Below are 461,373 nucleotides of genomic sequence, written 5' to 3'. Positions count from 1 at the left end.
GAGGAACCTCAGAAAGAAGGGGAAGGTCAATTTCGGTATTATTGAAGGCCAGGCTATCGAAACCATGCTGTTTTATGATATGAGCTACATAGATAATCTGAGCTTTCTGCTGGATTTTAAAACTCCCCATGTAAGAATAACAGAGAATGTTAAGAAGAGTATTCAAAGAGAATATTATAAAGAATTGGGAGAAGAAGTATATGTGGCGGATATCAGGACTCTGGATAAGAAATCTCTTTATAATATCGTTTATTACCGGATCCATTTATTGAATCCCAAGGTAGTTTTCATCGTTCAGCCGTTTTCTAACGCGGATATGTACGTTCGAAGACATATTATTCACCTGATAAGAACTCTTAAGAGGAAAGGAATCGCCGTTATCATCTTAGCCGTTACGATTTCGGATTCTTTATTCGTAGCGGACAAGCTGCTGCTGTTAGAGGATGGAACGATAACGCAGGAGTACCTGCCGGACGCCTTCGGCAGTATTGAAATAAGCATATAAAAACCAAAAGGATGCCCCCCTTATTCCAAAGAAACACCCCTACAATCAATCTGTAGCGGGTGTTATACTTTTTTTATGCAATAGGAAAGCGATCCTGTTACATAAAAAGTAGTGAGGCAAATACGATATAGTAAAATGAAAGGTGAATGGAATGGGAGAATATATCGTTGAAGTAAGCGGAGTAAGTAAAGGCTTTCCGGGTGTATTAGCTTTGGATAATGTAAACTTCAACTTGAAGGCCGGCGAAGTTCTTGCACTGCTGGGTGAAAACGGGGCCGGTAAATCTACTCTTATGAAGATCCTGAGCGGCATCTATGAAAAGGATTCGGGAACGATTAAGATTTTTGGAGAAGAAGTGCACGATATGTCTCCTAAAAAGGCACAGGAGCTGGGAGTCGCGATCATACATCAGGAGCTAAATATGTGTTCCCACCTAACGGTAGCGGAAAATATTTTTCTGGGCAGAGAAAAAATAAAATCGGGTATTCTCTCAGACAAGGAGATGGAAAAGCAGGCCAAAAGTATATTGGATAAGCTGAATATGGATATTTCTCCTGATACTATTGTAGGAGACCTTGCAGTATCGAAGCAGCAGATGGTGGAGATAGCAAAGGCGCTTTCCACAAACGCTAAGATACTGATAATGGACGAACCGACCAGCGCCCTTACGTCGAAGGAGATTGACGATTTGTTCCGTATCATAAGGCAATTGAAGGCGGAAGGCTGTGCGATCGTATATATTTCTCACAGACTTGAGGAGCTGCAGCATATCGTGGATAGGGTTACCATTCTCAGGGACGGCCAGTACATAACGAGTATGGACTATGCGGATACGGATCTCGAAGAAATAATATCCAATATGGTAGGCCGTGAAATTAAAGAAAAGTTTCCAAGAGTTTCATGTAAAAAGGGAAAAAAGATATTTGAGGTAAAAAACCTTAATGCGGGCAAAATGGTGCGGGACGTAAGTTTTGAACTGTACGAAGGGGAAATCGTAGGAATTGCAGGTCTGATGGGTGCCGGACGAACGGAGACCACGAGAGCGATTTTCGGGGTGGATGCAAAAGAATCGGGAGAGATTATATTAGATGGCAAGTCTATCACGATAAATAGGCCCATGGATGCGATTAAAGCGGGTATCGTTCTTGCACCGGAAGACAGAAAAAAGGATGGATTATGCACTAAGCTGAGCATAAAGGAGAACATTGCCCTTCCGAATCTTGATATTATATGCGATAAATTGGGGATAGTGAACCGGAAGAAAGAAAAAGCCATGACACAAAAGGCGGTAAGCGACCTGAGAATAAAGACTCCCAATATGGAAGTAAATGCGGGAAGCCTTTCGGGAGGTAATCAGCAGAAGGTAGTGGTAGGCAAATGGCTTGCAAGAAATTCCCGGGTAGTTATTTTCGATGAACCCACAAGAGGAATCGATGTTGCCGCAAAGGTCGAAATTTACAATCTAATGAATGAATTGAAAAAGCAAGGGATCGGAGTGTTGTTCGTATCCTCAGAAATGCCTGAAGTTATGGGGATTTCAGATAAAATTATCGTAATGTGCGACGGTAAGATAACTGGAGAAATGATTACGGAAGAAGCAACCCAAGACGCTATCCTGAAATATGCAACCAGCTTTGAAAAAAAGGTTGCGGCAGAAGCATAATTTGAAAGGAGCATAACTGTTAAAATGGAAAACAGACAGAATTTTTTAAGAAGAATGATGGCGGTAAGGGGAATGGGGCAGGTATTGACCGTAACGGTAGGTTTGATCGTATTATGCATTGTATTCGGTATCTTAAATCCAACCTTTGCTTCCTCTAAAAATATAGGGAATCTGCTGAGGCAGATCGCCCCGATCATACTGATCGGTATCGGTCAATCCTATGTGCTGATAACGGGAAACATAGACCTTTCTATCGGTTCGGTGGTGGGCATGAGCTGTATGATTTCGGCAACTCTTATGACCAAAGGCATGAATCCATGGGCCGCGGTCTTAGTAACTATTTTCTGCTGTCTGCTGGTGGGAGTTGTGAACGGCCAGCTGGTTGCAAAATGCAAACTGCCGCCTTTTATCGCTACGCTGGGTACCATGACAATAGCCAGAGGTATTGCCCAGATCGTAAATAATAACTATAATACGGATTCCATCGGAGATGCGGCAAAAGGCTTCAGAGACTTCTTCTATTACGGAAAAACGTTAGGTCTGTACAATACCATTTGGATATCTATTATTCTGTGGCTCATCTTCAACTTTCTGCTCAGCAAGACCCGCACGGGAAGGCATATTTACGCAATCGGCAGTAATGTAGAGGCCGCCAAGCTATCCGGGGTAGGTATTGTAGGAACTACGACCAAAGCATATATTGTCAGCGCATTTTGTGCCAGCGTAGTAGGGCTCATTATTTGTGCAACTTCAGGAATGGGCACTATGGATGCGGGAAATATGTACGAAATGTATGCGGTAGCAGCTTCTGTTATCGGCGGTGTAAGTACTTTAGGCGGACAGGGAATATTGTTAGGCACCGTTATCGGAGCGGCAATATGGGGAGTTCTGCAAAACGGTCTGCAGTTTGCAGGAGCACCTGTAGCCATCCGGAATATAGTCATCGGTATTATTGTTGTAGTTTCTGTTTTACTCGATGTAGTTGTCAGAACGGGTAAGCCGAGAAAAAATAAAAAAGGATAAAAGCATTTGCTTTATCATACAAACCAAATATTTCATAAGGGAGGATATTAAATGAAGAGAAGATTATGCAGTGTATTATTGAGCGTTGTTGTTGCGGCATCCATGCTGGCTGGCTGCGGAAGCACGGAAACTGCCCCTGCGGCAGAAACGAGTACGGCACCGGCAGCCGAGGAAGTTACGGAGGCACCGGCTGAGGAGGCTGCGCCCGAGGAAACTGCGGCAGCAGAGAGCTACAAAGTTTACTTGATTACAATGGATCAGATGGACCAGCATTGGGTGAATGTGGATGCCGGATGCAAAAAAGCGGCAGATGAGCTTGGAAACGTTGAATACAAGTGGCTCGCTCCGGATGTTAAGGACGATGCAAAACAAATCGAGTGTATCAATAATGCGGTAGCGGACAATGCGGATGCAATTCTCTTGGCAGCAAACGGACCGGATGCGGTTACGGCAGCTTTGGAAGAGGCGGTTGCAGCCGGAGTAAAAATTATCTATGTGGATTCGGCGGCTGATTTTGAAGGTGAAGTTACCTTTGCAACAGATAATCAGGCTGCAGGAAAAACAGCAGGCGATGAAATGTTAAAGGCGCTTACGGATAAAGGTATAACCTCCGGTAAAATTGGTGTTGTCAATGTAAATGCGGCTACGGCATCCTGCGTGGCTCGTGAAACCGGCTTCCGTTCCGCATTCGAAGGCTCTGATTTCGAGATTCTCGAAACCCAGTATAGCGAAGGTGATGCAGCGAAATCCAAGGATATTGCGGCAAATTACATCACAAGCGGATGTGTTGGTATTTTCGGAGCTAATGAAGGTTCCACTACCGGAGTCGGCAATGCCATTCAGGAAGCAGGCGATGATGTAGTCGGCGTAGGCTTTGACAAATCCGATACTATTTTATCTTTGATCAAAGACGGATACTTATTGGCTACTATGGCACAGAATCCTGATGTAATGGGTTATGAAGGCCTGAAGGCAGCAGTAGCAGTACTTGGCGGAGAAAGCTTCGGCGGAGCTGTTACGGATACGGGAGTTTCCGTTATTACCAAAGAGGGACTGTAATTACTTCAAAAAGTGCAAAGAAATGGATACGGGTTATCTCATATAGGGATAGCCCGTATTTTCAATCAGAGAAACAAAAGGTGATGTTTCATGAAAATGAGAGGGAAAATTCTAATATTATCCATAGTGCCGATCGTAGTGACGAGCATATTTTCGCTGCTCATCAGCCAGGTACAATTTTCTAAAGGCTTGTATCAGGAAATCGAGGAAGGACTTAGAACGGTTGCAATTTCCGCATCTAATCTCTACAGCACGCAGGGGTATGGAGACTATGCTCTGAAAGAGGACGGAAATGTCTGGAGGGGAATGAACTTTAACGTCTCGGCTTCCGCATCTTTGCTCGACAGTTTAAAAGAGAGTACAGGTATTGATATTATATTTTATTTTGAGGAGGATCCTATTGTTACTTCCATGAAGGATGGAGGAGAGAATAGGCTGGATGATTTCGAGAATGTAAAGCAGATGATTGACCGGGTATATCAGGAGGAGAAGGAAATCTTTGTGAAGAAAATCGAAATAGGGGGAAAGCAATACCATGCCTGCGCGATACCGATCAAACAGCCGGAATCGGGTGCAGTGGCAGGAGCATTGGTTGCTGTGCGTGGTGTGGAACGCATGCAAACTCTTGTCCGGACGGCTATCTACGCCAATGTGGGAATGATAGCTGCTATACTCGCCTTTTTTTGTCTTCTTTCCATTGTGTTTGTAAAATCTACGCTGAAGGATTTAACAAAAGCCGGAGATTGTCTGAACAGCTTGTCAAATGGAGATCTGGAGTTGAAAACGGCGCTTATCAGAAACAGAAAGGATGAAATCGGTGATCTATCCAAGGACACTCAAAAATTGCAGGAAAAAATGAAGGAGGTAATCTCCTCCATCAAGGAAAAGGCGAATATTCTGCATAAAGTTTCTGACGAGATGCAGGAAGCTTCTGATGCTACAAAAGGTACGGCAAACAAGATGCTCTCATCCAGCCGGGACATACAGGAGTCGGCTAATGCCCAGGTGAATACGATACGGAATGCGGATGAAAGCATGCGGGAAATGAACCGACATATCGATAGCTCACTGCAGAGCATAGAGAGTATAGGAGCATTATCTGAGAAAAATTTCGAATTGGGAAAAGAGACGAGGGCAATCTTAAATGAACTGGAAGCTATAACAAAGGATTCGCTGCTCTCCATAAACACTATTTCCAGCCAAACGAATATTACCAATCAATCTGCGCATGAAATTAAAGAAGCGACAACATTGATTGCAAATATTTCGGAGGAAACCAACCTGCTATCGTTAAATGCCAGTATAGAAGCGGCAAGAGCGGGAGAACTGGGTAAGGGATTTGCTGTTGTTGCAGCGCAAATTAAATCTTTAGCCGATCAGTCCACGGTTTCAGCAAAAAAGATAGAACAAATTGTCATGAATCTGATTCACGAGACCCAGACCTCGGTTCATGTTATGGAGGACGTGAATAGTGCCATGGAGAATCAAGTAAGAGGTGTAAACAGTACCAAGGCTATTTTTGACGAACTGGAAAAGAATATCATGGTATTGGCGAAAAACGTAAAAGCTCTGGTAAGCGATATAGGTGAGATAAGCGGTACAAAAGAATGTCTTGGTGCTGATATGGCCCTTCTGCTTCAGGAATCAGGCAGAAATGCCGGATATTCGGAAAATACGCTGAAGGTGTCTATCGATATGGAGAATTCCATAAATCAAATGGTCGAGCTGACAAAAGAAATATTCGGGCTCTCCCGGAAGCTTTCTGATAATATATCATATTTTCATTCAATGGAGGAAAAGGAAGATGAAACGGTCGGAAATTAATAACAGTATTAAATATATGGAAAAGCTAATTAAAAAACATGGTTTTGAGTTGCCCCCTTTTTGCGGCTGGACACCGGAGGAGTGGGCGGATAAGAGTGCACAGTACGATGAAATCAGAGATAATATGCTGGGATGGGATATTACAGATTATGGATTGGGTAATTGGGAAAAGGTAGGGTTCGCGCTGATCACTTTAAGAAACGGGAATCAAAAAAATAAGAAATATAAGAAGGTCTATGCCGAAAAGTTATTGATGCTCAAGGAGGGACAGCATTCTCCCATGCACTTTCACTGGACCAAAAGTGAAGACATCATTAACCGGGGCGGCGGAATATTGATTATACATGTATATAATGATAAAGGAGACGGAACGTTTGACGACAGTGATGTATTGGTTAACTCAGACGGGAGGTCCTACTATGTTAAGGCAGGAACAGGAGTGGAGCTGCTGCCGGGAGAAAGCATTACCTTATGGCCTCATCAATATCATGATTTCGATGTGAAAAAAGGAACGGGTGATGTGTTGATCGGAGAAGTCTCCATGTGCAATGATGATACTTCGGATAACCGCTTTTATGAAGAAATGGGGCGCTTCCCTGCGATTGAAGAAGATGAGCCTCCTTATAGGCTTCTTTGCACCGAATATCCTAAAGCGAAATAAGAAAAAACAACAAACTTCAATAATCCACTCTCCAATACAAAAGAAAATACGTACAGAGACTGAAGGCGACGTATTGACAAAAGATTGACAAATCCGATGAATATTTATATGCTATATATTGTTATTTAAATTATTGCTTAATAAGCTGACAATATCAGTCATAGTATAGGAATATGCGGATTAAGGGAGAGGAAGATAATTATGGAGAATGTATCCACAACAGGTATTATGCCTAAGAAAAAAGGAATTACGGGAAGCACCATTAAACTGATTGCTATTATCGTCATGTTCATCGATCATACGGGAGCCATTATATTGGAAAGAATGATGATAAGCGAGGGATTGGGCTCCATCATGGACGTTAGTTCCGCCGCATATTTCATGCAGCAGAATATGGCACTTTATGTTGCCGATATTGTATTGAGGCTGGTGGGCCGGCTGGGCTTCCCCATCTTCTGTTTTTTGCTGATAGAGGGCTTTGAGCATACGCATGATATAAAAAAATATGCGAGCAGATTATTCTTGTTCGCTTTGATCTCTGAGATACCCTTCGACCTCGGCTTTAAAGGAACATTTTTCTATTGGGGATATCAGAATGTATTCTTCACTCTTCTTTTCGGACTTCTCGTTATGATAGGATTGCGCTTCATAGGGGAGAAAGCTGATTGGAATAAGGTTCTAAAAGCCATCTTAAGTGTGCTCGTTCTCGTTGCCGGGATGGGCGCGGCAGTATTTATGCAGACGGATTACAGCGCCTTCGGCGTTCTTACTATAGCGGTTATGTACTTCTTCAGAAATAGGAAGACTTTGTCGGCAGGTCTGGGATGCACTACTCTTACGGTGATGTCGGTTACCGAGATAACGGCCTTTTTGGTATTGATTCCTATACATAAATATAATGGAGAAAGAGGCTGGAATATTAAATGGCTTTTCTACGCGTTTTATCCGGTTCATATACTGCTTTTGTACCTTGTCGCCTGTGCGTTAGGCTTAGGTCAAGTGGCGATGTTTTAAGTTTAGTTTTTTTTAATGAAAATTTGTGAATCGTTTTATTGCATTTTAGCGCATAATCTTTAGAATAAATATCAAGATTATTAAAAACGGAAGATTATGGATTGGAGCAACGATTGTGAGAGAGAAGTTAATGCGCTTTATGCAGGGAAGATACGGTTCCTACGGGCCGGATTCCCTGAACAGATTTTTACTTGCAGGAGCCTTGGTGGCAATGATTGTATCACTATTTACAAGGTGGAATTTTCTATATGGAATAGCGATAGCGGTGCTGATTTACTCTTATTTCCGTATGCTTTCCAGAAATTATACGCGGCGCTACGCGGAAAATCAGGCATTTCTGAAATATACGGCGGGAATCCGAAAATTTTTTTTAAAACAAAAAAATGCGATGAGCCAAAGAAAGACTCATCACATTTATAAATGCCCTGATTGCAAGCAGAAAATCAGAGTGCCTAGAGGCAAAGGCAAAATTGCAATTCGGTGTCCCAAATGCAGTGCCGAGTTCATTAAAAAGAGTTAAGCTTTTACAACTCGGCGAGCCGGCCGCACAATTGATTGCATAAGCGGACGGAACAAGGGCATGTTTTTCCGTTCTTAAAGTGAACGGTATATGTTTTCTTGTCAACTCTGGAAATATGGTTGCAGTTCACGATAAATGACTTATGACACATCATAAACCGTTTATCCAGCTTCGACTTAATATCGGTGAGCGAGGATGAAAATTCCAATATTTCATGGTCTTTGTGAAGCCGTACCCGATGCGATTGGGTAGAAGGTTCGATATAATAAATCTCATCATAGGGAATAATTAAAAGCTTACTTTCCATACGGATGGTCAACACATCCGTTACAGGATTGTTAGGTACATGATACTTTTCACAAACGTTCTGAAGGCAGTCCTTGATTTGGTCTTTGAAATCAGGGGCTTCTTTTATTATATATCCCAGCGGTTCGACTTTGTATTTGAAGGTATTAAGTGCCATTTCCTCATGCGTTGTAATGAAGATGATAAACGACCTCGGATCATATTTCCTGATTTCAGCGGCGAGTTGAATTCCATTCATGCTGTTTTTTAAATCGATGTCCAGAAAATAAACCGCATTTTCCGGTTTGCTTTTATTTACCAATCTCAATAAATCACAGGGGGTATCGGTAGCCGCCTTTATTTTCATATCCCACTCGTTAATGAGAATGGTATTGTTAATTATTTTTCTCCAGCATTCTAATTGGAATTTATCATCTTCGCATAAGTAAATAGGAATCAAGTCGAATACACCTCTTCAGTATTGTGCTGCGTGCATATTTCCAGCGTTTGCGTAAAAATATTATAGTTATAATTTGTGGAATGAATGACGTTGCTGTACTTATCTAATATTTTGTTGGAGCTGTAAAGACCGAGTCCGCTATGACCTTCTTTGTATGTGACATCCTTATCATAAATGACATCTAACTTGATATCAATTGCGGGAGAGGAATTCGAGATGACAATGGTCACAGATTCTTCGCTGTAGATGAGAAGTATAAGCAGCTTTTTTTCTTCGGATACCTTTGCGGCTTCAATGGCATTATCCATGAAAGCGCCTATTACAGTGGACAAATCTAATGTATCCATGGATATGGAACTTATTTCTTCTTGAATCTCCAAAGTAATGTTCAGCTTTTGATTCATGGCGGAAATCAACTTGGCATATAAAATGCTTTTCAGCTCCAAAACCTTGATGTTACTGAGTTTACCGATAATAGATTCCTTGTTCGTGAGAGCTTCACTGCTGGGAAGGATTTTCGATCTGAAAAATACCTTCAAATTATCTATATCATCGTCGTCGATATAATATTGCATGGTGGAAAGTATATTTATATAATCATGCTTGAAAATGCGGGTATCTTGATATAAATCTTCTATTTTCTTTACGTACTCCTCCAAGGATTGCTTTTGCTGCTTGATAAATTCCAGTTCCTGATTCTTGTACATGATGCGGAGGCTGAAAAAGAAAATGATGAAGGTAATAATGAAGAAAGTACCAAAAAGTATAGTATTAAAATAAACTATTTTAGCAGGATAACCTTCTTGTTCTCCTTGAATAATATTATAAGCGAAGATTAATGTACAAGCTATAACCTCAGAAAAAAAGAGTATTAATATTTCTTTGGAGAATATGAGCTTATGTTGAGTGTATAAAAGTCTTAAGTATTGTCCTAAATATTTAGTAATGATAGATGTTATAATTGTATAAGTTATAACAAAAATAAAAAGGTAACTGTTGTTTGAATATATGTCTGAAACTGTGAGGTTAAATAAAACTAAAAGGGAACTCAATATGTAATTTATAAATATTGCTAGTATATAACCCATTAATGAGAAAAGTGAGTTTAGTATAATGTGTTTATTAGAAGCCGCTATTATTAATACAGCGCCGCCAATAGTGAATGGTATTATATTTTGTCCAAATTGTATAAAAAAGAAAATTTGGCAACAAGCAAGATAAGTATATATAATTATCTTATTAAATAATCGTAATGGATACAAAAGCAAATTTGTCATTGCAAACAAAAATGTAAAAGAATTTATTAATGATACAGAAATAAACGAAACTGTATAGTCCATAAAATCCCCTCATAAAGATAAACTTTACCAAATTATAGCATTTAACATCAAATCAGTAAAGTTATATTGTAAAATCCTATCATATTTTATATTATCTTGTCATACTTGCCGTCAATTTGACGAATAATGCAATTAATTTAACGTTTGAGGATAAAATGTGCAAAAATTGGAAATTAGGTCTATAATGCAGATGTTACAGATACTAACAACATATAATATCGAATAGGGGGTTTCTAGTATGAAAATGAGCTTAGAAAAAAAAATAGCAAGTAAGATTACAGATGTAGCGCTTGACACGGTAAAGAATACGGTTGGTAAATCGATTCCGGCGTTGGCACATGAAGTAGAAATGCCAGAAAGTGTTAGAAAAGAGTTTATTAGCAAGGACATAGAAGCATAGTAATTTAAGAGGCAAGTGTCTTTTTCATGTAAAGGGGTTAAGATAGATGGGATCTGCGAACAGCAGGTCCCATTTTCGTATGTTCAGGTGTATCATAGATGTGCAGAACCTTTTGGGAGTTATTAACTTCTTCTGCTATAGAGTAATATCAGGATTTTACAAGCCGTAATTCTTAAATACGGATTGATTTTTCGCTGGGGTTGGATTGGGGCGTTTCATGCAGGGGCGAAACTTCTCATAGGAATAATTTTTATATAGATTTATATAAAATAGCTAAAAAATATAATTTTAAATTGATAGAAGACCACGGACCGCGCTCCGGCATTATGCCGGGGACGGTCCTTTTTCTTTATGGGCTTTATCCTGTTGAGTGTGTCGGTTTCAGGCTATTGAACTTCAACAGAAATCCCAAAAAGATTCAGAAAAGCCCATGAATAGCAGCGTAAAAATATAATCCAGTTCCCTTCTTGACAAGTGAGCAGTTGTTAACTATAATAATGGTGAGCGATTGTTCACTATATTTTTTGCGGGAGGTTTATATGCCAAAAATCGAAACACGGGATACAAAGGAAGTTATTTTGACAGTTGCACTGAAATTGTTTTCTGAACGAGGCTATGATGGGGTTGGTATCCGTGATATATCAAAAGAAATCGGAATACGGGAGAGCGCCCTGTATAAGCATTACAGCGGAAAGCAAGACATTTTCAACTCGATACTCAAAGACATTGAGCGTCGTTATCAGGAAGAAGTTTCTACTTTTATTCCCCCTGAAAGCATGGCCGATATTCTCTCAGGAGAAAGTGAGGTAAGAGAGGAATTATTCCGTATCAGCGTTACAATGTATCAGTTCTATCTCAAAACAGAGTATGGATCGCAGCTGCGTAGAATGTTGACAATGGAACAGTATAGAACTTCGGAGGCAGGAAGGTTTTTTAGGGAATTGATAATAGACAAGGGCTTGGACTATATATCAGGCGTGTTCGCTAATTTAATAAAAGATGGGGTTTATGTTGATGCGGACCCAATGGTAATGGCCTTACAGTTTTATTCGCCTTTGTATCTGCTGTTATCCAAATACGACAATCAGACCGAAAAATACAAAGAAGCTTTATCTTTTCTGGAAAGACATACTACGCAATTTAATAAAATCTATTTAAGGAGTGATAAACAATGAAAGGAATTGGAATATTGGCAGCAGAGTGGTTGATGACCGGTCTGATTGTTTATGCGGGACTGTCTGGCAGGCAGATATTATTCATCAATGGGCCGAGAACGGCTGTTATTACTTTGGGCACGATCGGATTTGCAATGTGCATGATTATGCCAACAATAGGCAAATTTATCAGCAATGCACCTGCGCACCCGCTCACTATCATGGGGTACCTCTTCGGGACGATTGCGCTGCTTACAACAGCAGCACAAATATTCAGATGGAAAATCCCCATCCTTTATGACCCTCAAATTGCGCTTTTTGTAGTTGCCGGCTGCATTGTCATAAAGTCGATTATTGGTAGGTTTGCACCGTTCATAGTTAAATAAATAGCAGAAAAGAGGGGGTTTTTATGAATATGGAAGTGCGTTATTATTCAAAATCAGGTAATACAAAGAAAATTGCGAATGCTTTCGCTTATAAAGATAGTTGTAGTATTTAGTATCGCAGCCATAGTTAAATCGGCCTATGAAAAGACAAAAAATATCTTCAAGCGCAAGGGCTTAATGTGTCGGAAAATGAATATCAATGCCCCGGACATTATATGATATTGTATACAGGGCGCCCTAATGCTGAGGATATAAAAAAGCCGAACAGTTTGCAAGGTCAATATTTGAATAGACAGGAAGTACAATAGTCGGTTAATCAATGACACTTCGGGCAAGCAGGCCCGAAGCTGGCGTTAAACAGAAAGGATGGGTGACTATGGATATAAATGTTCACATGGAACGAGGTATTGCAACAATCTTACAAACGGCAGCCCGATTTTATTTGAAAGATAAAAATGGGCGGCGCTTCATAACAAAGTTTATTCCCACCATGCAAGCAAGCGCAAAGATAAGGAATGGATATGAGCAAGCGGGGATTCATATCCCTCCCTTTCTCATTGCGAGTGTCGCTTCACAATGCAACCTGTATTGTACAGGGTGTTATGCGAGGGCTGGCGGTATATGCGGCACTGCAATGGCCGAAATGGAAATGAATACCGAGGAATGGAACAGGATTTTTTGTGAAGCGGCCGATCTAGGTATTTCTTTTATTCTGCTTGCCGGCGGCGAACCATTGTTGCGCCGAGAGATTGTAGAAATAGCCTCAAATTTTACGCACATCGCATTTCCTGTTTTCACAAACGGAACTTTAATCGACGCAGAATACATCGATCTGTTCGACCAACGGAGAAACATAATCCCTGTTTTAAGTAGTGAGGGTAACTCCAAAGAAACGGATTTACGGCGCGGACTTGGTATTTCCACGAAGATTGAGCAAGTCATGGAAGAGCTAAGACAGAGGAATATTCTTTTTGGTACATCTATAACAGTCACAAAGAACAATTTAGATACCGTTGTAAGCAGAGAGTATGTTTCCGCCTTACAGAAAAAAGGCTGTGGCATTATATTTTATGTGGAGTATGTACCGGCAGAAAAAGGTACTGAAGATCTTGTCCTGTCCAAGAATGCCGCTGTTATGTTAGATGAAAATATACGCAAGTTGAAATGTGACTTTAAAAATATGAGCTTAATCTCTTTTCCAGGTGATGAAAAATATATGGGTGGATGTCTGGCCGCTGGACGGGGGTTTTTTCATATTAACCCGTTGGGCAATGCGGAGCCTTGCCCCTTCTCCCCATATTCAGAATTGAACCTAAAGACTACTTCAATTATTGAAGTACTGCAGTCACCTTTCTTTGAAAAAATACGGTTAATAGGAAAACATGAGGCGGAAAATAAGGGAGGCGGCTGTACTTTGCTTCAACATAAACGGGAAGTAGAGAAGTTGATAGGAGTATGAGGATTCCTTCAAGGGGTAGCCGGGTAATCTGAATTTAAACCTCTTTGTAAGCCAAAACGGATAGAATGGTTCAGGTCCAATTAATTATTTTTTTAATATTAAAGTTGTGAATTGACTTCTTAAAAGAAATCTTACATAATATATTTGAAACCGATTTCAAGACGCACGATGAAGAATCATTTGCATAACGAGAGGGGCAGTTAATGGACACAACAAAAATTACCTTAAATGAGAACTGGAAATTTTACTTGGGCGAGTGCGAAGGCGCATGGTATGCAGGCTTTGATGATAATGTATGGCAAAGTGTTTCACTTCCTCATGACTGGTCGGTGACACAGCCCTTTTCAAAGGATTACTCCAGCGGAACGGGCTATCTGGCAGGGGGGATCGGTTGGTATCGGCTGCATTTTTATGTGCCCTCAGAATATAAGGGCAAAGATATCAAAGTAGTCTTTGACGGTATATATAAAAATAGCCAGATTTGGTGCAATAGTTATTACTTGGGCAAACGCCCCAATGGCTATGTGACCTTTTCCCATCGATTAACCGACTTTATTCATTACGGGGAAGAAAATGTTCTTTGTGTTAAGGTGACACATACGGATCTGGCGGATTCCAGATGGTTCACCGGAAGCGGAATCACCAGAAAGGTGACGCTCGCAGTCAGGGAACCGGTGCATCCTGCGGAATACAGCATTGTATTTAAGACAAACAAATGCGATGAGAACAGTGCCGAAATCAGCGTGTATCAGGAAATTCTTAATAGTACGGATGCGGATGTGAAGGTTAATATAGAAATTGACTTTTGCAGGGGAGAAGGAATCTGTATGGAAAAGCTTACGCAGTCCTGTCGAATACCGGCTGGTGAAGCGGTACCGGTACTGTTGGAAGGCGTTATCAAAAGGCCTGAGCTTTGGTCAACAGATAATCCCAACCTTTATCAAATGAAAGTATTCTATACAGTTAACGATAAGCTGCAATATTTGGCAGAGGAAGAGAAAGTTGGAATCAGAAGCATTTACTTCTCTCCCGACAACGGCTTCTTTTTGAATGGAAATGAAGTGACTATTAAGGGTGTTTGCGTACATCACGATGCGGGCTGTTTGGGCGCTGCAGTTACTGCCCATATTTGGCAGAGAAGACTGAGCAAATTGAAGGAATGCGGATGCAATGCCGTCCGCTGCAGCCATAATCCGCATATGCCGGAGCTGTATGAGCTATGCGATGCGATGGGATTTCTAATGATGGATGAGGCTTTTGACGAATGGGAAAATGCAAAGAATAAATGGTCTATGGGCCATAACATATATCCTCCGAAGCATCAGGGATACTTCGAGGATTTTCCTGAATGGCATGAAACAGATTTGCGCGCAATGGTAAGAAAAAACCGAAATCATCCGTCTGTCATACTTTGGAGCATCGGAAATGAAATCGATTATCCCAACGATCCTTACTGTCACCCGATGTTCGAGCACATGACGGGAAATAATGACGCTGCTAAGCCTGCGGCAGAGAGAGTATATGATGCAAATAAGCCTAGTGCCGAACGGTTGGTACCCCTGGCTAAGCGCTTGGCTGAAATTGTAAAACAAGAAGATCCGACCAGGCCGGTAACGATGGCATTAGCATTTCCGGAGCTTTCGGTCAGACTTGGAATCCTGGAAGCCCTGGATGTAGCATGCTATAACTATAAAGAGCAGTTCTATGTGAAGGACCATGAGGAATTCCCTGAAAAGCCCTTTCTGGGGAGTGAAAATAGCCACAGCTATGAGGCTTGGAGAGCTGTAACGGATAATCCATATATCAGCGGTCAATTTCTCTGGACCGGAATAGACTATCTAGGTGAAGCACACGGATGGCCTGTCCATGGCTCGGCAGCCGGACTTCTGAACTTGGCGGGCTTTGAAAAATCACGATTTTTACAAAGAAAGGCGCTATGGTTGACAGAACCTGTGCTGGAACTCGTTTCCAGGGCTGATAGTGAAACGACGGATCGTAATGAAGAATGGATTCCTTACAGCCGGCGATGGAATTATGAAAGCGGACAGAAAGTACTGGTTATGTGTTACTCTAATCTGAGCGAGATCCGGCTCTTGCTCAATGGAAAAGAGATTGCCGGAGCTGCAAAATACAACGCTGACGGAGCATATCAATTTATAATTCCATTTGAAGCGGGAATACTGGAGGCAGAAGGCTACGATGAGAAGCGGGAAAAAGTGAAAACCACGGCCCTTTGTACCTCTGGTGATGCGGTGAGCCTTCAGGCCGTGCTATGGAAAGAAGCCGATGTTTTAAGCGGTCAGAGCTTTGAAGAGGCATCCGGACATTCCGGCTATTTGTTCCAAATGGAGATTCGTCTTCTGGATAGTGAAAGCAGGCTTGCAGCAGCAGATGACCGGCTGATCGGGATACAAGTGAAGGGCTCAGGAGCTTTGGCAGGCATTGAAAACGGGGACTTAAGCGATAATACCTCTTATTCCGAGCAGAAAAGAGGCACTAAGGATGGCAGATTAATGGTATATATCAGAAGAAATGCTCCCGGCAGAATCGTGGTAAAGATAACTGCTTCCGGCTTGGAGGATAATGGACTTGAAGTGGAAGTGGATAAAATGAAGAATTCAATGAATTCGTTTTGACAGAAAGAGGTAATAGAAATATAATGTTATAAAATAAAAACGTTTTCTAATAAGAATGAGGGAATTGCTAGGAGAAAAAACGATGGATGTACATAGAAGTATTGAAAATAAGGTAATTACCATTTACGACATAGCGAGAGAGGCGGGAGTGTCTGCGGCGACAGTGTCCCGGGTACTTACTAACAATGCCAATGTACGCAATGAAAAAAAACAGCGGGTATTGGAACTGATTGAAAAATACAATTTTAAACCTAACGCCATGGCTAGAAGCCTTTCTGATACAAAAAGCAAAGTAATCGGGATTATCGCAGCGGATGTAAGGAATCCCTACTATGCGGATATGTTTGTCGCGTGTGAGATAGCGGCACAAAAAGCTGGATATACAGTCATGCTTTGCAACTCTCTGGGTGAGCAGATACAAGAGGAGAAACAGCTGGAGAAATTGCAGGAGCAGAGGGTTGACGTGATCATTCAGATGGGCGGACGGGTAGACGACCTTGTATCCAATAAGTCATATGTAGAGAAGGTCAATCAATTAATGAACACCATTCCCATGGTGGTAACCGGTAAGCTGGATGGAACGCAGTGCTATCAAGTGCAGATCGATGCCATGAAGTGCATGGATCTGTTGACGGAGCATCTGATAGAATTAGGCCACCGTGAGATAGCATTGATCGGGGGACGGATGGATGTCCTCTCCACCTTTGAAAAATTCCAAAGATATAAGCAGAACTTAAGCAAGTATCAAATCCCTTTTAGAGAAGATCTGGTTTCGGAGGATGGCGGATATGACTACGAGACCGGGTATACCTATATGAACAGGATGCTTGGCCAAGGTATCAGGCCGACAGCGGTGATAGCGATCAATGATTTTGCGGCGGTAGGTATTGTGCGCAGCATTCAGGAGCATGGTTTATGTATCCCTCAGGACATTTCGGTAGTAAGCTATGACAATACTTACGTTTCAGAACTGCTCAGCCCGAAATTGACAACGGCTGATTATAACTATGAAAGCTTTGGAGAGAAATTGATCGAGACGGCAGTGGCGGCAATAGAAGGAAGGGAAATGCCCAAAATTCAGCTTTTACCCCCGACCCTGATCGTTCGGGAAAGCAGCGGAAGGGCTCCCGAAACAAAGGAATAATCATATTGATACCGGTTTCAAAAAATAGTGTTTAAATTGAGCGGGAAATAGTAAAAAGCAGTTATTCGATAAAAGAATAACTGCTTTTTTGATGTTTCCATATAAAAAGTGCACAAAAATATAGCGGTAAATTTATATAATTCGGAAAAATGAAACCGGTTGCAAGAAAAGCATTGACTATGAATCGCATAAAGAGTAAAATGTGAACATAAATATTAATTGAAACCGATTTCAAATAGTAAAAGTGACCAATCTGAGTGCGCAATTTCACTTCGTAAGATGTGAATATTCATGTTGAACATAGACGGATGGAAAAGGTCAGTATGGGAGGAGAAAATGGCTAAAGCATTAAAAGTGGCAGAGGATACGCAGGTAACCAATGTAACTGCACCAAAAATATCTTTCTGGAAAAATGTAAAGAAGTCGAGGATTCTGCTTCTTATGTGCTTACCGGCAATCTTATTCTTTTTCTTTTTTTGTTACATGCCTATGCCGGGGATCTGGGTAGCATTTGTGAAGTACAACTACAGAGACGGCATCTTCGGAAGCGAATTCGTAGGGCTTCGGAATTTCGAATTTCTGGCGACGTCGGGAAAGCTGTTTATCCTGACAAGAAATACAGTCCTGTATAATGTGGCATTTATTCTTTTGGGGAACGCCTTGGCAGTGTTTGTAGCGATTCTGCTCAATGAAATGAGGGGAAAATGGTTTAAGAAGATTTCTCAGACGATTATGTTTCTTCCCTATTTCATTTCTCAGGTATTGGTAGGCATTCTGGTATTTAACTTGCTGAACTACGATACCGGATTTGTCAATGGAATTCTTACCAGTCTGGGATTGGAAAGGTGGCAGCCTTATGCAAACGCTAATTCGTGGCCGCCGTTATTGATAGTGATTTATCTGTGGCAGCAGACGGGTTATAATTCGGTAGTTTACTTCGCGGCTATTATGGGCATCGATTCGGAGATGATCGAAGCGGCAAAGGTAGATGGTGCAAATGGTTTCCAGAAGATCAGGTATATTATTTTGCCGAGTCTGAAGCCTACAATTATAATTTTGCTGCTGTTTGCGCTCGGCGGTATTGTAAAAGGTAACTTTGGCCTGTTCTATAACGTAATAGGTAAAAATCCATTGTTGTACGGTACGACCGATATTATAGAAACTTATGTATATCGTGCAACCATGACAGATTTCAACTTCTCTACTGCTTCCGCAGTTGGTTTGTATCAGTCGATTATCGGATTTATCATTGTCGTGACAGTTAACTGGATCGTGAAAAAAGTAGAACCGGATTATTCCCTATTCTAGTAAGAACTTGTTCCGGGCAGAAATGGAGGCACACTATGGCAAAACAAGACGCAGATTTGATAGATTCAGGCGCTAAGGTGAAACTTGGTGCATCGGATATGATGATCAGAGGATTCGGATATGCATTTATTACATTTTATGCGCTCTGCTGCATTGTCCCGTTCATAATAATTATTAGTACATCCTTTACCAGTGAAGCGGTAATTCGTGCGGAAGGTGTACAGATAATTCCCAAGGCGATCAGCATGGAAGCATATTCTATGATTACGAAAAGCGGCGGTATCTGGAAATCTTACATATTGACCATTCTGCTGACATTCTTTGGTACCGGAATTGGATTATCCATTATTTCCATGACAGGGTATGCTCTGCAGAGAAAGGATTTTCCTTTCAGAAATGCGATTTCTTTTTATATTTACTTCACCAGCCTGTTTTCAGCAGGACTTGCGCCGTATTATCTGCTGATGACACAGACCTATCATCTGAAGGACAGTTATTTGGCAGTCTTATTTCCGCTATTGATGACGCCGTGGCTGATTATCCTGATGAAGAACTTTGTGAAGGCGATTCCGCATGAAATTACAGAGTCGGGCAAAATTGACGGTGCAGGAGATATGAAGATCTTTACCGCATTGATTTTACCTATGCTAAAGCCCGCATTGGCAACGATCGGATTGTTCCTTGCACTTGGATATTGGAATGAATGGTATCAGTCATCTCTGTTTCTCAGCTCTAAGGTGGAGATCAAACCGCTCCAGTATACCCTGTACGAAATCGTAAACAGAACGGATGCGCTGAAGAATTCGGTTGCGGGACAGTTTATCAATTTGGGAGATATCCCTCAGGAGAGTGTTAAGATGGCCAATGCGGTGCTGGCCACCGGACCGATCATACTGTTATATCCTTTTGTACAGAAGTACTTCATCAGCGGCATTACCGTAGGTGCCGTAAAAGGCTGAGAATCAGGAACTTATTACCGGATTGTTACTCTGGCAGTCCAGAGACAATATAGATGATGCGATAGCATTTCCCAAAAAAGGAGGAAAGAACATGAAAAAGAAACTAGTTGCATTATTACTTGCAGCCTCGATGGTCATTGGTCTCGCAGGCTGTGGAAGCTCTTCTGATTCCGCGAGTACGGCCTCGGATTCTACCGGCACTGCTTCTGAAAGCAAAGAAGAAAGCAAGGATGAGAGCGCAGCGGCCGGAGAAGAAACGGCAGCTGCGGATATCGATACTTCGGAACATGTAGTCATTACATATATGACCACGGGTGAGCCCCCTTCCGGTACGAAGGAAAAGTTCGATGAGATGATGGTAGAGCTTAATGCGATACTGACGGAAAAAATAAATGCAGAGTTACAGATTTACTTTATCCCCTGGACGGATTATCTTTCAAATTACAACCTGACATTGGCATCTATGGACGGCACTGTGGATCTGGTCGGTACGGCATCTGACTGGCTGGACGCATGGCCGAACGCGAAGAACGGAGCGTTCCTGGAATTATCGGAAGACATGTTAAAAACCTATGCTCCGCAGACATGGGAAAGCGTGCCTGCTGAAAATTGGGATTTGTGTAAATACAACGGTGATATTTATCTGATGCCCGAAGACAACTATGCACAGTGGACGAATCATGGATATATTTATCGTTTGGACTATGCGAAGGAAGCCGGACTTGCGGATGGCGTTCATAGCTGGGCCGATCTGACAGAATATTTCCGTTATGTAAAGGAAGCATATCCTGACATTATTCCATGGGATTCCGACGGTACACAGTATGCGACAATGGCAGGCGGTTATATCCAGTCCAACAGCAATTATGTGTCTATTGACGGATTGAACTCCGGCGCAATGTGGGGAGGAACAAAGGATGATCTCTATACGATATATTCTCCTTATGTAACAGAAACGGATTTGCTGGTTGAATATGCCAAGATGATGAAGGAATGGGATGAGATCGGCGTTTGGAAGACAGACGTGCTTAACAATACTGTTTCCACGAACCGGGATGATTACAGGATCGGACGTGTTGCGGCAGAGCAGCATCACACTCAGACTTGGACGGACTTGGTAAGCCATACTCCGGCAAATACTATTTATGCCGACGATCCCGATGCAGAGACAGGTTTCTTCTACTTTGGTGAGGAAAGTCAGAATGTAGTAGCATTATCTATTACTCATGGCGCTATGGCAGTTTCCGCAGGCAGCAAGAATCCTGAAAGGGCGCTGATGGTTTATGATCTGCTGAGAAATGATCCTGACTGCTACAAGCTCCTTTGCTACGGTATTCAGGGAGTCTCATGGGATCTGGATGAAAGCGGACTTCGTATTCTTCCTGAAGGATATAATCAAGATACCGATAATATTAACGGAACTACCAACTACTGGTGGGGACGTAACGATGATCTGGAGATCAGGGATGCCAGCAGAAACTGGGATGAGATCGATAAGCTGTATGCCGAATATGATAAAATCAAAATAGAGTATCCGTATGGGCAGTTTGTAGCAGACGTAGACCTTGTTCAGTCCCAGATCAATAATATTAATGAAATCCATACGAACTATATGAAACAGATTGCTTTCGGTAAATATACGGGAACAGCAGAAGATATTGTAGCTGAATATCAGGCAGCTTTGGAAGCGGCCGGTATCAACGAGGTTACAGGAGAATTACAGAGACAGTTTGACGAACTTTATAAATAAGTTATGAGCTTTTAAATGGAAATAGCTATATTTGTGGTATAGAGAGGAGTGCTGCCGCCTAAGAGGCGGCAGTACTTTTGTGTGAAAGCAGAAAGAGGAGAATACTAGTAATGGGACAATTTGAAATCAGAGACAACTTTTACTTGGACAACGAGCCATTTCAGATTATCTCAGGAGCAATCCACTATTTTCGAATTGTTCCAGAGTACTGGAAGGATCGTTTGGAAAAGCTGAAAGCTATGGGCTGTAATACAGTGGAAACCTACATTCCATGGAATATGCACGAACCTGAAAAGGGAGAATTCCATTTTGAAGGCATAAGGGACATAAAGAAGTTTGTAAAGACAGCAGAGGAACTGGGATTGTATGTCATATTACGTCCGTCTCCCTATATCTGTGCGGAATGGGAATTCGGCGGACTCCCGGCATGGCTGCTTCGGGAAAACGATATGAGGCTTCGGGTAAGCGGCGGCTCCTTCCTGCGACATGTGGAAGAGTATTATCATATCCTTATGCCGATTATCACACCTTTGCAAATTACGGAGGGCGGACCGGTTATCCTTATGCAGATAGAAAATGAATATGGCTATTATGCAAATGACAAGGCATATATGGAAGAGATCAAGGATCTCATGCTAAAGGAAGGGGTGAAGGTACCTCTGGTAACTTCTGACGGCCCTTTCTCGGAGAATCTGAACGGCGGTGTGGTGGAAGGGATACTTCCTACCGGTAATTTCGGTTCCAGGACGGAAGAACGTTTTGAAGCGTTAAAAGAGTATACCGGCGGCGGGCCATTGATGTGTACGGAGTTTTGGGTGGGCTGGTTCGATCACTGGGGCAACGGAGGGCATATAGTAAGAGATCCTGAGGAAAGTGCAAAGGATCTGGATAAAATGTTAGAACTTGGACATGTAAATATTTACATGTTTGTGGGTGGTACTAATTTTGGTTTCATGAATGGCTCCAATTACTATGATGAACTGACGCCCGACGTAACTTCTTATGATTACGACGCTTTGCTCACCGAGGATGGACAGATTACGGAGAAATACCGCCGTTATCAGCAGACCATCTCCAAATATAGAGTAATTCCTGAGGTTAAGCTCAGCACCAAAATCGAGAGAAAAGCATATGGTACACTTGCTGTACAAGATAAGGTAAGCTTATTTTCGGTATTGGATGACCTTAGCATCCCCGTATTCAGCCGGTGTCCGGAATATATGGAAAAGCTTGGACAGAATTATGGTTACATCCTGTATCATTCCACATTAAGTACAGAAGAAAATATAGAAAAAATCAGGCTTTGGGGAGCAAATGACCGGGCAAATATTTTAGTTGACCAAAAGCTGGTTGCTACACTTTATGATAAGGAACTGCTGGAAGAAAGAGATGTCTCGCTGACCTTTAAGAGGGGGGCCGCGCTGGATATTCTGGTGGAGAACATGGGACGTGTGAATTTTGGACCGGGAATGGAACAGCAGCGAAAAGGAATCGGCCAATGTGTGCAAATAAACGGACATATGCATAATAATTGGGAGCAGTATACGCTGCCGCTTGACAATATAGATCAAATAGATTTTACCAAAGGCTATGCAGAAGGCATACCGGCCTTTTACCGTTTTACCTTTTCGGCTGAGGAGACGGGAGATACTTTTCTTGATTTTGCGGGCTGGGGAAAGGGAATCGCTTTTATCAACGGGTTCAATCTGGGGAGATTCTGGGAAATAGGCCCTCAAAAACGACTTTATATTCCTGCACCACTTATAAGGAAAGGAGAAAATGAGATTGTGATTTTTGAAACGGACGGTATAGTACAGAATGTGATTGTTCTGGCAAATGAACCGGATGTTGGATGAAATCAGAATTTTCAGGAAGAGAGATAAAGGAGCAGATGGAAGAAATCCATATCTGCTTCTTTTGTTTTACTGGGAAGTAGATTTTTTTGATATTTTACAATACAATAAAGGTATTACGAATTGGGGTGAAATACAATAATAAAAGAGGGAAAAGCAGCGGGAGGGTATAAAATGGGTATGGAAGGGATAATTAGGAATATAGTAGAATTTATAAGAGCATTTATTCCTCAGAGAATAAAAAATGAAACCGTGTTAAAGGCATATGAGTTTTTACGCAGCCGGAGCTATGTTCCTTCCAAAAGAATCAAGAGCAACGCAAAAGTCAACCGGACCGTTCTATGTGATCCGGAATGTGAAATATTAGAGCCGGATAACTACATTGAGAATCAATATGAATGGAAGGATGTGCAGTTTGGCTCTTGGAGAAAACATAATATGCAATATTCCGGCTGTGAAATTATTGCGACATACAATGCCCTGCTGGCGTTAGGAGAAAAGGTCTCCGGCCGGACGATGGTAAATCTGATCAGTCATTACGAAGCCGATGGTGCTGCGCTGAACGGAGACTTCGGTGTCTCTCCCACCGCTATATTCGATTATTTCGAGAACAGGGGATATGACGTTTCCATAACATATAGTAAAGACAAGGCTGTGATTGACAGACTGGGAGAAAATAGCGATACTGTTATTGCAACTGTCTACAATGACAGAAAGAATATAATGAAAGAAGTTCATACAGTCTGTATTACGAAGGATGCTGATAAAAAGTATTTTATACACAACTCTTATGTAAAAGATGATAGGAACGTTTATATCCGTAAGGGGAAATGCGGGAAGGACGAAGGATTCGATACAGCGCAGGAAGCTGCGGTGAACGTATCTTTGGATTCGTCGATCATATGTGTGATAGGGATATCAAGGCCTTGACAATGCAGCTGGAATAAAGAAAGAAGAAAGAAAAGAGCCGTTCCTTCCCAGCTTTCCCAGCCTGAAAAGAGAATGACTCTCATATTTCTTCTTATAGGGTTAGAGCTTTATATCTTCCAAAGGCCATGCAAGTTGCAGTATTCATATACAGCTTCCACTTCCTCGTCTTCGGTAATGGAGAAGCTTACCTTCGGTTCTGTGCCGGGGGTTAAGTATTTGAGCTGGTGACCCTGCGTCGTCTGAAGGGCAACCCACTGAATGTAATGCTCTTCTAACATCGGATGAGGAACGGAACCAACGGAAACGTTTACCGTTGTTCCTTCTACGGAATATACGGGAACATGCTTTTCCTGCGCGGCATCAGTAGTGTTAGCTACGAGCTCCTTCATGTTATCTCCGCAGCACATTACGTTCGTTCCCTTGCTCTCCACAAATAAAACGATATTTCCACAATGACTGCACTTCAAAAACTTCATATCCATACCTTTTCCTCCTTGCGTATAAGTGATATTTTTTCTCACTTTTATCATAATAGTTTATAGTACTGCTGTCAAATCATTTCGCGGATTCGGCATTCAAGCCTATGATAGGGAGTTTACCATCAAAAAATCTCGTCAATTAATCCATATTCTTTTGCCTGCTCAGCCGTCATGTAAAAATCTCGTTCCATATCTTCCTTGATTTTTTCGAGTGATTGGCCTGTAAGGTTACTATATATCTCATTCAGTTTCTCTTTCGTTTTTTCCAGCCAGTCACTGTGGATTTTAATATCTGTGGCCTGCCCTTGCAGCCCGCCGGATATTGAAGGCTGATGAATTAGCACTTCACTATTTTTCAGTGCAAAGCGTTTACCTTTTGTTCCTGATGCCAAAAGCAACGAAGCCGCGCTTCCCGATTGGCCTACGCTGATGGTGGAGACATTGCACTTGATATAGTTCATGGTATCCATAATAGCGAACCCGTCTGTAACAGAACCGCCCGGGCTGTTGATATAAAAGTGGATATCTTTATCACAGTCGGTAGATTCCAGAAAGAGCATCTGCGCTATAATCAGGCTGGCAGTTTCATTCGTCACCATGCCGTTAAGCATGACAATACGGTCATTTAACAGCCTCGAAAAAATATCATAAGATCGTTCGCCTCGGGATGTTTGCTCGATCACCATAGGTACAAGATTACTCATACTTCCTCCATATACTGCCTATGCAGCCATAGTTGTGATTTGATTGAAGCAGCTAAGATTGATCACATTATTGGATTTACTGTTGCCGTATATCTTCCGATATTTTCCCGGAGCAACGCCATAAATCCGCATAAAAGCCCTTGAAAAGGATTCCTGGGAAGAATACTGATATTTTAGGGCAATATCAATTATAGGCTCATCGGTCTCAGAAAGCTCTTCTCCGGCCTTTGCCATCCGCCTCTTTGTTATATATCTGGCGACGGATTCTCCTGTTATCTTGTGAAAAACCCTGTGGTAATGATATTTGGAAAGATAGGTTTTTTGCGAAAGATCGTCAAGATTAATCTTGTGATCCAGATTTTTCTCAATGAATTCAAGCGTATCACGCACTTTAGAATAATGGTCCATATATATCCTCCTTTCTAAGAGCATATCATCATTATAAGCTTTTTAGAAAAATAGTTCTTGATAATTTTTGCTTAAAATATTTTTATCTAAGGGAAAGGTTTTCCTGCCGGCAGTAAAAAAACTCCTAATCTCATTTTTTATATAAAATAACCTCTTCTGAATTTGATTTAATGTACAGCACTGCGAAAAAATACCCGGCAGCCGTACTGAGCCTCCGGGTCCACGCATAGTTTTTTCAATCAAACAGTACTGTCTAGCAGGAGATTACCTCCAGATAGCCGAGCAATTTGCTCGTATCATAATATTCCATAATGCCTAAGCTGGGATCATAGAATTTACCATCGTAATGTACGAGATAGTGACCGAATCTTCCCATGCGTTCGATGATGATACAGCATTTGGGGAAGATAACTTCTTCTCCGCCGCCCGGATAAATAATTGTGCCGGTGTGGCCGAGCCCATAATAGTTAAGGGCGGGAATAACTCTGCCTATGGTAGCCTGCCACTCGCGAAAGCCCATGTCGCTGATGACTTCTGCAATGGTAACACCTGCTAACATCGCTACGCAAGTCTGTCCGCAGAGGCCGTCATCAGGCTGGATGAGAATGTTCATACTGTCAATCGTACGAATGGGATGTTCCAGAGTGTAAGGACTTTCTTTACCTATTTCAATTAAGCTGTTACTTATATGCAGTAATATTTTGTGAACTTTGGTAATATCAACATGAGATACATCTTCCTCATTCAGATAAATTTTGTAATTACCTTTTTCTTCGGGAAGAAGTTCGCATTCTATCACTTTGTTGTTTAAGGTAATGTCCGCATGAATGAAACCTCTCTGCTGACACACCTCCCAAATGTTAAAAGGAATGCGGATACAATAAATATCCTCCAGCTTTTCAATCTTGCCGTTAAAGAAATACCTCATATATAAAACCTCCTGTGTAGAATAAAGTAAAATTATAGTATTGTATAACCCTAATTCCCCAATTATACTATGAATGTAACAGATTTTTTTTGTTCTGGAAACACTTTTTAAGTAAGTTTTTCTAAAGTATTTAAAAAAAAACATACTGATAAAAATGTGTCAATCCCGTTAATTTATTAACGTTAGAAAACATTCTTATTCTATAAAATATTAGCCAGATATTTTACCGATTTTATGTTAATATTAAAAATATTGACGTTATTAAATTTACATGCTTAAAATAAAAAGAATTATCGCAATATTAAAATATTGAATAAAAATACGTATTCAACTATTGATTTGAGTGCGCGCCGCAACGCGCAGATAGGTATTGAGATGGAAGATAATAGAAAAGTTTTTATTATTAGTATCAGCATAATATTATTTGTGATTCTGGCTATAATAGGAAGCCTTGCTTTTTTCAAAATACAAACCGGAAAAATAACTAAAGTATTGGATTATGAAGAACGTGAAGCATATGAAAAATATTACGTCATGATTGTTAACGACAGAACCTCGGAATTCTGGAAAACTGTCTATGACGGAGCGAAAGAAGACGGACAGGAAACAAATGTCTATGTAGAGATGCTTGGCAATAATTTGTCGGAGGAATATTCGCGGGAAGAATTAATGAAGGTTGCGATTAATTCTCAAGTAGACGGAATTATCGTTGAGGCAGACGAAAGTGCAAAGATAACGGAACTAATAAATGAGGCTGTCAATCAGCAAATTCCGGTAGTTACAGTATTAGGAGATAATACCAGCGGAGAGCGGCAGAGCTTTGTCGGTGTTGGCAGTTATAACCTCGGGCGCGAATACGGAAGGCAAGTAATAGAGCTATGCGGGCAAAATGAGAAGAACGTCCTTATATTGATGAGCGGAAGTTCTGACGGTACGAGTCAAAATGTGCTTTTTTCAGGTATTCAGGAAACTGCCATGAATGAAATGCCAAAAGGCGGCGGCGCACACCTCGAGATGAAAATGGTGGATAATGAAAATACATTTTCGGCCGAAGAATCTATCCGGGACATTTTTATGAGTTCGGAGGTGCTGCCGGATATCATCATCTGCTTGGATGAACTGAGTACTGCCTGCGTTTATCAGGCGGTAGTCGATTATAATAAAGTAGGAAGCATAGATATTATTGGATATTATGATGCTCCGTCTATCCTGCAGGCAATAGAACGAAACGTAATATATTCAACGATTTCTATAGATACGAGCCAGATGGGGAGGCTTTGTGTAGAAGCTTTGAACGAATTTTATGAGCTTGGTAATGTCAGCGAATATTTTTCAGTAGACGTTACCGTGATCAACTCAGATAATGTTGTAAGTTATATTGGAGATGGCAAGAACGATGAGTGAGAAACTTTTGAACAAAAACAGAAAAAGTATCCGTGACATGTCTTTACAGACTAAGATCGCATTGACTCTGGTAACCAGCAGCGTTATTATTTTTGTCGTCAATTTATTTATGTATCTCAATATTAACAGCATGGTTAATAAATTGGACGTGGTATATCAGGGAAATGTCAAGCTGAATGAACTAAATGATGCGTTAACGAATGTGCAGACGAGTATGACTACTTATCTGAATACAAAGTCGTCGGATTCCATGGAGGACTATTATAGAAGTGAACAGAACTATCAATCTATGATGTTAGAGCTGAATGATATTATCAGTAACGATCAGCTGCTTCTTATGGAGAGAAACATACGTTATATGTCCGACAACTATTTGGAGCTGACCAATCAGACGGTAGAGGCGAAGCGCGGGCGGAATGTTGAAAAATATAAAGTTCGCTATGAGAACGCGAGCGAGCTATATGAGTACATAAGTACGTACATATATAGCCTGAATAATGAACAGTTCAAGAATAATTCGCTGACATATGAGGCATTGTCCATTTCTTTTAAGTCCTTGGAGTTAGTCAGCAATGGCATACTGATCTGCGTAGTTATATGTAATATAGTATTAACGATAGTCTTAACAAGGACCATCACAAATCCTCTTAAGGCATTGTCGGTAGCTGCCAGTGAAGTTGCAAAAGGGAATTTTGATTTGGATCTTCTTGAAGTGCAGTCACGTGATGAAATAGGAGTCGTGACCAAGGCATTTAATAAAATGATTGTTAATATACGGGCATATATAGCCAGGATAAAGACGAGCATGGAAAAAGAACGTGCCATGAAAGAAAAAGAATTAATGATGGAAACCCATTTAAAGGACGCACAGTTGAAATACTTGCAAGCCCAGATCAATCCCCATTTCTTGTTTAATACGCTAAATGCGGGCGCACAGCTGGCGATGATGGAGAGAGCGGACAGAACCTATGAATATGTACAGAATATGGCGGAATTCTTCAGATATAATATGAAGAATAATGAAATCGTAACGCTGGGTGACGAAATAAGCTTAATAGATAGCTATATATACATTCTAAATGTGCGTTTTTCGGGGGAGATCCATTTTGAGAAAAATGTTGATGAAAGATTCAATAATATTCAGGTCCCCAGCATGATCTTGCAGCCTATAGTCGAAAACAGTGTAAATTATGGCATCAGAGATATTGGATGGGAAGGAAAAATCATTCTCTCGGTATATGAAATAGAAGATAACGTATGTATCAGTGTCCGCGATAATGGAATTGGGATAAAGAAAGAGAAAATAGAAAAGATACTGAACGGTAATCTAAAATCTGAAGATATTTCAGGAAATTCAAATGGAATAGGCCTGGATAACGTAATAAGCAGGTTAAAGTTATTCTTAGAAAGCGAAGACGTACTGGAAATAGTAAGCGAAGGTGAGAACAAGGGAACAGAGGTTAGAATATATCTTCCCGTTCAAGAAAAGAGGTATGAAGATGTATAAGATAATGCTTGCGGATGATGAGGGTATCGTAATCGATTCTTTGAAATTCGTTATCGAAAAAGAGTTTGGCGATGAGTGCATAGTGGAGTATGCCAAAACCGGGCGAAACGTCATAGAACTGGCAGAGCATCTGCGTCCGGATATTGCCATTATGGATATTCACATGCCTGGTATCAGCGGCATAGAAGCCATGAAAGAAATAAGAAAAACGAATTCTAACGTTATTTTTATTATAATGTCCGCGTACGATAAGTTTGACTATGCGAAAGAGGCAATTAATTTAGGAGTAATGGAATACCTTACAAAGCCCATGAATAGAGAGAAGATAACGCAGGTCTTGAAAAAGGCCATGGTGCAGATCGATAATGAACGGGCTAAAAGGAGCAATGATTTAATGGTTAAGGAAAAGCTGGAGACAGTGGTTCCTATCATTGAAAACGGACTAATATATAATATACTGCTTCAGGAATATTTCAAGGAAGATGTGGAAAATTATAAGAGTCTTCTGGGAATAAATGAAGAGTATGGATACATGATAGGAGTAGTGTGCGGGGAAGAGCAGAGGGGAAATTATATGACCAATGCAGTGGGAGCCGGAATGCGCCTTCAAAGTCATTACAGAGAGGTAAGGGAGCTTATTAAGGAGTACTTTCCGGGAATCGTCGGAGGAATCATGGCGAATAAGATACCGGTGCTCGTTCCGTATGGTTCTTCTAAAATGGATTATAATGAGAGAATTGAGCTGATCGAAAAGGCGAGGCAGCTGGTACGAAAGATGCGGAAAAGAATAGATGTCAGCTTTCGTATCGGTATCGGCTCGGTAAAAAGTCTTAATGATCAGCAGGAATCTTATAATGAGTCTTTGAATGCGCTGATCAATACAACGGGAAGCGTTGCTCATGCAGAGGATCTTCCGCTTGGATGTGAATATGAGGATAATTATCCTATCGATTTGGAAAAGGAGTTGTTCGACTCGATTTTAAAGGGAGATATTAACGCTACTCTTATCTATTCGGGCAGGTATTTCGATTGGATGGGAGAAACCTATCCGGCCAGTGTTATGGATATTCGTCTGAAAACTTTGGAATTTGTCTTATGGGCAGAACATCTGGCATACGAAAACGGAGGAATGACATACCAGTTCTGCGCAAGAACGGATTACTTGCCAGTTGTTATGGAACTGCAGGGAATAGAATAGCTTAAGGAATGGTTTGTGGAGAAGATGACAGGAGCCTGCCGCAATGTGGCGACTAAAAGAGAGGAAAAGTCCAGCAATGTGGTGGAAGAGGCAAAAGAATATATTGCCGGGCACTATAATAAAGATGTATCGCTGGATGATATCTCCAGAAGGGTAAATATAAGTCCTTATTACTTCAGTAAGATTTTCAAAGAAGAGACGGGACAGAATTTTATCGAATATTTAACGAATGTGAGAATAGATAAGGCAAAAGAGCTTTTAAAAGACACGAATTATACAATGAAAGAAATATGTGTCATGGTAGGTTATCAGGATCCTAATTATTTCAGCCGTTCATTCAAAAAGAATGTCGGTGTGACCCCTACGGAGTACAAGGAGGGAATTTAAGAATATGAAAAAAGGAAGGCGTCTGACAGTCATATTTTGTCTCTTATCTGCATTATTGGCAGGCTGTGGAAACACGCAGGCAGAGAATACCGGAAAAGTGGAAACAGGACAAGATAAAATCCAGATAGGAATGTGCTTCGATTCGTTTGTTATAGAGCGCTGGCAGAGGGACAGGGATGTGTTCGTATCTACGGCAAAAGAATACGGTGCTGAAGTAAATGTGCAGAATGCAAATGGTGAAGTTGAGGAACAGATAAAACAAATTGAGTATTTTATTAATAAGCAAATGGATGTTATTGTTATCATCAGCATAGACGGAAGCCGTTTGAAGGATGTCGTTCAAAAGGCAAAAGTGCAAGGGATTAAGATCATATGTTATGATAGAATTATTAAAGATGCGGATGCGGATTTGTATATATCCTTTGATAATGAGGCGGTAGGAACAATGATGGCGGAGGCTCTTGTCGACAGTGGATTAAAAACCGATGAGGTAATAATGCTGCAGGGACCTGTTACGGATAATAATGTGGAGCTTGTAAGAAATGGCTTCATGAAAGTTATGAACCAATATAATATCGATGTAATAGGCGGCATCAATGCGGACGGCTGGAAACCGGAGATTGCCGGAAATTACATATATGAAAACTCGTCGATGGTAAACAAGGCGGGGGGGATTATGTGCGGAAATGACAGTCTGGCTACTTCGGTGGTACATGCCCTTGCGGAAAAGCGTCTGGCAGGAAAAATTGCTGTGGTAGGGCAGGATGCCGAGCTGGAAGCATGTCAGCGGATCGTGGAAGGAACTCAGGTGATGACAGTATACAAGCCGGTGGAAAAGTTGGCGCAGGCAGCGGCTGAATATGCAATCATTCTTGCAAATGGAGGAGATTTGGGAAGTGATGTTAAAAAAATAAATGACGGTACTTATGATATCCCTTATGTTGTTTTGGAGCCGATTAGCGTAAATATTGATAATATAAATGAGGTCATTATTAACAGCGGATTTCATTTAAAGGAAGATGTTTACCTTAATGTGCCGGATAAAATGCCGAATTAGTAAATATGACAAAAAGGAATAGGAATATTTTGAAGGAGATGGACGAATGGCACAAAAAAATGCTAGCATCTCCTTTTTTTTATTTAATAAAATATTAAAAATTTGAAGAAGAATACAAGCAAATCCTATTTTTATTATGATATATTCGATTTGTAACAAGGAAGTAGTTGTTAACAACAAATTTAAGGGAGGATTTGCAAGAATGAAGAAAAAAGTAATAAGTGCATTGCTCAGCGTAGCAATGGCAGCGACACTGCTTGTTGGATGCGGAAGCTCCAATACGACAGCGACCACAGAGGCTCCGGCAGAAACGACAACTGAGGCTCCTGCAGAAGAAGCAGCTCCTGCAGAAGAAGCAGCGGAAGCTCCGGCAGAAACAGATGCTGCCGGCGGATTAATAGGCGTAGCAATGCCGACAAAAGATTTACAGCGTTGGAATCAGGACGGTTCTAATATGGAAGCACAGTTGAAGGAAGCCGGATACGAGGTTGACCTTCAGTATGCAAGCAATGATATTACTACGCAGGTATCTCAGATTGAGAATATGATTTCCAACGGATGCCAGCTCTTAGTAATTGCTTCTATCGATGGTGACTCTTTAGGAACTGTTCTCGCTCAGGCAAAGGACGCAGGAATCCCGGTAATTGCATATGATCGTTTGATCATGAATTCGGATGCTGTTACTTATTATGCTACATTTGATAACTACATGGTAGGTACAAAGCAGGGCGAATACATCAGAGACACGCTTGATCTCGATAATGCGGCAGGACCTTTCAATATTGAAATCTTTACGGGTGACCCCGGTGACAACAATGCAAGATTCTTCTATGGCGGTGCAATGGATGTTCTTCAGCCGTACATCGATGAAGGCAAACTGGTTGTAAAATCCGGTTCTGTAGCTTTTGAAAAAGTTGCGACAGCTAACTGGTCAACAGAAACAGCACAGTCCAGAATGGACGCTATCATCGCTTCTTACTATGCGGATGGAACAAAATTAGATGCAGTTCTTTGCTCTAATGACTCCACAGCACTTGGCGCCACTAACTCTCTGGCAGCAGCTTATACCGGAGAATGGCCGATTATTACGGGTCAGGACTGCGATATCGCAAACGTTAAAAACATGATCGACGGCAAGCAGTCTATGTCAATCTTCAAAGATACCCGTACATTAGCAACACAGGTAGTTCAGATGGTTGACGCTGTTATGAAAGGCGGCGAGGCACCGGTAAACGATACGGAAAGCTATGACAACGGTACAGGTATCATTCCTTCTTACCTTTGCGAGCCCGTATTTGCAGACATCGATAATTACAAAGAATTGTTGATTGATTCCGGTTACTACAAAGAGTCTGATTTACAGTAAATGAACTGACAAGTATTTAATATGACTTGCGTCATAAGGTAATACAACTGAATGCAGGCGGACATCCGCCTGCATTCTTAGGTGAAATGGTTGATTAGATATTGGGAGGAACTTGAAATTGGCAAAAATATTATTGGAAATGAAAAATATCACCAAGACATTTCCCGGAGTAAAAGCGCTGGATGATGTTAACCTGCAGGTAGAAGAAGGAGAAATCCATGCTCTTGTAGGCGAGAACGGTGCCGGAAAGTCTACTTTGATGAATGTACTCAGCGGAATCTATGCTTATGGTACATATGAAGGTGATATTGTTTATGATGGTGAAGTATGCAAATTTACTAAAATTAGAGACAGTGAAGAAAAAGGAATTGTTATTATACATCAAGAGCTGGCTCTGGTTCCTTATATGACAATTGGTGAAAATATGTTTCTGGGAAATGAGAGGGGACATAAATACGCATTAAACTGGAATGAAACGTATGGACGTGCGGATGAGCTTTTGAAAACAGTCGGATTAAAAGAATCATCCAGAACGCTGATTAAAGATATAGGTGTTGGCAAGCAGCAGCTGGTGGAAATTGCCAAAGCTCTTGCCAAAGATGCAAAGCTGCTTATACTGGATGAGCCGACAGCATCCTTAAATGAGTCAGATTCCAAGGCTCTTCTCGACTTATTGCTTAAATTTAAAAAGCAGGGAATGACTTCCATTATTATCTCTCATAAATTAAATGAAATCGCTTATGTTGCGGATAAAATTACGGTTATCAGAGATGGCGCTACAATCGAGACTCTCGATAAAGCGGTGGATAACATTTCGGAAGACCGTATCATAAAAGGAATGGTCGGACGCGATTTGACGAATCGTTTCCCTAAGCGTGAAGAAAAAGAAATCGGTGAAATAAAGATGGAGGTAAATGACTGGACGGTCTACCATCCCCTTTACTCCGAAAGGAAAGTCGTTGACAATGTCAGCATAAATATCAGAAAAGGTGAAGTAGTGGGAATTGCCGGACTTATGGGAGCGGGGAGAACTGAGCTCGCAATGAGTATTTTCGGTAAAAGTTATGGAAGCAACATATCCGGACAAATCAAGATAAACGGAAAAGAGGTAAATCTCAATTCCGTAAAGGATGCGATCGATAATAAATTAGCTTACGTAACAGAAGACAGGAAAGGTAACGGACTTATACTTAGCAATCCCATTAAGATCAATACTACATTGGCCAATTTGGGAGAAGTGAGCAGCTATACGGTTATTAATAAAGATAAGGAATATGCGGTGGCAGTGGAATACAAAGACAAACTGAAAACCAAGTGCCCTTCGGTGGAGCAGAATGTAGGCAACTTAAGCGGCGGCAATCAGCAAAAGGTTCTGCTGGCAAAATGGATGTTTGCTAATCCCGATGTTTTAATACTTGATGAACCTACAAGAGGTATTGATGTCGGAGCTAAATATGAAATTTACTGCATTATCAATCAATTGGTATCAGAGGGAAAGTCAGTTATCATGATTTCATCGGAGCTTCCGGAGGTTCTTGGAATGTGTGACCGTATCTATGTCATGAATGAAGGAAGAATGGTTGGAGAACTTGCGGCTGAAGAAGCTTCACAAGAACTGATTATGTCACACATATTGAAGGTTAGTAATAAAGGAGCGTAAATTATGGATAGAGTAAGATTGATGGAAGGCGTTAAAAAATATACGATGATTATTGTTCTCGTTCTTGTAACGGCCTTTTTCACATGGGGAACCGGCGGTAAGATTCTCCTTCCCCAAAATGTCAGTAACTTGATTTCACAGAATGCTTATGTATTTGTACTGGCATCCGGTATGCTGCTATGTATTTTGACCGGAGGAAATATCGACCTTTCCGTAGGTTCTGTAGTATGCTTTGTAGGTGCGATCGGCGCCGTTTTAATGGAAAACAGAGGATTAAATCCATATTTGGCAATTATCGCAATGATCCTGTCGGGACTTTTAATCGGTGCATGGCAGGGATTCTGGATCGCTTTTGTGCGCATCCCGCCCTTCATTACGACGCTGGCAGGTATGCTCGTATTCCGAGGGCTTTCTAACGTAGTGCTCGACGGCATGACGGTATCTCTTAAGTCGGAGGCGTTCATTAAGCTTTTCGGCGGCGGTGCTAACTGCTATGTCCCGGACATATTCGGCGTAGAAGGTTTCAACTTGACATGTATGATAGCAGGTATCATTGCATGTGTGATCTATATTACGATTCAATTGAAAAATAGGATAGTAAGATCCAAAAAGGGTTATGGGACGGACAAATTGGCATCCAGTCTCATTAAGATAGTCCTGATTTGTGCGGTAATACTCGCATTTACAATAAGGCTTTCTCAGTATAGAGGTATTCCTACAGCACTTATCTGGGTAATGATCGTAGTTCTTATATACGGTTATATCACATCGAATACTACCGTTGGACGTTATTTTTATGCGGTAGGAGGTAACGAAAAAGCAACGAAGCTTTCCGGTATCAACACGAATAAGGTGTATTTCCTTGCATATTTAAATATGGGATTTTTAGCAGCTTTAGCCGGAATGCTCACGATTGCACGTATGACATCAGCTCAGCCTACTTATGGAACAAACTATGAAATGGATGCTATCGGTTCCTGCTTTATCGGCGGTGCATCTGCTTATGGCGGAACAGGAACGATTCCCGGCGTTATTGTCGGTGCGGCTCTTATGGGTGTTATCAACCTTGGAATGAGTATTATGGGAGTTGACCAGAATATTCAGAAGGTAGTAAAAGGTTTGGTTCTTTTGGCAGCAGTTATATTTGATGTTGTATCTAAACGAGGCGGAAAATTAATTTCCAATAGTTAATTTTTCTAATATCTAATCAGGAAAGGTTCCGACGTGCTTTTTAGTACGTTGGAACTTTCTGTAGTTCGAAAAACTGTTGGTATGATTAGGGAGGGAACAAAAGGCTATGAGTGTAAATCGGGAAAAAAAACAAAAGGCTAACAAAAATGTACCTAAGAATGAAAAATTAAAGAGCAGTATAGGAACTAAGATATATATTCAAATATTATTAATATCGCTGGTGGCCATGGCAGTTATCTGGTTCATGGTATCGTCTTTACAAAAAATTAGCGATGCAAATGAAAAGATCATCGATAAGCAAGTAGTTGAGGTTGAGGCTATTTCTGAAATATCCAGAGACTTTTCTTATATTAACGGACAAGTCTTAATTCATGTTCTAACGGACAGAGAAGGGGATATGGAAAGTATAGGTGAAGGGATTAATGAAAGAATTGCTGAATTAGATGTGAAAACAAAGGCTTTCGATTCTCTTTTGTGCAAAGATGATGCCAGACGTGAGGACTTCGATAAATTTGCTGCAGATTATGCGCGGTATAAAAAAACGGTGGAAAGCCTGCTGAATACAAGTAAGGTGAATAAACAACAGGCAGAGGTATCCGCAACTTCCAATCTATCCATGTTCGATGCAAATATTGAAGGATATATAGATTCGATTATTGAATATACAAACGGGGAAATGGGAAGGGAGCAGGCATCGATAGCGGATATATTCGAAACGGTGCCATACATTGCATTTGGATCATTTGCCTTTTTTGCAATTTCTATTGTAATCAGTATTATAGTGATAAGTCTTACTGTGGTAAGACCTGTCAAAAAATCTACAAAACAAATTGATATGATCGTAAATGGGATAAAAGAAAAAGAGGGAGATTTAACGCAGAGAATCGAAGTCAGGTCAAGAGATGAAATAGGAAGATTTTCATCAGGAATTAATGATTTCCTGGGATTGGTACAAAATATCATATCGAGTATGATCGCATCCTGCAGCGAATTGGGAATACAAGGAAAAGTAGTAGAAAAGAATGTAGGAAATGCGAATGAGAAAGCTGATAATATTTCGGCAACGATGCAGGAACTTGCGGCTGGAATGGAAGAGGTATCCGCAACGATTACTATGCTGAATGAAGATACCCTGAATATGGAAAATTCTGTTGTTCAGGCTGCGGGTAAAGCGGCCAGGGGAAGCGATTACGCGAAAGATGTTAAAGTAAAAGCACATGAGGTAGAGCAAAGAGCGATAAACAGCAAAGCAAAAGCGGTTAACATAATTGCGTCAATTGACACCTCGGTGAGTGAATCGGTGGAAAATAGTAAGCAAATCTATAAAATTACGGAATTGACGGAAGAAATATTAGGAATTGCGAGCAAGACCAATTTACTCGCACTAAACGCTTCTATTGAAGCGGCAAGAGCCGGCGAAGCAGGCAGAGGATTCGCGGTAGTTGCGGATGAAATAAGAGCGTTGGCCGATAATTCCAGAAATACAGCAAATTATATTCAGAATATTAGCGGCGAAGTGGTAGGACATGTGGAGGATCTGGCCAATGATACACAGGAGATATTATCCTTCATACATAAAAATGTATTGGAAGATTATGAAACATTAGAAAGAACCGGAAAAGAATATTTTGAAGCAGCAGAAGAAATGGATGGCATTATGGAAGACTTCAAGACTTGTATGTCAGAGCTGCTTTATTTAGTTAAAAAGATAAACAAGGCAAACGATGGGATCAATACTACGGTCGGAGACAGCACACAGGAGATTACCGGTGTTGCGGAGGATACTTCTGAGCTGTCGGAGAACATGGGACAAATCGTGAGAGCCTTGCAGGAGGTAAATGATGTGGTGGAAAGACTGGAGGGCAGTGTAAGTCATTTTATTAAATATTAGCTATTCATCAAAGGACCTGTGCATTTTGCCGGGTCCTTTTGACAGAATACTGTTTGTTTATTCTGCATTTGTTGTTATAATAAAAGTACCATCGTTTGACAAGGTCACGCACGGTCGGATAAGACCTTGTCAAACGATGGTAAAGCGGTCTCGGAAGACAAGAACGCAATTGCAGAAAAATTGGGGGAAGATATTCATGAGAAGTGAAAAAGAAATGATGGACCTTATAATTGGAACGGCAGAAAGAGACGAACGCATCCGGGGAGTGTATATGAACGGCTCCAGAACAAACAAGAATGCGCCGAAAGATATATTTCAGGATTACGACATCGTATATGTTGTAACGGAGACGAAATCTTTTATTGAAGAGGAAAACTGGATTGACGTGTTCGGAGAGCGGCTGTACATGCAATTTCCGGAGAAGATGAGCGGTATATTAGGACATGAGTGTGACTTCGAGAATTGTTATGGGTATCTGATGCAGCTTGCCGATGGCAACCGCTTAGACCTTCACCTTATGACCATGGAATACAGTATAAAGGATATGGAGCGGGATAGGCTGTGTATCGTTCTTCTGGATAAGGATAAGTCATTTCCGCAGATTCCTCCTTCTACTGATGAGGATCACTGGGTAAAAAAGCCCACAGAGGAAGAATACTTATGCAGCTGCAACGAATTCTGGTGGTTGCTTAACAATATGGGAAAGGGTCTATGGCGTGGGGAGATAACCTATGCTATGGATATGCTGAATTTCCACGTCAGGCCGGAATTTATCAAAATGCTTTCGTGGTATGTAGGTATACATACTTATTTTTCCAGCAGTATAGGAAAATCAGGAAAGTATCTTTACAGATTTTTATCTCAGGATAAGATGGAACGGATACTGCTCATGTATCCGGCGGGGAATCCGGAAGCCATATGGCAGTCACTTTTTGAAATGTGTGACTTTTTTGATGCTCTGGCCAGGGAGGTCGGACGTGGGCTGGGGTATTCCTATAATGAAAGGGAAGCGCACAACAGCAGACTGTTTTTGGACTGCACCTATGAACTTCCCGGGGATGCCAGGGAAATATTGATGGTGCGAAGGATGAAAGAAAGTGACGTGGAGGAGATTGCCCGGATATGGCTGGAGGCCAATATCGAAGCCCATGACTTCATTCCTGAGGACTACTGGCTGGGCAATTATGAAGCGGTTAAAAATCAGTTATACGAGTCGGAGGCTTACGTTTATGAGGATCATGAGGGTATTCATGGCTTTGCAGGGATAAACAAGGGCTATCTTGAAGGCATCTTCGTGAAACGTTCGATGCGTTCAAAGGGTGTGGGAAAGGCCCTTATGGATATATGCAAATCGAAATATTTCAGGATAAACCTTCATGTATATTGTAAGAACAAAAAGGCCGTTAATTTTTACATAAGGGAAGGCTTTCAGATAAACAAGAAGTATGCGGGGGCACGAACGGATGACATAAAACCGGACTTAGCGGGATGTACCGAATTCGAAATGATATGGCAGAAAGAATGAAAGGGAGTTATAAATGATAAAGTATGGAAAAGCATTAGGCTTATGCCTCGCCGTATTGCTGCTGGCAGGCTGCGGAGGACCTTCTGCGGAGAAAATTGAGGAAGCGAGGAGCGTGTACACCGAGCTGGTAAACAGGCATAATGAAGTGATTGAGGCATATGCCGATGTGGAGGACGACTCCTTGGACGGAGAGCTGGATAGCATGGCGGAGCAAATCAACCTCATCGGACAGCAGGATGTGGAACAAATGTCGGAAGAGGAGCTGGATGCGATTATTGAAAAGCTGCAGGCGAATATAGCGATGTATGACGGTATTTTGGAATCTATCGGACAGATGGGGGAAATAGAACCAACGGATGATGCTGCCGGCATTTCGGTAACGATTAGAAACAATACCGGAGTGGATTTGAAAGAGGTCTATCTGTATAGAACTTCGGAAGAGTCTGAAAAGGTAAATCTGGCGGAGGATATCGGGGGACTGGGTGGCTTCGGCGTTCTCAGTATTGTTAATATCTATATGACGGGAGAAGAAACAGTATGGCATCTGGAAGCGATTGATACCGACGGAAACATTATAGAATCTGCGGATATAGGATTTGACGGTTACCAGAATAAAGAGGTAACGATAAATCTGGAGTACAGCTTCGATTCGATGGAAGGCTGGGTAGAGCTGGAGTAAAGGTGAGAGTCCTAGCGCAGCTGCGCGTGCGAAATAAAAGCTGTGCTGCCGAAGTATTGGACCAAGAGAGTACGAATCACACTTTTGTTCCTGCATATTTCAATAAAACGTAAGAAAAGTGCACAAATCCAGGCAGGGCATAATAGGGTAAATAAGACAAAAGTGGAAAAAGACGCAAAAAAAGGTAGTAAAATCCTATTTTCAGGGTAAAATATAAGTAGGACACTATGAACATTTTATTGAAGAAAAGAAGGGATAGCATGTTTGAGAAAGGAGAATACGTTGTATATGGAAATACGGGAGTGTGCAAGATTGAAGATATTACAACTCTCGATATGAAGGGCGTGTCGGAAAGCAGGCTGTACTATATATTAATTCCCCGCCATCAAAAGGAAAGCAAGATATTTACACCGGTGGACAGCGAAAAAACTGTCATGAGAGCGGTGCTGACAAAGGCGGAAGCGGATGCGCTAATCAATGCCATTCCCGACATCGAAGAGCTGTGGGTGGGCGATGATAAACAAAGGGAAGAAAAATATAAGGAAACTATTCGCAGCGGTGAGTGCAGAGACTGGATAAGAGTTATAAAGACGTTGTATGTCCGCAAGCAGAGGAGAATTGCCCAGGGAAAGAAAACAACGGTAATGGATGAAAAATATTTGAGGATGGCAGAAGATAATCTGTATTCGGAATTATCGGTTTCGCTGGCGATACCGAAGGAACAAATGCAGGAATATATTACTGATCGTATATTTGAGATGGACGTGCAGGAAAGTAAATAGAAGTTTTTATTAAAAAGTCTTGCGCATAGAAACAAAATATGGTAATATCCTAACTGTCGGTAAAATAAATATGTCCGGTTTCGGATATTACATGCGGGTGTAGTTCAATGGTAGAACACTAGCCTTCCAAGCTAGATACGTGGGTTCGATTCCCATCACCCGCTTTTTTTGTGCGTTCTTTTAAAAATTAAATAATATTAAGAAGTTATGAGCTGGAAAAGGCAGGTTATTTATGTTACGCTTAAAAAGTCGGCGATTTAGGGGGCATCGATCGCTAAATAGCATGATTTTTAAAAGGAGACGAAGCGTAATGAAGAAATGGACAAAATTTGCGGCTTTGGCGCTGTACCTTTGCTTATTATCCGGTACGGCGGCACAGGCGAGAGAGATTCCCACAGGAGGGATCGACTATTCCCCGGTGTTCGATGCGGAATATTATTACAATGCTTATCCTGATGTACAGAAGGCGGTAGGTCACGATGCGGATAAGCTGCTTACGCATTTCATAACCTCGGGCATGAAGGAAGGACGTGTAGGCAGGGCAGATTTCAATGTGCGGGCTTACATGAAAAACAACCTCGACTTAATTCCTGTTTTGGGGATAAAGGATTTGAGCGCTTATTATTATCATTATATCCAGTCGGGCAAAGCAGAAGGCCGTGCAGCAGCCCAAACGGGTACGCTGACGGATGTGAATGAGATTTCTTCATATTCCACGAAATACAATACGGACGAAGACAGAGCGGTAAATATCGAGCTTGCGTCCGATAGAATAAACGGCATGGTGATTCAGCCGAAAGAGACGTTTTCCTTCAGTAATTCCGTCCTTTCAAGAACCACGGAAAACGGATATAAGCTTGCGCCCTCTTTTGCCAGCGGGAGAGTCGTGACGAGCATAGGTGGAGGAATCTGTCAGGTGTCCTCGACTCTCTATGTGACGATGTTACTCTCCGCCATCCCGGCGACAGAGCGTTACACGCATTCCTTAGAGGTGGATTATGTACCGCAGGGGCTCGATTCAGCAATTGTGGAAGGCGCGAAGGACCTGAAGTTCAAAAACCCCTACGATTATCCCATATGTATCCATTCCGATGTGAAGGATGGCAATTTAACGGTAAGCATCAGCAAGGTGACAGAGTAATTAAATAGATAAAAAGTACAATGAAATTAATAATTAGAAAAAATACAATTAGTGGTTGACAAAACGGTCAGTTATATGTAAAATAATCAATGTTGACGCGTTAAAAGAGTACATTAATGCTGTTCATCATAGTTGTTTTACATTCGCGCGAGTGGCTCAGTTGGTGGAGCACGACCTTGCCAAGGTCGGGGTCGCGGGTTCGAGTCCCGTCTCGCGCTCTTTATTAAATACAGTGAAATAGCGGTTCCTGAGATTTTCGGGAACCGTTATTCTTTGTTCGAAATGGTTTTTTCTAAGGTTTTATTCTAAAGTTTTTATATTTTTCTCTTATTATCCATGATTGACAATCTTGTCCGCATAGTTATCAACTACAGTTTTTTGCATGTCCAAAGTAACATGTGCATAATTTGTAAGCACGGTTTTTATACTATTTCCCATAATTTCCGAGACTAGCTTTGGAGAACTCCTGGCTTCATTCGTATTTGGCGGGCTGATTCAGTTTCTGTGCCTCGGCCTCCAGCAGACCATTTAGTGTTTCCTCCACGCTCCCGCGGACTGATTCTTTCATTTGTCCCTTGATTATTTCCTCGTTTAACTGTACAATTTTCTCGGACATGGTTTGTAGTCTCCTTTCAGAATGGTGTGTGGCAACTTCATTCTACCAGAGATCTGCAAACCCTGTCTCTTTTTATATATTTTTCAATTTGCGCAACTTATTGTACCTTATCTATGAGGGGGTATGATGAAACAATAATTATTGTCAAGCAGATCATTAGCCCAATATTATAGTATTCGTATCGACAGTTTCTGCAACTTGGTTGTGCTGGAATCCTATATATTAAACATAGCCTCGTCAAGATTCATTGTAAGTAGACCATTCTTCTTTTGTCTCAAATACTGCATTATAGGTATGAAGTGCCGGAGCACAAACTGTAAACATTTTTAAGTCAATCGGCCCCGTGTTAACAACGTTAAACCATATGCCTGCGGGAACAAACGCTCCGAACCCACTATAGAAGAGTGACTGAAAATTGAGGCAGTTTTCACAGATTCCCATAGTTATCAATGCGCTGCCCTGTTCGATATAAAAGAATTGATCCGAATTTTGGTGTATATCCGGTCCTGTTTCGGAACCAATAGGTATGGACATCAGCGCAAACTGCATATTCCGGCTGGTCCACTTGGTGGCAAAGAAGAGATTGTTATTTATGGCTTCCAGTGCTAAGTTAGTGACAAAAATACTAGAGGTTTCACCCATGTTACCGGAATTATCGGGTGATACACCGACATTATAATCCATGTAATTACTCCTTGGAATTTCTTATATTACTATTCTATGTGCCTATAGGTGTAAAGTGTAAAATAATTGTCTGGAGTTAATACCAGCTTACTCTTGCACTGGTGCTAAAAATTGGAAATTAAAAATGCATTTAAGTGTAGAATTTTTTGAATTTACGGGTTAACTTTGGTTATATTCACTATTGCAAAATAGAACATATGTTCTAAATTAAGATTAACACATGTGGAGAAACTATCAATTAATTATCAGGAGGAAAAGATTATGGAAACTTTAAGCGGTGTATACGCTCCTTACATTGGAGCAAATGGAAATTGGTATGTAGATAATGAAGATACAGGAGTAAAGGCACAGGGACCGTCAGGCATACAGGGACCTACTGGACCGCAGGGATTAGCGGGTGGCAAAGGGGAAACTGGAGACAGAGGCCCACAAGGTATTCAGGGACCAGTAGGTGCGACTGGCGAACAGGGTCTCAAGGGAGATAAAGGAGATACCGGAGAGCAGGGGCCGAAGGGAGATACACCGGAACTTGTAGCAGACTTACAGACAACCGTAGCTGGCAAGGCGCTGGATGCGACAATGGGAAAATTACTAAATGATAAGATTAAAGCAAATACAGCTAACATTGATTCTTTAAATGTAGGAATAAGTAGTAAAGCTGGCCTTACTTCAAATTTGTATAGTGAAACACAAACTGTTACTAAGAAAATAGAACCAAGCATCACTTCTTATTCAACCGCACAATTTTCTTCGGCTGCGCCTATAAGCACTAATACATATACAAGAGCGTGTTACGCATTTCACAACGCCGGAGTAAATGGAGGCACATTGTATCTTGATATAGATGGTACATTAAAATTTAAATCAGCGGAACTGGATCCAAAGAGCCGGATAGAGAGCAATCTTTACCGGCTCTTAATTTAAGCAAGCAAGAAAGCACTGAGCCATATTTCGTTCTAAAATATTTCTAAAGTCAACTATGTTTTTACCTTATTATATGTTATTTGTAAAAACGAAAAAATCCAGTAAATACGATGTTTTTTGTTATTGTATATAATATAATTAGACTCAATAATACCTTGCCAAGGTTGGGGGCGCGAGTTCGAGTCCCGTTTTTTTACCCGTTAGCACAAAAAGAGCAGCGCAATGCAAGAACACTCTATGCGCCGTCTTTCAATGGAATATGAGAGGTGTTCAGATTATCGCGGTGCCCATGTATTATTATCTTCGTAGTAATCAAACCATTCTTGTGTTGTTCTGAAAACAGTGTTATAAGAATGCATGGCGGGGGCATAAATGCTGTACATTTTTAAGTCTGAATTGCCAATGTTTACGACATTATGCCATGTTCCGGCAGGGACGATTATGGCGTAGCCTTCATACACGTTTACTTGAATGTTGAGGCAATTATAGCAATTTCCCATGTAAGCCAATGCTTCACCTCTCTCAATATAAAAAAACTGATCAGAATTATAATGGACATCCAAGCCGGTTTCCGTATTCATGGGTACGGACATAAGTGCAAATTGCAGGTTTCTGCTGGTCCATCTTGTAGTATAAAAAAGAGTGTTATCTATGACCTCTTGCCGGAGATCTGTTATATAAGGGACGGAACCTCGATTTATATCATTCTGATTATAAATGGAGTTGCCGGTGTTAAAGTCCATGTGATTACTCCTTGAGCTTTCTTATAGTATTATTCTATGTACTTTGAGATGTAAAGTGTAAAAAAATGTCGAAAAGTTAGCAGGCTTAAGAGCACAAAAAATGCCCTGACATTTATCAGGGCACACTTCATTATCCATTATACATATTTTTTTATTACAAGTCTACTATTTTTTTTCTTTTTTTGTTACCATTGTAACAGTTGGGGGTGCTGTGAACGGAGTGAACAGTAACATGGGAAAAAATGGAGGACTAGTATGAATCAGAAAGGTCGGACGAAAAGATTGCCGGGAGTTACCCTGGAAGAAGAAACAAAAATGCTTTCAGATATTATTGCTATTGCAGACGAGAATTTGAACCGGACAAAAGCAGTTGTTCAGAATCTGGCAGATGAGCTGCATGAATTGAAGGAAGTATATGATGTGGAAGATAAAGAAGGTTTGGCGCTGTGGTTTAATACTGATGCCAGATTTCAGCAAGTCAGGCAGGAACTGCTCCGCATGGAGCGCAGCAGGAAAAAGCCGTATTTTGGAAGAATTGATTTTAGAGATAGAAATCTGTTGAAGCAGGAGTGTTATTATATTGGAAAGTCTGCGATCAGCAAAGAAGCCGCAGATTTGATTGTCATTGACTGGAGAGCACCGATTGCATCTGTTTATTATGAGAAATCTCTCGGAGTATGTACATACTCCGTAAAAGGAGAAGGAGCATTTGAGATAGATCTTTCCAGAAAACGTACCTATGAAATAGAAAATGATAGACTGAAGGACTTTTTTGATTCTGATGTAGTGGCAAATGACGAGTTGCTGACAAAATACCTTGCCAGAAATAAGCGGGCCGTTTTAAGCGAGATAATCGCCACGATTCAGCAGGAACAAAATGAGATTATTCGTAAGAAGCCACAGCACAATGTTATTGTACAGGGCGGAGCCGGTTCTGGTAAAACAACAGTGGCGATGCATCGCATTTCTTATATCCTGTATAATTACGACTTGGAATTCAAACCAAAGGATTTCTACATTATTGGCAGTAACCGCATCCTCCTGAACTATATCACGGGTATTTTGCCGGACTTGGATGTTTACGGGGCTTCGCAGATGACGATGGAACAGCTTTTTATACGGCTTCTGTATGAGGACTGGGATGAACAGAAGTTTACGTTAAAGAGCCTGGACAAGGGAGACAAAACGGCCTGTGTAAAAGGCAGTTTTTCCTGGTTCCATGATTTAGAAGATTTTTGTGAGAGATATGAGTGGAATTATATTCCGCGGGAGGATATCTTTGCAGAAAAAACCCGTCATCTATTGATGAGCCGGGCCATGATTGAAAAGCTGCTTAAGGAGTTTCATTTTTTATCGCTTCCGGACAAACTGGATAAGCTGACCGAGCACCTTATGGCAAAAGTGGAAAATGAGATATATGGAAAATACCATACCTATCCGCTGGAAGAGCAGAAGGCGCTTCTTCGGTATTATCAGACATATTTTGGAAAAAGAGAGTGGAAGGGTTCTATTTTTGAATTGTACGGCGACTTTTTGCGTGAACAAAATGTGAAGAGAAACATGAATTTGTTATCCGGAACAGAGTTCGATCTTTATGATCTGGCAGCACTTTCTTATTTGTACAAACGAATCAAGGAGACGGAGGTAATCCAGGAAGCAAGTCACGTTGTGATCGATGAGGCTCAGGATTTTGGTATGATGGTATATGGAGCGTTAAAATATTGCCTTAGTAAATGTACCTATACCATTATGGGTGATGTGTCTCAGAATATTTACTTCGATTACGGACTGACAGACTGGGAGGAATTGAGAAGTCTTATGCTTCCCGGAGAGTTTGATTATTTTGGGATCCTGAAGAAAAGTTACCGCAATACGGTGGAAATCTCAAATTTTGCGATCAATATCCTTCAACATGGAAACTTTCCCATATATCCGGTTGAACCGATCATCCGGCACGGAAGTGAAGTCCGGACTACAAGATGTGAGGATGAAGGACAACTGGTTTTGGAGACTGTAGGCACGATTTTGCAATGGCAGGAAAAGGAATATGAAACAATTGCGGTTATTTGCAGAGATGAAGAGGAAGCGGTAAAAGTATCGGAAAAACTGAGGAAAAGAGTGGCGATCCGCGACTTTAATTCTGAAACGGAGGAGTTTGGGAGCGGTGTAATGGTTCTTCCGATAGAATATGCCAAGGGATTGGAATTCGATGCCGTCCTTCTATTTAATGCGGACGATAAGAACTACCCGGCCGAAGATGGCTTTGCAAAACTGCTATATGTTGCAGCTACGAGAGCGCTGCATGAAATGGTGGTACTTTATTCGGGAAGGCTGACGGATTTGATTGGAGCTCCGGTATCGGAAGAGAAGAAGCTGAAATACCTTAAGGAGCAGCCAAAACCCATTGCTCCGTCCCAATTCGAGAGTCAACCTAAGACCAAAAAGGAGCTTGAGTTGGAGCTGGCATTGGATGGGAAGCGCGAAATGGAACTCCGTAACCGGATTGGCCCCAGAAGAATTGTGGTGCAGAATTCGGGAAACGAGAAGTCTTCTGAGAATATACAAGCAAAAGCCCCTGCGAGAATACGGCAGAAAGTCCGGGAGGAGTCCGGGAGCGGAGACATGGTAAGAAAAGCCGTCGTAAGAAAGGCGGCAATAGGAAGGACGGGGGTAGGAGAGTTCGGCGGGATGCCGGGTACCACCAGCTTAAGACCGCCAGGTCATTCTAATATTAATTTGTCTGTACGATGGGTAACAGGTAATAAAAGCTATCTTGAGCTGACTAATGCCTGCGGAGTGCTTCGGCTTACGCCGATTACACAAGATACCATCCGGGTCAGCTTTGCGAGGGAGACGCTGGAAAAGCTTGCGGATATTCCGAAAGAAATTGTGACGCAGCCAAGCCCCGTCTGGAATTTTAAGGAATCAAGGGACCGGGTAGAGCTGATGACCGGAAAGCTGCTTCTGCGCATTGATAAGAAAACAGGTGCAATCTCTTTTTGCACGGCAAAAGAAAAGCAACTTCTTTCGGAAAGTATCCGGCTTCCGAGACAGATAGAGAAATTACCCGGGAATCAAACATGGACTTATTTTAACTGGACCTCAAAAGAAATATTGAAAGCAAGAGGCGGATCCGACAATGAGTGGCTTGACCTCAAGGATACGGCAAGATATATTTCTTTCGGCGCAGAATCCGAAAGACCTGCCTGTATTATCTCGAACAACGGATATCAAATACTGATTCCGGCAGGCAGACGGGTAATGTGCTGTACATTACCGGTGTATGGTTCTTATTTATACACAGAGGGTGAAAAACAGATAGATTATTTTTTCCGGACTGCATTATAAGGATGTTGGATTCGAAAGCTTATCGGCATCGATTTTACAAAAAATCATGTCGCATTTATCCAATACACTTATTCGATATTGGTATATTTTATGTGTAAATAAAATATAAAGGAGATAAAAGTATAGTATGGATAACAGTGTCTTTGATAAAGCGAGAAAATGGATTTGTTATAATGCCAGGCCGATAGACAGGGCAAGATTTCGGTATTTATTTGAAAATGGCAGCCGGGAAGCCGTATTGGCGGCCCTTATCGAATATCAAAATGATGATGGCGGATTCGGACATGCTTTGGAGGCGGATTCCTTTAACCCGTTTTCTTCACCGATACAAACCTGGGCGGCGACAGAAATACTGCATGAGATATGCCTTGAAGAGAATCATCCTATCACTCGGGGGATACTTAGGTACTTGGAAAGCGGCAAGGATTTTAATGGAAAATGCTGGCTTAATACAGTGCCATCAAATAATGATTATCCCCATGCGTCCTGGTGGATGTATGACAATCAATCCTATGATACGATTACCTATAATCCAACCGCTGCATTGGCAGGCTTTGCTCTGAGCTTTGCCGGTAAGGGTAGTAATATTTATAAAAAATGTTATGATATTGTTAAGGAAGCGATTGTTTATCTGAAAGAAGCGGATCAGTGCGATGAGATGCATATACTTGCCTGTTATGTGAGGATGACGCAGTATTGCCGTAAGGCGGGTCTTGCCGATGAACTGTCAATCGATGAAGTCGAGAAGATTTTACAGCAGAAGGTAAATAAAATTCTGACATGGAATAGGGACACATGGAGTGACTCTTATGTATGTAAGCCATCTCATTTCTTCATGGATAAGGAGTGTTTTCTGTATCATAGCTTCGGAGAGTTGGCGGATTATGAATGTAATTTCATAAAGAATAAGCAGAATACAGATGGAACATGGTCAATCAACTGGCAATGGGAAGAATATTTAGAGCAATGGCATATTGCAGAAAATTGGTGGAAAGCTCATCTGATCATAATGAACCTGAGGTTTTTACAGGGATTAAGCGAAGAAGCACGGGTAAAGGTTTCTGAGACAGGAAAAGAATAAGTCTCCCCTGAATCAATAAACTGTATAATTATTGTAAAAATGAAAGGCGTTTATGGATGAAAACAAAAACAAATTCTGCACATTTTTGGCTTTTTCTCTGGGGACTGGGGCTTGCCGGACAGCTATGCTGGAATATTGAAAACCAATGGTTTAATACCTTTGTATACGCCAAGATTGCCAAGGACTCTACTATAGTTACCCTAATGGTTGTTACCAGTGCTCTGGTTACTACCTTTAGCACCTTTCTATTTGGTACTTTGTCCGACCGTATCGGTTCACGGCGTAAATTTATAGCATTTGGCTACATTGCCTGGGGAATTTTTACGATTGTATTTGGTTTTACAGAATTTTTAAATACAGGCATCGTTGCTATGGGAGCGAAATCATCAATATGGATTGCCTTTTTAGTAATTTTAATCGATAATATCATGAGTTTTTTCGGCTCAATGGGTAACGACTCAGGCTTTAGCGCATGGAGCAATGATTTGACCACAAACCAAAACCGTGGGCAAGTAGGAGCTGTACTTGCCTTTTTACCTGTAATCGGTACTATTATTGGTACAGTAGCAGGCGGTTTACTTATTGGCAGTGATGATAACTACAACCGTCTATTCTGGTGTATGGGCATTTTTGTAATTACTGCGGGTATTTTATCCTTGCTATTTTTGAAAGACAGTCCGACTCTTTTACCGCACAGAAACGGCACCTTATGGCAGCAGTTTACTGCTGTCTTCCGTTCCAAAGGATTGTTCACACAAAAAGAACTTCTTCTGGTATGTGTTACTACAGCACTATTTTTCATTTCCTTTAACATTTATTTTGTACATATGGGCAACTGGATGATCTATCGTATGGGCTTTGGCGCGGACAGCATGGGACTTATTCAGGGCATCGGGCTTTTGCTGGCATCTTTATTAGTCATTCCATGTATTGGACTGATTAACCGTGATAAGACACCGATTATCACATTTGCAGCAATTATCATTAACATGGCAGGCCTTTGGATTTTGGCATTGTTTATTCGTCCTGAAAATGTTGATACGCAAAAATTATTCAGCCCGCAAAATCTTCTTTTGTTTTTTGCAATTTTCCTGGCCGGTGCAGGCTACATACTTGTAGTGCAAAGTATGACAATGTGGGTAAAGCAGCTTTATCCTCAGGAAAGCCGTGGTCAATTTGAGGGAATACGCGTATTGTTTTTTACCTTGATTCCAATGATTATTGGTACGGTAATCGGAAATATTATTATTAAAAATGGAGCTGGAAGTATTGTCAATGAATATGGAATTACCGAAAACATTCCAACAGAAAGCATTTATCTATGGGCCGCGTTATTGCTGATCTTTCCCATGATACCTTTGCTGTTTGGAACAAAAGCTTATTATAAAAGAGTAAAGGAAGGCGCTTCGCAGAAGGGATCTGTGCATATACCAAAGTGAAAAGGCGACGCATCGGGAATATCCATGCGCCGCCTTTTCTATAGGGGTATGATGAAACAACATTTATTGTGTTGTACCGCCATTGTAGTAATTTTGGAGTCAAATATGAGTTAGCCTGATAATATAATATTTAGGTAAATGGATTTGGAAACTTGTTCGCACTGAAATCCTACACAATATTACATTTTTTATGAAATATAAAGAAAGGCTTCTGGCACCAAAACATGGAAAAGACTATACAAAGTTATAGCTTATCCATAAAAATGATGATATAATAAAGCCATACAGCCTATTGTGAAAAGCGCTTTGCTGAGCAAACTGGATATGTTTTTAAGACATATGAATGATGATAGATATATGAATATTTTTAAAATTATGGAAAGAAGTAAGGCGTCCGGTTTTGAGACTAGCGAAGGCTGGCGAACCGGAGGCCTTATTATAAAGGAGGACAATAAATGCGAGCATTATTTATAGGAGGGACCGGCACGATCAGTACGGCTATCTCGAGGCAGTTACTGGAGGAAGGACATGAGCTGTATTTGATAAACAGAGGAAACCGGGGCGGTGTACTGCCGGAAGGGGTGCATTCCATCATTGCGGATATCGCGGATGAGGAAAGGGTAGAAGAACTGCTTGGAGATATGAAATTCGATGTGGTAGCAGATTTCATCGCGTTTGAAAAGAGGCAGCTGGAAAGAGACTATAGGCTGTTCAAAGGAAGATGCTCCCAGTTCATTTACATCAGCTCGGCATCGGCCTATCAGAAGCCCTTGTCTGATTACCGTATTACGGAGGGAACACCTCTTTCCAATCCGTATTGGGAGTATTCCAGAAATAAAATAGAAGGGGAAGAATACCTTATGAAGCTGTATAGGGAGGAAGGCTTTCCAATTACGATCGTAAGGCCCAGCCATACATATGATGAACGTTCCGTTCCGGTTGGTGCGCATGGGAATAAGGGTAGCTATCAGGTCATCAAGAGGATGATGGAAGGAAAACCGGTCATCATTCACGGAGATGGAACCTCTCTTTGGACTATGACTCATAACAGCGATTTTGCCAGAGGATTTATAGGACTTATGAATAATATCCACGCTATCGGTGAAGCGGTGCAGATTACAAGCGATGAAAGTCTCACCTGGAATCAGGCATATGAAGCCGTTGCCAAGGCTTTGGGCGTGCCGCTTATTGCTATACATGTGTCATCGGAATTTCTGGATGCAAGCAGCGATGTATATGATTTCAAGGGCGGACTTATCGGAGATAAAGCGAATACGGTGGTATTCGATAATCAGAAGCTGAAACGTCTGGTTCCGGGCTTCACCGCAAAGGTGAGATACGATCAGGGAATCAGGCAGACGGTAGACTATATTTTATCGCATCCGGAATACCAGAGGGAGGATCCTGAATTCGATGCGTGGTGTGATGCGGTGGTGGATGCAATCACGGAAGCGGCTGAGAAGGTGAAAAGTGTGCTGAAGAAATAGCGTAAAGCTGTAATGGCGTGAGGAGCTTGGAAAGATGGAAAAGGCTTATAAGTTGGAATTTGCGGGGGAAAAGACGGGGAGCTTGTATGTGAATTGCTGCGGCTGTTCGAAGACGGAGCCGCTTCATAGCTTTGGACCGGCTCTAAAGCCCCATTATTTGATTCATTATGTTTTGAGCGGTAAGGGCAAGCTCTCTATCGGAGAAACGGTTTATCCGCTGGAGGCGGGATACGGCTTCTTGATTACTCCGGAGGAACTTGCTTTTTATCAGTCGGATGAAGAAAACCCATGGACCTATGTGTGGGTCGGTTTCAGTGGAACCAATGCAGAGGAATACGTGAAGTCCGTCGGTTTATCCGTGACTCATCCGGTGTTTAAATCGGAGCGTTCCGATGAATTGTATCAGATCGTAAGGGATATGATGGAGCATAACACCTTTGGGATAGCTAATGACCTTCGAAGAAATGGACAGCTGGGAATTTTTCTCTCCATCATAGCCGAGGGCGTGCCGGTTACAGAAAGAAATGAAAGTGACAGGGCAAATATTTATGTGCGAAAAGCCGTAGAATTCATTCAGGGAAATTATTGCAATCCCATAAAAGTGACGGATGTGGCGGATTATGTATGTATCAATAGGAGTTATTTATATACGCTTTTTCAAAATTCGCTGGGAATGTCGCCGCAGCGGTTTCTGACAACTTTCCGCATCGCCAAAGCGACGGAGCTTTTGCAGCTCACGACTCTTTCTGTGGAGAGCGTTGCTCTTTCCTGCGGATATCAGGATCCTATTGTATTTACGAAAGCATTTAGACAGATGAAGGAAATGTCTCCATCCGCTTACCGGAAGGATATAGCGAAAGGGGAAACAAGAAGAAACAAAGAACACTTGGAACAGGTGGAAAAATTTATCGATCAAATCAATCAGATTAGAAGTTAAATAATTAACATTTTGACTGGTAATTGCAACAAAGTATCATGGAATTTATACGTCGGTTTATTATAATTTTAAGTAGAGAGATAGCTACGAGAAACTATGATTTTAACAGAAAGAGACGGGTATGAGTGAGACTATGAAAGAAATGATGCTGAAAAAGTTTGAGGAAGTGTTCGGAAACAGCGCTCAGGCTAAGGTTTACTTTGCGCCGGGACGCGTTAACATGATAGGAGAGCATACGGATTACAACGCAGGACATGTTTTTCCGTGTGCGCTTACTATGGGTACTTATGGCGCAGCGAGAAAAAGAGATGACAAGAAGCTCCGCTTCTATTCCATGAACTTTGAATCGCTGGGAATAATCGAATCCGGTATGGAGGATTTGAAGCCGGAGAAGGAAGCCGGCTGGACCAATTATCCGAAGGGAGTTATGTGGGCCTTTGAAAAGAAGGGATATGAGATTCCCTGCGGAATGGACTTACTCTTAAATGGGAATATACCTAACGGCTCAGGATTATCATCTTCTGCATCGGTGGAAGTTCTTACGGGTTATATACTGAGAGAATTTTATGGCTTCGATGTGAGCAATCAGGATTTGGCGTTGATCGGACAGTATTCCGAGAACAACTTCAACGGGGTTAACTGCGGTATTATGGATCAGTTCGCAATTGCCATGGGCAAAAAGGGACATGCCATTTTCCTGGATACGGCGGACCTTTCCTTCGAATACGCGCCTATTAAGCTGGAGAATGCAAAGATTGTGATCGCATGCAGCAATAAAAAACGAGGTCTGGGCGATTCTAAATATAATGAAAGAAGAAATGAATGCGAAACGGCACTTGCGGAGATTCAAGCTGCGGTGGGAATCGATGGCTTGGGAGATTTAACCGAAGAGCAGTTCGAGCTTTATAAACCTATGATTAAGGATGAGGTTCGCATAAGGCGTGCAAGGCATGCGGTGTATGAGAATCAGAGAACGATAAAAGCAGTAGAGGCCTTGAAGAACAACGATGTGGAACTGTTCGGCAAGCTTATGAACGAATCGCATATATCCCTTCGGGATGATTATGAAGTGACCGGTATCGAGTTGGATACGCTGGCAGAAGAAGCTTGGAAAATAGACGGATGCATTGGTTCCCGAATGACAGGCGCCGGTTTCGGCGGCTGTACGGTGAGCATCGTTAAGACGGAGGCTATTGATACCTTCATAGAAAAGGTTGGCGCTGCATACAAAGAGAAAATCGGATATGCTGCTGATTTTTATGCGGTGGAAATCGGAGACGGCCCTTCTGAGATTTGCAATTAAGAAGGGGCGGATGAGATGATACTGCAAGATATTAAGAAATTGGTTCTGTATGGCCTTCATACGGGACTGATTGAAGAAGAAGACAAAATATATACCATCAATAAATTGATTGAGCTTTTTGGACTAGACAGCCCGGAGGAATACGGCAGCAGTGCAGAAGCAGCAGAAGAGGATTTAGAAAGTATACTTAAGGACATGACGGACTACGCCTATGAAACCGGCATTTTGTCTGAGGATGGCATCGTATACAGAGATCTGTTCGATACGAAGATTATGGGAATGCTCGTACCCCGTCCCAGCGAAGTGATTCGCAGATTCAAGGAATTATATGCGATAAGTCCCAAAAAGGCGACAGATTTTTATTACCAATTCAGTCAGGATACGGATTATATCAGAAGATATCGTATTAAGAAGGATCAGAAATGGCTTGCATCCACAAAGTATGGGGATTTGGATATTACTATCAACCTCTCCAAGCCTGAGAAAGACCCTAAGGCTATAGCGGCAGCCGGAAATGCCAGACCCAGCGGTTATCCGAAGTGCCTGCTTTGCAGGGAGAACGAGGGCTATGCAGGACACGTAAACCATCCGGCAAGGCAGAACCACAGAGTGATGCCTGTAGAGATCAATGGCTCTCGGTGGGGCCTGCAATATTCCCCTTACGTATATTATAACGAGCATTGTATCGTATTCAACTCGGTCCATGAGCCGATGAAGATTGATCATGCCACTTTTTGCAAGCTCTTTGATTTTGTAAAGCAGTTCCCGCACTATTTTGTAGGTTCCAATGCCGACCTGCCTATTGTAGGAGGCTCCATTTTAAGCCATGATCATTTTCAGGGAGGCCATTATGAATTCGCCATGGCGAAGGCTCCCGTAGAGAGAACTTTTCAAGTGCATGGCTTTGAAGATGTGGAAGCGGGCATAGTGAACTGGCCCATGTCCGTAATCCGTATATCTTCTAAGGACAGCGAACGCCTTATCTCACTTGCGGACATAATACTGGATAAATGGCGCGGCTACACCGACGAGAAGGCTTTTATCTATGCGTATACCGAGGAAGAACCGCATAATACTATTACCCCTATCGCAAGGAAGCGCGGGGATAAATTTGAGCTGGATCTGGTGCTGCGAAACAATATTACAACAAAAGAACATCCCCTGGGTGTATATCACCCCCACGCCAAGCTCCATCATATTAAAAAAGAGAACATCGGCCTGATCGAAGTAATGGGACTTGCCGTCCTCCCGGCCAGACTAAAGGATGAAATGGATGCCTTGGCAAAGGCCATTTTAGCAGAAGAAGATATTCATATAGATGAAGTGCTCGGAAAGCATGCGGATTGGGTAGAAGAATTTCTTCCGAAATATGAAGCTGCGAGCCGTGACACGAAAGAGAAATTAATGAAAATATTTCAAAAGGAAATCGGAGACATATTTATGCAGGTACTTGAGGACGCCGGAGTTTATAAGAGAACGCCGGAAGGCCGGCTTGCATTTGACAGATTTATCAGTACATTATAGAAAGTATCGATAAGCAGAAAATATCAACAAATAGAATGCGCCCTGAAATTGATTTTCGGGGCGCATTTTAAGTCTGTAAAATGACGTGGACTTAACCCTGAATGTATGGCATAATTTTCTTGTAGGAATGCAAAATATGTAGCGCATTTCAATAAGGAAAGGACCCAGCTAAAAACGTGAAATTCTTACTAACCGCTCTAAATGCAAAATACATTCACTCAAACCCTGCCCTATACAGCCTCCGCGCCTACGCAGGACAAGAGTATGCTTCTCACATTGCAATTGCCGAATATACCATCAATCACAGAGTAGAAAGTATATTGTCCGACATTTATAAGCATCGCCCTGAAGTCATTGCCTTTTCCTGCTATATTTGGAATTTCCGAATGATACGTGAAATTATCACAGAGCTTCATAAGATTATGCCGACCCTCCCCATATGGCTGGGCGGCCCTGAGGTTTCCTTCGATGCAGAAAAGCTGTTGAAGGAATATCCTATGATTACCGGAGTGATGATAGGCGAAGGTGAGAAGACCTTTCTCAGCCTGCTGCAATATTACTTACGGACCCTGGGGAAAGAGTCTCCGGATAAAGTGACCCCGGAGCATTCATCCGATGTTTTAACGCAACCATTTTTGTGCGAAATCCCGGGTATTGCATTCCGCGCCGGAGAGAATATTACAACGACCGAAGCGCAGGAACTGACCGACATCAGTACTCTCCCCTTTTTGTATGAGAATCTCGAGCCCTTTCAAAATAGAATCATATACTATGAAACCAGCAGAGGCTGTCCCTATCGCTGCAGCTATTGTCTATCTTCCATCGATAAGAAGGTGCGCCTGAGAGATGCCCGGATCGTAAAAAAGGAGCTTCAATTTTTCTTAGATAATCGCGTGACCCAGGTGAAATTCGTGGATAGAACTTTCAACTGCAGCCACCGGCACGCCATGGAGATATGGAGATACATTCATGAGCACGACAACGGAGTAACGAACTTCCACTTCGAGATTGCTGCGGATATAGTAAGCGAAGAACAGCTGGAAATCTTATCCGAGATGCGTCCCGGACTGGTGCAGCTCGAAATAGGGGTACAATCCACCAACCCTGCGACCCTGAAGGAAATCAACCGTTTCATGGATATGGAAAAATTAAAGTATATAGTGAAACGGATCCATAACACAAATAACATACACGTACATCTGGATCTGATAGCGGGCCTTCCTTATGAGGATTATCGTAGCTTCGGCAAATCCTTCGATGAGGTGTACGCGATGAGACCTCAGCAGCTCCAGCTTGGCTTCTTAAAAGTATTGAAAGGCTCACCGATGTATGAAAAAGCTGGAAGCTATGGAATAAATTACACCAGCGAACCTCCTTATGAAGTGTTATACTCCAAGTGGATGCCCTATGATAAGCTATGCGATTTGAAGCGGGTAGAAGAAATGGTAGAGCTGTATTATAACAGCAATCAGTTCACCCATACGCTGCCGGTGCTGGAAAGGGCTTTTGAGGGTGCTTTCGCTATGTACGAAAGGCTTGCAGAATATTATGAAGAAAGCGGATATTTCCTGAACAGCCCGTCGAGGGTGTACCGGTATGAAGCGCTGCTTCAATTTGCCTGCCTCTACGATAGAGAGAAAGAAGCGCTTTATAAAGAGCTTTTGACCTATGATATATACTTGAGAGAGAATATGAAGAGCAGACCCGGCTTTTCCAAGGATATGACGGCCTATAAAGAACAGCTTCAGGATTTTTATAAACATGAAGAAAAGTTGAGGGAGCTGCTTCCATTGTATACGGAGTATCAGCCCAGACAAGTAGCTAAGATGACTCATATAGAGGCGTTTTCCTATGCGGTGTGGGAGGAGAGTGTGGATAAACGTATGAGTAAATCCAAGGCGCCCGTAGCGGTGCTGTTCGATTACAGACAAAGGAGTCCGCTTACGAACGAGGCAAGAATACTGCTCGTTCCTATGGAGGAAGGATAAATGACGAAAAAGACAAAGGAGATCATAGATCTGCTGGACGAAAGATACGGTACGGAATACCGGTGCTTCCTGAATCATGAAAATGCGTGGCAGCTTCTGATCGCAACGATTTTAAGCGCTCAGTGCACGGATGCCAGAGTGAATGTGGTAACCCGGGATTTATTCCGCAAATACCCCGGTGTGGAAGCTTTTGCGAAGGCGGAGCTTTCTGAGCTGGAAAAAGATATTCATTCCACCGGATTCTACCGCAATAAGGCCAAGAATATTATTGCCTGCTGCAAGGAGCTGATGGCAAGGTTTGACGGAGAAGTACCCCGCTCGCTGGAGGATCTCACTTCTCTTGCGGGAGTAGGGAGAAAGACGGCGAACGTTATCAGAGGAAATATTTACAACGAGCCGAGCATCGTGGTTGATACCCATGTAAAGCGGATTTCCAAAAAGCTGGGACTGACAAAGGAAGAGGATCCGTTAAAGGTAGAACTGGATTTGATGAAGGCTCTGCCAAAAGAGCATTGGATTCTCTGGAACATTCAGATTATTACCTTGGGACGGGAAATATGCAAGGCGCCCACACCAAAATGTGAGGAGTGTTTTTTGCAGGAGCAATGTGACGATTACCGGAAACGGAATAAGGATAGGAAAAAGAAGAATGATAAATGATTATGTGTCTCTGGACCTGGAGACTACAGGCTTGAATACGAAGCAGGACAGAATCATAGAAATCGGGGCGGTAAGGGTAAGGGGAGGAAAGGTGACGGACACTTTCCAAAGCTTTGTGAGTCCCGGAAGGTCTTTAAGCGAAACCGTATGCGCTCTTACAGGTATTACGGAGCAGATGCTGGAGAATGCTCCGGAAATAGAAAGCGTTCTTCCTGAACTTTTGGAATTCATAGGCGGGGATATTTTGTTGGGACATCGCATTATATTCGATTATTCCTTCTTAAAGAGGGCGGCGGTGAATCAGAAAATGACGTTTGAAAAGGAAGGGATCGATACGCTGAAGCTGGCGAGAAAGTTTCTGCCGGATTTGGAAAGCAGGAAGCTGGAAAGCTTATGCAGATATTACAGGATAGAGCATAAAGCCCATAGGGCATTGGGAGATGCGCAGGCGGCCTCCGATCTGTTCCTTAAATTATCCGATCTTTTTTATAATGAGAGGGATTTCAAACCGCAGAAGCTGATTTATCAGGCAAAAAGAGAGACTCCGATTACGAAGCCTCAAAAAGAAAGGTTATATAAATTGCTGGACAAGCATAAAATAAATATTGATTATGATGTGGACAAGCTTACAAGAAATGAGGCGAGCAGGATTACCGATAAGATTCTCGCAAAATACGGACGATAGTGTCCTTGGATCCCGATCTGAGATTTTCCGCCCGTTTTAAAAGGTCTTCAATTTTTCCGGTCTGTCCTTCTTTGGTATAGATGGAGGCTAACAGACGATAGGTGCCGCTGACATCGGTATCGGTAGAAACGGCGAATTCCAGAATATTTTTTGCTTCCGCTGCATAACCTGCTTCGTAAAGCAGCAGAGCCCACTTTTGTAAGGTGCTGACGAGTGTGGTATAATTTTCATCATAGCGCATTAGAAGGTTGATATTGGGCGCGCCGTATTCCAGCTTTAGCTCCGTATTACTGATTCCTGTGAAGTTGACTACGGGGGAATCCTTGAGAACTCCGAGGATCCGGTGGCATTCGGAGATTTTTTCATCGTCCGCAAGAAGCTCCATCGGAAGCTTTTCGAAGGGGATTGTGATATAGTTCAAGCCATCTAAGGGCTTGCGTCTTGTATGGTTGGCCTGTGCTTCTTTTTCCCAGAAGGAAGCTTCCCTTTTTTCGGAGCGGCGGCGTACCTTGGAAAGCTCGTAGGCGAGCCATACAATGAAGATGATAAAACTTGCAAAAAAAGGTATTTTCATATATAATATCCTTTCAGTGGATAGGAGGCGTTAGTATGTTTAACATGAACAATAACAAGACGAAGAAGATAATTTCATCCATCATTATTATATTAGTAGTGTTGGCTATGATATTACCAACTTTATCATATTTTATTTCCTAGCACAATATTTTAGGTGCAGATTGAGTCGGAAATAGAATGGATAGGTTACTGAGAACGGAGTGAACAGTAACGTGGATAGAATAGATTAAGAGGAGAAGTTATGAGTAGATGGAGAAGGAAGCTGACCATCGCAGCAGCTTTTTTCGTATTTGCATTTATGCAGATGGGATATCCGGTGCAGGCGAAGGCCGGAAATACTATTGAAAACGGCATTTATGTTGGCCAGATAGATGTTTCCGGAAAGACAGCAGCGGAAGCTGAGCAGATGGTTGAAGAATATATAAATAATTTGAAGGAGACTCCGGTCACGCTTCAGGCGGTGAATAACAATGAGGTAACGGCAACTGTCGGCGAGCTGGGGCTTACATGGACGAACCCTGAAGTTGTGGAGGATGCTGTTGCTTTCGGCAAAAAGGGAAATGTGGTGCAGCGTTATAAGGCGTTACAGGATTTGCTGCATGAAAATAAAGTGTTCGAGTTAAAGTACGATTTGGATAAAGAGCTGATCCGCGGCCTTCTTGAGGGGCAGTGTGAACAGTATAACGTGGAGGCTCAGGACGCCGTTCTTACCAAGACGGACAGCGGATTTTCTGTAATACCGGGTCAGACCGGATATGTGGTGGATGAGGAAACGTCCTTACAGCAAATATACGATTACTTTTTAAACGATTGGACTTTTGAGCCGGCAAATATAGCGCTGGCAGTTATTGTAGATGAGCCCAGGGGAAATGCGGAGGAGCTTGCCAAGGTGAAGGATGTGCTTGGAACTTTCAGCACCAGTTTTTCCACCTCAGGCCGTGACAGAAGCGAAAATGTTACGAACGGCTGCAATCTGATATCGGGAACAACAGTGTACCCGGGAGATGAATTTTCCACGTATAATGAGGTTTCTCCGTTTACGGAAGCAAACGGTTACTATATGGCAGGCTCTTATTTGAACGGGCAGGTAGTGGATAGCCTGGGCGGAGGTATCTGTCAGGTGTCTACCACCTTATATAACGCAGTGCTGCGCTCGGAGCTTGAGGTGACAGAGCGCCATAATCATTCTATGATAGTCAGCTATGTAGATCCTTCGGCAGATGCCGCGATTGCGGAATCAGCGGGAAAAGATTTCCGCTTTATCAACAATACAGAGTATCCTATTTATATAGAAGGGAAAACCGAGAATAAAGTCATTACATTTACGATATATGGTGTCGAAACTCGTTCGCCGGAACGCAAGGTTTCTTATGAGAGTGAGGTGCTGTCCGTAACCAATCCTGATACGGAAGTAATTTATACGGACCCTGCAATACCGCTCGGCCAGGTGATTACGCAGTCTGCGCATATCGGCTACAAGGCAAAGCTCTGGAAGGTAGTGACAGAAAACGGTGTGGAAGTGAGCCGTGAAGAGGTGAACAGCAGCAGCTATAAGATGGTGCCTCGTACAGCTACCGTAGGCTTGTCCACCAACGATGTGAATGCATATAATCAGATGTTGGCGGCAGTTGCCACAAATAGCATAGATCATGTGAAAAATGTGGCGGCTTCTTTGGCTCAGTTCGCTACGCCCGACGTGGCTCCGTTAGATCAGCAGCAGATTGAAGCAGCAGAACAGCCGGCAGAGCAACCGGCAGAACAGCCAGCTGAACAACCGGCAGAGTAGGAAGCAAGTCAGATGGGAGCCAAGGATGAAAGCAGGAAAGATAACGGAGAACGTCTATAAGCGTTCGGTCCTGAAACAGATAAAGACGAAAAAGGAAGAAGTATTGATTGGCGCAGGAATAGGGGAAGACTGCGCCATTTTTTCTTTTGGTGAGGAGGAGCTTACTGCGGTTTCCTCCTCACCTATGGTAGGTTATGGTCCTGAGGGTGAAAAGTCTGCGCTATATTCCTGCGTGAACCGGCTTGCGGCATCGGGAGCGGAGCCGGCAGCGGTAATGATATCCGGTTTTTACCCGGAAACCGCAGAAGAGTCCGATATTAAAAACATGATGCTTCGGATGGAAGAGGAATGTGCGAAGCTGGACGTGCAGATTACTGGAAGCTCAATAGAAGTAACAGGTGCGGTAGTAAGGCCTGTTCTTAGTGTGTCCGGTGTCGGTAAAGCAAAAAAGGCTGATATCAGCTCTGTAAGGAATGTAAAATCCGGGCAGGATGTAGTCGTGAGCAAGTGGATAGGCCTGGAAGGAACCGCGATGATAGCAAGGAGAATGGAAGAACAGCTTCTTACGAGGTATCCGGTTCGCTTGATAGAGAATGCAAAAGGATTCGACAGATTTCTGTCGATTGTTCCGGAGGCGGCGGCAGCCGTTAAGTCTGGCGTTCGTGCGATGCACGGCGTTACGGAGGGCGGGATATTCGGCGCTCTTTGGGAAATGTCGGAAGGAGCAGGCGTTGGACTGGAAATCGACTTGAAAAAGCTGCCGGTAAAGCAGGAAACTATCGAGGTCTGTGAGTTTTTTGAGATCAATCCTTATGAACTTTTATCGGGAGGATGTCTCTTGATGGCGGCGGATAACGGCTATGATTTGGTAAGAACACTGGAACAGGAGGGAGTCCCTGCGGCAGTAGTGGGAAAGACTACGGACAATAATGACAGAGTCGTCATAAATGGGGATGAGAAAAGGTTCTTGGAGCCATCCAGGTCGGATGAGCTGTTCCGGGTACTTTAAAAGAAAAATATGCCATATAATGATTGTATAATGTTAAAAAGGTACTGCCTTATAGAGGCAGAATGGAGGAAGCATGAGAGAGCAAATTTTATCGATAATAGAAAAGAACAGCCGTATAGATGTGAAAGAGCTGGCGGTCATACTGGGAGCGGAAGAAATCGATGTGGTAAATGAGCTGGCGGCTATGGAGAAGGAAGGTATTATATGCGGCTATCATACGATGATTGATTGGGAAAAGACATCTATCGAAAAGGTGACAGCTCTCATAGAGGTTCGTGTTACCCCTCAGAGAGGGCAGGGCTTTGATAATATTGCGGAGAGGATTTACAAATATCCCGAGGTGAATTCCGTATATTTGATTTCAGGAGGCTTCGATCTGCTCGTCACTCTGGAAGGAAAGTCTTTGAAGGAGGTGTCTGCTTTCGTATCCGACAAGCTTTCGGCCCTGGATACTGTCCTTAGCACGGCAACCCACTTTATACTTAAGAAGTATAAGGACCATGGCACGATTCTGGCGAAAAAATATGAAGATGAAAGGGAGAAGATCACGCCATGAGAAATCCACTAGCTGACAAGGTCGTTAACATCAAGCCCTCCGGCATCCGGAAGTTTTTTGATGTGGTGAGTGAGATGGAGGACGCGATTTCCCTCGGTGTAGGTGAGCCCGATTTCGATACTCCCTGGCATATTCGGGACGAAGGCATTTATTCTCTCGAAAAAGGCCGGACCTTCTACACCTCCAATGCAGGGCTGAAAGATTTAAAAATAGAAATATGCAATTATTTAAAACGGAGTCAGGGCATCGATTACCATTATAATAATGAGGTGATCGTTACGGTAGGCGGTTCCGAGGCAATTGATATCGCGCTTCGTGCTATGATAGACGGGGGCGATGAAGTGTTGATTCCCCAGCCCAGCTATGTATCCTACGAGCCGTGTGCAATATTGGCAAATGCGGTTCCGGTCATTATTGAGCTGAAAGCTGAAAATGAATTCCGGCTTATGCCGGAGGCGCTTCTGGAGGCCATTACGGAAAAAACGAAGGTACTGATTCTGCCTTTTCCTAACAATCCTACGGGAGCGATTATGGAAAGGGAGGATTTGGAAAAAATTGCCAGAATCGTGATAGAGAAGGATCTTTTCGTTATTTCTGATGAAATCTATGCAGAGCTAACATATAAGGAAAAACATATATCCATTGCATCTCTTCCGGGGATGAAGGAAAGGACCATTCTGATCAACGGTTTTTCCAAAGCATATGCCATGACGGGATGGAGGCTTGGCTATGCATGCGGGCCAAAGGAAATTATGGAGCAGATGATCAAGATCCATCAGTTTGCCATTATGTGCGCCCCTACAACCAGTCAGTATGCTGCCGTGGAAGCGCTTAAGAATGGAGATGCGGATGTGGCTCAGATGAGAGAGGCGTACAATCAGAGAAGGCGTTATCTGTTATATAGCTTTAAGGAAATGGGTCTGGAATGCTTCGAACCCTTCGGTGCATTTTATGTATTTCCCAGCATCAGGGAATTTGGGATGACATGCGAGGAATTCGCCAACCGTTTTCTTCAGGAGGAAAAGGTGGCGGTAGTGCCGGGCACGGCTTTTGGTGACTGCGGAGAAGGCTTTGTACGTATTTCATATGCATATTCACTGGAGAATCTGAAGGTTGCGATTGGAAGACTGAAGGATTTTGTGGATAAGCTGCGTAAGGAACAAGGAAGCTACTGAATAAAGTATTCCACAGTTATATTTACTTCCACGTCCATTTCGCCGGGCATGATATTTGCGCCGGTGTCGGTAAGCATTTCTTCCTTAGCGATGGAAGCATTCATTTTGGAAGCGAGGGCGTTATCTGTGTAGCGCGCTTCACCGTAATTGCTGTTCTCTACTATGTTCGCAACGCCGCCGAGAGTACATTCTCCGGCTTCGGCAAGGGCCGAGGCTTTTGTCTTTGCAGAGCCTACAGCAAGCTTCAAGGCCTCCTGATAGGCGGAATCGTAGCTGCTTGACTGGTAGGTGATTGACTGTATGTTGTTGATTCCCGTGTCTACGGACTGGGACAGGATGTCACCGAGATCATCGATTGGTAAATCTGATACCGTCAAAGTGGCCGTGGCCTGATAGCCGGTGATCTTCTGCGTATTGCCGTTGTAATTGTAGGTCGGATACATGTAGTAGTCCGAGGTTTGAATGGAAGATTCGGCAACGCCCAGATCCTTCAGCTGTTCTATTACCTTATTCACATCCTCCGCATTTTTGTTCTGACATTCGGCAGCATCCTTGGCCTGCGTCTGAACAGCGTATACGACCTGGGCAATATCCGGAACGACAGTTACCTTTTCATTGCTGTTAACTGTAATGGTATTTTCCGATGAGCCGAAGGCGGCAACACTGACCGCAGGAGTAGTGGGAGCAGTAGCGGAAGTTGTAGCGGCGGCGTTAGTCGCCCCCGCAACCTCTGCCGCAGCATGAACGGGAGCCGCTGCGGTGGAATCGGAAGTATCTCCGCAAGCTGTCAATCCTAAAGTGCCGGCAGCAAAGAATGCTGCAGCAATAATCCTATTTCTTTTCATATAGATAATCAATCCTTTCCTCATGGCCTGTAAGCTAAAGCAAACAAGCACAATATTTCCGAACATTTTTGTATTCTTATAATATGTAAAGTTTTTCCGTATATGGGTCTTAGGGGCTGAAGAAAGCCTTATCTAGAGTATACTTTAATTTTTTCAAAAAACCAGATATGAGGTCATTAATTAAAAGAAAATTAAGATGTTGAAAGTTGCTGTGAACGGAGTGAACAGTAACGAAAAGTGTGATATAATAGGCGAATATTAGAAGAGTGGCAGGAGGATATCAGAGATGAATATTGTATTGCATCAGCCGGAGATTCCGGCGAATACGGGGAATATAGGACGTACCTGTGTGGCGGCGGGAGCTACGCTGCATTTGATAGAGCCGTTAGGCTTTAAATTGAATGAAAAGGAAATCAGGAGGGCGGGCATGGATTACTGGGAACATCTGGATGTGAGAAGATATATGAACTTTGAGGAATTCATAGAAAAGAATCCGGGAGCCAGAATATGGATGGCGACGACCAAAGCGAAGAATGTATACACGGACGTTCAATTTGAAGAGAATGATTATATTATGTTCGGAAAAGAAAGCGCGGGCATACCGGAGGAAATTCTGGTGGATTATGAGGAAACCTGCATCCGCATTCCGATGCTCGATAAGATCCGCTCTCTGAATCTGGCGAATTCCGTAGCCGTCGTACTCTATGAAGCGCTTAGGCAGAATGATTTTGAAAGCATGAAGCTGACGGGAGAGCTTCACAAGCTGCACTGGAAAGAGTCAAATACCCCGTAGAAGTCTGTCAATCCTCATCGTCAACATCCGTTTTCGCCAGTGAAAAGATAAATTCAGAGCCGACGCCCTGCGTGCTTATGACATTGATATGCTCTCCGTGGGCATGGATGATTTCCTTTGTTATGGAAAGCCCCAGTCCGGTGCCTTTTCTATCTTTTCCTCTGGAAGAATCCGATTTATAAAAACGATCCCACACTAACTTCAAGTCTTCTTTCGGTATACCGATACCGCTGTCCTTTACGGAAACAAATACTTTGTTATTTTTTATATTGGTCTCAATCTTGATAACGGAGTCATGGTGACTGAATTTGATAGCGTTGTCCAGCAGATTATACAGCACTTGTTGAATTTTTCCCATATCCGCATTGACATACATAGTATCGCCGGTAAGCACCAGCTCGATAGCGATCGTCTTGCTGCGGCAGGTTCCTTCAAAGGAAGCGGCCGTATTGCGAATGATGCGGTTCAGCTCGAAGTTGGTTCTGTCGAGTAACATACCTTTTGTATTCAGATTATTTAAGGCGAGCAGCCCATTTGTGAGCTTGTGCAGCCTATCCGTTTCATTTAATACAATATTTAAGTATTTTTCATTCATTTCGGGCGGAATCGTGCCATCCAGCATTGCCTCAAGATATCCCTTGATAGAAGTCAGAGGAGAACGGAAGTCATGGGACACATTTGCCACGAATTTTTTCTGGTCATCCTCGGAACGGGCGATTTCGCTGGCCATATAGGAAAGCGTGGCCGCGAGATAGCCGATTTCATCCTCGCTGTCCACTTGAAACTCATAGTGCATATTTCCGCTGGCATATTGTTCGGTGGCTTCCGTGATTTTCCTAAGCGGCAGATAGACCATCTCAGTAAAAAATATCAAGATGATGAGCGACAGTAAAAATAAAATGACCAGCATAATATATGAAATATTCAGCAGGCTGTCGCTGGAAGCCCGGATATAACTCATGGGCATATGGATAACGACATACCCCTTCACCTTAAAATTAGAGGTGATCGGGGCGAATACGCTTAAGGTATCGTTATCGAAGGTATTGAAGAAGGTGCCCACCGTATAATAAGAAGCAGCCGTAACGGTAGGATCGAAATTCTCGATAACCACTTCGTTCGCCACGTCCACGGGGGCGGAGGAATCGAGAATCATTCGGCCCGAAGGATTGATGATCCAAATAGTGGCGGACAGATAAGTGTCCAGAGCATCCAACTGACTCTTTACCGTGTCCAGCGAAGTCTCGCTGTTATATAAATCCGAAGCATAGGTGTTGGCAATCAAGGTAGCCTCTTTATAGAGGGAATCTGCCTTTTCCCGCTTAATGTGCTCCAGGGTCATACTGGAGACGAAGGTGGCAACTACGATAAAGCCGAAAAAACCGAAGATAATATACCCCAGGACGAATTTCAAGTAGAGAGTCTTTCTCATAAAATTTTCAGCTATCCTTTCACATTTTTACTTCGAATTTATAACCGATGCCCCATATGGTAGCAATGCGCCATGTATCGTGATCCTTTATTTTTTCCCGAAGTCTTTTGATGTGTACGTCTACAGTTCTTGTATCGCCTATATATTCGTATCCCCAGATTTGATCCAACAGCTGTTCTCTGGTGAACACATGATTAGGAGAAGCGGCGAGAAAATACAAAAGCTCCAGTTCCTTGGGAGGCATATCCACCGTATTTCCCATATAGATAACGGAATAATTGGTTTGATTGATGATGAGATTAGGATATTCCACACTTTTTACGTCGGAAGACTCGGAAACTGACGTTACCGGTTTGTAGCGGCGAAGGACCGCTTTAGCTCTCGCAACTAATTCCTTGGAGTCGAAGGGTTTTTCCATATAATCGTCGGCGCCCAGCTCCAGGCCGAGAACCTTGTCGAAAATTTCACCTTTGGCCGACAACATAATGATCGGAATCGAAGATTTGGCGCGCACCTCGCGGCATACCTGGTAACCATCGATACCCGGAAGCATCAGGTCCAGAAGAATCAGATTCGGACTGAAGGTGTCTACTGCCGTAAGTGCGGATTCCCCGTCATTTACGATCATCGTCTCAAAGCATTCCTTTGTAAGATAAAGGGCAATTAACTCCGCTATGTTATTGTCATCATCTACAATTAAAATTTTCTGTTTATTAACCATTGTAATTACCCTCCCGGTATTTTAATGATAGCCGGCATATAAAAATGCCGAAGCTTATGATTTAAAAGTTGCAATGGTAACGCCCGCGTCTCCTTCACCAAATTCGCCCAATCGATAGGATTCCACATATTTTGCCTTCTTCAGGTGCTTCTGCACGGCGTTTCGCAGAGCCCCTGTTCCCTTGCCGTGTACGATGCGCACGCTTGGAAGATGGGCCAGATAGGCATCGTCAAGATATTTATCCAATTCTGCCAAAGCCTCGTCCACCGTCTTGCCTAACAGGTTGATTTCCGTGGAAATATGGTAAGACTTAGACATCTTTATTTTACTGCCGCCGGAACGCTGTAAGACTGTAGAAGATACCGGCTCATCATCGAAGAGGACCAAATCTTTGATGTTTACCATCGAACGCATGATGCCGCATTGTACGAAAAGGTTCCCCTTATGATCGGGCAGAGAGCTCACTGTTCCTTTCAGACCCATGGATAGAATCTTCACACCGTCACCCAGCTTAAGCTGCTCCGGCTTCAATTGCTTATTCTGCGGCTGAGCAGACTTTAAAGCGAGCTTATCATTTTTCTGGGAAATCTTATCCCGCACCTTATCTCTGGATTTCTCCAAATCCTTCATCGACGCCCCCGGCCCGGCTTTCTGAAAGACACGGATCGTTTCGTCGGCGACATCCTTCGCCTCCTGCAAGATGTCTCTGGCCCTCTCATTGGCCTCGCGCAGGATTCTCTCTCTGGTCTCGTCGATTCTCTCCTGCTTGGATTTTAGCTGCTCCTTGAGATTTTTAATTTCATCCTTATAGGAGGCAATTTCGAGCCGCTCTTTCTCTATAGTGATACGACTGTTCTCCAAACCGGAAATCAAGTCCTCGAAGCTTTCGTTTTCCTGACTGATCTGCTCTTTGGCAGCTTCAATAATATAATCGGGAAGTCCCAGCTTCGAAGAAATAGCAAAGGCATTGCTTTTACCCGGAATGCCGATTAATAAACGATAGGTGGGCTGCAGCGTGTTGATGTCGAATTCGCAGCAGGCATTTTCTACGTTCGGGGTAGAAAGAGCATATACTTTTATTTCGCTGTAATGAGTGGTAGCCATAGTGCGTATTTGCTTCTTATGAAGGTGGTCCAATATGGCGATGGCGAGAGCGGCACCTTCCGTAGGGTCCGTTCCTGCACCGAGCTCGTCAAACAGACAGAGTGATCTCTCGTCTGCATTTTTCAGTATGGAGACGATACTGGTCATATGAGAGGAAAAAGTACTTAAGTTCTGTTCGATACTCTGTTCATCCCCGATGTCTGCATAGACTTCAGTAAAAATAGAAAGTTCTGAACGGTCCAAGGCAGGTATGTGAAGTCCGGCCTGTCCCATGAGGGTAAAGAGTCCGACGGTTTTTAAGGAAACAGTCTTGCCTCCGGTATTTGGCCCCGTAATAATCAGCAAATCGAAATCTTTGCCGAGATAAATATCGATAGGTACTACCTTTTTCTTATCAAGAAGAGGATGCCGGCCTTTACGGATATTTATATAACGGTTGTTATTGAATATGGGAGCGGTGGCATTCAGCTCCATGGCGAGGGATGCCTTTGCAAAGATGAAATCGAGAGTAGTCATGATCCTCTGATCCTGAGAGAGCGCTTCAATATGCTCGGAGGCTTGAACGCTTAGGTTCGCCAGAATGATTTCGATTTCCTCCTGTTCCTTCAGCTCCAGTTCCTTTAACTGATTATTCAGATTTACGATGGCGGCGGGTTCGATAAATAAAGTGGAACCGGTAGAAGATTGATCGTGAATCATACCGGGAACCTGTCCCTTATGTTCTACCTTTACAGGAATACAATAACGGTTGTTACGCATTGTGATTACAGCATCCTGAAGGTAGGTACGGTAAGAACCGTTTACCATGGCATTAAGCTGAGAATGGATTTTATCCCCGGTAAGCATCATACTTCTTCGAATGTGCTTTAAGGAAGAACTGGCGTCATCGCTGATTTCTTCCTCCGAGAGAATACATCGTCGGATCTCGCCCGCAAGCAAAGTCAAAGGCTCCAAGCCTTCGAAAAGCGCATCCAAAGAGTCCTTGAAGTCATCATCCCGTTCGCTTCGTCCGTAGGCTTTGATACGGTTGACATTTTCCAGCAAACCGGCAATTTTCAACAATTCTGCAGTGGATAAGGAGCTCCCGATGCTGAGAGATTTCAAGGTATAGCCCAGATCCTTATTGCCGCCGAAAGAGGTGGAGCCTTTCTTAAATAAACGGGATAAGGCGTCCGAGGTCTGTCTCTGTGCTTCGTTGATCGTATCTAAATCGGTAAAGGGGCGTAGATCCTGACATAGTCTGCGTCCCAAATCGGAAGATGCTTTTTCCTCCAGCATATTTATAATTTTGTTATATTCTAATGTTCGTAATACTTTCTCGTTCATATGATCCTTTTCTTTTTCCTGATTGATAATTATTATTTAGTATATCATAGGAGAGATAAAATTACTATCAGCGAAGAGGGGAAACAGTAACTTTACTTTAACCTTAAAACAAGATATACTTATGGATGTTACAATAACCTGCACATGAAAATGGAAAGGTATGATTACTGAAATGGAACAAAACAAAGAAACAGAACAGGAAAATGGCGTTAATACCCCGGATTCCGATTTTATAACGGAAAAGATAAAGCAGAGGCCCATAGATAAAAAGAAGCTTCTCCGGAGAACGATGATAACGGCGGCAATGGCGGTAATATTTGCGCTGGTGGCCTGCCTTACCTTCTTGATTTTGGAACCGGTACTCAGCAATTGGCTCTATCCGGAGGAAGAACCGGCACCGATCGAACTTCCGGCAGAAACGGAGGAGATGCTTCCTGAAGATATGATTGTGGACGATTCCGAGATGGTGCAGGAGGAGGAGCCCGCGGAAGTAAAGCTTCAGGATGAGCAGATTGCTCAGGTCTTGGACAATATCAGCCTGGATGTGGATGATTATTTGGCTATGTATAACGGTTTGGCTGCAGCTGCCAGGGAAGCGGCCAAGTCTGTCGTCACCGTTACCGGCTCCGTGTCTAATCTCGATTGGTTTAACGATCCATATGAGAGCAAAGACCAGACATCCGGCATCATTGTGGCGGATCAGGGGAAGGAAATATTCATCCTTGTCAATTATGAAAACCTGGAGGATGCGGAGACGATCATGGTCACTTTCGGCAGCGGAGAACAGGTTCAGGCCCAGCTTAAGCTGAGGGACAGCAATACGAAGCTTGCTGTCATTTCTGTGGCGGAAAGCGATGTGAATAAAGAGACTCTGGAGGGTATCGTTCTTGCTGATCTGACGGGAAGTTCCAGTAACAGCGCAATTGTCGGAAAGCCGGTAATTGCGGTAGGAAGTCCTCTGGGAACCAGCGATTCCGTTTGTTATGGAATTGTTACCTCCAACAATACTACTTTGAATATGATAGATTCGTATTATAAAGTTATAACAACGGACATTTATGGGAGCGGGGATGCTTCGGGGGTGCTCGTTAACTTAAGCGGGCAGGTGTTGGGAATCATTGACAACACCCACAACAGCGAAGATATGAAAAATCTCGTGTCGGCGATAGGAATTACAGAGCTTCGCAGAAAAATAGAAAAAATGAGCAATGAAAAAGAGCAGGCGTATCTTGGAACCTACGGCACCGATGTAACAATCGACGCTAATGAAAGGCTGGGCGTACCGTACGGCGCTTATATTACGGAAATAGAACTGGATTCACCTGCCATGGCAGCGGGAATACAAAGCGGCGATATTATAACGGCAATAGGAGAAAAAGAAATAAAAACCTATGGTGACCTCGTAGGTGCCATGATCGAATTGCAGCCGAATGAAAGCGTTGGTATCACTTTGATGAGGCAGGGGCCGGAGGAATATATGCAGATGGAAGTGGATGTTACGTTAGGGAAATTAGAATAAATAAAGGAATAGGAATTAATATGAAGTATTTAAAAGATTATAATGAAGGCGACAGAGTCTTCGACATTTATTTGTGTAAATTTAAGCAGTCTGCGGTTACGAAGAATGGGAAGTCTTATGATAATGTCATTTTGCAGGACAAGACGGGGACGGTAGATGCCAAGATATGGGATCCCAATAATCCGGGAATCGGCGATTTCGACACACTGGATTATATCGAAGTGTACGGAGACGTAACGAGTTTTCAAGGAGCTTTGCAGATCAATGTAAAGCGCATCAGAAAATGCCAGGAGGGTGAATTCGACCCTGCCGATTATCTTCCGGTAAGCAGTAAGAACATTGATGAAATGTATATGGAGCTTTTGGGATACATAAAAGCCATTGAAAATAAGTATTTGAAAAGACTGATGGAAGCATTTTTCGTGGATGATACGGATTTTATTAAGGCCTTTAAGCAGTCTTCGGCGGCAAAAACAGTACACCATGGCTTTGTAGGCGGTTTACTCGAGCATACGCTTGGAGTGACCAAGCTGTGTGATTATTATTGCAAGGCGTACCCTATTTTGAAGAAGGATCTGCTCATTAGCGCGGCCATCTGCCATGATATCGGGAAAACGAAGGAGTTATCCCTTTTTCCTGAAAATGATTATACGGAGGATGGGCAATTTCTCGGTCATATTGTTATGGGAACAGAAATGATCGGAGAAAAAATAAGAAGGATTGATGGATTCCCCCCACTTCTGGCGGCAGAAATAAAGCATTGCATTTTGGCTCATCACGGCGAATATGAATTCGGTTCCCCGAAGAAGCCTGCGATCATCGAGGCGGTGGCTTTGAATTTTGCGGACAATACGGACGCCAAAATACAGACCTTTACTGAAATTTTGAACGGCACGGCGGAAACGGGATGGCTGGGTTATAATCGGCTGTTCGAATCCAATTTAAGAGGCACTAAACTGGAATAGAAACAGTGAAAATCGTACATGGAGAATGGAATGGAATATAAAAAGAATGACATTCTTACGGTGACAATTGAAGATATGGGCAGCGATGGAGAGGGTATAGGTAAGGTTGACGGCTATACCCTTTTTATAAAGGATGCGGTTATCGGAGATGTGGTAATCTGTAAGATTATGAAAGCGAAGAAAAACTACGCGTATGCTAAGCTGGAGAAGGTAACGGAGCCTTCTGTATCCCGCGTTACCCCGGTCTGCAGGTACCATAAGCAGTGCGGCGGCTGCCAGCTCCAGGCCATGAGTTATGAAGCTCAGCTCGAATACAAGCAGAACAAGGTGAGAAACAACCTCATAAGGATCGGCGGATTTGATAAGGAGCTTGTGGATCGCATCATGGAGCCTATCGTCGGTATGGAGAATCCATATCATTATAGGAACAAGGCTCAGTTTCCGGTAGGAACGGATAAAGACGGGAATTTGATTACGGGGTTTTATGCAGGAAGGACCCATGATATTATTGCTAATACGGATTGTGCTCTTGGGGTGAAGGAGAACCGGCAAATATTGGAGGCGGTTCTTCGATACATGAAGGAAAGCAGTGTAACAGCTTATGATGAGAAGACAGGAAAAGGAATCGTAAGGCACATTTTAATCCGCAAGGGATTTGCAAGCGAAGAAATCATGGTGTGCCTTATAATCAATACGCTGAAACCACTTCCGGTGAAAGGACGGCTGATCGAATTGCTGCGGGAAACTCCGGGAATGACAAGCGTGTCGATAAGTATCAATACGGAGCGCACCAACGTGATCATGGGAAAAGAAGTGCGCACCATATGGGGGAAGGATACCATAACCGATACAATTCACGTGAGAAATACTTCTGATTTCTCCCTGACGGATAAAGCGATTTCTTTTCATATATCGCCTTTATCTTTTTATCAGGTAAATCCGCTGCAGACAGAGAAGCTTTACAGCCTCGCATTAGAATATGCCGGACTTACCGGCAGGGAGACCGTATGGGACTTATACTGTGGTATTGGAACGATTTCGCTGTTTCTCGCCGGAAGTGCAAAGCGGGTCTGCGGAGTGGAAATAGTGCCTCAGGCAATCGAAGATGCCAGAAAGAATGCTGAATTTAACGGAATCACAAATGTGGAATTCTTTGCGGGGAAAGCGGAAGAGGTACTTCCCGAGAAATATGAACAGGAAGGAATCCGCGCCGATGTCATCGTGGTCGATCCTCCGAGAAAGGGCTGTGATGAAGCCTGCCTCAATACGATGCTGAAGATGCAGCCGCAGCGCATCGTCTACGTAAGCTGCGATTCCGCCACTCTGGCCCGGGACCTGAAGGTGTTGTGTGACGGAAGTTATGAAATTGTGAGGGGGAGAGCGGTGGATCAGTTTGGAGGGACGGTGCATACAGAGGTTGTAGTCTTACTGCAACGGAATGGGTAACATTAAAAAGATGATGTCTAGTAATGCGTCCAGAACTTGGAGGTGCAGGAATGAATATAGAGGCTTATGATCTTGACTCACTTAGAAAAATAGTGCGAGCTCTTCAAAAAGAAAATGATGCCTTGAAATCTCAGTTAAAAAAGGCTGATATTGCATTCGATGCGCTTAATCCATTTGAGGAGACAATAGAGAGTATTAATGAGTATGATCCTGATCAGGGAGAGCGTATTCTTGGAAGATATATGAAGATATATAACGGAGGATTTAGCAAAACGATATTTTGCTATGTTTTGGGGTAGAGAAGATGTTTATGCCAAAAGAGGAAAGAATGGTGGATATTTTCCGCAGTGTGATAACAGATGGAATGATACATTGTGTCCAAAACAACGTGGTGAAAAAATGTTTTGTGATGATTGTGAGCACACAAAATGGACTAAGCTTGATTTGAAGAAAATTGTAAGTCATCTTGTTGGTAAAAAAGAGGATGGAACAGATGTGTTTGGAGTTTATCCGCTATTACCAGAAGGTACATGTCGATTTATAGTATTTGATTTTGATAACCATGAAAAGGATGCAGAGAAGACGGATTTTGCAAATACAGATGATGAATGGCATGATGAAGTAGATGCACTTAGAAAAATGTGTGAGCAGAATGGCATTAAGTCTTTGGTTGAAAGGTCTCGCTCTGGAAGAGGTGCTCATGTATGGATATTCTTTAAAAGACCAATAGCTGCATCTTTAGCAAGAAATTTTGGATTTCTTTTACTGGACAAGGGATCCGCTTCTATAAATTTGAAATCCTTTCACTATTATGACCGAATGTATCCTTCTCAGGATGTTGCTAGCAGTATTGGTAATTTAATTGCTCTTCCATTGCAAGGCCAAGCTCTTAAAAGTGGAAACAGTGCTTTTGTGGATGAAAACTGGAATGCATATCCTGATCAATGGAAGGTTTTGTTAGAAGAAACAGAAAAGCTATCGTTGGAAGCTATCGAGAAGTATATGTCAAAATGGCAGGTAGAACTTGCCGAAGCCAGGGGAATGCTTGCCAGTTCAGTTGCTGGAAACAGACCTAAGCCGTGGAAAAAGAAGGATTGGTATTTGAAATATTAAAACAGATGGATAATGTGTTAAATGCAGGCGTAGAGGGTAATGATTATAGACCGGTTACTTTGGATGAGTTTATTGTTAATAAATAGAAAGTTTTAAGGATAGTGGAGGTGGTAGCATTGAGTAACATAATGAATGTTAACGAGGGTAAAATTGTACTATACGCAATAGGTGATAGTAGTGTTTATGTTGATGTTGTATTTAAAGACGAGACTTTTTGGATGACACAAAAGGCAATTACAGAGCTTTTTGACGTGAATGTTCCGGCTATCAGCAAGCACATAAAAAACATATTCGACGATGGCGAGCTATCCTCCGAAGCAACTGTTTCCATTTTGGAAATAGTTCAAAAAGAGGGTGAACGCGAGGTGAATCGCTCTCTGGAATTTTACAACCTTGATATGATTATTGCTGTTGGATACCGTGTGAATTCCAAGAAGGCGACAAAATTTCGCCAGTGGGCAACACAGACATTGAAGGAGTACATTCAAAAAGGCTATCTTTTAAATATGGATATGCTGAAAAATGGGCGACAATTTGGACGTGATTATTTTGATGAGTTATTGGAAAAAATTCGTGAAATCCGTGCCAGCGAACGTCGTGCATATCAAAAAATAGCTGATGTTTTTGAGCAGTGCAGCTATGACTACGATAAAAATAGTGACCTTACAAAAGAATTTTATGCATTTGTTCAGAATAAGCTACACTATGCCGTAACAGGGAAAACGGCGGCTGAACTTATTTCAGAGCGTGTAGCACTTGATCATCCTACAATGGGTCTTACCACGTGGAAAGATGCTCCGAAAGGGAAAATCCTCAAGAGAGATATCAGTGTAGCCAAGAATTATCTGAATGAAAAGGAGATTTCACACCTCAACCGACTTGTCACTATGTTCATTGACTATGCTGAACTTATGGCAGAAGACGGCATAGCTATGAGTATGCAGGACTGGCTGAATGAAACGGATAATTTTCTTAACAACAACCGGCGCCGTGTACTTGAAGGCAAGGGGCGTGTTTCACATGAGGATGCACTGAAAAAAGCTGTTGAGGTATACGAACAGTTTCGTATTCAACAGGATAGGGATTATATTTCAAATTTCGATGAGGCAATGTCGGAGTATTTAAAAGGAAAAGGCAACAAGCCGGTTTAACAAAGAATATTGGTTTATAAGAGTGGCTGTTTTTGAAATATATTCTGACGCCAAGGGGGTATTAGGTTTAACGGTCATCTTTTTTATCACCTCAAGGCACGTGGAATCCATAGTCCTGTTGCAACGGAAAAACACTTGATAAATAGAGGATTTATAGAATAATGACAGCAACATATTTTGACGTGAGAGGATGCTTTCACGTCTTTTTTTGGTATAAGCTTTATAATACTTATCTGCTGACGTTATTATGAATAAATCGAAATATATGGGAAGATAATAGTAAAGAGAGAACTATTATTGAGACATGAGAGAACGTCAAATAGATGCAGGAGATTAATGTGGCAGACAAAATAGATTTAAATGAAATAACAATAACTGAATTAGGCAAGATAATAAAAAACAAAACTTTTTCTATAAAAGAGATTGTTTTACAATATTTAGAGCAAATAGACTCCTTCGACAAAGGTTTTAATGGATTAAATTCTATTCTTGAGATAAATCCTGATGTTATTACAATAGCAGAAGAGCTTGATAAAAGAAATAAGGATGATTCCGGCTTGCTTTATGGGATACCTATTCTTTTAAAAGATAATATAAATACTGCAGATAGCCTGCACACATCCGCAGGATCACTGGCATTGGCAGATTCAAGTCCGGAAACGGATGCCGAGATCGTAAAAGTTTTGAGAAAAAAAGGTGCTGTTATTCTTGGCAAATCAAACATGACTGAATTTGCCAATTATATGACGAAAGGAATGCCGAACGGGTATAGTTCCAAAGGAGGAATTGTAAGATCACCATACGTTTTAGGTGAAAGCCCGGCAGGTTCCAGTACCGGTTCAGGAGTTGCAGTGGCAGCTAATTTATGTACGGCAGCTTTTGGTACGGATACTTCTGGCTCTATCATATCCCCCGGCTTAAAGAATGGTATTGTAGGATATCGTCCAGGTAAGGGTACTTTAAGCATAAAAGGCATTATACCGGTAAGCTTTACTTTTGATATGGTTGGTCCCATGACAAGAACCGTTAAAGATGCAATTATTATTTTTAATGAAATAGCATCCAATAAAATACACTTTACAGAAAATTCAAATCTTAAAGGTACGGTAATAGGAATCGATCAATCTGCCATGGATAATATGTCGCAGGAAGAAGAAAAAAAGGCTAATAGTATTTTAGATAAGTTAAAAGAAGCTGGTGCAATCTTAAAATGGATACATCTCAAAACAATTCCTAATAAAAAGATAGATAATATTAAAAAATTTGAGTTTAAGCATGCTTTGAATCAATATTTAACTGAGTTACCGCTGGATTATAAAATAAAAAATTTAAAGGAAATAATCGAATTTAACAATATCCATAAAGAAGAAACTTTAAGATATGGTCAGATATTGTTAGAAGATGCCCAGAATAATACCTCCGGTGAAATGGCAGAATCTGTTTATCTGGATACGTTAAAAGATATAGAGTTCGCTAAACTATATATAAAGGATCAGCTAAAGGATGTAAATGCGTGTATTGTATTTAAAGATCACCTAATTGTTCAATATACAGGTTTACCGGCGATTACGGTACCCTGCGGGCTATATAATGATGGAATGCCTTTTGGAATAAATATCATCGCTCAAACTGATGAAGAACTATTAAATACAGCTTATGCGATAGAACAAGTCGCAGGCAGAAGAGTTAAACCTAAATTCATTGGTTATTAAAAGTCTGTGATCACACTGAAAAACTGCTAAAACTAAAATTAGACATCAAAAAATGAGAGTTTCCATGTTATAATTAATACAGCTATTTTATAAAAAACAAGGGTTGAGCGTTGAATTGTTGGAAATATTGATTATATTTCGATAAATAGATATTTAAGCAGTTTTCAGACACGCCCCAGGAAAGGAGAGTGCATCTGTGAAAAAATGAACAGATGCGGGAAAACCATAATGAAAAAATTAAATGATTATTTATACTCAGGCGATACCGTTCTTAAGATATTGCAGAGATATAGTGAGGATTTGAAACAGTCGTCGAAAGAAACTCAGAATCAGATCGATCTTGTGCACTGTAATTTTCTGCTTCAGATTGCGGAACTTTTACAGCACAACGAATTCCTGACTTCGCAGTCTCAGCGGATTCGGGAATTCTATAAACATATGGCAAATGAATATCCTTTTCTTGCATTTACTTTTAAGGGCCGGATTAAATCGCTGATACGCGCAGAAGCTAAATTCAACGGATACATTGTGGAATATATTTACGACTATTATATTAAACATGGCAATTACCCTTCGCTTCCTGAACTGAAAAACTATTTAAATTGTTTTCGGGACCTGATTGCATACAGAATCGTGATTTCTCTTCCTAAATGTCATCTGAAGGAAGGCGAGATATGGGCGGATGAGGAAAATAAATATCTATATGATGTTGCCAACCAGTTGCTTGGTTTCATGGAGGAGCGAGGATTTACCGCAGAAATAGCTTCTTTTAAGGGTCAGAAAAAATCACCTTTGTTAAGAGAGAGTGTAAGCCCATATTACAGAGATTATGTTGTAAATCCAGAGTCCAGTGGCTATCGTTCTCTGCATATAACATTTTATGATAATATTGCACGTTGTTATGTGGAAGTACAACTTCGTACAAAAGAAATGGACGATTTTGCTGAAATTGGTCCTGCTAATCATCTAGGTTACGAAAAACGGCAGGAAAGTGAAAGAGCTAAACGAAATGCAATTCCAAAAGGAGAGAATATTTATTTTGATGATTCTTATGAAAGAGGTATCATGTTACAGCAGCTTGAATTATCGAAATTGGATGTAAATATGTTTTCGGCAGTGAATAATTCACTTATTAACGATGGTTGTGGCCTGTACCGGGGGAGACTTATTCTTCCGTATGAGCATCTTTCAAGATTCCAAAATGACCTTGTTGATTAATTATTTGTGAAGCAATTCGGACTACATATAGCTGATTTTTTATATTTTGCCCTTAAGACGATGCCGGAAATTGATTTTCCTCAAGTATATTTTCAAAATCCAGATAATACATTTACAGCAAGAGAATTAATGAAAGGCATTCTTATATGTCTGATCAAACAGTTGATTATCTGATGAATCCTAGTGATTCCACCAGATATGAAATATTAAGAAATGCTTTTACTAACGCCGGCCGGCCGGAAGATTTTGAAAATGTAGTTGAACTATTAAATCCCCCGCCTGATATTACTTCTTATGCTGTTCCCGGAGCACATAAAAACCTTAAAGTAGGCATAATAGGTGCAGGTCTGGCCGGTTTATCCGCTGCCTTTGAACTAAGAAAGACCGGAGCAGAAATTACGCTGTATGATGCCATGACAGACCGCATAGGCGGAAGAGTGTATACTTATTATTTTGATAAGGGCAGGCGATATTATGGGGAATTTGGTCCTATGAGAATTCCTCTGTCCCATGGTACAACCTGGCATTATATAAATTTGTTACATTTGAATACCATTCCGATTACTTCACCTTTTCCCAACAATTTTATATACGTTCATAACACCAGAGTACGAAGAGATCGGGACGGAGATAATATAACGAAATATTTGTATCCCTTATTTGATCTTACTGGTTATGAAAGATCTTTGTCATGGCCGGAGTTAAATGATTATGCCTTCGATTCTGTCTTACTGAGCCTGCCTCCGGAGATCCGTAGAGAACTGCTGCAGATTCTGCCGGAGTATTCACCGGAGTATTCCTTCTATTTAAACAACAGTATAAGAGAAATACTGGAGATGCGCGGTTTAAGCCAGGATGCCATAAATTTAATAGCCAGTACGGACCCTCTGACCGGAGGACTGCTTAACACCAGTTACGGTGAATCCCTGCAGGAGTTATATTCCATGGATTATCTGAATACTTACCGGATAGCCGGAGGTATGATTAACCTCCCTTGTGCCTTTTATGATTCCCTGATCTCCTGCAATCCGAGAGAATATGATATTGCACCGGATTTGCTTGGGAATGTTAATATCAACTTTGGCCATTATGTAACCGGTATTTATCAGAATTCCTCTGAAGGTAAAGTTATTCTAAGGTATAATAGCACTTACATGACAAATATATGTGAAGAATTTGATTATGTTATTTGCGCCATTCCATTCTCCACCTTACGGGAAATAGATATAAAACCATTTTTCAGTAATCAGAAAATGCAGGCTATCCGGGAATTATTTTACTCTGATTCCTTTAAGGCCGCCTTTTTCTGTAAGCGGCGTTTTTGGGAGGAGAATACGGTATATGGAAACATGAATGGAGGTATTTCTTTTACTGATCTGCCGATTCAGTCCATTATATATCCCCCCGATCATATCCAATGTACGGAGCCCTCTTCCTGCTCACCATTAGAACCGGGTGTATTAGTTTCCTCATATAACGTAAATCAGGATTCCATACGGGTTGCGAATCAAAGCAAAAACAGGCAGTTTATGCTGGTTAAGAGGAATGTGGAAGAGGTACACGGATTGCCTGAGAATTTCTTGGATTCCATTGTGAAATATTATAGAATGGTAGATTGGAACCAGCAGCAGTGGTTTCGAGGAGCATTTGCTGTAGATCTTCCCGGTCAAAAGATAAATTTCGCCCATACTATCCTTGAACCGGAATATAATAACCGTGTATTTTTTGCGGGTGAACATACTTCTGTGAAGCATGGCTGGATGCAGGGAGCATTATACAGTGGTATGCTGGCTGCTAATACACTGGTGATGAATCTGAGATAATTTTAATAGTTGGAAACTATATCATTATAGTTTTAAGGGCAGGCAGGGACAAGTTATCGATTGAAAGGCACAAATAAAAGGAGAAAGAATTTGAAAGCAAATTATCCATATCGAATCGATGAAGCAAACGGCATCGTTTATGCCTGGTTTACAAGAATGGAGTATAGAGGCGGGGCTGTCGCTTCTGATTTAGAGCCGAAATTAATTTTGTTTGAAGACAAATATTACGATATCTATCAAAAGGTCGGAAATGATACTTTTGCTGATTTACTGCACAAATTGCACAGCAATATACGCCAATTTTTTCCGCTTGATGAAGTTCAAAAACGCGAAACATATCTTTGGTTCGAAAACGATGAGCTTATCGGGAGCATCCGGATTTATCACAACAAAGAGGAAAACTGTTATGAAGTCGAGAGAGTGATGGTCGCTTCGCAGTTTCAGAGCAAAGGTTACGGGAAAAAGCTGTTGAGCTTTGTTGTTGCAAAGCTTCAGCAAACTCATCGTACGCCGATTATTCTGACGGTTGCCGCTTGCAACGATAAAGCGGTTAAGATGTACAAAAAGTTTGGGTTTGTTCCTGTTAGCGAGGAAATGGACGAATGGGAAATCGAGGCGAGTGAAAAGCCTGCTATTTGTTAAAATTTTCTATGATATACAAGCATATTTGTACCATTTCATCTTCTGTCTGTTTCATACCATATTGAACCCAATTTATTAATATGTTGTAAACAGCTCCACTCCAAAAAATCATATCATATCTGCTTTTCGTATCTTCTTCTGCAATACTATCGGTCGTGTGTTTTGTGATTTCTTCCAGGATGACATACCCGAAACCAGCTTTTATAAGTGTACGGAGAGTATCAGTATGTGCTTTTATAGTGACAAACAACGTTTTCCAATATTTTTCCTGTTCCGTAATATAAGAAAATTGTTCCATCGCTCCATTAATATCGGCTATCAAATCATGGAGCAGGGTCTTTAATATGTCCTCTTTAGATTCATAATTACGGTAATATGCGGTTCTCGAAACTCCGGCTCTTTTCACAATTTCAGAAATTGTTATTTCATTGTATTCCTTTTCAGCCATCAATAATATTAATGCAGATTCAATACATTCTCTCGTTATTTTATTTGATTCTTTATTTGATAAGCGTAAAACTTCCCGCTGTTTTACTTCTGAGTTCATTTTCGACATTACAATTCCTCCTGTTCTGTTCACTCCAACTGAAGAAGTATTGACAATTCATCACTTGGACATTACACTTGTACTGGCATTACAACTGTAGCGTCAAAACTAAAGTTTGTCAAGAATTATTAAAATGCAGATACTTCGGTACCATCGATTGACAAGGTCACACACCGTCGGATAAGACTTTGTCAATTGATGGCAACCTGATTTAGTAACAAAGCAAAATAAAAGGAGGCTCCAAATGAATCAAAAGCAATATGAACAAAGAGCTTTAATTGTTGGAATTATATCCAATATCCTGATGGGAGGAGCAGGCGTTTGGGTTTATCATATAACAAAAATAGAGGCACTTTTCCTTGATGCATACTTTACATTACTTGCTGTCCTTTCCGGTATTGCAGCTACTATAATATCCAAAAAGAGTAAGAATACAAGCAAGTCGTTTCCTCATGGATACTTTTTTATGGAGCCTCTTTATGCCATTTTAAAATCACTGCTTACACTTGCCCTGCTCGTTTATGCTACTATAAGTGTTACTGTTAAGGCGATGGATTATTTCCTGTATGGAACCGGTGAGATAATGAATTATGGCCCTGTTATACCTTACGAGATCCTCATGGTCATTCTATGTACCGCTTTATCTTTTTTTTATTGGAAGCAGAATAAGCGGACCAACAATACGAGTACAATGTTGAGCGCAGAAGCGAAAGCCACGTTAATTGATGGCATTATGTCCGGCGGGATTGGAATTGGTATATTAATTATATCTTTTATTAGCAAAGGTAGTACGGGAGGAGGTAATGGTGAAAGTCCTTTTTCTTTTTTGTTATACACGGGAGACTTTTTCATTACAATTATCCTGGCTGTATTCTCTGTAAAAGAACCGTTTAAGGTTATGAAGGAAGCCTTTATCGAGTTTGCAAACGGAATAGTCACTAAAGATGAGATAAAAACACCAATTGAAAGAACTGTCAAAAAATATCTGTTAAATAATACGGAACTAAAAAACTGTTATATCCATAAGGTGGGCATGAGTTTCAGAGTTTTCATTCATCTGGATAGCCAGTCCGATATAATTAACAAAGATGAATTACTTAAAAAGACCATATGTATAGAAAAAGAGCTTTCTCATGAATATGAGAATGTAAGTGTCAGTTTTATATTCCCGTAAAAATGCTGATTCTACTGACGGTCGATAGCTTTTTAAATATGGACAGTTACAATAAACATAGGTAGAAGGGGGAATTCCATGGATAAAGACAAATTTGGGAAATTTGTCACTAACCGAAGAAAAGAAAAAAATATGACCCAGAAAGAACTGGCAGAGATATTATATCTGACCGATAAGGCAGTTTCAAAATGGGAAAGAGGACTTAGTCTTCCTGATATTTCAATTTTAGAACCGTTAGCCAATGCTCTGGACATAACGGTAATGGAATTGCTGAAAGGAGAATGTATTGAGGACGAAAGCTGTATATCGGCGGAAGATGCCAAGCAGCTCATTCATGATTCCATTGCCATTTCAGATGCGCAAATATCCAGAGTGCATGCAAAGAGTAAAAATATCATCATTTTTTGTATTGTATGTCTTATGCTTCTTATCTCTATCATACTAAATATTATTTCCTTTACGACGGTGCCGGAGACGGTACAGGATAACCGGAAGTTCAGTGAACAACAAGATTCTATCTATAAAAATGAGCCGGAATACGAAGAAAGGGAGTGAATGGAGTATGAAAAAGAAAGAAGTGATTACCACATTTTTTATATTTATGGTGTGGTGTATTTTTTTAGGTGTGTCGGGTTTTATTGAAGTGCAAAAAATATCGGAAAATGAAATGTTAGGTTGGATGCTTCCCGCCTCATTAATGGTGCTGTTGTTTTACGGAGCAAAAAAAGCTCCGGCGGGAGGTTATACGAAAGAGACCTTCAGTTTAAAAAAAAGTAAAGCATTTCAAGGATTTTTAGCAGTTTGCGTTATCATGCACCATATGTACATAGTGTTATTATCTGAGATCGATTACAAAGGTGCATTGAGCATATTTAAAAATTCAGGAGTTATTATTGTAGGATTTTTCTTTTTTGCATCAGGATATGGACTTATTACGAGCTTATATCAAAAGGATAATTATTTAAAAGGCTTTATAAAAAAGAGAATATTTACTGTGTTAGTTCCATTTTTTATATGTAATTATGTCTATTTGATAACGATGCTTCTGATGGGTAAAAAGTATGCGATGAGTGATTTGCTGTATGTCTTTTTTGGAATGAAGCTTTTAAATTCCCAAATGTGGTTTGCCGTGGAAATTATGTTTTTGTATATTCTGTTTTATGTCATATTCCGTTTTATCAAGCAGGAAAAAATCGCATATATGATTATGGGTGTTTGCATTGTGGCTGTAATGGGTGGCAGCTTGTTGCTGGGACATGATTTGACAACTGGTGAGATCGTCAGCTGGTTCCGGGGTGAATGGTGGTATAATACGACATTTGTATTTTTTGTTGGAATGCTCGCCGCCCGTTTTAAAGAAAAATTGCTGCCATGGATTAAAAAAAGGTATTATCTATGCCTGAGTATGCTTCTGATGCTCAGTTCGTTTTTTGGAATTATGTCGAAAAGGCTGCTTGAAGAAAAAGGTTATTGGATTGAGGATCTATTTTATAAAGGATATACGGAAAAAATTGAAACATTGGCTTTCCAGCTCCCTATGGTTGTGTTTTCTGTTGCGGTAATTCTATTGTTTATGATGAAATTTACGTTCTATAACAAGGCGTTGGATTTTTTGGGCAGATTTTCACTTGAAGTCATACTGATTAATAATGTGTTTATCGTATCTCTATTAAAGCTTGCTGTTATAAACGAAATCTTGTATATCATAGCGGTGTTTGCTGCAACGATATTGGCGGCCATGACTATCTATAAAATAAAATTATGGGTATTGGACAAAAATGATTATTTGTCAAGATGGAGGTAGAGAATGAAGATTAGTAAGTTAGCAACCAGCTGTTTGGGTTTGTTGGGAGGTGTTGTAATTGCTCTGATGAATCCGATGATTTGCAGTGCGGCACCGGCAGGGTATACGGAATATAAAGTACAGGGACATTCCATATCATTTCCGGATAACTGGTATGTGATGTATGAAGGAAAAGAAGATTTAGAAGAAATCTATACGATGTATCAATTAGATTCCTATGAAAGTTTTCAAGAACGTTTGGATGGGGCCATTCTGGAAGCAGTGAATGCGGCGGACGTTGATTTGAATTCGCAGACGGGAGCTCTTAAAAGTGAAAATGGTATGGATCTGTTTATGCTGGAGGATACGGAAAAATTTTCGCTCGATTATAAGGAATTAAAAGAACAGCCTGAGGATGTGCGGCAATCCTTTTTAGAGGCTTACGGGAATCAAATGAAATCCGAATCGGGAATGAGCTTGGGAGATACATATTTAGCGGAAGGGACCAATGCGGATTTTGCGGTTATTACTCTTTCCTATCTGGATTATCATTATATAGTAGCCGGTACGGTAAGCGGTGGAAGAGTTTTTACAATTATGACGTTATCCCGGAATGAGGAAGAGGTTATATCAGAAAAAGAAGAAATTGTAGGGGAGATTCTGCAAAGTTATTGCTTGGAAGAAACCGCAGTGAGTGCGGACGGAGGAGAGAAAGCAGAAGATACTGCTGTCATAAAGCAGAGTCCCGAAAATATCACGATAGAGAAAGAAGTGATAGAGATATCGCTTGGTATATTTATAATCCTTCTTCTTGTACTATTACTTGTCGGAGTAAAAGGAAAAAAGAAACAGGAATTTCATGAGGATGCCTTTTCCCTGTCCGTTATGAAAGGACTCCAAGGCTTTTGTGCCGCTGGCATTATATTGCATCATTTGGCACAGGCTATTACTCAGAATAACAATCTTGACAAGGGAACGCTGAATTTGATGTGTGATATTGGTGTCTTTTTTGTCGGAGTATTTTTCTTTTGTTCAGGCTACGGAGTGTATACGAGTCTAAAAACAAAACCGGATTATTTAAAAGGGTTTCTCCCTAAAAGGCTGTCGACAATTTTAGTGCCGTTTTATACAGGAAATACAATATTTGTACTGACAGCCATATTGTTTGGCGAGACATTTACAAAAGCTGAATTAATCAGTGCTCTTACGGGTTGGGTTTTATTGAATACACAGCTTTGGTTTATTGTAGAAATTTTTATATTATATATTGCCTTTTATATCTTATTTAAGATTTTGAAAAATGAAAAGACCGCTTTTATCTTTATGGGTGTATTTATTATTGCCTTCACGGCGGCAAGCTTATTTCTCGGACATGATTTCCAGACAAAAAGCGGCGGTGCCTGGTTAAAAGGTGAGTGGTGGTATAACAGTATTCTTTTATTTTATATTGGGATGATATTTTCCAGATATTATAATGCTCTGCTTGCAAACATTAAAAAGAATTACCTGGTATGGCTGTCAGCCGGTCTGATAGGAAGCGGTGTTTTTTATGCATTAACAGAATATATGCTGAAAACAAAAGGCTATTGGGCAGAGTGGGACGGACACCCGGGGTATCTGGAAAAAATACAGACATTATCATGTCAGCTTCCGATGATCATATTTATGGTTATAACATTTTTCTTAATTACGATGAAGTTTCAATTTAAAAACGATTTACTGGCTTTCTTGGGGAAAATTGCAATTGAGCTTTACATTATTCACAACTTATTTATTATATATTTAAGAAATCAAATAGAGATTAAAAATGATTTCATATATATAATATCTGTATATATATTAGCTATTTCAATGGCAGTGCTGCTTCATGCATTTGACCAGAGGGTCATCGCCCTTATTAAGGGTAAAAAACCAGGCGGAGGCGGTGGAGAAGGTATAGAAGAACAAAAAGACACTAAATTAGATAGTCAAAGAGAATATTTTATAGATTGTATGAGACTCTTAATGACATTTTTTGTAGTGTTTATTCATTCACCGTTTGGAGGAAAGGCAGGAGAAATTTTCTTTTGCTTTGGAAAGATGGCAGTTCCCTTTTTTATTGTAGTAAGCGGTTACTTTTGCTTCTCCGATAAAACAGAAATTTTTGAGAAAAGAATCAAGAAACAGGCAAAGCGTATTTTTATGTTGTGCGTGGGTGCTAATTTTTTATATGTATATTTATATTTAATCGGAAATAAGCTTGGGATTATACCGGTAGGGATCCAAAAGCAGGTCAACGATTCAAGCATTGTAGATTTGTTTCTTTATAATCAGTCACCGGTAGCAGATCATCTATGGTTTTTAGGTTCTTTGTTTTATGCACTTATACTGATGCTTGTACTAATAAAGATTAAGTGTCATAAGAACATTTTGTTTTTGGCGCCGGTATTACTTTGCATTTATCTTTATCTGGCTTACAATGGCGGAGGGGACTTCATCAGGTATAGAAATGTACTCATTGTAACACTGCCTTATTTTATGATGGGGTGTTTGATTCACCGGTACAAACAGAAAATTCAGGAAATAGTTAAGCCCGGCATAGTAATCAGTGCAGCGGCAGTTTTCGTTGTGTGTGTTGCGGGCGAGTATTTAATACGAAAAAATACCGGAGTTCCATACTTAAGTATTGAAGTGCTTGTATATCTTGTGGTTCTTGTTTGTTTATACTATCCGAACATAGGAAGTAAGGGGATTGTTTGGTGGCTTGGCTCTAAATGTACGCTTCCTGTATACATTTGGCACATGGGTGTATTATGGGTTCTCTGGTTTGCGTATACAAGCTTTGCAAAAACTTATCCTGCGGCAGTTACAGTGATCGCATTTGTGCTTCCGCTGTTGCTCTCGGCCTTTATAGGAAAAATAAAACAGCATAGTCATATGAAATTATTATAGGTTCTCCCTGCCTTTAAGTTGGCATAGATACGAAAAAGCCTCGTGCATTTTAATCTGAATTTCCTGGATTAGAGTGTGGAGGCTTTTTTTTGAAACTTGACATTTAAAATTTGAAAATGTAATATAAATATATCGACCGATGGTCGGCATATTTTTTGAACTATACCAACCGTCGGTAGGGGGACGTTATAGCAGTCGAGGAGGAGACACATAATATGAAGTTATTGTTTAATCTTGTCCGAAAGGACTTTAAAAGAAACAGGATTATAACAACTGCTCTTGCAGTATTTATGATTCTTTCCGCTGTTTTTATGTCAGGCGGACTGAGGATTACAGGCATCATGATATCCTCATTAAATGGCTTAAATAAGGTTGCTGTACCGCCAGAATATGTACAGATGCACAAGGGAGAATATGATGAGGAAGCATTTAACGATTTTGTGAAGGAACAAGATGGTATAAAAGATGCGTTAATAGTTAAGATGCTTGATATTAATAATAAACATATTATCTACAAGGGAGAATCCTTAGAAAAGTGTCTGATGGATAATGGATTTGTTACACAGAATGAAAAATTTGATTTTCTTCTTGACCAAAATAACAAAATCGCAGTAGTTCAGGATGGAGAAATCGGAGTTCCCGTTTACTATGCAGAGGTTTTAAACATAAAGGCGGGAGATACAATCGTTCTCCGAGATGGAAATTATCAGAAAGAATTTAAGGTATCTGCAATTATCCGCGATTCTACGATGAATTCAGCGCTTTCCTATTCAAAACGCTTTCTTATCAGTCAGAACGATCAGGATGAATTGGCTCTTCATATGGGCGAATGGGAATATTGCTTTGAATTTCTCTTAAATGAAAATGTGTCCCCTGCAGTCATGGGAAATACATATATGGATGCAGGCATGCCATCTAACGGAGTGGCGGTTACAACAGGGATTTTCAATATGATTAATGCTTTTTCATATGGGCTGATAGCCGTGGTAATTATGGCGATTAGTATTTTATTGATTATTATGTCAATATTATGTCTGGCTTATATTATACGGGCTACTATGGCAGAAGAAAATTATTCTATTGGAGAAATGAAAGCAATTGGAATTCCAGAAATGGATATTGAGAAAATATATCAAATCAAATATACCGTACTTGTGCTGGCAGCGGCAATTATTGGCTATTTGGCCGCCATTCCTTTTGGAGATTTTTTTTCTGAAACGATAATCAGATATTGCGGATATGGAGACAGTCAGAGGATAAAATGGGTACTTCCTTTAGCGGGAGTTGTCCTGCTCAGTTTTTTTGTAATATTTCGGTGCCATAGGATTATCCGACGAAATTTAAACAGTACGGTCGTGGAGTTAATGCGCGGGGAGGAGAAAATAAATAAAGAAGGACATTATGCACTTCCTACAAAGGAACTTAAGTGCCGTAACCTTGTAATCGCTTTAGGAGAACTTAAATGTAGTTGGAGGGAATACTTTCTGATTCTTTTAATATTTGTATTTTCATCCTTCTTGATTCTGCTTCCCATGAATATGAATAATACCATTGATAACCCAGCCTTTTTAACTTATATGGGTATTGGAAAAAGTGACATCCGTATCGATATTCAGTACAGCGAGAATCTGATTGAACAAAAAGAAGCATCGATTGCTTATCTGGAAAAGGAACCGGAGATTGGTCGGTTTTCAGTCTACAAGAACGGTTATGTACAGTCTCGGAACGGAGATGGAGAACGGGAATATATTCGTGTGCAAAATGGGGATAACTTTGTTTTTCCATTAGAATATCTGGAAGGAAATGCACCTGCGGAGAAGAATGAGATGGCTCTTTCTTATTTGAATGCCATTGATCTGGAGAAAAAAGCAGGTGATTATGTAACTGTTATTTATCAGGGGAAAGAACTTATCTTTCGTGTCTGCGGTATCTATCAGGATATTACTTATGGAGGCAAAACGGCAAAAGCAGCTATAGATTTCGATATTAAAGATATAGAAAGTTATATGATTTATCTGGATGTTCGTGAGGGCGTAGACATTGATAAAAAAGTTGCTGAAATGAGAACTCTATTATCCGATAGTAAAATAACCCCTGTGAATGAATTTGTTTTCCAGACACTTGGAGGTATCGTGGAGAATATGAGTTTAGTGGAAGGGGTAGCTATAGTGATTTCCTTACTATTTTCTATTTTAATTACTATAATGTTTTTGCAGCTTATTACAGCAAGGGAACATAGTGCAATAGCAATTAAAAAAGCAATTGGATTCTCGACCCGTGATATTAGGATACAGCTTGGAATCAGGATTCTTGTTATCCAGTTTTTATCAATTTTAATAGGGACTATTCTTGCCAATACGCTGGGGGAAATTATATTTGCTGCAATGCTTTCTTCTTTAGGCGTAGCCAGAATAAAGATGTTGATAGAACCGGTTTGGGTTTACCTGATTTGTCCGTCAGTACAGTTATTAGTGGTTGCTATTACCGTAATCATTGGGACGAGGATTATAAGAAACTATCATATTAGAGATCAAATAATGGAATAAGGAGTCCGCCATGATAAAAATAGAACAGATAAGCAAGTCCTTTAAGGGCACAAAAGTATTAAATGATATAACATTTGAAATTAAGAAAGGAGATTTTGCTGCGGTCATGGGGCCGTCCGGCTCAGGGAAATCAACGCTTTTATATAGCGTCAGTGGAATGGATAGCGTCAGTGAAGGCAGAGTAATGTTTGAAGGTGTGAATATTATCGAGTTACAGGAAAGCGCGCTGTCCCATTTTAGGCTGACGAAGATGGGGTTTGTATTTCAAAATGCTCAAATGCTGAAAAATCTGTCTGTTATAGATAATATTATTTTGCCTGGACTTGTAGCAAAGAAAGAACCGGCTGAGAATATCAGAAAACGCGCATACGAACTGATGAAACAAATGGAAATTACAGGAATTGAAAATCGTGATATTAAAGAAGTTTCAGGAGGAGAACTGCAGAGGGCATCTATTTGCAGAGCTATGATCAATAATCCGGAAATCCTTTTTTTGGATGAACCTACCGGTGCGCTTAATTCCGAGGCTACAGATCAGGTTCTGGGAATTTTAGAGGATTTAAACAGGAATGGGATGACAATTATGGCAGTTACACATGACCAAAGAGTTGCAGCAAAAGCAAAAAAAGTTCTTTATATAAGTGATGGTCAGATTGCTGCCTGTAAGGAATTCAAAACAGGTGGAGACCGTGTATTAGAACTGGATAACTGGATCAAAGGGTTGCGGTTTCCGTCAAAAAACATTTACCCGTATCCCACCGTGTAAGACCTTGTCAATTGATGGTAAGTAAGGGTATAATCAAGAAATATAAGAAATATATGAAAAGCATCAGGAACTTTAGATGCTTCAAAATGAGGTTGATATGTATGAGAACAATTAAAGCTGGAGAAGAAAGAAGGAAGGAAATCCTACTTACCGCAAGAAAATTATTTGTGCAAAAGGGATATGATCAGACTTCGATCAATGATATCTTAAAAATCGTAGATATTGCAAAAGGAACTTTTTATTACTATTATTCTTCAAAAGAGGAAGTGCTTCAAGCTATTATTATGGATATCGTGTATGAAGGGGCTGCCAGGGCAGAACAAATTTTGCAGGATACATCTATCCCTTTATTAAAACGTATTGTAATGGCGGTAATGGCCCAGGCACCAGAATTTGAAGGTGCCCATAAACTGGCAGAAGAACTGCACAAAGTGGATAATGCCAAATTAGAGCAACAATATCGTAAAGTAATGTTAAAAAAAATGACATCGGTTTTGGAAGGGGCAGTGAAAGAAGCCGGAGAACAAGACATTATTCATACAGATTTTCCGAAAGAATGTATTGAATCCTTGCTGCTTATGGGACATATGATGTTTGATTGCGATACATTTTTGTGGAAAGCAGAAGAATATCCGGTAAAGGTTAAGGCATTTCTGTGTAATGCCGAGCGGATGTTTGGGGCAAAAGAAGGAGAATTCCAGGAATTTATGGAAATGTTTGAATAGATACAACAAGCATATTCAATACCGATAGAGATCATACTTTAGTGCCAATTAAGCTTACAACTTCTGATTTGATAAAATAACATTGGAAATATAAACGACTGTTTGTATTAGGAGAAGATGAATGGAAAATATAAAAATTGTCTTTTTTGATATAGATGGAACATTGATTGATATAAATAAAAAGATAATGACAAAAAGAATAGAAGAAACATTGATCGGATTAAAGCAAAATAAAATTATTATTTGTATTGCGACTGGAAGACCACTTAAAAGCGTACCTCACTTTCCTAATGTCGAATTCGACGCCTTCCTGACATTTAATGCATCCTATTGCTGTACTAAGAATGAAATTATCTATAAAAATCCCATACGATCATCCGATGTGCAGACAATCATAGAAAATGCTAAAAGAATTCAACGGCCGGTTTCCATAGCTAGTGAAGCTAGAATAGGAGCTAATGGTAAAGATCAGGATTTAATAGATTATTTCGCAATATCTGATCAATCAGTAGAAATCGTGGAAGACTTTGATGATTTAACAAAGGAAGATATTTATCAAATTATGATAGGATGCTATAAAGAAGAATATTATCATTTAAAGAAAGAAGAAGCGCTGGCTTTTGGTGATGGAACAAATGATATTGAAATGTTACAAGCTGTAGGTACCGGTGTGGCAATGGGTAATGCAACAAATGATGTAAAAGATATCGCTGATGATATATGTGGAAGTGTTGCAGAAGATGGAATTTATTTCTATTGCAAGAAATATCATTTAATTTAAAATGATGGATGTTTTTTATGTTAATTGACATTCATACCCATGTGGCAGGTAACTATGGCATAGTAGATTCAATAAAAAATATGGACACGAAATTTGGTGGTATTTTAAAGCAAGATTAATAATATTATTGACAATGTGACCACATGGTCGTACAATATAATCATAAGTATGACTATGCGGTCACATTGTGTGAAAGGAGAATAAACTGTGCCTAACCCATCATTTTTTAACTTATCAGAGGCTAAAAGAAATCTAGTTACATCAATTGCCTTAGAAGAGTTTTCAGCAGCCAGTTATGATGCAGCCAGTATTAATCAAATATGCAAGAAAGCAAATATTGCAAAAGGGAGTTTTTACCAATACTTTACAGACAAGCTAGATCTTTATGCATATATAATGCTCTTGGCGATTGAAACAAAGATTACCTTTTTTTCTGAAACCTTAGGTCAATTTAAGACATTGTCCTTAATGGAACAGATTCAGTTGTTGTTTATTAAAGGTATTGAATTTGCGAAAGCTCACCCTCAATATGCGGCGCTGGGAGAACAATTTTCAAAGGAATATAATGAGGCTGCAAAGCTGGCAGTTATCAAGGAAGGAGATAAACAAGCAGAATCATTGTTTAATCAAATGATAGATCATGCAAAATCAAAAGGGGAAATTGATAGTAATATTGATACATTAGCTTTAAATATGATGCTGCAATCGCTTAATGGAACAGTAAATGAATACATGCTGAATAAATTTGGTGATATTAGCTATAGGCATTTTGATGAAAACGCGAATAAATTAGTGAATTCACTGCTTAACATTATATTTAACGGAATTAAAAACAGAGAGCTATAAAATATGGGGTGATTAATTATGACTAAAAAAATGGATTATATATTAGGAATGGTATTTGCTGTTGCGACAGTAATATTCATAATATTATTTCTAACAGATGATATATTTTTCAAGTGGGCATTTGAAAGACATCATAATGTATTGAGCTGGTATATAAGGCCAATATTTATTATACCGATTGTATTGTTTGCTTATAAGAAAAGCATGACCGGAATATTCGTTTCTATATTTGCTTTGTTCACAAGTATGTTTTGGTTTTCTGCACCTGCAGTAAGCAGCCCTCAGATATTGTCGTTTCTTGCATTTGAGATGGAATATTTGAAGGGAGAATGGACCGTTCCCAAAATCATAATAAGTTTGTCTGTTCCAATATTTTTTATAGCTCTTATTATAGCAGCTTGGAAAAGAAACTGGAAATGGCTTTTGGGAGTTGTTATTGCAGCAGCGGTATTAAAGGTTCTATGGAGCGTGGTATTTGGCGGGGAAGCTGGAATGTCAATTTTAAAGCCGGCGATTACGGGACTGATTATTTGTATTGGTGGTTTTTACTATCATAAAAAGCATCAGGCATGTAAAAAGAATTAAAAACCACAGATATGCATAATATGAATACCTCCAAATCAACGATATTCAACTACCAAAAAAACTAATGCAGAAAGGATGTCCCACCGGGTCGATAAAAACAGTATAATCTGCGGAATATTGTACGGATGCCAAAGTAGCACCACAGGCCAAAGCATGACTTTTAACCGACTCTTTTTCATCTGGTGACGAGGCGAAGTCCAAATGTGTCATTTGCTGCTGTTTTCCTTTTTCATTCGGCCAAACTGGTGGAATATAGTCTTCTATCTCTTGAAACAGCAGACATATATGTTCATCCGGAGAAATAACAGCAAGCCATTCTTCATCGAACCGCTGTTTATTCCATCCCAATAATGCAGCATAGAAATCCGCCAACTCCTCTTGATTTGGACAATCCAGGGTAACTGATGCGAAATTAATTGTAGGTTTAGACATCAACAGTTCCTCCTAAAAAATTTTATTTATGAATTATATTCTATCACATAAACAAAAGCGCTTCCACTAAGTTTTTTATCGCAAATATCTTTAATATAATACATATTATGAGCTTTTTTTCTGTCTGGACAATGTATTCACATTAGTAAATAATGTGGATACATTGATTTTTTGTACCCTAATAATCCTATAAGTTCCCTATGTATGGGTATTTTTGAATAAAGTAATGCCTGTTTCGGATTTTTTCGAAAACTAGTTATTAAAGATTTAGAAAATTAGCTAATAATAATTATTTTATAGTATAATAATCTTATGGTCTATTAGTTATATGGTGCATTAATTAATGCAGAAATTTTATGATATATAACTGCATAGCCCAAATTAATAAACAGTAAGGGGGGAAAGTAATATGGAGAAATTAAATGATATCTTTTTGGGGAAGGGGCATGAAAGAAAAAGGTATCACAAAAAGATATAGCACTTTTTAGAAGGCATGGAGGTAAAAACTAAATAGGGAAAGGGGCTTACATATAAGTGTAATAGGGGAATGATATGAATAAAGAAAATTGGAAGGAAGAATTTTTTAATGAAATATATGATACTACATTTTATAATTTAAGAAAATATATTAGAAGAAGATGTAATGATCCTACATTAGTAGATGATGTTCTGCAGGAAGTATATTTGGAGGCTTTTCGGCATATTGATGATTTGAGGACACATGAAAACAGTATTGGGTGGATATATAAAACAGCAGAAAATAAAATAAAGAAACTCAATAGCATTAATTTTAAATTAATCACAAATGAGATTGCTTATGATGAAAGAATTGAAGATATACCGGACAAGAACAGTGAATCGGATTATATCCTGTATGAAGAGTATAAAGAGATACTATTAGAAGATGAATATGATTTATTAATAAAAAAATATCTTGATGGGTATTCACATTCAGATTTAGCGGAGATGACTGGAACAACGGTGGCAGGAAGCAAGATGAAGCTGTCAAGAATTATAAAGAAATTAAAAAATAATTTGAAAGCTGATTTATTTCTTATTTTTTATTGAAATCGATGTTACCTTTTATTGATTAATAAGAATATAAAGATTAGGAGGTACCAATGGAGGGAAAAAACAGCACTCCCAATTATCAAAATAAGGTAGGTGGAGATGGTAAATTAAAATCTGAATTAGAAAAAGCCCTTGATAGAGAGATGGATGAATCACCGGATGATATTGATGTACAGAAAGTCGATTATATTATCGATTTGCTCGATCAGATTGACGGTATTCCAGATGATTCGGACAAAATGTCGAAAAAAGAATTTGCTGAAAAGTATTTGCCGGAATGCAATGTATCGGAACCCAAAAAGAAAATGGGCCAAAAGCCGGTAGGGATCAAAACAGGGAAGGCGGCAGCAGGCTTTTTGATCGCAGCGTTCGTGCTTATTATGGGAAATTATATTTCTGTTAGTGCAACCAGCAAGGATATTTTTACTTTCGTTAAAAGCAAGGCTTATGTCATGTATTTTGATGTTTTTGAAAAAAGCGATAGTGAGAAAGCTGAGAATGACGATAGTTCAGCAATACAAGAGACATTAACGCCGACAGACCAACAGGCTGCTTCATGGGAAGAGGCACAAAAAATATCCGGATTAGGATTTAAAGTTCCGCAGTTTATTCCGGAAGAATTAGAAGCTCAAATAATACACATACAAATAGCGGAAGAAAATGACGTAGGAATTTCCAGACAATATTATAACCGGAATGATAATAGCTATGTGAGGTTCCTTATAAGATGTATCAGCGGAAATGGCAAATGGATGTCTGCTATGGACAAAATGAATAATCTGATTGAGCAAAAGGAAATTAATGATTATGCTGTTTCTTTTTACCAAACTGATGATGCAATTCAGGCCATGTATCAGGACGAACAATTTATTTATGTAGTAGAAACAAATATGGATCAGGAGACGCTGGAAACAATTGTTGAAGAAATGAGGTAATTTAATGAAAATAAAAAAATGGATAACAAGTATCTGCTTGATTTTGATATTAACATCACCATTAACAGTTTTCGCTAATGAATCCGTTGATTTTACAAGAGCAAGCCAAAAGCAGGAGGAGTTGGTTATTGAACCGCTAACCGCTGAACAGGCGGAAAGTTTATATAGGGAGCTTTATGGAGAGAAAAATAATTATCTGCGCTCCAATCTGGGAACCTGTGATATAGGGTTATCGAATAGTAATGGAAAATTACTGGTGGTATACTCGACATCATGCAGAGGAATAGCGAGTAAAATAGGAGTTCGAAACTTTACTTTGCAGCAAAAGAGCGGTCTGTTCTGGAGTAATATTACTGTGAAAAATGAATATTCCGAAAATACAGACGCATTTTTCGGCGGTTTTTATATTACTAATCCAGTTGTCGGAAGAGGATACCGTGCTAATTGTACCCATTACGCGGTGGTAGGTGGAAGTGAAGTTTCAATGTATACAGAAACGGAAACTTATAACTTTCAGTAAATAGATACAGAGGGCATCCGCTAGTTGATTAAACTATAAATGGATGCCCTCTGTAAATTTATCAATTTAATAATTCTTTTTCTTTGTTTTCCGAGTAATAGTTGGAGATTATTTGCAGGTTTTCGATATACCAGCCATCCTGGCGATATGAGCAGTCAACGCACTTTACAACATCATTTTGAACATCTTCATTGAGAATAATGCGCAGCATGTTTTTCCCATCCTGTTCTATTATAGCAGCCCCCAGGCAGGAGACAGCTCGATTATCCGATGAAAAACTATCCGGCTGCTCCGCTTCGATGGAGGGATTATGAATAAATTGGCTGGAATATTCCTTCCAGTTTCTATCTTCCATATATATGACCGATACCTCTGCGGCATTGAAAGTACTTCCTATGGAATAACGTACCAAAACAATATCCGCTTTCATATTTCCGCTCAAATCGCCTGATATCAGATAGGAAGACCAGTAGTCAGGATAACTGATAAATACTGAATCGCCGCCGCCAAACTGCGCAACAACTTGAGTGAATGCGTCCGTATCGTTTACAACATCTTTTACAAAGATACTTTCACGGCTTCCGTCGCCGTCCACATCTGTTTTTATTTCAAGGCCATTTTCTATTGGGATTTTGCTCTCGGGATATGTGGCGATGCCTCCTCTGATGCTTAGAAATACGCAGGACAAAAGCAAAAGTGCAATCATTAAAAAGAAAATGTCCATTCCTTTTTTCTTAGGTTCGGTATTGAAAATATTGTTAAACCGCCGTTTGATGGAATCGGTTTTTTGAATATATCCTGTGGATAGCATGGGATATTTTCTCGTTCCCGTTTGCACATAGGAGAGTATGACTTCTCCGTATTCCTTACGCTCTTCCGGTGAAGCAAATTCAAGCACTTCACTGTCGCAAACCAATTCTATGTCCTGTTCTGCAAGCCGCCTCATTATCCATACGATAGGATTAAACCAGTGTATTGCATTTCCGAGGAGTAAGAGAACCTTAAACCATAAATCCTTATTCCGGTAATGAATCAGCTCATGCCGGATAATGTAATATAAATCTTGTTCCAAATAATCTTTATCCGGAAGAAAGATCCGGTTCTTAAGCAATCCCATCGTAAAGGGGCTGCTGTCCGTATCCGCCATAATACGTATTTCCGGCAGATTTTTTATCTTTAATTCATCAGCTGCCTTCATGTATATTTTTTGAATTTCAGGTTTGATGTATTCTGTGCTCCGGGCTGTCATTTTTTTGCAGGTAATAAGGTAAACCGTAAAATAATAAGCACAAGCAATAAAACAGCCGGTTATCCAAATGAAAAAAATCAACTGATTGCTATTATCCCATTTGCTGCTTTCCTGTAGTATGAAGTTGGGGATTTCTATTGACAGAGGCTGCGGCAGAAGAGTGACGTGAAATGGTACAAGCAATCGTAGTGCTATCAATAGCCACACTATCTTTTTATATCCTATTTGATATCTTTTCTTCAAAGTAAAAGAAATTCCACAGAATAAAAGAATACCCATGGTTCCCATTAAAGTTGCTTCCAATACTCCCCAAAATATATTCATACCCTCATTACCCGTCCTTTTCCAACGAATCCAAATACTTTCTAAGTTCCTTTATGTCGTTCGATGACAGCTTCTTTCCCTGATATAATCCAGCTATAAATTTTTGTGCGGAACGGCTATACATTTGTTCCAGAAAGCTTTCGCTTTGGTTGACTTTGTATTCTTTCTCAGACACCAGAGAATTATAATAATTCGTGCGTGTGCTTCTGTCGCAGTTCACGAACCCTTTCTCCGCCAGGCGTGATAAAACCGTCATCAGGCTTGGAAGTTTCCAATTACGTTTTTCTATTATTTCATCCAGTATCTCGTTTGATGTAAGCGGAAAATCATGCTTCCAGAGCACTTCCATTATTTCAAATTCCGCATCTCCCAGTTTTTTCATTTTTTTCACCTGTTTTAAAATCATCTCCGTTTTCCTTTCTCAATTATTAAAGTCTATGTTCCATGTCTCGCTGATAATCTGAAATTTGCAGTTATGACTAATTTAAGTATCGATATAGCGTTATGGAATTGAAGGAAAACCGTATTATACAAACGTATAACATAATACTACAATATAATTAAAAGTCTTGTCAATTGAAATCTTGCAGGACTAAAAAGAGGCTATTGCTCCATAAGTGATCTCTCAGTTATTTTGCAATAGCCCCTGTTCTGTTTAATAAGAATTAATGAACACTAATTCATTGTAATATAGATTTTATCTGTAGTTCCTAAAAATACGTTTAGTTCTGCATTTCTTCGATTAACAAGTCCTTCCACCCTTTTACCATTTACTTTGGTATAAGTAAAAGCAGTTACGACGGCATTTTTGGCTGCTGTAGAAATGGGACTTTTATAAGTGGCATCACTGTTCAATGCCTTGTACAAGTCATTGGTAGTAGTTGTAACCGGCGATGTTCCGACATTGTAAAGCAAAGAAGCTGTTGCGTTATACATTACCTGCGTCATGCTGCCAACCTTTGGATGCTTATTAATTGCAGTTTCGACAGTGCTTAAATCAGATGTAAAGAAAGAATCTGCTTTTGCCTGGGTAATCTTGTCGCCTGCTTTTAACTTATCGGCAGTAACCACCTTATGTCCGTATCCGACGGTTAAGTTGCCAAATCCGTCATCTTTTACTGTTAACTCTGCTATGTTGTTACATTCCCACTTCTTAATAAAGTCCTTTCCGGTAGTATTTACATTCATTTTGTTGTCTCCTTTTCTTTTATTATTTGTTTTGTAATCGATTACAATAATAAAAGAGAGGAACATAGTATAAATGTAAACTTCTACTGTAAACTTTTTGTACTAACCTTGAGTAATACCATTATCTTCATTGGAAGGATAGGAGAAATCCGGGCTATTATTACTGATTGAGATGATTTTCATATCTTCATCTTCAGAACCTTTATAAAACAGAAAGCCCCTTCCATTGTCACCAAGCTGTATGCCATTATAATTCCCCCATAAATAACGATTAAACGAATTCACTATGGAAGACTTGAAGTCGGCAGTCATGACATCATCATACCGGGTAAGGAATTCCTGTTCATTGTTAAGAAGAATCGGTTCTCCTTCGACGACAACGGATAAGGGATAGCTCATTAACTGTGATAAGCGCTGTTTATCATCCGTACGGACAAGTTCAATGACATGATCGGTAAATTCTTCTACCTGCGCTGTGTCATAACCTAAATCCTGATAAATGCTGTCTTTGCCTTCTCCGCCTAATCCCCAGGCAGGGATCAGATTGAAATCGCTTTCCATATCTGATCCGGCGTAATAATAATTACCGGCTAAAATATAGTGGTCCCCGCTTTCTGTATCCGGGTGAATAGTTCCGCTTAGCATTATTGTCTTATCGCTGTCAGATAACTTAAACTGCCGTGTTATGCGGTTGTATGATCCGGTTAAAATATATTCCGTTTGGTCATTTTTTAAAATATAGTAAGCGGTCAAACGGTTGCCATTTCGATAAATCATCATTCGAGCAGGCTTATTGTCGATAGTGCCGTCAAAAACATTGTTAGTTTGATTTAGAATCACATCTTCAGAATATTTTGTTCTAATCATTGTTATAGCAGCAAAGCAAATAAACGCAATGATTATTAATGAAAGAAAAATTATAAGTTTCTTTTTCATGTAAACTCCCCCTTATGCCATAAGTTTTTTTGTTACAAAAATATACAGCGAGTATAGCACTTTTTTATGTAATAGGGAAGTGCTCCGGCAATAATTGATGTGCAGAAATATTGCATTATATTTGTTGTAAAATTACAAGTTTGGTGTCCTTTTGTATGAAAAAAGGGATATATAGAAGAGGGCAAAAGTTTACGTTTACATTTTAATAAAAAGCTCCTCCTTAGAAGAAAAGGAGGGCTTTAAAATGTTAAAGAATTTAATAGAAAGGGCACAAGAACCAGATAACGAAGCAATGATGGAATTGATTAATAAGTTCAGACCGCTATTGCGAAAGTATGCAAGAAAATTGATATATGAAGACGCATATGAAGATTTAGTTTTGTACTTCATCCAGTTAATACATAGGCTTGAACTTAAAAAGCTGTTAAGCAATGAGGATGGTCCCATTACAAACTATATTAATGTTTCTATCAGGAATTTTTATAATAAAAAGGTTCCTGATATCATACAATCAAAAAAAGAAATACTACATACCAATTTGTCCGAAGAGCAATTGTATTATATTGAGTCCGTGTCAGCAGAAACGGATAAAACGGATTTCCTCTTTGAGATGGGAATTCAACAAATACTGAATGAAAGTGAATATCAGGTTATTTATCTTATTTATGTTGAAGGATATTCCGTTGTTGAAATCTCAAAAGTAATAAATAAATCGAGACAAGCTGTAAATCAGATGAAAGTAAGGGCGTTAATAAAACTAAGGGATAAACTGTTGAGCGATAAATAATTTGATTATACATAAAATGTCGGTTTTATTTACTTCCGCACAGGTCTGATATACTTAAAAACCCTTTCGGGATTATAATAAAAGTAAATTATTCTGCCGGGGGAAGTATCGTAGCAGTAACCAGTGCCTGTAAAATCAAAAGCTGCCATTGCCTTTTCAATCTTTTCCTCAACACTACGATTTTCTTGCTCATAATCGAATGGGCCATGTTCAAAAACAATATACTCGGCTTCGGGAACATCAGCCATAAGCATTTGTGGTGGTACTTCGCCTTCATAATCAGCAGGAAGTCGTACGCCCCAGCACTCTGTGCGAGGGATACCCCAATCACAGAGTCTCCCGTCCGGGTCGTTGATATACGCCATAATCTGACCGCCGCTGCAATTAGACTCGCTTCCGCCATCGTCGTCCAATTTGCCTTTTATACTATCGAGTAAGCCGCAAATTGTTTCGCAGTCCTGCCCCGGTATGAGACTTTGCTTTTGCCAAAAATCCCAATACCCATTGCTCTCATAGTTTTTAATGTGCAAAAATTTGTGTGCGGGAATTGTTACAAAATAAATTTTAACATCATCTGTGGATTTCATCATTCCAATCTCTCCTAATCCTAAAAAGTAGCGGTCGAAAGGGTTTATTTTTGTACGAAGAACGACAGGCTTAGGCTTTTTCCGGTACTCGCTGGGAGTTATGCCATATGTGCTCTTGAAAGCTCTGGTAAAAGCTTCATGAGATGAAAAACCATAATCAAAAGCAATATCCAAAATACATTTTTCACTATCCCGCACCTCTTTTAGTGCAAAGGCTAATTTTCTATGCCGTAGATAATCCCTGAATTGCATACCCGATATTTCTTTGAATTTTCTCGTTGTATAAAATTCAGAATAGCCCAGACTGCGGGAAAGAAAGCTTAGTGTCAAAGCTTCATCATTATAATTTTTAATACATTCGTCAATTTCATCAACGATGACTTGAATTTGCTTCTGCCATTCGTACATTCGTCTGTTCACCTCGTTTCAACCACCCTGCGTTTATTATATAGAAATAGAGAGATTACTGCTTGATTTTACTTGCGGTTATTCGTATTATAAACGGAGAATTAGTTTGTGGCAACAAACAGAGCGGACAATTTTTCCGGCGGCAGTCAGGTCTTCGTATATTATTTACGGCTTGCTTTGATTGCGGTATACAGAATATCCAGTCCCCGCTCCAGTTGGGCATCCGTAACTACAAGAGGACATAAAAAACGGATAACATTAGAATATGCTCCGGCACTTTCTATAATCAGACCGTGCTGCACACAATGATCGATAATATCGGAAACTTGCTTTGTGGCGGGTTTGCGGCTTTGCTTATCCGTGACGAATTCTATTCCCATCATGCAGCCGATTCCTCTGACATCTCCAAGCTCCTCAAACTCCTCCTGCCAGCTTAAGAATCTGCTGCGGCACTTTTTCGCGATTTCCAGAGAGCGTTCACATAAACCTTCTCTTTCTATGATTTCGAAGACCTTCAGCGCAGAGGCGCAGGCAAGCGCATTGCCGCCGTAGGTTCCGCCCAGAATGCCTGCCGTAACACCGTTAAAGATATCTTCCGATGCCGTTACTGCACTCAGCGGGATTCCTCCTGCAATAGATTTGGCAGTTACCAGAATATCAGGAGGACATCCGGCCTCCTTCCAGTAATCAGAAACAAACATTCTTCCGGATCTTGCAAATCCGGTTTGAACTTCATCGGCTATCAACAGGATTCCGTTCTCATCGCAAATTTTACGAACGGCCTTGACCCATTCCAAAGGAGCCGGAATAAAGCCTCCTTCGCCCTGTACCGGTTCTACCACGATTGCAGCCACATATTTAGCGGGCGATGCCTCTTCGAACACCTTATTCAGCTTCTCAAGATAGTACGCTATTACGTCCTTCTCGCTGCAGCCTTCCGGATTTCTGTAAAAATACGGGAACTCTGCCCTGTATATACCATCAGGGAATGGCCCCATTCCCACCGCATATGCTTTCTTTGCTGTCATGGTAGCGGTCAAAAGCGTTCTCCCATGAAAGGCACCGGAAAAAACGATGATATTGGGCCGCCCGGTATAGGATTTTGCAGTTTTTACGGCATTTTCAATGCCTTCAGCCCCGGAATTCGCAAACATAGTCTTTTTTCGCTCTGATTTTAATGGGACTATTTGGTTTAATTTTTCTGCAAGAGCAACATACCCCTCGTGAGTGATGATGTTCATCATGGCGTGAAAATATTTCCCGGATTGCTCCTTCACTGCTTCTATCAATTCCGGGTGGCTGTATCCTACATTCAGAACGCCGACCCCTCCGACCCAGTCAAGGAACCTGTTTCCATCCACATCCTCGACCATTGCCCCTTCTCCTCTGCCGATTACGCAGGGATAAATAGACTTTATGGATCCCGGTATAGCCTCTTGTCTTCTTTCCAAAATGCTGCGGGCTTTGGGGCCCGGCAGCATAGTTTTTATTTCAGGTAAAGAATGTTTTAACATAATTTTCTCCTTATCAACTGTTGATGCTAATCGGACGCTGTGTCACGGCCGATTGCGCTCCGGTATAGCGCCCTGATCTCTTCCCGACCAAAAACTACCGGGTGATTTGCCATACCGGCCGCTGAGATCTTCAAGCAATTATCGGTAAGCCAGGATAAATCTGCTTCCGTGATTCCCATATCGCCCAAAGACTCTGTTAGATCGAGTTTTTTCAGCAAAGTGCGGATCTGTGCGGTAAAGTCTGATTCATCTTTACCGCCCAAAAGTCTTGACAGTTTTGCGAACTTTTGAGGTGCGCCCTGAATGGAGGCTTCCAAAACGTAAGGAGCAAGCGCCGCAAGGCCTCTGCCATGAATTGCATTTTTGAGTCCGCTGACCGGATGCTCCATTCCGTGCAATGCGGTCACTCCTGCGGTATTAATTACCATGCCGCCCAAGGTACTTGCCATACACAGCTTATCCCAGCTTTCCATATCTCCGGTATCCTCATATAGCTTTACCAGGCTCTCTGCTGCTAAGCCGAAGCCTTCCAGCGCCATAATATCCGTCAGAGGCTGCGCTATGGAGGAAATATAACCATCCAGGTTATGGCACAGAGCATCAAAGCCAACGGAGGCTAATACGCTTTTCGGCATTGTAGTCATAAGAAGCGGATCAATAATGGAGCAAGCGGGAATAATTGCACGGCACCTGAGAGATTTTTTATCCAGCGTTTCCGGATTCGTCATAACTGCAAAACCGTTTCCTTCGCTGCCGGTCCCGCAGGTGGTGGGTACCGCTAAAACCGGCAGCGCCTTATCACTGTTTTTTCTGCCATAAATGTAATCACTGATATTTCCTCCGTTTATCGCCTGAAAAGCAATCCCTTTGGCGGCATCAAGACTGCTGCCTCCTCCAAGGGCTATGACAAGGTCGCAACCCTCGGAAACGGCTATTTCAGATCCTTGATATACTGTAGTAGTCAATGGATTGGGTTCTACCTTATCAAATAGAACAAAGGAGATTTCTTTTTCCTGGAGCAATCTTTCTGTCTTTGCCAATAACCCGGATTCTTTGGTACTCCTTCCGCCTGTGACAAGCAGTGCTTTTTTCCCCAGAGCCGCCGCCTTTTCTCCGATCAGATCCGATTTTCCCCGGCCAAATACCAAATTAACTGGTAAATAATATTGAAATTCCATTTCCTTCACACTTTCCTTATTTATACTTTATTGTACATTTTCAGTTTTTCCTTCTTCTACATTCACGTAATAGTCCTCGGTCAAACCGTAATCGTTTAAAATGGTCAAAAGAGTACCATCCTCCTTCATATCATTCAAACACTTGTTCACTTCATCCAGAAAATCCTTATCTTCAAACCTGACTGCCGCGCCGATCTGTCCGCTGGCCTCCGCTTCATAAGGAGATAGTAATTTCAAGTCGAGAGAACTGTCTGAAGAAAGTGTATAGCCTGCCACAATACCATCCGTGACTACTGCATCCACCTTTCCGGTATTAACAGCCGTCATGAGAGTCGCTTGATTATCGTATGCATCCAAAGCGCCTATTTTGCCTTCATCCAGCCATTTCTGTGCAGTTTCGTAGAATGTCGTTCCCGGCTGTGCTCCGATTGTTTTGCCCTTAAGATCCTCTTTGCTTTTTATCTCGGAACTGCCGGGAATAACAACCGCTTCTCCCTCCTGATACCATTTATCCGTAAATGCCGCAACCTCGAGACGTTCGTCCTTAACATACATGGCATCTACTACCATATCTATATTTCTATTATTCAGTTCCACCAAAAGGTTGGAAAAATCAATGACTTTCATCTGAATATCATCAATGCCCAGGCGGCTGCATATTTCCTTGAGAATTTCAATATCTATTCCTTCTAATTCCCCGGTTTCCACATCCGTATAGGAAAAAGGGGCATCATTGGAGGAACCGATCAGTATATATCCTTTCTCCTTGATTTCTGTCAGCATTGCTGATTCTCCCTGCGTCTCCCCGGCAGGTGCCGGTGTGCTTTCCGCTACTTCCTCAGATACCGTCTTGTCTTCCTGCTTTGCAGCTCCGCATCCTGTAAATACCACCAGCAGGGTAAGCAGCATAAGTACCAACGTAATGTCTTTTTTCAAACTCCTCTTTTTCATAATCTCAATTCCTTTCTTTTTTGTTTTAATTTATTACCCATCATAGTTACCGACTCCTCTTTAATCTGCGCTCCACAATCTTACTAAGCTGTGACAACGGAATACTCAGCAGCAGATATACCAATGCCAGAATGGTGTATGCCTCCACCGTCAGGAATGTTTGTGATGCATAGGTTTTTGTACGAAGTAAAAGTTCCTGAACGGATATCATGGCAAGAAGGGAAGTATCCTTAATGAGCATGACGAGGTAATTTCCAAATACGGGTATGGAATTCCTGAGCGCCGGCGGAATGATAAAGTGAAAGAGTACTTTTCTCTCACTGAAGCCAAGTGCAAGGCCTGCTTCCCGTTGGCCCGGATCTATCGCAAGTATGGCAGACCTTATGACCTCAGACATGTAACAGCCATAGTTCAAGGCGAATCCGATAATCCCGCAGGTAGCGGCTTCCGGCTTTATATTTGCCTGAAAACCAAATATTGATAGAAGTCCGTTCAGAAGAATCGGTATTACAAAATAAATATAGAATAACTGCACAAGCAAAGGCGTTCCCCTGACCAGTTCAATAGTTATGCCTAAAAATCCGCTTAAAAGTCTGTTTTTCGACAGCCTTCCGATTGCAATTACTAATGCAACCACTAACGCGAGTGTGAAGCCTGCCAAAGTAATGTAGATTACAATTCCAACACCCTCCCACAGGCTGGGGACCAAGGTTGTGAATGCCTTTCAAAAATTAATTTCATAGTTTACCTCCCTTGGTGTACTGTCCGCTTGAAACTGTTGATGTGACCAAGCCGCAGCAGGTCATAATACTCTGGATAAAAACAGCTTTGTTCTTTCATGCTTCGGCTGAGTGAAGATATCACACGGAGCTCCTTCCTCCACAATATAGCCTCCATCCATAAAGATAACCCGATCTGCCACATCCTTCGCAAATCCCATCTCATGTGTGACTACGATCATTGTCATTCCTTCTCCGGCAAGCTGTTTCATTACCTCAAGCACATCACCTACCAGCTCAGGATCCAGTGCGGAAGTCGGTTCATCAAACAATAGAATCTCCGGCTTCATGGCCAGAGCTCTTGCAATTGCAACTCTTTGCTGTTGTCCGCCTGAAAGCGAGGATGGATAAGACTCGGCCTTATGCTCCAGACCCACTTTCCGAAGTAATTCCAGAGCCTGCTCTTTGGCTTCTTTTGCCGATACTTTGCCTAGCTTTACCGGTGCATACATCACGTTTTCCAAAGTGGTTTTCAAGGGAAACAAATTGAAGCGCTGAAATACCATTCCAACCTGCTTCCGGTAATCGGTCACCTTCTTCCCCATTTTGGTAATATCCTGCTCCATGTATAAGATTTCTCCTCCGGTAGGCTTCTCCAGCAAATTGATGCAGCGCAGAAACGTACTTTTGCCGGAACCGGATGGACCGATGATTACTACCACTTCTCCTTTTTTTACAGTCAGGTTTACATCTCTTAAAACCTCAAGATCCTCAAAGCATTTAGACAGGTTATTGATTTCCAGCATTTTCATCTCCTCCTTTCCTTGGGCGTGTCTGAAACTTAGCCCGGTACAAGCAGTTTTCAGACACACCCTAACAAAAAGGGCAATGAGCTGTATTGCAGCTTCATTGCCCAAGGCGTTATTGTTATTTATTTGTAACAGTTTGGCAGTCTCACATGACAGAGGAGAATTTCTTCCGTATCACATCCGTCAATATTTCACAAGTTCCTTCTATGCCCAAAAGACTGGAATCTATCATAAGATGCTTATGCTCCTTATCCGACATGGAATAACCGCAATAATGACGATGATAGGATTCTCTTGCCTTATCCACCGAAGCGATCATCTTCTTTGCCTCGTCAGGTCTCAGGTTCAGCCGTTCTATGCAATTGGACAGCCTTGCCTCATAAGGTGCATAAATGAATACATTGAAGATATTTTTACGATCCCATAATATGTAATCTGCGCATCTTCCTACAATAATACAGGACTCCCGTTCTGCCAGATCTATGATAATTTTTTTCTGAACGGAAAAAATAGAATCCTGAATGGCGGTAGTTCCCATACCCAGGGGATAGTTCATATTAAAGAAGGCTGTCTTCGCGCTTTCTTCTACATCACTGATGGTAGATACCGGAAGCTGCAGATTTTTTGAGGTCATTTCCACAATATCCCGGTCATAGTATTCTATGCCCAGACGTTCACTGACCATGCGTGCAATTGGTCTGCCCATGCTTCCAAACTGTCTCGTAATCGTAACAACAAACTTTTCCTTCATGGGAAACACCTCTTTTCTATTTATTATATATTGTATTATATCCTGCCTCTTTATAAGGAGCAATGTTACCTTGCTCCAATTTTTTCATTTGCTATTGTACTTCAGGTACAATTCTGCTATACTGATGCATAATTTTTATGTAATAGGAAAGTGATCCTATTACATAAAAGTGGTTGCGCAGCTCTACACCAGACATACATGGAGGCTTTTATATTATGAAAACACAGGTATCTGAGCTTTATCATTCCACAAAAGAGAAATACAGTATGACACTGCACAGCGGAGAGGCTGGATTAACTAATTCTGTTTCCTGGATTTATCTGGCCGAAGATTTTCAAAATATGTCTTTTTTAAAGGGCGGCGAGCTTGTAATCACTACAGGTCTGTTTACCAGAAGCGGAATTGCCTTGTTTGATTTTATACGCTCTTTAGTTACTCACAATTGCAGTGGAATCCTTATTAATGTGGGACAATACATCCATATCGAGGAACTTACGGAGGAGATTATTGAATTCTGTATCACAAGCGAATTTCCTCTGTTCACGATTCCCTGGGATGTCCATCTTGTTGATATTATGCAGGACTACTGCCGTACGCTTCTCCAAAGCACACAGCGTACCGATGAATTGAATGCTGCTTTTCAGAGTGCTGTTTATCAGGCAAATCTACACGAAAGCACATTGCTGACCTTGAACCGGTATGGCTTTGCCACAGATGATGAGTACCGTATCATTGTCATGCAAAATCTCCAAAATACTACCAGAGTTACCTTTGCGCTGAACCATCGGCATTTTAAATATCATCTTTTTGAGCATGACAACCGGCAGGTGTTGATTTATCAGCCCTCCCGGACTGAGATGTCATTTGAGGAAGTATTGGAAATCCTTCTATTCTGCGATAGCATTATCCTTGGTATCAGCAATGTTTTTTCCTCCCTGAAAGAATTCAGTCTTTGCTATAAGCGGGCTCGTTTTGCCCTCGCATCCGCGGTCTTTTGGAATATACCCTTAGTGAATTTTGAAGAGCTTGGCATTTTTCAGATTTTATTTTCATCCTCTGATCCTGAAATGCTCAAAGACATCTGCCAAAAAAAACTCGGAAAACTGGAGGCCTATGATTCTGCTCACGAGACCGATTATCTGACCACACTAAGAATTTTCCTTCTGTCTGACTGTAATTTGCTGGAAACATCAGATAAACTTCACACACATAGGAATACGGTAATCTACCGTATGAAAAAAATCAAAGAGCTGTTGGGCAGCGAAATAAATGATTCCAAGGTTAAGTTCGACCTTCTTATGGCCTTCTATATCCGGGAATATTTCTTAATATATTAAGCCTGCCCGGCAAAAATCATGTATAGCAACCAGTTAGGGCCAAAAGTGTTACATTGGGAATGTTTAAAATTTAAGTGAATAAACTTATAAAGAGGCATTCGGGCAGGTGGAGCATGAAAAACAGTGATTTTCATACCTTTAATGAATATATGAAAAAAGACGACAGTTCCCTGACTGCGTCTATGGAAGACTATATCGAAATGATTAGCCGGCTTTCAATTAAAAACGGATTTACAAGAATTAATGAGTTATCACAAGCCCTTAATATTCAACCCTCATCCGCAACAAAAATGGTTCAGCGTCTTTCTGAAATGGGATATATTAAGTATGAAAAGTACAGTGTACTTTTCCTTGAGGAAAAAGGTAAGGAGATCGGAGACTGGCTCATAAAGCGCCATAAGATTATTGAAAACTTTATGAGAATTATCGGTGTTGATGCTTCCATGGTGCTGCAGGAAACTGAAAAGATAGAGCATACATTAAGTAATGAAACCACATTTCGTATAAAGAATTTAGTAGATTTTTTGGTTGATAATCCTGATATTATAAGTAGATTTGAAGCATATAAAACACAACAGGGCGAAAGATCGTCATGATTTTACAGCCCAACGTAATTTCGCACTCCTGGCGCGGCTGTTGGAACTGCATTCGGCTGCTGATGGCCGGATAGCCTCAGAAGCTATTTCGCTATAGATACCTTCACGATAGAAGCGCTGGAAAGACTTTTTAACGAGACGATCCTCGCCGGAATGAAAAGTGAGGATAGCAACACGCCCGCCCTCAGCTAATGCGGCAGGAAGTTTTTCTAAGAATTCATATAGCATTTCAAATTCATTATTAACATCAATTCGTAATGCTTGAAAGCATCTTTGACAAGATTTTTTAATCTCATTGTCTCTGTCTTTTTCAGGAAGGAATCTAAGCGTGTCTTTGATAATTTGTTGGAGCTGACTTGTCGTTGCTATGTCGGTTCCTTTTTTTATCGCTGAGATAATAGCACGGGCGATATCAGCACAATGAGGTTCGTCCGCGTTTTCCGACAACATACCATGTAATTCTTCCAGTGAAATATTTTTAAGGCGCTCTGCTGCGGACATGCCTTTAGAAGGATTTAGCCGTAAATCTAATGGTCCTTCTGTCTTATAGGAGAATCCTCTTTCGGGATTATCTATTTGCATCGAAGAAACCCCCAAATCAGCCAATATAAAATTAAGCGGCCCCGATTCGGAAGTAATTTGATCTATATTGGAAAAATTAGTATGCTTGACCGTTAAAATCTCCGGGCCGTAACCTAAGCGCTCTAAACGCTCCCTCGTACGGGGCAGTTCGATAGAATCTACATCGGTAGCATATAAGTGCCCCTTTGAATTTAAACATTTAAGCAACTCTAAAGTATGGCCGCCATAGCCTAAGGTTGCATCCAGTCCGGTTTGCCCGGGGGTAATTTGTAAGAATTCCAATATTTCTTTCACACAGATCGAGCGATGCATACCGGCAGGAGTATTGCCCTTTTGAATAACCTTTTCCACAGTATCGGCATATAGCTCAGGATTTAATTCCTTATATTTATCTTTAAAAGCCTTTGGATGAGTACCGTTATATCTGGTACGCCTTTTATGCTTTTGTTCCTGATTACCCATTCCTGCTCCCACCTTTTAAATTTCTATTTTAAATATGCCTACCATCGTTTGTCAATGTCACACACGGTCGGATAGACCTTGTCAAACGATGGTACAAAACATATAATATCAAATGTATCTCATAATAGCAAACTTTACTATCCAGTATTTTCGCTTTGCAAAACTCGGTTTTTATTGCATTGAATGGTATACCCATGTAAAATGGGTTAGTATGTAACTAATTGATGGCAAGTAATCCATTCTGTAATTATATAGATGTTGAATTGAATGAGAGGCTCGTGTATGGATATTGGAAGTTTTCATGATTATATGCTCAGTGAGGATATTGTAAAGGCACTTAGTGGACTGGAGTATAATATACCTACGGAAGTACAGAATAGGGTCATTCCATCCGCTTTAGAAAAAAACGACCTTATCGTTAAGGCACGGACAGGCAGTGGAAAAACTGCCGCATACGCAATTCCGATTTGTGAATTAGTCGAATGGCTTGAAAACAAACCACAAGCGCTTATCTTAGTTCCAACAAGGGAGCTCGCTGTTCAAATAAAAGATGATTTTACAAATATAGGCAGATTTAAACGAGTAAAAGCATCTGCAATCTATGGAAGACATCAATTTTCTATCGAGAAAGCAGAGTTGAAACAGAAAACGCACGTAGTTGTTGGTACGCCGGGGCGTGTCATGGATCACATAATCAAAGGCACCTTAACCTTAAGTAAGATCAATTACTTAGTCATTGATGAAGCCGATAGAATGTTTGATATGGGATTTACCGATCAGGTGGAAGCGATTATGGAAGAACTGCCTGAGGAACGGATGACAATGTTGTTTTCTGCTACCATGTCCGATGAAGTAAAAAATATATCAAATTACATGAGAAACCCTGTCAATATAGATGTCAGCGAGGCCGATATCATGACAGCTGATACTGATCATTTTCTTTATGTTACGAAGGAAGAAGATAAATTCGAATTACTTACCGATGTTATGATTATTGAAAATCCGGATAGCTGTATTATCTTTTGCAGTACAAAGGACCGGGTGGATATGGTATGTGATTGTCTGGAGGATTTGGGCTATCCCTGTAATAAATTGCACGGAGGCATGGAACAGAAAGATCGGCTGTCTGCAATGATGCGCTTTAAAAGGGGAGAATACCGCTATTTGATAGCTACAGATGTAGCAGCAAGGGGGATAGATATAGAGAATATTTCCCTGGTCATTAATTATGATATTCCCCTGGATAGAGAAAACTATGTCCACCGTACGGGAAGAACAGGGCGTGCAGGTCAAAAAGGGAAAGCCCTTTCCTTTGTGGTTCCGGCACAAACCAGATATCTGCATGATATCGAAGAGCTGATCGGATTTAAAATTCAGGAAATGCCGAAGCCTGACAAAGAGGAGGTGTCTGTTCACAAACCATCCTTTGACGAAAAAATGAATATGTCTCCCCGGATTAAAAAAATGAAAGGTGATCAATTAAATAAGGAGATAATGAAGCTGCGATTTGGCGGCGGGAAAAAAAAGAAGCTCAGAGCAACCAATTTTGTTGGAGTCATATCCAATCTGGAAGGTGTAGAGGCCCAGGACATTGGAATAATAGCCATTCAAGATACCCTTACCTATGTAGAAATATTAAACGGTAAAGGCCCTTTGGTACTGGAAGCAATGAAAAATACAAGGATTAACGGTAAGCTATTGAAGGTAACAAAGGTAAAAGATAAAATTTAATTAAGTGGTATAATGATTATCAGATATTTGAAAATATAATTTGTAAGAAGGTATTGTATGAATAACAACGATATATTAATAAGATTAAGGTATGCTCTGGATATCAAGGATACAGATATGGTGGAAATTTTCAGACTGGGCGGAGTAACTGTAACGAAAGAAGAACTTCAAAGAATGCTGTCAAAGCCTGAAAACAATAGTAATATTGATTCAGAGGATGAGTTTATCGCTGCTGATGATATGAAAAATTGTAATAACTATATGCTGGAGTCTTTTTTAAATGGTTTTATTATTTTCAAAAGAGGAAAACAAGAATTGCAACCGGGGCAGACACAGAAGCAGGTCTTTATGATTAATAATAACAAAGCTGTAAATAATGTTTTTCTGAAGAAAGTAAAAATCGCACTGTCTCTTACCGGTGAGGACATGCTTGATATATTAAACGATGCCGGAGCTAATTTGTCAAACAGTGAATTAAGTGCAGTATTACGCAGAGAAGGACAGCGCAATTATAAGGAATGCGGCGATCGATATGTACGAAAATTTCTGAAGGGTTTGGCAATCAGATACAGGAATAAGTAATAGAATAAGTTAGGAGCAAATATGCAATTTAAAGAATTAAATGTTATACCTTCCATTTTAAAGGCTTTAGAGAAAGAAAATTATACAGTTCCGACACCGATACAGGAAAAAGCAATACCTTGCATTTTAAGCGGCAGAGATTTAATCGGATGTGCGCAGACCGGTACCGGAAAGACAGCAGCATTTGCAATACCAACGCTGCAACTGCTCAGTGAAGATAAAGCTTCCGGAACAGTGGAACGTAAAATACGGGCTCTGATTGTAACGCCGACCAGAGAACTGGCGCTTCAGATTTATGAAAGCTTTTGTACCTATGGTAAATATACCAAATTAAGATCCTGCGTAATTTTTGGCGGTGTATCACAAAAACCACAGGAGGAGCATTTACAACAAGGTGTGGATATCCTTGTAGCGACACCCGGCAGATTGAATGATTTAATCAATCAAAAAAAGATCGATTTAAAATTTCTAAAAATATTTATATTAGATGAAGCTGACCGTATGTTGGATATGGGATTTATTAATGATATCAAAAAAATAATAGCCAAAATACCGGTAAACAAGCAAACCTTGCTTTTTTCAGCCACCATGCCGGCTGACGTTGCGAAGCTGTCAAATGATATGCTCAGGAATCCTGCCAAAATTGAAATCACACCGGTATCATCAACCGTGGATGCCATAGAACAGTATGTGTACTATGTGGATAAAAATAATAAGAAGAATCTATTGGTACACTTGTTAAAAGATAAGACCATAGTATCAGCGCTGGTATTTACCCGTACCAAGCATGGCGCCGACCGGATTATTCGGCAATTATCAAGGAATAATGTGCCGGCACAAGCAATCCATGGCGATAAATCCCAGGGAGCACGCCAAAGTGCTTTAAATAATTTTAAAAACAAAAAGTTAAGGATATTGGTTGCAACGGATATCGCGGCAAGAGGAATTGACATCGATGAATTATCTCATGTTATTAATTATGATCTGCCCGATGTACCTGAAACTTATGTGCATCGTATCGGACGGACCGGACGTGCCGGACTTGGCGGCATAGCAATTTCTTTCTGTGATTTCGATGAGAAAGAGCAGCTTGCAGATATAGAAAAGCTGATTAAAAAGCGATTAAATGAGGTTAAAGATCATCCATACCCATTAGTGAATAATTTTCCGGCGCCAAAAACCACACAGCCAAGGGGCGGTAAAAAGGCTTCATCACATACAAGTACCGGACAAGCTGTTTCTAAACAAACAGGGACTTTCCCTGATAAAAAGCATCGAATGGCTGAAAACGGTACTCTGAAAGAGAAGAGAAGTTCTTTGAAATTTTCAAAAAAAGGTAAAAAAAGAGACCGATAAATATTGATCCTCCATGACCTGAATAGGTATATGGAGGTTTTTTATATATTTAATTATAATATTAATAATATTAATTATAAAATTAAAATAATTAATAAATATATTGACATATTTAATTTTTGGATATATATTATAATCAAATAGTGCAAAAGGATGGTGAAAACAATGAAATACAAAGCTCCGGGTAAATGTCCCGTATGCGGTGAAAAACTTTCCATAACCAAGCTCGGCTGTCCAAAGTGTTCCACTGCCATTGAAGGTGATTTCCAGCCTTGTGAATTCTGCCGTCTTCCGGAAGAAGATCTTGAGTTTGTCAAGATATTCATAAAATGTCGCGGTAATATCAAGGATGTCGAGAAGGAGCTGGGGATATCTTATCCCACTGTGCGCGGTAAGCTGGATACGGTCATAAGAGGTCTTGGATATGAAGTATCATCAAAGGAACTGATAAAGGAAAATGAAGATAAAACAGCTGCCAGGAATGAGATTCTTGACCAGTTATCAAAGGGTGAAATTTCTCCGAAAGATGCAGCGGAACGTATTAAAAATTTATAATTAATAGGAGGTTCAGTCTATGAGCGAACAACAAAAAATATTGGAAATGATAGAAAAAGGGCAGATTACTGCTGCCGAGGGTATGGAACTTTTGGAAGCTTTGAATGTAACTAAGGAAGAGGAAGCAATTCAGCAGATTGAAGCCGTAACAACAAGACGTAACTATAAGTTCCTTAAAGTTAAGGTTACATCGGATAACAATTCCGTTAATGTTAATGTCAATGTGCCTATACGTCTGCTTACTACAATCAGTGAAGTTGCTGATAAGATGACTACTATGGTTCCTGCGGATGCCAGAAGAGAGATGGAAGCAAAAGGAATCGATATTTCCAGCATCGATTTTGCCAAAATAATCGAGGAGATCATAAACGGCACTTTGGATGACCCTAATATCGTTGATGTGGAGGCCTGGGATGAAAGCCATAATGCGATGGTAAAGGTGAGAGTATATGTCGATTAAGCACTTTCGTTTATTATGGATCAGGCTTCAGATTGAGAATAGAAGGTTTATAAATATTTCTCTTCCAATCCCCCTGTATATTTTTCAAGAATTATTTGACAGTTTCTCGACTTACTGACCATCGCATATTTTTTTGCACCAAGAGTGCCTGATCAGAATTCATCCTCGCGAATCAATATCTATTCGGTAAAAGTTCTCACTGTCATAGTCATGAAGCTTCTGGATTCTTTAAACGAGAATGAACCTTATAATATTGTTGATGTATCAACCGACAAAGTAAAGGTATTAATAAAAATCAGGTAAAACATATTTTCTGGAGGTAATAATGACGAAACTGTTCATAAAATATATATCTATCATATTAACGATATATCTGCTGTCATTTGTGATACACACGATTCATATCGGCAGCATCCCGGCACTTCTTATTATGGGATTAGTATTGTTGTAGTAAACCTTATATTAAAACCGATTCTGCTATTGATTACATTACCGGCCAGTCTGCTTACCTTGGGATTATTCAGTTTTATTGTGAATGCCTGGACGATTATGATCGCAGATCATTTTGTAACAAATATAAGCATGGGAGGATTTCTTAATTCACTGCTTGCCGCTATCATCATCGTTATCTTTCACAATCTGCTCAAGGATAGGAATAAGATATGTTAATTTTGCTATATATATTACTCCTTTATAATATCAGACAATAGAGCGATCCCCCTTTTGATTTCATCAGGTTCCAGATGTCCATATCCGATTAGCAGTTTGCTTTGATGCCGGCCTTTTTCTATACAATGATTTTCTACCGTAGTAATATATATCCCCTTTTTCAGGCATCTGTTTTTAAAGGCTTCATCAAACTTCATCCCCGGAAAATCAATAGCAACATGCAGCCCGGCACAATCACCATAGGCAGTCCATTCGTCTCCAAAGGATTCTGTCAGCGATTCCAACAACAGCTTTCGACGGTGACCGTAAATTTTGCGCATTTTCCGGATGTGTCTGTCAAACTTCCCTGATCTTAAAAATTCAGCCAAAGCCGCCTGCTCAAAGGGCGGATTTTGTACGTCGGTATGTGTACGCAGTTCATGCCAGCGCTTTTGGAGTTGATTAGGTAAAATGACGTAACCGATTCGCAAGGCCGGAAAAACAGTTTTGCTGAAGGTACCGACATATATTACACGCTGTGGGTCCATTGTATACAGTGGAGCAACAGATTCTCCGCCATACCGGAATTCGCTGTCGTAATCATCTTCGATAATATAAAGATCGTTTTCCCTGGCAAAACGAATCAGTTCAGCGCGGCGCGTTGCCGGAAGAATTCCGCCCAATGGGAACTGGTGAGATGGTGTAACATAGATAGGACCTGTACTACCGCACTTTGATAGATGATCTGTCTGCATGCCTTTTGCATCAACCGGTATGGGAACAATGGCGCAGCCTTTGTTTATAAAGGTTCCGAGCATTCCAACATGACAAGGGTCTTCTATTAATATATTTTTGCTGTTCCTGCATAAGATATCGGCGGCAATATGCAGACCATGCGTTGCACCTGCAGTAATAAAGATATTATCCGGCAAAATCTCAAGTCCGCGGCTTCGAAACAGCCATGCTGCAATTTCTTCCCGAAGTTCAGGTAATCCCTGGGGACCTGCATAACCAAAAGCATCAAGAGAAATCTCGCCGGAAGCCTTATGAAGCAGCTGCTGCCAAAGGAATCTGGGAAACTGATTTAAGTCTGGTCTGCCCGTTCGAAAGCTTACGGCAATCGGCCGATCCGGTCGTCTTTTTATTTTTGGAGATATCGTCGGTATAGCCGATTCCATACATAAGTTGTCGGCAACCCTCGTAAAAGTTCCCTGGCTGCTTATTAGGTAACCTTCTGAAATCAGCATATCATAGGCCTCGCAAACAGTATTGCGGGAAACATTCAATTCCTTTGCCAGTTCCCGTGTTGACGGTACCGCTTCCCCTGCCTTTAATTTCCCTGCTAACATCAACTCTTTCATAAACCGATAGATTTGACGCCATAACTTTAACTCACTTTTCCGATTTAATTGGATTCCTAACATAATGCCCTCCAACTGGCTCTGTAAATTTTGTGCCGTACTGGTTCTTTGAAAGAGCCAGTAATTCAAGTAAAATTATACCATTACGTAATAATAATGCAACAGACTTGGAGAGCAGAATGAACCGATTAAAAGGAAAATTATATTTGTTATGCGCTTTTTCGTTAGCAGGAACCAGTGTCGTTTCAGCCAGATTTGTTACCGAAAAGCTTGGGAATTTCACAATTACGGCAGTAAGCTTAATATTTGCACTCGTGTTTTTGGTTCCGCTATGCAGCAGGCAGCTTATTCAGTATTTTACGCAAATGTCATTTCGCAATTTCAGACTTTTGGTACTTCAGGCGTTATGCGGCATATTTCTGTTCCGTATGTTTTTGCTTAGCGGACTTCATAATACCAGTGCCGGGGAAGCGGGTATACTTACAGGAGCTACACCCGCCATAACGGCTATTCTTGCTATTGCAATATTAAGAGAGCCAGTCAGCGGTAGAAAGCTTTCCGGAATTATTTGCACTGTGACAGGCGTTTTGGTCATTCAAGGTGTGATGGTACCGGGGAGCGGATTAACCTTGGAACATGTCGGAGGAAATATGCTTGTGCTTTGTGCAGCGGCATGTGAATCTGCTTTTAACACGTTTTCGCGCATTTTTGCAGTGAAGGCCTCAACACAATCCACAATGCCGTCAAATCCTATTTCTCAGACCACCATCGTATCGGCAATCGCTTTGATACTATGTCTTATTCCTGCGGCATTTGAACACGCTATGAAGCGACTTGCCGCAATCGGGCTTCTGGAATGGATGGCACTTTTATGGTATGGCGTATTTGTGACGGCGTTGGCATTTATCTGTTGGTATGCAGGAATAAAGCGTTGCGGTGCATTCACAGCAGCGGCCTTTTCCGGCATGATGCCGTTTACCTCCATGCTGCTTTCGATCATATTATTGGGTGAAAAAGCCGATTGGAGGCAGTGGATTGGAGGTGTTCTTGTCATCATAGGCATGATACTTATTGGAAGCAAAGGCCTGAATACCATTTCATCAGTAAATAAAAATACAAAAATGACAGAAAAGGAACGGGTAACGGAATAGTTTGTAATCTTACTTTTGACCGGCAATACAAAGGCCGAAGAAATCACCGGCCACGGTGGCGTTATGCAGATTAGAATGGCGCAGAAGCTCGGTGATCTCATAAGAAGTATAAGCGGCATTTAATGAACTAATGAGACCGGGGCGCATTTCCTTGGGATGAGTAGAAAAATATACCATCATCTTTTTTAAGGGATGCACATCACGGCGCAAATCGGTGATGCAATATCGGCCTCCCGCACGGAGGACACGAAAAATTTCATCAAAAGCACGGATAGGATCCTCCCATTCATGCAGGGAGCCGTTGGATATAACAGTGTCAAAGCTTTCATCCTCAAATGGCATATTCATACAGTTTCCTTGAACATACCGGGCGGAAATTCCGTATTCAGCGGCGTTTTTTTCTGCAAAGCGGAGCATGGCAGGACTGATTTCGCAGCCGGTAAGTGAAGCCGGATGGATCTTAGCTGCCAGCTCTAAACCCACATAGCCGGGTCCGGGTCCCACCTCCAATACATCTCCGCCTTTTATGCCCGAAGCGATCATACCGTCTACGCCGTTCCAGCCTCTATCTCGCATATTCCGGGCAAATACATCGAAAGATTCCACAGTAACTTCATTCTGAATGCCCTCGTTTGTTTCAATAATTCTGTTCTTTACCATACGCTTCTGCCTCCTTTAAGGTGTTCCATGATTGTTCCGCCCAAGTGAGCTCTGCCTGATAATGCAGAATATGATGCTCAAAAATAATATTAGCGGAGATCTGATAGTTCTCGGGAATGTACTCTATCGTTTCCTTACGGTGAATCTCCAGTTCATCAAGTGTCTTTTTAAGGCTTACGATATGCCGGCTAAGACTATCCAGTAAAGCATCGCTTCCTATAGAATCAGAAAAGTAAAAAGTGCCATCGATATCAAAGGTAGGGCGGTATTTGATCTGCAAGGTTTGTGCGAGCAATTCCTTGAATTTGTCAACTCCGGTATCGCTTACCTGATATACGGTCTTCTCCGGACGTGCCCCCTGCTTGTCACGATTGGCTATAATCAGTTTTGCCGCTTCCATTTTTTCAAGATGATAATATACGGTGGGCAGCTTAATCTGGGTAAAATCCTCAAGCTGCTCTTCTATCAGCTTTTTAATCTGGTATCCATGCTGAGGACCAAATCGCAGGAGCAAACCAAGAATGTATAAGGGAATCATATAATTACTTCCTTTCCAAGTAGTCAGTACTGAGTATAATTATACTCAGCGCTGACTATTAGTCAAGAGAAAACTTAAAAAATAAATGTTTTAAATAAAAATATATGTCCGAAAATGGCGAGATTAATTTTTAATCTGTGTTACAATAAGAAAAAAAGGAGGATGTCATCATGTTGGAAGATAAAGATAAAGCATGGTACGCTGCCTTTAAATCTAAGGACGGCCGCTTTGACGGGCGCTTTTTTGTAGGGGTGTCCTCGACTGGAATTTATTGCAGGCCGGTATGCCGCGCGAAACTGCCAAAGGAAGAGAATTGTACCTTTTATTCTACAGCGGCAGAAGCAGAACAGGCAGGCTACCGCCCATGTCTTTTATGCAGGCCGGAGATTGCTCCCGGCACATCAGCCGTGGATGCTACGGCATCTCTTGTAAGCAGGGCAACAAGATTATTAGAAGAAAACTGCGGAAACGGACAGAGCCTCGAAGAGTTTGCACAAAGACTTGGATGTACAAGCCGTCATTTACGACGGGCCTTTACTGAAGAATATCATGTATCTCCGGTGCAATATTTGCAAACATGCAGACTGCTTCTTGCAAAAAATCTGCTGACCGATACAAGTCTTTCCATATTGGATATTGCGATGGCGTCCGGTTTTGGAAGCTTAAGACGTTTCAATGATTTATTTAAAAAGCAGTACAGAATGTCGCCTACCGCATTACGGAAGCTGGCTCCCGGGGAAGAAAGACGGCAGACTGATGTGACATTAGCTCTGGGTTACCGCCCGCCTTATCAATGGGACCGTATTTTGAAATTCCTGGCCCAGCGTGCAATTTCCGGTGTAGAAGCAGTTGATGAGGAATCATATATGCGTACGGTTCGTTTGGTATCAGGAGAGTTGAAAGAGGCTTGCGGATGGATACGGGTAACGAATAAACCAGCCCAAAATGTATTGAATGTCACGATATCCTCTGCCTTGCTTTCGGTATTGCCGCAGATACTGGCTAGAATTCGGTGCTTATTTGATTTATATTGCGATCCGGAAGCCGTAAGTGAAGTTCTTTCATCCATGAACGATATTCGGTCTGATTTTTTTGTTTCCGGCACAAGAGTTCCGGGATGCTTTGAGCCCTATGAAATGGCTGTACGTGCGGTGCTGGGACAGCAGATTAGCGTTAAGGCGGCAGGCACATTGGCGGCCAGACTGGCAGAAACGTATGGAACGCCCCTTCAAACCGGTATAGAGGGGCTGACACATGTATTCCCCGCGCCTGAGCGTATGATCGCGCTGGGAGGATCGATTGAAAATCATTTGGGTCCTCTGGGGATTACATCGGCGCGTGCAAGAACAATACTGGAACTGTCCCGCATATTCGCGCAGAAAAAAATAGATGTTAATCTGTGTTCGGGGCCTGAGCGGGAAGTGAAGGTATTAATGGATATCCCGGGAATCGGAGCGTGGACGGCGAAGTACATTGCCATGCGGGCTATGGGATGGCCTGATGTTTTCTTGGATACCGATTATGGTGTAAAGAAAGCCCTTGCTCCGTTAGCACCGAAAGAAATACTGACTTTAGCGCAGACATGGCATCCGTGGCGCAGTTATGCAACCGTTAATTTGTGGAATTCATTGTAATATGGAATTGATGATAGATATAAATGAAGGAGGAGCGGATATGCTTTATTCAACAAATTATTCTTCGCCTTTGGGCAGAATAATGCTGGCCGGCAATGGGAACAGCCTGATCGGTCTGTGGATGGAAGGCCAAAAATACTACGGAGGTACCTTAACGGAAAAGGTGGCGGGAAAGGATGATTTGCCAGTATTTTCTGATGCAAAGGATTGGCTCGATAGGTATTTTGCAGGAGAAAAGCCAGCTATTTCCGAGCTTTCTTTGGCTCCAACCGGCGGAGAATTCCGGCAGACTGTATGGAATATTTTGTGCGAAATTCCTTATGGAGAAATCACTACTTATGGTGAAATTGCAAAAATCGTGGCGGCCCGTACCAATAAAGAGCATATGTCCGGCCAGGCAGTCGGGGGAGCAGTAGGACATAATCCCATATCCATTATCATACCCTGTCATAGAGTTGTGGGCGCGAATGGAAGCTTGACCGGTTATGCCGGGGGTGTCGATAAAAAGATGAAGTTGCTGGAACACGAAGGAGCTAATATTTTAAAATTGTTTAAACCTTCGAAGGGTACTGCGCTTTAATTAGAAAAAGGAGGAAATGCTATGGAGGCAGAGAGATTAATTCAAAAGATGGTGGCTTATTATTCGGGCGATCCAAAACGGATTCAGCATTTTATTAAAGTGTACAGTTTTGCGAGCCTTATTGGAAAGGAAGAAAAGCTTGAAGAGAACATACAATTTATTTTAGAGACGGCAGCTATCGTTCATGACATCGGAATTAAAGCGGCAGAAATGAAATATCAAAGTGCAAGCGGAAATTATCAGGAATTGGAAGGCCCTCCAATAGCTGAAAAAATGCTGACAGAGCTTTGCTATCACCCGGACGTTATAGAAAGAGTCTGTTATTTGGTAGGGCATCATCATACATATAATGAAATAGACGGATTAGATTATCAGATACTTGTGGAGGCAGATCTTCTTGTTAATATGTATGAGGATGGAATAGGTGTAAATGCTATCAACTTTGCGCTTAATAAGATCTTTCGTACAAAAACAGGCATAAGACTTTGTAAAACCATATTTGCTTTAGACAACTCAAATTAAGTATGAGTAAGTAATGTAATTTTTTGCACTATATACATATCGGACTCAAAAATATTCGAATCAGACGTACACTTCGTTTTTTTATTGCATTTTACCACTCAATATGTAAAATACAATTTGGTTAGCTGCGACTAACCAGAAACGGAGGTATGTGATGAAAACAATTACACATCAAAACAAAAATCTTACAGTAAGGGATCTTGTGACAACAGGTATATTTTGTGCGGTATTTCTTGTTCTTATGATGCTGGGTGCCGGCTTGCTCGCACCTAATCCGGTGCTTACCTTTCTAATGCCCTGTGCAGTTGCGCTGCTGACAGGACCTGCATATATGTTATTGATTGCGAAAGTGCCGAAGCATGGACCGGTTATCATTCTTGGAGTGGTGATCGGATTATTGATGTTTGTTACAGGGATGTACTGGATGTGGTCAATCGCTTTGGTATTGCTTGGAATTGTAGCAGATTTCATCGCAGGTGCAGGCCGTTTTCGTAATATAACATTAAATATTGTTAGCTTCGTTATATTTTCTTTGAATCCGATGGGATCATACCTAATGCTTTGGATTAACAGGGACAGTTATTTTTCTTATATGGTCGGAAAGGGAACGGAGCAATCTTATGTGGATACAATGGGAGCAACCGCACAGAACTGGATGCTGCCCGCAATGATCGTATCTATTATTGTAACGGGTTTAATCAGTGCCATTGCTGGAAAAATCCTATTAAGAAAGCAGTTTGAAAAAGCAGGAATGACAGCATGAATTTTCTGAAAGTTAAGGTTGATAAAAAGCGTCAGGGGTTTATAAAGCTGGATCCGAGAACATTATTTTTGTTAATATTATTTTCAAATATTGCGATTTTTGTCAGTTCATCCATATATAGTGAATTCATTCTCATGGCATCCATTCTTCTTCTGTGCGCATGCTGCGGCATTTTAGGATTCTCTTTAAAGATGGGAGTTACATATTTTATCTTTGTGCTGTTAGATGTATTGATCAGCAGATATTTCGGCGACTCGTGGATGATTTACGTTGCGGTAGGTATCAGGTTTATAAGAAAAGTGATTCCTGCAGGAACATTAGGTGCCGCGCTGATCCAGACGGTCAGGGTAAGCGAGATTATGGCGAGTTTTTCCAAGCTTTTCGTACCGAGGACAATTATTATTCCGCTTACGGTGTTATTAAGATATTTTCCGTCTATTGGCGAAGATAGGCGCGCAATTAAGAAAGCAATGGCTATGAGAGGACTGCGGGGAGGCTTTTTCATACATCCTGTCCGAACAATAGAGTGCTTCTATGTGCCGATGATGATGTCGGCATCCAGAAGGGCTGATGAATTGTCCTGCGCAGCGATTACGAGAGGAATTGAAAATCCCAAAAAGAGAACGACGCTTGCTGAGGTGAGATTCCAGACGGCAGATTATATCTGCATGTTGTGTGCCGTGGCAGTAACAGTTTTATGTATCCGGGGAGGGAATATATGGTAATAATTAAAAATATATCTTTCCGGTATAAAGGTTCCTCCAGGCTGAACCTTCAAAAAGTAAATTTAGAAGTGCGGGATGGGGAATGCATACTGCTTTCCGGCAGAAGCGGATGTGGTAAGACCACTCTTTTGCGCATGATAAATGGGCTGATTCCACATTACTATGAAGGAGAAATCGAAGGACAGGTCTTCGTAAATGGGAATGATGTGGAAAAAATGAAAATGTATGAGATTGCGGAACAGATTGGAACAGTCTACCAGAATCCCCGTTCCCAGTTTTTTAATATCGACACGGATAGTGAAATATTATTTGGGATTGAGAATATGGCATATCCAAGGGAAGAATTAAAAGTACGATTTACCGAAACTGCAAAAGAGACAGGCGTGGAAAATCTGCTTGGAAAAAATCTATTTCATCTTTCCGGCGGAGAAAAACAGAAGATAGCGTTTGCCTCCGTATATGCCATGCAGCCCGAGATATATCTTCTGGATGAACCATCGGCAAATCTGGATGCACATGCGGTGAAGAGACTGCAAGAGCAGATATGTGCTTTGAAGCAGCTTGGCAAGACTATCATTATAACGGAGCATCGTTTATATTATCTGAAAGAAATAGTGGATAGAGTAATCCATTTAGAGGAGGGCAGAATTTGCGGAGAATATCTGGCATCCGATTTTTTTGCACTGTCTGATGAAACGAGGGTACAAAAGGGACTTAGGTTATTGGATAGAAATGTTGAATTACCAATTCAGAAAAATTTGAGTCAAAACAAATCCGGCCATAAGAAGTGTACATTGGACGTAGTGAATGCGAGTGCCGGATATAAGAAGAAACCTGTAATCCGAAATATCAGCTTTGAGGCGTCGGAAGGAGAAATTATAGGAATAGCCGGTCATAACGGTGCCGGAAAATCGACGCTGGCAGAAACCTTATGCGGATTGAACCGTATTTTGGAAGGACATATATTTTATAAGGGTAACGAACTTAAGGAAAAGCAGCGCTGCTCTTTAGGCTATATGGTATTTCAGGATGTTGACTATGAATTGTTTGCAGATAGTGTCAGAAATGAATGTTCCTACGGAATGAGCGGAATAGATGCCGGAAAAATATCCCGGATATTGGAAAAATTGAATCTGGATGATTATGAAGAATGTCATCCTGCTTTGCTCTCGGGAGGCCAGAAGCAAAGGCTCGCCGTCGCTGTTGGTATGTTATGCAATAAGGAAATTCTAATATTTGACGAACCAACCAGTGGTTTGGATTATGACAGCATGCTGCGTGTCTGTGATCTGATAAGGATGCTTGCAAAGGAGGGTAAGATAATATTTATTGTAACCCATGACTATGAATTCGCGTGTAATGTATGTAACAGAATTTTAGTTATGGATCAGGGACAGCTTAAGGAAGATTATGAGATAACGGTAAAAACCAGAAAGAAAATGACAGAGTTATTGCTGTAGCTAAAAGGAAAAGATCGGCCGTGGAAATTATCCGCGGCTGATTTTACGATATTCCATAGGAAGAACACCGTTGGCTTTTCGGAATAGATCGGCAAAACGTCCGGCGTTGGAATATCCTACGGCCTGTGCTACCTGGCCGATGGATAAATCAGTGTAGGCGAGCAGCTGTTCAGCCTGTCCGATCCGTGTACTTTGAATATATTCCGAAATAGTACTGCCCAAATAGGCTTTGAAACTTTTTTTGAGCTTGGTGGACCCCATACATGCAATTTTACAAAGCTGTTCGATAGACAATTCGTCTGCATAATGATCACCGATATAGGCAGTTACAATGTCTAACAGGCGCTTGTCTGCATTGGAAATGGACATGATCTTCTGCTGGTTTATTTTTCGATGATGTTCAAAGACCAGTGACAAAGCTTCCGCAGCTTTGGCATCATAAAATAATTCTGCTGAAATACCTTCTCCGCGATAGGCTGAAAGCTGGTTTAAAAGCATGGTCATTTCAGGAAAATCTATAGATTCATCAATACTTTTAAAAGCATCCTGAGGGCTTTGATACAATTCTTTATATTGCTCTTTAAGGTAAGGCTCATAATAGGACGGTTCATATTCGATTCCGATGGACTGAATAGGAATATTTTTATGAATAAGCGCTTTAAAAGGCTCATAACCGCCTAAAAAGCTTTTGACCACATAGTTGTTCAACCGTTTATAAGGCGTCAGTTCTTCACCGGAAATAGACTTATAATAAGTGACGCTCAAACATTCTGGAATTGCCATATCTACAACAGAATCTTCATGAAAGCAAAAATCATGGATTTTAATATTATAATGCTTTCCGGAATTGTAGATCCAGTAATAACCATGACCGATGAATTCATTTGCTTTCCAGCATTCCCCGGCAAACGGAAACTGCGCCGGTGCAGTACAGGGTTCAAACAGCCCATTTTCAAATATTTTCCGGTAGTAATCATTGACAATGTTTTTCATTATGTATTCCTCTTCTCCCAAAATGTACATATGGGACGTTGTCACATTCAAATAGGACTCAAGTGGATAGAAAATATTGTATCATAAATTCGGATGATTTACTATACTCGTAGACTTGGAAAAAAATTTAAATATTAGGAGAGTGACTGATATGTATAAAAATAAGAAAATAAAAGAAAAAGGAGGATTATCCTTACTGATGGAATGGGCAGGAAAGGATAAATATTATATTTATTTTGCAATTATTGCGTCTCTGACAGCAAGTGTAATGTCCGCAGTTCCATACTATGTTTTTTATAAGATAATAGATGCCACAGTAAAGGGCTATTGCAGCGTCTGGCTGGCAGCTCAGTATGGGGCGGTGGCCGTTATCAGTATTCTCATTCGGCACGTGATGATACCGTTTGGCGGTATTCTGTCTCATAAGGGAGCATACCGCACACTGTATAAAGTGCGCTGTATGGTTACGGAACATATGTCTAAGATGCCGCTGGGGAGTCTGAATGAAAGAAGCAGCGGAGAAATCAAGACAGTAATGAATGAGAGTATAGAAAAGCTGGAATTGTTCTTAGCACACCATTTAACGGAATTGGTCCTTTACCTCTCAGGACCGATCGTAATCTTTACATATCTGTGTACGGTCAATGTGCCATTAGCATTGATCAGTTTGCTTCCTTTACTTTTTATTGGTGGAGTTATGGCTGTAATGTTTGGGAGAATGAGCAAATATATGGAAAGAGTCAATCGGACCGGCAGTTATCTTTCCGAAGCGATCATTGAATATATAAATGGCATGCGGCTGATCAAAGCGTACAATATGGGTACGAAATCCTTCAGAAAGTATGCAGGTGCTATTGAAGAAACCCACACATTATGGGGAGATATTTCAAGAGCTACCGGGCCGCTGTATGCTATTTATATCGTGCTTCTGGAGTGCAGCATTTTGTTTATTGTACCACTTGGCGGCTATTGGTTTATGAATGGCTCTATCGAAGCAAGCGTATTGCTTTTGTTTGCATTTGTGGGAACGCAATATCTGACGGATATCAGGCCTTTGCAGGAAATGGCGACCAGTCTTTCGTATGTTATGAATGGGGTCGCGCAAGTAAAAGACATTCTGGACACTGCGGTATTTCAGGGAACAGAAGAATTTCCGGAGAAGCATGATATTGAATTGTCTGACGTAGGGTTTTCCTATGAAAAAGGGAAAGCGGTTTTAAGTAACTGCAATCTGCATATCGGACATGGGGAGCAGATTGCATTTGTGGGAGAATCCGGTACCGGAAAGACGACAGCAGTTCAGCTGATATCCAGATTTTATGATGTCACCGAGGGAGAAATTAAGATTGGCGGTGTCAATGTAAAAGATATCAATTATGAAGAACTGTTAAAAAATATTTCCATTGTTTTTCAGCAGAGCTTTTTAACAAGCGGCAGCGTATTTGAAAATATAGCGATGGGAAAAGAGACGGCATCATTAGATGAAGTGAGGGGAGCGGCAAAATCAGCTCAGATCGATGATTTTATCATGGGGCTGCCGGATGGGTATGATACCTTGGTCGGAAGCTATTCCGGTCGCTTTTCCGGCGGTGAGAAACAAAGAATCTGTATTGCGAGAGCAATTCTTAAAAATGCACCTATATTGATCCTCGATGAAGCGACCAGTTCGGCAGATCCGGAAAATCAGATAGAAATCGATCAGGCAATTTCGAATCTTTGCAGGGGAAAGACTGTTATTATTGTGGCGCACAGACTTGGAATCGTACGCAGCTGTGACCGGATAGCGGTGGTAGAGCACGGAACGATAGACCGGGTAGGGACTTGGGATGAGATATTGCAAAATAGCACATATTTTGCAAAGGCATGGAAAGATTACAATACGGCAAGAGAGATGCAGTATATTTCTCCTTCGCAGAGTAAAGTGAAAATGGAGGGAAATTAGTGTGAAAAAACAAGAAGTATTCCGGATGGGAAGAATGTTAAAGCTGTCCATAACAGGAATCGTCGTGGAAGGATTACTTAGTATCAGCAGCTTTTTGATATTGTATCAGATACTGGAACTGATTTTTGGTTCAGGCATTCATATTAACGAGTTGTTCATTCTGACCTTTGTTGTTGCAGGAATTTTTATTACAAGGCTTATTCTGTATTCGGTCTCTTATGTAGGCAGCCAAATTGGTGGTTCCGATGTAAGCAGAAACATCAGGATCGCTCTTGGCGATAAGATGAAAAGAATACCGCTGAACCGTTTTATAAAGAACAAAACCGGATTTTACATTAATGGAGCATCCAGTGAAGTGGCTGATTATGAACAAATTCTTACCCATAAGCTTTCGGATATTGTGAAACTCTCCGTTCTTGTAATGGCATCCGGACTGGCAGCGGCCTGCATATATCTGCCGGTGGGAATTGTTCTTATTATTTCATCTTTACTGCTGATTCCGACCATGTACCTGACGATACGGAAGGTAAAATTTCATGGGACAAAAAAGAACAGGGCAAGACAGGAAAATGTCAGTGCCATTACGGAATACATATCAGGAATGCAGACGCTTCGGGCCTATGGCATGGGTGGAAGAAAAAATGAAGTCCTGACAAAAGCTATGAAGGATTATTCAGATATCAGCTATCAGTTTGAAAAAGTAGTGCTTCCAATTGGCTCCATTTACATGGGAATCAGCTGGCTGGCTCTTCCGATTATTATTATGTTAACTGTAAATGCTTACCTGCAAAGGGCAATAACACCGGAGTTATTGATTTTACTGACTATGCTTCCCTTGTATGTGGCGAAGTCCAATGGTTCGCTGTTCATTCTTTTTTTATCCTATAAGAATTTGATGCTGTCCAGGGAAAATATTGAAAGAATTCTGGGAGAAGAGGAAGAAGCGGCAGACGTGACAGGATTCCAGCCTATGGATTCCGGTATTGAATTTGAACATGTTGCATTTTCCTATAACCGTGGAGAGGAAGTATTAAAGGATGTCAGCTTCATAATCAGGCAGAATAGCTTTACTGCAATTGTAGGTGATTCCGGCTCGGGTAAATCCACTATTCTTAATCTAATAGCAAAATACTATCTTCCGGATTGCGGAAGGATAAGAATAGGCGGGTGTGATACCAAAGGAGCATCGTCCGAACAGGTACTGTCAAATATTTCGGCAGTTGATCAAAATGTATTTTTGTTCAATGATACGGTAAGGAACAATATCCGGTATGCAAGAGCGGATGCAACGGATGAAGAAGTAGAAGAAGCCTGCAGGCTGGCAAATTGTGATGGATTTATCAGAGATATGAAAAATGGATATGACACGCAGGTCGGGGAAAACGGAAATCGGTTGTCAGGAGGGGAGAAACAACGGTTGTCCGTAGCAAGAGCATTGATTAAGAATAGTCCGATCATTCTTTTGGATGAGGCAACAGCATCTTTGGACATTGAAAATGAATTACTGGTGAAGCAAGCCATTTCGCAGTTGATGAAAACAGATAAGACTGTGATCATGGTAGCACATACATTGCCGATCGTGAGACATGCGGATCAGATTCTGGTAGTAAATGATGGAAGAATTGTGGAAAATGGAATACACGAGGAGCTGCTTGAACAGCATGGAAAATATGCAGCCATGTGGAAGGCGTCTCAGAAATTAAAATAAAAATATATCAGCAGGGCAAGGTCAGAACAGCTTCACATCCTCCTGACGGAAGATTTTTGAATTCCACTGTTCCTTCATGAACCTTGATTATCTGCCGGACAATCGTGAGTCCAAGTCCATGACTTGGTACCCCGGCCGGAATTTCCTTCTGATTTAACTGCTTCAAAGCTTCTTTTGAAAAACCGCTTCCATTATCAGCAACAGAGAGTATGAAGTGAGAGAATTGCCTGTACAGCATAATCTTAATGTCGCAGCCCTGAGGGTTATGCTGTACGCTATTATCGATCAAGTTGAAGACCGCTCGTTTCAGCAGTTTTTCATCCCCTGAAATTTTAATGTTTCCGACGGAAGGATCGAGCTGCACATCTATGGAATATATCTCGGGAAGTCCCCCATTCAAGAAATCAGCCAATACTTTCCGTACCAGAGGCGCAAGGAGCATCTCTGATTTGTCCAGAGGCTGCATATCATACTCAAGCTTTGAAGCAAGATTTAAGTCTTCTACCAGTGTTTTGATTCTTTCGCTTTGTTTGCGGATAATAGAGGCCTGTTCTCTGCCGGATGGGGATAACTCTACATTTTCTTCCAACTGGCTGGCATATCCCATTACCATTGACAGAGGCGTACGGATGTCATGGGATATACCGGCAATCCATGAGGTTCTGGCATAATCTCTTTTTTTCAGGGCGGACTCCTGCCTTTGCAATTGGAGCGAGGTCTGGTTCAAAAGGATGGCAAGATCCCCTAAAATGCCATTAGCCGGCAGCTCCACCGCCTGCTTTTTGGCCATTTGCTCTATGCCGTCGGCAAGCAGGCGAAAAGACCGGAATAAACGCATTCCAAACATCAAAGCGAGCAGCACGGCCGCAAGTCCGTTTAACGAAAGCATCATCGGTATCCATACGAGAGTTTTATCCATTACTTTTTGTGGCATCTGAAAATCCGTTTTCCAGATGCTCCCTTTGGGACATCCCATTACCAGAAGTCCGTCATTATGCCGCCAGACATAAACAGGATAATCCTCAAGATACCATTTGGTAAATCCGGCGACCTCGGGTACCGTATAGTTTTTGAAGAGCTCCTTTGGCAAGTTCATGCTCCAAAGTATTCTACCCTGCTCATTAAGCAGCATTCCCCATTCATAACGGGTATTCATCGCCTTCTTTGCGGTTTCTGAAAGTGTATATTGATTTCCCTGTTTCTGGAGTCCTTTTGCGACCTCGGAAACCCGGTATGCATATCCGTTTTCTTGCTGGAACGCCATTAGCCAGAAGAAAAGCAAGGCGATATTCAGGGTCAGCAGGATTAATGCGATACCTGCGGCACTTCCTATATAACGTGCCAAAATTTTTATCATACTTTTCATACTTTGCTCACTCCGATCAATTTGTACCCCAATCCCCGCACAGTGAGAAGATAACAGGGAGAGGAGGGCTCAGGTTCTATTTTCTCCCGTAAACGCCGGATATGCACCATCAGTGTATTTTCGTATCCGTACAAATCGTCTCCCCATGCCGCCCTGCAAAGACTGTCTCCGGTCACAATGCTGTCTCTGTTTTCATATAATTTTTCTATCAAAACAAACTCTTTTGCTGTCAATGTCATCAATTTGCCTTTATGATTTACCGTGGCACTGTTCAGATTCACTTCTGTCTCACCGAGGCGAAAAACCGGTTTTTCAATTTGCCGGACCGACACGGGGAAATACGTGCGGTTTAAAACTCCTTTTAATCTAAGAAGCAGTTCTCTGGGCAGAAAAGGCTTCGTAATATAATCATCCGCACCAAGTCCCAGACCGAGCAGGCGGTTTTCATCCTCATCTCTGGCCGACAGAAACAATACGGGAGCGGGCGATATACTTCTAAAATCCCGCATCAGGGAAAAGCCATCACCATCAGGCAGGGAAACATCCAGAATCACCCCGTCCGGTTTTGCTGTTTGAAATAATTCCATTGCCTGCTTACAATCAGACGCCGTTAATATCTTCTGAAATCCTTCTTTTTGAAGGATGTCCTTCAGCATCTTCCGCAGTTCAGGCTCGTCGTCCACTAACAGAAGCCTGCATTCAAAAATATTATTCATATCCATCACCTGCACTTATTATAAAGTATATAAAAAAAATTTCATATCTGTTATTTCATATTTAAGGTAAACGTAAGGTTGCTTACAAGTCTATGTAAGCCGGCTATGCTATGCTGTTTTTTGTATTCCAACTGATAACTATGAAAGGCGGTATTGAAATGGCTGATATCATTAAAACAAACGGCTTGTGTAAGCAATATGGCAAATACTTGCGCGTAAAGGATCTGGATCTGTCTGTTCCGGAGGGAGCCGTATATGGTTTTCTCGGTCCCAACGGGGCAGGCAAATCAACTACATTGAAAATGATACTCGGACTGGTAAAGCCCACTTCGGGAAGTATCACAGTTTTTGGAAAAACGGTTAGCGCTAAAAACCGGATACCGATATTAAAAGATATTGGATCTCTTATAGAGTCTCCCAGCTATTACGGACATTTAAACGGTTATGAAAATCTTCAGATCATTTGTACATTGAAAGGTCTGCCCGAAAAAGAAATCGACAGGGTTCTGCATATTGTCCGTCTTGAAAAGCAGAAGGATAAGAAAGCAGACCAATATTCTCTTGGTATGAAGCAGCGTCTCGGACTGGCCTGTGCCCTTTTGGGAAGTCCGAAGCTTTTGATTCTGGACGAGCCCACCAACGGTCTTGATCCGGCGGGTATTCAGGAAATGCGGGAATTAATCTGTTCTTTGCCTAAAGAATGCGGTATGACGGTATTGGTTTCCAGTCATTTGCTCAGTGAAATTGATCAGATGGCCACCAATGTGGGAATTATAAGTAAAGGAGAGCTTGTTTTCCAGAACGGCTTATCCGCTCTTCACCAAAAGAGCAGCCGCCGTATCGCTATACGCACACTGGATAACGAGCGGAGTGCATCTATTTTACAGGAACAGGAAATTGCCGTTGAAAAACAGCAGGAGTACCTTCTTCTGCCAGCCTTTGATGATTTGGAATTGGCTCGTTATACGAAAAAATTATTTGAGCATAACATTCAGGTGGTGCGCATTGAACAGCGTGAAAAAAGTCTGGAGGATATTTTTCTGGAACTGACCGGAACGGCGGTGAGCCTATGATTAAGGCCTTGCTTGTTGAATGTAGGAAAAGCCGGTATAGAAAGCTGTGGATAATTGTTGTCGCCTTAATTGGCGTTCAGCTTTTATGGGAGCTTTATTCATTTCGTAACATGGATGACTATGATCTTGCGCAGGGCTGGTTAGCGTGTCTGTACCATTTTCCCGTGCTTAATGCAATTTTTATGCCGGTAATTACGGCTGTAATTGCTTCAAAGCTCAGTGATATAGAACATAAGGGGCAGACCTTAAAGCTTCTGGAAACAGTTATGCCCGCTGCAAGGCTGTTTGATGCAAAGCTGCTGTGCGGTGCTTGTTACGTACTTTTCGTAATTCTTTTGCAGATTGGAGTAATGCTTCTGACCGGATATATAAAAGGGTTTGCAGGAGCGGCACCTTTGGACCGGATGGGATACTATCTCCTTTTTACATTCTGTGTAACTGTTACCCTCTTATTGCTGCAGCAGATTTTATCCCTGTTGTTTGTCAATCAGATGGTTTCCCTTACCGTAGGGCTGATCGGAGGCTTTGGAGGACTTTTTTCCATGTATCTGCCGCCCTGGTTTTCCAAGATGACTCCATGGGGCTATTATGGCGTACTTATGCTTACCGGAATGGATTGGAACCGTGAGACCCGTATTGTTGCTTATTACTGGTCTGAAATCGATTGGACAGGATTTTTTATTCTTGTATTGGCCTTTCTTGTTATTTATTGTACCGGCCGTATCCTGTTTGTAAGAAAGGAGATGTGATTATGTTTTATCGTATTCTAAAGGCGGAATGGATGAAGCTGCGGCATAGTCCTGTGTGGCTTGCATTTATCTTCCTTCCGATACTGCCTGCCTTTATGGGAACCTTTAACTATGTGCAGAATATAGGAATTTTACAGAAAGAATGGTACAGCTTGTGGACACAGCATACCTTATTTACCTGTTTTTTCTTTCTTCCTGCCATTATAGGTGTGTATTGCTCCTATCTGTACCGCCTGGAGCATATGAACTATAATTGGAATGCTGTTATGACATCCCCCGTACCTATAAGCAGTTTGTTTTTCGCAAAGCTTTTATCGGCTTCGGCTATGGTGGTTTTAACTCAGATTTGGATCGGAATATTATTTGTATTGTGTGGAAAGATTACAGGACTTTCTTCGCCCATACCGCCCCAATTGCCGGAGTGGCTTCTGACCGGTACTGCCGGAGCCATTGTAATCTGTGCCGTACAACTCTGCCTATCTCTCGTTATCCGAAGCTTTGCCGTTCCGGTGGGAATCGCATTGATTGGCGGTATTACCGGAATAGGAATGATTTCCAAAGGCTATGGACATTTATTCCCGTATTCTCTTTTTAGCCTTGGAATGCGTGCTAATCAGCCGGATGGCAGTATGTCGTACAATTTGGGACAGTTTCTTATAAGCTGCGCGATATATCTTCTTCTCTGCATTTTGTTTGCCGTATATTGGCTAAGGCATCGGGATGTAAAATGATGCCTATAAATAAAAAGATAAGGAATAAATGGACAAAAGTGCGCGTTTGAAATAGTTTAAAACTATGTCAAACGTGTATTTTTTTGTATTTTGCAATTTAGAAAAAATAATTTATGCTATTTATAAATAGTATTGATATAAATAGCAAGGGGATTGACGATGAGAAGTGCGGTGACTGGCTTTCCGAGAGTAGGAAAGTTAAGAGAATTAAAGTTTGCGTCAGAGAAATATTTTCGCGGAGAAATAACGGAAGGTAATTTAAATGCCGTAGGAAAGGCTTTAAGAAACGAAAACTGGCGGTTACAAAAGGACGCCGGCATTCATTATATATCTTCCAATGATTTCTCGTTTTATGATGGTATGCTGGATACGACCATTTTGCTGAATGCGATTCCCGGGGAATACAGGGAGCTGAATCTAAGTGAACAGGGAGTTTATTTTTCGATGGCAAGAGGGTATCAGGGCGTACAGGGCGATGTAAAAGCTTTTGCCATGAAGAAGTGGTTCAATACGAATTATCATTACTTAGTGCCTGAGCTTTATGAGAATACGAAAATCGAACTTTCCGGAAATAAACCATTCGATGAATATGAAGAAGCAAAGGCTATTGGGATAGAAACAAAGCCGGTCGTAATCGGCGCGTTTACATTTCTCAAACTTGCGAAATATAATGACGGAAAAAACGCTGATGATTTTATGGAAGATATCATTCAGTGCTACAGGGATATGTTCGAAAGGTTTGGGCAGCTTGGTACGGAGTGGATACAGATTGATGAGCCGGCGCTGGTAACGGATTTGTCAAAAGAGGATATTACGAGATTTGTAACGTTATATAAAGAAATCCTGAAAGGAAAAAATAAACTAAAGGTGTTGCTTCAGACCTATTTTGGGGATGTGAGGGATTGTTATGAGGAGCTTGCGGCTTTAGATTTTGATGGGATCGGGTTGGATTTCCTTGAAGGGAAGAAGACGCTTGAGCTTATTAAAGCATATGGATTTCCGGAGGATAAAGTCTTGTTTGCCGGAGTTGTGAACGGAAAAAACATTTGGAAATGTAATTATAGAATAGCGCTGAACTTGATTGAAGAGATTAGACAACATGCTTCGCACATTGTTATATCAACTTCATGTTCTTTGCTCCATGTGCCTTATACCCTGGAAAGTGAAACAAAGCTTGAGCGTGGTATTCGGGAACGTTTTTCGTTTGCAAAGGAAAAGTTGTATGAACTGAAAGAACTTTCTGACCTGGCAGAAAGAGAAGACTTTGAAAAGTCCCATGAGTATGGAGATAATCAAAGAATATTTGAGGCAGTCAGGCTGTATGAGGATAAGAAGGTACAGGCGGATGTTTCGGAACTTTCCGATGAGGATTTCAGAAGAAAAGCGGACAGGAAGAAACGAAAACAGATCCAAAAGGATTATTTTCAATTGCCGCTGTTGCCAACAACGACAATCGGATCCTTTCCGCAGACTTTGGAGGTGAAGAAGAACAGGAGCAGTTTTCGAAAAGGTGAAATCGATAAGGAGGCATACGACAGGCAAGTATTTTCATTTATAGAGGATTGTATTAGAAAACAAGAAGAACTTGGTCTGGATGTACTTGTGCATGGAGAATTTGAGCGCAATGATATGGTGGAATTTTTCGGTGAAAATCTTGCCGGATATGTGTTCACGGAGAAGGCATGGGTCCAGTCTTACGGGACAAGATGCGTAAAACCGCCGATTATCTTTGGAGATGTAAAGCGTATCAGACCCATTACGGTTAAATATTCAGAATATGCGCAGAGCTTGACCGATAAACCGGTTAAGGGAATGCTTACCGGACCTGTTACCATATTAAACTGGTCATTTCCCAGAGAAGATGTCAGCCTTCAGGCGATGGCATATCAGATAGGAATTGCGATCCGGGAAGAAGTGTGTGATTTGGAAAGGGCGGGAATTAAAATCATACAGATAGATGAAGCCGCACTTAAGGAGAAGCTTCCCATCAGAAGAGAAGAATGGTACAGCGAATATTTGGACTGGGCGATCCCTGCATTTCGCCTTTGCCATAGTAAAACGAAACCTGAAACACAGATTCACACACATATGTGCTACAGCGAATTCGAGGAAATCGTAAAGGATATTGATAATATGGATGCGGATGTTATTTCGTTTGAAGCATCCCGCTCAAAGCTTACTATCATTGATGCGTTGCAGGCAAAACATTTTCAGACGGAGGTTGGACCCGGAGTATATGATATCCACTCTCCGAGAGTGCCTGCAGTCGAGGAAATTGTCCGGGCTTTGCAGAAAATGCTGGAAAAGATAGACAAGAATAATCTGTGGGTAAACCCGGACTGCGGTTTGAAAACACGAGGCATTTCGGAAACGGATGCGAGTCTTAAAAATTTGGTTGAGGCAGCAAAAACGATGAGAATTCAGCTCTAGGCAAAATTAAATATTATAAAACGCAAGAAGACAGGAGAAATGGAAAATGAAAAATAACGCACCTTTTAAATCTGATATTGTAGGAAGTTTTTTAAGACCTGATTATTTAAAGCAGGCGAGAAAAGATTATGAAGAAAAAAGAATCAGTATAGAAGAATTAAAAGCAACGGAAGATAAGGCGATTACAGATTTGATACAAAAACAGAAGAAAATCGGGTTGCCGGTCATCACAGATGGGGAATTCAGGAGAAGTTCCTGGCATCTCGATTTTATGTGGGCATTTAATGGTGTAGGTCACGAAAAAACAAAAAAGGGGATACCTTTTCATGGAGAACCGGCATTGATCGATGATACATTCTTAACCGGAAAAGTATCGGTCGGCGATCATCCTTTTGTAGAACATTTTAAGTTCGTGAAATGTCTTGAAGACGAAACGGTCGTTGCCAGACAGACAATTCCGGCACCCGCACAGTTTTTATTTCAGATGATCACTCCGGATAATCTGGAAAAAACTAAAACTATCTATCCAAATGAGGAAGAACTGATACATGATATTGCAGAAGGATACAAACGGGTCATCCGGGATTTGTATGCGGCGGGCTGCAGGAATATCCAGTTTGATGACTGTACATGGGGAGTATGTATCGATCCGAATGCGTGCCTTATTTTGGGGACGGATGAGAAAGGCCTGCAGACAAATATTGAAAAACTAATTCAAATCAATAATCTCGCTATGGAAGAAAAGCCGGAAGACCTTGTTATTAACACTCATATCTGCCGGGGGAATTTCCATTCCACCTGGGCTTGCCAGGGAGGATATGAAAGGGTGGCGGAAGATCTTTTTGCAAAGGAAAATGTAAATGCATTTTATTTGGAATTCGATGATGAACGTTCCGGGGATTTTGAACCGCTCCGCCATATGTCTAATGATAAAATAGTTGTATTAGGCTTGATTACAACAAAATCACCCGAGCTGGAGAAAAAAGAATTTATTATTAACCGTATCCATGAGGCGGCAAAATATGTTCCGCTTGAACGCTTATGTCTTAGCCCGCAGTGCGGATTTGCTTCTACGGAAGAAGGAAATAAGCTGACAGAGGAAGAGCAATGGGAAAAGCTGAAACTCGTACAGGAAATTGCAAAAGAAGTATGGGGTTAACAATGATATTGCTTTTTGCATAATAAGCTTGTATTTATTAAAAATATAAAAGATTAATATTAACTTAAATAAAAAATATAGTTCGTCGCCTGCAGGGATGCAGGCGATTTTTGATGTAATAAATATGGTCAGGGTGTCAAAAAGGGCTTTTTACACCCTGACCGTATTAAGAAAGCGCTTCTGTCCTTTTATATTGCAACATCAAATAAAATGCAAAAATGCATCAAATCTGAAATTTATAATTACGTATATATATTAAAAATAAAAATACACAAAAATTTAATGATATATTATATCAATAATACATAAATTTGTGCATTTTTAATGAAAAATATTTTGATGAGCATTAAATATTGAAATAAATATATAAATATGATATAAAAAAATAAAGATGCAAAAATGCATTTATAAAAAATAAAGATGCAAAAATGAATTTAAGGAGGCAATTATCATGGCACTGATGACAGGCGAACAATATATCGAAAGCATTCGCAAACTTAAAATGGAAGTTTATATGTTTGGCGAACGAGTGGAGAATCCGGTTGACGATCCTATACTTCGTCCTTCGCTGAACTCTGTAAGAATGACGTACGATCTAGCGCAGGATCCGCAATATGCTGAACTCATGACAGTAATATCACCATATACGGGAGAGAAAATCAATCGGTTTGCGCATATTCACCAAAATACCGAGGATCTAAAGAACAAAGTAAAAATGCAGAGACTTTGCGGTCAGAAAACCGCAGCATGCTTTCAGCGGTGTGTAGGAATGGATGCCTTCAATGCGGTATTTTCCACAACGTTTGAAATAGATAAAAAATATGGAACAAAATATCATGAAAATTTCAAAAAATTTATGAATTATTGCGCTGATAAAGACCTGACAGTGGATGGTGCTATGACAGATCCCAAGGGAGACCGCTCAAAAGCGCCTCATGCTCAGGAAGATCCGGATTTATATCTCCGCGTTGTAGAGACGAGAGAAGACGGCATTGTCGTACGTGGTGCTAAGGCGCATCAAACAGGTATTATTAACTCCCATGAAGTTATTGTAATGCCCACAATATCCATGGGACCGGATGATAAAGAATTTGCTGTTTCTTTCGCCGTACCGGTTGACAGTGAAGGAATATTGATGATCATAGGCCGCCAGTCCTGTGATACAAGGAAGCAGGAGGGCTCCGAACTGGATGTAGGAAACTCGGAATTCGGCGGTGTGGAAGCATTGGTTATTTTTGATGATGTGTTTGTTCCCAATGAAAGAATCTTCATGAACGGTGAGACAGAGTTTTCAGGAATCATGGTAGAAAGATTTGCAGGTTATCACCGCCAGTCTTATGGTGGATGCAAGGTTGGTGTGGGAGATGTACTGATCGGAGCAGCCGCAGTGGCAGCCGACTATAACGGGGCGGCTAAGGCATCTGCAGTGAAGGATAAATTGATTGAGATGACTCATTTAAATGAGACGCTTTACTGCTGCGGAATTGCATGTTCAACCGAGGGTTATCCGACGGAGTCGGGAGCATATATGATCGATTTGCTGCTGGCTAATGTCTGCAAACAGAATGTGACCAGATTCCCGTATGAAATTGTGCGCCTGGCTGAAGATATCGCAGGGGGACTAATGGTTACGGCTCCTTCAGAGAAGGACTTACGGGATGAAAAAATTGGAAAATATGTAGATAAGTATTTCCGTGGTGTTGCGGATGTAAGTACAGAAAACCGATTGAGAATTCTTCGCCTTATTGAAAATCTTGCACTTGGAACAGCGGCTGTTGGATATCGGACAGAATCCATGCATGGAGCGGGTTCTCCTCAGGCACAGCGCATTATGATAGCAAGGCAGGGTAATCTTGGATTTAAGAAGGAACTTGCAAAATCAATAGCAAAAATCAAAGAATAATTTTAGGGAGTTGAAACTATGAGTGAAATTACGGTTGATGAAATTGAAAAGGTGCTGGATGAGCAGATAAGGCCGGAACTTTCTCTTCATGGGGGCAATATAAAGATCGCCGGTTTTGAAAATGATGTGCTTTCATTAAGAATGCTTGGGCAATGCAGCGGATGTCCTTCGGTCAATATAACTATGGAAGGTCTTGTAAATACAAAGCTCACGGAAAAGCTGCCAGGACTTAAAAAAGTTTCTCTGGTAAATGGAGTCAGTGACAGTCTGCTCATGGAAGCACGCAGTATTTTGCAAAGGAGACATCAGTGATTCTATATGTAAAGTATTGCGGCGGGTGCAATCCTAAGTTTGAAAGAAGTCTCTTGGTGGCAAGAATAACAAGTGAATTACCGGAAGTGAAACTGATGTACACACAGGATTCAGGAGCGGATGCCGCGGTAATCATCTGTGGATGCGGATCTGCATGTGCAGACCGAACCGGCGCAATAGGGACATATGGGACATTTGTGATCTGGCAGAATGAGCAGGTATCGGAATTATTTGATTTTTTGAAGCAGGTAATTATTATAGTAAATAAAAGCGAGGAAACTTTATGAACTGGAAAGAAAAATATGCCGATAAGATTTGTTCGGCAGATGAGGCTGTGTCTCATATAAAATCTGGTGATCGCGTTGTAGTGGCGCATGCATGCGGTGAACCTGTAATTCTTACGGATGCAATGGTGGCTAACGCAGAAAAATATGACTTCAGGGACATCGAAGTCGTGCATATGGTAGCTATGGGAAAAGCAAGCTATTGTGCGCCGGAGATGAAAGATCGTTTTAGGCATAACGGACTTTTCCTGGGAGGTACTACCAGAGCAGCAGTGGAAGAAGGGCGCGGTGACTTTACACCGATTTTCTTCTCACAGATTCCCGGTTTGCTGAAAGGCAAACTGCGTGCAGATGTCATTTTATTTCAGGTAAGTGAACCGGATGAGCATGGTTATTGTTCCTATGGGATATCCTGCGACTACACAAAGCCCTGTGCGGAATCAGCCGGGATGAGAATAGCACAGATCAATCGGAATATGCCGAGAATACTGGGAGATAATTTCATACATATTAGTGAACTGGACTATATTGTTGCCGAGGACACAGATGTAATTCAACTTAATCCTCCCAGGATAGGTGATGCGGAGAAAAAAATAGGTGAAAATATTGCTTCTCTGGTAAAGGACGGAGATTGTCTCCAGTTGGGAATAGGAGCAATTCCGGATGCGGTTCTGCTATTTTTGAAAGAAAAAAAGGACTTGGGTATCCACTCTGAAATGATTTCCGATGGTGTTGTAGAATTAATAAATGCGGGAGTCATTACAAACAAAATGAAACAAATTGATAAAGGGCAATGTGTCATGACATTTCTTATGGGAACAAATAAGCTGTATGACTATGTGAGAAATAATCCGACGGTCAAACTCTTACCTGTAGATGTTGTAAATGATCCCAGAATTATTTGCCAGAATGACAATGTTGTTTCCATAAATTCCTGTGTTGAGGTTGATCTGATGGGGCAGGTTTGTTCGGAATCAATAGGCTTAAAGCAGATTTCAGGAATAGGCGGACAGATAGATTTTGTACGCGGTGCAAATATGTCAAAGGGCGGACGAACAATAATGGCTATGCCTGCAACTGCAGCAAAGGGAACTATATCAAAAATCGTACCGTTTCTGGCGGAGGGAGCTACAGTTACAACCTCTCGCTGTGATGTCAATTATGTGGTCACGGAATATGGAATCGCTCAGCTTCAAGGGCAGACACTGAAAGAGCGCGCCCGTCAGCTTATTGCTATCGCGGCGCCGCAATTCCAGGGTGGGCTTATAGAAGAATTTACAAAGCGCTTCCATTGTGAATACTAATTATCTTTTAGCACTATTGTGCGGAAAAAGGAGGAAAAAATGAAGTTATACGTTCTTAACACAGGTTATCTTGAAACAGACAAAAATGCGATTGTTGCCTGCAGCACATCGGGAACCAGATCAAATCCTCATGTACAGAATAAGTGGATTAAGCTTCCTGTTATGGCGTTTCTCATCGATACGGGCGACGGATACATCTTATATGATACCGGCAGCAATCCTGATGCAATGAAAGGATACTGGCAGAATATCATGCAGGAAATTTATCCGTTACATCAGACGGAAGAAGAAAGACTGGAAAACCAGTTGGCATTATGCGGTGTTAAGCCGGAAGAAATCAAAACGGTTATCCTGTCTCATATGCATCTTGATCATGCAGGAAATCTTCAGTTATTTCCGCATGCGGACATCTATGTACCAAAAGCAGACTATCTGAATGCTCTGGCAGCAGTACATATGAATCCCGATCCGGAAACTCATGGAGGATATATCAAAGGTGATTTGGAAAGATCTGTAAAGCAATATCATCTGGTAACAGAAGATTTTGAAATTGCACCGGGAATCGAGGTACTGAATCTGCCCGGACACACGGAAGGACTTTTAGGTCTGGTCGTTCACTTGGAAGGCGGAACGATTATCCTTCCGCAGGACTGCATTTATACGAGCGAGATTTATGGACCGCCGGCTAAGGCTTCCGGCCTTTTGTACGACTCCGTTGCATTTTTCAAATCGATTGAGAAAGTACGTAAACTTCAGAAAAAATATGATGCAAAAGTATTTTTTGCGCATGATGACGAGTTTTTCCAGACATTGGATCTTGCACCAAAGTATTACGAATAAATTAAAACGGCCGATTTCTGAGGGAAATCGGCTGTCTATATTTTTTGGCTGTTACAGGAATGAAATTATTTTAGCACCATTGTAACTATTCCATAGGCAACTTTTTTACCATTAACGTAGGAAGATACTTTGCAATCATACATTTCGCTCCCGAGTTCACATTTTAATGATGCTTTTAATTCCATAACGTCGCCCGGGAATACGGAATGTAAAAAACGTATCTGCTGCAATTGAAACAGAAGAGGAAGCTTGCCATTCCGCTCCGGAATCGATAGAAGCATAAGGGCGGCAGCCTGTGACATGCATTCGGTAATATAAATTCCGGGTAAGACCGGATAATCCGGAAAATGCCCGGAGAAAATATCCCACTTGGGATTTATGGTAACGGAAGATACGATAGATATTCCCGGAATGAGTTCAGATACCGAATCCAACAGAAGCAGGGGGGATCTGTGAGGCAGGATTTCTTTTATTTGTGTTTGGCTTAATGGCATGTTGACAGTCTCCCTTATACTATGATGTCGGGGTTAAAAGTGTATTTTGCCCTCTGATACCTGCGGATTGTTACGCATTATGTGCTCCCGCAACCCCAGTATGTTTATAGAATAATTGATTTACGGGAGAAAAGAAAGAGTAGAATGATATTTCAGGTAAAAAAATGTGAGGTAAATAAGAATGACGAATTTAGAAAAGTATAACAGGATTGTAAAAAGCAATCTGGGAGCAGATGATAGTCAGCTAAATGATGAGATCTTAGTATATAACCGCTTCCCCAGATGGGATTCTATCACGCATGTTGAAATGGTGGCGGAATTGGAGGAAAAGTTTGATGTAATGTTTGATACTCTGGATATTACTTCATTCGGAAAGTATAGCTTGGGAATAACGATTTTGGAAAAGCTGGGAGTTGATATGGGGAGGTAAGAAATGATCTTTTCGATTGATAAGAATCCGGCGGGGGAGGCGGCACTGGTAGATGATTCAGGAACATCGATTACCTACGGAGAATTAAACGGATATGTCAAGGAATTCGGGAACAGAATAAAAGGAAGAGCTTTGATTTTCTGCTTTTGTAAAAATATGCCCGGTTCTGTAATAGGTTATCTGGGTTGCCTTGAAAACCATCATGTCGCGCTGCTTCTCGATAAAAATCTGGAACAACAATTTTTAGAAACTCTTGTTGAAATATACCAGCCCTCATATTTTTGGATACCAACACAGCTGCGGTACAAAATTACAGGTATGTTTAAGGAACTGATCTATGAAGCACAGGGATATGAGCTTTTTTCAACAGGGAATGAAGCGCCGGATATGAGCGATGAACTAAGCCTATTACTTACCACATCCGGAAGCATGGGTAATCCGAAGCTGGTTCGCTTGAGCAGGGATAACTTAGTCTCAAATGCACAGGCCATAGCAGATTATCTTCAGCTATCCCCCGAGGAACGGCCTGTCACTTCCCTGCCAATGAATTATACTTACGGATTATCTGTAATAAATAGTCACCTTATTTCCGGAGGAAGTATTCTTCTTACTGAAAAGAGTGTAGTGCAGCAGGAATTCTGGGACTTTGTGAAGGAAAAAAAAGCAACAAGCTTTTCCGGTGTACCCTATACTTATGAGTTACTGAAAAAAATCAAAATTATGAATCAGGATCTCACTTCCATTCGGTATTTTACTCAGGCAGGGGGGAAGCTTTCCAGTGCAATGCAAAAGGAATTTGCCGTATGGGCAAAAGAAAAAGGAAAGCGTTTTTATATTATGTATGGACAGACAGAAGCTACGGCCCGCATGAGTTATCTCCCTGAAGAAAGATGTCTGGATAAAATAGGAAGTATAGGAATTCCAATTCCGGGAGGAAGGTTTCTGATTAAGGCACCGGACGGCAATTATATCGATAAGCCGGATACGGTAGGGGAACTTATATATATGGGAAGCAATGTATCACTTGGATATGCGCAGTGCAGGAAAGATCTTATAAACGGAGACGAAAACAATGGTGTTCTCGAAACCGGTGACATGGCCCGAAAAGATGAAGATGGATATTATTATATTGCTGGCAGGAAGAAACGCTTTATAAAAATATACGGAGTTCGTATTGGACTTGATGAGTGTGAACAACTTCTGATAAATAAGTATGAAGGAGCGGAATTCGCGTGTACCGGATGCGATGATGAACTTCATATATATACGACTGACAGTCAGATAAACGAGCAGGTCTGCAGCTGGCTTTCGGAAGTGCTGCATATCAGCCGCAAGGCGTTTACCAGCCATTATATAGAAGAAATTCCTAAAAACAACGCAGGAAAAAAGCTATACTCCGGGCTGGAATTAAAAAACTGATTTAAGGAGAAAAAAATGTCCATCATAGATTTGAATTTTATGGAAAGCCCATATAAGCTTGAAAAGGAAAAAAAGGATATATTTCTGACTGAAAATCTAAGGTATCTGACGGAGTATCACAAAGAAAAATGTACTCCATATGATAATATTTTAAAAGCTTATGGTTATGAGGGGAATAAAGTCTCACATTATGAGGATTTACCGTTTCTTTCGGTTGGTCTTTTTAAAAGAATGAGGTTATGCAGCTGCGGAAACAATGCTGAAATTAAAACAATTACCTCATCAGGCACTACCGGTATGCAAAAGTCTCAAATCATACTGGACGGAGAGACGAGAGCTCTTCAGCAAAAGGCTTTGGCTGCTATAGTGAGTGATTTTATCGGAAAGAAGAGACTTCCGATGCTTATTTTTGACAGTTCTTCCACCATAAGAAAACAAGAGCAATATTCTGCCAGGGCTGCAGGAATATTGGGATTTTCGTTATTCGCAAGCCATAAAACATATGCGCTGAATGATGATATGACATTGAATCTGGAAGCTGTAAAAGAATTTGTGGATAAGAACGGGAAAAATGATTTTATAATTTTTGGTTTTACATATATGATATGGAAGTATTTATATTTAGAATTAAAACAGCGGAATGAATTTATCGATATGACTAACGGACTTCTTATCCATGGCGGCGGATGGAAGAAAATGCAGGACCTGAATATAACTAAAGACACTTTCCGAAACGGATTAAAAGAAACCGGCGGCCTTGTACGCGTTTATGATTATTATGGAATGGCAGAGCAGACAGGAAGTATATTTATGGAATGTGAATTCGGGCATCTCCACTGTTCAGATTATTCCGGAATATTGATACGAAGATCTTTGGATTTTGCAGTTTGTGAGAAAAATGAAAAAGGGATTATCCAGGTAATGTCGTTATTGCCCTTAAGCTATCCCGGCCACAATATTATAACTGAAGATGAAGGGATGCTGCTAGGGGAAGATGATTGTCCATGTGGCCGGAAAGGTGTGTATTTTGAAGTGTTTGGGAGACTTAAAAGAGCTGAGATAAGGGGGTGCAGTGATACCTATGAATGATTTTGGCAATATAAAGTTTATGCTTGGAACACAGGATACATTATTGGATATTAGAAACCAAAAACCAAAGTCGCCTTTTTCGGATGAAATCATTTGTTTTTTTGATTCCCTTTCAAAAAATATTAGAAATAATAAAGATTCAAGGTCCTTTTCCGATGTAATGACTTTTGGGTTCTGGTGCAGAAAAAAAGGGATCCTGCAATACAAAGAGCAATATGGAGATAGATTGAAAGCGACTCTCGGACGCGGGACAACGCTGCATTTTGCACCATCCAATGTCCCCGTTATGTTCGCCTATAGTATGGCTGCGGCGCTGCTTTCCGGAAACAATGTTATTGTACGCTTGTCATCAAAACGATCTGCACAAACAGATTTGATTATAAACGGCTTAAAAAAAACCTTAAATGAGTTTCCTGAAATGAAGCATCGCATGGTGATCTGCTGTTATGAACATGATAAAGCGATAACGGATAAAATGTCACAGCTGTGCGATTTGCGTATTGTCTGGGGAGGTGACGAGACAATAAATGAAATCAGAAAATCGCCTCTGCCGCCAACAGCCTTAGAATTATCTTTCCGAAGTCGTAGTTCTATGGCAATGATAGATGCAGCAATATTCCGGAAAATAGAAGAAACAGGGGACATCGTGAGAGAATTTTATAACGACACTTTTCTGTATGATCAAAATGCGTGTTCCTCGCCGAGAATTATATGCTGGGTAGGAAATCAGGAAGACATTCGGAAAGCGAAAGAAAGATTCTGGTATGAGGTAAGTGTATTTACCAGAAACAGGTATTATCTCGAACCGGCACTTGCAGTAAAAAAGCGGGAGACATCATTTTGTCTGGCCGCGAATGTTCCTGATGTAAAAATTATTGCCGACGATAATCTGATCGTACGAGTTGAACTTCCGCATTTGATGCAGGAAGCGTGGGAATATTCGGTCCCCGGCGGTTTTTTTATTGAAATCAATGTTGAGAAGGTAGAGGAAGCGCTTCCTATCTTTACCGCCAAATGCCAGACATTGTCTTGCCTCGGATTCTCACATGAGAAGATTGCCGGCTTATTGGTGGAAAATCAAGTTTCCGGCATAGATCGCATTGTGGACTTTGGGCATGCTTTGGATTTCTCACTCACATGGGATGGAATTGATTTAATTGAAAATATGATCAGAAAAATAAAGTATTATAATAAGAGAGTTGTCGGGTAGAAATTATGGAATTTACTATTAGAAATGGCGATTTCAAACTGTTTTGCAGGAAAGAAGGAGAAGGAACTCTCGTATTGCTTATTCATGGTGTGGCATGTGACAGTGACTACTTCGATGAAGCTGTGTTATTTCTTAAAAAGCATTATACTGTTGTTTCGTATGACCGAAGGGGATACAGCAGAAGCAGGAAGATTGCCGCCTCTGATTTGACGGCTGATGGATATTCGGTAAAAAGCCAGGTGGAAGATGCTGCAAAAATTATAAAATATATGGACTCGGGAGCAGCTTTTGTAGTCGGCTGCAGCGCAGGCGGCATCATTGCGGCTGAGCTTGCCGGAAAATATCCGGAACTTGTGAGAGGCATTATTCTGCAGGAGCCGCCTCTTACATGGTCGATACAAAGTAAGAATGATATCAGTAAATGGAGAACGGAACTTAAGGATGCACTGGAGAAAAAACATATCAATAGTGCACTTATTTCGCTTAATAGAGCTATGGGGGGAACGGATAACCGGTCAAAGAGCAGAAGCCTGGAAAGCCAGGTTCAGAATCTGGAGAACTTAAAGGTTTTCCTTTTGGAAGAAATAGATTATTTTTTGGAATATGAAATAAGAAAAGAAGAGATCATGCGCCCTTGTGCGGTCATGGTTGGAGAATGTGATAAGGAGGGACTCTTTGCACGGACGGCAGAGTCCACTGCCGTTCATATGAATTGGAGGCTTATAAGAACTCCAGGATTTCATAATTTCCCTGCAGATCTTCCATTCGAATTTGCTGTAATGATAGTCGGTTTAATATCAGAAATGTGGCATTGGCGCAGTATCTGATCATCTGCGCCTCCCAAGCAGCAAATTCAATTTCTGGCTGTCTGCCTGCTTTTTACTGGAAATTGCAGCACACTGTTCAAAGTACAATTTTTGCATGGACTGAAGTTCACCGGAACTCGGCGGAACCCTCTCTAATACTGGTGGAACGTAGGCAGAGTCGTGCTCCTTCACATATCCTGTTAAACAATCATATATTTCTATACATTTCATGCGTTCTTCTTGCGTAATTATATCAGGATAAATTTTTTCCCAACCATTTCCTTTTTGACAGGCAATCCTTGTCTGTGCAGCGCCGGCAGACAAGGAAATCCCTAATTTACATATATCCACCAGAGCCGAAAGCTGTTCCGGTATAATATCTGACTTAAAGTGGTTGGAGTTAAACAGGAATAGTAAATGCTGTGATGCATCAAATAATGCTGTTCTGCATTCCTTTATATGCTGTGAGGTGTTCATGGAATTCAAAAATGTGGTATTTATCTCATCGGCTTTTTTTCTAAGTTCGAGGACATTTTCTGCTGATATCATCAATCTCTCCAATCGCTGGTAAATATTAATTAATAATTTTTCTTAACATGATACTAATTATGTTGAAATAATTAGTATTTTTAAGTATACTCTATACAAAATGTTGCAAAAATGCAACTAAAAGAAAAAACATTTATTTCGTATGTTTTTTAGACAGGAGGGCAAGATGGGCAAAGGCGAACAAGGGAACTTCCCATTTTTAATACAGGATTATCTGGAAGCGATTTTGGAGAATTTTCATGATGGTATTTATATAACGGATAACGAAGCTAATACTGTATATTTGAATCATAGCTATGAATTGATCAGCGGCCTGCTAAAATCTGAAATGATAGGCAGGAATATGAAAGATTTGGTCGCCAGGGGAGTGATTTCAAGGAGCGGTACGCTGGCGGTTCTCGAGACGAGAGACACCTTTACTGCAGAACAGAGTTTCCGGACCGGAAAAAGAGCGATTATTACGAGTACTCCGATTTTTGAAGAGGGTAATAACAGTGAAAATATTATTATGGTTGTCACGATTGTACGTGAGATTACAGAAATCTATTCGATAAGAAGGGAACTTAGAAGAAAAGAGCAGCTGAATCGTACTTACCTGCAGGAAGTGGAACGAATACAGAGAGAAATGACGGGAAATACCGAAATCGTGGCTGTTGATAAGAAATCAATTGGTCTTATGCGAGTTGTAGAACGTGTTTCCATGGTGGACAATCCCATACTGCTGTCAGGGGATAACGGTGTTGGCAAAGAAAAGATGGCTGAATTTATCCATAAACATTCGGAACGCTCTGAGTTTTCTTTCTTGCGTATCAACTTTTCGGTGATACCGGAAGCGGAGCTCATGGGTTATTTGTTTGGAATCTATGATGAAAAAAGCGGTGAATACAGGATGGGGATGCTTGAAAGTGCAGAAAGAGGAACCATCTATATCGAGGAGCTTAGTGAAATCCCGCTAAAACTGCAGATTGTATTGCTTGAACTTATCAGAGAGGGAGCTTGCGTTCTTGGTGACGGGACGGTACGTAAATTAAATGTAAGGGTTATTGCGGGCAGCGTTTATTCTCTTGAAGAATTAAAGAGTAAAAGTATCATTAACAGGGAAATATTAGATATATTTTCATTGTTCCCTCTGGAAGTCGTTCCTTTAAGGGAAAGAAAAGAAGACATAGTCCCTTTGTTGGATTTCTTTTTGAATCAGCATAATAAAAAGACCGGAGAGAACAAAAAATTTGATCGTGACAGCTACAAGATCCTGCTTGATTATCATTGGCCGGGAAATGTTCTGGAATTAAAAAATCTCGTTCAAAGGGCCGCTATAATCAGCCCTGAGGACATTATCGGCCCGCAGGATTTGTTTATTGAAGAAAATATAGAATTTACGAGCAAGAGACAAGAGGAACTTCCGGAGAAATATGACCTGAAGGAAGAGATAGCACGTCTGGAAGCAAGTTACATGGAAAAGGCTTTTAAAAAGTATCGTAATACAAGGCTTGCAGCAGAAAGCCTTGGTATGGACAGTTCAACCTTTGTAAGAAAACGTCAGAAGTATGAGAAAGCCGGGCTTATGAAGGAACGGGGGAAAAAGGCTCTGAAATAGTATTGAGAGTTAATATAGTGTTCGCGAAGCTGCCGAAATAATCATTGAGTAATAAATTTGTTACAAACCAATGTCCGTATTGGTCAGGATATTTCTGACCAATACGAAAATTTGCCAATAAAGTTACCGATGACAAGTCATTTTGCACATTATTAGCTCTGTTTATAATCATGAAGAAAATCTTTAAGCGATTCTGCCGCAATGCTGAGATCATCGACACAAGGAAGATATACGATACGGAAATGATCGGGTTTTGCCCAATGAAAGCCGCCGCCGTGTGTAAAGAGTATCTTTTTCTCTTTAAGAAAATCCAATACGAATCTTTCGTCATCCACAATATGAAATTTTTCGATATCCATGTACGGGAACATGTAAAATGCTGCTTTGGGCTTTACGACACTAAGACCCGGGATATCTGCTATAGCATTGTATATATACTCTCTTTGCTCATAGATTCTTCCTCCCGGCAGCAGCATGTTTTTGGCATCTTCAAGGTTTTCCAGCGCAGTTGGGATTAATGATTGTGCCGGTACATTGGAGCACAGCCGCATGGAAGAAAGAAGATTGATACCTTCTATATATCCCTTTGCCTTGGATTTATCTCCGCAAAGACACATCCATCCACAGCGATAACCCGCTAAGAGATGAGACTTTGATAAGCCGTTAAATGACACGGTCAGTAAATCCGGCGCCAGCGAAGCTAACGCGATGTGCTCAAGTCCATCCATAACAAGACGATCGTAGATTTCATCGGCAAATAAAATTAACCCATGCTGCCTTGCCATTTCAACAATTTGGAGAAGAATCTCTTTGGGATATAGTGCGCCGGTGGGATTGTTGGGATTAATAACTACAATAGCCTTTGTCTTTTCTGTGATTTTGCTTTTCATATCCTCGATATCCGGATACCATTCATTTTGCTCATCGCATATATAGTGTACAGCGACTCCGCCTGCCAACGTAATGGAAGCGGTCCACAGCGGATAATCCGGTGACGGAACGAGTACTTCGTCGCCGCTGTTTAAAAGCCCCTGCATACATAATGTGATCAATTCGCTGACACCATTCCCGGTATATACGTCGTCCACAGAAACATCAGGCATATTTTTGCTCCGGCAATACTCTACAATTGCTTTTCTTGCGCTGATTAGTCCCTTGGAATCTGAATAGCCTTCCGTGTTTGTAAGGTTTTCCGACATACTTTTTATTACTGCGTCCGGTGCTCTGAAACCAAACGGCGCCGGATTTCCGATATTCAATTTGACTATTTTCTCTCCTGCCGCAATCATTCTGTTGGCTTCATCCATAACAGGTCCCCTGATGTCATAACACACATTGTCAAGCTTTGATGATTTTTCAAACATTCTCATAATAAAAACCTCCTAATATTTTTTGTGACAAAGAAAAAGCCCTAAGCGTAAATCTTTACGCTTAGGGCGAATATGCTAATATCCGTGTTACCACCTAAATTCAGGAAAACCTGCTCTCATCCACCACAATCATGATGTGTCCCTGTAACGTGGGAATACGTCGAAACCTACTAAGCATATCATCTGAAATGTGCCTTTGGGCTCCTCTGCTCCGGAACTGCTTCACCATGAACTCCATAAGGATTTTCACCAGCCATCCTCTCTCTGAAACTTCATTCATGCTTACTACTTTCCTTCATTGCATTTATCTTTATCATTAAGAGCATTTTAATTTCTTATAAGTATTTTGTCAATAGTCTATTTATATAAAAGCAATTAAGGCAGAAAGAACGCTTGTTCTGCAAACGTAAATAGTGTATACTTATCCCATTATAATGTTAAAAAATATTTCACATGGAAGAAGGTGTAAGCTATAATATATTTAAGCAGCTTCCTATTATCCGGAAAGACAGTGAATAATCCCAATATATATCCATATAATGTGTTTGCGGATAAACTGGATAAGTTATTTTTATTTAGTTCAATTACAATTTTATATGGCGATAATGCATCCGGAAAATCTACAATATTGAATATTATGGCAAATAAGCTGCAAATTGAAGGACAGGAATATGCCACCAGTAACAAATATGGAATCACGCCCTATTTCAAAAGGTTTATAGCGGAATGCAGTTATATGCTAGGTGAAGAAGAAAGTGGTATGCCGATTGGCAGACTTCCCGAAAGAAGCAGATATATTAAAAGTGAAGATATCTTATATGAAATAAAGAAAATACAACAAGAGCAGATTCTGGGAGATGGATATGTTTATGAACATATTAAGAGAGGGATGCCCAAAGAGCAGAGAGAGCAATTAAGAAACTCTGTAAAGATGAATGAACAAATGGAATATATGAAATTTGCGCAGGAAAAATATTCAAATGGAGAAACCACCTTACAGATGCTGGATGATTATATAGAACCGGATGCGCTCTATTTGCTGGATGAGCCCGAGGTATCGTTGTCACCGGCCAATCAGATATTGCTGGCTGAGAAGATAAATAAGATGTCCAGATTTTTAGGATGCCAGTTCATTATTTCTACACATTCCCCTTTTATGCTAGGGACATTGAATGCAAAAATATATAATTTAGATTCCAGAGAACTGCAAGAAACGAAATGGACAGAGCTTGAAAATGTAAGGTATTTCTATGATTTTTTTGAAAAACACAGGAACGAGTTTAAGTGATAAGATTATTAATGAAATGGTAGGGAGCCTTGTTAAATAATGGGATGATTGGAGAAGTAATAATGGGAAATACAGATAAATTTGAGATGATAGCTAATCGGTATGACACTCCTGAAAGAATACAAACTGCAAAGATATCATCAAATGCAATTCGTGAATATTTAGCTGAGCCCCAAAATAAGAACGCTATTGATTTTGGCTGCGGGACTGGCCTTGCCGGAATGGAATTGCTGCATGATTTCAAATCTATACTTTTTCTGGACACATCGCAAAACATGATCGACCAAGTAAGGAGAAAAATTTCTGATTCTAATATACAGAATGCGGATACATTATGCTTTGATTTGGAAAAGGATAGTTTTTCGAATCTACATGCAGACTATATTTTTATGGTTCAGGTTTTACTTCATATTGATGACGTGGGACTAATTTTATCAAGGCTGTATGATATTTTAAATGAAAAAGGACATTTATTGATCGTGGATTTTAATAAAAATGAAAAAATAGTGTCAGACATGGTTCATAACGGATTTGACCAAATGGAGCTGGCAAATACTATGGAGAAAATCGGATACCGGAATATTCGGTCCAGGACTTTCCATACCGAAAGTAAAATATTCATGGGGAATGATGCATCTTTGTTTATTCTTGATGCCGGGAAATAAGGAGGAAAAAACATGAAAAATGTGAGAAGTGAGCTGCCTGTCAGCCAGCGAGAGGAGCTACTCGTTGCTCTAAAAAGGCGCTTTGAACAGAATATGGATCGCCATGAGGGAATTGAGTGGGAGACGATACTGGAAAAATTGGAGGAAAGACCTAAGAAGTTAGAAGCGCTGGGGAAAATGGAGGCAACGGGTGGGGAACCGGACGTTGTGGAATATGATGAGCGAACGAAGGAATATGTTTTTTATGACTGCTCGGTTGAAAGTCCAAAGGGGCGCAGGAGCACTTGCTATGACCGGGAAGCGCTGGAGACCAGGAAAGAGCATAAGCCGGAGAACAGCGCTGTAGGTATGGCGGCAGATATGGGGATCGAGCTTTTAACTGAGGAGCAATATCGCAGATTACAGAGAATCGGTAATTTTGATGCAAAGACCTCGAGCTGGCTGAAAACACCCGATGAAATTAGAAAGCTCGGAGGTGCAATCTTTGGAGACTACCGGTATGATACCGTATTTGTATATCATAACGGGGCCGAAAGCTATTATTCTGCCAGAGGGTTCCGGGGAACGCTTCGGGTGTAGGCATATCCAATGAGGTCTTTTTTCGTTTTTTGCAGAAGATATGTTTTATATTGACGTATATTTTTTAAATAAATGGTATTATCTTTTCAGGTGAGAACTAATCTTTGGTTCTCACCTTATTGTAAGTCGTAATCAAAATTATTTTTGTGTCGGAATCCTCTTAGCTATTTTATAGCATATCAACCTCTTGACATCATTATCAATATCTTAAGCATCTTGAAATCTTATCATTTTTATTCTTTTATCTCGGATTAAATAACATTTTTTATGCATCCTATAAGCTTCTTATCGTTTATAGACTAATTTTTTTGCGCAGATTGTGGAAGTTAAGGACGAAGAAGAAAATAAATATTAGATTAAAATACGTGCGTAGAAATTTACTGAATAATTTTGGCTTAATTTTGTGTATATTCACTATTGAAATAATCGAACATATGTTCTATATTGTTGTTAACACATGTGGAGAAACTATTAACTTGGTAAATTTTATAGCGAAAGGAAAATACTATGAAAAAAGGTTTTGAAGTAGTAAATATGCACGGTTCTGCGAGTGGTGTTATTCCCGTTCCAATTATAGGAGAAAATGGCTACTGGTATGTAGGAAATGAAGATACTGGCGTGAAAGCAGAAGGAGTCGATGGAAAAAATGGCGAAATGGGACCGGTAGGTCCGCAGGGGGCAAAAGGTGAAAAGGGAGATAAAGGAGACCAAGGCGAGATGGGTCCCCAAGGCCCAAAGGGAGATACTGGTGCTACCGGTATTCAGGGCCCAAAGGGAGATACTGGTGCTATTGGCCCTCAAGGTCCGATAGGTGAAACTCCTGCGTTAGCTGCAAACTTAACTACGACGATTGCAGGTAAAGCCTTAGATGCAACAATGGGAAAAGTGTTAAACGATAAGATAAGTGTTAATACCGCCAGCATAGATGCTGTAAATAGTAATTTAGCATCGTTCCAGCAGTCTTTCCAGGCTGGCTGTAGCATAGTCGCGGCAGCCATCACATCGATGGGTGTTCCTACAGCCAATAATGCGACTCCTACTACGATGGCAAATAATATTAAGAGCATCAGCAACACAATTACTGAAACTCAAGAAATAAGTGTGTCAGGTCTTGGAACAAGTATCAGATTAGGCAGTGTATATGCAGATGCAACATTTTCAAGACCGGTGGTAGGTGTAAGCAAAATCGAAATATCTTTTGAAAATGGTGGATATGTTTTCCAAAATGATACAATGGTACAGCCAACATCAATTTCAGGACAAATTGTTACTTTTCGTGTGGCGCATGATGGTAATTATCCACCTTCGTTTGTAAAATTAAGGATAACAGCAGTGCTGGTGAAATAGCAAAATTAATCGGCATAACATGAATATCTCCTTGAATTAGCAATTATAGAAAATTAAAGAGAGCCTAAGAACCGGAAAAAAAGTAATCTTTCTCGGCTTTTAGATTTTAGGAAAGAAGAGAGGCAGTGGAAATAAAAGTAGCGGTACCAATGAAGACCAACCGGTAGGTAAAGGCTGCAATAAACACAATTAAAACAGTAGACAGCATCAGGATGTATGCAATAACATAGCTGCCTAATATTTTAGGAACGTTGCATGACTTAAAACTAGTTGCGCTTTAATAATTATGAACTGAAGTTCCTAATTTCTTCTTCTCTATAACAGGAAATATTTACCATTGTGTTATGCGAAAGTAAGTGCTATAATAATCCACGTAAAATTCCCCTTTTACAATGGGAAAAGCGCTCGTCCTCGGATGGGCGTTTTTCTTTTTATTATGGGCTTTAGCCTGTTGAGTGTGACGGAGTTTCTCAAAAGAGAAACGTAGACATACGAAACAAAAATCCCCCTGCTTTGCGGGGGGAGGCAGATTGTTATACAAAAAAATCACCTTTCCGTTATGATAGAGTTGTTCAAGCTACTACAATAACGAAAGGAAAGGTGATTTTAATGGCAAACAAAAGTAATGACATGGCACATACAAAGTGGATGTGCAAGTATCACATTGTTTTCACTCCAAAGTATAGACGAAAAATAATATATAATCAATATAAAGAAAGTATCAGAGATATTCTGAAACAGTTATGTTCTTACAAAGGAGTGGAGATTATCGAAGGGCATCTTATGCCCGATCATATCCATATGTTAGTGAGCATACCGCCTAAGATGAGTATTTCAAGTTTTATGGGATACTTAAAAGGCAAGAGTGCACTTATGATTTTTGATAAGCACGCAAATTTGAAGTATAAATTTGGGAACAGACATTTCTGGTCAGAAGGATACTATGTGAGCACAGTAGGACTTAACGAGGCAACAATAAAAAAGTATATACAGGATCAGGAAAAAGCAGACATACTACAAGATAAAATAAGTGTGAAGGAGTATGAGGACCCCTTTAAGGGGTAGCCGAGTAATACAAGCGCTGCTTCAGCGGCTGCGACGAGTCAATGGCGTAGTGGCTTGAACAAAGTGAAAGCCAGCGTCTTTAGGCGCTGGCCGGTAACAGAGGCTTATAGCCTCAGAGCAAACCACGTCTTTTAGGCGTGGTTCTGATTGTAATAGGGAAGTTTCTTTTATAATTGAGGAAAAGAAATATCATGAAGTTCATAGTGCTCAAACCATTCCTCTTTTGTTCTATAAACTGTGTTATAGGAACTAAAAGCAGGAGCAAAGATAGTACACATTTTAAGGTCTGAATTACTAATGTTTATAACATTATGCCATATGCCTGCGGGGATAATTATGCCATAGCCTTCGTATACGTGTGACTGAATGTCGAGGCAATCGTAACAGGGCCCCATGATGATTAATGCCTCACCTTTCTCGATATAAAAAAACTGGTCGGAAGCATAATGCACATCCAGCCCGGTTTCCGTGTCGACGGGTACAGACATAAGTGCAAATTGCATATTTCTGCTGGTCCATCTTGTGGAATAGAAAAGTGTGTTGTCAATAACCTCTGTTCTTAGATCGGTTATATAAGGAACGGGGCCTTGGCCTGTGCTGCTTTGATTATTAGGGAACCTGCCGGTGCTAAAATCCATGTCGTTACTCCTCGAGATTTCTTATAGTATTACTATATGTATTTGGGGACGTAAAGTGTAAAAGTTTGTCGGAAATTAACAGGATTTAGAATGTGATTTTCACGGGTAAGCAATTTAAAGCTGTAAAATAATTTGTTCCGGTCAATACGATATTATTTATATAGGCGGATTCTGCCTCTCGTTTAAGTTTAATTTAAGGTTTGCATGCTATAGTTTGACTAAAGTTTTTAATCAAATCAGGAGGCAAAGATGAAAAAATTTAATAAGGCATTATCCACACTGTTGGTTACATCTATGGCAGTATCGCTGACCGCCTGTGGGAGTACCTCGGGCTCCGAGGAGATACAATCTGAAGAGATTGCAGCTTCGGAGGCAGATGAAGAATCCGGCGGCAGTGCTGGAACATCCACAGATTCTCTGGCGGATTATACACAGAATAACGAAGGTCTGACCTTTGATAACACGAAATGGAATTATGACGAGGAAAATGATGTTTACTGGCAGATTGGAGTAGGCTACTGTACTGCGCCTGAGACGACGGATTACGAAACTATGGGCATCTATGTTCCTGGTGCATATATGAGCGCTGTTGATAATGGAGACGGAACATACACATGCACGATCAATGAAGACGGGGTGATTAAGAGCTATACTGCGACTACAGCGCCTATTGTGTTTCCGGTAAATACAGCGGGCTATTCGGCACAGGCGGCTCCCGCCTCCTATAGCTTTGATGGTTTATCCAGCTACCTCGATGCAGGATACATATATGTCTATTCAGGAATGCGCGGAAGAGACAATGGCTATGATGGCAGCAGTTTGATTTACAGCGGCGGCGCTCCCTGGGGTGTGACCGACTTAAAAGCGGCAATCCGTTATTACCGTTTTAACAAAAGTATTCTTCCCGGCGATTCGGACAGCGTATTTACCTTCGGTATGAGCGGCGGCGGAGCGCAAAGCGCATTGGCGGGCGCCACCGGAGACAGCGAACTTTATTATGCGTATTTAAAGTCCATCGGAGCTGCTATGTTTGATGCGGAAGGAAATATTATCAGCGATGCGGTACTGGGAGCTATGTGCTGGTGCCCGATCACGAGCCTTGATTATGCGGATGAAGCATATGAATGGAATATGGGACAGTATGCTGACAGCGGTACCCGTGCAGATGATACATGGACCTCTGCTTTATCGGATGATCTATCCGAGGCGTTTGCGGGCTATATCAATGATCTGGGGCTTAAGTCGGATGATGGAACGATTCTAACACTGGAGCAATCGGAAGATGGAATCTACGCTTCGGGAACTTATTATGATTATATCCTTTCCCTGGTAGAGAAGTCCTTGAATAATTTCTTAAACGACAGCACCTTTCCTTACACGGAAACCTCAGGCGGATTTGATGCCGACGGCGGCTTCCGAGGAAGCGGAGCACCGGACGGATTTGTTCCCGGCGGCGATTCGGAAGTTAAAGAAGCGCCAGGCAGCGGCCTGCCAAGTGGTGAAGCTCCAAACGGCGATTTTGCCCAGGGTGGCCCGGACGGTAATTTCCCGCAGGGAAATCCCGAAAGTGATTTCGCAGACGGACAGTCTGGCGAGACAGAGGGCACTGTTTATGAAAACGCTCAGGAGTACATCGATTCGCTGAATTCCGACGTGCAATGGGTAGAATACGACGCGGCTGCGAATACGGTGAAAATTACAAGTATCGAAGCCTTTGTGACCCATTGCAAAAATGCTACAAAGGACGTGGGTGCGTTTGATGATTTGAATCGTGCGCAGGCAGAGAATAACGTTTTTGGAAATGATGAAAGTGATTCTCTGCATTTCGATTCCGTATTGGCGAATCTTTTAGTAACCAATGAGGAAGAATATTCTGGATATGGCGATTGGGACGAATCTATAATATCCGATTATACGCAGGATCTGAATGCTGTAGATAAATTCGGCAGGAGCATTCAGACGCGCCTGGATATGTACAATCCCATGTATTATCTGGATGATCATTATGACGGTTATCAAACCTCCAATGTGGCTGCCTACTGGAGAATAAGGACCGGAATAGAGCAGGGCGATACGGCGTCGACGGTAGAAGCAAATTTGGCTTTGGCTCTCCAAAACTATGATGGCGTAAAAGGTGTGGATTTTGAAACGGTTTGGAATATGGCGCATACGATGGCTGAGCGTACCGGCAGCAGTACGGAGAATTTCATCCAGTGGGTAAATGAATGTATGAACCAATAAAATATCGGGATTGCACCGGTGAAGTAAAGAATTTCAGCAATCAGACTATTGAGGTCATTGATAAAACCAGTTAAATAACCATAGTCATGAGAGAAAATCCCTGTCGGCAGACAGGGATTTGTTTTGTATAAATCACAAGGTTAATGCAACATACTTCTCAGACAGGGGATAAAGATGATTTTCAGCCAGAAAAATGATACGTTGATTTTTATAGTAGTAGCCTCTCATTTTTTAGTGTAATATAATGCTTAAGAAACGATAGGCAGGCAAAACCGCGGGGAAAAATCCATGAAAATTAAAATGAGAATGAAAATATTGATATTATGCCTGGGAAGCACTTTGATAGCGCTTGTCCTTCAAACGATTTTATTTCAGAGGGTATCTGGAAATTTAATCTATAATCAGGCAAAATCGGAAAACTATAACATGATGCAGAACATGCAGAATGAAATTTATACCTTTGTCAAGAAAATAGAAAGCGGGCTCATTGAAATATATAACGATAAGGAATTCCTGCAGGAGCTTAAGGGAACGGAACGCATTGAAGAAATACGGGAGAACAATTACCGGATCGCATATGACCAGGCTATGGAAAATTTCTCTACAACAGACAACATCGTTGCATTGTATATATACAACAGCAGCCACGAAATCATAAGCACTTACAGGCGGGCAGTTACTCCAAAGCATAATTACCCTAAGGATATATATGAAGATGAAGAAATGTATAATGCGGACAAGGTAAAGAAGTACGTGGCTTCCGACAATAAATATATGTTTCTTTCCAGCTATTACAATGTATACCGGGAGACAGATATCGCGAGGTTTGTCTTGAAAATATACGATAATGTAAATACCAATGACATTATCGGCTATGTGGTATGCGATATCGATAGCAAGGCGTTTGTAAAGATCATGGAGAAGTATACCGCGCATCAGGAGGTATATATGTGGCTCCAGCCTCTTGGAGACCGTCCGATTACCGCAATGGAAAACACAGAAACAGCCAGCAGAGAATATTATCTGGAAATCAGCGAGAGAATACAGAACAACACTTTAGATATGTTCATGGATACTTCCGAGGGCAATAAAGTATTGTTCCAGGTGCCTCAGAATAAATATAATCTCGGCGCATATTCCATCATGCCGCAGGCGATTCTCGAGCAGAACCAGAAGGCGCTGACGCAAAATCTTATTTTGATAGGAAGTATGATGTGCATTATTCTCTCAGTGGTTACCTTTTTCATTTCCAGGACCTTAACGAAGCCTCTGGAGGAGTTGATGAAAACCATTGCCCAGATTCGAAAGGGAGATACGAAGAAGAGGGTGCCATATTTGGAAAAAGATGAAATAGGGCAGCTGGGGAAAGAATTCAACGGAATGCTGGACGAGATAGAGCGCCTGATCGGACATGAATATGAAACAAAGCTGTTGCTCAATAAAGCAGAGTATAAGGCGCTTCAGGCGCAGATAAATCCTCACTTTCTGTACAACACCCTGGATACTATGAGCAGTATTGCCAGCGTGCAAAACTGCGACATGGTCAGTAATCTATGCCAGTCATTATCCACCATTTTCCGGTATAGCTTAGATACCAAGCACCCTTATTCCACCGTGGCAAAGGAAATCGTGCATTTGAAGAATTATATATATGTGATGAATGTAAGAATGCGGGAAGAGGTAAAATATCATTTTCAAATAGACGACGAGATCCTTCAGAATTCCATCCCCAGAATTTCCATTCAGCCCTTGGTGGAAAATGCGATTAATCATGGCCTTAGAAATAAAAAGGGAGAAAAAGAAATCTATGTGCGCGTTATGGAAAAGGATGGCATACTGGAAATCGAGGTAGAGGATAACGGAGTCGGGATGGATGCGGAAGAAACCAATCGCAGGCTTAAAGAAAACAGCCATGAACTGGTAGAGAGCGGAAGTTCTATAGGGCTGATCAATATAAACGCGAGAATGAAGATGCTTTATGGGGAAGAATACGGTTTACACATCAACAGTGATGGGAAAAGCGGGACTACCGTTATTCTTAGAATACCGCGCATGGGCGTTGAGGAGGCGGAAGCATGGCTCAAGTAAGCTATAAAGTGCTGATTGCGGATGATGAATACTGGACGAGGGAGAAAATCCGCAATATGCTCGATTGGGAGGCATATCATTTGGTTTTTATGGAACCGGCTAAGGATGGAGAAGAGGTTCTTGCGAGAATGGAGACTGAGATGCCGGATATTTTGATTACCGATATCAACATGCCTTTTATGAATGGTGTGCAGCTTGTCGGTGAGGTTAAGGAAAAATATAAAGATGTTATCGTATTTGTGATCAGCGGATATGATGATTTCGAATATGTAAAAAGTACTTTAATGGCAGGGGCCATCAATTACTTATTAAAGCCGATTACAAAAATTGACTTGGTGGGAGCCCTTTCCAAGGCGCTGGAAATCATCAGCAAAGAGGAAGAGAACAAAAAGCAGATATTGAAGTCCTCCTCTCTCCTTCAGGACAGGGAGCTGAGTTTGTTGGTAGAAAGGGAAGAAACGCCCTTTGCCCCCTCCATAACAATCGATAAGGCCATGGATTTTGCAGGCTGCAGTCTGATGCTCATTAAGATCCACGATCTGAAAGAGATTATGGCGGCATACGAGTACGATATGAACTATTTGTCCTATTCCATAAAAAGGAAGGTAAAAGAGATTACCGAGCTGGATGACCTGCTGGTTTTTAATCATATTTACCGTTCCAATGAATTCCTGATTATCACGGAGCTGGATAATGCAGAGCAGAATAGAATAGCTGTGAAGATATTGAATGCGATGAAGGCGGTTACATCCAGCCCTATCAGTATTATAATCAGCGAGCATACCTATTCCATAGAAAGCATTCATACTGCGTATACGCAGTGTATTTCCTTATTGATGACGAGGAAGTATAAGAAGGAAAGTACTATTTTATTCAGCAGGAAACAGGATGAAGTCGTTTACCGCGATTTGAAGAATTCGTTGGGAGAAGAGACGGAAAATAAGCTAAAGAACCTTTTAAGGAGCAGGAATGCGGAAGCGGTGAAGCAGACTATTTTTGAGACGATCGGAATCAAGCACTGTGAAGAGCAGGGATGGGAATATATTAAACTGAAGCAGACCGTCAAGAAAGTCTGCAATATTCTCACCGATTTCAAGATAGAGCAGAATTCTCCCAAAGATATTGTTGACTTAGAGAATATGATCGATTTGTTGGATAAGACTATGGAGAGCATGGAGGTTACGAAGCTTTGTGAGGTAGTAGAAGAAATAGTAGAAGCGGTCATAGGCGAGCCGAAGGAAGAATTTGCCGGAAGCATTCGGGAGGTAGTGAGGAGGTCGGTTGTCTATATCGATGAACGATTCTTCGAGGAGCTTTCCTTAACTTCGCTATCAAAGCACTTCGGCGTTGAAAGCTCTTATTTTTCAAAAGTGTTCAGACAGGAAACAGGAGAAAACCTAATGCTTTATATCGCAGGAAAAAGAATGGAAAAGGCAAAGGAATATATGAGAGACCAGACGATCAACCTTACAGAAATAGCCTTCATGGTAGGTTATGATGACTATACGTATTTTAATAGGGTATTCAGGAAGATGACGGGAATGAGCCCTCGGGACTACAGAAGCTCTCTTAATAAAAATGAGGCAGATCTATGAAAAAAGCAGGAATAGCAGCGATATTAATCTTATGTATGGCGGCGGTATTCGTTCTTACATTTCAGGCTATGGATTATGGGGAGAAGGATTCCAAAGAAGGGACGGATAAGGTAATGCTTACCGTCTTAGCGGGGCAATCCACTTCCGATGCGGGCGTGGAGGATATGATAGACGAGATGATTGCCGAGAAATTTCCCGCGGTAGCGCTGGAATGGGAATGTGTAGATTGGGGAGAGAAGTTCGACTCCCAAATGCAGGGCAGGCTTGCGGCGGGAGACGTGCCGGATATTATTGTTGGAAAGGCTCAGGATGTGTATGCCTATGCGCGAAGCGGCAATCTGGCCGAGGTCAGGGCTGAGGGAATGGAGCGCATCGAAGAGAGGATACGCGATGCCGTCACCATAGACGGAAAGGTATATGGAATACCTTATAATGCATGGTATCAGGGTGTCGTTTATAATAAGGACATCTTTGACAAATTACAGCTCCAGGTACCAGATACCCTGGAGGAGATGGAGAGAACGGTAAATATACTGGAGGAAAACGGAGTCGTCCCTTTTGCCGCTCATTTTCAGGAGGGCTGGAAAATCGGTAATATGACCATGCAGTTCATGCTGAACAATGTTTTCCGCGGGGAAAGTAACTGGGGAAGCAGATTCAGAGAGGGGGAAATCAGCTTTTCCAATGATCCGCGCATGAGGGAATGTATCGAGCAGAACAAATATATCTTAAACCATACATGGGACGATGCTTTGGTCATCGAACAATATGAAAGCGATAGAAGATTTGCCGGGGGTGAAGCAGCCATGTATCTGACCGGCTCATGGTCCTTGCAAGCTATGGGACAGTACGATACCTCCACGCAATACGGTTTTTTTCCCTTTCCCAACGAAACGGGTGATGCGAGTCTGATTAAGGAGACGAATATGACCTTTATGATGAGCAATACGTCCGGTCATCAAGATATCATTAACGATATTTTTACCGAGCTTTTGCAAAATGAAAAGCTGATGCAGGAAATCCTGGGCTTCACCAGCACCTATCCGGTAGTGGATGATATGACGATAACCTATAAGAGTCCGGTGGAAGCGGACATAAAGAAATACGAGGATGAAAATAGGATAATAGACGCCGCGATAGGAAATAACCAGTTAATTTGGAAATTTCAAAACGATTTGGCGGAGGAAATTTTTAAATGGCTGAATGAGGAGAACAGTATGGAACAGGTGCTTGAATACGCGGACGAGCACAGAGAAGAGAGCGGTAATTAAATAATAAAATTTGAGAGAGCAGCTGCACTATTTAGAATTTCAAAATAGTGCAACTGCTTTTTCCAAATCAGTCCTATTTCCCTTCCCCCGATAAAAGCTAAACTATAAATGTAAACAAAAACACATTCTATTGGAGGGTAAACATGAAAAAGAAGGCTTTGAGTATTATTTTATGTTCCACAATGTTAATGGGCCTGCTTGCAGGATGCGGCAGCGGCAATGCTTCCGGGGCAGAGCAGACGCAGACAAATACGCAGCCGGCTAAGGAGCAGACTGCGGAGGCTCCCGAAGGCGAAGAGACACAGCCGGTAGAGGAAGTAACTCTTACCGTATTGGCGGGACAATCTACTACCGACGCAGGAATCGAGGATTTGATCGACGCCGCATTAGCTGAGCAGTATCCCGGTATCACGCTGGAATGGGAATGCGTGGACTGGGGCAACGATTTCCAGCCTAAAATGCAGCAATATATGCAGTCCGGACTTCCCGATATCATGATTGGCAAGGCACAGGACGTGGCGACCTATGCTCCGCAGGGAATATTAGGAGAAATCGACAGCACTTACCTCGACAGAGTTTTGGATGCGGCCAGCGCTAACGTAACTTTGGATGGCAAGACATACGGTCTCGTATATAACGCGCTGTATCAGGGCGTTTACTATAACAAGGATATGTTTGCAGAAAACGGCTGGGAGATTCCTGAGACTCTGGATGATCTGCAGGTGATTATAGATGACTGCAACGCAAAAGGTATCGTTCCTTTTGCAAGCCATATGGTGGATACATGGTCTATCGGCAATGTCACGATGCAATTTGCGATGAATGACGTATTTAACAACAATCCGACGTGGGGAGAAGACTTCAGAAGCGGTAAGACCTCCTTTACGGACAGTCAGGAATTCCAGACAGCATATAGTTATAATAAGCTGATTTTTGACAATACATTCCCGGAAACCTTCTCCACGGAGCAAACGGACTGTGACGCGAGAATGGTTATGGGAGAGGCGGCGATGAAAGTATCCGGTTCATGGTCGATCCAGAACTTCCTGGATATCGATGAGAACTTCAACTTTGGAATATTCCCCTTCCCTAACAAAACAGGCGATTCCAAGCTGATCTTTGAGCCGAACATTACAATTATGACCAGCGTAGCCAGTGAACATCAGGATGCAATCAACTGCGTGCTCGACGTAATAACGGGAAACAAAGAGCTTGCGGGCGAGATATATGACTACACGAAGACTGCAGCAATGCTTAAAGATGTTACCCCTACCTTTACGAATCCCAGTCAGGAAGATATCGATAAATATGCGGCAGAAGGCATGATCGTAGATGTAACATTAGGCAATAACCAGCTCGTATGGGGCGGCTTCCAAGAGGAAAATGCAAAAGATATAGCGGCATGGCTTCAGGGAGATGAGACTTTTGAAGAAGCATTAGCGGCATCGGATGCCAGAGTTACGGCAAGCAGCGCTAATTAAGAAAAAGAGGCTGTTACATTTCTTGTGGCAGCCTCTTTCATGTAATAGGATAATTTTTTGCCATGTTGATGCCGTAAATAAATTAATTAGGAGTGAAGAAGAATGAATAATAAAAAGCGAAATGGAATGGAAAAGAAAATGGAGAAACAATATCTGGCGATGGTTCTTCCGGGCTTTTTGATTTTTACGGTAGGCCTCATCATCCCCATGTTCATGGCAGTTCGATATTCTCTTACGAGCTGGGACGGAATGTCTGCGCTTAAGCCCTTTGTAGGATTCCAGAACTATATCAGTTTGATGAAGGACTCAGATTTCAGATCGGCATGGTGGTTTACCATTAAATTTACAATTGGAAATACAATAATACAAAATGTACTTGCCCTGCTTTTTGCTGTTGCTCTGGACAGCGGAATTAAGGCGCAGAAAATATACAGAACAGCTTTTTTTGTTCCTTGCTTAATCAGTTCCCTGATCGTTGGTTTTATTTGGCTGAAAATGTATTCCAACGTGCTGCCCGCAATTAATGAAATGCTGGGAACCAGCATCAATTTTCTGCTTTTCGGAAGCGGTCAGACTGTTCTGTCCGGGCTTTTGATAGCGAATAACTGGCAGTGGATCGGGTATTGGATGCTCATTTACCTGGCGGGGCTTCAGTCTATTCCGTCAGATTTGTACGAGGCGGCAAAGGTAGATGGGGCAGGGGCCCTGAGCCGATTTAGAAATATAACGATTCCCATGCTGGCGCCGGCCATTACGATTTGTGTCGTAGGAATAACAACCGGTTCCTTAAAGGTTTACGACTTATTGGTGGCTTCCACCAAAGGCGGCCCGGGAAGGGCCTCCACATCAATTATTTATCAGACCTATGCGACGGCTATTAACGGAAGGCAGTACGGATACGGCTCGGCAATGTCTGTGACGCTTGTTCTGGTCCTGCTTCTGGTAGCTCTGATACAAGTGAAGGGTCTGAAAAAGAAGGAGGTGCAGGCATAATGCTGTCAGCAAAGCGAAGAAGCAGAAAAGAAGACATACAAAAACAGCCTTATACAAAAGTAACGCTGGCTGTTCAGATATTTATGACAGCGATAGCCTTGCTTTTCGTCGCACCTATTTTAATGATCGTGAATTATTCCTTCAAGACGAAAAAGGAGCTGTATTTATCCAGCCCTCTTGCGCTGCCGGAAAGTATACAATTCGGAAATTATGAAAAGGCCTTTGATAAACTGAATATGGCCACAACCTTTACCAATACCTTTTTATATACTGCAATCAGCGTGCTTGTACTCGCTTTGCTGTGCGGATCCACCGCATGGGCGATTGCCAGATGTAAAGCTAAATTCTTCAAATTCTGTTATATTTATTTTATAGTAGGAATTCTGATTCCGTATCAGGCGCTGTTCTTGCCGATATATATCATAGGATATAATATGAATCTTACCAACACGGCACACGGAATTATCTTTATGTATATCGCTACGGGAATCTCCTTTGGAGTTTTTCTTATGAATAGCTTTATGTCGACAGTTCCGATAGAGCTGGAAGAGGCGGCGAGGATAGACGGATGCTCCGTTTTTCGGACTTATTTTACTATAGTCATGCCGCTCCTTAAGCCTGCTATGGCGACTCTGGTAATTATGCAGGCATTTCAGATATGGAACGACTATTTGCTGGCCAGTCTGTATGTGAGCAAGAAGCAGCTTAAGACGCTTACCGTGGCGATCCAGTCTTTGTTTTCGGCACAGACCAGCGACTATACAACGGCCATGGCGGCAATTATCATATCGGTTCTGCCGATTGCCATATTATTCATAAGCCTGCAGAAATATTTTATAAAAGGAATGACTGTCGGTGCGGTCAAGGGATAACGATTAGGAGGGAAAAGATATGGTTGCATTATTGAATAAATATTTGCTGGGGGATATGGAATGCCATTATTATCTGGATGACGAAACAAAAGCAGTGGAGCTGGTTCTTGTGCCATCAGGTATGGAACTGCTTTGCTGGAAGGAGAAAAAACAGGTAGTCGATTCTCTGGTGCAGATAAAGGCGGCCGGGGATGTCTATCCGGGCGGTTATGCGGGAGGCGGTACGATGCGCCAGGGAGGCTCGGTAAGCCTGCTTAAATATCACGATCAATATATAGTGAAAGACGAACGGCAGACTTGTATATATACTTCTTTCTATTTTAAAGAGGCGTGCAAAGCGGAGCATTGTCTGAGATTTAAGGAGGGCAGCAGTCATCTGGAAAGTGAGGTGAGGCTGACAAACGGAGGAAATAAGGAGATTTTTCTTGAAATGCTGTCCAGCTTTTCTCTGGGAGGGATATCTCCTTTCGTGGCTGGGGATGCTCATGACAGCATGAGGGTACACCGCCTGCGCAGCGTATGGAGCATGGAAGGACGTCTGGAAACGAGGACGATTGAAGAAATGCAGCTGGAGCCCTCATGGGCGGGACACGCGGTTCGCTCGGAGCGCTTCGGGCAAGTGGGTTCCATGCCGGTAAACCGCTACTTCCCCTATCTTGTAGTGGAAGATAGCGTAAATGATGTCTGCTGGGGGGCACAGCTAAAGCACAATGCATCGTGGCAGATGGAGGTATACCGTAAGGATGATGGAGTATCCGTATCGGGAGGACTGGCCGACAGAGAATTCGGGCATTGGATGAAAAAGCTGGCACCGGAGGAAAGCTTTGAGACGCCCACGGCGATTCTATCCGTATGCAAAGGCGGAGGCGTGGACAGAATTTCCCAGAGAATGACGGCAGCTCTTGAGGAATATGTGGATAAAGAGCCGGAAGGTGAGCAGGAGCTTCCCATTATCTTCAACGAATACTGTACCACATGGGGCTGTCCTTCCCATGAGAATATAACAGGAATACTGGAAGCAATTAAAAATAAGGGCTTCTCCTATTTTGTTATCGATTGCGGTTGGTATAAAAAAGATGGGGTTCCTTGGGATATTATGATGGGAGATTACAACGTCTCCAAGGAACTGTTTCCCGAGGGCTTAGAGAAGACTGTTCAGAAAATAAAGGAAGCAGGACTTAAGCCGGGCATATGGTTCGAGATAGAAAATGTAGGCTCCGCTGCAGAAATCTATAAGGATGAAGAGCATCTCTTAAAGAGAGACGGGGAAGTGCTTACCACTACCATGAGGCGCTTCCTGGACCTGCGTAACCCGTGGGTTATCGGTTATCTGAAGGAGAAAGTAATCGGAACCTTGAAGCGATACGGCTTCGAATATATGAAGATGGATTATAATGACACGATAGGACTTGGATGTGACGGAGCGGAGTCTCTGGGAGAGGGCCTGCGTCAAAATATGGCTGCTTCTCTGGAATTTATTAAGAGTGTAAAGGAGGAGGTCCCTGGTATCATTCTGGAAAACTGTGCATCCGGAGGACATCGGCTGGAACCTCTCATGATGAGCCTGACCAGCATGGCATCCTTTTCCGACGCCCATGAGTGCGAGGAGATTCCGGTAATTGCGGCTAACCTTCACAGAGCCATTCTGCCCAGACAGAGTCAGATATGGGCCGTAATAAGGAAAGAGGATTCATTAAAAAGAATCGCTTACTCTGTTATCAATACATTTTTGGGAAGAATGTGTATTTCCGGAGATGTGACGGAATTGAGCAGCGGACAGTGGGACGTGATCGACAGAGGAATTGCCTTTTATAAAAAGATAGCACCTATTATTAAGCATGGATATACCTACTTTTACGGAAGTGAGATTACCAGCTACAGAAATCTGAAGGGTTGGCAGGGAATCGTAAGGGTTTCCGATGGAGGTGAGGCATATGCTCTTTTCCATGCATTTGAAGTTCCGATGGGAGGCGTCTTGAAAATGGAACTTCCAAAGGGAGTTCATGCTGTAATCAAAGAAGTATATTCCGACAGCGAGTGCGCGGTATCGATAGAAGATAACTGCTTGTGCTATACGCCAGAGGACAATAAAAAGGCGGTAGCAGTGTTGCTTGGAAGGAAATAAATATAGGATTCCAAAATTTGCTGTTAATGTTATACTATCTTTATAAGTAATTCTCTAAATGGATTAGGGTGTCAAAAGGTCCTTTATAAATACATTCTGGTCAATATGACCAAAACAAAAAGAACGATTGCGCCTATGTAAATATTTAGAAGTTCTTTCTCTGGATATTTGAGCCATAACAGAAAACAAAACTGTTTGAGCGCAGCGAGTTTTTTGTTTTCTGTTATGTTTGGCGCGAATAGACTGAGAATTAGAACTTCTTATATATTGGAATTCGGAGCAGGAGTTTTTTTGTTTTGAGCATATTGGCTTGAGACGTTTGCAAAAGGACCTTTTGACGCCCTAATCCTAAATGGTTACAAAATAAAGTGGAGATCAGGTAACAGAATATGAAAAAATCAGCAATATTTATGGCAATTCTGGCGGCAGTCTGTTATGGAATCAGTGCTCCCGTCTCAAAAATTTTATTAGGAGAGCTTTCACCTATATTCATGGCATCGCTGCTTTATCTGGGTGCCGGAGCAGGGATGCTCATCGTAAACCTGTTAAGAGGAAAGAAGTCGGAACGGAAAGAAGCGAAAATTACGAGAACCGAGCTTCCTTATGTAGCCGGTATGATAATCCTTGACATTGGCGCGCCGATTTTTCTTATGATCGGTCTAAGCCTTACCACATCGGCTAACGCGTCCTTGATGAATAATTTCGAGATTGTAGCCACTGCAGTAATCGCCTTAGTAATTTTTAAGGAAGCGATAGGAAAAAGAATGTGGATGGCCATATTTCTTATCACCGTGTCGAGCATGATTTTATCTGTTGAGGATTTCAGTACCTTTTCCTTCTCCATAGGCTCGATATTTGTACTGCTGGCCTGCGTCTGCTGGGGTTTTGAAAACAATTGTACACGGATGCTGTCGTTAAAAGATCCATTCGAGATCGTCATTATCAAGGGCTTCGGTTCTGGTTTTGGTTCCTTGCTGATAGCGGCGGCTTCATCGGAAATTATTTTTCACGGTGCTTATATCGTTTGTTCTCTTTTGTTGGGGTTCGTGTCCTATGGACTTAGCATATTCTTTTATATCCGCGCCCAAAGAGAGCTGGGGGCCGCGCGCACCAGCGCATATTATGCAGCGTCGCCGTTTATCGGCGTATTCCTGTCGTTTGTGATTTTCGGTCAGAATCTGACACTTTCATTTTCTGTCGCTGCCTTCATTATGGCGGCAGGGGCATATCTGGCGGCGTTTGAGAGACACGAGCATTCCCATGCCCACCATGAATTGGAGCACGAGCACAGGCATAGTCATACTGATGGACATCATACTCATATTCACGATTATCCGGTGGAGGGTGAGCACAGCCATCCTCACATTCACGAAGAAATGGTACATACCCATGCCCACACCCCGGATTTGCATCATACTCACGCGCATTAATTACAAGGTTAAATTATGTTGTTTTGAAACCTCTTACCAAAACCTGCAATTCCTTGATTCGGTCATTTACATTGTTGCTGAGGTCTGCAATGGAAATCATGGAAGCGAGAATTTCTTCGGAACCGGCGGAGGTCTCCTCCGTTGTGGCGGCATTCTCCTGTGCGCTGGCGGAAAGGTTGCTGATATGTGATACCACATTGTTACAGCTTAAGTTCATCCGGCCGTTGATGCTTTCTAACGCATCGATTTGTGTATTGATGACCTCAAGGCTGTTGGCGATAGCCGTATACTTGTTTTTCGTATCGTCCACGCTCCTGGTCTGTATCTGCACCGTATCTCTCGCCAAATAGCTCTGTTCCTTTGCCAAAGCTGCGTTCTCCTGCAATTCCTTCAGCATCGTATTAATGGTGCCTACGGATCCGGCAGATTGTTCCGCGAGCTTGCGGATTTCATCGGCGACCACGGCAAAGCCCTTGCCTGCCTCTCCTGCTCTGGCAGCTTCAATGCTGGCATTCAGAGAGAGAAGGTTGGTCTGCTCTGCGATCTCCGAGATGAGAGAGCTTGCTTCTCCTATCTGATTGGCACTGTCATTTATTTTATCTATGACCTCTAATATTTCCAAGAAGATTTTCTGACTGCTCTTATTTATTTCAGCAAGACCGTTTACTACATCGAGTCCTTCTATACCAGCTTTATTTATCTGTTTGGAAGCCTTTGCGAGAAGCTCACCGCTTTCGGCACTCTGGCCGATGACCTGCTCCAAGTTCACGATTTCTGCAGCGGACTGCTCCGTATCTGTGGCCTGAGAGGTGGCCGTGCTTGCGATTTCCTCAATTGCCCTTGCGATTTCCCCCGTAGCAACACTGACTTCATCAGTGCTTTTCACCATCGTTTGAGAAGAATTGCTTATTTCGGAAGAGGCGGTGCTTATCTGCCCTACGATCTCCTGCAGGGAAGCGAGCACAGTATTGAAGGAAGAGGACAGAATTCCCAGCTCATCCTTACTGTTTAAGGAAAGAGTATCCTGCGCAAGATTCTTTTTGGCCAGTTCGTTCATGCTGACGGTTATCTCGTTGATATGCTTCCTTAAATAACGTATGATCATTACGGCGAGGATAAAAATTACCGTGATAAAAAAGATTGCTATCGAGGTCACTCGAACGATTTTGGCATGAATCTCACGCTCCAATTGGGCGGAGCTGTAATCACTGTACAGAGTGAGCAAATCCTGCATCTCATTGAGGCATTCTCTGGCTGTATCAAAGGATTCATCCATTATATGAAAATCTCCTTCTCCGGTCTCCGGGTCATAAGAGGACTGCCATATCGTAAAATTCGTATGAAACTCCTCCAGAAGATCCTTTAGCGTTTTATCCTTTTGCAGGAATCCGTCGGGATCGTCGGAGTTTTCAGATCCGTTAATTAGCACGAAGAGATTGTGAGGAGTGTAATATTCCAATAACTGTGAATGGTTTTGCAGATATTCCGTCACTTTATTAGCATTATCGATTGTCTGCTGTGCATTTTCCTTGTATACGGCTCTTAGGTCTGCGAGTTGCCCGGAATCCGAAGAATTAATGCGTAATGCTGCTTCGTTGGCTTGATAGAAATCTCTGTCGCTGCTCAGCAGGCTTACGTGAGTCATGTATAGGTTAACGTAGAAAATATCCCAACTGCTTTTATAGGTGGAATTGACTGTACTGTAAAATATAAACAACAGCAAACATAATCCCAAAGTGGTAGGTAACACAATTAAAAATAACTTGTTTCTGATCGATAGATTTTTAAACATCACTTGTCGCCCTCCTATTATAAATTATCTCATAAGTAAATATCCTTTTCCCCTGAGCTCATTATATCATCGTTATTGTGTAAAAACTATTAAAAATGTCGTGAAAAAACCATTTTATGCATAATTCTCACAAAAAACGTTTTTATTTTTGGGCTTATTCTGTACTATCTTTTTGGATAGTATATTACTAGAATGTGAGTACTTGAAGTTTCTGTTTTTTGTATTAAAATTATATTGAAAACTGTCTTTTGATGAATGCGCCTAAGTGAAGGAGGTTTTAATTTGAAAGTATTACTTATTAACGGAAGTCCTCATGAGAAGGGCTGTACATACACTGCGTTGTCAGAAGTCGCTGGTGTGCTTGAGAAGAATGAAATAGAAACGGAAATATTATACCTGGGCACCAAGCCGATAGCCGGCTGCATCGCCTGCGGGAAATGTGAGGAGACCGGCCACTGCATCTTTAACGACAAGGTAAATGAGATAATTGATAAACTGGACGAATATGACGGCATGGTAGTAGGATCCCCCGTTTACTATGCCAGTGCTGCAGGACAGCTTTGTGCCTTCCTGGACAGATTATTCTACAGCGGAGGAGACCGTATGGCAGGCAAGTTCGCCGCTGCTGTTGTATCCTGCCGCCGCGGAGGGGCAACTGCTGCTTTCGACCGCCTGAATAAGTACTTTACTATCAGCAATATGCCGGTGGTGCCTTCACAGTATTGGAATCAGGTACATGGCTTTACGCCGGAGGATGTGAGAAAGGATAAGGAAGGATTGCAAATCATGCGCACCCTCGGACAGAATATGTCATGGCTTATGAAGAGCGCACAGGTCGCACTCAGAAATGGAGTGGCGCTGCCGAAGTATGAGCCGTATGTGGCTACTAACTTTATCCGTTAGTCATTAGGGTGTGTCTGAAAATTTTTGTGATTAAATTAAGTAAGGTGCCTCTTAAGTCTTTTCATGACTTTTGAGGCACCTTTTGAATTATGGGCTTTAGCCTGTTGAGTGTGACGGAGTTTCTCAAAAGAGAAACGTAGACATACGAAACAAAAATCCCCCTGCTTTGCGGGGGGAGGCAGATTGTTATACAAAAAAATCACCTTTCCGTTATGATAGAGTTGTTCAAGCTACTACAATAACGAAAGGAAAGGTGATTTTAATGGCAAACAAAAGTAATGACATGGCACATACAAAGTGGATGTGCAAGTATCACATTGTTTTCACTCCAAAGTATAGACGAAAAATAATATATAATCAATATAAAGAAAGTATCAGAGATATTCTGAAACAGTTATGTTCTTACAAAGGAGTGGAGATTATCGAAGGGCATCTTATGCCCGATCATATCCATATGTTAGTGAGCATACCGCCTAAGATGAGTATTTCAAGTTTTATGGGATACTTAAAAGGCAAGAGTGCACTTATGATTTTTGATAAGCACGCAAATTTGAAGTATAAATTTGGGAACAGACATTTCTGGTCAGAAGGATACTATGTGAGCACAGTAGGACTTAACGAGGCAACAATAAAAAAGTATATACAGGATCAGGAAAAAGCAGACATACTACAAGATAAAATAAGTGTGAAGGAGTATGAGGACCCCTTTAAGGGGTAGCCGAGTAATACAAGCGCTGCTTCAGCGGCTGCGACGAGTCAATGGCGTAGTGGCTTGAACAAAGTGAAAGCCAGCGTCTTTAGGCGCTGGCCGGTAACAGAGGCTTATAGCCTCAGAGCAAACCACGTCTTTTAGGCGTGGTTCTGATTAGAACAAAAATGCAGCTTTTCAAACACGTGCGGGTCCGCTGCTTTCCCGGATCACAAGCTCCGGCAGGAAATCTATCGCGTCCTGAGCGGGCAGGCCCTGTATCTCATCGAGCAACAATTTGATGACATAGCGTCCCAGCATATCGTTGTGGCGGTCCAGGCTGGTGAGCCGAGGAGTTAAGTAATCTCCGTCATAAAAGCGGTCGCAGCTTATCAAGGCAATATCTCCGGGGACGGAGAGCTGTCTGTCCGATATGGCGCGAAGCGCACCCAGGGATACGTTATCGTTCATTGCGAGCAGAGCGGTAACAGGAGCTCCACAGTCAAGAATATGTAAGGCGGCGTTGTATCCGTCGGCCATATAATAGTCGGAGGTAGCAACGAACTCCGGCTCATCCTCCAGCCCCAATTCTAAAAGCGTGCGGTGATAGGCACTTAAACGGGATTCCGTGATGTAAACTCCTCGTTCGCCGCCCACGAAGCCAATTCTTTTATGGCCTAATGAAGCCAGATAGCGAATGGCCATGATGATGCCGTTGTCGTTTTCCTTATTCACGAAAGTGCAGGGAATATCAGGGAGTTTTCTTCCGATCACAACGGCGGGCACAGTGGAAGCAAGCCGTTTCAGAGCTTCTATATAGCTGTCACTGATTTCACATAAGTCGATTTGCCCCCCCGCAATGATGACTCCATCCACTTTTTTATCTAAAATCATCTGAAAATAGGTTTCTTCTTTTTCTCGTTCACCTGAGGCGTAGGAAACCGCAGAAAATGCTGTATTGCATAAAATTACTGAATAGCCTGACTGATGGGCAGACCACTCGATCTCAGAAAACAGCGTGGAGAAGTAGGGATTGGTAATGTCGGGAACGATGACACCAAGTGTTTTTGTCTGCTTAAGGATAAGTCCTTGTGCAAGCGGATTGGGGGTATAATGATATTTGTTGATGACATTCTGAACCCGTTCCTTCGTCTTTGGCGATACGGGAACCGTGCCGTTTAAGACGCGAGAGACAGTAGCGATGGAAACCCCGCTCTCTTTTGCAATTTGTATGATCGTAATATTTTTATCCATATAGTCCTCCTCGCTTACCATAGTTTAACATAGGGAAAAGTAGTTTTCAACCGATAAACTCCTCTTCTTTTCACGTCATTTGTATAGGATCGCAACTTACCCCATCGCCCATAATTACATAAATAATGCACAAAATTTCTCTTATGAAATTGTGTTATCTAGACAAATTACAATGAAAAATAACAAAAGCGGGAAAATAAGATTGACATCCGAAAATTCAGATAGTATATTAAAAATACAAAATGTAAACGTTTTCAGAAAAGGTTTACAGAAAACCTTTACATATTCCAGTCTATGGAATACAAACAAGCAAAAGAAAGATGGAGGTATACCATGAAAGTGATGAAAAAGTTATGTGCCCTGCTTTTGGCAGTGGCAATGAGTGCATCCATGCTGACAGCATGTGGAAGCAGCTCGGGCAGCGAAGAAGCTGCAAAGGGGGATGAACAGGTAACCGTTGAATTTTGGACTTTGGCTCTGCAGCCAACCTACACGGATTTTATTCAGGGACTTATCGACAAATATGAAGCGGATAATCCGAACGTAAAAGTAAATTGGCAGGATCTTCCTTATGATGCCATCGAGCAGAAACTTTTAGCGGCGACTGCGGGAAGCAACCCTCCTGACGTAGTCAATATCTGGTCGCAGCTCGCATTAACGCTTGCTGGCAAGGGAGCGCTGCTGGATCTGGAAGCTGCGGCCACGGATGAGCAGAAGTCTATCTATATAGAATCTATGTATAACTCAGCAAAGCTTGGCGACGGCGTATATGCGTTTCCCTGGTATGCTACTCCCAACGTAACGGTGTACAACACGGAGCTTCTTGCACAAGCAGGAATTACCGAGATTCCGGCAACTTGGGATGAGGCGTTTGCAGCGGCGAAGGATTTCAAGGACAAGACAGGCGCATACTTGATCACACCCAGTTCCATGTATCATATGCTTTGCTATTATGACATTCCGATTCTGACCGAAGATAAGACAAAAGCTGCATTTAATAATCCTGAAGCGGTAGAACTTTTATCGCGCCTTGTAGAATATGTGAATGAAGGTGTCATCGCCCCGAACAAATGGGATGATTGGGATAACGACCGTCAGCAGTACGCCAACGACAAGCTCGGCATGCTGTGTTCAGGACCCCAGACTATCGCGAGAATCCGCACGGAATCTCCCGAGAAATATGCGGTAACAGACGTTGCAGAATCCATTTACGGACCGTGGGGCTATACCGGTGCAGCAGTTATGAATCTGGTAGTTCCGGCTAACAGCAAGCACCAGGAAGAAGGAATCAAATTTGCTAATTATCTCTCCAACGATGGGAACCAGCTCGCTTTTGCAAAAGAGGCTTCTATATTCCCTACGACAAAAGCAGCGGCTGCCGATGACTACTTCAAGTCCGACATGGACACGGTGGAAGGAAGAACGAACTACTACGCTTCCCTGTCAGCGCAGAAAAGCACGGATATGACGCTGGGAATTCCCAATGATAATGCCGTGAAGCTGGAAATCGATAACCTGATGGACATGCTGTTTGCCAGCAACATGACGCCGGAGGATGCTTTGGCACAGTGTGAGCAGAGCGTGAACCAGCTGCTCGCAGAGAACCAATAAGCGGATGAGGATATCTGCTTACCGATAAGAATGAAGAAAGCGCTGCCGCAAAATGTCGCAGATTTTGCGGCAGCTTTCCTAAGGGAGAAAAAATATGAACAGCTTTTACAGAACGCATCGAAAAAAAGTTAAAACCACTATGATATCGTATTTATTCATGGCACCGGCGCTGATTATCCTCGGTATATTTGTATTTTATCCGATAGTTTTCAGTATACCGCTGGCATTTACCAATTACTCCGCGGTGGGCGGTACGACGAAATTCATCGGCCTTTACAATTTCGAACGGTTGGTCAGAGACCCGGATTTTTGGCTGGCTCTTAAGAATTCCTGCCTATTCGTTGTTGTAGTTCCGATTTTGCAGCTTCTTTCCATTTTGCTAGCACTTTTGATGAACCAGAAATTTCATGGAAACGCGGCCCTTCGCGTGTTGATTTACATGCCGGTTGTTACTTCCATGGTAGCGGTGTCGATTATCTGGAAGTTTATTTTTGAGGATGATGGACTTATCAATGCGCTGCTCATGAATTGGAATATCATCGACAAGCCCATTTCTTTTTTGTTTGAATCCAAGATTGCCCTCATTGTACTGATGGGAGTGACGATTTGGCAGGGTATCGGCTATTACATGATGATGTACTTGTCGGCTTTGCAATCCTTCCCGACGGAGATTCTGGACGCTTCGAAAATCGATGGTGCTAATGCATGGCAGACCTTTTGGAAGATACGCTTGCCTCTTTTGAAGAATCAGATAGGCTTCTGCTCTTTGATTTCTACGATTGCGGCTGTAGGTGTATTCGATGTGGTTTTTACGATGACGAACGGAGGTCCCAACAAATCCACTTACGTTATCAATTACTATTCCTATAAAATGGCATTCACTAATTACGATTTCGGATATTCGGCTGCAATAGGACTTGTCAGTGCCGTTATCATCGGTATATTCAGTTGTATCCAGTTTGCCATTAAAAACAGAGGAGGAGAATGAGATGTCACGCAGTGCAATAAACACAATGAATATAAGAAGGAAGAAGAGGATAAAAGGATTTTCTGTCGCAGCGTTTCGTTATCTTGTGGTGATAGCCATTGCAGTTATCTGCGCAGGGCCTTTTCTATGGCTGGCAAGCGCTTCCGTCAAGGTGTCGGAAAATATATATACCTTGAACCTGCTTCCGAAAGCTCCTTCCTTTGGCAATTACGAACAGGTCTTCTCCCTGCTGAACATCGGCAAGATGTTGTTTAATTCCTTGATTATCACGGTGGGCGGCATCGTGTTGGACGTTATTCTCGGCTCCTTATGCGCGTATCCGCTTGCGAAGCTTGATTTTTTTGGCAGAAAGACGATGAATACAGTGCTTATCGCTACGATGATCATACCTGCGGCAGCGGGACTTGTAGTGAACTACATCACCATTTCCAAAATGGGATTGAACGATAACTTCTGGGGTGTCATCCTTCCCAATTCGGTAACGGTATTTAATATCATTTTCCTAAAAACTGCATATGAAGGTATCTCTACCGATCTGATCGAAGCGTCGCGTATCGACGGAGCCGGAGAACTGACTATCTGGTGGAAAATCATGCTTCCGCAAATCATTCCGGCCGTAGCTACAGTGGTCATCATGGACTTTATCAACAAGTGGAATAACTTCCTTTGGCCGTTAATCGTGTTGAATGTGGATAAATATCCGGTAGCGGCAGGACTGAAATATTTGAGCGGACAATTCACTTACAAGTTCGGCAATGTGGCGGCGGGCACGGTGGTATCCGTAATACCGATTATCATCGTCTTCCTGTTCTGCCAGAAATACTACGTGAATACAACGGTGGGTGCTGTTAAGGGCTGATAATAATAAAAAAGGAGAACGGAATGGATATTATAAAAGGAATCAGCCACATCGGTATGGTGGTACCCGATGTGGATGCAGCAGTCAGATTTTATTGTGAAGGATTAGGGCTTACGCTGAAGCGCAGAGATAATTATAACGCTATTGTCATAACGCCGGATGGTGTCATTTTGGAGATTTCTCCGGACGGTACCGACAAGGGCGACTATTCAGGAATTACCCACATCTGCCTGAACACTTACGATGTGGATGCGACGTTTCAAAGAGCGCTCTCATATGGGGCAGTCATATCCAGACCGGAGAACCCGGAGCCTTATAATTATAATTCACTGCGGATGGCGTTCGTCCGAACTCCTTCGGGAGAAGAGATAGAATTTTGGTATATTGAGAAAAACGGGCTGCTGCGAGAGCCCGTGGCAGATGGAAAATACATTAAAAATTTCGTTCATGTGGCGCTTACCGTGCCGGATATGAAAGAGTGCATCCGCTTTTACGAGGGCCTCGGCGCTGTTTTGAAGGAGGATTGGGAGTGGGGATGTTCGCTGCGCCTTGCGGACATGCGCGAGCTGGAACTTTTTACAGGAGGTTATTATTCTGAAAAGGCATATGGATACACTCACTACAGCCTTCTTACCGACGATGTGGAGAGGGCGGCTGCGCAGGTGGAAGCACTTGGAGGTAAGAAATTGGAACAGCCATATGATTGGTCGAATCTGCGCATCTGCTTCTGTCAGGGCATGGGGGGAGAGGTACTGGAATTCTTTCAAATGTATGAGGACGGGCGGGCAGCCGATGTTTTTGATAAGGCACCGGAGACTCTGCCCGATGTATTTGCCTGAAAATGCAAAGAAAGTGAGGGACGAAAATGAACCGTTTGGATTATGTGAATCTTTTAAAGGAAATCGATGACGAAATCGGCGCTCCGAAAGGAACCTTTCAGAGCATGTTCGGAGCAAAAACGAAAGAAGAGCTGGAGGAGATCCGTTATATCGCCGCTATTGCCCTTGTGGCCGCCGACCGTTTTTACTCCAACCTGACAAAAACCGAATTTGAAATGCGGGAAAAGGATGAAAGGGGGACGAGGACGTGTTGAAAATAGGATTCGCCGATTATTATCTGGACAATTGGCACGCCAATTACTACCCTGGATTTTTGAGGGAAGTAAACACCAAATATGGCCATGATGCCGCGCTGACCGAAGCCTATGCTCTGTACGATAAGAAGCAGGGGATGACGACGAAAGAGTGGTGCCGTAAAAATCACGTGCATCAGGCTTCCTCCATGGAGGAGCTGATAGAGAGAGTAGATGCGATTATGGTGATCGCTGCGGACGATTCGAGATGGCACGAAGAAGTGTGCCGTCTGCCCCTTGCAAGCGGCAAGCCCGTATTTGTGGATAAGACCTTCGCCCCTGATGTGGAAACGGGAAGGCGGATGTTTGAATATGCAAAAAAGCATCATACTCCGGTATTCTCTTCTTCGGCTCAGCGTTTTTGCGAAAGCATCTTGAATTATAAAGAGCGGGAACAGGGCAGCACGAAGTTCATGTCCACCGTTGGCCCGCATGATCTGGATAACTATGCGGTTCATCAGTTCGAACCTATCGTTGCAGTGATGGGAACGGGAGTGCGTCGCGTGAAAAGCTTTGCCGTGGGAAGCAAGGTGACACAGTTGATATTGGACTACGGTGATGGACGGATGGCTAGCTTCACTCAGACGCCTAACCCATGGGCGGAGTTTAATTTCATGGTATCCGACGGGGAAAAAGGAGAGCGGTTGGATAGCTCTGACTACTACCTCAATACGATGAAAGCGATTCTCGATTTCTTCGAGACAAAGCAGCTTCCTGTGAGAGAGGATGAGACGCTGGAAATACTGGCTCTTATTGAGGCGGCGAAAAAAGCGAGGGAATTGCCGGATAGCTGGCTGGAAATAACATATTAGGAGGCGTGCGAATTGCGATGGAAAAGATAAAGCTGCATTATTTGATCGGCGATGTTCATATGGGTGGCCACGATGTACACCGGGTAGCGATAAACAATAAAATTTTGTTGGAAGAGGCGGGAGCTTTCGATATTCTGATGGTATGTGATGAGCCGTCCATCGGAGATATGTGCTTCGATACATATTTTGCCGGTGATCTGATAAAGGAATGCCAGGTGCTCGTATTTAACTGCGGCAACTACCGATTCAATATAAGGGAAGAGCAGGAAAGGCTGGAGCAGGCGGTGGCAGAGGGAGCGGGCTTCGTCTTTCTTCACGGGGATCATCCCTGTTATTGGAAGGCGATAGGTAATTCTGCATGGGAAGGCGCAGAACGGATGGCAGGACTTCTCTGGAGAGAGGTAACCTCCCATGGGGATTATGGCGAGGCTCATATAGAGATAGATCTGCCGGAGCACCCGATCATGAAAGGACTGGAGGCCTTTGATACGAAGGATGAGATATTCTGCAACTGTGAAAACGTATGGAATGTGCCGCTTCAGACGTTGGCCAGCGCCTGGTCCGATTCGCGTGTGATATCCAGGCACGGAGAACCGGGCACGGGCAAAAAGGAGCCGATTGCCGTGACGGGATACTATGGAAAAGGAAGAACCTTTAACCAGCTTTTGGGGCATGTATGGCCTTATTATACCGGACATGGTCTCGGGGAAAATACAATGCTCAGCTTCAGCCCCAGACAGTTCCGGCAGATGTTCGTCCGGGCATGTGAATGGGTGGCTACCGGAAAGGTGGAGAAGACGTTTGCTTTCGATGGCGAAGCAAAACTTCGATAATAAAAATAAGAAATAAAACGGAGAGAGAAATGGTAAAAGATTATAGAGTAGTATTTACAGAGAGAGAACGGGCTGAGCTTGTAGAGAAGGAATTCGACGATGTTCCGGCAGCGGATGAAATCGTAGGAAAAAACATATTGTCCCTCATATCCACAGGCTCCGAGAGGGGCGGCTATACACAGCAGTTTCCCTCGGAAAGATATCCGATGCAGACCGGCTCCTCTTCCGTCGCCGTAATCATATGTACGGGAGAAGGGGTGACGGATCTGAAAGAGGGCGATCTGGTCTATCATAACGGACATCATACATTATATTGTAAGATGAAGGCGGAGGATGTCATTCTTCTTCCGGAAGGAGTGAAGCCGGAGCACGCGCTGTTCGGAAGATATGCGGCGGTCTCCATGACCTCCATCTTTCATGCGTCGGCGAAACCGGTGGAAAGTGTGGTCGTAACGGGACTTGGCATGGTGGGCCTGATGTGCGCACAGATGGCGAACTGCTTCGGTTACCGTGTATACGCTACAGATCCTTCTGAAGAACGAAGAAACACGGCGAACAGGGCGGGACTTGTTAATGTCGGTGCTTCTCTGGAAGAATGGCCGGAGCTCAAGGGGAGCGTATCGACCCTGTATGAGTGCTCGGGTAACGAAAACGCGCTGCACGCTGTCATTCCTTATATGAGAAAGCGGGGAGAAATCTTCCAGATAGGCGTTCCCTGGAAAAAAACTTCGGATTGGGATGCCCATACGCTGCTTTATGAACTGTTTTATGCGTTCATAAGTATTCACGGAGGCTGGGAGTGGTCGATACCGCTGAAATCCGATGAGCTGCATTCTCACAGCTCCTTCTCCCATATCCGTTCGGCGATGGAATTCATCGCGGAGGGAAAGGTGCATGTGCCGGAAGAGATGTACGAGCTTCGAAACCCCGAGGATTGCGGACAGGTATATCATGACATCACGATTCCTCGCATGGCGCCTACAAGCATGATGTTGGATTGGAGGGATTTTTAGCATGGCAGACATAAATGTGAAAGATAAAACAGCTATCGGTATCCATCATATAGGAATGCATTCTCATCATTTCGATGAAACAGTTCGATTCTACGAGGAAGGACTTGGTCTTACTGTGAAGCATACATGGGGAAAAGGGGAGCGTGTAGCAATGATGGATGCAGGATGCGGAAGCTGTATCGAGGTGTTCGATGCGGGAGAGGGCGAGACCATTCCCGGAGGAAGCTGGATTCATGTGGCATTACATACGGAGGATATCCATGACAGTTACGAGCGGGCCATACGAGCAGGCGGCAAGCCGAAGCTCGCTCCTGCCTTTGCTGACATATTGGAAGCGACCCCGGAGCCTGTCTACATGTGGTTCGCCTACGTGGTGGGTTTTGACGGAGAAGAGATAGAATTTATTCAGGAAGTGGAGAAGCCGGAGGGAAGCGGCCAATGCATACCATAGCGAAAAAAGTGCGGGTGATGTTTTTCCCGGAGAAGGCGCACACCGAGGAGCAGATGAGGACGAGCCGGCGGATACTTCTCATACAGGGAGTTATGGCCAGTGTCATGCTATCCCTGACCACGGGAAATTTCATGGCGGGTTATCTGGCTTATCTTGGTGCCAGTCCCTCGATGGTGGCGCGGATTGCGATTATTCCCCAGCTCGGCTGTGTGCTGCAGATGATTTCTCCCTTTTTCTTCGAGAGGCTGAAATACCGGAAACTACCTATTGCGCTTATTTGCTTCGCTTTTCGCTTCTCGATAGGATTTGCGGTGTTCGCACCGGTTCTTTTTCAAGATCAGAAGACCGGACGGCAGTTTGTATTCGTCTTGTATTTTTTTGCTTTTCTGGCCGCCGGATTCGTAACCCCGGCGCTGAATCAGTGGATGCTTCAAGTGGGGCCTGTGGATGGGCGGGGACGGTATTTCGCCATAAAGGATATTTTAGCTATGACGGCCACCTCGGGAGTTTCTTTTCTAATGGGATATCAACTGGATTTTTTTATCGGACAGGAACAGGCATGGGCAGGATATCTGGTCGTGTATGCATTCTGCATTCTCTTTTCTATTGTGGATTTCATACTTATGCTTCTCATACGTGAACCAGAGAATTCCGTGACGAAAGGATATAGCCTGAAGGATGTGGCCGGGCCCTTTCGCAATCCGCATTATCGGCCGGTGCTCATATATAATATGTGCTCCTATTTTGCAACCCTGTTCGCATCCGGATTCCTTGCAATCTATCAATTAAAGGTGCTGCACTTGAATCACACATTTATCGTGGGAAGCGGCGTGCTGGCATCCATCTTGGGAGTGGGAGGCATATGGTTGTGGGGAAAGGTGGCGGATCGTACATTTTGGACGATGGTAGTCCTTGGTATGCAGATGGTGACGGGCTTTTGCAATCTGGGATGGTTTTTCATGAAGCAGGATGTAAGATGGGCGGCACTTTTGCTCATATGTGTATCGGCGCTAGGCAATGCTTCCTCCGGAATGGCGGGCCTGAATCTTCAATATGCCAGCGCGCCGCCTGAGCGGATGACGACCTACCTTGGCGTTACGGCGGCGGCAGCCAGCATGGTAGGATATGCAGGAGCTATGGCGGCAGCCGCCTTGCAGGAACAGCTGGAGCGCATTTACGGAAGCGGGCAAAGCATTGCCGTTTTGTTCCTCATAAGCGGTGTCACCGGACTTTTCACGGCCTGTTATGGATTATATCGTCTTCCCCAAAAACGGGTGGACTACCTGAAATTAAAGAAATAAAATATAACGGAAAAATTAGGAGGAAGCATTTTGGATACCTATTTAGGATTGGATTTCGGCGGGACAAAGCTGCTGATTGGAGAATTGGACGAGGAAGGCCGCGTTTTGCAGAGCAAGCGGTACGATACCGGACTGAACAATCAAAAGGAGGCCACGAAGGTGATTCTGAATGACCTGGCAGATTATGTAGAGATGGTGGGTATTCGGGGAAACCTGAAGGCATCAGGGCTTGGCATCGTCGGAATCGTGGATAACAGAAGAGGAGAATGGGTTTCCATTAACCACGAGATTACGGGTCCTCCGGTTCCTATTGCGGCTATGATAGCCGATAAGCTGGGTGTGCCCTGCGCTGTGGATAACGATGTGCGAAGTGCCACTACGGCGGAGCTTATACTGGGACAGGGCAGAACGTCTTCGGATTTCATCTATCTGAATGTGGGTACCGGATTGGCAGCAGGTTTTGTGTGCGATGGAAAGATTATGCGCGGTGCTAACCACAACGCAGGAGAAATCGGTCATATGGTCGTGGACTTGAGCAGAAGGGAATCTTGTGTGTGTGGCAGGGAGGGGTGTGTGGAAAATGCAGTTTCCGGTATCGGTTTTACGAGACAGATCACAGCGCGCGGACTGCCGGAGCTTCTGGATGCAGGAAAAAGAGCGGATGTGGTACGTCTGTTTAAAGGGGCGGACGAGGGACTTAAAGAATGTGTTGAAATTACAGAATATGCGGCTCAAGCGCTGGCCTGTGTTATAATGAATCTTGTGAGGGTAAGTGACCCGGATACGGTTATTTTGGGCGGAGGTGTAATCAGCGACGGATGGCTGATGCGGAAGGTGAACAGATATCTTTCCCCCGAAACGATGCGCGGCGTGACAAACGGTGTAGTATTTTCCAGCTTTGACCTGCGACATGCGGGATTAATCGGAGCGGCTACCCTCGGGATGCTGCTCATGAAAGGAGACAATCGATGAGAGATGAATTCCGGAAAGAATTAGAGGACAGTTTGTTTATCCATTCCATGCTGCCCTTGCATAGGGAACGGTCATTGGAGGCGGAATTCCCGAATAAGAAGGTGCTTGATAGAAAGAATGTATGGACGGCGAGAGAGCAGATAAGTACTCCTGCTGCGGGGGAGAAAGGAGTTCTGCTTGTTCTGACGGAGGAAGAGCAATCGTGTGTAAAAATTACGGCTCCCCTTCGCAGTGACCGATGGCCGAAGGGAGCGCCTGAAGACGGAGACTACAGTAATTTCGGAACAGCAGAGGTACATTTTTCTTTGCCGGGAGAGAATCTGACTGCCTACAACAGGCTGCATTTCTGGGTACGACCGGAGGTGAAGGGTGCCGGGACAGTACATCTGAACGTGGGGATTAGAAACGATGGAGAGCAGAAGATACCGGACCGCTATGTGCGGGAAGGGTTTACAGTGTTCGATTTAAATAACATGGAATGGAATGAATGCTTTTGGGAATTTACAAGCCTTCCCAGAGATAAGGTGATGGAAATTCAGTTCTATATTTTTCTGTGCGGGCAGGACGTAGCTATGGGAGAGGAGCTTACCTACTATTATAAAGACATTGTCTTGGAACAGGTGGAGAATCCTGAAAAGGAGCTTGGATGGGAGTGCGCAGAAAACAGTATCGTGTTATCCAGCGCAGGTTATTTTACAAAAGGGAAAAAGAGTGCTGTTGCCAACATGGTGGCGGATTTCTTTGAGGTAATCGAGGAAAGTACGGGAAAGAGCGTATACCGCGGTGCGGCTAAGCTGGTGGAAAATAAAAACGGCTGCTTTCAGGTACTTGATTTTTCTCAGATAAGCGGCGAAGGAACTTATTATTTGCAGGCGGGCGAAGTGCGAAGCCAAAGTTTTGAGATCACGAACAACTTAATGGAAGAAAATATATGGCGGGTGTTGAACTTCTTATACGGTGAGCGATGCGGAATGCCCATCGCAGGAAAACACGGAACTTGTCATCAGGATATTACGGCGAGGCACAAAGGGCTTACCATGTCCTTCGTAGGCGGCTGGCATGATGCGGGGGATGTTTCCCAGCAGAGTGCGCAGACCGGAGAAGTGGTACATGCTCTTTTGGAGGCGGCAGCAGGCTATCGGGGCAAGAACCCCCTTTTATATAAAAGAATTGTGGAGGAAGCGCGTTGGGGTCTTGATTTCATCTTAAGGACGCGGTTTAAGGACGGTTATCGCGCCACCAGCGCCGGAGCTACGAGATGGACGAATAATTTGACTGGCGATATGGACGACGTAGAGACGAGGGTGTATAATCATGCCTATGAAAATTTCTTGTTTGCAGGCATCGAAGCCTATTCATATCTACAGCTTAAGGAAGAGGACAGCCCTTTGGCCTGGGGCAGTCTGGAGGCAGCAAAAGAGGACTTCGCATTTGCAGAGAATCGTTTTGAAAATTTCGGTGCAGAAGCGGTGCAGATGTTTGAGCACACTTATAATTCCGGACTTTCTCAATATTATGCTGTGATCGTATGGGCAGCTTCCTACTTATATGAAGCGACGGGCGAGGAAACATATGCGAAGAAAGCGGAGAACTGGTGCGACAAACTGCTCCAATGTCAGGAAACCGGCGCGGCAGGGCTCCCTTTTGACGGATTTTTCTATCGAGAAGAGGATCACCGTACGATAGTACATTTCAATCACCAATCAAGAGCGCAGCAGTTTATGCAGGCGTTGACGGAAATCTGCCGTTCCCAGCCGGAGTCTCCTAAGCGTCCTCTTTGGGAAGAGGCTATGAAGCGCTATGGAAGTTATCTAAAGGCTATCGCAGGTAATACTGCGCCTTATGGAATGCTCCCTGCAGGCGTTCATAAGATGGACGAATACGAAGATGAAAAAACATTCCCGTATCTCCATGTGACGTGCTCCTACGAGCAGGAAAGAGAAAATTACAGAGAACAGCTTGCTGGCGGAACACCGGTGAGGGATGGGTATGTGCTCCGCAATTTTCCTGTTTGGTTTTCCTTTAGGGGTAATACGGCAGTGATGCTGGCAGAAGGTAAGGCCGCATCTTTGGTCGGCCGGTACTTCGGTGACGAGGAGCTTCTGCAGATGGGAAGAGAGCAGCTTTATTGGATGTTCGGCAAGAACCCCTTCGGTCATTCGCTCATGTACGGGGCGGGCCGCCGTTACCCGGCACAGTATGCGGTACTTCCGGGCGAATGTGTCGGTGAGCTTCCGGTTGGAATCGAGACGTTTAATAATGGTGATGAGCCATATTGGCCTCAGGGCAACAATGCCACCTATCGCGAGGTGTGGACATCAGCAGCGAGCCGGTGGCTCTGGCTGGCGGCGGATTATACGGTTGAAAATATGGAGGATTAAAATGAAAATTACAATTATGAAAACCGAACACGATTTTGATGTAGCGGCAGCGTGGCGTATCATCGGGCAAATGCTTGAAAAGCCGAATGCAGTCATCGGCCTGTCCACAGGACAGACGACGAAGAATATGCACAGGATCGTCAGTGATATTTATAAGGACTCCCCCTTCGATACGTCGAAGGTGACCATATTTAATGTAGACGAGCTTACCAACCTTGATCGTTCTTATCCGGGAAGCTGCTATACAATGATATATGAGCAGGTCATTAAGAATCTGGGAGTCCCTGATGAAAACTTCATCATGCCTCTCACATTCTCCGATGACTTCGATGCTGAGTGCGCAAAGTTCGAGAACGCTTTGCAGGAACGCGGCGGTGCGGATCTACAGATGCTTGGCATCGGCTGGAATGGCCATATAGGCATTAACCAGCCGGGCACACCCTTCGAACGCCATACATGGGTTTCTCCCATGGATCCGATTTTCGAAGAGAAGGTGCGCAGAGAGACGAAGGTACCTGATGACTATCCGCTTGGAGGGTTGACAAGAGGTATCGTAGATATCATGCAGACGAGAAAAATCGTATTGATCGCCAAGGGAGAGAGTAAAGCGGAAATCATAGAGAAAGCGGTGCGGGGGCCTATCACCACCGACATTCCCGCCTCTGTCATTCAGCTTCATCCCAACTGTGAAGTGCTGCTCGATGAGGCGGCGGCCAGCAGATTACGGTAGCGGTCAGATCTCGGCGTAAAAAGACGGAATTCGGAGGGTAAAAGGATATGGAGAAAAATTCATTAACAGAAGTTATACTGAATCAGACACGCCGTGCTCTGTGGGAGGTAGGGAATGTGATTGACTGCGTACCGGACGAGCTATGGGACAAAGCATACTGTGATATGCCCTGCTGGAAGCATATTTATCATATGCTCCATTCCCTTGACCTATGGTATATCAATCCAAGGGATAAGGACTATGCGGAGCCGGATATACACGAAAAGGATCTGAACAACCTGGATGTGATTTCCGACAGATGCCTTTCCCGGGAAGAAATAAACCATTATTTTTCCTCTATTGAGAAGAAAATTGAGGCTTATGTTTCGGAGCTTATGGATGAAGAACTGAGCGCGAAGCCCAAAGATTGTGAATATGACAAATTCACCTTGATTTTAGCACAATTCCGGCATTTGCACAGCCATATGGGAATGATTATGGGATTTATTATCGCGGATACCGGTCTGTGGCCGAGAGTGCTTGGGTTAGAGAAGCCCTTCCCTGTGGGAGAATATGATAAATATTTTTAAATGAAAGAAAATAGTATATAAAATACAGAAAATGCCTCGATTATGGCTCTATGGCCTGATTGGGGCATTTGTTGATTTATAAAGACAGTGATTGACTTGGAAATGCACATAAAGTATAATAAGTGTGAAAAGTATGACTAATAAAACAGAAGGGAGGATGCTATGGAAAAAGACAAATATCTGGGAATCTGCAAAGTGGGGGAAAAAGGACAAATAGTAATTCCAAAAGAGGCAAGAGATATGTTCGATATAAAACCCGGTGATTCAATCGTTGTATTATGTGATAAGAAAAAAGGAATAGCACTTGTAAAATCAGATGTAATTGAAAGTATGAGCGATGAATTTCTGGGAGGCAATAATGGCAAATAAGAGATTGGATTATTTAGATAATATCAGGTGGATTACAGTCACTTTAGTAGTGGTTTATCATATCATATATTTATTTAATAATAGCGGGGTTATATCAAATATTAATGTAAAAGGCATTCCTGTTATGGACTCATTTCTAATATTTGTGTATCCTTGGTTTATGTGCTTATTATTTGTAATAGCAGGTATTTCAAGCAGATATTCCCTCGAAAAAAGAGCTGATAAGGAATTTATAAAAGATAGAATCCAAAGGATATTAGTGCCTTCTTTACTTGGAATATTTATTTATGGTTGGATATCATCTTTAATTACGAGTCAATATGTAGATATGTTTGCAGGAAATGGAGACATGATACCCGGAATTATAAAATATCTTATTTATTGTTTGGCGGGGATAGGGCCATTGTGGTTTTGCCATGTTTTATTTATTGGATCTTTGCTGATTATATTAATAAGAAAAGCCGATAAAAAAGACAGGCTGACTGAAGTTTGCAGAAAAATAAAATTACCGGTATTATTTGCAATGGTATTTTTGGTATGGGGAAGCTCATTTATACTAAATACTCCATTAATAACCGTATATAGATTTGGAATATATTTGCTTATGATGTTACTTGGATATTATGTTTTTTCGAATCAGGAGTTAATGATAAAACTAGAAAAAATATCAATACCTTTAACTATAATATCAGTAGTAATAGGAATCTTATATGTAGTAACATATTATGGTCAAAATTTCGCGGATAATAATGTGTTAAGTGACTTATTTACTAATATTTATTTGTGGATTGGTATATTATCAATTTTAGGTATTGGAAGTAAGTTCTTGAATTTTAAAAATAGATTTACACAATATATGACTGAAAATAATTTTAATTTTTATATTTTACACTATGTAGTTGTATTATCGCTGGGATATTTCATAGTTACTTATTTAAATTTATTATTTATGATTAATTATATTTTGATATTACTTGGAACAATCATCATATTGCCTCTGCTAATTGAAATTGTTAAAAGGATACCGATAGTCAGATATATGGTTCTGGGAATTAAAAAGTAGAATCCGATTAGACGTGGCCATTTACCTAGGGTGTGTCTAAAAACTCATTGCACCGCCCTAAACGCTCCACTTTGCAGTATACTGCGTTGCGATTTTGGGGACGTAGCACCACTACGCGCCCAGAATCACGCCTTGTCTCCCACAAAGTGAAGCGTTTCGCTCGGCAAAAGTAGTTTTCAGAAACACCCTAATCGGATTTTGTTTATTCCATCCTGCTCATACAGTTTACCCAAACAAAGATTACTATTGCTGTAGCAATAAAAAATTCGGAAAGAATGACAGATGGATTCCAAATTTGAAAATAGAAATGTCCTATAAAATATACAGCAAAAAATATCAAATATATTCCCATCGAATAAATAACACATCGGATAATCTGGTTACGTTTTTTCTCTCTGATTAACATTTGTTCTTGTTGCTTTTCTAACATTTCTGTTTTAACCGATAGCGCATCTATAGCAGATGGTTTTAAAAGACAATCGGTTGTAACATCGAATATTTCGCTCAATGCTATAATTTTTTCTAATTCTGGCACCGTTTGTCCGGATTCCCATTTTGATACAGATTGTCTTGAAACATTCAGTCTCTCCGCTAATTGCTCTTGTGTTAAATCTTTACTTTTTCGTAATGTTAAAAGTTTTTCCGAAAAATCCATGTGTAACCTCCTTGATTTTGATACATAAATAGTATCAGAACATCTAGTTGCACTCTATATAGCAAACTGTATTTCTTCGCAACCATCAGTTGAAATATATGATAAAAGCCCAGCTGTAGTTCGCAGCTTCTGTCTCTTTAATGATTAGGGTGTCAAAAGGTCCTTTTTAAAAATATTCGAGTCAATATGCCCAAAACAAAAAGACTCCTGCGCCGAATTCCAATATATAAGAAGTTCTAATTCTCAGTCCATCCCTGCCAAACATAACAGAAAACAAAAAACTCGCTGCGCTCAAACAGTTTTGTTTTCTGTTATGGCACAAATGTCCAGAGAAAGAACTTCTAAATATTTACATAGGCGCAGTCGTTCTTTTTGTTTTAGGCATATTGCCTGGAGACGTTCGCAAAAAAGGACCTTTTGACACCCTGATCCTATAATTTAATATACTATACTATTTACCACGCTTCTACACAATTCTGTAATCCTTGCAATGGAAGTATATTATAAAAATAAAGATAGGCTTAGAATAATGGTGATCAGCTTTTCAAATCCATACTATAAGGAATTATGATAGGAAATAATAATGAAATAGCAATAGAGTATAATAAAAGGGAGAAAATAGATGATAAAGTACAATAATTAGAAATAAAATACAATAAAGTGTAAAATTAATTGACTTATTCTTACTGTGAATGATATAATGACACCAACGTTAGACTGTGAGGTAAAGCCATGGACGGGAAATTTTATACCATATATGAAGTAGCGCAGCTGTTAGAGCTTCATCACAAAACAATACGCGGATTTATTGCAGACGGCAGATTAAAGGCGATAAAAGCGGGGAAACAGTGGCGCATTGCCAGGGAAGATCTTGAACTCTTTATGGGCGGTGAGGTGCCGTCCCGCTCGCCCGATGAGCATGGACATATCTCAATGAATGCAATGAAGCAGAATCTCGTGTTCTCGACCACACAAAATACCACATTTTCGGCCACACAGGGAGCCGTGCCGGCCGCAAATGAAAGCATAAGCGTTTCCACCGTAATAGACATAAAGGAAACATCAAAGGAAAATTTCGAACGGATATCCAATACCCTGCTCGCGGTGATGAACAGCAAAGGAGAGGTATACGCAAATGCGACTATCCATATAAAATACGATGAGGAAACAAAGTTATTTAAGATATTTTTATGGGGAAGTATAGATTTCATGAAAGAAATGATGTCAATTGTGCCGCTTTTAATGGAAGATAAGAATTAGAATAATGAAAAGATAGAAGAAAGATAGGAAAAGAAATACATTGCAAAGAAACGGAGGTCGGCATAATGCAGACAGAATTTATACAAGTAGGAGAAATAGGGCTGGAAAAGATAAGTGAAGATGGGAAAACTGCTGTTTATATTCACTCAGGGGAACCCGTCATTACTGATACCCAGTCGGCGCTCGATTTAATGTCCACAGTCAGGTACGAGGTTGATTGTGATATCTTTTTGCTGGATAAGGCGAACATAACGGAGGAATTCTTCGACTTAAGTACCCGCCTTGCGGGGGAAATCGTGCAGAAATATGTCAATTATGGAGTTAAGCTTGCAATAATAGGGGACTTTTCTTCTTATAAGAGCAAGTCCCTGCACGATTTTATCTATGAATGCAATAACGGAAAGGATTTATTTTTTGTTCCGGGAAAAGCAGAGGCTCTGGAGAAAGTCTTTCTCATCTAGGAAGCCGTATCTCGAAGGTGGTACCGCTGCTGCCGGTAGAGGCCACAGAGATAGAACCCCGGTGAAGGCTTAGGATTTTCTTCACCAGTGTAAGCCCCAGGCCGTTTCCCTGCGTGGTATGGGACATATCGCTCTGATAGAATTTGTCGAAGATACGGGCAACGGATTTTTCCTCGATTCCGCAGCCCTGATCCGCGAAGCGAAATACGGTCTCTGCAGCATCCTGCTTCACCGATATTTCTATGACGGAATATTCCGGAGAAAATTTAATGGAGTTGTCCAGTAAATTCAGCCATACCTGCCAGAGAAGCTCAGCACAGGCATAAATGTTAATTTCCTCACACTCCAAATAAATTTCCATGTGCCTGGCGTTCCATTTATTTTCCAGAAGAGCCACTACCCTGCGTATCTGCTCACTCACGTTATAGGTAGCTTGATCCGATAGAATGGTCTGATTTTCGATTTTGGACAAATTGAGCACATTGGTAGCGAGGTCCGAGAGCCGGTCGGATTCCGAGATAATGATATCCAGATATTCGTTGCGCTCTTCCTGTGACAGGTTCTCGTACTTCAGCATCTTCGCAAAGCCTCTCATGGAAACGATAGGAGTTTTGAACTCATGAGAAAAATTGTTCACGAAATCGGCCCGGAGCATTTCGATATTGCCGAGCTCCGCCGCCATATGGTTAAAGCTTTCACTCAGCTTCATCAGCTCCGGACTATCTTCGCCTAAATCAAGCCGCACCGAAAAGTCTCCTGCCGCGAGCTTATCGGTAGCTACAATCATTTTGCGGAAAGGAGAAAGAAATATGCGGCTGAAAATAACGGATAATATGGTGCCGACAAAGATGGAAGGCAGAGCCAGCAGAAGAAAAGGCATCATAGCGGAGCGAAAATGGTAAAGTCCCAGGCGAATGAGAAACATCGCGATAAAAAAGACGATTACCATAGAAAAGACCATGATGACAAAGACCATTACGGTAAAGCGCAGGGCGAGAGGCGCTTTTTTTATTCTATAGATTTTTTCTGCAACTTTACTCACATTTTTTCACCACCTTATAGCCAATCCCTCTTATAGAAACAATTTCAAATTCAGGATAGTGCTCAAATTTTTTCCTCAGACGGTTAATGTGCACATTTACCGTTGCATCTGTCGTCTCCGAATCCATTCCCCATATTTCATCCATCAACTGAATACGTGTGAAAATCTTGTCGGGATAAGATAACAGCTTATAAAGCAGATAGAATTCTTTTTGAGGGAGCGTCTGTGACTCTCCTTCTCTCGTAACGGTAAAGGAATCGTAATCCAGAGAAATCTTGCCTATAGTCAGTTTGTGCTCGCTTACGATTTTGGCCCGGCGAAGCAGAGCTTTGATACGAAGGAGCATTTCCTCCTCGTTGGCGGGCTTGACCATATAATCGTCCGTGCCTACGATAAAGCCTTTGACCTTATCATCAGGAAGCTGCTTGGCGGTCAGCATGAGAATGGGAACCATGTCCCCTGCCTCCCGAAGCTGCCTGGTGAATTCATATCCATCCATTTTCGGCATCATTATATCCAAGACGATTAAGTCTATATGCTGCTTGTCCATCAACTCTAGGGCGGACAGACCGTTATCAGCACAGAACACCTCGTAACCGGCGTGTGTCAATACGGCGCACATCAGCTTTGACGTATGCTTATCATCTTCTACGACCATAATGTGGAACATGAAAAATCCTCCTCTTTTTTGCACAGTGAATATTTCTTGGTTCATCCCTTGTGTTATCTATTCTACCATAAAAAATAAACTCTATATAAACAAAGTAAAATTTCTATTATATGTCAATATAGTTTATTTTCGGTTTATTCATTTCGTGTATAGTGTCAAAAGGCATTTGAAAAATCAGAGGAGTTTGGAAGGAGTAGAGTTCTAAAGATGGTAAAGGTAAAAGAGTTTATGAAAAAGCACAAGAAATTGTTGATACTGCTCTGCATTCTTATCGTGATAGTAATAGGTGTATTGGCAGTCAGGGCGCAGCTTAATAAGCAGATGGAAGCTGTGCAGGCAGCCATGAATAAACAAGAAACGGCGTTAGTGGAAAAACGTTCTCTCGTGAGTTCGATTTCTGCAACCGGAAAAGTAGTAAGTAACGAAAGCAAGAGCATTATCGTAAACCTGACAGGAGTGGAAGTAAAAGATGTGAACATAGAGGTTGGAGACACGGTTCAGGAGGGTGACGTTTTGCTCGAGTTCGATTCCTCGGATATTGAAGACAGTCTGGCGGATGCGAAGACTTCTTTGAACGCAAGCAGCAGCAAGTCCGGCATTTCAGTTTCCTCCTCCCAGCGAAGTCTTTCGGAAGCGCAGGCTGCGAGGGATATCGATGCGGAGCGCGCAAATCAGGATGTTGCGGATGCCTGGAACGATTATCTGGAGGCTCTGACGGATCTGGAAGAGGCGGAGGATGATTATGACAATGCAAAGCAGACCACAGTAGAGAAAAAGGGTGAGATGGAACTTAGGCAGTCGAATGCGGAAGCTGCAAAAGGCAGCATGGAATCTGCCGCTTCGCAATTCGGTTCTACGGTAGAAGGACTGAGAAGTACATACGGGGCATATGATTTCAGCGCGTTGTCCATTGAGAACAGCAATCTCGTAAGTCTAAGCGGTTCCGATTTCGTGACGGATGGAGATACGGCGGCTACGGATGCGATAACGCAGGCAATCGTTGGATTGATCTCATTACAACAGCAATACAGCTCGGCAAGTGAGACCTATAGTGCAAGCAGTTCGGATTTAGCAAGCTGGCAGACGAAATATTCCACAGCCCAAAGCAGTGAGTCCACTTATGAAAAAGCGGTAGACACGGCTCAGAGTACGGTAGACAGTAAGTTGGATGCTTATAATACTCAGGTAAGGAACCAAGAGGACTTGGCAAGAAACAACTCGAGTACGGTTGCTGCCAAGGAGGACGGGCTAAGGACCGACAAGCTGTCTGCATCTACGGCATCTTTAACCGACAAGCAGCAGGTGAAGCAATACGAAACGCAGCTCGAAGATTGCGTCGTAAAAGCTCCTTTTTCAGGAGTTGTGACGGCGGTCAATGTGGAAGCAGGGGACATCTATAAGGGGGAATCTATACTGACGATAGAGGATACCAGCGCATATGAGGTGTCTGCGGAAATTGACGAATACGACATCAGTAGCATCGAACTGGGACAGAAGGTCGTTATCAAGACGAACGGTACGGGCGATGCCCAGCTGGAAGGATCTGTCATCGACATCGCGCCCAGAGCTACGGAAACTACGGGAACGGATGTTACCTATACCATCAAGGTTTCGGTGGATACTCCTAACGACGATCTTCGGCTGGATATGACGGCAAAACTCAGCATCATTCTGGAAAGCAAGGATAATATCATGACAGTGCCTTATGATGCGGTACAGACCGACGATGAAGGCAATAAATATGTGGAAGTGATTAACGACGAAGCAAAGCCTGCGGAAGCGGCCACAGATACGAATGTACAGGATGAAACGGGAGAAAAGAATACATCCAATACCGAAATCGTTTATATAAATACTGGAATTGAAAGCGATTATTATGTGGAAGTGGAAAGCGGCGAGCTGACCGAAGGAATGCAGGTAGTTGTAAAAGCGGCCCAGAGCAGCACCGATTTGGAAAGCATCATGTCCATGCGGGGACCTATGGGAGGTTTTTAACGGATGGAGAAAAGACCAATCATAGAACTTAACGATATCATTAAGCGGTTTTATGTCGGACAGCCTAACGAACTGCAGATATTGAACGGAATCTCGATGACAGTGCGGGAGGGAGAGTTTGTCTCCATTGTAGGAGCTTCCGGCTCAGGGAAATCTACACTGATGAATATTATCGGTATTCTCGATCGTCCTACGGAGGGCTCCTATGTGCTGGATGACGTTAACGTCATAGCCGCCAGGGACGAGAGTTTATCCAAGATAAGAAACCGCAAGATAGGCTTCGTGTTCCAGACCTATAATCTGATCGCCAGGACTAACGCCATTAAAAATGTAGAAATGCCCATGCTTTATGCAGGTATGGGAAGAAAGGCGAGAGTGGAAAGGGCGAAGGAACTGCTGGACATGGTGGGGATGGGCGATAGAATGCACCATTTGCCTGAGGAGCTTTCCGGCGGACAAAAGCAGCGAGTTGCCATCGCCAGGGCTATGTGCAACGATCCGGCCATCATTCTGGCAGATGAGCCCACGGGTGCACTGGATTCCCAGACGGGACGTATGGTAATGGATTTGTTTCACCAACTCCATGAAGAGCAGGGCAAGACCATTGTGCTGATTACGCATTCCCCGGAGCTGGCGGAGGAAACCGAGAAAATTATCACGCTTAAGGACGGCTCGATTATCGGAGAAAGGAAAGGAAGTGGAAGAGCATGCTCATCATAGAAAATGTGCGGCTGGCGCTGTCCAGCTTAAAAGCGAATAAGATGCGGGCGCTCCTTACCATGCTGGGAATTATCATTGGTATCGCTTCCGTTATCGCTATCATGACCGTTGGTAACTCTCTGACTTCCTCCATCACCGGTTCCATGTCCGCTATGGGAGCTAACAATATAACGGTGGGCCTGCAGCAGAGAGAAAATGAAGAGGAGGAAACGGAAACCGGAATGACCTTCGGCAGCGGACGTAACCAACAGAAAGCTCCCAAGGAGGAAGATTATTTCACTGCAGATATGTTAGAGGGCTATTGCGAAACATATTCTAATGAGATATATGCCTTGTCGGCATCGGAAACTATCGGCAGCGGACAGATCGAGGATGGAAATTTATATGCCAATGTGTCGGTAATGGGGGCAAGTCAGGGATATTTCGTTGCTAATGACTTAACGCTTCTGTCAGGACGCTTTTTCTCCGACAGAGAGACGGATGGCGGTGACAAGGTTGCGATCATCTCGGAGAAAGCAGTGAACAACATGTTCCAGGGGGATATGGAGAAGGCGATAGGAAGCACTATTCAGACGAATGTAAATGAATCGTATGAAAACTATACGGTAGTTGGAGTATACGAATATGAGGAGTCTGCCTTCACCTTTTCTACCTCATCGGAAAAAGATATCAGCACCAGCGTATACATTCCGTTAAAGACTGCTCTCGATAAAAATCATAAAGCAGGTTATACCAGCTTTACGGTAGTAACGCAGGCAGAAGTGGACTCGGATAAGTTTGCAGGCACGACGGAAAGCTACTTCAATACCTATTATAGAAATAACCGTGATTTCGAAGTGTCGGCAACGAGTATGGCATCTCTGGTAAGCGCCATGTCCGACATCATGGGTACGGTAACGACTGCTATATCTGTTATTGCCGGAATCGCTCTGGTGGTAGGCGGAATAGGTGTTATGAACATCATGCTCGTATCCATTACCGAGCGCACGAGAGAAATCGGTACGAGAAAGGCGCTGGGTGCGACCAACGGTTCTATCCGGCTGCAATTTATCGTAGAGGCAATCATCATTTGTATGATAGGCGGCATTATCGGCATTGCGCTGGGAATAGCGGGAGGAATCCTGGGAGCTCAGCTCATGGATTCGGAGGCAGCAATATCGGCAAGCAGCATCATCATATCGCTATTATTCTCTATAGGTATTGGAGTGTTTTTCGGATATTATCCGGCGAACAAAGCAGCTAAGATGGACCCTATCGAAGCCCTGAGATATGAATAAATGACACTGCTTTATAATTATAGCTATAAAGATCTTCCGGAAAAAAGCGTTCCTACGCTTACACCTTTGACAATATCATATAGAGCGGCAGGATTTTTCCCGTTTGTAATAATCGTGTCGATACCTTGAGCGGTGGCTAATTTCGCGGCCTGGAGCTTCGTCTTCATACCGCCCGTGCCACGGCGGGAGCCTGCGCCTCCGGCTAAGGACTGCACCTCTTCGTCGATTTTATCGATGTGATCTATGAGCTTTGCGTTAGGATAGAGGCGAGGGTCACTGTCATAGAAACCGTCGATATCGGACAAGATCACAAGCTTCCGGGCCTTACACAATACGGCGACAACGGCGGAGAGCATATCATTGTCGCCGAACAGCCGGTCTTCCGACTCGATTTCCGTATAGCTGACGGAATCGTTTTCGTTTACAATGGGGATAATACCCATTTCCAGCAGGGAATCGAAGGTGTTGGTGAGATTCTCTTTCTTTTCCTCAATTTCCATATCCTCCGCATTGAGGAGGATTTGGGCGATAGTTTTATCATAGTCATTGAAAAATTTATCATATAGGAACATAATGCTACATTGCCCCACTGCAGCGGCTGCCTGCTTAAGCCGCATGCTGGTGGGGCGTGTTTTCATTTTCAGCTTATTGGCACCTACGGCGATGGCGCCGGAGGATACGAGTATAATCTCATATCCCATATTCTGGACGTCAGATAAAGCCCATGCGAGGCGGTCGAAAGAGCGTAGATCGTTTTGACCGATGTCGTTTGTGAGTGTGGAGGTGCCGACTTTTACAACAATTCTATTTTGATATAATCCCATGGGGTTCTTCCTTTCGAGTAAGTCTCCGGATTTTTATATTTTATTCCTTTCTCTTGAAAACGCTATGAGCATAATGTATCATAAACTTATAAATTACAAAAGCGCATGTTTATCATACATAGCATTACAAAAACAGATAGAGGAGTAATATGTGTAACAAATATATAAAACTGAGCGATTAGAGGGTAATAAGGACAATTACGTGAACTGCAGCAGAAAGAGTGAATGAGAATGGACATGAATATTCAAAAATATATGGCGTTTATCTCCACTGTGGAATATGGGAGCTTTACAAAGGCCGCGAAACTGCTGAACTATTCACAGTCGGGCATCAGCCGGATGATTAATGATTTGGAAAAAGAATGGGGAATATCACTTTTGGAGCGTGGGCGCTCCGGCGTGCGGCTGACTTCCGACGGCATGAAGCTTCTGCCATATGCAAAAAATGTATGCAGAGAATATCAAAAGCTGCAGATCCAGGTGGATGAGCTGAATGGACTTCAGTCGGGACTCATTCGAATAGGCACATTTTCAAGTGTGGCAACTCACTGGCTTCCCAACGTCATTAAAGAATTTCAAAAGGATTATCCTAACATCGAATATGAACTCCTTTTAGGAGATTATACCGAGATAGAGAGCTGGATATTGGAAGGGCGCGTGGATTGTGGATTTCTGAGGCTTCCCACAATTCCCGAGCTGGAAACAATTTTTTTGGAGCAGGATAAACTTCTCGTAGTTTTGCCTGAGGAGCATTCCATGGCGGATTGCGAATATTTTCCCGTCAAGGCGCTTGCGGATTCTCCATTTCTGCTTCTTGGAAAAGATGAGAATTCAGAAGCCGCAGAGATATTCAAACGGTGCGGGATATCTCCCGAGATTCATTTTACCACATGGGACGACTATGCCATTATGTCCATGGTGGAAAGCGGTCTGGGCATCAGCATCTTACCTGAGCTTATCTTGCGCCGCATACCTTACCGCATTGTGGCAAAGGAAATGGAAGTACCCGCTTATCGTAAAATAGGAGTGGCGCTTAAAGATAAAAAAAGCGCATCGATGGCGGTTAAGAGATTTCTGGATTATATCGAATATAGGTAAATAGGTAAAGGCCAAAATGCGGAAAGGAACAAATTGCCGGGCTATAGGTTTATTTAGATAAAATCAATCTTGAGCTGATAATGTTTTCAGTGTTTCTATGGGCAAATAATTTTGTCTCTCCCGTGGTTAAGTTGTAAAGGGCGGACCACTGCAATCTGTCAGTATTTCCGGCTCGGCCGCCCACTTCGGCCAATAGCGAAAGCGCCTGCGTGTTGCTCAGTCGATTTCCGTTGCCTTCGATCGCTGCCATTACAGCATCATAACGCTCAAACTCTGTAGCTCCTTCCCCAATCTTAAGGTCGTTGTAAGCAATAAAATCAGATGCGATCTGGAAATCTTCTTTCGTTTCAACAGTTTGCATCGCACCGTCATAATATTCAACAATCACAGATCTTCCGCTTGCGTCTGCAATTAAGTAGTGGCAATCTATTCCCCTCCCCGAGAAATAAATGTTAAATATAGGTGTCTTGTCATATGACATTACATGTGATAAAATAAGCACCAGCATAATTCAGAGAGGAACAAGAGATGGACACAATTATAAAGAGGATAGAACAGCTAAAAAAGGAAAAGGACATAGCGATATTAGCGCATTACTATACCGACAGCCGGATTCAGATTCTTGCCGACTGCGTTGGAGATTCCTATTTCCTTAGCAAAACAGCGACGGAAATACCCCAGAAGACCATTTTATTCTGCGGAGTGACCTTCATGGGTGAGAGCGCCAAGCTGTTAAGCCCTGAGAAGACGATCCTTATGCCGGACAGCACTGCGGACTGTCCTATGGCGCACATGGCGGATATCGATGAGATAAGGGCGGTAAGAGAAAAATATGAGGATGTAGCGGTAGTCTGCTATGTCAATTCCACAGCCGAAATCAAAGCCCATTCAGACGTATGCGTCACATCGGCCAATGCACTCAAGGTAGTAAAGAAGCTTCCGAACAAAAACATTTATTTTATCCCGGACGCCAATCTGGGCAGATATATCGCGGGCATGATTCCCGAGAAATGTTTTATATTGGGAGATGGATTCTGCCATGTACATACAAGTATCAAAAAAGAAAATATTCAAAAGGCCAAAGAGCTTTACCCGGAAGCATTAATTCTTGCCCATCCGGAATGTACACAGGATGTGCTGGAAATAGCAGATTATATCGGAAGTACCTCAGGAATCATCGATTATGCGGGGAAAAGCAATGCGAAGGTCTTTATCATATGCACCGAAATGGGAATACTGCACGAACTGGAAGCGAAGAACCCGGATAAAACGTTCTATTCGGTAGGACATAGGCAGTTCTGTCCGCACATGAAACGCATAACGGTGGAACAAGTCTTAGAACAGTTAGAGAATGCGGACAATCTCGTTACACTGGACGAAGAAATGATGGGTAATGCCAATAAGGCTTTGGAAAAAATGATGGTTATGTCGAAATAAGGTGATTGGAAATGAAGACTAAGACGGATATTATTATAGTAGGAACGGGGGCAGCGGGACTATGCTGTGCGCTTAACCTGCCTGAAAACAAGGAAATTTTGCTGATTACCAAAAGCTCCCTGAAAATGAGCGACTCCTATTTGGCCCAGGGAGGCATCTGCACGCTGAAATCGGAAGCGGATTATAACAGTTTTTTTACGGATACGCTGAAAGCCGGACATTTCGAGAACGACCGGGCTGCGGTGCGACAGATGATAAGGAAGTCGCCGGAAATTATAGGCGATCTGGTTTCCTACGGGGTTGAATTCGAGCAAAAGGACGGGGCCCTCCTTTATACGAAGGAAGGCGCACATTCTGCCCCAAGAATTTTATATCATAAAGATGTGACCGGGCGGGAGATTACGGAAAAGCTTCTGGCGCAGGCCGTTGAGAAAAAGAATATCACTATTATGGAATATGTGGAAATGATAGATCTGGTATCCTATAAAAACTGCTGCCTCGGTATTGTCGTCCGTACAAAGGACGGCAGACTCGTGCAGCTTTCCTCTGATTATACGGTACTGGCTACCGGAGGAATCGGAGGTTTATATGAAGCTTCCACAAATTATCCCCATTTGACTGGAGATGCGCTGGCGGCAGCGCTGAGGCACAACATTTCATTAAAAAATATCGATTATATACAAATCCATCCAACTACACTCTATTCTGAAAAACCGGGGAGACGTTTCCTGATTTCTGAATCAGTAAGAGGAGAGGGGGCTTATTTACTGAATGCAGGCAGGAAGCGCTTCGTGGACGAGCTTCTGCCTAGAGATTTACTGACCCAGAAAATCCTCCGTCAGATGAAATTAGATGGAAGCAGACATGTATGGCTGTCCGTGACACATCTGGGCAGTAAGGCTGTTAAGGATAGATTTCCTAATATTTATGCCCGTTGTATGGAAGAGGGAATCGATATTACTAAGGACAGTATTCCTGTCGTTCCGGCTCAGCATTATTTTATGGGAGGAATTGCCGCAGACCTTGAAAGCAGAACCTCCATGGAGCATCTGTATGCCGTGGGGGAGACGAGCTGCAACGGCGTACACGGAAAGAACCGTCTTGCCAGCAACTCGCTGTTAGAAAGCCTGGTTTTTGCCAAAGAAGCGGCAGAGCATATTTCTGCCACATTTCAAAAGATGAACTACTCCATAGAAACGGTAGACCTTACGGTATACGCCGATTATGAGCGCCTTAAAGAAAGAAATAAAAAAATGATTTTAGAGGAGATAGAAAGGGAGAATAAAAATGAACAACGAAATCACATTCAAATTAAATGCGGATAATCTTATATTACAATCGCTGCGAGAGGATATATCCAGTGAGGACGTATCAACTAATTCGGTCATTCGGGAGAAAAAGGAGGGAAAGGTCCAGCTTTTATGCAAGCAGGATGGTGTCATAGCAGGTATGGACGTCTTTTTACGGGTATTCGAGCTTTTGGATACTTCAGCAAGATTAGAAGCATATGTTAAGGACGGAGACCGGGTAAAAAAAGGAGACTTGCTCGCCGACTTATATGCAGATGTGAGGGCACTTCTTTCGGGAGAGCGGACAGCGCTTAATTATCTGCAGCGCATGAGCGGAATCGCTACCTATACCCGTTCCATAGCAGACATGCTAAGCGGAAGCGGAATCAAGCTGCTGGATACGAGAAAGACTACTCCTAACATGAGAATATTTGAAAAATATGCGGTCAAGGCAGGAGGCGGATACAATCACCGTTTTAATCTTTCCGATGGTATTTTGCTGAAGGACAATCATATAGCGGCGGCCGGAGGAGTGAGGAAAGCAATAGAAATGGCACGAGAGTACGCGCCCTTCGTGCGAAAGATAGAAATAGAAGCAGAGAATCTGGAAATGGTAGATGAAGCGCTGGAAGCCGGGGCCGACATCATTATGCTGGATAATATGAGCTTGGAAATGATGAAACAGGCCGTAAAAATAATTGACGGCAGGGCGGAAACGGAATGTTCTGGAAATGTTACGGCGCAGAGCATCGGCGAACTGATTCAAATCGGTGTCGATTATATATCCTGCGGGGCATTGACTCATTCTGCCCCTATTTTGGATGTCTCGTTAAAAAACCTTATGGTATTAAATAAATAGAATTAATAGTTCATATTATGAATGAAGGAGCTGCAAAGTGTTATAAGCCTTGCGCAGCTCCTTTTTATTAATATATGGCGAATATCCAGGCAAATAAATCATATATTTTAAATTGAATAGATATATGACGGAGGCCTTATAATGCTGTATAACACAGTAAATGGAATCGACGATTTAATCGACGATTTTTCCATGCCTCATTTTTTAGATACTTGTATGGCTTTTGTAGAAGCGATTGTTCCATGGACTCCGAGACTTGCGGCAGAATATGGTGAGATACAATATCCCGGAGCGGTTGATGCGCTTACTTATGAATATCTTGTTCTGTCCCTGTACGAGCTGGGAAACGTGGCATTGCTGAAATCAACAGTAAAGACCCTTGATATGGCGGCAAGGGAGCTTGTGATAAGTGGAGGCAATGAATTCTCTATGGATATTATGGGAGGCGGAACGATAAACTTTGCCGCACTGGTGCCCAGCGATAGGCTGGCGGCGCTGAATATCTTAAAGCAGCAGGAACTCTCCTCTTATAACAGTCCGATGTTCACAAATAAATACGTGGTCGATTTGCTGGTGAAAATGACGATGATGGGATATTATTCCGAGTGGTTTGGATATGGTTCCACCCGTTTGGATGAGCCTAATCAGAGAATATTTGAATTCATGCCCTTTTCATGGCAGCAGGTATCCTATCCGGGCGTGGACAGAGATTAACATTTTTTCATAGAAAGGATAATAAATTCTGGTGTAAAGTATGGAGTATGATGTGGATGTTATTGTAATTGGTGCGGGAGGAGGAGGCGCTGTAGCAGCGAAGGAACTGGGAGAAAAAGGAATTAGAGTTCTGGTTCTGGAAGCCGGTCCGTGGTATGGAAATGAGAAATGGCCCAGGCCCAATGCCGAGCATGGCGGAGAGAGCAGTTCTTCCATAGAAGATTTAAACCTTCCGCTGTTGAAAGAAAATTTTACCGACTTGGAAAATGATATGAACGATTTAGTAAGCGGTAAATTTCGTTGGGGGCCTGCCGATAGAAGTATAGGTCCATGGACCAGAAGTGTAGCAAACGGGGGAACCGTATGGCAGAGCGCGGGAGTGGGCGGAACAACACTGATTTATACTGCAAACTGCCCGCGGGCATATCCGGTGGCAGTAAACAATATCTGGCCTATACCCTATAACGAGCTCATCCCTTATTACGAGAAAGTCGAGGAGGCACTTCCTGTAATCGACAGCAGGCCTACCGCCAAGGAGAACTTGTTCTACTATGGGGCGAAGCAGGCGAACTGGAATGAGCTGACGGGAAAGGATATTACGCGCCCGGGCTACCGTCCGCAGCCAAATGCCATCCTGCTTCGCAGTGAAGAGGCCAATATACCGGATTACGATATGGAAAGGGATGGAGAATACGGCTGTACGTTCAGAGGGCACTGCATAAACGGTTGCCATATAGGGCCGAAGGTGCAGGCAGTGGCTAAAAGATCCACCTTTGCAAGCTATATTCCGTGGGCACTTTATTCCGGAAACGTACAGGTCAGGCCAAATGCTTTTGTAACGCAGATATTAACGGAGCCGGACAGCGAGAATGTACTTCGCGCGGTAGGCGTAATATATAAGGACACGTGGACCGGAGAGGTGTTCGAACAGCGCGCGGATGTGGTAGTTATGGCAGGCGGCTCCATTGAGACACCGCGCCTTTGGCTGAATTCCGGACTTCCCCAAAATGCGTGGGTCGGAAGAGGATTGGTAAATCACTGGATGGACAGCGTTACGGGGATATTCGACAGGGAAGTGCTGATGGAGGTATTGGGAAGTCCTGACATAAGTCCTTTCGTAGGACAAAATGGGGCGGCGAGATTCGATTATCCGGGTCTGGGCGTCATACAGACCATGGGTTTTAGCCCCGGTTTGTATTCTTCTGTCTTTTACGGCATGAGCGACAAAGGCTTTGCTGAATGGAATGAGGTGAGCCCCGGTGAGCTTTGGGATATGGAAGGAGCGGTAGTCGGTGCCCGGTTAAAGGAAATAATGATGGACTATAAGAGAACACTGAGTTTACTCATATTCACGGACGATGAAGTGAATCAGAGAAACGGTGTAAGCTTGGACTACAAAGTCAGAGATGCGTATGGATACATACCTAAAATAGTCTATTATCCCAGCGATAAGGACAGGATAAAACGCGACAGGCTTGCGACCATATCTGCAAATATTTTGAAAAAAGCCGGCGCAAGAACGATTCTTCGTTCCAACTGGCCGGCTAATCTATATATACATATTCAATCTACCATGCGTATGGGAATCGTCACGGATACCGATTGTGAGGCGAGGCAGGTAAAGAGGCTGTTCATAGCCGACAACAGCGTGCTTTACAATTCTCTGGGAGGCCCCAATCCGACCCTTACCACACAGGCTTTAGCGGTAAGAACCTCGGAAAAGATAAAAGATAAATACTTTTAATAAGCGGGCTGCGCACTAAATTATTTAGTGTCGCAGCCTGTGCTTAAAGTTACAAAAGCTGAATGCGAAAAGCGGTAGTCTGAGGCGGTATACTGGGAGTCTGGAAGTTGGCATGCTCCACTTTTACCATTTGCCCGGGCCTGATAGAGCCTAAGCGGATTGACCTGCCGCGCTGATCAAGAATTACGGTTGCGTTGGAGATGACAAATCGCATCTGACGTGCCGGATTAGCGGGATTTCCAGTAATGAGAAAACCGTTATTTACGTCTACTTTGACTACCCGGTCTGTAGTGACGCTGGTGGAAGTCTCTTTCTGCCGTACAACAATGCGGAATGCATTTGACTGAGGAGGAATACTTCTCGTCATAACAGCCGAGAATTCGGCGTCTATAAACATCCCCTTCCTGATTTCGCAAAGGCAAGTACGTTCGCCGAACTGATTTATAATAACGGTATCCCGCCCTACATTTAACCGGAGGAGCTCGATTTGAATCATATTACCCTGTCCCCGCACTCCATAGGAAATCACGATAAAGCCAGATGTTCTGCTGTTGGTAACTACTTCTTCGACCAGGGCGTTCTCCACACGCATAATATTGCCGCGCTGAGTAATAGTGCCCCTGCTGTCTGCTGCACTTGTATTGTTCATATAAACCTCTGGGTTGTATGTTTTTCTAGTTATATTATATGCCTGCGTCCCGAAAGGTGTCACATTGAGGGAGAAATCCTAATGTTTTTATAGATAAAAATCCGTTGACAAATTGAAATCCATTGCATATAATACGAATTAATATAAAGAAAAAGACATTGAAAAGGAATAGTAGCTGTTTGATGATTTTCAGAGACCTGCTGGGCGGTGTGAAGCAGGAGTTAGAGAATGGTGAACTCGCCTTCGAGTTGCAGGCTGAAATCAAGTAGGTCGTGCCGGATGCCCACCGTTACAGGGGATAGATATTAGTCTTATTGTACTTGTATTGAAATTGCCCGGAATAGAGTGGTCCGCAGATAATATAACTTCTGTCTCTTAGCGAGACGGGAGTTTTTTTATTTCATAGGAAAAAGCTCTTTTTGTTCTGCAATAGCAATTTAGAACATTTAAGGTAAGAAGTATCGAAAGTGCATACATAATTGTATGAATTAGAGTGGTACCGCGGAAAGCTCCCTTTTCGTCTCTTGACATCGGCAGGAGATGAAGGGAGCTATTTAAATACCACAAAAAAGGAGATGCAGTTATGAAAAGAAAAATTTACGTATTTGACACAACACTTAGAGACGGAGAACAGGTTCCCGGCGCGAAACTGAATCTGGAGGAAAAATTAGATGTAGCGGCACAGATTGCCAAGATGAAAGTAGATATGATGGAAGTGGGCTTTCCCTCCTCTTCCCAGGGAGATTTTGAAGCGGTAAAAGCGATCAGCGAGAAGATAGGTCGGGAGGTATGTATTGCAGCCTTAGGCAGAGCTGTGGAATCGGACATAGACGCCATATACCAGAGTATCCGTAAGGCGCAGGACCCCTTGATTCATATCGTATTAGGCTCCTCTAAAGTACATGTATCCAAGAAGCTGCAGAAAACACCCGAGCAGATCATAGAGATAGGAGCCTCTTCTGTGAAATATGCCAGGCAGTTTCTTCCTAAGGTACAGTATTCCTTGGAAGATGCCAGCCGGTCGGATTTCGAATATATGTGGAGAACAATAGAGGCGGTCGTAAAGGCGGGGGCCACCATCATCAATATTCCGGATACCGTGGGCTACGCCGTACCCGAGCAGTTCGGCAATTTGATATACCGAATCAATGACAGGCTGAAGAACCTGGAACCCAACGTGCTTTTGAGCGTCCACTGCCACAACGATACCGGACTGGCTACCGCGAATACTTTAGCTGCTGTGAAAAACGGAGCGGATAAGGTGGAATGTACCGTGAACGGAATTGGAGAGCGTGCGGGAAATACCTCCTTGGAGGAGGTGGTTATGGGAATCAAGCTGCACGAGGACTATTACGGAGGCTACACCAGTATTGATACGGCAAAAATCTATGAAACCTCCCGCATGGTCAGCGCCACGATGGGATTGGATGTTCAGGTCAATAAAGCGATTACGGGAGAAAATGCCTTTGCCCATTCGTCGGGTATCCATCAGGACGGCTTGCTGAAATCCAAAGATGTATATGAAATCATGGACCCCGAGACAGTAGGAGCGCCTCCTATGGAACTGGTATTGACGGCGAGATCCGGCAAACACGCCTTTTTATATGTAACAAAGAGGTTAGGGTTCGAAATACCGGAAATGCATGTTCCGGAGGTCTTCGAAAAGTTCTTGCAATTAGCCGACAGGAAAAAGGAAGTTTATGATAATGATATACTGGCGCTGTTTAAGAACTGTCCTAATGTAAAATCCGTTTTCGATAAGGAACTGTGGCAGTTGGAAGAATATCAAATGACCGCCACCAGTACGCTGCCTGCGGCTACGGTCAAGCTGATCCGCGGAGATAAGCAGGTGGTAACAAGCAGCAGCGGTTCGGGAGTAATCGACGCGCTTTACAGCTGCATCATGGAAGCGGTACAGGAGCCCGTAGAATTAATTGAGTACAGAATTAATAATCTGAGCCGGGGGAAAGGAAGTCTTGGAAAGGTCACTGTTCAGATTAAACACAACGACAAATTATATCAGGGAAAAGCGATTGAGCAGGATGTAATGGAGGCGAGTGCGCTGGCATTTATCAATGCAGTGAATAAGATTATTTTGGATGAAGAATAGGATATCATATAGGAAAACCATAGGTTCAGGAGGAAAGCTATATATTCAGACTGGGAAAATAAAGAAGGTGTCAAAGCAGCTTGCTGTTAATCCAAAAGCTGAAATCTGCGCAATGAAGGACGGAGAATGGATCCGATTGGAAGGTATCCTCGTGGAGGACGACAGGGCGGAAGCCAAGGAATCCATGCTGGAGGCCTACCCTTCCCTGAGAAGTATGTATGCGGTGGATGACGGAAACACCCAGGTGCTTTATTTTGAATACGCTACTGCCACATTATATTCGCTCACAAAAAAGCCGGAGGTTATCCTTAATAATTAATGCTGGAAATGGTACAAAAGTCACAAAAATGATTTGAATTAATAACCTGCATGGAGTATAATTTTAGTCAGTATCGGGGATACGGCATGTATGAAAAATTTGCTGGCTTATGACAAATAATAGCAAGAATGGATACATTACAATTTCAGGATAAGAAAGGACGAGATACTATGATCTGGAAAGATAAGTATGAGCTGGGCGTTCAGATAATCGATGAGCAGCATAAAGAGCTGTTTCGTCGTGTCGACGCATTTGTGCAGACGCTGCGCTCTTCCGTTACTTGGGAAGAAAAGGTAAAAAAGGTCAACGAAACGCTGGAATTCATGAATGGTTATGTAGTGGAGCACTTCCGTGATGAGGAGGAATATCAGAAGAAAATAGGATACCCCGGTTATGAAGAGCATAAGAAAATACATGATGATATGGTAAATTATGTGGTGAAGGTTACCGAAGAATATGAGAAAAGCGGTTATAACGAGCAGTTGATGCAGCAGTTCGGTGGAAAGCTCCTTTCCTGGCTGATCAACCATGTTGCAGCGCAGGATCAGCGGATTGCCGATTACGCAATAAAAAAGGGGGTGTCAGAAGATGACAGATAATCTTTACAGACCCTTTTTGGAGGCCACCCGCAATGTGTTCCAGCTAATGCTGGACATCACTGACATCGATGAGCTTTCTCCGGAGAAACATGTGGATGAGGACGGTTTGGATATTTCCATCGGGATTATAGGAGAAATGGAGGGAGAGGTCATTTATCGTTTCCCGCGAACCACCTCTCTCGGTATGGTAAATATCATGAGCGGACTGGAAATGGATACTGTGGATGAGTTCGTAATCTCAGCTATTTCCGAAATAGCGAACATAATCAGCGGCAACGTACTCACTATGTTTGCCCAGAAAGACGTGAAATGTGATATATTGCCGCCGGTATCACGCAGAGCGGAGAGCAGAGACGGTTATACCACCTGCTGTATCGCTACTCCTGCGGGAGACGTTTGCCTGGACATCATTATGAAGTCCGCCGCAAAATAGACGAAGCATTCGATAATGCAGAAGTAAAAAGCAAAGGCGTACCCACCAATGGAAGGAGAACCCAATGGAAAATTTTAAATTCTACAGTCCCACCTATTTTGTTTTCGGCAAAGAGGAAGAAACGAGAACGGGACACTATATAAAACGCTTCGGCGGTAAAAAGGTCCTGATTCACTACGGCGGCGGTTCCGTAATCTGCTCCGGCCTTCTGGACAGAGTAAAGCTTTCCCTGGAGACAGATGGAATAGAATTCGTGGAACTGGACGGCGTTAAGCCGAATCCCAGAAGCGGTCTTGTTTATGAAGGCATTGAGCTGTGCAGGAAAGAAAACGTGGACTTCGTCCTTGCGATAGGCGGCGGGAGCACCATCGATTCTTCCAAGGCCATAGCTGCCGGTGCTGTCTATGAAGGAGATTTCTGGGATTTCTACCAAGGGAAGTTAGTGACAAAGGCGCTTCCTATAGGAACCATACTCACGATATCCGCAGCAGGAAGTGAAGGGTCGCCGGATTCCGTTATTACCAACGAGGATGGAATGTATAAGCGCGGCGCTACGGGAGAGGCTTTCCGTCCGGCATTTTCTATTTTAAACCCTGCTCTGACACAGACTCTTCCGCCCTTTCAGATTGCTTGTGGAATTACGGATATAATGGCACACTTATTTGAGCGTTATTTCACCACCACCACTGAGGTCGAAGTAACCGATAGGATGATAGAGGGCCTGCTTCTGACCGTAATCAAGGAAGCGCCCCGTGTAATAGAAGACCCAGGCAATTATCAGGCGCAGGCTAACATCATGTGGGCAGGAATGATGGCTCACAATAATTCCTGCGGAGTAGGAAGAGTACAGGACTGGGCGAGCCACGACATCGAGCATGAGCTTTCTGCAATTTATGACTGTGCGCATGGAGCGGGATTGGCAGTGGTATTTCCGGCATGGATGCAGTATAATATGAAACACGACATAAACCGTTTTGCCCAGCTCGCAGTTCGTGTATGGGGCTGCGAAATGGATTTTATGAATCCGGAAAATACGGCGAAGGCTGGAATCGCAGCGCTTAGACGATTCTGGACCTCCATAGGAATGCCCTCTGATTTTGCAGGACTTGGAGCCAAGGAAGAGGACATAGAGAAAATGGCTCATACTGCCTGCCATGGTGATGGCCGGAATGGTGTTATCGGAGGCTTTGCCAAGCTGGAGGAGAAAGATGTTGCAGCTATTTACCGTCTGATGCTGTAAAAGCGGATGAGCGATTCTATCCGTATCTATGTCAGGGAAGAGCAGCCGTGAAAATGAATTTCTGGCAGGAGAAAGCTATGTATATACAAAAGGTGGATATGAAGACATATCCGAGAAAAGCACATTTTGATTTTTTTCTTGCCATGGGCTATCCATACGTGGGTTTGACGTCTAATGTGGATATTACGCAGGCTGTAGGCAAGGCCAGGGAGAGAGGGCATTCTTCTTTTCTATATCTGCCTTATGCAGCGGGAAATGCGGCGAATTAAGTAAAAGAATTCCGTCAGCGCATTGACGGGGATGGTATCGTGGAATATGAGTTCTGCAGGACTTCCCATACGGTAATGAAAGCAGATGGTACCTATGCTTACTGCGAGGCCGACCCGACCCTTAGCTTCGAGCGGTTCGTGGAAGAAACTTCCGGGAATCAGGAAAAGGTACTTGCAAGCGGGGGATTGGAGGAGGAAGGCAGGCTTATGCTTCCGGTAAGTGTACTGGCTCATCATGCCCTGATAGACGGCAGGCATATAGCGGATTTCTACGAAAGCTTATCTCAGGGTCTGGTGAATGAATGCTTTATTTAATGAAAAACTCTTCGAGTAAGGCCTATTTAAGCGCTCTGAAAAAAATGCTTGCAATTATGAAAAACTAAAAGTATAATAAAACGCGTATGGAATGCAGATATATGTAAGGTTGGAGTTTCCATGCAAATATTTATGGCAGCTAAGGCTGCATTATTGATTGAGTTAGGAGCTCAAATTTTATAAGTTGGTTACTTATAACCATTTAACCAGTGTGTATACGACACATCAACTTGTGAAACGGTCAATAAGAGTATTAAAAGTGAAATATTTGCTATATAGACTCGAGAACCTGAATATCTGTAGTGCTGAATAATAAAATGATTTTTCTGTCCTTAACAAACGAATTGCGATGCGGTTTGTCAAAGAGCGGGCATAGGAATAGGGGTAGTGAACCCTGTTAGACTGAGCACCCTCAAATGCGTCGAATTCGGTTATCCCGATTGAAAGAAGTTACCATGACCCTCCGGCAGAACGGGCGGTTTGGCGGTTTAGGTGAAGAACTTTAAAGAAAAGGATGGCGGGACGGAAGACTTTGATAGCGAACAGAAAAACGCAAGGTAGGAATGATGTATATGCATTCCTACCTTTTTTATCTTATAAAAAAGTACGTCCTATAAGATAAAGGCCCTCCCAGAGGGCTGTGCATGCTTTAAAGGGAATGCATTGGCTGAAAGTGAAGAGAGAGGAAATTATTATGGAAAAATCATCTGTGGCTGATGAAATCAGCGCCGCAAGGAGACTGTCGCAGGAGGAGGCTCCAATTTATGAAGCGCTGAAGCGTTTTCGAAGAATGAGAATAGTGCCCTTTGATGTCCCGGGACACAAACACGGGAGAGGGAACCCTGAGCTGGTGGAGCTATTGGGAGAGAAGTGTGTGGGCATAGATGTGAATTCCATGAAGCCGCTGGACAATCTTTGTCATCCGGTTTCTGTTATCAGGGAAGCAGAGGAGCTGGCAGCAGAGGCATTCCATGCGAGCCACGCGTTTCTTATGGTGGGAGGAACCACCTCAGCAGTGCAGGCAATGGTTCTTTCCTGCTGCAAAAAAGGAGATAAAATAATCCTGCCGAGAAATGTACATAGAAGTGTGATCAACGCGCTGGTGCTCTGCGGTGCCAAACCTGTCTATGTGAATCCCGATGTGGATAAGAATCTGGGAATTTCTCTAGGCATGAAGGTATCTCAAGTGGAACAAGCGATCAAAAGCCACCCGGATGCTGTGGCAGTGTTAGTGAACAATCCCACCTATTACGGGATATGTTCGGATCTTCGGACTATCGTGAGGCTTGCCCATGACCACGGAATGAAAGTGCTCGCGGACGAGGCGCACGGAACTCATCTGTATTTCGGTGAGAACATGCCGGTTTCAGCCATGGATGCCGGTGCGGATATGTCCTCGGTGAGCATGCATAAGTCGGGAGGAAGCCTGACACAAAGCTCTTTGCTTTTGATCGGATCCGATATGAACGAGGGCCATGTGCGTCAGATTATTAACCTGACGCAGACAACCAGCGGTTCTTATCTGCTGCTTTCGAGCCTGGACATATCGAGACGCAACCTGGCCCTTAGGGGACGGGAATCTTTCGCCAAGGTCATAGAGCTTGCGGACTACGCCAGAGGGGAAATCAATGCGATTGGCGGATACTATGCGTTTTCCAGAGAGTTGATAAACGGAAATAGCATCTATGATTTCGACAGCACGAAACTGTCTGTCCATACGCTGGAAATAGGCCTGGCCGGTATTGAGGTATACGATATACTAAGAGATGAGTACGACATTCAGATTGAATTCGGAGATATCGGAAATATTCTTGCCTATCTTTCCATCGGAGACCGCAGACAGGAGGTGGAGCGTCTGGTAAGTGCTTTGGCGGAGGTAAAACGGTGCTATCAGAAGGATAAGGCGGGAATGCTCACGCAGGAATATATGGATCCCTATGTGGTAACTACACCGCAGGAATCCTTTTATGCACAAAAGGAATCTATCCTTCTCGAAGACACGGAGGGCAGAGTGTGCAGCGAGTTCGTGATGTGCTATCCTCCGGGAATTCCGATTCTGGCTCCGGGAGAAATGATTACCAAGGGAATTATAGAATATATACTGTATGCAAAGGAAAAAGGCTGTTCTATGACAGGCCCTGAGGATGCGGACATTGAATATTTGAACGTATTGAAAAGTGTGTGAGAAAGGCGTGGTTATTATTATGGAAATGTGGTTTTCGGATGAGCATACGGATAATGTGAAACTGTCGATTCGAGTGGAACAGCAGCTTTTCAGCGCACAAAGCGAATTCCAGAGAATCGATGTTCTGGAATCCAAGGAGTTCGGGAGGATTCTGGTGGCGGACGGCGACCTTATGCTGACAGAAAAAGATGAGTTCATCTATCATGAGATGATAACACACGTTCCCATGGCGGTACATCCCCATGTGGAAAAGGTGCTGGTCATCGGCGGCGGCGATGGAGGTATCGTAAGGGAGCTGGTGAAATACGATGCTCTGCAGCAAATCGATGTAGTGGAGGCGGATCCTCTTTTGATCGAGGTGTGCCGCAAATTTTTCCCTCAGATGGCTTGCAGCATGAACGACCCGAGGGTAAGTATTTTCAACGAGGACGGTCTGCGGTTCGTTCGCTCGAAATCGGATGTATATGACCTGATAATTATAGATTCGCCTAATCCCTTCGGACCGGGCGAGGGACTTTTTACGAAGGAATTCTATGGGAATTGCTACAATGCGCTGCATAGCGACGGAGTGATGATCAACCAGCATGAAAGTCCCTTTTACAAAGAAGAGGCCTTTCAATGCCAGCGGATGCACAAACGGATCATAGAATCCTTTCCCATCAGCAAAATTTATCAGGCGCATATACCGTCCTACCCTTCAGGACATTGGCTGTTCGGTTTTGCTTCAAAGCAGTACCATCCGCTGAATGATCTGGACGGAGTGACCTGGACGTTAAAAGGGATACCTACGAGATATTATCTGCCGAGGCTGCATCAGGGAATGTTTGCACTTCCGGCATATGTGGAGGAGTTGGTGAAGGATGTTGAATAAAAATATTGTAAATTATATCGGCTGTGAGGCGGAATATGAGGAAGCAAGAATTGTACTGTTCGGAGCCCCCTTTGATTCCACCACCTCCTATCGGCCGGGGACCCGCTTCGGTCCTCAGGCGATTCGAAACGAATCTTATGGACTGGAGACCTACAGCCCTTATCAGAACAAGGATCTGCAGGATTGCAAGGTGTTCGACAGCGGGGACCTGGAGCTGCCCATTGGGGATACGGAGCGAGTTCTGGCAGCTATCGAGGAACGCACGGAGACGATTATAAAGGACGGAAAGATTCCCTTTATGATAGGCGGCGAGCATCTGGTAACACTTGGAAGCGTGCGTGCGGCTGTCCGTGAATACCCCGATCTGCATATCGTGCATTTTGACGCTCATGCGGATCTGCGGAAGGATTATCTGGGAGTAAAGCTCTCCCATGCCTGTGTGTTAAGAAGGAGCTGGGAACTGTTAGGAGACGGGAGAATCTATCAATTCGGAATCCGCTCCGGTGACAGAGAGGAATTCGAGTGGGCGAAAGAGGGACATGTGACGATGCGGAGGTTCGATTTCGATAATCTCACAGAGACGGTAACAAAGCTTAGAGGAAAGCCGGTTTATTTAACCATAGACTTGGATGTCTTAGACCCTTGCGTATTTCCGGGAACGGGAACGCCCGAGGCGGGAGGCGTAAGCTTCCTTGAGCTTCTGAAGGCGATGTTGAAAACTGCGAAGGGCTGTTATATCGTAGGCTGTGATGTGAATGAGTTAAGTCCCACGTATGACGCCAGCGGAGTGTCTACGGCGACGGCAGGAAAGATAGTACGCGAGCTGCTGCTGGCGCTTTCCTGAGCGATTATAAAATAAAAGGAGATGATATCATGGGAAAAGTATTGATTATTGGCTGCGGAGGCGTGGCCGGGGTGGCGATCCACAAATGTTGTCAAAACAGCGGCGTTTTTACGGAAATCTGTATTGCCAGCCGTACGGTATCGAAGTGCGAGGCAATGAAGAAGAAATTGGAAGGGATGACGAAGGCAAAGATTAGTACAGCACAGGTAGATGCGGATAACACCCGGGAGCTGATCGCTCTCATTGAAAAGGAGAAACCTGATGTGGTGCTGAATCTTGCTCTTCCTTATCAGGACCTCACCATTATGGATGCGTGTCTTGCGACAAAAACAAATTATGTGGATACGGCTAATTATGAGCCGGAGGATACGGCGAAGTTTGAGTATAAGTGGCAGTGGGCTTACAGAGAACGCTTTGAGAAGGCTGGAATCACCGCCCTTCTCGGAAGCGGCTTCGACCCCGGAGTGACGGGAGTGTTCTCCGCTTATGCCTTAAAACACTATTTCGACGAGATTAATTATATAGATATTCTGGACTGCAACGGCGGCGATCACGGTTATCCCTTTGCCACCAATTTCAATCCTGAAATCAATATCCGCGAAGTGTCCGCGAAGGGCTCTTATTGGGAAGACGGGAAGTGGGTAGAAACGGAGCCGATGGAAATCAAGCGGGTTTATAATTTCCCCGAGGTGGGAGAGAAGGATATGTATCTGCTTCATCATGAGGAGTTGGAATCCCTTGCCCTCAATATGCCGGGAATCAAGAGAATCCGTTTCTTCATGACTTTCGGACAAAGCTATTTAACCCATTTGAAGTGTCTTGAGAACGTAGGTATGACCTCCATAGAGCCGATTATATATGAGGGAAAAGAAATTGTTCCATTGCAGTTTTTAAAAGCGGTTCTTCCCGACCCTGCCTCCCTTGGTCCCCGTACAAAAGGTAAGACGAACATCGGCTGCATTTTTACGGGCAAGAAAGATGGAAAGGAAAAAACTATCTACATTTACAACGTATGCGACCACGAGGAATGCTATAAAGAAGTAGGCTCACAGGCAGTTGCTTATACTACCGGTGTTCCGGCAATGATTGGGGCGGCGATGCTGATGACGAAGACATGGGATAAAGCCGGGGTATATAACATTGAAGAATTCGATCCCGACCCGTTCATGGAAGCATTGAATGAATTCGGCCTTCCGTGGCAGGTGAGCGAGAATCCCGTTATGGTAGAATAGAGACAGTACACTTGGAATTAATGGAGTGGTTATGAAGAGAGAAGAATTGAAAACGCCTTGTTACATCGTGATGGAAAGCGCCTTGAAAAAGAATCTGGAGATATTGCAGGGCGTCAGACAGCGGACGGGCTGTAAAATATTATTAGCGCAGAAAGCTTTTTCCATGTATTCCTGTTATCCTTTGCTCGGTAAGTATCTGGACGGAACGGCGGCAAGCGGCTTATATGAGGCACGGTTGGGCGCGGAGGAGATGGGAAAGGAAAACCATATTTTTTCTGCGGCATACAAGGAAGAGGATATGGAGGAAATATTGTCTTACTGCGGGCATATCGTATTTAACTCCTTTTCCCAGCTTGAGAAATACGGTGAAAGGGCGGCAAAGGCAGGAAAAAGCGTAGGAATCCGGGTGAATCCGGAATGCTCTACCCAGGAGGCACACGGAATATACGATCCTTGTGCTCCCGGTTCACGTTTGGGAGTTCTGGCAAAGGAGTTCCCCGACAGACTTCCTGAATGGGTGGAGGGCATTCATTTCCATACGCTGTGCGAGCAGAATGCGGATGCTCTTGCAGTGACGTTAAAGGCGGTAGAGGAGCAATTCGGTTCATGGCTATATGGGATGAAATGGATCAATTTCGGCGGCGGACATCATATCACGCGGGAGGGCTATAACATAGAGCTTCTGGAAAACTGCATCCGCTATGTGTCGGACACCTACGGGGTTACGGTCTATCTGGAGCCTGGAGAGGCGGTTGCTTTGGATGCGGGACACCTGCTGACTGAGGTGGAAGATATGTTGCATGGGGAAACGATTGCAATTCTGGATTCTTCTGCAGCCTGTCATATGCCTGATGTCCTTGAAATGCCGTACCGCCCGCCCCTTAGAGCTTCCGGACAGGAGGGTGAGAAGGCATTTGCATATACGCTGGCGGGGCCGACCTGCCTGGCGGGAGATGTGATAGGAATCTATTCCTTCGACAAACCGTTAGCGGTCGGCGACCGTCTGACCTTTGAGGATATGGCCATTTATACTATGGTAAAAAACAATACCTTTAACGGAATGCCCCTTCCCTCCATCGTATGGGAGAGGGAGGACGGCGAATGCGAGCAGATAAGGAGCTTCGGCTACATGGATTTTAAGGGGAGGCTGTAGGCTGAATAGTAACGGCTGTAGCTACCTCCCGCTCTCTATGCGGATAACACCGCAGCCTATCTTCTCTCCGGAATCTCCGGCGGGCTGAGTGGTAAAATCATCGCGATTTGCATGGATGACTACGGATTTGCCGATGATGTTATCTACAGTAAAGCGTTTGTCATAGAAGGAAACCCAGGCGTAACCCTGATTGCCCAGAAGAGGGAGAAGGTCTCCTGCGTGCTGGGGATGAGGCAGGTTCGCCGGATTATAATGTCCTCCGGTATTGGCGAAGGAGTTGGAGCAGTCGCCGAATTCATGGATGTGCATCGCATAGAAATCCGAGGAATCCTGTGTGGATATATTAGGAAGGCCGAAAATCTCCGCTTCTATGAGAACGCCCCCATAAGGAGTATCATAAAATTTAACCAACCCGCTGAGCTGCGGGTTGGAGCTGTTTCCCGTAACCCATGCCATAGCGCGGGGTTTATTTTTTTCTAATATGTTTACGAATGTTAGACGAGGAGTAAATTGATACATAAAAACACCTTTTTTATTATTAGGTTATGCAGGAGAAGTGGATTGGTAAACAATATTTGTTTAAACGTTGATATTATGACAAATATTTCAGTGGAATGAAACGAACGGGGCAGAGAGGCTTATACAGTTAAGATATAGTGCCTTTATGCCGAAATAACAAATATATATATTGTGAAGAGTAATGAAAAAGGGGAGTGAAATTTTATGATTAAAATAGCAATTTGTGATGATGAAAAATATTATCGTGAATACATAGAGAGAAAAGTAGGACGCTATCTGCACAGTAAAGAATTGGAATACGAAATAGACTTATACCGTACTGGTCAGGAATTAATAAAGTTAGGAATTGAAATGTCTAAATACCACATAATATTTTTGGATATAAACATGAATGATATGGATGGAATAGAAACGGCGCAGCAGATTAGGTTGTACTCAAACAACGCTTTTATCGTATTTATTACAGCATTTATTTCTTATGCGATAGAAGGTTATAAGGTAGATGCAGTAAGGTATCTACTAAAGGAAAAAGATAATTTTGAGAAATCTTTGGAAGAATGTATAAACACAATATTAGTAAAAATGGATTATAAAGTTGTTAAAGAACGATTTTCATTTCTTGAAGGCGAGAGATATTTGGATGTTAGCATGATTTTGTATGTAGAAAGTAAATTACACAAACTAGAGTTTTGCGTAATGGATAATGAATTGGTGACTTATAGTCTATATAATAAATTGGATACAGTAGAAGAAATATTAAAACAGTATGGATTTATAAGAATACATAAAAGTTTCCTTGTTAATATTAAGCAAATTTGTGAAGTAAACAATCATAAAGTTTTTCTTAGTAATGGTCTCAATCTACCAATATCAAAAGCTAAATATAAGCTGATAAAAGAAACCTTTATTGAGTACAAAGGGGATATATGACCATGCCGATAATTATGAACATATTTCAAGGACTCATTCTCATATTAATTGAAGTTATTTGTTGCAAAATATTTTTTGAATCTTTTTTTGATAAAAGAAAATTTCAAGACAAATGGTATGGATGGATCTTGATACCAATCTTAGTTTTAATTATTTATCTTGGGACAGCGTTATTAGCGAGTAATATTCTTCTAAAACAAATTTTTGTATTTTTTTCAATGGCATTTATTATGCTTGTTTATTTTAAGTCAGATTTTCTGCGGGGAGTTATAATAACGGCGATATTTCAAGGTTTATTATTAGGAATAGACTGTGTGGGGTTGATAGCTTTGAAATACTTATGGGGGGAACAAACGAAAAACGTTCTGTTTGGAGTGGCAGGCAGTATGATAGTAGCGCTTATCTGCAAGATGTTATTATTTGGCTTTGTCTTAATAGTAAGAAAGCTGTGGAATAAGAAGGACTCGTTAAATTTGTTATCCGATAGTGAATGGCTTAGGTTTCTTTATTTTCCTGTTATAACGTTAATTGCCCTAATATCCATTGCTTTTAATTTAGAGCATGTAAGGAGCCCTGAAGTCATAAATACCATGCTGATTATTGGATTCGGTCTTGTGGGAATGAATATATTGGTTCTTTACTTGATTAGAGATATCGTGGAGAGAGAAGTGAGATTACAAGAAAAATACATCATTGAAGAGAGAAATAGAAATCAATTAGATATGTATAAACTTGTATGTGATAATTTTGATAAGCAAAGAAAGAGAACCCATGAATATAAAAATCAGATAGGATGTATTGAAGGTTTATTGATAGACAATAAAATAAAAGAAGTGCTGGAATATGTTTCAAATATTACAGGCGGGCTGAAAAAGGAATTGGATGCAATAGATACCAATAATACGATTGTTAATGCTATTTTAAATTCTAAATATCAGGAGGCAGTTGAAAAAGGAATTATATTTGTCTTAAAGGTAAATGATTTGTCGCACATCGTTATAGAAAGTGAAGATATAGTGACAATTTTATCTAATTTATTAAACAATGCCATAGAAGCGAATGAAGAGATCAAAAACGAAAAAATAATAAAGTTAAAATTTGTAGATGAAGGAGATTATACTATAATTGCTGTAAAGAATACGATGCATAAAGAGGTTGAATTTATAAATGGTAAATATCAGACAAGCAAAGATAATGCTATAGAGCACGGGGTAGGTATAGAAAATATAGCGGATACAATAGAAAAATATAATGGCTCATATATCATAAAGCAATTTGAAAACTATTTTAATTTCACGATTATAATTCCGAATAAAAAGCCAAATGAAAGCTAAAAATGTCGCAAAAAGTCCAAAACTGCAATATGTATTGGAAGTAAGATGGGGGAGTAATATAATGTCAATAAAGAGGAATAAGTGAGAATGAAATTTATAATAAATACTTTGGTTGAACAATTGATAAATAATAATATTATAGAAAGAAAAATGAAACAAGAATATTTTTATGCTCTAGAAGTGTTTTTTGAAAAATTAATTATATATATTTCAATTTTAATAATATCAGTATATCTCGATTTACTAATACCTACTTTGATATTTTTAGTATTTTTTTGTGGATTAAGAAGTCGTACGGGAGGTTATCACTTAAATACATACTTAAAATGTTTTATAGGAACGGTTGGTATTTATGTAATGTTTGCGAAGTGGTTATATCCATGGCTAAATAAAAATATAAACTATATATTTCCCATTTTATTTTTTTCATTAGTATTTATTTTTACGATTGGAGCTGTAAATCATCCAAATATTAATTGGTCAAAAACAGAGCTGGAAGAAACAAAAAAGGCATCAAGGGCAATGATCTTTTTACAGTGTATATCTATTATTTCTTTTACCGTTTTGGGTGTTCATAAAGATTGCATAATATTTGCCACATTAGGAGTAATGCTATGTGCAATTTTATTAATAGCTGCAAAAATATGTAAACAGGAGGTGAGAGAGTGAAAAGTAATAGTAAGAAAGAGTTCTTATTAAAAGTTCTGGAAAAAGCGGCTAGAACTGAGATGGAAAAAGAGTCAAAACAAAAACCGCCAGTTTGTATGGGGTTTTTACACCAGCCCCAAAGACCACATAAAAATAATTAAATTTACTTAAGGAGGAATTTACATGGTAGTAGAAGAAAGAAGAACTTTAAAAATATTAATGCTGGGATTTGTATTTTGCTGTGTAATATTGTTATCAGGAATGACAGCCCACGCGCAATCCGTAAATGAGATAGAACCAAATGATACAATGGAAACAGCACAATTAATTCTAGCCAATTCGGAGACTGCAGCACAAGCGGTGACGGGAAACAGACCGAATCAATATATAGTGAATGGCAATTTACTTAAAACGGACATAGATTGGTATAAAGTTTACTTGACTTCCGGAACGCAATATGTTACTTGCAATGGGAAAGGATTTGATTTCGAAGTATACAATTCGAGCAATGTTCTTATTAAACGCCAAGAATATTCGTATGGAAGTTCATTTGGTTCGACGGCCTATCCCTTTACGGTCACAACAGCAGGATATTATTATGTGAAAGTTAATGCCAATTCATCTACAACAACCAGTTCTTATACTTTATTAGTAGGGGGGCCTACTTACACAGTTGCAAGTTGTAAAGTAAATATGAGCAGTATAACCATGGATAGGACAGATACTGTATATCCGATTGATTTAAATACGGTATCGGGCATTCCGGATGGAGCAGTTGCATATCTTGTTTCATTAAGCAGTGTGGGGACCAATAGTGTAAGCGATATCTCAGTAAAGAACCAAAATAGCACAATTAATTTAACAAAATATTCATGGCAAAAGGATGGATTAGCTTCCCTCAACTTGCCTGTCAAGAGCAGATGGGATATTACTTTTAAATATTATAAAAATGCGACGTTTACACCTAAATTTAATATTTATTATGCTTATCCCATGACATCGGTATATGCAGATGATATAACAGTGTCACGTTAATCTTAATAATTCAGAATGTAAGTTGATTTGTAGTATTCTTTAATTTAATTGGAGGTGTGTGTTCAAAGCTTAGAGTTGGACATGCACCTTCAAAATAATAAAGTTAAACAAATATTATATAAAACATTGCGAGGTAAAAATATGAATATTAATGGTTCGGCCTTTAAGATTCTTCAGTTACTATACGAGAACAAGAACGATAAAACATTGGCGGAAATGCTGCTGGAAAGTAAAAGCAGAACGACTGGAAAAAGGAAGGATTTATTTGTTAGGAGTAGTACAATATCTGCAGGAACATATACATCTATTTCAAAAAATAAGTATATTTCGAAAGAATTATTTGCGAGAATTAATGCGGATATAGGAGGTTTAAGAAAGTACGGAGAAATTTTTGAGTGTGACGGGATAAAATTCACGGCATCACAAATTCCTAAAATTGACGGAACGAATCTGAAAGAAGTAAAAGCAGAAGGTAATGTTATGAATTTTGGTTTAAATAATTATTTCAAATATATTTCGTCAGATGGCAAGGAGCATCTGTTATATACTTCACAATTAGGAGGAGTCTCTTCTATTAATACGGAAGACTTGAGGGGGGAACCTTACGACGAAACTTTGAACCGTTATGCTGAATTTTGGAAATATATGATAAGTGAGGATCCGGTATACATTGGATTGAGCTTTACGGATGAACAGATAAAGACATATCTAAAAGAAGCGGGTGTAAAACCAGGATTTGTTACTGTGAAAATGGGTGAAAAAGAAGCGACACAATTTTATTCAAATGGGACAAGCGGAGTTATCAATTCAAAAGAGCGGTATGATATAATGTATAACACATTAACATGTAGCGGAGGTTTGCTATCAAGCTATACGCCGGGAGATGTTTTCACGATAAATGATAAAGAATATGTACTGAGTGATTCACACACTCTCAATATACCATATGGAGAAGATATATATAATATAAAAAATCCCAGTAATTATTACTATGGGAGAAGGTTGGATTAAGTATAATAATACGGAGCAAGAATAAGTGCCTGAAATAGGATTCTCTTAGAAAACTATTCGGGCATTTTATTTTATTAATTTAATTGCAATTTACAAAAATGCTTTCAAACTCATGAGAAACAGTACATGGTTTTTATGTAATGTGATATAATTCCCAAATAGATAATAGAAACGCAGATGAAAAAATCCGAACGTTTACAAGGAGATGAAAGATATGGTGAAATATTTGGTGGATATTGAGACCGGCAGCTTATCTCGTGAAGCCGGCGAGAAAACGACGGAGAAGAAATATTACGAAATATGGCTGATGAAATCGAATGAGTTTGATTCCCTTGAAGAAGAATATCCCCATAAGAAAAACCTGAGTCAGGGACTTAAGCAGATTCAATACTGCAAAATCGAAACGTTCAGGGATTGCATCCAGGGGACGATGAAAGTTCCTAAGGGAGAGATAGATAAAATAGCCCTCTTTACATTTGGCTTTTATGTAAAAGGGAAACGGCTTTTTTTCATTGAGGAGGAGTCCTTGCTGGAAGATATGCTGGAAAAGATATCCGCCAATATCCCAGGAAACTGTATGCTAAATCAAATCCTTTTGATTCTATTTGAAATTCTCATAGAAGAGGATGTTCTTTATCTGCAGAGGCTGGAGGAAGAACTGGCGGATATGGAGGAGGAGCTTCTTTTGAAGATTCCTGATCATTTTTATGAGACGATTATACAATACCGCAAAAAGCTGACAATTTTTCACTCTTATTATGAACAGCTTACAAACATCGGCGACCAGATGCAGGCAAATGTGAATCAGGAGCTTAGCAGGGAGGAGTGCGCGGCGTGGCAGAATTACGCTAATCGTACGGAGAGACTGCATAACCATGTGGAGGCGCTGAGGGAGTATTTGATTCAGATAAGGGAATTGTATCAATCCCAGATAGACGTAAGGCAGAACAAAGTAATGAGTATTTTAACGATTATCACGGCATTTTTCCTTCCTTTGACGCTCCTTGTAGGATGGTATGGGATGAACTTTCCCGGCATGCCGGAGTTTCGTTGGAAATATGGATATCCGGCAGTGATTCTCCTATGTATTGTCATTATTTTGGCCGAATTCATATATTTTAAGAAAAAGAAGCTGCTTCGATAAGCGTCGGTAAACAGCAGGACAAAAGAAATTCTTTCGAAATGAGAAGAAACGATGAAAGCTAAAGTGAAATTAATTGCCGCGATGTTCATATTTGGAAGTATAGGAATCTTTGTAAGAACAATTGGGTTATCCTCTGGGATACTGGCGGTTGTAAGAGGAAGCATAGGAACGGTATTTTTGCTGATTGCCGGGCTGGCGATGGGAAAGAAGTTATCGCTTCCGGCCATAAGAAAGAATCTTAAATTTCTTGTCTTTTCAGGAGCAGCGATTGGAGCGAACTGGATCTGTCTTTTCGAAGCCTACCGGTACACCACGATAGCGGTGGCTACCCTGTGTTATTATCTGGCTCCGGTATTCGTCATTATGGTCTCTCCCTTTTTCTTAAAGGAGAAGCTGACGGCAGTAAAGGCCGGATGCGTTGCGGTATCGTTATTTGGCATGACGTTGGTTGCAGATATCTTGGGAAGCGGTCAGGGAGCGGCAGGCGGATGGAAAGGGATCGCATTCGGTGTGACAGCAGCGCTGCTATACGCTTCCGTAGTGATTATGAATAAGTTTTTGAAAGAAATAGAAGCGGTGGATATGACGGTATCTCAGCTGGGAGTTGCGTCCGTGGTGGTGCTTGCGTATGTGCTTTATACGGAAGACGGGACGGGGATAACATTTGGCGTTAGTACACTATTTCTATTACTGTATCTGGGTATTGTAAATACAGGAATCGCCTATCTTTTATATTTTTCTTCTTTAAAGGATTTGAGCGGGCAGACGGCAGCTCTGTTCAGCTACATTGACCCAGTGACAGCAATTCTGCTTTCCGCCCTTTTATTTCATGAAAATATGAGCACAGAGCAGATGATAGGTGCAGTGCTGATATTAGGTTCTACTCTCGTAAGTGAACTTGTGGGCGGCAGAAGGCGAGAGCCGGCAGACACCACAGGGCGAGGTTAGAAGGTGTACTTAAGGATTTTTGTGGCTTTGATTTTTATTCTTTGTATGCTTTTTGATCATTGTACGGAACTGGCTGATAGTGACTCCAAGTGCGTTGCTGGCAGTTTGAAGGGTATATTCCTTATTTCTCCACTTCTCGTATACCGGGTAGAATTCTTCGGGAACAGGTGCAGGGAAACGGCCCAGATGTTTTCCCTTTGCCTTGGCGATGGCAATGCCTTCTGCCTGCCGCTGCTTGATATTCTCCCTTTCGGCCTGTGCTACATAGGATAAGAGCTGCAAGACGATATCAGAAATTAAGGTGCCGATTAAGTCTTTGTTAGTGCGCGTGTCGAGAATGGGCATGTCCAGGATGACGATATCTGCTTTTTTTACTTTAACAATAACACGCCATTCCTCTTGTATGTCCCGATAACTTCTTCCAAGACGATCAATGCTTTTTACGACGAGTACGTCACCCTCTTTTAGCCTTTTCTTTAGCTTCAGATATTCCGGTCTGTTAAAATCTTTGCCCGATAATTTATCACAATAAATGTTCGGTTCAATAATCCCCCATTTCAGCAATTCCATTTTTTGCCGATCGATATTTTGATCGACGGTAGATACCCGCATATACCCGTAAAAATTTTTCATTTTTTAGTCCTCCTATTATACGTAGTATGCCAGAAAGGCTAAACTTAATCCATATGTTTAAAGGCACGGACAAAAAGAGAAAAGTTGCTATAAAGGTGTACCTTTTTAGCAACTTGTTTCCTTTGTATATACAAACAATTATATCGTTAATTGTATTACATTTTTTTGTAAAAAACAACAAAAAATGACAATAATAGGAAAATAAAAATCCAAAAAATAGAAGATGAAAAAAGGTACAACCTTTATAGCGATTTTTTCAGATAAATTAAGAAAGGAAAAAGTAAAAATTATGTTAAAGGTTACCAAAAGAAAAGGATCAATAGAGAAGATATTTTATTCGAGGTTTTCCGCAATTGTATTTATGACTGGTCTTCTTGTGCTGCTAATGGGATTTAGTATCCTCAGTTTCGACTATGTCTTTAGCAGGAGCGAAAAGATAAATGCAGAAAAATCCGATCTGTTGAGCTATGAGATGGCCCATTATAAATGGTGGATAAACCTCAGTTCTGCCGTTTATTACAATACGGAATTCACTGGACAGACGGATGAGACGAAATGTGATTTCGGTATATATTTATATGGGGAGGATGTAAAAGGCAACCCCAAAATGAGTGAATTCTATGAGCAGGCGGAACCTTTGCATAGAGAAATTCATCAGCTTGCGGAAGAGGTGCTCAGCGTGAACGAGACGGACAAGGCACAGGCGGAAGCATTGTTAAAGGATAGCGTAGAAGTAAAGATCCATTCCCTGGTAAGCCTTTTGGACGACACGATAGCCCAGAAACAGGAGCAGATTGATAATCAGAGAAAAATGGTCATCATAATGTTCAGCGTTATCTTTGTGGCTGCTGTCTTCGCAGTCATCTTAACGGTGCGGTTTATCATAAAAACGTATCGATACGTGAAGACTAAGGTCATCGAGCCGATTGTTGACTTGCAGCAGGAATGTGAGAAGCTGGCGGAAGGTAATCTCAGCTTGAGCTTCGAGACGGATATGGAAAACGAGATTGGAAGCCTTGGAAGAGCTTTGGATTTTGCAGTAAAGGAAATTAAGAAATACATTGATGCCATCGATTTTGGCATGAAGGAATTCTCGGCAGGCGACTTCACCTGCGTATGCCCGGTGGAATTTATCGGTGATTTTGCAAATATTCAGCGTTCCATCGAGAGCTTTCAGGAGAAAATGAACGATACTTTGTATGAAATGAGCGTGGCAATAGAGCAGGTGAGTGCAGGTGCGCAGGAACTGTCCGCGGGAGCACAGGACATCGCGCAGGGAGCGACTAATCAGGCAGGAAGCGTGCAGGAATTGTCCGAGGTCATTTCCAATATTACGGGACAGATAAGCAACAACGCAGAGCACACCCAAAACGCCGACGAGTGGGGCGCAAGGACGGGAGAGACTGTCCGCACCAGCAAGGGACAGATGGGGCAGCTTGTGGCGGCAATAACCGACATCGCTGCAGCATCGGAGGGTATTAAGAACATTATTGACACTATTGATGCGATAGCTTCCGAAACGAATCTGTTAGCCTTAAATGCGGCAATCGAATCCGCCCGTGCAGGAGCAGCCGGAAAAGGTTTTGCCGTGGTAGCTGATCAAATAAGGAAACTGGCACAGGAATCTGCAGACGCAGCGAAGAACACTACCGAACTGATAGAGGAATCCTTGGCCCATATCGAAAAAGGAAAGGTTCTCACGGGAGTGACCAGTGAGGCCTTCGAGGAGGTAGCAAAGAACGCCCAGACCGTTCTGGAGATGATAGATAAAATCGCGCAGGAATCCAGAGCACAGGCTCAAGAAGCGGATAAAATCGCAAAGGGAATCGACCGGATTTCCAGTGTTGTTCAGACGAATGCATCGGTATCGGAAGAAAGTGCGGCGGCAAGTGAAGAGCTTAGTGCCCAGGCTTTGGTCATGACGGATTTGATTAGCCAGTTTAAGCTAAATAGAGGCAGTATTAGAAGTTAAATATATAGATCAGGAAAAAGTATACGATGCGGACATCCTGATTTTGACCAAAAAGAAGGCTTGTCACACGATGAATATTCCGTGCGGCAAGCTTTCATATTTAACCTGAAATGGAAGGAAGGTTGTTCAAATTATTGCCTTCTTTCCCGTCAGGCAGAGATTTCAAATATTCGGTATCCTTCCTATGGGCGATGCCCACGCCTTTGATTCCCCCGCCCTTGGCGAGGTCCACGCCCTCCTGCTTGGAAACCGTGGAGCCGTCGGATAGCTGGTAGCCGGTCACTCGTCCGCTGCTCTTTACGAGACCTACGATTTCCTTGGCGTCGCTTTTCGCTTCGGGTATATCATCCAGAGTATTGATAGCGAGAGCTTCGCCGAGAGTAATTTTATCCATATCTGTCATAAAATAACCATACCTTTCTCGTGAATGCAAACATTTTTAGCTGCTTTTTTATAGTCTGTGCGATATGGAAAATAATATGCGTCAAATGTTAATTTTTGTTCTGGCGCATTTGCATGGGCGTACAGCCGTAGGTAGATTTGAAATTTTTCATAAATAATTTGTAGTTGGTACAGCCGTTGCGTTCGAGGATACCGGTAATGGTCAAATCGGTATTCATCAAATCCTCATATACGTGCGCAAGGCGGACCTTGTTCACATATTCGAGAAAGGTGAGTCCCATATATTTTTTAAAAAAGCGGCAGAAATACTCAGGATTCAGTGCGACGGAAGCAGCGGCCTCGTCCAGGGTGATGGGAGATGCGTAGTTGGACTTTACGAAGTCCATGACATTCTCCAGACGACGCAGATTCTTGTCCGTCCTGATTTTCACGGCGGTGTCAATTTCTACCTTGTAGCAGCAGAGGATAGAATAAAGAAAATCGTATAAAAGACTGGAAAACCGGAGGGAATATCCTTCCGGTTTTTCGTCGTTAATGTCCTTCATCTCCATCAAAATAGCACGTACGCGGTCATTCTTCTCCGGAGAGTTGGGAATACCTTCAAAACGGATGCTGTCGTAGTTGGAAATACTTTTTTTCAAAAATTGGTATGGTATCTGCAGCAGGATGACGAGGCAATTCTCGTGACAATAGGTGGAGTGTATGTCGGCCGAATTGATGATGACGTAATCGCCTACGTTCAGGGTGAGCTTGGAGTTGTTGATGGTGACATCCATGCAGCCTTCGCAGATGCAGACGATTTCCATACTGTTATGCCAATGGTTTGTGATGAGGTGGTTCGAATCGCGGTAGGTATCAAAGCGGACCTGGATGTCTTCTCGGGTTTTAATTTCTTCGTGGATATATTTTTCCATATGTATGTGGGCCTTTCAGTTTTTTTGTGCTCTAGTTGAGGCTGTGAGAGAGCATGTGAAATCCGTTAGGGGTAGTGTATGACCTGACGAAAGGATGTTTATTTTAAAATGGGTGTAAAAGGGTTCCTTATATAATAATGAAGCAAGATAACATAAAAGTCAATATCGACCTATAAATAAGTCATGAAAATAAATAGAGCGGAAATGACGGGTATGGTAGTATATGGGTAGGAAGGCTTGTGATATGTGGTTATAATTGAGAGAGTGAAAGTAAGCGTGAAGGGGAAGAAGGATGCAGCGGACTTTACGATTGAAAAGTCAAAAAGGAAAGATGAATAAGGACAAATGTAGATTGGAAGGAGATTTATATGACGGCGGAAAAGATTAAGGACTTGGTGGCACAGATGACTTTGGAGGAAAAGGCTTCGATGTGTTCGGGGGCGGATTTTTGGCATACTAAGGCGGTTGAGAGACTGGGGATTTTGCAGTCTATGGTTTCAGATGGACCTCACGGACTCAGAAAGCAGGACGATAAGGCGGATCATCTTGGTGTGAATGAGAGTATTAAGGCCGTTTGTTTTCCGGCCGGGTGCGGTACGGCAGCTTCTTTTAACAGGGAACTTTTGACGGAAATGGGAGCAGTGCTTGGTAATGAGTGCCAGGCAGAGGGCGTGAGTGTGTTGCTTGGGCCGGCTGTAAATATTAAGCGTTCCCCGCTTTGCGGCAGGAACTTCGAATATTATTCGGAAGATCCGGTAGTGGCATCTCAGATTGCGGCGGCGTTCATTAAAGGGGTACAAAGTAAGAATGTGGGCGTGAGCATTAAGCATTTTCTTGCGAATAATCAGGAGACCAGAAGAATGTCGGCGTCTGTAGAGGTGGATGAGCGCACCATGAGGGAAATTTATCTGGCGGCTTTCGAAGGAGCGGTGCGGGAACAGAAACCCTGGACGGTGATGAACTCTTATAATAGAGTAAACGGTACATATGTGGGGGAAAGCAAGAAGTATCTGACGGATATTCTACGTGGAGAATGGGGATTTGACGGTTATGTGATGAGCGATTGGGGAGCGGTAAATAACAGGGTGCCGAACCTGAAAGCAGGAATGGATCTGGAGATGCCCTCCTCCGGCGGACATAACGATAAGCTTATCGAGGAAGCAGTAAAGAACGGCAGCTTGGAAGAAAGTGTGCTGGATACGGCGGTGGAGAGAATTCTGAATATCGTATTCCGATTTGAGGAAAATAGAGATAAGACGGCAGACTACGATTTAGATAAGGATCACGAAGCGGCGCGCAGAGTGGCGGAAGAGACTATTGTTCTTTTGAAAAATGACGGCGTTCTTCCCTTGAAGGAAAGCGACAAGGTGGTATTTATCGGAAAGTATGCGAAGCAGCCCCGTTATCAGGGCGGGGGAAGCTCTCATATCAACAGTCATAAGATAACCTCTGCGCTGGATATAGCGGCGGGAAATCCTAATATTTCTTATGCGCAGGGATTTATTGATGAAGAGGATAGGGTGGATGAGGCCTTGTTAGCGGAAGCAGTGGAGCTTGCTAAGAAGTCGGAAGCAGCGGTTATCTTTGCCGGCCTTCCTGATTCCTTCGAATCGGAAGGCTTTGACCGGGAGCATATGAGAATGCCGGAATGCCAGAACGAATTGATTAGGAAGGTGGCACAGGTACAGAAGAATGTAATTGTAGTCCTGCACAACGGTTCGCCCGTGGAGATGCCCTGGATAAATGAGGTGAAGGGTGTAGTAGAAGCGTATCTTGGCGGTCAGGCTGTAGGTGGCGCGCAGTATGACATTCTTTTTGGTAAAGTTAATCCCAGCGGTAAGCTTCCGGAGACCTTCCCCTTGAAGCTGGAGGATAATCCTTCCTATCTGAACTTCCCCGGAGAGGGAGATCGGGTAGAATACAGGGAAGGTATATTCGTGGGCTATCGTTATTATGATAAGAAGAAAATGGAAGTGCTCTTCCCCTTTGGCCATGGACTTTCCTATACTGTATTCGATTATTCCAATCTGTGCGTAAGTTCGGACAGCATTAAGGATACGGATGTGGTGACGGTATCGGTGGACATAACCAATACGGGCAAGGTTGCAGGTAAAGAAGCCGTTCAGCTTTACATTAGCGATAAGGAAAGCAGTGTAATACGTCCGGTGAAGGAACTGAAGGACTTCGCGAAGGTTTCCTTGATGCCGGGAGAAACGAAGACGGTGAGCTTTCAGCTTTCCAAGCGCTCTTTCGCATATTACAATACGGCGATTAACGACTGGTATGTGGAAACGGGAGAATTCGACATTATGATTGGAAAATCATCCAGAGACATCGTGCTAATAAAAGAAATTCACGTAGAGTCTACGGTGAAGCTGCCGGTAATTTACACCACGGATTCCATTATGGAAGATATCTTCAAGAATCCTGAGGCGAAGGAGCTGGTTATGGAGACGATGGACGGCAAAATGGATATTATAATGACCGCCGACAAGGATGAGGACGATAGCGCCGCTGCTCAGGCTATTACGGCCGAAATGCAGGAGGCCATGATGAAATACATGCCTCTTCGGGGAGCCGTAAGTTTCGGAAGCGGAGAGACCAGAATGTCCATGGATGATGTCAGGGCTTTAGTGGATGAGCTGAATGCGCTGTAAGAGAAACGTTTGTAACATTGATGACTTAAACATTGCAACTGCTGCATCAGGAATAATTTTAAATGGGAAAAGTAATTTTAAAGAGCTGGGAAATTAATATTTTCCGGCTCTTTTCATAATCTTACCGTTAAGAATTTTTTAAGAAACAGGTAAATAAAACTGTAAGAAATATAGGATATGATATAATCAGGCTTAGGAAAAGGTCAAAGTTTCTCTATATCTGGAAAATTACGAATAAGGAGTCATAGAATGATGGAATGTGTACTCGTGGTGGACGACGACAAAGAAATTGTAAAGGCAATAGCCCTGCTGCTGGAAAAAGAAGGATATGACGTGCTGAAGGCATATGACGGCATGGAAGCGCTTGAAATCGTGGCGGAGAAATCGGTACAGCTAATTATCATTGACGTCATGATGCCCAAACTGGATGGCTTGTCCGCAGTTATGAAAATCAGGGAAAAGAAGAATATTCCTATCATCGTGCTCAGTGCCAAAAGCGAGGATACGGATAAGGTGCTCGGCTTATCCATGGGAGCCGACGATTACGTGACCAAGCCCTATTATGCTGCGGAACTGATGGCGAGAGTGAAAAGTCACCTGCGCAGATATACCAGTCTTGGTGACATCAATGCTTTTATTTCCACGAGTAACATAATGAATGGCAGACTGCGGTTCAATAAGGAGGAGCACATCCTTTATGTGGACGAAGAGCCTGCGAAGCTCACGGCTACGGAGACGAGAATCGTGGAGCTGCTAATGTGCAATATAGGAAGAGTTTTTCCGGCGGAGGAAATCTACCGCCGTATCTGGAACGAGGAAGCCTATGCGGCGGAGAATACGGTAATGGTGCATATAAGGCGCATTCGTGAGAAAATAGAACTGAATCCGAAGGAGCCGGAATACTTAAAGGTGGTGTGGGGAATTGGATACAAAATTGAAAAAAAGTAAAATAATCATCAGCTTCACTGCGTGGATGCTGGGAACGTTGCTACTGTTTCTTAACCTCTTTTGTTTTGTTGTGAAGTATGCGGGAAATCCTGCTTCTCTCATTCAAGCGAAAGAATCGCTGGGGGAAGATTATCAGAATACGGAGGAATTCCGTTATTACATGTCCGATTATCTGAACAGCTTCTTATCTATGGCCATAGGCGGTCCTATCAGCCAAAGCTACGATACCGGTTATGCACAGGAGACGACTATCGAAGCCCAGGCGGAGGAAGGAATGGCATTCGAAGGCGGAGGCATGGCAACAGCGTCGGACACGGCAGAATACGAAGGCACATCGGACATGGCAGAGTTTACGGAGCCTGAAGAGGTAACGGATTATAAGAAGGATGCACAGGAATATCACGAGAGCATCAAGAATGACAGAAATATTTTATACACCATAGAAAAAGATGGTGAGGTGCTGTATACAAACGAAGAAAGTCTGGGAATGTATGGCGAAGGGTTCGTTTTGCCGGACGGCTATAATTATCTTCTCTACTTCGATGGAAAAAAGGTCTCTGCGATAAAAGACGGACAAACGGTAGATATTTACGGAGATAACTATTATCGGACGGGTAATGGCTGGAGTATTCCCGGTTATGTGAATTTTCCGGCGGATAAGGCATTGGAGGGTGTAAGGATATGTATCGCTGCCGCAAAGGTTCCTAACGTGAGTGTATCCAAAGCCTATGACGGCGACGGCAACAGCACGTACTACTACAGTAATGCTTTTTACAGCATCCAGCAGCACTTGTCGGTAGAAAAAGGTGCATATATGGGTTGGATATATACTTCTCTGCTGGCAATGACTCTTCTTATAGCAAGCCTTGCCCTGAACAAAAGCAGGAAGGAGGCGAATACCGCAATCGCAAGAACTACGGGAAAGCTTTGGTACGAAATAAAGCTGTTTCCCCTGCTTGCAATCCTGTACGGGGTTCTGCTGGTGGCGGCAGGGCTCGTGTATCAAAGATGGTGGTACTACCTGGACTGGGATATAGCCGGCAGATTCTGGAGCGGGGAATATATAGGGATAAAAGTCTTTCTGACAGCCTTCTCATCTTTATGCCTTGGACTCATATGGCTTTTTATTAATGACATCCGTCACAACGAGAAGCCTTGGAAAAAAAGCATCATAGCATCCCTTTGCAGGCTGTTTCGAACTTCCATGCTGAAACTTCCCTTGGGAAAAAGACTGATAAGACAATATATGTGGGTATTTCTGGCAGAGCTGGGAGCAGAGCTTATACTGCTGCTGATGCTGGCAATCTGGGGAAGCCGCAATTATGAAGAGGAGATAGCGGCATTTATTGGAGTCATGACGCTGCTTTTGATGATAGCTGTCTGGGTGTGCCAGTGTCTTTATTTTAAAAGCAATAAAAAGGCGGCTATGGATATGGAAGCGCTGGTGGAGCGAATCGAAGCCATTCACGGAGGAAAGCTGGATGAGTTTACGGAAGTTTCTGCAAGCTCCGGTTTATCGGAGGCAATGAATAAGCTTAATGAGATACAAGAAGGGATGAATAAAGCGCTGACGGAGCATATAAAGAGCGAGCGCATGAAGATAGAGCTGATCGCCAATGTATCCCACGATATCAAGACACCTCTTACTTCTATTATCAGCTATGTGGAGCTGTTAAAGCAGGAAGACGATCTGCCGGAGCACGTGCGGGAATATATTTCTATATTGGAAAACAAGTCGCATCGGTTAAAGGCCATGGTACAGGACGTATTCGAGGTGAGCAAGGCGGCGTCCGGAGAGCTCCCCTTACACATGGAGGATCTGGATCTTGGGAAGCTGCTGCGCCAGACATTAGCGGATATGGAGGAGCAGATGGAAGAAGCAGACGTGACCGTGAAAACCAAGATTCCAGAAAATGCGGTAATGATCTGTGCAGACGGTGAACATTTATATCGCGTATTCCAGAACCTGATATTAAATGCGCTGAAATATTCCCTCGAAGGTTCCCGGATATATGTGACCCTGATGGAGGACGGCAAGCTCGTTGCCGCCAGTATTCAGAATACTTCTAAGGAAGAACTTTCTTCGGATATAGATTTTACCGAGAGATTCATCCGGGGAGATAAGAGCCGTAGCGACGGAGGAAGCGGCCTCGGACTCTCTATCGCCCAGAGCTTCACCGAAGCCTGTGGAGGAACCTTCAAGGTGGAGACAATTGCGGATCTCTTCGTGGTCACCGTCACTTTCCCCAAGGTAGAATTCCCGCAGCTTCCATACTGAGATTACTGCGTTTTTTAATCGCTCCTTTTTATAAGATGCCAGCTTTTCCTTACTATTTTCCAGCGTTCTGCCAGTATCTTAATCTTTCGGTTTATGGTATAATTCCCCTATAATTGTGGATTTCAGAAGGAAAGATTAAATGAATATAAGGAACGGAAAGATAAATATTTTCGGCATGCTGGGTGTGGCAGCGGCAGTTTTGCTGCTTTTGCTTCCGGCAGTGCAGCTTCATGCCGAAGAAAACAGGGTAAGAGTAGGGTATTTTATTATGCCGGGTTATCAGGAATCCACCGAGGGGGGGAGCCATTGGGGCTTCGGCTATGACTATCTGCAGGAAATTGCGAAGTATACCGGATGGAAATATGAATTCGTAGAAACTTCGTGGGCAGAATGCTTGGAGATGCTGGATAACGGAGAGCTGGACATCGTAACCTATGCGAAAGACTCACCGGAGGATAGGCAGCGTTTTGAATTTTCCAAGTATCCCATGGGAATGACCTCCTCTGTGCTGACGATTCGCTCCGGCGCAACTGGTTTTTACTATTACAATGATTTTGCAAATTTTGACGGAATGAAAATAGGCGCTGTGAGGGGCAGCGGTTTAGCGGAAGAAGTGAGACAGCTTTTTAAAGAGTATGACATATCCATGTCGCTTCAGCTTTTCAATACGGAGAAGGAGCTTCAGGAAGCACTCAGTACGAAGACCATCGATGCAATTGCGGCGGGCAATCATCGCAGGCTGGATAATGAGAAGATCATAGCCACCTTCAACGCCGCACCGTTTTATGTGATCACGCAAAGGGGAAATAAGAGCATTATGGCTCAGTTCGACTATGCGATGGAAGAAATCATGCTGGCTGACCCCTATTTCGAGAAGGAACTGTACGATAAATATTTCGAGGAGAACGTTGCGGGTAAGGTTGCTCTGACCCGTGAGGAAAAGGCTTATGTGGATGAACATAAGACGGTTAGGATGGCGGCCTCACCGGATTCAAAGGCTATGTGTTATTATGACGGCAGCAAGTATACGGGAATCACTATCGACAGCATCAAGGCTCTCGGAAGGGAAGTCGGGATGGAAGTGGAGTACGTGGAGACGAAGTCATACAAGGAGAGTCTGGAACTGCTGAATAAGGGAGAGGTGGACCTTGTCGGCGATTTCTACACCAATTATGGATGGGGAGAGAAGAACGAAGTGATATTAACAGCTCCGTATATGGAGGAGCAGTACATTGAGGTACGCCGTAAGAGCAAGGAAATGCCGAAACGAGAAATGAAGGTAGCTACATGCGAGAATTTTTTCTTTAATACCGCATATATATCCGAGTATTACTCAAAGGATAACATAGCTTATTACGATACGGAGACAGAGTGCGTCAATGCAGTACGAAGGGGAGACGCGGACGTTACTTTTGTCAATCAATATACGGCTAAGATATTGCTCAAGGATAACAAGAACCTGAAATTAAAAACTTACATTCTCTACGATGCGGATCACGGTCTATCAATAGCAGTGGCGGAGGATAATAAACTTCTGTGCTCGATTTTTAATAAAGCGATTTCTAATCTGGATTCTAATGAAATCATGCAGATAACAGAAAAACACACGCAGGAGAGTGAGCAGGTATCCCTGCTTAGTTATATTTACGCTAATCCGGTGCAGTCCATCGTGATTCTATGCGTGGCGTTCGGCATGCTGGTGTTCATCCTGCTCTATTTCATTATGGTGAAGAGAAGATACAACAAGCATATTTATGAGCTGGCTTACCGGGATAAGCTTACCGGGCTTGGCAATATTTATTCCTTTGAGGATACGATAGAAAAACGCTGGCTTGAACACAGAGGAAAAGAGGTTTTTATCATTTCCATGGATATCAGCCATTTTGCGACAATCAATGAGACATACGGAAGGGGTATCGGAGATTATACCATAAGCTATGTGGGCAGAAGATTGAACGAGCTGTACGGCGAGGAGGGAATCATTGCCAGAAGTAAGGTAGATAATTTTCTTATTTTTGGAGTTGCCGACAGAGAAGGGAAGATTTCCGAATGGATGAATGCGATCAAGCAGGAAATTGGAATATTAGTATTCGAAGAAGGCGGGATGGGAAGAAACGAGATTACGATCAACTATAATTTTGGTGTCACCATAGCGCAGTGTACGAGAAGTACTTTGGTCAAGACTCTCATCGATCATGCGGAGATGGCGAGGAAGGCGGCGAAACGGGGGAATGCACATCTTTGCTATTTCAACGAGGAGATGGAGCAGCAGCTTCTTCGGGAAAAGACTATAGAGGACTGTATGGGAGGCGCACTTGCACTGGGAGAATTTCAGGTATATTATCAGCCGAAGTACTGTATGGCGGATAATGAAATTGTTGGTGCAGAGGCGCTCGTCAGATGGCAGAATAAGGACTACGGATTTATGAGTCCGGCCGAATTCATCCCTATTTTTGAGAAGAACGGCTTTATCGTGGAACTGGATTTCTATGTTATGGAGCAGGTGTACAAGATGCTGCAGGGGCGTCTGGAACGGGGAGAAAAGACTGTCCGCATATCGATCAACCAGTCCAGGCTTCATTTTGCACAGAAGAATTATATTGAGCGACTGAATGAACTGCGGGATAAATATGGCATTCCCAGGGAGCTTATTGAGCTGGAGCTGACGGAATCCATTTTTGCACACATGAAGGATATAAGTGAAATGGTGGATAAACTGAAAGCAAATGGGTATTATTTATCTGTAGATGATTTTGGTGCAGGCTATTCCTCGTTGAATATGCTTAAGGAAATTTCCATCGATACATTGAAAATAGACAAGGACTTTTTAAGCGGTGAAGATAAGAGCGGGAGGTATCAGAAGGTAATTCAAAAGGTGGTGGAACTCGCAAATGATCTCAATATGGACATAATATGTGAAGGCGTAGAACGGGAAGAACAGGCTGAATTCCTGCAAAGCATAGGCTGTATGTATGCGCAGGGATATTTGTATGCGAAACCTATGGCAGAAGATGATTTTCTGCAATTGCTGACTTAGAACATATGACTTAGTTAAGAAAAGAGGCATTTATGAATAGAATACTGGGTCTCGATAAAAAATTTGTAATCTATGAAACGAACAGACTGCTTGGCTCCGTGGGAGGCATGCTCCTATATGCCATAGGAGTAAATCTGTTCATCGTCCCCCAAGGGTTGTATACAGGGGGAATTATGGGACTTTGTCAGGTAATACGTACCGTGTTGGTGGAGTACATGGGACTGTCGTTTCGTAACTTCGATATTGCGGGCTTAATTTATTATGTAGTCAACATTCCGCTTTTCATTGTGGCAATCAAAAAGCTGGGACGAATATTTTTCGCCAAAACGGTCATTTGTGTAACGGCAATGTCATTTTTCCTCTTCATCGTATATATTCCATCCATGCCGATTATGGACGACAAGCTGGCCTCCTGCCTTATCGGCGGAATTCTCTGCGGTGCAGGCATCGGACTTTGCCTGAAAATGGGAAGCTCTGACGGCGGAACGGATATATTGGGTGTACTGTTAATTCGCTGGAAGAAGGACTTCAGCGTAGGCAAGGTAACATTGATCGTAAACGTAGTACTGTATCTCATATGTCTGTTCCTATTCGACGTGGAGACCGTGATATATTCCTTGATTTTTGCTGCCGTAAGCTCCTTCGCGGTGGATAAGGTATATTCCCAGAACATCAACGTGGAAGTGAACATCATCACGAAGAATGCCAGCGAGGAAATGGAGCAGGAGATATTCACGAAGCTGGAACGGGGAATCACAAAATGGAAGGCTCTGGGCGCATACACGGACAATAACGCGGAAGTATTGTATATGGTAATATCGAAATATGAGATCGGACGGTTGAAATATATCATACGTAAATATGATCCGAGTGCTTTTGTGGTGATCAATGAGGGTGTGAATGTAAGCGGGAATTTCCTGAAGAAATTATAATATATATAATATTAAGAAAGAAGAGATGTCCGGATTGTTGAAAGGACATCTCTTTGTGTAATAGGAAAGTGCTCTTGATTATTTACTTGTGATAAACCCGGTTCGTCTCATAAGCCGGTTCGCTGGTAAGATTCATCCCTAATCGCTTGAAGGTCTTCTCATCAACGGAAGAAAGAATGACCGTGGAGTGAACCTGACATCCCTTCAGCTTCGGGATCTGGGACAAAGCCAGCTTCGCGTCCGTGTCCGTTGCGGCGCTCATGGAAAGGGCAATCAATATTTCGTCCGTATGTAGTCTTGGGTTGTTTCCGCCCAGATAATCCGTCTTCAAGGTCTGTATAGGTTCGATGGCTGCCCGGGAGATGAGGTGTTCGTCGTGATCGATTCCGCCGAGAACCTTCAGCGCATTGAGAAGCGCAGCGGCAGAGGCACCGAGCAAGTCGGTAGTTTTTCCGGTAATGACCTGCCCGTCCGGCAGTTCGATGGCCGTTGCGGGATGACCGGTGTTTTCCTGCCTCATAAGTGCCATAGGTATTACCTTTCGCTCTGAGGTGTTGATAGAAGCCTGTTTTATCAGAAGCTCCAGCTTGTAAACGATTTCCCTGGAGCCCAGCACATCCCTTTTTTTGTCGCACAGCGCTTGATAATAGCGGCGGATGATTTCCTGTTTGGAGGCCTCTTTGCATACTTCGTCGTCTATGATACAGTTTCCCGCCATGTTGACGCCCATGTCGGTTGGCGATTTATAAGGGCTATAGCCGAGAATCTGCTCGAACATCGCACTTAGAACGGGGAACACTTCGATATCGCGGTTATAGTTAACCGTAGTCTCCCCATAGGATTCCAGATGGAAGGGATCTATCATGTTAACATCGCTTAAATCCGCGGTGGCCGCTTCATAGGCCACGTTCACAGGGTGGCGCAGGGGCAGATTCCATATAGGGAAAGTCTCGAACTTAGCATATCCGGCCGTAATCCCCCGTTTGTGTTCATGATAAAGCTGGGAAAGACAGGTAGCCATTTTGCCGCTTCCGGGACCGGGGGCCGTAATGACCACCAGCGGTCTGGACGTTTCGATGTAATCGTTCTTCCCGTAGCCCTCGTCACTGACGATATTGGCGATGTTACTGGGATAGCCCTCAATAATATAATGAAGATAAGACTTGATTCCAAGGCCCGACAGTTTTTCACGGAAATGGTCGGCAGTGGGCTGACCGGTATACTGAGTAATGACTACGCTGCTCACCATGAAGTCCATGGCACGGAAGGCATCTAAGAGACGCAGCACGTCCATGTCATAGGTGATGCCGAGGTCGCCCCGGATTTTATTCTTCTCGATGGCATCTGCGCTGATTACGATGACGATTTCCGCTTGGTCTTTAAGCTGATGCAGCATTTTCAGCTTACTGTCCGGATGGAAGCCGGGGAGGACTCTTGAAGCATGAAAGTCATCAAAGAGCTTGCCGCCGAATTCCAGATACAATTTATTGCCGAACTGGGCGATTCTCTGGCGAATGTGCTCGGACTGCATTTTTACATATTTATCGTTGTCAAATCCTATTTTCATTTTTGGGTTCCTTAATATTTCATTTTATTAAAGTAAAAGTGCACGAAACACCCTTTGTCCTATTTATGCTCCACAGCCGCAGCTATAAGGCCTTTGAATAGCGGGTGAGGTCTGTTAGGTCTCGATTTAAGCTCCGGATGTCCCTGTGTAGCAACAAAGAAGGGATGTGCCGGAATCTCACACATTTCCACGATACGTCCGTCGGGAGAAAGGCCGGATAATTTCATTCCGTTTTCCGTAAGGGCGGTGCGGTAATCGTTGTTCACCTCATAGCGGTGCCTGTGTCTTTCATGAATGGTATCTTTACCATATAAACGATATGCCTTGGAGTCCTTATCCAGAATACATGGATAGGAGCCGAGCCGCAGGGTCCCGCCGATGTCCTCCACGCCGTTTTGGTCAGGCATAAGCGCGATGACAGGGTGAGTGGTGCCGGGATTCAGCTCCACGCTGTGAGCGTCGTTATAACCCAGCACGTTACGGGCATATTCTACTATGGAAAGCTGCATTCCCAGGCAAAGTCCCAGAAATGGAATATTATGAGTCCTCGCATAGGTAATGGCATTTATCTTACCTTCGATACCGCGGCTGCCGAACCCGCCCGGAACAACGACGCCGTCCACACCGCTGAGCAGCTCGCCCGCGTTCTCAGGAGTTACGGTCTCCGAGTCTATCCATCTGATATTAACGTTGACTCTATTAGAGATGCCTCCGTGTTTCAAAGCTTCCACTACGCTGATATAAGCGTCGTGAAGCTGGATATACTTACCTACAAGGGCAATGGTCACTTCTCCCGAAGGAGTGCGCAGGGATTCTACCATGTTTTCCCAATCGCTTAAGTCGGGCTCGGGGCAGGGGAGCTTTAAGCATTCGCAGGCAACCTGTGCCAAATGCTCCTTCTCCATAGCAAGGGGCGCTTCGTAGAGGTATTCTACATCCAGATTCTGCAGTACACGATTGTTGGATACGTTGCAGAACAGAGCAATTTTATCTTTGATACCTTGATCCAGCGGATATTCGCTGCGGCATACGATAATATCGGGCTGGATACCCATTCCCTGAAGCTCTTTTACGCTGGCTTGTGTAGGCTTGGTCTTCATTTCCTGTGAAGCTCTCAGGTAAGGGATCAGGGTAACATGGATCAGGATGGCATTTTCCCGTCCCACCTCATGCTGGAATTGCCGGATGGATTCCAAAAAGGGCTGGCTTTCGATGTCTCCCACAGTTCCGCCAACTTCGATGATGGCGATCCTCATTTCCTGATCACTGAAGTTGCGGTAAAAGCGGCTTTTGATTTCGTTGGTTATATGAGGGATCACCTGAACAGTACCGCCGCCGTAGTCGCCTCGTCTCTCTTTTTGAAGGACGGACCAATAAATCTTGCCGGTGGTAACGTTGGAATTTTTATCCAGATTTTCGTCGATGAACCTTTCGTAATGTCCGAGATCTAAGTCGGTCTCCGTTCCGTCTTCGGTAACGAATACCTCCCCGTGCTGGATGGGATTCATAGTACCGGGATCGATGTTGATGTAGGGGTCAAATTTCTGCATGGTCACCTTGTAACCACGCGCTTTTAAAAGTCTTCCTAAAGATGCGGCTGTAATTCCTTTTCCCAGACCAGAAACGACGCCGCCTGTCACGAATACGTATTTTACAGGCATTTTCTCCTCCTCAGCGATTGCATATAAGACGTTAGTTTAAAAGTGTATAGATATAGCTTTATTTTACCATAAGGCATAAATCATTACTAGGAAGCTCGTTTTTAGCTTCCTAAGTAATGTATTATACAATGGGTAGTAACTAAAAATCTACTGTTTCTATCAAAAAAATTTAGAAATCTTTTATACATGGTAAAATATTTTCATAATTATATTATTGATTTATCGAATATCAGTCTCTATAATGGAAGAAACGACGATTTACGAATAGGAGCAGGCATGGAAGATAACAATTTGAACCAATACGATGACGGTGGATATAACAACGGCAATCGCGGCGGCAATAAAAATAATAATAACGGTAACAGAGGGCCCGGCGGAAACGGCGACAACCCTAAGAAACAGAGCATTTTCCTATTGCTCATCGCCGCGCTCATCACTTTGCTGTGCATGAGCTATTTTATGAAGGCGATGACCGGCGGTACGGAGAAGGAGATTACCTATAACGAATTTATTAAAATGATCGACGACGGCGAAGTGGAAAGCGTAGTGGTAGATACCGACCAGATCACCATTTATCCTAAGAACACGGAAGATACCTCCACGAATATGTACGGAATGCCGGTGATTACTTATTATACGGGAGTTATGGAAGACAACGATACTCTGACGGCCCGCCTGATTGAACATAACGTAGATGTGAATAAGAAGGTGCCGGATGGCTCCGGGATGCTGTTTTCCATCCTTCTGACCTATGTATTCCCCATCCTTCTTATGTGGGTACTTCTAAGCTTCATTTTCCGCAGGATGTCTAAGGGCGGCGGCGGTCCCATGGGAGTGGGTAAGAGCAATGCCAAGGTATATGTGCAGAAGGAGACGGGAGTTACCTTTAAAGATGTGGCAGGAGAGGACGAGGCGAAGGAGTCCTTGCAGGAGGTAGTAGATTTCCTGCATAATCCGGGCAAGTATTCTAAGATAGGCGCTAAGCTGCCTAAGGGAGCTCTTTTGGTAGGCCCTCCGGGAACCGGTAAGACCTTGTTGGCTAAGGCGGTGGCGGGCGAAGCTCATGTGCCCTTCTTTTCATTGGCGGGCTCAGATTTTATTGAGCTGTATGTAGGCGTGGGCGCTTCGCGGGTAAGAGACTTATTTAAGGAAGCGACGAAGAACGCTCCTTGCATTATATTTATAGATGAAATCGATGCTATCGGAAGAAGCCGTGATTCCAAATACGGCGGAGGCAATGAAGAACGGGAACAGACGTTGAACCAGCTTTTGTCCGAGATGGATGGTTTCGATACCTCGAAAGGTATTCTCATTCTCGGGGCGACCAACAGGCCGGAGATTCTGGATAAGGCACTGCTGCGGCCGGGACGTTTCGACAGAAGAATCATTGTAGATAAACCGGACCTTAAGGGCCGGATTGAAATATTGAAGGTACATGCGAAGGATGTTCTGATGGACGACAGCGTGGATCTGGACGCTATAGCGCTGGCTACCAGCGGCGCGGTGGGAGCCGATCTCGCCAACATGATAAATGAAGGGGCCATCAACGCTGTACAAAAAGGGCGCAATTATGTGTGCCAGCATGATTTGTTCGAGGCGGTAGAGCAGGTGCTCGTAGGAAAAGAGAAGAAAGACCGCATTATGAGCAAGGAAGAACGCAAGATTGTATCCTATCACGAAGTAGGCCATGCGCTTCTGAGCGCTTTGCAAAAGAATTCCGAGCCGGTGCAGAAGATTACGATCGTACCGAGGACCATGGGTGCTCTCGGCTATGTGATGCAGGTGCCTGAGGAGGAGAAGTTCCTCAATACGAAGGCGGAGCTGCACGATATGCTGGTAGGCTATCTGGGCGGACGCGCGGCGGAGGAAATCGTATTCGATACGGTAACCACCGGAGCAGCTAACGATATCGAGAAGGCGACGAACATTGCCAGAAATATGGTAACCAGATTCGGAATGAGCGAAAAGTTCGGACTTATGGGCCTCGCTACGGTAGAGAGTGAATATCTGGACGGCGGCGCACGACTGACGTGCAGCGATGTGACGGCGGCGGATGTGGATAACGAGGTGAGAGAGCTGTTAAAGGAATGCTATGCGGAAGCGAAGCAGCTTCTTGGCCAGAACCGGGAGCTTATGGATAAAATTGCCGCATACCTGATAGAAAAAGAAACTATTACAGGTAAGGAATTCATGAAGATATATCGCGCAGAAAAAGGGCTGCCTGAGCCTGAAGAAAAAACAGAGGGAGAATCCGAAGCAAAAGATTCTGAGGCTGAAGTGAAAAAAATGGAATCTGAGCCAAAGCATTCTGAAACGGAAGATGGAAAAGTCATTATAAAAAAAGACAATATGGTCTTACCGCCGGAATACGAGGCGAAGAAGGCGAAAGAGGAGACTATGAGGGAGCCGGAAAAAGAGGCACCTGCTTATGGAAGTCCGGTAGGACGTTTCTCCAATGCGTCCGGAGACTTTGTAAAGAATGGCGACTCCATCAAAAACGGTAATTTCGCAGAGGAACTGCAAAATAAAATAGACGAACAGAAATAAAAACGCAAAAGGTTCTAGGTGAGTGTTTCGCACTCATAAAAAAGAACCTTTTTGTGCGTTATTGAAATTGTGGGTGAGAGATGTTTGATTTTGATGAGGAATTAAAAAAACTGCCGGTAAAGCCGGGCGTATATATCATGCACGATGAGAAGGACGTTATTATCTATGTGGGGAAGGCGATTAACCTGCACAGCCGTGTCAGGTCATATTTCCGTAAGAATATCGGCCGAGGACCCCAAATCGACAAGATGGTGACTCAGATAGCCAGATTCGAATATATCATAACCGATTCCGAGCTGGAAGCTCTGGTGCTTGAAAATAATTTAATAAAAGAATACAGCCCCCGCTATAACACCATGCTTAAGGATGACAAGACCTATCCTTATATAAAGGTGACAGCCGGAGAGGCGTTTCCCCGCGTGCTTTTTTCCAGAGAGATGAAAAAGGACCGTTCCCGTTATTTCGGCCCATATACAAGCGCGACGGCGGTGAAGGATACGATAGATCTGATCAACAAGCTCTACCTTCTGCGTACCTGCAACAGAAATCTTCCGAGAGACTGCGGGAAGGAAAGGCCCTGCCTGAATTATCATATCAAGCAGTGCTCAGCCCCTTGCCAAGAATATGTGACGCAGGAGCAGTACCGGGAGCAGGTAGATAAGGCATTGGATTTCCTGAATGGGAATTATAATCCTATTTTGAAAGAACTGGAAAGAAAGATGCAGGAGGCTTCCGACAGCATGGAGTTCGAGGAAGCGGTAAAATACAGAGATTTGTATAACAGCGTGAAGCAGGTTGCGCAGAAGCAGAAGATTACGGACAGCTACGGAGAAGATAAGGATATTATAGCCCTTGCTCTGGATGAAAATGATGCGGTGGTGCAAGTATTTTTTATTCGAAACGGGAAATTAATAGGGAGAGAGCATTTCTATATGACGCATGTGTCAGGAAATGGGAAATCACAGGTACTTCTTGATTTCGTAAAGCAGTTCTATGCGGGAACGCCTTTCATTCCCAAGGAGCTTATGCTCCAGGAGGAAATTGAGGATATCGAGGTGCTGGAGAAATGGCTGACAGCCAGAAAGGGCAGTCGTGTCTACATCAGGATCCCCAAAAAAGGTGCCAAGGAAAAGCTGGTGGAGCTTGCAGGGAAGAATGCAGCCCTCGTCTTAAGTCAGGATAAAGAGAAGATAAAGCGGGAGGAAGGCAGGACTATCGGTGCTGTGAAGGAAATAGCTTCGTTAATCGGCGTCCAGGGAATCGTGCGTATGGAAGCATACGATATTTCTAATATCAGTGGATTTGCCAATGTAGGCTCTATGATTGTTTATGAAAAGGGAAAGCCCAAAAGGAGCGACTACCGCAAATTCCGTATAAAATCGGTTTCGGGTCCCGATGATTATGCGTGCATGAAGGAAGTGCTTACCAGGCGTTTCGTACACGGAATGGCGGAGCAAAAGGAATTGGATATGAAGGAAATGGAGAAGGAGTTCGGCAGCTTTACCAAATTTCCCGATCTGATACTTATGGATGGTGGAAAGGGGCAGGTGAATATCGCATTAGAGGTACTTAAGGAGCTTCGCATCTCCATTCCGGTCTGCGGCATGGTAAAGGACGATAATCACCGGACTAGGGGACTATATTACAATAATGAAGAAATTCCTATTGACAGAAACTCCGAAGGGTTTAAACTGATTACGAGAGTGCAGGACGAGGCTCACCGCTTTGCCATAGAATATCACCGTTCTCTACGCAGCAAGTCGCAGGTGAAATCAGTGTTGGACGACATTCCCGGAGTGGGACCTTCCCGAAGAAAGGCACTGATGCGCCACTTTAAATCTATCGATGAGATTAAGTCCGCCGATGCGCAGACACTTTCCCGTGTGCCGGAGATACCTCTTCATATTGCGGAGGGCATCTATGGATTTTTCCATCAGGAATAGGCAGGCAGTGTTTTTCGGTTACTGTTTACACAGTAACGTTTTCCGAGTTCGTTTATTGATATTGTGAAGTTTCTATGTTAGAATTTATAGAATATTAAGTATTGAGATGGTATAAGATACTATATTGAGGAAAAAGGAGAAGGTTATGGCAAGTGTAAGTCTAAAAGAGATTATCGACAAAATGAAGCTTGAGAATCTGACGCCGGAGCTGGATATTTCGAAGGTGAAAATTACCCAGCCGGACATCAACAGACCGGCTTTACAGATGGCAGGTTATTTTGAGCATTTCGAGGCCACCCGTCTGCAGATTATCGGATTTGTGGAATATACGTACATGCAGGGGTTGACGCAGGGATATAAGGAAGAGGTTTACAACAAGCTTCTTTCGTGCGATATTCCGGTCATTGTCTTCTGCCGAGAGCTGCAGCCTGACCCCTTCTTTTTACAAGTAGCGCTGAAGCATGAGGTACCTATCCTTATGACGAAGAAGGCGACCTCCAATTTTACTGCCGAGATTATCCGGTGGCTGAATGTGAAATTGGCACCGTGTATCTCCGTTCATGGTGTTCTTGTAGACGTGTACGGCGAAGGCGTGCTGATTACGGGCGAAAGCGGTATAGGTAAGTCGGAGGCGGCACTGGAGCTGATCAAGAGGGGCCACCGGCTTGTAACGGATGATGTAGTAGAGATCAGAAAAGTAAGCGATGATACTTTGATCGGTTCCGCCCCCGATATTACGAAGCATTTTATAGAGCTGCGAGGAATCGGAATCGTTGATGTAAAGTCATTGTTCGGTGTATCCAGCGTAAAGGATACCCAGAGCATCGATTTGGTAATCCGGTTGGAAGACTGGGATAAAGATAAGGAATACGATAGGCTTGGACTGGAAGAGGAACATACCGAATATCTGGGAAATAAGATAGTATGCCATAATATTCCTATAAGGCCGGGACGTAATCTGGCGATTATCTGTGAATCGGCAGCGGCTAACCACAGACAGAAGAAAATGGGCTATAATGCGGCGCAGGAGCTTTATACCCGCGTGCAGAACTCTCTGGCAAGGCGCAGAGACGAAGATGATGAGGAATAACCGAGAAGGGATAAGCTGGGATGAGTAAATATGTGTTTGGCGTAGATGTGGGAGGAACCACGATAAAATTAGGACTTTTTAATAAGGACGGAGAACTTCTGGATAAATGGGAAGTGCCCACAAAGACGGAGAATGGAGGGGAAAAGATTCTTCCCGACGTAGCTGAGAGTATTCAGCGAAAGATGAAAGAGAAGAGTATTCCCAGGGACGAGGTCATCGGCGTAGGATTGGGAGCTCCCGGTCCGATCGATGCAGAGGGTACGGTATATGTTGCCGTGAACCTTGGCTGGGGAACCTTCAGTATCAGGGATACCTTGGCTGGACTTCTCGATATGAAAGTAAAGGCAGGAAATGATGCTAATGTTGCCGCTCTGGGCGAGATGTGGAAGGGCGGCGGAAAAGGCTGTAAGAATCTGGTTGCTGTAACCCTCGGAACGGGCGTAGGCGGCGGAATCATTGTAAACGGAGAGATTTTAACGGGCGCTAACGGAGGGGGCGGTGAAATCGGACATATCCACGTGCAGGATGGTGAAACAGAGGTGTGCGGCTGTGGCAATACAGGATGTCTGGAAGAATATGCTTCCGCTACCGGTGTAGTAAGACTGGCAAGGAGAGCCCTGGAGGCTACTTCGGAGCCCAGCATCTTGCGGAACAGACCGGTGGAAGCACTTTCGGCAAAGGCTGTTTTCGATGCGGTAAAGGAAAACGATGCGGTAGCCATTCAGATAGCGGAAAAATTCGGAGAATATCTGGGAAAGGGTCTGGGAGTTATCGCAGGAGTGGTGAACCCGGAGATTTTCGTTATCGGAGGCGGCGTATCAAAAGCCGGGGATATTTTATTCGATTATATAAAACCATATTTTAACAAAACAGTGTTTAAAGGCTGTAAAAACGTAGAGTTTGCATTGGCGACGCTGGGGAACGACGCCGGAATTTATGGAGCAGCCAAGCTTGTGTTGGAATAAGATGGCAGTCAGCTACATACCATAATAAAAAACAGGCAGGGGTCTTAAGGTGAATTCATCAATTTACAATTATATAAAGCAGATAGTGCCTCAGGAGAACATATTATTCGATGAACCCATGAGCAGTCATACTACTTTTCGTGTAGGCGGAAAGGCTAAATGCTTAGTGAAAATAGAAAGCAAAGAGCAGCTATTGAAGCTGGTGCCTATTTTGCAGGCTACCGGGCAGGACTATTTTATACTCGGCAACGGCAGCAATCTGTTAGTGGGAGATAGAGGATATTCAGGCATTGTTGTTAAGATTGGCAGCGAGATGGGAAGCATGTCGGTGGAGGGGGAAAAAATGCGTGTTCCCGCGGGAGTGCTCATATCCAGTGCGGCGCAGGAGGCACTGGCCCATGGGCTGACCGGTATGGAGTTCGCTTCGGGCATACCGGGAACGATCGGCGGCGGCATAGTAATGAACGCCGGAGCCTATGATGGCGAAATGAAACAGATAGTGGAAACCGTGGAGGTCATGGACAGAAGCGGAGAAATAATGACGCTGGATAACGATACGATGGAATTCGGCTACCGCACCAGTGTAATCAAGAACCGCCCCTTTATCGTTACGGAAGCGGTACTTAAGCTTTCTGCAGGCGATAAGGAAGAAATAAAGAGCAAAATGGAGGATTTGGCGGCAAGGCGTCAGGAGAAGCAGCCTTTGGAATTGGGCAGCGCGGGAAGCACATTTAAACGCCCTGAGGGACATTTTGCAGGCAAGCTGATCATGGATGCAGGCCTTAAGGGATATCGGATAGGCGGAGCGATGGTATCCGATAAGCACTGCGGTTTTATAGTGAATACAGGAGACGCTACCGCGGCTGATGTGCGCAAGCTCATCGAGACCGTGCAGGAGCGCGTGAAGGAGCTGTCCGGCGTGACGCTGGAAAGGGAAGTTATTTACCTGGGAGACTTTTAAATACGGAGGAAAAGCATATGAGATTCGTGGTAGTGACCGGAATGAGCGGCGGCGGAAAGAGAACGGCTCTTAAGATGCTGGAGGACGCAGGCTTCTATTGTGTGGATAATCTGCCCGTTCCTTTGATAGAAAAATTTGTAGAGTTAATCGCTACTCCCAACTCGGAAATCAATAAGGTCGCGTTGGGCTTGGATGTCCGTGCGGATCAGCCCTTCGAAGAGGTCTGGAAGACGTTAGAGAACCTGAAGAAAAACGGTTATTTATATGAAATCCTGTTTATGGATGCTTCGGAACAGGTGCTGTTAAAACGCTATAAGGAATCGAGGCGGATGCATCCCCTTTCCCCTGAGGGACGGGTGGAGGACGGCATTCATAAGGAAAGAGATATTCTTAAGACGGTGAAAGAACATGCGGATTACGTACTGGATACCTCAAATGTACTGACTAGAGAACTGAAGGAAGAAATCGATAGGATATTTGTTATGAACGAGGAATATAACAGCCTTATGGTGACGATTCTTTCCTTCGGCTTTAAAAACGGCATGCCGGCAGACGCCGATTTAGTTTTCGATGTCCGCTTCCTGCCGAACCCTTATTATATCGATGAGCTGAAGCACCAGACCGGCAACGATCCGGCGATTCAAGAATACGTCATGAGCTTTCCCGAGGCAGAGGAATTTCTACAGAAGCTGGAGGATATGATTCTATTTTTAATCCCGAATTATGTGAAGGAAGGAAAATACCAGCTGGTAATAGGAATAGGCTGTACCGGCGGAAAACACAGAAGCGTGACGCTGGCGAACGAATTGTACAAGCGTATGAAGAATCAGGGAAATTATGGACTTAAGATTTATCACAGAGATGTGAAGCAGGGGGCATAATTATGTCTTTTTCCGCGGAAGTAAAAGAAGAATTATCAAGGAATGTAAGTCCGTCCAGGCATTGCCAGCTGGCAGAACTGGCGGCGATTATCAGCTTCTTTGGCAAATTAGAGGGCAGTCCGGAATCGGATATGAGGCTCTGCCTTCAGACAGAAAATGAGGCAGTTATCAGAAAGGTCTTTACATTATTGAAGAAAACCTTTAATATATATACTGATATCGCTTTTAAAGAGCTTTTGGAGGAGTATAGAAATCATACATATATTACGTTGTTTACGGGAAGAGAACGGGTTGATAAAGTTCTTCAGGCTGTTAAAATGTATGAGAAAAACGGAATTCGAAAGGCTACGGAGAACGGAGTAAATCCGTTGTTAATCAAAAATTCCTGCTGTAAAAGGGCATTTCTGCGGGGAACTTTTCTTTGCACGGGTTCCATGAGCGACCCGGAAAAAAGCTATCATTTAGAATTTGTCTGTTCCTATGAAGAACAAGCTGTTCGCCTTCAATCTCTGATACAGAGCTTTCAAGTGGAGGCAAAAATCGTAATAAGAAAGAAATATTATGTGGTGTACTTAAAAGAAGGCGCCAGCATAGCAGATTTATTAAATATCATGGAAGCCCATGTTTCCCTTATGAATTTCGAGAATTACAGGATTATAAAGGAAATGCGAGGTTCCATAAATAGGAAGGTAAATTGCGAAACGGCTAATATTACCAAGACGGTAAACGCATCATCCAAACAGATAGAGGACATCCTCCTGATTAGGGATCATTATGGATTTCAGAATCTACCAGATAACATAAGAGAAGCGGCACAAATAAGATTAGAATATCCGGATGCAACATTAAAGGAATTAGGACAAATCTTAGAACCTCCGGTTGGAAAATCGGGGATGAACCATAGACTTAGGAAATTAAGTGAGCTGGCTGACAGGCTTAGAAGTTAAAAAGGAGGAGACGTTATGATTGAGAAAGTGATGAAGATTCAATTGCCTACAGGGTTAGAGGCTAGACCGGTGGCAGTATTGGTACAGGTGGCAAGTAAGCATGCCTGCTCCGTTTACATTGAATCCGAAGGAAAAAAGGTGAATGCGAAGAGCATCATGGGTATGATGAGCTTAGGGCTTGATAGCGGTGAAACGGTAACGGTTATTGCCGACGGTCAGGATGAGACGCAGGCAGTAGCGGATATCGAAGAGTATTTATTAAAAGGAAAAGTAAGCTAAAATTTCATATATGATCCACGGCAGTCGCCGAACGGGCATGCTAGCTTGACCATTTGGCTCGTTGCCTCCATAGAGAATAATGACTTAACGCGGAGCATCTTAGGATGCTCCGATTTAGTGTTACAGTTTAACCTTTGGCTAAGCTGTGACATGATGTACACAAAATGCGATAAAACTTCATTTTGACGCTTGCAGCTTTCAACTTTGTGAAATTTAGGATTGAAAAGGGGAACGATATGACTGATAAAGAGATGCTTTTTGTATTTAATCCCCGTTCGGGGAAGGCGAAGATTAGAAATAAGCTCCAGGACATCATAGACGTATTCGTTAAGGCCGGATATGAGGTTGCCGTATATCCCACGCAGTGCGAGGGGGACGCGGTATGTGCAGTTCAGAATAAGAAGGACAGATATGACATTCTCGTTTGCTGCGGCGGTGACGGCACATTGGATGAGGTGGTAAACGGTATGCTTCGCAGCACAAAACAGATTCCTATCGGCTATATTCCGGCAGGCAGCACCAACGATTTCGCGGAAAGCCTCGGAATACCCAAGGATATGCTGAAGGCGGCACAGGCCATCGTAAAGGGGAAGGATTACGCTTGTGATGTAGGAGCTTTCAATAAGGAAAGCTTTGTCTATATTGCGGCGTTCGGACTTTTTACAGACGTGTCCTACGGGACCAGTCAGGATGTGAAAAATGTGCTCGGGCATATGGCGTATATTCTGGAAGGAATGAAGAGAATACCAAGCATCAAATCCTATAAGCTTAAGGTCAGATACGACGACGTGACACTGGAGGAGGAGTTCATCTTCGGTATGGTGACCAATTCCATTTCGGTGGGAGGCTTTAAGCGGATTACCGGCAAATATGTGGAACTGGATGACGGGGAGTTCGAGGTGACCTTGATTAAGATGCCTTCTAATCCTTTGGAACTCAATAATATTATGGCGGCCCTTTTGAACCGGAATATCAATACGGATTATATGTATTGTTTTAAAACGTCGTCGGTTACTTTTGAATCCGATAGTGAGATTCCATGGACCTTGGATGGGGAATTCGGCGGGAATCATAAAAGTGTGAGCATTCATAATATGAAACAGGCGGTGAGAATCAGGGTGCCGGGAAAGAATGCGGCCAGGATAGAAGGGCCGGTAAAATAGAGACGGATTCGAATGATAACGCTTTTTTAATCGGGGGATTGTCTGAAAGATGCCTGTTTTCGCATTTTTCCCTATTTTACACATTTTTTATAGCTTTAATGTTTCCTTTTTGGCGTGAATGGGGTATAATAGGTTCGGTGAATTTGATAAATTTATTATATGGAGGTAAATAAAATGTTAGTTTCAGCTACAGAAATGCTTCAAAAAGCAAAAGCCGGCCATTATGCGGTAGGACAGTTCAACATCAACAACCTTGAGTGGACAAAAGCAGTTCTTTTGACAGCTCAGGAAAACAATTCTCCTGTTATTCTCGGTGTATCCGAAGGAGCAGGAAAATACATGGGCGGATATGATACGGTAGTTGGCATGGTGAACGGTTTGATCAAAGGCTTGAATATTACAGTTCCCGTTGCTCTTCACTTGGATCACGGCAGCTACGATCACTGCTATAAGTGCATCGAAGCAGGCTTTTCATCCGTAATGTTCGACGGTTCTCATTATCCGATCGCTGAGAACGTAGAAAAGACGACGGAATTAGTTGCGGCGTCTCACGCAAAGGGAATCTCTATCGAAGCTGAAGTTGGTTCTATCGGCGGAGAAGAAGACGGCGTTATCGGTGCAGGTGAATGTGCGGATCCTCAGGAGTGTAAAGCGATTGCTGACCTCGGCATCGATTTTCTGGCAGCAGGTATCGGCAATATTCACGGCAAATATCCTGAAAATTGGCAGGGACTTTCCTTCGAGACATTGGATGCTATCCAGAAGCTGACAGGAGACATGCCTCTCGTTCTTCACGGCGGTACGGGAATCCCGGCTGACATGATCAAAAAGGCTATCTCTCTCGGCGTTGCTAAGATCAACGTTAATACGGAATGCCAGCTGTCCTTTGCAGCGGCTACACGTAAATACATCGAAGAAGGAAAAGACCTTCAGGGCAAAGGCTTCGACCCTCGTAAGCTTCTCGCTCCGGGCTTTGAGGCTATCAAGGCTACCGTTAAAGAAAAAATGGAGCTGTTTGGTTCTGTAAACAAAGCTTAAAAGGCAAGCTTCGGCTTAAAAACCAAGCTTCAGCATAAGGAACAAATTTTAGTTAAAAATATGCTTCGGCTAAGAACGAGCCGGCATCGAATTTATGGATTCGATGCCGGCTCATTTTATAGTTCTTATAATAAACTTATAAAAAGGTATATTACCCCTGAAAAGGGAGGATGCCAAGTAAAGAAGTCTTTACTTGGCACTTATTATGAAAAAGTTATTTAATAAATCAATTAACTGTTATTGGCTTTTTTGTTCTTGCTGTATCTTATATTGATAGTATAGCTAAAAGAAATGTCTAAAGAATGTTGTGGAATTGAAGTTTTTTTAAAATAAATATGAATAAACTATGAACGAGAAGGCACAAAAGTGCCAATCTCGTCCAACAATTTGAAAGATATTAAATTAAATTACTGAAAACTTCTTGAATAGTATTTAAATTTTCTGGGGTTCGGGATAAACTTCTCCGAAGGTTTCGACAGTAACCGTTTTCATGATCTGAGGGTCTGTCGGACGATCGGAGCGATCTGTGTTCGTTTCAGCGATTTTATTTACATATTCCAATCCCTCAATTACTTTTCCGAACGCGGCATAAGAACCGTCAAGGTGAGGAGAATTCTTATGCATAATGAAGAACTGCGAGCCTGCGGAGTCGGGGTGCATGCTTCTCGCCATAGAGAGAACTCCCTCCGTATGCTTCAGATCATTGGCAACACCGTTCTGGTTGAATTCGCCCTTGATGCTGTAGCCCGGGCCTCCCATTCCAGTTCCTTCAGGATCTCCGCCCTGAATCATAAAGCCGCGGATAACTCTGTGGAAAATGAGTCCATCATAAAAATTCTTGTTAATTAAGCTGATAAAATTATTAACGCTTTCGGGTGCGATTTCGGGATATAACTCCGCCTTGATTACGTCGCCGTTTTCCATAGTAAATGTAACAATAGGATTTTGTGCCATTGCTTTACTTCCCTTCTGTGATAATTTGTTTTATAATATTTGCATGTTTTATTCTAGCCTATAATGGACGGATAGTAAATAGGGGGAGATATGTTAAAGGAAATAGTTTTTCTTGTTGCTGATGAGAGCCAGATACTAGCGATAGAGCAAATGAAGAGGAACTTCGGCGAAGACGGTGACAGGATCATTATAGAAAAGCCGCCGCATACAGAAGGCGGACAAGCAGCGTATGATAAAGAGAATGCTTTGTTCGTGACGGACAAAGAGGAGACTTTGCAGGCGTTAAAACAAAGCGGATACTATGTAATCGTTCTCTTGCACGAAGGAAACAAGGAGCAGGACTTGTCGGCGGCCCTATACGCGATAACAGATATCGAGGAGCTTACCTTCGATTCCTTTGCTATGGCGTACATGCGCTTGTCGGGGAAGCCGTGGACAATTCTGGAGACGAAGCGATGTGTCATCAGAGAGATGACTGTGGAGGATGTGGACGCTTTTTACCGAATATACAAGGAACCGTCCATTACATTTTATATGGAAGATTTATTCAAGGAGCCGGAGGAGGAGCGGGAATATACCAGGGAATACATAAAAAAAATCTATGGATTCTATGGCTATGGTCTCTGGAGTATTGTCGGTAAGGAAAGCAAAACGATCATCGGGCGGGCGGGAATCAGTTGGCGGGAAGGCTTTGATATCCCCGAGCTGGGTTTTGTAATTGCCGTTCCTTATCAGCATAAAGGTTATGCTTATGAGGTTTGTCATGCCATCCTCGAATACGGGAAAGTGGAACTGCGATTCGAGGAAGTACAGGCTCTGATTAAAAAGGGAAATGAGGCCTCCGTCAGGCTGTGTACAAAGCTTGGTTTCGTGAGAAGGGACAGTGTAGAGGACAAGGGGAAAGCGTATGAGAGGTATGTGGTGGAATTAAACAATATATAAAATTATACTAACAGTAAAAAAATAATTTTACTATTTTTACAGTAAGTATCTTCCAATGCACGTAAGAGAACTTTATAATAATGCTGTGAGAATCGAAAAAGCGAGAAGCAAAAAGCTTTTCAGCATAAGTTCATGTCCACCAAAAGCATGCAGAACGTGGAGAAAGGTAAGCTATTATTATGAAAATCACAATTGGTGAAAACATTCGTCATTACCGAAAGGAGCTTTGTCTGACACAGGAGCAGTTAGCCGAAGCGGTGGGAGTTACTGTTGGAGCAGTATCGAAATGGGAATCCGGCTTTTCCAATCCGGATATCGGAATGCTTCCAGAGCTGGCAGATCTTTTTGAAATATCCGTGGATGTACTTCTGGGATACCAGCTCAATTGCAGAACCATGAAGCTTGCGGCGGAGAGGATTTACGAGCTTCGCGTTGCCAGAAAAATCGAGGAAGGGATTTCGGAAGCCGAGAAAGCCCTGCAGCGGTATCCTAATAGCTTCGATGTCGTTTACCAGAGCGCCGACCTGTTTCAGTTGGCAGGGGTGGAAAGAAACGATAAATCGGCGCTGCATAAGGCACTTGAGCTGTATGGACGGGCATGTGGGTTAATTTCGCAGAATACTGACGAAGGGATAAGTGAGCTGTCGCTTCAGATCAACATAGGCCAGGTATATGTGGCGCTGGGAGAGATAGAGCCGGCTCTGGACACTCTGAAAAAGTATAACGCTTGTGGAATTAATAACGGGCTGATCGGGATGCTTCTTTCTCAAAGCGAACGGTGCGAAGAGGCACTTCCGTATCTTTCTGAGAATCTTGTGGACTGCGTAATGGGACTATTTCAAACGATAATAGGTCTTTGCGGCTGCTTTGACAGCAAGGGTGATGAGAAACAGTCAATAGAAGCCTTCCTTTGGCTGTACGGAGTATTGGAAGGACTGAAACTTCCGAACAAGGTATCCTATCTGGATAAGATGCAGGTCATACTGCTTTCCGGCTGTGCGCAGGTTGCTGCAATAATGAACGATGTAGAAACTGCGGAAGAATATTTAAGGCGGGCGGTGGAGATGGCACGAGCCTTCGATGCTTCGCAGTCCTTCGATAACATGCAGGCTTACAATATTAAAAATATTAAATTCTACTATGGAAAGACCCATACTGTCGGTGATAGTTTCGGCGAGACCGCAATGAGCGGCATTGAGAAGGCTCTGACTTCGGATGAAAGAACGAGACCGATTTTCACCAAACTTTGGAGGAAAATTGAAAATGAAGAAAAATAATGAACTTGTCACGCACCGCAAAGAATTTACCAAGCAGTTTTATAGACATAACAAATGGAGCTTCGTCGCCGCAATAACCGCCTCGGTTTTGACAGCCTTAGGAAACCTGGTGGTTTCATGGCTGATGCAGCAAATCATCGATACCGCGTCGGGAGATGCCGGAACATTTTCGCTTTTGCAGCTTGCCATGATCTTATTGGTTATCGTTTCAGGTATTGTTATGGTTTCGGTTCTGGAATATTATGTCCGTCCTCTATTCATAAAGAACGCCATGCGGCAATACAAGGATTATGCGTTCGAGGAAATGGCAAAGAAGAATATTAATGCCTTTACCGGCGAGAACACCTCCATATATATTTCGGCGCTGTCCAACGATGCCACCAGTATTGAGAACAATTATCTTGCCAAAATATTTACGCTGGTTCAGGAGCTGCTCATGTTTGCAGGAGCCTTTGCCCTTATGCTGTATTACAGTCCGTTTCTGACACTGGTAGCCTTTCTGCTTTCCTTCTTTCCGGTAATTGCCTCTGTTCTTACGGGAAACCGTCTCGCAATGCAGGAAAAACAGGTCTCTGATAGAAATGAGAGTTTTATCGGAATGATAAAGGATATGCTGTCCGGATTTTCCGTCATTAAAAGCTTTAAGGCCGAACGCGAGGTTTTCCGGCTTTTTGCTAAAAGCAATTCGGCGGCTGAGGAGGCCAAATGCAGGAGGCGAAGGACGGAAACCGTCATTCAGACTATTGGATTCGTAGCCGGTATCATAGCGCAATTCGGCGTGTTTTTGTTCGGAGCATATCTGGCCCTTACCGGACGTGGTGTTACGGCGGGTGTAGTCATTGTCTTCGTACAGCTCATGAATTATGTGCTTACACCTATTGCCGATGTACCCCAGATTCTCGCAAACAGAAAGGCTGCGTATGCTCTGATCGACAAGCTGGCTGCCGCCATCCGCTCCAATGTCCGCAAGACCGGAGAAGAGATGGAGCCTGTACTTGCACGCGGGATAGAGCTGAAAGGTTTGTCTTTTTCCTACGAGAAGGACGCTCCTGTGCTTCAAGGAATCGACATATGCTTCGAGGCGGGCAAAAGCTATGCCGTCGTAGGAGGATCGGGAAGCGGCAAGTCCACGCTGCTCAACCTTTTAATGGGAAGCAGAGAGGACTATGAAGGGGAGATTCTGTTTGACGGCAGTGAGCTTCGTGAGATAGCATCCGCTTCGCTGTACGACATCGTTTCCATCGTTCAGCAGAACGTTTTCGTGTTCAACAGCACTGTGAAAGATAATATCACGATGTTCAGGGAATTTACGGAAGAGGAGCTTCGCGATGCGGTGAATATGTCCGGTTTAGCCCCGTTTATCGCCGAGAGGGGAAAGGACTATGCCTGCGGAGAGAATGGGAGCGGACTGTCCGGCGGCGAACGCCAGCGTATTTCTATCGCCCGCTGTCTGCTTCGCGGTACGCCGGTGATGCTGGTGGATGAAGCTACTGCCGCTCTCGATGCGAAGACAGCCTTTGCCGTGAGCAATTCTATTCTGGATATTTCGGGCTTGACGCGCATCGTCGTAACTCACAGACTGGAGGAAGCGTTACTTCGTAAATACGATAAAGTCTTTGTCCTCAGGAACGGAATGGTGGAGGAGGAAGGAAGCTTTGCAGAGCTAATGGAGAGAAAAGGCTTCTTCTATTCATTATTTACAGTATCGCAATAGTTTGAAACAAACTGAAAAGCCGGATAAATTGATATGCAAAACGCATTCAATCCGTCCGGCTTTTACCGATTAAAATTTTTCGAATAGTAAGCTTTCGTAAGGGCGAAGTACCTGCGGTATGCCGGCCTTCGTTTCTTCATAGTTACCTAGAAGGAGTTTGTATTTATCCGTTTCCAGTTTCGCCGTATCGAGAACAACCGGTTCTTTGCCGAGATTATTTAATACAAGAAGCTCTTCTCCGGATGCGCTTTCACATTCCATATATCTGCGATAAGCAAATAAATAAGGTGTTTCCTCGAACAGAAAATCGATTTTTCCGTCAGCTATCGCCCGTTTTTCCTTGCGAAGCCGAATCAGCTTTCTGTAATAGGCGAGAATGGAGGCTTCATCTTCTTTTTCCGCTTCCGCATTGATTTGCTTGTAATTATTCGTTACGCAAATCCATGGCGTTGTCCCGGAAAAACCTGCATTGGGTTCTGACGACCATTGCATGGGGGTACGGCCGTTATCCCGGGATCTGGAAGCGAGAATCTGAAGAGCTTCTTTCTCTGTCTTACCTTCCTGAAGCAGTATCTCATAATAGTTCAGACTTTCCACATCTCGATACTGCCCGATATGGGTAAAGTAAGGATTAGTCATACCCAGCTCCTCTCCCTGATAAATATAGGGAGTGCCGCGCAGAAGGTGTATGCTGGCGGCCAGCATTTTAGCGGATTCTTTCCAGTAACGTCCGTCATCTCCAAATCGGGATACGATTCTGGGCTGATCGTGATTACACCAGAATACCGCATTCCAGCCACCGTGTTCCTGCATACCGAGCTGCCATTGCCTGAACAGCCTTTTCAAAGCCTGAATATCCGGCGGCATCAATTCCCACTTGTTCCCGTCCTTATAGTCCACCTTAAGGTGATGGAAATTAAAGCACATGGATAATTCCCTTTCGTCAGGGTTGGAATACCGTATACAGCTCGCGATAGACGTGGAAGACATCTCTCCCACCGTAACCATATTCTCGATTCCGGCATCCCTTACAATCTCCTGCAAGAACTCATGCACATGGGGCCCGTCGGTATAGAAATGCCTTCCGTCTCCTTCCGTATCATCTTCATAAACCTCCGGCTTGGAAATCAGGTTTACCACATCAAACCGGAACCCTTTGATGCCCTTTCTCTTCCAGAACCGCAGAACCTCCTTCAGCTCTTCTCGTACATTAGGATTTTCCCAATTCAAATCAGCTTGAGTTCTATCGAACAGATGCAGATACCACTTTCCCAGGTTAGGGACATATTCCCATGATGGACCTCCGAACTTTGATTCCCAGTTAGTAGGAATGTGTTCAGAACTTCCGTCCTTGAATATATAATAATCCATATATTCCTTCTCGCCCTTTAAAGCACGCTGAAACCATTCATGCTCCGTAGAAGTATGATTAAACACCATATCCAGCATTACCCCAATGCCGCGTCCATCCGCCTGTGAAATCAATTCCTCCAGGTCCTCCATATTACCGAAGGCAGCATCCACGCTGCGGTAATCAGCGACATCATACCCATTGTCCCGCTGGGGCGATATGAAAAACGGAGTCAGCCATATGTAATCCACGCCAAGGTATTGTAAATAATCCAACTTATCTATAATTCCGCGCAAGTCCCCAACACCGTCTCCATCAGAATCCATAAAAGACTTCGGATATATCTGATAAATGACTTTGTCATGAAAATCCATCATATAGACAACCATTCCTTTCTCACATTCTGTTTCCGATACTGGCAATTGTGATGCTCGTGACCTTTGCCAGTTTTATAAAATTACGTTGTTCCTTTTTTCTTTCCCAAAATAGCAGTCAAAGTAAAGGGTACTGCAACAGCGATTGCCATACATACAGCAAAAGAGAGCATATACTTAGGCTGTATGGATAGAATCCCCGGAAGACCTCCCACGCCGATAGCATTAGCCGTAGTTCCGGTAGCCACACAAACAATTGCCGCCAGGGCAGATCCGATCATCCCGCAGATAAAAGGAAACATATATTTCAGGTTAACACCAAACATAGCCGGTTCCGTGACTCCTAAATAACAAGAAATACAAGACGGCACATTTACTTCCTGCGCTTCTGCATTTTTTTTCTGAAGCAGCATCATCCCAAGAACTGCAGACCCTTGTGCAATATTGGAAAGTGCGATCATCGGCCACAGCATCGTTCCGCCATAATCAGCGATAAGCTGTAAATCGATAGCATTTGTCATATGATGTAAGCCGGTAATAACTAAAGGAGCATATACAAAACCAAAAACAGCTCCGAAAATAACTCTAAACGGACCGGTGATTCCCGCATATACTACGCTGGAGATAACAGAACCTATTTTCCATCCGATAGGTCCTAAGACGAAGTGTGCAGCCATAACTGCCAGTACGAGAGAGCAGAACGGCACTACAATCATCGATACGGCCTGCGGGGAAACCTTCCTGAAAAACTTTTCCAGATAAACGAGTGTAAAGGCAGCCAAGATAGCCGGAATAACCTGGGCCTGATAACCGATCATATTCACTTTGATAAAACCGAAATCCCAAACTGGAATATCCGCTGCAGCCGTGGACGCTACACCATAGGCATTCAGGAGCTGACCGGAAACCAGCGTCAGTCCAAGCACGATGCCGAGCATCTGTGTCGTTCCCATTTTCTTCGTTACCGACCAGCAGATACCTACCGGGAGCATATGGAACACGGCTTCGCCGATGAGCCAGAGGAAATGATCCAGCCCTGCCCAGAACTGGCTGATGTCACACAGCGTCTTCGTGCCGTTTTCAAAAAGATACAGGCTGTCAATACAATTTCGAAAGCCCAGAATAAGACCGCCGACAATAATGGCAGGAATGAGTGGGGCAAAGATTTCCGATATTGCCGTTACGATTTTCTGCAGTGCGTTCTGATTCTTCTTTGCAGCATTTTTGACATCGTCTTTGGACACGCCTTCCACACCGGCGACCGCAGTGAAATCGTTATAAAAATCAGCTACCGTATTTCCTATGATGACTTGAAACTGTCCGGATTGTGTAAAGCTTCCCTTTACCGCTTTCATTGCCTCAATCGCCTTGATGTCCGCCAGTGACGGGTCGTTAAGGGCGAAGCGCATGCGCGTCATGCAATGCGACACGGCTGCAATATTTTCTTTTCCCCCGACCAGCCTCAAAAGTTCTTTTGCGTCATTTTCATACTTACCCATAAGTTTCCTCCTTGCAACTTGTTTAAACAAGTATCTTGTAATATTCTTATACCACACTTGTTTAAACAAGTCAACTTCTATTTGCTTTTTATTTCATTCTATTATGATTACTTTGATATTTTTCCGTTTCTTGACTTCCTGCCGTTATGATTTATAATAAGTAGAAAATGAACCATGGTAAAGGAGAACACAAGGATTTATGCCAAAGGCTATATATCAATCCATTTATAAGGATCTAAAATCGAAAATAGAAAGTCAGGTGTATCTGTTTCAGCAGCTTCTCCCTTCTGAAAATATGCTGGTGGAGTCCTACGACTGCTCCAGAAATACGATAAGAAGGGCAGTTTCCATGCTGGCAGAGGAAGGCTATGTACAGTCTCTTCACGGAGTGGGGGTCCGCGTGATTTATCAACCGGTCCGCCAGACAACCTTTACCATAGGGGGAATCGAATCCTTTAAGGAATCGGCACTTCGAAACGGCTGTGAGCACTCTACTATGGTAGTGCAGTTTACCGAGCTGGTCGCGGACAAGCATATTCAGGCGAAGACCGGCTTTGCGGCAGGCTCCGAGCTGTATTACATACAGCGCGTCAGGTATCTGGACGGAAAGGCGCTGATTTTCGATATCAACACCTTTTTAAAATCCGCCACTCCTGGACTTACGAAGGAAATCGCGGCCCATTCTATCTATGATTATATCGAGGATGAGTTGGGGATGTCCATTGTGACCAGCAAAAGAATCATGACGGTAGAGCGGGTTACGGAAATCGACGAGAAATACTTGAATCTGAACGACTTTAACTGCCTGGCGGTCATCAGCAGCCAGACCTATAACGCGGACGGGCAGATGTTCGAGTTTACGCAGTCCAGACACAGGCCGGACTATTTCTGCTTTCAGGATACTGCTACAAGAAGACATTAAATTATTATGATAATCTTTATTTACTTGTATCTATTAAGTTGTATTACTTTTATGCAGTAATTATTGACTAATTATTCTAAAATGATATAATAAAATGTGTAATATTTTAATTTAATCTAAAACATGAAGAGAAATTGGAGACGACTATGCTGCATATCAAATCTCTGGATGAGGGACTGGAAATTTTCAAAGCGCTGGGTTCTGAAGTCCGGATAGAAATTATAAAGATTCTTTTGGAAAATCATGGAATGAATATGAATGAGCTGGCAAGCAGGCTGAATATTACTAACGGTGCGCTCACCAGCCATATTAAGAAGCTGGAGGACTGCGGACTGATCAATGTGTCCAGCGAATCCAGAGGACATGGCAACCAGAAGAAATGCTCCGTGCATCTGGATAAGATATTGATCGATATGGATTCTCAGGAGGATTTTAAGAACGTATACCAGACCGATTTAAAGGTAGGGCATTTCTCTGATTATAAGGTATATCCAACCTGCGGACTGGCTTCCAATACTGCGATCATAGGAGAAGTGGACGATACCCGCTATTTCGCTCATCCGGATAGGTACAATGCAGATATTCTCTGGTTCACGAGAGGATATGTGGAGTATGTGATTCCCAACTTCATTCCCTTTGAACAGAAGATAGACCAGATAACCATATCTCTGGAGCTCTGTTCGGAAGCGCCGGGAGTAAATGACGTGTGGCCTTCGGATATTTCTTTTATACTCAACGATAAGAAGGTGGCGATGTGGACCAGCCCCGGAGATTTCGGCAATGTAGGAGGGATATTCACGCCCGACTGGTGGTATCCGAACTGGAATCAGTACGGCCTGTTGAAAATTCTTGTTATCAATAAAAAGGGTACCTTCATCGACGGACTTCAGGTATCGGATGTATCTACCAAGGACTTCAATCTGGACTACCGCAGCACGATGAAGCTGAAACTGGAGGTGGAGGACGACGCGAAGCATGTGGGAGGTCTGACCATATTCGGCAAAACCTTCGGCAATTACAATCAGGATATTTCCGTTCGTATTAATTATAGTCCGATTATCGTTCCCGAGGCGGCGAAACAGGAAGCGGTCAAAGCGGCTCTGGAAAACGAGACGAATGAAGTATAAACATATTATGCTAAAAGACATCCCCGGCAAAGCGAAGATTTGTGCTCTGCCGGGGAATATATTTTAAAAGATTTTTATTTGTATCTTATTTAGCAAGTCTGATAACATTCCAGGAGCACTTCTTCATAGTTGCAGTAAAAGTGCCGTCCTTCAATTCATAATCCGTCCTGTTTTTAGGAGAAACCTTTTCACCTGTTATAGAGTTGGCAACCTTCATATCGTCGCTTTCAAGAGCGAGATATTCGAGAACGCGGTAGTCCTCGAAACATTTTACGTCGGCTTCGAACAAAGCGTCTTCTTTCACGTTGCGGTTTACAGCAAAAATGGTCACTTCATCTTTTTCCTCGTTATATACGGCGATGGACTCCACGTCGGTAACGTCCTCATGGGTCTTGCTGTCGTGTTTTGTAGAATTCACGATGCTGTGAAGAGCTGTGCCCCGTCCGTATTTGGAAGCGTGAAGGAACGGATAGTAAATGGACTGCTTCCAGGCGCCGCCGTCATTCTCTGTCATGATAGGCGCGATTACGTTGACGAGCTGTGCCAGACAAGCCATTTTCAGCCGGTCTGCATGCTTCAGGAAAGTAATCAGGATAAGACCTACCAGGATGGCGTCCTCAAAGCTGTAGATATCCTCCAGCAAATGAGGAGCTATCTGCCACGGACGTTCCTTCATCTCTTCGCTGTCGCTTTCTGTGGAGTGGAACCATACATTCCACTCATCAAAGCTTAAATTCAGAGTCTTCCTGCTGCGCTTTTTTGCCTTGATATAGTCGCAGGTAGCGATCACAGTGTGGATGAAGCGTTCCAGGTCCTGAGTTTTTGCGAAGAAATCCTCGGTATCGTTTTCTGCATTTCCGTAATAATTATGAAGGGAAATGTAGTCTACATATTCATAAGTTTCCTCTAGCGTCGCTGCTTCCCATTCGGGGAAGGTGGGCATTTCAACGTTTGAACTTCCGCAGGATACCAGCTCGATGGAATCGTCCATAGTCTTCATGGCTTTTGCGGTTTCTGCTGCAAGCCGGCCGTATTCCGCCGCTGTCTTGTGTCCCATCTGCCACGGGCCGTCCATTTCGTTGCCGAGGCACCAGGTCTTGATGTTGTAGGGCTTAGCTGCGCCATGGCTCTTCCGGAGGTCGCTGTAATAGGTATTGGTGTCCAGATTGCAATATTCCAACAGATTCAGCGCGTCGCTGATGCCACGGGTGCCGAGGTTAACTGCCATCATAATGTCGGAACCGGCCTTTTCTGACCATTTCGCGAATTCTCCCAAACCGAATTCGTTGGTTTCCAGAGTGCGCCATGCGAGATCCAGACGAGGTTTCCTCCCGGCCTTCGGACCTACGCTGTCCTCCCAGTAGAAGTTGGATACGAAGTTGCCTCCGGGATAGCGGATGATCGGAACCTCCAGCTCCTTCACCAGCTCCAGAACGTCTTTGCGAAAACCATCTTCGTCTGCCGTTTTGTGTCCGGGCTGATAGATGCCGTTATAAACGGCACGGCCAAGATGTTCGATGAAAGAGCCATACACGCGCTTGTCTACCTCTGCAATCTTGAAATCCTTGTCAATAATCATTTTTGCTTTTGCCATTCTTTGTTCCTCCTCTAAATTAGTTATTATAATATTTTACCCAGACGGACATTTCTCCGGCTCCCCGGTTGCTCCAGTAGCAGTAAGGAACGAATTTGAGGAGTGTCTCCTCGAAGGAAGGCGGGTCTTGAGAGTACAGCCCTTGTCTGTTTTCTTTCATAGAAGAAATTCGCTTTCCCTTTGCCGATATGGTACATGTTCCGCCGAGCAAAGCACTGTCATATTCTTCCTGCAAAGGTGCAGTGGTATCGACATAGAGATTTGCAAGCTTATTGCCGTTGTCCTTTTCCTCAAGACAATATACGAGAGGGCCTTTTTCGACGGCAACTTTGCCTGCGTCTGCCCTTACGCTGGGATGCGCATAAGTGAAATGAGCGGGTATGTCGAAGGTGATCTGAATATCGGTATCCTTGAAGCTGCCCTTTAAATAAGCGTAGCCGTCTTGTAATTCAGAGGATGCTTCTTTGCCGCCGATTTCTATCTTATAGTTCAGTGCATAGGCGGGGACATGGAGTGCGATAGTAGAATCGCAGCTTCTGTCCGAGCTTACGTGAAGGTTTACTTTTCCTTCAAAAGGGAAGCGGGTGCTCTGGGTTATGGTCAATGTGCCTGTCTCGGAGGTCAGGGCAGCCTTGCCTGAAATGAACATGTTGACCCACAAATCGCCGTCCTTTTGGAAGTATACATATTCCCCCAGACTGGCGAGAGTTCTTGCGATGTTGGGTGGACAGCAGGCTACGCCGAACCATTTCTGGCGCACGGGCTTCACGTGCTCCATGGAGGTGTGATCGAGACAGTTATCAGGCCACACTTCCAGCGGATTCACATAGAAGAAGCTCTTGCCGTCCATGGCGATTCCGGCTAATACAGTATTATACAGCGCACGTTCCATTGTATCGATGTACTTGCCGTTCCTGGTAATCTGTGCCATCCTGCGGCCGAACAGCGCAAGGCCTATGGATGCACAGCTTTCACAGTAGTTGGAATCATTGGGAAGATCGTAATCTGTGGTAAAACGCTCGTAGGCGCCGGAGCTTCCGATGCCTCCGGTTATATACATTCGTCTTTCCACGATATTGTTCCACAATCTTTCACATGCTTCTAAAAGCTCTCTGTCGTCATAAGCTGCAGCCAGATCGGCCATAGCACTGTACATATAGGTAGCCCTTACGGAATGGCCTTCGGCGGTGTCCTGCTCCCTTACCGGCTTGTGGCATTGGGAATACTTGGGCAGAAAAGCGTTTCGATCCTTGAAAATATCTATCCAAAGAGGATTCTTATGCTCCGAAACAAGATAGTTGGGTTCAGTGCCTCTTCTGTCGATAAAATCTTTTGCCATATCCATATATTTCTGCTCGCCGGTCACCTCTGCCAGCTTGATCAACCCGATTTCTATCTCCTGATGTCCCGGTACGGCCCGCTCATATTCCTCGGTATGGAATACATCGCAGATCAAATCCGCGAATCTTCTCATGATTCCTAAGAATTTATCCTTGCCGGTCACCTTATAATAAGCGACAGCGGCCTCCAGAAGGTGTCCTGCCGTATACAGTTCGTGCCCTTCGCGCAGATTCTTCCAGCGGTGCTTAGGAGCAAGGATGGTGAAATAAGTGTTGATATAGCCGTCGGGCTGCTGCGCCCGGCCGATTAAGTCTATGACCTCATCGGCGGTCTCCTCAAGCTCTCTGTCGGGCTGGTAGGACAGGGAGTAGGCTACGGCCTCCAGCCATTTGGCTACGTCGGTATCTTGAAATACGGCGCCTTCGAAGGTTCCTTCCTTTAAGCCGGCAGCTACCTTGAAGTTCGAGATGCAGTGACTGGGCTCGGCGTCGGAGACGCGGTCATTGAGTGCTTCCCACTGGTAAGGGATAATTTGGCTGGTTACCAGATGGGTATATTTATTCCAGAACGGGTCGTTCAATTGTGTGTTTTTTAAGGGGGAAAGTTCTAATTTTTCCACGTCGACAATTACTCTCCTTTCAAAAAGATGGTATTTTTATTCTCGCAACGACTTGCTGTGATTATAGCATGTTATGTGAGGAGAGTAAATAGAAAAGAGAGTGATTATGTAAAGTAATTTTAATATATACATAAGTAATGAAAATATTTTGTGAAGTATATATGAAAAAAATAAAAAAATGGGTTGATTTATAGACATAAATTTTATATAATTTAGATGCAAATAAAATAATTTAAATAAAAATAAACACAGGAGTGTGATAGTTATGAGAGAGGGTAAAGGTAATATAGAAGATATTTACAATAAGCCTTGGATACTGCAAAGGGCGGATCCGTATGTATACCGGCATGAGGACGGGACTTATTATTTTACGTCTTCTATTCCGGCTTATGACGGAATCGTGATTCGTAAGGCGGATACGCTGGCGGGACTGGCGCAGGCGGATGAAGTTGAAGTGTGGCATATGCATGAGAACGGGGTTATGAGCCATCATGTATGGGCGCCGGAACTTCATTATGTTAATGGGGCCTGGTATATTTATTTCGCAGCGGGAGAGGCGGAGGCTGTCTGGAACATTCGGCCTTATGTGCTGGAGTGTAAGGATGCCGACCCGTTAACGGGTACGTGGACGGAGAAGGGGAAGATGGGGAGAGCGGATGAGGATGAGTTTTCTTTCGAAGCATTTTCTCTGGATGCGACGGTGTTTGAGAATAAGGGGAAATATTATTACGTGTGGGCAGAGAAGGTGGGAGTAGGCAAGCAGATTTCCAATTTGTATATCGGAGAAATGGAATCGCCCTATAAGCTTCGGACGGTTCAGGTGCTGCTTACTACACCTGATTACGATTGGGAGAGGATTGGCTTCTGGGTCAATGAAGGACCGGCTGTCATAAAGAAGAACGGAAAGATATTTCTGACATATTCTGCATCGGAAACGGGTATTGCATACTGTATGGGAATGATGACGGCGGATGAGGATTCTGATTTGCTGGACCCTTTGTCGTGGAGAAAGGAAAGGCATCCGGTTCTTCAGACAAAAGAGGAAATAGGAATTTATGGTCCGGGACATAACAGCTTTACTGTGGATGAAGAGGGCAATGATATACTCGTATATCACGCTAGAACGGAAAGTGAGATCGCAGGTAATCCGCTTTATAATCCGAACCGTCACGCAATGCTCATGAAGGTTAAGTGGGACGAAGAAGGAAGACCTGTATTCGATTTCGGTGAATGATAATAAGGGAGGTATGATAAGTGAAGCATGGGCAAAAGTTAATATCGGTCGTGCTGCTTGCGGCGCTGACGGCGGGGTGCGGGCAGGCGGAGGAGAATTTCGGCGATCTTCCCCTCGTATCCGCGGAGGAGACGAAGGTATCCTTTAAGAATGTTTCCGTCCACGATCCGTCGATAGTGAAATATGATGGAACTTATTACATATTCGGTTCCCATCTGGCGGCGGCAAAGTCGGATAATTTAATGGATTGGACTCTGATAGGCAGTGGGGTGACGAAGGGGAATCCGATCATACCGGATGCCATAAGCGAGATGCCGGAGGCGTTTGAATGGGCGCAAACTGACACTTTTTGGGCTCCGGATGTGATACAATTGGATGACGGCAGATTTTATATGTATTACTGCAACTGCGAGGGAAGTTCACCCTTGTCCTGCTTGGGACTGGCGGTTTCCGATAATATAGAAGGGCCTTATAAGGATTTGGGGATTTTCCTGAAATCCGGCATGGTGGGCGAGCCCGGTGAAAATGGCGACACTTATGATGCGACCAGGCAGCCCAACGTAGTTGACCCCTGCGTGTTCTATGATGCAGAAGGAAAACTGTGGATGGTTTACGGCTCTTACTCGGGAGGGATCTTTATACTGGAGCTGGATAAAAATACCGGACTTCCTGCCGAATCGGGCTATGGCAAACAGCTGTTAGGCGGTAATCATCTTCGCATCGAGGGTGCGTACATACAGTATAATCCTGAGACGGAGTACTATTATATGTTCTTATCCTTCGGAGGTCTGGCTGCAGACGGAGCATATAACATAAGAGTGTGCCGGTCCAAGACGCCTGACGGGCCGTATTACGACAGTCAAGGTCAGGATATGATCGAATGCACAGGTCCTGATGGAAGCTTTTTCGACGATAGAGCGGCAGAGCTTTATGGCGTAAAGCTGATGGGCAATTATAAATGGACCTGGCACGAAGGAGAAAACGGGGAGAAGAGAAAAGGAATCGTTTCGCCGGGGCACAATTCCACCATTTATGATGAAGAAAGCGGAAAATATTTCATCATTTTCCATACCCGCTTCGAGAGCCAGGGAGAGAATCATGAGGTACGCGTACACCAGATGTTCTTCAATGAAGAGGGGTGGCCGGTAATTGCTCCTTACCGTTATGCGGGCGAGACTGCTGGTGAGTTTGAGAAAAAAGAGGCAGCCGGTATATATAAAGTGATCAAGCACGGCCGCCAGATTACCACTCAAATGAAAGAATCTGTAGACGTTACCCTGCACTTTGACGGAACGGTGACCGGAGCCTATGAAGGAAGCTGGGAACTGTCGGACGGAAATCATCTGAAGATTACGCTGGGAGAGGACAGCTACGACGGCGTCCTCTGCAAGCAATATGATGAGTTCGGAGAAAAATATGTAACAGGCTTTACTGTGCTGTCCGAAGACGGCGTAGCCGTCTGGGGAAGCGGGCTGGCAGCAGTAGAGGAATAGAGGAAGAAATAATACAGACAGTAAAAGCGAAGGGAGAAAGTTGGAATGGCAAGACTATTTATTAATGAAAAGAACAAAAAAGCGCATATTAACGCTGAGATTTACGGGCATTTTTCGGAACATCTTGGACGATGTATTTACGAAGGTCTGTATGTAGGAGAGGATTCAGGAATTCCCAATGTAAACGGCATGCGGAAGGATGTTGTAGGTGCCCTTAAGGAAATGGGAATCCCGCTTCTCCGGTGGCCGGGCGGTTGTTTTGCAGACGAGTATCATTGGAAGGACGGCATCGGCCCCAAGGAAACGAGAAAGAAAATGATCAATACCCATTGGGGAGGAGTAGTTGAGGACAACAGCTTCGGAACCCACGAATTTTTTGAGCTGTGCGAGCAGCTTGGATGCAAAACTTATGTAAATGGTAATGTGGGAAGCGGTACGGTCCGGGAAATGAGCGAGTGGGTGGAATATATGACTTTCGAAGGAGTATCTCCCATGGCTGACCTGCGTAAGCAAAATGGCCGGGAAAAGCCCTGGAAAATCGATTATTTCGGAGTGGGCAACGAGAACTGGGGCTGCGGGGGCAGCATGACACCGGAATATTACGCTAATCTTTACAGAAGATTCCAGACCTATGTGAGGCAGTACAATGCCGACAGACCGATCAAAAAAATATGCGGAGGAGCTAACGTCGCAGATTATTTTTGGACAGAGGACGTGCTGAAGACCTGCTTTGCACCGCCGCATCCTGATTTTATGCACGGTTATATGGATGGTCTCTCTCTTCATTATTATGTACATCCTGAAGGATGGGAGGTCAAAGGCAGTGCTACAGACTTCGACGATAAGGTATGGTATAAGACGCTGGCGAAGGCGAAATATATGGAAGAGCTGGTAACACGCCACGGCGCGATTATGGATCAATATGATCCCGGCAAGAAAATTGGAATGATTGTGGACGAATGGGGCTGCTGGTTCACGGTGGAGCCAGGCACCAATCCGGGCTTCCTGTATCAGCAGAGCACTATGCGCGATGCTTTGGTAGCAGGCATTACGCTGGATATTTTCAATAAGAACTGTGACAGGGTGCAAATGGCATGTATTGCACAGATGGTGAATGTACTTCAGTCCGTAATACTGACAGAAGGCGAAAAGATGATTCTTACACCTACTTATCATGTATTCCATATGTATAAGCATCATCAGGATGCGGAGCTTGTGGAAAGCTTTATAGAAGGAAATGACGTGATCGGAGAGGAGGAATATAGGGTGCCGCACCTTAGCGAGTCCGTGTCGGTAGATGCGCAGGGATATGTGAATGTTACGATAAACAATCTGTCCATATCCGAAAGTATGCCGGTAGAGATGGTATTTGCCCAACTGGAGCCTTCATCGGTTCAGGGAGTTGTTCTTACGGAAGAAATGCGTGCTCATAATACTTTTGAAGATCCTGACAGAGTAAAAGAAGCTGAATTCACAGATTATACGGTAGAAGGAAGAGTTATCCGCTTTACCGCTCCTGCGTGCAGTGTGATCAGTTTTCGTGTTAAATAGGCAGAAAAGAATGGAAGAAAAACCAAGGCGTATGTGCCGGAAGTGTCTGACCGCGGATATGGACGAGAAGGAATATTTTGAGAACCTTCATATATATATTGCTCATCTCGATGAGGATATTAAGGCACCCCCGCCTTTGTATGAGGAAAGGCTGTCTGTCTGCAAAGGTTGTGATTTACTCGCGGACGGCATGTGCAGGGCATGCGGATGCTATGTGGAGCTGCGGGCAGCAATACGTAAAAAGGCTTGTCCATACGAAAAGTGGAAGCCCGAAAAAAACTGAATAAATGAATTATTTTATTTATATAGTAAAAACTAAATTATTTTAAATTAATATTGACATACATACTTATGTATTGTACAATATGAACATAAGAAAACCGCAAATAAAAGAAAAGCATACAAAGTGCTTAATCATGTAATAGGTGCAAAAAGTAAAATTATATATTTTACTAAATTATTTGACAATTTGCGCAATTACAAAATCGAGCGGTCCAATGTTTCTAATCAATTAAAGGAGGTAGGGAAATGAAGAAAAAGTTATTAGCTACAATTTTAAGCGTTGCTTTGACAGCATCCATGTTGGCTGGCTGCGGTTCCAGCGCCGGCACGGATGGAGCAGCCACCGGCGATGCGGCAGCAGAGACTACTACTGAGGCCGATGCAGAAGCAGGCGATGATGCTGCGGCAACAGAAGAAGGGGAAGTTGCGGAGGGCGAAGCAGCTCCGGAAGCGGTTACCACCGTAGGTGATCCTAACGGCACACATATGGAGATGTGGTCCTTTGTTGAATTACACAATACGTTCTATGCCAGCATGTTAGAGAAATGGAATGCTGAGAATCCGGATAGAACGATCGAAATCACATTTACTACATATCCTTATGCGGATATGCACACGAAATTATTAACATCCTTGAATGCAGGTACCGGTGCTCCGGATCTCTGCGATGTAGAGGTTGGGCAGTTCCCCAATGTTGTAGCTGGTATGGATACGTGGCTTTATCCTTTGGATGATGCACTTGCACCCTACGCTGCTGACTTAGTTCAGGCACGTCTCGATACTTATGCCGGTGCCGACGGCAAGCATTATGGGGCTCCTACACACGTTGGCGCTACCGTTATGTATTATAATGCAGAGCTGCTCGAGTCTTATGGCATCGATTATACGACGATTAAGACATGGGATGATTACACCGCAGCAGGCGAGAAGCTGAAAGAAGCTTCTAATGGAGAAGTCATGCTGACCTCCGTTGATACGGCAGGCGTTGACTGGATGTGGGTAGCAATGGCAGAGTACGGTGAAGACTGGACCGGCGGTTTTGATGGTTCCGCAAACGTACAGCTTGAATCTGTTAAGAATATGATGACTATGCAGCAGGGATGGCTGGATTCCGGTATCGCTATGGTATCTCCCGACGGACACGTTGACCTTGAAGCAGGCTTCCAGAATATCCTGGACAGTAACATCGCTTCCTTCCCGAAGGCACTTTGGTTCATGAGCCGTTTCCTTAACTATATGCCTGAAGAAGCAGGAAAATGGGCGTTAGCTCCCTGTCCGGTATTTGAAGAAGGCCAGCCTCGCTCCGTAGGTATCGGCGGTACAGGTACGGTTGTTACGAACCAGTCCGTAGATGCTCAGTTGGCGGCAGATTTCATTTCTTATGCGAAGTGCTCTGAAGAAGGAGCTAAGGGAATCTGGGAGGTTCTTGGATTCGATGTATGCAACAGCGCAATGTGGACAGATGAGTCTATCACACATGATCCGAATAACGAATATGTTAAGTTCTTCAGAACGAATCCTTACGACGTTCTTAATGAAGTAAAAGATGAAATCGGCAAGATCAGCGTTGTAGCTATCAGCCCGACGATCAATGAGCAGATGTGCAACGTTACATTGAACGATGTATTGGAAAATAAAATGGATGTAGATGAAGCGTTACAGGCCGCGCAGGATGTAATCAGCTTAGAAGAGTAGTAACTACCGGGGATTGCTTAGGGAAGTAACTTCCTGGGCAATCCCTTTTAAGTAATAGGGAATTAATCCTATTACATAAAAGATAGATGCGCAGCTACGCGTGCGGAACAAAAGTTATATTTTATAAATTAATGGGTTAATGGGGTTGTTGGTAAGGAGTGTGATTGCATATGAAAATAAGAAAGTTTTTTTATTCGCAGAAGGCGGCGCCCTATGTGTTTGTGCTGCCGTTTATACTGAGTTTTTGTTTCTTTTGGATTTATCCCCTTTGCAGTACGATAACAATGAGCTTTCAGGATATTCTTCCTACGGGAACCGAATGGATAGGCCTGAAAAATTATAAAAAGCTGTTGATAGATACAACCTTTCACCAGGCGATTTTGAACAGCTTCCAATACATGCTGTTAACGATTGTATTGCTCATACCTTTTCCGATGGCGTTCGCGGTATTGATGGACTCCAGACTGGTAAAAGCAAAAGGTATTTGGAAGGCTTTTCTCTATCTTCCGGCACTTACATCTGTAGTTATTTCGGGTACTTTATTCCGTTTGATGTTCTCTGAATACAGCACGGGGCAGTTGAACGTAATTACAAGTTTTCTCGGACTGGGAACCTTTAAATGGCTGAAAGTTAAGGCCACGGGACTCTTCGCTCTCGTATTGGTCTGCTGCTGGAGATGGACCGGCGTGAATATGCTCTATTTCCTGTCCGGTCTGAAATCGATCGACGGCGCGTTATATGAATCCGCGGAAATCGACGGCGCTTCCGGTTTGCAGAAATTCCGTTTCATAACGATACCTCTTTTGAAACCGACCACTATTTACGTACTTACCATCAGTATCTATGCCGGTCTGGCGATGTTTATGGAAAGCTTTATGTTGTGGGCTGGTCCGGATTCGCCGAACAACATCGGTCTTACCATCGTAGGCTACCTGTACAAACGCGGTATTGCCAAGAACCAGTTGGGCTACGGCAGTGCGGTAGGTCTTGTACTTTTGGTAATTGCACTCTTTATCAACGTTGTTCAGTTGGTGCTGAGCGGCACATTCAAGAAGGAGGAAAAATAATATGGCAAACGTAAAATCCCCTTCATTCGATCAAATGGGTATGAGTAAAAAGAATAAAATATTGAGCGTTTTTGCCACGAGTTGGTTCGTGCTGCTCTCCTTCATCATCGTATTTCCGATTTTTGCAGGATTGCTCGCTTCCTTCCGTCCCGGTCAGGAGCTGATCCGAAAGGGACTTAGCGTAGACCTGAATGTAACAACGATGACGCTCGATAACTATATATATTTGTTCAGCGGCAACGTAGATTCGCAGAAATATTTCATGTGGTTCAAGAACAGCTTGATTCTTACGCTGATTTCGGTAGTGGGAACACTGGCAATCTGCTACCTGGTAGCCTATGGCTTATCCATGTATGAGTTCCCCTTAAGAAGGTTCCTGTTCTTCCTCGTAATCGCTACGATGATGGTACCCTTTGAAATATTGATGCTTCCTCTGTATAAAGAGATGATTACATTGAAGCTGATCGACACCACCGCAGGAGTTGTGCTGCCGGGAATATGCGGTGCATCCACTATATTCTTCTTCCGGCAGTATATGATAGGACTGCCCAAGGAGCTTCTGGATGCGGGACGCATAGACGGAGCAACGGAATACGGCATTTGCTTCAGGATCATGCTTCCTATTACAAAGCCTGCCTTTGCGGCAATGTCCATCCTCTGCGCCATGGGTGCATGGAACAATATCCTCTGGCCGATGTTAGTATATAGAAGTGCCAGCAAGTTCACGCTCCCGATAGGCCTTAATACTTTGTTAACGCCCTACGGAAACAATTACGATGTACTGATTGCCGGCTCCATGTTCGGCATCATCCCGGTGTTTGTTGTATTCCTTTGCTTCCAGAAGTATTTTATCGATGGAATGACTGCCGGAGCGGTAAAAGGATAATTACAATAAAAGCAATAAAACACTCCATTACCTAAAAAGCTGCTGCATCTGCTGAAAATAGTATGATGCGGCGGCTTTTTGGCATTTGAAGCCTCGGCAGAATGTATAGAGCCCCGTCTCAGCGATCCCAAAGTACTGCAATAAGCGGTTTGGATTTGTGGTACTTTATCCATGGATATGATATACTATTTATTGTGTTAATAATCATGACTTATACTACCATCGATTGACAAGGCCTTATGTACCCTGAACCATTAGAAACCTTGTCGATGGATGGTAGTAATAAAATGGAGAAAATATGAAAAAGTTTATGTTTATTTTTGGGCTTATGATAACTTTAGCCGGCTGTGGTGACGAGAAAAGTGCGCAACAGGAGCCGTCAGCGATACAAGAAGATACAGGACAGACTATATTACCTGAGAATCCGCCGGAGAATTCGCAGGGGATTAGTGATATACCGGGCATTATAGAAGATCAGACCTTTGAAGTTACATTAGATGACTGGGGAGAAGTTACTTTTGCGTCAATTGCTCCGGATGGAGAAAATACGAGGGATGTTACATTTAAATTGCTGAAGGGCGGACAGGAAATCTATACTTTTCCGGAAAACGTAACAGACAATTTCGACGGAGTATCAGCAGTGGCTTTTAAGGACTATAACGAGGATGGAAAGACTGATGTCATCGCTGTTGTACGGTATAAGGACGAGGGGAACACTTGGAATCAGGTCAAGGTCTTTTTGCAGGAGAATCCGGATAATATGTTTTACCTGGATTATGACTTGGGAGGATATATATTAGAGCAGGAGACAGAAAACGGGCCTGCTTTTTACAGGGATGTTTTCTTGGAAGAATACCTTCAAAAGCAAGGTCTGACAGATAGTGTGCCGTCTGTAATGGGAACCTGGCAGGGCTATGCGGAATATGTCGCAGGTTTGAATGGGGAGCTCAGCTCCGACAGGCAGATACAGATATTTGCGGAACAGGTCGAAAAATGGGCGACCGATATCGAGTATGCGGACGACCTGTATTGTTTCGCATTGGCGGAGCTTGATTATGATGGAATGATAGATCTGATCATATCGAACTGTGGGGGGACGGGAGTTTTTTCCTATAATCGTTTCTATGAAATTAATCCGGAAGGAAATATAGAAGAACTGGGGACAAATTTTATAGAAGGGAATTCTCAGGTGGATATCATAACGGATGAAGTAACCGTTTATAGTTCTTTTTCGGCTGACGGTATGCAGGATTATTATATTCTCGGCGATTTTGCAAAGGTTGGACCGAATGAGTATCATGAAGACATAAGAGCGCTGAATGTAGTAAATGATGTGGTAATGGAGACTCCGCTTGTGAACAAGGATACCGTATATGGAGGAGAAGATTATATAGGGGAGACAGCGTACACCGACAGCAGTGGAAAAAGCATCACAGAGGAAGAATACAATAATTTTGCACAGACATATTTCGAAGGACTTGGTCTACAGAAGAAAACGGCTTCTTTTGACTGGATGGATGTAAAAGATTTGCAGGGATTGAATACCGATCAAATTATCGCAATGTTATCGGAGTCATATCGAAATTTTGGAATTAAGTAATAGTACCATCAACTGGCAGGGGCTCATGCGGTCGGATAAGATTCGAATATTGCAACTAAAAATAATTGCAAAGAGAAAATGCAACTAAAAACAGTTGCATTATAATAAAAAAAGAAATATAATAATGTGCAGGAGGTGCATTATGGAAAATTACGTATCGCTGATAATGGACGTAGAAAAGTCTAGGATGTATCCGATTGCTCAACGAAATAGTATGCAAAAATATATGAACAGGTATATTGACTGTCTGAATGATTTATTCCGTAATGATATAAAGTATAGAGTCACATTTAGTGCGGGAGATGAATTACAGGGCATGTTTTTTGATGTAACAGCAGCAGTGCTGTTTTTTCGGCTGTTTGAAATGCTGATGAAACCTGTAAAAATCCGGGCAGGAATCGGAGTGGGAGAATGGACGGTGAAAGTGGAAGAGGGGCTGTCGACGCAGCAGGATGGTCCGGTATATCACAGGGCCAGACAGGCGATTGAAGAGGCTTCTAAAATGCAGCTGCAAAATGTGAGAATTTGTTCTGAAAAGGATGATATATTAGTCAACCATTTGATAAACGCTTCCAATGTATTAAAGGCACAGCAAATATATATGCAGAATATCGTGCTTGTTATTTTGGAATTGTTGTACCCGTTTGCTGCTGCCGGGACGGAAATAAGCGGGGAGGAAATTGCGAAGGAATTATTGAATATAAAATTGGAATATATGATTGCGATGAGAAAATACAACAAAGCGGACGGGCACAGACCGGAAAGCTTTCATATGAGTGAAGTGATGGCAGTTAGTCCCATTGCTATCGACGGAAAAATAATAGAACCGGAAAGCGTTATTGTCAAAAAAAATACTGCATTTATGATTTCTCAGATATTAGGTTCTACAAGACAAAATGCTGATTCGATTATGAGAAGAGGAAATGCGAATAAAATCAGAGAACTGGATTTCATAGCTTTGCAATATGTGGAAAAGACATATGGAGGGGACATATGGAAGTAATTATAATAGGGCATTTATTAGGTGATTTCTATATTCAGACGAATCAAGTGGCAGAAAAAAAGAAGACATCTTTCAGATATGTGCTGTTACACTGTCTGCTCTATATGATAGTAATGTTTGTTTTGACACCGTGGCTGACAGGCGACTTGCTTCGTGGATTCTACATGACAATAATTATTGGTGTGTCACACCTATGTGTCGATTCTTTAAAAGTGCATATTGAAGCGAAGTATACCAAGGCGGCGCGATATGAATATGTCATGTTTTTGCTGGATCAAATAATACATATATTTATTCTGGTGCTGGTATGTGGTATGTTTCGCATTCACATAGATATGGATAAATATCCTTTGATGCTGGAAAATAAAATTATCCCTGTACGTAAAGCGGCAGCTATTTTTATAGCGGCGCTAATCTGCTGGAGACCGGCGGCTATCTTTATATCACTTGTATTTAAACAAATTCCTAATACAATAGAAAAAGCTGATAATGTACAGGAAAATAAGAAAGGACCAGCGCACGACGGCAATGCGGTAAGTGAGACTATTCGGATAGGTTCATGGATTGGGATACTGGAAAGGGAAATCATTTTGCTCCTCGGCTTATTAGGACAATATGGAGCGATAGGATTCGTGTTGACGGCCAAAAGTCTGGCCAGGTATAAGCAATTGGAGAATAAAGCGTTTGCAGAAAAATATTTGGTTGGTACATTACTAAGTGCATTAGTTGCAATAGCAAGTGTTTCGATTTGTTTGCTGGCCGGGTAACAAAGGTGTCCGCCTTGTGCAGGAATGGTGTTATATGATAAGGAATAACAGATTGTAGGGTAGAATCGTGCTCCATATTGTTTTTTATTCAAAAAAATTGATGAAATTCATTGACAATACGTGCTGGTGTGCATAAAGAGAGGAGGTGCAAATGATTAAAAGTTTCAGAATTGGTTAAATGCTTGTCATTTATGAGAGGTATCGTCCCTATGAGGTGCAACAAAAATATTGTACGGAAGCAGGTATGAGCCCACTTGTATCAGAGTGGCGGCATTTTAACAATTGGGAAGATACTAAAGAAATTGATAAAGCAAATGTAAGCGGGCAATTTTATCCAGAAGATCATTTGGGAGTAAAACCATAAATCATAGATTCGAGAATAGAACACAAAGGAAAAAGTAATATGGAGAAGAAAAAGCGGTATAAGTGTTTAGATACTTTACGAGGTTGTACAATATTAAGCATGGCTTTGTACCATGCGATGTGGGATATTGTATATGTAAAACGAGTCGATATTGAGTGGTTCCATTCGGAGTTTGCGTATATCTGGCAACAAAGTATTTGCTGGACATTTATTTTATTGTCAGGAATTTGTTGGAGTCTTGGTAAAAAGAAAGCCATACGTGGCGGAATAGTTTTTTTGGCAGGAATTTTAATATCAATTGTAACAGAAATATTTCTTCCTCAGCAAAGAATTATTTTTGGTGTGTTGACATTATTAGGAAGTAGTATGCTTATTATGATTCCATTAAACAAAATAATGTGTAGAATTCCCTCTTTTTGGGGGATGATTTTGAGCACCATTATATTTTTCGCAACGAAATCTATAAATAATGGCTATATAGGATTTGGTGAATTTATAACTTTAGAGTTGCCTTCAAAATGGTACAGTAAAGGCTATTTAATGACATTTTTAGGATTTACCGATAATGACTTTTTTTCTTCAGATTATTTCTCACTATTCCCATGGTTCTTCTTATTTCTATCGGGATATTATGTATATAGGATAGCCTATGAGAAAGGATTTGTAGATAAACTTAAGGATTGCAGAATAGATAATAAATTTTTGGGCTTTTTAGGCCGCCATTCTTTGATTTTCTATTTACTTCATCAGCCGTTGATTTATCTGATTATTCAATTTTTGTGATATTGTACTGTTATAGTTGACAGATTATTCTCAAGGATTCGATGAATAATCAAAGAGAAACTCTCCTTTTACTGCCGCATGTTGGAAGTAGTTAGCATGCTTTTATGGCAATAAAAAACTTCACAAAATTTTTATAATTTCATTAGCACTCACCTATTGACAGTGCTAACAATAAATGTTATATTGCATATAGAACAAGGGAATGATAATCCCGTAACTAAAAATTAATAAAAGGCATGATATAGCTAAGTAAAGAATGGAGGAATGACTTATGTTAATGCCAAGTGTTTTTGGAGAGAATTTATTTGATGATTTCATGTATTTTCCATTTGAAAGAGAATTCTTTGGAAGACGCAATCCGTTATATGGAAAAAGGGAGAAGAACCTGATGAAGACGGATATAAAGGAAACGGATTCCGCCTATGAGGTAGCCATCGATCTGCCTGGATTTAAGAAAGAGGAGATTTCTGCTAAGCTGGAAAACGGATATCTGACTATCAGTGCTTTCAAGAGCCTGGATAAGGATGAGAAGGACGAAGAAAGCGGCAACTATATCCGCAGAGAACGTTACAGCGGACAGTGCTCCAGAAGCTTCTACGTTGGAGATCAGGTGGCCGAGGAAGACATCAGAGCGAAATTCGAAGATGGCATCTTGAAGCTCCTCGTTGCTAAGAAGGAAGTGAAGCAGGTTGAGGACAAGAAATTTATTGCCATTGAAGGATAAGGCTGTGCAAAGGTATAAATCCATAGTGTATTGATATATTTGTTTGATAAAAATAAGGAGAGGGTTCACGCCCCTCCTTATTTTGCTAAAAAAAGGATCAGGTGCTTTTTTGCCAGAAGCCCAAGTGCCTCCGAAGAGTCTGTTGAAACCTTGCCTCAACTGTGTTACACTAAGAAAACGCAAGAATATTTTCTTAAGTCGCGGTAATCTTATGAGGTAAGGCAATAACGACAGAATAGGAGACATTTAAGAAGGATGAAAAATGAATTATTTTCTATAGGGCCAGTTACAGTATATGGATATGGGCTAATGATAGCTATCGGCATACTGGCGGCATATTTTGTGGGAGAATACAGGGCGAAAAAGAAGGGGCTGGACCCTGAGCATATATTTAATTTTGTCATATGGTGTGTGCTGGGAGGATTTCTTGGTTCTAAGCTTCTGTTTTTCCTGACTAGTATAAAGAGTATTATCGCTGATCCGAGCCTTCTGCTGGACTTTTCCAACGGCTGGGTAGTATACGGCGGGATTATCGGCGGAATTTTATCGGCGATGCTCTATTGCAAAATTAAGAAATTAAAATTTCTCGCTTATTTCGACTTGCTGATTCCCTCAGTAGCGCTAGCGCAGGGCTTCGGACGGGTAGGATGCTTTTTGGCAGGCTGTTGCTACGGGCATGAGACAAACAGTCCTCTCGGTATCGTATTTCATACATCCAAATATGCGCCTAACGGTGTGAGCCTCGTACCCACACAGCTGATATCCAGCGGTCTCAACTTCATTCACTTCCTTATACTGATATGGTTTGCGAAGAGGAAAAAAGCTGACGGGCAGGTCGGCGCTCTATATCTTATATTGTACAGTATCGGCAGATTCATTTTGGAATATTACAGAGGCGATTTAATCAGAGGAACGGTCGGAACTTTGTCCACCTCACAATTTATCTCTATATTTACTGTGACGGCAGGAATTATACTATTCGTGGTGACCGGTAAGAGAGCAGAGCCGAAAAAAGAAACAGAGGATAATTAACTATTAAAAGAGTGCCCATAAGGCAGTTCTCGGTAAAACAGTATTGGATTAGTTTTGAAAGTGTGGCGTAGCATAAAAGCTACGCCATTTTACATATCGTTCATGTAAAGAAGCAGGTTAAGCTATTTTTTGGCTACGGCACATATCGTTTTATTGCCGTGTTTATATTCTGCACCGGCTACATTTCCATAAAACTGTAGATCGCGGAACCCTGCCTCCTCCAATTCTGTTCTTAATTCCTCGATCTCAAAGGTATGCTCCCAATTGTTATAGCAGGTTGTTCCACTGTCTGTCACCACGATATACTGGCGAAGAAATGTATTGTCATGGTCGTAACGGTAAAGCTGCTGCAGCAGGAGATAAGGAGCTGAACTCCAAAAACCGCCTTCTTCATAATTCCAAATCTTACATTCCGGCTGATTTTCATATTCGTAAGGAGTAAAGACATCGAATAGAAAACATCCGGTTGACGATAACGCATTGTAAATCTTACTTAACAAGGCTTTGCGTTCTGTATGCGATAAAACGCCCAAATCACAATAAATCATTGTTATTAAATCGTAGCTGCCCTTAATTGGGGATTGAATATAATTGCCGTTTAAGTATCTAATGTGGAAGTCCTTTTCTCTGGCTGTTTTCTTTGCGTATCGTATGGAGCTTTCTGAAATATCGAAGCCGGTAACTTGATAACCTTTTGCGTGAAACAGCTCTGCATAGATGCCGGGACCACAGCCTAGATCCAAAAGTCTTTTATAGGACGACGGAGGTAGTATGGCGGAAATCCAATGGGCAGATTGTTCTACAAAATTCAGTCTGCGGGTCGCAGATTCAAAATCGGGATCCAGGTGTGCTTTTAGCATACTTTGCGAAATATATGGGTCATCCCAAAATTTTGTGTTACTTTTTTCAAAGAGGACTGGTTTTTTCAGGTACGGTTTTACTGCCTTAATCATTATAATTTCTCCTTTTTTTCATACACTTCCACAACAAAAATAGCTGTGGAATCTTCCACAGCCTGAAAGTTAGTTACTCTGTGGAAATCAAAAAATAATCATTTCACTTATATTACTGATTTCACCTTATAATCGGAGAGTTTCTCGATAGTATTTGTAATATCTTTCATGATCTGGACGAAATCACTCACGCTGTTCGCATTTTTCCCGCCGATATCATAAGCCTGCTCTGTACTTGCGGATATTTCCTCACTGGTTGCGGAAAGGTTGCTGATTGCATCCACGATACTGTTGTTAGAATCGAACAATTCTTCCATTTTCCTGTTCACATCGTTTACGTGCTGGCTAAGTATATGAATCTTTTCCTCGATACTCGAGAACTCCGCTTTTGTTGCATCGATTAATTCTTTCTGATCCTCTGAGGTGTGGACGGTATATTTTATTTTATCAGAAACGGCGGTAGTGTTTAAAGACAACTCATCCAGGATACTGGAAATATCTCCCGTAGCCTGACTCGTCTGTTCCGCCAGCTTGCGGATTTCATCGGCAACTACCGCGAAGCCCTTTCCGGCTTCTCCGGCCCTTGCAGCTTCGATGGAAGCGTTTAAGGCAAGGAGGTTCGTCTGGGAAGAGATCCCGAGGATAATGCCTATGATATTACGAACATCGTCCGCCTTTTTCATCATTTCCTCTGCCGCTGAATCCATTTCATAGCCGGACTGGATAGACTGGTCGGACTGAACGGTCAAGCGATTCATGGCCTTTACGCCATTTTCCACAAAATCCGAGGAAATGGAAGCGATTTCAACGATCTCCTTCGTTCGCTTGAACGTTTCTTCGATGACATTTTGTATGGAGTTTGTCATCATTGTCTGCTGTTCGATATTGGAAGCGGTCATATTAGCACTGTCGTTGATATCCTTCAGCGAATCGCTGATTGTCTTTGTAGTGCCTGCAATTTCATCGAGTAAACCTGATGAAGCTTCCGCCTGAGTGAGGACATACTTTGCCGATGCTACCACTTCGCTTGCCATATTCTGGTTGAGCACTGATTCCTTATTGATTTTTTCCGAGTATTCCTCGAAGAAACGTATCAGCAGATTCGTGCCCATAATGGAAGCGATGCCCACGAGTACGCTGATAATAAGTTCAATCATCACATATTCTATCATTTCCGCAGGATTGCCGGAACTGCTCATGATCAATACGATTTTAATGAGATTAATGAGAATGAAATAGATGCCGAGGATTGTGGAAATTCGCTTGTTGAGATACAAGGTCAAAATGAGAATAATCGGAATCATGTAAGGATAAACGGCATTGGAATTGCCTGACAGCAGGATAAATGCGTAGATAACGGAGAATGAGACTGCGGTATAGGGCAGCAATGCTAAAGCCCAGCTTTTGTTCAGGATAATAACGATGTCTCCGATGTAAAATGCAAGGATCGCGACTAGAGGAACTATGCTTATGATCGGGGCTAAACCGGATAACGTCAGCTGCGACAGTAAGCCAATAGTCAGAAATATGGTCGTAAGCGTTAAAGCGAAAAACAGTAACTTATTAATACGTGAAATTTGATTGCGTTCCATTTAAAAACCCCCATATCGTACTTTTTCTACAAATTATACCATGTTTTTCTATAAAAGCAAAGAAATCAGCGTAAAATCGTTAAAAATACCAAAGATGTGGTCACTGTTCACTCCACACAGTAACAAGATGTGTAAGGGCCTGAAAAGAAACCGAAATAAAATTTTAAATGAATAAGGTCACAATGGGTATCGTAAGGAAGGAAAGCAGGGTAGAAAGAATAATACCTCTGGAAATGACAGCGCTTTCCAGATTATTCTGCTTGCACAATATGAGCGGTATATTCCCGGCAGGCACAGCGAGCATCAGCGCTGTGGTGCTGATAATGAGTACGTTGTCCGTGAAAAGCCGGAACAGGAATACGCAGAGTACAGGGATAATGACCATACGCAGCGCAGCGAAGGCATATAGTTTCTTATGGGAAAAAATATCAGCCAAAGGCATCTGCGCTACCGACACGCCCAATATGAGCATGGATAAGAAGGTAGTGGAGCGCCCCACGTGAGTAAGGGTGTCCGAAAGGAGTACAGGAACGCTGACATTACTTATATAGAGAACTATGGTTATAATAGCGGAAACGGTGCCCGCGTTCACAAATTTTTTCGTTGCTCTAAACAGACCCCGGGCAAAGCTTTCTGCAATTTCCTTCTCCCGCTCCAAAGGTGAAGCATCGTCGGAAAGATCATGGTTTACGCTATCGATCGCGGCAGCCTTAATGGTGGAAAGACCGTGTGTATAAATAAGTATATTGTATACAAGATTGTTGAGAGATACATAGATCAACGAGCCCGAACCGAGGAGAGCCATTGCGAGTGGAATACCGATAAAGCCCACGTTGCCGTAAACAGTAATCAGTCTGTATGCAAAATGGTCTTCGTCCGGAACGCGCAAGATATGAGGAATCAGATGTCCGCACAATATGAGTACGACATATGCCAGAAGCACGATGAAAGCACCTGTAAGGAGGTCGGAATTCGAAGCCTTCGGTCCGGCGTCAAAGACGGAGCAGATTAACAGTGCCGGATTGCAGAGGTTTATGATAAGCGCCGATATCTGTTTGGAGGTCTCGTCAGAAATCATCGATCTGCGGTAAAGCAGCGCTCCCGTCATAATAAGGATAAAGATAATTGCCATTTGCTGTAATACGATTCCAATACTCATAGTTCGACGCGCTTTCTATATGTATAAAAATTTCCTTACCATCGTTTGACAAGGTGTGAATACAATAAAATCCTATAGAAGAATAACATACGAATATCCCTTTGTCAAAAGAGTATTAAAAAAAGTGCACTATAAAAAAGCTATCGAAAAGTAGTACGGAAAATGATATGATAAACCTATGAGGAAATAAAACTCGGAGGGCGAAAACATGTATGATGTCATTGTAATAGGAGCAGGCGTAACCGGTGCGGCTATTGCGAGAGAGCTGTCACGCTATGACTATAAGGGAAAAGCGGCTGTACTGGAGCGGGCGTCGGATATTTGCGAAGGTACATCCAAAGCCAACAGCGGAATCGTTCATGCGGGGCATGACGCGGAACCGGGGACGCTTAAAGCGAAGCTGAACGTCCTGGGAAATAGGAAAATGGAACAGCTTTCCAGAGAACTGGATTTTCCTTTTAAAAAAAATGGTACGCTGGTACTTTGCTTCGATGAGAAGGATAGAGATAAATTGCACAGGCTTCTGGAAAAAGGACAGCAAAACGGTGTGGAAGGACTGCGCGTCATAGGGGTACAGGAACTGCGAGCTATGGAGCCTAATATTTCGGACGAGGCAGTGGCGGCTTTGTACGCGCCTGCCGGCGGCATCGTATGCCCTTTTGGGCTTACCATCGCGCTGGCAGAAAATGCCTGTGAGAATGGTGTGGAATTCTACCTTAATACGGAAGTTCTGCAAATAGAGAGAATACAGGAGGGATATCTGCTTAAGACCTCTCAAGGGATGTTTGAAAGCCGGATTGTCGTTAACGCCGCAGGACTTTATGCAGACGCGCTTCATAACATGGTAAGTGAAAAGAAATTCCATATCATACCGAGAAAAGGAGAATACTGCCTGTTCGATAAATCGGCGGGCAGCTATGTTTCCCATACTATTTTTCAGCTTCCCACACGATATGGAAAGGGCGTGCTGGTAACGCCCACCGTGCATGGTAACCTGATGATAGGGCCTACGGCTGTGGATATCGAGGATAAGGAAGGTACGAATACTACGGGAGTGGGACTTGACGATTTGCTCAAAAGAGGCGGCCTGAGCATTCGGAGAGTTCCGGTAGAGAAGGTCATCACATCCTTCGCAGGGCTGCGCGCTCACGAAACTGTCGGGGACTTTGTAATCGGAGAAGCGGAAGATGCCTCCGGCTTCATCGATGTGGCGGGAATCGAATCGCCGGGTCTTACCTGTGCGCCCGCTATCGGGGAATATGTTGCCGGAATCGTGCAGGAGCTTCTGCCTGTACCTAAAAAGGTAGATTTTAAGGCCCATAGGCAGGGAATCCATGGAATGGCGGATGCCGGTGAAGAGGAACGGAAGGCATTGATAGAGAAAAACCCTGCATACGCCAACATAATCTGCCGCTGTGAGCTGGTCACAGAGGGAGAAATTATGGATGCCATACACAGACCGTTGGGGGCAACTACGCTGGATGGCATAAAGCGCCGTACAAGAGCGGGAATGGGACGCTGCCAATCCGGATTTTGTGCGCCGAAGACGGTGGAGATTTTAGCGCAGGAGCTGGGAACGGATGCGGGAGAGATTACGAAATCGGGCGGAGAATCGAGATTTCTGACGGTAAGGAAGATATAGGAACCGCTTAGAGTGTGGAAGGAGAAGGGATGGATAAAAAGACGGATATTCTAATCGTAGGCGGCGGACCGGCGGGGCTGGCGGCGGCAGTAGCGGCCAGAAAAGCCGGAATAGAGGGCATTCTTGTGCTGGAGCGTGATGAAGAACTGGGAGGAATCCTGAATCAATGTATCCACAACGGATTCGGATTGCACACATTTAAGGAAGAGCTTACCGGACCGGAATATGCACAAAGATACATCCGTCAGGCGGAGGATCTGGGGATACCTTATCTATTACGTACAATTGCTGTGGATATTTCAACTGAGAAGGATAAGAAGCTTATCACTGCGATGAACAAGAAAGACGGTCTTTTTACAATAGAAGCGAAGGCGGTGGTTCTGGCCATGGGCTGCAGGGAACGCCCCAGGGGAGCCTTGAATATTCCGGGTTACCGTCCGGCGGGCATCTACTCGGCGGGGACGGCCCAGCGCTATGTGAATATGGAAGGCAGAATGCCGGGAAAGGAAGTTGTGATATTAGGTTCCGGTGATATCGGCCTGATAATGGCGAGAAGGATGACGCTGGAAGGAGCGAAGGTTAAGCTGGTGGCGGAACTGATGCCCTATTCCGGCGGCCTTAAGAGGAATATCGTACAGTGCCTGGAAGACTACGGGATTCCGCTTAAGCTAAGTCATACGGTCATCGACATCGATGGAAAGGAAAGGGTAAAGGGAGTGACTGTAGCCGAGGTGGGCGGCGATAGGAAGCCCATTCCCGGTACGGAGGAATATATAAGCTGCGACACCCTTCTGCTTTCCTGCGGACTCATACCGGAGAATGAGCTGTCCGCAGGGCTGGGTGTAGCTTTGAATCCTGTAACGGCAGGACCTGTGGTAAATGAAAGCCTGGAGACAAACGTAGAAGGAGTGTTCGCTTGCGGGAATGTGCTTCATGTCCATGATCTGGTGGATCATGTATCGGAGGAGGCCAATGCCGCAGGAGAGTATGCCGCCGCTTATGTGAAAGCGAGCTGTCCTGTGAATGAGGAGACTGCGGTCATAAAATGTGAGGGAGGCGTGCGCTATACTGTGCCCTCTCTTCTTCGGGTGAAATATATGGAAAAGGAGCAGGTGGTCAGATTTCGGGTGGGGAATGTGTATCGGAATGTTTTTCTGACGGTTTACTGTAATGACACAATTGTCATAAAACAGAAAAAGCGTGTTCTCCTTCCGGGAGAAATGGAACAGATTAAATTGAAGAAAAGCGAAATGGAGAAGTTCTCTGATTTGAAATCAATCACTGTGGCAATAGAAGAGGAATAGGGGTGTATATCTAAACGTGGTCGAGTTATTTGTTGGACTATATACTTGAAAGGGCGGATTTGTGAATATGAAGAAACCAGAAAAGATGGAGAAAACAGAATTGATATGCATCAAGTGTCCGGTTGGATGTATGCTCTCGGTAACTGTTCAGGAGGATGGCACATGGGAGGTGAAGGGGAACTCCTGCGGCAGGGGGGAGGAATATGCTCATAAGGAACTGACGAACCCGACGAGAATCGTAACGACTACGGTACGGGTGCGGGGCGGCAGGCAGGCGGTAGTGCCTGTGAAGACCAGATACGATATTCCCAAAGGAAAGGTTATGGAATGTATGGAAGCGCTGAGGGAAGTGGAGGTAGCGGCTCCGGTCTTTTTGGGAGCGGTCATTTTATCCGATGCGGCAGGGACGGGAGTGGATGTCGTCGCGACGAAGAGCGTGGAAAGGTCTGACATTGATTAAAATAGAGAAGAGAGGTATTGCATGAAAAAGTATATGATGGCATTGGATCAGGGGACGACCAGTTCCCGATGTATTTTATTCGATAAAAAGGGAAAGATTTGCAGCATCGCACAGAAGGAATTTAACCAGATTTATCCGGTGCCCGGCTGGGTGGAGCACAACCCTATGGAAATATGGTCTTCTCAGCTGGCGGTCGCTACGGAGGCTATGGCATTGCTTGGTGTGAGCGCTGAGGAGATAAGCGGCATAGGCATCACCAACCAGAGAGAGACCACGATTATCTGGGATAAGAAGACGGGAGAGCCTGTCTATAATGCGATCGTCTGGCAATGCCGCAGGACGGCCGACAGAATTGACGCACTGAACGAAGAAGGCTATGGAGATATTATCAGAGAGAAGACGGGACTTATTCCTGACGCATATTTCTCAGCCACAAAGATTACGTGGATACTGGATAACGTAGAAGGTGCGAGAAAACGAGCAGAAGCGGGAGAACTTCTCTTCGGTACGGTGGATACATGGCTTATCTGGAACATGACCAAGGGACAGGTGCACATTACCGATTATACCAACGCTTCGCGCACCATGCTCTTTAATATCCATACGCTTTGCTGGGATGAGAGACTTCTTGTCAAACTGAACATTCCTGCATCCATGCTGCCGGAGGTAAAGCCTTCCAGTTTTATTTACGGATATACGGATAAAGGGATTCTGGGAGGAAATATCCCTATAGCGGGCGCGGCGGGAGACCAGCAGGCCGCCTTGTTCGGCCAGTGCTGCTTTGAATCGGGGCAGGTGAAAAATACATATGGTACGGGTTGTTTCCTATTGATGAATACGGGACATAAGGCCACGGTATCAAAACACGGACTGCTTACCACGATTGCCGCAAGCACCGGAGACGAAGTAGAATATGCTCTGGAAGGAAGCGTGTTCGTGGCCGGAGCGGCGGTACAATGGCTGCGGGATGAGATGCGGATGTTGGGGAAAGCCGCTCAGTCCGAGGAATATGCGGACATGGTGCCTAATACCAATGGAGTGTATATCGTACCAGCTTTTGCAGGCCTAGGTGCTCCTTACTGGAATCAGTACACGAGAGGGACGGTAGTGGGCATTACGCGGGGGTGTAAAAAAGAACATTTCGTCCGGGCGACATTGGAATCCATTGCCTATCAGACGGCGGACGTACTGCGAGCCATGGAAGAGGACTCGGGAATACATTTGAAGGAGCTGAAGGTGGACGGGGGAGCCTGCGCCAACCATTTCCTCATGAAATTTCAGTCAGATATCATCGATGCGGCAGTGCATAGGCCGAAATGTATTGAGACTACGGCCTTGGGAGCTGCCTATCTGGCCGGGCTGGCTACCGGATACTACAAGGATAAAGACGAGATATGTGAAAACTGGCAGCTGGGAAGAACTTTTCTTCCGTCTATGCAGGAGGAGGAAAGGGAGAAGCTGCTAAAGGGGTGGAAGAAAGCGATTCGCTGTGCATTGGCTTACAGCGATAACAATAACGAATAGTAACATAAAAAAAATAAATAATATGAAATGAGGTTGACATTACTCATATTTAATTTATAATTTAATTAAAATTACTTTATTTTAACTTAAAAAATGCTTAGGAGAATATTATGGGAATAAAACATTATGATTTGGAGCCACAGAATGCTCATGCAGCGAAGTGCGTTTTTAAATTAGATACGCCGAATACTTCCTATATTATGGCTGTGGTGGATGAGGATAATTTTCTCGGACACATATATTACGGGAGCAAGCTGAAAGACCATGATGTGACTTATCTGCTTCGGACGGGGGAAGCTCCTTTTGTGCCCTCGAAAAACAATAGGGATAAGTGTTCCTTTATGGATTCCTTTCCAATGGAGTACCCTGGGCACGGGTTGGGAGATTACAGAGACGGCTGCATCGATGTGATTTCGCAGGAGGGACATCGAGGGGTGAGTCTTTCCGTAGTGTCCCATAAAATATGTACCGGCAAGCCTGATCTTACCGGCTTGCCGGCTACTTTCGGAGGAGCGGGGCATTGTACTACGCTGGAGATTCTATGCGAGGATAAGGCGCTGGGGCTTGTTGTAACTCTTATGTACACTGCCTTTGAAGATGTGGATGTGATAACGAGAAGCGTTTATGTGGAAAATGCTTCTAAAAAAGACCTGTATCTGACTAAGGTCCTGTCAGCTTGTCTGGATATGGACAACAAGAAATTCGAACGAATGACACTGCACGGCTCTTGGGCGAGAGAGCGCCATATCCAGAGGCAGAAGATTGGCTTCGGTAAATATGCAGTATCCTCCCTGCGGGGAGAACCGGGGCATCAGGAGCATCCATTTATGGCACTGATGACGGAAGGTGCATCCCAGGATGCGGGAGAGGTCTATGCCGTGAACTTCGTCTATTCGGGTAACTTCATCGTTCAGGAGGAAGTGAATCAATTTGACAGCGTCCGTCTGACGATGGGAATAAATTCTGAGGATTTTTGCTGGAAGCTCGGTACGGGAGAAGGATTTCAGGCACCTGAGGCTGTTTTGGTATATTCGGAAAACGGAATCGGCGGCATGACCCGCACTTTCCACGACTTATATAGGAATCATCTGATAAGAGGAGAATATAAGGATAAGAAGAGACCCGTACTGATCAACAATTGGGAAGCTACTTATTTCGATTTCGATACAGATAAATTATTAGCTATTGCGAGGCAGGCTTCAGAGCTTGGAATAGAGATGCTCGTTATGGACGACGGCTGGTTCGGGAATAGAGACAGCGACAATCGGGCACTTGGTGACTGGCAGGTAAATGAGGAAAAATTAAAAGGGGGCTTGGATTTTCTCGTAAAGAAAGTAAATAAGCTTGGAATGAAATTCGGCATATGGTTCGAGCCGGAGATGATTTCTCCCGATTCCGATTTATATAGAAACCATCCGGACTGGGCAATCGCAATACCGGGCAGAAGGGCAGCACTTGCAAGAAACCAGTATGTTCTTGACATAACGAGGGAGGAAGTTCGGGACTACGTATATGAATGTGTGGCGGGAATCCTTCGAAGCGCTAACATCGAATATGTGAAATGGGATATGAACCGTCCGCTTTCCGATATTGGAAGTGCCAAGCTTTCCGCAGACAGACAGGGAGAGCTTTATCACCGCTATGTCCTGGCATTGTATGAATTGCAGAATCGCCTTACTGAGGAATTTCCATACCTGTTGTTAGAGAATTGCTCCGGCGGCGGTGCGCGGTTCGACCCCGGTATGCTCTATTACAGTCCGCAAATATGGTGCTCCGACGATACGGATGCGATAGAACGTCTGGAGATCCAGGAGGGAACAGCGCTCATATATCCTCTTTCTGCAATGGGTGCTCATGTATCCGATTGCCCGAACCATACGGTAGGCAGAACTACTCCTTTTGAGACGAGGGGATACGTGGCGCTGGCAGGTACCTTCGGCTATGAGCTGGACGTGACGAGGATACCTGAGGAGGATAGAAAGATGATTCCCTCTCAGATAGCTATGTATCATAAATACAACGATTTGGTCCGCAGCGGCGATTATTATCGAATTGCCTCCTATAGAGAAAATCATCGGTACGATTGCTATGCTGTGGTGAGTAAGGACAAAAAGGAAGCGCTGGTTACTTACATACAAGTACTGAACTGTCCAAATTATCATAGCCGCAGAATATATTTGAAGGGCCTGGACCCGAATATGAAATACCGGATAGAGGGGGAGGAAGAGGAGTATTACGGAGAGACCCTGATGAAAGCGGGGATTCAGGTGAAGAATCTGTGGGGGGATTTTAAAGGGAGACTATATCATTTGAAAGCGGTTCTATAAAACGAACGAAAGGAGCGGAAAAATGGCAAAGACGGTTAAAATGGCTGATATTGCGGAGATGATGAATGTCAGTGTGGTCACGGTATCCAAAGCGTTGTCCGGACAGAAGGGCGTCAGCGAAGAGGTCCGCGAGAAGATTGTAAAGCTGGCGGCGGAGATGGGGTATAAGCAGCCTTCGGCACTCAAGCTGGCAAGGAGCCGTAAGAGCTATAATATAGGAGTACTTGTATCCGACCGTTTTCTGGATAAATATAAGTCCTTCTATTGGGAGATGTATCAAGAGGTAGCACAGAGGGCCCTGCATAAGGATTGCTTTACTATGCTGGAGGTGCTGGGTATCGAAGATGAGAAGTCATTAGTCCTTCCAAAGCTTCTTCAGGAAGAAAAGGTGGACGGTATGATTGTCATAGGTCTTCTTTGTGACAAATACCTGGAAATGCTCGGAAGTTCGGTAAAAACGCCCCTTGTCTATCTCGATTTTTATGATAAAAGGCATGAATGTGATGCCATCATAACCGATAATTATTACGGAATGTATAAGCTTACGAATTACCTGTTCGATATGGGGCATACACAAATCGCTTATGTGGGAACACTGCTGAGCACAGGGAGTATAATGGACCGTTATTTCGGTTATGCGAAATCTCTGCTGGAGCACGGACAGAACACGAGGGAGGAGTGGATAGTAGAGGACAGAGACCCGGTTACGGGCAGATCGGATCTTGGCTTTGAACTGCAGCTTCCGGCAAAGATGCCTACAGCCTTCGTGTGCAACTGCGACTTGGCAGCCAGTCAGCTCATCAAAAAGTTAAAGGAAAATAGCTACCGTGTGCCTGAGGATATTTCTGTGGTAGGATTCGACAACTATCTTTATCCAGGATTGTGCGATGTGGAGATAACTACCTACGAGGTCGATATGAAGGAAATGGCGCGAAAGAGTATCAACAACCTTTTGCGTAAAATATCGGGAGAATATTATAAGCAGGGAGTAACGATTGTAGAAGGGCATATTGTACTCAAGGACAGCGTAAACAGAAAGAAAATATCTTAAACATGAAAACCACTCTTTGGACAAAGGTTAATTCCATCCAAAGGGTGGTCTTTTAATCTAAAGCCTTTTCACTTCTTCAATATAATGAATGCTCTCCAGCTGGCTAAGCCTGTAAATAATATCCGAATGCAGATATTTTCCCTTCAGGTCCAGATCGAGCTGTACCGTCAGATCCCCTTCGGGAGAGCTCTTATGCTTCACAAGCTGAGCCACCTCATATCCGTTTTCTGCGAAGATATCGATAATATGCTGTAATCCTACATTCTTATCCACCTCCAGATAAATGGTCATGATCCGGTTATATTTTTCCAGATGGGCACTTATATGCGATAGAGCAGTGATGATGAACATCATGATAACGAAGGTGATACAGCTTGGAATGATCATCCCTGCGCCGACTGAGATGCCGAGTATGGCGGTTGCCCATAGAGTGGCGGCGGTAGTCAGGCCGCGAATTTGATTGCGGGAGGTGAGGATGATGCTGCCCATGCCCAGAAAGCCGATACCGCTTATGACCTGTGCGGCAAGGCGGCCTGCATCGCCGGTGCCATAGAGACTGATTAAATATTCGTTAATGACCATGGTGAGGGCGGAAGCCACGCAGACGATAGAAAAGGTGCGCAGTCCCACCGTACTCTTCTTCGAGGCCCGTTCAAAACCGATGAGAGCGCCCATAATCATGGCGATGATCAGTCTTATTACAATGGAAAGATAAAAATGATCTTCTGCTAATGTTGTAATCATGCGTAAAACCCCTTTTTCAATAAAATGATACTGATATTGTACCGTTTTTTCATTTTATGTATAGAGGCAGAAATTGTTTACGGGTAATATCCGGCAGCTTCTTTTTATAGGACAGCGGAGTCATGCCCGTTTCTTTTTTGAATAAATAGATGAAATGATTGGTATTGTCGATTCCCACCAGGCTGCCTACCTCATGGACGCGGTAATCTGTAGTGAGAAGAAGGTCCCTGGCGATTTCAATCCGTTTTCCGTTCAGATATTGCAGCGGGGATTCTCCGTAATGGAAACGGAATTCCCGGCATAGCCGGTACTTACTTGTAGAAAAATGAGCTTCCAGTTCATCCAGCGTGTAGTTCTCCTGATAGGCGATGTCGAACAGGGCTTTCATTTCCTGTAAATATGCGGGTACCTTTGTTTCGGGATTGTCAGCTTCCATACTTTCCATGAGCAGGTCACAGATGATGTCGGCCAGATATCGGGAATCGTACAGTTTGTTGCGGATGCTGCCGGTTGTACTGCCCAGGGAAAGCTTCTGAATATTGCGTATGATGGTGGAATGCTCCGGCAGTACGTAAAGGGGAAAGCCGTACTGGGATAATAAATCGTAATAAAAATTCAGAATTTCTCCCTTAATAAAAAAGACGCTGTAATTCCATGGCGATACAGCAATTTCCAGCTTCATCTTCTTATCGCATTTTAGAAACAGTAAAGTGTTGCTCTCCAGCGAGTAAATATTGCTCTCGAAGTGTAGTTTCCCGTATCCTTCCTCAGTATACAGAAGCAAGTAGCAGTTGAGTGGGTTAAGGCTGAAGGAATATGGAAAGGAAGCTTCCAGGGCACCGCCGGAAAGAATTGATATCAGCTTCTCGTCGGTGTCTTTATTTAGTTCATATTTATTGCCCAGAAAAATGTCTGCGGGCTTATCCGGTCCAAGTCGCGGCAAAGCGGCTAAATAGCTCTCAAAATCGTCGGTAAAATTCATATGGGCCTCCTATCTCTGTATGAAAGAAGAATTCACGGTTATTTATGTAACAATTATACTATGAATATGTATAAATTACAAATTGATTAATTAAATAAAAAGTAATAAAAAGATAAAAATGACTAAAAAGTAAAAAAATTATATTTTTTATAGCTTTTAAAAAATAATAGTTTATAAATATTGCATAAAAAATAGATATAAAAATTGTGTAAAAGGAGGAAATATACAATTGATGCAAGAATTAAAGATTAAAAACAAGAAATAATGATGATTAAAAAATAAAGTTAAATATAATTAAAATAAAGTTACAGAGTAAAATTTGCCAAATAAATAAATTTTACCGGGGACTTAATACAGAAAACAAGCAAAACAAAAAGGAGGAATACCTATTATGAAACTGAAAAAAGTATTGGCACTCAGTATGGCGGCGGTACTTACCCTGTCGATGGCGGCATGCGGCTCTGGAAGCGGCGAAAGTGCGGCAGTAAACACGAATGAGGAAGTGACCGAGGAGGCACCGGCGGAAACTACAGAGGAAACTGGAGAAGATGCGGCAGCAGAGGACACTGCTTCGGCGGGTGAGCTGAGCTATACGAATATCGTTCTGGGAGAAAGCTATAAGGATATAACTACTACCATAAAATGGCTTACGCACAGAACAGACTTGATCGATAGCGGAATGATAGACAGCTATATTGCAAAATTCAACGAAACGTATCCTGATATTACAGTAGAAGTAGAAGGCGTTACCAACTATGCGGATGATGCGCTGCTTAGGCTGACTGCCGGCAATTGGGGAGATATCATAATGATTCCTGCAGTTGATAAGAATCTTTTAAGCGAGTATTTCGTGCCTTACGGCAGCCTGGACGATGTGAGCGAGGTAGTCAGATTCGCTGACCAGTGGATGTATGACAACACAGTATACGGCATAGCCTCCACCGGTAATGCTCAGGGTATCGTATACAACAAGGCAGTTTTCGAGCAGGCGGGAATCACGGCTATTCCCAAGACTCCCGAGGAGTTCATTGCGGCACTGCAGGCGGTTAAGGACAACACGGATGCGATTCCGCTGTATACCAATTATGCGGCAGGCTGGACCATGGGAGCATGGGATGCATATATCAACGGTTCCGCTACCGGTTCCAGCAAGTACATGAATCAGGAGCTTATACATACGCAGGATCCTTTCCAGAATTATGGAGACGATACTCATGCTTATGCAGTATATAAGATTTTATATGATGCGACAGCTAACGGGCTGATTGAAGATGACTATACCACTACAGACTGGGAAGGCTGCAAGGGTATGATAAACAACGGAGAAATCGGTTGTATGGTACTTGGCTCATGGGCTTACTCCCAGATGGTAGATGCCGGAGAGCATGGCGATGATATTGGATATATGTCTTTTCCTATCACAGTAGGAGGCAAGCAGTACGCTTCAGCAGGCCCTGACTATAACTACGGAATTAACGTAAATGCTTCAGATGACAATAAAGCGGCAGCTATGGTTTTTGTAAAATGGATGACAGAGGAATCGGGATTTGCCTATAACGAAGGCGGCGTTCCGATCAGCATGGACGGAGAATATCCGGCGCTTTACTCAGCTTTTGACGGCATTGAATTCATAGCTGACGAACCGGCAGTGGCTGGCGAAGAGGATATCTTAAACGAGCTGAATGCGGAATCCGAGCTCAATATCAACAGCGGAGGCGACAGCAAGATTCAGGCTATTATTGAGCATGCAGCCAACGGAGATATGACCTTTGACGAAATTATGGCGCAGTGGAACGAGGCATGGACCAGCGCTCAGGAGACGGTGGGAGTGGAAGTGACGAACTAATTTTAGTAATTCATTTCATAGTTGCATGGCATCATTTGTTGCTTGGGAGGGTGGCTTTTCATTTCCCGGGCAATAATACCATCGATTGACAAGGTCACACACACGTGAAAAACCTTGTCAATCGACGGTAAAGACGGTAGATAAGGAGGATGCGGTATGTCGGCTGCTGCAGAACGGGTTGTGCAGACAAAAGAGAAAAAGCCCTTTTATTTTCTGAAATGGGCAAAGAGCAGAAAAGGGCAACAGACAATTATCATAGTAGCATTTATGTTTATACCTCTTTTATTGCTGTTTACCTTTACCTATTTTCCCTTTGGGGAAATGTTCAAATTCAGTTTTTATAAGATGAAATACATAGGGCCGAGGAAATTCGTAGGGCTGGAGAATTACATCCAGGTGTTCAAGAGAGACGACTGCTTCGGAGCTTTGAAGCTCAGCCTTTATTACATAGGCGGAGCTATGGTGCAGCTCGCCATTGCCTTATATTTGGCGACCATACTCAGCTTCAAGGTAAAGGGGGGGAGCATTTTCAAGGGCTTTATGTTTTTCCCTTACCTGATCAGCGGAATTGCAATTGGATTTATCTTTAAGTTTTTTTATACAAGAGGATTTGTGTTCGATACGGTCCTTCAATGGTGTGGTTTTGAATTGGAAAATCTTCCGTACTGGCTGAAGGACCAGAGTATCAACAACATTTCACTGGTTGCCACAAGCGTATGGCGTTACTTCGGACAGAACATGGTTCTCTTTATCGGAGCGATTATGTCTGTGGACGCAGAGCTGTACGAGGCGGCTGAGCTGGACGGTGCAAATAGATTTCAACAGTTTCGGTATATCATATTGCCGAGCATCAAGACAATTGTAACTCTCAACGTTATTTTATCCATTACCGGTTCCTTAAGCGCTTTTGAACCGCCCTATGTTATTACCAGCGGTGCGAATGGAACGGGCACCTATTTCGTCATCATGAACGAAATTGCTCATGTCAGCCAGAAAGTAGGTCTTGCGTCGGCGATGGCGATCGTTCTTTTGGTCATTATCTTTATCGCTACGATCCTTCAAAAGCTCTTCTTCAAGTATGCGATGCGGGATGCGGAGGATGAGAATACCGTTGCAGGATTAAGAAGGGAAAAGAAGCTGGAGCGCTATAGAAATAGAAGGAGAAAGGGGCGGGTTACCGGATGATACTGTTAAAATGTAAAAAATTCATATGGACTTTTTTGAAATATTTCTCGCTTCTGTTTTTCTCTTTCGTGGCAGTGATTCCTATTGTTTCCTGTGTGATTACTGCTTTTAAGACGAATGAAGAGTATCAGAGCACCAATGTAATGACCCTGCCGGAGAGCTGGCTTAATTTTGACAATTTTATTGAGGCGTTCAGAAGGGCTAATATGGGGCAGGCCTTTATTAACTCCACGGTAGTTCTTATCGTGGTGCTGATAGGTTCTATCTTGTTCGGAACACAGATCGCCTACATACTGAATCGCTTTAAGTTCCCTGGAAACGGGCTGGTGCGCAACCTGTTCCTTTTTGCGACATTGCTGCCTGGCGTGGCGATGCAGGTTTCCGTTTATTCCATTATGAATTCTTTGGGATTCATCAATCATTTATATGGCTATATTATCCTCATGATGGGAACTGATGTTATTTCCATATATATCTTTATACAGTTTTTTGAAAATATTTCAATCTCGCTCGATGAATCGGCGATTATGGATGGAGCATCTTATTTTACGATTTATGCAAAGATACTTTTCCCCCTTTTAAAGCCGGCCATCGTGACCTGCATGATACTCAAGGGAGTGGGAACGTACAACGAATACTATATGGCGCAGCTGTATCTTCAGGATAAGACCAGGCTGGGAACGGTGGCAACTTCGCTGTTCACCTTCACCGGCCCGCTGGGAAGCCAGTATAACCTGATTTGTGCAGGTGTCATTATCTCCCTGCTTCCGGCGCTGATTGTTTTCATACTGTGCCAGAAACAGATATACAGCGGCCTTATGGCAGGTGCGGTAAAGGGATAGGAGGGAAGCTTATGTTAGCCAGTGAAATGAAAGAGCATCTTACCACAGTCATCCTTCCTTTCTGGAAGAAACTGCGGGATGATGAAAACGGCGGCTATTATTCTTTGGTGGATTATAACTTGAAGGCAGATGAAAAGGCGGTAAAGGGAAGCATCCTGAACAGCCGTATCACATGGTTTTTTGCCAACGCTTACCTGCTGTTAAAGGAGGAGGAGCTTTTGGATTATGCCAGGCACGGCTTCGAATATATGAAGACATATTGCCTGGACAGAAAATATGGTGGAGTTTACTGGTCGACCCGTTATGACGGCAGGCCTGAGGATACGGAAAAACATACTTATAATCAGGCTTTTGCTATCTATGCTTTGTCCTCCTACTATGAGGCGAGCGGGAACAAAGAAGCATTTTCCATGGCTATGGATCTCTTCCGTCTCATAGAAGAAAGGTGTACGGATGAGTTCGGCTACAAGGAATGCTTCGACAGAAGCTTCGAAGAGATCGATAACGATAAGCTGTCCGAAAACGGGGTCATTGCGGAAAAAACTATGAATACACTTCTGCATGTATTTGAAGCGTATACAGAGCTGTACCGGATAGGCGGCAGCGGGGAAGTGAAAGAAAAGCTGCTTTGGATTCTGGATACCTTTGCGAATAAGGTATATAATCCGCAGCTTCGCAGACAGGAGGTATTCTTCGATGCGGAGATGAACTCGATTCTGGACCTGCACTCTTACGGACACGATATCGAGACGGCGTGGCTCATAGACAGAGGGCTTGAAGTGCTTAAGGAAGAAGCTTACGAGAAAAAGATGCGCCCTATACTGGAAGCGCTGACTGAGCAGGTATATAAGATGGCCTTTGACGGATGTTCTCTCGCCAACGAGTGCGAAAAGGGAGTGGTGGATGAAAGCCGTATCTGGTGGGTGCAGGCGGAGTCCGTAGTAGGATTTCTGAACGCTTATGAGCACAATCCTGAGAGGAAGAAGTATAAGCGGGCGGTGGAAAACCAATGGAACTTCATAAAGAAATATGTGACCGATAAGAGAAAAGGCTCGGAATGGTATTGGAAGGTGGATAAGGAGGGCAACGCCATAGAAGGTGCCCCCATTGTAGAACCGTGGAAATGCCCGTACCATAACGGCAGAATGTGCTTCGAGGTCATTAGGAGGACGGAACATGCTGCACAAGAAGTATTTGGATGAACTTGAAAAATATGAAGCTTTGATTAACAGAAAAAATGAAATCGACGAAAGTTTTTATAATGGTATCTATGACAGATATAAATATCCGGTGCTGACAAGAGAGCATATTCCGCCGATTTGGCAGTACGATTTGGATATAGTGTCCAATCCGTATTTCATGAAGCGGCTGGGAGTCAATGCGGTAATGAATTCGGGAGCCATAGAATTAGATGGAAAATATTACCTCGTGGCACGTGTCGAGGGGGATGACAGAAAGTCTTTCTTCGGAGTGGCGGTAAGTGACAGCGGGACGGAGGGCTTCCGGTTCTTGGACTATCCTGTAATTCTTCCCGATAAATACCCGGAGGAAACCAATGTCTACGATATGAGACTGACCAAGCATGAAGATGGGTATATTTACGGACTGTTCTGCTCTGAGAGCAGGGATAAGTCGGCAAGCGACCTGTCAGCGGCGGTGGCGTCAGCAGGGATCGTCAGAACAAAGGATTTGAAGACATGGGAAAGGCTGGATAATCTGGTGACAAAAAACTCGCCTCAGCAGAGAAACGTAGTGCTGCACCCGGAATTCGTAGATGGGAAATATGCATTTTACACCCGGCCCATGGATGATTTTATTGAGACCGGTTCCGGCGGCGGCATAGGCTTCGGCTTATGTGATGATATTGAGCATGCATTGATCGGAGAGGAGAAGATGGTCAGCCTGAGGAAATATCATACGCTGACTGAAGCTAAGAACGGCGCCGGGGCAGTGCCGATCAAGACGGAAAAAGGATGGATACATATTGCTCATGGCGTGAGAAATACGGCAGCAGGGCTTCGTTATGTAATCTACGCCTTTGCTACGGATATAGATGATCCGTCCAAAATCATTGCGGAGCCGTCAGGGCTGTTGATCGGGCCGCGCAGGGAAGAGCGCATGGGAGATGTATCTAATGTGGTATTTACCAACGGCGCGATAGTGAAGGAAAACGGAGAGGTATTTATATATTATGCATCCAGCGACACGAGGCTGCATGTGGCGGTAACGACAATCGATAAGCTTATGGACTATGTATTCCATACGCCTGAAGATCCTCTGCGATCTGCGGACTGCGTAAAGCAAAGATGCGCACTCATAGAAAAGAACCTGAAATACTTGAATGCATAAATACGAATAATGGAGGCTGGCAAGATGAACAAATTAAAAATGATTAGTGAACCGGTAAAAAAGGTTCCGTGGCAGGAGCCGCAGGAAAAACCTTTGGATGCGCCGGTGTGGAGATACAGCGGGAATCCCGTCATTGGGAGAAATCCGGTGAAGGGCGTTGCCAGAATATTCAACAGTGCGGTTATGCCTTATGGAGAGGAATTCATCGGAGTGTTCCGCGGAGAACAAACCAACGGCATTCCGTACATTTATATGGGGAGAAGTGAGGATGCTATCCACTGGAACATCGATCAAGAGAAGATTCCCTTTGTGGACGAGGAGGGAAAGCCCTTCATGCCGGCATACGCCTATGATCCGCGTCTGGTGAAGGTAGAGGATACCTACTATATCATATGGTGTCAGGATTTCTACGGCGCATCGCTGGGCATAGCCAGAACCAATGATTTTAAAACCTTCGTGAGATTAGAGAATCCATTCCTTCCCTTTAATAGAAACGGGGTATTGTTCCCGAGAAAGATAAACGGTAATTTCATGATGCTGAGCCGCCCCAGCGACAGCGGGCACACTCCCTTTGGAGACATTTTTGTCAGTGAAAGTCCCGACATGGTGTATTGGGGCAGGCATCGCCATGTGATGGGCAAAGGAAACGAATGGTGGGAATCTCTGAAAATAGGAGGAGGTGCAGCGCCTATCGAGACGACAGAAGGCTGGCTTTTGTTCTATCACGGAGTGAGCGGAACGTGCAACGGATACGTTTATTCCATCGGCGGCGCGATTCTGGATATCGACAATCCCTCCATCGTGAAATACCGGTGTGAGAATTTCCTTCTCACGCCGGAGCAATGGTATGAGGAAAGGGGATTTGTTCCCAATGTATGTTTCCCCTGTGCCACAATCCACGATTCGGAAAGCGGAAAAATAGCCATTTACTACGGAGCCGCAGACAGTTATGTGGGCCTTGCATTCACAAGACTTGAGGAAATCGTTCCGTATATTAAGGAGCACAGCTCGGTCACAGTGTCTGATACGGAAATCGGAAGGCGTTAGGAGCACGGAGGAAAGGAAGTTGATGACCTATGATGATAAAGCCGGATGATAAGAGGCTGACCTATTGCGGAAGAATTGATTTCGAAGACAAGAATGCGCCTGTATTCGTATATCCATGCAGCAGCATACGAATCCATGTAAGCGGAAGTTTTGTGCGTATTGTTCTAAGCAACAAAAAAGCTTATTGGGAAAACTCGCTGGGCTTTCTCATAGACGGCAGACAGGGCAAAGCGATCCTCCCCGAGGAGGAAGGTGAGACGGCAATAACCCTGGCGGAGCATCTGAAAGAGGGTTTGCACGACGTTCTGATTTTCAAAAGACAGGACTCCTGTCATACCTTTGCTTTCTATGGGCTGGAGGTGGAGGAGGGGGCTCTCGTGCAGGCTTCCGGTCCGGCTCCCTCGCGGAGGATAGAAGTATACGGAGACAGTGTTTCCGCCGGAGAAGTGTCCGAGGCTGTGGAATATGCCGGGAAAGAGGACCCGGAGCATAATGGGGAACATTCCAACAGCTATTATTCCTACGCGTGGATAGCGGCCCGAAGGCTGAATGCGCAGATACACGATATCGCTCAGGGAGGCGTGGCTCTCCTTAATGGTACCGGGTGGTTTATGGAACCGGATTACATAGGAATGGAAGAAATCTACGATAAGCTGCAATATCAGCCTGGTCTCGGGCCGGTGAAACGATGGGATTTTGCACGCTACAGGCCCCACCTCGTTCTAGTGGCGATCGGGCAGAACGACAATCATCCTCTGGACTATATGGCGCAGGATTATGAAAGTGAAAAAAGCGTTTACTGGCGCAGACATTATAAGATGTTCATACAGAATTTAAGAAACATATATCCACAGGCTGTCATAATACTGCAGACGACGATTTTGAATCATCATCCTAACTGGGACCGCTCTATCGGTCAGGTGCAGGCGGAACTGGGAGATTCTCGCATATATCATTTTTGCTATACGGACAACGGATGCGGGACACCGGGACATATTCGGATTCCTGAGGCAGAACGGATGGCGGAGGAGCTGACGGCATTTGTTGAGTCTCTTGGGGAGACCGTATGGAAGGAGGAAGAGGGGACATGAAGGAAGACGAAAGTATTATGCCGGAGGGAGGTGTGATAAATCGGGGGAATCTATACCGTCTGAAAAAAATAATGAGACGGGCGAGGAGCGGTAAGCGGCTGACCATCGGTTTTATCGGAGGTTCCATCACCCAGGGCTCTCTGTCTTCAACACAGTATACCTGCTACGCCTATCTGGTGTACAACTGGTGGAGGGCGAAGTTTCCTGAGGCTGAGTTCTTATATGTAAATGCCGGAATCGGAGGAACTACCTCGCAGTTTGGAGCGGCGAGAGTGGAGGAAGATCTGCTTTGCCATAATCCGGATTTCGTTATTGTTGAATTCAGTGTGAATGACGAGAACAATGACCATTTCGCAGAGACTTATGAAGGACTTGTCCGAAGGATTTACCGGAGTGCCGGTGAGCCTGCATTGTTACTGCTTCATAATGTACGCTATGACAATGGAGAAAATGCCCAGGAAGAGCATGAGACGATAGGCAGAACATACGGGCTTCCCTGCATCAGTATGAAGAAGGCTCTTTATGGAAAAGTAACTTCAGGGGAAATACCGGTTCGAAGTATCACGCCGGATGATTTGCATCCCAATGATGCAGGACATGAACTGGCAGCGGGAGTTGTTATAGAATTTTTGGAAGAAGTGTATAAGAACTGCTGGGAAGAAGAACTACCGTTTTGCGAAAGCGGATTACCGGAACCGGTGACAAGAAACAGATACGAGAATTCTATGCGGTACAGGAACGATAATTGCGCTCCTAAATGTAATGGATTCACAAAAGATTCGAAAAAAAACGAAAAAGATTCACATATTTTCCAAAAAGGGTGGATTGCAAGCGGCATAAATGATAGAATAGTATTCGAAATTGAGGGCACGACAATTGCCGTTCAATATCGGAAATCTATAAGGAAACCAGCGCCGGTAGCTCGTGTTGTAATAGACGGTAAGAAAGAAACAAGTTTTCTTTTGGACGGAAATTTTGATGAGGACTGGGGCGATTGCCTATACATTGATACGGTTGCGGAAAACTTGGAAAATACGGCACATTCGGTGGAAATTACCATCGTGGAAAACGGTAAGAATCCGGCGGTTCCGTTTTACCTTGTATCAGTGATTGGTTCACGATAGGAGGATGTCATGGGGACAGTAGAAAACACGAAAGCGGGATGGACCGCCAGGGGGAAAAAGGGGAACAAAAAGAAGCTGGCTTTACCGGGAATCAACTTTAATAAATGGTATTTTCGTAAAAATTCGAAAAAGTTTAATGAAGTTGTGTCGGAGCTTAAGGGAAAAAAGGAAAACAATACAACACATAATAACCAAAATAAGGGCAGCATAAAGGGTAAAATAACGTTTGGTACATTTTCTAATACAAGTATAATGGGAACTTTGATCAAGGCTTTTCTGGTTCCTATTGCGCTTATTATCGTACTTGGCTTCGTATCATATAAGACCGCTTCCGGCGTCATAAAGGAAAAGGTGGAGGATTCCTCCGTGAGTACCATATCGGCCATGAGCATGTACTGCGATCTGCTTACGGGAAATGTGTCCTCGAAGGCGCTTGAAATGGTGGTAGGGGATGATATGTCCTCGTATTACGAAGTGTATTACAAACAGAACGACAGCAAAGCAATGCAGTACTGGCGCGACGCAAAGAAGAATCTTCTTCAGGTGAAGGCCAGTGTGCAATATTTATACAGCTATTCCATTATTCCGGAGAATGGGACCTATCTCACTTCCGTATCGGGAAGTATGGGGGATAACGTTTATACGAGCTTTATGGAATCTGCAGAGGGGCAGTATTTCAAAGATAATGCGACGCGTAAAAACGGATGGTTCGGCTATCATTCGTTCCTGGATGAGCGTCTGTCCATTTCCGAAGATAGATATGGTCTCGCTTTTTTTCAGAAGTTCCTGAAGGCAAATACCTATCTTGTTCTGGATATTACCACACAGACCATCGAAGAGATGCTGAACCAAATGGACTTCGGTGAAAACAGTATCAAGGCTCTTATATCTCCTGACGGCCGTGAAATCGTGCGCGTGCAGCAAGCGGAGGCAGGAACGGGGGCTTTGCTCCAGGATAAGATGGCGGCAGTGTTCACGGATAAGGATTTCTACGCGGAAAGCCTGAATGCAAAGGAGGCCGGAGACCGCTATGTCAAATATAACGGAGAAACATATTTATACGTGTTTTCGCCCGTGGGAAATACGGGAATCATGCTGTGCGGTCTGATTCCCCAGAATAATATTTTAAAAGAAGTAAACTCGATACGCAATCTGTGTGTCGTTATGGTACTGCTTGCGTGCATCATCGCCTTCATCATAGGTGGTATGATAGCAACAGGCATGAGCAAGTCTGTTAAGGTAATAACTAAAGGTCTGAACGAGGTTGCGGGCGGGAATCTGACGCAGGAGTTCCGGATCAACAGAAAAGACGAATTCAGCCTTCTTGCCAAAGGCTTGAACGACATGCTGGAAAGCATGCGGACGCTCATGAAGGATATGCAGATATTCGGAAATAAAGTAAAGGAAATGGCAGATGGAGTTGCTGTTAAGTCGGTGACCATCAATACCTCCATCAAGGAAATTTCCTCGGCGGTAGACGAAGTGGCGGCAGGGGTACAGACTCAGGCGAAGGAAGCGGATAACAGCAACTGCAGGATGTCGGATTTTGCGGTGAAAATAGATGGAGTCTGTGAAGGCGCAGGAGATATGACCAACACGGTAGACAGAGCTACCTCAGTAGTGGAGCAGGGCCGCGTTATCGTTGATGAGCTGAATAAGAAGTCGGAGACCACGGTAGCTATTACAAAGGTACTGGTAGAGAATATCAACGACGTGCAGGAACGTTCTACAGAAATAGAGGGCTTTATCGATACGATCAACAGCATTGCCAGACAGACTAATCTGCTTTCCTTAAACGCTTCCATAGAAGCGGCCAGAGCAGGAGAAAATGGAAGAGGTTTTGCGGTCGTTGCCGAGGAGATCAGAAAGCTTGCGGATGAATCCATGCAGGCAGGCAAGAGCATTAAGGACATCGTCGAGAATATTCGCGAGACCACAAGAAGAACGACGAAATCGGCCAGGGAGGCGGAAACGATTATTTTCGCTCAGGCGACATCTCTGGAGGAGACTATTCAGGTCTTTGGGGAAATCAATAGCTGTGTTGAGAACCTTGTGGACGGACTTAAGCATATTGCGGACAGCATGCAGGAAATCAATGGGGAGAAGGAGCAGGTTCAGGAGTCCATTCACAGCATTTCCGTGGTTTCGGAGCAGTCTGCAGTGGCTACCGAGGAAGTCACCGCTACTTTAGATGATCAGGTTAAGATCGTTTCCGATTTGGCAAAGGACGTTGAATTATTGAGAAAAGAAGCGGATGCGTTAGACCAGTCCATCGGAAGATTTATCGTATAGGAATATGGGCCATCCGTGAAATTTACAGACAGCAGGACAAAACGGAGGGTCAGAAATGTTTCGTGATGATTTTGTTTGGGGCGTTGCCAGCAGCGCCTATCAAATAGAAGGAAAAGATATAGAAGACGGGGGCGGGAAAACGATATGGGACACCTTTGCGGAGAAAGGAAGAATCGCAGACGGGCAGAATGCGAAAGCAGCCTGCGACCATATACATAGATATAAAGAAGACTTTGCTCTCATGCGGCTTATGGGAGTAAAGGCATACCGCTTTTCCGTCAATTGGGCGAGAATCATGCCCGAAGGTACAGGGACGGTGAATGAAAAGGCAATCGTACTGTACCGGGATATGATCCTTGAGATGAAGAAGAATGGGATTGAGCCGTATCTCACCCTGTATCACTGGGAATTTCCTCAAGCCTTGCAGGACAAAGGCGGCTGGCTGAATGGCGAAAGCGCCGATTGGTTTGCGGACTATGCCAGGGTTGCGGCGGAAAGCTTTTCTGATTTGTGCGAATATTTTATTACGCTGAACGAACCCCAGTGCTTTGTCGGTCTGGGTAATCTTACGGGGGAACATGCACCGGGACTGAAGCTGTCTGTGAAAGACATCTTCCAAATGGCACATAATGTGCTTAAGGCTCATGGCAGAGCGGTCATCAGCCTGAGAAAATATGCTAAGCGTCCCATAAAGATAGGATATGCCCCTACTTGTGGAATGGCTTATCCGAAGACGGACAGTGAAGCGGATATCGAGGCGGCAAAAAAGGTGCTGTTTGGCTTTTACAATCCGCTGGAACGATGGACGTGGAATGTGGCTTGGTTCTCCGACCCGGTATTCCTGGGGCACTACCCGGAAGAGGGACTGAATAAATATAAGGAATATCTGCCTGAAATCACAAAGGAGGACATGAAATTAATATCGCAGCCTCTGGATTTTATGGGACAAAACATATATAATGGGTACATGGTAAGCGCGGGAGCAGACGCAGAGCCGGTGTTCGAGAACAGGAAGCCGGGTTATATGAAGACTGCTGCCGGCTGGCCGGTAACACCCGAAGCTTTTTACTGGGGAATAAGATTTCTCTATGAAAGATATGAGCATCCGATGTATATTACGGAAAATGGCATGTCTTGTCATGATGTGGTTTCTCTGGACGGCAGGGTGCATGATCCGAACAGAATCTATTTTCTGGATATGTATTTATCCGCACTTCAAAAAGCATGCGATGACGGCGCAGATGTGAGAGGGTATTTCCTCTGGACATTTTTAGATAATTTTGAATGGGATAAAGGATATACCGAACGTTTCGGCATTGTCCACGTGGACTTCGAAACGCAGAAGCGCACGGTAAAGGATTCAGCTTTCTGGTATCAGAAGATCATGGAGACAAACGGAAAGGAACTCAGTATCAATAAGCTGATGAGACAGATATTATTTTTAAATCCTATTTATAAACAGATGGTTTGGGGTGACGAACGCTGGGGGGTAAGTGCGCATCCTCACGGGGACTGCGAGGTAAAAGAGGGCTTTTACAAGGGAAAAAAGCTTTCTGAGCTATGGAAAAAGCTTCCCGGGCTGTTCGGCAATTACGATGCGCAGAATTTTCCTCTGCTGGTGAAGCTGATCGATGCCAAGCAGGATTTGAGCATTCAGGTTCATCCTGACGATGCCTATGCGGGCGCCCATGAGAATGGAAGCCTCGGCAAGACGGAATGCTGGTATGTTGTGGACTGCGATGAGGATGCCAGTCTGGTCATAGGGCATAATGCCAGGACGAAGGAACAGATGGAAGAAATGGTTAAAAAAGGCGAATGGGAAAAATTCCTTCGGGAAGTTCCCGTGCGCAGAGGCGATTTTATACAAATCGATCCGGGAACCGTTCATTCGATCAAGGGCGGCCTTATGATATTGGAAACCCAGCAGAGCAGCGACATCACCTATCGGCTTTATGATTATGGAAGAACGCAGAACGGAAAGCCCAGAAAGCTCCATTTGGATAAAAGCATGGATGTGATTACCGTTCCCTCGCACGACATAGAAAATGATATGGAAAATACTTTGGATTTGAATGTGAATTCCATGAACGTCCTCGTGTCCAACAAATATTACACGGTTTGGAAGCTGGAGGTAGCGAAGGACTTCACCATAAGTCAGGACTATCCTTTCATGAACATGAGCGTCATAGAAGGAGACGGTCTTATCAACGGCCAGCTCATTCAAAAAGGAGATCATTTCGTTCTCCCTGCGGACTTTGGCCTGATTGAACTCCACGGCAAGATGCAGTTAATCGCTTCGGCAGTGAAGCTGATATAATGAATGTAATTTAAGAATATTATTAATAAGAAGATAGAGAAGCTGCCGCCTGAGCATATCAAAGGCGGTGGTTTTATTTTCTGCTATGTAAAGAAAGTTATACCGTAATCGGAAAAACTGTGATAGAATAATTGCTGTGAAAGAATCTGATGTAAGCTTTGAAAGGAGAATAACGATAGAATGATTGCAGCAAAATATAGAGACATGTTAGGCGCGAAATCCGTTATCAGAGAGTTGTCTGAATATGCAACTGCCAGAGGCAGGGAAATCGGTTATGAGAATGTGTTCGATTACAGCCTCGGCAACCCTTCTGTGCCTGCTCCGGAGAAGTTTAAGCAGGCGATGGTAGACCTGCTCGAAAAATGCGATCCGATGGCGCTTCACGGATACAGTCCCAGCCTCGGAATCATCTCCGTGAAGGAAAAGGTTGCGGAGTCCCTGAACAAGAGATTTAACATGAGCTATACATATAAACATATATTTATGACAGCCGGAGCGGCAGGAGCTATCTCTCATGCGGTCCGGGCCGTCACGGTGCCCGGAGATGAGGTGTTGACATTCGCGCCGTTTTTTCCGGAATATCATCCTTATATCGATTTGAGCGGTGCCGTGCTCAAGGTGGTACCTCCGAATACGGAGACTTTCCAGATCAATTTTGAGTGTTTTGAGGAGATGCTTAATGAAAAGGTGATGGCGGTTCTGGTCAACACGCCTAACAACCCTTCCGGCATTGTCTATACAAAAGAGACTTTGGAGAAGCTTGCGGAGACTATGACGAAGAAATCTGAAGAATATGGTCATGATATTTATCTGATTTCCGATGAGCCATATAGGGAAATCGTATTTGCGGGAGTGGAGGATATCTACGTATCGAAGGTATACGATAACACCATTAGCTGTTATTCCTATTCAAAGTCGCTGTCCATCCCCGGCGAGAGAATCGGATATATTGCGGTAAACCCTGCATGCAGGGACGCGGAGACCATCGTCAATATGTGCGGTCAGATTTCCAGAGGGATCGGACATAACTGTCCTTCCTCTATTGTGCAGCTTGCGGTGGCAGAGGTTCTTTACGAAACTTCTGACTTATCTGTATATGAAACGAATATGAATCTTCTATACAAAGAGCTTACAGATCTCGGCTTCACCTGTGTGAAGCCGGGCGGCACCTTCTACATTTTCCCGAAAGCGCTGGAAGAGGATGCGAAGATTTTCTGCCAGAAGGCGAAGAATTATGATTTGATTCTGGTTCCGGGCGACAGTTTCGGATGCCCGGGATATTTCCGTATGGCATATTGTATCGGCACGGAGAAGGTGGAACGTTCTTTGGCGGCCCTTCGGAAATTCGTGGAAGCAGAGTATCGTTAAACTGTTATAAAAGGAAGGAGTATTGTTATGTATCAGGCTGGTCTTGTTTTGGAAGGCGGCGGCATGAAAGGGATTTATACTGCCGGTGTTTTGGATTTTTTTCTCGATAAAGAAATGGAATTTTCCTCTTGCTACGGTGTATCGGCGGGGGCCTGTCACTTATGCAGCTTTTTGTCGAAACAGAAGAAGCGCGGATATCGTGTAGGGGTGAATTATCTGGATAATAAGAGGTACTGCAGTCCTTACAGCCTTTTCACAACAGGGGATTTGTTCGGAACGGATATGTGTTATGATCTGATACCGAATTATCTGGATCCTTATGATTATGATACCTTTAATAAATATGAGGGTAAGGCCTATGCGGTAGTAACTAATATCAGGACGGGAGAGGCGGAGTACATACAGCTTCAGGATATGCACAGCGATATTCAGGCGGTACGGGCTTCCAGTTCTATGCCTCTCGTATCCCGTAACGTGAAGATCGGGGGAGAAATATATCTGGACGGAGGCGTAGCGGATTCTATTCCTATAAAAAAATCTATTTCCGACGGAAATGAAAAAAATGTGGTAATACTTACTAAGGAGACAGGCTATCGCAGAAAGCCTTCTTCCGGCCTCTCGCTCGTAAAAGCCCGCTATGTCAGGTATCCCAAAGTATATGAGCTGATGAAGGAAAGACATAGAGAATACAACGATACCTTGACCTATCTGGAGGAGCAGGAAAAAGAAGGAAAGGCGTTCATAATCCGTCCTAAGAGGATAAGCGAGGTAGGAAGAGTGGAGAAGGATGCGCAGAAGCTGAAGGCTTTGTATGAGGAAGGCTACAAGGATGCACAGGAAAGCTACGTGGAGCTTCTGGAGTATTTATCGTAAGGAATGAAGAAATAAAATGAAAGCTTTCGTTATATATTAATATATGATGAAACAGATGGACGGCAGATGAAAAAGGCTGCACGCCTGTCGGAGGAGGTTTGATAATGATAGAAATTTTGAAGGCGGTGCTGTTCGGTATCGTGGAAGGTATTACGGAGTGGCTGCCCATCAGCAGCACGGGGCATATGATTCTGCTTAACGAATTCGTTTCGCTGGATGTATCGCCCGAGTTCTGGAAGATGTTTTTGGTAGTCATACAGCTTGGGGCGATTCTGGCAGTAGTGATTCTGTTCTGGGATAAGATATTTCCTTTCGACTTGAAAAAGGAACCCCATATTAAAAAGGATATTTTTACTCTCTGGTTTAAAATACTGGTTGCCTGCGTACCGGCGGCAATTGTGGGAGTTTTGTTTGACGACTTGTTTGACGAGCTTTTTTATAATTATACATGCGTGGCAATCGCACTCATCGTGTTCGGTATTCTGTTTATCGTAATCGAGAATAGGAACATAAGTAAGAACAAAGCGCCGAAAATTACAGATTTGTCACAGCTCACTTATAAGACCGCAGCTATCATCGGCGTCTGGCAGCTGATCGCAGCAATATTTCCCGGAACCTCACGTTCCGGGGCAACGATTATAGGAGCCTTGCTTCTGGGTGTATCCAGAACGATAGCGGCAGAATTCACCTTTTTCCTCGCTATTCCGGTAATGTTCGGGGCCAGCCTTTTAAAGCTTGTGAAGTTCGGGTTGGTATTCACTACGGCGGAGTGGACGATTCTGGCGGTCGGCATGATAGTAGCCTTCGTGGTTTCCGTTATTGTAATCCGCTTTTTCATGGGATATATAAGGAAACATGACTTTAAGATATTCGGATGGTATAGAATTGTGCTGGGAATCCTTGTTCTAGCCTACTTTATGATCTTTGCCCGCTCTTAGCTCACTTGTTTGTCGCTCTACTTTGTTAAAGAGTTGACAAGACAGTTGAATTACGGTAGACTTTTATGGATGGGATTGGGAAAATGTGGTATTTGGATTGTATTTGTGAGTTCGATTCAGTTCGGAATTCGATGAAATCGAAATCCGGCATAATCGAATGTGAAAGGAGAAAAACCTATGACAGAGACGAAGAAGACATCAACCGTTAAATCTACTGTAAGTGCGGACACCACAGGAACGGCTGCGAAGAAGGAAGCAGCTAAGCCTGCGGCCAAGAAAACTCCTGCTAAGAAGGAGACGAAAGCGGCGAAAAAGACCACGGCCAAAGGATCGGCAAAGAATACAGATGTAAAACAAGTGATCAGTCTGCAATTTGGCGGAAAGTCCTACAGCATGGAGGACCTTACAAAAATAGCAGAGGATGTTTGGAAATACGATTTACATAAGAGCGATGAAGCTTACAAGTCATTGGAGCTTTATGTGAAGCCGGAAGAAAGTATCGCATATTACGTGTTTAACGGCGATATTTCTGGAAACTTCTTTATTTAATCAGGGTGTGTTTGAAACCTCACGGCACCGTTCTAACTGCCTCACTTTGCAGCTTTCAGACACATACAGGTAAGATTTTTTTATATGAACAGAAATTCCGGTTGGAATCTTCTGTTCATATTTTTTTTATAAATAATTTTGAAGTTATCTGTTGACATTGTATAGGGTAAGTGATATTTTATGGTAAGAAGGTATTAGCACTCCAAGATGTTGAGTGCTAACAAAAAACAAAGGGTCTCCATATTTTGCAGAAAGTATGGTCATAAAGATGGGAGGATGATGAAGTGCAGCTTGATGAAAGAAAAATAAAGATTATGCAGGCCATTATCCGCAACTATCTTGAGACTGGAGAACCGGTAGGCAGTAGAACAATTTCTAAATATACGGATTTGAATCTGAGTTCTGCTACCATAAGAAATGAAATGGCAGATCTGGAGGAGCTTGGATACATTATCCAGCCCCACACCTCCGCAGGAAGGATTCCCTCCGACAAAGGCTACCGATTATATGTAGATCAGATGATGGAGGAGAAAGAACGGGAGGTAGAGGAGCTGAAAGGCATCCTGCTGGAAAAAGAAGATAAGATGGATCATCTTCTGAAGCAGGTGGCGAAGGTACTGGCACAGAATACAAATTATGCCACGATGATTTCGGCACCTCAGTACCATCGCAACAAACTGAAATTTATACAGTTATCCCGTGTGGATTCCCATCAGCTTTTGGTAGTTACCGTTGTAGAGGGCAATGTAATAAAAAATAGCATGCTCCAGGTGGAGGAGGAACTGGACAGCGAATCACTTTTGAAATTAAATATCCTTCTTAACACCCACTTGAATGGACTTACTCTGGAAGAAATAAATCTTAACATGATAACGGCAATGAAACAGCAGGCGGGTATACACAGCACGATTATCGGAGAGGTTATCGATGCTATAGCGGAATCGATCAAAGCGGATGAGGACTTGGAGATATATACAAGCGGAGCAAACAATATTTTCAGGTACCCTGAGCTCGCAGACAATCACAAGGCCAGTGAACTGATTACCGCATTCGAAGAAAAAAAGCTTTTGGAAGAGCTGGTGGAAGAGCGGCTGTTGGATGAAAATAACACCGGCATTCAGATATATATCGGCGACGAGACGCCGGTACAGTCTATGAAGGACTGCAGCGTCGTAACGGCTACTTATGAGCTGGAAGAGGGAATGAAAGGAACCATTGGAATCATCGGACCGAAACGTATGGATTACGATAAGGTAGTGGGAACGTTAAAGACGCTGATGCACCAGCTGGATGATTTATATAAGAAGCGGGAATAAACAAAAGAAATAAAAAGTAGGAAAGAAAGGAATAAATGAAGTGGCAGAGCAGAAAGATATAAACGAACAGGATATTCAGGATGTATTGAACAAGGAAGATCCGGCAGATAAGAAAATCATAATTGACGGCGAGGAAGCAAAAGACAAGGAAATCCTGCCGGAGGATATCTCTTTGGAAGGTCAGGGAGAGGCACAGGCCGAAGAGGCTGAATGTGTGCAGGAAGATGAAGAAGGCGAAGAAAATGAAGAAAATGCCGGCAAAGGATTTTTCAAAAAGAAGGATAAGAAGCAGGAAGCCCTGAAACAAAAAGTGGATGAGCTTGAGGACAAGGTAAGACGCCAAATGGCGGAATTCGACAATTTCAGAAAGCGGACGGATAAGGAAAAGACGATGATGTTCGAGACCGGAGCCAGAAGCATTATAGAGAAGATACTTCCGGTGGTGGATAACTTCGAAAGAGGTCTTTCGACCATTCCCGAGGAAGAGAAAGGAAGCGGCTTCGCGGAAGGAATGCAGATGATTTACAAGCAGCTCATGACAGAACTCGACAGCTTGGGAGTAAAACCCATAGAAGCGATAGGCCAGGAATTCAATCCGGATTATCACAATGCGGTAATGCAGGTGGAGAGCGAGGAATATGAATCAGGAATCATCGCGCAGGAGCTATTAAAAGGCTATATGTACAGAGATACGGTAGTGAGACACAGCATGGTAGCTGTTGTAAGCTGATCGACAGACAGCGAATAAATTAGCGAGCAAATCAATTGAACAATATATTTAGGAGGGCTTAATCATGAGCAAAATTATAGGTATTGACTTAGGAACAACAAATAGCTGCGTGGCAGTTATGGAAGGCGGTAAACCTACCGTTATCGCGAATACAGAAGGCGCAAGAACAACACCGTCTGTTGTAGCTTTTACAAAGACTGGAGAAAGACTTGTAGGTGAGCCTGCAAAGCGTCAGGCAGTGACCAATGCGGAGAAGACGATTGCGTCCATTAAAAGGCAGATGGGTACCGACAAAGGCTGCACCATCGACGATAAGAAATATTCTCCTCAGCAGATTTCAGCGATGATTCTTCAGAAATTAAAAGCAGATGCGGAGAGCTATCTCGGAGAGACGGTTACGGAGGCGGTTATTACCGTTCCCGCTTACTTCAATGACGCACAGCGTCAGGCGACAAAGGATGCAGGTAAGATTGCGGGTCTCGATGTAAAGCGTATCATCAACGAGCCTACGGCAGCAGCGCTTGCATACGGACTGGATAATGAAAAAGAACAAAAAATCATGGTATATGACTTGGGCGGCGGTACCTTCGACGTTTCCATCATTGAAATAGGTGACGGAGTTATTGAAGTTCTTGCTACGAACGGAGATACCCGCCTCGGCGGCGATGACTTCGACCAGAAGGTAATCGATTGGATGTTAGCAGAATTCAAAAAGCAAGAGGGCGTTGATTTATCAAATGATAAGATGGCGCTCCAGAGATTGAAGGAAGCAGCGGAAAAGGCGAAGAAGGAATTGTCCTCCGCAACAACTACGAATATTAACCTCCCGTTCATTACGGCTACGGCGGAAGGCCCTAAGCATTTCGATATGAACCTGACGAGAGCGAAATTTGACGAGCTGACACACGATCTCGTAGAGAGAACGGCGCTTCCTGTTCAGAATGCGATGAAGGATGCCGGACTTACCAATTCTGAGATTGGGAAAGTTCTTTTGGTCGGTGGTTCCACACGTATACCTGCAGTTCAGGAGAAGGTAAAACAGCTTACCGGACAGGAACCTAATAAGAGCCTTAACCCGGATGAATGCGTTGCTTTGGGCGCTTCTATTCAGGGTGGTAAGCTTGCAGGGGATGCGGGCGCAGGCGAGATTCTTCTTCTCGACGTTACTCCTCTTTCTCTTTCTATTGAGACAATGGGTGGAGTTGCAACGAGATTGATCGAGAGAAATACGACGATTCCTACAAAGAAGAGCCAGATTTTCTCTACGGCAGCAGACAATCAGACGGCAGTAGATATCAACGTCGTTCAGGGTGAAAGACAGTTTGCCAAGGATAATAAATCTCTCGGACAATTCAGACTGGATGGTATCCCTCCGGCAATGCGTGGAATTCCGCAGATCGAGGTTACCTTCGATATTGATGCCAACGGTATTGTAAATGTTTCCGCTAAGGATTTGGGAACGGGAAAAGAGCAGCACATAACCATTACAGCAGGCTCCAACATGTCCGATACCGACATAGATAAAGCGATAAAGGAAGCGGCGGAGTACGAAGCGCAGGATAAGAAGAAAAAAGAAGCTATCGACACGAGAAATGAAGCGGATTCTTTCGTATTCCAGACAGAAAAAGCTTTGGCAGATGTAGGCGACAAGATTGATGCATCCGCAAAGAGTACGGTAGAAGCCGACCTGGAAGCTTTGAAGGCAGTTCTTGAGAGAACGAAGGATCAGGAAATGTCCGACAGCGACATCGATGAGATGAAAGCTGCAAAGGAGAAGCTGATGACAGATGCGCAGGCATTGTTCGCAAAGGTTTACGAGCAGGCACAGGGAGCAGCAGGTCCTGATATGAACATGAATGCAGATGCGGATTCTGCTCCGGCTGATGATGTGGTAGACGGAGATTACCGGGAAGTATAAATATAAAATAAGCGATATGGAGGAGCGACCTCCGGATAAAATATGAAGTTCTCCTTATAAGAGGGAATCCTCTGATAAGAGGAACTTCATATCTTGCTTAAAAATTTAATATTTTAAAGGCTATATATTTGATGCAATAAAGATGAAATTGTTATATACTTAGAACGATATGTCTAAGAAAGTTGACTTATTCATATTTTTTATAAGTAAATCTTTAAAGCGATAAAGAGGAGTTTGTTATGGCAGAGCAAAAACGAGACTACTACGAAGTTCTCGGAGTAGATAAAAATGCAGATGAAGCTGCGGTAAAAAAAGCATATCGAGTTCTGGCTAAGAAGTATCACCCCGATATGAATCCAGGTGATAAAGAGGCAGAAAAGAAGTTTAAAGAGGCTTCGGAGGCATATGCCGTACTTAGCGATCCGGAGAAGAAACGTCAATACGACCAATACGGCCATGCGGCATTTGAAGGCGGCGCAGGCGGCTTCGGCGGATTTGATTTTAACAGTGCTGATTTCGGAGATATTTTCGGAGATATTTTCGGAGATTTCTTCGGCGGCGGTCGTCGGGGTAGAGCGAACAGCGGACCGATGAAGGGCGCGAACATACGAACCAGCGTACGCATCACCTTTGAAGAAGCCGTATTTGGCGTGGAAAAGGAAGTGGAGCTTACGCTCAAGGATGAATGTACCACCTGCCACGGCAGCGGTGCAAAACCGGGAACCAGCCCGGAGACTTGCCCCAAGTGCGGCGGTAAGGGTCAAGTGGTATTTACCCAGCAATCTTTCTTCGGAACGGTAAGAAACGTTCAGACCTGTCCGGATTGTAACGGAACCGGCAAGGTGGTCAAAGAAAAATGTGCCGATTGTCATGGAAGCGGTTATATTGCCAACAGAAAGAAGATCAAGATATCCATTCCTGCCGGTATCGATAATGGGCAGAGTGTGCGCATCAGGGATAAAGGCGAGCCGGGAACCAATGGCGGACCGAGAGGAGATCTTCTCGCCGAAGTTGTGGTTGGAAGACATCCTATATTCCAGCGCCAGGAATATAATATATATTCTACTGTGCCGATGTCATTTCCGGTTGCAGCGTTAGGCGGCGAAATTGTCATCGATACGGTGGACGGCAAGGTCATCTATGATGTGAAGGCCGGAACCCAGACAGACACGAAGGTGCGTTTGAAAGGAAAAGGAATACCGTCACTTCGTAACAAGGAAGTTCGGGGAGACCACTATGTAACCTTGGTAGTCCAGGTGCCCGATAAGCTTTCTAATGAGGCGAAGGAACTGCTGAAGCAGTTCGATGCGGAAAACGGAAAAACTCTCCGTTCGACTCAGAATAACAGTCCTGAGCCGGAAGAAGTAAAGGATAAGAAAAAGAAGTTCTGGAAATAGATTCAGGATTGTTAAAAGCCGGGCGGATGTATGAGTCAATCATCATTCGCCCGGCTCTTCGATCATAAGCACACGCCCCTAAAAAGTTTTATTCATATTCTACAAATTCCCCATATTCCTGCCAAATATTACAGATCCAGGTTTTTCCCTGATTGAAGACAATCTCATTGTCATCCTTATCATAGAACTTGGCGGGAGTATTATCGCCGTCATAGCGTTTCCAAGTTCCTTCGATGATTTTTCCGTTTGTAAAAATAAGTGCATCGCCTTCTCCGTGCACTCCAAAGGCAAGATAATCCTTCTCGTCCCGTACCTCGCCGTGACAATATTGAAGTACTACGTTGGATACGGCGAGCTGCTCTTTATTGTATTCGTCAATTTGTTCCTTATCATCCTGAAAACGGTAGTAGAGCTTATCCGAAGCATTGTATTTAAAGTACGGATTGTATGCGCCGTAACCGCCGGCATTGTTTTCCTTTCCGCCGGGATAGATAAGAGTTACATCTTCGTTTTCGGCGTATTCAGCGAAATTATCGTCAGCAATAAAAGTAAATTGAGGAACATAATTTTCGTCGTATTGAGTCTCGTATTCATGGCGTTCTATGGCTTTATTTAAACCGTCTATGAACAGATAGCCGGTAAACTCGGTGGCATAGCCGGGTCTGCTGATTCTTCCGAATGCCTCATCGGAGGGATTGTGAATGCCCTCTACCGCAGCACTTATATTTTGTACCGTATCTCTGCCTATGAGCTCCTCCACATAGGGTCTCGCAAGGCCCCAGTTGCAGTAAATCGCTTCATACCCCATAGCAACATAGATGTAATAATCGCGGCTGCTGCGAATAGGGCCGATATGATCCAGCTCGTCGTAATCTTCAAAGATAGCCATCAATCTGGTGATACGTCCTTCTACGGGTGCCTCATAAATTATACTCGCCTTCGAAAGGCCGTATTGAGGCATTGCCTGCGCGTTGTTAGGTATCATGACGGCCAGTGGGCGTCTGGTAGCGATCTTCTCATCGACCCATTGACCGGTGAGATAACTTTGCATTTCGCCGTTTACTACTTTTCTGTCTTCGATAACAGGAAGTCCTTCTTCCTCAGGTGCAACATCCTCCGATTCCGTCACAGCTTCCGGTTCTGCCGGAGCTTCGTTCACTTCGCCCAAGGGTAATTCATCCGCCTCATTTTTACCGCAAGCCGTAAAAAAAAGAGGAATACATAAAAAAAGAGAATAAAATAAATATTTGTGATTTTTCTTCATTTGAACGATTCCTTTGAATTTTTATTATAATATGTAGATATTAAATTACACAACTATTATATAATATCGTAATGATGCTTGTCTATTGCTGAAACACTTAGTTTTTTGTAAATTATTGTCAGCTGTTTTGAGCAGGAGCAATTCATGCCTTTATAAAAATCAGAAAAAGTGTTATGATAGCTTAGTCCGGCACAGGCAGTTTTCGGACACACCCTAGAAATGCGGGAAAAGCGGCTGTTGCGGCGGATAATGGATTGTGTTAGCAATGCTACAATGCAGCAATTCTATAACATAGTATGGAAAAAGATTGCGGAAAGGCATGGATGATAATATGAGATGGACGAAATTCAGAATTAAAACATTGGCGGAAGCAGAAGATATCATTATAAGTGCTTTGTATGATATTGGATTAGAGGGTGCGCAGATAGAGGATAAGGTACCGCTTACGGCGGCGGAGAAGGAGCAGATGTTCGTGGATATTCCTCCGGAGTCGCAAGAAGACGACGGAGTGGCATATCTAAGCTTTTTTGTGGAGGAAAACGAAGACGGAACTTTAAAGGTAAACGGAGAGAATACGACGGCGGAGGAGATCCTTAAATCGGTGGAAAACGAGCTCGGGGATCTGCGCCTGTTTATGGAAATCGGTGAGGGCACGGTAGTAGTAGACAGAACGGAGGATATTGACTGGATCAATAACTGGAAGCAATATTTTCATCAGTTCTATATCGACGACGTGCTTGTTATACCATCGTGGGAAGAAGTAAAGGAAGAGGACAAGGATAAAATGATTCTCCACATCGACCCCGGAACAGCGTTCGGAACAGGAATGCACGAGACCACACAGCTTTGTATCCGTCAGCTTAAGAAATATATTACCCCGGAAACGAAGCTTCTGGATGTGGGGACGGGAAGCGGTATTCTTGCCATTCTGGCGCTTATGTTCGGCGCAGGTGAGGCGGTAGGGACCGATTTAGATCCCTGCGCCATAGAAGCTACCAGAGAAAATATAGAGGCGAACGGTATATTACCTGAAAAATTTTCCGTAATGACAGGAAATATCATTACGGAAAAAGAAGTGCAGGACAAAGTCGGATATGAGTGCTATGATATTGTGGCTGCAAATATTCTGGCCGACGTGCTCGTGCCACTGACTCCGGTCATCGTAAATCAGCTTAAGCCGGGCGGGATCTATATTACATCAGGGATTATAGACGATAAGGAGAAGACGGTAAAGGAGGCGGTAGAGGCAGCAGGCCTCCATGTTCTGGAGGTTACCTATCAGGGCGAATGGGTATCGGTAACCGCGCAAAAATAGATAAACCGGAAAGGCATGGTTTTCATATGTATAGTTTTTTTGTAAACCCTTCCCAAATACAAGGGAATACGATATATATAACAGGAAGCGACGTGAAGCATATTAAAAACGTCCTGCGCATGAAGGTGGGAGAAGAGCTTTCGGTGCGAAACGGCGTGGATGAAAAAGAATATCGCTGCGCAGTTGAGGCGCTGGAGGAAGAACAGATCGTGTGCAGTCTTCGCTTCGTGAAAGAGGAAGGTGTGGAGCTTTCTTCTAAGGTATACCTTTTTCAGGGACTTCCCAAAGCAGATAAAATGGAGCTCATTGTACAAAAGGCGGTAGAGCTTGGCGTCTGGGAAGTGATTCCCGTATCCGCCAAACGTGCGGTGGTGAAGCTGGATGAAAAGAAAGCGAAAGTAAAAAGAGAACGCTGGCAGACAATTGCTGAGTCGGCGGCAAAGCAAAGCAAAAGGAGTATCGTCCCTCAGGTTAAAGAGGTCATGACGATGAAGGAGGCCATACGGTATGCTGCGGGTATGGAGATACGCCTCATACCTTATGAACTGGCGAAAGGGATGCAAAAAACCAAGGACATCATTTCTGCGCTTAAAAAGGAACAGTCCATAGCCATATTTATCGGACCCGAAGGCGGATTTGAGGAAAGTGAGATAAAGGAAGCGACAGAAAGCGGGATAGTGCCTGTTACCATGGGAAAGCGCATCCTTCGGACAGAGACCGCAGGGCTTACCATGCTTGCGTGGATAATGTACCAATTGGAGGAATAGGCATATAGTATAAGTATAAAGTCGAATTTATAGGCTTTAGCATATAATAGAATAGTACGTGAGGAGATAGCAGACATTATGGAAGTATATTTAGATAATTCGGCTACGACAAGATGCTTTGACGATGTGGCGGCCTTGATGACGCAAGTGATGTGCAGGGACTATGGGAATCCGTCCAGCCTGCATTTAAAGGGAGTACAGGCGGAAACTTACATCCGGTATGCCAAAGAAACCATTGCGAAAGCCTTGAAGGTGAATGAAAAGGAAATCTACTTTACCTCGGGAGGAACGGAATCCGACAATATTGCCCTTATTGGAAGTGCTCTTGCTAACCATAGGGCGGGCAGACGCTTGATAACCACGGAGGTAGAGCACCCCGGAATTATGCAGGCGATGAAGCATTTGGAAGAACAGGGCTTTCACGTGACTTATCTGCCGGTGGATAAAAATGGAATTATAAGCTTGGAGGATTTGCGCAGAGCGATGACGAAAGATACGATACTCGTATCTATCATGCATACGAATAATGAGATTGGTGCATTACAGCCGATAGAGGAGGCGGGCGCTCTCATTAAAAAAGTAAATTCGGGTGCGCTGTTTCATGTAGATGCAGTTCAGGGCTTCGGCAAGGAACGCATTTATCCCAAGAAGATGAATATCGATATGCTTTCCGCCAGCGGACATAAAATTCATGGTCCGAAAGGCGTAGGATTTTTATATATTCAGGAAAACGTCAAAATAAAACCGATTATTTTCGGAGGCGGACAGCAAAACGGCATTCGCTCCGGGACGGAGAACGTACCGGGAATCGCTGGCCTTGGAAAGGCCGTGGAAATGATTTATACCGACTTGGAAGCGGAAGTGAATATGCTGTATAGCCTGAAGCAGCTATTCGTAGACGGAGTTACGAAACTGGAAAATGTTACCGTGAACGGATTGACGGGAAGGGACAGTGCGCCCCATGTTGTCAGCGTATCGGTAAGAGGAATCAGAAGTGAGGTTCTTTTGCATGCATTAGAGGACAGGGGAATCTACGTATCGGCAGGAAGTGCATGTTCGGCACGCAAGCCACAACCTTCAGCAACGCTGAAAGCCATCGGATTGGAAAAGGAATTGATGGAATCAACTTTACGTTTCAGTTTTTCGGTCTTTACAACTGCGGAGGAAATCGATTATACTTTACAAGCGATGTATGATATAATACCGATGCTTCGTAAATATACGAGGCGTTAATCATGTGGATATAGGACCCGCGGCATAATGGCCGCGGGCAGGATATAAACTGAAAAATATAGCCCCGATCCGCAGGCGGCTACAGAAATGAATAAAGAACATTCGTGGAGGAATGCTTATGTTTACAGCTTTTTTGATAAAATATGCTGAAATAGGTGTAAAAGGAAAAAACCGCTATATTTTTGAAGACGCTCTTGTACAGCAGATAAAATATGCGGTAAAGCGGTGCGAAGGAGAGTTTAAAGTCTATCGCACGGAGGGAAGAATCTATGTAGAGGCCTTATCTGAATTCGACTTCGATGAAGTAGTGGACAACCTAAAAACGGTATTTGGAATTTCCGGCATATGCCCTGTCGTCTATGTGGAAGATGAGGGTTTTGAAAAGTTGGGCAAAGATATATTAAAATACATCGGGGAAGTATATCCTGAGAAGGATAAAACCTTTAAGGTATGCGCCAGAAGAGCGAGGAAGAACTATCCCCTGACCTCAATGGAAATCAACAGCGAAATGGGAGGGGTTATTCTGGATAACTGCCCTGAAATGCGGGTGGACGTGCATAAACCCGACATCATGCTGCACATCGAGATCCGGGAAAAAATATACATTTATTCCGAAATTATTCCCGGTCCCGGCGGTATGCCCGTTGGCACGGGAGGAAAAGCAATGCTTCTTTTATCGGGCGGCATTGATTCTCCGGTAGCTGGTTATATGATTGCGAAGCGCGGTGTGAAAATCGATGCGGTATATTTCCATGCGCCTCCGTATACGAGCGAAAGGGCTAAGCAGAAGGTAGTGGATTTGGCAAAGCTGGTTTCCCGCTATACCGGTCCCATATATTTGCATGTTATTAATTTCACGGATATTCAGCTTTATATTTATGAAAAATGCCCTCATGAAGAGCTTACGATTATCATGCGCCGCTACATGATGCGCATTGCAGAAAAAATCGCGCAGGAAACGGAATGTTTGGGGCTGATCACCGGTGAGAGCATCGGACAGGTCGCTTCTCAGACTTTGCAGAGCCTTGCGGCGACCAACGAAGTGTGTACGATGCCGGTATACAGGCCGCTCATTGGATTCGACAAGATGGAAATCGTAGAAATATCGGAGAAAATCAATACTTATGAGACCTCCATACTTCCCTACGAGGACTGCTGTACGATTTTTGTGGCAAAGCATCCGGTAACAAAACCGAATCTAAATATTATAAAGAAGCATGAAGAAAATCTGGAAGAAAAAATCGACGAGCTGGTAGATACTGCGCTTAAAAATGATGAACTGATTATTGTACGGTAGAAATAAAAATCGTTTCTAATTAAAATTATTAAAAAAGCATTCGGATTAATTTCCGAATGCTCTTCATTACTTTTTTACATTAGCTTATGCAATGAATAATTGCCGGGCTTAATATCCGCAATTATTAAATCATGTAAGGCTTCAATGCATTAAGAACTTCTTCTGCATTGTCTTCTGCGTGAATGTTCAGGTCAATCGGTTTTGACAGATCCAAGCTGAAGATGCCCATAATGGACTTTGCATCTATAACGTATCTGCCGGATACTAAATCAAAATCATAGTCGAATTTAGTGATATCATTTACAAAAGATTTTACCTTATCAATAGAATTTAAAGAAATCTGAACTGTTTTCATTGGTTTCTACCTCCTTGATGTTTTCATACCTTCTGTTTATTATACTAACGGGTGAACCAGTAAAAGTCAATGCTAAAACAATACAAAAAAAGTGAGGAATAATATGAAAAGTGTAGCATTACATAACCTGGGCTGCAAAGTCAACGGATATGAAATGGACGTAATGCAACAAATGTTACAAGAAAAAGGATATAAAATTGTACCATTTGATGAATGGGCGGATATATATATCGTAAATACGTGTACAGTTACCAATATTGCAGATCGAAAAAGCAGGCAAATGCTCCATAAAGCACGTAAATTAAACCCTGAGGCTGTGGTTGTCGCAGCGGGCTGTTATGTGCAAACCGGGAAGGAGGACGTGCTGAAGGACGTGGGCGTAGACTTGGCGATCGGGAATAATAAGAAAAAAGAGCTAATCCCCTTTCTGGAAAAATTCCTGGAAGAGAGAGTCGAAAAAGTAAACGAAAAAACGAATGACGGATTTAAGACACTTGACGACACGACGATAATTGATATAGGAAATACAAAAGAATTTGAAAATATGCAGCTCAGGGAAACTTCCGGGAATACCCGTGCCTATATTAAAATCCAGGACGGATGTAATCAATTCTGCTCCTACTGCATTATCCCATATGCAAGAGGCAGGGTAAGAAGCAGAAAAGAAGAAGATATACTGGAGGAGATAACCGGGCTCGCCGCAAGGGGATATAAAGAGGTGGTTCTGACTGGGATTCATATCAGCTCCTACGGGACCGATTTTGGGGGACCGGCATTGCTTTCGCTCATAGAGAGCATCCATGGAGTGGAAGGAATTGAAAGAATCCGCCTCGGCTCGCTGGAACCCGGAATCATTACGCAGGAGTTTGCTGCCAGGCTAAGGACACTTCCCAAGTTTTGTCCGCATTTCCATTTGTCTCTTCAAAGCGGCTGCGATGAAACTCTTAAAAGAATGAATAGAAAATATACCTCCGGGGAATACTACGAAAAAGTGGAGTTGTTGCGCGCAGTATTTGATCATCCGGCCATTACCACGGACGTCATTGTTGGCTTTCCCGGGGAAACGCAGGAAGAATTCGACATCACGAAAAACTATTTGAAAAAAATAAAGATTTATGAAATGCACATTTTTAAATATTCCAAGAGAAAGGGTACCCGTGCGGCAGACATGAAGGATCAGGTGCCGGATGAAGAAAAGACAAGAAGGAGCAATCTTTTGCTTTCCATGGAAAAAGAATATTCTAAGGATTATAGAACCGGCTACATAGGAAAAGAAGTAGAGGTGCTGTTCGAGGAAGAAAAAGTGATAGACGGAATATGCTATCAGACGGGACATACAGGGCAATATGTAAAAGTGGCTAAGCGGGGAGAGGACTCTTTGTCCAATCAATTGATAAGGGGAAAGGTCACGGGCTTTTTGCAGGAGGACATGCTGCTCATTGAGTAAAGAGCACTTATTTGAGTGAAGAATGTGGAAAATCATCCGATAAATGAAATAAGCAATCATTAAATTAATGTAAATTGATTGAATTTTCTGAACGAATAGAGTAATATGGTGGTTAGAAAGAGTTGACTGGCGACAATAGATAAGGGCGTGATTATATGCAGGATTTTGGAAATACACAATTTTTTAGCGTGGAGACCGAGCCGGAGACGGGCGTAGAAGTCGTCTTGGCCACGGTATATGAAGCATTGACGGAAAAAGGATATAATCCGGTAAATCAAATCGTAGGGTATATTATGTCCGGGGACCCCACATATATTACGAGCCATAAAAGTGCAAGAAGCCTTATCATGAAAGTAGAAAGAGACGAGTTGGTAGAAGAGCTGCTTACGAAATATATTGAGGCGAAACACTGGAAAAATAATTAGAGAACGTTTGTGGAAGGATATAAAAGGGTGAATCCATGCGTATTATGGGCTTGGATTTCGGGTCAAAAACGGTAGGAGTGGCAATCAGCGACGCTTTGCTTCTCACTGCTCAGGGCATTGAAATCATAGAGAGAAAAGAAGAGAATAAGTTGCGCAGGACGTTGGCTCGCATAGAAGAGCTGATTGAAGGATACGAAGTAGAAGAAATCGTTGTGGGGCTTCCTAAGAATATGAACGACACGCTCGGTGTACGGGCGGAGCTTACCATGGATTTCAAAGACATGCTGGAACGCAGAACCGGGCTGCCCGTCAGGATGTGGGACGAGAGGCTTACTACTGTTGCGGCGGACAGAGCGATGAAGGAGGCCGGAATACGGCGGGAGCATAGGAAGGAGCATGTGGATAGAATTGCTGCGTGCTTTATATTGCAAGGGTATTTGGATTACCGTAAGAACGAGGAGAACATTTAGTGGATAAGATAATCTTTAAACCGGAGAACGAGGAGCCGGTTGAATTTTATGTGTTGGAACAGACGAAAATAGGAGGCTGTCAATATATTCTTGTGACAGAGCAGGAAGAAGGAGACAGTGAAGCATTGATTTTGAAAGATATCTCCGCACCGGAGGAGCCTGAGGCGATTTATGAAATCGTGGAGGATGATACGGAGCTTAACGCCGTTGCGGCAGTTTTTGAAAATATACTGGAGGATATTGAGCTTTCCTGATTGGAAAATAAGGGAAGGAAACCGAGGGCGGAAAATTGTCTTAGGACAGCTGTAAAGGGGATAGTAACCGTGAAGGTACTAAGTAAGGTACTGGACAGTTACGAGGGATGATAACAAATGGCAGTGGACAGAGAACAGTTTAAACAATTATTGAAGGATAAAGGTTTAAAGGTTACTACCCAGAGGCTTCTAGTATTGGAAGCTCTTGCCGCATGCCCCGACAGACATCTTGCCGCGGAAGAAATTTATGAAATGGTAAAAGCAGACTATCCCGAGATAGGGCTTGCTACTGTTTATAGAACGATACAGATACTTTTAGAGCTGCATTTAATCGATCGCATCAATTTGGACGACGGTTTTGTTCGTTATGAAATCGGAAATGTGGGAATGGGTACGGCAAAACACCATCACCATCATTTGATTTGCATGAATTGTGGTAAAGTGAATTCCTTCGAGGACGACTTATTGGAGGAATTGGAAGAAAAGATTACAAGGACGACTGGATTCCATGTGATAGATCATGAAGTAAAACTCTACGGGTACTGTGCAGAATGTGGAGGAAAAATTGATTGAAGAAAAATGAAAATGTGAATGTTTCCAAGCTAAAGATAATTCCGTTAGGAGGCTTGGAGCAGATTGGTATGAATATTACTGCCTTCGAATATGAAGACAGTATTGTTGTGGTGGACTGTGGTCTTTCGTTCCCGGACGATGATATGCTGGGAATTGATTTGGTAATACCTGATACCACCTATCTGAAGGATAATATCGATAAAGTAAAAGGTTTTATGATTACTCATGGGCATGAGGACCATATCGGCGCGCTGCCTTATGTACTGCGTGAAATTAACGTTCCTATCTATGCGACAAAGCTGACCATGGGTATTATAGAAAATAAGCTAAAGGAGCATAACCTTGTTGGAAACACCAAAAGAAAAGTCGTTAAATTTGGCCAATCCATCAATTTGGGACAGTTTCGTATAGAATTTATCAAAACAAACCATAGCATTGTAGATGCCGCTGCACTTGCTATTTATTCTCCTGCGGGAATCGTAGTGCATACGGGAGACTTTAAAGTGGACTATACTCCGGTATTCGGAGATGCTATCGATTTGCAGAGATTTGCAGAAATCGGGAAAAAAGGTGTTCTGGCTCTGATGTGTGACAGCACCAATGCGGAGCGTCCGGGATTTACCCAGTCCGAAAAAACTGTGGGAAAAACCTTCGATACGATTTTTACGGAGCATAAGGATACGCGTATTATCATCGCTACCTTTGCCTCTAACGTAGACCGCGTACAGCAGATCATCAATTCTGCGTACAAATTCGATAGAAAAGTTGTAGTGGAAGGCCGAAGTATGGTAAATATCATCGAGACGGCGACCACTCTTGGCTATCTGGATATTCCGGATAAGACGCTGATCGATATCGAACAGCTTAAGAATTACCCTGCCGAGAAGACGGTTATTATTACTACCGGAAGTCAGGGAGAAAGCATGGCGGCGCTGAGCCGAATGGCGGGAAACATTCATAAGAAGATATCTATCTGCCCCGGCGATACGGTTATCTTCTCTTCCAACCCGATTCCGGGAAATGAGAAGGCAGTCACTAACGTTATCAACGAGCTTCTTGTAAAAGGGGCCGATGTGATTTTTCAGGATGTTCATGTATCGGGACATGCCTGCAGGGAAGAAATTAAGCTTATTTACACCTTGGTACATCCTAAATATGCAATTCCCGTTCATGGCGAATATAAACATTTGAAGGCTCAGGCTAAGATCGCGAACGAACTTGGCATTCCCAAGGAAAATATATTTATCCTGCGTTCCGGCGATGTGCTGGAAATGGATAAGGATGAAGCGAAGGTAAGCGGAAAGGTTCCGGTAGGAGAAGTCCTTGTAGACGGATTGGGCGTCGGAGACGTAGGAAATATCGTACTGAGAGACCGCCAGCATCTTGCCGAGGACGGCATTCTCATCGTCGTTTTAGCATTGGATCAACATTCGGACCAGCTTGTATCAGGCCCGGATATCGTTTCGAGGGGATTCGTATATGTGCGGGAATCGGACCAGCTAATGGAAGAGGCCAGGCATGTAGTGGATGATGCGGTTCACGGCTGTCTGGACAGAGGAGTCAGCGATTGGGGGAAAATCAAGTCCAATATTAAGGATTCCCTTAGCGATTACGTATGGAAGAAGACGAAGCGCAGGCCGATGATCCTTCCGATTATTATGGAAGTTTAAGTATGGAGTGTGAGAAGAAATGACAGATAACAGTATACAGGACGCAGTGATGGAATTCGTGGGTTCAGTCAGAAAATCAGCGGAATACTGTGAATATGTTATGCAGCTTAATAAGATAAAGATGCAGCCGGAGCTGTATTTGAAGGTTAACGAGTTCAGACGTAAGAATTTTATGTTTCAGAACGAGGAGGAAGCGGAAGATCTTTTGGAGCGCATGGAGGAATTGGATAAGGAATATGAAAGTCTTAGGGAGATTCCTTTAGTGTTTGATTTTTTGGCGGCGGAGACCTCCTTTTGCAGAATGATGCAGGAGGCCACCGAGCTGATAGTAAAAGAGTTGGATTTTCAGTAAGATTTTGGTAAGATGGCGGTTGCGGGTTCCGCAGCTGCCTAAGTTGCGGAGAGGTTTGAAAGGAGCATAGTTATAAATATGAATACCAAACAATTGATAGGGACTGTATTTGATACGGTATTAAAGATAGTCATTATAATAGTGGTGGTTATGTTCACTTATAAATATGCGACTGATGCTTATAACTTTGGATATCGCATTTTTACGGAAGCGCCGGTAGCGGAAGAGGGGAATGCGAAGGTTATCAGCATAGCTATTACGGAGGAAGCCAGTACCATGGATATCGGAGAGGTACTGGAGGAGAAAGGCTTGATTAATGACGCGAAAGTGTTCTATGTGCAGGAGTTGATTTCTGAGTATCATGGAGAGCTTAAGCCGGGAATTTATGAGTTGAGCAGCGATATGACGGTTAAGGAAATGATGGAAATCATGTCTGCTGAGGATGAAGAGAGTGGAGCGGAAGAAGTTTCATCGGGGTCTGTGACTGCTGAGGAAGATTCAAATGCAGGAACAGAGGATGGCGAAGCGGAAAGTTCAGGGACGCCGGAAGATGATACAGGTGCGGAGTAAGTGCAGAAATGATTACGGATGAAAGAATCAGCGCCTTTATTGACTCTTTTGACAGAGGAAATACGGAGCTTTTGAATGAAATAGAGGATGAGTGCAAGAGGACCAATGTGCCGGTGATCCGTACACAGATGCAGAGTCTGCTTCGGCTGCTTTTGGCGATGAACAGGCCGCAGAGTATTCTGGAGGTAGGAACGGCAATAGGGTTTTCGGCACTTCTTATGAGTGAATATGCACCGGAAGGCTGTAGGATAACGACTATAGAAAAGTATGAGAAGAGGATTCCTATAGCGAAAGAAAATTTTAAGAGGGCAGGCAGGGAAGATACTATTACGTTACTGGAGGGTGATGCCACAGAAATTCTGCAAGAGCTTCAAGGATGCTATGATTTTATTTTTATGGATGCGGCGAAGGGACAGTATATTCATTTTCTGCCAGATATATTGCGGCTGTTGAAAACGGGCGGACTGCTGGTATCAGACAACGTCCTGCAGGATGGAGACATTATCGAGTCCCGCTTTGCGGTGACGAGGAGAGACAGAACGATTCATTCCAGAATGCGGGAATACCTTTATGAGCTGAAGCATAACGAACAGCTTGAAACGGTGATCTTGCAAGTGGGAGACGGCGTTACCGTAAGTGTGAAATTATAAATATGATTAGGGTGTCAAAAGTCCTTTCTTAGATTTTGAAGTCAATCGAATCCAAACCAAAAGACTCCCGTGCCGAATTCCAATATATAAGAAGTTCTAATTCTTCGAACATTTGAGTCAAACATAGCAGAAAACAAAAAACTCGCTACGCTCAAACAGTTTTGTTTTCTGCTATGACCCAAATATTCAAAGAAAGAACTTCTAAATATTTTCATAGGCGCACTCGTTCTTTTGGTTTGGATTCGATTGCCTGCGAAAGCTTGTTAAAAGGACTTTTGACACCCTGATCAGATATATGTGATAAGCAATATTTTATGAAGAGAGTGCCGTGCAAAATGTATTGCGTGTGGTATATGGAGAAAGGAATGATTATTTAATGAGAAAACCAGAGCTTTTGATTCCGGCAGGGAGTCTGGAAGTGCTGAAAACAGCGGTTGCCTATGGAGCGGACGCCGTATATATCGGTGGGGAGGCTTTCGGCCTTCGCGCCAAAGCGAAGAACTTTAGTATGGAGGACATGGCGGAAGGAATAGAGTTTGCCCATGCACATAGGGCAAAGGTTCATGTTACGGCCAATATACTGGCACATAATGAGGATTTAGACGGTGTAAGAGAATATTTTCATGAGCTGAAGAAGTTAAGGCCGGACGCACTCATCATTGCGGATCCGGGCATTTTTATGATGGCGAGAGAAATCTGTCCTGAAATAGATATCCATGTTTCCACGCAGGCTAACAATACGAATTATGAAACCTTTAAATACTGGCATGCACAAGGGGCGAAGCGTGTTGTTTCGGCGAGAGAGCTTTCCCTGGCTGAGATAAAAGAGATAAGAGGCAAGATTCCGGCGGAGCTGGAAATAGAAAGCTTCATTCATGGGGCGATGTGTATTTCTTATTCCGGCAGATGTCTGCTCAGCAGCTATTTTACGGGCAGGGATGCTAACCGGGGAGCCTGTACCCATCCGTGCCGCTGGAAATATTCGGTGGTAGAGGAAAAAAGGCCGGGAGAATACATGCCGGTGTATGAAAATGAAAGAGGTACTTATATTTTTAACTCCAAGGATTTGTGTATGATAGAGCATATTCCCGAAATGATAGAGGCGGGTATCGACAGCTTTAAGATAGAAGGAAGAATGAAAACAGCGCTCTATGTGGCGACGGTGGCGAGGACATACCGGAAAGCGATTGATGATTATCTGGAGTCGAAGGAAAAATATCTTGCCAATATGGAATGGTATAAGGCGGAAATCGCCAAATGCACTTACCGGCAGTTTACCACCGGTTTTTATTTCGGTAAGCCGGATGAAAATACTCAGATTTATGATTCCAATACGTATGTGAACGAATATATCTATTTAGGAACAGTGGAGGAAGTAGACGATGGGAGCCGTGTCCGCATCGTGCAGCGCAACAAATTCTGCGTGGGCGATGTCATTGAGATTATGAAGCCGGATGGTACAAATATGCCCGTTACGGTATTGTCTCTTACCACACTGGAGGGGGAAGCTGTGGATAGCGCTCCGCATCCGAAGCAGGTGCTGTACGTAGAGCTGACAGGCAAGGCTGAGAAAAATGATATTCTTAGGATAGAAGCGCTTAAGGAAGAAGGGAACCGGCCGTAAAAGGCCGGTCAAAAAAGGAGATTATCCCGCAATTTTTACATGTTGTACAATGTGAACAGTAAACCGGCGGAAAATAACTTGTTTTTTACAATATTTAATAAAATTGAAAATAGGGGGTTGCAATTTTGCAAACAATAGAGTATCTTATAGAAAACGAAGGGAAACCTTCAGGTATAAGGTATCTTGAACGAGGATGTTCCATGTGTTTTTTTGGAGCATTTTTTTTTATACCATAGAGACCTTGTTATGTCGCAGTCGGTGAGCGGCGAACTATGATAAGACGAAAGGGAGCAAAAAAATGAGCGAAGTTTTTAATGTGGAAAAGATTTTTGCAAAAAATGTATTTACTCTCGGTAAAATGAAAGAACGTTTACCTAAAAATGTTTTCAAAGAAGTAAAGAAGGTTATGGATCAGGGAGGCGAGCTTTCTCTCGCGGCGGCAGATGTTGTAGCTAAGGCTATGAAAGACTGGGCGGTGGAGAACGGCGCTACACACTATACACATTGGTTTCAGCCGCTTACGGGCATTACGGCTGAAAAGCACGACTCTTTTGTGGCACATCCGGATGAAGAGGGCAGAATGCTTATGGAATTCTCCGGAAAAGAACTGATCAAAGGAGAGCCGGATGCATCTTCTTTCCCTTCTGGAGGACTTCGTTCGACCTTCGAAGCCAGAGGCTATACTGCATGGGATATTACATCTCCTGCTTTCTTAAAAGAAGCGGCAACGGGAGTAATTCTTTGTATTCCTACGGCATTTTGCTCCTACAAGGGAGAAGCTTTGGATAAGAAAACCCCTCTTTTGAGGTCCATGGAAGCGGTCAGCGAACAGGCTCTTCGTATTGTCAGACTTTTCGGAAATACGGAAGCGAAAAGGGTGGTTGCAAGCGTAGGCGCGGAACAGGAATATTTCCTTGTGGATAAAGATAAATATTTGGATAGACCAGATCTTATATTTGCGGGACGTACTTTATTTGGCGCACCGGCTCCTAAGGGACAGGAGCTGGAGGATCACTATTTCGGCGTAATAAGAGAGCGCATAGGCGCATACATGAAGGATTTGAATGAGGAGCTTTGGAAGCTCGGAGTAACGGCGAAGACCCAGCACAACGAGGTTGCACCTGCGCAGCACGAGCTGGCTCCCGTTTATGAAACGGCTAATATTGCGGTAGATCATAATCAGATTGTTATGGAGACAATGAAGAGAGTTGCAGTTCACCACGACCTCAGATGTCTGCTTCACGAGAAGCCCTTTGCGGGAGTGAACGGCTCCGGTAAGCATAACAATTGGTCTTTGGGAACGGATAACGGTGTAAATCTTCTTGATCCGGGAGATACGCCGAATGAGAATATACAGTTTTTATTAGTGTTGGCTTGTATATTGAAGGCTGTGGACACTCACGCAGATTTGTTGCGCCAGAGTGCTTCGGATGTAGGCAATGACCACAGACTTGGAGCTAATGAAGCGCCTCCGGCGATCATTTCCATTTTCCTTGGAGAGCAGCTTGAGGATGTGGTAAAACAGCTTGTAGAGACGGGCATCGCGGAAACATGCAAGGAAGGCGGCGTATTGAAGACGGGCGTATCCTCTCTTCCCGATCTTGTAAAAGACGCAACCGATAGAAACAGAACGTCACCCTTCGCGTTTACAGGAAATAAGTTTGAGTTCCGCATGGTAGGCTCTGCTGATTCCATCGCCAGCCCGAACACCACCTTGAATGCGATTGTGGCAGAGGTGTTCTGTGAAGCGGCGGACATATTGGAGAAGGCTGATGATTTCGATTTGGCGGTACATGATTTAATAAAAGAATACATGAACAAACACCAGAGAATTATCTTCAACGGCGACGGATACTCCGAGGAGTGGGTAAAAGAAGCGGAAAGAAGAGGGCTTCCTAACATTAAGAGCATGGTGGAAGCTGTAGATACTTTGACCACGGATAAGTCCGTGAAGCTGTTTGAAAAGTTCGGTATCTTCACAAAGGCAGAGTTGGAATCCAGAGAAGAGGTTCTCTATGAAACGTATGCGAAGACGATTAATATCGAGGCTCTTACCATGATCGATATGGCTTCCAAGCAGATTATTCCGGCAGTTATGAAATACACGAAGTCTCTTGCGGATACTGTGATTGCAGTAAAAGAAGCCGGTGCGGACGTATCTGTTCAGTCTGAGCTGCTAGGCAGCATCTCTAAGAAGCTGGTTGAAATGAAAACGGCGTTAGTGAAGCTTGAAGAAATTGAAGAGCAGGCCAGCGCTATGCCGGAGGGCAAGGAGCAGGCATTCTTCTATAAGGATCAGGTGGTCGGGGCCATGGAAGCTTTAAGAGCACCTGCGGATGAGCTGGAGAGACTTGTGGATAAAGAAATTTGGCCTATTCCAACCTATGCAGACTTGATTTTTGAGGTATAATGACCGAATGGGGAAGGTTAAACAATAAATAAAAAAGAGGCTGGTCGATGTCTTGTGAGCATTGGCCGGTTTCTTATTGTTCTTCTATTCTCTGCTTTATGGACGATAAACCCATCGGGTTTTAAAGCTTTTGTATTCTCCTTGAATGATGGGTATAAGATGCTTGGTTTCTGCCTGTTTTGTTCTGCAAAAATAGAGCTAATAAAGTCTATGAGCAATTACAAAATAAAACTACAAAAAATTCGAATTAGGTCTTGCAATATGAAAATGATTCGTGTATAATACCAAAATGTAGCATGTAAATAATGTGTGGACAAATAGCATAGGGCTATCGCCAAACGGTAAGGCAACGGACTCTGACTCCGTCATCTCAAGGTTCGAATCCTTGTAGCCCTGGTGGAAGAACTCAGCTGAAACAATCAGTTGAGTTTTTTTGTGCCTGCAAATATAAGGAATGTGCGGGCTCTGAGGAATTCATTAGAATTAGGATCTATTTGACAGTAAAATCTATGAATATCCATTTTGCGTCTTTTTACGGGTATTTCATGCTTATTTCGAATGGATAGGTCAATTTATAGGTCAGAAATTGGGGAAATACCAGTATTTAGAGGATGAGAGAGGAATCGGGAATAATTATCTGGAGAACACTGACGGGAAAGGCATGCTATTCAAAGGCGCTATTTGGGCTCATATAGATGATAAAGCTATAATACCCATATAGAGTAGCTGGAAGCGCATAGGGGCGAAAGAAGGGGAAAAAGGGAGGGAAATTGTACAGTCCTGCATGTTCGGGAGGACTATTTAAAAGAAATGAAGAAAAGACAAATATATATGCCGGATACTACAGACATTTTAAAGTCTGTTTATAGTAAAACAGTAAACATCATTGATACTTAGGTTAATAAATTGGTTTTATTTAAAGTTTCAAGATTTTGAATTTTTCTATTTTAAATAGTATTTTTCATCAAAAAATGATATGATATTATCAGATTTAAAGGAGAATATTTATAGCAAATCAATAAATCTTTGGAGATTAAAATATGGATTTTAGGTTAGCAGAAATACAAGATTTAGCAGAAATTTTTACTGTTGTTAAAGCATCGATAAAAGATATGGAGGCAAATGGAATTTACCAGTGGGATGAACTCTATCCTGCCAAAAGGGACTTTGCCGGCGACATCGAAAAAAAACATTTATTTATCGGATTAAAGAATCAAATGATTGCTGTTGTTTATGTTATCAACGAGGAATGCGATGAGGATTATAGAAATGGAGCTTGGGAGTATCCTGACGATAAATATTGCGTAATCCATAGATTATGTGTAAATCCTGAATTTCAACATCAGGGAATTGGGAAAATAGCACTGGAATATGCAGAAAAACAAATGATAGACAGGGGATATCAATCAGTCAGATTGGATGCTTTTTCTAATAATCCCTTTGCCTTAAAATTGTATTCAAAGGCTTGTTACAAAAATGTAGGATATGCGGAATGGAGAAAAGGCAGATTTTTCTTGATGGAAAAGCGACTTTACTCGTAACTATGATTTTAATAAATGAAGAGCCAGTCAAAAGTGTTACTTATAAATTAAAGTAGATTTTCACTATATTTATGCATCAATGACCTGATTACATAAAGAATTAAATGTTTATATGGTTTATGGAAGGAAACGTATAGGATAATGGAAATAATAATCAGTCCCGTTGATAATCAGAACCTTTCCGTCGCAATGAAGTTAATAGAAGAGGTTTTTGATGAATTTGTGGCACCAGACTATTCAGAGCAGGGAATAAAATCCTTTAAAGAGAACTTTATTTATGATAAGAAATTTCTTGCCAAATTTGCAGAAGGAACCGAAACAATGTATGGAGCATATTACAAAGAGGAGATTGTAGGTTGCCTTTCCATAAGTATACATAATACCATTTCATGTATTTTTGTAAAAAGAGAGTACCATAGAAAAGGCATTGCATCCATGTTATTAAACACAGTAATTGAAGAATTGAAAAAACGAGGTGCGGTTGCCATTAAGCTAAACGCATCACCGTATGCTATGCCTTTTTATTATGCGATGGAATTTAAAAATGCAGGAGATACAGGCAATTATAATGGAATAATATATACACCAATGGAGCTGGATTTGATATAGAGTTTCAACTTCCCGTTATATTTATTATAGTTAACAAACTAATATCAATAATAGAAAGTTGGCATCAAGTATTATTAATGTAAAGTAGCAAGTTAGCTGTTTACAACGGGGTAATCCAAGGTTGCTGCATGAAGGAACAATTTATTAAATATTTGTAGAGACATTAATGCATAGAAATAGGTTGGCTTCTAATAGTGCGATTAATTTGAATGATGGAAGCATTGAACTTGTAAACGATGAAATATATTACTATTTTGAAAAGTGGAAAATCTTGATATGTGCCGTAACAGATTATATAGCTGGAATAACAGATGGATATGCTCTGGAAGAATCTGAAAAATTCGGCTCTCCTCTTCAATTTTACTTTGTTAATTAATTATAGAAGGGGAGAGCCAGTAAATGCATTACGTAATTGATGCAGCATAAATAGCTTTAATGGAGCTTGACAATGTCGCATTAAATTCTTCATCCGATTGTTGCGCTGTCAGACTTTGTGAGAGTGCACGAGAAAAGCTGGCAATCAATCCTTGGTTACGCGATAACTTTTCATTTGCTTCAATTTGTGTATATCCCCCGGACAGAGCCACAACTCTTACAATATGAGAGTCACTCACTAAATCGCTAAAGAAATTATCTTTTGTTGGTATGGATAGCTTAAGCATGACTTTTTCGTCTTGGCCCAGGTTAGATAATTGATTAAAAATTTCATTCTTCAGTATTTTCTCGGATTCTTCCTTATCCAGACTGTGAATATCCACCTCGGGTTCAATAATCGGAACCAGCCCGGCCGCAATGATCCGTTTGCCGATCTCGAATTGTTGCTCAACTACTTTTTTTATTCCTTCGAGGTTGGCATCTTTAATAACAGAGCGCATTTTCGTTCCGAAAATGTTCTTTTCAACAGCCCGCTTTAAAAGGCTATCCAACTCTGGGATTGGCTTCATAAGCTGAACACCATTTTCTATATCGGACAGACCTTTATCAATCTTTAAAAAAGGAATGACACCCTTCTTCTCCCAAAGGTAATCAGCAGTAAATTGATCGTCAATGGTGCGATCCATTGTGTTCTCAAATAAAATGGCGCCCAGAATATACTCGGAAGAAAATGAAGGACTTGTTATAATCCGTTTTCTCATCTCATGTACTAAATCAAACATTTCTTCTTCATTGGAATAGCTGTCTTCCTTAATACCATATTGAAGGAGTGCTTTTGGGGTACTTCCGCCACTCTGATCTAAGGCAGCAATAAAGCCTTTTCCTGTTTGGATTCGATCCATTTGTATTTTGTTCATAAAATTATCTCCTTTCTGCAAATGTGTCCTGAATTTATTATAGCATGTTTGCACACTTATACAATTCCTCATTTAACAAAATAAACGTGTATATTTCTCATTAAAAAAATATTACAATACAGTTGGTTCGATTTTTGATATAATTGAAATAAATTATAAATTAAATTTTTATGTTTAAGTTAGGAGGCAATAACATATGAAACTGATTATCGTTCGGCATGGTGAAAGTGAGTGGAACAGGCTTAACTTATTTACGGGATGGACTGATGTGGAGTTATCAGAGCATGGAAAACAGGAAGCAAAAAGTGCAGGACAACTGTTAAAAAAAGAGGGGTATGATTTCGATGTGTGCTATACATCGTATCTTAAAAGAGCGATACAAACCTTGAATACTATATTGGAAGAAATGGATAGAGAGTGGTTACCGGTTAAAAAATCGTGGCTGCTTAACGAACGCCATTATGGAGCGCTCCAAGGGCTTAATAAAGAAGAAACTACAAAAAGATTTGGACAAGAGCAGGTGCAAATCTGGCGCCGCTCCTATGATATCCTACCTCCGGCATTAAGTGAAGATGATGGCAGAAACCCAAGGCATCAGGAACAGTATAGAGAGATAACAAAGGAGAGACTTCCTTTAGTAGAGAGCTTAAAAGATACAATAGAAAGAGTAATTCCATATTTTGAGCAGAACATCATGAATGACATGAAGCAGGGTAAAAGAGTTATTATTGCTGCACATGGAAATACGATAAGGGCTTTGATAAAATATCTGGACCGACTATCCGAGAAAGAAATTATATCGGTTAATATACCTACAGGTATACCTCTTGTGTATGAATTTGATGAAGATTTTCAAGTTATTAGGAATTACTACTTGGGAGATAAAGATCTTATTGAAGAAAAAACAAAAAAAGTGGCCGATCAAGCTAATATAAACAAGAATCAAAAATAAATTGGATGTACTACAGAATTAAGATTGTCAAGGAGTAAAATTATATTTGAGCAAAAAAGGACAAGGCTGTTGTCGGCCTTGTCATGTGTGGGTTAACGTCGATAATTCAATTGGTTACAGCGTTGCGTTTTCGGCGTTGATACTCTCAATCGAAGCAAAAGCATATAAGTTCAACGTGATAGATATATTCCCATGACCTATAATATACCGTAAAATTGCTTTATTTGAGGTTAACTTATTTTCATCTCTATATTCTCGTTTGTAAATTTATCTCAGTAATGTGTATTGTTTTAGTGTTCATTTTTAAAACAAATTCAAAATCATGACTTATGATGATAAAACTAATGCCTTTCTCTGCATATTCATGAATCATTTTTTGCATACGTTGCATATTTCTAGCATCAAGCCCTGATGTTGGTTCATCTAGAATCAAGTATTCTGGTTGTCTCATTAAACCTACTCCGAAGGTAAGTCTCTGCTTTTGCCCGCCTGACAATGACGCAGGATGTTGTTCTCTCAAAGAATCCAGACCAAGATCTCTTAAAATCTTTTCTGCTCTTTTGATGTTTTCTTCAGTTGGATTGCTGCCTAATAGAAGTTCACTGATTACACTGTCAGAAAATAATTGATAGTCTGAATCTTGAAGAACAAACCAAAATTTACTACGGCGGTTTTTCATTGAAAGCACTTGTTTGTTTATCTCTATAGTTCCGGATTTTTCTTTTAACACCCCGCAAAGAGTACGTGCCAGTGTTGTTTTCCCAATTCCGTTTTTTCCAGTTAATACAACGATTTCACCTTTTGCAATACATAGATTCAAATTACTTAACAACGGTTTTGATAATCTACCAAATCCAACCGAAAGATTCTTTAATTCCAACGTTTCAGAACTTCTTTTTTTGTCAATCCCGTTCTCTCGATTAAGTACCTCACCAAGCGTAATCATATGACTATTCCTAATCCCAAGTGAATTTAAATAATCTTGTGATAGTTTTTGAAAATCCCTAATATTCCAATTATTTATTATCTCTCCATCATCCATATAGATAATCCGATCCAATACATCCATTAAATAATAAATGCGATGATCTGCGACCAGAATTGTTTTTCCCTGTCTCTTTAGATCTTTTAGTAATTCGGCAAGGATAAAGCATGATTCATTATCAAGATTGGCTGATGGTTCATCAAGTACATATATATCCGGATTATGGACCTGTACTGCATTCATAGCTACTTTTTGTTTCTCACCGCTTGAAAGATTTTCTAACTTTCTGCTTCTCAAGTGCGGAATATGATTAGCATTCAACACTGTTTCAATACGAGTTTTGATGAGATTAGCATCACAACCATAATTCTCTGATGCGAAAGCAAGTTCATCCAATACATTTGAAGTAAAAAACTGAGAACGAGCGTCTTGAAAAACGCTTCCGACTATTTTCCCATATTCCCATTCTTCAAAGAGTGCCGTATTCTTTCCTGCAATATATATAGTTCCTTCCAAATCACCTTCAAAATAATGCGGTATTAATCCATTAATAGTACGAGAAAGTGTAGTTTTACCGCACCCTGATGCTCCTGTAATCAGCATACATTCACCTTTCATAATATCCAGTGAAATATTTCTTAATTGATGACTTTCACCTCCATATGAAAATGAAATATTTTCAAACCTAACCATTGATTTCATTAAATGTTTACCTCATTCAAACTTTTGTAAAGAAAATAGCAATGCCGCACGTAACGATTGTGCAACCCACAGCGATATCAGAAAACTTTATTCGGCTGTCATAAATAGATGTTCTTGCTTCTGGATAGTCAATTCCCTTTGTCATTGCCGATGCTGCCAATTCATCTGTTATCTTCAGTGTCCGCATCATTAGAGGTACAAATGTATATTCAAAACTATTAAGGGGGTGAAGCCAATTTTTTGGCTGACTCAGTGATAATCCTCTTAACTTGGCAGACATTTGGATTGATTCATTTTCCACTTTAATAATTGGGAAGAAGCGCAATGTCACAGCTAAAGTAATTAAAATATTTTTAGGAATTCCTAAATTCTGCAGTGACGAAATCATCTTTCCGCTTGGAACTTCTTGTAATACAGATGCGAACATTATCACCGGACTGAATCTTAAGATTAGAAAAGTGAAGAATCCAACAAACTTCAATACTTGATAATCAGATTTTAAAATATAAAAATGAAAAACGACAACAACCATGAGCATCACTGAGGTTTTTATCGCGCCTTTCATATGTCCGTTATATAAGAGATAGGATAATGCGAGAAGATTAAGTAAAATTAAGCGGTTAACATCAGACACCAGAATAATAATACCTATGAAAACCAGCAATAGAAACTGAATCCTTGGGTCAATGTATTTCTTTTTCATATTTACTCCTTTAATAAAGAAAGCCTGATTTATCAGACTTTCTTTACGCGATTAATCTAATTTGAACTCGAAACAATACCCGATTTAATAAAGTGCTTCTTCAAAAGCTTATACCCAAACAGGCAACCCAGAACTATGGCAATAACCAACAGTGCGATAGCGACCGCAATCCAAAATGGGGTTGTCATATATTTAATATAGGCCTCACGTAAGACACCCTCAATTTGCATTAATGAGAAGTAATATTCCGCCGAAATGGCCAGCACAATATAATTACAGAAGCCGTAAATCAGATTGTATACAGTGTATGCCAGAGTTTGTGCCTTTAAATTTCTGTAACCTCCGAATTTGGCTAAAATAAGTTCTCCTAATAAACCGCCGACAAGTGTAAACGGCAGTACAAACGGCGCACCCATAATAGCATAAAATAGTCCATTAATAATTGCAAAGGTTAATAATGTACCGCGTTTCCCGACTTTGTATGCTAGTAAAATATAAATCGGGCATGTAAAGAAGAGGACAAATGCTGTTGCGAACGGATACGCCCATACCAGAAACGGTGTTGTTAGCATCGATAAGGCGAATGAGATTACAAGGCTTACGACAGTATACAGTCCAATGGTCAAATAATCCTTTGATACCAATTTATTCGTTTTTTCTTTTTTCATATTCTTCCTCCTATTTTCTAAATGGATTCGTTTAAATAAATTTTTAGTTTTTTGTTTCAGTTTGCATACTTACCAGATTCGGAAATATCACTCCAATACAATATGCGTAGTTCTATGAGCTATAAAGGACTCCATTTTCGCAACTGCCTGATCAATGGTTATGAACCTCTGTCACTTGAATCAGGGTTAAATATCTCATCGGAACCTTTTACGCTTCAAGTATGTAATTAATACAGATTCATGATTCGCTATCCTAACCTTTCCCCTTCCTTGCAATTCAACGAAAATATTTTCTACACGATACTTATCTCAAATTAACTATTTGCAAATCATTCGCATTCAAATGTTATCATGCAAAAGATTAATAGTCAAGATTTAATTGCGAATCATTTGCAATAACTGTATGATTAGTATTGCAATAGATTTTAGCAAAATGAAGTTTGCATTTTAGATAATTTTTGAGGCGTTAATGTTATAAGGGATAGACTGGAATATGAAACTCAATTATTTATGGAGGCAGCGGTTAACAAAAAGGTTGGGACGTTAGCGACGCTATGTTCCAACCCTTTATCAAGGAACTTATTTATCGTTTATCTTTACATGATGAATGTTTTTCCGGATTATATTGATGCATGTGCATAGAAGTGCTATTTAAAGAACTCATCTTTTTTACTTCACGAGGATATACGCCCTTATATTTCTTGAAAAGTATTGTAAATCTACTATGAGAGATATATCCCACAGATTTTGCAATATCTTTTATTTCGAGAGATGTTGTTGACAGCAAGGTTTCTGCGATGTTCATTCTTCTTTTTTGTGTGTATTCCGTTATGCTCATTTGATATTTCTGTTTAAATACATTTTTCAATTTTGTACCGCTCATCATAGCAATTTTCTCTAAGAGTTCCTGGGATAGCACCAAAGCATAATGGTCGTTAATATAGCTTGCTACATTTTCGATTGCTTTCTCGTCAGATTTAGATATTGGTTTTAATTTTAATTTGTTAAAGTATGCATCAAGGGTGATGCTTAACCACTCTTTTGCTTTTGCTTCAAGAAATATCTCAGCAGCAGGAGAATTCATATTCCAATTTAAAATAGAATTTGCTAATTTTTCTAAAGGCTTTGTAACAAGCTCTCTGGTTTCAAAAAAAAGATCGTAAATACTTGTGCATTCCGGATTTAAGTGGCAGGAGATATACTCTTCAATCATTTTATTCTTGAAATAAATCCCGACACTGACGTATGGGAAGTTTGCGTGTAAAAGAAATCGTACGTCTGTCCGTTCTATATTCATAATAAACATGGTGTTTGATGTTAATGCTTGATAAGGATTAAAACATTCTCCGTTTGCTGATTTAATATATGTTGAGCTGAATGCTATAAAAGGACTTATATCAGGGAAAAAATTAACCATATGTTCCTTTTTAATAAAAGAGTCATGTATATCAATGATGAATTGATCTGTTTCATAATACCAATAGATGCCATTAAAATTTTCATTCTGAGTGCAAAAAGTTTTGCCGACCTGAGAGTATTTTGAGTAATTATGGCAGGAATTCCACCCTGATTTTTCTATAAAATCTTGAAACGTATTCATAAGCAAACCTCCTGATATCTTGATTAGACAATAACCCGATTAGACATTGTCGGATATATTCTATTGTATCTTGTTTTAGCAAATGATACAATTAAAAAACTGATATTGCTGAAAAAAATGAGCGAACAAGTTATATTTGTAGCATTGATTTTATCGATAAATTTTATCAGCTGCTAAAATATTGTCTAAATGAGATAATATAAGGAGGTATTATATGTTAAAAGTTTACAAAAAATTACTTCATTATGTGCCAAAAGAAAGATGGTTAGCATTTGTAGCAATCCTATTTACTGCTGTTTCTACTGTGATAACAGTATCGGCATATTACTACATGTATGAGTTTCTTAAAAGGCTTGTTATCATGAACGATGCGGGAGATGCGTTTCATTATGCAATTATTATAGTGGGACTGTTGGTAGCAGGGTCGCTTATTTATATCTTCTCTGTGCTTCTAACCCATATTCTTGGGTTTAGATTAGAAACAAATTTGAGAAAAAAAGGAATTGATGGTCTTATCAATGCCAGCTTTAGATTCTTTGATTTAAATTCATCCGGTAGAACCAGGCAGCTATTAGATGATAATGCGGCGCAAACGCATAGCATTGTTGCACACCTTATACCAGATAACGCAGGGGCGGTGCTTACTCCGGTATTAGTACTTATCATGGGGTTTGTGATTGACTTAAAGGTTGGAATAGCTTTGCTTGTGTTTACTGTTCTGGGGGCGGGACAAATTGTTTTGATGTCAGGAGATAAACATTTCATGGCAATTTATCAAGAGGCATTAGAGAAGATGAATAGTGAAACAGTTGAATATGTACGCGGTATGCAAGTTGTTAAAATTTTTGGAGCCAGTGTTAATTCGTTTAAGGCTTTGCATAAAGCCATTATGGATTATTCAAAATACGCTCTCGATTATTCCATGAGTTGCAGGAAGCCATATTTAAGATTTCAGATTGTTTTTCTGGGAGCAATAACCATTCTTACGCCGTTTATGGTTTTGTTTACAGATATTCATGCTGATCCCAAAATGCTTGCGGTGGATTTGATTATGTTTTTGTTTCTTAGCGGCGTATTATTTAGCGGATTTATGAAAATCATGTATGTATCTATGTATGCATATATGGGAATCTCTGCCGTGGAAAAATTGGAGCGAATATTCGCCGATATGCAAAAAGATAAATTGGAATTTGGCACGCTGGAGAAATTTAAAAACTTTGATATTGAGTTTGACAAGGTTAGCTTTGGATATGGCGATGAAATGGTTTTAGAAAATCTTAGCTTTAAACTTGAAGAAAACAAAAGTTATGCTTTGGTTGGTGCCTCAGGCAGCGGAAAGTCCACTATTGCAAAGTTGATATCAGGATTTTATAGAATCAACAGCGGCGATATAAAAATTGGCGGTAAAAGTATTACAAGCTACAGTGAAGAAGCAATCACGAAAAGCATTGCCTTTGTATTTCAAGACAGCAAGTTATTTAAAATGAGTATTTACGATAATGTAAAAACAGCAAATCCTGATGCGACGAACGAGGAAGTGTTTGAAGCACTTCATCTTGCAGGCTGTGATGAAATTATAAAGAAATTTCCCTTAAAAGAACAAACAGTTATTGGTACTAAAGGGGTGTTTTTATCAGGTGGGGAAAAGCAAAGAATTGCCATAGCCAGAGCGATTCTTAAAAATGCAAATATTATTATAATGGATGAGGCAAGTGCGGCAGTTGACCCTGAGAACGAGCATGAGTTACAAAAGGCATTTAAAAATCTTATTAAGGGAAAAACCGTCATTATGATTGCGCACAGATTGAGTAGTATCAGAGCAGTTGACGAAATATTGGTGATGGAGAAGGGGAAAATAATAGAGAGGGGCAATGATACTGAATTAATGAGAGAAGACAGCAGGTATAAGCGTTTTCAAGAGCTTTATACAAAAGCGAACGATTGGAGGGTGCGTTATGAATAATTTATTTAAGAAATATTTTGCTCTGACGGACAGAGGTGCAAGCGATTTGGTTAGAGCCAGTTTAGCATCCTTTTTAGTATATATAGTGAATATGCTCCCGGCTATACTGCTCATGATTTTGTTTAATGAGCTTGTTTTGGGAAACGTAAAAAACAATATTTTTTACATAGGCTTTTCTGTTTTGGTACTTGTTATCATGTATATACTTCTAAGAGTGGAATACAATACACTTTATAATTCAACCTATAAAGAAAGCGCTAATTTGAGACTTGATATTGCAGATACTTTGAGCAAACTTCCTCTTTCTTATTTTTCTAAGCATAATCTATCTGATCTTTCCCAGACGATTATGGCTGATGTTGCAGCTATCGAACATGCCATAAGCCATGCGATGGCAAAAACAATCGGATTTTTTATGTTTTTTCCACTTATATCTATTCTTTTACTAATCGGAAATATAAAACTGGGGCTTGCCGTTATTTTGCCAATAATTATAGCATTTTTATTAATTGTTTGGTCTAAAAAAATCCAATTAAGAGAAAATATTAAATATTATACAAAGCTTAGGGATAATTCGGACAGTTTTCAAGAAGCGATCGAGTTACAGCAAGAGATAAAGAGTTTTGGACTTGCAAAAGAAATTAAAGAAAATTTGTATAAAAAAATGGAAGAGGGCGAGAAAATACACTTAAAAGCTGAATTTACGGCAGTTGTTCCGCTGCTTTTTTCAGGACTTGTTGTTCAGATTGCTTTTGCAATCGTCATATTGGTAGGAACGGGACTATTTTTAAAAGGTGAAATAAACGTTTTATATCTCATTGGATATATTTTGGCATCTATCAAAATCAAAGAAGGTGTGGATGGAGTAAGTCAAAACATCGCAGAGCTTTATTATATTGATGCCATGATTAATCGCATTAAAGAAATAAGAAGTACAAAAGTTCAAAAAGGAGAAGATAAAGAAATTTCAAATTATGATATAGAACTAAAAGATGTATCCTTTGCTTACAATGAAGATACAGCAGTTCTGAAAAATGTCAGTTTTACGGCAAATCAAAATGAGGTGACTGCCCTAGTGGGCATGTCAGGCTGTGGAAAGACAAGTATTCTGCGCTTGATTTCCAGACTTTATGATTATGATGGCGGAAAGATAAAAATTGGAGGCGTGGATATAAAAGAAATTTCCACAAAATCATTATTTGAAAAAATATCCATTGTCTTTCAGGATGTAACGCTTTTTAATACATCAATAGCAGAAAATATAAGAATAGGAAAAAAGACGGCAACAGATAAAGAGGTAAAAGAAGCGGCCAGGCTGGCAAATTGCGAAGAATTTATTAATCAGCTTCCGGAGGGGTACGATACCGTAATCGGTGAAAACGGAGCAACCTTGTCAGGAGGTGAAAGACAAAGATTATCCATTGCCAGAGCATTTCTGAAAAATGCACCAATCATCATCTTGGATGAAATAGCTGCCTCCTTAGATGTGGATAATGAGAAAAAAATACAAGAAAGCTTAAATCATTTAATTAAAAATAAAACCGTTATCATTATTTCTCACAGACTAAAATCCGTTGAAAATGCGGATAAGATAGTAATTATTGACAATGGAGAAGTAGAAGCTTTCGGAAAGCACGAGGAACTTATGTATTCCTCATCAATTTATAACAATTTAGTAGAAAAAGCAAAGTTAGCAGAAGTATTTAAATACTAAGGCGGTTGTGACATTTCTATAACTAAGCAAGAAGTTTATTTAATATTGATTGTAATGGAAGCGTTTTCTCCTGCGCAGGCTCTGGAAAAGCGGGACTTGACTGGACGGTGGAGCAACATCCCTTTGAGACAACGGAAAGAATTCCGCTAAACGGATTTCTGGCAAATGTGAGAAATACGGATAAAAAAGTATTAGGAGTAGTAACGGACAAGTACCGGGTAGTACAGAATGAAGAAGCCTTTGCCTTTACAGATACGCTGTTAGGGGAAGGGTTACCTATGAGACGGCAGGCTCTCTGCAAGAGGGCCAAAAGGTATGGTCACTTGCCAGACTTCCCCGGCGTTACATCATATCCAGAGATAACATAACGGATTCTGATTCCGTCATCCCAAGGTTCGAATCCTTGTAGCCCTGTTAAGAAACTCAATCGAATGATTCGGCTGTTTTTTTATTTAGCAGGGGAGTGCTCCTATTACATAAAAACAGATCGGGATTCCTTATCTAAAATATAGCCAGCCGTTCAAACACCCCATTGATATTAACCTGCCCGTATCCCCAAATATTGTTGGGATAAGAGGTAGTGGGGCTGCGGGATGCGCCTCTGATCAGAAGCTGGTTGATATCCACTCCTGTAATGGATGTATAATTTCCTCTTGACACAGCCCACTCAAAAAGGAGAGCAATGATACCTGTGGTGTGTGCGGTAGCCGCTCCGGTACCGGTCAGCGATCCGTATCGATTGTCGGGAAGGGCGCAGGTCAAATTAAAACCGGGAGCGGCCAGGTTCGGCTTTGGCAGGCCGATGCGGCTGTATCCTCTGCTGGAATCGATCAATATACTGTCATTATCCTGATTATATGCGGTTACCGTAAGCGCGTGTATGGCGTTGCCGGGCGAGAGTATGGTAGTGTCGGGGTTCGACTGAAGAAAGTATGTTTCCGAGGAAATTATATTTCCGGCGGGCAGCCATGAGTGAAATGAAAAGGGCTCATTCTCTAAATTAAATACTTGAAAACGCCAAATTCCTGAAATTGGATTTTCAAAGCGCAGCAATATCAACTGCTCTCCGGTCTCTTCTTCAAAGCTGATGTTATTTACCCAAATGATACCTTGATTGAATACGAAGTTGAACCTTTCACAAGTGTTGATTCTCGGATAAACAAGTGAAGTGGATTCGCCGCTGGGAGAGATTATTTCTATGGAAAGACGGCTGGGTGCATAAGGCCAGATTTCCATCGAGAATAATCTGTCCTGACTTCCCACTCTCAGTTCGAATTCCGATTGGTAGGGTGTCTGTGTCGTATTGCCGTAATAATGCCTGTTGCTATTGCCTTCATTTCCTGCCGAAATGGCAATACATACCTGAGAAAGACGTGTAATATAATCGAAATAGCTGCTTGCGGCGCCCTGTCCGTCGTGGCTTCCGTCGCTGCTGCCCAATGCGATGCACATAACTACGGGCCGGTTCAGCCGCTGTGCGACAGATAATATATAGCGGGCTGCCAGAATCATATCCGACTCCTGATAGCACAAAATATCATCGGGAACGAAAGAAACTTGCCGTAAATTATATTTGGCTGGTTTAAGTTTCACGACGACGAGTTCTGCTTCCGGTGCCACGCCGCTGAAGCCTTGGGATTCGTCGGGTTTCCCGGCGGCTATGCTCGCTATTGCGGTGCCGTGTCCATCCTCATCCACAGTAGGGACGATGGATAGAGGATCCGCGGAACGAAGGGCGATATTGATCAATTCCCTCGGGTACTCCGAGCCATAGAGCATATCTTCAGGTGGTGTTCCCGACTGAATGGTCTGATCCCATATGGAAAGTATTCTGGTAGTACCGTCATTGTGCTTGAATGCTGAATGGCGATAGTCAATACCGGTGTCTATGATTCCGACAATAGCCCCGGTTCCATATAACGCCAGCGCAGGGTTGCTTTGAACCTGGATGATACCTGATTTTTCCAGGCTGATCTGCGAGGTCAATATGTATATGGAGGGGAAACGGTGATACGCATTTGCTCCGAGATCGCAGGGGTCTATTTGGCCTGCTAAAACGTGCAGAAGGGAATGCCGGTCGTTCAAGTATGTGATATTATTGCCGATGTCGTAATAGGGGACCATTACATTATCTATAATCAAATCATAGTAGTTCTCATCGAGAATCTTTTCCATTGCCCTTACCATGCCTTTCTTGTGCCCTGCAAGCCCTTTGCCGCAGGCTCATATTGTTTTCTTATTGATTGAAGCTTATAAGTTGGCGAGCCTCTCGAAGACACCATTGATATCGATTTGCCCATAGCCCCATATATTGTTCGGATAAGTTGTGTTAGGCTGCCTATATGCGCCGCGTGTTATAAGACTGTTGATATCGGTGCCCGTAATCGAGGTATAGTTTCCGCGCACTACAGCCCATTCCAAGAGCATGGCGGTGATACCGGAAGCATAGGCAGTGGCGGCTCCGGTACCGGTTAAGGTGGCATAACGTCCTCCGGGAACCGCACAAGGAAGCTCAAAACCGGGTGCGGCCACATCGGGTTTTACCTGGTTGGTACGTGTATAACCTCTTCCGGAATCTATCCATATACTGTCATTTGACTGGTTATATGCGGTTACCGTCAGAGGGCGTATGGCGTTGCCGGGAGAAGTGATGGTAGTGTCTGGATTTGATTGCAGGAAATAAGTCTCCCTGGAAATCAAATCACCCGAGGGAAGCCATGAATGAAAAGAAAAGCTTTCGTTTTCCAAATTTTGCAGCTTAAAGTTCCATATACCGGCAAAAGGGTTTTGGAAGCGCAGTAGTATGAGCTGCTCTCCGGTCTCCTCTTCAAAGGTAATATTGTTTATCCATAACGTGCCCTGGTTGTATACGAAATTGAATCTTTCACAGGTATTGATGCCCGGATAAACCAAAGGTGTGGATTCCCCGCTGGGTGAAGTAACCTCAATGGTGAGACGGCTGGGCGCATAAGGCCAGATTTCCATGGCAAATAATTTATCGGCACTGCCCACCTTCAACTCGAACAGAGTGTCATTAGTAGGAACGGCGATGTTGCCGTAATAATGTCTGCCGTTGTTTCCCTCGTTTCCTGCAGAGATAGAAACGCAGATTTGAGGGCGGTGAGTGAGATAGTCCAAATAACCGGTAGTCGCGCCGTGTTCGTCATGACCTCCCTGGCTGGTACCGAGGGCGACGCATATGGCAAGAGGACGGTTGAGCTTACGAGCTGCGGATAATAAATAGCGGGCGCCTAACATGACATCCGATTCCTGATAACAAATAGCGTTTTCGGGAACGAAGGAGATTTGGCGTAGATTCGATTTGGCTTCTTTTAACTTCACCACTACATATTCTGCTTCGGTAGCAACTCCGGTGAAACTCTGAGCGGAATCCCCTTTGCCTGCGATGATGCTTGCAATTGCTGTTCCGTGTCCGTTAGTGTCCTCGGAAGGTACAACGGACAAAGGCTCCGCAGATATAAGGGCGAGATTGATCAATTCCCGGCTGTATTCGGAGCCGTAAGAAAACGTCTCCGGAGGAGTACCGGTCTGTATTGTCTGGTCCCATATGGAAACGATTCGCGTACTGCCGTCGTTGTTTCTGAAGGCAGGATGCCGATAATCGATTCCCGTATCTATGATTCCGACGATCACGCCGGTTCCGTAGAGTGCGAGAGCCGGATTGCGCTGTATCTGATTAACCCCGGATACCTGGGGACGGATGGATGCAGTCAAAGTGAAAAGGGAGGGAAAGCGATGATAAGGATTTGCTCCCAGGTCACAGATATTCACCTGCCTTGCAAGCACATGCAGCAGGGAATGTCTCTCGTTTATATTAGTAACGTTATTGCCGGTATCATAACTGGGAAGGAGTATATTATCTATCATTAGGTCGTAATAATCTTCATCCAGAATTTTTTCCATGGAAAGCTCCTCGCAAAGAATAAGGTTATCAGGTGCCGGAAATTGTCATATTGACCATAACGGCTTATTATATTCTATGCTTTAATACCCTTAATATGAAAAAATAAAGGCTTTCTCAACACGGTGAATTGTTTGCAATTACGAGATGGGCTGTGATATAATTGGAGCGTTGATATAAGGAGAGAAAGGTCTTTGGACTTTGGAAGGAGCAGGGCTATAAATGTATAGATTTGCAGGACGTATACGATACAGTGAATTGGACAGAGAAGGAAAATTATCCTTAGAATCGCTGCTGGATTATTTTCAGGATTGTTCAACTTTTCATTCTGAGGATATAGGGGTAGGGTTTAAATTTCTTCAGGAAAGGCATCTGGCTTGGGTAATGTCGGCTTGGCAGATAGTCGTTGAAAGGTATCCTGCTCTTGGAGAAAGGGTGTTGATAGGAACGGCTCCGTATGATTTCAAAGGATTTATCGGATGGCGTAATTTTCTGATGGAAGAGGAGAACGGAGAACGCCTGGCCTATGCGAACACTGTTTGGACTTTAATGGATATGGAACATATGCGCCCGGCGAAAGTTCCTGATGAGCTGAATGCGGTATATGTGCTGGAAGAAAAGCTTGAGATGGATTATGCGCCGCGCAAGATCGCCCTTCCTCAAATAGAAGGGGAGAGGCGGGAGAAGGTAGAGGTGAGACAGCATCACCTGGATACCAACCATCACGTGAATAATGGGCAATATATCCGCATTGCCATGGAATATTTGCCGGAAGGCTTCGCCATAAGGCAGATGCGGGCAGAATATAAAAAGCAGGCGCTTTTGGGAGACGTTATCGTGCCGGAGGTTTATATGCCTGCAGATAATATTTGTTTAATTTCGCTTAATAACGAAGAGGGACAGGCATACTGTGTTGCAGAGTTTGAAAGGAATATGGGTATTGTATGATAAAATTAGGAGAAGTGCAGAATTTAATCGTTGTAAAAAAAGTGGAGTTCGGCGTATATCTTGCTGAAGATGCAGGAGATGCCGATGAAAAGGTGCTCCTTCCCGAAAAGCAGGTTCCGGAAGGAACGCAGGTGGGAGATGTAATACGTGTATTCATATATAGAGATTCCAGCGACCGTTTGATCGCCACTACTAAGGAGGCGGCGCTCACGCTTGGAAGGACCGCTCTTCTTAAGGTTGCGCAGGTTGCGAAAATCGGCGCTTTTTTGGATTGGGGACTGGAAAAACAATTGCTGCTTCCTTTCAAAGAGCAGACATGGCCGGTGAAGGAAGGGGAAGAGTGTCTGGCTGCGCTGTATACTGATAAGAGCAATAGATTATGTGCTACGATGAAGGTATATCCTTACTTGGACACAGACAGCCCTTATAAGAAAGACGACAGGGTGACCGGGCGCGTTTATGAAATCAGCAGAGAGTTTGGGGCCTTTGTAGCAGTAGACGATAAATATTCCGGCCTTATTTCTAAGAAGGAGATGTACGGAGACATTAGGGAAGGGGATATGATTCAGGCCCGGGTGGTAGGCGTCAAGGAGGATGGAAAACTGGATCTGAGTCTGAGAGAGAAGGCATATCTTCAAATTGGTACCGATGCGGATAAAATAATGGAAATTATAGAAAGCTATGGAGGAACTCTTCCGTTTAATGATAAGGCAGATCCCGAAACCATCAGGCAGGAAATGCAGATGAGTAAGAATGAATTCAAGAGGGCAGTGGGTCGTCTGCTGAAGGAAGGGAAAGTGATTATAGATGGCGGCAGTATAAGAAAAGCTGGGAAATGAAACTTTTGTGTTATTGTTCACACAGTAGCTTAGCACTTGCTGCTAAGCTGCGTAAGAACGTGATGCAAGAGATGATTTCTGCTTCGCGAAGCGAATTCAAATGCAGAAATCATGCGTTTCGGAGAACGGAGTGAACAGTAACAGTTTTTTATTCATTGATAATTGTCTTGCATATTCACACCGAAATCAGTATAATCATGGTGTAAATAAAAATGCGATTAGTAATGGAAGCTAAGGCTTCAATTTGGAAAGGAGAATGAAATGAAAGTACAGAATATCAGAGATATCGATAAGTTTTTTAAAGTAATTGACAGCTGTGTAGGCAAGGTAGAATTAGTGACGGGCGAGGGAGACAGACTGAACCTTAAGTCCAAGCTTTCCCAGTACGTATCCATGGCGAATATTTTTTCCGACGGAACGATTGCAGAGCTTGAGCTTATTGCCTATGAGCCGGAAGACATTACGAAATTAGTTAACTTTATGATGGAGAATTAGGATAGCGAATGAATAGTAAAAAGGTAAACCGGATTTTCCTGGCAGTTATCCTGCTTCATGTTGGTGCTGTGGTTCTGTTGGGAGTTTTAAGTCCGTTTTATACACTGACAATTGTACCTAATTTCATAATCAGTCAATTGATCGTATTGGTGCCTGCTCTTATCGGACTCCTGATTTCCGGGGAGAACCTGATTAAACTTGTAGGCTTTCGGAGGATTAAAATATCCTCGGTGCTTATGATCATTCTTTTTACTTTTCTGGCTATGCCTTTAACTACCGTAATCAATGCGGTTTCCATGCTATTCGTGGACAATACGGTGGTGGCAATTAGTGGGGATATCTTAGAGATCCCCTTTTTTGTTATGCTTCTCATTATAGGAATCATCGGACCGTTCAGCGAGGAACTGGTATTCAGAGGGATTATATATCAGGGCTACAAGAAATCAGGAACAGTGTTACAGGCCCTTTTTTTATCTGCCTGCCTGTTCGCCCTTATGCATATGAATTTCAATCAGGCCGCATATGCTTTGATAATTGGCATGATTCTGGTGGCTTTGGTAGAAGCTACGGGAAGCTTGTGGAGCTCCGTTTTATTTCATGTCATATTCAACTCCCAGCAGGTATGTATCATGTACCTGTACGATTCCTTTGGAATGGGCGGTTTGGATGAAGCTCAGTCGCAGATTACAACGGATATAATGCTGGCAGCCATCAGTGGTTATCTGATTATCGCTGCAATTACTACTACCTTGGCAGCCTGCGTTCTGGCCTGGATTGCCAAAAATGAACATCGGGAAGAGAACCTTAGGGATATCTGGAGAACCAGAAAGAATAAAACCGGCAATACAATGGTAACTGTACCGCTTTTGATCGCTGTAGTATCGGCGTTTTCCTACATGGCTCTCGATTTTATTCTTTATTGATTCTTAATTCACATTGATTTCGTATAAAAAACGCACACCTACGAAGATGTGCGTTTTATCATGTAATAGGATTAGGGTGTCAAAAGGTCCTTTTGCGAACGTCTCTAGGCAATATGCTCAAAACAAAAAGATTCCTGCGCCGAATTCCAATATATAAGAAGTTCTAATTCTCAGTCTATTAGCGCCAAACATACCAGAAAACAAAAAACTCGCTGCGCTCAAACAGTTTTGTTTTCTGTTATGGCTCAAATATCCAGAGAAAGAACTTCTAAATATTTACATAGGCGCAGTCGTTCTTTTTGTTTTGGTCATATTGACCAGAATGTATTTATAAAGGACCTTTTGACACCCTAATCGTAATAGAAAAGTGCTCCTGCTACATGAAAAGTGGCTGTGTAGCTGCACGCTTATGTTTTATGCTATAAGCTTCTATATATATAAATCTATGTTAGAACCGATGGCAGGATTTACAGACAATTCCATAGAGGAATTCATCATATCTATCATCGCGTCACCGCCAGTCTCCATGCTGTCCAATGATTTCGAGAGCATGGTAATACCTACGTCCGATATAGTCTGTGTCTGGGCGAGCGCCATTGATAATGCAGGAATATCCATATTTATTACCTCCCTTAAATTGAATTTTTATAATTCGAATCATTATATTGCAAGTATACCATATTTTTGATATACTTGACAAGTCGGGGGAAGGTTTTTAAGATTGTTTAGGGGAATATTTAGTTCGACCATATGGGGAAATGATGGTGAAAGTATGCAAAAAATGGATATTTTAGGGGTTACGCTTACCGATTATTCTCTCAAGGAGTCGCTGTTTTTGCTGGACGGTTTTTTAGAAAACGGCGCTCTTAATACGATTTTATACGTTACGACACCGATGCTTATATTGGCGGGAAAAGATGAAAATGAAAAAGAGAGAATTGAATCCATGGATATGACCCTGTGCGGGGAGTCCGATATTCTGAGAGTGGCGAAGATAGAATCCAAGAGCCGTTCGTATGAAGTGGAGAATCTCGTTTTTTTAAAGGAATTTTTGAGAAGAATCGTGCGCGGAGGGAAAACGATATATTTGCTATCCGATTCGGAAGAGGATGCGCAGAAGCTGAGAGATGAGTTGAAGGATTTTCAGCGGGGCATCGCAGTCAGAGGCTATCAGATCATAAAAGAGGATGCGGAAAATGTGGAGGAAGTCGTTAACGATATTAACGATATTGCCCCTTCCGTAATTATTTCGCGAATGGCAGGAAGCAGGCAGGAGCAATGGATGCTGGAAGCGAAGCCGTATATCAACGCTGAGGTATGGCTGGGAATTTCCAAGGACATGAAGCTGGGCGAGCGCCATGAATCTTTTCAGAAGAAAGCAATGAGCCGAATCTACAAGAAGATGTTCCACGATCGGATGAACAGATATAACGGAGAAAATGAAAAGAATCAGTAAGCAGATTTGAAATGAGAATAAGTTTCAAATCTGCCTTTTTAGTGTTGCAGCCGGCATGAAAGCCGCCGCAGAAAAACGTTGTGGAAGTTGTACATTGGATAAAATCTGTACGGTTTCTCAGAATACATAAAAAATACACAAAGTTTTGAAGAAATAGTGTAGATTTTTTTGTAGTTTTGAATTAAAATGAAAATTGGGTATAGGAAAAACAGATTTTTTATCAAAATGTGCATTGTATAAATTGCATATAAGGTTAGGAAAAAAGAAGGAGAAGGAGCGGGGAAATGATTTCAAATCAAATATTACAAAATACAATTGAGGGCCTTAAGGCGATCGCCAGAGTAGAGTTGTGTGTAATGGATGTAGACGGTAAGGAGGTAGCATCCACTGTGGCAGGGATGGAGAGCTGTTCTGCGGCAGCAGTAGAGTTCGTGGGTTCTGCTGCAGATTCCCAGGAGATACAGGGATACCAATATTTCAAGATATTTGACGAGTTGCAATTAGAGTATATATTGATTGCCGGCGGAGCAGGCGAGGATGTGTACATGGTCGGAAAGATGGTGGCCTTTCAGATTCAGGGTCTTTTGATTGCGTATAAGGAACGCTTTGATAAGGACAACTTTATCAAGAATCTGCTGCTCGATAATCTGCTTTTGGTAGATATTTACAGTCGCGCGAAAAAGCTGCATATACAGACGGACGGAAAAAGGGTCGTCATGATCATAGAGACGGAGAATGGGAAAGACAGCAACGTTTTAGAGCTCATGCGGACATATTATGGAAATAATAGCAAAGATTTCATTACCGCAGTGGATGAAAATAATGTTATAGTAGTAAAGGACCTTTCGGAAGGAGACAGCAGCAAGGAAATCGATAAGACTGCCCGGAACGCAGAGGCCTATCTTTTGAAAGAGGGCATGAAGAACATTCGTATTTCTTATGGAACCACGGTTAATGAGATTAAAGAAGTGAGCCGTTCCTATAAGGAAGCGAAGATGGCGCTGGATGTCGGAAAGATATTCTTTGATGAAAGGGATATCGTCGCTTACAGTGAGCTGGGAATAGGCCGTTTGATCTATCAGCTTCCCATACCGCTCTGCAAAATGTTCATAAAGGAAATTTTCGGTGGAAAGAGCCCGGATGATTTTGATGAAGAGACCCTTACGACGATCAACAAATTTTTTGAGAACAGTTTAAATGTATCGGAGACTTCAAGACAGCTGTTCATTCATAGAAACACACTCGTATACAGACTGGATAAATTGCAGAAAAGCACCGGCCTGGACCTCAGAGTGTTCGAAGATGCGATTACTTTTAAGATTGCGCTTATGGTTGTAAAGTATATGAAGTATATGGAAACTTTTGAATATTGATAAAAACGGGTTACTGTTCACACAGTAGCTTGACACTTGCTGTTAAGCTGCGTAAGAAGGTGATGCAAGAGATGATTTCTGCTTCGCTAAGCGAATTTAATTGCAGAAATCATGCGTTACTGAGAACGGAGTGAACAGTAACAAAAACGGCTAAGCTATTATCAGAAAGAGACAAAAAGGATAAAACAATTAGGGGTGAATAACTTTGGCTGAGAAAGAAAGAAAGAGACGAAGAGGGAAAAAGCAGGCTGATCTGGGGAATGAAATCATTACTCTCGAAAATGTCAGCAAGGCATATGCTACGGGAGCGCCGGCATTAAACGGCGTCAGCCTACATATTAATAAAGGAGAGTTCGTATTTATCGTAGGCGACAGCGGTTCCGGCAAATCGACCTTAATCAAGCTTCTTCTTCGGGAATTGACGCCGACTTCAGGGAATATCAGCGTCATGGGATATGATCTGGTGAAAATCAGACACCGTAAGATTCCGAAGTTCAGAAGAAATCTTGGAATCGTGTTTCAAGATTTCCGGCTTTTGAAGGATAGGAACGTATATGAGAACGTAGCCTTTGCACAGCGTATCATTCAAGTGTCCAATAAAGAAATAAAACGAAATGTACCGAGCGTTCTGTCTATGGTAGGGCTCGCGGGAAAGTATAAGGCGAAGCCGAGGCAGCTTTCCGGAGGTGAACAGCAAAGGGTTGCTCTCGCCAGAGCGTTGGTCAATAGACCCACCATATTGCTCGCCGATGAGCCTACCGGTAATCTGGATCCTAAGAATTCGTGGGAAATCATGAAGCTCCTGGAGCAGATCAATGAAAATGGCACAACGGTTCTGGTGGTAACACACAATAGAGAAATTGTGAATTCCATGCAGAGAAGAGTCGTTACAATGAAACGCGGTATTGTTGTAAGCGATGAGGAAAAAGGTGGTTATATCGATGAGAATTAGTACATTTTTTTATACTATCGGACAGGGATTCCGCAATATTATAAGAAATAAGTGGTTTTCCCTCGCTTCTATCGCCACAATAGGCGCATGCTTGTTTCTGTTCGGTTTGTTCTATGCGATTATTACGAATTTCCAACATATTGTAAAGACGGCAGAGGAGGGTGTGTCTGTTACCGTTTTCTTCGATGAAGGGGTAAATGATACGAGAATCAGTGAAATCGGCGATATGATCGCGAAAAGGGTGGAGGTTTCAGAGGTAAAGTTCGTTTCAGCACAGGAAGCTTGGGAAAGCTTTAAAGAGGATTACTTAGGAGAATATGCGGACGGTTTCACGGAAAATCCGCTGGCAGATTCCGCGCACTATGAGATTTACTTAAACGATGTTTCCCTGCAGCCGGCTCTGGTCACTTATCTGGAATCCATTGATGATATAAGAAGAATCAATAAGTCGGAAATCACGGCGACTACCTTAAGTGGGGTAAACGCCTTGATTGCCTATGTTTCTATCGGTATTATCGGTATTCTTTTCGCAGTATCCATATTCCTCATAAGCAATACGGTAACGATAGGAATTTCCGTGCGTAAGGAAGAGATCAATATTATGAAATATATAGGGGCGACGGACTTTTTCGTCAGGTCTCCGTTCGTTATCGAGGGAATACTAATAGGGGTAATAGGTTCTCTGGTGCCATTGGGGCTGATTTACTTCATATATAACAATGTCATCCTTTATGTATCGGAGAGATTTTCCATGTTAGCACAACTTTTGAGCTTTTTACCTGTAGAGACGATTTTCAATACATTAGCACCCGTATCCATCGCTATGGGAGTTGGAATCGGTTTCCTTGGAAGTATCGTAACTGTCAGAAAGCACTTAAGAGTATAGGGAATATTGCATATGAAACAATGGAGGAAGATTCTGTGCGCTGTGCTTTGCATTCCTGTCATCGTTCAGGCGGCGTTTCTCTTTATTCCGGCTTCGATTGACGCTCAGGCTTCCGGGCTTACGAACGACAGTATCAAGCAGAAGGAAGAAGAAATAGAAAATGCGCGGGAATTGAAAAATAAGCTGCAGTCGAATCTTACAGATGTTAAGAAGATAAAAGAAGAGCTTGAAGCCTCAAAGAATGATCTGACCGCTTATGTGACCCAGCTCGACGGACAGCTTAAGACTATTCAGGAAAAGATTGCCGATTTAAAGGATAAGATAGCAGAAAAGGAAGAAGAAATTTCAGTAACGGAGCAGGAACTGGAAGTGGCGGTGGAGGATCAGGAAAATCAATACGACGCGATGAAAAAAAGGATTAAGTTCATGTATGAAAAGGGCGATAATCTATACATGGAGCTGATTTTTTCTTCTTCCAGCTTCGGTGAAATGTTGAATAAGGCTGAGTATATCGAAATGCTCTCCTCTTATGACAGAAAGATGCTGGATGAATATGTAGCAACGCGAAAGATGATTGAGTTATATAAGGAGCAGCTTGAGGAAGACAGAGCCTATCTGGAGGAAGCCAGATCGGGAGTTGAGCAGGAAGAAGCTTCCTTAGGAGAGCTGATAGACGAAAAGGAAAGGACGATTACCGAAGTTTCTACCGATATAACGAATAAAGAGGCTGCAATCGCAGAATATGAAGCCGATATTGCGGAACAGAACGAGACTATAGCAGCGCTGGAGAAGGCGGTTGCCGAAGAAAAGGCGAAGCTGGCTGAAGAAAATAACCTGAGGTACGACGGAGGTATTTTTAGCTGGCCTGCGCCGTCCTATACAAGAATCAGCGACGATTACGGCACCCGTATACATCCAATACTAGGAGTAGAGCAGTTTCACAACGGTGTGGATATGGCGGCTCCTGGGGGCTCGCCGATTGTAGCCGCATACGATGGAAATGTAGTAGCTTCGGATTACAGCGGATCCATGGGTAATTATATTATGATCGATCATGGTGATGGGTTGTATACGATTTATATGCATGCATCTGCGCTTTATGTTTCAAAAGGCGATTTTGTAACAAAGGGACAAAATATTGCTGCGGTGGGTTCGACAGGTCGTTCGACAGGCAACCATCTCCATTTCAGCGTACGTTTAAACGGAAGTTATGTTTCACCTTGGAACTACTTGAGTAAATAATTGGAGATGATAGTAATGAAATATAATTTAAACAATAATTCTGAGGAATATAAGAATAGCCCGGAGAACGATAAGAAAAATAACAATAATCTTCAGGAGAAAACCGGAAAAGGCGGTTTTTTCGGCGGAATCTTTACAGGAGTGCTTCTCAGCCTCTTAATTGCGAGCTGTATATTCACGGTGAAGCAGATTTATACGACGTATCAATTAAAAGAGGCCAGCGAGGTTGCAAGTGCGGAAATGGCGGCTCCGGAGGAAATCGTAAGCGACCTCACGATGTCGAAGCTGCGCGCCATTGAGGATGCCATAGGCACTTATTATTACAAAGAGGATGTCGATGTACAGAAGATGATTGACGGAATGTACGAGGGCGTAGTGGGATCTTTGGGCGACCCGTATTCCACTTATTATACGCAGGAGGATGTTCAGCGGCTGATGGAGGAGACGGAGGGCATCTATTACGGCATAGGCGCCTATGTAGGCATGAATACTGATACCGGACTGGCGCAGATCAGCGGAGTGATAGACAGCACGCCGGCACAGGAAGCAGGACTTCGTGACGGCGACATCATATATAAGGTAGATGATGTGGATGTGCAGGGGCTGGAGCTTTCGGAGATAGTGAGCAAAATCAAGGGACTCGAAGGAACGACGGTACACCTTACCTTATACAGAGAGGGTGAAAACGATTATCTTGAGTTCGATATAGAGCGCAGAAAGATAGAGAGTCCTACGGTCAACTATGAAATGTTTACAGGCAGCATCGGCTATCTTCAGATTACGGAATTCGATGATATTACCTTAGACCAGTTCACGGAGGCCATGGCAGTTCTGCGGGGGCAGGGTATGCAGGGCCTGGTGTTGGATCTGCGCTCGAATCCGGGCGGCAACCTAAGTACGGTTACGGAAATCGCCAGACAAATGCTCCCCAAGGGCTTGATCGTATATACGGAGGACAGAGAAGGAAACCGGACAGAATATTCCGGCGATGGAACGAAAGTGTTCGATTTGCCCTTGGTCGTTCTCGTTAACGGATATTCGGCCAGCGCATCGGAAATATTGGCGGGAGCTATTAAGGACTATGGTATAGGAGAGCTGGTGGGAACTACCACATTTGGAAAGGGAATCGTGCAGAGAGTGCTTTCACTGTCGGATGGAACGGCTCTTAAGCTCACAGTAAGCAGTTATTTTACACCGAAGGGTAACAATATTCACGGAATCGGCATCGAACCGGATGAGGTATGTGAGTTCGATAGCGACCAGTATTACAGCAATGGCTACGATAACCAGTTGGAGCGCGCGAAGGAAATCATCGCGGAGAAGATCGCTGCTGTGACCAATTAAATTTTAAGAAATATAATGGTAGAAAGTACAGAACAAATGTTCTAATTTGTTCTGTACTTTTATTATTCTTTGTGGTAGAATAGATTTCGTATAATACGGAAAAGCTCATTGCAGCATAAAATTTGTAATAAATATGATAATTATCATGATATGATAAGGAGAATTCTATGGATCACTTTCACTTGGTATCAGAATATGCTCCTACCGGTGATCAGCCCCAGGCGATTGCCGAACTGGTAGAAGGCTTTAAGAACGGAAATCAATTTCAGACCTTGCTTGGAGTTACCGGTTCGGGCAAGACATTTACAATGGCGAATATTATAACGGCTTTGAATAAACCGACGCTGATCATCGCACATAATAAGACGCTGGCGGGGCAGTTGTACGGGGAATTCAGAGAGTTCTTTCCGGACAATGCGGTGGAATATTTTGTCTCTTATTACGATTATTATCAGCCGGAGGCTTATGTCCCCTCTTCCGATACGTATATAGCGAAGGATTCCTCTATAAACGATGAGATCGATAAGCTGCGCCTTTCGGCGACAGCTTCTTTGACGGAACGAAGGGATGTAGTGGTGGTGGCCAGCGTTTCCTGTATTTATGGTTTGGGAAGCCCTGACGATTATCAGGAGATGATCGTATCGCTCAGGCCTGGAATGATAAAGGACAGAGACCGGGTCATCAGAGAATTAATCGACATACAGTACGACAGGAACGATATGGATGTGGACAGAGGATGCTTTCGCGTGCGGGGTGACAGTGTGGAGATTTATCCGGCGCAGGGTGGTGATTACCTGATTCGGGTGGAGTTTTTCGGTGATGAAATCGAACGTATCGCGGAGACGGACCCGCTTACCGGACAGGTACATGCGGCTTTGGAGCATGTGGCCATTTTCCCGGCGTCTCATTATGTGGTATCTCAGGAAAAGATAGGAGCAGCCTGCAAGAATATCGAAGCGGAGCTGGAGGAAAGAGTTCGTTACTTCAAGAGCGAGGACAAGCTGTTAGAGGCCCAGAGGATTTCGGAGCGCACCAACTTCGATATCGAAATGCTCAGAGAGACGGGCTTTTGTTCCGGCATCGAGAACTATTCCAGACATTTGAACGGAATGGATCCGGGTGCTACACCACTTACGCTTATGGACTATTTTAAGGATGATTATCTGATCATTATAGACGAATCTCACATGACGGTTCCTCAGATACGGGGAATGTTTGCCGGCGACCGTTCCAGAAAGAATACCTTGGTGGATTACGGGTTTCGCCTGCCCTCTGCACTGGACAACCGTCCGCTCAATTTTGAAGAATTTGAGAGTCATATCGACCAGCTTTTGTTTGTTTCTGCAACCCCTTCTAATTACGAGAGTGACCATGAACTGCTGCGTTCGGAGCAGATTATCCGGCCTACGGGACTGCTGGACCCCGAGGTGGACGTGCGTCCGGTGGAAGGACAGATCGACGACCTTGTTTCCGAAGTGAACAAAGAGGTGGAGAAGAAGCACAAAGTGTTAGTCACTACGCTCACTAAGCGTATGGCGGAAGATTTGACGGATTACATGAAGGAAGTGGGCATCCGCGTGAAATATCTCCATTCCGATATCGATACTCTGGAACGCGCAGAGATTATCCGCGATATGCGTTTGGATGTTTTCGATGTACTGGTGGGCATCAACCTGCTGAGGGAGGGCTTGGATATCCCTGAGATTTCGCTGGTGGCCATACTGGATGCGGATAAGGAGGGATTTCTGCGCTCTGAGACATCGCTGATACAGACGATAGGGCGTGCAGCGCGAAATGCTGAAGGTCATGTAATCATGTATGCGGATAAAATTACGGACTCTATGCGTGCAGCGCTTTCGGAGACGGAGCGCCGGCGTGCAATACAGAAGAAATACAATGATGAGCACGGAATAACTCCTCAGACGATCAAGAAGGCGGTAAGGGATTTGATCAGCATATCCAAGGTAATAGAAAAGGAAGAATTGCGTTTCGAGAAGGATCCGGAATCTATGGACCGTCAGGAACTGGAGAAGCTGATAGGAGATGTTCAGAAGAAGATGAAGCAGGCGGCGGCGGACTTGAACTTCGAGGCTGCAGCAGAGCTGCGTGACAAGATGGTAGAGCTGAAAAAGCAGCTTGCATCGATAGAAGAATGACATTTGAAAAGTCATGGAAAACGAAGGAAAGGATATGGTTACTGAGAACGGAGTGAACAGTAACACAATATGGAGGCTATTATGGAAAGCGGTATCGAAAAAGAAAGCAAGAAAATGCTTCCCCGAAGAGAGTATATTAAAATACGGGGGGCGAACGAACATAACCTGAAAAATATCGATGTGGATATTCCGAGGAATGAATTGGTGGTATTGACCGGTCTGTCCGGCTCAGGAAAGTCTTCTCTGGCGTTCGACACGATTTATGCGGAGGGGCAGAGGCGTTATATGGAGTCTTTATCATCTTATGCGAGACAGTTTCTCGGACAGATGGAGAAGCCTAATGTGGAGAAGATAGAAGGCTTGTCGCCTGCAATTTCTATCGATCAGAAATCTACCAACCGCAATCCCCGTTCCACGGTTGGAACGGTAACGGAGATTTATGACTATTTCCGTCTTTTGTATGCGAGGATTGGTATTCCCCACTGTCCTTCCTGCGGAAAAGAGATTAAAAAACAGACTGTGGATCAAATGACAGACCAGATTATGGGACTGCCGGAGGGAACGAGAATTCAATTGCTGGCTCCGGTAGTAAGGGGCCGTAAAGGCGAGCATACCAAGGTATTCGAGCGGGCGAAGAGGAGCGGATACGTCCGCGTTCGTGTAGACGGTAATATGTACGAGCTGTCGGAAGAAATTAAGCTGGATAAAAATATAAAGCATAATATTGAAGTGATAGTAGACAGACTGGTAGTAAAGCCTGGAATTGAAAGAAGATTAACGGATTCTATTGAAAACGTATTGGAGCTGGCGGAGGGGCTTCTATTTGTGGATGTACTGGAGGGAGAAATGCTGACCTTCAGTCAGAGCTTTTCCTGCCCGGACTGTGGCGTGAGTGTCAGCGAGATAGAGCCTAGAAGCTTTTCCTTTAACAATCCCTTCGGGGCTTGTCCGGAATGCTTTGGACTGGGATACAAGATGGAATTCGATGTGGATTTGATGATCCCAGATAAGCGGCTAAGTATCAATCAGGGTGCGATCGCGGTAATGGGCTGGCAGTCCTGCAACGATCCGGGCAGTTTCAGCAATGCGATTCTTCAGGCACTTGGCAGAGAGTATGATTTCGATTTGGACACTCCCTTTGAAGAATATCCCGATAAGGTGAAACAGATATTGATTCATGGTACCGGCGGCAAAGAGGTTAAGGTGTATTATAAGGGACAGAGAGGGCAGGGAGTATATCCGGTGGCTTTTGAAGGACTGGTTAGAAATGTGGAACGGCGTTACCGGGAAACGGGTTCCGAGAGCTCCAAACAGGAGTACGAAACCTTCATGAACATCATTCCGTGTAAGAAATGTAAGGGGATGAGGTTGAAGGAGGAGGCTTTGGCTGTTACCGTCAATGATAAGAATATATATGAGATTACTTCTTTTTCCATAAGGAAGCTTCATAAATTCCTAAGTGAAATGGAGCTTACCAAACAACAGCAAATGATTGGCAAGCAGGTTTTGAAGGAGATTAACGCCAGAGTCGGCTTTTTAATCGATGTAGGGCTGGATTATCTGTCTCTGTCCAGAGCTACGGGAACTCTTTCCGGCGGCGAGGCACAGAGAATCCGTCTTGCGACTCAGATTGGCTCCGGACTGGTGGGAGTATGCTATATATTGGATGAGCCCAGCATCGGCCTGCATCAAAGGGATAACGATAAGCTTTTGAATACGCTGCGTAATCTGAAAGATATGGGAAACACTTTGCTGGTGGTTGAGCACGATGAGGATACGATGCTGGCGGCAGATTATATTGTGGATATCGGACCGGGAGCCGGTTCCCATGGCGGTGAGGTGATCGCGCAGGGAACTGCAGAGGAGATTATGAACACTCCGGATTCCATAACCGGACAGTATTTGAGCGGCAAGTTACAGATACCGATACCGGAGAAGCGTCGTGTTCCTTCCGGACAGCTAACCGTACGCAAAGTTCAGGAAAATAATTTGAAGGGGATGGATGTAAAATTTCCCCTCGGAGTTATGACCTGTGTGACTGGAGTGTCCGGTTCCGGCAAAAGTTCCCTTGTTAATGAAATTCTCTATAAGCATCTGGCCAGGGATTTGAACCGTGCACGGGCTATTCCGGGAAAGCATGCGGGTATCGACGGAATCGAACAGCTGGATAAGGTCATCGATATAGACCAGTCTCCAATCGGAAGGACGCCGCGGTCCAATCCGGCCACGTATACGGGAGTATTCGATCAGATTCGCGATTTATTCGCGACGACTGCCGATGCGAAAGCGAAGGGATATAAAAAAGGCCGTTTCAGTTTCAATGTAAAGGGCGGAAGATGTGAAGCCTGCAGCGGAGATGGGATTATTAAGATCGAGATGCACTTTTTACCGGATGTTTATGTTCCCTGTGAGGTGTGCGGCGGGAAACGTTATAACAGGGAAACTCTCGATGTGAGGTACAAGGGAAAGAGCATTTACGATGTGCTGGATATGACAGTGGAGGAAGCCGTAGGATTCTTTGAAAATGTGCCTTCCATTAGAAGGAAGATAGAAACCTTAAACGACGTAGGTCTGTCCTATGTGAAGCTGGGGCAGCCCTCCACCACCCTATCAGGAGGCGAGGCACAGAGGATTAAGCTGGCGACGGAGCTTAGCAAAAGAAGTACAGGAAAGACGATTTATATATTGGATGAACCGACTACGGGACTTCACTTCGCGGATGTCCACAAGCTGACGGAGATATTGCACAAGCTGGCCGACGGCGGAAACACGGTGGTTGTCATCGAGCATAATCTGGATGTCATAAAAACGGCGGACTACATCATCGACATCGGACCGGAGGGCGGAGACAAGGGAGGAACTGTTATTGCAGAAGGAACGCCGGAGGAAGTGGCAAAAAATCCCAGATCCTATACCGGATTTTACATCAAAAAAATGCTGGAACGATATAAAAAAGATAAAAAATCCCTCAAGTAATCGGTAAAATCAGCCGATAACATAAGAAATAGGAAAAAGCATGGAGGCGGCAAGTGAGGCGGAAGGAACCGCTTTCATTTGCTGTGTCTGATTTTTTTATAAAATTTTGTGAAACCCCTTTGAAAAACCGAATCTTTAAGGTATAATAGCTGTGTGCGTTTGGCTTAAAGATATTTTGGAAAATATGAAGATAGATTTTGCATGAGATAGGACACTAAGAAAGGGGTTTAACATATGCAGTATACAGACATAGGAATTGATTTGGGAACAGCGAGCATTTTAGTATATATCAGAGGGAAGGGCGTAGTGCTTAAGGAACCCTCCGTGGTAGCCTTTGACAGGGATACCGACAAAATAAGGGCGATTGGCGAAGATGCGAGACTGATGCTCGGCAGGACCCCCGGAAATATTGTAGCAGTAAGGCCGCTTAGACAAGGCGTTATCTCGGATTACAGAGTGACAGAGAAGATGATGAAGTATTTTATCCAGAAAGCGCTAGGCAAAAAAACGTTTCGTAAGCCCCGTATTGCGGTGTGCGTGCCGAGCGGAGTGACCGAGGTAGAGAAGAAGGCGGTAGAGGATGCGACTTATCAGGCGGGAGCCAGAGAGGTTTCCATTATTGAAGAGCCGATTGCTGCAGCGATTGGGGCGGGAATTGATATTTCCAAGCCTTGTGGAAATATGATCGTCGATATCGGAGGAGGAACCTCAGACATTGCCGTTATTTCTTTGGGAGGTACTGTAGTAAGCGCCTCCATTAAGATAGCAGGAGATGATTTCGACGAAGCTATCGTTCGTTATATGAGAAAGAAACATAATCTGCTGATTGGTGAACGGACGGCGGAGGATTTGAAGATAAAAATCGGTTCTGCTTATAAGCGTTCCGAGGTGGATTATATGGATGTCAGAGGCCGTAACCTCGTAACCGGATTGCCTAGAACGGTAAAGGTTTCTTCTGAGGAGACGGAGGAGGCACTTCGCGAGACGACGGCACAGATCGTGGAGACGATACACAGTGTGCTGGAGAAGACGCCGCCGGAATTGGCAGCGGATATCGCGGACAGAGGCATTGTTCTTACCGGAGGTGGAAGCCTGCTTCGCGGATTGGAGGATTTAATAGCCTCTAAGACGGGAATCAACACGATGACGGCAGAGGATCCTATGACAGCCGTTGCAATCGGAACCGGTAAATATGTGGAATTTTTAGCAGGATATAAAGAGGACTAATTCATTGGGTGATGGTAACCTGTCATCCGATAGCAATCTATTATTCGATAGGTTGATAAAAGGGAAAAGGGAATAAATAATATACTGAGGGTAAAAGGAGTAGTCATATGGTTAAGGGTTTATACACTGCCTATACGGGAATGGTAAATGAGCAACACAGGATGGACGTCCTTACCAATAACCTGGCAAATGCGAATACCAACGGATATAAGAAAGAAGGAGCCACCAGTCAAGCCTTTGACGATGTGCTCGCTTACAAGATCAAAGATATGTCCGAGGGGCGCGGGACGGCAAAGGGATTGGGCGTAAATAATCTGGGGGTTAAGATAGGAGAGGGCTATACGGATTATTCGCAGGGACCGGTGAAGGGAACGGAAAACGCATTCGATCTGGCGTTGTCGGGAGAAGGATTCTTCACGGTGCAGTATACCGATAAGGAAGGCGATATCTCGACAAAATATACTCGTGACGGAAGCTTTGCTATGGATTCACAAGGCTATCTGGTAACTCATGACGGCGATTATGTCCTGGGCATGACGGGCGGACGAATCAAGCTGGATCCTCTTCTCGATTTCAGAGTAGATACTTCGGGCAATATCATGCAGGGAGATGATAATTCTCCTGTGGCAACTTTAAGGATACGTGACTTTGTTGATTATGATTATTTGGAGAAGTTTGGAGATAATTATTTCCAGACGGTAGACGGCTACAGATTTCAGGACGCTACGGCGAAGGTGAATCAGGGCTATCTGGAATCCTCCAATATTTCAGTGGTAACAGAGATGACGAATATGATAAATGTATCGAGAGCTTATGAAACGAATCAGAAGGTGATTCAGACTTACGACAGCAGCTTGGAAATTGCTGTAAATCAGCTCGGAAAGCTGTAGGAGGGTGAAGAATGGTTAGAAGTTTATGGTCAGCGGCAACCGGAATGAATGCACAACAGACAAACGTAGATACGATTGCGAACAACCTTGCTAACGTAAATACGGTGGGTTACAAGGCGCAGGTATCTCAGTTTAAAAGTTTATTATATCAAACCTTGCAGACGAAGACGACTACGGCAGACGGAGATCCTAAGCCGGTTACTTCGCAGGTAGGTTTGGGCGTGCGTAATTCTTCTATCAATCAGATATTTACGCAGGGAAGTCTTATCGCTTCCGAAAGCGGAACCTCGTTTGCCATTGAAGGCGACGGATTTTTTGCAGTCAGAAATGGAAATGATGAGATTAATTATACAAGAAACGGGGATTTTACATGGGGATTATCTTCCAGCGGCGGAATCATGCTGACAACTACGGATGGAAATCCGGTTCTGGATTCACAAGGCAGAACCATAGCGCTGGCGAGCTCATTCATGACGAACTTGATTACGATTTCTTCTGATGGAACGCTTATGTATCCTGATATAAATAACAACGCACAATCATTGGGCATTAAGATTGGAACCTTTCAGTTCCGCAATCCCGAAGGCTTGGAAAGACAAGGAGATTCCCTCTGGGCTGTTACCGGTGCCAGCGGGGCCGCGATTAACGAAGCGACCAGCACGGGTATTACTATGAGCAAGGTCATTCAGGGCTACTTAGAAGGCTCTAATGTCAAGGTGGCGGATGAGATGGTAAACCTTATCGTTGCGCAGAGAGCTTACGAGATGAATTCCAAAGCGATTACTACCTCGGATGAAATGCTTCAGCAGGCGAACAACTTGAAGCGCTAAGAGGATGAAAGGAGTACTATATAATGGATATTGGAAGCGGTATTTCTTCTGCATATACGAGTTATTTATCCTCTCAGGCCTCCAGTAAGCTGGATACTCATATTAAGACAAAGGATTATTCCCAGTCTTCCGATGAAGAGCTTTTGGCGGCATGTAAAGAATTCGAGTCTTACTTTTTAGAGCAGATTTTTAAAGAGATGCAGAAAACAGTGGACGTATTTAAGGATGAGGATTCGACACCTAACGATTCACTGGTAGACTATTTTAAAGATAGCACTTTGCAGGAATTGGCGAGCACATCTACGGAAAAGGAAGGACTCGGTCTTGCACAGATGCTCTTTGAACAGATGAAGCGAAATTATGATTTGTAAGGTTATATGATTATTGAATGATGAGGCTGCTTATTTAAGCAGCCTTTTTGTGTTTTTTGTCCTATATTTAGACAACAATCGAATGCTTTTTCGTGTCAAAGGAGAGAGATTGGATATATGGAAAATGTAAAAGGGTATGTTGAACATATCATATACCGGAACAACGAAAATGGCTACACGGTCATGAATATGGTGAGCGGGCAGGAGGAAATTATCTGCGTAGGCATGTTCAGAACCATAGACCAGGGCGAGACTCTTCAGATTGATGGGAACTATGTAGAGCATCCCGTCTACGGCAGACAGCTCAAAGTAGAAAGTTATCAGATCGCGGCCCCGGATGATGTCATCAGCATGGAGAGATACCTTGGCTCCGGTGCAATCAAAGGAATCGGCGAAGCATTGGCGGCCCGAATCGTAAAAATGTTTGGTGAGGATACCTTTCGGATCATCGAAGAGGAGCCGGAGCTTCTGGCAGAAATTAAGGGTATCAGCGAGAGAAAAGCGCGGGAAATCGCAGTTCAGATGGAAGAAAAAAAGGATATGCGAGAGGCTATGGTATTTCTGCAAAAGTATGGAATTTCAGGCGCACTTGCTATGAAGATATATAATACCTATGGAATGAGCGTTTACGGTGTACTCAGGGAAAATCCATATAAGCTGGCGGAAGATATTTCGGGGGTAGGATTTAAAATTGCAGATGAAATTGCAAACAAGATAGGTATACACACGGATTCTGATTACCGCATAAGGAGTGCTGTCCTTTATGTGCTTCTCCAGTCGTCGGCAGAAGGTCATGTATATTTGCCGGAAGATATACTGCTAAGACGGGCCAGCGAGCTGTTGGAGGTGGAGGAGCCGGCCATTGAGCCCCAGATAGCCAATTTGGCGATGGACAAAAAGGTCGTGATAAAAATGCCGCGGCCAGAGGAGGATAAAGGCAGGAAAATATATGCTGCTTCCTACTATTATGAAGAATTGAATTGCGCTAAGATGATTCATGATCTGAATGTATCCATTTCGCCAGAGGACGGGCTTCTTCCATCGGAGGAGAATAATATCAACGACCGCATCAGGGCAATAGAGAAAGAACAGGGAATCGAACTGGATGAGCTGCAAAGAAAGGCAGTGCTGGAAAGTGTGAAAAACGGCTTGCTCATTCTGACAGGAGGTCCCGGAACAGGAAAAACTACAACGATCAATACGATTATAAGATATTACGCAGGGGAGAACCTGGATATTTTTCTTGCGGCGCCTACGGGAAGGGCGGCGAAGCGTATGACAGAAACCACAGGATATGAGGCGAGGACCATACATCGGCTTCTGGAGCTTAGCGGAGCGGTTTTAGAAGAAAACAAAAGAGCAAAATTTGAAAAAAATGAAGAAAATCCTTTGGAGGCGGATGTTATTATTGTAGATGAGATGTCGATGGTGGATATTCATTTGTTCCAGTCGCTGCTCAAGGCAATTATGCCGGGCACCCGGCTGATTATGGCAGGCGATATCAATCAGCTTCCTTCGGTGGGACCTGGACAGATATTGAAGGATCTGATCGACAGCCGATGTATACCGGTAGTCATGCTGCAGAAGATATTCAGACAGGCGGAGGAAAGCGATATCGTTGTCAATGCCCATGCTATCAACAGGGGGAAGCAGATAGAACTAAACAATAAGAGCAAAGATTTTTTCTTTCTGGAAAGAAACGATGTAGGAGTAATTTACAAACATATGATTCAGCTCATATGCGAAAAGCTGCCGCCCTATGTAGGAGCCAGCGCCTACGATATACAAGTGTTAACGCCCATGAGAAAGGGCAGTCTCGGCGTAGAGATTCTGAACGGCATCCTTCAGGAGTATTTAAATCCTCCGGATAAATCAAAGGAAGAATATGAAGCCGGAGAAGGGGTATACCGGGTGGGAGACAAGGTGATGCAGATTAAAAACAATTACCAGCTGGAATGGGAGGTTGTAAGCAAATACAATATTCCCATAGATAGAGGTATGGGTGTTTTTAACGGGGATATAGGCATTATAAAGGAAATCAACGATTATGCACAGGAGATAATAGTGGAATACGACGAGCATAAAAGAGTGACATACCCCTTTCATCAGTTGGATGAAATCGAGCTGGCCTATGCGGTAACGATACATAAGTCGCAGGGAAGCGAATATCCAGCCGTAATTATGCCCTTACTTACAGGCCCTAAGATGCTCTTTAATCGAAATCTGCTGTACACTGGGGTTACCCGTGCCAAGAACTGTGTGACGATTTTGGGGAGCAGACAGACGGTAAACGAAATGATCGCGAATGAGAATCAGAACAAAAGGTATACGAGCCTGTGCGAGAGAATTGAAGAATTATCCTCACTGTAATACAGAAATGATCCCTTGCCCGGAGAAAGCGAAGGGAGCATGTATGAGTGGAAACGAAAATAATTTTGCCCGCAAAAGTAACTTTGCTCGCAAGAGCGATTTTGTCCGGATGAATTATTTTACGGGCAGATTGACAGATCTTATCTATCCGAGGCATTGTCCGGTCTGCGACGGCTTAATCGGATATTCCGATGCGTTTATTTGTGAAAGCTGCCGTGGAAGGATCAGGTATATCGAGGGAGCCGTCTGCGCCAAATGCGGCAAACCCTTGCAGGAGGAAGAAGCGGAGTACTGCTACGACTGTGCGCGAAAGAGGCATTATTATAAGAGCGGTACGGCGCTGTTCGAATACAAGAGTATGGCAGCCTCCATTTACCGCTTCAAATACAAAGGGCGGCAGGAATATGCGGACTTTTTCGGGAAGAAACTGGCAGAGCATTTGGAGGACTACCTTCGGATATGGAAGCCGGAAGCCTTTGTCCCGGTACCAATCCATTCTTCAAGAATGCGAGTGCGGGGCTATAATCAGGCGGAAGTGCTGGCAAAGAAGCTTAGCAGGGAAACCGGTATTCCTACCAGAGCTGATTTGATAAAGAGGTGCAAAAAAACGGTGCCCCAGAAGAATCTGAGCGATGGTGAAAGGCAAAATAATTTGAAAAAGGCTTTTAAAATCTGTAGAAATGATGTAAAATTAGATACGATTGTAATTATTGATGATATTTATACAACCGGAAGTACAATCGATGCAGTCGCATATGAATTGCTTAAAAAAGGGGTTGTCAATATTTACTATGCGTCGTTGTCCATCGGTAAGGGGTTATGATTGGGAGGAAGAATAAATGGATGTACGCAATTGCAGAAGATGCGGGCGGCTTTTTAACTATGCCATGGGGCCGATTATCTGTCCGCAGTGCAGAGAAGCACTGGAAGTAAAGTTTCAGGAAGTGAAGAAATATATATCCGAGCATAAGGGGTGCGGAATTGCGGAGGTTTCGGAAGAATGCGACGTAACTCCGCAACAGATCAGACAATGGCTGAGAGAAGAGAGGCTGGAATTCTCGGCGGATTCTCCGACAGGTCTGGAATGTGAGAACTGTGGAGCAATAATCCGCAGCGGGCGTTTTTGTGAGAAATGCAAGGCCGGAATGGTAAATCATTTGCAGACCGCATATAAGAAGGAGCCTGAACCGAAGCCCGAGAAGAAGGAAAAGGATGAAAAGGCCGGAATGAGATATTTGGATCGCTAGGAGAAAATTATGTTGAATAAAGAAAGGGTCATCCTGATGACGAAGATGGCGTCCTACGAAGAACATGAGGGGAAGAAGAATACTTCCGTCATGAATTATTTTCGTGGGGACTATGTTTGGTTTCAAGTGCTGAAGTCTGCAATTTACGGAACGATATCCTTTGGAATCTTGTTTGGGATGTATGTTTTTTATGATTTTGAAATTTTTATGACGGATATTTACAAGATGGATCTGTTCCAGTTTGGCAAGTCTGTTTTGGTTAAATATCTATTTGTGATAGGAATATACGCTATTATTTCCTACGCAGTATATTCTTATCGGTATGCAAAAGCCCAAAAGAAAATGAAGCTGTATATGAGCAACCTTAACAGGCTGACCGGTATGTATGATAAGACGTAGTACGGGCTTATGCGGCCTTGAAAGGAAATTATTATGACATCTTTACTTGTAGCAAAGCAATATTTAAAAAGAATTTATGGAAGATATGAAGTATACTTGATACCTCTGTTTAAGTTTTTGGTTTCTTTCGTTTGTTTTTTGTTGGTAAACGCCAATCTCGGTTACATGAATAAAATCAATAATATCGCAATAGTATTGGTATTGGCACTTATGTGTTCCTTTATGCCGGCTAATTTCGTAATTATTGTAGCGGCAGCGCTGGTAATCGGACATTTGTATGCACTTTCCTTGGAGTGCGCGGTAGTGGCTTTGGCACTTTTTCTACTTATGTTTTTACTGTATTTCAGGTTTTCGCCGAAAGATATGCTTGTGGTGGTTCTTACGCCCATCTGTTTTTGGCTGAAGATACCTTATGTGATTCCCATAGCCATGGGACTCCTGAGTACGCCGACTTCCGCAGTGTCAGCAGCATGCGGGGTGATCGTATATTATTTGATCGCATACATAAAGCAAAGCGATACCGCACTGGCATCCATGGAAACGGAAGAAATTACCGCCAAATTTCGTTATTTGATTGATGGGATTTTGAACAATAAAGGGATGATAGTAACCCTTGCGGCCTTTACTGCAACGATTATTCTCGTATATTTAATACGAAGGCTCTCCATGGATCACTCATGGACAATAGCCATAATTGCAGGCGCTTTGGTGAATGTGATGATTCTATTAGTAGGCGATCTGATGTTTGAGACCAATGTGTCGATTGGCGGAATCATTATTGGAACGATCTTTTCGGCTCTTATCGCGGTGGTGATCCAGTTTTTTGAATTCAACGTGGATTACAGCCGGACGGAGAAGGTGCAGTTTGAGGACGACGAATATTATTATTATGTAAAGGCGGTGCCTAAGGTTACTGTAGCGACGCCCGAGCGGAAGGTGAAACAAATCAATTCGCAGAAGAGAACGAGACCGTCACAGGGAGCGAAAGCGATGGAGGGAAGAAGTTCTTCCAAAAAATAGTGAATGGAAGATGCGGATTGTGGATATTATAAAAGACTGGAATGATTAAGATGCAGCAGATTACACAGATTGTAGATACCTATTTCAAGCGCATGCCCAGTATCAGGTGGACTGATATCGTGGAGATAATTATTATCTCCTTTTTGGTGTACCATATTTTGGTGTGGATAAAAAATACGAAAGCTTGGTCTCTTTTAAAGGGTGTTGTGGTAATTGCTGTATTTTTGTTTTTGGCTGCAGTATTCAACATGAATACGATTTTGTGGATCGCACAAAATGTAGTTGGAATAGCGGCAACGGCAATTATCGTCATATTGCAGCCTGAGCTTCGCAAAGCACTGGAGGAATTAGGACGCAAGAACATTATTTCTTCTATTTTTCCCTTTGAACCCAGCAAACCGGAGGAGGGGTTGTTTTCCGACCGCACGGTCAATGAAATTGTCAAGGCGTGTGTAGAGATGGCGAAGGTGAAGACAGGAGCGCTCATTGTAATGGAGCAGACCCAGTCTCTTGCGGAATATGAGAGAACGGGTATAGCAGTGGATGGTATCGTTTCGAGCCAATTATTGGTGAATATATTCGAGCATAATACACCGCTTCACGACGGTGCTGTTATTGTACGCGGAAATCGCGTGGTTTCGGCTACATGTTATCTTCCTCTGTCCGATAATATGGAGCTTAGCAAGGAGCTTGGAACAAGGCATAGGGCTGCAATAGGAATTTCCGAGGCTACGGATTCCATGACGGTTATCGTTTCGGAGGAAACCGGAAAAATCAGTGTGGCGTATGAGGGCAGCCTATACGGTAGCCTGGATGGAGATTCGCTGAAGGAAAAACTGCGCATAATCCAGAATAAGCCATTAGATGAAAAGAAGCGAAAGCTTTGGAAGGGAAGGGCAAGAAATGAAAAATAAATTGACGGGAAATCTTGTTCTGAAAGTCGGTTCTGTCCTTTTCGCAGCTATTTTGTGGCTTTTGGTAACTAATATAAACGATCCGCCTACGTCGTCGAAGTTTACGAATATTCCCGTAGTGATCCAGAATGCGGATGCGATTACCAGTCAGGGAAAGGTATATGAAATATTGGACGATACCGACGTCATAGATTCGGTGACCGTAGTGGCTCCCAGATCGATTAGTGATACGATCAGCAAGGATAATGTTGTTGCAGTGGCTGATATGAATGACTTGACGAGTCTCAATACCATCAGCATCAAGCTTTCCACCAATAGATATAATGACAGATTAGACAGTATAACGGGAAGTATCGATAGTGTGAAATTGAACATTGAAAATAAACAAAGCATTAGTCTGGCACTGAGAGCGACTTATTCGGGGAGCGTGGGAGACGGATACATGATAGGAGACGTTACGACGGAACAGAACCTGGTGAGGGTGTCGGGAGCGGAGTCCATCGTATCCAGAATCAATAAAGCTGAGGTAAGCGTAGCGGTAACCGGTTTTACCAGCGATATCGGCACGGTGGAGGAAATCAAGCTGTACGATGCAGACGGTGTGGAAATACCTAAATCTAATCTCACTCTTAATATAAATACGGTGCGTGTTAATGTGGAAATACTGGCAACCAAGGAGATTCCTTTGAATTTCTCCGTAATGGGAGCACCTGCTGACGGATACCGTGCGACAGGCGTAGTAAGCAGTACACCTGCTTCTGTCGTTTTGGCGGGAAAAGCCAATGTGCTGAAAAATATTTCTTCACTGGACATTCCGGATACCGTGCTGGATATTACAGGACTTACTGAAAATCTGGTGACCGTTATAGATGTAAGAGAATATTTACCGGGCAATGTTGAGCTGGATGATAAGGAATTTGACGGAAATGCTGTGGTAACTGTCTATATTGAGCCGGTGATTGCCAGAAACTTTACTGTTTCCAAAAGTAATATTTCGATTTTGAACATGCCGGAGAGCTTCGAGGGTGAAGTATCGACCTTTGAAGATGAATTTCCCATTCAGGTCATTGGACTTTCAGCGGACGTGAACAGTATAAATGGCGACGAAATAAGAGGAACTGTAGACATCGCTGACTTGCGGGAGAGAGGGATTATCGAGGAAGTGGAAGAAGGTTACTGGGATGTACCGCTATCTTTCAATCTTCCTGAAAGTGTAAGTCTGAGGGAAAACGTTACGGTAAGATTAAATATAAGAGAAAAAGAATAAGTATTCAACAGGAGGCTTTACATGGGAAGATTATTTGGTACGGATGGTGTAAGAGGAGTTGCTAACGAAGAACTAACCCCGCTTTTAGCGATGCAGCTCGGGCAGGCCGGCGCGTATGTTCTTACGAAAGAAAACGAGCATAAACCGACGATAATGGTAGGCTGCGATACGCGTATGTCCGGAGACATGCTGGCGAATGCGCTGATGGCAGGGGCTTGCTCCGTAGGGGCTAACTGTGTGTATGTGGGAATACTTCCCACGCCGGCAATAGCATATCTGACGAGGAAATACAAGGTTGATGCAGGCGTAGTGATATCCGCGTCCCATAATCCTGTAGAATTTAACGGAATTAAATTTTTTGATGGCAACGGCTATAAGCTTCCTGATTCTCTTGAGGATGAGATCGAAGCTATGATAGGAAGCGGAATGAAGGACGTGAAATTCCCTACAGGCAGCAGTGTAGGGAAGATTAAATATCGCACGGACGCAAGGGAAGAATATATTAATCATTCCATGAAGGCGGTAAATGTAGATTTTCGAGGACTTAAGATTGTGGCGGATTGTGCGGAGGGCGCTGCCTATTATACTTCCATTGAAGCTCTTAAAGAGCTGGGAGGAGAAGTCGTAGCTATTCACAATAATCCCGACGGAACGAATATCAATGCCAACTGCGGCTCTACGCATATGGAGGAACTCCAGGCGCGTGTTGTATACGAAAAAGCCAACGTGGGCCTCGCCTTTGATGGGGATGCGGACAGACTGATGGCTGTGGATGAGCTGGGCAATATGATCGATGGAGACCAGATCATGGCGATTATCGGCAGCCACATGAAAAATAAAGGTAAGCTGAAGAAAAACATTATTGTAGCTACCATTATGAGCAATTTAGGATTTTTCCTTATGGGTGAAGCGAATAAAATAAAGATAGAACAGACGAAGGTAGGCGACCGCTATGTGTTGGAGCGCATGAAGGAAATTGATGCCAGTCTCGGAGGAGAACAGTCGGGGCATATTATCTTTCTGGATGAAAATACAACGGGAGACGGGCTTTTGAGCGCTCTTCATCTGCTGGAGGTTATGGTGGAAACGGGAAAGCCGCTGTCTGAGCTTTCGAAAGTAATGGAGGTTATGCCTCAGGCGCTTGTTAACGCAAAGGTACCGAATCATAAGAAGGAAAATTATATGGATTATCCGGAGATAGCCGATGCCATCGATGAGTTGAATAAGAAGTTCGCCGGCGAGGGGCGGGTACTTATAAGGCCTTCCGGTACGGAGCCTATGGTGCGTGTTATGATTGAAGGAAAGGATAAGGAACAGATCGATAAAGAGGCGAAAAAGCTTGCTGAATTGATTCAGAATATTATGCTGTGATAATGGCAAAGAAGGCACTTGAGAAGTATAGGAAAAGATGATATAGTATGTATGTGGAACGTATGCCATTCGTTAAATAGCATATGAAATTGGAGGAAAAAGAGGTATGGTAAGCCAAAAGGTAGTTATTAAAAACCCCACAGGGCTACATCTGAGACCGGCAGGCATCCTATGTAAAGAGGCAATGCAGTTTAAATCATTAATTACATTCACATTCAGAGAGAATACGGCAAATGCGAAGAGCGTACTCAGCGTACTCGGAGCATGCGTAAAGTGTGGTGATGAGATAGAGTTTATTTGCGAAGGCGAAGATGAGGAAGTGGCACTTAAGTCTTTGGTTCATGCTATTGAAAGCGGTCTTGGGGAATAAATCTACATAGCTGAAAAATAGCCGGCTCTTAGAGCCGGTTTTTTGCGCAATAGGAAAGTGCTCCTATATACAAAAAAGGATGAGCATTTAGAACGCGTTATAAATATAGACGGAGGTATGGTTATGTTAAATTATAAAAGATATCAGCGAAGTCCGGTCATGGTCTACCCGGAAAGAAAATGGCCCGGTAAAGAAATTCAAAAAGCACCGCTCTGGTGCAGCGTTGATTTGCGGGACGGTAATCAGGCGCTGATTGACCCAATGGTAGTGGAAGAAAAAATCGAGATGTTCCAATATTTGATCAAGCTTGGTTTCCGCGATATTGAAATCGGATTTCCCGCAGCAAGCCAGATAGAATTTGATTTCCTGCGTCAGCTTGTGGATAGGAAAATGATTCCAGATGATGTGAGAGTTCAGGTGCTCACCCAGTGCAGGGAGGAACAGATTGAGAGAACCTTCGAGGCGATTGCAGGCTGCAAGCAGGTAATCGTACACATTTACAATTCTACTTCTACGTTGCAAAGAGACGTGGTATTTGGAATGAGCAGAGACGAAATTATAGAGATTGCGGTTCAGGGGACGAAGTGGGTAAAGGAAAGGGCAAAGAATTTCCCGGGAAAGATTATTTTGGAATATTCTCCGGAAAGCTTTACCGGTACAGAATTAGATTTTGCGTTGGATATATGTACGGCAGTTCAGCGGACATGGGGAGCGACTAAGGAGGAACCGATTATTATTAATCTGCCATCTACCGTGGAGATGACCACTCCCAATGTATATGCCGACCGTATTGAATGGATGGACAGCCATTTTAAGAATAGGGAAAGCATTATTTTGAGTGTACATCCACATAACGACAGGGGAACAGGAGTGGCAAGTACGGAACTGGCACTGTTGGCGGGTGCGGAACGTGTAGAAGGAACACTGTTTGGAAATGGCGAGCGGACGGGTAATGTGGATGTATTGAATATAGCCTATAACATGTTTTCGCAGGGAATCGATCCTGAGCTGAACGTGGATAAAATAGGTGAGACGATAGAATTATACGAAAGATGTTGTAAGATTCCGGTTCATCCCAGACATCCATACGCCGGAAAGCTCGTATTTACGGCGTTCTCCGGCTCGCATCAGGATGCCATCAACAAAGGTGTAAAGGCGATGAAGGAAAGAAACAGCGAGATATGGCAGGTGCCTTATCTGCCTATCGATCCTGCTGATATTGGCAGAGAGTACGAACCGATTGTAAGAATTAATTCCCAGTCTGGCAAGGGCGGCGTAGCCTTCGTTATGGATACGTATTTCGGCTTCAAGCTTCCTAAAGGAATGCACAAAGAGTTTGCCAAGACTATTCAAGCGATTTCGGAGAAGCAGGGGGAAGTATCTCCGGACCAGATTATGGAGCAGTTCAGACAGGAATATCTGGAGAAGAAGGAGCCGATTCATTTCAGAAAGCTGAAGGTGGACGACTTGAGCGGAGAAACCACTTCCGAATTCGATACGAGAGTTATGGTCATCTATACGGACCACGGCGTGGAGAAATTTTTTGAAGCGATAGGAAATGGTCCTATCGATGCAGTAAAACGCGGCCTTCAGGAGGTTATCGGAGAGGAAATGAAGATATTGGATTACGAAGAGCATGCGCTGCAAAGTGGTTCCAATTCTCAGGCGGCAGCCTACATTCACTTGCTGGATTCGGATACCGGAACAGTTACCTATGGCGTCGGTGTAAGCTCCAATATTACAAGAGCGTCCGTAAGAGCTATTTTCTCGGCAGTAAATCGTCTTGGGATAGGCACGAAAAAATAGATTTAAAATTAAGATATATTTCATGAACTGATTAAGAAAGATATAAAAAAGGCTTGCGCGGTATCGGCAAGCCTCTTTATATGGAATAAAACAAGTATTTTATTTTGCGTCGGACTGTAGAGAAACTCCATCAACATCGAATGAATCGCCTTCCTCTACAATACAAATCATGGTTTTACCCGTATTTAATTCGATTTCATTTCCATTATCGTCAAAATACTTGGTGGGTTCGTAGTCAGCAGTCTTTTTCCACGTTACATGGATACCTTTTCCATTAGTAAAGTAGTAGCCGTCTCTTGTGGTATCGTGTACCTGAAACGCCAGATAGCCCTTCTCGTCCCTGACTTCATGATATGTGAACTGAACCAGTACGTTTTTAAAGGAAAGCTGTACTTCGTTGTTGGCAGCATCTACGTCAGGTTTGCCGTACATGTAACGGTAATACAAACCATCCTCAGCATTATAGGTAAAGGAGGTCTTGGTTACCGGATAAGCGGGCTTCATATTGATTTCCTTTGCTGTAACAGCTTCGCTGTACGCGTCTAAGGTATTCGGTGTCTTTGCAGAAGCGAACTTGAAGTGATCTGCATCGTAGTAGCCGTCGCGGTATGTCTTGGAGTACCCGAATTTGCTGATACCCTTGTTGATTCCTTCTGCACTGGCGTATGCGTTCTGAGGAGCCTTCTTATCGGTAGAACGGTAAAAAGCGCCTTCGAACATTGCGTCGGTTCTCTTGTCACCGTAGGAAGTTCCCGTAATGTGATCCGTATCAGCTTTCTCTACAATATCATTGATGTAGAAGGGACCGCCGAAATGAAGATAAATGGAATCCCATTCAAAAGACCAATATACGAAATAATCGCGGCAGCTTCTAACATTACCGATGCGGTCCAATCCTTCCCAATCCTTAATGACAGCCATGCTTCTCGTTATGCTTCCTTCTACCGGGCACTCATAAAGGATGTCCGCTTTGGAAAGGTTATAATGCGGAAGTGCTGATGAATCATTGGGAATCATAATGGAAATAGGACGTGCATCCTCTAAATCTCCATCTATCCATTCGTTGGTAAGCGTACTTCTAACCATGCCTTCTTCGGGAGGCACATCATCATCAGTAGCCGTTTCTTCCTTGGCGTTTGTCTCATCCGTCTCTAATTCAGGCTGAGGTTCAATGACCTGCGCAACGACAGGTTCTTCAACTTCTTCTGTCTTACCACAACCGGTTAAAAAAAGAGCAGAGGATAAAGCGACAAGAAGAAGTACTTGTAATCGTTTCATGTATAATCCTCACTTTCATAAATAAAATGGGGCTTAGAATCGGAAAATAATGCGTACGAATCCCGCTAAAAGCACCACAAGGCAAATTATAGCATATTATATCGGCGGAGTCACTAGGGAGAAATGAAAAATATATACAAAAATCTTAAGAATTTATTACAAGAATGTAACATATACTTACTATTCACCGTTTTGCTGTTTATAATAAGAATATATGCCTATATCACCCCTGGGTGAAGAAACTTTACTTGCATATTCTAAGTGCGGGTTGTATTATGGTAATAGTCTGGACTAGCGCAAAGCCACCGGATTTGAAAGGAGAATTGTTCCATACATGAAAAAAATAATAGTTACCGGCTGCAACGGACAATTAGGAATTGCCATCAATAAGCAATATGAAGGAAATACGGAAATAGAACTTATCAATACGGACGTTGCACAGCTCGATATAACGAATATAGATGAAGTGATGAAACTGGTAAAAGAGGTCAAGCCTTATGCGATTATCAACTGTGCGGCGTATACTAACGTAAATTCCTGTGAGACAGACGCAGATAACGCGTATCGGATTAATGCTATCGGTCCGCGCAACCTGAGCGTTGCAGCGACGGAAGCAGGAGCGAAGCTTGTTCAGATATCCACGGATTATGTTTTCTCAGGAAAAGCAGACAAGCCCTACACTGAGTTCGATCTTACGGGACCACAAGGAGTGTACGGTGCTTCTAAGCTGGCGGGAGAGAATTTTGTAAAGGAATTCGCAAAGGATTACTTCATCATCCGTACTGCGTGGCTATATGGCGAAGGTAAGAATTTCGTGAAGACCATGCTGCAATTATCGGAGAAGACCGATAAGGTTACGGTAGTAGGCGATCAGTTCGGTACTCCCACAAGCGCAGAGGAATTGGCAAAAGCGATTTGTTATCTGGTTCCCAGCGAAAATTACGGGCTGTTCCACGGAACCTGTGAGGGTTATTGCCATTGGGCTGATTTCGCAAAAGAAATATTCAGGCTTGCGGGCAAGAAAACTGTAGTGGAGGAAATTACAACAGGGGAATATCAGACGGCGAATCCGGCCTCTGCACCGAGGCCGGCTTATTCCATTCTGGAGAATTATATGCTCAGGCTTACGTCTGATTTTCAGTTTGCGGACTGGCATGATGCGATTGGAAGGTATTTGAAAAGCCTTTAAATAAAAATTTCGGTCGAAGCTTCGGGCCTGTGCCCGAAGTCTTTGGACTTTGAAAGGATTATGGTTATAAAAATGGAATTTTTAAAAGATTTATTTTATAACCGCATTTTTATGGCATCGGTAACCGGCTGGCTGGTGGCGCAAGTGCTGAAAACGGTCATACATATGTGGTTTAATCGTAAGTTCGTGGCAGAACGCCTGATAGGAAGCGGCGGCATGCCCAGTTCCCATTCTGCGACGGTGTGCGCCCTCGTAACGGCATCGGGTTTCGAATATGGGGGAGGAAGCTTTCAGTTCGCTATTGCCGCAATCTTTGCTATCATTGTCATGTACGACGCCATGGGTGTCAGAAGAGAAACCGGTATACAGGCCAAGGTACTTAACGAAATGATGGAAATGTTCGTACATATGGGAAAAGAAATGAGTGTGGAGGACAAGCTCAAGGAGTTCGTGGGCCATACTCCCTTACAGGTATTAATGGGAGCGCTGCTTGGCATAGGAATTGCCGTATTGATGTATATATAAGGAAGAATAATGGTAATCGCCGAGGACTCTTTGGCAGATTACCATTTTTTACGGTACTCCAGCGGTGTCATGTTTTCTGATTGACGGAATACCTTTATAAAATACCCGGCGTCCTGAAAGCCGGTGGCTGCGGCAATGGATTCTACGGAATCTTCGCTGAAGCGCAGCATGGATTTCGCATGGGATATCCGCTTGGCGGTGAGGTCATGGAACAGTGTGATTCCGTATGTTTTTTTATACTCTCTGGAGAGATGGAATTTACTGATAAAAAAATGCTCGGATAGTTTTTCCAAGGTGATTTTTTCGTTATAATGCTGTTCCAAATAGGAATGTATCTGCATGAGTTTTTCAGGAATGGAATATTCTCCTTCGTGCTCCTGTCTGCTTTCCGTAAAGCAGAGAGTGATAATGTCGGTAAGGTATTTGTTGGAAATGAGCTCCATAAACACGGACTTTGTTTGCTGCGTGCGATAAAGCAGTGTGAGAGCGTCGGTAAAGGCCACGAGGTTTCTGGGACGAAACAAAAAGGAATTGCTATGACGGATGAAATTGTCGTAATGAGCTCTCGCCTCTGCTCCGTTAAAATGTACCCACATCAGGCTCCAAGGGTCGTTAGCGCTGCTTTCGTGTGAATAGGGACGGGTGCAGTCGATCCAGACGCAGTCGCCGGCAGAAATAGAGTACTTTTTATTTTCATAAGAGACCTCCCCGCTTCCATCCAATACTACAAAGAACAGGTAGGAGTTAAGGTTCTGTCTCTTGCTGATATGAGGCTCCAGACTTTGCAGTGTGCCCACCTCCTGCACGTGAAGATAATGCTCTTTGGCGTAAGAAGTCGGGGTTGAAATGATGCGGTTGGAAGTAGATTTTGCCATAAGTTGCTTTCCTTTCTTAATTTTGGATGTTTCACAAGGCTTAGATGATGGTACCATCAATTGACAAGGTTTTATACGTCCTGTATTGATGAGTTTTGAACATAGAGACAGCAATATTTTACCATTATGACGCAATATTGTAGGTTGCCACTTGCATTATACAATAGTATACTCGCTAATGAAATAGCAAAATAACACAATGTGAGGTATTGATATATGCTTTCGGTTTGTCTGATTTTCTTGTATGTACTTCTGACAGCGTATTTGACGGGTTTTTTGGTACTGAAGGGTATCGGGCGGTTCTGTACGGGCAGAAATAGAAAGGAAGTGCCGGAGACAACCTGGCATACTCTGAAAATTGACAGCTATTGCATGGCAGGACTTGTGGCCCTTACGGTGTACGCGCAGTTTTTCAGCTTGTTTCACAAGGTGGGATTTGCAGCGAATATCCTTATTCTCTTTTTGTGTACCGTTATTATCGCAGTTTTTCGAAGGGATCTTTTTAAAGAGCTTCTTAAGGTTAAGGAGACCGTCACGTGGAAAAAGGCGGCAGGCTGTCTGTTTTTGTTTCTGCTGTTCTCCTATGGGACCTCGAGAGGTATTATCCACTATGATACGGGGCTTTACCATGCCCAGAGCATTCGGTGGATAGAGGAATACGGTATAGTAAAGGGTTTGGGGAATCTTCACTGCAGGCTGGCTTATAACAGCTCGGCGTTCAGCCTCTCTGCACTTTTTAGCTTTTCTTTTTTGGGGATACAATCCTACCACTGTATGGCAGGATTTTTTGGACTTATATTAGCAAAGGTATGCGGTGAAATCGCAGAAGCCTTCCGGCGAAGACGGCTGATTCTTTCTGATTTTGCGCGGATAGCTTGTATTTATTATCTGCTCATTATCTTCGATGAAATGGTATCTCCGGCCTCAGATTATTTCATGGTGCTTACCATTTTCTATATTGTCATCCGCTTTTTGGATTTAGCAGAGAAAAAAGAGGAATCATGGATCCCATATGGACTTTTGAGTCTTGTGGCGGTATATGCCATGAGCCTGAAGCTTTCTGCGGCACTCATTTTGCTGCTTGTGGTAAAGCCTGCGGCAATGCTCATAAAAAGCAGAAATCTTCGGGGCATCTTTTCCTTTATAGGACTTGGAACCGTTGTCATCGCGCCTTATCTGATTCGGAATGTAATAATATCAGGCTGGCTTATATATCCTTTTACCGCAGTGGATTTATTCTCTGTCGATTGGAAGATACCGAAGGGAATTGCTGATTATGACGCGAAAGAAATACAAGCGTGGGGACGTGGGATTTATGATGCGGCCAGATACGGAGCACCGATAACTTCATGGTTTCCGGAGTGGCTAAGGGGGCTTGGAGCAGTGGATAAACTGTCGGTTCTCGGGGCTGCGTTCTCGGTTCCTGTTTCGGTGGCAGCAGCACTTGTCATATGGATAAAAAGAAAAAAAGAAATGTACGACTTCCTGCTTGCGGCAGCTACGGTGAATCTATCCTTTTTGTTCTGGCTCTTTTCTGCGCCCCTCATTCGCTATGGGTGTGTCTATGTATGGCTTGCTTCTGCTCTGACTCTTGGCGGGTTGATGCTGTATGTTGTAAAGGGAAAATACGCTTGGAGGGCGATTTATATAGCTTTGGGGTTTTTTGCGTGCTATAAGGTGTATGCCTTTGGCAGAGAGGCTGCCTCGGCTTATGACGGCAATTATATGATAAATCAGAAGGATTATGAAAATTTTGAAATGAACGTTTATGAAATAGACGGATTGACCTTTTTCTATCCGGTTACGGGCGACAGGGCAGGCTATGCGGCGTTCCCTTCCTCCCCGGCGAAGGCTGAGATAACATTACGGGGAACAAACATAAGAGAAGGCTTTCGTTATAAAAAATAAACGATTGATAATAATTTAATAATTAACAGTATAGGATTAGGGTGTCAAAAGATCCTTTTGCGAACGGCTCTAGAAAATATGCCCAAAACAAAAAGACTTCTGCGCCGAATTCAAATATAAGAAGTTCTAGTTATCAGTCTATCCCCGCCAAACACAACAGAAAACAAAAAACTCGCTGCGCTCAAACAGTTTTGCTTTCTGTTGTGGCACAAATATCCAGAGAAAGAACTTCTAAATATTTTCATAGGCGCAGTCGTTCTTTTTGTTTTGAGCATATTGACTCGAATATTATTAAAAAGGACCTTTTGACACTCTAATCAGTATAGGAAAGAAATGGAGAAAACAATGAATAAGACGGACAAAATTTATGTGGCAGGACATAGAGGGCTGGTAGGCAGCGCAATCGTAAGGAACCTGCAATCCAAGGGCTATACGAATATCGTAGGAAGAACGCATAAGGAGCTGGATTTGACGGTTCAGGCGGATGTAATCGCCTTTTTTGAAGAGGAAAGACCGGATGTAGTCGTGCTGGCGGCGGCCAAGGTAGGAGGAATACATGCCAACAACACGAAGCCTGCGGAATTTGCATATGAGAATATGCAGGTACAGTGCAACGCCATCAAATGCTGTCATGACTATAAAGTAAAGAAACTGTTGTTTTTGGGAAGCACTTGCATTTATCCCAAGCTTGCGCCTCAGCCTATACCGGAAGACGCACTTTTGACCGGCCCCCTTGAGGAGACAAATGAAGCATATGCGATTGCAAAGATAGCGGGACTGGAGATGTGCAAGTATTTTAAAATCCAGTACGGAGATGATTTTATCAGCTGCATGCCGACAAACCTTTATGGTCCGCATGACAATTATGATTTGAAGAACTCCCATGTATTGCCGGCCATGATCCGCAAGTTCCATGAGGCAAAGGTAAATGGCACGTCTATCGTGGAACTGTGGGGAACGGGAAGTCCGCTGCGAGAGTTCTTATATGTGGACGATATGGCGGATGCTTGTGTATTTTTATTAGAAAATTACAGCGGCGAGCAGCATGTGAATATAGGAACAGGAAAGGAAGTCAGCATCAGGGAGCTGGCGGAAACCGTTTGCCGTACGGTAGGCTTCGAAGGCGATATCGTGTGGAACAAGGACATGCCGGACGGCACACCAAGAAAGCTCACTAACGTAGATAAGCTCCATGCTATGGGCTGGAAGCACAAAGTGGACCTGGAAGAAGGCGTAGGGCTGGCTTACGAATGGTTTAAGGAAAATATAGACAGCGCAAGAATGGATGGAAGGTAAATGACGGAAGGAAACGGCAAAATGGAAAGATACGGCATAATTATGGCGGGCGGAGGCGGAACGAGATTCTGGCCCTTGAGCCGCAGGGAAGTACCGAAGCAATTGTTGAATCTCACGGGCAGGGATACGATGGTGAATGAGACCATCGACAGAATCAAAAAAAGCGTTCGGGGAGAGAATATCTATATCGTTACGAACGCTGTACAGGCGGAACTGATGGAGAAGGTAACGGAAGGAAGGCTCGAGGCAAAGCATATTCTGTCCGAGCCTGCTGCAAGAAATACGGCGGCGTGTATCGGCTATGCCGCGGTGGAGATTCGCAAAAAATACGGAGACGGCGTAATGTGTGTGCTGGCATCGGACCACTACATCAAAAACGGCGCCGCATATGCGGAAGTAATGGACTATGCGATGGAGCTGGCTGAAAAGACGGACAGGCTGGTGACGATAGGAATCAAGCCTACGAATCCTGCTACCGGATACGGCTATATTAAGTACAACAAAAAAGTGAAAGAAGTAGGTCATACGATAAGTAAGGAGAGCGGAAAGCGCATAGCTGCGTATCCGGTAGCCGATTTCGTGGAGAAACCCAGCCTTTCTACGGCCAAATCTTACGTGGAGCAGGGCTGTTATCTCTGGAACAGCGGAATGTTTGTATGGAAAACCTCCGTTATATTAAAATATTTCGAAGAGCTTCTGCCGGACGTATATGAGTGCCTTTTAGAAATCGAAGAAGCCATCGGTACGGATAAGGAGAAGGAGACTATCGAAAGAGTATACCCGACCATTCCGAAGATTTCCGTGGATTATGGAATTATGGAGAGGGCGGATAACGTAATTATGCTGGAAGGCGATTTCGGCTGGAGCGACGTTGGAAGCTGGGATGCGCTCGATACGCTGTATGATGCGGACGGAAATAATAACGTAACCTACGGAGAACAGATTCATATCGGTTCTAAAAATTGCATTGCCTATGGCAAAAATAAGTTAATTGCTACTATCGGACTGGATAATGTCATCATTGTGGAGACAGAGGATGCGATATTGGTCTGCGACAAAAACAAGGCGCAGGATGTTAAAAAAATCGTAGAGATTTTGGAAGAACAGGGCAAGACTGAATACTTGTAAACAGAGCGGTGCAGAGTACTCTTCACCATCCGCGCGACGCTTTAAGGTTTACAGAAAAACCGGCATATGGTATGATGAATTTTGCAGTAAAATGCCGGAATAAGCGGGCTTCGGTAACAATATAAGAAATTGTATATACAATATGTGGGGAATTTTATCGTGGATATTGACGGATTAAGAGATGCGGAATTGATAAAACACGTAACTAAAATAATGCTCGATATGGGAGTGCCTGCACATTTAAAGGGATACCATTACCTGCGTGCGGCAATCATCATAGCGAAAAAGGATATGGAAGTGGTCGGAAGCGTAACGAAACTTTTATATCCTGAGATTGCAAAGCAGTTCAAGACGACGGACCAGAAGGTGGAACGGGCTATTCGCAATGCAATTGAGGTATCCTGGATGAGGGGAAATCCCGAAACCTTTGAAGAGTTATTCGGTTATTCCATACTGACAGGTCAGACAAGACCTACCAACAGCGAATACATTGCGCAGATTGCAGATAAAATAAATCTGGATATGGAAAATGGCAAAATATAAAACAAAAAGCAAAAGGATGGCCTCGGTCATCCTTTTAGTAATAGGAAAGCATACTTTTGTTCACTTTGTTGTGATTTTTGGAAATATATGATAAGATATTATAACATGTGAGCAGCATGAAAAAACGCGGACAAAAAGAGGTATGAAATGGAGTTGCTTAGCGTAATTGTTCCCTGTTATAACGAAGAGGAAAATATTTTTGATTTTTATAACGAATTGATGAAAAATGAGCAGTTTTTTGAGAAGAGAGGTCTGGAGATAGAGATTCTCTATATTGACGACGGCTCTAAGGATAAGACGGCGGATAAGGTAAAGGAGTTAAACGCCAGGGATCCGCGGGCACACCTTTTGTCCTTTTCCAGAAATTTCGGAAAGGAAGCGGCTATTTACGCCGGCCTTAAGACGGCGAAGGGAGCATATGCTGTGATGATGGATGCGGATTTGCAGGATCCGCCTTCACTTTTGCCGGAGATGTTTCAATATATCGATGAAGGCTATGATTCGGTGGCAACACGGAGGGTGACAAGAAAAGGCGAGCCCGTCATCCGCTCTTGGTTTGCCAGATTATTCTATAAAATAATGAACCGCATATCCCGTACGGAGATTGTGGACGGAGCCAGGGATTATCGCCTGATGAAAAGAAATGTAGTAGACGCCATTCTTTCCATTACGGAGTATAACCGCTTTACGAAAGGTATCTTCGGCTGGGTAGGCTATGAGACGAAGTGGCTGGAATATGAAAATATCGAACGCAAAAAGGGCGAGACGAAGTGGTCGTTCTGGAAGCTGTTTCTATATTCCCTTGACGGAGTTACTGCTTTTTCCACGGTACCTCTTGCTATCGCTTCGATCATGGGAGTGTTGTTCTGTGGCTTCGCTTTTTTATTTATCATTGTGATCATTGTGCGTAAGCTGATATTTGGTGACCCAACCTCAGGCTGGCCCTCCTTGGTATGTATCATATCACTGGTGAGCGGTGTGCAGCTTTTTTGCCTTGGGATCGTCGGACAGTATTTGGCCAAGACTTACATGGAAGTCAAAAAAAGACCGATTTATCTTATTAAGGAAGAAATATAGGTAACAGCCGAAGGCTGAACTGAAACTAACATAGCAATTATTTTGTTACTGTTCACATAGCAGCTTGACACTTGCTGTTAAGCTGCGTAAGAACGTGATTCAAGAGATGATTTCTGCTTCGCGAAGCGAATTCAAATGCAGAGATCATGTGTTACTGTGAATGGAATGAACAGTAACATTATTTTAGAGGGAAGTCTGGATGGACAAGCTGGTCAGTATTATTGTGCCGGTATATAATGCTGGAACGTATATAGAAAATACGATTGAAATGGTATGCCGTCAGACGTACGCACAGTGGGAGCTTTTGCTGGTGGACGACTGCTCTGCGGACGATGGCAGGAAGAAAATAGAGGCTTTCTGCCGCAGGGATGAGAGGATTCGCCTGATTGCGAAAGATAAAAACGAAGGGGCCGCGAAGGCGCGCAACACGGGGATTTTGAGTGCAAAGGGAAGATTTATCGCCTTTTTGGATGCCGACGATGTGTGGCTACCTGCGAAGCTGGAGAAGGAACTTCAGTTTATGGAGGAGAAGGAGGCGGCCTTCGTTTTTACCGGATATGAATTCGGAAATGAGCAGGCGGAAGGAACCGGAAAGGTAGTGACGGTGCCGGAAGCTCTTACCTATAAGCAGGCTCTTCCGAGAACCGTCATCTTTACTTCCACGGTACTGTTCGATACGGAAAAAATCGATAAGTCGCTGATAGAAATGCCTGATGTGAAGAGCGAGGATACGGCCACTTGGTGGAAAATCCTAAGAAATGGATATACTGCTTATGGGCTTAACGAGGTGCTCGTAATCTACAGAAGGCCGGGGAAATCCCTTTCCTCTAACAAGCTTGTGGCAATAAAGAGAATCTGGAACCTGTACAGAAGGGAAGAGAAGCTTTCTTTACCCTATAGCATATATAATTTCGTCTTATGGGCATTTGGAGCGGTATTGAGGCGGATATAAACATAAGGGACGAGGTGCATTTGTGAAACGTTTGGAATCTATGAAAAGAATTATTATATTACAGCTTTCGCTGCTGGGACTTTGCCTGCAAACGGCTGTTTATGCCTATTTTTGGTTTGAAAGCTATTATCCTCTCGTATTGTTGAAGCTGAAATTTTATATTAACGGACATATTTTGATTATCGGTATTTATTTCGTTCTTTTGTTCTTTTTCACCAATACTTACGGAGGATTGAAAATCGGCTATTTGAAGCCTTCCGAGGTGTTCTTCTCACAGATATTTTCTTTTCTGGCCGTAAACGTGATATCTTATTTTCAAATTTCCCTCATGAGAAACTGGCTGGCCCCGATTGGGCCGATGCTGCAGGTGACAGCCATACAGTTCGTGATATCCGGCATCTGGACTTATTTTTGCAATTCCTTTTATCGAAGCATATTTCCGCCGCGGGAAATGCTGTTAGTATACGGAGAGCGGTCCATTGACGATATCATGAACAAGTTTGCCACTAGAAAAGATAAATTCAATATTGTGAAATGTATGAATATCGGCGAAGGAGTAACGGCCATAGAAGAAGAGGCGGTGAAGCGCTATGATGCAGTCGTTCTTTGGGATATTTCCACGCAGGAAAGGAATAAGCTGCTTAAATTTTTCTATGGAAAATCCATTCGTGTATATATGATGCCTAAGATTACGGATGTGCTGATTCAAGGTTCCGACCAGCTCCATTTCTTCGATACGCCTATTTTCCTCACAAGGGAATATTCCTTAACGGTAGAGCAGAGGGCAATAAAGAGGCTGATTGATATTGTCTGTTCTTTGCTTTTGATTGCGATTACCTCTCCGATTATGATTGTCACTGCATTCATCATAAGGCTGTATGACAATGGTCCCGTTTTGTACAAGCAGGTACGCTGTACGAGGGATCAGGAGCAATTTTATATCATGAAGTTCAGGAGCATGCGGGTGGATGCGGAAAAGGACGGCGTGGCCAGGCTGGCGGCAAAGAATGATTCGAGGATAACGCCCGTAGGAAAGTTTATCAGGGCGGTACGCATTGACGAGCTTCCGCAATTGTTCAATATTTTAAAGGGTGAGATGTCCTTCATAGGTCCGAGACCGGAACGTCCTGAAATCATCGCCCAGTATGTTGAGGAAATGCCGGAATTCGTTTACCGGATGAAAGTTAAAGCCGGACTGGCGGGTTATGCACAGGTTTACGGCAAATACAACACGACACCCTACGATAAGCTGAAGCTGGATCTGGCTTATATCGAAAATTATACCGTATGGCTGGATATCAAACTGATGCTGTTAACTTTGAAGATACTGTTTCGGGCAGAAAGCACAGAAGGTGTGGACAGCAAGCAGATAACGGCGCTTAGGCAGGAAGAGGATAAATAAGAAGGGAATATGATTTGTAGGATGGAAAATGAAAGGTATATGCGGGCAGGGATGGATCTGAAAAGAGTATTTCTGCAGTTTATGAATAAGCTATGGCTGGCTGTGGCTGCAATCGTCCTGGGAGCCGTCTTGGGAATAGGACTTTATCTTGCCGCGCACTTCATATTTGCGTCAGAGAAGGAATACCAGTCGGTGTCTAAGATATACTTGAATTTCAACTGTGAGCCGGAGGATTTTAACGAGCTTTCCTATAACGGTTATACTTGGAACGACTTGTTGGATACGGACCCCATTTTAGACTATGCGATGGCGGAGCTGCCGGCACAGATAAGCAGAGAAGAAGTGACGGCTGCGACCAAAGCGGAGATTCTTTCCGATATTCGCCTGCTTACGGTAACGGTCACTACAAGACAGCCGGAGCTTACGGCTCAGATCATGGAGGCTATTCAGGTTTCCTTAGTACATCTTGGAGAAACGGACGAGCTGTTTCAAAGTATAGAAATTTACAGCACGGGAGAGCCAGAGCAAATCGTATGGGACGACCGCACCATAAATGCAGCTGTGACGGGAGCTGTGGTTATGCTCGTTATCGTTTTGCTGTGCATGGTCCTGTATTATATATTGGATGATTCCATTTATGTGGAAGCGGACGCTGAGAAACAGTTCGCAGTACCGGCAGTCGGAATCTTTACGGCCGATGAATCAGGGACCTTCCAAAGTTACGGAAGCGAGTTTTTGGCCAATTACAGTTATTTGTGCAAGAATTTAAGGAAGGTCTCACTTATGAGTGCGGACAACAGCGAGGATGCCAAGAATGCGGTGCTTACTATAGAGAAGATCCTTAGCACTAAGAAGCAGGAGGAAAGTTGTGAGATTATTCCGGTAGGGCTTGCGGAGGATTCGCCGGAGGTGTATGAAGTAATAAGAAATACGGACGGAGTTCTTCTGACGGTACGCTACGGCAGAGGAAACGGGAAGTTGGTAGAACGTGCCTTGAATAATCTGGAAAAACAGGATTGCAGGGTTATCGGAATATTGATTGTTGAAGCGGACGTTCGCTTTTTGAAAAAGTACTATATGTGCAAGTGGCATAAGTGTGAAAAGTAAGAAATGGAATGGAGCCGGAGATGGAATTGCAGATGTTGGTTTCCGCAGTGAATCAGGATGTCCTGACGCTGGCAGAGAAAATGAATATAGAGACGGAGGCTATCGTCGTCAATCAGTGCGAAAGCTTCTCCTATAACGAATATCGGCATAAGGAACACCGGGTACGCTGTTACAGCCTGAAGGAAAGAGGGGTAGGGCTTAGCAGAAACACGGCCCTTATGCGCGCCGATGGAGATATCTGTATTTTTGCGGATGAAGATATTGCATATGATACAGGATATGCAAAAAAAATAGAAGAAGAATTCTTGAAGAAAAAGGACGCGGATATTATTTTGTTCAATGTAAAGGTTGCTCCGTCGAGGAGGACCTATTGGAATGAAAAGTCAAAAAGGATCCGTTGGTATAATTACGGAAGATATCCGGCATACAGCATTGCGGCGAAGCGCTCATCGCTCCATAGCGCGAGTGTCAGTTTTTCTCTCCTCTTTGGAGGGGGAGCTGTATACAGCAACGGCGAAGACAGCCTTTTTCTCAGGGATTGCCTAAGAGCCGGACTTCGTATCTATGCGTCTCCCGTGGCGATAGGAGAGGAGACAGAGAGAGAGTCTACGTGGTTTCACGGTTATAACGAGAAGTTTTTCAAGGACAGGGGCGTGTTGTACCGCTATTTATACGGGAGGATGGCAATTCCTTTTTCCCTGCGATTTCTTATGGCACATAAAAAGGAAATGTGCAGGGAAATCGGCTGGATGCAGGCGTATAGGTGGATGCGGGAAGGGGTTCGCGGATTATGATTTTATATATAACGATTGCGGTGGTGACCATATTGCTCGCGGCAGCGGTACGTGTCATGCCAAATGGCATAAATCATCGTTTGGGAGGTTCGCTTTATAATTTTCCAGGCAACAAATGGAGCAGGCAGCAGGCTTTAAACGGGCTGTGCCTGTTTTCTATTTTTATCATCTTATTTGGATTATCCGCATGCAGGCTGAACGTAGGTAATGATTATGCCAAGTATGTGGAATTCATGCACCTGATTGCAGTAGGAGCATATGATTATGTTCCTACGGAGGCAGGCTTTAACGCGTTGGTAACGGTGCTGTACGCTGTCTCGGGCTATGAGAATTTCCTGTTGGTATTTGCCGTATTCGCATTTTTCACGCTCCTATTCTTTTTGAAGGCTATGTACGAGCAAAGTGACAGCTTTGGCTTCAGCTTTTTTTTATTCATGGCATTCGGTTTTTATTTTCACACGTTTAATACGGTACGCTATTATTTTGCGCTGGCGCTGGCTTTGTATTCCATAAAGTATGTGCTGCAAAAAGAATGGGGGAAATTTATCCTTCTGGTGCTCTTAGGTGCTGCGTTTCATAAATCGATGCTGGTGATCATACCCTTATATTTCCTCGCTACACTTCCTTGGAAAAAATGGCAGCTTGCGTTAATGGCGGTATTTTGCAGTACTTTTTTCTTTCTGCAGGATTTTTATTTAAAGGTGGTAGTATTTCTCTATCCTTCTTACGAGGATACGGAATATTTGGAAGGCGGCGTCAGCTGGTTCAATATATTGCGCTGCGCAGGTGTGCTCGCATTATCTTTGCTGTATTATAAGGACGCGGTAAAGGACAGCAAAAGGAACCGCTTTTATTTTTATTGTAATCTGGGCGCATTGGTTTTGTATGTCTGCTGCTCCTTCCTGCCTATTATAACGAGAATCGGCTATTACCTGAACATCACACAGATTCTCTTCCTCCCGGCAATCGTAAGCAGGATACCGGATAAAAGGCAGAAACGATTTTTCACCGTGGCAATAGCGCTGGCAGCGGTGGGATATTTTGTGATGTATTTGATGAGAGCGGGGAATGACGGCATCCGAGTGCTGCCATACCAGACGTTTATGTTCCACGACATGGTGCCGATTTTATCGGATATGAATTAAAGGGTTACTGTTCACAGCAAAGTTGTGAATAGTAACATTAAAGGAGAGTTTATGGGACGGATAATGTTCAGCATTGTAGTAGTCTGCCTTAATGAGGGAGAAAGGCTGAAAGCGGTGATTGAAAATATTCGGCGTCAGACATACGCTGACTATGAAATAATCGTAAAGGACGGGCTTTCTAAGGATGGTTCGATAGAGGAGCTTCCTGCGGATGAAAGGATAAAGGTGTACCGTCTGGAGGATACGGGTATATATGATGCGATGAATCAGGCAGTGAAAGAGATAAAGGGAGACTATGTTTATTTTTTAAACTGCGGAGATGCCTTTTACCGGGAGGACGTTCTTCAAAGAGTTGCTAAGCAAATAAAAGAATATCCGAGGCGGAGAGAAAATGTCGTTTTTTATGGCGATATCCTGGAAAAGATAACGGGAGAAAGGGTAAGTTCCAATCCCCATATGGACGCTTTCGGGTGCTATAGAAATGTGCCCTGCCATCAGGCTTGCTTTTATTCGGCAGAGCTTATGAGACGCAAGGGATTCGATTTGAAATATCATGTAAGGGCGGATTACGAGCATTTCCTCTGGTGTTTTTTTGAAGGGGAAGCGGATACGGTATATATGCCGTTTCTGATTGCTGACTATGAGGGCGGCGGCTTTTCCGAGACGAAGGAGAACAGAAAGCGGTCCGAGGCGGAACATAAGGAAATTGTAAAGAAGTATATGTCAAGCGGACAGGTACTAAAATACCGCGCTCTCATGATTCTGTCGCTTGCCCCGCTAAGAACGTGTATTTCCCGATATAAGGTGACGGCTCATATTTACAATAAGCTGAAAGCGCTTGTATATAAGCGGCAGGAGTAACTGATATGATATATTAGGATTAGAACATCAAAAGTCCTATTTTAATGTGTAGGAGTCAATAGACCCAAAATAAAAAGATTCCCGCGCCGAATTCAAATATATAAGAAGTTCTAATTCTCAGTAAATTTGAGCCAAGCATATCAGAAAACAAAGAACTCGCTGCGCTCAAACAGTTTTGTTTTCTGATATGGCTCAAGTATACAGAGAAAGAACTTCTAAATATTTTCATAGGTGCAGTCGTTCTTTTTATTTTGGGTCTATTGCCTGATAAAGTTAGCAAAAAGGACTTTTGAAGTTCTAATTCTAAGAGAATATCACGAAGCAGCGGCATAAGGTGTGCTTGCACACCTGCACAAAGTCTCCGGACTTTGGAAAGAACATGGGTATAAATATGAGAGTATTGTGGTTATGTAATATTATGCTTCCAGCTATTGCAGAAAGTCTTGGACTTCCCTACAGCAATAGGGAAGGTTGGCTGACGGGTATCTATGAACGCATGGGTAAGGATGACAGGAGGCAGATGGAATTGGGAATCTGTTTTCCGGTGGAAAGGCTGGAAGGGAAACTTAAGGAGTTAAACGGGCGGTGGATGCTTGGAAATACGGCGTGCTATGCCTTCCAGGAGACCCTTAACTCGCCGGAAAAATATGATGCGAGTATGGAAAGGCGTTTTTCGGAAATCCTGAAAGACTTTAATCCCGATGTTGTGCATATTTTCGGAACGGAGTTTCCGCATACGCTGGCTATGACGAGAGCATCCGGCCGGCCGGAGAGAATCCTGATAGGGATACAGGGGCTTTGTTTTGCCTGCGCTGAGGCTTATATGGCAGATCTTCCGGAATACGTACAGAAGAGAAGGACCTTCCGGGATATAATAAAAAGAGACGGAATAAGGCGGCAGCAGGAGAAGTTCAGACTGCGGGGAGAGCATGAGAAAGAGGCTCTGAAAAACGCCGGAAATATTACGGGACGAACCGGTTTCGACAGAGAAGAAACGAAAAAGATCAATGGCAATGCAAAATATTACCATATGAATGAAACCATGCGCTTTAATTTCTATAACGGAAAATGGAAACAGGAAAAGTGCGTGCCTCACAGCATTTTTCTAAGTCAGGGGGACTATCCTCTAAAGGGCTTTCATTATGTGCTTTTGGCTATGCCGAGGATTCTTTCGGAATATCCGGATGCAGTCGTCTATGTGGCGGGAAATAGTATTATCGATGATCGGTCGATGAAAGACCGGATAAAGATATCCTCCTATGGAAAGTATTTGAGGAAGCTGATACGCGAATACGGTCTGGGGGATAAGGTGAAGATACTTGGCAAGCTTTCAGCGGAGGAGATGAAGCAGCAGTTTTTAAAAAGCAGCGTATTCGTATGCCCGTCTTCCTTGGAAAATTCCCCTAATTCTATGGGAGAGGCCATGCTTTTAGGCGTGCCTGCAGTGGCGGCGCGAACGGGAGGCATTCCCAGTATGCTCGAAGATGAAGCAGAGGGACTTCTTTACGATGCGGGGAATGTGGATAAATTAGGGGATGCGGTACTTAGGGTGTGGATGGACCCGGAGGAGACACTAAAAAGAGCGGAAGCGGCAAGAAGAAGGGCATATAAGACCCATAATGGAGACGCTAATTACGAAAGGCTTTTGGAAATATATAAGGAGATTTGCGAATGACGGTTACCTTTGTATCCAATTATATCAATCATCATCAGATTCCTTTTTCGGACGCATGCTATAAGGCGCTGGGAGAAGACTATCATTTTATACAGACCGAGCCCATGGAAGAGCAGCGGATTGCCATGGGATGGAGCGTGGCGCTTCATAAGCTGCCCTATGTGCTCTGCCTGTATGAGCAGGAGGAGCAATGCCGCAACCTGATTATGGAGAGCGATATCGTTATTTTCGGCTGGACCGGGAGAGAGGATATTGTGGCTAAGCGCCTGCGCGGGGGAAAGCCGGTCATTCGGGTGAGCGAAAGGCTGTATCGGGAAGGCCAGTGGAAAGCTGTATCACCGAGGGGGCTGGTGAGGAAATATAAGGAGCATACGAGATATCGGAAGGCACCGGTATACCTTTTGTGTGCGGGAGCATATGTGGCTTCGGACTTTCATATTGTAAGAGCTTATCCGGACAAAATGTTCCGGTTCGGTTATTTTCCTGAGACTGTTCTATATGCGGAAGGAGAGCTTGAGAGCCTGAAGGGAGGCCTTGACAGAATCGATATGGTATGGGCCGGGCGGTTTATACCGTTAAAACATCCCGAATTTGCAGTAAGGCTTGCTAAGGAATTGCGGGAAGCAAAGTCGGATTTCCATATTCATATGGTGGGAAGCGGTGAATTGGAGGAGGAACTGAAGCGTACGGTAAGGGCGGACGAGCTGGAAGAATACTTCACCTTTTACGGGTATACGGAACCGAAGGAAGTTAGAAAAATAATGGAAAAATGCCGGATCCATTTGTTCACCAGCAATTATCTGGAGGGCTGGGGAGCGGTTGTCAACGAAGCCATGAACAGCGGCTGTGCCGTGGTAGCCAATGTGGAAGCGGGAGCGGTTCCTTTCCTGATAAAGCATGGAGAAAATGGATTGGTGTATAAAAACGGCTCCTATGAGGACTTTTCCATGCAGGTCAGAAAGCTGGTAAAAGAGCCGGAGCTTGCCATGCGGCTTGGAAAAGAAGCTTACCGTACGATTACCGGAAAGTGGAATGCGGAATATGCAGCAGGGGAGCTGCTTCGTTTTTGCGGGGATTTAAAGGATGGGAAGGTGATTCCGGCAAAGGATGGACCGTTTAGCCCGGCACCGGTTATTGCGCCGGGGAGGATGTACGAGATGGTAGCGGAGCACCGGGTATAGGAAGCAGGGATAAGAACATGAGGAATGAAATGGAAAAAACAGGGAAAGAATTGATCAGCGTTATCGTTCCTGTTTATAATATTATAGATTATTTACCGCGGTGCGTGGACTCTATATGCAGACAGACGTATTCCAATCTGGAAATCATATTGGTGGATGACGGGTCAAATGATGGGACGGAACGGCTGGTGGATGAGCTTGCAAAGAAGGATGAAAGAATCAGAGTGTTCCATAAGAAAAACGGAGGCTCGTCTTCCGCCCGGAACCTGGGGATTAGTGAGGCGAGAGGAAGTTGGCTTGGGTTTGTGGACAGCGATGATTTCATCGATAGCGGCATGTATGAGAGGCTGATGGAATGTGTGGACAAATATGGGGTTCGCATGGCTCAGGTTTCCAGAGATGAAATTGACGAGAACGGACAGAAGCTTCCCGATGTATGCAAACCGCCTGAGAAGGCACATGTATGTGAACCGGAAAGGTTTCTTCGGGAGCTGTTGCTGCATAAGGGAGACAGCTCTTTTTGCACGAAGCTGACGGATAAGAGGCTGTTCGAAGGCCGCCTCTTTCCCGAAGGAGTATTGAATGAGGATTTTCACCTTCTTGTAAATATGTTGGAGGAGGCGGGGAGTATCGCAGTGATTCCGCAGCAGTGTTATCATGTGTTTTACCGTATCGGAAGCAATACGAGAAAGAAAACGAAGGATGAATTCTCAAGAGTTTTTATCGATATTGTGATCAATGCGGATATGGTTGAAGCGCTGGTGAAAGAAAAATATCCGATGTTAAAAAGGGAAGCGGTTCGATTTGCGTTATATCAAAGATTGGATTACCTGCTACATATTCCGGTTTCCAGGATGGTGGATGAGGATGAATGCTACCGCTCGGTAAAGAAATATTTACGGAGGCATGTTCCGGATACGGTGAGGAACCCTTATCTTACGGCAAAGAATAAGCTCTATCTGATGCTTCTTACAGGGGCCCCAAAGACGGTGCGGAGGCTGCATAGTCTTAAAATGAGAAGATGAGGCGATACGGAAATGAAAGATACGGCGGAAAGCTATATGAAGGAAAAGAAGTGGAATCATAGTAAAAAAAAGAATATCGGGGATTATGCGTGGCAGGCCGGCATGCTGGCTTTGCTTTGCCTGCAAGTACTTCTGGTTCTTTATTATGGCGGTAAAAAGGCAGGTTTTCATGAGGATGAATATTATTCCTATTATTCTTCCAACCGAACGGCGGGGCTGTTCGAGCCGGATAGGGAATGGGCAGCCCGGGATACGTACCGTAATGAGTTCGTCGTGCTGGAGGGTGAAGGGTTTAACTATAGCTTGGTAGCCACCGTGCAGTCCTGGGACGTGCATCCTCCCTTTTTTTATTTTCTCCTGCATACTGCATGCTCGCTGTTTCCGGGGATATTCAGCAAGTGGTTGGGTATCGGCGTGAACTTGTTCGCATTTGTCATTAACTTTTTCCTGCTGGCATGGCTGGCCTATATGGTGACGGACAGAAATAAGACGCTTACCTTTCTTGTCAGCGCAGCTCACGGTTTTAATGCGGCTATTATTTCCGGAGTTCTTTTTATAAGAATGTATGAATGGCTGACTCTTTTTGTGCTGCTGCTCGCCTGCCTGCATGTGCGGTCAATTAGTGAAGAACACTCAATGAGTAAAAGAGGTGATCTTCGTTTCAGCAGTTTCCTTTTGCCCCTTATGTTTGTAAATTATTTGGGATTTCTGACACAATATTATTATATAATTTTTTTGTTTTTTATGGCGGCAGGTTTTTGTCTGTGGCTTCTATGGAGGGACAAAAATTTGTGGAACTGCTTCCGATACGGCCTTAGCTGCGCCTTCTCCATAGGGATGGCGGTTATAAGCTATCCTGCCTCTCTGTCGCATATTTTCAGAGGATATCGGGGAACCGGAGCGGCGGCAGAATTTTTAGACGGGGCGAATACTGTGGATAGACTTGGTTTTTTCGGCAGACTGATGGATGAATATGTTTTTGACGGACATTTTTTGTTGCTTCTCGCGGCGATTATTGTTATGGCAATCGTACTGTTTATCCGAAAGAAGAACAATTCCGGGACAGAAGCGTTTGTGATAGGCGGGGATTATAAGGCATATTTTCTTCTTTTATTTGCGGTCTGCGGGTATTTTTTTACGGTTTCCAAGACGGCGCTTTTGCTTTACGAGACTTCTAACCGCTATGAGCTTCCTGTATATGGGATATGGATGCTGTTAATCATTGTAGCGTTATATACGTTATCCGGCAGAATTTTCCGTGCGCTGTTCATTAACGAGAGACTTAGGAGGGCCGGCATTGCACTTATTTTTCTTTTGTTTTTGGCACAGGATGTTCATGAACTCATAACAGGCAAAGTGCTGTTCCTCTATGAAGAAGATGGGGACAGGGTGGAATACGCCAAGGGAAATGCCGATGTTCCGGTAGTGATTTTATATAATGCTGCGACTCCTTATCATGTCTGGTGGTGCTCCAATGAACTGATGGAATATGAAAGGGCATATTTCATGAGTGAGAATAATCAGGAAGAGCTTACCGACGATATTGTATGCGGCAGCCATAAGCTGATCGTATATGCGGCGGACGGAGAGACTAAGGAGGAAAGCCTTGATTTGATTCTTCGAAGCAATCCGGAGCTTGAGGGCTATCGGATGGTAGGTCGGAAATCTCTTTGGAGCGTGTATGAATTCGAGTAATACGTAGCATTTATAGTTACTGTTCACTCCTCACAGCAACGGGCCTACAAATGGACTTTTTTCAGATATCGAAGGCAATGGAAGTCGAATCAAAAGACTCCTGCTTCGAATTCAAATATATAAGAAGTTCTAATTCTCTGAATCGTCAAGCCAAACATAACAGAAAACAAAAAACTCGCTGCGCTCAAACAGTTTTGTTTTTTGTTATGGCTTGGCGATTCAAAGAAAGAACTTCTAAATATTTTCATAGGCACAGTCGTTCTTTTGATTCGGCTTCGATTGCCCGTAAAAGTTTGTAAAAAGTCCATTTGCCGGACATTCCTGAGAACGGAGTGAACAGTAACACGAGTAATACGCAGCATTTATAAATTGGAGTATTATGTATAGTCAGGTGATTTGATTTATGATATAATGTGTGTCGAAATACACGAATGGTGTATTTCTGAGATTTGAATTTACTAATGGTGTATTTTTGAGATCTGAATACACGAATGGTGTATGTAATGGTAATATTGGAGGAAATAATTATGTTAAATAATAAAACGATACTGATCACAGGCGGGACAGGCTCCTTCGGAAAGTGTTTTACCAAGTATGTTTTGGAGCACTACGAACCGAAGAAGGTTATTATTTATTCCAGAGATGAATTTAAGCAGTTTTTAATGGAAAATGAATTCAGGGAATATAAGGATAAGCTACGTTTCTTTATCGGTGATGTACGTGATAGAGAAAGAATGCAAAGAGCTTTTGAGGGAGTGGATTATGTGATTCATGCGGCGGCGCTTAAACAAGTGCCGGCATGCGAATATAATCCGAATGAGGCAATTAAGACGAATATTCACGGAGCGCAGAATGTTATCGACGCGGCGCTGGATTCCGGTGTAAAAAAGGTAGTGGCTTTATCCACGGATAAGGCTGTAAATCCGGTAAATTTGTACGGCGGTACAAAGCTGGTATCCGATAAGCTGTTCGTGGCGGCAAATGCGTATGCGGGAACGAAGGAGATTAATTTTTCCATCGTAAGATATGGAAACGTTGCGGGAAGCCGCGGTTCTGTGATTCCTTTTTTTCATAATCTCATGAAAAATGGTAAAACGGAATTCCCGATTACGGACTATCGTATGACCAGATTTTGGATCAGTTTGAGAGAGGGAGTGGAACTGGTCATCAAAGCGCTGGAGGAAGCTACCGGAGGTGAGACCTTCATCAGCAAGATTCCGTCTTTTAAGATTACGGATTTGGCTCAGGCGATGCTTCCGGGCTGTAAGATGCTGGAGGTGGGAATCCGTCCGGGAGAGAAGCTTCACGAAATCATGGTGACGGTGGAAGATTCCGATACAACTTATGAATATGACAAGCATTTCATCGTTTATCCGCAGGTGATTTGGAACAGCAAGCAGCAAATAAATTTAAGTGGCAAAAAGGTAGCGGAAGGCTTCTCTTACAGCTCGGATAACAACGTTCAGTGGCTGTCCGTAGAAGAGATAAAGGAACTCCTTAAGACCGTAGATTTAGAAAAATAAGAAAGCACCGGATTTCGGAATCGGAAAGGGTATGGGAAAAATATGATCAATAATATGGAAAAACCGGCAATTTGCGGCGGAACTCCCGTGCGCGATACGAAAATATTTTATGGTCATCAATATATCGATGAAGAGGATATCCAGGCGGTGGTGGATGTACTGAAAAGCGATTATCTGACCTGCGGTCCCAAAATCGCCGAGCTGGAAGAGAAGCTGTGTGAGTTAACAGGGGCGAAATATGCGGTGGCTTGCAGCAACGGTACGGCAGCCCTTCATATTGCCTGTATGGCGGCAGGTGTTACCCGGGGCGACGAGGTAATAACCACTCCGATCACATTCGCAGCCTCCGCCAACTGCGCGCTTTATGTGGGCGCCAAACCGGTATTTGCAGATATTAACGATAGGACCTATAATATTGATCCGGCATCGGTAAAAGAGCATATTACAGATAGGACGAAAGCCGTAGTGGCAGTGGACTTTACGGGTCAATCCATCGAGGAGGATGAGCTCTTAGCCATATGCGGGGAAAAAAAACTGGTGCTGATTGAGGACGGTGCACATGTAATAGGGACAAAGTACAATGGAAAGCCAAACGGCTCTATTGCAGATATGACTACCTTAAGCTTTCATCCGGTGAAAACAGTAACCAGCGGAGAAGGCGGAGCGGTGCTTACGAATAACGAAGAATATTATCAGAAGCTGTTGCTTTACAGAGCTCACGGAATAACGAGGGACTCAGAGCAGATGGAGCATGAGCCGGATGGACCGTGGTACTATGAGCAGATCGATTTGGGTTATAATTACCGTATGACGGATATACAGGCGGCGCTTCTTATCAGCCAGTTAAATAAGCTTCCGGCTTTTTCAAGGCGCAGAAAAGAAATTGTTGCCCGTTATGACGAAGCGTTTGCAAAGCTTCCCCAGATGGCTATACAGCAGGAAATCCCGCAGTCCGATACAACGAGGCATTTGTATATTTTACGTCTGGTACCGGAACAGCTCACGATAGACAGAAAACAGTTTTTCGATGCGCTTGGAGCAGAGAACATCGTTTGTAACGTACATTATATCCCTACCTATTACTTTCCGTACTATCAGAAGCTCGGGTATAAAAAGGGACTTTGTCCGAAAGCGGAGAAGTTGTATGAGGAGATCATCAGTATTCCTCTTTATTACGCGATGACAGATGAGGATGTGCAGGACGTTATCCGTGCAGTAACGAAAGTCGCGCAGTATTTTGCAAAATGATGAGAAGGCGGTGCAGGAGATGAAGCTGAGTATTATCGTGCCTGTTTATAATATGGCGGCGGACCAAAAACTGGAATACTGCCTGAATTCCCTGGTGAATCAGACGATAGACAATTACGAGATCATAGCGGTGGACGATTGCTCCACCGATTGTTCGTTTACCGTTTTAAAGGATTATGAGGCCCGGTTTCCTGAAAAATTCAAAGCGGTTCATTCCGAAGTGAACAAGCGTCAGGGCGGGGCGAAGAACATCGGCTTAAGGCTGGCTCAGGGGGAATGGGTCGGATTCATCGACAGCGATGACTGGATCACTCCCGATATGTATGAGCTGCTTTTAAAAAGAGCTGAAGAAACGGGTGCCGACCTGGTGGGTTGCGATTACAGTCTGACCGATGTACATTCCATGGAGGTCGGTCAGGTAGTGCATAACAGCAAAGTGGAGCAAAGTGGTGTACTCACAGCAGATAAAAGACGCAGCCTTATTTTGGACGGCGGAAGTCTGGTGGTTAAGATTTTTAAACGTTCGATGATCATGGAACATGAGCTTTGGTTCCCGGAAAATATCTTTTATGAAGATAACGCTCTTGGAAATTCCTATCTGATACTTGCGAAACATTTTGAATATATACAGGAGCCGCTTTATTTTTATTATCAGCATGAGACCTCCACGGTGCATACGATTTCCAAGGAGCGCTGCGAGGACCGTATGGAAGCTGGCAGACTGATGCTGGCGGAGGCAAGACGCCATCATTATATGGAGGATTTTAGGCCGGAACTGGAATATAGCTTTGCTCTTTTGTTTTATGTCAATACGCTGTTCACCTATATGACGGGCGTAGCGCATACGAGATACCGGTTTGTGAAAAAGCTGGGAGAGGAAATGAGACAGACCTTCCCCGGTTTCATGGAGAATCCGTATTATCTGGAAAGAACCCATGAGGAAGAGAAGAAGTTAGTAAGAATGCAGCAGAAATCCACACTTTTTTTTATGCTGTATTATAAATTATTGTGGGCGTACCGAAGGTGGAGAAAAGCTTGTTCGGTAGGAGTGATTGGACATAAATAGTTAAAGTTCACATTTAGGGAAAGGCTCTTTCATGGAAATAGGAAGCATTTATGAAATCGACCCGAAAAATGTGCCTGCAGGCGGCTTAGGCGGTGCGGCAGGGCCATTTTTGAAGGAAGTGGAGAAATACAATAAAAAATACTGTGCATATACTCAGTCCGGCAGGGAGGCAATTGCATGGGCGCTTCGAAGCCTTGAGGAAAACGAGCCTGCGATACTGAAGGAATGCCTGATTCCTGCATACATGTGCGATACGGTATTTTTTCCCTTTGAGCAGGAAGGGTGGAAACTGCATTTTTATCATATTGGAAAGAATCTGGAGGCAGCTCGGGAAGAGCTTTGTAAACAGATAGAACATATAAGACCGGGTCTGCTTTTTATCCATCCTTATTACGGAATGGATACATGGAAGCCGATGCGGTCTTTGCTTAAGCAGTGGCGAAGTCAGGGACTTCATATTATGGAGGATGTGACGCAGTCCTATTATCTGGAGGATGCGGGAGGGGAGGCCGATTACGTGATAGGCAGCCTTAGAAAATGGTATCCGGTACCGGACGGAGGCTTCGTAGCTTCCGATATTCCCCTTTCCTCCGGAGAGCTTCAAGGCGGAGGAGAATTTACGGGCAGCAGGCTTGAGCTTTTGACTGAGAAATGGAAATACCTTTATGGAGGAATGGCTGAAGACGAAAAGCGGGCCTTGAAGAAAACCTATCTGAAGAAAAATGCTGAGATGGAAGAATGGCTGGATAGGCATTCGGACATTAATTCCATATCGCAAATTTCGGGAGCGATGCTAAGCAGGGAAGACGAAGAAAGGTGCAAGCGGGTGAGGAACGAGAACTATAAGCAGCTGCATCAGGCGCTCCTTGATATGAAAAGCGTAAGACCCGTTTTCGAATCCATGGAGGAGAGGGCGGTTCCTTTATACTTTCCGGTTTATGCAAAGGAGCGGAAGGAGCTTCAAGAATATCTGCAAAAGAGAGATGTGTATGCGCCGGTGCTCTGGCCTGTAGGAAAGGAAAATAAAGAACATCTTTGCGACGAGGAAAGGTATATTTTCGAACATCTTCTTGCATTGCCCATGGACCAGCGATATGGAAATGATGGGATGGAGCAAATAAGGAACGCGATTTTCGATTATGAGCGTAAAAAGGGGGTAAGCGGTATAGCCGCGGGCAGCAGATATACGATAGGAATAAGGGCCGATGCCAATGAAGAAATTGCTACAGGGCATATCATGCGCTGTATTACGATTGCAAAGCAGCTGATAAGAAGGGGAGAAAGTGTATGCTTTTTTGTGGCCGATGAATTTGCCGCTCCGATGCTAAAGCAGGCGGGCGTGGAATATGTGTGCCTGCAAACGAAATGGAAGGAACCGGAGAGCGAGGTACAGACGCTTCTTTCCGAATTGAAAAAAGCGGGCTGTGAAAAGCTGCTGGTGGATTCCTATCAGGTGGCAAATGGAAAATATGCAATGGCATATTTCGAAGCACTGAAGGAAATATGTGATATCATTTATATAGACGATATGTTTGAAGCTGTTTACCCGGTGCGCATGGTCATTAATTACAATGCCTATCACCATCTCTTTCCCTATGAGGAGGCCTACGGACAGGATACGAAGCTGCTCCTTGGTACGGCGTATGTGCCTCTCCGCGAGGAATTTTCTGAAGAAGAGGGAGCGCTTCGTCACAAGGAGAGACATGTTCTGCTCAGCAGCGGAGGCGGAGACGTTTATAGCGCACTTTTAGGTATTCTTGCGGAGGCGGTAGAAAGAGAGGCGCTTTCGGATGTGGTGTTCGATACGGTAGTAGGGAGGTTCCATAATAAGGCAGAGGAACTAAAAAAGCTTGCGGATAGTCATGAACAAATAGTGCTGCACCGCAATGTAGAAAACATGGCGAGGCTTATGGGCGGCTGCGAGGCTGCGGTATCGGCTGCAGGTACCGTACTTTTTGAACTCTGTGCCATGCAGGTACCCACGGTATTTTTTGTCTGCGCGGACAATCAGAAATATGACAGCGATTTCTTCGAAAAGGAAGAGAGAATGCTTTTCTCCGGAGACATAAGAACGGACCGGGCAGATTGCATAAAAAGGATATGTGACGGGCTGGAAAGACTTCTTCAGGATAAGGAGCTGCAAAGCAAAATGAAAAAAAAGCTGCACGGGGTGACGGACGGAAACGGAGCGGCCCGGATTGCGGAAGAAATCATAAAGCTATAGAACGGAATGAGGAGGTAACGATATGCTGCTAAGCGCGGTAGCGATTATTACGGCAAGAGGCGGAAGTAAAAGGATTCCGGGAAAAAATAAAAAAGAGTTTCTGGGTAAGCCCATTATCTGCTATTCCATCGAAGCGGCGTTGACCTGCGGGCTGTTCGATGAAGTGATGGTTTCTACCGACGATGAAGAAATTGCTGATATCGCGGCAGATGCGGGAGCGAGTGTGCCCTTTATGAGAAGCGGTGCAGCCTCCGACGACTACGCGACTACGGACGATGTGCTTTTAGAGGTACTGGAGGAATACGAAAAAAGAGGAAAGACCTTCGAATATATGGCGTGCATTTATCCCACCGCCCCATTTGTTACATCTGAGAAACTGAAAAGTGCGTATCAAATCTTAAAAAGAGATAATGCCTCGGGTGTTATGCCGGTGGTGAGCTTTTCTTTTCCTCCGCAGCGGGGGATGGCGATAAGGGATGGCAGACTGGAATACTGTTATCCGGAAAACGCGCAGAAACGCTCTCAGGATTTGGAGACGATGTATCATGACTGCGGACAGTTTTATTTTTACAATACGGAAAAATATCGTGCCTGCAAAGGGGATTTGAAGGAAGGATATGTTCCGATCGTGGTTCCCGAGACGCAAGTGCAGGATATTGATAACTTATCGGACTGGAAGCTGGCGGAAATCAAGTACCGTATGATGGAGGATGAGAATGGTAAAGAAAATTAAGATAGGCAGCCGTTATGTGGGTGAGGGAGAAAAGACCTTTGTGGTGGCGGAGGTTTCCGCTAACCATTTACAGGACTATGACAGAGCTGCGGCAATCATCAAGGCAGCAAAGGAGGCAGGAGCAGATGCGGTAAAGCTGCAAACCTACATGCCGGATACGATCACCTTAGACTGCGATAATGATTATTTTCAAATAACGCAGGGGACGATCTGGGACGGGACGACTCTGCACAAGCTTTATGAAACGGCATATACGCCGTGGGAATGGCAGCCTAAGCTGATGAAGCTGGCAAACGAACTTGGAATGGAATGCTTCTCTTCTCCCTTTGATGAGACGGCTGTGGATTTTATGGAAGAAATGGACATGCCTGCGTACAAGGTGGCTTCTTTTGAAATTAATGACATACCGCTGATACGTCAGATTGCCGGAAAAGGGAAACCGGTCATCTTCGCCACGGGAATCGCTTATCTGGAGGATATCGAGAGGGCGGTAAAAGTGTGCAGGGAGGAAGGCAACGACCAGATCATTTTGCTAAAGTGTACCTCCACCTATCCTTCTCCTTATGAGGATATGAACTTAAAGGTAATCCCCAATATGGCGGAAGTATTTTCCTGCATAACCGGTCTTTCAGACCATAGCATGGGAACAGCCGTAGCCGTCGGAAGCGTGGCGCTGGGGGCGAAGATGGTAGAAAAACACCTTACCCTGTCCCGGGTAGACGGAGGACCGGACGCAGCGTTTTCTATGGAACCTGCTGAGTTCAAACAAATGGTCACGGATATCCGCATTGTGGAAAAAGCTCTCGGTAAGGTAACTTATGAATTGACCGAGAAGCAGAAAAAGAGCAGAGAGGACGGAAGAAGCCTGTTCGTAGTAAAGGATATGAAGGCAGGAGAGGAATTTTCCAAGGAGAATGTCCGTTCCATCCGCCCGGCTTTTGGTATGCATACAATGTATTATGATGAAATTCTGGGAAAACGGGCAAAGGAGGCTCTTGCAAAGGGAACCCCTCTTGACTGGAAATATATAGAGTGACAAAGATTATAGTTTGGCAAACAACATTGCGAGGGGGTATGCTGATGCAGAAAAAAATGATGATTCTCGGAGCCAGTGCCTTACAGATTCCGGCAATCCAAAAAGCGAAGGAACTGGGATTCCAAATTATTCTTGTGGATTACGATGAGAATGCGCCGGGCTTTCCCCTTGCCGATGTGAAGCTGGTAGTCAGTACGTTGGATCAGGAGGAGGTTTACAGGCAGGCGCTTATTTATCAGCCGGATGTGGTGATTACCTCCACCAGCGACGGACCGGTGCGCACGGCGGCTTATGTGAATGAGCGGCTTGGGAAAACCCCGGACCTTTCCTACGAAGACTCCTTGTGCGCTACGATAAAAAGTTATATGCGCGACAGACTGAAGGAAAACGGCGTGCCGATTCCGGCATATTATGCGGTACATGATTTTGAGGAATTGAAAAAGGCGGTAGGCGAGCTTAAGGGGTATTGTATCGTGAAACCTGCGGACAACGCAGGAAGCCGTGGAGTCGTGCTCGTGGATGTTAGGAACAGCGGCGGTCAGGCCGCAGATTCGAAGAAGGAAGTCACAGACCTTATCGAAATAGATAATGATAAATTAAAAGAAATCTATGAATACAGCAAGAGTAATTCCAGAAACGGCATTGTTATGGCAGAGGAGTTTATGACAGGGGCGGAAGTGAGCGTGGAATCCATGACCGTAAACGGAGAAACGACTATTGTTACGATTACGGATAAATTCATTACTCCGCCGCCGTACTTCGTGGAGCTGGGACACTCCCAGCCAAGCGAATTGCCGGAAGACATAAAGACAGCAATTAGAAAGGTGACCCTTCAGGCTGTGAAGGCAATACGGCTGCAAAACGGTCCCTCACATACGGAAATAAAGGTAACCGAAAGCGGGCCGAAAATCGTGGAAATCGCGGCAAGGCTGGGAGGTGATTTCATTACATCAAAGCTTGTGCCTTTGTCTACCGGAGTGGATATGGTGGGCAGTTCCGTACTTTTGGCAGCGGGAGAGAAAACAGATCTGACCTCAAGATGGGAAAGAGGCTCTGCCATCCGCTTTATTTCGGGGATTCCGGGAATAATTAAGAGGATAGTGGTGGTGGAGGATATCCACGCCCTGGAGGGCTTAGAGGAATTCGTACTATATAAAAAGGCCGGAGATGTAATAAACGGCACGAAATCAAGCAACGATAGGCTGGGGTATGTGATTGCTAGCGGAAAGACCGCAAGGGAAGCGACAGACACCGCCATAAAAGCGCTTAAATTTATTCATATCGATATGGAAGAGGAATAAGGGGCATGAAAGAAAGAATCTATGTCTGTCATACTTATTATCATGTATATGTTGCATGTCTGAAGGAATTGAACCTTCCGAGGGAAAAAAGAGGGCGTGCACAGCTGGTACTTAGCACGATGTCCAACGACTTCGGCGATTTGAAGAGCAGGGCGGAAGGCTCCGGACTTTTCGAAGCTGTATACATGTTTGAGGAAAAAGAGGATATCGGGTTTCCGGAGCTTATGAAGTATCATTCGGATAAGGGAAACCTTCTTCTCAATATGATATATAGGATAAAATATACAAAACTTTTGGGAAAATTGCAGCAATCTTATGTTCCGGTGGATTTTAAAGAATATAAGGACGTTTATGTATTCTGCGATTCCGATCCGATCGGCTATTATTTATGTTATAAAAAGATAAAGTATCATGCGCTGGAGGACGGGCTGGATTGTATCAGTACTTATGATACGGCCCGCTATGACAATCGTGGACATTTTAAGCTCAAGGCATTTCTGGCATCACTTAATCTCATCTTTATACAAAACGGCTGGGCGAAATATTGCATCGATATGGAAGTTAACGATATTTCAATACTCCCCTATCCTTGCCCCAAGTACATCGAAAAACCCAGAGCGGAGCTGGTAGAGGCTTTAGACGAAGAGGCGAAGAATATTTTGATCCATTTATTTATTGCCGACATGGATGATATTGACAGGAAGCTTCGTGAGGGCGGTGATAATAAGGTACTCGTGTTAACGGAGCCCTTATGCAGTCTGGAGGTTAGAGAAAGGCTTTTTCGTGATGTGATAGAGCAGTATGGCAATACCTGCGGCGAGGATACGGTCATTATGATAAAGCCTCATCCGAGAGATGTACTTAATTATCATAGGTTGTTTTCTGAGTATATTGTCTTAGACGGCAAATTTCCTATGGAAGTGCTTAATTTCATTCCGGGGCTTAGGTTTAGGCGGGTAGTTTCCGTATTTACGGTGCCCTCTGCTATCCGCTTCGCAGAGGAAATCGTGTACCTGGGCGAGGATTTCATGGACAATTATGAGCCGCCAAAGATGCATAGGCAGAATGAGATGATTTAGGAAAATGATTAAATAGATGCTTAGGATAGGGGGAAGAAAATGAGCGAATATGGAAATAGAGAAAAAACTTTATATTTGGTTGTTCCGTGTTATAACGAGGAGGAAGGACTGCAGCATGCAGCAGCCGTGATGCGCGACAAATTGAGCAGGCTTGTGAAAGAAGACAAAATATCGCCTAAAAGTAAAATTATGTTCGTTAACGACGGAAGCAAGGACGATACTTGGAAGATCATCGTTGATTTGTGCAAAGAAGACTGCGTTTTTTCCGGGCTTTGCCTTTCGCGCAATTGCGGACACCAAAGTGCGATTTTATCTGGGATGCTGACGGCGGGAAAGCATGCGGATATGGTAGTGACGATAGATGCTGACTTACAGCAGGATATTGAAGCGCTTGATGGATTTATTGAAGCATATCAAAAGGGTAGCGAAGTTGTATATGGAGTAAGGAATGATAGGAATAGCGATGGATTCTTTAAAAAAATGACTGCAACATGTTTCTATAAAATGATGAATCTTTTAGGAAGTAATGTGATGGAAAATCATGCGGATTACCGACTGCTTTCGAAGACGGCAATAACTGCTTTGGAAGAATATAAAGAGGTAAATCTATTTTTGCGTGGGCTTATTCCGACCATGGGATTTCCATCTGATATTGTTTATTTTGATGTAAAGGAAAGAGAAGCAGGAAAATCTAAGTATACTTTTAAAAAGATGGTAAAATTAGCAGCAGACGGAATTACTTCTATGAGTACGAGACCAATTCAACTCATTACGCTGCTCGGTTTTGTCGTCAGTGTGTTTAGTGTTATTATGATTATTATAAGTCTTGTGGATTGGCTTTCGGGTCACAATATTCCCGGATATACGACTTCAATGGTCGTTACCTTGATGATGGGAGGGCTGACGATATTTTCTCTTGGTATTGTAGGAGAATATGTGGGAAAAATATACTTGGAGACTAAATCGCGGCCTAGATATATCATACAGTCTATAATATGGATAGATGCCCAGACTGGTGAGGAAGGACAGGAATCAGAAGATGGAGAGTAAAGAAGTAAGCCGGAGCAGAATAGATATTCATGCGGATGACTATGGGTTATCTGGTCATGTTTCGGAGGACATTCTAAAATGTCTGTATGCAGAAAAGTTAGACAGTATTAGTGTGCTGACCAATATGAAATGTCTGGAGGAATATGCGGAGAAATTCAATAGAGAGAAAAACAGATGGTCTCGAATGCCTCTCCTAAGCGTTCATCTTAATTTTATGGAGGGCCATTGTCTGGCACCTGTAGAAACGGTGTCTCATCTTGTTGACGAGCGAGGTTACTTTAAAATAGGATGGGGAACTCTCTTTCTATGGAATTATTGTCCGTGGAAATATAAAGAGATAGAACGCGAACTGGCGGCGGAGATAGAAGCGCAGACAGAATGCTTCAGGGAGCATTTCGGTGAAGATTACGGCATTGGCGTGCCGCTTCGTTTTGACGGTCATCAGCATACTCAGATGATTCCCATCGTATATAAAGCACTCATGAAAGTAATGGAAAAGCGGCAGTATCTGGTGGATTATATCCGTGTGACCAAGGAGCCGATACGCCCGTTTTTGATGAGCTTTTCTTTATGGAAATCATACCGTCCGGTCAATATCATTAAAAATTTGCTTTTAAATTTTTATTCTATACATATGGAAAAAATAATAAAAAGGGAGGGAATAAATGTTCGCCCTATGTTTTTGTGGGGAGTGTTGTTCAGCGGACATATGGATGCGAAGCGCGTTGGCAGGGTCCTGCCCCTTATGAAGGAACAGGCATATAAAAAAGATAGAATGCTGGAAATACTATTTCATCCCGGCAGCACGTTGCAAGAAGAAATGGGTGAGGAGTTCAGTAATGATGGAAGCAGAGAATTTTATCTTTCGAAGGGAAGAAGGATGGAATATGAGGCGATTATGGTTTTGAATATGGAGAATTTGCAATCCTATAAGTAAGTATGCTAAAATACAAAGATGATTTCTTCTTCGCGGAGCGAATTGACATGCGGAAATCATGCGTTACTGCGAACGGAGTGAACAGTAGCAATAAACGAGCAGAGGTAAGACACCGAATGGTAAAAATACTGGCAAAGTTAAATATATTACTGGACAGAAAACAGAAGGAAAAGATGGTGGGCCTTGTATTCATCATGTTGATAGGGGCGGTGCTGGAGACCTTGGGAATCGGCATGGTTTATCCCGTTGCAGCGGTAATCACAGACCCGGATGCAATCGAGAAGAATAAGCTCTTATCGACAATATACGATATGTTTCATATGCAGAGCGTTGCACAATTTACGATGGTAGTCATGGGAGCCTTGATCGTGGTGTTCGCTGTGAAGAATTCCTATTTATTTTTTCAAAATAAGGTGCAGCTTAAATTTGTATACAGCAATCAATTTGCCACTTCAAGAAGAATGATGATCAATTTTATGAAGCGGCCCTACGAATACTATCTGAACGCGGATACTTCGGTAATCCAGCGCAGCATCACCTCTGACGTCAACAATATGTATGGCTTGATTTTGAGCCTTCTGCAGCTTTTCAGCGAGCTGATTGTATTCGTGTGTCTGGTGTGCGTCTGTCTGAAATCGGATGTGATGATGACGGCGACGGTTTCGGTGCTGTTAGTTGCAGTGCTCTTAATAATCAAAGGAATCTTAAAACCCATCATGCGTAAGGCCGGAGAAGAGAATCAGGACTATTACAGCGGACTGTATAAGTGGATTGAGCAGTCGGTCATGGGTATTAAAGAAATCAAAGTGGCAAATAAAGAAAATTATTTTATTAACGAATATTCCGCCTGCGGAGCAGGATATGTAAATGCCGTGCAGCGCTATAATATATTTAATGCCACTCCGAGACTTCTGATAGAGACTGTAGCGATTGCGGGCATGGTCTTTTATCTGATGATAAAAATATCGGGAGGAACGGCGGTGGCCGATATCGTGCCTCAGATTACGACGCTGGCCGTGGCGGCGATGCGCCTGATTCCAAGCGCCAACCGTATCAACAATTATCTGACCTCCATCGCTTATTTTGAGCCGTTTTTCATGGGAGTAACGGATAATCTTCAGGAGGATATCCGGGATGAAAACATCGATTATAAGGAGGAAGTTTATAGGCAAAAACGAAATATTGAGAAACTTCCGGTTAAAAGGGAAATACTTTTAAAGAATATCACGTATAAATACCCTAATACAGATGTTCTCATCTTCGATAAAGCGACGATGAGCATTCCGGTAGGAAAGTCCGTCGGCGTCGTTGGAACTTCGGGAGCGGGCAAAACTACAGTGGTTGATATCATGCTGGGGCTTCTGCGCCTGCAGGAGGGCGAGATACTGGCGGATGGCATAGAAGTCAGGGAGAATTATGAATCGTGGCTGAAAAATATCGGCTATATTCCGCAGACCATCTTTATGATCGATTCTACGATCCGTAAAAATGTTGCCTTTGGCTATGCGGATGAGGATATTGACGATAATAAGGTATGGCAGGCGCTGAAGGAAGCGCAGCTTGACGAGTTCGTGCGAGGGCTGCCCGAGGGGCTTGATACAGGCATCGGAGAAAGAGGGATCCGCATATCCGGAGGGCAAAGGCAGCGTATCGGTATAGCCCGTGCACTGTTCGAGGACCCGGAGGTATTGGTTCTGGATGAAGCAACCTCTGCTCTGGACAACGATACGGAGGCGGCAATTATGGAATCCATCAATCGCCTGCACGGAAGAAAGACATTGGTTATTATCGCCCATAGATTACAGACGATTGAAAAATGCGACATCGTCTACCGTGTAGAAAACGGACAAGCATCGAGGGAAAGGTAATATAAGACGAAAGGATTGCAAAAAGCAAAAGGAAGAAACGATGATAGAATTTATTATTAATATGTACAAAAAATATGAGGAGGCGGTGAATTATTTATTCTACGGTTTTCTCGCATTTCTTGTAAATATGCTCGCCTACGCGGCGGCAGCTAAGGTGCTTGGAGCGGATGAGGACAAGGTGGTACTGGTTCTGATAGCGACTGCCTTCGCATGGGTCGTGGCGGTTCTCTTCGCCTACTGGACAAACCGTACCTTCGTATTTAAAAGTAAGGTAACGGATAAAACCGGAATGCATAAAGAATTCGTATCGTTTATTAGCGCAAGAATTGTAACGGGAATCATGGAACTCGTCCTCATGTATATTTTGGTAGATGTAATTCGTGTGGATGATGTTGTTTCCAAATTTATATGTAATGTAATCGTAATCGTATGTAATTATATTTTCAGTAAGCTTTGGGTGTTCAGAAAAAAAGAAGCTTAGGGAGAGACGTATGTCGAATTCGAAACGTCAGGCAAACTACGAACTGTTAAGAATCATCGCAATGTTCATGGTGGTGACACTGCATTACCTGAATCATACCGGTGCATTGCTTTCCTTGGGAGAGAGTGCGGATGCGAAGAAAATCATAGGGACCCTCATAGAGTCTTTCTGCATCGTGGCGGTCAACGTATATGTGTTGATCAGCGGCTACTTTCTCGTAGAAGCGGGATTTAAAATAAAACGTATCGTAGTTCTCATTTGTCAGGTGCTGTTCTATTCGACGCTCATTCCCCTCTTCATGCTGGGGAGCGGAGCTGCAGGAAATGGAGCGGGCGGTATTTACTTATGGATACAATATTTATTTCCTATAGAGACGGAGCATTATTGGTTTGCAACCTCTTATGTAATTCTGTATCTTTTTACCCCGGTGCTCAATCTGGCGGTGAAAACGATGAACAGGAAACAGCTGCAGATTACCCTTGTGTTGCTGCTCGTATTCTTTTGCGGGTTCAAAAGCATCTCTCCGGTGCAGTTTGTTACAGACAGGTTCGGTTATGACTTTGGCTGGTTTTTGTGCGTTTATCTGATTGCGGCTTATATCAGGCTGTATGGACTGAAATCCTTTTCTACAGGCAGGCGTGCATGGATTGCCTATGCGGGCTGTGCCTTTGCCATATTTGTTGTCGTATGCGTATTTTATTATATCCATGAAAAAACGGGCGCCTTCGCTTATTACTCTACGGTGCCGTTCCATTATAATTATTTGCTTTGCCTGGCGGGCGCCGTTTCATTATTTTGTGCTTTCCGCTATGTGAAGATACCGGAGAGAGCGGCTGATATTATATGCGCCATCTCTCCCCTTACTTTCGGCGTTTATTTGTTCCATGAGCATATCGATATTCGCTCGATGTGGACCGGATGGCTGGATGAATTCATCGGACCGGTAAGTGAAGCGGGTGTAGGTGGCTTTGTTGTTCATTTATTGCTGTCCGTGTTTCTGGTGTATTTGACAGGAATCTTTATAGATGCAGTACGCAGAATTATCTTCGCTTACATCGGCAGGCACCTGGCGAAGACTAAGCCGGCGGCATGGCTTAAGAAAATTGACAGCAGCTTTTCATAAAAGAGATTAGATTGAAGTTAGCGTCCGCCTAAGCGGACAGAGGGGTATTTGAATGAGAACGCTTACGGATTGGAAAGGGAATGTGTATATGAAAATAGCGGAGAAGACAGTGTTTCCGTTCATATTGTTTCTTTATCCTTTGCTTCTTATCAATCAGGGAATCGACATTACGGATACTACCTATTCGCTGGGATATTACCGCTTTATGGATCGGATGGATATTACATGGGTGCTGGCGACCTATCTGGCGAATGTGGCTGGATCTTTTTTGATGAAGCTGCCCCTTGGAAATACACTTTTGGGTATGAATATATATACGGGGCTGCTTTTAAGCGCTCTGGCGCTCATCTGTTATTATGCTTTAAGGCATTGGATGGACGGGGGGATAGCTTTTGTCGGAGAGATGATCGCTCTTAGCCTTTGCTGGTGTCCTACGACGATTTTGTATAATTATCTGACTTATTTCTTGTTTGCAGCAGGGAGTATCTTGCTCTATCGGGCGCTGATAAGCGATAGGAAAAGCTATTATATATTGGCGGGAGCAAGTCTTGGGCTCAATGTTATGGTGCGCTTTCCCAACCTCGTGGAAGCAGCTTTGATCGTGGCGCTGTGGTTCGCAGGATGGCTGAATAAAGATAAGATTTCTGTTATCGTTAAAAAAACAGGGCTTTGCCTTGTTGGATACTTTGTGGGAATAGGCAGTATTCTGCTTATCATAATTGCAAGGTATGGAATGGATTCCTTTATCGGCATGATAAGCGGGCTGTTCGGGATGACGGAAGAAGCGTCCGATTACACTCTTATTGGAATGCTTTCCGATATCGCAAGCGCATATGCATCTTCTTTGAAGTGGATTGCTTACATGATTCCATGTATATTTGCGGGAATCATTATGTTTTATATAAAAAGGGGACAGTACGAAAGGCTTAAAAAACTTCTGTACTGCATTGGAATTTTAGTATTGTTTCGTTTTTATCTGGGTCAGGGTATGTTCTCTCTGCGCTACTATAATGAAGGAAGTGTTTTCCAGTGGATGATGTTGTTTCTCATTTTGTCTGTTATTTGCTGTATTGCGGGAATCGGGGGCTTTATTTCCGGCAGGTCGTACAAAGAGGAGCGCATACTGGCCGCTATCGTGCTCATCATTATTGTGGTCACGCCAATTGGAAGCAATAATTACACCTATCAGAATATGAACAACCTGTTTTTGGTCGCTCCCTATACCTTATGGGCCTGTTACCGGATATGGCTAAAGATAAAAGGACGAGCGGTTTATTTCCCGTTTCAGGCATTTGCCGCGGCGATTATACTGATGATTCTTGTACAGGGAATCGGCTTTGGCTGTAGGTATGTGTTCCGGGACGGAATATACGGGGAAAAGAGGGACTCTCAGGTGGAGAACAGCAGTGTGCTGGCGGGGATGTATACGACCAGCGAAAATGCAGCAAGCCTGAACAGTCTTATTGCGTTCTGGCAAGAGGGAAAACTTTCTAATGAGCCGGCAATCTTTTGGGGAGATGCGCCTGGACTTAGCTATATTCTGGATGTACCCGCCGCCATTTTCACCACTTGGCCGGAGATACCAAGCAATACCTACGATGCTCTCGACCGTGCGCTTGAAGAAATAGATACTCTGCCTACGGTAGTCCTTCATAACGACACGGGAAAGGAAATTGTATCCGGAGAAAAGTCGGATTTGATACTGGATTTTATTGCGTCACATAATTATCGGTGCGTATTTGAAAATGAAAATTACAAGGTGTATCAGCAATAAAGTCAAATGCAAGCAAGCTTGTGCTTGGCTCATTGCCCGCAGGAATAAATCGAAAGGGAGAATGAATATTATGATTAACTTTAATGTGCCTCCATTTACGGGAAAAGAAATGGAGTATATGCGGCAGGCGGTAGAAAACCAGAAGATATGCGGAGACGGAGAATTTACCCGCAGGTGCAGTACGTGGATAGAGGAAAGGACGGGCACGAGCAAGAGTCTTCTTACTACCTCATGCACCCACGCGCTTGAGCTGGCGGCTCTCCTTGCTGAGATAAAGGAAGGGGATGAAGTGATCATGCCTTCCTTCACGTTCGTATCTACGGCGGATGCCTTTGTGCTGAGGGGGGCCAGAATCGTATTTGTAGATATACGGCCTGATACGATGAACATAGACGAAAATCTCATTGAAGCTGCCGTTACCGGGAAAACGAGGGCAATTGCGGTAGTTCACTATGCAGGCGTGTCCTGCGAGATGGATAAAATCATGGAAATTGCGAGGAAACATCAGCTAATCGTGGTAGAGGATGCAGCACAGGGGATTATGGCTTCTTATAAGGGAAAGCCGCTTGGAACTATCGGAGATTTCGGCTGCTTCAGCTTCCATGAAACGAAAAACTACAGCATGGGAGAAGGCGGCGCTTTGCTGATCCGGGATGAGAAATACATCGAAGATGCGGAGATTTTCAGAGAAAAAGGTACGGACAGAAGCAAATTTTTCAGAGGCCAGGTGGATAAATACCGGTGGATGAATCATGGTTCCTCCTACCTGCCCAGCGATATGAACGCAGCTTATTTATATGCGCAGTTAGAGATGGCGGATGAAATCAACGATATCCGTCTGGCGAGATGGAAGCAATATTATGAAAGACTAAGCCGTCTTATGGAGAGTGGAAAAATAGAGCTTCCCAAAGTGCCGGAGGGATGTATCCACAACGGGCATATGTTCTATATAAAGACGAAGGACATGGAAGAAAGAGCGGCGCTCATCGCTTTTCTGAAGAAGAACGAAATCCTTTCGGTGTTCCATTATGTGCCTCTCCATTCGGCTCCGGCAGGTATAAAATTCGGACGATTCCACGGAGAGGACATATATACCACAAAGGAAAGCGAGAGACTTTTGCGGCTGCCGATGTTCTATAAACTTAAGGAGCAGGAAGTGGACTATGTTGCCGGTAAGGTAAAGGAATTCTATGGTGCTTAGCAGGTTTTATAAAAAACATGATAATAAAATAATTGCAGCGGGGCTTATGATAATTCTGGGCGTGCTGGCGGCGGTGCGGTATGATTATTATTTCGATTTGAACGATGATGTGGTGATGAAGGATATTCTGGCAGGGGTCTATACAGGCGAACCGGAAAGCCGCAACATACAGATGTTGTATCCTATGAGCCTGTTGATCAGCCTGATTTACCGTGTTTTTCCACAGGCGCCGGTTTATGGTATCTTTCTGTGCGGGTGTCAGTTTGTCTGCTTTTATCTCATCGTGCAAAGAAGCCTTTGCTTTCGAAGGAGTACGGTCTCCAAGCTGCTGATGGCAGGGCTGGAGGGCCTTGTGATGACGGTACTGTTTCTGCAGCATTTTATATTCATACAGTATACGGTCACTTCCGCATTGCTGGCAGGAACGGCAGCTTTTTTATTCGTCACGTCAAAGACCGAACCTTCCGTAAGAAAATTTATAAAAAGGAACCTATGCAGCATTATTCTGGTCATTGTGGCGTTCGGCATACGTTCGGAAATGCTTCTTCTTGCACTGCCCTTTATTTGCGCGGCGGGTATATACAGATGGTCCATGGAGGGCCACGGGAAAGCGGCGCTCTTTTCTACGGAAAATATAGTGAAATACTTGGGTGTTATTGGAAGTATTCTGGCGGGCATCGTATTGCTTTATGTGGTAAATGATGCGGCATACAGCGGAGGAAACTGGAGGAACTTCATCGATTATTTCGACAGCAGGACCAAGCTGTATGATTTTCAAGAGATTCCGCCCTATGAACGGAATGAAAAGCTGTATGAGAGGCTGGGAATTACTAAGGCGGAACAGGATATGCTGCTCGAGAGATATAATTTCGGCATGGACGATACATTAGACGCTGGAATACTTAACGCTATGGCGGAGTATCAATCTGATGTCAGGCAGCAGACGGTATCTCTGAGAGAAAATTTTGTGGAGAAGCTGTGGGAATACCGTTATAGGACTTTCCACAAGGAACCGGAAGGTTCGACGAATCCCGATGATTATCCGTGGAATGTCATGGTAGTATTGTCGTATATTTCCGTTTTTATCGCAGGAATATGGAATGAGGTATGCAGGACAAAGAATTGTTCGACAAAAAAATGTCTGACAAAAGATCGTCTTACATGGGAAGGCGAAGCGGTGCGCGGCAACCGGACCTGTGCCGGGGTGTGGAGAATAGTCTGGAAGTTGCTTCTTATGGGATTTGTAAGAACCGTGCTCTGGATGTATATTCTCATAAACGGACGCTATCCGGAACGCATTACTCATTCCTTGTATCTGATAGAATTATGCATCTTATGGTCTATGCTTCATATGGAAGGCCAAGGAATCGAAGCTCGAATCTGTGGAAAGATAAAAGCGACGGCAGTTTTTTCGGCAGTTATCGCACTGACGGCTGCGGCTTCCCTTCTGCCGGGGATCGGGAAGGTAGATGCGGAATATGCAGCGCGCAGGGAAGCGAATAAAACAGACATAGCGATGAAGGAATACTGCCGCTCTCATGAGGACAATTTTTATTTTATCGATGTGTATTCTTCTGTATCGGACCCCGTTACCGAAATACCGTATTCCGAGAAGATGTTTCAGAATGTAAATAATCATATTGCTAATTACGACATTATGGGAGGCTGGCTGAATAAAAGCCCGCTTTATGATAAGAAATTGAAAGCATTTGGACTAAGCTCCATGCAGGAGGCGCTCGCCTATGACGAGAACGTCTATATGATGGCGGAGCTTGAAATGGGTACGGACTTTTTGACGGATTATTACGCGGATCAGGGAGTGGAGACAAAGGTAAGGCTGGTTGACACAATAAACGGAATAATCGGCGTGTATGAAATCCAAGGATATATAACCGAAGAGATTGTGGAGTGATTAAAGAATAATTTTATTACGCGGGGAAGGAGCATATGAGTTTTATGCAGACTATGAATATCATCGGGAAGAATATAATACTTAGACCAATGACTTATGAAGATACGGATTGTATTGTGATGTGGAGGAATAAGGAAAGGGTCAGGAGAAATTTCATATTCAGAGAGGCCTTTACTCCGGAAAGCCATGAGAATTGGATGAGGACTAAGGTAGAGACAGGGAGTGCCGTTCAGTTTATTATTTGTGAAAAAGAAGGGATGCGTCCTATTGGAAGCGTGTATTTCAGAGATGTGGATATGGACAAGAAGGAAGCAGAATACGGTATTTTCATCGGAGAAGACGATGCGGCAGGAAAAGGCTATGGAACGGAAGCTGCGAAGCTTGCGGTAAAATATGCTTTTGAGAATATGAAGCTTTATAAGATTATACTGAGAGTATTTACCGATAACGAGGCAGCGGTCAGCAGCTATGAAAAGGCGGGCTTCGTCAGGAGATCTATACTAAAAGCTGTGGAATGCTCGGATGGTGAGAAAAAGGATATGTATCTGATGGACATAGATATAAAGGATGATAACAGTCAGCTGATAAGCTTCGTGATTCCCTGCTACCGGTCGGAGCAGACGCTTTCCAAGGTAGTGGCAGAAATAACGGAAGCGGTAAAAGGCTTGAACAAAGATGGGAAAAAATACGACTACGAAATAGTACTGGTTGACGATTGCTCTCCGGATAAAACGTTAGACGAAATTCGTACTTTGTGTAAGGAAAATAAGAAAATTAAGGGCATAAATCTGGCAAGGAATTTTGGACAGCATGCAGCTCTCATGGCAGGTTTTCATCATATAAAGGGCGATGTGGCAGTATGCCTGGATGATGATGGACAGACCCCTGCCGATGAAGTGGGCAAGCTGCTTGAGGAAATCGAAAAGGGTTCCGACGTGGTATATGCGAAATACGACCATAAGATGCACTCGGTGTTTCGTAATTTCGGAAGCTGGGTAAACGAAGAGATGGCGAGGATCATGCTGGGCAAACCTAAGGATATTTATGTTTCCAGTTACTTTGCGGCAAAGAGGTTCGTGGTGGAGGAGATGAAGCGGTATACCAATGCTTATCCTTACGTAATCGGACTGGTGCTCCGGGCGACGAAGCGCATCAGCAATGTGAACGTACATCATAGAGAAAGGGAGGTGGGAACCTCCGGGTATACCATTCGGAAGCTGTTAGGCTTGTGGTTCAACGGCTTTACGGCGTTCAGTGTGAAGCCTCTTCGCATTGCTACTGCTATCGGTTGTCTGCTTGCTTCTATGGGATTTATTTACGGAATATATACGATAATTAAAAAGTTTGTTAACCCTGCTGTTCCCATGGGCTTTAGCTCCATGATGTCGGCGCTGGTATTTATAGGAGGCATGATAATGCTGATGCTTGGCCTGATAGGAGAATACATCGGCAGAATGTATATTTCTATGAATAACTCCCCTCAATTTGTCATAAGGGAAGTCATGAATGAAGAGGAATAAGCGGTTATGCAGAAAAAAAAGGCTATTATTGTATCTTTGCTGCTAGCCCTCGCAGGGACGTGGTGTCTGCCGAAGATGCTGAATTTGAAGGAAAACAGTCTTGCAATAAGCAACAGCTTTCTTAGTGTATTTCTATGGGGAGGCTGTGCTTATGCGCTTTACCGCTCCTTCGTAAACGCAGGAAAAAAAATAGATAGGAAAAGCGCTGCAGCGGCAGGGTTTTTAGGACTGTTGTTTTCCTGCTGCATCGCCTTCGGCGTTCAGCTGGATTATGGGGAAAACGTAAATTTTAAGGATTCCGGCATGTGGATAGCTATCGTAATCTGGACCGGAATACTGGCAATCTGGATACAATGCACATGGAAAACGCTTGAGGCCTGGCAGAAGAGAAGAGACCGTGATAAAAGCGAAAAAAAGTCTGTGGATAGAGACAGCGTATGGCATAAGCTCTATGGGAAGTGGAACGGTTTGTCAGAAAGAAAGCGGACGGCACTTACGATGTGCCTGTTTTTTCTTTGCTGGCTGCCGGTATTTCTGGCGGTATATCCGGGCTTTTTCGTATATGATGCGCAGGATGAGTTCATTCAGGTGCAGACGAGAAATTTTACTACTCACCATCCTCTTTTTCACGTGCTTTTGCTGGGAGGGACGATTTTAGGGGTAAATAAGCTGACCGACTCTTATAATATGGGAATTGCAGCCTATACGCTGCTCCAAATGCTTTTCATGTCAGGGGTGTTTACTTATGTGGTTTCCTATATGAAAAAAAGAGGCGTTGCATTCCTCCTTCGCGCCGGCACCTTTTTTTACTTCGCCTTTTTCCCGGTAATCGTCATGTTCACCTTATGCTCGGCGAAGGATGGAATCTTTACTGCTGCTTTGCTTTTACTGCTTCTTTCCATGGCGGATATGGCTAGAGAGAAAGAGAGCTTTTTTGCTTCTTGGAAGAAGCTGCTGTTTTTTGGAAGCTGTGCCTTTGTTATGATGTCCTTTCGGCATAACGGTATGTATGCTTTTCTCGTTATGGCACCGGTACTTTTGTTTTACATGAAGGATGTGCGTAGGAAGCTGGCATTCCTCCTGGGAGGCATATTCGCGGTTTATTTTCTCGCGGCAGCAGGTCTTTCGGCGTTGCTTTCGGCACAGTCTGCCGGAAAGCAGGAGATGCTGACTGTTCCGCTCCAACAGCTTTCAAGAGCTTATGAGTATGACAGAGAGAGCTTTACCGAGGAGGACCTGGAGACCTTGTATGAGATTCTCCCCGAGGAAGCGCTTAGGTTTTATACGGCGAAGGTATCCGACGGGGTAAAGATATGGTTCGATAACGAGGCTTATGCTGCTGATCCGGGAAAATACATGAGGCTTTGGGCGAAGATAGGAATGGAACATCCATTTACGTATATCAATGCATGGTTCATGACTTCCTATGGGCTCTGGTATCCGGACACGGTCATAGATGTATATCGTGGAAATGAAGTATTTACCTTTACGTATGAGGATAGCTCGTTCTTCGGTTATGAGGTGGAGCAGCCTGGAACCAGGGAGAGCAAGCTTCCGATTTTGAACGATTGGTATAGAAGTATGTCCCTGGAGGTTGCACAGCAGAAGGTGCCTGTCCTATCCATGATGTTTTCGGCCGGATTTCTTTTCTGGGTGTTCGCCTTTACTTTTGGCTATACTTATTATACAAGGCGTTATGACCTGCTCATCCCCTTCCTGATGGTGCTGCTCGTATGGCTTACTGCAATTCTCGGCCCTACGTATCTGCCCCGCTATGTGCTGATCCTCTGGTTCACGCTTCCGGCCATGGTTGCTGTTCTTGTAAACTGAGGGCATCTGTGCTATACTTACCATTTGAAATGGAGAGACCATATGTATAAAATTGTAAATAAAAGTCACGCGATACAGAGCGTAATAATACTGCTTACCTTAATAGCAATGATGACGATTTATCCAATCCGTATGTGGGACGAGACGATTCCCTCTGTCAGTAATCAGATTCTGGCCGGTTCTTCGGACAGCATAGGTGAGGATTACCTTTTACAACGTTTTATCGCTCAGTACGACCATTTAGGAACGGTCAATTTGTACATTGCGGATTTCGAGAACGGCTGGAACAAAGACCAGAGAGTGGATTCCTTTATCTTCCGTATGCTGGATTCGGACATGCAGGTTATGTTCGAACAAAAAGTAGATGTGCGATTCATCGATATTCCCGGCTTTTGTCCCGTCTATATCAATGAGGATCTGGAAGTGGGAAGCGACTACTATTTCTTTCTTCAAGGGTTAAACGGCAGCCGTGTATGGTTTGGTCTGGAAGAGACGGCGTCAGCGGGGACACAGTATGTAAGCCGTTTGGTTTATAACTATGATGAGCTTCAGGGCTATAATATCGTAGGAGAATATTATTATATGGTTCCGCTCCGTAAGGACAAAATATTTGCTTACGATGTGATACTTCTCATTTTAGCGGCTCTGTTAGTCGGAGCTGTACAAGTATATTTTCGCTTGTCTAAGAAGGACAAGCTGATTACCGTGGAAAAGGCGTTCCGTTATACAGCCAATATTGTGGCGGCGGCAATAACAGGGGGCGCTTTGTATATCATAAGTGTGCGCAGATTTTTCAGCGGACAGTTTACGGATAACATCTTTTATACGATAGGAGTGCTGTTAGGCAGCGCTACACTGTTTTACGCCATTAATCATAAAAGAGACAGAAGCAGGTACGTACCCCTTAGAGATAAAATAAAGGAGCATGGGGCGGATTATCTTCAGTCGGCTTTTATTGCAGGCGCCGTATGGGCATGCTGCAATTATATGAACGGTCTTTACGACATTCATCATAGAATTGCGGAACGCCAGTTCATCGTTTTTTTTGCACTGGCAATCCTTACTATGTGCAAGAAAAAAGAGATATTTAACAAGATCACTCTGGTGTATGCTGCCTTGGCAGCAGCAGCGGTTTATCATTATTATAGCTACTATGTAGATTATCTGGCAATGGACCAACTGGATTTGAAGGCGGTACGGTACGGGGTACTGGCGCTGGTGCTTTCCGGCTTAGTAATTGTAACCATCGCAAGGCGTCTCGTTTTCATGCTCCTGAAAAAAGAAAAAATGAACCGGCTCTCTCTCTGGTACGGCGGAGTATTGGGACTGTTCTTCCTGCTTATTATCGTATTCAGAAATACGAGATGGTGGACGGTAGCGTTGGTCATTTCTTTTGTATTGTTCTACCTTTGCTATGCGCTTTGGGATAAAAAGGCACATTTGCTGCAAAATATGAGTAACGGACTGATCCTGCATTTTGTCTGCTGCATTATTTTTTCCATGCTGCACAGGCCGTTTTTATCGTGGGTATATCCGAGATTCCCGTTTATTTTCCATACGGTGACGGTAACTGCGGTATATCTGACGTTCATCATATGTGCGGCGTTGATGAAACTTATGGATAAATACAAAGAGTCTCATAAGCTGAAGGATATATGGGCGGAGCTGCTGGTGCTGGGCGCTTCCGGCACATATATGCTGTTTACGGCCTCCAGAACCGGATTCATGTCCGTAGCCGCAATGCTGGTGGTAGGCGTGGTAATGGCAGCAGGGGGCGTGGGAAAAGAAAGACTTATAAATATTCTGCGCCTGTTTGTAGTGATGGGCGCAGCGGTAATTTGGTGTTTCCCAATTGTCTTTACCGGTCAGAGGATTATTCCTGCTCTTGGCAGCGATGTATACAAATATGAGGTGGAAGTGTTCCCGGATGCGATTGAAAGAGGCAGCGAATGGGATTCCATGTATTATATAACGGTCGAGCGCTTTGTGGAAGTGTTCAATAATAAGATTTTCGGCATTGAGGAAAGCGGAACATCTTCCTATGAAAGAAGCGAAGAATATCAGAAATACCGTGCGAAGAGATTTAACAGCGAGGGTGAGGTCGTATGGGAAGGCGGCGTCGGCGATTTATATCAGTCTGGGCAAAGTGACGGGGCAGGCGAAGCGGCAGCTAACGGCAGCGAGCCTAAGCTGGGTATCATCGGCACTAAGACTAAGGAAGAACGTGCAGCGGACGATGCCCGTGCAGCGGAGCTTGAAAGAGATGCACAGGAAGGTGATTTTACAGAGACTCCGGAGGATAAGGACGATATCGTGGAAGATACCAGCGTATATGAGAAGACGGAGGAATATGCCAATGGACGTATGGATATTTTCCGTGCTTATCTGGACCAGCTTAATCTGACGGGGCATGATGAGATGGGTGCTCTGCTGCCGGATGGAACATTGGCAGTCCATGCACATAATATTTATCTCCAGGTTGCGTATGACCACGGTATCCTTGTGGGAGTAGTGTTTATCCTCTTGGGAGCTGCAACTTTCGTTCAGGGATGTATTTTCTTTGGAAGAAGGAAGGAGAGCGTTCCCTGTGCTGCGATGCCGGCGACAGTCGTAGTGGCTTTTGCCACGGCGGGCCTGGTGGAATGGATATTTCATCTTTGCCATCCGGCAGGATTTACCTTGCTTATTGTGCTAGCGCCTCTGCTATTCGATATGGGTAAAAAGGATGAAACGAATGAAGAAAGATAGAAAGCCTTTTAATGTAAAATTGTTCTACAGAAGAACGAGCCTGATCATTTATGATATCATCAGCATTATTTTTGCAAGTTATATGGCGGTGCTCATTCGTTACGAATTTCATATCGACACGGTACCGGCCCACTTTCTGGACCCTATTACAAGATTTCTTCCGGTCAATATATTGCTGACGCTGCTCATTTTTTACTTTTTCAGGCTGTATCACAGCCTGTGGGCGTTTGCGGGAGAGACGGAGCTGCAGAACGTGGTTGTGTCCTGTGTAATTTCGGCAGTTTTAAACAGCGTTGGCTTGCAGTTTTTTAAGACTGTACAGCAGCCGGTGCCTAAGAGCTATTACTTTTTGTATATGTTTGTGCTGATCAGCATGATTTTTGTCAGTCGCTTTTCTTACAGGTTTTTGAGAAGTCAGAAGCACAAGCAGCAGAATAAGAAAAATGGAATCTCTGTTATGGTAATAGGCGCGGGCGAGGCGGCAAATGTCATCATCAAGGAGATTGTGAACAGCAATTTCAGCACTATGGTCATCAGATGTATCATTGATGACGACAAGGGTAAATGGGGAAGATACATTCAGGGAATCAAGGTAGCCGGCGGCAGGGATAAGATTATCGAATGCGCCGACATTTACGATATCGATGAAATTATCGTGGCCATGCCCTCTATTTCCCGTTCTGAGCTTCGAAAGATTCTGGAAATCTGCAAGGAGACAAGCTGTAAACTGCGCTCTCTGCCCGGTATGTATCAGCTGGTGAACGGGGAAGTCAATGTCAGCAAGTTAAGAGACATTGAAGTTGAGGATCTGCTCGGCAGGGATCCCATCAGTGTGGATATCGATTCGATACTTGGCTATGTGCAGAATAAAACGGTCCTGGTAACCGGCGGAGGCGGCTCCATCGGCAGTGAGCTGTGCAGGCAGATTGCAGGTCATAGGCCGAAGAAGCTTATTATTCTGGATATTTATGAAAACAGCGTATATGACATACAGCAGGAGTTAAAGACGAAATATTGTGATGCGGACTCCGACTCACAGTTGGATCTCGTGGTGCTTATCGCATCTGTTCGCAATACGAACAGAATCAACTGGATATTCGAACATTACAGGCCGGACATCGTTTATCATGCGGCGGCGCATAAACATGTTCCCTTGATGGAGGACAGCCCCAACGAGGCGGTGAAGAACAATGTCTTCGGTACTTGGAAAACCGCTCAGGCGGCAGCTTTTTACGGGGTAAAGAAGTTCGTACTGATTTCCACCGATAAGGCGGTGAACCCAACCAATATTATGGGAGCCAGCAAGCGTATCTGTGAGATGATCATTCAGACCTTCAACAACCATTACGAGACGGAGTTCGTCGCAGTGCGCTTCGGAAATGTCCTTGGCAGCAATGGCAGCGTCATCCCGCTTTTCAGAAAGCAGATTATGAAGGGGGGGCCGGTAACGGTGACCCATCCCGATATTATCCGTTATTTTATGACGATTCCGGAAGCGGTTTCCTTGGTGTTACAGGCTGGAGCCTATGCGAAGGGCGGAGAAATCTTTGTGCTTGACATGGGAGAGCCGGTGAGGATATTGGATTTGGCGGAGAACTTGATCCGTTTATCCGGATACCGTGTAGGAGAGGATATTAAGATAGAGTTTACGGGGCTGCGCCCCGGTGAAAAGCTGTACGAAGAGCTTCTCATGGATGCAGAGGGCTTGAAGGAAACGGCAAATAAATTGATTCATGTAGGGAGACCGATAGAACTTGATGAGATGAAATTCTTCGCCCAGCTGAAAAAGCTGAAGGAAGAATCCAGAGAAGAAGTGGCGGACATTCGCCCCTTAGTGAAGGAAATCGTACCGACCTATCATTATAAGGATTTAATAAAATCATAACATTATATATTTCAGGTTATTTTATAAAAGAAAAGAGGCGTTTTATCAATGGAAAACAAGAGGATATACCTGTCTTCTCCTACCATGCACGGAAAGGAGCAGGAATTCGTAAAAGAGGCATTCGATACTAACTGGGTGGCTCCTCTCGGTCCTAACGTAAACAGTTTTGAAAAAGAACTGGCGGAGTATGTGAACATACCTTATGCGGCAGCCTTAAGTTCGGGGACCGCGGCGATTCATCTCGCACTGCGCTTGCTTGGTGTAAAAAAGGAAGATATTATATTTGTTCCATCTCTCACCTTTTCCGCAACCTGCAATCCGGTCATGTATGAAAACGCCACGCCCGTATTCATAGATTCGGAGGAAGAAACGTGGAATATGTCTCCGGAAGCGCTGAAGAAGGCTTATGAAAAATATCCTTCTCCCAAAGCGGTCATCATCGTTCATTTATATGGAACTCCGGCAAAGCTTCAGGAGATCATGGAGATCTGTGCCGGGAAGGGTACCGTGGTTATAGAGGATGCGGCAGAATCCCTGAGCAGCACATATAAGGGAAAACATACCGGAACCTTCGGCAGGTTCGGTATTTATTCCTTTAACGGCAATAAGATCATTACGACCTCGGGAGGGGGTATGCTTGTGTCCGAGGAGGAGGAAATGATAGAAAAGGCACGGTTCTTATCTACACAGGCCAGAGACCCTGCCAGACATTATCAGCATTCTCAGATTGGCTACAATTACCGCATGAGCAACGTGACGGCGGGAATCGGCAGGGGGCAGCTTTTGTCGCTGGACGAACACAAGGCACTTAAAAAAGCTATTTATAAGCGGTATCAGGAAGCTTTTTCGGACATACCGGAGATTACTATGAATCCGTTGAATCCGGATGGGGATGCCAATAACTGGCTGTCCTGCATGACGATAAAAGCGGGCTGCAGAGTTACTCCTGATATGATCATGGATGCACTTGAGGCAGAGAATATCGAGTGCCGGCCTATTTGGAAGCCGATGCACCTGCAGCCTGTATTTCAGGAATATGATTTTATTTCTCTTTCGGAAGAAAAAGACGGTATGATAAGCGTATCTGAGGATATTTTCAACAGAGGCTTGTGCCTTCCCAGCGACATCAAGAATACGCAGGAAGATATGGACCGGATAATCAGTATTGTGAGAAAGGTTTTTGTTACTGAGAACGGAGTGAGCAGTAACAGGTTTTTGGTTTATTAAGGAGGTAACGGCTATTACGGTATATGGAAGATATGTAAAAAGAATACTGGATTTCTTATTAGCGCTTATAGGAATCGTTATCTTGTCTCCTTTATTTTTCGTGCTGGCTGTACTCGTTAGGACAAAGCTCGGAAGTCCCGTTTTTTTCAAGCAGGAGAGGCCGGGGAAGAATGAGAAGGTCTTTACTCTTTGCAAATTCCGAACGATGACAGATAAAAGGGATGAGAATGGAAACCTCTTGCCTGATAGCATCAGGCTTACGAAATTCGGCAAAATTCTTCGTGCCACCAGTCTGGATGAACTTCCCGAGCTTCTGAATATATTAACGGGAGATATGAGTATCATTGGCCCCAGGCCTCTTCTTGTCTCCTATCTGCCTTATTACACGGAGGAAGAGAAACTGCGCCATACGGTGCGTCCCGGGCTTACCGGACTGGCTCAGGTAAGCGGACGGAACTTCATCGATTGGGACAGTCGTTTTAAGAAGGATGTGGAGTACGTGAGAAATCTTTCTTTTGGCATGGATATGAAGGTACTGTGGCTGACCGTGCGGACAGTGCTCGGACGAGGTGATGTGGCGGAGGATACCAATGTGACAGAGGGCAATTTTGCTGAAATCAGGAAGAAAAGACTGGAAGAGACCGGAAGCCTTGAAAGGATTGAAAACAACGTATGAATATATTGATTTTAAGTGCGGGAACGAGAAATAAGGTCGTGCAATATTTTAAGAAGGAGCTGGCGGAAACGGGCAGAGTCATAGCGACGGACTGCTCCGTTCTCGCTCCTGCGATTTATGAAGCGGATAAATTTTATCTCGTTCCGCGTATCGATGCGCCCGATTATCTGGATATCGTGCTGGACATATGCAAGAAGGAACAGATCGATGGAGCTTTCTCTTTAATCGACCCGGAGCTTAGTCTGCTTGCCAGAGAAAGAGAGAGGTTTCTTGAGGCAGGAACGACTCCTATCATTTCCCCCTATGAACTGGTGGAAACCTGTTTCGATAAATATAAAATGTATGAGCTGCTTACGCAGATGGAGATTCCCACGGGAAGATGCTTTGTCGATAAGGAGGCTTTTTATCTTGCCGAGGGGAATGGCGAACTTTCTTACCCGGTATTTGTGAAGCCGATAAAGGGAAGCGCCAGCATGCATATAAACAAGGTATACGGGAAAGAGGAGCTGGAAGTCCTTTTCGGATTGTATGATGACCTGATGATTCAGGAATTCATGAACGGGACGGAGTATGGAGCAGATGTCTATGTAGACATGCAAAGCGGCAAGTGCACCTCGATTTTTGTGAAAGAAAAGATAAAAATGCGTGCCGGAGAGACTGATAAAGCCATATCATATAAAGATAAGGAGCTTTTTTCCGCGATAGAAAAATTTGTGGAAAAATGTGGGTTCTGTGGTATGATAGATATGGACATCTTTAAGATTGGAGACATTTATTACATTTCCGAAGTGAATCCCCGATTTGGCGGAGGCTATCCCCATGCCCATGAGTGCGGCGTGAATATGCCGAAGCAGGTAATCCGTAACTTAAAGGGAGAAAGCAATCCCTATACCGTGGGCAGCTATAAAGCAGGGGTCTGTATGATGAAATATAATGAGGTTATGATCAAAGACATGAGCGATACGGAGATGATAGAGTAGATGGGTATAATATTAATTTTAACCAATTCCTCGGGCGGGCTTTACGATTTTCGAAATGAGCTGCTCCTTAGACTGCTGGAAAGTCATAGGGTAATCATCAGCCTTCCGGATCAGACCAAGACTGCCGAACTTCAGGAAGAAGGGTGTGAGATTGTCGAAACACCTATTAACAGAAGGGGAATGGATGTGAAGGAGGACATGAAGCTTTTCGTGGCCTACCGGAGGCTGATAAAACATATAAAGCCGGATATGGTGATTACTTATACTATAAAGCCGAACATATACGGAGGTTTCGCCAGCAGGCTTTTGAAAGTACCCTATATCACTACGATAACGGGGCTGGGCGGAGCTTTTGACAAGGAAGGCCTTTTCCTTAAGATGATTGTCCATATGTACCGGACAGGTCTTAAAAAGGCGGAGTGTATTTTTTTTCAAAATGCTGAGAACAGGAATATTTTTTCCGGTTATCGCATTGCCGGGAAAAAAGAGCGGATGGTAAACGGCTCCGGAGTGAATCTTAAAAGACATTCTTTCGAGCCATATCCTATGGGCGTAAGGACTACCTTCCTTTTTATTGGAAGGGTAATGAAGGAGCGCGGCATCCTGGAATATCTGGAAGCGGCGGTCAGGCTGCATAGAGAGGATATCGAATTTGCAGTAATGGGTTATTGTGATGAAGATTATCAGGAAATGCTGGATGAATATACAGAAAAAGGAATTATCAGTCAGTGGGGTTTCCAAACGGAAGTACATTCTTATATAGCAAAGGCAGACGCTATTGTGGTGGCATCGTTTCACGAAGGCATGTCGAATGCGCTTATAGAGGCGGCGGCTACGGGACGTCCGGTAATCGCTTCCAATATCAGCGGATGCAGGGAGGCTTTTGAGGAGGAGGTGACGGGCTTTGGCTTCACTCCCGGCAATGCAGACGATTTGATCCGGGCTATGGAGAAGTTTCTCGCATTATCTAAAGAAGAGCAGGCACATATGGGAAAAGCGGCCAGGGAGAAGATGGAATGTGAATTCGACAGAAATTCTGTCATCGATTCTTATATAAGTGAAATTAACACGATATTATATAACTCATAATGGAGGATAAGAAGATGGATTTATACGAGAAACTTGTAAGCGGAGAGGAAAAACTCTCATTGGTCGGTCTCGGATATGTAGGTATGCCGATTGCGGTAGCCTTTGCAAGAAAGATAAAGGTGGTTGGTTTCGACTTAAATAAGGAGAAGATAGAGCTGTATAAGTCGGGAGTAGATCCTACTAACGAAGTGGGTACGGAGGTAATCAAAAGCACATCCGTAGAATTTACCGCAGATGCGGACAAGCTAAAGGGAGCGAAATTCCACATCGTGGCAGTCCCGACTCCGGTAAACGACGACCATACCCCTGACCTTTCCCCGGTGGAGGGCGCAAGCCGCCTGCTTGGACAGAACCTGACGAGAGGCTCTATTGTCGTATTTGAATCCACAGTGTATCCCGGAGTTACCGAAGAGATATGTGTTCCCATCCTGGAAAAGGAATCGGGATTAAAATGCGGCGTAGATTTTAAAATAGGCTATTCCCCGGAAAGAATTAATCCGGGCGATAAGGTACACAGGCTGGAAACTATCGTTAAGATTGTATCCGGTATGGATGAGGAGACGTTAGATACCATCGCGAAGGTGTACGAGCTGGTGGTAGAGGCCGGGGTGTATAGGGCGGAATCCATCAAGGTGGCGGAAGCGGCCAAAGTAATTGAAAATAGCCAGAGGGATATTAATATCGCTTTTATGAACGAGTTGTCCATCATATTCCATAGAATGGGGATCGATACAAAGGCTGTTTTAGAGGCAGCAGGTACAAAGTGGAATTTCCTCAAATTTTTCCCGGGGCTCGTAGGAGGACATTGCATTGGTGTGGATCCTTACTATCTGACATATAAAGCCGAACAGCTGGGATATCATTCACAAATCATCCTTTCGGGCCGCCGCATCAATGACGACATGGGAAAATATGTGGCAGAAAGCCTTGTAAAAAACTTGATCAAAACTAATATCCCGGTAAAAGGCGCGCGAGTGGCAATATTAGGATTTACCTTCAAAGAGAACTGCCCAGATACAAGGAATACCAAAGTTATCGATATATATAAAGAATTAGAGGAATATGGAATCACCCCGATCGTGGTAGATCCGGCGGCGGATTCAGGAGAGGCGAAGAAGCTCTATGGGATCGACTTCCATGTTATGGAGGAAATCCGGAATATGGACGCGGTCATCGTAGCTGTGGCTCATTCACAATTCCTTGAATTGTCCAGGGAGAAAATCGCAGGCTTTTTCCATGAGGAGCATGAGCAGAAGGTGTTGATGGACCTCAAGGGCTTATTCGATAAGAGGGCTTATTCGGACGGCGAATTTCTATATTGGAGACTGTAATGACAAAAAACATGAAATCCGGCGGACTATTAATAGTACTTGCCGCATTATTTCTCGGAATGTTCGCCATATTCGGACCGGGCGTATACAACGACTCTGATCAGTATATTAAGATGCACATTCACAGAGAACCGCTGTATCCCCTTTTTCTCTTATGCCTTCGGGAACTGTTTGGTGAAGTATGGCTTACGGCGATGGGAATCATCCAGAACTTATTGGCCGCGTTTAGCATATGGCTGTTTGCGGAATATATGGCGAAGAAATTTTCTTTACGATTCTTTGAGGAAATAGTAGTAGTTCTTTTGGGGATAATGCCCCATATGGTTACGAAATACTTCTCCTCCCTGCATTTATTCATTACGAATTCCGTAATGAGTGAAGCGCTGTGTATTCCTCTTTTCACCTTATTTTTGTTGGAATGCTTCAAAATATTAACGGATGGAGAAGAATCTGCGGATGAAATACAATCCGTGTGGCTTGCTCTTATACTGGCCTTATTGCTGTCCCTTACCAGAAGCCAGATGATGGTGACTCTTTTGCTTTGGGCAGTTTCCGTCTGTGTGAAGCTTTTTGTGGTCAGAGTAAAAAACGGAGCTCTCACGCTGCGTCTTGTGGGAGCGGTGCTTCTTATCGTAGCAGTAGCTTTTTTTGGAAGATCGGTGGCGGTAAAGAGCTACAACTTAGTTTTTAATGGCCGTTTTATTAACAATACCTATGGGACGGTAAATACCCTGACCAATATACTCTATGCTGCAGACAGAGAGGATGGAGAAAACATAAAGGATGAAGAGGCACGGGTCTTTTTCTATCAAATGTACGACCTTACCGAGGCGCGTCAGGCCAATTACAAGTATGCAGGCGATTCATGGCGGGAAAAGGTGGAGCATATAGAGCAGTGGCATGACACCGTAAAGTATGAAATGATAGAGGATGTTTTTTATCAGACATACGATAAAACGGTGACCAGCGATTATATTACGCAAAACCTGATGGCTGATGAAGTGGCAGGAAAGATTATCGCGGGCATATTGCCGGAATGTTTCGGCAGGTGGTTTGCCGATTATCTGCTGATTGCCGGGTATGGGCTTATCCGGAGCATTGCGGTAATACACCCTGTCATAAACTGGGTAGCGTTTCTTCTCTACCTGTCGGCAATTGCCATGACTATATGGCGGATACGAAGATCACTTCGCGAGGAAGGAAGGATAAGTGGCAGCGCATGGCTGATGGCACTTTCCCTTTTGGCGATAGCGGCTAATGTATTTGCGGTATCACTAACGATTATGGCGCTGTCACGGTATATGATTTATGGGTTTTCCGCATTCTATACGGCATATTTCATATTGCTGGTGGAGTGGCTGAGAACTAAAGTTCGGAGAATATAAAGGAGCAAAAAACATGGGATATAAAGAGTTGAAATTTGAAAGAGACAGTGTTTTTCTCGTAACGGGAGGAGCCGGATTCATCGGTTCTAACATCTGCGAAGCGCTGATAGGAATGGGATATGCGGTAAGGTGTCTGGACAACTTATCCACCGGTAAATATGAGAATATAGAGCACCTTACGGCAAACGAAAAATTTACCTTTATAAAGGGAGATATCAGAGAACCGGATACTTGTCTGGAAGCTACAAAGGGCGTGGATTACTGCATGAACCAGGCAGCCTGGGGAAGTGTGCCCAGAAGCATCGAGATGCCGCTTTTGTATGAAGAAATAAATATCCGTGGTACACTGAATATGATGGAAGCCTGCAGGCAAAACGGAGTGAAAAAATTCGTTTATGCTTCCAGTTCCTCTGTATATGGGGATCATCCGCAGCTCCCGAAGAAGGAAGGGGCAGAAGGCAAGGTGTTATCCCCTTATGCTTTGACCAAAAAGGTGGATGAGGAATACGGAAGACTGTATAAGGAGCTGTATGGTCTGGATACCTACGGCCTGCGTTATTTCAATGTATTCGGAAGAAGGCAGGACCCGGATGGTGCATATGCCGCGGTGATTCCTAAGTTTATCCGTATGCTGTTAAACGGAGAAGTGCCTACTATCAACGGAGACGGAAAGCAGTCCCGTGATTTTACTTATATCGACAATGTTATTGAGGCCAATTTAAGAGCCTGCCTTGCATCCGGTGAAGCGGGAGGGAATGCCTTCAATATTGGCGCGGGAGGAAGAGAATATTTAATTGACGTATATTATAATTTATGTAAGGCTCTCGGAAAAGAAGTGGAACCGAATTTCGGGCCGGACAGGCTTGGGGACATCCGGGATTCCAATGCGGATATATCCAAAGCGAGGAAGCTTTTGGGCTATGATCCGGAGTACGACTTCGCGAAAGGAATCAGCTTGGCAATCGACTGGTATAAAGAGAATTTGCTGCTGTAAAGCTGCCAGACCAGGCAGCGGCAAGGTAATAGGGAGCTGGGTATGAAATATAAAGTTGTAGTATTCGGCGTAAAGGATACGTCGGAAAACATTGTGGAATTCATTCATCATAATATCTGTCCGGTGGATTTGGTCATTACTATCCATAAGGACGTGCTGAATAAAAATCAGGTTTCGGGTTTTAAGGGGTTGTCCGTGCTGACGGAAAAATATCAAATTCCGGTATTTGAGGCGGAGAGCTATTTCCTCACAGATGAAAAGACCCGCAGCTTCATGGCGGAGAATGAATTCGAAATAGCGATATCCATGGGGTGGCAGCGCCTGATTCCCGCTTACGTGCTGGAAAAGTTTAAATATGGCGTATATGGCTTTCACGGCAATTGCGGCTATTTGCCCTTTGGGCGCGGGCGGTCTCCGTTAAATTGGTCTATGATCAACGGGGATACGAGATTTAATTTGAATCTTTTCCGCTATGATGAGAATGCGGACAGCCCTAACGTATTTGCTACGGAGATGTTTTCCATAACGCCTCACGATGATATTCGCACGGCTCAGTATAAAAATATGATTTGCTCCAAGAGCCTGATAAGCAAACTGCTAAAGGCTTATGCGGAGAAGAATATCGTTTTAAGGACGGAGTCTAAGGACTTCGATTCATGGTATAATAAACGAACCGCAGCAGATGGCAAAATAGATTTTCATGACCGTACAAGAAATATTTATAACTTGATTCGCGGTGTGGCAGCTCCTTTTCCGGGGGCATTTGCGATGTGCAAGGAACAGAAGGTTACGATATGGGAAGCTCATCCCTTCGATGAGATTATAGATTTTTCGGCCTATGCGCCGGGAGAAGTGGTGGATGTCTTTGACGGAAAGCCGGTAGTACGCACTGTGGATGGTTCGCTTTTGATTGAACGGTACGAATGCAAAAAAGAGCTTGTGACGGGAGATGTGCTGGAGTAATGAAAATCGCTGTTCGAATGGATGATATAACACCTCGCATGGATTGGGAGAACTTTGAGAGATTTCGGGGACTTCTTAAAGAATACGGGGTAAAACCGTTAGTAGGGATCGTTCCGGATAACCGGGATGAGAATCTGAATAAGGATAAAGGTGCAGCCTTAAACGGAGGCTCGCCGGAGGAGCATTTCTGGGAACAGGTCAGCGTATGGAAAAGCGAAGGCTGGACGGTAGCCCTGCATGGATATCAGCACTTATATACACAAAAAAAGGGCGGCTGCTTTCCGTTAAACCGTTTTTCGGAATTTGCAGGATTAAGTCTGGAGCAGCAGAAAAGTATGCTGGAGGCAGGCAAGGGCATTTTCGTTTCGCATGGAATTGAAACGGATATTTTCATGGCCCCGGCACATTCTTATGACAGGAATACTCTTCGTGCACTTAAGGAACTGGGATTTACGAAGCTCACAGATGGTTTCGGCACTAAGCCGTATATGCGCGGAGGAATCATTTTCTATCCGATTTCCTTCAGGCTAAGCAGCAGCATGAAGAAGAAAGAGGGAGTTACAACCATGGTGGTCCATACGAATACCATGAAGGATTCAGATTTTGACAGATGCCGAAGTATATTCCAGTGTTCGGAAATGATCTCCTATGAAGAATATCTGAAGCTGCCGGCGGTGAGAAGAGGCTGTATCCAAAATGTTGCCGAATATGTAATGGCGTCGGCGAAGCGTCTGCTGGTGAAAATTTTGTGATTTAGCGTCTGATAAAGTGGATATGAGGTATAAATTATGGCACAGCCCATTCGTATACTGCATGTGTTCGGAGGAGTGAGTCTGGGAGGAGCGGAGAGCCGCATCATGGACTTGTACCGTTGCATGGACAGAGAAGAAATACAGTTCGATTTTCTTGTGCACGCCGAATGTGTGGAGGCAAGAAAAGCAGAATATTATGACGAAGAGATAAAGTCGCTTGGCGGAAGAATTTTCGTGCTGCCCAAGTTTAAGGTATATAATTATATTCAGTATAAAAGAGCGATCAAGGATTTTTTTAAGATGCATCACCAATTCGCGCTTGTGCAGGGACACATGACCAGCACCGCTTCCCTTTATCTGCCTGTCGCGAAAAAAGCGGGGATTCCCATAGGAGTTGCCCATGCGAGGAGCGCAGGGGTGGACAAGGGAGTGAAGGGTATCATTACCAAGTTGCTGCGGTTACCGCTGTTAAAACGGGCGGATTATTGCTTTGCCTGCTCAAAAGAGGCAGGAGCAGCAGTTTTTGGAAGAAAATGGGGGAAGAGTAAGAAAGCGGTGGTGCTGCCCAATGCCATCGCTTTGGAGAAATATATTTATAATGAAGAGATGAGGGATAAACTCAGGAAAGAACTGGGTATAGAAGATTGCTATGTAATCGGACATGTGGGGAGGTTCCATTATGCGAAGAACCATGAATATTTGCTGGAAGTATTTTCTTCTCTGCATGCCGGAATGAAGGAAAGGAATGTAAGGGCCGTACTTCTCCTGCTGGGAGACGGAGCAGGAATGGAGCCTATACGACAGCAGGTTAAGGCGTTTGGGCTGGAAGAGGATGTACTTTTTATGGGGAACAAAAAAGATGTGGAGAACTATTATCAGGCGATGGACTTTTTTGTTTTTCCCTCCCGCTTTGAAGGACTTCCCGGAACCGTAGTGGAGGCTCAGGCAGCAGGACTTAGGTGTATGATATCCGATAAGATTACACCGGAAGTAGGGATTTGCCGGCTTGTTCATTACGAAAGCATAGACGAACCTGCAGATTTATGGGCGAAATATATCTTAGAAAATGCCTTATATGTAAGATGTGACATGTATGAAACGATAAAGGAAGCCGGATTCGATGTAAAGGAACAAGCGGCGAAGATGGAAGGCTTTTATAAGACAGGAAAAATGTGATAGTAAATCAGGTAGCCGCTTTATGAATTGCGAACGGAGGTAATCATGAAGAAAAAAATCATGCTGATAGTCCCAATGCTTCATCAGGGAGGGTTCGAAAGAGTATGCGTAGCGACGGCGCGGTTGTTGGAGCCGTTTTACGACGTATACATAGTGATGTTCGATTCCAAGGATATCGCTTATGATATCAAAGGGTTGAATGTAATCGACTTACATATGGGCGTGAAAAAGGATATGGCCGGCAAGCTCTTCAACGTTCTGAAACGCAGCTTTGCGGTGGGCAGAATGAAGAAAAAACTGAGAATCGATATTGCATACAGCTTCGGACCGTCGGCAAATGTGGTAAATGTCTTTTCCCGCAGGGGTGAGCAGGTATGGGTAGGAATAAGAAGTTACATGGATATGGAGAACGAAAGGAAAATCAGGCTGCTTTGCAGGCTTTCGGACAAAATATTATGCTGCTCCAAGCTGATCGAGGAGGAAATCCGTACCAAATACAACTGCCGGAAGGCAATTACCCTATATAATCCGCTGGATGTGGAGGAAATACAGAAAAGCGCGTCCATGCAGCAGCCCAGATTACCATGGGAGAATACGGGGCATATTATCGTTTCCATGGGGCGGGAGGATGATGTGAAGGGCTATTGGCATCTGATCAAAAGCTTTTCGCTTTTGCAGAAGGATATTCCGGATGTGAAACTGATGATTATCGGGGACGGCGATTTCGAAGAATATCTGAGTCTTGCCAAGCGTTTGGGAATTGGTGATTATGTTTATTTTCCGGGAATGAAGAAAAATCCTTTCCCTTACTTAAAGGCGGCTGAAGTTTATGTCCTGACCTCCTACAACGAAGGTTTTCCCAACGCTCTTTTGGAAGCTATGGCGTTAGGGATCCCGGTCATTGCTACAGATTGTATGACGGGGCCGGGAGAAATACTGGTAAATAGCAGCTATGGCGTGCTCATACCGAATATGAGCCCGGAAAAGAATCTGGATGAGACATCCATTTCCGAAGAGGAACAGGGGTTGTATGAAGAGATAATGAGGATGATGACACATAAGGAAAGCTATGAGAGCTATAAAAGAGCCGCCATTAGACGTGCCGGAGACTTTTCGAATAAGGCTTATGTGGAAATCCTAAAAAAGCAGATAGAAATGTAGATGAAGGGATATTAAAAGTGAAAAAAACGATTATTGTAATGCCGATAGCGAATGAAGAAGCGACAATTGCAAAAGTTCTCGATGAGATTTTGTCGTTAGGCTATGACAATTTATATATATATCCGGTTATGGACAATTACTCCAAGGACAAGACGCAGAAGATTGTGGAAGATTTTGAGCAAAAGACGGATAAGGTAAAGCTTATTTTCTATAAGGAATCATATGGTGTTATCAGCTGCTATTTGGAGGGTTTCCGCCGTGCACTGGCGGATGGAGCGGGGCAAATTATTGAGATGGACGGCGGAGGCAGTCATCTGCCGGCAGAAGTACCTCAGTTTATAGAAAAGTTGGAAGAGGGTTATGAATGCGTCTGGGGGTCGCGTTTTGTAAATGGGGGTGGCATAAGCAACCATCCGTTATACAGGAGAATTTTGAGTTCTGGAGGTACTATTCTGGCCAACGTGGTACTTGGAACGAGCCTGAAGGATATGACCAGCGGATTTGAGGGATTCCAGAGGAATGTACTGGAAAATATGGATTTGGACAAATTCCTTTCTAAGGGTCATATGTATCAGACTGAAATGAGGTATTATTGTCGTAATTACCATACGGTAGAAGTGCCCATTCATTATATAGGCTCCGAATCCAGTTTTCGGATGAAGTCAGTCACCGAAGCACTCAGAATTTTATTCGAACTGAAAAAGAATGAAAAAAACGTACATACAGTCAATCATTTATAAACAGTAAAAATAAGAAGGATATGCTGGCGCATATCCTTCTTTCCATGCATCTGCCGACGGTCGGCAGTGGTCATAGTATTTTAATTTGCGCTTACTATATGAATGTGGTAAAATTGGGAAGTATTATAGGTAGTATTATAAGTACGAATTCGCAGGAGCTTTTGGTCCTGCGAAGCGAAGCTGTATGAGGTATGAAGTATTGGAAAAGCGAAAAATAGCGTTTCACTTAAACTGTCTGGAGCAGGGTGGAGCCGAGAGGGTAGTGTCTAACTTGGCGAATCAATTTGCGAAAGAAGGATACGAGGTGCTTATTGCCACGCAGTGGTATGGAGAAAATGAATTTCAGATAGATGAGCGGATAAGACGGGTCCATGTGGGACTCAATATGGAAGATGAAAAGAGATCTCGGGCGATACAGTTTTTTTTAAGGATTTTTCATCTGAGAGCCTTTATGAAAAAAGAAAGGCCTGACGTTCTCATAGCCTTTGCCCAGAGGGCAAACTATAGGGCGCTGATGGCCTCCTTTTTTATGAGGGTGCCTATTATCATATCTATTCGGACTGACCCGGTGGGGCATTATGACGCTGTCTCGGACAAGCTGCAGATCCCGCTTCTGTTTCCGAGAGCGGCCGGATGTGTGTTCCAAACGGAGGGTCAACGGGAGTTTTTTGCGCCTTATTTACAAAAAAATTCGCGAATCATATTAAATCCGCTGCACGATAAATATATTGGTGTTCCGAAACCCACAAACCGTACAAAAGAGGTGGTGCAGTCGGGAAGGCTGGTAGACTTTAAGAATCAGCCGATGCTGCTTCGGGCATTTATTCAGGTCCATAAGAAGCATCCTGATTATATGCTCAAGATATATGGTCCGGATTCCTTTGACGGTACGAAGGAAATTCTCGAGAGTATTATCGAAGAAAATCATGCCGGAGATTATATAAAGCTAATGGGCGGCAGCGATTCCCTGGAGAAGGATTTGAACGATGCGGCTTTGTACGCTTTTTCCTCCGATTGGGAGGGATTGCCCAATGCGCTGTTAGAAGCGATGGCATTAGGACTTCCCATCGTCGCCACCGACTGCCCCTGCGGTGGTCCTCGTACCGTAATGGAAGACGGAGTAAACGGCCTGCTGATTGAGATCAAGGATCAGAAGGCATTAGAGGAGGGAATGAACAAGCTGATTGAGAATCCTGAATATGCGGAAGAACTGGGAGATAACGCAAGAAGGATTTGTGAAATCGCCAATTCTAAGGCAATATTTGAGCAATGGCAGGATTATATTGATGAGATTTGCAGTAAAAATAAGCGGTAAAGCATATTAAGAGTAGATACAGAAATTGATAAAGGAGCAGAAAGATGTTTTCATTCGAGGATTACAAAGAGATTATAAGAATTATTAAGTCCACCGGCTTACAGGCGGATTATGAGGAGGCTCTTTATAGGGATAAGTTCATTATTATGCGCCATGATGTGGAATACAGCGTGGAGAGGGCGTATGACTTGGCTAAAGTGGAATCTTCCATGGATTTCACATCCACCTTCTTTTTCCAGTGGACGAACAATTCCTATAATCTGTTGTCCAGAAAAAACAGGGATATGATATGCGATATGCATGAAAGAGGGCAGAATATCGGCCTTCATTTCGCGTTGAACGGAATGACGGATATGCAGGAGGTCCGCAGACAAATTGTAAAGGAGATGCACATGCTAAGCGAGATGCTGGGTTTTGAAATATCCCAGTTCTCAGTTCATAGACCTTCACCGGCAATTCTGGCTGAGAATATTAAGCTTCCCGGCATTATCAACGCATATCAGGACAACTTCTTTACTTTTGCGGAAAATGTGACGGAGGATTCCAAGCTCGGAGTAAAATATATGTCTGATGCCAATCATATATGGAGATATGGCTATCCCGACGAGAAGAATATCTTAGGATATGACAAAGTGCAGATTCTGACCCATCCTTTCGCATGGACGAAAAAAGGATATGATAATTATGAAAATTACAAGACATTAGTGCGCGAAAAATATATAGAGCTTATCGACAGCATCGACAGAGAGTGCAAGGATTTCGCGGAATACAGGGACAGTTTCTTGGAAATTAGGTAGGCAAGAACACGGCAGGAGGTACCGGGATGTGCGGTATATGCGGATTTGTGTCAAGGCAAGATATAAAACTGACACAACTAAAGGAAATGAATGACACAATGTATCATAGAGGCCCTAACGACAGCGGGGAAGAAATCTATGGGCTGAAAGACGGCTATAGCGTGGGACTGGCTCAGCGCAGACTTTCCATTCAGGATTTGTCTGCCTTAGGACATCAGCCGATGCACTCGGATAACGGGCGTATCAGCGTGGTGTTTAACGGTGAAATCTATAATTTCCATGAGCTGAGAGAGAATTTGTCCGATTATTCGTTTTGTTCTACCTGTGATACGGAGGTGATCATCGCTGCTTATTTGAAATGGGGAATAAGCTGTGTGGACTTTTTTAATGGTATGTTCGCCATCGCCTTATTGGATAGGGAGAAAGAAGAACTGTACCTGATTCGGGATTGCATCGGGAAGAAGCCCATGTACTATATGGAGAATGGAGCTGAACTTGTTTTCGCTTCCGAGCTGAAGCCGATCATGTCCTATCCGGGTTTTGAAAAGAAGATAAAAAAGGAAGTCATTTCCCGTTATTTGTATCAGCAGTATATCAATGCGCCGGAGACGATTTTCGAAAATGTATATAAGCTTGAACCGGGAGCTATTCTGAGGGTTTCTGTGAACAGTAAATCTCTTGCCCTTACGAAAGAAACATGGAAGTATTGGGATATCAAGGATGTATATGCTAAGCAAAGGCAGCATATGGTTACGGATTATGCGCAGGCCAAAGGGGAACTGAAGGAGCTCTTAAAAAAAGCGACTGCCTCCCGGATGATAGCGGATGTTCCGCTGGGTTCCTTTCTGAGCGGCGGATATGATTCCTCTTTGATCACAGCCATGGCACAGGAGCATTCTTCAGAACCCGTTAAGACCTTTTCTATCGGCTTTCAGGAGGAAAGATATAATGAGGCCAAGTATGCGAAAGAAGTGGCGGATTATCTCGGGACAAACCATACGGAGCTGTATATCGATGAAAAGCAGATGTTCGACTTGGTGGAGAGCATACCTAAGTATTATGATGAGCCCTTTGCCGATAGTTCTCAGATACCATCTATGCTCGTTTCTGCGCTGGCGAGAGAACACGTGACTGTGGCACTTTCCGGCGACGGCGGCGATGAATTTTTCTGTGGCTATAATATCTATGAAAATGTGGCTCAGGCGCAGATGCTGGATATGGCTGGAGCCGCGGTACATGGAATCTGCGGCCTTCCTTTTATAAATAAGGCGGGACTTTCAAAGAAACTTCCTTTTCGCGTGCGTGTTATAGCGGAGAACCGGAACAAAGAGACGAAGACGCAATTCGGTGCCAGTAATTATATCATGCGTGCAGGCGCAATGGTGAAGAACGACGGCAGTGAACTTCCCTGCCACTATGAGATAGAAAGCAAATATGGAGAAAGCAAATGGCAGATTCGCAGGATGCTTTTAGATATGGATACTTACCTTCCGGGAGATATTCTCTGCAAGGTGGACAGAGCTTCCATGAAGTATTCTCTTGAGGCCAGATGTCCTATTCTCGATAGAGACGTTATGGAATATTCTTATAGGATTCCCCATGAGTATAAGTTCTATAAAGGGGATAAAAAACATATTTTGAAGGATATTGCGTATGACTATATACCAAAGGAGCTTTTGGACAGGCCGAAGGTGGGGTTTGGAGTACCCCTCGACAAGTGGCTGAGAGGTCCTTTGAAAGAGCAGCTCCTTTCCTACAGTGAAAGGGATTACCTGGAAAAGCAGGGAATCTTCGATTCTGCTTATGTATCCAATATGATTCGGGAGTATATCAAAACCGGCGACGGAGGTCCCGCTACCGGTGCCAATTATTCCAAACTTTCTTGGTCCTTCTTTATATTTGAGCAGTGGTACCAATACTATTTTAAATAAAGAAAGGGATAATTTTTTGGACAAGAAACACTTGGCTCTATTTATAAGTTCGTTAAATAAAGGCGGTTCCGAAAGAGTGTTAGTCAATCTCGCCGAATACTTCTATGCACAGGGCTATCTGGTAACTATCGTGACCCAGTACCGTGCAGAGAACGAATATACGATAAGCGACGGCATAAGCAGGGTTCTGTCGGATATCGACGGAGAGGAGATAGGAAAGGGCAGGGCAGCCAATTTCTACGGGCGCTTTATGAAGCTTCGAAGCATATGGAAACAGGAAAAGCCCGACCTGATTTTATCCTTTATCGGTAAGAACAATATTATGGCGATACTGACTTCCCGCTTTTTGCGTATACCCGTAGTAGTGTCGGTACGGGGCGAACCGGAACTGGAATATTACTCTCCGGGACTTAGATTGGCGGCAAGATACGTCTTTCGACTGGCAGAGGGCATTGTTCTGCAGACGAAAAGCTGTCTGACGTTTTTCCCAAAAGCGGTGAGTAAAAAGGCAGTTATACTTAAAAACTCTCTTAATCCTGCATTTATAAAGGAAGGCTATGAAGGAGAGCGAGAGAAACAGATTGTAGCCGTAGGACGGGTGGACGCCAACAAGAACCATGAAATGATTATCCGGGCATTCGCGGAAATTGCAGACAGATATCCGGACTATAAGCTCATCATATACGGAGAAGGGCAGCTGCGGCAGAAGCTGACCGAATATGCCGCCGATTTGGGACTTTCGCAGCGGGTTAAGCTGCCGGGAGCCATATCTAACGTAGAGGATGCCATTTATAAGGCGTCGGTATTCGTGCTATCCTCTTATTCCGAGGGGATGCCCAATACGCTTTTGGAGGCTATGGCTTTGGGAATACCTGTTATTTCTACGGACTGTCCGCCCGGCGGGCCTGGAGAGTTAATTGACCATGGAGAAAACGGTCTGTTAATCCCGACCGGTGACTGGAAGCAATTGGCGGAAAACTTGCAAAAACTATTAGATAACATGGATTATGCAAAAAAAATGGGCAAAAATGCTTCAAAAGTGAAAGAAGAATTCAATCCGGAAGTCATAAACCGGGCATGGAAAAATTATTTGGAAAAAATAATGCGAGGATGAAGTTGAAAGAAGCAAGGGTATAAAAATGACTGTAAAGCAAGCGGCGAAATCGGCAATTTTTATCATTATTTTCATATATATCCTTCTTACCGTTACTTATATTATACGGACCAACGGAGATGTGAAGGATAGGTTTACGGGATTTTACGCAGAGCCGAAGGACACGATAGATGTGGTCATGATAGGCTCAAGCCCCGTATATCCCTATTATTCCACCCCGCAGATGTGGGGAGAATACGGCATAACGGCGTACCCCATCTCCAGCAATCTGCAAAGGCCGGTAGCAGGAATCTACATGGTGGATGAAGTAAGAAAGACGCAGAGACCGTCGTTATATGTATTCGAAATGCGTATGTATACGGCCAGTGAAACGGATCTTACCAACAATATGGCTTATACCAGAGGCGTTACCGACAACATGAAATACTCGTGGAACCGGATAAAGACCATAAATGCCATGGTAGAAGAACCGTCAGAGCGTTATACGTATTATTTCGATATTTTTAAATATCATTCTAACTGGAAGACGATGGTGCTGCCGAAACAGCTGGCATGCTTTCGCTATGAGCTTCTGGACGGACAAAAGGGATATGTGATGACAGATGAAGTAGGGCCCTGCGAAGCGGTGGATACCTCTGCGATTACGCAGAAAACCCCGATGCCCGAAGAGCAGGAGAAGCATTTGTATGATCTGCTCGACTATTTGAAGGAAGAAAAATTACAGTCGTTATTTATTCTTTCTCCGACGGTAATGGAGGTAGAAAAGCAAATGATGTACAATTATATGACGGATATTATCGAAAGTTACGGCTATAAGTTTTTGAATATGAACGATTATTATGAAGAGATCGGTCTGGACTTCACATCCGATTTCAGCGATTACGGCGGACATACTAATGCTTTAGGGGCTAAAAAGTGCACGTCATTTCTGACGGATTATGTCATAAGCAATTATTCTTTAGAAGATAAAAGAGGCGATGACCGCTATGCCAAATGGGATGCTTCATATGAGCAGTGGAAAAGCATGTATGAAGAAGCGGAACAGACAATTGCCTTGCGAATTGAAAACGGCGATTTTGCGGAAGTGACAGCAGAAGAATAAAGGAGACAGGGATATGTGTGGTATTGCGGGATTTTGCAACTTAAAAGGTGACTGGAACGGCAATATAGACAGAATGAACCACCGCATGCTTCATAGAGGGCCGGATGCTTCCGGTGTATGGAGAAGCGAAGAGGGGGATGTGGTGCTGGGACACCAGAGACTATCTATCATGGACCTGACTCCTACCGGCGCTCAGCCGATGGAATCCAGCAGCGGGCGTTTTGTCATAGTATTCAACGGAGAAATCTATAATTATAAAATGATTGCGAAAAAGCTTCTGGAAGAAGAAAAGGTTGCTCAGTTCAGAGGGACCTGCGATACGGAAGTGCTTTTAGAGGCGATGGAGGCTTATGGTGTGGAGCAAGCCATCGGAATGTGCAAGGGCATGTTCGCTATCGCCTTATATGACAAAAAAGAACGGGTGTTATTTTTGGTAAGGGATAGAGTGGGAGAAAAACCGCTCTATTATGGATTTGCAGGCAACGATACCTTTGCTTTCGCTTCTGAGATAGGCTGTATCGCTGCTTTGGAAAACTTCAAAAATGAGATCAATACTTCGGTGCTGGACATTTATTTCACTCATGGATATATTCCGGCGCCCTATTCCATTTATAAGGATATTTATAAATTAGAGGCGGGCAGCATTTTAAAAATAGAAGCGCCTTACCATAAGGAAAATATTTCTATATCCTCCTATTGGTCTATGAAGGAAGCGGCGGTGAAAGGACAATCGTGTTTATTTACGGGCAGCGAAGAGGAAGCGGCAGAGGAGCTGGAACGTCTTTTGAAAGAGTCCATAAAGGAACAGATGGTGGCGGATGTGCCGGTAGGCGCCTTTTTGTCCGCAGGAATCGACAGCAGTACGATTGTAGCGCTGATGCAGTCTCTGAATAATAACAAGGTGCGGAGCTTTACTATCGGAATGACCGAGGAAGGGTACAATGAAGCGGCGGCGGCGAAAGAGATAGCGAAGCATCTGGGAACGGATCATACGGAGCTGTATATTACAAAGCAGGATGCCATCGATGTGATTCCAAAGCTGGGTTACATGTTCGGCGAACCTTTTGCCGATTCATCCCAGATTCCCACTTATCTTGTGAGTAAGATGACGAAGGAGCATGTGACGGTTTCCTTGAGCGGAGATGCGGGGGATGAGCTATTCGGCGGCTATACGTCCTATGAGTCGGTAAGCCGTATCTGGAATAAGATGAAGGGCATACCGTATTATATAAGAAAGCCTTGCAGTGAGCTGGTTCTTCACAGCCCTCTTGCCAAAAATCAGATTTACCGTACGAAAGCAGCCCTTTTAGGTGCTAAGACGCCGGGCAGGCTATATGAAATTTCTTATGAAACGGATTCGCTTACGAAGAAGATCAGCAGGTCGCATTCCGACAGCCCGTATAAATACAGTCAGTTTACCCATTACATGGAAGAAGTGAACCATAACATCATGCTGATGGATATGCTCATGTACCATCCCGACGATATCCTTGTAAAGGTGGACCGGGCGGCGATGGCAGTTTCCCTCGAAACGAGAGTCCCTATGCTGGATAAGGATGTGGTGGAATTCGCATGGACGCTTCCTATTGAGTATAAACGCCAGGGAAAGACGGGGAAAAAGGTTCTTAGGGATGTGCTGTACAAATATGTTCCCCGGGAGATGATGGAGCGTCCCAAAAAGGGCTTCAGCATACCGATCGATAAGTGGCTTCTGGAGCCGGAGCTTAGAGGCTGGGCGGAGTCCCTTATAGACAGAAAGACTCTGGAACAGCAGGGGATCCTCGATGCCGACGTAGTATGGCAGATTTGGGACGATTATACGAAGAACGGTGTTTGGCGTATCCAGATATGGTTTATATTGATGTTTCAGGAGTGGATGCTGATGTGAAAGGTGTGGTCATTGATGAATATAATTCGAATGTCCGGAGGAATCGGGAATCAGATGTTTCAGTACTCACTCTATTTGAAGCTCGTTTCTCTCGGCAGAGAAGTGAAGTTCGATGATGTGACGGAGTATGAACTGGATAACGCAAGGCCTATTATGCTTCCGGTATTCGGCATCGATTATCCGAAGGCGACGAAGGATGAAGTGGTAGAAATAACAGACGGCTCCCTGGATTTTACGGCCAGAGTCAGGAGGAAGCTGTTTGGACGAAAGAGTAGGCAGTATACCGAAGCGTCCTTCGATTACGATGAAGAGGTGCTGAGAAGAGATTCTGCTTACTTGTGCGGAAACTTTCAGAGCGAGAAGTACTTTAAGGATATTGAAAAAGAAGTAAGGGAAGCGTTCCGCTTCCGGAATGTCCGGATACCGGTGGAGATAGAAGAGCAGATTGAAGGCTATGAAAAGGAAATTGCAGAGAGTCTTTCTGTCAGCGTTCATATAAGGCGTGGGGATTATCTTCAGGCGGCAGACGTATACGGCGGCATCTGTACCGATGCTTACTATGATAAAGCGATAGATTATATAAAGGATAAGTACAAGACGGCACATTTTTTCGTATTTACCAATGATGTCCTCTGGGCGGAAAAATGGTGCGAGACAAAGCAGAAAGCAGATGAGGAGCCGGCATTTACGGTAATAAAGGGAACACAGGAGTCTACGGGGTATATCGATTTGATGCTGATGAGCAAATGCAGGCATCATATTATTGCCAACAGCAGCTTTAGCTGGTGGGGGGCATGGCTTGGAACCGCGTCAGCTAAATGCGTGATTGCTCCTGAAAAATGGCTGAATACGCGTGAATGTCACGATATTTTCACGCCGGATATGGTTAGGATTGATGCGTATGGAAAAATTGATATCAATAATAGTGCCAATTTATAATATAGAAGCATATCTGCCAAGGTGCGTGGACTCCCTTTTGGCGCAGACTTATTCGAAGCTGGAAATCATACTGGTGGACGACGGCTCTACCGACAGTTCACCGGATATCTGCGATAGTTATGAGAAGATAGACGGCAGAATAAAGGTAGTGCACAAAAAAAACGGCGGTTTGTCCGATGCGAGAAATGCAGGGATGGATGTGGCTGCCGGCGAATATATCGGCTTTGTGGATGGAGACGACTGGATCGATAAGGATATGTATCTGGCAATGTACTGTGCTTGCGAAAGGGAGGCTGCCCAGGTGGCGGTGTGCCGCTATAAACAGATAAGATATTCAGGGCAATGTGAGGAAGCGGGGATGATTGACGCATCCTCGGGTAATAGTGTATTATTATCCAAAAAGAAAGCGTTGGAGGCGTATGTCTGCGGAGATGAAAAATACGTGATATATAATTCCGTGTGGAGCAAGCTTTTTGCTGCAGATCTGATTAAGGATATGCGTTTTCCTGTAGGAAAGAATTCCGAGGACATCATGTTTACTACGAAAGCCTTTTGCCGCATGAATCGGCTGGTTTATCTGGACACGCCTTATTATAATTATGTGCTGGACCGAGAGGGAAGCATTATGAATGAAAAAGCAGGGCAAAGAAGACTTCGGGACGAGATTCCCTTTTGGAGGGAGCAGATTGCTTACATTGCAGAGTCAGGCATGACGGAGCTTTCCGATAAGGCGGCGTATCATTTCTATCGCCGGATGCTGTTTTATTATATAGATTTTATGGATAGTGCCGCTACGAGGGAATTCGCGAAGGAAATCGTTTCGCAGCTTAGAAAAGAGAAGGAAAGCATCCGGAGGATACACAAAAAGAAGTATGTCGCAATAGGGGACAAGGCCCGGATGAAACTGGCGTTAGCTTGGCCTTATGGGTATTACTTCGTGGTGAAGCTGTATGATAAATATGTGATTCCGATTCGGAACAAAGCGTAATAGGAGACAATTATTTCTATGAATTTATTGAAGAGAGTATCGAAAATTTTAACCAAAAGACAAAAGAAACTGCTTGGTCTTCTGTTGATTATGATGTTGATCGGTGCGGCGCTGGAGACGGTGGGAACCTCTCTGCTCCTTCCCTTTATCACGGTGGCGATGGACCCGGCAAGCATATCCGAGAACGAATATTTAAGATATTTCTACGATTTCTTCCACCTGACCGATGCCAGCGGTTTCCTGATCATGCTGGCGATCGTACTCATCATCGTGTATGTGGTGAAGAGCGTATATTTATTTTTCATGTATTATGCGCAGTACCGTTTTATCTATAACGGACAGTATAATACCTCCAGAAATCTGTTCAAGGATTATGTAAGGCGTCCTTACGAATTCTTTCTGGATGCCAGCACGCCTGTGGTGATGAGGCATATTATGAGTGATGTGAACGGCTCCTATAATCTGCTCCTTACCTTCCTTCAGATGTTTACGGAATTATTTATCTTCGTGGCTCTTCTCATACTGGCAGTGGCGGTAAGTCCTTTGATGACGCTTATCATCTGCGGCGTTCTGGGAATCATTCTGATGCTGAATAAAAAGGTCCTCGGTCCCATCCTCAGACGGTTCGGGCACGAGGTACAGACCAACAGCGCCCTTACCACAAAGTGGATCATGCAGGCGGTAAACGGCATGAAGGAAACGAAGGTGCTGAACAAAGAGCGGTATTTCGTGGAACAGTACGAAAAGAGCGCAGGCAGGCTGAATACGATTCAAAAAAGGCAGAATTCCATGCAGAACATTCCGCGCCTTGTGATAGAAACGGTCTGCATGTGCGGAATCCTCGGAATCGTGGCGGCGTTCCTCGCTGTGGGCAATAACATCGGAGAGATGATCAAGCAGGTTGGTATGCTTGCGGCTGTTGCGATCAAGCTTATGCCAAGCGCCAATAAGCTTTCTACTTATATTAATAATATCGCTTACTACGAGCCCTCTTTAGGCGCGGTGGAGGATATCATCATCCGCAGCCATGAAAGGGATGTGAATACGGATGTTCTATTCCTTAAAAAGGAAGAAATCGTGCCTATGGGCTTTATCAAAGAGGTAAACCTGGAAGGTATTACGTATTGTTATCCCAATACGGAGCTTAATATTTTGGAGAATGCCAGCGTTTCTATTCCGCTCGGAAAATCTGTGGGCTTTATCGGACCTTCCGGTGCAGGAAAATCCACTACGGTAGATATACTGCTGGGACTTTTGCATCCGCAGAAGGGTAAGGTGACGGTGGATGGGGTGGATATTAAGTCGAATCTTCCCGGCTGGTATGCGAAAATAGGCTATGTGCCCCAGATGATATTCATGCTGGACGACACGATCAGAAATAATGTGGCATACGGTGTAGACGAAGAGGATATCGATGATGAACAGGTATGGTATGCCTTAAAGGAAGCACAGATGGATGAATTCGTGCGTGGACTTCCAGAGGGGCTGGATACGAGTATTGGAGAGAGAGGCGTGCGCATTTCCGGCGGTCAGAGACAGCGTCTGGGTATTGCAAGAGCGCTGTATACGGAGCCCGACATCATGATTTTCGATGAAGCGACCTCGGCTTTGGATAACGATACGGAGCAGGCGATCATGGAAGCAATCGAAAGGCTTCATGGTAAAAAAACACTTGTTATTATTGCCCACAGACTGACAACTATTGAAAAATGCGATGCAGTTTACCGGGTGGAAAATCAGATTTTTAAAAGAGAACGTTGATTTAGGAAAGGACGATCGATACGAGATGAGCGAATATAAAAACGGCAGATTGCAGCTTCCTAACGTAACGTTAGCGGCGCTGACCAGCGTCAACGTGAAAGAGACGATCAAAGCGATTAAATACAGCATGAAAGATATCGATTTCGGCGAGGTGGTGCTAATCACTCATAGAAAGCCCCTTTTTTTGCCAAAGGAAATCACATATAAGCATATTGATAAATTAAAGACCATCGATCATTTCAATTACGATATGATCTATAAGATACATGAATATATCCATACGGATTTCATGCTGCTCGTTCATTATGACGGATTTGTGGTGAATCCGGATATGTGGCGGGATGAATTCTTGGACTACGATTACATCGGTTCGCCTTTTCCGCTTCCGGGGGATGATTTTTCTTATAGGGATGCTCATGGAAATATATGCAGGGTGGGAAACAGTGTGTCCATTCGAAGCAAGCGGCTCTTAGAATTTCCTGAGAAGGCGGGGATTCCTTTTGAGGCGGACCATGGG

At 43.2% G+C, this 461,373-nt stretch carries 405 protein-coding genes, 4 tRNA genes, 3 pseudogenes and 2 other annotated features (2 of these 414 cut by a window edge); of the genes and pseudogenes, 338 read left to right on the top strand and 74 right to left on the bottom strand.

Features of this window, described 5'->3' with window-relative positions:
• From V6984_RS20735 to V6984_RS20700, 8 genes are all read left to right on the top strand, one after another.
• Window positions 1–505 carry the final stretch of an ATP-binding cassette domain-containing protein gene (locus V6984_RS20735; protein ID WP_342757499.1) on the top strand. The gene continues 944 nt to the left of window position 1, outside the view, so only the last 505 of its 1,449 coding nucleotides appear in the window; the start codon falls outside the window, past its left edge; its stop codon occupies window positions 503–505.
• 151 nt (window positions 506–656) lie between these two features.
• Window positions 657–2,168: a sugar ABC transporter ATP-binding protein gene (locus V6984_RS20730; RefSeq protein ID WP_342757498.1), complete on the top strand. Its 1,512-nt coding sequence runs from the start codon at window positions 657–659 to the stop codon at window positions 2,166–2,168.
• A gap of 24 nt (window positions 2,169–2,192) precedes the next feature.
• On the top strand, window positions 2,193–3,191 hold the full coding sequence (locus V6984_RS20725; RefSeq protein WP_342757497.1) for an ABC transporter permease: 999 nt from the start codon (window positions 2,193–2,195) through the stop codon (window positions 3,189–3,191).
• A 51-nt stretch (window positions 3,192–3,242) separates the two neighbouring features.
• Window positions 3,243–4,250, top strand: coding sequence for an ABC transporter substrate-binding protein (locus tag V6984_RS20720; protein WP_342757496.1), 1,008 nt, complete (start codon window positions 3,243–3,245; stop codon window positions 4,248–4,250).
• A gap of 90 nt (window positions 4,251–4,340) precedes the next feature.
• Window positions 4,341–6,074, top strand: coding sequence for a methyl-accepting chemotaxis protein (locus tag V6984_RS20715; RefSeq protein WP_342757495.1), 1,734 nt, complete (start codon window positions 4,341–4,343; stop codon window positions 6,072–6,074).
• The gene (locus V6984_RS20710; RefSeq protein WP_342757494.1) at window positions 6,055–6,735 is read left to right on the top strand and encodes a D-lyxose/D-mannose family sugar isomerase; all 681 of its coding nucleotides are present in this window, start codon (window positions 6,055–6,057) and stop codon (window positions 6,733–6,735) included. Before V6984_RS20715 ends, V6984_RS20710 begins: the two co-directional genes overlap by 20 nt.
• A 201-nt stretch (window positions 6,736–6,936) precedes the next feature.
• A complete protein-coding gene (locus V6984_RS20705) occupies window positions 6,937–7,749 on the top strand; it encodes a TraX family protein (protein ID WP_342757493.1) in 813 nt (270 codons plus the stop codon).
• Between the two features lie 115 nt (window positions 7,750–7,864).
• Window positions 7,865–8,269: a hypothetical protein gene (locus V6984_RS20700; protein ID WP_342757492.1), complete on the top strand. Its 405-nt coding sequence runs from the start codon at window positions 7,865–7,867 to the stop codon at window positions 8,267–8,269.
• Between the two features lie 4 nt (window positions 8,270–8,273).
• Here the strand turns inward: V6984_RS20700 and V6984_RS20695 are convergent, their stop codons facing one another.
• Together V6984_RS20695 and V6984_RS20690 are read right to left on the bottom strand one after the other, a co-directional pair.
• Entirely contained in the window at window positions 8,274–9,014 is a 741-nt protein-coding gene (locus V6984_RS20695) for a LytTR family DNA-binding domain-containing protein (protein ID WP_342757491.1), read from the bottom strand.
• Window positions 9,011–9,721: a GHKL domain-containing protein gene (locus V6984_RS20690; protein WP_342757490.1), complete on the bottom strand. Its 711-nt coding sequence runs from the start codon at window positions 9,719–9,721 to the stop codon at window positions 9,011–9,013. The genes V6984_RS20695 and V6984_RS20690 overlap by 4 nt, the downstream gene beginning before the upstream one ends.
• Window positions 9,722–10,592: 871 nt before the next feature.
• Here V6984_RS20690 and V6984_RS20685 point away from each other — a divergent pair.
• The 12 genes from V6984_RS20685 (at window position 10,593) to V6984_RS20630 (ending at window position 24,333) form a co-directional block, all read left to right on the top strand.
• A complete protein-coding gene (locus V6984_RS20685; protein ID WP_342757489.1) occupies window positions 10,593–10,754 on the top strand; it encodes a hypothetical protein in 162 nt (53 codons plus the stop codon).
• Window positions 10,755–11,293: 539 nt separating this feature from the next.
• Window positions 11,294–11,929 (top strand): TetR/AcrR family transcriptional regulator, encoded by a 636-nt coding sequence (locus tag V6984_RS20680; protein WP_342757488.1) that lies wholly within the window; start codon window positions 11,294–11,296, stop codon window positions 11,927–11,929.
• A complete protein-coding gene (locus tag V6984_RS20675) occupies window positions 11,926–12,294 on the top strand; it encodes a hypothetical protein (protein ID WP_342757487.1) in 369 nt (122 codons plus the stop codon). Before V6984_RS20680 ends, V6984_RS20675 begins: the two co-directional genes overlap by 4 nt.
• A 376-nt stretch (window positions 12,295–12,670) precedes the next feature.
• Window positions 12,671–13,753, top strand: a complete 1,083-nt coding sequence (locus tag V6984_RS20670) for a radical SAM protein (RefSeq protein ID WP_342757486.1) — start codon at window positions 12,671–12,673, stop codon at window positions 13,751–13,753.
• Between the two features lie 203 nt (window positions 13,754–13,956).
• On the top strand, window positions 13,957–16,389 hold the full coding sequence (locus V6984_RS20665) for a glycoside hydrolase family 2 TIM barrel-domain containing protein (protein ID WP_342757485.1): 2,433 nt from the start codon (window positions 13,957–13,959) through the stop codon (window positions 16,387–16,389).
• 82 nt (window positions 16,390–16,471) lie between these two features.
• Window positions 16,472–17,533 (top strand): LacI family DNA-binding transcriptional regulator, encoded by a 1,062-nt coding sequence (locus V6984_RS20660; RefSeq protein WP_342757484.1) that lies wholly within the window; start codon window positions 16,472–16,474, stop codon window positions 17,531–17,533.
• A 336-nt stretch (window positions 17,534–17,869) separates the two neighbouring features.
• Window positions 17,870–18,841 carry an ABC transporter permease gene (locus tag V6984_RS20655; protein ID WP_342757483.1) on the top strand — a complete coding sequence of 324 codons (972 nt, stop codon included), beginning with the start codon at window positions 17,870–17,872 and terminating at the stop codon, window positions 18,839–18,841.
• Window positions 18,842–18,876: 35 nt separating this feature from the next.
• Complete coding sequence (locus V6984_RS20650) at window positions 18,877–19,800, top strand: carbohydrate ABC transporter permease (RefSeq protein WP_342757482.1); 924 nt, start codon at window positions 18,877–18,879, stop codon at window positions 19,798–19,800.
• 91 nt (window positions 19,801–19,891) lie between these two features.
• Window positions 19,892–21,550: a DUF3502 domain-containing protein gene (locus V6984_RS20645; protein WP_342757481.1), complete on the top strand. Its 1,659-nt coding sequence runs from the start codon at window positions 19,892–19,894 to the stop codon at window positions 21,548–21,550.
• A gap of 110 nt (window positions 21,551–21,660) precedes the next feature.
• Window positions 21,661–23,406, top strand: coding sequence for a glycoside hydrolase family 35 protein (locus V6984_RS20640; RefSeq protein WP_342757480.1), 1,746 nt, complete (start codon window positions 21,661–21,663; stop codon window positions 23,404–23,406).
• Window positions 23,396–23,545 carry a hypothetical protein gene (locus V6984_RS20635; protein WP_342757479.1) on the top strand — a complete coding sequence of 50 codons (150 nt, stop codon included), beginning with the start codon at window positions 23,396–23,398 and terminating at the stop codon, window positions 23,543–23,545. Before V6984_RS20640 ends, V6984_RS20635 begins: the two co-directional genes overlap by 11 nt.
• A 32-nt stretch (window positions 23,546–23,577) precedes the next feature.
• Window positions 23,578–24,333: a hypothetical protein gene (locus V6984_RS20630; RefSeq protein ID WP_342757478.1), complete on the top strand. Its 756-nt coding sequence runs from the start codon at window positions 23,578–23,580 to the stop codon at window positions 24,331–24,333.
• A gap of 107 nt (window positions 24,334–24,440) precedes the next feature.
• On the opposite strand, the gene V6984_RS20625 is transcribed toward V6984_RS20630, so the two are convergent.
• The 4 genes from V6984_RS20625 to V6984_RS20610 form a co-directional block, all read right to left on the bottom strand.
• Complete coding sequence (locus V6984_RS20625) at window positions 24,441–24,809, bottom strand: desulfoferrodoxin family protein (RefSeq protein WP_342760062.1); 369 nt, start codon at window positions 24,807–24,809, stop codon at window positions 24,441–24,443.
• Between the two features lie 125 nt (window positions 24,810–24,934).
• Window positions 24,935–25,516: an ATP-dependent Clp protease proteolytic subunit gene (locus V6984_RS20620; protein ID WP_342757477.1), complete on the bottom strand. Its 582-nt coding sequence runs from the start codon at window positions 25,514–25,516 to the stop codon at window positions 24,935–24,937.
• Between the two features lie 18 nt (window positions 25,517–25,534).
• Complete coding sequence (locus V6984_RS20615; protein WP_342757476.1) at window positions 25,535–25,924, bottom strand: AraC family transcriptional regulator; 390 nt, start codon at window positions 25,922–25,924, stop codon at window positions 25,535–25,537.
• A 253-nt stretch (window positions 25,925–26,177) separates the two neighbouring features.
• Window positions 26,178–26,852 (bottom strand): DUF1905 domain-containing protein, encoded by a 675-nt coding sequence (locus V6984_RS20610; RefSeq protein ID WP_342757475.1) that lies wholly within the window; start codon window positions 26,850–26,852, stop codon window positions 26,178–26,180.
• Window positions 26,853–27,161: 309 nt separating this feature from the next.
• On the opposite strand from V6984_RS20610, the gene V6984_RS20605 reads away from it, so the two are divergent.
• From V6984_RS20605 to V6984_RS20535, 15 genes are all read left to right on the top strand, one after another.
• The gene (locus V6984_RS20605; RefSeq protein WP_342757474.1) at window positions 27,162–28,256 is read left to right on the top strand and encodes a sugar ABC transporter substrate-binding protein; all 1,095 of its coding nucleotides are present in this window, start codon (window positions 27,162–27,164) and stop codon (window positions 28,254–28,256) included.
• A complete protein-coding gene (locus V6984_RS20600) occupies window positions 28,249–29,763 on the top strand; it encodes a sensor histidine kinase (RefSeq protein ID WP_342757473.1) in 1,515 nt (504 codons plus the stop codon). Before V6984_RS20605 ends, V6984_RS20600 begins: the two co-directional genes overlap by 8 nt.
• Window positions 29,756–30,961: a response regulator gene (locus V6984_RS20595; protein WP_342757472.1), complete on the top strand. Its 1,206-nt coding sequence runs from the start codon at window positions 29,756–29,758 to the stop codon at window positions 30,959–30,961. Before V6984_RS20600 ends, V6984_RS20595 begins: the two co-directional genes overlap by 8 nt.
• A 24-nt stretch (window positions 30,962–30,985) precedes the next feature.
• Window positions 30,986–31,348, top strand: coding sequence for an AraC family transcriptional regulator (locus tag V6984_RS20590; protein ID WP_342760061.1), 363 nt, complete (start codon window positions 30,986–30,988; stop codon window positions 31,346–31,348).
• Window positions 31,349–31,352: 4 nt separating this feature from the next.
• Window positions 31,353–32,405: a sugar ABC transporter substrate-binding protein gene (locus V6984_RS20585; protein ID WP_342757471.1), complete on the top strand. Its 1,053-nt coding sequence runs from the start codon at window positions 31,353–31,355 to the stop codon at window positions 32,403–32,405.
• A 202-nt stretch (window positions 32,406–32,607) separates the two neighbouring features.
• A complete protein-coding gene (chvE, locus tag V6984_RS20580) occupies window positions 32,608–33,771 on the top strand; it encodes a multiple monosaccharide ABC transporter substrate-binding protein (RefSeq protein ID WP_342757470.1) in 1,164 nt (387 codons plus the stop codon).
• 118 nt (window positions 33,772–33,889) lie between these two features.
• On the top strand, window positions 33,890–35,431 hold the full coding sequence (gene mmsA, locus V6984_RS20575; protein WP_342757469.1) for a multiple monosaccharide ABC transporter ATP-binding protein: 1,542 nt from the start codon (window positions 33,890–33,892) through the stop codon (window positions 35,429–35,431).
• A 3-nt stretch (window positions 35,432–35,434) separates the two neighbouring features.
• Entirely contained in the window at window positions 35,435–36,622 is a 1,188-nt protein-coding gene (mmsB, locus tag V6984_RS20570) for a multiple monosaccharide ABC transporter permease (protein WP_342757468.1), read from the top strand.
• 106 nt (window positions 36,623–36,728) lie between these two features.
• Window positions 36,729–38,513 carry a methyl-accepting chemotaxis protein gene (locus tag V6984_RS20565; RefSeq protein WP_342757467.1) on the top strand — a complete coding sequence of 595 codons (1,785 nt, stop codon included), beginning with the start codon at window positions 36,729–36,731 and terminating at the stop codon, window positions 38,511–38,513.
• A gap of 196 nt (window positions 38,514–38,709) precedes the next feature.
• Window positions 38,710–40,038, top strand: a complete 1,329-nt coding sequence (locus V6984_RS20560; protein ID WP_342757466.1) for a GNAT family N-acetyltransferase — start codon at window positions 38,710–38,712, stop codon at window positions 40,036–40,038.
• A gap of 13 nt (window positions 40,039–40,051) precedes the next feature.
• On the top strand, window positions 40,052–40,717 hold the full coding sequence (locus V6984_RS20555) for a hypothetical protein (protein WP_342757465.1): 666 nt from the start codon (window positions 40,052–40,054) through the stop codon (window positions 40,715–40,717).
• A 260-nt stretch (window positions 40,718–40,977) separates the two neighbouring features.
• Window positions 40,978–41,499 carry a CarD family transcriptional regulator gene (locus V6984_RS20550; protein WP_342757464.1) on the top strand — a complete coding sequence of 174 codons (522 nt, stop codon included), beginning with the start codon at window positions 40,978–40,980 and terminating at the stop codon, window positions 41,497–41,499.
• A gap of 93 nt (window positions 41,500–41,592) precedes the next feature.
• Window positions 41,593–41,663 (top strand) — tRNA-Gly (locus V6984_RS20545).
• A 146-nt stretch (window positions 41,664–41,809) separates the two neighbouring features.
• A complete protein-coding gene (locus tag V6984_RS20540; RefSeq protein ID WP_342757463.1) occupies window positions 41,810–42,640 on the top strand; it encodes a VanW family protein in 831 nt (276 codons plus the stop codon).
• Window positions 42,641–42,785: 145 nt separating this feature from the next.
• Window positions 42,786–42,858: transfer RNA gene (locus V6984_RS20535), tRNA-Gly, on the top strand.
• 257 nt (window positions 42,859–43,115) lie between these two features.
• Here the strand turns inward: V6984_RS20535 and V6984_RS20530 are convergent.
• Together V6984_RS20530 and V6984_RS20525 are read right to left on the bottom strand one after the other, a co-directional pair.
• A pseudogene (locus V6984_RS20530) lies at window positions 43,116–43,256 on the bottom strand (IS256 family transposase); the annotation flags it as partial.
• A 237-nt stretch (window positions 43,257–43,493) separates the two neighbouring features.
• Complete coding sequence (locus V6984_RS20525; protein ID WP_342757462.1) at window positions 43,494–43,940, bottom strand: cupin domain-containing protein; 447 nt, start codon at window positions 43,938–43,940, stop codon at window positions 43,494–43,496.
• A 261-nt stretch (window positions 43,941–44,201) separates the two neighbouring features.
• Between V6984_RS20525 and V6984_RS20520 the strand changes: the two genes are divergently transcribed.
• A complete protein-coding gene (locus tag V6984_RS20520; protein WP_342757461.1) occupies window positions 44,202–44,864 on the top strand; it encodes a hypothetical protein in 663 nt (220 codons plus the stop codon).
• A gap of 275 nt (window positions 44,865–45,139) precedes the next feature.
• Here V6984_RS20520 and V6984_RS20515 read toward each other — a convergent pair whose 3' ends face one another.
• On the bottom strand, window positions 45,140–45,607 hold the full coding sequence (locus V6984_RS20515; RefSeq protein ID WP_342757460.1) for a cupin domain-containing protein: 468 nt from the start codon (window positions 45,605–45,607) through the stop codon (window positions 45,140–45,142).
• A 255-nt stretch (window positions 45,608–45,862) separates the two neighbouring features.
• Between V6984_RS20515 and V6984_RS20510 the strand changes: the two genes are divergently transcribed.
• The 10 genes from V6984_RS20510 (at window position 45,863) to V6984_RS20465 (ending at window position 60,059) form a co-directional block, all read left to right on the top strand.
• Window positions 45,863–48,955, top strand: a complete 3,093-nt coding sequence (locus V6984_RS20510) for a 3'-5' exonuclease (protein ID WP_342757459.1) — start codon at window positions 45,863–45,865, stop codon at window positions 48,953–48,955.
• A gap of 127 nt (window positions 48,956–49,082) precedes the next feature.
• A complete protein-coding gene (locus tag V6984_RS20505; RefSeq protein ID WP_342757458.1) occupies window positions 49,083–50,036 on the top strand; it encodes a hypothetical protein in 954 nt (317 codons plus the stop codon).
• Window positions 50,037–50,092: 56 nt separating this feature from the next.
• Window positions 50,093–51,475, top strand: a complete 1,383-nt coding sequence (locus V6984_RS20500) for an MFS transporter (protein ID WP_342757457.1) — start codon at window positions 50,093–50,095, stop codon at window positions 51,473–51,475.
• Between the two features lie 455 nt (window positions 51,476–51,930).
• Window positions 51,931–52,962 carry an SDR family oxidoreductase gene (locus V6984_RS20495; RefSeq protein ID WP_342757456.1) on the top strand — a complete coding sequence of 344 codons (1,032 nt, stop codon included), beginning with the start codon at window positions 51,931–51,933 and terminating at the stop codon, window positions 52,960–52,962.
• A gap of 34 nt (window positions 52,963–52,996) precedes the next feature.
• Window positions 52,997–53,899, top strand: a complete 903-nt coding sequence (locus tag V6984_RS20490) for an AraC family transcriptional regulator (protein ID WP_342757455.1) — start codon at window positions 52,997–52,999, stop codon at window positions 53,897–53,899.
• A gap of 133 nt (window positions 53,900–54,032) precedes the next feature.
• Window positions 54,033–55,202 carry a galactokinase gene (locus tag V6984_RS20485; protein WP_342760060.1) on the top strand — a complete coding sequence of 390 codons (1,170 nt, stop codon included), beginning with the start codon at window positions 54,033–54,035 and terminating at the stop codon, window positions 55,200–55,202.
• Between the two features lie 15 nt (window positions 55,203–55,217).
• Window positions 55,218–56,726 (top strand): UDP-glucose--hexose-1-phosphate uridylyltransferase, encoded by a 1,509-nt coding sequence (gene galT, locus V6984_RS20480; RefSeq protein WP_342757454.1) that lies wholly within the window; start codon window positions 55,218–55,220, stop codon window positions 56,724–56,726.
• A 176-nt stretch (window positions 56,727–56,902) separates the two neighbouring features.
• A complete protein-coding gene (locus V6984_RS20475; RefSeq protein ID WP_342757453.1) occupies window positions 56,903–58,714 on the top strand; it encodes a B12-binding domain-containing radical SAM protein in 1,812 nt (603 codons plus the stop codon).
• Window positions 58,715–59,374 (top strand): endonuclease III, encoded by a 660-nt coding sequence (gene nth, locus V6984_RS20470; protein WP_342757452.1) that lies wholly within the window; start codon window positions 58,715–58,717, stop codon window positions 59,372–59,374.
• A complete protein-coding gene (locus V6984_RS20465) occupies window positions 59,364–60,059 on the top strand; it encodes a 3'-5' exonuclease (protein ID WP_342757451.1) in 696 nt (231 codons plus the stop codon). Before nth ends, V6984_RS20465 begins: the two co-directional genes overlap by 11 nt.
• On the opposite strand, the gene V6984_RS20460 is transcribed toward V6984_RS20465, so the two are convergent.
• The gene (locus tag V6984_RS20460; RefSeq protein ID WP_342757450.1) at window positions 60,025–60,633 is read right to left on the bottom strand and encodes a hypothetical protein; all 609 of its coding nucleotides are present in this window, start codon (window positions 60,631–60,633) and stop codon (window positions 60,025–60,027) included. The genes V6984_RS20465 and V6984_RS20460 overlap by 35 nt on opposite strands.
• Window positions 60,634–60,876: 243 nt before the next feature.
• Here V6984_RS20460 and V6984_RS20455 point away from each other — a divergent pair, with 243 nt between their 5' ends.
• From V6984_RS20455 to V6984_RS20440, 4 genes are all read left to right on the top strand, one after another.
• Window positions 60,877–62,421 carry a VanW family protein gene (locus V6984_RS20455; RefSeq protein ID WP_342757449.1) on the top strand — a complete coding sequence of 515 codons (1,545 nt, stop codon included), beginning with the start codon at window positions 60,877–60,879 and terminating at the stop codon, window positions 62,419–62,421.
• Window positions 62,422–62,446: 25 nt separating this feature from the next.
• Entirely contained in the window at window positions 62,447–63,430 is a 984-nt protein-coding gene (locus V6984_RS20450; RefSeq protein ID WP_342757448.1) for an AIR synthase-related protein, read from the top strand.
• A gap of 73 nt (window positions 63,431–63,503) precedes the next feature.
• Window positions 63,504–63,986: an Lrp/AsnC family transcriptional regulator gene (locus tag V6984_RS20445; RefSeq protein WP_342757447.1), complete on the top strand. Its 483-nt coding sequence runs from the start codon at window positions 63,504–63,506 to the stop codon at window positions 63,984–63,986.
• On the top strand, window positions 63,983–65,161 hold the full coding sequence (locus V6984_RS20440; protein ID WP_342757446.1) for an aminotransferase class I/II-fold pyridoxal phosphate-dependent enzyme: 1,179 nt from the start codon (window positions 63,983–63,985) through the stop codon (window positions 65,159–65,161). Before V6984_RS20445 ends, V6984_RS20440 begins: the two co-directional genes overlap by 4 nt.
• Here V6984_RS20440 and V6984_RS20435 read toward each other — a convergent pair.
• Window positions 65,155–66,006: an SIMPL domain-containing protein gene (locus tag V6984_RS20435; RefSeq protein ID WP_342757445.1), complete on the bottom strand. Its 852-nt coding sequence runs from the start codon at window positions 66,004–66,006 to the stop codon at window positions 65,155–65,157. The genes V6984_RS20440 and V6984_RS20435 overlap by 7 nt on opposite strands.
• 286 nt (window positions 66,007–66,292) lie before the next feature.
• On the opposite strand from V6984_RS20435, the gene trmL reads away from it, so the two are divergent.
• Window positions 66,293–66,799, top strand: a complete 507-nt coding sequence (gene trmL, locus V6984_RS20430) for a tRNA (uridine(34)/cytosine(34)/5-carboxymethylaminomethyluridine(34)-2'-O)-methyltransferase TrmL (RefSeq protein ID WP_342757444.1) — start codon at window positions 66,293–66,295, stop codon at window positions 66,797–66,799.
• A gap of 7 nt (window positions 66,800–66,806) precedes the next feature.
• Here trmL and V6984_RS20425 read toward each other — a convergent pair whose 3' ends face one another.
• The 3 genes from V6984_RS20425 to V6984_RS20415 are packed head-to-tail and all read right to left on the bottom strand — an operon-like array spanning window position 66,807 to window position 71,382.
• Complete coding sequence (locus tag V6984_RS20425; RefSeq protein ID WP_342757443.1) at window positions 66,807–68,231, bottom strand: HAMP domain-containing sensor histidine kinase; 1,425 nt, start codon at window positions 68,229–68,231, stop codon at window positions 66,807–66,809.
• 19 nt (window positions 68,232–68,250) lie between these two features.
• Window positions 68,251–68,952, bottom strand: a complete 702-nt coding sequence (locus V6984_RS20420) for a response regulator transcription factor (protein ID WP_342757442.1) — start codon at window positions 68,950–68,952, stop codon at window positions 68,251–68,253.
• A gap of 54 nt (window positions 68,953–69,006) precedes the next feature.
• A complete protein-coding gene (locus tag V6984_RS20415) occupies window positions 69,007–71,382 on the bottom strand; it encodes an endonuclease MutS2 (RefSeq protein WP_342757441.1) in 2,376 nt (791 codons plus the stop codon).
• 160 nt (window positions 71,383–71,542) lie between these two features.
• On the opposite strand from V6984_RS20415, the gene V6984_RS20410 reads away from it, so the two are divergent.
• From V6984_RS20410 to V6984_RS20365, 10 genes are all read left to right on the top strand, one after another.
• A complete protein-coding gene (locus V6984_RS20410) occupies window positions 71,543–72,901 on the top strand; it encodes a S1C family serine protease (RefSeq protein ID WP_342757440.1) in 1,359 nt (452 codons plus the stop codon).
• Window positions 72,902–72,921: 20 nt separating this feature from the next.
• Complete coding sequence (locus tag V6984_RS20405) at window positions 72,922–73,866, top strand: 3'-5' exoribonuclease YhaM family protein (RefSeq protein WP_342757439.1); 945 nt, start codon at window positions 72,922–72,924, stop codon at window positions 73,864–73,866.
• A gap of 30 nt (window positions 73,867–73,896) precedes the next feature.
• Window positions 73,897–75,312 (top strand): 23S rRNA (uracil(1939)-C(5))-methyltransferase RlmD, encoded by a 1,416-nt coding sequence (gene rlmD / locus V6984_RS20400; RefSeq protein ID WP_342757438.1) that lies wholly within the window; start codon window positions 73,897–73,899, stop codon window positions 75,310–75,312.
• A 50-nt stretch (window positions 75,313–75,362) separates the two neighbouring features.
• Complete coding sequence (locus tag V6984_RS20395; RefSeq protein WP_342757437.1) at window positions 75,363–75,611, top strand: hypothetical protein; 249 nt, start codon at window positions 75,363–75,365, stop codon at window positions 75,609–75,611.
• A complete protein-coding gene (locus V6984_RS20390) occupies window positions 75,598–76,425 on the top strand; it encodes a TOTE conflict system archaeo-eukaryotic primase domain-containing protein (RefSeq protein WP_342757436.1) in 828 nt (275 codons plus the stop codon). Before V6984_RS20395 ends, V6984_RS20390 begins: the two co-directional genes overlap by 14 nt.
• A gap of 116 nt (window positions 76,426–76,541) precedes the next feature.
• The gene (locus V6984_RS20385) at window positions 76,542–77,576 is read left to right on the top strand and encodes a virulence RhuM family protein (RefSeq protein WP_342757435.1); all 1,035 of its coding nucleotides are present in this window, start codon (window positions 76,542–76,544) and stop codon (window positions 77,574–77,576) included.
• A 338-nt stretch (window positions 77,577–77,914) separates the two neighbouring features.
• Window positions 77,915–79,288, top strand: a complete 1,374-nt coding sequence (locus tag V6984_RS20380) for an amidase family protein (protein WP_342757434.1) — start codon at window positions 77,915–77,917, stop codon at window positions 79,286–79,288.
• Between the two features lie 228 nt (window positions 79,289–79,516).
• Window positions 79,517–80,506, top strand: a complete 990-nt coding sequence (locus tag V6984_RS20375; RefSeq protein ID WP_342757433.1) for a guanosine polyphosphate pyrophosphohydrolase — start codon at window positions 79,517–79,519, stop codon at window positions 80,504–80,506.
• Window positions 80,507–80,652: 146 nt separating this feature from the next.
• Window positions 80,653–82,329 (top strand): flavin monoamine oxidase family protein, encoded by a 1,677-nt coding sequence (locus V6984_RS20370; RefSeq protein ID WP_342757432.1) that lies wholly within the window; start codon window positions 80,653–80,655, stop codon window positions 82,327–82,329.
• 90 nt (window positions 82,330–82,419) lie between these two features.
• Window positions 82,420–82,971 (top strand): GNAT family N-acetyltransferase, encoded by a 552-nt coding sequence (locus tag V6984_RS20365; RefSeq protein ID WP_342757431.1) that lies wholly within the window; start codon window positions 82,420–82,422, stop codon window positions 82,969–82,971.
• On the opposite strand, the gene V6984_RS20360 is transcribed toward V6984_RS20365, so the two are convergent.
• A complete protein-coding gene (locus V6984_RS20360) occupies window positions 82,961–83,527 on the bottom strand; it encodes a TetR/AcrR family transcriptional regulator (protein WP_342757430.1) in 567 nt (188 codons plus the stop codon). The two genes, V6984_RS20365 and V6984_RS20360, sit on opposite strands and share 11 nt — an antisense overlap.
• Before the next feature lie 235 nt (window positions 83,528–83,762).
• Here V6984_RS20360 and V6984_RS20355 point away from each other — a divergent pair, with 235 nt between their 5' ends.
• The 10 genes from V6984_RS20355 to V6984_RS20310 all read left to right on the top strand — a co-directional run bounded on the left by V6984_RS20355 (window position 83,763) and on the right by V6984_RS20310 (window position 95,655).
• Window positions 83,763–84,692 carry a cation transporter gene (locus V6984_RS20355; protein ID WP_342757429.1) on the top strand — a complete coding sequence of 310 codons (930 nt, stop codon included), beginning with the start codon at window positions 83,763–83,765 and terminating at the stop codon, window positions 84,690–84,692.
• Between the two features lie 78 nt (window positions 84,693–84,770).
• Window positions 84,771–85,247 carry a helix-turn-helix transcriptional regulator gene (locus V6984_RS20350; RefSeq protein WP_342757428.1) on the top strand — a complete coding sequence of 159 codons (477 nt, stop codon included), beginning with the start codon at window positions 84,771–84,773 and terminating at the stop codon, window positions 85,245–85,247.
• 7 nt (window positions 85,248–85,254) lie between these two features.
• A complete protein-coding gene (locus tag V6984_RS20345; protein WP_342757427.1) occupies window positions 85,255–86,496 on the top strand; it encodes an acyltransferase in 1,242 nt (413 codons plus the stop codon).
• A 3-nt stretch (window positions 86,497–86,499) separates the two neighbouring features.
• Complete coding sequence (locus tag V6984_RS20340; protein ID WP_342757426.1) at window positions 86,500–89,406, top strand: acyltransferase; 2,907 nt, start codon at window positions 86,500–86,502, stop codon at window positions 89,404–89,406.
• Between the two features lie 215 nt (window positions 89,407–89,621).
• A complete protein-coding gene (locus tag V6984_RS20335) occupies window positions 89,622–91,952 on the top strand; it encodes an ABC transporter permease (RefSeq protein WP_342757425.1) in 2,331 nt (776 codons plus the stop codon).
• A 10-nt stretch (window positions 91,953–91,962) separates the two neighbouring features.
• Window positions 91,963–92,718 carry an ABC transporter ATP-binding protein gene (locus V6984_RS20330; RefSeq protein ID WP_342757424.1) on the top strand — a complete coding sequence of 252 codons (756 nt, stop codon included), beginning with the start codon at window positions 91,963–91,965 and terminating at the stop codon, window positions 92,716–92,718.
• Between the two features lie 101 nt (window positions 92,719–92,819).
• Window positions 92,820–93,443, top strand: coding sequence for a TetR/AcrR family transcriptional regulator (locus V6984_RS20325; protein WP_342757423.1), 624 nt, complete (start codon window positions 92,820–92,822; stop codon window positions 93,441–93,443).
• A gap of 121 nt (window positions 93,444–93,564) precedes the next feature.
• Window positions 93,565–94,224, top strand: a complete 660-nt coding sequence (locus V6984_RS20320; RefSeq protein WP_342757422.1) for an HAD hydrolase family protein — start codon at window positions 93,565–93,567, stop codon at window positions 94,222–94,224.
• 207 nt (window positions 94,225–94,431) lie between these two features.
• Entirely contained in the window at window positions 94,432–95,070 is a 639-nt protein-coding gene (locus V6984_RS20315; protein ID WP_342757421.1) for a TetR/AcrR family transcriptional regulator, read from the top strand.
• 18 nt (window positions 95,071–95,088) lie between these two features.
• Window positions 95,089–95,655, top strand: a complete 567-nt coding sequence (locus tag V6984_RS20310) for a hypothetical protein (protein ID WP_342757420.1) — start codon at window positions 95,089–95,091, stop codon at window positions 95,653–95,655.
• Window positions 95,656–95,700: 45 nt separating this feature from the next.
• Here the strand turns inward: V6984_RS20310 and V6984_RS20305 are convergent, their stop codons facing one another.
• Window positions 95,701–96,087, bottom strand: coding sequence for a VOC family protein (locus tag V6984_RS20305; protein ID WP_342757419.1), 387 nt, complete (start codon window positions 96,085–96,087; stop codon window positions 95,701–95,703).
• Window positions 96,088–96,639: 552 nt separating this feature from the next.
• Here V6984_RS20305 and V6984_RS20300 point away from each other — a divergent pair.
• From V6984_RS20300 to V6984_RS20290, 3 genes are read left to right on the top strand one after another with little or no spacing between them, the layout of a single operon-like run.
• Window positions 96,640–97,155 carry a sigma-70 family RNA polymerase sigma factor gene (locus V6984_RS20300; protein WP_342757418.1) on the top strand — a complete coding sequence of 172 codons (516 nt, stop codon included), beginning with the start codon at window positions 96,640–96,642 and terminating at the stop codon, window positions 97,153–97,155.
• A gap of 53 nt (window positions 97,156–97,208) precedes the next feature.
• Entirely contained in the window at window positions 97,209–98,093 is an 885-nt protein-coding gene (locus tag V6984_RS20295) for a DUF4367 domain-containing protein (RefSeq protein ID WP_342757417.1), read from the top strand.
• Window positions 98,094–98,097: 4 nt separating this feature from the next.
• The gene (locus V6984_RS20290; RefSeq protein WP_342757416.1) at window positions 98,098–98,613 is read left to right on the top strand and encodes a hypothetical protein; all 516 of its coding nucleotides are present in this window, start codon (window positions 98,098–98,100) and stop codon (window positions 98,611–98,613) included.
• 61 nt (window positions 98,614–98,674) lie between these two features.
• Here V6984_RS20290 and V6984_RS20285 read toward each other — a convergent pair whose 3' ends face one another.
• The 4 genes from V6984_RS20285 to V6984_RS20270 form a co-directional block, all read right to left on the bottom strand.
• Entirely contained in the window at window positions 98,675–100,186 is a 1,512-nt protein-coding gene (locus V6984_RS20285; RefSeq protein WP_342757415.1) for a M56 family metallopeptidase, read from the bottom strand.
• Window positions 100,187–100,193: 7 nt separating this feature from the next.
• Window positions 100,194–100,568, bottom strand: coding sequence for a BlaI/MecI/CopY family transcriptional regulator (locus V6984_RS20280; protein WP_342757414.1), 375 nt, complete (start codon window positions 100,566–100,568; stop codon window positions 100,194–100,196).
• A gap of 293 nt (window positions 100,569–100,861) precedes the next feature.
• Window positions 100,862–101,374: a lysozyme gene (locus V6984_RS20275; RefSeq protein ID WP_342757413.1), complete on the bottom strand. Its 513-nt coding sequence runs from the start codon at window positions 101,372–101,374 to the stop codon at window positions 100,862–100,864.
• A gap of 102 nt (window positions 101,375–101,476) precedes the next feature.
• Window positions 101,477–102,310, bottom strand: coding sequence for a hypothetical protein (locus V6984_RS20270; protein ID WP_342757412.1), 834 nt, complete (start codon window positions 102,308–102,310; stop codon window positions 101,477–101,479).
• Window positions 102,311–102,554: 244 nt separating this feature from the next.
• Here V6984_RS20270 and V6984_RS20265 point away from each other — a divergent pair, with 244 nt between their 5' ends.
• Window positions 102,555–103,097 carry a sigma-70 family RNA polymerase sigma factor gene (locus tag V6984_RS20265; RefSeq protein WP_342757411.1) on the top strand — a complete coding sequence of 181 codons (543 nt, stop codon included), beginning with the start codon at window positions 102,555–102,557 and terminating at the stop codon, window positions 103,095–103,097.
• A 29-nt stretch (window positions 103,098–103,126) separates the two neighbouring features.
• Here V6984_RS20265 and V6984_RS20260 read toward each other — a convergent pair whose 3' ends face one another.
• The 7 genes from V6984_RS20260 to V6984_RS20230 form a co-directional block, all read right to left on the bottom strand.
• The gene (locus tag V6984_RS20260) at window positions 103,127–104,092 is read right to left on the bottom strand and encodes a helix-turn-helix transcriptional regulator (protein WP_342760059.1); all 966 of its coding nucleotides are present in this window, start codon (window positions 104,090–104,092) and stop codon (window positions 103,127–103,129) included.
• Window positions 104,093–104,253: 161 nt separating this feature from the next.
• Window positions 104,254–105,606 (bottom strand): aspartate aminotransferase family protein, encoded by a 1,353-nt coding sequence (locus V6984_RS20255; protein ID WP_342757410.1) that lies wholly within the window; start codon window positions 105,604–105,606, stop codon window positions 104,254–104,256.
• Window positions 105,607–105,632: 26 nt separating this feature from the next.
• Window positions 105,633–106,784: an iron-containing alcohol dehydrogenase gene (locus tag V6984_RS20250; protein ID WP_342757409.1), complete on the bottom strand. Its 1,152-nt coding sequence runs from the start codon at window positions 106,782–106,784 to the stop codon at window positions 105,633–105,635.
• A gap of 27 nt (window positions 106,785–106,811) precedes the next feature.
• The gene (locus V6984_RS20245; protein ID WP_342757408.1) at window positions 106,812–107,735 is read right to left on the bottom strand and encodes an ABC transporter substrate-binding protein; all 924 of its coding nucleotides are present in this window, start codon (window positions 107,733–107,735) and stop codon (window positions 106,812–106,814) included.
• A 46-nt stretch (window positions 107,736–107,781) separates the two neighbouring features.
• Entirely contained in the window at window positions 107,782–108,396 is a 615-nt protein-coding gene (locus V6984_RS20240; RefSeq protein WP_342757407.1) for an amino acid ABC transporter permease, read from the bottom strand.
• A gap of 141 nt (window positions 108,397–108,537) precedes the next feature.
• Window positions 108,538–109,260, bottom strand: coding sequence for an amino acid ABC transporter ATP-binding protein (locus V6984_RS20235; RefSeq protein ID WP_342757406.1), 723 nt, complete (start codon window positions 109,258–109,260; stop codon window positions 108,538–108,540).
• A gap of 148 nt (window positions 109,261–109,408) precedes the next feature.
• Entirely contained in the window at window positions 109,409–110,014 is a 606-nt protein-coding gene (locus V6984_RS20230) for a cytidylate kinase-like family protein (RefSeq protein ID WP_342757405.1), read from the bottom strand.
• A gap of 215 nt (window positions 110,015–110,229) precedes the next feature.
• Between V6984_RS20230 and V6984_RS20225 the strand changes: the two genes are divergently transcribed.
• On the top strand, window positions 110,230–111,351 hold the full coding sequence (locus V6984_RS20225; RefSeq protein WP_342757404.1) for a PucR family transcriptional regulator: 1,122 nt from the start codon (window positions 110,230–110,232) through the stop codon (window positions 111,349–111,351).
• Window positions 111,352–111,464: 113 nt separating this feature from the next.
• A complete protein-coding gene (gene mntR / locus V6984_RS20220; protein WP_342757403.1) occupies window positions 111,465–111,947 on the top strand; it encodes a transcriptional regulator MntR in 483 nt (160 codons plus the stop codon).
• Here mntR and rsmH read toward each other — a convergent pair.
• On the bottom strand, window positions 111,942–112,991 hold the full coding sequence (gene rsmH, locus V6984_RS20215) for a 16S rRNA (cytosine(1402)-N(4))-methyltransferase RsmH (protein WP_342757402.1): 1,050 nt from the start codon (window positions 112,989–112,991) through the stop codon (window positions 111,942–111,944). The two genes, mntR and rsmH, sit on opposite strands and share 6 nt — an antisense overlap.
• Before the next feature lie 282 nt (window positions 112,992–113,273).
• Here rsmH and V6984_RS20210 point away from each other — a divergent pair, with 282 nt between their 5' ends.
• The 6 genes from V6984_RS20210 to V6984_RS20185 all read left to right on the top strand — a co-directional run bounded on the left by V6984_RS20210 (window position 113,274) and on the right by V6984_RS20185 (window position 118,344).
• Complete coding sequence (locus V6984_RS20210) at window positions 113,274–114,722, top strand: DEAD/DEAH box helicase (RefSeq protein ID WP_342757401.1); 1,449 nt, start codon at window positions 113,274–113,276, stop codon at window positions 114,720–114,722.
• A 57-nt stretch (window positions 114,723–114,779) separates the two neighbouring features.
• The gene (locus V6984_RS20205; RefSeq protein WP_342757400.1) at window positions 114,780–115,304 is read left to right on the top strand and encodes a DUF1456 family protein; all 525 of its coding nucleotides are present in this window, start codon (window positions 114,780–114,782) and stop codon (window positions 115,302–115,304) included.
• Between the two features lie 21 nt (window positions 115,305–115,325).
• Window positions 115,326–116,660 (top strand): DEAD/DEAH box helicase, encoded by a 1,335-nt coding sequence (locus tag V6984_RS20200; protein WP_342757399.1) that lies wholly within the window; start codon window positions 115,326–115,328, stop codon window positions 116,658–116,660.
• 165 nt (window positions 116,661–116,825) lie between these two features.
• Window positions 116,826–117,215, top strand: a complete 390-nt coding sequence (locus V6984_RS20195) for a DUF2089 domain-containing protein (RefSeq protein ID WP_342757398.1) — start codon at window positions 116,826–116,828, stop codon at window positions 117,213–117,215.
• Between the two features lie 19 nt (window positions 117,216–117,234).
• Window positions 117,235–117,675, top strand: coding sequence for an SHOCT-like domain-containing protein (locus V6984_RS20190; RefSeq protein ID WP_342757397.1), 441 nt, complete (start codon window positions 117,235–117,237; stop codon window positions 117,673–117,675).
• Between the two features lie 480 nt (window positions 117,676–118,155).
• On the top strand, window positions 118,156–118,344 hold the full coding sequence (locus V6984_RS20185; RefSeq protein WP_342757396.1) for a phage holin family protein: 189 nt from the start codon (window positions 118,156–118,158) through the stop codon (window positions 118,342–118,344).
• A gap of 14 nt (window positions 118,345–118,358) precedes the next feature.
• Here the strand turns inward: V6984_RS20185 and V6984_RS20180 are convergent, their stop codons facing one another.
• Window positions 118,359–119,747 carry a PLP-dependent aminotransferase family protein gene (locus tag V6984_RS20180; RefSeq protein WP_342757395.1) on the bottom strand — a complete coding sequence of 463 codons (1,389 nt, stop codon included), beginning with the start codon at window positions 119,745–119,747 and terminating at the stop codon, window positions 118,359–118,361.
• Between the two features lie 116 nt (window positions 119,748–119,863).
• On the opposite strand from V6984_RS20180, the gene V6984_RS20175 reads away from it, so the two are divergent.
• Window positions 119,864–120,835 carry a DMT family transporter gene (locus V6984_RS20175; protein ID WP_342757394.1) on the top strand — a complete coding sequence of 324 codons (972 nt, stop codon included), beginning with the start codon at window positions 119,864–119,866 and terminating at the stop codon, window positions 120,833–120,835.
• A 9-nt stretch (window positions 120,836–120,844) separates the two neighbouring features.
• On the opposite strand, the gene V6984_RS20170 is transcribed toward V6984_RS20175, so the two are convergent.
• The gene (locus tag V6984_RS20170) at window positions 120,845–121,495 is read right to left on the bottom strand and encodes a class I SAM-dependent methyltransferase (protein ID WP_342757393.1); all 651 of its coding nucleotides are present in this window, start codon (window positions 121,493–121,495) and stop codon (window positions 120,845–120,847) included.
• A complete protein-coding gene (locus tag V6984_RS20165; RefSeq protein WP_342757392.1) occupies window positions 121,473–122,033 on the bottom strand; it encodes a PadR family transcriptional regulator in 561 nt (186 codons plus the stop codon). The genes V6984_RS20170 and V6984_RS20165 overlap by 23 nt, the downstream gene beginning before the upstream one ends.
• Window positions 122,034–122,203: 170 nt before the next feature.
• Here V6984_RS20165 and V6984_RS20160 point away from each other — a divergent pair, with 170 nt between their 5' ends.
• From V6984_RS20160 to V6984_RS20135, 6 genes are all read left to right on the top strand, one after another.
• Window positions 122,204–123,667, top strand: a complete 1,464-nt coding sequence (locus tag V6984_RS20160) for an AlkA N-terminal domain-containing protein (RefSeq protein ID WP_342757391.1) — start codon at window positions 122,204–122,206, stop codon at window positions 123,665–123,667.
• Between the two features lie 40 nt (window positions 123,668–123,707).
• A complete protein-coding gene (locus tag V6984_RS20155) occupies window positions 123,708–124,247 on the top strand; it encodes a methylated-DNA--[protein]-cysteine S-methyltransferase (RefSeq protein ID WP_342757390.1) in 540 nt (179 codons plus the stop codon).
• A 21-nt stretch (window positions 124,248–124,268) separates the two neighbouring features.
• On the top strand, window positions 124,269–124,769 hold the full coding sequence (locus V6984_RS20150; protein ID WP_342757389.1) for an HD domain-containing protein: 501 nt from the start codon (window positions 124,269–124,271) through the stop codon (window positions 124,767–124,769).
• Window positions 124,770–124,923: 154 nt separating this feature from the next.
• Window positions 124,924–125,532, top strand: a complete 609-nt coding sequence (locus V6984_RS20145; RefSeq protein ID WP_342757388.1) for an MptD family putative ECF transporter S component — start codon at window positions 124,924–124,926, stop codon at window positions 125,530–125,532.
• Window positions 125,529–126,257, top strand: a complete 729-nt coding sequence (locus V6984_RS20140) for an energy-coupling factor transporter transmembrane component T (RefSeq protein WP_342757387.1) — start codon at window positions 125,529–125,531, stop codon at window positions 126,255–126,257. The genes V6984_RS20145 and V6984_RS20140 overlap by 4 nt, the downstream gene beginning before the upstream one ends.
• Complete coding sequence (locus V6984_RS20135; protein WP_342757386.1) at window positions 126,251–127,717, top strand: energy-coupling factor ABC transporter ATP-binding protein; 1,467 nt, start codon at window positions 126,251–126,253, stop codon at window positions 127,715–127,717. Before V6984_RS20140 ends, V6984_RS20135 begins: the two co-directional genes overlap by 7 nt.
• Before the next feature lie 27 nt (window positions 127,718–127,744).
• Here V6984_RS20135 and V6984_RS20130 read toward each other — a convergent pair whose 3' ends face one another.
• The gene (locus V6984_RS20130) at window positions 127,745–128,710 is read right to left on the bottom strand and encodes an AraC family transcriptional regulator (protein WP_342757385.1); all 966 of its coding nucleotides are present in this window, start codon (window positions 128,708–128,710) and stop codon (window positions 127,745–127,747) included.
• Window positions 128,711–128,861: 151 nt separating this feature from the next.
• On the opposite strand from V6984_RS20130, the gene V6984_RS20125 reads away from it, so the two are divergent.
• Together V6984_RS20125 and V6984_RS20120 are read left to right on the top strand one after the other, a co-directional pair.
• Window positions 128,862–130,652, top strand: a complete 1,791-nt coding sequence (locus tag V6984_RS20125; protein WP_342757384.1) for an ABC transporter ATP-binding protein — start codon at window positions 128,862–128,864, stop codon at window positions 130,650–130,652.
• A gap of 1 nt (window position 130,653) precedes the next feature.
• Complete coding sequence (locus V6984_RS20120; protein ID WP_342757383.1) at window positions 130,654–132,360, top strand: ABC transporter ATP-binding protein; 1,707 nt, start codon at window positions 130,654–130,656, stop codon at window positions 132,358–132,360.
• 7 nt (window positions 132,361–132,367) lie between these two features.
• Here V6984_RS20120 and V6984_RS20115 read toward each other — a convergent pair whose 3' ends face one another.
• Window positions 132,368–133,726 carry a HAMP domain-containing sensor histidine kinase gene (locus V6984_RS20115; RefSeq protein ID WP_342757382.1) on the bottom strand — a complete coding sequence of 453 codons (1,359 nt, stop codon included), beginning with the start codon at window positions 133,724–133,726 and terminating at the stop codon, window positions 132,368–132,370.
• A complete protein-coding gene (locus tag V6984_RS20110) occupies window positions 133,723–134,448 on the bottom strand; it encodes a response regulator transcription factor (protein WP_425324222.1) in 726 nt (241 codons plus the stop codon). Before V6984_RS20110 ends, V6984_RS20115 begins: the two co-directional genes overlap by 4 nt.
• Window positions 134,449–134,600: 152 nt before the next feature.
• Between V6984_RS20110 and V6984_RS20105 the strand changes: the two genes are divergently transcribed.
• The 10 genes from V6984_RS20105 (at window position 134,601) to V6984_RS20060 (ending at window position 145,227) form a co-directional block, all read left to right on the top strand.
• Window positions 134,601–135,515: an ABC transporter ATP-binding protein gene (locus V6984_RS20105; protein WP_342757380.1), complete on the top strand. Its 915-nt coding sequence runs from the start codon at window positions 134,601–134,603 to the stop codon at window positions 135,513–135,515.
• Window positions 135,512–136,264, top strand: coding sequence for an ABC transporter permease (locus V6984_RS20100; protein ID WP_342757379.1), 753 nt, complete (start codon window positions 135,512–135,514; stop codon window positions 136,262–136,264). Before V6984_RS20105 ends, V6984_RS20100 begins: the two co-directional genes overlap by 4 nt.
• A gap of 2 nt (window positions 136,265–136,266) precedes the next feature.
• Complete coding sequence (locus V6984_RS20095; RefSeq protein ID WP_342757378.1) at window positions 136,267–136,995, top strand: ABC transporter permease; 729 nt, start codon at window positions 136,267–136,269, stop codon at window positions 136,993–136,995.
• 159 nt (window positions 136,996–137,154) lie between these two features.
• Window positions 137,155–139,425 carry a 5-methyltetrahydropteroyltriglutamate--homocysteine S-methyltransferase gene (metE, locus tag V6984_RS20090; RefSeq protein ID WP_342757377.1) on the top strand — a complete coding sequence of 757 codons (2,271 nt, stop codon included), beginning with the start codon at window positions 137,155–137,157 and terminating at the stop codon, window positions 139,423–139,425.
• A 46-nt stretch (window positions 139,426–139,471) separates the two neighbouring features.
• Window positions 139,472–140,584 carry a 5-methyltetrahydropteroyltriglutamate--homocysteine S-methyltransferase gene (locus V6984_RS20085; RefSeq protein WP_342757376.1) on the top strand — a complete coding sequence of 371 codons (1,113 nt, stop codon included), beginning with the start codon at window positions 139,472–139,474 and terminating at the stop codon, window positions 140,582–140,584.
• Between the two features lie 451 nt (window positions 140,585–141,035).
• Window positions 141,036–142,487, top strand: coding sequence for a 4-hydroxyphenylacetate 3-hydroxylase family protein (locus V6984_RS20080; RefSeq protein WP_342757375.1), 1,452 nt, complete (start codon window positions 141,036–141,038; stop codon window positions 142,485–142,487).
• Between the two features lie 18 nt (window positions 142,488–142,505).
• Window positions 142,506–142,799: a NifU family protein gene (locus V6984_RS20075; protein WP_342757374.1), complete on the top strand. Its 294-nt coding sequence runs from the start codon at window positions 142,506–142,508 to the stop codon at window positions 142,797–142,799.
• Window positions 142,796–143,086: a hypothetical protein gene (locus V6984_RS20070; RefSeq protein WP_342757373.1), complete on the top strand. Its 291-nt coding sequence runs from the start codon at window positions 142,796–142,798 to the stop codon at window positions 143,084–143,086. Before V6984_RS20075 ends, V6984_RS20070 begins: the two co-directional genes overlap by 4 nt.
• On the top strand, window positions 143,083–144,387 hold the full coding sequence (locus V6984_RS20065; RefSeq protein ID WP_342757372.1) for an acetyl-CoA hydrolase/transferase family protein: 1,305 nt from the start codon (window positions 143,083–143,085) through the stop codon (window positions 144,385–144,387). The genes V6984_RS20070 and V6984_RS20065 overlap by 4 nt, the downstream gene beginning before the upstream one ends.
• Before the next feature lie 39 nt (window positions 144,388–144,426).
• On the top strand, window positions 144,427–145,227 hold the full coding sequence (locus V6984_RS20060; RefSeq protein ID WP_342757371.1) for an N-acyl homoserine lactonase family protein: 801 nt from the start codon (window positions 144,427–144,429) through the stop codon (window positions 145,225–145,227).
• A gap of 65 nt (window positions 145,228–145,292) precedes the next feature.
• On the opposite strand, the gene V6984_RS20055 is transcribed toward V6984_RS20060, so the two are convergent.
• A complete protein-coding gene (locus V6984_RS20055) occupies window positions 145,293–145,721 on the bottom strand; it encodes a 3-hydroxyacyl-[acyl-carrier-protein] dehydratase FabZ (RefSeq protein WP_342757370.1) in 429 nt (142 codons plus the stop codon).
• 181 nt (window positions 145,722–145,902) lie between these two features.
• Here V6984_RS20055 and V6984_RS20050 point away from each other — a divergent pair, with 181 nt between their 5' ends.
• From V6984_RS20050 to V6984_RS20030, 5 genes are read left to right on the top strand one after another with little or no spacing between them, the layout of a single operon-like run.
• A complete protein-coding gene (locus V6984_RS20050; RefSeq protein WP_342757369.1) occupies window positions 145,903–146,151 on the top strand; it encodes an acyl carrier protein in 249 nt (82 codons plus the stop codon).
• 3 nt (window positions 146,152–146,154) lie between these two features.
• Entirely contained in the window at window positions 146,155–147,570 is a 1,416-nt protein-coding gene (locus V6984_RS20045; RefSeq protein ID WP_342757368.1) for an AMP-binding protein, read from the top strand.
• A gap of 15 nt (window positions 147,571–147,585) precedes the next feature.
• Window positions 147,586–148,659: an acyl-protein synthetase gene (locus V6984_RS20040; protein ID WP_342757367.1), complete on the top strand. Its 1,074-nt coding sequence runs from the start codon at window positions 147,586–147,588 to the stop codon at window positions 148,657–148,659.
• Window positions 148,652–149,869 carry an acyl-CoA reductase gene (locus tag V6984_RS20035; protein ID WP_342757366.1) on the top strand — a complete coding sequence of 406 codons (1,218 nt, stop codon included), beginning with the start codon at window positions 148,652–148,654 and terminating at the stop codon, window positions 149,867–149,869. Before V6984_RS20040 ends, V6984_RS20035 begins: the two co-directional genes overlap by 8 nt.
• Window positions 149,870–149,874: 5 nt before the next feature.
• Complete coding sequence (locus V6984_RS20030) at window positions 149,875–150,696, top strand: alpha/beta hydrolase (protein ID WP_342757365.1); 822 nt, start codon at window positions 149,875–149,877, stop codon at window positions 150,694–150,696.
• Here the strand turns inward: V6984_RS20030 and V6984_RS20025 are convergent, their stop codons facing one another.
• The gene (locus V6984_RS20025; protein ID WP_342757364.1) at window positions 150,697–151,224 is read right to left on the bottom strand and encodes a hypothetical protein; all 528 of its coding nucleotides are present in this window, start codon (window positions 151,222–151,224) and stop codon (window positions 150,697–150,699) included.
• Window positions 151,225–151,390: 166 nt separating this feature from the next.
• Here V6984_RS20025 and V6984_RS20020 point away from each other — a divergent pair, with 166 nt between their 5' ends.
• The gene (locus V6984_RS20020) at window positions 151,391–152,821 is read left to right on the top strand and encodes a sigma 54-interacting transcriptional regulator (RefSeq protein ID WP_342757363.1); all 1,431 of its coding nucleotides are present in this window, start codon (window positions 151,391–151,393) and stop codon (window positions 152,819–152,821) included.
• Between the two features lie 152 nt (window positions 152,822–152,973).
• On the opposite strand, the gene V6984_RS20015 is transcribed toward V6984_RS20020, so the two are convergent.
• A complete protein-coding gene (locus V6984_RS20015) occupies window positions 152,974–154,191 on the bottom strand; it encodes a pyridoxal phosphate-dependent aminotransferase (protein WP_342757362.1) in 1,218 nt (405 codons plus the stop codon).
• A 59-nt stretch (window positions 154,192–154,250) separates the two neighbouring features.
• Window positions 154,251–154,499: a binding site (T-box leader), on the bottom strand.
• A 329-nt stretch (window positions 154,500–154,828) separates the two neighbouring features.
• Here V6984_RS20015 and V6984_RS20010 point away from each other — a divergent pair.
• The 5 genes from V6984_RS20010 (at window position 154,829) to tnpA (V6984_RS19990) (ending at window position 159,135) form a co-directional block, all read left to right on the top strand.
• On the top strand, window positions 154,829–155,479 hold the full coding sequence (locus V6984_RS20010) for an AAA family ATPase (protein WP_342757361.1): 651 nt from the start codon (window positions 154,829–154,831) through the stop codon (window positions 155,477–155,479).
• A 62-nt stretch (window positions 155,480–155,541) separates the two neighbouring features.
• Window positions 155,542–156,144: a class I SAM-dependent methyltransferase gene (locus tag V6984_RS20005; protein ID WP_342757360.1), complete on the top strand. Its 603-nt coding sequence runs from the start codon at window positions 155,542–155,544 to the stop codon at window positions 156,142–156,144.
• 12 nt (window positions 156,145–156,156) lie between these two features.
• Window positions 156,157–156,723 (top strand): DUF4256 domain-containing protein, encoded by a 567-nt coding sequence (locus V6984_RS20000; protein WP_342757359.1) that lies wholly within the window; start codon window positions 156,157–156,159, stop codon window positions 156,721–156,723.
• 507 nt (window positions 156,724–157,230) lie between these two features.
• Window positions 157,231–158,070, top strand: a complete 840-nt coding sequence (locus V6984_RS19995; RefSeq protein WP_342757358.1) for a hypothetical protein — start codon at window positions 157,231–157,233, stop codon at window positions 158,068–158,070.
• Between the two features lie 609 nt (window positions 158,071–158,679).
• Entirely contained in the window at window positions 158,680–159,135 is a 456-nt protein-coding gene (gene tnpA, locus V6984_RS19990) for an IS200/IS605 family transposase (protein WP_342756422.1), read from the top strand.
• Between the two features lie 167 nt (window positions 159,136–159,302).
• Here the strand turns inward: tnpA (V6984_RS19990) and V6984_RS19985 are convergent, their stop codons facing one another.
• Window positions 159,303–159,773 carry a cupin domain-containing protein gene (locus V6984_RS19985; RefSeq protein WP_342757357.1) on the bottom strand — a complete coding sequence of 157 codons (471 nt, stop codon included), beginning with the start codon at window positions 159,771–159,773 and terminating at the stop codon, window positions 159,303–159,305.
• Window positions 159,774–160,022: 249 nt separating this feature from the next.
• On the opposite strand from V6984_RS19985, the gene V6984_RS19980 reads away from it, so the two are divergent.
• From V6984_RS19980 to V6984_RS19940, 9 genes are all read left to right on the top strand, one after another.
• Window positions 160,023–162,014 carry a subtype A tannase gene (locus V6984_RS19980; protein ID WP_342757356.1) on the top strand — a complete coding sequence of 664 codons (1,992 nt, stop codon included), beginning with the start codon at window positions 160,023–160,025 and terminating at the stop codon, window positions 162,012–162,014.
• A 288-nt stretch (window positions 162,015–162,302) separates the two neighbouring features.
• Window positions 162,303–164,102 carry a cache domain-containing sensor histidine kinase gene (locus V6984_RS19975; protein WP_342757355.1) on the top strand — a complete coding sequence of 600 codons (1,800 nt, stop codon included), beginning with the start codon at window positions 162,303–162,305 and terminating at the stop codon, window positions 164,100–164,102.
• Window positions 164,090–165,697 (top strand): response regulator transcription factor, encoded by a 1,608-nt coding sequence (locus V6984_RS19970; protein ID WP_342757354.1) that lies wholly within the window; start codon window positions 164,090–164,092, stop codon window positions 165,695–165,697. The genes V6984_RS19975 and V6984_RS19970 overlap by 13 nt, the downstream gene beginning before the upstream one ends.
• Entirely contained in the window at window positions 165,694–166,968 is a 1,275-nt protein-coding gene (locus V6984_RS19965) for an ABC transporter substrate-binding protein (protein ID WP_342757353.1), read from the top strand. Before V6984_RS19970 ends, V6984_RS19965 begins: the two co-directional genes overlap by 4 nt.
• 143 nt (window positions 166,969–167,111) lie before the next feature.
• Window positions 167,112–168,449: an ABC transporter substrate-binding protein gene (locus tag V6984_RS19960; RefSeq protein WP_342757352.1), complete on the top strand. Its 1,338-nt coding sequence runs from the start codon at window positions 167,112–167,114 to the stop codon at window positions 168,447–168,449.
• Between the two features lie 102 nt (window positions 168,450–168,551).
• A complete protein-coding gene (locus tag V6984_RS19955) occupies window positions 168,552–169,442 on the top strand; it encodes a sugar ABC transporter permease (RefSeq protein ID WP_342757351.1) in 891 nt (296 codons plus the stop codon).
• On the top strand, window positions 169,442–170,314 hold the full coding sequence (locus V6984_RS19950) for a carbohydrate ABC transporter permease (protein ID WP_342757350.1): 873 nt from the start codon (window positions 169,442–169,444) through the stop codon (window positions 170,312–170,314). The genes V6984_RS19955 and V6984_RS19950 overlap by 1 nt, the downstream gene beginning before the upstream one ends.
• Before the next feature lie 19 nt (window positions 170,315–170,333).
• Window positions 170,334–172,439, top strand: a complete 2,106-nt coding sequence (locus V6984_RS19945; protein ID WP_342757349.1) for a glycoside hydrolase family 36 protein — start codon at window positions 170,334–170,336, stop codon at window positions 172,437–172,439.
• 389 nt (window positions 172,440–172,828) lie between these two features.
• Entirely contained in the window at window positions 172,829–173,869 is a 1,041-nt protein-coding gene (locus V6984_RS19940) for a DMT family transporter (RefSeq protein ID WP_342757348.1), read from the top strand.
• Between the two features lie 13 nt (window positions 173,870–173,882).
• Here the strand turns inward: V6984_RS19940 and V6984_RS19935 are convergent, their stop codons facing one another.
• Window positions 173,883–175,661, bottom strand: a complete 1,779-nt coding sequence (locus V6984_RS19935; protein WP_342760058.1) for a methyl-accepting chemotaxis protein — start codon at window positions 175,659–175,661, stop codon at window positions 173,883–173,885.
• Window positions 175,662–175,943: 282 nt separating this feature from the next.
• Here V6984_RS19935 and V6984_RS19930 point away from each other — a divergent pair, with 282 nt between their 5' ends.
• Together V6984_RS19930 and tnpA (V6984_RS19925) are read left to right on the top strand one after the other, a co-directional pair.
• Window positions 175,944–176,564 (top strand): flavodoxin family protein, encoded by a 621-nt coding sequence (locus tag V6984_RS19930; protein WP_342757347.1) that lies wholly within the window; start codon window positions 175,944–175,946, stop codon window positions 176,562–176,564.
• A 262-nt stretch (window positions 176,565–176,826) separates the two neighbouring features.
• Window positions 176,827–177,282, top strand: a complete 456-nt coding sequence (gene tnpA, locus V6984_RS19925; RefSeq protein ID WP_342756422.1) for an IS200/IS605 family transposase — start codon at window positions 176,827–176,829, stop codon at window positions 177,280–177,282.
• Between the two features lie 168 nt (window positions 177,283–177,450).
• Here tnpA (V6984_RS19925) and V6984_RS19920 read toward each other — a convergent pair whose 3' ends face one another.
• Window positions 177,451–178,506 (bottom strand): LacI family DNA-binding transcriptional regulator, encoded by a 1,056-nt coding sequence (locus tag V6984_RS19920; RefSeq protein WP_342757346.1) that lies wholly within the window; start codon window positions 178,504–178,506, stop codon window positions 177,451–177,453.
• Between the two features lie 294 nt (window positions 178,507–178,800).
• Between V6984_RS19920 and V6984_RS19915 the strand changes: the two genes are divergently transcribed.
• The 16 genes from V6984_RS19915 to V6984_RS19840 all read left to right on the top strand — a co-directional run bounded on the left by V6984_RS19915 (window position 178,801) and on the right by V6984_RS19840 (window position 193,590).
• The gene (locus V6984_RS19915) at window positions 178,801–180,117 is read left to right on the top strand and encodes a sugar ABC transporter substrate-binding protein (RefSeq protein ID WP_342757345.1); all 1,317 of its coding nucleotides are present in this window, start codon (window positions 178,801–178,803) and stop codon (window positions 180,115–180,117) included.
• Between the two features lie 139 nt (window positions 180,118–180,256).
• Window positions 180,257–181,105 (top strand): sugar ABC transporter permease, encoded by an 849-nt coding sequence (locus V6984_RS19910; protein ID WP_342757344.1) that lies wholly within the window; start codon window positions 180,257–180,259, stop codon window positions 181,103–181,105.
• 1 nt (window position 181,106) lies between these two features.
• Window positions 181,107–181,964 carry a carbohydrate ABC transporter permease gene (locus tag V6984_RS19905; protein WP_342757343.1) on the top strand — a complete coding sequence of 286 codons (858 nt, stop codon included), beginning with the start codon at window positions 181,107–181,109 and terminating at the stop codon, window positions 181,962–181,964.
• Between the two features lie 23 nt (window positions 181,965–181,987).
• Entirely contained in the window at window positions 181,988–182,803 is an 816-nt protein-coding gene (locus V6984_RS19900) for a VOC family protein (RefSeq protein WP_342757342.1), read from the top strand.
• A gap of 26 nt (window positions 182,804–182,829) precedes the next feature.
• Window positions 182,830–183,057: a hypothetical protein gene (locus V6984_RS19895; RefSeq protein WP_342757341.1), complete on the top strand. Its 228-nt coding sequence runs from the start codon at window positions 182,830–182,832 to the stop codon at window positions 183,055–183,057.
• Window positions 183,051–183,908, top strand: a complete 858-nt coding sequence (locus V6984_RS19890) for a Gfo/Idh/MocA family oxidoreductase (protein WP_342757340.1) — start codon at window positions 183,051–183,053, stop codon at window positions 183,906–183,908. The genes V6984_RS19895 and V6984_RS19890 overlap by 7 nt, the downstream gene beginning before the upstream one ends.
• 17 nt (window positions 183,909–183,925) lie before the next feature.
• A complete protein-coding gene (locus V6984_RS19885; RefSeq protein ID WP_342757339.1) occupies window positions 183,926–184,741 on the top strand; it encodes a ThuA domain-containing protein in 816 nt (271 codons plus the stop codon).
• Window positions 184,742–184,770: 29 nt separating this feature from the next.
• Window positions 184,771–185,754 (top strand): zinc-binding alcohol dehydrogenase, encoded by a 984-nt coding sequence (locus V6984_RS19880; protein WP_342757338.1) that lies wholly within the window; start codon window positions 184,771–184,773, stop codon window positions 185,752–185,754.
• A gap of 1 nt (window position 185,755) precedes the next feature.
• Window positions 185,756–186,205: a VOC family protein gene (locus tag V6984_RS19875; RefSeq protein ID WP_342757337.1), complete on the top strand. Its 450-nt coding sequence runs from the start codon at window positions 185,756–185,758 to the stop codon at window positions 186,203–186,205.
• A complete protein-coding gene (locus tag V6984_RS19870; protein WP_342757336.1) occupies window positions 186,193–187,506 on the top strand; it encodes an MFS transporter in 1,314 nt (437 codons plus the stop codon). Before V6984_RS19875 ends, V6984_RS19870 begins: the two co-directional genes overlap by 13 nt.
• 30 nt (window positions 187,507–187,536) lie before the next feature.
• Complete coding sequence (locus V6984_RS19865) at window positions 187,537–188,478, top strand: ROK family protein (protein ID WP_342757335.1); 942 nt, start codon at window positions 187,537–187,539, stop codon at window positions 188,476–188,478.
• Window positions 188,475–190,859 carry a glycoside hydrolase family 9 protein gene (locus V6984_RS19860; RefSeq protein ID WP_342757334.1) on the top strand — a complete coding sequence of 795 codons (2,385 nt, stop codon included), beginning with the start codon at window positions 188,475–188,477 and terminating at the stop codon, window positions 190,857–190,859. The genes V6984_RS19865 and V6984_RS19860 overlap by 4 nt, the downstream gene beginning before the upstream one ends.
• A gap of 1 nt (window position 190,860) precedes the next feature.
• A complete protein-coding gene (locus tag V6984_RS19855) occupies window positions 190,861–191,589 on the top strand; it encodes a glucosamine-6-phosphate deaminase (RefSeq protein ID WP_342757333.1) in 729 nt (242 codons plus the stop codon).
• Between the two features lie 47 nt (window positions 191,590–191,636).
• Complete coding sequence (locus V6984_RS19850) at window positions 191,637–192,158, top strand: hypothetical protein (protein ID WP_342757332.1); 522 nt, start codon at window positions 191,637–191,639, stop codon at window positions 192,156–192,158.
• A gap of 162 nt (window positions 192,159–192,320) precedes the next feature.
• Entirely contained in the window at window positions 192,321–192,527 is a 207-nt protein-coding gene (locus V6984_RS19845; RefSeq protein ID WP_342757331.1) for an AbrB/MazE/SpoVT family DNA-binding domain-containing protein, read from the top strand.
• Complete coding sequence (locus tag V6984_RS19840; RefSeq protein ID WP_342757330.1) at window positions 192,517–193,590, top strand: acyltransferase; 1,074 nt, start codon at window positions 192,517–192,519, stop codon at window positions 193,588–193,590. Before V6984_RS19845 ends, V6984_RS19840 begins: the two co-directional genes overlap by 11 nt.
• A 202-nt stretch (window positions 193,591–193,792) precedes the next feature.
• Here V6984_RS19840 and V6984_RS19835 read toward each other — a convergent pair whose 3' ends face one another.
• Window positions 193,793–194,245, bottom strand: a complete 453-nt coding sequence (locus tag V6984_RS19835) for a helix-turn-helix transcriptional regulator (RefSeq protein ID WP_342757329.1) — start codon at window positions 194,243–194,245, stop codon at window positions 193,793–193,795.
• 732 nt (window positions 194,246–194,977) lie between these two features.
• On the opposite strand from V6984_RS19835, the gene V6984_RS19830 reads away from it, so the two are divergent.
• Window positions 194,978–195,505, top strand: coding sequence for a helix-turn-helix domain-containing protein (locus V6984_RS19830; RefSeq protein ID WP_342757328.1), 528 nt, complete (start codon window positions 194,978–194,980; stop codon window positions 195,503–195,505).
• Between the two features lie 65 nt (window positions 195,506–195,570).
• A complete protein-coding gene (locus tag V6984_RS19825) occupies window positions 195,571–195,966 on the top strand; it encodes a DUF4180 domain-containing protein (protein ID WP_342757327.1) in 396 nt (131 codons plus the stop codon).
• On the opposite strand, the gene V6984_RS19820 is transcribed toward V6984_RS19825, so the two are convergent.
• A complete protein-coding gene (locus V6984_RS19820) occupies window positions 195,959–197,008 on the bottom strand; it encodes a HAMP domain-containing sensor histidine kinase (protein ID WP_342757326.1) in 1,050 nt (349 codons plus the stop codon). The two genes, V6984_RS19825 and V6984_RS19820, sit on opposite strands and share 8 nt — an antisense overlap.
• On the bottom strand, window positions 197,001–197,678 hold the full coding sequence (locus V6984_RS19815) for a response regulator transcription factor (RefSeq protein WP_342757325.1): 678 nt from the start codon (window positions 197,676–197,678) through the stop codon (window positions 197,001–197,003). Before V6984_RS19815 ends, V6984_RS19820 begins: the two co-directional genes overlap by 8 nt.
• Before the next feature lie 207 nt (window positions 197,679–197,885).
• Here V6984_RS19815 and V6984_RS19810 point away from each other — a divergent pair, with 207 nt between their 5' ends.
• From V6984_RS19810 to V6984_RS19800, 3 genes are read left to right on the top strand one after another with little or no spacing between them, the layout of a single operon-like run.
• A complete protein-coding gene (locus V6984_RS19810) occupies window positions 197,886–199,673 on the top strand; it encodes an efflux RND transporter periplasmic adaptor subunit (RefSeq protein ID WP_342757324.1) in 1,788 nt (595 codons plus the stop codon).
• Window positions 199,674–199,676: 3 nt separating this feature from the next.
• Entirely contained in the window at window positions 199,677–200,393 is a 717-nt protein-coding gene (locus V6984_RS19805; RefSeq protein WP_342757323.1) for an ABC transporter ATP-binding protein, read from the top strand.
• Complete coding sequence (locus V6984_RS19800) at window positions 200,381–201,670, top strand: ABC transporter permease (protein ID WP_342757322.1); 1,290 nt, start codon at window positions 200,381–200,383, stop codon at window positions 201,668–201,670. Before V6984_RS19805 ends, V6984_RS19800 begins: the two co-directional genes overlap by 13 nt.
• 23 nt (window positions 201,671–201,693) lie before the next feature.
• On the opposite strand, the gene proB is transcribed toward V6984_RS19800, so the two are convergent.
• Entirely contained in the window at window positions 201,694–202,494 is an 801-nt protein-coding gene (gene proB, locus V6984_RS19795) for a glutamate 5-kinase (RefSeq protein WP_342757321.1), read from the bottom strand.
• Window positions 202,495–202,725: 231 nt separating this feature from the next.
• Between proB and V6984_RS19790 the strand changes: the two genes are divergently transcribed.
• Window positions 202,726–203,592: a LysR family transcriptional regulator gene (locus tag V6984_RS19790; RefSeq protein WP_342757320.1), complete on the top strand. Its 867-nt coding sequence runs from the start codon at window positions 202,726–202,728 to the stop codon at window positions 203,590–203,592.
• A gap of 49 nt (window positions 203,593–203,641) precedes the next feature.
• Here the strand turns inward: V6984_RS19790 and V6984_RS19785 are convergent, their stop codons facing one another.
• The gene (locus tag V6984_RS19785; protein WP_342757319.1) at window positions 203,642–203,980 is read right to left on the bottom strand and encodes a hypothetical protein; all 339 of its coding nucleotides are present in this window, start codon (window positions 203,978–203,980) and stop codon (window positions 203,642–203,644) included.
• 140 nt (window positions 203,981–204,120) lie between these two features.
• Between V6984_RS19785 and nadA the strand changes: the two genes are divergently transcribed.
• From nadA to V6984_RS19760, 5 genes are all read left to right on the top strand, one after another.
• The gene (gene nadA / locus V6984_RS19780) at window positions 204,121–205,029 is read left to right on the top strand and encodes a quinolinate synthase NadA (protein ID WP_342757318.1); all 909 of its coding nucleotides are present in this window, start codon (window positions 204,121–204,123) and stop codon (window positions 205,027–205,029) included.
• An 11-nt stretch (window positions 205,030–205,040) separates the two neighbouring features.
• A complete protein-coding gene (locus V6984_RS19775) occupies window positions 205,041–206,354 on the top strand; it encodes an L-aspartate oxidase (RefSeq protein WP_342757317.1) in 1,314 nt (437 codons plus the stop codon).
• Window positions 206,317–207,177, top strand: a complete 861-nt coding sequence (gene nadC, locus V6984_RS19770) for a carboxylating nicotinate-nucleotide diphosphorylase (protein WP_342757316.1) — start codon at window positions 206,317–206,319, stop codon at window positions 207,175–207,177. Before V6984_RS19775 ends, nadC begins: the two co-directional genes overlap by 38 nt.
• A gap of 141 nt (window positions 207,178–207,318) precedes the next feature.
• The gene (locus tag V6984_RS19765) at window positions 207,319–207,891 is read left to right on the top strand and encodes a hypothetical protein (protein ID WP_342757315.1); all 573 of its coding nucleotides are present in this window, start codon (window positions 207,319–207,321) and stop codon (window positions 207,889–207,891) included.
• Between the two features lie 40 nt (window positions 207,892–207,931).
• Window positions 207,932–209,635, top strand: coding sequence for a GMC family oxidoreductase N-terminal domain-containing protein (locus V6984_RS19760; RefSeq protein WP_342757314.1), 1,704 nt, complete (start codon window positions 207,932–207,934; stop codon window positions 209,633–209,635).
• Window positions 209,636–209,684: 49 nt separating this feature from the next.
• Here V6984_RS19760 and V6984_RS19755 read toward each other — a convergent pair whose 3' ends face one another.
• Complete coding sequence (locus V6984_RS19755; RefSeq protein WP_342757313.1) at window positions 209,685–210,284, bottom strand: hypothetical protein; 600 nt, start codon at window positions 210,282–210,284, stop codon at window positions 209,685–209,687.
• Between the two features lie 149 nt (window positions 210,285–210,433).
• Window positions 210,434–210,812: a binding site (T-box leader), on the top strand.
• Window positions 210,813–210,867: 55 nt separating this feature from the next.
• Between V6984_RS19755 and V6984_RS19750 the strand changes: the two genes are divergently transcribed.
• From V6984_RS19750 to nspC, 12 genes are all read left to right on the top strand, one after another.
• Complete coding sequence (locus V6984_RS19750) at window positions 210,868–212,394, top strand: 2-isopropylmalate synthase (protein ID WP_342757312.1); 1,527 nt, start codon at window positions 210,868–210,870, stop codon at window positions 212,392–212,394.
• Window positions 212,384–212,713 (top strand): NimC/NimA family protein, encoded by a 330-nt coding sequence (locus V6984_RS19745; protein ID WP_342757311.1) that lies wholly within the window; start codon window positions 212,384–212,386, stop codon window positions 212,711–212,713. Before V6984_RS19750 ends, V6984_RS19745 begins: the two co-directional genes overlap by 11 nt.
• A gap of 128 nt (window positions 212,714–212,841) precedes the next feature.
• The gene (locus tag V6984_RS19740) at window positions 212,842–213,312 is read left to right on the top strand and encodes a hemerythrin family protein (protein ID WP_342757310.1); all 471 of its coding nucleotides are present in this window, start codon (window positions 212,842–212,844) and stop codon (window positions 213,310–213,312) included.
• Window positions 213,302–213,745: a chemotaxis protein CheX gene (locus tag V6984_RS19735; RefSeq protein ID WP_342757309.1), complete on the top strand. Its 444-nt coding sequence runs from the start codon at window positions 213,302–213,304 to the stop codon at window positions 213,743–213,745. The genes V6984_RS19740 and V6984_RS19735 overlap by 11 nt, the downstream gene beginning before the upstream one ends.
• A 64-nt stretch (window positions 213,746–213,809) precedes the next feature.
• The gene (locus V6984_RS19730) at window positions 213,810–214,985 is read left to right on the top strand and encodes an iron-containing alcohol dehydrogenase (RefSeq protein ID WP_342757308.1); all 1,176 of its coding nucleotides are present in this window, start codon (window positions 213,810–213,812) and stop codon (window positions 214,983–214,985) included.
• A 77-nt stretch (window positions 214,986–215,062) separates the two neighbouring features.
• Window positions 215,063–215,254 (top strand): hypothetical protein, encoded by a 192-nt coding sequence (locus V6984_RS19725; RefSeq protein WP_342757307.1) that lies wholly within the window; start codon window positions 215,063–215,065, stop codon window positions 215,252–215,254.
• A gap of 39 nt (window positions 215,255–215,293) precedes the next feature.
• Window positions 215,294–215,569, top strand: coding sequence for a hypothetical protein (locus tag V6984_RS19720; protein WP_342757306.1), 276 nt, complete (start codon window positions 215,294–215,296; stop codon window positions 215,567–215,569).
• Between the two features lie 694 nt (window positions 215,570–216,263).
• Complete coding sequence (locus V6984_RS19715) at window positions 216,264–217,754, top strand: aminotransferase class I/II-fold pyridoxal phosphate-dependent enzyme (protein ID WP_342757305.1); 1,491 nt, start codon at window positions 216,264–216,266, stop codon at window positions 217,752–217,754.
• 19 nt (window positions 217,755–217,773) lie between these two features.
• Window positions 217,774–218,625 (top strand): polyamine aminopropyltransferase, encoded by an 852-nt coding sequence (speE, locus tag V6984_RS19710; RefSeq protein WP_342757304.1) that lies wholly within the window; start codon window positions 217,774–217,776, stop codon window positions 218,623–218,625.
• Window positions 218,615–219,469, top strand: a complete 855-nt coding sequence (speB, locus tag V6984_RS19705; protein ID WP_342757303.1) for an agmatinase — start codon at window positions 218,615–218,617, stop codon at window positions 219,467–219,469. The genes speE and speB overlap by 11 nt, the downstream gene beginning before the upstream one ends.
• Window positions 219,470–219,498: 29 nt before the next feature.
• Window positions 219,499–220,701: a saccharopine dehydrogenase family protein gene (locus V6984_RS19700; RefSeq protein WP_342757302.1), complete on the top strand. Its 1,203-nt coding sequence runs from the start codon at window positions 219,499–219,501 to the stop codon at window positions 220,699–220,701.
• Window positions 220,702–220,732: 31 nt separating this feature from the next.
• Window positions 220,733–221,854, top strand: coding sequence for a carboxynorspermidine decarboxylase (gene nspC, locus V6984_RS19695; protein WP_342757301.1), 1,122 nt, complete (start codon window positions 220,733–220,735; stop codon window positions 221,852–221,854).
• Between the two features lie 21 nt (window positions 221,855–221,875).
• Here nspC and V6984_RS19690 read toward each other — a convergent pair whose 3' ends face one another.
• On the bottom strand, window positions 221,876–222,373 hold the full coding sequence (locus V6984_RS19690) for a superoxide dismutase family protein (RefSeq protein ID WP_342757300.1): 498 nt from the start codon (window positions 222,371–222,373) through the stop codon (window positions 221,876–221,878).
• A gap of 204 nt (window positions 222,374–222,577) precedes the next feature.
• Between V6984_RS19690 and V6984_RS19685 the strand changes: the two genes are divergently transcribed.
• The 8 genes from V6984_RS19685 to V6984_RS19650 all read left to right on the top strand — a co-directional run bounded on the left by V6984_RS19685 (window position 222,578) and on the right by V6984_RS19650 (window position 229,423).
• The gene (locus V6984_RS19685; protein WP_342757299.1) at window positions 222,578–223,303 is read left to right on the top strand and encodes a LytTR family DNA-binding domain-containing protein; all 726 of its coding nucleotides are present in this window, start codon (window positions 222,578–222,580) and stop codon (window positions 223,301–223,303) included.
• A 2-nt stretch (window positions 223,304–223,305) separates the two neighbouring features.
• Window positions 223,306–224,637 (top strand): sensor histidine kinase, encoded by a 1,332-nt coding sequence (locus tag V6984_RS19680; RefSeq protein ID WP_342757298.1) that lies wholly within the window; start codon window positions 223,306–223,308, stop codon window positions 224,635–224,637.
• Between the two features lie 87 nt (window positions 224,638–224,724).
• A complete protein-coding gene (locus tag V6984_RS19675) occupies window positions 224,725–225,306 on the top strand; it encodes an accessory gene regulator B family protein (protein WP_342757297.1) in 582 nt (193 codons plus the stop codon).
• Window positions 225,303–225,446, top strand: a complete 144-nt coding sequence (locus V6984_RS19670; protein WP_342757296.1) for a cyclic lactone autoinducer peptide — start codon at window positions 225,303–225,305, stop codon at window positions 225,444–225,446. The genes V6984_RS19675 and V6984_RS19670 overlap by 4 nt, the downstream gene beginning before the upstream one ends.
• A gap of 22 nt (window positions 225,447–225,468) precedes the next feature.
• Window positions 225,469–226,320: a hypothetical protein gene (locus V6984_RS19665; RefSeq protein ID WP_342757295.1), complete on the top strand. Its 852-nt coding sequence runs from the start codon at window positions 225,469–225,471 to the stop codon at window positions 226,318–226,320.
• A gap of 141 nt (window positions 226,321–226,461) precedes the next feature.
• A complete protein-coding gene (locus V6984_RS19660) occupies window positions 226,462–227,331 on the top strand; it encodes a hypothetical protein (protein WP_342757294.1) in 870 nt (289 codons plus the stop codon).
• A 214-nt stretch (window positions 227,332–227,545) separates the two neighbouring features.
• Window positions 227,546–228,475: a CorA family divalent cation transporter gene (locus V6984_RS19655; RefSeq protein ID WP_342757293.1), complete on the top strand. Its 930-nt coding sequence runs from the start codon at window positions 227,546–227,548 to the stop codon at window positions 228,473–228,475.
• Between the two features lie 51 nt (window positions 228,476–228,526).
• The gene (locus tag V6984_RS19650; RefSeq protein WP_342757292.1) at window positions 228,527–229,423 is read left to right on the top strand and encodes a DMT family transporter; all 897 of its coding nucleotides are present in this window, start codon (window positions 228,527–228,529) and stop codon (window positions 229,421–229,423) included.
• Window positions 229,424–229,432: 9 nt separating this feature from the next.
• Here the strand turns inward: V6984_RS19650 and V6984_RS19645 are convergent, their stop codons facing one another.
• Entirely contained in the window at window positions 229,433–230,056 is a 624-nt protein-coding gene (locus V6984_RS19645) for a recombinase family protein (RefSeq protein ID WP_342757291.1), read from the bottom strand.
• A gap of 223 nt (window positions 230,057–230,279) precedes the next feature.
• Here V6984_RS19645 and V6984_RS19640 point away from each other — a divergent pair, with 223 nt between their 5' ends.
• Window positions 230,280–232,028 carry a methyl-accepting chemotaxis protein gene (locus V6984_RS19640; RefSeq protein WP_342757290.1) on the top strand — a complete coding sequence of 583 codons (1,749 nt, stop codon included), beginning with the start codon at window positions 230,280–230,282 and terminating at the stop codon, window positions 232,026–232,028.
• Between the two features lie 100 nt (window positions 232,029–232,128).
• On the opposite strand, the gene V6984_RS19635 is transcribed toward V6984_RS19640, so the two are convergent.
• Window positions 232,129–232,431, bottom strand: a complete 303-nt coding sequence (locus V6984_RS19635) for a DUF3892 domain-containing protein (protein WP_342757289.1) — start codon at window positions 232,429–232,431, stop codon at window positions 232,129–232,131.
• Between the two features lie 88 nt (window positions 232,432–232,519).
• A complete protein-coding gene (locus V6984_RS19630; RefSeq protein WP_342757288.1) occupies window positions 232,520–233,344 on the bottom strand; it encodes an AraC family transcriptional regulator in 825 nt (274 codons plus the stop codon).
• Between the two features lie 368 nt (window positions 233,345–233,712).
• Between V6984_RS19630 and V6984_RS19625 the strand changes: the two genes are divergently transcribed.
• The 5 genes from V6984_RS19625 (at window position 233,713) to V6984_RS19605 (ending at window position 243,196) form a co-directional block, all read left to right on the top strand.
• Window positions 233,713–236,001 carry a glycoside hydrolase family 3 C-terminal domain-containing protein gene (locus V6984_RS19625; protein WP_342757287.1) on the top strand — a complete coding sequence of 763 codons (2,289 nt, stop codon included), beginning with the start codon at window positions 233,713–233,715 and terminating at the stop codon, window positions 235,999–236,001.
• 249 nt (window positions 236,002–236,250) lie between these two features.
• A complete protein-coding gene (locus tag V6984_RS19620; protein ID WP_342757286.1) occupies window positions 236,251–236,949 on the top strand; it encodes a response regulator transcription factor in 699 nt (232 codons plus the stop codon).
• A complete protein-coding gene (locus V6984_RS19615) occupies window positions 236,924–239,227 on the top strand; it encodes a HAMP domain-containing sensor histidine kinase (RefSeq protein ID WP_342757285.1) in 2,304 nt (767 codons plus the stop codon). Before V6984_RS19620 ends, V6984_RS19615 begins: the two co-directional genes overlap by 26 nt.
• A 139-nt stretch (window positions 239,228–239,366) precedes the next feature.
• Complete coding sequence (locus V6984_RS19610) at window positions 239,367–242,264, top strand: EAL domain-containing protein (RefSeq protein ID WP_342757284.1); 2,898 nt, start codon at window positions 239,367–239,369, stop codon at window positions 242,262–242,264.
• A 32-nt stretch (window positions 242,265–242,296) separates the two neighbouring features.
• Window positions 242,297–243,196 carry a YitT family protein gene (locus V6984_RS19605; protein WP_342757283.1) on the top strand — a complete coding sequence of 300 codons (900 nt, stop codon included), beginning with the start codon at window positions 242,297–242,299 and terminating at the stop codon, window positions 243,194–243,196.
• An 82-nt stretch (window positions 243,197–243,278) separates the two neighbouring features.
• On the opposite strand, the gene V6984_RS19600 is transcribed toward V6984_RS19605, so the two are convergent.
• Both V6984_RS19600 and V6984_RS19595 read right to left on the bottom strand, forming a co-directional pair.
• Complete coding sequence (locus tag V6984_RS19600) at window positions 243,279–244,763, bottom strand: DUF1846 domain-containing protein (RefSeq protein ID WP_342757282.1); 1,485 nt, start codon at window positions 244,761–244,763, stop codon at window positions 243,279–243,281.
• A 59-nt stretch (window positions 244,764–244,822) separates the two neighbouring features.
• The gene (locus V6984_RS19595; protein WP_342757281.1) at window positions 244,823–246,424 is read right to left on the bottom strand and encodes a CTP synthase; all 1,602 of its coding nucleotides are present in this window, start codon (window positions 246,422–246,424) and stop codon (window positions 244,823–244,825) included.
• Between the two features lie 276 nt (window positions 246,425–246,700).
• On the opposite strand from V6984_RS19595, the gene ftsH reads away from it, so the two are divergent.
• The 10 genes from ftsH to fba all read left to right on the top strand — a co-directional run bounded on the left by ftsH (window position 246,701) and on the right by fba (window position 258,238).
• Complete coding sequence (gene ftsH / locus V6984_RS19590; RefSeq protein WP_342757280.1) at window positions 246,701–248,971, top strand: ATP-dependent zinc metalloprotease FtsH; 2,271 nt, start codon at window positions 246,701–246,703, stop codon at window positions 248,969–248,971.
• Window positions 248,972–249,051: 80 nt separating this feature from the next.
• Window positions 249,052–250,914, top strand: a complete 1,863-nt coding sequence (gene uvrC, locus V6984_RS19585; protein WP_342757279.1) for an excinuclease ABC subunit UvrC — start codon at window positions 249,052–249,054, stop codon at window positions 250,912–250,914.
• A gap of 145 nt (window positions 250,915–251,059) precedes the next feature.
• Window positions 251,060–252,004 carry an HPr(Ser) kinase/phosphatase gene (hprK, locus tag V6984_RS19580; protein ID WP_342757278.1) on the top strand — a complete coding sequence of 315 codons (945 nt, stop codon included), beginning with the start codon at window positions 251,060–251,062 and terminating at the stop codon, window positions 252,002–252,004.
• A 20-nt stretch (window positions 252,005–252,024) separates the two neighbouring features.
• Window positions 252,025–252,969: an ROK family glucokinase gene (locus tag V6984_RS19575; protein ID WP_342757277.1), complete on the top strand. Its 945-nt coding sequence runs from the start codon at window positions 252,025–252,027 to the stop codon at window positions 252,967–252,969.
• 49 nt (window positions 252,970–253,018) lie between these two features.
• Window positions 253,019–253,930: a UDP-N-acetylmuramate dehydrogenase gene (murB, locus tag V6984_RS19570; RefSeq protein ID WP_342757276.1), complete on the top strand. Its 912-nt coding sequence runs from the start codon at window positions 253,019–253,021 to the stop codon at window positions 253,928–253,930.
• Window positions 253,931–253,947: 17 nt separating this feature from the next.
• Window positions 253,948–254,811, top strand: coding sequence for an RNase adapter RapZ (gene rapZ / locus V6984_RS19565; protein ID WP_342757275.1), 864 nt, complete (start codon window positions 253,948–253,950; stop codon window positions 254,809–254,811).
• A 2-nt stretch (window positions 254,812–254,813) separates the two neighbouring features.
• Window positions 254,814–255,758 carry a DNA-binding protein WhiA gene (whiA, locus tag V6984_RS19560; protein ID WP_342757274.1) on the top strand — a complete coding sequence of 315 codons (945 nt, stop codon included), beginning with the start codon at window positions 254,814–254,816 and terminating at the stop codon, window positions 255,756–255,758.
• Between the two features lie 15 nt (window positions 255,759–255,773).
• Window positions 255,774–256,037, top strand: a complete 264-nt coding sequence (locus V6984_RS19555) for an HPr family phosphocarrier protein (RefSeq protein ID WP_031392143.1) — start codon at window positions 255,774–255,776, stop codon at window positions 256,035–256,037.
• A gap of 236 nt (window positions 256,038–256,273) precedes the next feature.
• Window positions 256,274–257,200: a diacylglycerol/lipid kinase family protein gene (locus V6984_RS19550; RefSeq protein ID WP_342760057.1), complete on the top strand. Its 927-nt coding sequence runs from the start codon at window positions 256,274–256,276 to the stop codon at window positions 257,198–257,200.
• 174 nt (window positions 257,201–257,374) lie between these two features.
• Window positions 257,375–258,238, top strand: a complete 864-nt coding sequence (gene fba / locus V6984_RS19545) for a class II fructose-1,6-bisphosphate aldolase (protein ID WP_342757273.1) — start codon at window positions 257,375–257,377, stop codon at window positions 258,236–258,238.
• Between the two features lie 432 nt (window positions 258,239–258,670).
• Here fba and V6984_RS19540 read toward each other — a convergent pair whose 3' ends face one another.
• Window positions 258,671–259,192: a peptidylprolyl isomerase gene (locus V6984_RS19540; protein WP_342757272.1), complete on the bottom strand. Its 522-nt coding sequence runs from the start codon at window positions 259,190–259,192 to the stop codon at window positions 258,671–258,673.
• A 90-nt stretch (window positions 259,193–259,282) separates the two neighbouring features.
• Here V6984_RS19540 and V6984_RS19535 point away from each other — a divergent pair, with 90 nt between their 5' ends.
• From V6984_RS19535 to V6984_RS19525, 3 genes are all read left to right on the top strand, one after another.
• A complete protein-coding gene (locus V6984_RS19535; protein WP_342757271.1) occupies window positions 259,283–260,134 on the top strand; it encodes a GNAT family N-acetyltransferase in 852 nt (283 codons plus the stop codon).
• A gap of 179 nt (window positions 260,135–260,313) precedes the next feature.
• Window positions 260,314–261,411, top strand: coding sequence for a helix-turn-helix transcriptional regulator (locus V6984_RS19530; protein ID WP_342757270.1), 1,098 nt, complete (start codon window positions 260,314–260,316; stop codon window positions 261,409–261,411).
• Complete coding sequence (locus V6984_RS19525; RefSeq protein ID WP_342757269.1) at window positions 261,398–263,125, top strand: ABC transporter ATP-binding protein; 1,728 nt, start codon at window positions 261,398–261,400, stop codon at window positions 263,123–263,125. Before V6984_RS19530 ends, V6984_RS19525 begins: the two co-directional genes overlap by 14 nt.
• Window positions 263,126–263,194: 69 nt before the next feature.
• On the opposite strand, the gene treC is transcribed toward V6984_RS19525, so the two are convergent.
• Window positions 263,195–264,853 (bottom strand): alpha,alpha-phosphotrehalase, encoded by a 1,659-nt coding sequence (treC, locus tag V6984_RS19520; protein WP_342757268.1) that lies wholly within the window; start codon window positions 264,851–264,853, stop codon window positions 263,195–263,197.
• 92 nt (window positions 264,854–264,945) lie between these two features.
• Window positions 264,946–266,349 (bottom strand): annotated as a pseudogene (treP, locus tag V6984_RS19515) (PTS system trehalose-specific EIIBC component); the annotation flags it as partial.
• A gap of 199 nt (window positions 266,350–266,548) precedes the next feature.
• On the opposite strand from treP, the gene treR reads away from it, so the two are divergent.
• Both treR and V6984_RS19505 read left to right on the top strand, forming a co-directional pair.
• Window positions 266,549–267,271, top strand: coding sequence for a trehalose operon repressor (gene treR, locus V6984_RS19510; RefSeq protein ID WP_342757266.1), 723 nt, complete (start codon window positions 266,549–266,551; stop codon window positions 267,269–267,271).
• 146 nt (window positions 267,272–267,417) lie between these two features.
• Window positions 267,418–268,398, top strand: a complete 981-nt coding sequence (locus V6984_RS19505) for an ArsR/SmtB family transcription factor (protein ID WP_342757265.1) — start codon at window positions 267,418–267,420, stop codon at window positions 268,396–268,398.
• Window positions 268,399–268,483: 85 nt separating this feature from the next.
• Here V6984_RS19505 and V6984_RS19500 read toward each other — a convergent pair whose 3' ends face one another.
• Both V6984_RS19500 and V6984_RS19495 read right to left on the bottom strand, forming a co-directional pair.
• On the bottom strand, window positions 268,484–269,992 hold the full coding sequence (locus tag V6984_RS19500) for an alpha-N-arabinofuranosidase (protein WP_342757264.1): 1,509 nt from the start codon (window positions 269,990–269,992) through the stop codon (window positions 268,484–268,486).
• A 19-nt stretch (window positions 269,993–270,011) separates the two neighbouring features.
• Window positions 270,012–271,952: a glycoside hydrolase family 127 protein gene (locus tag V6984_RS19495; RefSeq protein WP_342757263.1), complete on the bottom strand. Its 1,941-nt coding sequence runs from the start codon at window positions 271,950–271,952 to the stop codon at window positions 270,012–270,014.
• A 265-nt stretch (window positions 271,953–272,217) separates the two neighbouring features.
• Here V6984_RS19495 and V6984_RS19490 point away from each other — a divergent pair, with 265 nt between their 5' ends.
• From V6984_RS19490 to V6984_RS19430, 13 genes and pseudogenes are all read left to right on the top strand, one after another.
• The gene (locus V6984_RS19490) at window positions 272,218–273,186 is read left to right on the top strand and encodes a glycoside hydrolase family 43 protein (protein ID WP_342757262.1); all 969 of its coding nucleotides are present in this window, start codon (window positions 272,218–272,220) and stop codon (window positions 273,184–273,186) included.
• Window positions 273,187–273,206: 20 nt separating this feature from the next.
• On the top strand, window positions 273,207–274,679 hold the full coding sequence (locus V6984_RS19485) for a glycoside hydrolase family 43 protein (RefSeq protein ID WP_342757261.1): 1,473 nt from the start codon (window positions 273,207–273,209) through the stop codon (window positions 274,677–274,679).
• 45 nt (window positions 274,680–274,724) lie between these two features.
• On the top strand, window positions 274,725–276,230 hold the full coding sequence (locus V6984_RS19480) for an alpha-N-arabinofuranosidase (protein ID WP_342757260.1): 1,506 nt from the start codon (window positions 274,725–274,727) through the stop codon (window positions 276,228–276,230).
• A 10-nt stretch (window positions 276,231–276,240) separates the two neighbouring features.
• Window positions 276,241–276,513, top strand: a complete 273-nt coding sequence (locus tag V6984_RS19475; protein ID WP_342757259.1) for a DUF6171 family protein — start codon at window positions 276,241–276,243, stop codon at window positions 276,511–276,513.
• 245 nt (window positions 276,514–276,758) lie between these two features.
• The gene (locus V6984_RS19470; RefSeq protein ID WP_342757258.1) at window positions 276,759–278,207 is read left to right on the top strand and encodes an ABC transporter substrate-binding protein; all 1,449 of its coding nucleotides are present in this window, start codon (window positions 276,759–276,761) and stop codon (window positions 278,205–278,207) included.
• A 170-nt stretch (window positions 278,208–278,377) separates the two neighbouring features.
• Window positions 278,378–279,274: a sugar ABC transporter permease gene (locus tag V6984_RS19465; protein ID WP_342757257.1), complete on the top strand. Its 897-nt coding sequence runs from the start codon at window positions 278,378–278,380 to the stop codon at window positions 279,272–279,274.
• 1 nt (window position 279,275) lies between these two features.
• On the top strand, window positions 279,276–280,160 hold the full coding sequence (locus tag V6984_RS19460) for a carbohydrate ABC transporter permease (RefSeq protein WP_342757256.1): 885 nt from the start codon (window positions 279,276–279,278) through the stop codon (window positions 280,158–280,160).
• A 298-nt stretch (window positions 280,161–280,458) separates the two neighbouring features.
• A complete protein-coding gene (locus tag V6984_RS19455) occupies window positions 280,459–281,760 on the top strand; it encodes a hypothetical protein (protein WP_342757255.1) in 1,302 nt (433 codons plus the stop codon).
• A gap of 124 nt (window positions 281,761–281,884) precedes the next feature.
• A pseudogene (locus V6984_RS22380) lies at window positions 281,885–282,313 on the top strand (SatD family protein); the annotation flags it as partial.
• Between the two features lie 440 nt (window positions 282,314–282,753).
• Entirely contained in the window at window positions 282,754–283,530 is a 777-nt protein-coding gene (locus tag V6984_RS19445; RefSeq protein WP_342757253.1) for a DUF3307 domain-containing protein, read from the top strand.
• Window positions 283,531–283,933: 403 nt separating this feature from the next.
• Window positions 283,934–284,677, top strand: coding sequence for a heparan-alpha-glucosaminide N-acetyltransferase (locus V6984_RS19440; RefSeq protein ID WP_342757252.1), 744 nt, complete (start codon window positions 283,934–283,936; stop codon window positions 284,675–284,677).
• 271 nt (window positions 284,678–284,948) lie between these two features.
• Window positions 284,949–285,401 carry an Hsp20/alpha crystallin family protein gene (locus tag V6984_RS19435; RefSeq protein WP_342757251.1) on the top strand — a complete coding sequence of 151 codons (453 nt, stop codon included), beginning with the start codon at window positions 284,949–284,951 and terminating at the stop codon, window positions 285,399–285,401.
• A gap of 255 nt (window positions 285,402–285,656) precedes the next feature.
• Window positions 285,657–286,433: a prolipoprotein diacylglyceryl transferase gene (locus tag V6984_RS19430; RefSeq protein ID WP_342757250.1), complete on the top strand. Its 777-nt coding sequence runs from the start codon at window positions 285,657–285,659 to the stop codon at window positions 286,431–286,433.
• 122 nt (window positions 286,434–286,555) lie between these two features.
• On the opposite strand, the gene V6984_RS19425 is transcribed toward V6984_RS19430, so the two are convergent.
• The 3 genes from V6984_RS19425 to V6984_RS19415 all read right to left on the bottom strand — a co-directional run bounded on the left by V6984_RS19425 (window position 286,556) and on the right by V6984_RS19415 (window position 290,137).
• Window positions 286,556–287,386 (bottom strand): class I SAM-dependent methyltransferase, encoded by an 831-nt coding sequence (locus V6984_RS19425; protein WP_342757249.1) that lies wholly within the window; start codon window positions 287,384–287,386, stop codon window positions 286,556–286,558.
• Window positions 287,387–287,493: 107 nt separating this feature from the next.
• A complete protein-coding gene (locus V6984_RS19420) occupies window positions 287,494–288,978 on the bottom strand; it encodes a methyl-accepting chemotaxis protein (RefSeq protein ID WP_342757248.1) in 1,485 nt (494 codons plus the stop codon).
• Window positions 288,979–289,141: 163 nt separating this feature from the next.
• Window positions 289,142–290,137 carry an AEC family transporter gene (locus V6984_RS19415; protein WP_342757247.1) on the bottom strand — a complete coding sequence of 332 codons (996 nt, stop codon included), beginning with the start codon at window positions 290,135–290,137 and terminating at the stop codon, window positions 289,142–289,144.
• Between the two features lie 208 nt (window positions 290,138–290,345).
• Between V6984_RS19415 and V6984_RS19410 the strand changes: the two genes are divergently transcribed.
• The 6 genes from V6984_RS19410 to V6984_RS19385 all read left to right on the top strand — a co-directional run bounded on the left by V6984_RS19410 (window position 290,346) and on the right by V6984_RS19385 (window position 298,445).
• Window positions 290,346–291,779 carry an NAD(P)/FAD-dependent oxidoreductase gene (locus V6984_RS19410; protein ID WP_342757246.1) on the top strand — a complete coding sequence of 478 codons (1,434 nt, stop codon included), beginning with the start codon at window positions 290,346–290,348 and terminating at the stop codon, window positions 291,777–291,779.
• Window positions 291,780–291,808: 29 nt separating this feature from the next.
• Window positions 291,809–293,083, top strand: a complete 1,275-nt coding sequence (locus V6984_RS19405; RefSeq protein ID WP_342757245.1) for an NAD(P)/FAD-dependent oxidoreductase — start codon at window positions 291,809–291,811, stop codon at window positions 293,081–293,083.
• Between the two features lie 85 nt (window positions 293,084–293,168).
• Window positions 293,169–293,543: a DUF1667 domain-containing protein gene (locus V6984_RS19400; protein ID WP_342760056.1), complete on the top strand. Its 375-nt coding sequence runs from the start codon at window positions 293,169–293,171 to the stop codon at window positions 293,541–293,543.
• Window positions 293,544–293,564: 21 nt separating this feature from the next.
• Window positions 293,565–295,067 carry a glycerol kinase GlpK gene (gene glpK / locus V6984_RS19395; protein WP_342757244.1) on the top strand — a complete coding sequence of 501 codons (1,503 nt, stop codon included), beginning with the start codon at window positions 293,565–293,567 and terminating at the stop codon, window positions 295,065–295,067.
• 110 nt (window positions 295,068–295,177) lie between these two features.
• Window positions 295,178–297,394, top strand: a complete 2,217-nt coding sequence (locus V6984_RS19390) for an alpha-galactosidase (RefSeq protein WP_342757243.1) — start codon at window positions 295,178–295,180, stop codon at window positions 297,392–297,394.
• A gap of 22 nt (window positions 297,395–297,416) precedes the next feature.
• Complete coding sequence (locus V6984_RS19385) at window positions 297,417–298,445, top strand: LacI family DNA-binding transcriptional regulator (RefSeq protein WP_342757242.1); 1,029 nt, start codon at window positions 297,417–297,419, stop codon at window positions 298,443–298,445.
• Between the two features lie 57 nt (window positions 298,446–298,502).
• On the opposite strand, the gene V6984_RS19380 is transcribed toward V6984_RS19385, so the two are convergent.
• Together V6984_RS19380 and V6984_RS19375 are read right to left on the bottom strand one after the other, a co-directional pair.
• On the bottom strand, window positions 298,503–299,189 hold the full coding sequence (locus tag V6984_RS19380) for an MgtC/SapB family protein (RefSeq protein WP_342757241.1): 687 nt from the start codon (window positions 299,187–299,189) through the stop codon (window positions 298,503–298,505).
• A 49-nt stretch (window positions 299,190–299,238) separates the two neighbouring features.
• Entirely contained in the window at window positions 299,239–300,171 is a 933-nt protein-coding gene (locus tag V6984_RS19375) for a helix-turn-helix transcriptional regulator (RefSeq protein WP_342757240.1), read from the bottom strand.
• 391 nt (window positions 300,172–300,562) lie between these two features.
• Here V6984_RS19375 and V6984_RS19370 point away from each other — a divergent pair, with 391 nt between their 5' ends.
• The 19 genes from V6984_RS19370 to dnaJ all read left to right on the top strand — a co-directional run bounded on the left by V6984_RS19370 (window position 300,563) and on the right by dnaJ (window position 323,353).
• Complete coding sequence (locus V6984_RS19370) at window positions 300,563–302,017, top strand: ABC transporter substrate-binding protein (RefSeq protein ID WP_342757239.1); 1,455 nt, start codon at window positions 300,563–300,565, stop codon at window positions 302,015–302,017.
• 156 nt (window positions 302,018–302,173) lie between these two features.
• On the top strand, window positions 302,174–303,202 hold the full coding sequence (locus tag V6984_RS19365; RefSeq protein WP_342757238.1) for a sugar ABC transporter permease: 1,029 nt from the start codon (window positions 302,174–302,176) through the stop codon (window positions 303,200–303,202).
• Complete coding sequence (locus tag V6984_RS19360; protein ID WP_342757237.1) at window positions 303,199–304,044, top strand: carbohydrate ABC transporter permease; 846 nt, start codon at window positions 303,199–303,201, stop codon at window positions 304,042–304,044. The genes V6984_RS19365 and V6984_RS19360 overlap by 4 nt, the downstream gene beginning before the upstream one ends.
• 11 nt (window positions 304,045–304,055) lie before the next feature.
• Window positions 304,056–305,246, top strand: a complete 1,191-nt coding sequence (locus V6984_RS19355) for an AGE family epimerase/isomerase (protein WP_342757236.1) — start codon at window positions 304,056–304,058, stop codon at window positions 305,244–305,246.
• Window positions 305,221–306,393: a glycosidase gene (locus tag V6984_RS19350; protein ID WP_342757235.1), complete on the top strand. Its 1,173-nt coding sequence runs from the start codon at window positions 305,221–305,223 to the stop codon at window positions 306,391–306,393. Before V6984_RS19355 ends, V6984_RS19350 begins: the two co-directional genes overlap by 26 nt.
• Before the next feature lie 24 nt (window positions 306,394–306,417).
• Window positions 306,418–307,440 carry a glycoside hydrolase family 130 protein gene (locus V6984_RS19345; RefSeq protein ID WP_342757234.1) on the top strand — a complete coding sequence of 341 codons (1,023 nt, stop codon included), beginning with the start codon at window positions 306,418–306,420 and terminating at the stop codon, window positions 307,438–307,440.
• A gap of 29 nt (window positions 307,441–307,469) precedes the next feature.
• Window positions 307,470–308,531 carry an electron transporter RnfD gene (locus V6984_RS19340; protein ID WP_342757233.1) on the top strand — a complete coding sequence of 354 codons (1,062 nt, stop codon included), beginning with the start codon at window positions 307,470–307,472 and terminating at the stop codon, window positions 308,529–308,531.
• Window positions 308,528–309,655, top strand: coding sequence for an SGNH/GDSL hydrolase family protein (locus tag V6984_RS19335; RefSeq protein ID WP_342757232.1), 1,128 nt, complete (start codon window positions 308,528–308,530; stop codon window positions 309,653–309,655). The genes V6984_RS19340 and V6984_RS19335 overlap by 4 nt, the downstream gene beginning before the upstream one ends.
• A 9-nt stretch (window positions 309,656–309,664) precedes the next feature.
• Window positions 309,665–311,947 carry a methyl-accepting chemotaxis protein gene (locus tag V6984_RS19330; protein ID WP_342757231.1) on the top strand — a complete coding sequence of 761 codons (2,283 nt, stop codon included), beginning with the start codon at window positions 309,665–309,667 and terminating at the stop codon, window positions 311,945–311,947.
• A gap of 55 nt (window positions 311,948–312,002) precedes the next feature.
• Entirely contained in the window at window positions 312,003–314,264 is a 2,262-nt protein-coding gene (locus V6984_RS19325) for a GH1 family beta-glucosidase (RefSeq protein WP_342757230.1), read from the top strand.
• Window positions 314,265–314,444: 180 nt separating this feature from the next.
• On the top strand, window positions 314,445–315,632 hold the full coding sequence (locus V6984_RS19320) for a pyridoxal phosphate-dependent aminotransferase (RefSeq protein ID WP_342757229.1): 1,188 nt from the start codon (window positions 314,445–314,447) through the stop codon (window positions 315,630–315,632).
• Between the two features lie 27 nt (window positions 315,633–315,659).
• Window positions 315,660–316,505, top strand: a complete 846-nt coding sequence (locus tag V6984_RS19315; protein WP_342757228.1) for a patatin family protein — start codon at window positions 315,660–315,662, stop codon at window positions 316,503–316,505.
• A 104-nt stretch (window positions 316,506–316,609) separates the two neighbouring features.
• Window positions 316,610–317,443: an undecaprenyl-diphosphate phosphatase gene (locus V6984_RS19310; protein WP_342757227.1), complete on the top strand. Its 834-nt coding sequence runs from the start codon at window positions 316,610–316,612 to the stop codon at window positions 317,441–317,443.
• A gap of 65 nt (window positions 317,444–317,508) precedes the next feature.
• Entirely contained in the window at window positions 317,509–317,652 is a 144-nt protein-coding gene (locus tag V6984_RS19305; protein WP_342757226.1) for a hypothetical protein, read from the top strand.
• Entirely contained in the window at window positions 317,621–317,992 is a 372-nt protein-coding gene (locus tag V6984_RS19300) for a DUF6465 family protein (protein WP_342757225.1), read from the top strand. The genes V6984_RS19305 and V6984_RS19300 overlap by 32 nt, the downstream gene beginning before the upstream one ends.
• Window positions 317,993–318,306: 314 nt before the next feature.
• The gene (gene hrcA, locus V6984_RS19295) at window positions 318,307–319,308 is read left to right on the top strand and encodes a heat-inducible transcriptional repressor HrcA (protein WP_342760055.1); all 1,002 of its coding nucleotides are present in this window, start codon (window positions 318,307–318,309) and stop codon (window positions 319,306–319,308) included.
• A gap of 40 nt (window positions 319,309–319,348) precedes the next feature.
• Complete coding sequence (gene grpE, locus V6984_RS19290; protein WP_342757224.1) at window positions 319,349–320,038, top strand: nucleotide exchange factor GrpE; 690 nt, start codon at window positions 319,349–319,351, stop codon at window positions 320,036–320,038.
• Window positions 320,039–320,102: 64 nt separating this feature from the next.
• Window positions 320,103–321,956, top strand: a complete 1,854-nt coding sequence (gene dnaK / locus V6984_RS19285; protein ID WP_342757223.1) for a molecular chaperone DnaK — start codon at window positions 320,103–320,105, stop codon at window positions 321,954–321,956.
• Window positions 321,957–322,195: 239 nt separating this feature from the next.
• Window positions 322,196–323,353, top strand: a complete 1,158-nt coding sequence (gene dnaJ, locus V6984_RS19280; RefSeq protein WP_342757222.1) for a molecular chaperone DnaJ — start codon at window positions 322,196–322,198, stop codon at window positions 323,351–323,353.
• An 88-nt stretch (window positions 323,354–323,441) separates the two neighbouring features.
• On the opposite strand, the gene V6984_RS19275 is transcribed toward dnaJ, so the two are convergent.
• Entirely contained in the window at window positions 323,442–324,617 is a 1,176-nt protein-coding gene (locus V6984_RS19275) for a DUF3048 domain-containing protein (RefSeq protein WP_342757221.1), read from the bottom strand.
• Between the two features lie 331 nt (window positions 324,618–324,948).
• Between V6984_RS19275 and prmA the strand changes: the two genes are divergently transcribed.
• The 4 genes from prmA (at window position 324,949) to thiI (ending at window position 329,229) form a co-directional block, all read left to right on the top strand.
• Window positions 324,949–325,932 carry a 50S ribosomal protein L11 methyltransferase gene (gene prmA / locus V6984_RS19270; protein ID WP_342760054.1) on the top strand — a complete coding sequence of 328 codons (984 nt, stop codon included), beginning with the start codon at window positions 324,949–324,951 and terminating at the stop codon, window positions 325,930–325,932.
• 26 nt (window positions 325,933–325,958) lie between these two features.
• Window positions 325,959–326,699 carry a 16S rRNA (uracil(1498)-N(3))-methyltransferase gene (locus tag V6984_RS19265; RefSeq protein ID WP_342757220.1) on the top strand — a complete coding sequence of 247 codons (741 nt, stop codon included), beginning with the start codon at window positions 325,959–325,961 and terminating at the stop codon, window positions 326,697–326,699.
• Window positions 326,700–326,777: 78 nt separating this feature from the next.
• Window positions 326,778–327,932 (top strand): cysteine desulfurase family protein, encoded by a 1,155-nt coding sequence (locus tag V6984_RS19260; RefSeq protein ID WP_342757219.1) that lies wholly within the window; start codon window positions 326,778–326,780, stop codon window positions 327,930–327,932.
• A 118-nt stretch (window positions 327,933–328,050) separates the two neighbouring features.
• Window positions 328,051–329,229, top strand: coding sequence for a tRNA uracil 4-sulfurtransferase ThiI (gene thiI / locus V6984_RS19255; RefSeq protein ID WP_342757218.1), 1,179 nt, complete (start codon window positions 328,051–328,053; stop codon window positions 329,227–329,229).
• Window positions 329,230–329,353: 124 nt separating this feature from the next.
• Here thiI and V6984_RS19250 read toward each other — a convergent pair whose 3' ends face one another.
• Window positions 329,354–329,584: an HPr family phosphocarrier protein gene (locus V6984_RS19250; protein ID WP_342757217.1), complete on the bottom strand. Its 231-nt coding sequence runs from the start codon at window positions 329,582–329,584 to the stop codon at window positions 329,354–329,356.
• Between the two features lie 103 nt (window positions 329,585–329,687).
• On the opposite strand from V6984_RS19250, the gene mtaB reads away from it, so the two are divergent.
• From mtaB to V6984_RS19175, 15 genes are all read left to right on the top strand, one after another.
• A complete protein-coding gene (gene mtaB / locus V6984_RS19245) occupies window positions 329,688–331,031 on the top strand; it encodes a tRNA (N(6)-L-threonylcarbamoyladenosine(37)-C(2))-methylthiotransferase MtaB (RefSeq protein WP_342757216.1) in 1,344 nt (447 codons plus the stop codon).
• A gap of 155 nt (window positions 331,032–331,186) precedes the next feature.
• Complete coding sequence (locus tag V6984_RS19240; protein WP_342757215.1) at window positions 331,187–331,456, top strand: IreB family regulatory phosphoprotein; 270 nt, start codon at window positions 331,187–331,189, stop codon at window positions 331,454–331,456.
• A gap of 35 nt (window positions 331,457–331,491) precedes the next feature.
• The gene (ruvX, locus tag V6984_RS19235; protein ID WP_342757214.1) at window positions 331,492–331,926 is read left to right on the top strand and encodes a Holliday junction resolvase RuvX; all 435 of its coding nucleotides are present in this window, start codon (window positions 331,492–331,494) and stop codon (window positions 331,924–331,926) included.
• A complete protein-coding gene (locus V6984_RS19230) occupies window positions 331,926–332,180 on the top strand; it encodes a DUF1292 domain-containing protein (RefSeq protein ID WP_342757213.1) in 255 nt (84 codons plus the stop codon). The genes ruvX and V6984_RS19230 overlap by 1 nt, the downstream gene beginning before the upstream one ends.
• Window positions 332,181–332,297: 117 nt before the next feature.
• Entirely contained in the window at window positions 332,298–332,753 is a 456-nt protein-coding gene (locus tag V6984_RS19225) for a Fur family transcriptional regulator (RefSeq protein ID WP_342757212.1), read from the top strand.
• Complete coding sequence (locus tag V6984_RS19220; protein ID WP_342757211.1) at window positions 332,750–334,423, top strand: ribonuclease J; 1,674 nt, start codon at window positions 332,750–332,752, stop codon at window positions 334,421–334,423. Before V6984_RS19225 ends, V6984_RS19220 begins: the two co-directional genes overlap by 4 nt.
• Before the next feature lie 19 nt (window positions 334,424–334,442).
• Window positions 334,443–334,775, top strand: a complete 333-nt coding sequence (locus V6984_RS19215; protein WP_342757210.1) for a YlbF family regulator — start codon at window positions 334,443–334,445, stop codon at window positions 334,773–334,775.
• Window positions 334,776–334,853: 78 nt separating this feature from the next.
• Window positions 334,854–335,345: an endolytic transglycosylase MltG gene (locus V6984_RS19210; protein WP_342757209.1), complete on the top strand. Its 492-nt coding sequence runs from the start codon at window positions 334,854–334,856 to the stop codon at window positions 335,343–335,345.
• Window positions 335,346–335,353: 8 nt separating this feature from the next.
• Window positions 335,354–335,995 carry an O-methyltransferase gene (locus tag V6984_RS19205; RefSeq protein WP_342757208.1) on the top strand — a complete coding sequence of 214 codons (642 nt, stop codon included), beginning with the start codon at window positions 335,354–335,356 and terminating at the stop codon, window positions 335,993–335,995.
• A gap of 376 nt (window positions 335,996–336,371) precedes the next feature.
• Complete coding sequence (locus V6984_RS19200) at window positions 336,372–337,619, top strand: U32 family peptidase (RefSeq protein ID WP_342757207.1); 1,248 nt, start codon at window positions 336,372–336,374, stop codon at window positions 337,617–337,619.
• A gap of 298 nt (window positions 337,620–337,917) precedes the next feature.
• Entirely contained in the window at window positions 337,918–340,029 is a 2,112-nt protein-coding gene (locus V6984_RS19195; protein WP_342757206.1) for a glutamine synthetase III, read from the top strand.
• 324 nt (window positions 340,030–340,353) lie between these two features.
• Window positions 340,354–340,425, top strand: a tRNA-Gln gene (locus V6984_RS19190).
• Between the two features lie 644 nt (window positions 340,426–341,069).
• Complete coding sequence (locus tag V6984_RS19185; protein ID WP_342757205.1) at window positions 341,070–341,570, top strand: GNAT family N-acetyltransferase; 501 nt, start codon at window positions 341,070–341,072, stop codon at window positions 341,568–341,570.
• A gap of 141 nt (window positions 341,571–341,711) precedes the next feature.
• The gene (locus V6984_RS19180) at window positions 341,712–342,179 is read left to right on the top strand and encodes a GNAT family N-acetyltransferase (protein WP_342757204.1); all 468 of its coding nucleotides are present in this window, start codon (window positions 341,712–341,714) and stop codon (window positions 342,177–342,179) included.
• A 205-nt stretch (window positions 342,180–342,384) separates the two neighbouring features.
• Complete coding sequence (locus V6984_RS19175; protein WP_342757203.1) at window positions 342,385–342,555, top strand: hypothetical protein; 171 nt, start codon at window positions 342,385–342,387, stop codon at window positions 342,553–342,555.
• A gap of 28 nt (window positions 342,556–342,583) precedes the next feature.
• On the opposite strand, the gene V6984_RS19170 is transcribed toward V6984_RS19175, so the two are convergent.
• Window positions 342,584–343,471 carry a fructose bisphosphate aldolase gene (locus V6984_RS19170; RefSeq protein WP_342757202.1) on the bottom strand — a complete coding sequence of 296 codons (888 nt, stop codon included), beginning with the start codon at window positions 343,469–343,471 and terminating at the stop codon, window positions 342,584–342,586.
• Window positions 343,472–343,667: 196 nt separating this feature from the next.
• Between V6984_RS19170 and gpmA the strand changes: the two genes are divergently transcribed.
• A complete protein-coding gene (gene gpmA / locus V6984_RS19165) occupies window positions 343,668–344,423 on the top strand; it encodes a 2,3-diphosphoglycerate-dependent phosphoglycerate mutase (RefSeq protein WP_342757201.1) in 756 nt (251 codons plus the stop codon).
• 247 nt (window positions 344,424–344,670) lie between these two features.
• Here gpmA and V6984_RS19160 read toward each other — a convergent pair whose 3' ends face one another.
• The 4 genes from V6984_RS19160 to V6984_RS19145 all read right to left on the bottom strand — a co-directional run bounded on the left by V6984_RS19160 (window position 344,671) and on the right by V6984_RS19145 (window position 349,081).
• Window positions 344,671–346,110, bottom strand: a complete 1,440-nt coding sequence (locus tag V6984_RS19160; protein WP_342757200.1) for an ABC transporter ATP-binding protein — start codon at window positions 346,108–346,110, stop codon at window positions 344,671–344,673.
• A gap of 16 nt (window positions 346,111–346,126) precedes the next feature.
• Window positions 346,127–346,813, bottom strand: a complete 687-nt coding sequence (locus tag V6984_RS19155; protein WP_342757199.1) for an energy-coupling factor transporter transmembrane component T — start codon at window positions 346,811–346,813, stop codon at window positions 346,127–346,129.
• A gap of 56 nt (window positions 346,814–346,869) precedes the next feature.
• Entirely contained in the window at window positions 346,870–347,481 is a 612-nt protein-coding gene (locus tag V6984_RS19150; protein WP_342757198.1) for an MptD family putative ECF transporter S component, read from the bottom strand.
• Between the two features lie 583 nt (window positions 347,482–348,064).
• On the bottom strand, window positions 348,065–349,081 hold the full coding sequence (locus V6984_RS19145; RefSeq protein ID WP_342757197.1) for an AraC family transcriptional regulator: 1,017 nt from the start codon (window positions 349,079–349,081) through the stop codon (window positions 348,065–348,067).
• A gap of 214 nt (window positions 349,082–349,295) precedes the next feature.
• Here V6984_RS19145 and V6984_RS19140 point away from each other — a divergent pair, with 214 nt between their 5' ends.
• The 3 genes from V6984_RS19140 to V6984_RS19130 all read left to right on the top strand — a co-directional run bounded on the left by V6984_RS19140 (window position 349,296) and on the right by V6984_RS19130 (window position 353,172).
• Complete coding sequence (locus tag V6984_RS19140) at window positions 349,296–351,044, top strand: ABC transporter ATP-binding protein (protein WP_342757196.1); 1,749 nt, start codon at window positions 349,296–349,298, stop codon at window positions 351,042–351,044.
• A complete protein-coding gene (locus V6984_RS19135) occupies window positions 351,037–352,758 on the top strand; it encodes an ABC transporter ATP-binding protein (RefSeq protein WP_342757195.1) in 1,722 nt (573 codons plus the stop codon). The genes V6984_RS19140 and V6984_RS19135 overlap by 8 nt, the downstream gene beginning before the upstream one ends.
• Before the next feature lie 302 nt (window positions 352,759–353,060).
• Window positions 353,061–353,172, top strand: a tRNA-Gln gene (locus V6984_RS19130).
• An 87-nt stretch (window positions 353,173–353,259) separates the two neighbouring features.
• On the opposite strand, the gene V6984_RS19125 is transcribed toward V6984_RS19130, so the two are convergent.
• Window positions 353,260–354,945, bottom strand: coding sequence for a S8 family peptidase (locus V6984_RS19125; RefSeq protein WP_342757194.1), 1,686 nt, complete (start codon window positions 354,943–354,945; stop codon window positions 353,260–353,262).
• 63 nt (window positions 354,946–355,008) lie between these two features.
• Entirely contained in the window at window positions 355,009–356,682 is a 1,674-nt protein-coding gene (locus V6984_RS19120; RefSeq protein WP_342757193.1) for a S8 family peptidase, read from the bottom strand.
• Between the two features lie 220 nt (window positions 356,683–356,902).
• Here V6984_RS19120 and V6984_RS19115 point away from each other — a divergent pair, with 220 nt between their 5' ends.
• The 4 genes from V6984_RS19115 to V6984_RS19100 all read left to right on the top strand — a co-directional run bounded on the left by V6984_RS19115 (window position 356,903) and on the right by V6984_RS19100 (window position 359,885).
• Window positions 356,903–357,628 carry an acyl-[acyl-carrier-protein] thioesterase gene (locus V6984_RS19115; protein ID WP_342757192.1) on the top strand — a complete coding sequence of 242 codons (726 nt, stop codon included), beginning with the start codon at window positions 356,903–356,905 and terminating at the stop codon, window positions 357,626–357,628.
• Complete coding sequence (locus V6984_RS19110; protein WP_342757191.1) at window positions 357,625–358,467, top strand: CvfB family protein; 843 nt, start codon at window positions 357,625–357,627, stop codon at window positions 358,465–358,467. Before V6984_RS19115 ends, V6984_RS19110 begins: the two co-directional genes overlap by 4 nt.
• A 261-nt stretch (window positions 358,468–358,728) precedes the next feature.
• A complete protein-coding gene (locus V6984_RS19105) occupies window positions 358,729–358,962 on the top strand; it encodes a polya polymerase (protein WP_342757190.1) in 234 nt (77 codons plus the stop codon).
• Between the two features lie 8 nt (window positions 358,963–358,970).
• A complete protein-coding gene (locus tag V6984_RS19100; protein ID WP_342757189.1) occupies window positions 358,971–359,885 on the top strand; it encodes a type II CAAX endopeptidase family protein in 915 nt (304 codons plus the stop codon).
• A gap of 429 nt (window positions 359,886–360,314) precedes the next feature.
• Here V6984_RS19100 and V6984_RS19095 read toward each other — a convergent pair whose 3' ends face one another.
• Window positions 360,315–360,503: a YjfB family protein gene (locus V6984_RS19095; RefSeq protein ID WP_342757188.1), complete on the bottom strand. Its 189-nt coding sequence runs from the start codon at window positions 360,501–360,503 to the stop codon at window positions 360,315–360,317.
• 163 nt (window positions 360,504–360,666) lie between these two features.
• Here V6984_RS19095 and V6984_RS19090 point away from each other — a divergent pair, with 163 nt between their 5' ends.
• From V6984_RS19090 to leuA, 22 genes are all read left to right on the top strand, one after another.
• Window positions 360,667–361,341, top strand: a complete 675-nt coding sequence (locus tag V6984_RS19090) for a WecB/TagA/CpsF family glycosyltransferase (RefSeq protein ID WP_342757187.1) — start codon at window positions 360,667–360,669, stop codon at window positions 361,339–361,341.
• Window positions 361,342–361,625: 284 nt separating this feature from the next.
• Window positions 361,626–362,714, top strand: coding sequence for a PucR family transcriptional regulator (locus V6984_RS19085; protein WP_342757186.1), 1,089 nt, complete (start codon window positions 361,626–361,628; stop codon window positions 362,712–362,714).
• A gap of 265 nt (window positions 362,715–362,979) precedes the next feature.
• Window positions 362,980–363,666: a cell division ATP-binding protein FtsE gene (ftsE, locus tag V6984_RS19080; protein ID WP_342760053.1), complete on the top strand. Its 687-nt coding sequence runs from the start codon at window positions 362,980–362,982 to the stop codon at window positions 363,664–363,666.
• A complete protein-coding gene (gene ftsX, locus V6984_RS19075) occupies window positions 363,656–364,552 on the top strand; it encodes a permease-like cell division protein FtsX (RefSeq protein ID WP_342757185.1) in 897 nt (298 codons plus the stop codon). The genes ftsE and ftsX overlap by 11 nt, the downstream gene beginning before the upstream one ends.
• Window positions 364,553–364,564: 12 nt before the next feature.
• Complete coding sequence (locus V6984_RS19070; protein ID WP_342757184.1) at window positions 364,565–365,794, top strand: murein hydrolase activator EnvC family protein; 1,230 nt, start codon at window positions 364,565–364,567, stop codon at window positions 365,792–365,794.
• Between the two features lie 15 nt (window positions 365,795–365,809).
• Window positions 365,810–367,138, top strand: a complete 1,329-nt coding sequence (locus V6984_RS19065) for a S41 family peptidase (RefSeq protein ID WP_342757183.1) — start codon at window positions 365,810–365,812, stop codon at window positions 367,136–367,138.
• A gap of 167 nt (window positions 367,139–367,305) precedes the next feature.
• Window positions 367,306–369,294: an excinuclease ABC subunit UvrB gene (gene uvrB, locus V6984_RS19060; RefSeq protein ID WP_342757182.1), complete on the top strand. Its 1,989-nt coding sequence runs from the start codon at window positions 367,306–367,308 to the stop codon at window positions 369,292–369,294.
• An 81-nt stretch (window positions 369,295–369,375) separates the two neighbouring features.
• Window positions 369,376–372,270 (top strand): excinuclease ABC subunit UvrA, encoded by a 2,895-nt coding sequence (gene uvrA, locus V6984_RS19055; RefSeq protein ID WP_342757181.1) that lies wholly within the window; start codon window positions 369,376–369,378, stop codon window positions 372,268–372,270.
• Window positions 372,271–372,504: 234 nt separating this feature from the next.
• The gene (locus tag V6984_RS19050; protein ID WP_342757180.1) at window positions 372,505–373,497 is read left to right on the top strand and encodes a rod shape-determining protein; all 993 of its coding nucleotides are present in this window, start codon (window positions 372,505–372,507) and stop codon (window positions 373,495–373,497) included.
• Window positions 373,498–373,604: 107 nt separating this feature from the next.
• Window positions 373,605–374,387 carry a flagellar hook-basal body protein gene (locus V6984_RS19045; RefSeq protein ID WP_342757179.1) on the top strand — a complete coding sequence of 261 codons (783 nt, stop codon included), beginning with the start codon at window positions 373,605–373,607 and terminating at the stop codon, window positions 374,385–374,387.
• An 11-nt stretch (window positions 374,388–374,398) separates the two neighbouring features.
• Entirely contained in the window at window positions 374,399–375,217 is an 819-nt protein-coding gene (locus V6984_RS19040; RefSeq protein ID WP_342757178.1) for a flagellar hook-basal body protein, read from the top strand.
• 23 nt (window positions 375,218–375,240) lie between these two features.
• A complete protein-coding gene (locus V6984_RS19035; protein ID WP_342757177.1) occupies window positions 375,241–375,588 on the top strand; it encodes a rod-binding protein in 348 nt (115 codons plus the stop codon).
• Window positions 375,589–375,705: 117 nt separating this feature from the next.
• Window positions 375,706–377,958: an SF1B family DNA helicase RecD2 gene (gene recD2, locus V6984_RS19030; RefSeq protein ID WP_342757176.1), complete on the top strand. Its 2,253-nt coding sequence runs from the start codon at window positions 375,706–375,708 to the stop codon at window positions 377,956–377,958.
• Window positions 377,894–378,781 (top strand): ComF family protein, encoded by an 888-nt coding sequence (locus V6984_RS19025; protein ID WP_342757175.1) that lies wholly within the window; start codon window positions 377,894–377,896, stop codon window positions 378,779–378,781. Before recD2 ends, V6984_RS19025 begins: the two co-directional genes overlap by 65 nt.
• 16 nt (window positions 378,782–378,797) lie before the next feature.
• A complete protein-coding gene (locus V6984_RS19020; protein ID WP_342757174.1) occupies window positions 378,798–379,205 on the top strand; it encodes a flagellar protein in 408 nt (135 codons plus the stop codon).
• A gap of 9 nt (window positions 379,206–379,214) precedes the next feature.
• Window positions 379,215–379,604, top strand: coding sequence for a hypothetical protein (locus V6984_RS19015; protein ID WP_342757173.1), 390 nt, complete (start codon window positions 379,215–379,217; stop codon window positions 379,602–379,604).
• A 33-nt stretch (window positions 379,605–379,637) separates the two neighbouring features.
• The gene (locus tag V6984_RS19010) at window positions 379,638–380,624 is read left to right on the top strand and encodes a hypothetical protein (RefSeq protein ID WP_342757172.1); all 987 of its coding nucleotides are present in this window, start codon (window positions 379,638–379,640) and stop codon (window positions 380,622–380,624) included.
• 50 nt (window positions 380,625–380,674) lie between these two features.
• Complete coding sequence (cdaA, locus tag V6984_RS19005; RefSeq protein ID WP_342760052.1) at window positions 380,675–381,538, top strand: diadenylate cyclase CdaA; 864 nt, start codon at window positions 380,675–380,677, stop codon at window positions 381,536–381,538.
• Window positions 381,528–382,805 (top strand): CdaR family protein, encoded by a 1,278-nt coding sequence (locus tag V6984_RS19000; RefSeq protein ID WP_342757171.1) that lies wholly within the window; start codon window positions 381,528–381,530, stop codon window positions 382,803–382,805. Before cdaA ends, V6984_RS19000 begins: the two co-directional genes overlap by 11 nt.
• Before the next feature lie 21 nt (window positions 382,806–382,826).
• Window positions 382,827–384,176 carry a phosphoglucosamine mutase gene (gene glmM / locus V6984_RS18995; protein ID WP_342757170.1) on the top strand — a complete coding sequence of 450 codons (1,350 nt, stop codon included), beginning with the start codon at window positions 382,827–382,829 and terminating at the stop codon, window positions 384,174–384,176.
• A gap of 106 nt (window positions 384,177–384,282) precedes the next feature.
• Window positions 384,283–384,546 carry an HPr family phosphocarrier protein gene (locus V6984_RS18990; RefSeq protein WP_342757169.1) on the top strand — a complete coding sequence of 88 codons (264 nt, stop codon included), beginning with the start codon at window positions 384,283–384,285 and terminating at the stop codon, window positions 384,544–384,546.
• 123 nt (window positions 384,547–384,669) lie between these two features.
• Window positions 384,670–386,352, top strand: coding sequence for a 2-isopropylmalate synthase (leuA, locus tag V6984_RS18985; RefSeq protein WP_342757168.1), 1,683 nt, complete (start codon window positions 384,670–384,672; stop codon window positions 386,350–386,352).
• A gap of 99 nt (window positions 386,353–386,451) precedes the next feature.
• Here the strand turns inward: leuA and V6984_RS18980 are convergent, their stop codons facing one another.
• Window positions 386,452–387,630 carry a DUF3048 domain-containing protein gene (locus V6984_RS18980; protein ID WP_342757167.1) on the bottom strand — a complete coding sequence of 393 codons (1,179 nt, stop codon included), beginning with the start codon at window positions 387,628–387,630 and terminating at the stop codon, window positions 386,452–386,454.
• Window positions 387,631–387,964: 334 nt separating this feature from the next.
• On the opposite strand from V6984_RS18980, the gene rfbD reads away from it, so the two are divergent.
• Together rfbD and V6984_RS18970 are read left to right on the top strand one after the other, a co-directional pair.
• A complete protein-coding gene (gene rfbD, locus V6984_RS18975) occupies window positions 387,965–388,819 on the top strand; it encodes a dTDP-4-dehydrorhamnose reductase (RefSeq protein ID WP_342757166.1) in 855 nt (284 codons plus the stop codon).
• A 72-nt stretch (window positions 388,820–388,891) separates the two neighbouring features.
• Window positions 388,892–389,344 (top strand): divergent PAP2 family protein, encoded by a 453-nt coding sequence (locus V6984_RS18970; RefSeq protein WP_342757165.1) that lies wholly within the window; start codon window positions 388,892–388,894, stop codon window positions 389,342–389,344.
• A 38-nt stretch (window positions 389,345–389,382) separates the two neighbouring features.
• On the opposite strand, the gene V6984_RS18965 is transcribed toward V6984_RS18970, so the two are convergent.
• Window positions 389,383–390,219: an AraC family transcriptional regulator gene (locus tag V6984_RS18965; protein ID WP_342757164.1), complete on the bottom strand. Its 837-nt coding sequence runs from the start codon at window positions 390,217–390,219 to the stop codon at window positions 389,383–389,385.
• A gap of 216 nt (window positions 390,220–390,435) precedes the next feature.
• Between V6984_RS18965 and V6984_RS18960 the strand changes: the two genes are divergently transcribed.
• From V6984_RS18960 to V6984_RS18680, 57 genes are all read left to right on the top strand, one after another.
• A complete protein-coding gene (locus V6984_RS18960) occupies window positions 390,436–392,127 on the top strand; it encodes an LIC_10190 family membrane protein (RefSeq protein WP_342757163.1) in 1,692 nt (563 codons plus the stop codon).
• A 345-nt stretch (window positions 392,128–392,472) separates the two neighbouring features.
• On the top strand, window positions 392,473–393,423 hold the full coding sequence (locus V6984_RS18955) for a GDP-L-fucose synthase (protein WP_342757162.1): 951 nt from the start codon (window positions 392,473–392,475) through the stop codon (window positions 393,421–393,423).
• On the top strand, window positions 393,424–394,551 hold the full coding sequence (locus V6984_RS18950; protein WP_342757161.1) for a mannose-1-phosphate guanylyltransferase: 1,128 nt from the start codon (window positions 393,424–393,426) through the stop codon (window positions 394,549–394,551).
• A 129-nt stretch (window positions 394,552–394,680) separates the two neighbouring features.
• The gene (locus V6984_RS18945) at window positions 394,681–395,094 is read left to right on the top strand and encodes a sporulation initiation factor Spo0A C-terminal domain-containing protein (RefSeq protein WP_342757160.1); all 414 of its coding nucleotides are present in this window, start codon (window positions 394,681–394,683) and stop codon (window positions 395,092–395,094) included.
• Window positions 395,095–395,241: 147 nt separating this feature from the next.
• On the top strand, window positions 395,242–396,171 hold the full coding sequence (locus tag V6984_RS18940) for a glycosyltransferase family 2 protein (RefSeq protein WP_342757159.1): 930 nt from the start codon (window positions 395,242–395,244) through the stop codon (window positions 396,169–396,171).
• Window positions 396,172–396,370: 199 nt separating this feature from the next.
• On the top strand, window positions 396,371–397,123 hold the full coding sequence (locus V6984_RS18935) for a glycosyltransferase family 2 protein (RefSeq protein ID WP_342757158.1): 753 nt from the start codon (window positions 396,371–396,373) through the stop codon (window positions 397,121–397,123).
• A gap of 22 nt (window positions 397,124–397,145) precedes the next feature.
• Complete coding sequence (locus tag V6984_RS18930) at window positions 397,146–398,525, top strand: exopolysaccharide biosynthesis polyprenyl glycosylphosphotransferase (RefSeq protein ID WP_342757157.1); 1,380 nt, start codon at window positions 397,146–397,148, stop codon at window positions 398,523–398,525.
• A 21-nt stretch (window positions 398,526–398,546) separates the two neighbouring features.
• Window positions 398,547–399,632: a hypothetical protein gene (locus V6984_RS18925; protein ID WP_342757156.1), complete on the top strand. Its 1,086-nt coding sequence runs from the start codon at window positions 398,547–398,549 to the stop codon at window positions 399,630–399,632.
• Window positions 399,633–399,652: 20 nt separating this feature from the next.
• Window positions 399,653–400,426, top strand: coding sequence for a glycosyltransferase family 2 protein (locus tag V6984_RS18920; RefSeq protein ID WP_342757155.1), 774 nt, complete (start codon window positions 399,653–399,655; stop codon window positions 400,424–400,426).
• A complete protein-coding gene (locus V6984_RS18915; RefSeq protein WP_342757154.1) occupies window positions 400,423–401,571 on the top strand; it encodes an EpsG family protein in 1,149 nt (382 codons plus the stop codon). The genes V6984_RS18920 and V6984_RS18915 overlap by 4 nt, the downstream gene beginning before the upstream one ends.
• Window positions 401,572–401,622: 51 nt before the next feature.
• The gene (locus V6984_RS18910) at window positions 401,623–402,432 is read left to right on the top strand and encodes a glycosyltransferase (protein WP_342757153.1); all 810 of its coding nucleotides are present in this window, start codon (window positions 401,623–401,625) and stop codon (window positions 402,430–402,432) included.
• A 391-nt stretch (window positions 402,433–402,823) separates the two neighbouring features.
• Window positions 402,824–404,107: a glycosyltransferase family 4 protein gene (locus tag V6984_RS18905; RefSeq protein WP_342757152.1), complete on the top strand. Its 1,284-nt coding sequence runs from the start codon at window positions 402,824–402,826 to the stop codon at window positions 404,105–404,107.
• Complete coding sequence (locus V6984_RS18900) at window positions 404,104–405,288, top strand: glycosyltransferase family 4 protein (RefSeq protein WP_342757151.1); 1,185 nt, start codon at window positions 404,104–404,106, stop codon at window positions 405,286–405,288. Before V6984_RS18905 ends, V6984_RS18900 begins: the two co-directional genes overlap by 4 nt.
• Before the next feature lie 29 nt (window positions 405,289–405,317).
• Window positions 405,318–406,313, top strand: a complete 996-nt coding sequence (locus V6984_RS18895) for a glycosyltransferase family 2 protein (RefSeq protein WP_342757150.1) — start codon at window positions 405,318–405,320, stop codon at window positions 406,311–406,313.
• Window positions 406,314–406,325: 12 nt separating this feature from the next.
• Window positions 406,326–408,008, top strand: coding sequence for a hypothetical protein (locus tag V6984_RS18890; RefSeq protein WP_342757149.1), 1,683 nt, complete (start codon window positions 406,326–406,328; stop codon window positions 408,006–408,008).
• A 527-nt stretch (window positions 408,009–408,535) separates the two neighbouring features.
• Window positions 408,536–409,531, top strand: a complete 996-nt coding sequence (gene pseB, locus V6984_RS18885; RefSeq protein ID WP_342757148.1) for a UDP-N-acetylglucosamine 4,6-dehydratase (inverting) — start codon at window positions 408,536–408,538, stop codon at window positions 409,529–409,531.
• A gap of 42 nt (window positions 409,532–409,573) precedes the next feature.
• Window positions 409,574–410,779 carry a UDP-4-amino-4,6-dideoxy-N-acetyl-beta-L-altrosamine transaminase gene (gene pseC / locus V6984_RS18880; RefSeq protein WP_342757147.1) on the top strand — a complete coding sequence of 402 codons (1,206 nt, stop codon included), beginning with the start codon at window positions 409,574–409,576 and terminating at the stop codon, window positions 410,777–410,779.
• A 19-nt stretch (window positions 410,780–410,798) separates the two neighbouring features.
• Entirely contained in the window at window positions 410,799–411,845 is a 1,047-nt protein-coding gene (locus tag V6984_RS18875) for a glycosyltransferase family 2 protein (RefSeq protein ID WP_342757146.1), read from the top strand.
• A 31-nt stretch (window positions 411,846–411,876) separates the two neighbouring features.
• The gene (gene pseG / locus V6984_RS18870; protein WP_342757145.1) at window positions 411,877–414,069 is read left to right on the top strand and encodes a UDP-2,4-diacetamido-2,4,6-trideoxy-beta-L-altropyranose hydrolase; all 2,193 of its coding nucleotides are present in this window, start codon (window positions 411,877–411,879) and stop codon (window positions 414,067–414,069) included.
• Window positions 414,070–414,091: 22 nt separating this feature from the next.
• Complete coding sequence (gene pseF, locus V6984_RS18865) at window positions 414,092–414,802, top strand: pseudaminic acid cytidylyltransferase (protein ID WP_342757144.1); 711 nt, start codon at window positions 414,092–414,094, stop codon at window positions 414,800–414,802.
• Complete coding sequence (gene pseI / locus V6984_RS18860; protein WP_342757143.1) at window positions 414,786–415,838, top strand: pseudaminic acid synthase; 1,053 nt, start codon at window positions 414,786–414,788, stop codon at window positions 415,836–415,838. Before pseF ends, pseI begins: the two co-directional genes overlap by 17 nt.
• A 44-nt stretch (window positions 415,839–415,882) precedes the next feature.
• The gene (locus V6984_RS18855) at window positions 415,883–417,139 is read left to right on the top strand and encodes an ATP-grasp domain-containing protein (RefSeq protein WP_342757142.1); all 1,257 of its coding nucleotides are present in this window, start codon (window positions 415,883–415,885) and stop codon (window positions 417,137–417,139) included.
• Window positions 417,140–417,144: 5 nt separating this feature from the next.
• The gene (locus V6984_RS18850; RefSeq protein ID WP_342757141.1) at window positions 417,145–418,218 is read left to right on the top strand and encodes a glycosyltransferase family 52; all 1,074 of its coding nucleotides are present in this window, start codon (window positions 417,145–417,147) and stop codon (window positions 418,216–418,218) included.
• Window positions 418,219–418,257: 39 nt separating this feature from the next.
• Window positions 418,258–419,268 carry a glycosyltransferase family 2 protein gene (locus V6984_RS18845; protein WP_342757140.1) on the top strand — a complete coding sequence of 337 codons (1,011 nt, stop codon included), beginning with the start codon at window positions 418,258–418,260 and terminating at the stop codon, window positions 419,266–419,268.
• Window positions 419,258–420,205, top strand: a complete 948-nt coding sequence (locus tag V6984_RS18840) for a ChbG/HpnK family deacetylase (protein ID WP_342757139.1) — start codon at window positions 419,258–419,260, stop codon at window positions 420,203–420,205. Before V6984_RS18845 ends, V6984_RS18840 begins: the two co-directional genes overlap by 11 nt.
• A gap of 2 nt (window positions 420,206–420,207) precedes the next feature.
• Window positions 420,208–422,073, top strand: a complete 1,866-nt coding sequence (locus V6984_RS18835; protein WP_342757138.1) for an ABC transporter ATP-binding protein — start codon at window positions 420,208–420,210, stop codon at window positions 422,071–422,073.
• A gap of 40 nt (window positions 422,074–422,113) precedes the next feature.
• A complete protein-coding gene (locus V6984_RS18830) occupies window positions 422,114–422,554 on the top strand; it encodes a GtrA family protein (protein WP_342757137.1) in 441 nt (146 codons plus the stop codon).
• Window positions 422,555–422,564: 10 nt separating this feature from the next.
• Window positions 422,565–423,677: an acyltransferase gene (locus V6984_RS18825; protein WP_342757136.1), complete on the top strand. Its 1,113-nt coding sequence runs from the start codon at window positions 422,565–422,567 to the stop codon at window positions 423,675–423,677.
• A 52-nt stretch (window positions 423,678–423,729) separates the two neighbouring features.
• The gene (locus tag V6984_RS18820) at window positions 423,730–425,451 is read left to right on the top strand and encodes a hypothetical protein (protein ID WP_342757135.1); all 1,722 of its coding nucleotides are present in this window, start codon (window positions 423,730–423,732) and stop codon (window positions 425,449–425,451) included.
• 70 nt (window positions 425,452–425,521) lie between these two features.
• On the top strand, window positions 425,522–426,652 hold the full coding sequence (rffA, locus tag V6984_RS18815; protein WP_342757134.1) for a dTDP-4-amino-4,6-dideoxygalactose transaminase: 1,131 nt from the start codon (window positions 425,522–425,524) through the stop codon (window positions 426,650–426,652).
• Window positions 426,642–428,564: a hypothetical protein gene (locus tag V6984_RS18810; protein WP_342757133.1), complete on the top strand. Its 1,923-nt coding sequence runs from the start codon at window positions 426,642–426,644 to the stop codon at window positions 428,562–428,564. The genes rffA and V6984_RS18810 overlap by 11 nt, the downstream gene beginning before the upstream one ends.
• Window positions 428,565–428,608: 44 nt before the next feature.
• Window positions 428,609–430,084: a GNAT family N-acetyltransferase gene (locus tag V6984_RS18805; protein ID WP_342757132.1), complete on the top strand. Its 1,476-nt coding sequence runs from the start codon at window positions 428,609–428,611 to the stop codon at window positions 430,082–430,084.
• Window positions 430,085–430,090: 6 nt separating this feature from the next.
• Window positions 430,091–431,914, top strand: a complete 1,824-nt coding sequence (locus V6984_RS18800; protein ID WP_342757131.1) for a DUF6020 family protein — start codon at window positions 430,091–430,093, stop codon at window positions 431,912–431,914.
• Window positions 431,915–431,956: 42 nt separating this feature from the next.
• Window positions 431,957–434,662: a hypothetical protein gene (locus V6984_RS18795; protein ID WP_342757130.1), complete on the top strand. Its 2,706-nt coding sequence runs from the start codon at window positions 431,957–431,959 to the stop codon at window positions 434,660–434,662.
• Window positions 434,640–436,547 carry a nucleoside-diphosphate sugar epimerase/dehydratase gene (locus V6984_RS18790; protein ID WP_342757129.1) on the top strand — a complete coding sequence of 636 codons (1,908 nt, stop codon included), beginning with the start codon at window positions 434,640–434,642 and terminating at the stop codon, window positions 436,545–436,547. Before V6984_RS18795 ends, V6984_RS18790 begins: the two co-directional genes overlap by 23 nt.
• A gap of 48 nt (window positions 436,548–436,595) precedes the next feature.
• Complete coding sequence (locus V6984_RS18785; RefSeq protein ID WP_342757128.1) at window positions 436,596–437,774, top strand: aminotransferase class I/II-fold pyridoxal phosphate-dependent enzyme; 1,179 nt, start codon at window positions 436,596–436,598, stop codon at window positions 437,772–437,774.
• Between the two features lie 82 nt (window positions 437,775–437,856).
• Window positions 437,857–438,450: a sugar transferase gene (locus tag V6984_RS18780; protein WP_425324221.1), complete on the top strand. Its 594-nt coding sequence runs from the start codon at window positions 437,857–437,859 to the stop codon at window positions 438,448–438,450.
• Window positions 438,447–439,430 (top strand): ATP-grasp domain-containing protein, encoded by a 984-nt coding sequence (locus tag V6984_RS18775; protein WP_342757127.1) that lies wholly within the window; start codon window positions 438,447–438,449, stop codon window positions 439,428–439,430. The genes V6984_RS18780 and V6984_RS18775 overlap by 4 nt, the downstream gene beginning before the upstream one ends.
• A complete protein-coding gene (locus tag V6984_RS18770) occupies window positions 439,431–440,519 on the top strand; it encodes a glycosyltransferase family 4 protein (RefSeq protein WP_342757126.1) in 1,089 nt (362 codons plus the stop codon).
• 14 nt (window positions 440,520–440,533) lie between these two features.
• On the top strand, window positions 440,534–441,850 hold the full coding sequence (locus V6984_RS18765; RefSeq protein WP_342757125.1) for a nucleotide sugar dehydrogenase: 1,317 nt from the start codon (window positions 440,534–440,536) through the stop codon (window positions 441,848–441,850).
• Window positions 441,850–443,235, top strand: coding sequence for a hypothetical protein (locus V6984_RS18760; RefSeq protein WP_342757124.1), 1,386 nt, complete (start codon window positions 441,850–441,852; stop codon window positions 443,233–443,235). The genes V6984_RS18765 and V6984_RS18760 overlap by 1 nt, the downstream gene beginning before the upstream one ends.
• Before the next feature lie 13 nt (window positions 443,236–443,248).
• Window positions 443,249–444,229, top strand: coding sequence for an SDR family oxidoreductase (locus tag V6984_RS18755; protein WP_342757123.1), 981 nt, complete (start codon window positions 443,249–443,251; stop codon window positions 444,227–444,229).
• 42 nt (window positions 444,230–444,271) lie between these two features.
• On the top strand, window positions 444,272–445,192 hold the full coding sequence (locus V6984_RS18750; RefSeq protein WP_342757122.1) for a methionyl-tRNA formyltransferase: 921 nt from the start codon (window positions 444,272–444,274) through the stop codon (window positions 445,190–445,192).
• Between the two features lie 17 nt (window positions 445,193–445,209).
• Window positions 445,210–445,944, top strand: a complete 735-nt coding sequence (locus V6984_RS18745; protein WP_342757121.1) for a DUF2334 domain-containing protein — start codon at window positions 445,210–445,212, stop codon at window positions 445,942–445,944.
• Between the two features lie 36 nt (window positions 445,945–445,980).
• Window positions 445,981–447,120 (top strand): glycosyltransferase family 1 protein, encoded by a 1,140-nt coding sequence (locus V6984_RS18740; protein ID WP_342757120.1) that lies wholly within the window; start codon window positions 445,981–445,983, stop codon window positions 447,118–447,120.
• A gap of 45 nt (window positions 447,121–447,165) precedes the next feature.
• Window positions 447,166–448,281, top strand: coding sequence for a glycosyltransferase (locus tag V6984_RS18735; RefSeq protein WP_342757119.1), 1,116 nt, complete (start codon window positions 447,166–447,168; stop codon window positions 448,279–448,281).
• A gap of 17 nt (window positions 448,282–448,298) precedes the next feature.
• Window positions 448,299–449,021, top strand: coding sequence for a glycosyltransferase (locus V6984_RS18730; protein ID WP_342757118.1), 723 nt, complete (start codon window positions 448,299–448,301; stop codon window positions 449,019–449,021).
• Window positions 449,022–449,205: 184 nt separating this feature from the next.
• Window positions 449,206–450,336: a glycosyltransferase gene (locus tag V6984_RS18725; RefSeq protein ID WP_342757117.1), complete on the top strand. Its 1,131-nt coding sequence runs from the start codon at window positions 449,206–449,208 to the stop codon at window positions 450,334–450,336.
• Window positions 450,337–450,380: 44 nt separating this feature from the next.
• A complete protein-coding gene (locus V6984_RS18720) occupies window positions 450,381–451,133 on the top strand; it encodes a hypothetical protein (RefSeq protein ID WP_342757116.1) in 753 nt (250 codons plus the stop codon).
• Between the two features lie 26 nt (window positions 451,134–451,159).
• A complete protein-coding gene (gene asnB, locus V6984_RS18715; RefSeq protein ID WP_342757115.1) occupies window positions 451,160–453,064 on the top strand; it encodes an asparagine synthase (glutamine-hydrolyzing) in 1,905 nt (634 codons plus the stop codon).
• A gap of 16 nt (window positions 453,065–453,080) precedes the next feature.
• Window positions 453,081–454,178: a glycosyltransferase gene (locus tag V6984_RS18710; protein WP_342757114.1), complete on the top strand. Its 1,098-nt coding sequence runs from the start codon at window positions 453,081–453,083 to the stop codon at window positions 454,176–454,178.
• A 25-nt stretch (window positions 454,179–454,203) separates the two neighbouring features.
• Complete coding sequence (locus V6984_RS18705) at window positions 454,204–455,280, top strand: SGNH/GDSL hydrolase family protein (protein ID WP_342757113.1); 1,077 nt, start codon at window positions 454,204–454,206, stop codon at window positions 455,278–455,280.
• Window positions 455,281–455,293: 13 nt separating this feature from the next.
• The gene (gene asnB / locus V6984_RS18700) at window positions 455,294–457,168 is read left to right on the top strand and encodes an asparagine synthase (glutamine-hydrolyzing) (RefSeq protein ID WP_342757112.1); all 1,875 of its coding nucleotides are present in this window, start codon (window positions 455,294–455,296) and stop codon (window positions 457,166–457,168) included.
• A 15-nt stretch (window positions 457,169–457,183) separates the two neighbouring features.
• Window positions 457,184–458,107, top strand: a complete 924-nt coding sequence (locus V6984_RS18695) for an alpha-1,2-fucosyltransferase (protein WP_342757111.1) — start codon at window positions 457,184–457,186, stop codon at window positions 458,105–458,107.
• Window positions 458,070–459,095 (top strand): glycosyltransferase, encoded by a 1,026-nt coding sequence (locus V6984_RS18690; protein WP_342757110.1) that lies wholly within the window; start codon window positions 458,070–458,072, stop codon window positions 459,093–459,095. The genes V6984_RS18695 and V6984_RS18690 overlap by 38 nt, the downstream gene beginning before the upstream one ends.
• Window positions 459,096–459,113: 18 nt before the next feature.
• The gene (locus V6984_RS18685; protein ID WP_342757109.1) at window positions 459,114–460,856 is read left to right on the top strand and encodes an ABC transporter ATP-binding protein; all 1,743 of its coding nucleotides are present in this window, start codon (window positions 459,114–459,116) and stop codon (window positions 460,854–460,856) included.
• Window positions 460,810–461,373: the 5' portion of a DUF5672 family protein gene (locus tag V6984_RS18680; RefSeq protein ID WP_342757108.1), read on the top strand. 189 nt of this gene lie beyond the right edge of the window; only the first 564 of its 753 coding nucleotides appear in the window; the start codon lies at window positions 460,810–460,812; its stop codon lies beyond the right edge, outside the window. Before V6984_RS18685 ends, V6984_RS18680 begins: the two co-directional genes overlap by 47 nt.

The sequence above is a fragment of the Kineothrix sp. IPX-CK genome, from assembly GCF_039134705.1.
Lineage (GTDB): Bacteria > Bacillota > Clostridia > Lachnospirales > Lachnospiraceae > Kineothrix > Kineothrix sedimenti.
Note: the sequence above shows the minus strand (reverse complement) of the source record. Positions and strands in the feature narration are given on the sequence as shown.

What these genes read in the sequence shown, in the direction of transcription:
- V6984_RS19105 (WP_342757190.1), top strand. Translation starts at nt 358,729, where the DNA reads ATGAAAGTACAGAATATCAGAGATATCGATAAGTTTTTTAAAGTAATT.
- pseB (WP_342757148.1), top strand. Translation starts at nt 408,536, where the DNA reads ATGTTAAATAATAAAACGATACTGATCACAGGCGGGACAGGCTCCTTC.
- V6984_RS19180 (WP_342757204.1), top strand. Translation starts at nt 341,712, where the DNA reads ATGGAAATAATAATCAGTCCCGTTGATAATCAGAACCTTTCCGTCGCA.
- glpK (WP_342757244.1), top strand. Translation starts at nt 293,565, where the DNA reads ATGAAAAAGTATATGATGGCATTGGATCAGGGGACGACCAGTTCCCGA.
- V6984_RS19965 (WP_342757353.1), top strand. Translation starts at nt 165,694, where the DNA reads ATGAAAAAAGCAGGAATAGCAGCGATATTAATCTTATGTATGGCGGCG.
- V6984_RS19880 (WP_342757338.1), top strand. Translation starts at nt 184,771, where the DNA reads ATGGTAAAAGATTATAGAGTAGTATTTACAGAGAGAGAACGGGCTGAG.
- V6984_RS20595 (WP_342757472.1), top strand. Translation starts at nt 29,756, where the DNA reads ATGTATAAGATAATGCTTGCGGATGATGAGGGTATCGTAATCGATTCT.
- V6984_RS18875 (WP_342757146.1), top strand. Translation starts at nt 410,799, where the DNA reads ATGAAGCTGAGTATTATCGTGCCTGTTTATAATATGGCGGCGGACCAA.
- V6984_RS20610 (WP_342757475.1), bottom strand. Translation starts at nt 26,852, where the DNA reads ATGAGGTATTTCTTTAACGGCAAGATTGAAAAGCTGGAGGATATTTAT.
- V6984_RS20210 (WP_342757401.1), top strand. Translation starts at nt 113,274, where the DNA reads ATGGATATTGGAAGTTTTCATGATTATATGCTCAGTGAGGATATTGTA.
- V6984_RS19045 (WP_342757179.1), top strand. Translation starts at nt 373,605, where the DNA reads ATGGTTAAGGGTTTATACACTGCCTATACGGGAATGGTAAATGAGCAA.
- V6984_RS19855 (WP_342757333.1), top strand. Translation starts at nt 190,861, where the DNA reads ATGAAAATTACAATTATGAAAACCGAACACGATTTTGATGTAGCGGCA.
- V6984_RS19110 (WP_342757191.1), top strand. Translation starts at nt 357,625, where the DNA reads ATGATAAAATTAGGAGAAGTGCAGAATTTAATCGTTGTAAAAAAAGTG.
- V6984_RS19020 (WP_342757174.1), top strand. Translation starts at nt 378,798, where the DNA reads ATGGATGTACGCAATTGCAGAAGATGCGGGCGGCTTTTTAACTATGCC.
- V6984_RS19205 (WP_342757208.1), top strand. Translation starts at nt 335,354, where the DNA reads ATGATTACGGATGAAAGAATCAGCGCCTTTATTGACTCTTTTGACAGA.
- V6984_RS19355 (WP_342757236.1), top strand. Translation starts at nt 304,056, where the DNA reads ATGTTAGCCAGTGAAATGAAAGAGCATCTTACCACAGTCATCCTTCCT.
- rlmD (WP_342757438.1), top strand. Translation starts at nt 73,897, where the DNA reads ATGGAATATAAAAAGAATGACATTCTTACGGTGACAATTGAAGATATG.
- V6984_RS19310 (WP_342757227.1), top strand. Translation starts at nt 316,610, where the DNA reads ATGATAGAAATTTTGAAGGCGGTGCTGTTCGGTATCGTGGAAGGTATT.
- V6984_RS20300 (WP_342757418.1), top strand. Translation starts at nt 96,640, where the DNA reads ATGAATAAAGAAAATTGGAAGGAAGAATTTTTTAATGAAATATATGAT.
- rffA (WP_342757134.1), top strand. Translation starts at nt 425,522, where the DNA reads ATGATTAACTTTAATGTGCCTCCATTTACGGGAAAAGAAATGGAGTAT.
- mmsB (WP_342757468.1), top strand. Translation starts at nt 35,435, where the DNA reads ATGGATAGAGTAAGATTGATGGAAGGCGTTAAAAAATATACGATGATT.
- V6984_RS20105 (WP_342757380.1), top strand. Translation starts at nt 134,601, where the DNA reads ATGGCTGATATCATTAAAACAAACGGCTTGTGTAAGCAATATGGCAAA.
- V6984_RS18800 (WP_342757131.1), top strand. Translation starts at nt 430,091, where the DNA reads ATGCAGAAAAAAAAGGCTATTATTGTATCTTTGCTGCTAGCCCTCGCA.
- V6984_RS18940 (WP_342757159.1), top strand. Translation starts at nt 395,242, where the DNA reads ATGGAGTTGCTTAGCGTAATTGTTCCCTGTTATAACGAAGAGGAAAAT.
- V6984_RS19350 (WP_342757235.1), top strand. Translation starts at nt 305,221, where the DNA reads ATGCTGCACAAGAAGTATTTGGATGAACTTGAAAAATATGAAGCTTTG.
- V6984_RS19455 (WP_342757255.1), top strand. Translation starts at nt 280,459, where the DNA reads ATGAAAAAGTTTATGTTTATTTTTGGGCTTATGATAACTTTAGCCGGC.
- V6984_RS20100 (WP_342757379.1), top strand. Translation starts at nt 135,512, where the DNA reads ATGATTAAGGCCTTGCTTGTTGAATGTAGGAAAAGCCGGTATAGAAAG.
- V6984_RS19735 (WP_342757309.1), top strand. Translation starts at nt 213,302, where the DNA reads ATGACAGATAATCTTTACAGACCCTTTTTGGAGGCCACCCGCAATGTG.
- V6984_RS20170 (WP_342757393.1), bottom strand. Translation starts at nt 121,495, where the DNA reads ATGGTAAAGAACAGAATTATTGAAACAAACGAGGGCATTCAGAATGAA.
- V6984_RS19715 (WP_342757305.1), top strand. Translation starts at nt 216,264, where the DNA reads ATGGAAAAATCATCTGTGGCTGATGAAATCAGCGCCGCAAGGAGACTG.
- pseG (WP_342757145.1), top strand. Translation starts at nt 411,877, where the DNA reads ATGGAAATAGGAAGCATTTATGAAATCGACCCGAAAAATGTGCCTGCA.
- V6984_RS19575 (WP_342757277.1), top strand. Translation starts at nt 252,025, where the DNA reads ATGAGTAAATATGTGTTTGGCGTAGATGTGGGAGGAACCACGATAAAA.
- V6984_RS19680 (WP_342757298.1), top strand. Translation starts at nt 223,306, where the DNA reads ATGCCGATAATTATGAACATATTTCAAGGACTCATTCTCATATTAATT.
- V6984_RS19440 (WP_342757252.1), top strand. Translation starts at nt 283,934, where the DNA reads ATGGAGAAGAAAAAGCGGTATAAGTGTTTAGATACTTTACGAGGTTGT.
- V6984_RS18755 (WP_342757123.1), top strand. Translation starts at nt 443,249, where the DNA reads ATGGGATATAAAGAGTTGAAATTTGAAAGAGACAGTGTTTTTCTCGTA.
- V6984_RS20370 (WP_342757432.1), top strand. Translation starts at nt 80,653, where the DNA reads ATGTCTGATCAAACAGTTGATTATCTGATGAATCCTAGTGATTCCACC.
- V6984_RS19970 (WP_342757354.1), top strand. Translation starts at nt 164,090, where the DNA reads ATGGCTCAAGTAAGCTATAAAGTGCTGATTGCGGATGATGAATACTGG.
- V6984_RS20640 (WP_342757480.1), top strand. Translation starts at nt 21,661, where the DNA reads ATGGGACAATTTGAAATCAGAGACAACTTTTACTTGGACAACGAGCCA.
- V6984_RS19430 (WP_342757250.1), top strand. Translation starts at nt 285,657, where the DNA reads ATGAAAAATGAATTATTTTCTATAGGGCCAGTTACAGTATATGGATAT.
- V6984_RS20355 (WP_342757429.1), top strand. Translation starts at nt 83,763, where the DNA reads ATGAATCAAAAGCAATATGAACAAAGAGCTTTAATTGTTGGAATTATA.
- V6984_RS19300 (WP_342757225.1), top strand. Translation starts at nt 317,621, where the DNA reads ATGACAGAGACGAAGAAGACATCAACCGTTAAATCTACTGTAAGTGCG.
- V6984_RS20205 (WP_342757400.1), top strand. Translation starts at nt 114,780, where the DNA reads ATGAATAACAACGATATATTAATAAGATTAAGGTATGCTCTGGATATC.
- V6984_RS20410 (WP_342757440.1), top strand. Translation starts at nt 71,543, where the DNA reads ATGATTACTGAAATGGAACAAAACAAAGAAACAGAACAGGAAAATGGC.
- V6984_RS19825 (WP_342757327.1), top strand. Translation starts at nt 195,571, where the DNA reads ATGCAGACAGAATTTATACAAGTAGGAGAAATAGGGCTGGAAAAGATA.
- V6984_RS20655 (WP_342757483.1), top strand. Translation starts at nt 17,870, where the DNA reads ATGGCTAAAGCATTAAAAGTGGCAGAGGATACGCAGGTAACCAATGTA.
- V6984_RS19730 (WP_342757308.1), top strand. Translation starts at nt 213,810, where the DNA reads ATGGAAAATTTTAAATTCTACAGTCCCACCTATTTTGTTTTCGGCAAA.
- V6984_RS19195 (WP_342757206.1), top strand. Translation starts at nt 337,918, where the DNA reads ATGAGCGAAGTTTTTAATGTGGAAAAGATTTTTGCAAAAAATGTATTT.
- V6984_RS19940 (WP_342757348.1), top strand. Translation starts at nt 172,829, where the DNA reads ATGAAAAAATCAGCAATATTTATGGCAATTCTGGCGGCAGTCTGTTAT.
- V6984_RS20125 (WP_342757384.1), top strand. Translation starts at nt 128,862, where the DNA reads ATGTATAAAAATAAGAAAATAAAAGAAAAAGGAGGATTATCCTTACTG.
- V6984_RS19185 (WP_342757205.1), top strand. Translation starts at nt 341,070, where the DNA reads ATGGATTTTAGGTTAGCAGAAATACAAGATTTAGCAGAAATTTTTACT.
- speE (WP_342757304.1), top strand. Translation starts at nt 217,774, where the DNA reads ATGGAAATGTGGTTTTCGGATGAGCATACGGATAATGTGAAACTGTCG.
- V6984_RS18950 (WP_342757161.1), top strand. Translation starts at nt 393,424, where the DNA reads ATGACGGAAGGAAACGGCAAAATGGAAAGATACGGCATAATTATGGCG.
- V6984_RS19950 (WP_342757350.1), top strand. Translation starts at nt 169,442, where the DNA reads ATGCTGTCAGCAAAGCGAAGAAGCAGAAAAGAAGACATACAAAAACAG.
- V6984_RS19945 (WP_342757349.1), top strand. Translation starts at nt 170,334, where the DNA reads ATGGTTGCATTATTGAATAAATATTTGCTGGGGGATATGGAATGCCAT.
- V6984_RS20280 (WP_342757414.1), bottom strand. Translation starts at nt 100,568, where the DNA reads ATGAAAAAACTGGGAGATGCGGAATTTGAAATAATGGAAGTGCTCTGG.
- V6984_RS19500 (WP_342757264.1), bottom strand. Translation starts at nt 269,992, where the DNA reads ATGGCAAAAGCAAAAATGATTATTGACAAGGATTTCAAGATTGCAGAG.
- V6984_RS19145 (WP_342757197.1), bottom strand. Translation starts at nt 349,081, where the DNA reads ATGAATACGTTTCAAGATTTTATAGAAAAATCAGGGTGGAATTCCTGC.
- V6984_RS18810 (WP_342757133.1), top strand. Translation starts at nt 426,642, where the DNA reads ATGGTGCTTAGCAGGTTTTATAAAAAACATGATAATAAAATAATTGCA.
- V6984_RS19750 (WP_342757312.1), top strand. Translation starts at nt 210,868, where the DNA reads ATGAAAAGAAAAATTTACGTATTTGACACAACACTTAGAGACGGAGAA.
- nadA (WP_342757318.1), top strand. Translation starts at nt 204,121, where the DNA reads ATGGACACAATTATAAAGAGGATAGAACAGCTAAAAAAGGAAAAGGAC.
- V6984_RS20730 (WP_342757498.1), top strand. Translation starts at nt 657, where the DNA reads ATGGGAGAATATATCGTTGAAGTAAGCGGAGTAAGTAAAGGCTTTCCG.
- V6984_RS18765 (WP_342757125.1), top strand. Translation starts at nt 440,534, where the DNA reads ATGGATTTATACGAGAAACTTGTAAGCGGAGAGGAAAAACTCTCATTG.
- V6984_RS20050 (WP_342757369.1), top strand. Translation starts at nt 145,903, where the DNA reads ATGACGAATTTAGAAAAGTATAACAGGATTGTAAAAAGCAATCTGGGA.
- V6984_RS18925 (WP_342757156.1), top strand. Translation starts at nt 398,547, where the DNA reads ATGGAAAATGAAAGGTATATGCGGGCAGGGATGGATCTGAAAAGAGTA.
- V6984_RS19980 (WP_342757356.1), top strand. Translation starts at nt 160,023, where the DNA reads ATGAAAAAATTTAATAAGGCATTATCCACACTGTTGGTTACATCTATG.
- asnB (WP_342757115.1), top strand. Translation starts at nt 451,160, where the DNA reads ATGTGCGGTATATGCGGATTTGTGTCAAGGCAAGATATAAAACTGACA.
- ftsH (WP_342757280.1), top strand. Translation starts at nt 246,701, where the DNA reads ATGGAAGATAACAATTTGAACCAATACGATGACGGTGGATATAACAAC.
- V6984_RS20235 (WP_342757406.1), bottom strand. Translation starts at nt 109,260, where the DNA reads ATGCTGGAAATCAATAACCTGTCTAAATGCTTTGAGGATCTTGAGGTT.
- V6984_RS19810 (WP_342757324.1), top strand. Translation starts at nt 197,886, where the DNA reads ATGGTAAAGGTAAAAGAGTTTATGAAAAAGCACAAGAAATTGTTGATA.
- V6984_RS19135 (WP_342757195.1), top strand. Translation starts at nt 351,037, where the DNA reads ATGAATAATTTATTTAAGAAATATTTTGCTCTGACGGACAGAGGTGCA.
- V6984_RS18685 (WP_342757109.1), top strand. Translation starts at nt 459,114, where the DNA reads ATGAATTTATTGAAGAGAGTATCGAAAATTTTAACCAAAAGACAAAAG.
- mtaB (WP_342757216.1), top strand. Translation starts at nt 329,688, where the DNA reads ATGAAAAGTGTAGCATTACATAACCTGGGCTGCAAAGTCAACGGATAT.
- V6984_RS20035 (WP_342757366.1), top strand. Translation starts at nt 148,652, where the DNA reads ATGAATGATTTTGGCAATATAAAGTTTATGCTTGGAACACAGGATACA.
- V6984_RS19265 (WP_342757220.1), top strand. Translation starts at nt 325,959, where the DNA reads ATGTATAGTTTTTTTGTAAACCCTTCCCAAATACAAGGGAATACGATA.
- V6984_RS20555 (WP_342757465.1), top strand. Translation starts at nt 40,052, where the DNA reads ATGATAAAGTATGGAAAAGCATTAGGCTTATGCCTCGCCGTATTGCTG.
- V6984_RS19955 (WP_342757351.1), top strand. Translation starts at nt 168,552, where the DNA reads ATGAATAATAAAAAGCGAAATGGAATGGAAAAGAAAATGGAGAAACAA.
- rsmH (WP_342757402.1), bottom strand. Translation starts at nt 112,991, where the DNA reads ATGGGTAATCAGGAACAAAAGCATAAAAGGCGTACCAGATATAACGGT.
- V6984_RS19050 (WP_342757180.1), top strand. Translation starts at nt 372,505, where the DNA reads ATGCAGTATACAGACATAGGAATTGATTTGGGAACAGCGAGCATTTTA.
- V6984_RS19085 (WP_342757186.1), top strand. Translation starts at nt 361,626, where the DNA reads ATGATTTCAAATCAAATATTACAAAATACAATTGAGGGCCTTAAGGCG.
- V6984_RS20685 (WP_342757489.1), top strand. Translation starts at nt 10,593, where the DNA reads ATGAAAATGAGCTTAGAAAAAAAAATAGCAAGTAAGATTACAGATGTA.
- V6984_RS20160 (WP_342757391.1), top strand. Translation starts at nt 122,204, where the DNA reads ATGTTGGAAGATAAAGATAAAGCATGGTACGCTGCCTTTAAATCTAAG.
- thiI (WP_342757218.1), top strand. Translation starts at nt 328,051, where the DNA reads ATGTTTACAGCTTTTTTGATAAAATATGCTGAAATAGGTGTAAAAGGA.
- dnaJ (WP_342757222.1), top strand. Translation starts at nt 322,196, where the DNA reads ATGGCAGAGCAAAAACGAGACTACTACGAAGTTCTCGGAGTAGATAAA.
- V6984_RS19365 (WP_342757238.1), top strand. Translation starts at nt 302,174, where the DNA reads ATGTCGGCTGCTGCAGAACGGGTTGTGCAGACAAAAGAGAAAAAGCCC.
- V6984_RS19905 (WP_342757343.1), top strand. Translation starts at nt 181,107, where the DNA reads ATGTCACGCAGTGCAATAAACACAATGAATATAAGAAGGAAGAAGAGG.
- V6984_RS19330 (WP_342757231.1), top strand. Translation starts at nt 309,665, where the DNA reads ATGGGGACAGTAGAAAACACGAAAGCGGGATGGACCGCCAGGGGGAAA.
- V6984_RS19490 (WP_342757262.1), top strand. Translation starts at nt 272,218, where the DNA reads ATGAGAGAGGGTAAAGGTAATATAGAAGATATTTACAATAAGCCTTGG.
- V6984_RS20305 (WP_342757419.1), bottom strand. Translation starts at nt 96,087, where the DNA reads ATGTCTAAACCTACAATTAATTTCGCATCAGTTACCCTGGATTGTCCA.
- V6984_RS19960 (WP_342757352.1), top strand. Translation starts at nt 167,112, where the DNA reads ATGAAAAAGAAGGCTTTGAGTATTATTTTATGTTCCACAATGTTAATG.
- V6984_RS20720 (WP_342757496.1), top strand. Translation starts at nt 3,243, where the DNA reads ATGAAGAGAAGATTATGCAGTGTATTATTGAGCGTTGTTGTTGCGGCA.
- V6984_RS20150 (WP_342757389.1), top strand. Translation starts at nt 124,269, where the DNA reads ATGGAGGCAGAGAGATTAATTCAAAAGATGGTGGCTTATTATTCGGGC.
- V6984_RS20420 (WP_342757442.1), bottom strand. Translation starts at nt 68,952, where the DNA reads ATGGTTAATAAACAGAAAATTTTAATTGTAGATGATGACAATAACATA.
- V6984_RS20590 (WP_342760061.1), top strand. Translation starts at nt 30,986, where the DNA reads ATGACAGGAGCCTGCCGCAATGTGGCGACTAAAAGAGAGGAAAAGTCC.
- V6984_RS20485 (WP_342760060.1), top strand. Translation starts at nt 54,033, where the DNA reads ATGAAAGAAATGATGCTGAAAAAGTTTGAGGAAGTGTTCGGAAACAGC.
- V6984_RS20010 (WP_342757361.1), top strand. Translation starts at nt 154,829, where the DNA reads ATGGCAAATAAGCTGCAAATTGAAGGACAGGAATATGCCACCAGTAAC.
- V6984_RS19405 (WP_342757245.1), top strand. Translation starts at nt 291,809, where the DNA reads ATGGATAAAAAGACGGATATTCTAATCGTAGGCGGCGGACCGGCGGGG.
- V6984_RS20115 (WP_342757382.1), bottom strand. Translation starts at nt 133,726, where the DNA reads ATGAAAAGTATGATAAAAATTTTGGCACGTTATATAGGAAGTGCCGCA.
- V6984_RS18705 (WP_342757113.1), top strand. Translation starts at nt 454,204, where the DNA reads ATGACTGTAAAGCAAGCGGCGAAATCGGCAATTTTTATCATTATTTTC.
- V6984_RS19530 (WP_342757270.1), top strand. Translation starts at nt 260,314, where the DNA reads ATGAAAATCACAATTGGTGAAAACATTCGTCATTACCGAAAGGAGCTT.
- V6984_RS19170 (WP_342757202.1), bottom strand. Translation starts at nt 343,471, where the DNA reads ATGAACAAAATACAAATGGATCGAATCCAAACAGGAAAAGGCTTTATT.
- V6984_RS20600 (WP_342757473.1), top strand. Translation starts at nt 28,249, where the DNA reads ATGAGTGAGAAACTTTTGAACAAAAACAGAAAAAGTATCCGTGACATG.
- V6984_RS19315 (WP_342757228.1), top strand. Translation starts at nt 315,660, where the DNA reads ATGTATCAGGCTGGTCTTGTTTTGGAAGGCGGCGGCATGAAAGGGATT.
- V6984_RS20460 (WP_342757450.1), bottom strand. Translation starts at nt 60,633, where the DNA reads ATGAAAATACCTTTTTTTGCAAGTTTTATCATCTTCATTGTATGGCTC.
- V6984_RS20085 (WP_342757376.1), top strand. Translation starts at nt 139,472, where the DNA reads ATGAAAAATAACGCACCTTTTAAATCTGATATTGTAGGAAGTTTTTTA.
- V6984_RS18890 (WP_342757149.1), top strand. Translation starts at nt 406,326, where the DNA reads ATGAAAGATACGGCGGAAAGCTATATGAAGGAAAAGAAGTGGAATCAT.
- V6984_RS20495 (WP_342757456.1), top strand. Translation starts at nt 51,931, where the DNA reads ATGCGAGCATTATTTATAGGAGGGACCGGCACGATCAGTACGGCTATC.
- V6984_RS20000 (WP_342757359.1), top strand. Translation starts at nt 156,157, where the DNA reads ATGAAAAATGTGAGAAGTGAGCTGCCTGTCAGCCAGCGAGAGGAGCTA.
- V6984_RS19835 (WP_342757329.1), bottom strand. Translation starts at nt 194,245, where the DNA reads ATGGATTTTTCGGAAAAACTTTTAACATTACGAAAAAGTAAAGATTTA.
- V6984_RS19690 (WP_342757300.1), bottom strand. Translation starts at nt 222,373, where the DNA reads ATGTATCAATTTACTCCTCGTCTAACATTCGTAAACATATTAGAAAAA.
- V6984_RS19370 (WP_342757239.1), top strand. Translation starts at nt 300,563, where the DNA reads ATGAAACTGAAAAAAGTATTGGCACTCAGTATGGCGGCGGTACTTACC.
- V6984_RS19645 (WP_342757291.1), bottom strand. Translation starts at nt 230,056, where the DNA reads ATGAAAAATTTTTACGGGTATATGCGGGTATCTACCGTCGATCAAAAT.
- V6984_RS19895 (WP_342757341.1), top strand. Translation starts at nt 182,830, where the DNA reads ATGAACCGTTTGGATTATGTGAATCTTTTAAAGGAAATCGATGACGAA.
- V6984_RS20725 (WP_342757497.1), top strand. Translation starts at nt 2,193, where the DNA reads ATGGAAAACAGACAGAATTTTTTAAGAAGAATGATGGCGGTAAGGGGA.
- V6984_RS19140 (WP_342757196.1), top strand. Translation starts at nt 349,296, where the DNA reads ATGTTAAAAGTTTACAAAAAATTACTTCATTATGTGCCAAAAGAAAGA.
- V6984_RS19340 (WP_342757233.1), top strand. Translation starts at nt 307,470, where the DNA reads ATGATGATAAAGCCGGATGATAAGAGGCTGACCTATTGCGGAAGAATT.
- V6984_RS20510 (WP_342757459.1), top strand. Translation starts at nt 45,863, where the DNA reads ATGAATCAGAAAGGTCGGACGAAAAGATTGCCGGGAGTTACCCTGGAA.
- V6984_RS18915 (WP_342757154.1), top strand. Translation starts at nt 400,423, where the DNA reads ATGATTTTATATATAACGATTGCGGTGGTGACCATATTGCTCGCGGCA.
- V6984_RS18760 (WP_342757124.1), top strand. Translation starts at nt 441,850, where the DNA reads ATGACAAAAAACATGAAATCCGGCGGACTATTAATAGTACTTGCCGCA.
- trmL (WP_342757444.1), top strand. Translation starts at nt 66,293, where the DNA reads ATGAATATTGTATTGCATCAGCCGGAGATTCCGGCGAATACGGGGAAT.
- V6984_RS19480 (WP_342757260.1), top strand. Translation starts at nt 274,725, where the DNA reads ATGGCAAGACTATTTATTAATGAAAAGAACAAAAAAGCGCATATTAAC.
- V6984_RS18750 (WP_342757122.1), top strand. Translation starts at nt 444,272, where the DNA reads ATGAAATATAAAGTTGTAGTATTCGGCGTAAAGGATACGTCGGAAAAC.
- V6984_RS20540 (WP_342757463.1), top strand. Translation starts at nt 41,810, where the DNA reads ATGAAGAAATGGACAAAATTTGCGGCTTTGGCGCTGTACCTTTGCTTA.
- V6984_RS20505 (WP_342757458.1), top strand. Translation starts at nt 49,083, where the DNA reads ATGGATAACAGTGTCTTTGATAAAGCGAGAAAATGGATTTGTTATAAT.
- V6984_RS18830 (WP_342757137.1), top strand. Translation starts at nt 422,114, where the DNA reads ATGATAGAATTTATTATTAATATGTACAAAAAATATGAGGAGGCGGTG.
- V6984_RS19345 (WP_342757234.1), top strand. Translation starts at nt 306,418, where the DNA reads ATGAACAAATTAAAAATGATTAGTGAACCGGTAAAAAAGGTTCCGTGG.
- V6984_RS19505 (WP_342757265.1), top strand. Translation starts at nt 267,418, where the DNA reads ATGCTGCATATCAAATCTCTGGATGAGGGACTGGAAATTTTCAAAGCG.
- pseC (WP_342757147.1), top strand. Translation starts at nt 409,574, where the DNA reads ATGATCAATAATATGGAAAAACCGGCAATTTGCGGCGGAACTCCCGTG.
- hprK (WP_342757278.1), top strand. Translation starts at nt 251,060, where the DNA reads ATGGCAAGTGTAAGTCTAAAAGAGATTATCGACAAAATGAAGCTTGAG.
- nspC (WP_342757301.1), top strand. Translation starts at nt 220,733, where the DNA reads ATGAAGAGAGAAGAATTGAAAACGCCTTGTTACATCGTGATGGAAAGC.
- V6984_RS18770 (WP_342757126.1), top strand. Translation starts at nt 439,431, where the DNA reads ATGGGTATAATATTAATTTTAACCAATTCCTCGGGCGGGCTTTACGAT.
- uvrA (WP_342757181.1), top strand. Translation starts at nt 369,376, where the DNA reads ATGGAAAGCGGTATCGAAAAAGAAAGCAAGAAAATGCTTCCCCGAAGA.
- V6984_RS20440 (WP_342757446.1), top strand. Translation starts at nt 63,983, where the DNA reads ATGAGAAATCCACTAGCTGACAAGGTCGTTAACATCAAGCCCTCCGGC.
- V6984_RS19655 (WP_342757293.1), top strand. Translation starts at nt 227,546, where the DNA reads ATGGTGAAATATTTGGTGGATATTGAGACCGGCAGCTTATCTCGTGAA.
- V6984_RS19805 (WP_342757323.1), top strand. Translation starts at nt 199,677, where the DNA reads ATGGAGAAAAGACCAATCATAGAACTTAACGATATCATTAAGCGGTTT.
- V6984_RS20350 (WP_342757428.1), top strand. Translation starts at nt 84,771, where the DNA reads ATGGATAAAGACAAATTTGGGAAATTTGTCACTAACCGAAGAAAAGAA.
- V6984_RS20550 (WP_342757464.1), top strand. Translation starts at nt 40,978, where the DNA reads ATGTTTGAGAAAGGAGAATACGTTGTATATGGAAATACGGGAGTGTGC.
- V6984_RS19040 (WP_342757178.1), top strand. Translation starts at nt 374,399, where the DNA reads ATGGTTAGAAGTTTATGGTCAGCGGCAACCGGAATGAATGCACAACAG.
- V6984_RS19305 (WP_342757226.1), top strand. Translation starts at nt 317,509, where the DNA reads ATGGATGGGATTGGGAAAATGTGGTATTTGGATTGTATTTGTGAGTTC.
- V6984_RS19555 (WP_031392143.1), top strand. Translation starts at nt 255,774, where the DNA reads ATGATTGAGAAAGTGATGAAGATTCAATTGCCTACAGGGTTAGAGGCT.
- V6984_RS18970 (WP_342757165.1), top strand. Translation starts at nt 388,892, where the DNA reads ATGGAATTTTTAAAAGATTTATTTTATAACCGCATTTTTATGGCATCG.
- V6984_RS19610 (WP_342757284.1), top strand. Translation starts at nt 239,367, where the DNA reads ATGAATATAAGGAACGGAAAGATAAATATTTTCGGCATGCTGGGTGTG.
- V6984_RS19685 (WP_342757299.1), top strand. Translation starts at nt 222,578, where the DNA reads ATGATTAAAATAGCAATTTGTGATGATGAAAAATATTATCGTGAATAC.
- V6984_RS19525 (WP_342757269.1), top strand. Translation starts at nt 261,398, where the DNA reads ATGAAGAAAAATAATGAACTTGTCACGCACCGCAAAGAATTTACCAAG.
- V6984_RS19390 (WP_342757243.1), top strand. Translation starts at nt 295,178, where the DNA reads ATGGGAATAAAACATTATGATTTGGAGCCACAGAATGCTCATGCAGCG.
- V6984_RS20645 (WP_342757481.1), top strand. Translation starts at nt 19,892, where the DNA reads ATGAAAAAGAAACTAGTTGCATTATTACTTGCAGCCTCGATGGTCATT.
- V6984_RS19360 (WP_342757237.1), top strand. Translation starts at nt 303,199, where the DNA reads ATGATACTGTTAAAATGTAAAAAATTCATATGGACTTTTTTGAAATAT.
- fba (WP_342757273.1), top strand. Translation starts at nt 257,375, where the DNA reads ATGTTAGTTTCAGCTACAGAAATGCTTCAAAAAGCAAAAGCCGGCCAT.
- uvrC (WP_342757279.1), top strand. Translation starts at nt 249,052, where the DNA reads ATGTTTGATTTTGATGAGGAATTAAAAAAACTGCCGGTAAAGCCGGGC.
- V6984_RS20030 (WP_342757365.1), top strand. Translation starts at nt 149,875, where the DNA reads ATGGAATTTACTATTAGAAATGGCGATTTCAAACTGTTTTGCAGGAAA.
- V6984_RS19900 (WP_342757342.1), top strand. Translation starts at nt 181,988, where the DNA reads ATGGATATTATAAAAGGAATCAGCCACATCGGTATGGTGGTACCCGAT.
- V6984_RS19125 (WP_342757194.1), bottom strand. Translation starts at nt 354,945, where the DNA reads ATGGTAAGGGCAATGGAAAAGATTCTCGATGAGAACTACTATGATTTG.
- V6984_RS19540 (WP_342757272.1), bottom strand. Translation starts at nt 259,192, where the DNA reads ATGGCACAAAATCCTATTGTTACATTTACTATGGAAAACGGCGACGTA.
- V6984_RS20620 (WP_342757477.1), bottom strand. Translation starts at nt 25,516, where the DNA reads ATGAGTAATCTTGTACCTATGGTGATCGAGCAAACATCCCGAGGCGAA.
- V6984_RS20450 (WP_342757448.1), top strand. Translation starts at nt 62,447, where the DNA reads ATGAAAGCAGGAAAGATAACGGAGAACGTCTATAAGCGTTCGGTCCTG.
- V6984_RS20130 (WP_342757385.1), bottom strand. Translation starts at nt 128,710, where the DNA reads ATGAAAAACATTGTCAATGATTACTACCGGAAAATATTTGAAAATGGG.
- V6984_RS19010 (WP_342757172.1), top strand. Translation starts at nt 379,638, where the DNA reads ATGACATCTTTACTTGTAGCAAAGCAATATTTAAAAAGAATTTATGGA.
- V6984_RS18935 (WP_342757158.1), top strand. Translation starts at nt 396,371, where the DNA reads ATGGACAAGCTGGTCAGTATTATTGTGCCGGTATATAATGCTGGAACG.
- V6984_RS19120 (WP_342757193.1), bottom strand. Translation starts at nt 356,682, where the DNA reads ATGGAAAAAATTCTGGATGAAGATTATTACGACCTAATGATAGATAAT.
- V6984_RS20455 (WP_342757449.1), top strand. Translation starts at nt 60,877, where the DNA reads ATGAGTAGATGGAGAAGGAAGCTGACCATCGCAGCAGCTTTTTTCGTA.
- V6984_RS19155 (WP_342757199.1), bottom strand. Translation starts at nt 346,813, where the DNA reads ATGAAAAAGAAATACATTGACCCAAGGATTCAGTTTCTATTGCTGGTT.
- V6984_RS20330 (WP_342757424.1), top strand. Translation starts at nt 91,963, where the DNA reads ATGATAAAAATAGAACAGATAAGCAAGTCCTTTAAGGGCACAAAAGTA.
- V6984_RS19870 (WP_342757336.1), top strand. Translation starts at nt 186,193, where the DNA reads ATGCATACCATAGCGAAAAAAGTGCGGGTGATGTTTTTCCCGGAGAAG.
- nadC (WP_342757316.1), top strand. Translation starts at nt 206,317, where the DNA reads ATGAACAACGAAATCACATTCAAATTAAATGCGGATAATCTTATATTA.
- V6984_RS20390 (WP_342757436.1), top strand. Translation starts at nt 75,598, where the DNA reads ATGTTTTGGGGTAGAGAAGATGTTTATGCCAAAAGAGGAAAGAATGGT.
- V6984_RS19150 (WP_342757198.1), bottom strand. Translation starts at nt 347,481, where the DNA reads ATGAAAAAAGAAAAAACGAATAAATTGGTATCAAAGGATTATTTGACC.
- V6984_RS20680 (WP_342757488.1), top strand. Translation starts at nt 11,294, where the DNA reads ATGCCAAAAATCGAAACACGGGATACAAAGGAAGTTATTTTGACAGTT.
- V6984_RS19215 (WP_342757210.1), top strand. Translation starts at nt 334,443, where the DNA reads ATGACAGATAACAGTATACAGGACGCAGTGATGGAATTCGTGGGTTCA.
- V6984_RS20650 (WP_342757482.1), top strand. Translation starts at nt 18,877, where the DNA reads ATGGCAAAACAAGACGCAGATTTGATAGATTCAGGCGCTAAGGTGAAA.
- tnpA (WP_342756422.1), top strand. Translation starts at nt 158,680, where the DNA reads ATGGCAAACAAAAGTAATGACATGGCACATACAAAGTGGATGTGCAAG.
- V6984_RS19550 (WP_342760057.1), top strand. Translation starts at nt 256,274, where the DNA reads ATGACTGATAAAGAGATGCTTTTTGTATTTAATCCCCGTTCGGGGAAG.
- V6984_RS20360 (WP_342757430.1), bottom strand. Translation starts at nt 83,527, where the DNA reads ATGTCGAAAATGAACTCAGAAGTAAAACAGCGGGAAGTTTTACGCTTA.
- V6984_RS18820 (WP_342757135.1), top strand. Translation starts at nt 423,730, where the DNA reads ATGAGAACGCTTACGGATTGGAAAGGGAATGTGTATATGAAAATAGCG.
- ftsX (WP_342757185.1), top strand. Translation starts at nt 363,656, where the DNA reads ATGAGAATTAGTACATTTTTTTATACTATCGGACAGGGATTCCGCAAT.
- V6984_RS20345 (WP_342757427.1), top strand. Translation starts at nt 85,255, where the DNA reads ATGAAAAAGAAAGAAGTGATTACCACATTTTTTATATTTATGGTGTGG.
- V6984_RS19640 (WP_342757290.1), top strand. Translation starts at nt 230,280, where the DNA reads ATGAAAAAAGGTACAACCTTTATAGCGATTTTTTCAGATAAATTAAGA.
- V6984_RS19815 (WP_342757325.1), bottom strand. Translation starts at nt 197,678, where the DNA reads ATGTTCCACATTATGGTCGTAGAAGATGATAAGCATACGTCAAAGCTG.
- ruvX (WP_342757214.1), top strand. Translation starts at nt 331,492, where the DNA reads ATGCGTATTATGGGCTTGGATTTCGGGTCAAAAACGGTAGGAGTGGCA.
- V6984_RS19275 (WP_342757221.1), bottom strand. Translation starts at nt 324,617, where the DNA reads ATGAAGAAAAATCACAAATATTTATTTTATTCTCTTTTTTTATGTATT.
- V6984_RS19470 (WP_342757258.1), top strand. Translation starts at nt 276,759, where the DNA reads ATGAAGAAAAAGTTATTAGCTACAATTTTAAGCGTTGCTTTGACAGCA.
- V6984_RS20585 (WP_342757471.1), top strand. Translation starts at nt 31,353, where the DNA reads ATGAAAAAAGGAAGGCGTCTGACAGTCATATTTTGTCTCTTATCTGCA.
- V6984_RS19200 (WP_342757207.1), top strand. Translation starts at nt 336,372, where the DNA reads ATGAGAAAACCAGAGCTTTTGATTCCGGCAGGGAGTCTGGAAGTGCTG.
- V6984_RS19325 (WP_342757230.1), top strand. Translation starts at nt 312,003, where the DNA reads ATGTTTCGTGATGATTTTGTTTGGGGCGTTGCCAGCAGCGCCTATCAA.
- V6984_RS20025 (WP_342757364.1), bottom strand. Translation starts at nt 151,224, where the DNA reads ATGATATCAGCAGAAAATGTCCTCGAACTTAGAAAAAAAGCCGATGAG.
- V6984_RS20020 (WP_342757363.1), top strand. Translation starts at nt 151,391, where the DNA reads ATGGGCAAAGGCGAACAAGGGAACTTCCCATTTTTAATACAGGATTAT.
- V6984_RS20665 (WP_342757485.1), top strand. Translation starts at nt 13,957, where the DNA reads ATGGACACAACAAAAATTACCTTAAATGAGAACTGGAAATTTTACTTG.
- V6984_RS19410 (WP_342757246.1), top strand. Translation starts at nt 290,346, where the DNA reads ATGTATGATGTCATTGTAATAGGAGCAGGCGTAACCGGTGCGGCTATT.
- V6984_RS18690 (WP_342757110.1), top strand. Translation starts at nt 458,070, where the DNA reads ATGGAAAAATTGATATCAATAATAGTGCCAATTTATAATATAGAAGCA.
- V6984_RS18900 (WP_342757151.1), top strand. Translation starts at nt 404,104, where the DNA reads ATGACGGTTACCTTTGTATCCAATTATATCAATCATCATCAGATTCCT.
- V6984_RS19840 (WP_342757330.1), top strand. Translation starts at nt 192,517, where the DNA reads ATGGCAAATAAGAGATTGGATTATTTAGATAATATCAGGTGGATTACA.
- V6984_RS19095 (WP_342757188.1), bottom strand. Translation starts at nt 360,503, where the DNA reads ATGGATATTCCTGCATTATCAATGGCGCTCGCCCAGACACAGACTATA.
- V6984_RS18855 (WP_342757142.1), top strand. Translation starts at nt 415,883, where the DNA reads ATGCAGAAAAAAATGATGATTCTCGGAGCCAGTGCCTTACAGATTCCG.
- V6984_RS19600 (WP_342757282.1), bottom strand. Translation starts at nt 244,763, where the DNA reads ATGAAAATAGGATTTGACAACGATAAATATGTAAAAATGCAGTCCGAG.
- V6984_RS18695 (WP_342757111.1), top strand. Translation starts at nt 457,184, where the DNA reads ATGAATATAATTCGAATGTCCGGAGGAATCGGGAATCAGATGTTTCAG.
- V6984_RS19885 (WP_342757339.1), top strand. Translation starts at nt 183,926, where the DNA reads ATGGAAAAGATAAAGCTGCATTATTTGATCGGCGATGTTCATATGGGT.
- V6984_RS19760 (WP_342757314.1), top strand. Translation starts at nt 207,932, where the DNA reads ATGGAGTATGATGTGGATGTTATTGTAATTGGTGCGGGAGGAGGAGGC.
- V6984_RS19160 (WP_342757200.1), bottom strand. Translation starts at nt 346,110, where the DNA reads ATGAAATCAATGGTTAGGTTTGAAAATATTTCATTTTCATATGGAGGT.
- V6984_RS18745 (WP_342757121.1), top strand. Translation starts at nt 445,210, where the DNA reads ATGGATGATATAACACCTCGCATGGATTGGGAGAACTTTGAGAGATTT.
- V6984_RS20445 (WP_342757447.1), top strand. Translation starts at nt 63,504, where the DNA reads ATGAGAGAGCAAATTTTATCGATAATAGAAAAGAACAGCCGTATAGAT.
- V6984_RS19445 (WP_342757253.1), top strand. Translation starts at nt 282,754, where the DNA reads ATGGAAGTAATTATAATAGGGCATTTATTAGGTGATTTCTATATTCAG.
- galT (WP_342757454.1), top strand. Translation starts at nt 55,218, where the DNA reads ATGATACTGCAAGATATTAAGAAATTGGTTCTGTATGGCCTTCATACG.
- nth (WP_342757452.1), top strand. Translation starts at nt 58,715, where the DNA reads ATGACGAAAAAGACAAAGGAGATCATAGATCTGCTGGACGAAAGATAC.
- V6984_RS19535 (WP_342757271.1), top strand. Translation starts at nt 259,283, where the DNA reads ATGTTAAAGGAAATAGTTTTTCTTGTTGCTGATGAGAGCCAGATACTA.
- V6984_RS19740 (WP_342757310.1), top strand. Translation starts at nt 212,842, where the DNA reads ATGGATACATTACAATTTCAGGATAAGAAAGGACGAGATACTATGATC.
- V6984_RS20340 (WP_342757426.1), top strand. Translation starts at nt 86,500, where the DNA reads ATGAAGATTAGTAAGTTAGCAACCAGCTGTTTGGGTTTGTTGGGAGGT.
- V6984_RS18955 (WP_342757162.1), top strand. Translation starts at nt 392,473, where the DNA reads ATGAATAAGACGGACAAAATTTATGTGGCAGGACATAGAGGGCTGGTA.
- V6984_RS18725 (WP_342757117.1), top strand. Translation starts at nt 449,206, where the DNA reads ATGAGGTATGAAGTATTGGAAAAGCGAAAAATAGCGTTTCACTTAAAC.
- V6984_RS19630 (WP_342757288.1), bottom strand. Translation starts at nt 233,344, where the DNA reads ATGGAAAAATATATCCACGAAGAAATTAAAACCCGAGAAGACATCCAG.
- V6984_RS19975 (WP_342757355.1), top strand. Translation starts at nt 162,303, where the DNA reads ATGAAAATTAAAATGAGAATGAAAATATTGATATTATGCCTGGGAAGC.
- V6984_RS20255 (WP_342757410.1), bottom strand. Translation starts at nt 105,606, where the DNA reads ATGTTAAAACATTCTTTACCTGAAATAAAAACTATGCTGCCGGGCCCC.
- V6984_RS18990 (WP_342757169.1), top strand. Translation starts at nt 384,283, where the DNA reads ATGGTAAGCCAAAAGGTAGTTATTAAAAACCCCACAGGGCTACATCTG.
- treC (WP_342757268.1), bottom strand. Translation starts at nt 264,853, where the DNA reads ATGATGGATTTTCATGACAAAGTCATTTATCAGATATATCCGAAGTCT.
- V6984_RS19625 (WP_342757287.1), top strand. Translation starts at nt 233,713, where the DNA reads ATGACGGCGGAAAAGATTAAGGACTTGGTGGCACAGATGACTTTGGAG.
- V6984_RS19875 (WP_342757337.1), top strand. Translation starts at nt 185,756, where the DNA reads ATGGCAGACATAAATGTGAAAGATAAAACAGCTATCGGTATCCATCAT.
- V6984_RS19400 (WP_342760056.1), top strand. Translation starts at nt 293,169, where the DNA reads ATGGAGAAAACAGAATTGATATGCATCAAGTGTCCGGTTGGATGTATG.
- V6984_RS20265 (WP_342757411.1), top strand. Translation starts at nt 102,555, where the DNA reads ATGTTAAAGAATTTAATAGAAAGGGCACAAGAACCAGATAACGAAGCA.
- pseF (WP_342757144.1), top strand. Translation starts at nt 414,092, where the DNA reads ATGCTGCTAAGCGCGGTAGCGATTATTACGGCAAGAGGCGGAAGTAAA.
- V6984_RS19700 (WP_342757302.1), top strand. Translation starts at nt 219,499, where the DNA reads ATGGGAAAAGTATTGATTATTGGCTGCGGAGGCGTGGCCGGGGTGGCG.
- V6984_RS20405 (WP_342757439.1), top strand. Translation starts at nt 72,922, where the DNA reads ATGAAGTATTTAAAAGATTATAATGAAGGCGACAGAGTCTTCGACATT.
- V6984_RS18720 (WP_342757116.1), top strand. Translation starts at nt 450,381, where the DNA reads ATGTTTTCATTCGAGGATTACAAAGAGATTATAAGAATTATTAAGTCC.
- V6984_RS19910 (WP_342757344.1), top strand. Translation starts at nt 180,257, where the DNA reads ATGATATCGTATTTATTCATGGCACCGGCGCTGATTATCCTCGGTATA.
- proB (WP_342757321.1), bottom strand. Translation starts at nt 202,494, where the DNA reads ATGGGATTATATCAAAATAGAATTGTTGTAAAAGTCGGCACCTCCACA.
- V6984_RS20180 (WP_342757395.1), bottom strand. Translation starts at nt 119,747, where the DNA reads ATGTTAGGAATCCAATTAAATCGGAAAAGTGAGTTAAAGTTATGGCGT.
- prmA (WP_342760054.1), top strand. Translation starts at nt 324,949, where the DNA reads ATGAGATGGACGAAATTCAGAATTAAAACATTGGCGGAAGCAGAAGAT.
- V6984_RS20415 (WP_342757441.1), bottom strand. Translation starts at nt 71,382, where the DNA reads ATGAACGAGAAAGTATTACGAACATTAGAATATAACAAAATTATAAAT.
- V6984_RS19460 (WP_342757256.1), top strand. Translation starts at nt 279,276, where the DNA reads ATGGCAAACGTAAAATCCCCTTCATTCGATCAAATGGGTATGAGTAAA.
- V6984_RS20375 (WP_342757433.1), top strand. Translation starts at nt 79,517, where the DNA reads ATGAAAAAATTAAATGATTATTTATACTCAGGCGATACCGTTCTTAAG.
- V6984_RS19320 (WP_342757229.1), top strand. Translation starts at nt 314,445, where the DNA reads ATGATTGCAGCAAAATATAGAGACATGTTAGGCGCGAAATCCGTTATC.
- V6984_RS19000 (WP_342757171.1), top strand. Translation starts at nt 381,528, where the DNA reads ATGAAAAATAAATTGACGGGAAATCTTGTTCTGAAAGTCGGTTCTGTC.
- V6984_RS19090 (WP_342757187.1), top strand. Translation starts at nt 360,667, where the DNA reads ATGGATATTTTAGGGGTTACGCTTACCGATTATTCTCTCAAGGAGTCG.
- V6984_RS19755 (WP_342757313.1), bottom strand. Translation starts at nt 210,284, where the DNA reads ATGAACAATACAAGTGCAGCAGACAGCAGGGGCACTATTACTCAGCGC.
- hrcA (WP_342760055.1), top strand. Translation starts at nt 318,307, where the DNA reads ATGCAGGCCATTATCCGCAACTATCTTGAGACTGGAGAACCGGTAGGC.
- treR (WP_342757266.1), top strand. Translation starts at nt 266,549, where the DNA reads ATGCCAAAGGCTATATATCAATCCATTTATAAGGATCTAAAATCGAAA.
- V6984_RS20310 (WP_342757420.1), top strand. Translation starts at nt 95,089, where the DNA reads ATGACTAAAAAAATGGATTATATATTAGGAATGGTATTTGCTGTTGCG.
- V6984_RS19465 (WP_342757257.1), top strand. Translation starts at nt 278,378, where the DNA reads ATGAAAATAAGAAAGTTTTTTTATTCGCAGAAGGCGGCGCCCTATGTG.
- V6984_RS19595 (WP_342757281.1), bottom strand. Translation starts at nt 246,424, where the DNA reads ATGCCTGTAAAATACGTATTCGTGACAGGCGGCGTCGTTTCTGGTCTG.
- V6984_RS19065 (WP_342757183.1), top strand. Translation starts at nt 365,810, where the DNA reads ATGAAATATAATTTAAACAATAATTCTGAGGAATATAAGAATAGCCCG.
- V6984_RS19035 (WP_342757177.1), top strand. Translation starts at nt 375,241, where the DNA reads ATGGATATTGGAAGCGGTATTTCTTCTGCATATACGAGTTATTTATCC.
- V6984_RS20320 (WP_342757422.1), top strand. Translation starts at nt 93,565, where the DNA reads ATGGAAAATATAAAAATTGTCTTTTTTGATATAGATGGAACATTGATT.
- V6984_RS20110 (WP_425324222.1), bottom strand. Translation starts at nt 134,448, where the DNA reads ATGGATATGAATAATATTTTTGAATGCAGGCTTCTGTTAGTGGACGAC.
- V6984_RS20425 (WP_342757443.1), bottom strand. Translation starts at nt 68,231, where the DNA reads ATGAGAAAGACTCTCTACTTGAAATTCGTCCTGGGGTATATTATCTTC.
- V6984_RS20195 (WP_342757398.1), top strand. Translation starts at nt 116,826, where the DNA reads ATGAAATACAAAGCTCCGGGTAAATGTCCCGTATGCGGTGAAAAACTT.
- V6984_RS18840 (WP_342757139.1), top strand. Translation starts at nt 419,258, where the DNA reads ATGGAGAGTAAAGAAGTAAGCCGGAGCAGAATAGATATTCATGCGGAT.
- V6984_RS18735 (WP_342757119.1), top strand. Translation starts at nt 447,166, where the DNA reads ATGAAGAAAAAAATCATGCTGATAGTCCCAATGCTTCATCAGGGAGGG.
- V6984_RS20660 (WP_342757484.1), top strand. Translation starts at nt 16,472, where the DNA reads ATGGATGTACATAGAAGTATTGAAAATAAGGTAATTACCATTTACGAC.
- V6984_RS18825 (WP_342757136.1), top strand. Translation starts at nt 422,565, where the DNA reads ATGTCGAATTCGAAACGTCAGGCAAACTACGAACTGTTAAGAATCATC.
- V6984_RS19935 (WP_342760058.1), bottom strand. Translation starts at nt 175,661, where the DNA reads ATGTTTAAAAATCTATCGATCAGAAACAAGTTATTTTTAATTGTGTTA.
- V6984_RS18845 (WP_342757140.1), top strand. Translation starts at nt 418,258, where the DNA reads ATGAGCGAATATGGAAATAGAGAAAAAACTTTATATTTGGTTGTTCCG.
- rfbD (WP_342757166.1), top strand. Translation starts at nt 387,965, where the DNA reads ATGAAAAAAATAATAGTTACCGGCTGCAACGGACAATTAGGAATTGCC.
- V6984_RS20175 (WP_342757394.1), top strand. Translation starts at nt 119,864, where the DNA reads ATGAACCGATTAAAAGGAAAATTATATTTGTTATGCGCTTTTTCGTTA.
- V6984_RS19025 (WP_342757175.1), top strand. Translation starts at nt 377,894, where the DNA reads ATGAGAATCAGAACAAAAGGTATACGAGCCTGTGCGAGAGAATTGAAG.
- V6984_RS19420 (WP_342757248.1), bottom strand. Translation starts at nt 288,978, where the DNA reads ATGGAACGCAATCAAATTTCACGTATTAATAAGTTACTGTTTTTCGCT.
- V6984_RS19240 (WP_342757215.1), top strand. Translation starts at nt 331,187, where the DNA reads ATGCAGGATTTTGGAAATACACAATTTTTTAGCGTGGAGACCGAGCCG.
- V6984_RS19675 (WP_342757297.1), top strand. Translation starts at nt 224,725, where the DNA reads ATGAAATTTATAATAAATACTTTGGTTGAACAATTGATAAATAATAAT.
- V6984_RS20250 (WP_342757409.1), bottom strand. Translation starts at nt 106,784, where the DNA reads ATGGAATTTCAATATTATTTACCAGTTAATTTGGTATTTGGCCGGGGA.
- V6984_RS20395 (WP_342757437.1), top strand. Translation starts at nt 75,363, where the DNA reads ATGAATATAGAGGCTTATGATCTTGACTCACTTAGAAAAATAGTGCGA.
- V6984_RS19830 (WP_342757328.1), top strand. Translation starts at nt 194,978, where the DNA reads ATGGACGGGAAATTTTATACCATATATGAAGTAGCGCAGCTGTTAGAG.
- V6984_RS19115 (WP_342757192.1), top strand. Translation starts at nt 356,903, where the DNA reads ATGTATAGATTTGCAGGACGTATACGATACAGTGAATTGGACAGAGAA.
- V6984_RS19650 (WP_342757292.1), top strand. Translation starts at nt 228,527, where the DNA reads ATGAAAGCTAAAGTGAAATTAATTGCCGCGATGTTCATATTTGGAAGT.
- V6984_RS20165 (WP_342757392.1), bottom strand. Translation starts at nt 122,033, where the DNA reads ATGATTCCCTTATACATTCTTGGTTTGCTCCTGCGATTTGGTCCTCAG.
- V6984_RS19385 (WP_342757242.1), top strand. Translation starts at nt 297,417, where the DNA reads ATGGCAAAGACGGTTAAAATGGCTGATATTGCGGAGATGATGAATGTC.
- V6984_RS20155 (WP_342757390.1), top strand. Translation starts at nt 123,708, where the DNA reads ATGCTTTATTCAACAAATTATTCTTCGCCTTTGGGCAGAATAATGCTG.
- V6984_RS20045 (WP_342757368.1), top strand. Translation starts at nt 146,155, where the DNA reads ATGATCTTTTCGATTGATAAGAATCCGGCGGGGGAGGCGGCACTGGTA.
- V6984_RS18775 (WP_342757127.1), top strand. Translation starts at nt 438,447, where the DNA reads ATGAATATATTGATTTTAAGTGCGGGAACGAGAAATAAGGTCGTGCAA.
- rapZ (WP_342757275.1), top strand. Translation starts at nt 253,948, where the DNA reads ATGAGATTCGTGGTAGTGACCGGAATGAGCGGCGGCGGAAAGAGAACG.
- V6984_RS19635 (WP_342757289.1), bottom strand. Translation starts at nt 232,431, where the DNA reads ATGACAGATATGGATAAAATTACTCTCGGCGAAGCTCTCGCTATCAAT.
- V6984_RS18980 (WP_342757167.1), bottom strand. Translation starts at nt 387,630, where the DNA reads ATGAAACGATTACAAGTACTTCTTCTTGTCGCTTTATCCTCTGCTCTT.
- V6984_RS20335 (WP_342757425.1), top strand. Translation starts at nt 89,622, where the DNA reads ATGAAGTTATTGTTTAATCTTGTCCGAAAGGACTTTAAAAGAAACAGG.
- V6984_RS20135 (WP_342757386.1), top strand. Translation starts at nt 126,251, where the DNA reads ATGGTAATAATTAAAAATATATCTTTCCGGTATAAAGGTTCCTCCAGG.
- V6984_RS20625 (WP_342760062.1), bottom strand. Translation starts at nt 24,809, where the DNA reads ATGAAGTTTTTGAAGTGCAGTCATTGTGGAAATATCGTTTTATTTGTG.
- V6984_RS18895 (WP_342757150.1), top strand. Translation starts at nt 405,318, where the DNA reads ATGGAAAAAACAGGGAAAGAATTGATCAGCGTTATCGTTCCTGTTTAT.
- V6984_RS19250 (WP_342757217.1), bottom strand. Translation starts at nt 329,584, where the DNA reads ATGAAAACAGTTCAGATTTCTTTAAATTCTATTGATAAGGTAAAATCT.
- V6984_RS20095 (WP_342757378.1), top strand. Translation starts at nt 136,267, where the DNA reads ATGTTTTATCGTATTCTAAAGGCGGAATGGATGAAGCTGCGGCATAGT.
- V6984_RS20145 (WP_342757388.1), top strand. Translation starts at nt 124,924, where the DNA reads ATGAAAACAATTACACATCAAAACAAAAATCTTACAGTAAGGGATCTT.
- V6984_RS19425 (WP_342757249.1), bottom strand. Translation starts at nt 287,386, where the DNA reads ATGATTAAGGCAGTAAAACCGTACCTGAAAAAACCAGTCCTCTTTGAA.
- V6984_RS20565 (WP_342757467.1), top strand. Translation starts at nt 36,729, where the DNA reads ATGAGTGTAAATCGGGAAAAAAAACAAAAGGCTAACAAAAATGTACCT.
- V6984_RS19015 (WP_342757173.1), top strand. Translation starts at nt 379,215, where the DNA reads ATGTTGAATAAAGAAAGGGTCATCCTGATGACGAAGATGGCGTCCTAC.
- metE (WP_342757377.1), top strand. Translation starts at nt 137,155, where the DNA reads ATGAGAAGTGCGGTGACTGGCTTTCCGAGAGTAGGAAAGTTAAGAGAA.
- V6984_RS19375 (WP_342757240.1), bottom strand. Translation starts at nt 300,171, where the DNA reads ATGAATTTTACCGACGATTTTGAGAGCTATTTAGCCGCTTTGCCGCGA.
- V6984_RS19845 (WP_342757331.1), top strand. Translation starts at nt 192,321, where the DNA reads ATGGAAAAAGACAAATATCTGGGAATCTGCAAAGTGGGGGAAAAAGGA.
- V6984_RS19415 (WP_342757247.1), bottom strand. Translation starts at nt 290,137, where the DNA reads ATGAGTATTGGAATCGTATTACAGCAAATGGCAATTATCTTTATCCTT.
- V6984_RS20190 (WP_342757397.1), top strand. Translation starts at nt 117,235, where the DNA reads ATGAGCGAACAACAAAAAATATTGGAAATGATAGAAAAAGGGCAGATT.
- V6984_RS20715 (WP_342757495.1), top strand. Translation starts at nt 4,341, where the DNA reads ATGAAAATGAGAGGGAAAATTCTAATATTATCCATAGTGCCGATCGTA.
- V6984_RS19605 (WP_342757283.1), top strand. Translation starts at nt 242,297, where the DNA reads ATGAATAGAATACTGGGTCTCGATAAAAAATTTGTAATCTATGAAACG.
- whiA (WP_342757274.1), top strand. Translation starts at nt 254,814, where the DNA reads ATGTCTTTTTCCGCGGAAGTAAAAGAAGAATTATCAAGGAATGTAAGT.
- V6984_RS20245 (WP_342757408.1), bottom strand. Translation starts at nt 107,735, where the DNA reads ATGAAAAAGAGGAGTTTGAAAAAAGACATTACGTTGGTACTTATGCTG.
- V6984_RS20705 (WP_342757493.1), top strand. Translation starts at nt 6,937, where the DNA reads ATGGAGAATGTATCCACAACAGGTATTATGCCTAAGAAAAAAGGAATT.
- speB (WP_342757303.1), top strand. Translation starts at nt 218,615, where the DNA reads ATGTTGAATAAAAATATTGTAAATTATATCGGCTGTGAGGCGGAATAT.
- V6984_RS20525 (WP_342757462.1), bottom strand. Translation starts at nt 43,940, where the DNA reads ATGGATTATAATGTCGGTGTATCACCCGATAATTCCGGTAACATGGGT.
- V6984_RS18785 (WP_342757128.1), top strand. Translation starts at nt 436,596, where the DNA reads ATGGAAAACAAGAGGATATACCTGTCTTCTCCTACCATGCACGGAAAG.
- V6984_RS19765 (WP_342757315.1), top strand. Translation starts at nt 207,319, where the DNA reads ATGCTGTATAACACAGTAAATGGAATCGACGATTTAATCGACGATTTT.
- V6984_RS18960 (WP_342757163.1), top strand. Translation starts at nt 390,436, where the DNA reads ATGCTTTCGGTTTGTCTGATTTTCTTGTATGTACTTCTGACAGCGTAT.
- dnaK (WP_342757223.1), top strand. Translation starts at nt 320,103, where the DNA reads ATGAGCAAAATTATAGGTATTGACTTAGGAACAACAAATAGCTGCGTG.
- V6984_RS19660 (WP_342757294.1), top strand. Translation starts at nt 226,462, where the DNA reads ATGAATATTAATGGTTCGGCCTTTAAGATTCTTCAGTTACTATACGAG.
- V6984_RS18795 (WP_342757130.1), top strand. Translation starts at nt 431,957, where the DNA reads ATGTATAAAATTGTAAATAAAAGTCACGCGATACAGAGCGTAATAATA.
- V6984_RS19620 (WP_342757286.1), top strand. Translation starts at nt 236,251, where the DNA reads ATGATGGAATGTGTACTCGTGGTGGACGACGACAAAGAAATTGTAAAG.
- V6984_RS19435 (WP_342757251.1), top strand. Translation starts at nt 284,949, where the DNA reads ATGTTAATGCCAAGTGTTTTTGGAGAGAATTTATTTGATGATTTCATG.
- V6984_RS20465 (WP_342757451.1), top strand. Translation starts at nt 59,364, where the DNA reads ATGATAAATGATTATGTGTCTCTGGACCTGGAGACTACAGGCTTGAAT.
- glmM (WP_342757170.1), top strand. Translation starts at nt 382,827, where the DNA reads ATGGGAAGATTATTTGGTACGGATGGTGTAAGAGGAGTTGCTAACGAA.
- mntR (WP_342757403.1), top strand. Translation starts at nt 111,465, where the DNA reads ATGAAAAACAGTGATTTTCATACCTTTAATGAATATATGAAAAAAGAC.
- V6984_RS19380 (WP_342757241.1), bottom strand. Translation starts at nt 299,189, where the DNA reads ATGATTACAACATTAGCAGAAGATCATTTTTATCTTTCCATTGTAATA.
- V6984_RS18850 (WP_342757141.1), top strand. Translation starts at nt 417,145, where the DNA reads ATGAAAGAAAGAATCTATGTCTGTCATACTTATTATCATGTATATGTT.
- V6984_RS20630 (WP_342757478.1), top strand. Translation starts at nt 23,578, where the DNA reads ATGGGTATGGAAGGGATAATTAGGAATATAGTAGAATTTATAAGAGCA.
- V6984_RS19985 (WP_342757357.1), bottom strand. Translation starts at nt 159,773, where the DNA reads ATGGATTTTAGCACCGGCAGGTTCCCTAATAATCAAAGCAGCACAGGC.
- V6984_RS18905 (WP_342757152.1), top strand. Translation starts at nt 402,824, where the DNA reads ATGAGAGTATTGTGGTTATGTAATATTATGCTTCCAGCTATTGCAGAA.
- V6984_RS20285 (WP_342757415.1), bottom strand. Translation starts at nt 100,186, where the DNA reads ATGAATATATTTTGGGGAGTATTGGAAGCAACTTTAATGGGAACCATG.
- V6984_RS20490 (WP_342757455.1), top strand. Translation starts at nt 52,997, where the DNA reads ATGGAAAAGGCTTATAAGTTGGAATTTGCGGGGGAAAAGACGGGGAGC.
- V6984_RS20075 (WP_342757374.1), top strand. Translation starts at nt 142,506, where the DNA reads ATGAGTGAAATTACGGTTGATGAAATTGAAAAGGTGCTGGATGAGCAG.
- V6984_RS20690 (WP_342757490.1), bottom strand. Translation starts at nt 9,721, where the DNA reads ATGTACAAGAATCAGGAACTGGAATTTATCAAGCAGCAAAAGCAATCC.
- V6984_RS19920 (WP_342757346.1), bottom strand. Translation starts at nt 178,506, where the DNA reads ATGGATAAAAATATTACGATCATACAAATTGCAAAAGAGAGCGGGGTT.
- V6984_RS20200 (WP_342757399.1), top strand. Translation starts at nt 115,326, where the DNA reads ATGCAATTTAAAGAATTAAATGTTATACCTTCCATTTTAAAGGCTTTA.
- V6984_RS20040 (WP_342757367.1), top strand. Translation starts at nt 147,586, where the DNA reads ATGTCCATCATAGATTTGAATTTTATGGAAAGCCCATATAAGCTTGAA.
- V6984_RS18965 (WP_342757164.1), bottom strand. Translation starts at nt 390,219, where the DNA reads ATGGCAAAATCTACTTCCAACCGCATCATTTCAACCCCGACTTCTTAC.
- V6984_RS19790 (WP_342757320.1), top strand. Translation starts at nt 202,726, where the DNA reads ATGGACATGAATATTCAAAAATATATGGCGTTTATCTCCACTGTGGAA.
- V6984_RS20060 (WP_342757371.1), top strand. Translation starts at nt 144,427, where the DNA reads ATGAAGTTATACGTTCTTAACACAGGTTATCTTGAAACAGACAAAAAT.
- V6984_RS18740 (WP_342757120.1), top strand. Translation starts at nt 445,981, where the DNA reads ATGGCACAGCCCATTCGTATACTGCATGTGTTCGGAGGAGTGAGTCTG.
- V6984_RS20325 (WP_342757423.1), top strand. Translation starts at nt 92,820, where the DNA reads ATGAGAACAATTAAAGCTGGAGAAGAAAGAAGGAAGGAAATCCTACTT.
- V6984_RS19995 (WP_342757358.1), top strand. Translation starts at nt 157,231, where the DNA reads ATGAAAAAAGGTTTTGAAGTAGTAAATATGCACGGTTCTGCGAGTGGT.
- V6984_RS20065 (WP_342757372.1), top strand. Translation starts at nt 143,083, where the DNA reads ATGAACTGGAAAGAAAAATATGCCGATAAGATTTGTTCGGCAGATGAG.
- V6984_RS19745 (WP_342757311.1), top strand. Translation starts at nt 212,384, where the DNA reads ATGAAGAATAGGATATCATATAGGAAAACCATAGGTTCAGGAGGAAAG.
- V6984_RS20260 (WP_342760059.1), bottom strand. Translation starts at nt 104,092, where the DNA reads ATGTACGAATGGCAGAAGCAAATTCAAGTCATCGTTGATGAAATTGAC.
- V6984_RS18805 (WP_342757132.1), top strand. Translation starts at nt 428,609, where the DNA reads ATGCAGACTATGAATATCATCGGGAAGAATATAATACTTAGACCAATG.
- V6984_RS20005 (WP_342757360.1), top strand. Translation starts at nt 155,542, where the DNA reads ATGGGAAATACAGATAAATTTGAGATGATAGCTAATCGGTATGACACT.
- V6984_RS18910 (WP_342757153.1), top strand. Translation starts at nt 401,623, where the DNA reads ATGGGACGGATAATGTTCAGCATTGTAGTAGTCTGCCTTAATGAGGGA.
- V6984_RS19335 (WP_342757232.1), top strand. Translation starts at nt 308,528, where the DNA reads ATGAAGGAAGACGAAAGTATTATGCCGGAGGGAGGTGTGATAAATCGG.
- V6984_RS19475 (WP_342757259.1), top strand. Translation starts at nt 276,241, where the DNA reads ATGGAAGAAAAACCAAGGCGTATGTGCCGGAAGTGTCTGACCGCGGAT.
- V6984_RS20140 (WP_342757387.1), top strand. Translation starts at nt 125,529, where the DNA reads ATGAATTTTCTGAAAGTTAAGGTTGATAAAAAGCGTCAGGGGTTTATA.
- V6984_RS20295 (WP_342757417.1), top strand. Translation starts at nt 97,209, where the DNA reads ATGGAGGGAAAAAACAGCACTCCCAATTATCAAAATAAGGTAGGTGGA.
- V6984_RS20635 (WP_342757479.1), top strand. Translation starts at nt 23,396, where the DNA reads ATGTTGGATGAAATCAGAATTTTCAGGAAGAGAGATAAAGGAGCAGAT.
- V6984_RS20230 (WP_342757405.1), bottom strand. Translation starts at nt 110,014, where the DNA reads ATGAAGGAAAAGTTTGTTGTTACGATTACGAGACAGTTTGGAAGCATG.
- V6984_RS20055 (WP_342757370.1), bottom strand. Translation starts at nt 145,721, where the DNA reads ATGCCATTAAGCCAAACACAAATAAAAGAAATCCTGCCTCACAGATCC.
- V6984_RS20080 (WP_342757375.1), top strand. Translation starts at nt 141,036, where the DNA reads ATGGCACTGATGACAGGCGAACAATATATCGAAAGCATTCGCAAACTT.
- V6984_RS19800 (WP_342757322.1), top strand. Translation starts at nt 200,381, where the DNA reads ATGCTCATCATAGAAAATGTGCGGCTGGCGCTGTCCAGCTTAAAAGCG.
- V6984_RS19070 (WP_342757184.1), top strand. Translation starts at nt 364,565, where the DNA reads ATGAAACAATGGAGGAAGATTCTGTGCGCTGTGCTTTGCATTCCTGTC.
- asnB (WP_342757112.1), top strand. Translation starts at nt 455,294, where the DNA reads ATGTGTGGTATTGCGGGATTTTGCAACTTAAAAGGTGACTGGAACGGC.
- V6984_RS20275 (WP_342757413.1), bottom strand. Translation starts at nt 101,374, where the DNA reads ATGAATGTAAATACTACCGGAAAGGACTTTATTAAGAAGTGGGAATGT.
- V6984_RS20270 (WP_342757412.1), bottom strand. Translation starts at nt 102,310, where the DNA reads ATGAAAAAGAAACTTATAATTTTTCTTTCATTAATAATCATTGCGTTT.
- V6984_RS18920 (WP_342757155.1), top strand. Translation starts at nt 399,653, where the DNA reads ATGGAATTGCAGATGTTGGTTTCCGCAGTGAATCAGGATGTCCTGACG.
- cdaA (WP_342760052.1), top strand. Translation starts at nt 380,675, where the DNA reads ATGCAGCAGATTACACAGATTGTAGATACCTATTTCAAGCGCATGCCC.
- uvrB (WP_342757182.1), top strand. Translation starts at nt 367,306, where the DNA reads ATGGATCACTTTCACTTGGTATCAGAATATGCTCCTACCGGTGATCAG.
- V6984_RS19860 (WP_342757334.1), top strand. Translation starts at nt 188,475, where the DNA reads ATGAGAGATGAATTCCGGAAAGAATTAGAGGACAGTTTGTTTATCCAT.
- V6984_RS20710 (WP_342757494.1), top strand. Translation starts at nt 6,055, where the DNA reads ATGAAACGGTCGGAAATTAATAACAGTATTAAATATATGGAAAAGCTA.
- V6984_RS19775 (WP_342757317.1), top strand. Translation starts at nt 205,041, where the DNA reads ATGAAGACTAAGACGGATATTATTATAGTAGGAACGGGGGCAGCGGGA.
- V6984_RS20520 (WP_342757461.1), top strand. Translation starts at nt 44,202, where the DNA reads ATGGAAACTTTAAGCGGTGTATACGCTCCTTACATTGGAGCAAATGGA.
- V6984_RS19260 (WP_342757219.1), top strand. Translation starts at nt 326,778, where the DNA reads ATGGAAGTATATTTAGATAATTCGGCTACGACAAGATGCTTTGACGAT.
- gpmA (WP_342757201.1), top strand. Translation starts at nt 343,668, where the DNA reads ATGAAACTGATTATCGTTCGGCATGGTGAAAGTGAGTGGAACAGGCTT.
- V6984_RS20290 (WP_342757416.1), top strand. Translation starts at nt 98,098, where the DNA reads ATGAAAATAAAAAAATGGATAACAAGTATCTGCTTGATTTTGATATTA.
- V6984_RS19100 (WP_342757189.1), top strand. Translation starts at nt 358,971, where the DNA reads ATGAATAGTAAAAAGGTAAACCGGATTTTCCTGGCAGTTATCCTGCTT.
- V6984_RS20435 (WP_342757445.1), bottom strand. Translation starts at nt 66,006, where the DNA reads ATGAAAAGAAATAGGATTATTGCTGCAGCATTCTTTGCTGCCGGCACT.
- chvE (WP_342757470.1), top strand. Translation starts at nt 32,608, where the DNA reads ATGAAGAAAAAAGTAATAAGTGCATTGCTCAGCGTAGCAATGGCAGCG.
- V6984_RS20670 (WP_342757486.1), top strand. Translation starts at nt 12,671, where the DNA reads ATGGATATAAATGTTCACATGGAACGAGGTATTGCAACAATCTTACAA.
- V6984_RS18835 (WP_342757138.1), top strand. Translation starts at nt 420,208, where the DNA reads ATGCTAAAATACAAAGATGATTTCTTCTTCGCGGAGCGAATTGACATG.
- V6984_RS20615 (WP_342757476.1), bottom strand. Translation starts at nt 25,924, where the DNA reads ATGGACCATTATTCTAAAGTGCGTGATACGCTTGAATTCATTGAGAAA.
- V6984_RS18790 (WP_342757129.1), top strand. Translation starts at nt 434,640, where the DNA reads ATGAAACGAATGAAGAAAGATAGAAAGCCTTTTAATGTAAAATTGTTC.
- V6984_RS19665 (WP_342757295.1), top strand. Translation starts at nt 225,469, where the DNA reads ATGGTAGTAGAAGAAAGAAGAACTTTAAAAATATTAATGCTGGGATTT.
- leuA (WP_342757168.1), top strand. Translation starts at nt 384,670, where the DNA reads ATGTTAAATTATAAAAGATATCAGCGAAGTCCGGTCATGGTCTACCCG.
- pseI (WP_342757143.1), top strand. Translation starts at nt 414,786, where the DNA reads ATGGTAAAGAAAATTAAGATAGGCAGCCGTTATGTGGGTGAGGGAGAA.
- V6984_RS20500 (WP_342757457.1), top strand. Translation starts at nt 50,093, where the DNA reads ATGAAAACAAAAACAAATTCTGCACATTTTTGGCTTTTTCTCTGGGGA.
- tnpA (WP_342756422.1), top strand. Translation starts at nt 176,827, where the DNA reads ATGGCAAACAAAAGTAATGACATGGCACATACAAAGTGGATGTGCAAG.
- V6984_RS19210 (WP_342757209.1), top strand. Translation starts at nt 334,854, where the DNA reads ATGAATACCAAACAATTGATAGGGACTGTATTTGATACGGTATTAAAG.
- V6984_RS20015 (WP_342757362.1), bottom strand. Translation starts at nt 154,191, where the DNA reads ATGAGAATGTTTGAAAAATCATCAAAGCTTGACAATGTGTGTTATGAC.
- V6984_RS20515 (WP_342757460.1), bottom strand. Translation starts at nt 45,607, where the DNA reads ATGGACTTTAACACCGGCAACTCCATTTATAATCAGAATGATATAAAT.
- V6984_RS19225 (WP_342757212.1), top strand. Translation starts at nt 332,298, where the DNA reads ATGGCAGTGGACAGAGAACAGTTTAAACAATTATTGAAGGATAAAGGT.
- V6984_RS19725 (WP_342757307.1), top strand. Translation starts at nt 215,063, where the DNA reads ATGTATATACAAAAGGTGGATATGAAGACATATCCGAGAAAAGCACAT.
- V6984_RS19915 (WP_342757345.1), top strand. Translation starts at nt 178,801, where the DNA reads ATGGAATACAAACAAGCAAAAGAAAGATGGAGGTATACCATGAAAGTG.
- V6984_RS20675 (WP_342757487.1), top strand. Translation starts at nt 11,926, where the DNA reads ATGAAAGGAATTGGAATATTGGCAGCAGAGTGGTTGATGACCGGTCTG.
- V6984_RS20225 (WP_342757404.1), top strand. Translation starts at nt 110,230, where the DNA reads ATGAAAACACAGGTATCTGAGCTTTATCATTCCACAAAAGAGAAATAC.
- V6984_RS20560 (WP_342757466.1), top strand. Translation starts at nt 38,710, where the DNA reads ATGAGAAGTGAAAAAGAAATGATGGACCTTATAATTGGAACGGCAGAA.
- V6984_RS19850 (WP_342757332.1), top strand. Translation starts at nt 191,637, where the DNA reads ATGGAGAAAAATTCATTAACAGAAGTTATACTGAATCAGACACGCCGT.
- recD2 (WP_342757176.1), top strand. Translation starts at nt 375,706, where the DNA reads ATGGAAAATGTAAAAGGGTATGTTGAACATATCATATACCGGAACAAC.